This is a genomic window from Chitinophaga ginsengisegetis (genome assembly GCF_900168065.1).
Classification (GTDB): Bacteria; Bacteroidota; Bacteroidia; order Chitinophagales; family Chitinophagaceae; genus Chitinophaga; species Chitinophaga ginsengisegetis.
In genome coordinates this window covers 2,623,665-3,085,037 of sequence record NZ_FUZZ01000001.1, presented here as the reverse complement: position 1 = coordinate 3,085,037, position 461,373 = coordinate 2,623,665, and the positions used below count along the sequence as shown (strand labels likewise).

The window sequence follows — 461,373 nt, the reverse complement described above, 5'->3', positions numbered from 1 at the left end:
ATTGGCGACGGTAAGGTCGGAGTGGATTACGCGCGCCATGTAAAGCGCCGCATCCATGCCGAGGTCTACGCCGGAGCCGTTTATTTCCCCGGCATTATCTCCCAGGATGCAATATTCCGATTGCCAGAATTCCAGTCCGTTCAATGCGGTGTGCAGCCGTTTTCGTATAGCGGTGGCCGTATCTTCGGGGGAAGTGGTAAAGTAACTATGTGCAGCAATTCCTTTGTATACATTGGGAAGATTACCTACATAAGTGCTGCTGCGTGGATTAAAGAATGCATTTATCTGTGAACCTTTGTCTGACTTGTCTTCCGGGGCATACAGGTAATTTATTTTTCCGGCTTCTGTAATCAGTATTTTAACCGGCAGCTTTGCTTCGCTGAAAGTTTTGCTGATAGCTTTTGTGAAGCCGGCAATCTGTTCGTTGTTATAGGGGCAGCCTTCCTGTCCGCCATCGCTCCAGTCCCACTGTGGTTCATTCACCGGGTTGATATAATTGAGGCTAACGCCAGTGGCTATACGTATTCCCTGCACTACTTCTTTCAAAAAAACAGCAGCCGCGGAATAGTTCTCCGGTGGAAGATTGCTTTGTCCTTTGTCTGCAAAGGCTTTGCCGTTGCGTGTAAACGCCACCGGCGGACTGTTCAGGAAGCCCAGGAAATCTGTAACGCCGCGTTGCTTCGCAGCCTGTAAAAACCACAGCTGTCCGGATTGTTTTTTCCAGTTATATGTATGATCCGGCTGGAGGAATGATTCCGCGCGGCGCCACTCATCTTTGATGCCACTGTTATCGCCCTGCTCTGCACTGCCGGCGCCAATATTAAAACGCCACATCGATAAGCCAATGCCTTTGGGCTGGCCGCTGGCAGTAGTATCGGAACTAAACAGCCAGTCGGCTATCTGGTTACGTTTGTTGTCCGGCCAGTTGCCGGTAAACTGGCCCGCCCACGCATCTGAAGCCGCGAAGTTGCGGATCGTTTGCGCGGTTTTATGTAGGTCGATGTTTACCTGGATAACGTTGCTGTTGCTTTGTTGAGATGATGCGGTATGCAGCACAAAGCACAGCGGCAGTGAGCAAATGATTTTTTTCATGTTCTTAAACGCTTTGTTTCACACAAAGCCGCCGGAAAATAGTAAAATGCCCGTTAAATATTTTTCAATTATGACAACCGGCAAGTTACGCAGCGGCTTTGTGTGAAGCGGATGAGTGTTTAATAGCCCTTGTTCTGCTCCAACTGTCCGTTGGAAGACAGTATTTCTGTTCTCGGAATCGGCAGCCAGTAATTTTTTTCAGCGAACAACCGGCCGGAAAGCGCTACTTTTCTTGTATACGTATATACGCCGCTGTTATTAACGGTAACGTCTACACCGTAGGCTGGCACATTGTCTGTTACAATAGCCGTTTTCCAGCGCCGTACATCATAGAAGCGATGTTCCTCAAACGCCAGTTCTATTTGTCTTTCACGATGAATGGCGTCCCGCATCTGGTCTTTACTCAGGCCGGGTACCAGTGCCGGTTGCTGCACGCTGGCGCGCTGCCGGATCTGGTTAACGGCGGCGTATACACTGGCATCAGGACCTACTGCTTCATTTTGTGCTTCTGCGTAGTTCAGCAATATTTCCGCATAACGTAAATAGATCCAGGGCTGTAATCCGGCTACGTCCCAGGGATTATCGATTGGGTTATTGTCGTCCATAAATTTGCGGAGATAGTAACCTGTTTTGGTAGAGTTCCAGTTGGAAGGACCATCCTTTCCATCTTTTCCACCGGGAGAAAATGTTTGTATGGTAGATCCCCTGTATGGTGCGCCGTTATAAAGAATAGTGGCGTAGAAGCGGGCATCCCTGTTCACATAAGGATTTTGCGGATTATAGCCGGAAGTTGGATCTGTAATCAGTTTACCATTCTTCATTTCATAGGCGTCTACCATGTTCTGCAGTGGTGTATTGCCTGCCCATCCGCCGTAGCCATTGGCGCCATTGGATATTTCCAGGCATACGTGGCGTGCACCTATGGCATATTGCCGCGCGAAAATGATTTCGTTGTTATCCGCTTTCAGAAATAACTGGCTGTAGTTTGCTGCCAGTGTATACCTCGAGAGGTCCATCACCGCTTTGGCTGCAGTAGCGGCTGCCTGCCAGGTGCCAACGTTATACAGCGGACTTGCGGCATATAATAACAGGCGTGCTTTCAGCGCCAGTGCAGCGCCTTGTGTGGCCCTGCCGGATTGCCAGCTGGCATCGTTGATAGCCGGCAGGTCTGCCGCTGCGGCGGTGAGTTCATTCACTGCATAATTCATAGATTCCTGCAGCGTGGCTCTTTTAAATAAAGCCGGGTCGGTGAGATTGTCGGTGAGCTGGTACTCTTTATCACCCATCAGCACCACACCGCCATAGTTGCGGATCAGGTCATGATACCGGAACGCGCGGATAAAACGTAATTCGGCAGTCAGCTTTTTACGCAGCGCGGCGCTCATTTCCACACTGTCGATGTTATTCAGTGCGTAATTACATTCCCGGATACTGCGATAGCTTCTTCCCCAGATAGTACCTGCAATACCGGTATTTTCCGGTGCAATTTGTCCTTGTTGAATGATCCAGGTATTATCGTCGTTGTTGTAAATGGATTCGTCGGTGATGGAGCTCCACAAACCGTATTCAAAGCCTCGTCCAAAACCAGGGTTAGTGCCTTCTCCTTCTTTATCCTGTAATTTAATGCTCAGATACCGGTTAATCACATAGTTCTGAAACAGGGAAGAGTCACCCAGTACGGCGTCTCCCAGGATACGATCGGTAGGCGTAATATTCAGATAGTCCTGCTTGCAGGAGGAAAATAATCCCGCAGCAGCTAAAGTTAAAGTGTATATAAAGTGAGTTGTTTTCATGACTGTTTTTTTTCTGGTTTAGAATCTAACATTTGCACCAACATTGATGATCCGTTGTTGTGGATAAAACTGTCCGCTTTCGCTGCTACCTTCCGGATCATAGTCTTTTACTTTGGTAATGGTGAAAAGGTTAAATGCGTTGGCATATATTCTCAAACTGCCGATGTTTATGCGGGACAAAAGATCCGATTTGAAGGTGTAACCGAATGATACATTTTTTAACCGCAGGAAGGACGCGTTGTTGAGCCAGAAATTATTTTGGTAACGGCCGCCATTCACAGAAGCGGAAGCGCGTTCGTCTACTCTCGGATAAGAACCGCTGGTATTGGTTGGGCTCCAGCGATTATCGGCCCAGCTGCTGTAATAGTTACCGATGGTGCCGGATTCCGGTAACACGTATTGGCTTACGTGCGATTGGCCGGTTAATAACAGGGATAAATCAAATCCTTTATAGTCGCCACCAAGTGTAATACCATAAGTGATTTCAGGAATGTTGCCATACTTTGTTCTCACCTGGTCGTCTGCATTAATTTTTCCGTCACCGTTAACATCCCGGTAGATCAGGTCTCCCAGTTGCGCACCAGACAGATGGGTGAATTTATTCAGGTCATCTGCTGTCCGGAAAATGCCGATCACATCATACAACAGGTAATTATTCATCGGGCCGCCGGTTTTGCGTTGATAAGACAAGGTACCGGGAGCTTCATCTATAAATACAATCTCGTTTTTGGCGTAGGTGATGTTACCGGAAATGTTGTAGTGAAAGCCACCACTGGTAGTGTTATCATAACCCAGCGTAGCCTCTATACCATTACTGTTTACCTTACCGATATTTTCGGCTGGTACCAGCGGCGTAGCAGGATCGTATGGATTTACAATACCGGAAGATTGTGGCAGTGAAGCATTCCGCTGGGTAAGGATCTTGGAACGTTTCTGCTGGAAATAAATAAATTCCAGGTTAAAGTGTTGCAGGAAGGCCATATTGAAACCCAGGTCCATTTTCCGGGCAATCTCCCAGGTAATATAAGGGTTACCCAGTTTGGTAAGATCAATACCGGGGATGATCTGACCGCCGATCACGTACTGGTTTACGAAAGAATAGTTATCGAAATACTGGAATAAGCCTACATTGTCATTACCCAGTGTACCATAGGAACCGCGCAGTTTCAGATCGTTGATAAAGCTTACATTCTTAAACCACTCTTCTTTTGAAACGCGCCACCCGGCAGATACGGAAGGGAAGAAGCCATACTGCTCACCTTTCGGGAAAATAGAGGAACCATCATAACGGGCCTGTACTTCCAGCAGGTATTTTTCCATATAGTCATAGGCAATTCTGCCGAAATAACTTTTCCTGGTGAAGCTGTAACTGGTGCCGGAATTATTTTTGTCGGTGGCGGCGGATCCTCCCTGCGACATCTCCGGCGTTTGCGGTGTCGGGAAGTTTAAGCGCGACGCACCCAGTGTATCCCGGCTGGTTTTGCTTTGCTCATAACCAACAAGGGCCGTTACATTATGCTGGCCAAAACGACGGGCAAAGTTCAGTTTAATATTGGAAGTGATCAGCGTCATGTTCCGTTGCTGCTGTGTAAGCGAAGCCAGTCCATTGGAACCACCTACCACTGTTTTGTCGTACGATTGGGTAGCCTGGTTATAGGTATATACTTTATAAGGAGTGCTGAAGCTTTTATTGGAGCTCCAGGATTTATCGGCCGATAAATATCCGTCCAGCGATAATCCTTCCACGCCTGGTATCGCATAAGATCCTTTCAGGATACCATTAAACACCTGTGTAGGATTGCGGGCAGTACCGCCGGCATCCGTTACCTGCATCACCGGGTTATTGTTTTCAATACCGGTGGTAGGCAATCCGTTCGGATACCTGTCCAGTACCGTTGGGTAAGCGCGGTAAATACCCCTGAAGATGTTGTCTGCAGTGGTGGTAGGATAAACGCGGTCTTCCTCCCTGCCGGATAAATACAGGCTTACCTTTAATCTCTTGGTAACATCCGCATCAATATTGGACCGGAAATTATACTGGTTGTATTTGGTCACCCCGTTTTTATACAATCCATTCTGACCAATCATGCCGAGTGAAACATAGTACCGTACATTTTCACCACCGCCATTTACGGAAAGACTATGCTGATTCTGGGTAGCCACTTTCTTCAGGGTAGCTTTCTGCCAGTCGGTGTTAGGATAATTCACTGGGTCGGAGCCGTCACGGAATTTCTGGAGTTGTTCGTCGGTATAAAACTGGTTCATACCGCCTGCAGGGTTATTATAATACTGGATTTCATTCCTGATCTGTGCATAGGTGGCAGCATCGGCCATTTTAGGCAACCGGCTGGGAGATGAAAATCCCTGGTTAAAGCTGTAATTGATCACCGGTTTGCCGGTTTTACCCCGTTTGGTGGTGATCAGCATTACGCCATTGGCCGCCCTGCTACCATAAACCGCTGCAGATGCGTCTTTCAATATCGATATGCTTTCAATATCGTTGGGGTCCAGTCGTTCCAAACCGCCTATTTGTCCGGGTACGCCGTCTATTACCATCAACACATCGTTATTGCCGGTGGTGGCCAGTCCGCGGATGGTGATGCGGGAGCCATCATATCCCGGCTCGCCGGAACGGTTGTTGGCAATAATCCCGGAGAAGCGGCCGGTGAGGGCATTGGACACGTTTGGCTGTGGGCTCTGCACAATATCAGCCCCTTTTACCACGGAAATGGAACCAGTCAACGTAGCTTTCTTTTGAGTGCCATATCCCACTACTACCACTTCATTTACACTTTTGCTCAGTGAGGTGAGCGCTATTTTTAAGGGAGACAGGTTCCTTACAGGCACCGTCATCGCTTCATAGGCGATGTGGTTGAATATCAGGGTATCGCCCGGCGCGGCGCTGAGCGAAAATTTACCCTCTGCATCTGTCAGGGTACCGGTAGCTTTATTTTTTACACGTACCGTAACACCAGGAACAGGTTCACTGGCATCGGTTACTTTTCCCGTAATGGGAGTTTGTTGTGCCTGCACGCTCATTCCCATCAGTAATAAGGTAAATACCAGCATGATTTGAAGGAAAGGTTGGCACCGTAATAGGACAAACTGACGGTCCGTTCCGGATTGAAGTTGTTTCATAACGCAATAATTTAATGAATTGGAAGAGTGGAATACTCATTTTGGTTGCACGGAAGATGCACGCATCTTTTCATGATACCCGCAATGTACTATGCCGGGCAGACATCATAGAGGGGGTAAATCATTTAAAAAAGGGGGTAAAATCGTAAAATATCACAGGGGTATTTCTACCGGGGCGCTTGCCCCGGATATCCTTAAAGTGCCAGCCACGGCTAAATACAGGAATTTACCCCTTAGTTTTCAGTCACATTGAAGTCCCGGTTAAATGAATGGCGGTATTTCTTTACATAATCGGAAGGGTTCATTCCAAACAGCTTTACAAACTGTTCGCGGAAGTATTTCACATCGCCGATGCCCACCTGCATGGCTGCCTGCGTAATGGTGTAGTTTTCCTTGAGCAGCAAAACGGCCGCCTTCCGGAGACGGATGGACCGGATGAAGGAATTAATGGTTTGACCGGAAATGGATTTTACCTTTTTATACAAACTGGAATGACTCATCCCGATTTCGAGGGTGAACTTTTTAATGGAGAACTCCTCGTTTTCCAGGTTGTCTTCAATAATTTCTATACACCGCTTCAGGAAGTCCTGGTATTCGGCGGGTACTTTAATGTTACTGTTTTTGAGGGTGATACGGTCAAAGAAATACTGCTGCAGCAGGTTACGGTTCTTGATGATGTTATTCACTTTGGCCATCAGCAGGTCCTTGTCAAATGGCTTGGTAATATAGTCATCGGCGCCCCCTTCGAGGCCGCGGAGCCGCGTATCCGCCGCGGAAGACCCGGTAAGCAGGATCACCGGGATATGGCTCACGGTATCTGTTTGTTTGATTTTGCTGCATAGCTCCACCCCGTCCATACCCTGCATCTGGATATCGCTGATCACCAGGTCGGGCATAAATTTCTGTACCGCAGCAAACCCGCTGGTGCCATTATCTGCCTCATATACAATGAACCTGTCTTTGAACAGCTGCCGGAGATATTGCCGTATTTCATCATGATCATCGATCAGCAGGATCGATTTTTTTTCGGTAATGGTGGTGGTAGTGCCTTCGGCTTCACGGACTTCCGGTTGGGGCAAAGTGGCAACGGTGGTCAGTTCTTCCAGGAAAGCAGATTTCTGTGGGGCATCTTCCCTTAACAGCACCCCGGCAAAATGCCGGCTTCCTTTTTTCAGGGTAATGTGAAAAGCGGTGCCTTTATTTACCTCGCTCTGGTAGGTGATACTGCCATGATGACTGTCGATGAAGTGCTTTACCAGGTAAAGACCAATACCAAAGCCTGTTTGCAGCGACTCTTTCCGGTCTTGCGCCCGCTGGAATTTTTCAAAGATCCGGTTGCCGGCGCTGCCTTCAATGCCGCAGCCGCTATCTTTTATAATAATAGTAACATCTGCGTCGTCGCTGGTTACTTCAAAAATGATACTGCCGTTTTCGGGGGTGAATTTAAACGCATTGGAAAGAAGATTAAATACAGCGATTTCCAGCTTCTCACTGTCGCCATATATCTCCAGTTGTGTATCCCGGCACTCAAAGCGGTAGTCGATCTGTTTCATCCGGGCCTGCTGGGAAAAACATTGGTATACTTCCTTACACAGGTGCACAATGTCGAGCCTGGACAGGTTCAGCTGATCGCCCTCCCGGTCGGCTTTGCGGAACAGCAGGAGTTGATCCACCAGGCTAAGCAGGCGCCGGGCATTGCGGTATACTACGCTCAGATCAGGGTATTCCTTATTTTGCAGCAGCTCCTTCAGCGGGGTAATGATCAGCGTAAGCGGTGTCCGGAATTCATGGGAAATATTGGTGAAGAAGGATAATTTCTTCTCATTTAACTCTTTCTCTTTTTCATTTTCAAGGTGCGCCAGCTTGATCTCATATTTCAATCGTTCCTCCCGCGCCTTATACCGGGTGTACGCATAAACAGTGGCCATAATACTGCTGATGTACAGGAGATAAGCCCACCATGTTCTGTACCACGGCGGTAATACCACCACTGATATAGTGTGTATGGCATTGCTCCATACACCGTCGGCGTTGCTGGCTTTAATTTCAAAAATATAGCTGCCTTCCTGCAGGTGGGTATAGTTGGCCGTTCTGGTTTGCCCTACATAGTTCCAGTTATTATCCCATCCCTTTAAACGGTAGGCATAACTGATTTTATCCGGCAAGGTATATTCCAGTGCTACAAAGTCAAATGCAATGGTGGCCTTGTCGTAAGGCACAGTGATTTCCCGGATCTCTTCCTGGCTCCGTTTGGATACATATTGATCCAGTTCGGTCACAGAGGTATTATTAATTTTAACGGCGGTTAATAAAACCGGGGGGATGGTGGTTTGAGAATAGATACTGTCCGGGTAAAAAATATTGAATCCTTTGATCCCGCCAAACAGCAATTCGCCGGACTGTAGCTTCAGGGCGGCGTTGAAACTGAACTGGTTACTCTGAAGTCCATCGGAGGCAGAAAAGTTACGGAAGCTCTTTTTCTTTGGGTCAAACCTCGATAACCCATTAAAAGTACTGAGCCACAGGTTGCCGGTTTTGTCTTCCAGCATCCGCAGTATGGAGTTGCTGGGAAGTCCTTCCGAGGTGGTAAATCGTGTGTAATTTCCATTTTTGCGGTCAAAATTCAATAATCCGCCGCCGTCGGTGCCTACCCAAAACGTCCCGTTCTGATCCTGGTGAATGGAGCGCACGGTATAACCGATGTTAAAACGCCGGTGCTGTTTCCGGTCACGGTCTATCCGGATAAGGGTGGAATAGTTCCCTCCCCACAGCTGACCATCCTGGTCTTCGGCCAGGCATTGCAGGTTTACAAGGCTGCTGTCGAAAAGCTCGAAACGGTTTTCCTGGCGGTTAAACCGGTACAGGGTACCATTGTTGGTGGTGCTGGCCCAAAGTTGTTGCTGCCGGTCCTCATACACGGTCCACACATTATTTTCGGCGGTGCGGGTGTAGGGGTTAAAGCATACAAAATGTTCAAAGGCGCCGGTGGCGGCGTTATACCTGTTTATGCCGCCAAACCAGGTGGAAATCCACAGGTTCTGTTGGACATCCTGGATAATGGAGGTAATAAAATTGCTGCTGATATCTGTTTTGCTGTTGCCGGTATGTTTATAGGTGGTCCAGGTATTGCTTTCCCTGTTCCAGTATTTGAGGCCGCCGCCATCGGTGCCTATCCAGATATTTTTGTGGTTGTCTTCACAAAAGGAAAAGATGAAATTGTCCACAACGCGGGCCACCGGGTCCCTGTTGGGCATATTTAATTCAAACGGGTTGCGTTTGGGTTCTACGATGTTGATGCCCCCGCGCAGGGTGCCGATCCATTTGCGGCCTTGCCGGTCTTCATAAATAGAGTACACGGCATTGCTGCTCAGTTGTTGCTCACCGGCGGTGGTAAAGGGTTTGGCGGTACTGTTGGAAGTATTTACCAGGTAAATGCCGTTACCATCGGAGGCGCTCCACATGATCCCGTCTTTATCGATGTACAGATTCACCACCTTGCTGTTTACCGGCAGCACATTTTCCGAATACCTGCCGGTGGAAGGAACGTAGCGGAATACCCCTGCATCGGTGCCCAGCCAGATGTTGCCTGCCTGATCTACCGTCAGCGTGTTGCCCCTGGTGATATCCCTGTTGATCATAGTTAACTGTTGCCTGGCAATATCATATTTGCATAAACCTACATGTTGCACAAATACCCAGGCGGCGGTACCACTGAATTCAATGGCGGTTACTTCGTAATCGGTAATATCGCCGCGATCTATTGCCAAAGGGATCTGTTTACCGGCAGACTCCCGGCTGTTAAACAATAACAGCCCGCTTTTTTCGGTGCCGATTAAAATGTTGCCGGCTTCGTCTGATCTGATGGTATGGGTATTTTCGCTGATGATCCGGGAAGTGCCGCTGCGAAAGGGGAGGTAGCGGGGCAATGTGAATTTTTCACTCACCGGGTTGAATACACATACGCCTCTGCGCCCGCCTACCCACAGCTGGTGATGGATATCATCTGCCAGCGTGTATACGCCATTATCTACGAGGGAACTGCTGTCATTAATTTTATTCCGGTAAATCCTGAATTTATAACCGTCAAACCTGTTCAGTCCATCGTAAGTACCAAACCACATAAAACCTTTGTGGTCCTGGTATACGCTGGTAACGGCGTTGTTGGAAAGACCGTCCTCTATACCCAGGTATCTGATGGGATAGCTAATAGCGAAGCTATCTCCCGTTATTATTCCTAACAATAATAAAATAAAAAAAATTTTCCTCACACGGTGCATAGGCTCATTTTACAGCCATAAAGCTATTATTTCTGCCAGAGATTACCACCATCAAATCTTCTTACTGGTTTAACTCTTCCAGTGTTTGCCTTACCCGGTAAATTCTTCCTGCCCATATTTTCCACTGAAAATACGCCTGTACAGCCATAATGATAACGAGGGGAATCAATATCAGGTACTTTTGTTGGGTCCAGCGAATGGTAACCAGAAAGAACGCAAAGATACCTGCAAAGGCAAGGATTTTTGTGAAGATGGAAATCACTGCATACTTTCTGATATTGTGCAGTTTTTTCCGCATGCTCTCCAGGAGGTTATATTTCACAGCCGGTTGACGGGCCAATACATAACCAGTAACGCTTTGGGCCAGCATACATAATACTGAAATCACCAGCAGCAGGTTCAGATAAAAAGGTTTTTTATCGCCGTCAAAAAAATCGTAGTATACCACCAGGAAAATAGTGTACCCGATGGCTTCCAGTATCACCTGTTTCCTGATATCTTTTAATACGGGAGAAGTATGTTTGCCGATAATGGCGGAAATATTCCGGCTGGGGGTGGGGGCATTGTCCCATGCTGATTTTAAAGGATCCATGTGTTTATAATTTTAAAATATTTTTGATCTTACTTTTAATCCTGTTAAGTTTTACGCCCACATAATTTTCATCAATCCCGATGATGTCCGCAATTTCCTGGTAGCTCATATCGCCCAGGTATAATGCGATGATGGCTTTTTCTGCATCGCTCAGTTGTTTGAGCGCGGCAAAAAGTTGTTCCTGTTGCGCGGACGCTGCATCATTGGCGCTGTCGGGCTGTTCCGGTAAGCTATCTGTATAGGTGATATCGGGTTTCTTCCGGCGGAAATCGGCCAGTGCGGTATTAAGCGCCACCCGGTAAATCCAGGTGCTGATGCGGGCGTTGCCTTCAAAAGAAGGAAAGGATTTCCAAAGCTGATAGATCATCTCCTGGAACAGGTCTTCCCTGTCTTCCCGGCTGTCGCGGTACAGGCGGCACAACTTATGCAGGATGCCCTGGTGCTGCTGTATTGTATCGAGAAATACGGGTTTGTCCATGCAGTTTATTTATCAGGGTTAGTTGCAGTATGTGGGAAAAACTTACACTTTCACCTGGAAAAATGTGGATGCGGCTACCAGATCACCTTATTCACCGTAGCCCAGTTGCGGGTGGTGCATGGCAGTCCGAGCTTTTTTTCCAGCCGGGATATTACATCGAGGGGTTTTGCTTCCAGGTTTTTATGGATCAGCGTATACACTTCCCGGCCTTTCATATGCAGGGTTTCTGCGGCTGATTGCAGCGAGGCGATTACGGATGCGGCATGTGCGCCGGCATCGCCAGACAGGAAGGTGATGTACACCTGCGTGGTTTTATCCGGGACCACGCCGGGGAACGGGGTGTGTTTTACTACATTTTCCAGTTCGGATACCGATCGGATAATGGTGGGCACTTCAAAGCCATAAGTAGCCAGCAACAGCTTTTCTATTTTTGCAGACAGCGCCGCGGCATTATTGCTGCCGGATTCAAACATCACATTGCCACTCTGGATATAGGTGGTTACATTTTTAAAGCCTGCCGTATCCAGCTGCCGGCGCAGGTCTTCCATTTTAACGGTTCGTTTTCCAACATTTACCGCTCTTAAAAATGCAACGTATCTGGTCATGTGGTTTTCAACTTTACTTTGTATGTTTGTTTTATCATGCACTATCTACAAATCATCCACAAATTATACAACTTACCGGAAGATGCCAATCACGGTTACACAGCTGCAGAAATAACCGCACTGGAAGCCCGCTTACAGCTTCAGTTGCCGGCAGCCCTGCGCCAATACTATCTTGCTATAGGTAAAAACAAAATGGTGAACGATAGTTTTAACCGTTTAACTTCCCTGGGAGAAATTGGTTTTTCGGAAGATGATCACCTGATTTTTTATGAAGAGAACCAGGCCGTGGTACTGTGGGGCATTGCCAAAGCAGATCTCACATTACCGGACCCGCCGGTATATGGCACATACGACAGCGCACGGGTGGAGTGGTTTACAGACGCCGATACAACCGAGCACTTTTTACTGTCGATGGCCTGGTGGAACGGCGCGCTGGGCGGACTCCCATATACAGCCTTCACTGATCTGGAGGAAGACCTTACGCCGGAACGTATCGCCGCTGTTACTACGCACTGGCAGGAACAAACCGGTATTTCCAACCAGTTGCTGCGTTTCTTTACCAACGATTATGAAGATATCCTTGTGCTGACCACTGAGCAAAATGGCCAGGTGAATGGTATTTATATTGGTACCAGCCGGGAAGAGAAATATAAGGCTATCATGGATACGCTCCGCATGGAATGGAGCTACCGCATAGACCGTGATGAATAAGTAACCCACCAATACCATCCCACGGTAAATAAAAGTCCGTAGAAAACGCCGCCCAGCGCGGTGGCCAGGTAATCCATGCCCTTACAGTTGATATGGTGAAAGTATTCATTTACCAGTAACACTAACCCGCTGATTACGGCAACCGTAATCCAGAAGCGCGCTTTCAGCTGCAGGGATACTTTCGGAAGATTGTTTACCCGCGGCAGTTTCAGGAAGAAATATAACATCAACAGTAATCCCGCTACAGAACTGAGGTATTGCATCAGGTACCACATTTTCATAGGATGCCGCCATATGGTAACATCCTTTTGTAAAAAGTGTATACGTGACACAAATCCGCCTGCTTCATGCGTAAATGAATCGAGGAAGAAATGTGTGAGTACTCCCAGTATGATGGAATAAATCACCACGCTGTAATATTCGCGGAAATAAGTATCCCAGTTAAACGGCCTGAACAGATGGAGGCGGTCGCTGGCCCATGCCGGCAGGTATGGCAGCACTACCGGTTTTACGATGAGGTGATAAACATATGCGAGCAGCAGGGCTAACGGTATATCATATACGAAAATTCCCCACCACTGATGTCCGCCACTGAAGTATGGGTTCAGTAAAATGAAGTAAAGGAAGTCGGGTACCATACTGCCGATGATTAAACCGGTTGCTGACAGGTATTTGCGGGAGGTATTTATGAAGGGAACAACTATCGCTGCATGTGATATCGTAAATGGCATTTTCGGGAAAATTGTCTAATAAATTTAATTGAATTTTAATAAATCTGGTAAGGAAATGTTAATGTTATAATCGTCCATCATTTCCGGTAAAATGTCCAACCTCATTGCTGTGATTTACACTTATTTTTATTGAGTCTTTGAAAACATAAAAAACAATGTGCTATGACAAACTGGAAAATTGATGAATCACACAGCGAAATAGGATTCAAAGTTAAGCATCTCATGATTACGAATGTGAGTGGATATTTTACACGGTTTACCGGGAAAATTCAAACAGAAAGCGACGATTTTCATGACGCCACTATCTCTTTTGAAGCGGCAGCAGATAGTATTGACACACAAAATCATCAACGGGATGAACACCTGCGCAATGGCGAATTTTTTGACGCATCCAATCACCCCAAGATCAGCTTCGTTTCTAAAAAAGTGAAGAAAATCGACGACGAGAAATATAAATTGCTCGGCGACCTGACCATTAAAGGCGAAACACATCCTATTGAACTGGATGTGGTACATGCGGGCGTAACCGTAGATCCGTATGGTCAGACAAAAGCCGGTTTTGCGCTCAAAGGCCGCCTGCACAGGGCCGACTACGGCCTACGCTGGAATGCCACCACCGAAGCCGGAGGAATTGTGCTCAGCGACGAAGTAAAACTCAACATGGAAATACAACTGGTGAAAGAATAGCTTTCCCCGTAAAGTATAATGCCGTGGAGAAGAAGGGATTTCCTTTCTTCTCCACGGCATTTTGTTAAAAAAGGAAAGCTAGCAGCTATTGGCTATCTTTGTGCTTTCCAATGATGTCACATGAAATTTGAACAATATAATATCTCCTCAGAAATAAAGGAAAGTTTAGAAGAAATGGGCTTTAAAAAGCCTACAGATATACAGTTTAAGGCCATTCCCTCCATCCTCAACGGGGACGATGTAATGGCGATTGCACAAACCGGTACCGGTAAAACAGCGGCTTTTGCCATCCCTATCCTGCACCGCCTGCAACAGCAGGACCGCCGCTACCGGAAAAATAAATACGAAGTGAAATGCCTGGTAATGGTGCCCACCCGGGAACTGGCCATCCAGATAGCAGAAGTTTTTCAATCTATCGCTCAATATACAGAACTCAGTATCCTGGCCCTCGTAGGCGGAGTAGAACAGGCCCCCCAGATCAAAGTACTGGAAAAAGGCGTAGATGTACTCATTGCCACCCCAGGCCGGATGTTCGACCAGATTAACCAGGGACATATTGACCTGAGCCAGGTGCAAACCCTGGTACTCGATGAGGCCGATCATATGCTGGACCTGGGCTTTATACGCGATATCCGCGACGTGATCAAACACATTCCCCGCGAACACCAGACCCTGTTTTTCTCAGCTACGCTGAATAAAGACATCAAGGACCTGGCATATTCCGTTGTAAATAACCCTATCCGCATACAAATATCTCCCAAAGATCCTGTTGCTAAAAATGTAAGCCACGCAGTAGCCTTTGTGGAAATGGATGATAAACGTTTCTTCCTGGAAAGACTGATCAAGGAATTTCCGGAAAGCAAGATCCTCGTATTTGTACGTACCAAAGTACGTGCAGAACGCGTAATGGCCGCTATGGCCCGTATCGGGATCAAATCCCTCACTATGCACGGTGGCAAAGAGCAGGGCGACCGGCTCGATGTAATGGCAGAGTTCAAAAAAGGCGATATCAAAGTACTCGTTACCACAGACGTAAACGCACGCGGTATCGATATCCCTAACGTTGATTACGTGGTAAACTACGACTTACCCGATGTTCCCGAAAACTACGTACACCGTGTAGGGCGTACCGGTCGCGGTGTGCAGAAAGGACAGGCCGTTTCCTTCTGCAGCACGGAAGAAAAACCGATCCTCGAAGAAATCCAGCAGTTCCTCGGTAAGGAAATCACTGAAATGAAGATCAATAAAGATGATTACCGCGAAACCATCAGCTTCTCTGAAGATATTCCCAACGACAACTGGCAACTCCTGCTGGATGAACATAACAGGGAAATGGAAGAAGTACAGAAGAAAGTGAAGAAGAGAGCGGCAGCGAATGTGAAGAAAAAAGCGAAGAAGAAATAAGACGATCATAAAAGAAAAAGCTATTCCTCCAGGAATAGCTTTTTTTTAGTACATAAAGTTGGCATATTTTGCCAACTTTTTTGTAATTTCAAGGATGAAGATCATAGAAAAATCATCCGGGATATCTATAGATGTTTTGATTCAATTAATTGAAAAAGAAGATTTTAAAACGGTATCGGGTGAATGGTTTTCATTTGATTGGAAGAAACTGGTTAAAAGCAGTGAAGTTTATAAATTGGTTTTGCCATTGCGGGTTGTTAGCCTTTGCCGGTCGTACAGCACTCGCCAGGTATGGACCTTATGCTTGTGTTTCGCTGGTCCCAAAAACTGCATTGAAAAAGCATTATATGAAAAAATATGGCATGCTGGATGCAGGCTGGCAGCTTTACCTTGATCTGGATGCATTAAATAACATTGTCGCAAAATATACTTTATGAGCCAAAAGAAATCAAGAAACGAGAAATCCCCGGGTGAGCTGGCATCCTCTTTTGTTTTCCCGGTTAAGCTCTCTGAAAAGCAAAAAAAAGAAGCCGCAGTGCAGTTGGCACAAGCCAGAAAGGAACGGCGATTGGCTGCAACAGATAAGGATAAACTGGTCAGTGGCTTATTGAGCCTCCGGTTTCAGCTCGAAGATTATATAACTGGCAATACTTTTAATCCTGATTTGTCATTCGGATATTTTCTGGGCGAATATGTTGGACTGTTGGAGAAGAAGCGGAAGGTATTTGCGGAGGAAATCAGTATTGATGAAACGCTGTTAAGTCAGTTAATCAATTTGAAACGTGATCCGCCTGATTATGTAACAGTAAGATTGGAGTTGCACTCCAACCGGGCCATTCCTGCCGATTACTGGTACCGGTTGGTTGAGAAGAAGAAAGAACACTTTATTAAAACCGATAAATCTATCCGGAAAAAAGAGAAACAGTTTGTACAGAACAAGCTGGATGTTCATATTTGATTATTCTTGCCAACAATAAAAAACGTTCCCGGCTTACACCGGGAACGCTACTCAAAAACACTATCTAAATCTGTAACTATTGCTTTACTGCTTCTACGTTTACAGTGATATCAACAGTAGGTGCTACTGCCCATACACCGGAAGGTAATTTATCTGCATACTTTACACCATAATCAAGACGATTGATGGTAGTTTTAGCAGTAAATCCTGCTCTTCTCAAACCCCACGGATCTTTAATTACACCATTGTAAGTAACGTCGAAGGTTACACGTTTTGTAGTATTGCGGATAGTAAGATCTGCCAGCAATACATATTTATCACCTGCAACTTTCTTTAAAGAAACGCTTTTCAGGGTAATGGAAGGATATTCTGCTACGTTAAAAAAGTCATCTGTTTTCAGGTGGCCATCACGCTGATCTACACCAGTGGAAATGCTGGTTGCATCTACGGTGAAATCTACTTTCGCGTTCTGGAAATTGGTGCTGTCGGCCGTTTCAATGGTGCCATTGAATTTGGTAAAATGACCTTGTACATAGCTCAATCCTAAGTGCTTTACGCCAAAGATAATGCTGGTATGTGCAGGATCTGCATTCCATTTTACCTGCGCAAAAGTGGCGATGCTGGCTAATACCAGGAGGGTGGTGAAAAAGAAACTTTTCTTCATGGTTGTTTTTTTATTGAATGTGATTAATTATTATTTAGAAAGCTGACGGTCAACGGACCAGCGTCCGGCGCCTTTGATGATCAGTGCAATGTTGATACCAATTACCAGTAAATGATACTCAAAGCCTTCACCTGCCTGGGTACCGCCCCAGTTCATGAAAAATCCGTTAGGGGAGTGAATATTCGCAGCTACCAGCATGATGATGGTCAGCATGGCCGCCCATATCCTGGTGGTAAATCCAAAAAGAATCAGCAATGAACCGATACTTTCGGTGAATATTACCAGGAAAGCAAGGATAGAAGGCGTGCCCTGGGAGGTAAAATACCCCATGGTGGCTTTGAATCCGTAACCACCAAACATGCCGAGTAATTTCTGCGCGCCATGTGGTAACATCACTAATGCTACGGTAATACGGATGATAAAGGAGGCAAGGTTGTCGTCTGTGTGAAGCAATCGTTTAAACATAAAGGTATAATTATTATTAGCGTTTGTACTTTTATTGTATATACAAGTGTTAAGGCAAAAAAAATCAGCTACGGAGTTTATCCAGCAATTCGTTGATGGTATTCACTTCCTCTTTGGTCAGTTTCTTTGTTACTTCCCGGTGATTCTTTTCCATCACAGGATCCAGCTCTTTTAATAAAGCCAGTCCTTTATCAGTGATCTCAATTTCCACTTTCCGGCGGTTGCTGTCGCATTGCTGACGGGTTAGTAACCCCTTCTGGCGCAATTTCTCTACCAGCCTCGTGGCATTACTCATCTTATCCATCATCCGTTCCTGGATATCCAGCAGGTTCAACGGGTTAGGCCTGCTTCCGCGAAGTATCCGTAATACATTGAATTGCTGGCTGGACAAATCATATTCCTTCAGCATATGAGAAGCCCCTACCTCCAGCCAGTTACCGGTAAATATGATATTCAGCATGGCTTTTTGGTATTCGTCCTTAAATCGTGTCTGCTTCAGTTCCTCTTCCAGTTTCATAATTACATTTACAACTGTTGTTTATACAACAAAGGTAAATGTATTTTTCATTCTACCAAATTTTCAGGCAAAAAAACCGTTTTACTCTGCTTTCAACAATTTCCAGGTGATCACTACCAACGGGATAACTAAAGCAATCTGGAACAATGCCTGCCAGACACTGGTGGCCAGCAGGGCGGTTAACAAGCCTCCTAATATCAGCAGGATGAGAATGAATGGCGCGGCCCCGGCCTTTTTAAAAGTGGGCTTTTTAGTCATAGATCCTGTTCATATCGGGTCAGTTAATTGAACAGCAAGGTTGACATTAATTAACGCATCAGGTGATCAAATCAGGAATTTCCTTTACGCAAAACGATATTTGTAATGAAAAAGGAGAAGGGAAGGCTTTTTAAGTCTTCCCTTCTCCTTTTATAATATCAATAAGATAAATTAACTATTCAACCCGCCATCAATTGTCAACGCGGAACCATTGATATACCCGCTTTCCGGGCCTGCCAGGAAGCTCACCAGGTCAGCTACATCAGTGGCTGTACCATAGTGCCCGAGCGCAATATGCTGACGTTGATAATCTGCATGAGGGCCATCAGCCGGATTCATATCGGTATCTACCGGTCCCGGCTGTACGAGATTGGTGGTAATACCCCTGGAACCCAGGTCGCGCGCCAGCCCTTTATTAAACGCTGTAAGGGCGGATTTACTCATGCTGTACAGGGTACCTTGCGGACCAACCACACGGTCGGCCATGCAACTGCCAATGGTAATGATCCTGCCGCCGCTCCCCATATGCCGCGTGGCTGCCTGCGTGGCTACAAACACTGCACGGGTGTTTACGGCCATTGTATGCTCATAGTCTTCCAGCGTATATTCGGAAAATTCTTTCATCACGGCCGTGCCGGCGTTATTAACGAGTATGTCTATACGACCATGACTGTTCACCGTATGATCCACAGCGGCCAGTACTGCATTCACATCAGCGCTGTCTGCTGCTACCGCGGTAGCTTTCTGCCCTTTTGCGGTTATTTCTTCTACCAGCGCCGCCGCCGGTGCTGCGCCCTTTACATAGGTGAATACCACTGTGGCGCCTTCTCCGGCTAAACGCTTTACAATGGCGGCGCCCATACCGCGACTACCTCCTGTTACCAGGGCTATCTTATTTTCCAGACGTTTCATAAATAATGATTTTATGCTGGCAAAGCTAGTCCGGCTAACCCGTGTAGAGAAGAGGAGTACTAATTGTTAACTACTAACCTTCATGTTAGAATTGGGCTGGAGGTACTTCTCACGGAGTATGTTCAGATGGTGCGCCTGGTGACCGGCAATGGCAAAGCCCAGCGCAAGTACCGACATCTCCGTTTTCCAGCACATACCTGTTCTTAATAGCGCTGCGTCGGATAAATTATTGAACTGCATAATGCTGGCTGCACGTACTGCTTTCAGTTCTGCCAGTATTTCAGATACGCTCCGGTCGTCTATTTCTGCATTTGCCGCATAGTCGTCCTGTTCCATCGTGGGCGGTACCTGAATATCTTTCCGGGCAAATAACAGGGCGCGGAAGGAGAACACCCGCTCAGTATCCGTAATATGCTGCAATACATTCTTTAAGGTCCATTTACCGGGGCCATAGGCATAGTTGCCCAGTGGTTCCAGCTCAGCGGCGTCAAATTCGTCCAGTGTCTGCAACGACTGTTCCAGCGCGGTTTTAATGTCTACATCCGGCACAAGGTTGATATAGGTGGAATAATATCCGGGGTCCGGATGGATGGCATTTTTTTTCATCTGGTGAGTTTTTTAAGGAAGATGAATATACGAACATTTTCTCCCGGCAACAGGCCGTTCCCCGTACTTATATCATCTTAATAATATATTTAATATATTTGTAAGTAATATATCCTGACTACCTACAATCTCTTTCTATGAAATATCTGTTACAATGCCTGCTGCTGCCGGCATTCATCGGATTTGCCACCACCCTGTCCGCGCAGGAGAAAAGCAGTAATATCCCCTCCCAATGGGACGCCCGGTGGATTTCCGGCAATGATGCCGCCCCTGCCGCCTACGGGGTATATCTTTTCAGGAAACAGTTCCAGCTGCTCAATTATTCCGGTCCTTTTATCATCCACCTTTCTGCGGATAACCGTTACCGTTTGTATGTAAACGGCCGCTTCGCCGGCATGGGGCCCGCACGCTCAGACCTCGCCAACTGGTACTACGAAACAATTGATATCAGCCCTTACCTGAAATATGGTGTCAACGTAATTGCCGCGGAAGTGGTCAACTTCGGACCTTATAAGCCGCACGGCCAGTTCACTAATGGTACCGGCCTGCTTATCCAGGGACATACATCCCGCGAAGCGGCTATTATCAACACCGGGTCTGCTTCCTGGAAGGTAATGGAAGATGAGTCGATACATCCGGCTCCCGTGAAAACTACGGAAAACATTTTCTATGGCGCCTTTCCCGGCGACAGCATTACTGCGCAATACCATCCCTGGGGCTGGGAACAGCCTGCATATAACGATAGCGCCTGGGAACCCGCGGTACCAGGCGCTCGCGTGGCGCTGCAAGGCCACAGTGCGGGTAACTGGCCGTTGCTTACACCATCGCCCATTGGCCGTTTACACCAGGAACGGCAATCGTTCACCGGTATTGTTTCACAACAGGGCATTACTGCAGAGGCAACCCTGCTGAAGGGAACGGCGTCACTAACTATTCCGGCTAAACGAAAAGTTAAACTGCTGCTGGACGCCGGGCAACAAACCACCGGTTTTCCTGAAATGCTGATCAGCGGCGGACTGGATGCCGGTATAAAAATTACCTATCAGCCTGCATATTCCAACAGCACAGTGATACAGGATGTTGTTCATCCGGATGGCGGCACCCGCCGTAAGTTCATGTCTTCGGGTTACCGCAGCTTCCGGTATGTGCAATTGGATATTGAAACAGGGAAGGCGCCGCTCACATTGCACGACTACTACAACGTATATACGCAGTATTTGCTGAATGATAAATCGGCCTTCAGCGCCGGCGCAGCGGCAGATTCCCTTTGGGCCACCGGCAAAAGGGCGGCGCTCACAGGCGCGCAGGATAACCTGTATAATGATCTGTTTAACGCGCAGTTACAATATATACAGGACGCCCGTATACAGGGGCTTGCCATCAGTTTTTTTTCGGGAGATGATCAACTGCTCAGAAATGCGCTGGTACAAACAGATCAGTCGCGTATCCCGGAGGGGCTTGTCCGTTCCCGTTACCCGTCAGACGACCGGCTGGTATCGGTAACGGATGCATTGGTATGGATCGGCGCACTCCACGATTATTTGCTCTATAAAGCAGATAAAGAGCTGGCGAAGCAATGCTTCCCCGGCATACGCAGTATCCTCGATTGGATGGACCGCTACCAGGACCCCACCACGGGCCTGCCCGGCAATATGCCTTATAATGATAGCGTGGCGCTGTCGCCCATCACAGGCCAGTATCTGTATGCCCTGCGGCAGGCGGCTGTTATTGCAGGCTATTGCGATAAGCCTGCCGACTCCCTTGCTTATACCCGCACCGCAGATAAAGCGAGGGAAGTATGGTATCAGCAATGTTATGATGCCGGAAAAGGACTGTATGCGGAAACAGCGGCAAAGAAAACGTTCTCGCGCTACACCAATGCCCTGGCAGTGCTGGCGCAGGCGGTGCCACCACGGCAGGTAAAGAGTGTAATGCAGCGTTTACTGGCTGAAAAACAGTCGCCGGAAGAATCGCTGCGCGAAAAGTATTATATCTTCAAAGCGATGCAGGAAACCGGTATCACAGAAACGTTCCCGGCAGAATTACAGTCGCTCGCAACGCAGCTGGAACCAAACAACGCAGCAGCTTACCAGGCAACCGCCTCGGTGGCCAATCTCTTCCTGCTGGGCATTACAGCCGGCATCCAATCTGCCTCCTATGGCTTCAGAACAGTATTGATCGCACCAGATCCCGGCGCCTCGCCGCAGGTAAAGGCGACAATGGTGCATCCGGATGGTTTAATAGAAGTGGACCTGGCGTTTAAAAATAATCGTGTAACCGGCACCGTTAGGGTTCCGTTCGGTATCACCGGGAAATTCCGCTGGCGCGGAAAAGAGATCACCCTGCATGGAGGGCCGCAGGAGATTTCGCTGTAATGAGGGTATTGTCCTGGAACAGGATTAAACTGATTTAAGGAATTTTACTTTTTTGATTTTATAAGATTTAAAGGATTTTGGGAGATATAAGCGGATATCCGCTTATATCTCCCAAAATCCTTTAAAATCAAAAGTGATCAAATCAACAAAATCAGTTTAATCCTGCTCCAGGACAAAATCCGCGGTGATCCTACGCCGCGCGTTTTCTTTTCGAGTAAAAATAATTTATGCCCAGTGCCCCGATACAAATGAACAATCCAAAGAATTCACGTGTTTCTTCAATCCAGGGCTTGGTTGCTTTCATAGTTTCGGCGAGGTTCTCCGCATTATGTTTCGTGAACCAGTCTTCCACCCCGTTCTGGTCAAAAAATTTATAAATGGCATAAGCCAGGTATACCAGTATACCGGCAATATACCATTTCGGGTAAAAGCGGTTACGGGCAGCAAACCAGCAAAGCAAGGCAGAATAAAGATAGATGGGCATCCATATATAGGGATCAGGATCATTATACTGTAAGCCTGCAAATAAAACGAACATCAGGCAAAACACAATATTCAATACTTTCATGACACAAAAATTAGGGCTTAAACATACACAAAGAATTTCAAAAGTATTCCTTGTATTATTTTATCCCGGCAGTGTGGAATAGTGGAATAACGATCTGCAATTTTGTCACTTTTAAAGAAAATGTTAAAAGACTACTTGTTTGAGCTAAAATAATGTTATATATTCGAAATCATTACACAATTCCACGTGAGAACCAAAATCTGAGGGTAGAAATGTTTGTTACTAGAGCAAAAGATTCTCACAGTTATTATTAGTTATCGTATTGAATTCACTATCAATAAACAATTAAACAAAAGTCAAATGACCTGAATCAGCTTGACCATCAGTGTTTGTTTTATAGTATAATTCATCATTCAACATCAGTAGTTATCGTTTAACTGTTGAACAGACACTCATTCCTTTTTTAACACCGTGTAGCGCATCATGCACGTGTGAAGAAAAACTAATGCTTTGTATTTATTGAAAATTGACCTGCCGCAAAACAATCAATGCGGCGGGTAGGAGATCTGTATGCAAAGTTGTGACTGTTCAATAAGGTGACATATAGATAGGAATCCTTATTTACTAACAATTTTTCTTAAACGTTTCCCTTAAATCACGTTATGAAAAAGCAATTTTACCAGGCACTCGCCGTACTATGCGGCCTCTTGTTGCTATTGGCCGGCAACAACGTATCAGCACAAACAAAAATTACGGGTAAAGTAACGGACAAAGCTTCAGGCAATGCGCTGCCAGGCGTTACTGTGTTTGTGAAAGGCACCAACAGGGGTACTGCCACAGACCCCTCCGGTACTTTTTCCCTTATGGCCAAATCAGGCGAAACACTTGTATTCTCCTTTGTAGGATATGATCCGCAGGAAGCAGTAGTAGGAGCCGGACCAGTAAACGTTTCTCTCACCGAGAAAGTAGGATCACTGGAAGAAGTAGTAGTAACCGGTTATGCCAGCCAGAAAAAGAAAGACCTTACCGGTGCTGTATCTATTGTGAAAGTAGAAAATCTTACCAAACAGCCTACCTCCCAGATAGCCAATCAGCTGCAGGGACAGGTTTCCGGTGTTACCATCCTCGGCTCCGGTCAGCCAGGCCAGGAACCACAGGTGAAGATCCGCGGCGTAAATACCTTCGGAAATAATACACCACTGTATGTAGTGGATGGAGTACCCATCTCTAACATCACAGACATAAACCCCAACGATGTACAAACCATGCAGGTACTGAAAGATGCAGGCGCTGCCTCTATCTACGGTGCCCGTGCGGCCAACGGCGTTATCATCATCACCACCAAAAGAGGAACCGGTAAAGTAAAGGTTTCTTATGATGGCTACTATGGTACACAACGGCCCAAAGGCGGAAATGTATGGAATATCCTCAGTCCGCAGGAACAGGCCAACCTGAAATGGATGGCCATTGCCAATACTACCGCTAACCCTGTATATAACGATGAACAATATGGTTCCGGCGCCACACCACGCCTGCCGGATTATATTGCTCCACAGGGCGCAATGGAAGGAGATCCCGGTACCGATCCATCTACCTATTTCGTAAATCCGAACTATAAGGTAGCCAGTGATGTGGATGCTTTTCACCGCATCGTAAAAGCCAACAAATCGGGCACCGACTGGTTCCATGAAATATTTAACCCTGCGCCTATCACCAGCCATAACATTTCAGTAGCAGGTGGCGGCGATATCGGCAGCTACTTCTTCTCTTTCTATTACTTTAACCAGGAGGGTACTTTAACCAACACCTATAACAAACGTTATGCAGTTCGTGCCAACAGCACCTATAACGTTACGGATCATATCCGTGTAGGTGAAAACATGGAATATTCCCTCATTAATAACCCGCGGATCGGCGCACTTACGGAAGGTAGCGGTATTGGTATGGCGTTCCGTGAAATGCCTATCATCCCGGTGCATGATATCAACGGCAATTATGCAGGCAGCTTCGGTAAAGGTTTGGGTAACGCCCGTAACCCCGTAGCTATCCAGGATCGTTTTGGTACCACTAAAACACTGGCCAACCGCCTGTTGGGTAACGTGTTTGCAGAGGCAGACATCCTGAAGCATTTCACCCTCCGTACCAGCTTTGGCGGTGAAATCTATTCTTTCAATAATCACAGCTTTACACTGCCTGAATACGAAAACGCCGAGAACAATAAAGTGAACTCGTATACAGAAAACGCAGGAAGCGGTTACGACTGGACCTGGACCAATACACTCACCTATCATCAGAACTTCAACCAGGTACACGACCTGAAAGTACTGTTGGGTACGGAAGCATTCGATAACCAGGGCCGTACTGTTGGTGGAACCAACCTCGATTATTTCACTTTTGATCCGGACTTCACCAACCTCAGCACTGGTAGCGGTACGCCAACAAACTACAGCGGCCGTTTCTCCGATGGATTGTTCTCCCTGTTTGCCAGGGTAGACTATTCCTATAAAGATCGCTACCTCCTGGGCGCCCTGATTCGCCGAGACGGATCTTCCCGGTTCGGTTCATCCAACAGGTATGGTAACTTCCCCGCAGTAAGCGCCGCCTGGCGTATGTCGCAGGAAGGATTCATGAAAGGCATCAGCTGGATCTCAGATCTGAAAATCCGCGGAGGCTATGGTATCATGGGTAACCAGATCAACGTAGACCCACAGAACTCCTTCACCGCTTACGGGTTTGAAAAAGGAAACTCTTTCTATGACCTGAAAGGCACCGGTAACTCTATCCTGCAGGGCTTCTACCGCACACGTATAGGTAACCCCGATGCTAAATGGGAAAGTAACGTAAACGCCAATATCGGTATCGATGCAACCTTGTTCAAAGGCGCCCTCGAAATTACTGCAGACTACTATCGTAAAGATGTAAGAGATCTGCTGTATAACCCCGAATTACCAGGTGTTTACGGAATAGCCAACGCACCTTATGTGAACGTAGCACAAATGAAAAATAAAGGATTCGATTTCTCTGCTACCACCAACCTGAATCTTACCAAAGACCTTAAGCTGGAACTAAACGGTAACTTCACTACGTATAATAATGAGATCGTTAAAATATCAGATGCTGCTCCTTACTTCGATCAGGAACAACGCCGCTTTAACGGTACATTTATTATCCGTAATGCTGTTGGTCAATCTATCAGCGAATTTTTTGGTTATAAGGTAGATGGATTCTGGAACAGCCAGGCAGAAATAGATGCAGCAAACGAAGCTACCAGGAAACAGTATAATGATAATTCATTGACGTACCAGACCGATACAAAACCAGGCCGCTTCAAATATGCAGATGTGAATGGCGACGGAAGGATTACAGAAGCCGACCGTACTTATCTCGGTAATCCCAATCCAAAGTTCAGCTATGGCCTCAATATCAACCTCACTTATAAAGCCTGGGATTTCAGCATGTTTGTGTATGGCGTACAAGGTAACAAGATCTGGAACCAGGTGAAATGGTGGACCGATTTCTATCCTTCCTTCGAAGGTGCGAAGAGCAAAACAGCCCTGTATGATTCCTGGCTGCCAACCCGCCAGAACGCTACAGCGCCCATCCAGGAAACATCTCCGTCTTTCAGTACCTCCAACGTACCCAACTCTTATTTTGTTGAAAATGGTTCTTACCTGCGTGCAAAAAATATCATGCTGGGATACACCATACCAAGTAACGTACTCCAGAGAATTGGTATCACAAAGTTCAGGGTATATGGTCAGGCAGCAAACCTGTTTACCATCACCAAATACTCAGGTATAGATCCTGAAATTACCGGTGGCACCAGCAACTTCGGTGTGGATGAAGGAGCTTATCCTAATCAGCGTCAGTACCTGCTCGGTGTGAATGTAACATTCTGATAATTTTTTCCTGAAAAGTAAAATTGAGAAAAATGAAAACATTACGATATCTAAGTGTAATTCTTGCGTTGGCAGCAGTAGGAATCAGTGCTTGTAAAAAGAGCTTCCTTGAACGGGGACCGCTCGGCTCCCTCAGTGATGAAATTGTGGCGAATAAAGCCGGTATTGGTTATTTACTGGTAGGCGCATACGCCTCGCTCGACGGGCAACAAACCGCCCAGGCAGCACTCGGTGGTGGCGGACCCTGGGAAGCGTCTCCTACCAACTGGATCTATGGCAGCGTGGCCGGTGGCGATTCGCACAAAGGTAGCTTCAGTGGCGACCAACCCGGTATCGATCCTATCGCTAAATTCACAGTCGATCCAAGCAACGGTTTTTTCAATACCAAGTGGAGAGCTGTTTACGAAGGAGTGATCCGTTGTAATGCAGTACTGGTAGCACTGCCAAAGGCAACAGACATGAGTGCCGCTGAAAAAACTCAGGTGGAAGCAGAAGCCCGTTTCCTCCGCGGACACTACTATTTTGAACTGAAAAAACTGTTCAATAAAGTGCCTTATATCACAGACACCACGATAGAAGTCCGTGTTAAAAATGATAAAGACATCTGGCCTTTTATTGAAGCCGATTTTAAATTTGCTGCAGATAACCTGCCTCCTACACAAAGCGATGTAGCAAGAGCAAATAAATGGGCTGCACAGATCTACCTGGCTAAAACATACCTGTACCAGAAAAAGTACCCGGAAGCAATGCCGCTGTTTGATCAGGCTATTGCCTCAGGCGTTACTTCCAATGGTCTTAAATACGCGCTCACAAACGCATTTGAAGACAACTTCGATGCCGCCAAAAAGAATAATTCAGAGTCCGTATTTGCCATCCAGATGACTGCAAATGATGGTACCAATACCATCGCCAATGCGAACCAGGGCGAAATGCTGAACTTCCCGTACAACAGTCCATTCGGCTGCTGCGGATTTTATCAGCCTACCCAGGACCTCGTAAACTCCTATCGCACAGATCCCGCTACCGGTTTGCCTAACCTCGATACCTGGAACGCAAACCCCGTGAAAAACGATCAGGGCATCGTGTCTACCACACCGTTCACACCGGAAACAGGTACACTGGATCCACGTCTCGACTGGACCGTTGGCCGCCGTGGGATACCTTATCACGACTGGGGCAATCACCCCGGTGCTAACTGGATCAGGGACCAGAAATATGCCGGCCCGTACGCACCAAAGAAAATGGTATACTGGCAGTTTAACCAGGACAAATACAAAGATGCACACTCCTGGGCGCCGGGATCCGCTATCAACGTACTGTTGATCCGCTTTGCCGACGTAATCCTCATGGCCGCTGAATGCCATGCCCAAACCGGCGACCTCCCCGGAGCTACCGCTTTGGTAAACCAGATCCGCGACAGGATGATCAATCACCCTGAAAACTGGCTGCATAAATACAAAGACGACACGAAACCCATGTTAGGCTTCGATCCTACCCAAATGGCAGCCAATTACAAAATAGGCAGGTACACCGCTACTTTTTCAAGTAAGGACCAGGCATTAAAAGCCATCTATTTTGAACGCAAACTGGAACTGGCTACAGAAGGCCACCGCTTCTTCGATCTCGTACGCTGGGGTATTGCTGATGTAGCGCTGAATGCCTTTATCCAATACGAATCAGCTATCACCGACGACCTGAAAGGCGGACACTTTACAAAAGGGAAAAATGAATACTTCCCCATCCCGCAACGTCAGATCGATCTGACAATGGTAGGCGGAACAAGAGTACTCGATCAGAACCCGAACTACTAATAACAGCTATATCTGTCGCTTTTTTAAACACAACGAATGCAGCGGATCTTTTTCGCTGCATTCGTTTTTATATAACATTTTAGTACTTTACAATACCCGTTAAAATATTCACTGATGACCAATCAACCCACGAGGAACCGGTATTGTCTCGCCGCTTTATTTTTAATCACCACCAGCTTTGTCATCATCATCAGTTGCCATACACCTACCCCGGAAGAAAAAGGAAAAGTCCTGGCCGGTAAATATTGCTCCGGCTGCCATTTGCCGGTGTCTCCCGCCCTCCTGGATAAGGAAACCTGGCTAAAGCACGTATTGCCCGCTATGGCGCCCAAACTGGGCATTAAAGTATGGGGGGAGCATTCCTATTACCCGCCGATGCCCGGCGAAAAACCAGGGCTTATTTCTATCCAGGATTGGGAATTACTGGTGGCATACTATGAACATACCGCCCCGGATAAACTGCCGGCTGAAAAAGTGCCGCAGCCGTTGCAACGCGACTGGTCCTTTTTCACACTGAAACACCCGGTGCTGAAAGATACCGTCCCGGTAGCTACCACAATGGTGGCCTTTAACCCGGACAATGGCCACCTCATGACCAGTGATGGACTCACCAATACACTCACACAATGGGACGAAAATTTACAAGTCGTTAACATACGGAGCTTACCATCTCCCGCCGTCGATATACTTTTTGTAAAAGACACTGCGGCGCAACAACAGGCCATACTCACAGAAATAGGCAATATGCGGGCATTGGACGCGCCTGCCGGTATTATTACCAGCATCAGCCCCAATGACGCCCAAAGCAGGCAGCACGACCTCATGGCGTTCCTGAAACGGCCGGTGCAAACCCTGCAGGCAGATTTCGATAAAGATGGCCTGCCCGATCTGCTGGTATGCGCATTCGGACATAACCAGGGCGGCCTGTACTGGCTGAAACAGTTACCGGATCACAGCTACAAACAGTTCCCCATATGGGAAGTGCCCGGCGCTGTTCATGCAGAAACCGGCGATTTTAACCACGACGGCTATACGGACTTTATGGTGCTGTTTGCCGCCGGTGATGAAGGCATCTGGTTATTTGAAAACGACAGGAAAGGGGGCTTTGTATCTACCAGCCTGCTGAGATTCCCTCCCATCAATGGTTCTACCAGTTTTCAACTCGCAGATTTTAATGGCGATGGAAAACAGGACATACTATATACCTGCGGTGATAATGCAGATTTTTCTATGGTGCTTAAACCTTACCACGGAATATTCGTCTACCTGAATGACGGAAATAATAAATACACCGAGGCATGGCATTACCCCGTGAATGGCTGTACAAAGGCCGTGGTAGCTGATTTTAATGGCGATGGCAAATTAGATATTGCCTCCATCGCCTTTTTCGCGGACTTTAAACACCGGCCGGAAGAGAAATTTATTTTCTTTGAAGGTGGAAATAAACCACTTACGTTCATCCCTCATTCTCCGCCGCTGGAGAAGGAAGGAAGATGGATCTGCATGGATGTGAAAGATTATGATCACGATGGCGACCAGGATATAGTACTTGGAAACTACGCACAGGGTTTTATCATACTTGATGATTATAAGCCTGACTGGAAAGAGTATCAGCCGTTTATAGTATTACAGAACAATGCTGCTCATTAAATGCAACGTAAAAATCACTTGTTTATTTGGAATGAAAGGAGAAATATGTATCTTACGGCCGTATTTATTGCTACGTGCATTTTTGCTTTATTTCGGATCTAAGTTTATAGAGAGAGCACTCATATATTACAGATCTTTAAAGTACCATCGTTCTTGATCGGCGTTTTCCCAACATATACCTGATTGCGTCATGCCTGTCGTCAGAGGCTTCGCAGTTTAAAGATATCCTGATGTATAATCAGGTTTTAGAATGGCGGAAGGAGAGGCAGTAATGCCTCTCTTTTATTTTGGACACATCTCATCGTTCAACCATTGATGTGAACGGTTTAATCTTCTTTTTTTGCCATCTATCATAAAAAAGTGGCCGGATTCTTAAAATCCCATTATTACTGGTTAATTTTATTGGGAAATCAGCATTATTATTTTAAACAGGATATGTCAGTGGCTGAATATGTATACGATCAGGATAAAGTGAGCACGCTGCTTAGTACGATCATCAGGAACAACGGAAACGAAAAAGCAAATGCCTGGCTGCAACAGCGTTTGCAGCTACATCAGCAAACCGGTGCCATCCCGCAGTTTAATCAAACTTTCACAGCTATCCCGCGTTTCACAGGTAAAGAAAGGATCCGTATTTCCACAACGGAAGATGAACAGCTGCAGGCGCTGCTGCCCTCATTTTTCGTACATGGATGGACGTTAGACCGCCTCGCACGGGTGTGGTGGTTGCTGCAATTACCGGTAGCCAACAAATCTGCCTACCTGGAAGTGCTGGAAAACCTGTTCAACAGCGCAGAAATGAATGAACTGGCCGCCTTGTACAGCGCACTCCCGCTGCTGCCCTGGCCGGAAGAATGGATCGCCCGTACTTCGGAAGGCATCCGGTCCAATATTGGTATTGTACAGGAAGCCATTATGTTGCACAATCCTTACCCGGCTAAGTATCTCCCGGAACCCGCGTGGAATCAGCTGGTAATGAAAGCTATCTTTACCGATAAACCATTACACGGGATCACGGGGCTGGATGAAAGGGCCAATGCTGCACTGGCAGGCATCCTGGTAGATTTTGCCCATGAAAGATGGGCCGCCGGCAGAACGCTCGATCCCATGCAGTGGCGGATCCTGGTGAATTTTGTAGGAGAAGGCAATTTTGCAGATATCACCCGTATCTGGCATTCCCTGAACAGCACAGAGAAAGAAGCCGCAGCACTGGTTTGTGCACAATGCCAATATGAACCCGCTAAAGCATTGCTGGCCACAGACCCGGCATTGCAGGCGGAAATACAGGCTGGTAGTATCTCCTGGGATACCCTGGCGCAAAAAATAACTAAATAAATCAACATTAAAACCGATCAGATATGTGCGGAATCCATGATTTAACAGAGAAAGATCTCCAACCACTCACCTATAGCCCCGCTTATCTTAATAAAATAAAAGGCATGCGCTTCTTTGATCCGCATGTGCATATGACCGCCCGTACTACGGACGACTATCAGGCAATGGCCGATGCCGGCGTAGTGGCGCTTATTGAACCGGCCTTCTGGCTGGGACAACCACGCACCGGCGTGGATACCTTCCGCGATTATTTCAGCAGCCTCCTGGGATGGGAGCGTTTCCGCGCTTCCCAGTTCGGCATCAAACACTATTGCACCATTGGCCTCAACTCAAAAGAAGCCAATAACGAAAAGCTCGCGGAAGCTGTAATGGAAATATTACCACAGTTTATTTATAAAGAAGGCGTGGTGGGCGTGGGCGAAATCGGTTTCGATGACCAGACTCCCCTCGAAGAAAAATATTACCGCGCCCAACTGGAACTGGCTAAAGAAGCCGGCCTACCCGTACAGATACATACCCCTCACCGCGATAAGAAAAAAGGAACCCAGCGCAGTATGGATATTGCCCTGGAACATGGTTTGGAGCCTCACATGATCATTGTAGACCATAATAACGAAGAAACAGTCAAAGAAGTGCTCGATCGTGGCTTCTGGGCTGCGTTTACCATCTATCCCTTCACTAAAATGGGGAATGAACGCATGGTAGCTGTAGTTAAACAGTATGGAAGTGAACGTATTATGGTGAATTCCGCTGCCGACTGGGGTATCAGCGATCCCCTGGCCGTTCCGAAAACCGCCGCTTTAATGCACGAAAGTGGTATTGACTTGAATGATATTCATTTGGTAACTTACACCAATGCTGTAAAAGCCTTTGCGCAGAGCGGCCAGATTAATGAAGCAGATTTTGATGTAGCAGCAAATATTGATCAAAGTGAGAAATTTAACGGAAGCTCTATACTACGTGGAGGACAGCAGCCTCGAATTGATAAAAACACAACCATCATCCGGTAACGGCCTGACAGCTTCGTTTCTGCTGGCAATGAACCATGAAAACCTAATTACACGGTGAGTTATATTGTTAGCAAATTGATTGGATATCTACGCCTGATGCGACCAGCCAATATCGTAACTGCAATAGCAGATATATTGGCTGGAGTTGCTATTTCGGCCTATTTTATAAATGTTACGTTCAGCACCCTTACACTGGATTTTACCCTTCCGGTAGTATGCCTTTGCCTCGCTACCATTGGCTTATATGGTGGTGGTGTGGTATTCAACGACGTATTTGATGCAGAACTGGATAGTACAGAACGCCCGGAAAGGCCTATCCCAAGCGGTACTATCTCAAAAACACAGGCCATCATCCTCGGTAGTTACCTGCTCCTGGTGGGTATCCTGGCTGCCTTTTCAGTGGGCCGGCTTACCGGTTATGCCGGCTGGCTCGCCATTGGCGTAGCCACCAGCGCACTTGTTTATAATAAGTGGGGAAAGCATCATTCCTTCCTCGGCCCGCTCAACATGGGACTTTGCCGTGGGCTTAACCTCCTGTTAGGCATCAGTATCGTACCGGAAATGCTGGAAACATACTGGTGGATGGGATTCATCCCCATTATCTATATTGCTGCCGTTACCAACATCAGCAGGGGAGAAGTACACGGCGGCAGCGTGAAAAGCCTGCGCCTTACCGCAGCATGTTATGCATTGGTATATATTACAATGGGGATCCTGGCTTACCTGCACCATCACTTCTGGCTGGCGCTGCCTTTTATCGGGTTGTTTATTTTCATGATCAATGTGCCGCTTTTCAAAGCCATGAAAGACCCTTCAGGACCCAATATAGGAAAGGCGGTAAAAGGAGGAATCATCGCACTGATTGCCATGAATGCAGCCTGGGTAGCCGCTTTTGCTACCATCCCTTTCGCTATCGCAGTAATATTATTGTTACCGATATCACTGGTGCTGGGTAAAATATTTGCCGTTACCTGATCACTTTCACAGGTATCCGGCTACCGCGCCGGATACCTGCAGCTATTCCACTATTCCCCGCTTCATTGCTTCTTTCACCAGCCCGGCAGTATTTTTCACTGCAAGCTTTTGCGTAAGGTTTAACCGGTGCGTTTCCACGGTACGTAAACTGATAAACAACAGGTCCGCAATTTCCTGGTTGGAATACTCATCTGCAATCAGTTTCAGGATCTCCTTTTCCCTGCGTGTAAGCGGAATCTCGTAGCTGCTGCGCTTTTGGCCGGTAATGACTTCATTCACCAACTGGCGCCTGATAAGTTCGTCGAGGAACTGTTCGCCGGCATGCACCTGCTCTATCGCATGGATAAGCGTTTCGGGGTCGGTACCTTTCAACAGGTACCCGGCGGCGCCGTTACGCAGCATCTGCCTGATATAATGCGTTTCCATAAAACTGCTGATCGCAATTACTTTTACAGACGGATGCTTTTTCTTCACCTGCCTGCAAAGCTCAATGCCATCAATTTCAGGCATCTGGATGTCCAGCAGCAATACATCCGGTTGTATGGCAGGCAAAGCCGCCATGAGCGCACCCGCCCGGTTGCTTTCATAAACAACGGAAATATGCGGATAAGGCGCCAGCATCGCTTTGATGCCGCTGATCACCAGCAGGTGATCGTCTGTTATAGCCAGTTTGATACTCATGTGCTGTTAAAATTAAAACGATGGCTGTACTTCCATCAGCTGCATAATGGCAATATTAAATTCAATATATGCCGTAGTGCCGCAACCCGGTATAGCCGTGAGCGTTAGGTGTCCGTTTAATGATTTGATCCGTGTATGAAGATTCTTTAACCCCATACCGGTAGTGCTTTTCGTTATATTTTCAAAGCCAACGCCATTATCCTCTACGGTAATGGTAAGCAGTTGATCGTGTTGTGTAAGCTGTACCAGCGCTTCGGTGGCGTGTGCATGTTTGATGATGTTATTGATCAGCTCCTGCACAATCCGGTACACCGATAATTCAAAATTGCTTTTGAACCGCTGCATATCGCCGGAGGTATAAAAGGTAATCTGCAACTCACGGGAGTGACTCACGTTATTGCAGAATAATTCCAGCGCGCCCGCAAGTCCCATCCTGGAAAGGATTTCAGGCATCAGGTTATGCGCTGTTTTACGTACTTCCCCGATGGCGTCGTCCAGCATACTGAGTGCATGGTTAAATCCTTTGTCCTGCTGCAGGAAAGTACGCTCATATTTGAGCGCCCAGAAATGCATCTTCACCGCAGACAACAGCCCGCCAACACCGTCGTGCAGGTCTTTCGACAACCGCGTGCGCTCTTTCTCCTCGCCCTGCATCATGGCTTCCAGCACCTGTACGGTTTTTTCTACTTCCAGGGTTTGGAGTTGCTGCTTTTGTAAACGGTGCCGGTGCAGTAATTTCTGCCATACCAGGAAAGACACTACCAGGATCAGCACCACGCCGGTGAAGATGAATCCAATCCACCTGTTCTTCCGTTGCAGCAGCAGGTCTTTCTGTATCAGTTGTAATTTTTTCTCCGCCAGATCCCTGTCTTTTTTCTCAGACTGGTACTGCATTTCCAGCTGCTGCACATTTAGCCGGGTGGCGTTTCCTACCAGCGAATCATTCAGTTGCTCATAGGCTTTACGCAGCTGAAAAGCCCGCTGGTAATGATTTTGCGCAGCCTCATTGTCGGATGCGGCGAGGTAGGCCCGCCTTAGTTCATCGCCTGCATAGTATTGCCTGGCCAGGGTAATTGTTTTACGGAGATAGATATCGGCAGCGAGGTGTTTCCCGCTCCGGTAAAGGGCATTGGCATACCCCATGTATAGTTGCATCCGGTTTTCAAGTCCCGGGTCATCGGTGGAAATAAGCAGGGCTTTTTCGTAGGTCCGTAAGGATTGTTCATGTTGCGAAAGATCGGTGTACACCCGGCCTGTGGCGGTAAGTGCGTTCAGCACCAGTAACTGGTCGCCCGCTTTTTTACCAAGCTCCAGCGCCCGGCTGAAATACCCGCTGGCAGCGGTGTAGTTGCCCTCCCTGCTTTTACTTTCTCCCATATTGAGCAGGGCCGATGCCATGCGCGAGTTACTCCCCAGTTTGCGCCCATGATCATAAGCCTGGGCCGCATAGTTAAATCCCTTTTTAAAATCTCCCAGGGAAATAAAAACATCCGATAAATAATTATTGATCATACCTGTGCTGGCGCTGTCTTTCGCGGCATCGGCCAGTTTCAGCGCTTCCAGGTAGGCGGCTGCGGCAGCAGGGAAGTTCGCCATCTGCTGGTATTCCATCCCGCAATAGCTGATGGCCCTCACCTGGTTAAGGGTATCTTTCAGCGACGCATAAATGATCACCGCCTGCTTTAGCATGAACAGCGACTGCAAATACTGCCCCCGCATATCCTGGATGTACATATAGTAACAGGCAAAGTCGGCCACCCCTTTGTGATAACCCAGTTGCCTGCTGATCCGTAAGGCACGCATGAAAACGGCAGCCGACTTATCAAGCTGGTAAGGAAAAAGCCGGCAGCCATATTCAATGAGCGCCTGTACCTGCTGTGTATCCTCAGGTTGCCGGTTAATTGCTTGCAAAACACTATCAGCCGCAGAAGCCGGTGCTGCCAGTGAAATCCCATTGCTGCCTATCGAAATACAACAAACTAAAAGTAATATTCTCAGCATCTTTGATACACTTTTAAAAACCGGAAACGCCATCGCCCGCCATCGCAGCGCGTTGACAAATGCTCAGTATGCAACAAAAGATGTGAAATACAACCGATGTTACAGGGTTAACAACATGGGCGTCCCATGTTTCTTTTTTGGTCAAACAATTTAATTCTCAGACTGTGAAACCGTCGTTCATTTCTACAGCGGCATAAAGTTCTGTATTTCTGTTTTAATACGCAACAGCGTATGGGATGAACGGAAGCAGGAGCGGATCAGGATATGGGGGAAAGTACGCAGAGTGCCTGCTGGTAAGGGATTTGCAGATGGTTTGAACACATCAGTAGAACTACGCAATTTATAAAATAATGGTTTATACCGTAGCTTAAACCCTTTAAAACAGGTTTCTTTGCATACCGATAAATTGATTCTACAGACTAACCCCAAAAAAACAGGCTCCGTTCCCGGGGCCTTTTTCTTTGTAAAAAATCACGTTTTTCTATGTACTTTTAAAGGCTATAGTTTTTTTTAGTCAGATGATGCGGATTTAGCCATGGAATATATTCAACAAAACTTCGATGTCAACTTCTCTTACGGTGTTTTCTTTAGCAGTCATTTATTCGATCCTGCCAACACCTGTTTAGCTACCTTCCTGGAATCAAAAGCAGAGAGTGCATACGTTAAGAAATTACTCGTGATCCTGGATGGGGGCGTAGCAACGCACCACCCGGAACTAACCCAACAGATCAATCGCTATTTTCAGCAGGTACGCGGCTTTCAGCTGGCGCCTGAAATTATCACCATCGCCGGGGGCGAAGCGGTAAAAAATGATCTGCCCCTGCTTTTCAGCCTGGTGGATGCCATTGATAAGTATGGCATCGACCGCCATTCCTATGTGATAGGCATTGGCGGAGGCTCCCTGCTCGACCTGGTAGGATTTGCTGCCGCTATCTCACACCGTGGCGTGAAACATATCAGGATCCCTACTACCGTGCTGTCGCAAAACGATTCCGGCGTAGGCGTGAAAAACGGCGTAAACTATAAGGGGAAGAAAAATTTCCTCGGTTCCTTCGCGCCACCTGCGGCTGTATTCAACGACCCGGTATTTTTAACCACCCTCGACCCGCGCGATTGGCGCTCCGGTATGGTGGAAGCCGTGAAAGTAGCCCTTATTAAAGACGCCGCTTTCTTTAACCGCATTGAACAGGACGCCGTGGCATTAACCGCCGGCGACATGGCGGCCATGCACTACCTGATTTACCGCTGCGCAGAACTGCATGTCCGGCATATCGGCGGCGCCGGTGATCCGTTTGAAAGCGGCTCCTCCCGTCCGCTTGACTTTGGCCACTGGAGCGCGCATAAACTGGAGCAACTCACCAACTTTGAATTACGTCACGGAGAAGCCGTGTCTATCGGTATTGCGGTAGATAGCGTATATTCGTTCCTGTTAGGATGGCTGCCGGAAACAGATATGCACCGCATTCTTACCGTGTTAAAAAATATGAAACTGCCGGTGTGGCATCCTTTGCTGGAAATGCAGGATGGTAAGCCTTCCCCGGTGGTAGCAGGACTGGAAGAATTCCGTGAACATCTTGGCGGCCGCTTAACAATCTCCCTGCTGCGCGCAGTAGGAAAAGGAGAAGAAGTGCATGAAATGGACCTTAACTTATTATATAAAGCAGTAGATATCTGCAAAAATAATCAGTAATGAAAACAGCTGCAGGACATCTTACCTACTGCACAAATATTCATCCCGGCGAAAACTGGGATGATCATTTTGCGCAACTTAAAAAGTTTATACCTGCCATTAAACAACAGGTATCACCGGATAAACCTTTTGGAATAGGACTACGGCTGGCCAACACCGCCAGCCTGGAACTGAGCAAGGAAGCGCCTTTGAAGGCGTTTCAGCAGTGGCTCAAAGAAGAGGACTGCTACGTGTTTACGATGAATGGTTTTCCTTACGGCGGCTTTCACAACGTAGTGGTAAAAGACCAGGTGCATGCGCCCGACTGGACCAGCGCCGACCGGGTGGCTTATACCATCCGCCTGTTCAGGATCCTGGCGGCCTTGTTGCCGGAAGGTATGGAAGGAGGTATTTCCACCAACCCGCTCGGATATAAACACTGGTGCAACCGCTGCGAAGAAGACAAAAATTCCTACACAGAAAGCGCCACGCTGAATATGTTGCTGGTGCTGGAACAACTGGTGCGCACACACCGCAGCGGCGGTCCTTTGATGCACCTCGATATTGAGCCGGAACCCGATGGCATGATGGAAAATACCAGCGAATATATCAGCTGGTATTTCGAAAATTTACTGCCTGCCGGTATCCCGTTTATCAAAGAGAAATTTAATATTGAAGATGACCAGGCAGCAGCCGACATCATCAAAACACATATTCAGCTGTGTTACGACGTTTGCCATTTTGCACTGGTATACGAAGCGCCACATCGTGTGATAGAACGTATGCAGCATCATGGATTGAAGATCGGTAAACTGCAGATCAGCGCCGCGCTGAAAGCAGACATGCCGGCAGATACCAGCGCACGCAAGGAAGTAACGGACGCCTTCCGTAAATTCAATGAGCCGGTATACCTGCACCAGGTAATCGCCAAAAGAATGGACGGCGCCTTTATTCACTATCCCGACCTGCCCGAAGCGCTGGCAGATGAAAACAATCCGGCCGTTACAGAGTGGCGCTCACATTTTCATGTACCTGTGTTCCTGGATAAATTCGGTGTACTGCAATCCACGCAGGAAGACATAAAACAAGTACTGGCCATACAACGCGGGCACCCTTTTACACAGCACATGGAGGCGGAAACATACACCTGGGACGTATTACCACCCGCCCTGAAACAGGAGATGTCTTTATCCGTTTCCCGTGAACTGAACTGGATCAGGGAGCAGCTATAAGTTATCTTTGCTGCATGCCGCTCCCGGTTATCCGGGTAAACGCCGGTAAGGCGCCCAATCTTGGAATTGTGCGCCCGGTATTATAGCTTTATGCCGGAATTGTAACGGCGATTGAATATATGAGAAAGACAGTAGTAATCGATGTAGTAGGGCTCTCCTCTTCTTTGCTGGAGTACCTGCCTTTTTTAAAGGCTTATACACAACAGCGGCACCTGGCCACCGTAATGCCTATGTTACCTGCGGTGACTACGGCTGTACAGAGCACGTACCTTACCGGCGAATGGCCCAGTGAGCATGGAATAGTAGGCAATGGCTGGTACGACAGAACCGATGCGGAAGTTAAATTCTGGAAACAATCCAACAAACTGGTGGATGCCCCAAAAATATGGGACCGCGCCAGGAAACTGGATCCGTCCTTTACCTGCTCGCAGATGTGCTGGTGGTACAACATGTACGCTAATGTGGATTACTCGCTTACTCCCCGTCCCAACTATCTTTCCGATGGCCGTAAAGTGCCTGATTGCTACACTTCTCCATCTACACTCCGGGATTATCTCACCGAACAACTTGGCAGGTTTCCCCTGTTTAATTACTGGGGCCCAACGGCCAGCATAAAGTCGAGCCAATGGATCGCTGACGCGTCTATCCTCACCGATAAACTATACGATCCTACCCTTACGTTTATTTACCTTCCTCACCTCGATTACTGTCTGCAGAAATTTGGACAGGACCCGGTAAAAAATGCAAAGGAACTGGCCGAAATAGATGCAGTATGCAAACAGCTGATCACTTACTATCAACAAAAGAACTGCGATCCCATTGTATTATCAGAATACGGCATCACCAATGTGAATAACCCGGTGCATCTCAACAGGATTCTGCGGGCAGAAGGGCTGCTGGCCCTGCGTGTGGAAAATGGACTGGAACTGCTGGATGCAGGCGCCTCCAAAGCTTTCGCCGTAGCAGATCACCAGATCGCGCATATCTATATCAACGATCCTTCCTGTTATAAAAAAGTACGGTCCATCCTGGAAAAGGTGCCGGGTGTACAACTGGTGCTGGACAGGGAAGGCAAACGTGAACATCATCTTCATCACAGCCGCAGCGGCGATCTCATTGCTGTAGCCGACGCCAACAGCTGGTTCACCTACTACTACTGGATGGATGATAACAAAGCCCCTGATTTCGCCAGAATCGTGGATATCTTCCGCAAACCGGGTTACGATCCCGTGGAGATGTTCATGAACCCCGCTGATCCGCTTATTAAGCTGAAAGCGGCAGGAAAATTGCTCAAAAAGAAACTGGGTTTCCGCTACCTGATGAACGTCATCCCCCTCGATGCCACCCTCATCAAAGGTTCTCACGGCAGGATTGAAGAAAACCCCGCCTATCACCCGGTGGTGATCAGTTCTCAGCCCGCTCCGCAGCCGCAGTTACAGGCAACGGACGTGTACGGGGTTATCTGGAACCAGCTGACAGGGGAATAATCCTTTCATTGGAATAACTTCCTGGCAAGCATCCGGCATCTTCTGAAGCGGGATAACGGGTAAATCTCAAACATTCCCGGACATCCGGAACCAGTTGACAGGTGAATATTCTCTCCGTTGGAATAACTTCTTCACAGTCACTGAGTTACGGCTACCGGAGTAGTATAAGTAGCCCGGAAAAAGTGCCTGTAACCCCATGATCAACAATCAGTTACCGATCAAGTCCACGTCCCCTCCACGTCAACTCCACCTTTAGTCCATGTCAAAGGCAAGTGTACTGTATGTGCTAAGCATGTGTTAAGCGGGTGCTAAGTATGCTGGCAGTGAAGCAGCAGGATAAAATATCCACCTCCATTTTATAACATCCGCCCCGATTCTCCAGCGCCAACCCCCTCCATTCCTAACCGCACCACCTCCTCTCATCAAAAAAACTACCTATCACTGATTTATTTTTCTACATTCATGCAACCGATTGAAACGAATAAATAATATCACCGTTATGGAAAGAAGAGATTTTCTCAAAACCGGTAGCATGGCCGGATTGGGAGCCGGATTAACGATCCTGAATTTCCCCGTATTCGGGAAAAATGCCCCCAGCAACAAATTGGTACTGGGAGTAATGGGCGTTAACTCCAGGGGCAACTGGCTGGCACAGTGTGCAGCAAAGCTACCCGGAGCTGAAATAGGCTACGTTTGCGATGTGGAAGACGGCGCCATCGCCAAAGGGCTCAAAGCCATTGCCGGAGCGCAAGACCGCAAACCGGAAGTAATTAAAGACATCCGGAAATTACTGGAACGGAAAGATTTTGATGCGCTCATCGTAGCAACCCCGGACCATTGGCACGCTCCTGCGGCCATTATGGCCACAGCTGCGGGTAAGCACGTGTATGTGGAAAAACCCTGCGCCCACAATCCGGGTGAAGGCGAAATCCTGCTGGCAGCGGCAAAAAAACATAACCGCCTGGTGCAAATGGGAAACCAGCGCCGTTCCTGGCCTAACCTCCAGCAGGCAGTGAAAGAAGTAAAAGAACAAAACGTATTGGGTAAAGTGTATTATGGCCGCGGATGGTACGTGAATAACCGCGAACCAATCGGTATCGGGAAAAAGATCCCGGTGCCGGCTACGCTCGACTGGGACCTGTGGCAGGGCCCCGCTCCCCGCCGCGACTACCTCGATAACATTGTTCACTACAACTGGCACTGGCGCTGGAACTGGGGTACTTCCGAAACCTGCAACAATGCTACCCATGAACTGGATTGTCTCCGCTGGTTTATGGATGTGGAATTCCCTACCAAAGTTACTTCTGCCGGTGGGCGCTATGCCTATCCTAAAGACGATTGGGAAACACCAGACACACAAACCCTGAACTTCGAGTTTGAAGGCAACAAGGCCATTGCCTGGGAAGGCCGCAGCTGCAGCCCCTTCAACCTGGAAGGCAGTGGCCGCGGATTTACCCTGTTCGGCGAAAACGGAAGCCTGTACAACTCCGGCGGCGACAGCTACAAACTGATCGATACAAAAGGTAAAGTGATCAAGGAAGTAAAACAGGCCGCTAATCCTAATCAGAGTGTAACCAACACCGTTAGTCCTGCCGGTGAGTTTTATGATGCCGTGCATATCAACAACTTCCTGGAAAGTATCCGCGGCAATGCCAAACTCAACTCCGAAATCAATGTCGGCTACCGCAGCACGCTGCTTTGCCTGTTGGGCAACATCGCGCAACGTACCGGCCGTATCCTTCATACCGATCCTTCCAATGGTCATATCCTCAACGATAAGGAAGCCATGAAAATGTGGGAAAGGGAATATGAAAAAGGCTGGACACCGAAAGCATAAATAAGTCAAACGGGTTCTGGGTAATAGCCCTCAAAAAGCATAATTTCTTAAGAAAATTGTGTTGACTATTACTCAGAATCCCTATCTTTACAAAGTCATAAACCCTTTCTCCTATTGGGTTTATAGGCTAACAATAAATATAATATCTTGTTATCCCCCATAACTTTTAGTTATCGTAGTAATTAATGACGATCCCCTACTTTTGAGCTACCTGTAATTTTTATAACCAACCACACCAACCACGAAGTTGCGCGTTCCCGGAGGAATGATTTGAATGGAATTTTTACAACAATCTCAATACCTGTCAGTATTGCTGATAGGACTCGTAGTAGGCTATTTGTCCGGTTTATTAGGAAAGGGAGGCAGTGCCATCAGCACACCGGCCCTGCAGATCTTTGCCGGCGTAAATCCTTTTTTCGCACTGGCTTCGCCGTTACCGGCATCTATCACCAGCACATTATCTGCCACAGCAGTGTATAGCAAAGAGAAGCTGTTTAACAAACGGGTAATCCTGCTGGGAGCTGCTTTTGGCGTTCCGGCCACCGTTATTGGTTCGTGGCTCAGCAGCTACTTACCAGGCAAAACACTGATGATCATGACTGCCCTCTTTATCATGGCCACGGGCATGTCGCTCATGTATTCCTTTATGCGCAGGAAATCAACCAGTGAATCAGCAGTAATAAGTGAAGATGTTCCGGCAGGTAAGTTAGTGGTAGCCGCTTTATTTATCGGTTTTTTATCCGGATTATTGGCAAATGCGGGTGGTATCCTGTTTAGTTCCTTCTTTATAAAAAAATTAAAAATGCCCATAAAACAGGCGCTTGCCTGTGCAGTAGTGTTATCGGCTATTTTATCCATACCCGGCGCTTTAACGCATTGGTGGCTAGGTCACATAGATTGGAATATCGCGCTGCTGCTGTCGCTCACCGCATTCCCTGCTTCCTGGCTGGGAGCTAAAACAGCGGTGAAAATGAAAACTCCTGCCCTCGAAAAATTATTTGCACTTACCCTTATCGTATTTGGGGTATACGATATCTTCTTTACTATCTGGAAATAATCAGGCATGCGCCTTCATCTTATGGATGGCTTCCTGCTCAAATGGCGGCAGGGAGCTTACTATAATTTCATAGGCATTCTGCAGGAATGTTTCCAGTTCGGTCGTCGGCAGCATATCCTCCTGTTTCAGCTGTACCCAGTGATACCGCGCCAGGTGAGGAGCCGGTACAATACCAGGTCTTGAAATCAGTTGGTGAAACTGCGATTGACTGCACTTAAAGGATACCCGGTGAGGCGGATCCAGGGATATCATGCAGAATAACTTTTCGCCTACATAAAAGCGCAACTCATTGTCCCACTTTTGTTCAGTGATGACAGCCGGAAGTGACCGGCACAGATCAAGGGTATGATCAAACATAGCAGCAGGTTTTAAAAGAATATTATTTAGGGCCGTTTTTTTAGGACGACTTGTGTCAATAGTTTACATGCACAGACTAACATATTAAAATATGAAGTATGTGTGGTTAACGTAAATCTAAGCTGTAAATAGTGAATGAAACTGCCCTATAAAAATAGGAAATAAAACCCAATCATGAATGTTAAAATGAATTTTCCTTCCGGTGGGAAAATTTTTCATCCCGGACCAGGGCGTATTTCAGGGAAACGTAGCTTTTTTTATTAATCGAAATTTAATCCCGGGCGCCCCAAAAAAGTTTCGGCTTGTATTACCACCGGGAAGGGGTAACACAAGCCGAAAGTCAAACGGGACAAGGCATTGCTAGGGTTGAGCTGCTGCCCAGCGCGACATTTTTTGCTCCAGTACCGACAACGGCACACAGCCGTCTTTCAGCAACTCATCATGAAAAGATGATAAGCTGAACCGGCTGCCGAGCGACTTGGTATACTGGTTCCGCAATCCGCGGATCTTCAGTTCCCCGATCTTATAGGAAAGCGCCTGGCCGGGAATGGCCATGTAACGCTCAATTTCAGCGGTGGCTTCCTGCGTGGATACCGGCTCATTATCCATCATGTATTTGATGGCCTGCTCACGGGTCCAGCCTTTGGTGTGCATACCAACATCCACGACTAAACGAATAGCGCGGTGTATTTCATCCGTTAAGCGTCCAAAGTACATGTAAGGATCGGTGTATAATCCCAGCTCTTTTCCTAAACTTTCGCAATACAGGGCATAGCCTTCGCCATAGGCGCCAATCCACGAGAAGCGGCGGAACTTAGGCAGGGAGTCGTTTTCCTGTTGCAGGGAAATCTGGAAATGGTGACCGGGAATAGCCTCGTGTAAAAAAAGGCATTCCATACCGGTATACGAAAAGCTGGTGGCATCAAGGATAGGCACGTAAAATACGCCCGGCCGGGTACCGTCTGCGCTGCCCTGCATATATTCTGCAGATGCGGAAGCTGCCCGGTATGCTTCGGTTTGGCGGATTTCAAATTTTGTTTTGGGAAGATGACCGTACATCTTTTTTACTCCCGGCATGATCTTGTCCTCAATGGCTTTGAAAGAATCCAGGATAGCGGCAGGCGTTTTAAAGATGCGCAGTTTCTTATCCGTACGTACCGACGCAAAGAAGGCCGGCAGATCGCCTTTGAAACCGGTGCTGTTCTTCACATCTTCCATTTCACCGCGGATCCGGGCCACTTCTTTTTCTCCCAAAGCAAAAATTTCTTCAGGAGTAAGATCGGTGGTAGTCCAGCTTTTTATCAGGAAAGCATAAAACGCCTTACCATCCGGAATAGCGCCAATACCGCTGCTGGTGCGGGCTTTAGGCAGGTATTCCTTTTGCATGAAGTCGCGCAGCTTTGCAAATGAAGGCAGGATATAGTTTTCAATAGACGCCGTATAATCTTTTACCAGGCCCGCTTTGGTAGCGGCATCCAGCGAATCGGGGATCGTTTTCAGCGGCGCATAGAATACGTTGTTGGCAGTATCTTTTTTGGCCAGGTCTGTTACCTGCGGAATCACTTTCACCACCAGGCTTTGCGGCAATACGTAGCCGGTAGCTATGCCCCTGCGCATATTGGCGATGGCTGTGTCGGTCCAGATAGCAAAACGCTCCATACGATGCATGAAGTTCTGATAGTCCTTTACCGTCTTAAATGGCTGGGCAGAAGAACCGGAACCCAGTTGCGCCAGTGTGAGCGGCAGGCAGGTGAACTGCTGCACAGGCATCAGGTTATCGTGAAAGGTGAGTCCTTCCCGGTTGATGCTGAATTCCCGTTGCAACATGTCGTAGGTTATACGGTCGTTGCCGGAAAGTGCCGCCGTATCAATACCCTTGATGGCCTGCTGGTAGCTGGCATAGAAAGAATCGGCCTTTGCGCGGTAGCTGTCACTGATGTCTATCGGCAACTGGTCGTTATATTGGTTTTCCCCGTTCTGGGTGGCCTGTAGCGGGTTCAGGGCCATGCTTTCGTTGTAGTACCGGGTGGCCAGGTTACGCAGGGAATCCTGCGTGGCCTGCGGGTTACTATGACCGCCAGGTTGCTGACAAGCCCCCGCCAGTAAAGCGCCCGACAGGAGGAGGTAGCCTTTTCGTTGTAACATTTTCATATAAATGGGTTGTGAACAGGGAGTAATTTACCGTTTTATCCAAGAAAAAAAGCATTCCGAAGAATCGGAATGCTTATTTAGAACAGTGAACAATGAAAAAAAAGATAAAAAATATTATTTAAGAATTTTTATTCGAATGCTTTTGAAAGAAACCTCATTACCATGATCCTGTAAAAGGATATGCCCTTCGGGCCACAGACCAAAATTCTTCCAGTTTTTATACTTGCTGATGGCTACCAGATCCTTGAAAGCCTGGGAGCCACGCTCATATTCCAACACTTTAAATCCATTTAACCAGTGTTCTACGTGATTATTTGGATACACAATAATACGACCTTTGTTCCATTCTCCAATAGGGTTGATGGCACGTTTTTCCTGTTTTCTTGTCATGAGGTCGTAAAGACTTGCTAAAGTGCGGTTTCCATCGCGTCCTAACTTGGCATCCGGGTGCTTTTCGTCGTCCAGTACCTGGTATTCCAGCCCGATAGCCGACTTGCCACCTGTTTCATAGGATTCGCTCACGAAGTATTTTACCCCGCTATTGGCTCCTGGCGTGAGTTTAAAGCTAAATTCCAGCTCAAAAGCGCCGTATTGTTTTTCTGTAACAATGTCGCCGCCGCTGCCTTCTTCATCTCCGTTGGAATGACCAATCATAAGCACTCCATTCTGCATGGTCCAGCCGGAGGTAGGGAAGTTCTTCTTATACACGCCCCTCCAGCCTTTGCTGGTTTTTCCGTCCCATAACAGCGTGTAGCCGTTTTTCTTTTCCTGGCCGGAAATAGTGTTATCCACATTATTAACAACGTAGATGTTGTCGTAAGGGGAGTACTGGGAGGCAGCCGGGTTTTCTATCAGCCGGACATTTTTCCAGTAGATATTTTTGTTGTCGTCTGCTGCATTTTTGCCGATGCTATGCACCTGTAAAGCGATAAAACCCTTTGGCAGCGCGGTATCTACCAGGTGGGCAGTAGGTACGCCATTTACCCAGGTACGCATTTCGTTGCCCCGGCACTCAATACGGTATTTGTTCCAGCCGTCTTTTTTGAAGGCATTCTGACCGGCAGGGTTCAGTTCCATAGGGTACTGCCAGCCTCTGCGGCCTTCTTCATAAATACCACCGCTCCATTTACGGTCAGACGGGTCAATTTCCATCTGGTAGCCAAATACACGGCCATTCTGGTAGTCGGCCCGGCTTTGGCTGCGGAACTGGATGCCGGAATTGAATTCCTTGCCCAGCTTGAATTCCAGCTCCAGGATAAAGTCGCCGTACTCTTTTTCAGTAGCGAGGAAAGAGTTTGGCGTATTCATCACCGTGGTACCCACAATTTCGCCGTTCTGCACATTATATTTTGCTTCACCCCCGAGTTGCTTCCAGCCTTTCAGATCTTTACCGTTGAAAAGTTGCTGCCACTGGGCTTTCTGGGCGAAAAGGCTACCGTACATACACAGCAGGGAGCCAAATAAAAGGATCGTCTTTTTCATAACTTAAACGGAATAAGGTGACCAAAATAAACAATGAAAATGATTTTTACAACCGATTGCAAAAGATTAATCTTATTTTTTATTTTTTAATCACATGATAATCTGACCAATATGGGGTTTGGCAGAATTAGAAATAAAAATATTCATGCAAACGATTGCAGCAATGTAAAAATATCTTATTTTGTTTCCAGAAAGTATCCACGTAGCAACAGCCAAAATCAAAAAGCAATACTCTTTATCTACAATCATTATTAAACTACGTTATGAAAAAAGTTTTTTCACGTCTTATCTGTATGATAGCATGTTTGCTATTTTACCAACTCACCCAGGCACAAGGCAACCCAATTACCGTAGAAGGTAATATCCTCGATGCTCAGAAGCAACCACTGGTAGGCGTAACAGTTTCTATCAAAGGGAAAAATGCAGGCACCCAGTCGGATGGCAAGGGACATTTCCGGCTCAAAGTTACAGACGCCGCCAACGCTGTACTCGTATTTACCTACATCGGATTTAACACTTATGAAGAAGCTGTAAAGGGTCGTGCAATCGTTTCCGTAGTTTTAACGGAAGACCGCAAAAAACTGGAAGAAATTGTGGTGGTAGGATACGGTCAACAGAAGAAAAAAGATGTAACCGGCTCCATTTCCTCCGTAGGCACCAAAGCCATCCAGGACGTGCCGGTAACCAACCCGCAACAGGCCCTGCAGGGCCGCGCACCCGGCGTGGAAGTACTCAATAACAGTAGTAAACCCGGAGATGAACCCACCGTACGTATCCGCGGTAGCCGCTCCCTCAGGGCCGGTAACGACCCCCTCTATGTAGTAGACGGGATCCCTTACGCCGGTACCCTCAGCGATATCGGTACGGGAGTAATACAATCGATGGATATTTTGAAGGATGCATCCGCAACAGCTATCTATGGCTCCAGGGGCGCCAATGGCGTAGTACTCATCACTACCCAGAAAGGCAAGGAAGGAAAACCCGTGGTTTCCTACAGCGGTTCCTATGGCTATGTACAACAACTCGGCGAATCCGACATGATGGATGCTAACCGCTTCATTGAAATGCGCCGGGAAGCTAACCGCACCATCGGCAAATACGATGATGCCAACCCCGACGCCTCCGACAAGAAAATATTTAACACCGTTGAATATGCCAATATCAAGAAAGGTACAAACGTTGACTGGCAGGATCTGATGATTTCCCCGGGATACCAAACCAATCATGGCCTCAGCGTAGCCGGCGGTACGGAAAGAACAAAATACACCGTAGGACTGGGCTACTTCAAAGACCAGGGCGTGCTGAAACTGCAAAGCTACGAACGCTACAATTTCAATGTGGGCATCGACCAGATGATCGGCGACCGCGTTCGCGTGGGAGCCACCCTGTTAGGCGCCTACAGTGAACGTAACGGCGAAACCTACAACGGGATAGACAATGCCCTGAAAATGCTGCCCATCGCCGCTCCCTACGACGACAACGGAAAGCTGATCACCTATCCCACCGGCGATAGCCAGCAACCAAACCCGTTACTGGATTATGTGCCCGGCAACCGCGTGGAATTGATGAAACGTTTCCGCATCTTCACCAGCCTGTTCGCAGAAGTGGAAATCATAGATGGCCTGAAATACCGTCTCAACGTGGGCCCGGATGTTCAGAATTACAACTATGGCCTTTTCCAGGGTAAAAACAATACCAACCTGCTGATTGGCGGTGGTGATGCTACTGCTTCCAAAGGAAACGCCGCTACCATGGCGTATACCATTGAAAACATAGTGACCTACAACAAAGAGATCAAAAAACATAATATCGGCTTTACCGGCTTATACAGCGTTCAACGTCAGAACGTGGATATTTCCACTACCAACGTAAGAGGTATCCCGGTAGAAACACAGCAATATTATAACCTGGGCCAGTCGCTCAATGTAACCGGCGTAACCAGTAGTCTGAGTTCCTGGACCATCCTTTCCTATATGGGCCGTTTGAACTATGGATACGACGACCGCTATCTCCTGACTCTTACCCTCCGCGCTGATGGATCTTCCCGTTTCGCACCCGGTAAAAAATGGGGTTATTTCCCTTCCATTGCAGGTGCGTGGAACATAGTAAACGAAAAATGGCTGAAAGGACAACAAGTGCTGGATAACCTGAAACTGCGCGCCAGCTTTGGCCGCATCGGTAACACCGGTATTAACCCATATGCCACGCAGGGTAACCTGAGCAGGATTCCTTATTCCTTCGGTAATAAAGGCGTACTGGGCTTTGTACCGCTCGATCTGCGTAATCCCAACCTCACCTGGGAATCTACCACATCCACTGATATCGGTCTTGATTTCGGATTCCTGAATGGCCGTATCACCGGTGTGGTGGAATGGTATAACCAACGCACCACCGACCTGCTCATGCCGCAAACGCTCCCGTTCAGCAATGGCTTTAATGAAGTGCTGATGAACCTCGGTACTTCCCAGAACCGCGGCTTTGAATTTGGAATTGGCGCCACTATCATCGATAACCCTAATGGGTTTAGCTGGAAAATGGATGCCAACATGTTCCTCAACCGGTCCAAAATTCTCTCTCTCGGCGATGGCAGAACCGCCGATGTTGGAAATGCCTGGTTTGTAGGTCAGCCTACCTATGTATACTATGATTTTAAGAAGATCGGTGTATGGCAGGAAAAGGATGCCCAGCTGGCAAAACTTTACAATCTGAAGCCAGGAGAAATCAGGCTGGAAGATGTAAATAACGATACCCTTATCGATGCTAAAAACGACCGCCAGATCCTGGGTTCTCCACAGCCTAAATGGTCCGCAGGTACTACCCAGCGCTTCTCCTATAAAGGGTTTGAATTGTCTATCGTAGCCTTTGCACGCATGGGAAGCATGATTAAAAGTGATTTCTACCAGAACTATAACACCCTGTTTGGCCGTTATAATAACCTGAATATAGACTACAATACGCCGGCCAATCCTACCAACGATTTCCCGCGGCCCAATGCCAACCAGGAACGCCCCAGCAACTACCAGTCGCTCAGCTACTTTGATGGCTCGTTTTTTAAGATCAGGAACGTAACACTCAGCTACGCCTTCTCGGATGCACTGGTAAAACGCATGCACATGCAGGACCTCCGTGTAAACGTAGGCGTGAAAAATCCAATGATCCTGGCGCCTTACCGCCAAACCTGGAAAGGAGTTGATCCTGAAGACGTAAATGTGATAGGCATTGATGCACCAGCCACCTGGATGCTGCAATTCGGAGTGAATGCCAAATTTTAAATCAACGGGTCCTGATTAAACATCTTTAAAAGAAAACGTTATGAAATATATAGTTCCTCTCATCATGCTGCTGGCCGTTGGTTCCACCTCCTGCAATAAAATGCTGGATGAAGAGATTGTCACCAACGTAACAGACGACTTTTACAATACCAAATCCGGTTTTCAAACAGCCGTGAACGGCTCTTACGTGTCTATGCGTAACTTCTACAGTACAGAACGTGGCATGACGCTCACTGAAACCGGTACCGATATTATCACCAACGGTTCCGATGGTAACTTCAAATTCACAAGTCAGTATACTTCACAGCTGGATTCCCGCTACGATCATGTAAGGGAAGTGTGGAACAGTTTCTATCAAACCATCAACACCTGTAACGTGGCGATAGACCGGGCCGACAAGATCCCCGACCTCGACGAAGCGGTAAAGAAAAAAGGGGTGGCCGAAGCAAAGTTTTGCCGGGCGCATTATCATTTTGTACTCATGCAGATGTTTGGCGCCGTACCCTTACGCCTGCACGAAAATGCTGAAATTGTAAGAGAAGCGCACCGCGACGCAGTATCCGCTATCTACGATGCAGTGATCAACGACTTGCTCGCAGCAGAAGCAGAACTACCTGCTACACAGGCAGAATGGGGCCGCGCTACCAAGCCGGCCGCAGAACACCTGCTGGCAAGGGTTTACCTTACCCGCGCCTCCTCTCCGGAGGCAAAGGCCGGCGACTATGCCAATGCCGCCAAATATGCCGATATGGTGATTAAAAACTACGGTTTTAAATTACTCGCTGACGTAGGACAGGTATGGGCACAGGGAAAAGAAAATAATGATGAAACCATCTGGGCAGCGCAGTATACTACTGATCCGCTTTATGGCTACCCTGATAACAACGCCTGCCGCTTTTTCCTGATGCAGTATGATGTGCTGAAAGGTATGAAGCGCGATTTGCCCAATGGTACGCCCTGGAAGCGTTTCAGACCTACAAAGTTCCTGATCGATACGCTGTATAAAGACAGGATACACGACGTGCGTTACGAGAAATTCTACACTACCCTGTGGAAAACCAATGCACCGGTGGACAACCTGAAAATGGGCGATACCGCTGTATTCCTGCCTGGTTATGATGTATCCGACGCCGTGATTGCCAGCAAACCTTACATGCTGGTACCACCAAGATTGTACACAGAAAAACTGTATCCTTCCCTGAATAAATTTGCCGATGCCCTTCGCCCGGATAACCAGGCTTCCGGCGTAAGACCTTTTATAGCCATGCGTCTTGCAGAAGCTTACCTGATAGAAGCAGAAGCCCTGATGATGGATGGCAAAAAACAGGAAGCCGCCGACCTCGTAAATGTGATCCGCTGGAGATCTGCCCGCATTGGCGCTAGCCCTGCTGAAACACAGGCTAACCGCGATGCAATGACCGTAACCGCTGCCGACATGACCATCGATTTTATCCTGGATGAAAGAGGCCGTGAACTGGTGGGCGAACAATTGCGCTGGTTTGATCTTACCCGCACGCATAAACTGGTAGAAAGGGTGAAGCTGCATAACGATGAGGCCCGTAATAATATAAAACCCACACATGTGCTGCGGCCTATTCCGCAGGATCAGATCGACAGGACGGTTAATGAGTTCCCGCAGAATCCGGGCTACTAGTTCTTCTTTCTTACTCAAAAAAAAATATCAAAAGGGGCTGACCAATGTAAAAATTGGTCAGTCCCTTTTGACTTTTTTGCTACTTTTAGCGGGAAATCAACCAATTACTTCGGAGGTAGCATTTTTTCAGCATGTCCTACAATTCAGATAACGAGCGGGAACTGCTCCGGCAAGTAGCTGCCGGGGACGAATATGCGTACCGGGTATTATTTGACCGGTATTCGGACCGGATGTACATGAATGCGCTGCATTTTACCAAATCAGCAGAACTGGCGCAGGACCTCACGCAGGAGATCTTTATCCGGATATGGATGAACCGGCAAAAGCTGGCGGAGGTAGACCGTTTTGATGCCTGGCTGTTTACCGTAGCCAGGAACGTAATCCGCAATGAGCTAAAGAAAAAGATACTGCCGGTAGAAAACAGCGAGTTTCTGAACGCTTATTTCAGGGATAATAATTTAACGCCGCAGGAACGGGTAGAATATAAGGAGCTGGAAACGGCTGTTCATCAGGCCATCGAAAATTTACCGCCACAAATGCAAACCGTATTCCTGCTAAGCCGGCAGGAAGGACTAACGCATGAAGAGATTGCCCGTCGCATGAATATTTCCGTTGTTTCTTCCAAAACTTACATGGTTCGCTGTCTGCTGGCAATTCGCAAACATCTCGGCAAAAATGCCGGTAAACTGGGAATCGTGATCTTTTTCCTCTACAAATAAAAAATATTTTCTTCCGGACGTCTTACCCCTGCTTATTTGATTGTCTTTACCTGGAATGACCTTCGGGCTGCAGGTACTATTACATTTTAACAACGCATAACTATGTTGCCATCCGAATTTCAACACCTTGTACAAAAATTCCTGGACGATAGCATTACCGGAGAGGAATTGCAGCGTTTCCGGCAGTGGGTGCTGGAAGAAAGAGCCGTGGATATGCAGGAAGCAGCAATAGAAGCGGTGCTGCAAAAAAGCAACTACCCCGGCGAAATGCCGGCAGATAAACAGGCGGTGTTTACTTATATATTGGAAGAAGCAAACCGCCGGACAGCCACACCTTCCCGTGTGAAAATGGTACGCATGCGGCGCTGGTGGGCCGCCGCGGCTGTTTTACTATTGCTGGGCACGGGGCTTTATTTCCTGACCCGTCAGAAAGCGCCGGTGAAAATAGCAGCACGCCCCGGCAACATCATCAGGCCAGGCAGAGAAGGCGCCATACTTACCCTCGCAGATGGTTCGCAGGTGGTGCTGGACAGCCTGAAAAACGGGGTGATCACCCAACAGGGAAACACGGATGTAAAGCTCCGGAACGGACAGCTGTTGTACAACAGTCGTGATGGTGCCGCATCGCCGTCGCTCGCTTACAATACAGTGGCTACGCCGCGGGGCCGGCAGTTTCAGGTGATATTGCCCGATGGCACCACCGTTTGGCTCAATGCCGCATCCTCTATCCGCTACCCGGTTGCTTTTCCGGAAGGGGAAAGGAATGTGGTGATTACGGGAGAAGCCTACTTTGAAGTAGCCGCCGATGCCCGCAAACCGTTTACCGTGAAAACTGATAAGGGTACTGCCATCGAAGTGTTAGGTACCAGCTTTAACGTAAACGCCTATACGGATGAATCGGCATTACGGGCTACCCTGTTGCAGGGAAAAATCCTGGTAAAAGCCGCTACCGGTAACAAGGTATTGTTGCCAGGCCAACAGGCGGTGGTAGCCCAATCCATTACAGTAGATGCACATGCGAATACCAGCCAGGCCATTGCCTGGAAAAACGGCATCTTCAATTTCCAGCAAGCCCCGCTTGAAGTGGTGATGCGGCAAATTGCCCGTTGGTACGATGTGGAAGTAGTGTATGAGAAAAATATCCCGGCCATTACTTTCGGCGGGGAAATGGGAAGGGATCTTGAATTGAAGGACGTACTGGAATTCCTGCAGGAATCAGGCGTGCATTTTAAATTATCAGGAAGAAAGCTGACAGTGATGCCATAATTTTTTATCAACCAGGTCATATGCCACAAAAAAACCGGAAGCGGTTCGAAGCACTTCCGGTGAAAGATTGGCTTAACTGAGAAAACAAGTCCCGCAAGACTGCTTATTCATCAACTAAACCATTGCAAAGCTATGCAATTAAATGCTCTTTGTAACCGGTCCGGGAAAGGTATGCAATGCCCGTATGCCCCCGGAACCCCAGCTATGTACAGCTGCCGGTTGTCAACTAAAATCGAAGGATCACGACACCGAACGATGATCCCAATACTGAAAGTCATGAAATTAACCATGCTTCTTCTCACCGCTGCGTTTCTGCATGTAACTGCGGGCAGCTTTGCGCAACAGATCACCTTTTCCGGGAAAAATGTACCGCTTGAAAAAGCGTTTTCCGTGATCAGGGAGCAAACCGGGTACCTGGTGGTGTATAATGCCGACCTGTTGAAAAATGCCAGGAAGGTTACAGTAGATGCGCGCAACATGCAGCTGGACGCATTCCTGGAGCTTGCGTTCCGGGAACAGCCGCTGAAATATGTGATCCGGAATAATACGATCCTTGTAACAGGAAAACCCCGGCCGCAGCAGTCGCCGAATCCCGGCCAGGCCGGTTTCGCGGCTGCCCAGCTGGCCCTTTTAAAAGGAACCGTGGTCAATGAAAAGGGAGAGCCCTTACCTGGTGTGACCATCCTGCTGAAAGGCAGTACCCGCGGCACCGTTACCGATGATGGAGGTGCTTTTCTCCTCAGCGGTGAGGTAGAAGACGGAGCAACACTGATTGTAAAAATGATAGGTTATATCCAGCAGGAAATTGCGGTGAATGGCCGCAGCGATATCCGTATTGCCCTTCAGGCAGATGTACGGAACCTGGAAAATGTAACCATTTCCACGGGGTACAAAAAGATCCCCAAGTACCAGCTGACCGGCGCCGCTTCTGTAGTAACACAAAAGGAATACGATCAGCGTGTAGCCGTTACCGGTAATTTCCTGGAAAGCCTGGAGGGAAAGGTACCTGGTTTGGTGTATAACAGTCAGTCAGGGGAATTATCTATCCGTGGTGTTTCCACCTTTGACGCCGTAAAAAAGCCGTTGATAGTAGTAGATGGTTTTCCTACGGAAATAGATCTTAACACCATCAATCCTATCGATATCGTTTCTATTTCCGTATTGCGGGATGCCGCTGCTGCGGCCATTTACGGCGTGCGTGCCTCCAATGGGGTGATTGTGGTAGAAACCAGGCGTGGAAAATCCGGTAAGGCAAAATTCAGTTTGCGTGCCACTACTGCGTTGCAGCAGTCGCCCGACTTTGGCTACCTGAAGTTTGCCGGTGCAAAGGAATTTGTATCGTTACAGGAAGCACAGTTCAGACGTGCCAATCCCAATGAAATTAGCTATACCGCTTATGACCGGCCTATGCCTCCTGCCTATGCCATTCTCTTCGATGAGCAGCAAAAACGCATTACTGCGGAGGTAGCACGGCAAAGACTGGATTCGCTGGGTAGCTACGATAATACGCAGGAATACGAAAACCTCTATTTCCGTACACGTCAGGCTACCAACCTTAACCTGGATGTAAGCGGAGGAAACGAAAAAAGCACTTACCTGCTGGGCGTGAATTACATTGCGGAGCAACCGGTGAATGTGGGATCGAAGAACAATCAGCTGATCCTGAATTTTGCCAATACCTACCAGTTTTCCAACCGCCTGAAAATGGACTTCCGCGGTGTGTATTCACATGCTGAATCTGAAAAAGGTACCACTGCTCCCATAAATGATTTTTATCCCTATGAAAAACTGGCGGATGCCAACGGTAATCCGCTGGCGGTAGCCCAGGGAGTTAACAGGGACTACCTGAACTATGGGGTTAACCGTCAACGGAACGACCGGCTCATTGCACTAGGGTTGTACGACCAGCTTTATTATCCGTACCGTGAACTCACTGCCAATACGACTAAGATCAACACCAATGCATTTCGCGTGCAGGCCCGCCTGGAAGGAAAAATCACCGACTGGATGTCGGCCGAAGTAGGTGGCAATTATGAACGGCAGCAAGGAATCCAGGACAACTTCCTGGATGAACAATCCTATACAGTGCGCAGGCTGCTGAACCTTAAAGCCACCAAAGATCCCAATGGAAGACCTTTGTTTGTTGACATTCCGCAAGGCAACATTCTCCGGAGAACAGATCAGAAAGCGGTAAACTACACTCTGCGTGCGCAACTGAATTTTGATAAACGTTCCGCGAACAGCCGGCATGAAATGTCGGGTATCCTGGGCGCTGAACAGCGAAAAACCACTAACGACAGCTATCTTAACAGTTACTTCGGGTATGATGGGCAATCGCTGATCAGCAGACCCGTTAACCTGCAACGCGCGAGCCTTTATACCAACCCTGCATTTCCGGATGTATCCCAGTTCGGCAGCGGCCTTTCTATAAGGGATTATGTTAATGAAACCAGTGCCGACCGTCGTTTTCTTTCCTATTATGCACAAGGTACCTATATCTACAACAATAAATATATTGTTACCGGTAGTTACCGTATCGACCAGTCCAACCTGTTTGGGGTGGATCCCAAATATAAGTACCGTCCGTTATGGTCGGCCGGTGCCGCCTGGCGGTTGCATATGGAAGATTTCCTGAAAGATAACACCTGGATCAGTGAGCTGAAACTGAATGCTACTACTGGTTTCAATGGAAATGTGCCGGTGAGTAACAACGGTCCTTTCCTGATCCTGGCGTCGCAGCTGAACAATGTATTTGAGATATCCCAGCCATCTTTTTATGTGATGACACCGGAAAACCAATCATTGCGCTGGGAAACAACACGCACTTACAACCTGCGCCTGGACTATGGATTCTTTAACAACCGCCTGTTTGGTTCCGTGGATTATTACTATAAAAGAACAGGAGATGTGTTCGGACAATATGATGCTGATCCAACCAGCGGTTTTAACCAGTACAATGCGAATACGGCTACTATCCGCAATAGCGGTATAGACCTGCTGATTTCCACCGTGAATGTACAAAACCGCCGGTTCGAGTGGCGTACCAGTCTTACCGCATCGTTGAACAATAACAAAGTACTGGCCGTAAAAGCCACTGAATACGATAACTCAGAGTATATCACCAGCAGCCGCATTAACCGGCAGGGGTATCCAATGGATGCGTTATTCAGCTATAATTACGGGGGGCTAACGGATATGGGTAAACCTTTTGTGTATGACAGGAAAGGGGGCCGGCATATCCTGGACTTTTACGGCAATGCAGTGGAGGATGTAGCATTTGAAGACCTGGTCTACAACGGCACCACTACGCCCAAATATGTACTGGGCCTTAATAACCAGTTCTCCGTAGGCGCCTTTGACCTGTCGTTTCTCTTCATGTATTACGGTGGTCATGTGATGCGGGTGGAACAACCCAATCCGGTGAACATCACTACTTACAGTACATCCCTGTTGGAAGGCTCCTCCAATTACTGGAAAAAAGCCGGTGATGAGCTTTATACCAATATCCCCGGGCTAACACCCGGCAGGGCACAGGATCCGTTCTATTTCCCTTCGTATGCCCGTTACGGTTACCAGTATGCATCACAGTTTGTGCGCCGGGCGGATTATATCCGCCTGCGCGACCTGATCATTACCTATAACCCGAAGTTTGATTTTCTAAAACGGATGGGACTTAGCCAAACACAGATCCGGTTGCAGGGACAGAACCTGTTCTATTATACTTTCAGCGGAAATGATATTGATCCGGAAGCGATAGACCGGACCAGTGGCGTACGTCAATTGCCGCAACGGCCACTTTACAGCATTTCCCTTTTTACTAACTTCTAATCATTCATCTATGAGATCAATCAATATTGTCTTTGTCCTTTTGCTTGCCACAGCTGGTTTCTCCGGCTGTGACAAGTTCCTGGAAGTAAAGCCAAAGGGGATCGTGATTCCGGAGAAACTGAGCGATTACCAGCTGATGCTGAATTCCAGGCCAATGACCCTTACTTTCCCGGCTGCATTGTTGTATTGTACCGACGATTATTATGAGGAATTTGATGACCTGAGCACTGTACCTGCAGCCAATGCTTATTACTGGCGTCCTGGTATTGACCAGAATGAAAAAGAAAGTCCGGCTGCGTGGGGCGATCTGTATAACACGATTTACAATACCAATGTGATCATCAATAATGCGATGGCTACCACAGATGGCACACCAGCCGCCCGTGCTTCCACACTGGCTGAAGCGCTGGTGATCCGCGCAGATTGTTACTTCATGTTGCTAACGCTGTTTGCAAAAGCCTATAATCCGGCAACGGCTGCCAACGACCCGGGTTTACCGCTGGTAAGAAGCACGAATGTAACTGATAAAACACCGCCACGGTCTTCCGTACAAACAACATTGGACACTATCATCACCAATGTTACGGATGCCATAGCATCGCTGCCGCTCACAAACCTCAACAAGTACCGGCCTACCAAATATGCTGCGTATAGTTTGTTGTCCAGGATCTATCTCTACATGCAGGATTATGACAACACGAAGAAGTATACCGACCTGGCATTAACCGCGCCGCATAGCATGATCAACTACAATGACTACGAAGACCCTTACTCATTTCCGCCTACGGACCTGAGCCCGGAAGTACTCTGGCAACGTGGCTCTCCGGATTATACCATCCCTTCTATGATGGGCATGCAACATGCGCTGAGTAATTTATACGAAGCCGGTGATCTCCGTAAATTGTTGCTCACCTATGCGCTTGACGACTTTCCGGATGACTATTATTTTTCCGGTTCAAACGGCTATGCCAATTTCGGCACTACGTTCCAGGAAATGTACCTGACAAAAGCAGAAGTACTGGCACGTGCCAATCAAACCGAAGCCGCTATGAACGTGATAAATGAGTTGCGGAAATACCGGTTCAAACCAGATGCCTATACACCCATAACTGCCACCGGCAAAGAAGATGCGTTGAAGAAAGTGCTGGAGGAACGCAGAAGGGAACTGGCCTTCCGCGGGCAACGCTGGATGGACATGAAGCGCCTCGACCGCGAAGGACGCATGCCATTGGTAGAGCGCAGGGTGAACAGCACCGGCGCCTTAAAAGGTACGCTGGAACCAGGCAGCAAAAAGTATGTTTTCCAGATCCCTGCCCGCGTACAGCAATTTAATCCAGACATGCAATTAAATGACCGTTAAACATCTTATATGAAAAATATTATTCTTGCACTGATACCCTGCACACTGCTGTTTACAACCGCTGCTGCGCAGAAACAGACTACTACTCTTTCCGGGAAATTGAGTGGCAGCGACATCACTACGCCGCTTCATCTGAAAAACATGACCGGCGCCGATCTGCTGATCCCCGTAAATGGAGACGGCACCTTTGATACCAAAGTAACCTTACCTGCAAAGGGATTTTATTCCCTGACCGGCGTAGGACAGGTGTACCTGGAGCCGGGCTACCAGCTTCAGATTGCGCTGGGGCCGGATAGTACTTACCGTTTCAGCGGCAAAGGCAGCTTTGAAAACAATGCCACTGCAGACGCACGAAAAGCATTGTCTCAATATGTAGCCACTGATCCGGAGCAGATGCTTGGACAGGAAGCTTTATATACCCCTGTTCCGGTATTTATCGGTAAGATGGAGGCTTTTGTAAAAGATGGGCAGCACTCGTTTGACCAATCGCCCAGCGCATTTTTCCGGGAGATGGCCGGTAAGGACCTGGCGTACTATGGCAAATATGTGCTGGCCCACTACAGCCTGTATTATGGAACAGACCTGGAGAAGCAGGCGGCTTTTTATAAACTGATGGAAACCGGCGACAGGAAAGATACCGCCTTCCAGCGGCGCATGCAGGAAGCCGGCCGCGCTATGCGGGTGAAAAGGCTAGACAGCACAGAACGTGCGCAGCTGGATAAACTAACGGTGAGCGACTGGGATAAAAATGACGCTGCGTTGTTTCAACAATCCGCCTGGTACAGGCAGGTGCTGGATCAGTACCTGTCTACCATCCAGTACTCAAAGTACAGGCATTTGTTTGAAGCATCGATAGAAGATAATAATATACGGACCATGATGGGACTGTATATTTCAAAAGGGGAAATCAAAGACTCTTTTATGCTGCAATACTACACGTATACCGGTACCCGGAATGCCCTGAAAATGCTGAAGGATAAACCGGTGCGCGATAGTTTGTATAAAAGTTATATCGCCGGTACAAAGCACCCCGCTTACCTGAAAGAAATCCGGGAAATTTACAGCAACGCCAATACTTACAGTGATAACACCCCTGCGCCTGATTTTTCTTATGAAGATGTGAGCGGCAAAAAAGTTTCCCTGAAAGATTTACGCGGGAAATATGTTTATATAGATGTATGGGCTACCTGGTGCGGTCCCTGCAAAATGGAGATCCCGCATCTGTCGAAGATAGAAGCGCTGTATGAACACAAAAAGATCCGGTTTGTGAGCCTGTCGGTAGACAAAACCGCGGACAAACAGAAGTGGAAGGATTTTGTGCAGAAAGGAAACCTGAAAGGCATACAGTTATTGGCAGATAAAGATTTTCAATCCGATTTTGTTCAGAAATTCAATATCAATGCTATTCCGCGGTTTATTCTGATTGGGCCCGATGGTAAAATTGTGAGTGCAGATGCGCTGCGGCCTTCTAATCCTGAGCTGAAAGCGCTGTTGGATAAATTACTGACCGAAGGGTAAAAACAGGCCAGGCAAAAAATGCGGCAGGAGATCATACCCATGATCTCCTGCTGCATTTTTGCTAAAAGCTAAATGCGTATCTTCATTAGCCTTTTTTAACGCAATAAAACTTTCATTCTATGGCACAGAAAAAGATATTATTACTGACAGGAGATTACGCAGAGGATTATGAAACAATGGTTCCGTTCCAGATGCTGCAGATGATTGGTCATGATGTACATGCGGTTTGTCCGGATAAAGCGGCGGGCGATAAGATCAAAACGGCCATCCATGATTTTGAAGGCGACCAGACTTACAGTGAAAAACCGGGTCATGGGTTTGTGTTGAATGCCACTTTTAACGATGTAGCCGGTGCTGATTATGATGCGCTGGTAATAGCCGGCGGCCGTGCCCCGGAATACCTGCGGCTGAACAAAAATGTACTGGAGCTGGTCAGGCACTTTTTCCTGGAAGATAAACCGGTAGCAGCTGTTTGTCATGGTATCCAGATCCTGACGGCTGCCGATGTGGTACGTGGAAAGAAACTGACGGCTTACCCGGCAGTAGCGCCCGAAGTAACCGCTTCCGGCGGCACTTATGTATCTGTAAATGTTTATGAAGCCGTGGTAGATGGCAAGCTGGTAACTGCACCCGCATGGCCGGCTCATCCGCAGTGGATCGCAGCGTTTCTGCAGGTACTGGGAACCAGTATCACCCTGTAATTCACAGGCATGTATAAATAATTGATTACCAGTGAAAGAAAGAAAGTTTAAATAATCTTTCCACGGATTTTCAAATTAAACGGCCATTGCTTACCTTTGCAGCCAAATTCAGGAGGCTATCCCTGCATTGGTCATTGATAATTCGTAATTCGTAATTGATTTTTATATATGTCCGGACAGCTTAAAGAAGTTCGTAACCGAATCAAATCTATTCAATCTGGTCAGCAGATCACCAAAGCCATGAAAATGGTAAGTGCTGCTAAATTAAGACGTGCACAGGATGCCATCATGCTGATGCGTCCGTATGCCGTAAAGCTCCAGGAAATGTTGCAGAATATTGTTTCCAACAGCGAAGGCAATATCGACACACCACTGGCAGCACAGCGTCAGGTTGAAAAAGTACTGATTGTGGTCATTACTTCCGACAGGGGTTTGTGCGGCGCCTTCAACTCCAACCTGATCAAAACAGCTAAACGCGTGATCCGCGAAAAGTATGCTGAACAGTTTGAACAAGGCCAGGTAGAAATCTTGCCTATTGGTAAAAAAGGATATGATCACTTTGTACAGAACGGTTACAAAGTAAATGATAAGTTCTGGCAGCTTTTTGGCAGTCTTACCTTTGATCATGTGAAAGAAGCGGCTGCAGTAGCCCTGCAGGGTTTTACCGATGGTACTTACGATGCCGTTGAAATCGTTTACAGCGAATTCAAAAATGCTGCTACGCAGATCTTTGTAGCAGAGCAGTTCCTGCCAATCGCAAAAGTAGAAAATAAGGAAAAGAGTGGTCTGAAAGCAGACTTCATCTTTGAACCTGAAAAAGATACCCTGATTGCTGAACTGATGCCTAAGATCCTGAACACCCAGTTCTTCAAAGCCATCCTGGATTCCCACGCTTCTGAGCATGGCGCCCGTATGACGGCAATGGATAAGGCTACAGAAAACGCCAGCGAATTGCTCCGTTCCCTGAAGATCTCTTACAACCGTGCCCGTCAGGCTGCTATTACCACTGAGCTGACAGAAATCGTGAGCGGTGCGGCTGCATTGGCGAACTAAGGGTTTATTAACACTAAGTCAACAACTGAATTAATATTTTCAGATTAGGGTCAAAGACTGTATTTTCGGTCTTTGACCTTTTTTGTAAATCCACATCTCCTGTTAACGTATGGAAATATCACAGATCATCCCGCACGTGGAAGCATTAATTTTCGCCGCCGACCGGCCGTTACCTTTGCTGGAAATAGTGGATCTGCTTAATAATGCACTGGCTTTTCTGGAAGACCGTACCAACCTGGATCAGGTGGAAGCCGCTATGGAAGCCATCCGGGAGAAGTACAGCTCTGAATTTTATGCTTTTGAAGTACGTAGCAGCGGGGGAGGCTACCAGTTCCTCACCAAAAAAGAATATTACCAGACAGTGGCCCAGCTCAACGGGGATAAATTCCTGAAGCGCCTGTCCACCGCCGCCCTGGAAACCCTGGCCATCATCGCCTACCGGCAGCCCATTTCCAAAGGCGAAATTGAATATATCCGCGGCGTGAGCACCGATTATTCTATCCAGAAACTCCTGGAAAAAGAGTTGATCGTGATTACCGGCCGTAGTGAGGACCAGCCCGGCAAACCGCTGCTGTACGCCGTTTCCCGTTCCTTTATGGATTATTTCGGCATCAGCTCCGTAGCCGATCTGCCAAAACTCAAAGAATTATTTGATGAGGAAATGGTGCAACCTACCCTCATCACCGACGATACAGCCACCCTCGGCCGGGGAGAACATAACACCCATACCGCCGAAGCTGAAACCGCTCATTCCCTGATGGTGTCAGAAGATGGCGAACTCCTGGACCCCGACCATCAGCTGGATCACCTGGCTGCAACCACCCCGGACGCTGAAGAAGAACCACCCGCCTCTGAAGATGAAGAAGTAGAACCCGATGATGAAATTGTTCGTTTTGATGATATTATTGAAGAAGTGAACGAAGAACTCGGCGGCGGAGAAGAAAGTGAAAACGACACCAGCACCGCAGAAGAGGATGAGGAGGAAGAGGACGAAGATCCTTACGCAGTAAAAGATACCGCTTCCCGCATCCCCGGCGAAGAAAACGAAGATCCCGATGGTATCGTGGAAGATGTCATCTCCGGAGAAGAAGAAAAAGAAGAAGATACAGAAGAAGATGAGGACGATGGTGATAAAGACCCGGATGATATGATGGAAGATGCCATTTTAGGAGAAAAGTTGCTGGTAGTTAGCGGGCCTGGTGTGGAAGATGAGGATGAGGAAGAAGAGGACGATGAAGAAGATGATGACGACGATGATTATGATGACGACGAAGAAGAAGACGAAGAAGATGAAGAAGATGAAAATGACGACAATTCCGGAAAAAAATAAAGAAACAGCGGCTCATCGAAGCCGCTGTTTTATTTAAAAGAACTCAAAGTAATCAGTATAACCAGGTTTATCCCGGGTAAAACAACCTCCGCTACAATCCGGCAATCACCTGGGCAAAGAGCCCGCTCAGCAATTTATCCGCCTTACCGGCTACCGCAATAATTTCTTCAATAGAAACCGCGTGCAGGTTATCAGGATCGCATTCATCCGTTACTACCGATACGGCTGCACAAGGCAGTTGCAGCTGATTAGCCACAATTACTTCCGGCACGGTACTCATGCCCACCAGGTCGGCGCCTATCATGCGGAGGAAGCGGTATTCCGCCCTAGTTTCCAGGTTGGGGCCCATAACGGATACGTATACACCCTTTTTTAATGAAGTACCCAGTGAAGCGGCAGCCATCTCTAATTTAGCGCCCAGCTCCGGGTTATACGGGCAGCTCATATCCGGGAAGCGCGGGCCGTATGCCGGCGAGTTGAGGCCGCGCAGCGGGTTTTCCGGCTGCATATTAATATGATCATCCAGTAAAATCAGGTCGCCTTTCTTAAAACCAGGATTCATGCCACCGGCGGCATTGCTAAGCAGCAGCTGCTGAATGCCCAGCGCTTTCATTACCCTTACCGGGAAAGTGATTTGCTGCATCGTGTAGCCTTCATAGTAATGAAAGCGGCCCTGCATGGCTATCACCGGCGTATTGCCGATATGCCCGAGGATCAGGTGGCCTTTATGTGATTCTACGGTAGATTCCGGGAAATGAGGAATTTGCTGGTAGGGAATGGAATGGGCTATTTTGATATGATTTACCAGTTCCCCGAGACCCGTGCCCAATACTACGCCCACACGCGGCTGTTCGAAGGAAAAGGATTGCAGATAGGTAGTAGCCGCAGCTATTTGTTGCAGTAACAGGTCCATACGTTTGTTGAATTTGCTGCAAATTAATTCCCTTTGCGCGCAATCACATAAAACAGGGGTGGAAAATATCTTTTAATCCATAGCAGGATCTTTTCTTCCCGGGCGATCAGCACTATTTTTTTTCGTTTATGCATGGCCTTTAGGATCTGCCGTGCGCAGCGGTCTACGGGTATGCCATTCGCCTGGCCGGGGTCCATTTTTCCGTAAGGCTCGCCGTTGCCGGTGATGGCAGAATAGGTAATGGGCGTGTGTATGCGGCCCGGGCAAACAATGGTGGTATATAACCGGGGAATGGGTTGTTCGGTTTGCAGGGTTTCAAAATACCCTTGCAGCGCGTGTTTGGCGGCATTATACCCGGAGCGCCAGGGATAGCCCATGAGGCCGGCCATGCTGCTGATCACAATGACCTGGCCGCTGCCCTGTTCTTTAAAATGAGGCAACAGGGCTTTGGTAAGCATTACCGCGCCAAAGAAATTCACTTCCATCAGCTGGCGGATGGCTGCTACGGAAGTATCTATCAGTTTGGACCGTTGGGTAACGCCGGCATTATTCACCAGCACATCTATCTTTCCGAAAAACTGAAGCGCGCGTTGGGCGCCTTCATTTACCTGGGTTTCATTGGTTACGTCCATCAGCAATATTTCGCAATGGGGCGTATGCAGCAGGCATTGGTTGCGTACTGCTTCCAGGGCGGGCTGGTTCCGTGCTGCGAGGATCAGCCGGGCTTTTTCTTTTGCCAGCAAAAGCGCCAGCTCCTGGCCTATCCCTGAGCTGGCGCCTGTAATTAATATTACTTTATCCGTAAAGTGCATTCAACGGGTGTATTTACTACTTTAAAGGTACCACTTTGATGTTTTTCCATCTTACCTTGATACCGCCACCGGAATGGATCTGCAGAGCTATCTGGCCATTGGCCGCGCCAATCTTATCATCTTTCAGGGTAATCATTTCATGACCATTGAGCCAGGTGGTTACATTGTCGCCCTGCACCTTTACTTTCATGGTATTCCATTCGCCCATTTTCAGGAACTTTTCTTTCTCTTTGTCGGGCTGAATGAGCCATCCACGGCCGTACGATTCGTAGATACCGCCGGTATGCATATCAGGCGGCGCTACTTCTGCCTGCCAGCCGGTGATTTTGGTGCCTTCCAGTGAGGAGTGGAAAAATACGCCGCTGTTGCCATTGGCTTCCTGTTTGAATTGTACGGTCAGCTCAAAATCCTTGTATTGGCCGTCGGTAGCCAGGTAGCCATATTCTTTATCCGGACCGCTTTCGCAGATCAGCTCCCCGTTTTCCACGTACCATTTCTCTGTACCATGTATTTTCCAGCCATCGAGATTTTTACCGTTGAACAGAGATTGTGCCTTCTGCGCGTATGCGCCGGAACCCAATAACAGGGCGGTTCCCAGTAAACAATTGAAAAAGGTTTTTTTCATAACACTGCTAAGATTTAGTGATTTTCAGGTGAATGAAGATCAGTCATTGATCTATAAAAAAAAGTCCCCCGGTAAAACCGGAGGACTCCAATATAAGGTCAAATTCCTGAATTATTAAATCAGAAAACTATCTTGCTATATTCACTGCTCTTTTTTCACGAATTACAGTTACTTTAATCTGGCCGGGATACTGCATTTCTGTTTGTATCTTATTGGCGATTTCGAAAGATAAGCGGTCTGCATCTCCATCGGAAACTTTATCACTTTCTACGATGATACGCAATTCCCTACCAGCCTGGATAGCATAGGCTTTTTCCACACCATCGTGGGCGAGCGCCAGGTTTTCCAGGTCCTTGATACGTTGCAGGTAGCTCTGCATGATTTCGCGGCGTGCGCCTGGGCGGGCGCCACTGATCGCATCACATGCCTGAACGATGGGGGAAATTACATATTGCATTTCCATTTCATCGTGGTGGGCGCCGATGGCGTTTACCACTGCGGCGTGTTCGCCATATTTTTCAGCGAGCTTGGCGCCGAGAAGGGCGTGGCTCAGTTCAGTTTCTTCATCAGGTACTTTACCGATATCGTGCAGTAAGCCGGCACGTTTGGCCAGTTTAGGGTTCAGGCCCAGTTCAGCTGCCATTACCGCGCAAAGGTTAGCGGTTTCTTTGGAGTGCATGAGCAGGTTCTGACCGTAGGAAGAGCGGAAACGCATCTTACCTACCAGGCGTACCAGTTCTTTATGCAGGCCGTGGATACCCAGTTCTATTACGGTTCTTTCACCGATATCCATTACCTGTTCTTCCAGTTGTTTCTTGGTTTTTTCCACCACTTCCTCGATACGTGCAGGGTGGATACGTCCGTCCTGAACAAGGCGTTGCAGGGATAAACGGGCAATTTCACGACGTAACGGGTCGAAGGAAGATAATACGATGGCTTCAGGGGTATCGTCTACAATCAGGTCCACACCGGTAGCCGCTTCAATAGCGCGGATGTTACGACCTTCACGGCCAATGATCTGGCCTTTGATTTCATCGCTTTCCAGGGTAAATACGGTGATGGTATTTTCAATGGTTTGCTCTGCAGCAGTACGTTGAATAGACTGGATAATGATTTTCTTTGCTTCCTTGTTCGCTTTTAATTTAGCGTCTTCAATAATTTCCTGGATATGAGAGAGGGCCTGTGAGCGGGCTTCTTCTTTTAAACTCTCTACCAGCTGGTGTTTCGCTTCATCTGCTGTTAAGCCGGCCACTTTTTCGAGGCGGCGGATATGCTCTTCCTGGTGTTTTTCCAGTTCGGTGCGTTTGATGGTTACCAGTTCCATCTGACGGTTCAGGGTTTCCTTGATCGCGTCATTTTCATTTAACTGCTTCTGGATTTGCTCGTTTTTCTGGTTTAATGCCTGTTCCTTCTGTTTGATGCGGTTTTCCGATTCTCCCAGTTTTTGATTGCGCTGCAATACGTCTTTTTCGTATTCGCTTTTTAGTTGCAGGTATTTTTCTTTGGCTTCCAGCAGTCTGTCTTTCTTGAGATTTTCCGCACTGATCTGTGCATCTGCAATGATTTTTTTAGCCTGTAGTTCAGCTTCGTCTATCTTATGCTGCGTATTTTTGGCAAAAATCACCTTACCTAGCACAATCCCAATGATCAATGCCACTACTGCAGCTATTGTCGTGATAAGTGTAACATCCATATGAATTATTTATACTTGATTTATGTAGTATCCTCATACCCATATCGCTGCTAAAACACGACAGGGGCGAGAACTGACCCGCGAAAATACAAAAAAATAGCAGTTAAAGCGTCTTTGATACGTGATAATTAGCCAATTAGCTAATTCATTGTTAAGCAATGGGTAACGTGATCAACCCAATGCCTGGTTGATAATTTCTTCCAGCTTTTCCAGCTTCTCCTGCAAAAAAGGCGCAGTGCTAGCCTGGGCTTTACCGCCGCTGGTAACAGGATGTGTGGCGTACATGATAAGGGCCATAGCAATATAGTCCTGCAGGTCTTTTCCTGCATAGGAAGTTTTAAAATCGACGATCTTCTCATTCACTTCTTTCATAATACGACGTACTTCCGCTTCTTCTTCCGGTTTGATCTTGATCCGGTAAGAGCGGTCGGCTACGATAATATTAACAGGAATGAGTTGCTCCATGATGTATGATTTTAGTTCAGCTGTTCAGCAAAGCGATACAACGGTCAATTTCTTTAATGTAATCATTGATCTTGCCGCGGATCTCTTTTTTAAACGCTTCGTCTTCTGCTGCTATGGTGGTGCCGCCCTGGGCGGTGGATGCAATTTTCATCAGTTGCAGTCTTTCCTCCAGTCCCTGTACCGCCTGTTGCTGCTGTTGCAGCTCCCGTTGCTGTATGCTCACTTCTTCTTTCAGCAATGCATTCTCAGCCTGCACCTGCTGGAGCTTTTTTACCAGCAGGTGCAATTTCTCTTCTACACGTTGAATGTATTGCTCCAGAACCATTTCATTTACTTATTTTCTTATCTCCGCCTGTAACTGCGTTTCAAACGTTTTGATAAGTTTGTCCATTACACTGTCAATTTCTTTATCTGTCAATGTTTTCTGAGCGTCCAGGAAGGTAAAGCTCACGGCGTAAGACTTCTTATTAGCGCCCAGTTTTTCACTCTCAAATACATCGAACAGATTTACCTGTTGTAACAGGCCGGATTTCACGCTGCGTGCTGCTGTTTCCACGGCGGCAAACTTAACCTGTTTGTCCAGCACCAGTGCCAGATCCCTTCTAACTGCCTGGAATTTCGGTATTTCCTTGTAAAAGTTATCACTTTTTTGCAAGAGTCCCAGTATTTTATCCCAGTTGAAGCTGGCAAACCATACCGCCTGGCGGATATCAAACTGCTTCAGTTTAGCTGTGGGTACGCCTCCCAGTGTGGCCACCACCTGGTTTTTCACCTTAATATCCCAGGATGGCTGGAGGCCCGGTTCGGTGCTTTCCGCCCAGGTGAACTGCTTGTAACCCAGTTGCTGCAGGATATTGATCACAAAACCCTTCAGGAAGTAAAAGTCAACCGGGCTGGATTTGTGCATCCAGGTTTCCGGCGTTTTTTTACCGGTAAGATATAATACCAGGTGATTGTTTTCGCCATAGCCCTTTTCCAGTACCTGGTAGGTTTTACCAAATTCGAAGAACAGGAGGTCTTCGTTTTTGCGGTTCAGGTTATGGGCAATGCTTTCCAGGCCGGTTTCCAGCATGGATGGGCGCATGATGTCCAGTTCCACGGTAAGACTGTTCATCATTTTCACCGCATGTTCCAGCACTTCCGGCGTATAGTATTTACTGTTAGTGATAGAATTGGTGAATATTTCGTTGAACCCGTTGCCGGCGAGATAATCCGCAATTTTCTCTTTCACCCTTTCCCCGTCCGGTTGGGAGGAGAGAGCGGGTGAGATCGCTATTTTGGAAGGTATTTCTATGTTATCGAGGCCGTCTATGCGCATTACTTCCTCCACCAGGTCGGCCGGCAGGCTGATATCCGGTTTGCTGAAGGGCACGGCTACACGCAGTCCTTCGGCGGTTTCGGACAGGATGTCGAAGCCCAGGCTGCGCAGGATGTTTTTGATCTTATCGTCGGGGTAGTTGCCGCCGCTGAGTTTACGGATATAGCTATACGTAGTTTCCACCTGTGTTTTTACTTTTACAGATGGGTATACGTCGATGATCTCAGATGCTGCTTTCCCACCGCTGAGTGTACAGATGAGGTCTGCCGCCCGTTGCAGGGCGAATACCACGTTGGAGATATCTACTCCTTTTTCAAAACGGGTGGCTGCATCGGTACGTAAACCATGACGGAAGGAGGTGGTACGGATGCCACCGGCGCTGAAAAAGGCGCTTTCGAGGAAAATGTTGTGGGTGGTATCGGTAACGCCGGAGTGCAATCCGCCGAAAACGCCTGCTATGCACATGCCTTCGCCGGCGCCGTTGCAGATCATGAGGTCGGTCGCATCCAGTTTTCTTTCTTTCTCATCCAAAGTAACAAAAGGAGTGCCCTGCGGGAGGTTTTTCACCACGATGGCATTGCCTTTTACCGCTGCAGCATCAAAAGCGTGCAGGGGTTGACCGGTTTCATGCAGGATGAAATTGGTGATATCCACAATGTTATTAATGGGACGAACGCCAATGGCGGTGAGCCTGGCTTTCAGCCATTCGGGGGATGGCGCCACCTGTACGCCGGTAATGGAAATACCGCTGTACCGGGGGCATGCATCTGTATTTTCGATGGTAACGCTGATGGCTAAAGGAGTATCTGCTTTGGGCAGGGCCTTTATTTCAGGCAGCTGTACCTGGTATTTATGCGTATGTTCCAGGTTATTGAGGAAGGCGCAAACATCTTTGGCCACGCCGATATGGCTCATGGCGTCCATGCGGTTGGGTGTAAGGCCAATTTCAAAGATGAAGTCCTGTGCGGGTTTAAATACTTCGCTGGCGGGAGTGCCCGGCTGCAGGGACGCGTCCAGTACGAGGATGCCGTCGTGACTGCTGCCCAGCCCGATCTCATCTTCTGCACAAATCATTCCCTGGCTTTCTTCTCCACGGATCTTTGCTTTTTTCATGGTCAGCGGTTCGCCACCCAGCGGGTAAATGGTGGTACCAACAGGGGCCACTACTACTTTTTGTCCTGCTGCCACGTTGGGAGCGCCGCAAACGATGTGCAGGGGCTCGCCGTTGCCGGTGTTAACGGTGGTGAGTGTCAGCTTATCTGCATTGGGGTGTTTTTCTGCCGTCAGTACTTCTCCGATCACTAATCCAGCCAGACTTCCCTTTACTGCTTCAAATTTCTCCAGGCTTTCTACCTCCAGGCCTATTCTGGTTAAAATGGTAGATAGTTCCTCCGGTGTAGGCTTCACCGGTAAATAATCACATAGCCAGTTGTATGAAATCGTCATTTATCTGCTCGGTTTATATAAGTGGCGTAAAGTTAACAACTAGAATTGATTTTCGGGCTTTGCGGCTTATCCACTTTGATTCTTTGAAATTAAAAAAGCCTCAAAACCGCCACAGTGCTGTATTTTTGCAGGATGTGGAAAATCTTTTTACACAATGTGTGTGAATAATCGGACCTTTGCATGGGAATTTCCTGCGTTTTAGTGGATAACCATAGTAGTGTCAGTGGATAACTGACATTTTGCTTGTGGATAACCTGTGTATGAGGCTTAATAAATTTAATAACTAAGGAGGGGGGATTAATCGGAAAAATGCCTTTACCTTAGTTTGTACGGCTTGAAAAAGTTTACAATTTCTTAACGTAGCTATGACCCCTATAGAATGCGGGAAAATGCAGATATCGATTGTAAAAACAACAGGAAAGGCCCATTGACAGTAACCTTTTTTTAACTTTTTTTAATACACTAACCATAAATGGATCTCAATCTTAAGAAGGACCGCAATGTGCGCAGAAAACCGTCCATTGATGTGTCATCCTTGGTGTATGGCAAGATACCACCACAGGCTAAAGAATTGGAAGAAGCTGTTTTGGGAGCCGTAATGCTGGAAAAAGGTGCATTTGACACCGTTATCGAGATATTGAAAGGGGAGTGTTTTTATGTAGAAGCTCACCAGATTATTTTTAGTGCGATGACCCGCCTGGCGGGTAAGTCGATGCCGGTGGATATCCTCACCGTAACAGAAGAGCTGAAATCAATGGGCTCACTGGAACAGATCGGCGGACCATTCACCGTTATGAAGCTCACCAACATGGTGGTGTCTTCCGCGAATATCGAAGCACATGCCCGTATCATCCTCCAGAAATTTATCCAACGGGAACTGATCCGCATCTCAGGGGAAATCCTTACAGAGTCGTATGAAGACACTGCGGATGTGTTTGACCTGCTGGACAGCGCCGAATCAAAGTTATTTGAAGTAACCAATAACCACCTCCGTAAAAACTACGATTCCATCGACCGTGTACTGGTAAACACCATGAAACGTATCGAGGACCTGCGGAATAAAGGAGATGATATCACCGGGGTACCTTCCGGGTTCCCTTCACTGGATAAAGTAACCTATGGCTGGCAGTCCACGGATCTGATCATCATAGCTGCCCGTCCTTCTGTGGGTAAAACCGCCTTTGCGCTGAACCTCGCGCGAAATGCGGCCCTTCACCCCCGCTTCCCGAAAGGCGCAGCGGTATTCTCTTTGGAAATGTCGTCCGGCCAGATTGTACAACGTATCCTCTCGGCCGAGTCAGAAATAAAGCTGGAAAAGATTTCCCGCGGTAAGCTGGAAGAATATGAAATGAAGAAGCTGATGACCCACGGTATTGAACGCCTGGCAAAAGCACCCATCTTCATTGATGATACCCCGGCCCTCAACATCTTTGAACTGCGCGCCAAATGCCGCAGGCTGGTACACAACCACGGCGTAGGCGTTATCATTATCGACTACCTCCAGCTCATGAGCGGCAGCAGTGATGGTAAAGGCTCCAACCGTGAACAGGAAATCAGTAAAATTTCCCGCGACCTGAAAGGACTGGCAAAAGAACTACAGGTACCGGTGATCGCCCTCTCGCAGTTGAGCCGTGATGTGGAAAAACGTAAAGACGGTAACAAAATGCCGCAGCTGAGTGATCTCCGTGAATCAGGAGCCATTGAGCAGGATGCGGACATGGTAATGTTCCTGTACCGTCCTGAATATTATGAAATCAACACCAATGAAATGGGCGAATCCAATAAAGGTGAAACCCACGTTCGTATAGCCAAGCACCGTAATGGTCAGCTGGATACCATCAAACTGAGAGCCGTACTGGAATATCAGCGTTTTGAAGATGATGGCAGCCTGGAAAACCCCGGTGGCGGCGGCAATCCCTACGCAGGCATGAACCGTAACCAACAAGGTGGCGGTGGCAACGATGAAGCGAAACTGTATATACAGAAGGGATCCAAGATGAACGACATGAACTTCGATGAAGGATTTGAAGATGCACCATTTTAGCGCATAAAAAGATATTGCTAAAAGCCGGCATCGAAATGATCGCCGGCTTTTTTTATGGGTTTTGTAAGACAAACCCGTGGAACACCAATAACAGAACAATCGATGAAACAGCTGTATTTAAAGTACAAAGGGCATTACAAAGACAATTTCAGTTTAGCCTACCCCGTAGTTATTTCCCAACTGGGACACACGTTAGTAGCATTATCAGATAGTATTATCATTGGTCATACCGGGAAAGTGCCGCTGGCGGCAGTATCCCTGGGGAATGGCTTGTTTTCCGTATTTATGGTAGCCGGTATCGGTATGTCGTACGGACTAACCCCGTTGATTGCACAGGAAAACGGCCGTGGCAACAAAGGCGCCATCGGGCATTTGCTGAGCCATAGCCTGATCATTAATATGGTGGTAGGCGTGTTGCTGTCGGCTGTTATCTATTTCGGCAGTGGCTATTTATCTTTCCTGCACCAGGAAGGCGATGTAGCAGACCAGGCCCGCCCCTTCCTGCGTTTCCTGGGCTTCTCCTTTATTCCGCTGATGCTGTTCCTTTCCTTCAAACAGTTTGCGGAAGGGCTGGGGTTCACCCGTCAGGCTATGAACATCAGCATCATCGGGAACGTGCTGAATATCCTGATCGGGATTACATTGGTGTACGGCCTGTTCGGGTTGCCCCGGATGGGTGTGATCGGCGTGGGGATAGCCACTTTTACCGACCGTCTTATCATGGGGATTACGATGGCATTTTATGTGCTACGCGCACCCCGTTTTAAACCATACCTGCAATCATTTGGGTTTAAAAACCTGAAGGCAGCGGCCATTAAAAAGATCCTGGGCATCGGTACGCCGGTGGCCCTGCAATACCTGTTTGAAGTAAGCGCTTTCAGCGGCGCTGCTATAATGGTGGGCTGGATGGGCGCTGCAGAACTGGCGGCTCACCAGATAGCGCTGAGTCTTGCTGCCATGACCTACATGATGGCCAGCGGTATTTCCGCGGCAGCAGGTATTAAAAGCGGTAATAATTTCGGGAAGAAAGACTTTGGCGCGCTGCGCTTATCCGCTATCGCCAGCTATCATATGGTATTGCTGCTGATGGGCGCCGCCGCGCTGTTGTTCACACTGGGCAATCACCTGTTGCCGTCATTTTATATCCAGGACCCGCAGGTGATCCAGATCGCTTCGCGCCTGTTGATCATTGCGGCCTTCTTCCAGTTGTTCGACGGCATGCAGGTGGTGGGACTTGGTATTCTGCGTGGCCTCGGCGATGTGCGTATTCCTACCGTGATTACATTGCTGGCTTATTGGGTGCTGGGCATTCCTTTGGGTTACCTGTTGGGGATCAAATTGGATTACGGTGTGGAAGGCGTATGGTGGGCGCTGTTGCTGGGCTTACTGGTGGCTTCTGTGCTGCTGTTTGTGCGGTTCCAGATAAAAACAAAAAAACTACGGATATCATCTGCCGGATAAAATCCGTAAACTATCTTCGCACATCAGGATAATTAAAAAAGATATGTCAGTTTTTTACGCGCCGGAAATACAGCAGGATGCCACCATGTATACGATGAATGAGGATACTTCCAAATATTGTATCCAGGTGCTTCGTTATGAAAAGGGCGATGAGGTATTGCTGGCAGATGGCCGCGGGCATAAAATCACCGCAGTAATCACCGACGATAACCGCAAGAAATGTGTAGTAAAGATCCTTTCGTCTGAAACGATGCCGGCTCCGGCGCGGGCATTGCGGATAGCCATCTCTTTTACAAAAAATGCCTCGCGTATAGAATGGTTCCTGGAAAAGGCCACGGAGATTGGTATTCAAACCATTATTCCGCTGGTAAGCCAGCGTACCGAGAAGGAAAAATTTAAGCCGGAAAGGTTGCAGAATATCCTGGTATCGGCGATGCTGCAATCGCAGCAGTTTTATTTACCGGAATTGCAGGAGCCACAGGCTTTTGATAAGCTGGTGAAGAATAATAAAGATCCGCAGCGGCTGATCGCGCATTGTTTGCCGGAGCAGAAAACCCCGTTGCAGCAGGTGATGCAGCCCGCAAAGGATACCCTTATACTGATTGGCCCGGAAGGCGATTTTACACCGGAAGAAATAAAGCTGGCGCTGGATGAAGGTTATGTACCGGTATCATTGGGAGATACGCGCCTGCGTACAGAAACGGCGGGCATGGTAGCGGTAACGCTCATGAATGCATGCTGATAAGTGTTTATAAAAAGAAAGGGGGAAGATGAATAACATCTTCCCCCTTTCTTTTTATAATTATTACTGTGGGCGTAAGCCAGCACAGATCTTTTTCGCAATCTTCGGCCCTTCATAAATGAACCCGGTATACACCTGTACCAGCGACGCGCCGGCATCCAGTTTTTCCTGTGCATCTTCTGCGGTGAAAATGCCGCCTACAGCGATAATGGGAATACTGCCCTGGCTGTGGGTGTGGATATAACGGATCACTTCTGTTGCTTTCTTTTTTACAGGCAAACCGCTGAGTCCACCGGCGCCGATATCATTTACTTCCGCGGCAGGCGTTTTTAATCCCGCCCGGCTGATAGTGGTATTGGTGGCTACGATGCCGGCCAGTTTTGTTTCCTTTACTATTTCAATGATATCATCCAGTTGCTCGGTAGTGAGGTCCGGTGCTATTTTAAGTAAGATGGGCTTAGGTTTCACTTTCTGCGCATTCAGCACCTGGAGGTGATGCAGCAGTTGTTTCAGCGGCTCTTTCTCCTGTAAGGCCCGGAGGTTGGGCGTGTTGGGGGAGCTTACATTTACCACGAAATAATCTACTACATCATACAGCGCGTGAAAACACTTTTCGTAGTCGCTCACCGCTTCCTCATTCGGGGTCAGTTTATTTTTCCCGATGTTCCCGCCTACTATAATATTGGATTTTTTGCGTTGCAGTCTTTTTGCCGCGGCAACGGCGCCTTCGTTGTTAAAGCCCATACGGTTGATGAGGGCTTTATCTTCCGGCAGGCGGAATAGCCGTGGTTGCTCATTACCCGGCTGGGGCAGTGGCGTTACAGTACCTATCTCCACAAAACCAAAACCGAGGCAGGCCAGTTCATCAATGTACTTTGCGTCTTTGTCGAAACCAGCTGCGAGCCCTACAGGATTGGAAAAGGTGAGTCCGAATATTTCACGTTCCAGGCCCGGGGTTTTTACCCCACAGAAGGCATTCATGATATTCTTGCCAAGTGGCAGCGAGTAAATTGTTTTCATACCACGCATTACGCTGTGGTGAATACTTTCCGGCGGATAGCGGAAAAGGAAGTTTTTGATCAGGTTGTACATTGCGGGAACAAAGATAAGCATTACCCGATTGGGAGCAAGAAGGGGGGCGAATTTTGTATGGTTTGGGGTAAGACAAAATTCGCGTAAGTGAAAATCCTTCCTATATTTGCCCTTCATCATGCTGGAGCTCCAAACATTTGAAGCATTATTTAAGGAAAACCATGCTCATTGCCTGGCCTTTGCCACTCACTACACCGGGGATGCCCATGTAGCGGAGGAAATAGTACAACAGGTATTCCTGCGGTTGTGGGAAAAAAGGGATACGATCACTATTACAGGCCCGGTGAAAGCATATTTGTTTTCCGCTATCCGTAATACCGCCATCAGCCAGTGGCGCAAGGATATTGTGCGCTCGGAAAAGGAGAACGGTTACGGGAAGGTAACAGAAACAACGGTGGGTGCGGGGGAAGAAGTGAAGGAGCTGGAGCGGTTGTACCGGCAGGCACTGGAAAGGTTGCCGGAGCGCTGCCGGGAGGTATTTATCCTCAGCCGCCAGCAGCATATGAAATATGCAGAAATAGCGGAAGCAATGAATATTTCCGTAAAAACGGTGGAAAACCAGATGGGCAAGGCCCTGAAGATCCTCCACCAGGAGTTGAAGGAATACCTGCCATTGCTGACAGGATTCCTGTTCTAAAAATATTTCCGGTCGCATAGGGGCATCTGTATTTCCCGTGCGTCTTATTAATATAATACCGCCCGCAAGGCGGCGACTGTAAAAACTTACAACAACTAATGACACCATCTTTTCCTAACGAGGCACTGCCCGATGAGGCGCTGTATACCTTGCTCTGCAAGTATCTGCTCAATGAAGCGGATGAGGAAGAGCGTGCGTGGGTGGAAGCATGGAAGGAAACAGATCCCGGTAATATGGCCCTGCTGGTGTCGCTGGGAAAAGTATTGGATACCGCTGCGGCTAATGAAAAAACAGTGGCGGCAGATACTGGTTCTGCCTGGGCGCAGCTCCAGGAAAAAATGGACGACAAGCCGGCACTAATTGCCGTCAGGTCCAAACCCCGCTTCACCTGGCTGAAAATTGCCGCTGTACTGGTGGTAGCATTGGGCGCAGGATTGTGGTTCCTCACCCGCAATCATCCGGACCAGGTATATGCCGGCCCGGTAAGTGCGGAACTGAGCGATGGAAGCAAAATACAGTTGTCGGCCGGCGCAAGGATGGAAGTAGCCAGGGGCTTTAATGACCGCAACCGGAAAGTAACACTCACCGGTATGGCCAGTTTTGATGTAAACGGCAGCGCGGAAAACCCGTTTGTGATTATACTCGGCCGCAACGAAGTAAAGGTGCTGGGTACCCGGTTTATGATCAACTATGAGCCCGGCGCCGCCACGCTGAAAGTACACGTCAGCAGCGGCAAGGTAATGGTGATCAATCATGATAAAAAAGACAGCGTGATCCTCACCGATGGCATGTTGTTACAGCATGATAACGACAGGCCCGCTTTCCGTATCGCTTCTCACGTAACAGATATGGGTAAAAGGTCGTTGTCGTTCCAGGATACGCCACTTGAAGAAGTATTGCATACGATCACAGAAGTATATGATATCAAAATAGAAGTGATGGATACCGACCTGCTGAAACTGCCGGTACGGGCCAGCTTCACAGATGAGTCAACAGAAGAAGTGATGAAATCACTGGCACTTATGCTGAACGCATCATATGAAAAAGTAAACGACCGTCAATACAAATTAAAATAAGTTTTAGCCGTCAACTAAAGCTGTAGTCACACTTTCAATTTAGCTATACTATGTCGTTAGCCTTAAAACTGCTGACGGGAATATTAATATTTAGTTTCCCCTTCCAGGTTTTTGGGTGGGACTGGCAAACAAGAGTAACGGTAGTAGTAAAGGATCAGCCCCTGGAGGCGGTATGTGGATTACTGGAAAAAGAATATGGTATTCATTTTTCATATAGCAGGGAACTTGTCAACTTGTCCCGGAAGGTTACGTTAACCGCCCACCAACAACGTCTTAAAAAATTACTGGACGAATTGTTTTCTCCCGATGATATCCGGTTCACCCGTGTGGGGGACCAGATCATATTGTCGCCCGCGCAACGCAGCAGCCGTACTATCAGTGGTTATATTAAAGATGCCGTTAGTGGTGAAAGCCTGATTGGCGCCACGGTTTATTCTCCTGCGCTCAAACAGGGCACTACTGCCAATCAATATGGTTTTTATAGTTTAACCACGGTGAAAGATACCAACAGCCTGTTGATTTCCTACATAGGCTACAAGCCTTATCTGCAGAAGGTAACGGCTAAGGGCAACCAGATGATTAACGTTCACCTGCAGCCGCTTGGCAGTTTAAAAGAAGTAGTGATCAGCGCGAAGGAAGGGAGCAAGCTGCAGGAGCAAACGCAGATGAGCAGGGTAAACCTGAGCACCTCCGATTTGCAGGCGATGCCACGACTGCTCGGCGAAGTGGATGTAATGCGCGCTTTGCAGTCGCTCCCGGGCGTAAGTGGCGGCCCGGACGGCGCCGGTGGTTTGTATGTAAGAGGTGGCGGTCCTGATCAGAACCTCGTGCTGATAGATGGTACCCCGGTGTTTAATTTCTCTCACTTCTTCGGTGTATACTCTATGCTGAATGCCAATGTGGTAAAAACAACGGACCTGTATAAAGGCGCTTTCCCGGCGCGTTTTGGCGGCAGGATATCTTCCGTGGTAGATATTGCAATGAAAGAAGGAGATATGAAAGCCTTTCACGGAGATGCCTCCCTCGGCTTCATTGCGGCTAAGTTTAATATCGAAGGACCGATTGTAAAAGACAAAACATCCTTTATGTTTTCTGCCCGCCGGTCTTATCCGGATCTCTTGATCAATGCAGCATTACAGGCAGAGAAGACATTGGGTGATGATGGCGATTTCAAGGCATTCTTTTTTGATGTCAATGCAAAAGTGAATCATATATTTTCTCCTAAAGACCGGCTCTTTTTAAGTTTTTATAAGGGAGAAGATAACCTGTTGCTGAAACAGACAACAGACGATACTTCCCGCATCATCAATTCGTCGAAATATATCGGTGAAAGCCTCCGCTTCCGGCTGGGCTGGGGCAATACTATCGGGGCTATACGATGGAACCACATCTACAGCCCCAAACTGTTTTCCAATGTAACCCTGAACTATTCTCAATACGAATTTTTCACAGAGATCGAACATAAATATAAGCTGGCGGCTTCCGGTGAAAAGTCGGATGTATACGGACGATACAACTCCGTAATGGAGAATAATGGCGGCAGGATAGATTTTGACTACCGCCCGGATCCCCGCCACTCCGTTCGCTTTGGCGCTATCACTACCGTGCATAAGTTCAAGCCCGGCTACTCCACTTTCGAAGACAGGGACAGCCATGTAATACCGCTGGATACGATTGATGCATCGATGAAAGTAACCGGTTATGAATTGTCATTGTATGCGGAAGATGACTGGCAGATCCGGCCTGATTTTTTTGCCAATATAGGCATGCACGCGTCTGCATTTTTGGTGGAAGGCCGCTTTTATTATTCCCTGCAACCCCGGCTGGGACTGCGTTATCTATTGCCCCGCAACTGGGCTGTGAAGGCGGCTTTCACACATATGACGCAGTATATTCACCTCTTGTCCGGCGATGGCGCCACGTTGCCTACAGATATATGGGTGCCTTCCACACAACATGTGGCGCCTATGTTTTCACGGCAGTTAGCGGCCGGCATAGCTAAAACTACCGCCAACCTGAAGTATGAATTTTCACTGGAAGGATATTTCAAATCCATGCACAACGTGATTGAAACCAGGGAAACCAATGGTATTATTACCCCCGCCACCACGCGGTGGGATGAAAACGTAACGGTGGGTAAAGGCTGGAGCTATGGTGCGGAATTAATGATGCAGAAGAAAAAAGGCAGCACCACGGGATGGGTGGGTTATACCCTGGCCTGGTCTACCCGCCGCTTCCCCGATGTGAATAACGGGGAGATTTATCCTTATAAATTTGATCACCGGCATGATATTGAACTGGTGCTGGTACAGCAACTGGGGAAACAATGGGAACTTTCTGCCTCCTGGCATTTTAACAGTGGTACGCCGTTTACTTTGCCGGTATCCACTTATGCGGCAACAGAGGGCGCTTCACCCTGGGAGCCCGGTACCGGGAATACCAGTATCGATCGTTTCGACAACCGGAATAATTACCGGGGCTCGGCTGTTCACCGGCTGGATGTAGGGGTTACCTGGAGTAAGCAGAAAAAGCACTGGACACGGAGCTGGAACCTGAGTGTGTTTAATGCCTACAACCGGAAGAATCCTTATTTCTATTTTATCAGTGGAGATGCTGCCGGACAGAAACGGTACCTGTCGAAAGTAAGCATTCTGCCTATATTGCCCAGTATTACTTATTCAGTTAAGTTTTAAAGAGATGTGTATGAAATATTTTTTCGTAGGTGCGATCGGGTTATCCATGCTATTGAGTGCATGTGAAAAAAGGGAAGAGATCAAGTTGCCTTATGAAGGCGATAAAATAGTGGTGAACACACTGATACAACCGGATAGCGTTATCTATATCCGGGTAACGCGCAGCGTGCCTTCCAATGTATACAACGATGCCGGGTATAACGACATCCCCGGCGCCACCGTAACGCTTACAGCAAACGAGGCATCGGTATTGCCGTTGCAGGTACAAACAATTAAAGGACTCTCCTATTATGTTTCCAGTCAGAAAGCCATACTCGGGCAGCAATACAAAGTGGCCGTATCCGCGGCGGGATTGCAGGCAGTAACGGGTACGGATACACTGCCGCCGGCGCCGTTGGTGTCTAAGCCAGGTGCGCAGCGCGGCAGCAGCCGGGTACAGTTTACACTACAGGACCTGCCCGCCTCCGCCGATTATTACCGGATCCGTATTTATATGACGGATGCCGCCACCGGGCTGGGCGCCTTCCTGCTTTTCAGGCTGGATCCCGCCTTTAATAATAACATGGTTGAATACTTTTCCAAAGGCAATTACAACAGCCTGATCATGAACGATGAACGCTTTAACGGTAAACCGGTAAACTTCGTTTTACAAACAGCGGATCCCATCATGAACGCCGGTGAAATAACGGTAGAAGTAAGCGCACTGACCAACAACACCTACCGGTACTTTAGTACCCTGGCGGCACAAAGAGACGCCGGAACGACCCTGGGCTCCCATGTAAGGGTGTTTACCAATGTTACAAATGGCTACGGCATTGTTGGCGGTATCAATACCAGGAAGATGATAGTTAAGATACCGTAATTTTCTTTTGCCGGCTTACCGGCTGACGCGATATAACATAGATAAATAAGATAATATCACAGTTAAAACGTCGCGGCTTAAAGAAACGGCCATGCTTTAAGCCGTTTTACCTCCCTATATTAATACTTCGCTATATTTTTGTTACCCCGTTTTTTATCTTAAAAACCTGCTCTATTTTTAGGATATATATTTTTATATGCCTGAACAATTCCCCGTTGATCTTATTCAGCGGCTACGTACTGGTGATTTTAAGCTATTTGAGCTGATTTTCAATACTTACTGGGAAGAACTGTATGCCTACGCAGCAAAGGTTACGGGTAGTGAAGAGGATGCACGTGATATCATACAGGACTTGTTCGCCAGTATCTGGGAGCGCCGGCTGCAGCTGGAGCTGCATACCCATATCCGTTACTACCTGTTTAGTGCGGTAAGGAAACAAATCCTGCGTAAGTTCCGCGACGATGGATTAAAAGAAAAACATCTCGAAAAATTTATCACCCATAGTGAGCTACGCTCGGAGCTTACCCTTAATTCCCTGATCCATAAAGATATTCTGAACCAGCTGCAGCATGACCTGCAACACCTGCCGGAAAAAGAAAGACAGGTATTTGAATGGTACCACTTTGATGAACTGAGCATCCGCGAAATAGCCATGATGCATGGTACTGCCGAGCAAACGGTACGTAACCAGCTTGGAAACGCCTACAAGAAAGCCCGCCCACTGCTGAACCGCCTGTTAATGTTCCTCTGATTTTCCTCTCCCGTGTTACCTTAATGTTAAGCCCGGATTCCCGATAGTTAAAAAGGATGGTTTATGCAACTTAGTCATAAACGTCACACCTTGATCCGATCAAAAATAAATGCACTCATCGGTAAATATCTGGATGGCAAAGCTACCCCGGAAGAGGAGCAATTGCTTACCCACTGGCTGGACGCACTGGCGGAAGATGCCCCTCCGGCAACGGGGCAGGATCCCCGCAGCCGGGAACAGCTGCGCCGCAGCATTTTAAAGGTCATAAAGCAACGTGCAGGCCATCCGGCTACCATGTATCCTATATGGAAGAAGATGGCCGCTGCAGCAGCTGTATTGCTGCTGGTGGGCATAGGCAGCTGGTGGATGATGAACCACCGGCCCTCCCAAAAGATCGCCTGGCTGGAACTGCGTACGGCCATCGGGGAAAAGAAAATGCTGTTGTTGCCAGACAGCAGCCGGATCTGGCTGGGAGCTAATGCCGTACTGAAATACCCGGATCATTTTACGGATACCAGGCAGGTGCAGCTGGTATCGGGAGAAGCATTTTTTGATATAGCGCCGGCGCCCGGCCAACCTTTCAGCGTTACCACCGATAGCCTGCAGGTGCAGGTATTGGGCACCTCGTTTCACATCAGGGCCTATCCCCGGCAGCTGCTGGAAATAGGGGTGAGTACCGGGAAAGTGAGCGTTAACAAAGGCGGCCAGGTAATGGGCATCTTAACAGCTAATCAATTACTGCAGGTTAACAGAAATAATTATACTTTCTCTCAGCTGTCTGTATCCTCACCGGATATCAACGGCTGGAAGCAGGATAAAATAGTGTTCGATAATATGCCCGTTATGGATGCACTGCTATTACTGGAGAATTATTATCCGGTGAAATTCCACGTTAAAAGGGCAATTGACAGGCAAATTAGCGGATCGCTCAATATGCACTTAACGATTGCGCAGATCATAAATGTACTGGAAGATCTTACGGATCATCAGCTGAAAATAACACCTGCCGGCGCAGGAAATTATACTATAGATCAATAAATATTTATTCCCTGAACTGAAATTAAAACACCGGTTATGAATGTACGTAGTACTCACTTGCGTACAAGGATTTCTGTGAAACAGATATTTCTTGTAGCGCTTATGCTGTCGCTATGCGGCAGCGTCATGTCCCAGCAAAAAACAGCCATCGTGCAGGAACTGCATATCACAGCAGGCCCGCTTGCAGATGCGTTGAAAATGCTGCAAAAACAAAGCGGCGCCGACATTGTATACGATGCCGCTTTATTAAAGAACCTGACGGTAAAAACACAGGACTTCCGTTCACAGCCTATAGAAGAAGTGCTGCGCACTTTGCTGAAAGGAAGCGGGTTCCAGTTCTCTGCCACGGAAGGCGTGTACATCATTAAAAAAGAAAAGAACAAAACAACCGTAACCGGTAAAGTTACCGATGAAGAAACCGGTGTAGGTTTACCCGGCGTGAGCGTACTGGTAAAAGGAAATACACAGGGCAGCATCACTGATCCAAACGGCGCTTTCTCTTTACAGGCAGACCACACCAGCGACACCCTGTTATTTACTTCCCTCGGATATAAATCTACCCGTTTGGTATTAAACGGGCAGCAACGGGTAGCTATAAAACTGAAATCCGATGCCAGCCTGTTAAGCAGCGTGGTAGTGGTAGGTTATGGTTCCACCACCAAAGGAGATCTTACCGGGGCCGTTTCCCATGTAGGCGCCGAAAACTTTAACAGCGGCGTATTCAGCTCCCCCGAACAGCTGTTACAGGGAAAAGTACCCGGCCTGAACATTACCCGCAGCGGCGATCCAAACGCTACACCGGCGGTGATCCTGCGTGGTCCGTCTACTTTCCGCGATGGGGAAGCACAGCAACCTTTCTATGTAATTGATGGAGTACCCGGCGCCAATATCCAGCTCGTATCTCCTTCAGATATCGTATCAATGGACGTGCTGAAAGATGCGGCATCTACCGCTATTTATGGCGCACGCGCTGCCAACGGCGTAATTATGATCACTACCCGCCGCGCGAAACCCGGTCAAAGCTGGATCAGCTACAACGCCTATGTGGCCAATGAGCGCATCTCCAATTCCATCGACATGATGTCCAGTGAAGAGCTCACGAAATACCTGCAGGACAATGGCAAAAGCATCACACCGGCTTATGATGATAAGGCCAACAACGACTGGCAGAAACTCGTTACCCGCAATGGTTTGTCGCACAGCCATAACATTTCGTTTGGCGGCGGCAATGAGAAAACAGTATTCGACGGAAGTGTGAACTACCTCCAGAATAATGGTATCATGCAATCGTCATCACTGGAACGGCTAAACGTAAGAGCCAACCTGGAGCAACGTGCGTTCAACGACCTGTTGAAGCTGAACCTCTCCATCAGCAACAGCTTAAGCACACAAAACCAGATCCCGGAAGCGGTGTTTATGAACATGCTGAACTATATGCCTACCGTGAATATTTTTAACCCGGATGGTACTTATAAAGAAGATTTCTCGCGTACGCGCAATTACCTGAACCCGGTATCACTCATCAAAAACAACAGCGACCGCACCAAAGACAAGATCATGCTGGGCAATGCCCGTGCTGAGCTAAACCTGTTGCCAGGCTTGCGTTACACACTGAACCTGTCTATGCAGGACGAGCAGATCAACCGGGATATTTATAATAACCGCGCATCCGGTCTTGCACAGGGCGTTAACGGAAGAGCTACCCGCAGCGCCTATACGAATACACGTAAAGTGCTGGAAACCTATTTCAACTACGACGTGCTTTTTGGTAAACACGACCTGCGTTTACTGGCCGGTTACTCCTGGCAGGAAGATCGCCGCGGCGATGGATTCCAGACCTCTAACCAGGGCTTTGTATCTGATGCCACACAAGGCGATAACCTGGGCCTCGGAAGCCCTGATGGCGCCTTCCAACCTAACTTTGGCGCCACCCGCATTCAAACCCTGCGCTTCATCTCCTTTTATGCAAGAGCCAATTACCAGTTTAATGAAAAGTACCTGTTGATGGCTTCCGTAAGAAGAGATGGATCTTCTGCCTTTGGCGCAAATAACCGCTGGGGATATTTCCCGGCTGTATCCGCCGCCTGGAAAATGAATAAGGAAAGCTTCCTCTCCGGCGTATCCTGGATAGAAGATCTTAAACTGCGTGCAGGCTATGGCGTTACCGGTAACTCACTTGGCTTCGATCCGTTGATAGCCACGCTCCGCTACGATATCACCGGTAAATTCTACAACAACGGTAAACTGATCAACGCCATCGGACCGGTACAAAACGATAACCCCAACCTGAAATGGGAACGCACCGGGATGGCTAATATAGGAATGGATTTCACCACATTGAGAGGACGCCTGGGCTTTGCTGTGGACTATTACGACAAACGTACCACCGACCTGATCTACTCTTACAATGTACCCGCTACCCAGTATTTTGTTGGTAACATGCTGGCAAACGTAGGCTCAATGAGCAATAAGGGGATTGAGTTCCAGGTGAACGCAGTACCGGTGAAAACGGCCAGTTTCAACTGGACCACTTCCGCCAATATTGCGCATAATAAAAACCGGGTACTCTCCCTCTCCAACGATATTTTCTCCGTGAAATATATTGAAACCGCAGAACTGGGCGGAAGAGGACAATCAGGTAATAAATCACAGCGGGTGGAAGGCGGATATGCACTGGGTTCTTTCTACCTCTGGCAATACGTGGATAAAAACGCTGCGGGGCTTTCACAATTCCGTGATGCCAAAGGCAATCTCGTTACCGGCCCTACTTCCACCGACCGCGTATACACCGGAGATGCACAGCCAGCGTTTACCTACGGTTGGAGCAACAGCTTTACCTGGCGTAATTTTGATGCCAACATCTTTTTACGTGGCGTATCAGGAAACAAGATACTCAACGCTACGCTGGCTAACCTGAACGCGCCTTATGAAGCCGGTATTATCAACATCCCGCAGTATTCCAAACAGGAGTCGCCAGGTGATGTGAATGCACCTTACATTTCTTCCCGCTACCTGGAAAATGGTTCGTATCTCCGGCTCGATAATGCTACTATTGGCTATACGGTTCCCATGCATAATAAGTATCTCAGGAAACTACGTTTATACGTTTCCGGTAATAACCTGTTCGTCATTACCGATTATTCCGGTATTGATCCGGAAATCAATATGGGCGGACTTACGCCGGGAATTGACAACAGCAATTTTTATCCCAAGACACGTTCTTTCCTCTTTGGTTTAAACGCAACATTCTAAAAACTGACGGTTAAAAATAGCGACATGAAAAATATTTTTATCACAGGAATAGCACTCAGTTTTACTTTACTTTCCGCCTGTACAAAGCTGGATGTAAATGTGGAATCTGAATATGTAAAGGAAAATTTCCCCACTACGCCCGATGGCTTTATCGCCGCATCCGGACCTATTTATACACAACTGAGTGGTGGATACGCCGTAGACTACTGGCGCATGCAGGAACTCTCTACCGATGAAGCCATTATCCCCGCCCGTGGTGGTAACTACGTGGATGGAGGAGTGTATGCGCAGCTGCACAGGCACTCCTGGACAAAAGACCATACCACGGTGAAAAATGTGTGGAGCTGGGCTTTCGGTGGCGTGAATACCTGCAACCGTATTCTCGCGCTTTTTGAAAAGGCGCCCGACAGTGATTCTAAACCGCTGGCAATGGCCGAGGCCCGGGCGATGCGGGCACTGTATTACTTTTACCTGATGGACCTTTATGGTAAAGTGCCCATCATCACTACTTTTGGTAATCCAACACCACCCGAACAATCTACCCGTGAAGAGGTATTTAATTTTATAGAGAAGGAATTGAAAGATGTATTGCCACTGCTGAGAAGGGAAAGAGGACAAGTTACCTATTCCAAACCTACTGCATGGTTTGCTTTTACACTGCTGGAAAAAATGTACCTCAATTCAATGGTATATACAGGCAAACCCCGGTATAATGAGGTGGTGGCAATGGCAGATAGTATCCTGACCGGCAGTAAGTATGTGCTGGATGATAACTACACCAGCATTTTTATGCCGGATAACGGACCCGCTATCATGGAAACCATTTTTGCTATTCCTTATGATGGATATGTGATCAAAGGCAACCAGTTTTCCCGTTTCGGATTACATCCAAACCTGGTCGTAAAATACTCATTGCCTTTCCGTCCAAGTATTGCTATGAGTACCATCGGTTCCTTCTATGATAAATTCAATTTAACAGGAGATGTCCGTAACAATACCTGGCTGGAAGGCCCGCAGTTCAACCCGGACGGCGCGCCTATCATGATCACCACTACTAATAAAGGGCTAAACGATAAGTATACCGGCTCCGAACCTACGAAGGAAATCAAATGGCAGCTCACCTTCTCTAAAACCATGACCTTACGTGTAGATACCACCATGGATATTGGTAATGACGAACTGGCAAAAGCCTCCGGTGTGCGTTCCATTAAGTACTATCCTGATAAAAACACAGAACCTTCTGAGCGGAACTCCAATAATGATGTGCCCGTTTTCAGGCTGGCAGATGTGATGCTCATGAAGGCAGAAGCCATTTTGAGGGGAGCTGCTCCCACAGCGGTAAAAGGAGAATTACAGGATGCCGATGTATTGGTGAATAAGATCCGCACCCGGGCACATGCGCCGCTGGTAAGCGGTATCAACCTCAGCGGCCTGCTGGAAGAACGCGCCCGGGAATTCGCCTGGGAAGCGTGGCGCAGGAATGATATGATCCGTTTTGGTGTATTTGAAAGCGCCTGGGGTTTTAAATCAGATGCAAATATCCTACACCGTATTTACCCTATACCTGTAGATGAAATCACGCTGAATCCAAAGCTGGTGCAGAATCCAGGCTACTAATAACTACAACTGGTAGAAGCTGTTTAAAGCGGTATTTTCCTGCCTCCGGGCAAGGAAATACCGCTTTTTCCCTTTTGCGTAAGTCGTTTTCCTGATCCGAGCATTCACCCCCAATTTCCTGCTGTACTTTTGTGAGATGTAAATAATACCCCGGAGTTATTAGCCATACATAGTCAATACATCCGTTGTTTGCCACCACCATTTTCTAAGGTAAAGAGTGATGAATTAAGTCCTGACAGCGGCCCTGACCGGCCGCTGGAGGCACAAACCCATAGGCCCATGTGTAATTACCAGACATTATACCACGGCGCTGCAGGATATGTGATCCGCTGCCCGCACTGCAAAGGCATTCAGTTAGCTTTTGGTACAACGGTTGTTAACCTTGATATCACCGAATTTGAATGCTTTAAAAAGATGGTCAACCGCCTATCGGATGACCATTACCATACCTCAGAAAATGAGAAGATGATTTGTTTACCCCTGCCGGCCGATCATGTAATGATGTTGGTAACCCCCGCTGAAATAACTGCGCTGGCAAATATAACAGCGGAGGTACAGGCATTGATCGACGCATACGACATCCTGGAAACGTCCTCCGGGTGCGAGTCTGCCGGCTAGTGATGAAAGCCTCCGCCTTCTTTTTGTGAAAGGGGTGTTCTTACAGGATTTTCTTCAAAGTATTTTACAGCGCGCGTATAATCCTGGATCAGCATATCAGCCATATCCCGGCTGAAGCCGTGACGTATCAGCACGCGCTGTACTACAATGTCGTTAGCGCTTCCGGTAAGTGGATAAGATGCAATCTGCCAGCCGCGGGAACGGATTTTATCAGAGATGTCGTACAATGTAAAGCCATGATCGCCCGGCTTCAATGTCCAGCAGGCGCCGGGAAGACCGCCTTTACCATTGTAAAGGATCTCAAAGTGTCCCAGTTTTTCGATAGCCGCTGAAATATATTGCGCGTGATCCAGGCATGCCTGTTGCAACTTCGCATATCCTTCCCTGCCATGCCGCAGCAGGTTATAATATTGCGCTACAATTTGTCCGCCGGGCCTGGAAAAATTTAATGCAAAGGTGGGCATATCTCCACCCAGGTAATCTACCCGGAAAATCAGTTCTTCCGGCAGGTCTTCTTTCTCACGCCATACTACCCACCCCACACCTAATGGACTCAGCCCGTATTTATGGCCGGAGGCATTAATGGATTTCACCCGTGGAATACGGAAGTCCCATACCAGTTCCGGTGAAACAAAGGGGGCAATAAACGCACCGCTGGCGGCATCCACGTGAATAGGAATATCCCAGCCTTTTTCTTTTTGCAGTTTATCCAGTGCCTTTGCTATTTCTGCAACCGGTTCATACATCAGTGTGAAAGTAACGCCAAAGGTAGGCACCACGCCGATAGTGTTTTCATCTGCCAGCTCCAGTACTTTCTCCGGCGTTAAATTATATCTGCCGTGTTCCATACCTACTTCACGCAACTCCACATCAAAGTACCTGGCAAATTTATGCCAGCACACCTGTACTGCGCCGCATATTAAATTGGGTTTATCGGTGGATTTACCGGCCTGCTGTCTTTTTTTACGCCATTGCCATTTCAGCGCCAAACCACCCAGCATAGCCGCTTCGCTGGAGCCCGTAGTACTGCAGCCAATTGTACTGGCGCTTCCCGGTGAATTAAACAGATCAGCGAGGATATGCACACACCTGTTTTCAATTTCAGCCGTCTGCGGATATTCATCTTTATCGATCATATTTTTATCCAGGCATTCATCCATGAGCTTATGCACATATTCATCCAGCCATGTTTGACAGAATGTGGCAAGGTTCATCCTCGAATTGCCATCCAGCATTAATTCATCATGCACCAGGTGATATACGGTGCGCATGTCCTGCGCCTCTTCAGGCATTTTATATTTAGGAATACTTTCTTTACTGTCTGCAGATGCGTATAAACCTAAACGGGAATTTTCATTTTCCTTCTTCTTAATAAATAATGGCATAACAATGTGGGCTTGATTGTTAGAAAATTCGTTTTGAAGTTTAACAACAGGAGCAGCAACTTGTTCATCCATCATCAAAATTGATTTTATCTGAACAAATAGGGAATGACTTGTGTTACCTATTACGATTGAAATTATGACCATATTCTTCTTCTTATAATCCACATATAAATGAGTTGGTTACAGCATACATTCCAGGAATATCCTGAACTGGCCGTTTTCCTTACGTTGTCGGCGGGATTTTTTATAGGTAGCATACGGGTCGGAAAATTTTCGTTAGGATCCGTAACTGGTGTTTTGTTGATGGGAGTAATTGTTGGGCAGATGGATATACAGGTATCTGCCAATGTGAAGTCGGTCTTTTTCCTTATGTTTCTTTTTGCGGTAGGCTATAGTGTTGGACCGCAATTTTTTCGTGGTTTGAAGAAAGATGGATTACCACAGGTATTGTTTGCCGTACTCATGTGCGTGGTTTGCCTGGTGGCGCCCTGGTTGCTGGCACTGGCCTGCGGCTATAACGTAGGACAAGCCGCTGGTTTGATCTCCGGCTCGCAAACTATTTCTGCTACCATGGGTGTAGCTTCAGATACTATTAACCAGTTAAATGTATCTGCAGAACAAAAAGCTGCCTGGATCAACTCCATGCCGGTATGTTATGCAGTAACCTATATTTTCGGAACAGCAGGTTCCGCATGGTTATTATCCAGCATTGCGCCTATGATGCTGGGAGGAATTGAAAAAGTAAGGGCTGCCTGCAAAGAGCTGGAGAAAACAATGGGCGCCGGTGATCCCACGCAGGACCCCGGTATGCGCTCCGCCTTCATCCCCGTTACATTCCGCGCTTATACGATAGATGCGCAATCAACTGCCGCAGGAAAATCTGTAAAACAACTGGAGGCTGAATTGCTGCAACGCAATCACCGCCTGTTTGTGGAACGTATCCGCCAGAAAGATAAGAAGCTCGTGGAAGCCACGCCGGATTATGTAATTAATCCCGGTGATGAAATTGTACTCAGCGGCCGCAGGGAGTTTATTCTCGGAGAAGAACATAGTATCGGTACAGAAATCGTAGACGTGGAGTTGTTGAACTTTCCCGTGGAAAATGTACAGGTATTTGTGATGAATAAGAACGTAGTTGGAAAAACAGTGAAAGCACTACGGGCGATGGATTACATGCATGGTATCCCGGTGCAGAGTATCAGGCGCGCAGGAATAGCTATGCCGGTGTACCCGGAGGCAGTATTGGAAAGAGGGGATCATGTGGAGCTGGTAGGATATAAAAAAAATATGGATAAGGCTGCCAAAGAAATTGGCTACGCGGATATTCCTACCGATAAAACGGATATGATCTTTGTAGGGCTTGGTATTGTGTTGGGTGGCCTCGTAGGCGCCATGAGCATTCATGTGGGCGGGGTGCCGCTCAGTTTGAGTACCAGTGGCGGCGCGCTTATAGCAGGACTGGTATTTGGCTGGTTACGTTCACAGCATCCTGCCTTCGGCAGAATTCCGGAGCCTGCTTTATGGGTGATGAATAATGTGGGTTTAAATACTTTCATCGCAGTGGTGGGGATCACCGCAGGGCCCAGCTTTGTAGCGGGTTTCAAGGAAGTGGGATGGGGACTCTTTTTAGTAGGTATTGCCGCTACCGCTATCCCGTTGTTATCGGGCGTGCTGATGGCCAGGTATATTTTCAAATTCCATCCGGCGCTGATACTTGGTTGCACTGCCGGGGCCAGAACTACCACTGCCGCGCTTTCTGCTATACAGGAGGAAGTACAGAGCAACCTGCCCGCGTTGGGTTATACCATTACATATGCGGTGGGCAATACCCTGCTCATTATCTGGGGCGTGGTGATTGTGCTGCTGATGACCTGACGTTGTGAATAACTATTCATCATAAATGAAATATCCTGTGACAGATACATTTACCCGTTGTTTCCCTTTGTGTTTGCGTTTACCCGTTTGCGTTATAGCTGTATTCACCTGGTCGGTGCAGGTGCATGCACAATCAGATACGGCTGAAAACGGTAAGGGGCTGACCCGTAACCTGATTGAAGGCGGCAAAATGCAGGGGTTTCTTTTTACAGATGTAAAGGGTATCCGGCTACAGTTCAGCGGATATGTACAGGCAGATTTTATCCACGACTTCAGTGAAATAGGTAACATACACGCCATGCAGCCATCTACTATAACCGTTCCCACGGTGAGTGATGGTAACACGGCCTTTACAATCAGACAGTCCCGTTTTGCTTTTACCGCCTTTGGCGCCCCGGACGCTAAAGGACGCGCGCTCAAAGCCGTGCTGGAATTTGATCTGTGGGGTAATTTGTCCGGCGCTCCAAGATTACGCCATGCTTATATCCAACATGGTAAATGGACTTTCGGCCAGTATTGGAGCAACTTTATGGATGGCGACAACTGGCCGAATATCATGGACTACTGGGGCCCCAACTCCTACATATGGACACGCCAGGTACAGCTGCGATTTACACAGGCATTGTCTGAATCAATGATGTTCTCCGTTTCTGCCGAACAACCCGGTGGCGATATTTCCATTCCCTCCACCTGGAGCAGTAAAACCATTTATCCGGATGTAACAGCTGCCTTTCAGAAAACCTTTGGCGTAAAAAACGCCAGCCATGTACGGTTATCCGGCCTGCTGCATCCAATCGATTATAAAAACGGTGACGCAGATACGAAAACAAGCATAGGCGGCGCCTTTAATATCTCCGGAAATATTAACCTCTCTAAAAACGATGATGTGAAATTCCAGTTTGCCTACGGCAGCGGCTATGCGAAATACAGTGAAGACATCAGCGGGCAGGGATACGACGGATACGCTGCCGCCAATGATAAAAGCATCAGCAATATCAGTATGCTGGCTACCTGGCTGTACTTCGATCACTTCTGGACAAAGAGCCTGGGATCTACTATCGGGTATGGTTACCTGCAACTGAATACTCCGGACCTCAATATGCCCGTGGGTACACTGAAAGCAACGCACTACGGTTCTTTTAACACTACTTATTATTTCACTTCCTTCTTTAAAATAGCTGGTGAAGTGTTGTATGGGAAACGGGTAAATACGGATGATACATCCGGTGATGATGTCCGCGCCCAGTTCAGTGCATTCTTCAAATTCTGATCATCTGCATAAAAATAAATACTCATGAAAGTTATCGTTGCGCTTCTCCTGTTGCTCACCCTGAATGTTACCAGCGCTTATTCCCAGAAGCATGCAAAGCCGGTTGATTATAACGCGGTTATTAACGAAGCCTACAACTTATTCAAAAATGAGCAATCGGGTAAGAATGCAGACTATATCCCTTTTCTCGACAGGGCAAATGCAGCAATGTATGGTATTGTGATTGTTACCAAAGAAGGACAGGTATACCAGGTGGGAGAAACTAAATTTGAATTTGGAATTGAATCAGTAGAAAAAGTATTCACCCTGTGTATGGCGATGGAGATTTTTGGCGACAGCGTGATCCTCGAAAAAGTAGGCGCCAGTCAAACCGGGCTGCCTTTTAATTCTGTACCGGCTATTGAGCTGGATGACAAAAAACCATCCAATCCCCTCGTAAATGCCGGCGCAATGGCCACCACCAGCCTGCTTACCAGCCACTTTGGCCACAGCGATGCCTGGGAAAAGGTGGATGCATACTTCGCAAAATTTGCGGGCCGCCAGCTTACTATCCTCGATGAGCTGTATAAATCGGAGGCGGCTAACAACCAGCACAACCAGGCTATTGCTATGTTGCTGAAGTCATACGGTTATATGTATGACGATCCGTTATATGCCTGCGATTTTTATACAAAGCAATGTTCTTATGGCGTAACTACCCGCGATCTGGGCATTATGGCCGGCACACTGGCAAACGGCGGCGTAAATCCCATTACCAAAGAAAGATTGATAAAAGAGGAATATGTACCTAAAGTGCTGGCTATTATGGGGACCACCGGGTTATATGAAACCACGGGAGAATGGATGTTTAAAGTAGGGTTGCCCAGTAAAAGCGGCGTGGGTGGCGGTATTATATCCGTGGTGCCCGGCAGGTATGCCATCGCTGTTTTTTCACCGCCGCTGGATAAAGCAGGCAACAGCGTACGTGCGCAGAAAGCCATCCAGTATATTTCCGGTAAGCTGAATGCCAACATCTACTCCGGTAAATAACCAGCAGCGCCTGAAACGTAATGGTGAACGGTAACGGCATAGCCGTTACCGTTCACCAATTATTTTTTCCGGGTTAATTCGTAAATTCATAAAACAAGTTATCATATTAACATGTTTTAGAGCTATGGATGTAAAGGATTATTATAAGATTCTGGGAGTAGAGAAAACGGCAACAGCTGAACAGATTAAAAAAGCCTACCGTAAACTGGCGGTAAAATATCATCCCGATAAAAATCCCGGTGATAAAGCCGCTGAAGATAAATTTAAAGAGATCAATGAAGCCTATGAAGTGCTGAGTGATGCCGACAAGCGCAAGAAATATGACCAGTTTGGCGAAAACTACAAACATTATGAACAGCACGGAGGCCGGCCGGAAGACTACGACTGGTCGCAGTTTGGTGGTGGGGGCGGACAGCGCCGCACCTACTCTTATGGCAGCGGCGATATGGGTGATATGTTCGGCGGCGGCGAAGGCAACTTCTCCGATTTCTTCGAACAGCTTTTTGGCAGCCGGTTTTCAGGCGCAGGCGGCGGCCGCCGCCAACAGCAGGGACCCGGCAGGGGCCGCGATGTACAGGCAACAATGGATGTATCCCTGGAAGATGCTTATACCGGCGCTACCCGGCAGGTGGAAGTAGGTGGCAGCAGGCTCAATATCAAGCTGAAGCCGGGACTGTATGAGGGCCAGGTGATCCGCCTGAAAGGAAAAGGAAACCCCGGCCGCAAAGGAGGCGAAAACGGCGACCTCCTCATTACCGTGCACCTGGCGCCACATCCGCAATACGAACTGAAAGGAAAAGATATTTATACCGATCTGGCAGTGCCGCTGTATACCGCCGTACTGGGAGGCAAACTAACCGTAAACACACCTGGCGCTTCCCTGAATATGAATATTCCGGCAGGAACAGACAGCGGTAAGGTTTTTCGTTTGAAAGGCAAAGGAATGCCCGCATACGACAACAGCGGAACAGCCGGGGATCTATACATCAAAGCAATTGTACATATACCGGCAAAGCTTTCCGACAAGGAAAAAGAATTGTTTCAGCAACTCTCACAATTAAATGAGGATGGCCATGCTTAAACCTTTGAAAGACCAGGTATGAGAGATATCAACCGGACGGGCATCCTCATAGTGGTAATTATGGGCACCACTATGGCCGGGATAGACTCCAGCATCGTTAATATATCCCTTCCCGTTATGAGCAAGCAGTTTAACTGTACGCTCGACGAAATTGAATGGGTAATTACGGTATACATGCTCAGTTTTTCCGTATTGATGCCACTTACCAACTGGCTGAAAAACAGGATTGGCTTTTTCAATCTTTATGTTGGCGCCATCTCCCTTTTTACGTTAGGGTCTTTAATGTGCGCTTTGTCTACCAGCCTGGATAGCCTGCTTATCGCAAGGGTGGTCCAGGCGCTGGGAGGCGGGGCTATGGCGCCTACCTCTATGGCCATTATCTCTTATGTGTTCCCGGCCAGGGTACGTGGTACCGTGCTGGGATGGTGGGGCCTCGGCAACCTGGTGGGACCTGCTATGGGACCCACACTGGGAGGAATCCTTACTGAAAAGTTTGGCTGGCCTTCTATCTTCTATATCAACATTCCTATCGGCATCATTACAGTAATCCTCGCATTCCGCTACCTGGATGTACTGCGTAAGCAGCCCAAGCTGAAACTGCCTTTTGATCTTACCGGTTTTGTAGCGCTTACCATATTCCTGGTTTGCCTGCAATACGGGGTGGCACGGGCAGAAGTAGTAGGGATCACTTCTCCCGAAATACTGGCTACACTGGGTGTGGCGCTGATCGCATTTGCTGTTTTTATCTGGATAGACAAACATAAAAAAGAGCCTATCATTAACCTGGACCTGTTTGCCAATTATTCTTTTGTGAGTTGTATCCTCGTCACTATTTCGAGGTCGGCGGCGCTGTTTGGCGGACTATTCCTCATGCCGTTCCTGTTGCAGGAGCAAATGGGCTTTTCAGAAGGGATGTCGGGGTTGCTGATCCTTCCAAATTCCGTGTTCATGGCGGCAATGATGCCTTTTGCAGGACGATGGTCGGATAAACACGGCTCCAGGGAAATATCCATGCTGGGCATCGCGTTACTGGCAGTATCCATGTACCTGTTTGCCCTGCTGGATAAAAGCAGTAGTCTTTCCAGCGTGATCATAACCATGACGGTGAGAGGGCTGGGCATGGGTCTTTTACTCGCACCGCTGAATGCCGCCACACTGAGCGCAGTACGCCCCAGCGAAGTAACGATGGCGTCTTCCATCAGTACCCTGATGCAACAGGTGGGCGGAGCTATTGGTATTGCGGTGCTGGCTATTGTTACCCAGGCTGCTTATAATAAACATGTGTTGTTGGGGCTGGAAGGCCATTATGCACACCACCTTGCCCTGAAGCAGGGTTTTCATATTTCCCTGTTTATCCTGCTCATCACCCTGATCCCCGCCTGGTTTCTTCCCCGGCGGAATGTGGCTTTGAAGGATACAGATGCCCACATAGATACCTGACTTTTTTAGTGCATGATTATTGGTGAAGATAGGTTAACTTTTGTGGCACTTATGACAACAAATGGTAAGAAGCATATATTGATGATCGACGACGACGAAGATGACTTTTTCCTTGTAAATTCTTTACTACAGGACATTTCGCCCGATCAATACGTTTTACAGTGGGTTTCTTCCTACAAAGAAGGGTTGTTGGCCATTGAAGCCCGCGCGCACGATCTTTACCTGGTAGATTATCGTCTTGGCGCTTATACAGGTATTGATGTGTTGCATCATTTCCGCAACCTGGGATATAAAGCCCCCGTTATTTTATTTACCGGGAAGGGCGACTACCACATAGATAAGGAAGCGATGCTGGCCGGTGCGTCCGATTATCTCGTGAAAAGCGAGATCAATGCCGCCTTGCTGGAGAGGGCCATCCGTTATACCCTCGATAAATTCAGTCACCTCCTGGCCGTTGAAAAAAGCGAGAAACGCTATTTCAGCATCTTCGAAAAATCCAATGATCTGATCCTCCTGGCAGATTGTGAACACAAAATTGTGGCCGCCAACCCGGCTGCACTCAATGTATTGAAATATGAGGAAGCAGAACTGTACAGCAGCCACCTCCAGGGCCTGTTTGCAGAGGAAGCAGTGATCAATTCTTTTCTCGATCAGCTTTGCAGCGAGGAAGGGGTCGTGCAGAAGGAGTATGTATTCCGCAGCAAATCGGGGCAGCAGCTCGATGTAATGATCAATGCCTCGCTGCTGGATGAAAAAAAGCAGTTATACCTGTGTATCATCCAGGATATTACGGCCCGCAAACGGAAGGAAAGGGAAAAGCAGCAACAGGAAAAATTTGCCATCACCGGGCGCATTGCCCGCCTGATAGCGCATGAGGTCCGTAATCCGCTGACAAATATCCTGTTGGCGGTGTCCCAGCTTAAAACGGAGCCCGTGGCCGAAACAGAAGATACCACCTTATACCTGGATATCATGGAGCGCAACTGCCATCGTATCAATCACCTGGTAACTGAACTGCTCCAGTCCACCCGGATGTCTGAGCTGAATATGCTGCCACTGGGGCTGAATGTGCTGGTGGAAAAAGCGCTGCAGCTTGCGGCCGACAGGATGCAGCTGAGCACCATCACCGTGATAGAAGAAATGTGCGAACCGGATTGTATGATCCTGGCAGATGAAGATAAGATCCTCATTGCCTTCCTGAATATTATTATCAATGGTATTGAAGCTATGAAAGCCGGTGAGGGAAAGCTTACTGTCAGAACATGGCAGGAAGCAGAAAAAGTATTTGTTCGTATAACCGATAACGGTAGTGGTATTTCTGCGCAGAACCTGGCGAAACTGTTTGAACCCTTTTTTACCAATAAAACAAAAGGAACCGGGCTTGGGTTAACAGCTACCCAGAATATTATCCTTCAGCATAAGGGCACCATTGCGGTAGATAGTACATTGGGAGAAGGAACTACTTTCCTGATAGGTTTCCCTATAGCAGGATCGAACGGCGTTGAGTAAATGCCTGTTGCCGGTAAATACCGTAAAGTATTTACCGGCGGCTGATATTATTTATCCTCTTCTTCTGCTTTGATACCTGTTTGTGTAAACACGATCTTCCGTTGTTTGTACAGGTTGCCAATGGTCATTTTGAATGTTTTCTTACTCATCCCAAAAAATTCCTGTATCTCTTCCGGCGTTGATTTATCATGATATGGCAGGTAGCCATTGTTTTCCTGCAGCAGCCGCAGGATTTTTTCTGACTCGTCTTCTACTTTATTAAATCCGGGTTTACCCAGGATTACATCTATTTTATCGCCTTTGATCTGGCGGATGAAGCCCGGTATTTTATCCCCGATTTCAACGGTGCGGAATATTTCGTTGTGATGCAGGATACCGGTATGCAGGTTGTTGATGATTACCACGTAACCGATATCGGTACGGCGGTAGATCACCAGGTTTACCTGGTCCTTTTCCTGAACGGTGAGGTTTTCATTGCTGAGGTAACGGTCGATTTTTTCTGTAGCAGCAAGGCGGCCGGTGAGTTCATCGATGTATATTTTCACGAGGTATTCCTGTCCGGGCGCCATGCGGGTAAGCTGTTGCGACGAGGCCACAAACAGGTCTTTCATCAGTCCCCAGTCCAGGAAAGCGCCCTGTTTGGTAACACTCACGGCTTTCAGCATCACAATATCCCCTGCAATCCCGTACGGGCGCTGGGTAGTGGCAATCAGGCGGTTTTCAGAATCGTGGTAAAGAAATACTTCCAGTTCATCACCTATACGGGTACCGTCGGGTACAAACCTTGTTGGCAGCAGGATTTCCTGATCCACGCCTTCGAGGTACACACCAAAATCAGCTTCTTTTTTCACCCTTAACAGGTTGTATTCACCCACCTTTATCATAAAAAACGATTAATTGTCAGGCTGCAAGTTACTTATAGATTGCCGGATTGCGAGAATCATATTCTGCTTACTTTTGTAAACATCAGATATCAGGCAGTACTTGTAATTCCCGGATATCCGGTCTAAAACCAACCAAACCATCTTATGACGATTTTATCATTCACCCTGATCCTCCTCGGCGGGGCCTTTTTGGCTGGCCTGCTGGGATCGTTGACCGGTTTAGGCGGCGGCGTTGTGATCATTCCCCTGCTAACCCTGGTATTTCACGTCGATATCCGGTATGCCATAGGCGCCGCTTTGGTAGCCTCTATTGCCACTTCTTCCGGCTCGGCCTCAGCGTATGTTAAGGAGGGCATCACCAATATCCGGCTGGGCATGTTCCTGGAAATTGCCACCACCACCGGGGCCGTAGTGGGCGCGCTGATAGCCGTGTATATGCCCACCAATGTAGTAGCCATTATTTTCGGACTGGTCCTCATTTTTTCGTCCGTGATGTCTTTCCGGAAAAAAATGGAGTTCCCCGCAGATCAGGGCGACAGTAAAGCGGCGGAGCAGCTGCGGCTTAACGGAAGCTATCCGTCTGCCGGCGGTGTGGTCAACTATAAGGTGCATCACGTACCCGGTGGCTATTTTATGATGACCTTCGCGGGCGTTATGTCAGGCTTGCTCGGCATCGGTTCCGGCGCACTGAAAGTGATGGCAATGGATAATATCATGCGTATTCCTTTCAAAGTGTCTACTACCACCAGCAACTTTATGATCGGCGTTACTGCCGCGGCAAGCGCCGTGGTATACCTGCAACGGGGATATATTTCCCCGGGATTATGCATGCCGGTAGTATTGGGCGTGTTGGCAGGCGCTTTTGCCGGCTCCCGTTTGCTGACACGCGCCAATGTGAAATGGCTGCGTATAGTCTTTAGCGTAGTAATAGGCTTCCTGGCATTACAAATGATCTACAACGGCATAACCGGAAAATTATAAACCATGAAACAGGCACTCTCAAAGTATTTCCGGGATAAAGATATCCAGCAGCTTATAGGCAAACAACTACGTATAGGCGTTATTGTTTCCAGTATTATCGTATTTGTTGGCGGTGTGATTTACCTCGTTCGTCATGGTCATGAACAGCCTTCCTATGGCGACTTCACCGGTGTCAGGGAAGGACTGACCAACCTGCCTGGGATCTGGCAGGGCGTGATGGAAAACAAGGGCATGAACATTATCCAGCTGGGGATTGTGTTATTAATTGCCACCCCCATTATTCGTATAGCCTTTTCAGTGATCGCTTTTTTAATAGAGAAAGATTACCTCTATGTGGGAATTACGCTACTGGTACTGGGTATTATTTTGTTCAGTATGCTGGGTGGATTAGCGGGGTAATGCAGACCAGATTTTTAGTTCGGTATCCAGTATTTTCTCTTTATTTTTGGCTTTCTATAGGATTTCCGGAAAATTCAGTAAAATTGAAAGGCTTCTTCCATCGCTATTCCTTAAATAATTAAAAAAGGTGAGCGGCATTCAATAGCATTGATTAATGCCGCTCACTTATTTTTTCTGGTATGTTAGTACTCCGTTTTACTTATATGGCAGTGCCTGCATAAACACCCTGCACCTTTTCGCCTGTAAAGCCCTGTGGTAAAGGGTTCCATGATCAAGTCCACGTCCCCTCCACGTCACCTCCGGGGAATCTCCATGTATTAAGCATGTGCTAAGTATCTGCTAAGTATAAATAAAGCATTTCCCAGGCAATATCAGAGCGTCACCGCTATTACCGTGTCAATACTGTCCGGAGCCGTTGCCGGCACATTGATCACCAGCTCTTCCCCGTTGCGGGTAGTGGTGAGTTGTTTGCCGTTTGCCAGCAGGCGGGCGCTGTTCACTGTCCCTTTCACACCGGGAACATGCAGTTTACCATCGGCAGGCCAGTTGAAAACGTGGAGGTACAGCGTGGTGTTGGTGCCTTTTATTTTTTGGGTGCAGCGTCCCCACTCCAGGGCTGGCAGCGGACTTCCCTGCGTGCCATATATGGAGGCGCCGTTTACTTTCATCCATTGGCCGATTCCTTTCAGGGCGGTAAGGCTGCCTTCCGGGAACTGTCCCAGCGCATCAGGACCTACGTTCAGGAGATAGTTGCCGTTTTTAGAGGCAATGTCTGCCAGGTTGCGTATAAGTGTTTCCGTGCTTTTCCATTTATGGTCGTAGTCTTTATAGCCCCAGGTGCCGTTCATGGTCATGCAGGTTTCCCAGTCCCGGCCATCCAGCTCCGACTGATTCGGGATCTTTTGTTCCGGCGTTTTATAATCGCCGGGGAAGTTGGGTCTTTTTAATCGGTCGTTGGTAATGATATTGGGTTGCAGCTTCAGCACATCCTGTAATTTTTGTGCGTATTCATCCGTCATATTGGTAGGGGTATCCCACCACAGCACAGCTACTTCGCCGTAGTTGGTGAGGAGTTCCTTTACCTGTGGCACGGCTACTTTATCGATGTAGTCCGACATCGTAGCGGAGGTTTGCAGCGGGTCCCAGTGGCCGGTATTAGCCTGGGTGTAGGCGTCTATTTTAGCGGAATCGGGGTTGGGCCAGCCTTCGGTGGCCACTTTGCGGGCGGCGGCGCCGCCGGGATTGTTCCAATCCTGCGCCTGTGAATAGTAGAAGCCCAGTTTGATGCCGTATTTCTTACAGGCTGCTGCCAGCGGGATCAGTACATCTTTACCGTAGGGGGTGGCATCCACAATATTCCATTTGCTGGCGGCAGATTTGAACATAGCGAAACCATCGTGGTGCTTGGCGGTGATCACGATGTACTTCATACCTGCATCCCGGGCGGTTTTTACCCAGGCGTCGGCGTCATATTTAACGGGATTGAATTGTTTGGCGAATTGCTGGTATTCCAGTACGGGTATTTTGCCGCGGTTCATGATCCATTCGCCGCCGCGGCCTACCTGGTGTCCTTTGTAGTTGCCCGCCAGGAGGGCATAGTCGCCCCAGTGAATAAACATACCAAAGCGGGCATCGCGCCACCATTGCATGCGCTGGTCGCGGGTGTTCTGTGCGTGAAGAGCTGCTGCAGATAACAGCACCATCAGGAATAGCGTGAGTTTTTTCATAAACATATGTGGAAGTTATTACGGTTATGCAAACGATTGCAAAACAGGTGTAAAAATAAGCGCTTAACGCGCTGATCTTGTTGAATTCACATAAATGTCTGTAAAAAAACTGGTCCGGAATGGGCTGATTTTACCGGAAGCTGGTATTTTTTTAGTTGGATATTTTATTCCCGCGGGAGGAATAAAATATCCAACTACAGGAATATTATTGCGCCATTTCCATTTCGCGGAGTTCCAGTACTTGGGTGGTCCAGGTACGCAGCTCATCGCAGAGGGCAGGGTTGTTCAGGAGCGACTGTCCATAGGAAGGGATCATTTTTTTCAGTTTGATCTGCCATGCCTCTGTTTGCACGTCTTCATTAAAGCAGCGTTTCAGCAGGTTCAGCATGATGGATACTGCGGTGGAAGCACCCGGAGAAGCACCCAGCAGGGCTGCAATGGAACCATCGGCAGCACTTACTACTTCAGTACCAAATTCCAGGATACCACCATGTTCAGGATCTTTTTTAATCACCTGTACACGTTGTCCGGCAATTTCCAGTTCCCAGTCTTCCATTTTGGCTTCGGGGAAATATTCCCTCAGCGCTTCCAGCCTGTCTTCCGGCTTTTGCCTTACCTGTGCAATCAGGTATTTGGTCAGCGGAATATTATCCAAACCGGCAGACACCATTGGAACGATGTTGTTGGCTTTGATGGATAAAGGCAGGTCCATGAAGGAACCATTTTTCAGGAACTTGGTGGAGAACCCGGCATAAGGGCCAAACAGCAAAGCTCTTTGTCCGTCGATCATGCGGGTGTCGAGATGCGGCACCGACATAGGAGGCGCGCCCACAGAGGCTTTGCCATATACTTTTGCACGGTGCTGTTCAATTATTTCAGGATTATTGCAACGCAGCCATTGTCCGCTTACCGGGAAACCGCCGAAACCCTTTCCTTCCGGAATGTCCGACTTTTCCAGTAACGGCAGGGAGCCGCCGCCGGCGCCAATGAATACGAATTTTGTGTTGATGGATTGTTTTTCGCGGGTACCACGGTTTTTCACCTTGATGGTCCAGCTGCCGTCGTCTTCTTTTTTAAAGTCACGCACATCATGGTTGAAGTGCATGCTCACACCTTCCATTTTTTCGAGGTGGTTAAACAAGGCACGGGTTAAAGCGCCGAAGTTCACGTCTGTACCCATTTCCATGTGGGTAGCCGCTACTTTCTGGGAGGCATCGCGGCCTTTCATAACCAGGGGCATCCAGTTTTTCAGCTTCTCGGGATCTTCCGAATACTCCATCGTTTTAAACAGATGGCACTGCTGAAGCGCATTGTAGCGCTTTCTGAGATAATCCACATTCTCTTCTCCCCAAACAAAACTCATATGGGGAACAGCTTGTATAAAGTTGTGAGGATTGGAAATGATGTTATTTTCTACCAGGTAGGACCAAAACTGACGGGACACTTCAAATTGCTCTGCAATGTTCACCGCTTTTTTAATGTCTACTGATCCATCCTGTTTCTGTGGCGTGTAGTTCAACTCGCAAAATGCGGAGTGTCCTGTGCCGGCATTGTTCCATGCATCGGAACTTTCTGCAGCTGCCACGTCCAGTCGTTCAAAAATTGCAATGGTTAACTCAGGTTCCAGCTCTTTCAGGAGCATTCCAAGTGTTGCGCTCATGATCCCGGCGCCGATTAAAACCACATCCGGACCTGTTCCAGCTGTACTCTTGCTTCTAAACATAACCCCATTTTTATTCGAGGTGCAAAGTTACAATCAAAACACTTATGCAGGGAGAATAAATTGCTCGTTTACTACACTTTAACAATATTATTACAATTCTTTCTGAACGGATTGAAAGTTTTGAATTTGTCAGGGTGTATATATAATTTTATATTTTGGTTAAGCATTTGGCAATGAAATAATTGACTGCCCGGAAAGTTTATTTTTATTTTATGATGAACAGACGCCTGTTTTTAAAAGGAGTATCCGCAGCAGTAGTAATTTCTGCCTGTGGTAAAATCGTAAACGCCGTAACGCCACGGCATTTCGACAGTAAAACCATTTTCCGCTTTGCGGTTGGGTCCGACTGGCACTATGGAGAACCTAAAACCAATTACGACCAATACTTCCTGGACCTGCAAACGGCCTTTAACCAATACCAGCACCAGTATCCCTGCGAATTTTTTACGCTCAACGGAGATATCATCCACAATGATCCCGCCCTGTTGCTGCCCGCCGCCGCCAAACTGAAACAATTGCATCCCAAACTGCTGGTTACCCACGGAAATCACGACATGGTGCCGGCTGCCGCCTGGGAACAGGCATGGGGAATGCCGCTCAATCACGACATTGTAATGGGCAACCACGTAATCCTCCTCGGCAACACCGCCGATGAAAAAGGAAAGTATATCTGCCCCGATGTTGACTGGTTCGCACAAAAACTGGAACAATACAAAACGGCGCAAAACATATTCATCTTCATACATATTACCCCGGTAAAATGGACGGATAACGGGCTGGATTGCCAGGAATTCCAAACACTGATCCGGAAGTATCCTAATATCAGGGCCATCTTTAACGGACATGACCATGACCAGGACAGCGTTAAAATGCTCGACAACTGCCCCATCCCCTTCCTGTTCGACGGACACGTAGGCGGCAGCTGGGGAGTTGGCTATCACGGCTTCCGGGTGGTGGAATTAAAAGAAGATGGCAGCCTGCTCTCTTTTATTATGAACCCACTGAAAAGACAGAACGAACGGGTTTTTCCGAAAGTTTAGCTATTTTGCTGGTCCAATCGGGATGCAAAAAGAAAATCTATGCTGGAGGAACTTGAAAAAGACTACGGATTTACCTATCCAACGCTCTATAAACAATTATATAAGGATGGTATGCTGAACTGGGGGGAGTTTGGGGAAGACTGGCTGGATAAAGTATACCCTGCTATCAAAACCGCACCGCCTTTACTGTTATATGCCAACGATCTTGAAATAATGGACCTGACCACGGTGGACGAAGAAATGGATGAAGGACTGCTCTTCGCAGATCCCGTACACCAGTTTGTTCCCTTTGCCATGAGCGGCGCCGGCGACTGGTTCGCTTTTTACTACAACCTGCAAAACGGCGACGATGTGCCCATTGTACAGGTGTTTCATGATTCCAATGAAGCCTGTATCCTGGCTAAAAACCTGCAGGACTTTATCTTCTTACAAATGCTGGAAGCAGTAACAGACCTGGATCCCAGGAACCCTTCGCTGATTGCACATGGTAATATGAAAGAAAACTGCAGCAACTTCCTGCGCACACATGCGCCTTACCTGACACCACACCAGGCGGGGATCATAGAAGCGGTATATAATTTCGGAAGACTGACCAACGTGGCCCTGCACGAAATTGTAGAGAAAGAAATGAACTTTGAATGGCTGGATAGCAGCTTCCCTTACCAGACAAGAGGATAATAAACCGGCTAAAAATGTAAGCTCACATTTTTAGCCGGCGCCATTTATTTTAGTCTTTATAAAAATCTATCAGCGAGCCGAAATACTGCTCATTCCAGCCGGCAATAATATCTTCATAGGCTTCATCCGGAATATTAACATGCTTCAGCTCCACATCTGTTCCCTTTGGAGATGGATGCAGTTTGATGGTGACGATCGATGGATTTTCTTCTTCTTCCTCTTCATCATCCATAAAATACCATTGCTGCACAATTTTTTTGTCCTGCTCAAATTCCAGGTTCTTACCCACAATACTTCCTTCCCATAAAGCAAATTCAGAACCCGGCTCTGTCGACATTTCAGCTACTTCGCCTGTCCACAGCTGAATGGTGGCGGGATTGGTGAGTGCCGCATATACTTCTTCAGGCGGGGCAGCAAGTATAAAATGTTTTTTGTAATCTTTCATGGTTTCAAAGCTACTGAATTGATGAATTATTATTTACTTTTCTGTAAAAATTGAGCATATGCAACTAACCAAACTGATCCCGAATATCTTTTATTCGGATATGAATGTGGGTTTGCAGCTATTTGTGGATACGCTGGGCTTTTCGGAGGCTTACCGTGATGACAGCGGGGAACAGCCGTTTTGCATCATCAAGCGGGATAACCTGGTGATCCACCTCATTGAAAGTCATGAATGGGCTATCAAAGACAGACCCGAAATAAGGCTGGAAACCGATGATATAGAAGCGGCATATGCGTTGGTGAAAGGGAGTCACCCTGAATTACTGCATCCCAATTTACCGGAAATAAAGCTTCAGCCCTGGGGTGCGCTGGAATTTGCCCTGAGAGATACAGAAGACGTGTGCGTGATCCTTCAGCAGCCTTCGTGATTGTTCATTTCCGGGCATTTATCGTCCATTTCCGGACAAAAAACGAACGGCGCTTCCCCTGTAATCTTTTGTGGATAAGGCCATGCAACTATGGCGGTTTTCTTGTGTCTTTAGGGGCGTCTATCAAATCCGCCTTGCCATGATCAGGAATTATTTGAAAATTGCTTTCAGGAACCTGTTGAAGAACAGGGCCACCTCCTTTATCAACATCTTTGGTTTATCTGCCGGTATGGCGGTAACCATGCTTATAGGCTTATGGATCTGGAATGAGTTGTCGTACGATAAGTACCATGCCAACTACGACCGTATTGCAAACGTATGGCAACGGATGTCGAAAGGCGACGAGGCGGGCGCTTTTAATTCCCTGCCCATTCCCCTGGCAGCGGCTTTGCGTAGCACCTATCCCGACGACTTTAAGCAGGTAGTCATGATCGCAGATGGCACACATACCCTTGCTGCAGGAGAGAAAAAAGTTACCCGCAACGGTGCTTTTGCAGAACCCGGAACGCCTGAAATGCTTTCTTTGAAGATGCTGAAAGGCACCCGCAACGGCCTGAAAGAACAGGCATCGATACTACTGTCTGCCCGCCTGGCCACCGCTTTGTTTGGCGACAAAGATCCAATGGACCAGCTGGTGAAGATGGATAACAACCGTAACCTCGTACTGAAAGTAACCGGTGTATATGAAGACCTGCCCGAAAATACTTCCTTTAGCAACACCGATTATATTGCGCCGTGGTCGTTGTTTATAAGCAACTGGACCTGGATAGGCGATATGAAAGACAACTGGAACTTCAACATCACGAAATTATTTGTACAGCTGGCAGACAATGCGGATATGGATAAAGTATCTGTAAAAATAAACCAGGTATTAGCACCGCACGTAACCCTCGACCCCGGCGTGAAAGGAGAAATATTCCTGCACCCGATGCGGAAGTGGCATTTGTATTCCTCTTTTGAAAATGGCGTGAACACCGGCGGACAAATACGTTATGTGAAACTGTTTGGAATGATAGGACTGTTTGTATTAATGCTGGCCTGTATCAACTTTATGAACCTGAGCACCGCCCGGTCGGAAAAGCGCGCAAAAGAAGTAGGCATCCGTAAGGCCATTGGTTCCATGCGCCGGCAGCTGATCTGGCAGTTCTTAAGTGAATCGGTGCTGGTAGCATTCTTTTCTTTCGTATTATCTATATTGATTGTATTAATAGTGCTGCCCTGGTTTAACCAGGTAGCCAACAAACATATTGGCATCTTATGGAGCAGCCCAGTGTTCTGGCTGATTGGCCTCGGGTTTAGTTTGTTCACCGGTTTACTGGCAGGCAGCTACCCGGCGCTTTATCTATCTTCCTTTCAGCCGCTGAAAGTATTGAAAGGCACTTTCCGCGCCGGCCGTTTCGCCGCCGTACCGCGCAAAGCGCTGATCATAGTACAGTTCACCGTATCCATTATTTTAATCATCGGCACCATTGTTATTTACCGGCAGATCCAGTTTGCGAAAAACCGCCCGGTAGGATATACCCGCAGCGGCCTGCTTTCCATACAAATGACCACTCCGGAAATATACCGCAACTATAAAGTGATCAAGAATGAACTGTTGGGCTCTGGCCTGGTTACCGCCGTATCGGAGTCGCAGGGGCCGCTCACAGACATATGGGCCAGCGCGGGCAATTATAAATGGAGAGGGCAGCGATCTGACCAGGAAACAGGTTTTGTTGTGATTGGCGGCAGAATGGATTATGGTAAAGCGGTTGACTGGCAGTTTATTGCAGGCCGTGATTTCTCAGAGCAGTATGCTTCTGATTCAATGGGACTTATTTTGAATGAAGCGGCTGCGAAGTACATGGGATTTGATAACCCGGTGGGTGAAATTATCCGCAAGGATAGCCTGGACTATCACGTGCTTGGCGTGGTGCATAATATGATCATGGCCTCGCCTTATGAAGAAGTAAGACCCGCTATTTATTACCTGCTGAAAGAACCCGGTAATTTTGTGAACATCCGGATTAACCCGGAAGTGAGCACCGGTAAAGCGATGGCCGCTATCCAGAGCGTGTTGCAGAAATATAATCCTGCCGCGCCGTTTGAATATAAATTTGCCGACGAAGAATATGCAAAGAAATTCAGTGAAGAAGAACGCATCGGGCAGCTCTCTACCTTCTTTGCGGTGCTGGCTATCATGATCAGCTGTTTAGGTTTATTCGGCCTCGCTTCTTACCTCGCGGAGCAACGTACCAAAGAGATAGGCATCCGCAAAGTAATGGGCGCTTCCGTATACCAGTTGTGGAAAATGTTGTCTAAAGATTTTGTGATCCTGGTCATCATTTCCTGTTGCCTTGCGATTCCCGTGGCCTGGTATTGCTTAAATAAATGGTTGTTACAATACGAATACCACACCACCATTGTATGGCAGATATTTGCCTTTACCATGATGGGCGCCTTGCTGATAGCGCTGCTCACCGTAAGCTACCAGGCTGCAAAAGCAGCGTTGGCAAACCCGGTGAAGAGCCTGCGTGCAGAATAATTTTTCTTTTCCCTGTGCGGTAAAAAAGGTATTTTTAATGAATATCCTCAACCCGCTTTGAATAATGAAAAACATCCGGCAGTTTGCTGCATACCTGTTATTCTTACTGTGCATAGCTGCCGGCAGCCATGCACAGGCGCCTGCTGCATGGATACGTATCAACCAGCTCGGATATCTTCCCGGTGGAGTTAAAGTTGCAGTATGGGGCGGCAAAGGAATTGCACAACCCCGCACGTTTCAACTGGTGTCGGCAGCTACCGGTAAAGTGGTTTTTACAGGAAGTACAGGTACGCCTTTCGGCGCCTACGGCCCGTTTGATCAAACCTGCCGGCTGGACTTTTCCGCTTATTCATCTCCCGGAAAATATTACCTGAAAACAGACAGCATCACTTCTCCTGATTTTCGTATAGGCGATAACGTATATGCAGGCACACCCGGTTTTTTGTTGCGTTACATGCGGCAGCAGCGAAGCGGGTTTAATCCAACACTTAAAGATTCCTGTCACACGCACGACGGCTACACCATGTACGGCCCTATGCCCGACAGTACGCATATCAATGTAGTGGGCGGCTGGCATGATGCCACCGATTACCTCCAGTATGTAACTACTTCTGCCAATGCAGCCTTTCACCTGCTGGCAGCTTACCGCGATTTCCCGGGTGTTTTTGAAGATAAATATTCGGCCAGTGGCCTTCCCGGCAGCAATCATATCAGCGATGTGCTGGATGAAGCAAAATGGGGCCTCGACTGGCTGTTGAAAATGCATCCGTCGGATAACGTGATGTTTAACCAGGTAGCCGACGACCGCGATCATCACGGGCTTCGCTTACCCGGTGAAGATAATTTTTATGGCAAAGGCTTTGAACGGCCCGTATATTTTTGCACCGGGGAACCGCAGGGACTCGGTAAATACAAAAACAAAAGCACCGGTGTAGCATCTACGGCAGGAAAGTTTTCCAGCGCTTTCGCACTTGGATATGATTTACTGAAAACAACAGCGCCGGCATATGCGCAGCTATTGAAAACGCGGGCACTATCCGCCTGGCAGATGGGACAAAAACAACCCGGTGTATGTCAAACGGCATCTGTATTATCACCTTACATTTATGCAGAAGACAACTGGACCGATGACATGGAACTGGCTGCTGCACAACTGTACCACATCACCAAAGAAACGCAATACCGCCAGGCCGCCGCAGGTTATGCCGCGCAGGAAAAAGTAACGCCGTGGCTGGGCGCCGATACCGCCAACCATTACCAGTGGTATCCGTTCATCAACCTCGGGCATTATGCGTTGGCGCAGCAAAGCACCGGCGCAGAAAGGGAACGGCTTACCGGTTATTATGAAACCGGTATCCAACAGGTGTGGAATAAAGCGAAGCATAACGCATTTTATCGCGGTATACCATTTATCTGGTGCAGCAATAACCTGACCGCCGCTTTTGCCATCCAGTGTTACTGGTACCGGCAACTCAGTCATAAAAATACTTTTGCAGCACTGGAGCAGGCAAACATCGATTGGCTCTTTGGCTGTAATCCCTGGGGCACCAGCATGGTTTACGGGCTGCCGGCAGAGGGCGATACACCCACCGATCCGCATGCCGCCTTTTCCGCTATTGGTCACTACCCGGTAGATGGCGGACTGGTAGATGGGCCTGTATATACCAACATCTACAAAAATCTCATCGGTATCCGCTTGTCAAACCCGGATGAATACGCCGCGTTTCAAAGTGACCTTGCGGTGTATCACGACGATATGGGCGATTACAGCACCAATGAGCCTACAATGGATGGTACAGCCTCCCTGGTATACCTGCTGGCCGCCAAAGCGCAGGAAGGGGCCGGAAAGCGGCAATACGATCATGGAGGATTAATCCGGGGAGATAGCAGTAAAAAACAACTGACACTTGTTTTTACAGGAGATGAATATGCGGACGGCGCACAAGTAATCCGCCATACATTGCAACAACAGCACGTAAAAGCGGCATTCTTTTTTACCGGTAAGTTTTATCAGCAACCCGCTCACCAGGCGCTCATCCTGCAGCTGAAAGCAGACGGGCATTACTTAGGCGCGCACGGTGATCAGCACCTGTTGTATTGCGACTGGCAAAACAGGGATAGTTTGCTGGTTACAAAAAAACAGTTCCTCGACGATCTGCAGGCCAACTATACAAAAATGGCGGCAGCAGGGATTTCAAAAGAAGCTGCTCCCTGGTTTTTGCCAGCGTATGAATGGTATAACGACAGCATCGTGGCATGGACTACCACAGCGGGGTTACAGCTGATTAACTTTACACCCGGCACCCGTTCCAATGCTGATTATACTTATCCGGCGCTGGGAAAACAATACCGTACCTCCGCAGCAATTTATCAGTCCATTCTGCAATATGAAGCCTCCCGCCCCGCCGGTTTGAACGGCTTCCTGTTGCTGACGCATATAGGCACTGATCCCCGCAGAACGGATAAATTTTATCGCCGGCTGGGTACATTGATCACCACGCTGAAGCAGCGCGGATATCATTTCAATACATTGGAACAGGTGCTGCAATAACAATCGTGGTCCTTTTGGTGACCTGCCAATTTTTAGCGAACTTAAACGGATGAATGTGAATAAAAACAAAGACAACCAAAATTAAGACGGGTAGTTAGTATACTACCCATGACTGTAATCGACCAAACTTAAACCCGCTAAATTTTTTCTATGAGCTTGTTTCTATTGAAGATGGCTAAAGGCCGGTCCTTTTTGCTATTCCTGTTCATGAACGTGCTGGCCATTGCTACCTATGCGCAGGTGAAAATTTCAGGCCAGGTAACGGATAACCAGCAATCCCCTATTCCCGGAATCACGGTGGTGGTGAAGAATACAAAACTGGGCGCCCAAACAGATGTTGATGGACGTTATACCATCAGTGGCAATCTGCAGCCGGGTAATTACACGCTGGGGTATTCAGGTATTGGTTTTGCCGCCGGTGAGCGGGTGCTGGTAGTAAGTGCCGGCACCGGCACCTACACGCAAAATATTCAGCTGTCTGCAGAAGTATCCAAACTGGATGAGATCGTGGTAACCGGTACCTCCGAAGGTACCACACGCCGGCAGTTGGGTAACTACATCAGCACCGTAAAAGCGGATGAACTGAGTAAAAGCGGCTCGGGTAACGTGCTGGGAGCCCTGCAAGGCAAAACTGCCGGTGCGCAGATTTCCCAGAACTCCGGGGACCCTGCAGGCGGCATCTCTGTAAAACTCCGTGGTATCAGTACGATATCGGGATCTACAGAACCTCTGTATATCATCGACGGGGTAATCATTGATAACTCCACTACGCGCGTAACCAATGCAGATCCGAGCTACGGCGTTGGCGGAGCTGCCGATGCGGCCGGTGGTGCAGGCAACAAATTTGTAGGTAACGTAGGACAAAGCCGTATCTCTGATATTAACCCGGCAGATATTGAACGCATTGAAGTGCTGAACGGCGCAGCTGCAGCGGCTATCTACGGTTCCCGCGCCAACGCCGGCGTGGTACAGATTTTCACCAAAAGAGGCAGCGCCGGTGCGCCGGTGGTTAATTTCTCCACCACTTTTTCGGTTAACCAGCTACGCAAAAAACTGGATGTGAACCGCGCCCCGATAAAGTTTGGCGGCTCCCCGGACGACTCTACGCAAAATATCCTGTCGCCTGCTATAGTGAGTACTACACCCGTAAACAGGTACGACTACCAGGATTATATTTTCCGTACCGGCGTAGGAACGGATAATAATATATCCGTGGCCGGTGGAAAAGACAAAACAAAATACTACGCATCCGGCAGTTACTTTTATAATCAGGGAATTATCAATAAAACAGATTTCAGCCGCTTCAGTTTCCGCTTGAACCTGGACCAGGAGCTGGCCAGCTGGGTGAGCTTCAGTGCCAGTCTGAACTATGTTTACAGCAAGGCAAATGAAAAGCCCGATGGTAACACGTTCTATTCTCCCATGAATGGCGTAACCATCATCGGTAACTACTACGATATACAAAAACGGAATGCCTTAGGTCAGCTGATGAAAGTGGGAGAACGCGGCCGCGTAAACCCCGTGTCTATCATGGAAGACTTTAAACAGCAGCAACATGTAGGCAGGGTGATTGCCGGCGCTGGCATCAAGCTGCGACCAATCAAAAATCTTACGGTTGATTACCGGCTGGGTATCGACAACTATAACCAGGAAGGTACCACCTTCATGCCTGCATTCGCCTATTTTGTAAGTCCTGGTTTTTTTGGCGGCGGCCCAGACCTGGACCCTGCACAGAATGGTTATGCCAGCGCAGGTAATAACAATTCCTTTTTGATCAACCACGACCTCAATGCTACCTACAACTGGGATATCAGCGATAAACTCAGTTCGGTAACACAGGTAGGTTACTCTGTACAATATCAGAAAATGCACTACACCCTGGAACAGGGAAGAGGGCTGCCTCCTTTTGTACAAACAGCAGACAAAGCCACTACTATTATTCCCGGTGCAGATCAACGCACCGAGCTATCTATTTCCGGGGAATATATCCAACAGAATTTTAAATACCGTAATCAGCTGTTTATTACAGGCGCCCTGCGCGTGGATGGATCCTCCGTATTTGGGGTAGATGAAAGGAACCAGCTGTATGCCAAGCTGAGTGGCAGTTATGTGATATCCGGTACAGATTTCTGGGAAAAATCGTCCGTATCCAAATGGTGGAACCTGCTGAAATTGAGAGCAGCCTATGGTGAATCCGGTAACCTTACCGGTATCCCGGCATACGGCCGTTACAATACCTATGATGCTACCGCTTTCATAGGAGCTGCTGCTTTCCAGTCGCCTTCTACTTATACAAATCCCGATGTGAAACCGGAAAAGCAGAAAGAGCTGGAAGTAGGTACGGACCTGGCATTCTGGGATAATCGTGTAGGCCTCTCCGTTAACTACTACAAAAAGCGCGTGGAAAATCTGTTGATCAGCCGTGCAGTTGCTCCCACCAAAGGCTACTCTTTTTACCAGGATAATATCGGTACCCTGGAGAACACCGGCGTGGAAGTAGTGCTGAATGTAATGCCGGTGAAGACAAAAGATTTCAACTGGAACCTGACTGCCATCTATAACCGTAACCGCAATAAAGCGGTAGATATAGGACAGTCGCTGATCCTCTATAACACCGTGGGCGGCGCTCCTGTGGGTATTGCCAACGGAGAGCCGATCGGCTTTTTCTATGGTACCTTCTTCGCCAGGGATGAAAATGGCAACCAACTAAAAACGCCTGCCGGTATACCGGTTACAGAAGCAGGTAAACAAAATACGCCACTAACGTATACGATTGCACGTGATCCTGCTACCGGTTTACCGCCAGCAGGTACTACGGCATTGAATAAAAAAATAGGTGACCCTAACCCCGATTGGACAGGTACCCTCACCAATGATTTCCAGTATAAAAAACTGGGTCTGCATATACAGATAGATGCTGTGCAGGGCGGAGATGTATTCAACGCCGACTGGCGGACCAGGCAAGGTGTGGATAACGGAAAAGTAGCTGAACAGGAAGATCTCGGATTGCTCCCCCGCGGTTTTATTGCGGGTAATTACAACATACAGGAATGGAGAATTGATGACGGCTCCTTTGTGAAGCTGCGGGAAGTAGCCTTCAGCTATAGCTTTGGTAAGCTGAAAGGACTCAGCGATTTAACGGTAAGCCTGGGTGGCAGGAACCTGATCTCCTGGGACAACTACAAAGGATACGATCCGGAATTAAATGCCGCCGGACAAAGCACCGTATTGCGTGGAATTGATTTTGGCGCCGTGCCGGTGCCCCGGAGTTATAACCTGTCTGTCCGCGCAAAATTTTAATCACACAAAAAGAGCTATCATGAAACGACATATGCAATATAGTATCCTCGCCATCGCTTTGTTCTGCACCTTCGCCTTCACCGCGTGTAAGAAAGATTACCAGGATCCATCGGGGCCTTCATCAGAAGGGGCTTACAGCTCTCCCGCCACATTGGCGAATGTAGCAGTAGGTTTGCAAACCTGGTATACAAAGGATCGTACAGGACTGTTATATACCACGGTAACTTCCGGCAGTTTGCTGGTTGGAGAAACCTTTGTTACTAATCCGGGTAATACAGATGAAGCGCAGCTTGGCGCAGGCGGAAGTAAAGTGCTCACCACCAACGTGGTGGTTACCGGTATGTGGAACGTATCCAATAAGATCCGGTATGAAGCCGATAGTGTTATACGCCGTACCGGCGCCATTGTTACAGATAAAAGCTTTGCCAGCGGCCTCATTGCTTATACTACTATTTTTAAAGCCCTCGCTCTTGGAGTACAGGCTAACTTTTGGGAACAGGTACCGGAAAATACCAGTACGCCTGTTCTCTCATCCGGCGGAGTGAAGTTTGTTCCCGGAAAGCAGGGTTATGTAATGGCCGCCGCCGCACTGGACAATGCCATCAGTACAGTAACGGCCACGCCTATAGGAAATAGCTTTTTAGCCAATATCCCGGATAGCGTGGATATCGTAAATACACTGTATGCGCTGAAAGCCCGGTATGCACTGTATGCCGGCGATTACCCAGGCGCCATCGCCGCCGCCGACAAAGTGAACCTGAATGTACGCTCCACACTTTCCTTTAATCCGCAGATCACCAATCCCATCTTTACATTGGTAACGGCTACCAACAACATCTATAACGTGGTAGATTCCACGATGGGATTACCAGTGCCTATACAACCGGATCTGGCCGATCAGCGGGTACCATTTTATATTGCCCGGCCTGTTAAACCTAAGTTTAATATCAGCGGTTTCTTCAGAAGTACCCAAACCTCAGTGCCTATCTACCTGCCGGGAGAAATGCTGCTGATTAAAGCAGAAGCATATGCCCGTCAGCATGATATCCTGAATGGTCTGATTTTCCTGAACAAGGTGGTTACCAAGAAAGCATCTGAAGATGCATTTGGTATTGGTGCAGCATTGCCACCGGTAGCTGCAGCTACCGAAGCGGAGTTACTGACATTGATCTATAAACATCGCAGAATAGAATTGTTTATGGGTGCCCAGGAACTGGCAGATAGCCGCAGGTTCGGACGCCCCGTATCAGAACGGAAGCGGAGCTATTTCCCATATCCGTTTGTAGAACGGAATGATAACCCGAACACACCGGATGATCCCGCATTTTAATAACGTAATATTCAGGTTGCCGCGACCCCGCGGCAGCCTGAATATCGTTTTGAAATAGTGGGTAAAGTTGCTATCTTGATGTTTAAGTATGGAAATATACACTACCCTCCAGATAGGCGCCTATCATGTTAACCACTGCGAAGATTATCTCTTCTTCGATCATATCGATAGTAATAAAATTATCTGTGCAGTAATGGATGGCTGCACAATGGGAAAGGATAGTTATCTTATTTCTTCGCTGACAGGTAAGCTGTTGAGAAAGATTTGTAAGTCGCTAAGCTACAAATTCTTTTATTCCAAAGAACATCCCGAAATACCACTGGATGATTATCTCAAAATCATCTTACAGGAATTATTCTCAGAATTAAAAATCCTCAAAAATCAACTGCAACTGGAAAGAGAAGAGTTGCTGACTACATTAATTATTTTGCTGGCAGATACCAGCGCAGATAAAGGCGTGGTGCTGGTTGTGGGAGATGGAGTTGTTAACATTAACGGCGCCATGATTACTTTTGACCAGGATAATAAACCAGATTACCTGGGCTATCATCTGTCGGAAGATTTTGATCATTGGTATGACTCTCAACTGCAGAAAATATTTCTTCATGAATTGATTGATGTCAGTATTGCTACTGATGGTATAGAAACATTTACGAGGGTGGCGGCGCCGGAAAACTCCGAGGTGATAAACCCCGTAGATTTCCTGTTAAATGATCAGACAGGGAGGGGGAATGAAGAAATGCTGAATAGAAAATTGAAATTGATAGAGCATAAGTTTGGGTTGAATCATACAGATGATCTGGCGGTGATAAGGATGATAAGGTGAAGTGAAGCAAACACAGGAGCAGCCCCACATCGTTATGGTGTAGTTTTTGATTTGGCCTTTCATTGTTAGCGAACTGCATTCATCCTAAAAACTACTATCATGAACAAGAACAGGCTTTCAGCCAGCTTACAGGCCGGACTCAACAATCAAATGACACAGGAAGCACTGGCAGCGCAGATCTATTTATCTTATGGCGCCTGGGCTGCAAGTGAAGGATATAGTGGAATTGCCAATTTCCTCTTCCGTCACGCCAATGAAGAGCGTAACCATATGATGAAATTCCTGGAATATATCCTGGAAAGAGGAGGAAAAGTGGAGATAGCTGCTATTCCGCAGCCACCGGCAAATCCTGTTAGTGTGCAAAACTGTTTCGAACAGGTATTTCAGCAGGAAATTAATAATACAGCAGGAATTTATAAGCTGGTGAAGATGAGCTTTGATGAAGGCGATTGGGCATCGTGGAATTTCCTGCAATGGTTTGTGAAGGAACAAACAGAAGAGGAAACGCTGGCATTGAATCTGTTGGATAAGATCAAAGTGGCGGGTGGTGAAAAGGCTACCGGGGAAGCATTATATGCCCTGGATCGTGACCTGGAAAAAGAACCCGATGAGGCGGAGCTGGCAGAAACAAAAACGGTAGAGAATCCGTAGTGCGCTTCCAGGAGGTGTTACAGGTGTGGTGTAGGCGGACCTATAGTTAGTTTGTTAATTCAATCAGAGCAACCCCTGGTGGCTTGCGGAGCTGATAAGCCCTGCAACGTTTTTTACCTGGAATTTCTGAAGCAGATTTTTACGATGATTTTCAACGGTGAACTTGCTTAAAAAAAGCATTTCGGCAATGCGCCTGGTGGTGATACCGGAAGCAATAAGCTTCAGGATTTCCAGTTCCCTGGCGGTCAGTACCGGGGTGTCTTTTATATCTTTTAATCCCGGCCGGGCGATAATTTCTTTTATGGCATGGCTAAATACGATCTGGTGTTGAAGGGCGTCGTGGATGCAGCGCACCAGTTCTTCCACAGAGGCGTTTTTTAGCAGGTAACCACTTGCGCCGTTTTCAAGCATTTTCATAATGGCGCTGCGTTGATCATGGTTGCTCAACGCCAGCACAATGGTATCGGGCGCTGTTGTTTTGATTTCCTTACACAGGTCCATCCCGTTTCCGTCCGGAAGGATAATGTCAAGCAGCACCACATGAACCGGGTTGGCATTGAAAAATTGGAGGAAGTCCCCGGTGTTGGTAAACGTACCTGCAATTTCAAATGCCTCTTCCCTGGAAAGAACATTGACCAGCCCCTGAAGCACCACCGGGTGATCATCAAGAATGGCCAGCTTATATTTCTGTTGTAACATACACTTCAATATTTATGGAAGTACCAGGTTGGTTCCCCCTGGAAAGGATCTCTATTTTACCATTCAGATAGGCCACCCGGGTTTTAATATTGATAAAGCCCATGCCCTGATTTTCATGCAGGACATCTTTATTGAAACCGGTACCATCATCTTCAACAGTAATAAAAAATCTGTTATCCCGCTGGTTGCACTGTAGCAGGATATTTTTTGCTCCGGCATGTTTTACTGCATTGGTCAGTAACTCCTGTGCAATGCGATAAATGATCACCTGTTCTCCCTGCGGGATGTTTGGTTGAATCCCGAAGCACAGGAAACGAACGGTTGTTTTTTCGGATTCAAATGTATCGCAAAGATCTTTCAGCGCAGCTTCAAGCCCGAGTCGTAACAACATTTCGGGCATCATATTATGCGCAATCCGCCTTAGCTCTGTTACGGAGGTATCCATCTGGCCGATTATCCCTTCCATTTCCGGGCGGTTGCCGGTACTTCCACTGCCGGCAATTTTGGAAAGATTGATTTTGGTGGAAGCCAGTAAGCCTCCCAGGCTGTCGTGAAGATCCCGCGCTACCCGTTTGCGTTCTTCTTCCTGGCCTTGCAGCATGGCGTGCGAAACCTTGATCTGTTCCTGCTGGAGGGCCGTTCTCTTTTTATTTTTATAAAAGAAGTAACCCAGCAGTAAGATTATAAATAGAAGCACACTTACCAATCCCAGCAACCAGCTTAACAAGATGGTTCGTTTTAATGCGAAGTTCGCCTTGTCGTTGGATGCATTCAGTTCCGTAATTTTCCGCTGATGTTCCGCATTCCTGAATTTTATTTCCAGCGCATTGATTTTTGTTTCCAGGTTACTTTGTGCAACGCTGTCGCTCAGGTAACTATAACGTTTCAGCCACTGGTAGGCTTCCGGAATATTCTTCATGTCTTCATTGGTTGCTACCAGTCCATAATACAGTAAAAGCCTGTTAGCTGAGGTATTCATAAATGGCAGTTTACTGTACAGGTCGAGGGCTACACGACGGGCTTCCGGCAGATCCTTCTTATTGTATAACGCATAAAATTTTTGCAGCAGCAAACGTTGTTCGGGATATGGTTGATGCAGTTTCCGGGCTAAGGCAATACCTTTCTCTGAAACCGCAAGGGACTGGTCAAATTTTTCCGCGATGGTAAGCCGCATACTTTCGCCTGCATAGTAATTCAGCCACTCGTCTGCTTCGGGGTAAGGAGTCAGTAACACCCGCATACTATCAAGGTACAAGGCGGCTTTTGCGGAGTCGCCCGACAGTGAATAGTTCTCTGACAAGGTATGATAAGCGGTAGCCAGGTACCGGGTATTTCCTTTTTCGTTTCTTAATGTTTCAATTGCCAGCTGCAGGTATATTTTTGCTTTGGCATATTCTTTCAGGTTTTTAAATCCGTAGGCAAGATCCAGGTAGTTCTTTCCCAGGTAGCGTTGATCGCCTGACTTTTGTGCCAATGGTATTGCCTGGGTTACAAGGAGGTTCACATAGGTTTCCGGATCATCTTTTTCAAAGTGGAATACCCGTGCGTAATCATGCCAGCACATGGAACGGAAAAGCAATGCTTCTTTGCCCGGGAATTTCTTCAGGATATTTTCTGCCTGCATGAAAACCTTAGCGGCTGAATCGGGTGCTGTTGGAGCCAGTTTCCGGGCTTCGTAGAAAAGGGATACGCCCTGCAGAAATGGATGACCTTTGCTGAATCCTTTACCCAGCTGCACATATTTTTTAGACAGCAGCGTGTCTTTATCTTCCCATTCGTCGGCCAGGAGAAAGCTCACACGCGCTTTGACACTATCATTTGTTGCTTGTTCAAGAACACGGGCGAGACTGTCCTTATCATATCTCCCGGGAGCCTGCTGCGCATAGCTCCGGGTTGCCGACAGTATAAGAATAAGTACGAGTGTAAGTAGCTTCATAACAATTTGCAAGTTGTTACATATAATCGTAATAATAAAGATACATCAAGAGAATGACTGAAAACAGCTATATGCAAAATGACCATTTTACGGCATTGGCTGCCCTTGTTTTCATAAGTAATTTTGTTCCACGTACTGGCATAAAAGCCGGGTTAATTCAGCGTAGACCATTTTCAAACTATAGCATATGTACAGAAAATTATCCATTGCGAGTATCCTGTTTGCAGCAATGCTTACTGCATCCTGTTCCAAAGATAAGGATGATAACAACACTCCCGCTACGCACAAAGTAGTGTTTAAAGCAGAAGCTTCCGGAGGTGGAACTATCGACAGAGCCTCTTACGGGGTAGATGGCGACGCCCATAGCGCTATCAATCTTAGCGGTACCTCCTGGACCAGCCCTGAGCTAACGGCTCCTGCAGGCGCATACAACGCCAATATCGTTGTAAATGGAGTGGGTACTGGTAGCACTTCCAGACTGAAAGTAGGCATTTATGTAGATGGCGAACTAAAAAAAGAAGAATCAGCCAATCCAGGTGTGGCATTAAGCGTTATCCTCACCTACAAATTTTAATGCGGCAAAAACGGTTTTATTCAAACCAGACTATTGCGGAAAAGATACCCTGAAAAAGGGCCGGCCAAAAAGTAAACAGTGCTTTTTGGCCGGCCCTTTTTTATTACCCGGCAACATTCACATGGCCGGAACTGTATAATTTATGGCATTTGTGCCATCGTTAATACCCCTTACCTTTATGGCGTTTAAACATCCTTTATGCCAGGGAAGCAAAGAAGACTCATTGTTATAGTGCCTTCACCAGGTATTTTCCTGCTGGATATTGCGGGGCCTGTGGATGTATTCACGGTAGTAAACAAGATACTCAAAGAAGAGATTGCCAACGGTAAAGAAGAATATGAAATCATGATGGCATCTCCTACCAACAACCGGAAGATTAAAACAAAGAGTGAGATTGAACTTGATTGTGCGGTAACGGTTGCAGAGATCAACAGACCGGTGGATACATTGATTGTGGCCGGGTTTTCCATGCAGCAATTCCAGCCAGGTCACCCTTTCTTTCAATTGCTGAAAGATATTTATCCGAAAGTACGGCGCATTGCCTCCGTCTGTGTAGGGACTTATGCCTTGGCAGAAGCGGGTATCCTGAATGGGAAAAAAGCGACTACGCACTGGGAGTTCAGCCGGCAGTTACAGGAAAGATATCCCACCATAAAGGTGGATAGTAATCCTTTTTATATCCGTGATGGCAATGTATATACTTCCGGTGGAGTAAGCTCTGGTATAGACCTGGCGCTGGCATTGGTAGAAGAAGATGTAGGAAGGGATCTTGCATTGAAAGCGGCGCGTAAACTGGTACTTCATCTGAAACGCATCGGGTATCAGTCGCAATTCAGTTCCCTGTTGCAGGTATATAGCCTGGAGAATTCCATTGCAGGTAAACTTCATCCCTGGATGCTCCGTCATCTGCAGGACGATTTACAGGTAGAACATCTGGCTGCCCGCAGCAATATGAGTATACGCAATTTCAACCGTGTTTTTGTGAAAGAAACAGGCGTCACCCCTGCGAGATTCGTGGAGAAATTGCGCATAGAAGTGGCGAGGAAATACCTGGAAGATAGTGACCTGAGTATGGAACAGATTGCAGAGAAGTGCGGGCTGGGTGGATTGGTATCCATGCGGCGGACTTTCCTGCGGCATATGATGATATCTCCGAGTGAGTATCGCAGATCTTTCAGAACATCCTTACAAACAATTGAATAATTACTTAAAAATATATCACGATGAAAGTAGCTATTAATGGATTCGGGCGTATCGGCAGAATGACACTCAGGGCGCTTCAGCACAAAGCAGGCGTGGAGGTAGTTGCCATCAATGATCTGACAGACATCCAACTGTTGGCACACCTGTTTAAATATGATACTTCGCATGGGAAGTTTCCAGGCACCGTCACACAAAAAGATCAGCATATCATCGTAAATGGGCATCCTATACAACTGTTGACGGAAAAATCGCCTGAAAAGCTTCCGTGGAAAGAGTTGGGCATTGATGTAGTGATTGAATCCACCGGGCGCTTTACGCAACGGGAACTGGCACAGCAGCATATCACGGCCGGTGCAAAGAAAGTGCTGATTACTGCTCCCGCAACCGGTAACGTGAAAACAATTGTGGCTGGCGTGAATGATGACCAGATTACAGAGGACGATGAAATTCTTTCCACTGCATCCTGTACAACGAATTGTATTGCGCCGTTGTTATTTTTACTGGAAAAGGAATATGGTATTACATCCGGTTTTATGACGACCATACACGCGTTTACAATGGACCAGATGCTGCAGGATGGACCGCATAAGGATTTCAGGAGAGCACGTGCGGCTACGCAATCTATCATTCCAACTACAACCGGTGCAGCTAAAGCGATCGGCGATGTGTTGCCCGGAATGAAAGGAAAGTTGGATGGTTTCTCTTACCGGGTACCGGTGATAGATGGTTCTATTGCGGAGTTGTCGCTGAACCTGGAGCAAACTGCTTCGGCAGAAGAGATCAATCAATTATTTAAACACCACGCGGATAACAGTCTTAAAGGAGTGCTGGAGTATACAGAGGAACCATTGGTATCTGCAGATATATTGGGAAACACGCACTCATCTGTTATTGATGGTACCTTGACCCGTACCATCGGAAACCTGGTGAAGGTAGTGGCCTGGTATGATAATGAAGTAGGTATCTCAAACCGGTTGGCGGAGCTGACGGTAGCATTGGCGACCACCAAATCTGTTGTTGTTTAAATTGTACTTTACAATAAAGGGTTGATCAAAAAGTAAAGTTTGGTCAACCTTATTTTTTAGACTTATAATTTCTCGGCTACATACTTTACTAATTGCAGTGCAGCATCCCAACCTTCGTTTGCTTCTTTAAACAGGTAATCCGTTATTTCATAATTGATTTCTTCTGTAGCGGAAAGAATGGTGCTGTCTCCATTTTTTATAAACTCATACGTTATTACAGAAAGTAACCTGTCCTTATCTTTGAGATCCAATAAACTATGCTTCAATAATTTTCCCGGCTCTAATTCGATAATTTTCCCGTTCGTATAAACACTGCTGTCCTTTCCTTTCCAGCCAAATGAGCTGCCAACTTTCCAGTCGGAAACATATTCACCACCCATTTGTTTTGTTATTGTAGGATCTGTAAAAACGCTCCATACTTTTTTTGTGGAGGCGTTTATGTCAATCGTTTTTTTAATAACTGGTTTGTCCATATGTGGTAACTGTTTTTTAGTAGCAATTAGCTTATTTTAGCGGTTTGGCGTTAACGGGTGATATCGTTTTACTGCGCTAAAATAATCTTATATCACAGATATATCATTGGCCTATATGGAAAAATCACGTAATCATCCTGCAGCACTGCCTTTCCTGTTTCTCTCCGAAATGTGGGAACGATTTGGTTTCTATCTGATTCTTGGTATTTTCCAGTTGTACCTGACAGACACCTCAAAAGGCGGCTGGGGAATGGACCGTGCCACCGCAGCAGATATCTTCGGCACCTTCATCGCTTTCGTGTACCTGACACCATTCCTGGGCGGACTGATAGCCGACCGCAAACTTGGTTACAGTAAGTCGATTATTATCGGCGGCATCCTGATGGGGATAGGATATATCGGTTTGTCGGTGCATAACCTGACCGTTTTCTACCTGTCGCTTGCACTGATTTGTGTTGGCAATGGATTCTTTAAACCCAATATCTCCACGTTACTGGGGAATGTATATAACGATGAGAAGTACCGCAGCCGTAAAGATACCGGGTATAATATTTTTTACATGGGTATTAACATCGGTGCTTTTATCTGTAACTTTTTTGCTGCCTTCCTGCGAAATACAGTAGGCTGGGGCGCGGCATTCATCGCGGCCGGCGTAGGCATGTTCCTGGGCGTACTGATTTTCGTTATTGGGATGAAACATTACCGGCATGCGGATGTACGCAAACCCGAACAGGAAGGGGATATGCCGTTGAGCAGGATTTTCTCCGTAGTATTCCTGCCGGCAATTGTAGTAGGACTGGGCGCCTGGTTTATTCCCGGCAACGTCTTCGGATCTGATTCCACTGACGCGTTCATCTTTGCCTGTATCCCGATATTGTTCTTTTTTGTATCGCTGCTGATGAAAGCCGACGCAAAGGATCGTAAGCCCATATCCGCACTGTTGGCTATTTTTGCCGTATCCATTGTGTTTTGGGCTGTGTTTAAACAGAATGGTACTGCACTGACTACCTGGGCGCAATATTATACCGACCGGGAAATTCCTGCCGCCATCGAGCAACCTGCCCAGCGTCTTTACCTGGTGGAAACGGTGCAGAACAAACCGGATTCAGTAACCGCCTATGATGATGAATTCAGGGTAGTACGGGATGCGGCAGGCAAGCCGGCGAAAGTATGGGATAAAGTAGCCTACTTCAAGAATGTGGCGCCGGGGAAAATGCCGGCGGAAGGGAAAAGTATCAGCTTGTATAATACGGAGCTGTTTCAATCCGTCAATCCCTTTTTTGTGATTACGCTAACGCCTTTGATTGTAGTATTCTTTGCATTGCTGCGGAAGCGGAGCAGGGAGCCTTCCACACCATCGAAAATTGCATGGGGATTGCTGATATCGGCGGCGTCCACACTGATGATGGTGGGCGCGGTATATGTGTGCAGCAATGGCGCTGTAAAGGCATCGCCGTGGTGGCTGATAGGAAGTTACGGTATCATAACGGTAGGGGAATTATTCCTGAGCCCGATGGGGTTATCGCTGGTGTCCAAACTGAGCCCGGCGCGTATTACTTCGCTGATGATGGGGGGCTGGTTCCTAGCTACGTCGATTGGTAATAAACTCTCAGGTATCCTGGCCACTTTATGGGACACGTATGATAATAAGGCGAACTATTTCCTGGTGAATTTTCTGCTGCTGGGAGGAGCGGCCGCCGTGATATTTATGATGTTACGCTGGCTGAACAGGATTTTCAAAGAGTATGTGAAGTAGATAATATGTAAAAGTCCCAACCATGTTTATTGTCTGTTTAACAATAATTATCGTGGTTTTTTTAGTATCTTCTGTCAGAATTTATTTCACATCTTTTGGCGGGTAAATATTTGGTTTTTTCTATATGAAAAGAACTATTAAAAATGAGTCAGGGCTTCATGCTCCGACAAAGACAATACTTGAACAGGAAAGAAAAGTATTGCTGGATCTCGGCAACGATATTACCAAAGTGAGAGAGAAGAATGATCTTATCACACTCTTTAAAAACAGGATTAAAGGATTATTCTACTTCACTCATACTATTATTACTTTAATAGATCATAAAGACGAAACCTACTATGCGTTCCTGCTGGATAATGAAGGATCTCCTATCAGAACTCATCCACGGTACCGGGAAATGGTAGCAGCCCGGTTTTCATTGAACGCTCCCTTTATACAGGCTGTATTGACATCAGACGAACCGGTTTCTTATATCCTGGAAGATATCATGGACAAGCCCCAAAGTCCACCTTTCCTTCGCGTGAATTATGAAGGAGGCGTGCGGGAAATCCTGATGACAAAGCTGATGAAAGAAGGGAAGCCAATGGGCTTTATTCACATGTACTCCGACCGGACAGACAGCTTTAATCCTGAATTCAGGGGCGTAATGAAAGGTATTGCACCACAGCTGTCGGGCGCCGTTTCCAATATCATTAAAAACGAAGAATTACTGAATAAAGAGAAAGAGAAATCTTTTCTCCTCGATTTTAGCAGTAACATAGCGGCCGTAAGAACAAAGGAAGATCTCATGAGTGCTGTTCGCACTGCACTGCATAAACTGGATCAGAAAAGTGGCTTCGTGATCAGATGTATCAATGAAGATAAAACTACAATGAGTGCATATGTATATGATCTTGGATCTGCTGCTGATGAGAAATCGCTCTCCGTTCTCGTGAAAGCAAAATACCCTATTAATGATGGTTTGCAAAACCGGGTGCTCAACAGTTCCATTCCTTTGTTATTCAATGTGGAAAGAGAAATACAAAGAGGGATCACATCAGCCTATTTGCAATACTGGAAGAAAATGGGCTTCGAAAATTTTGTAGGTATACGATTGCGCAACGGGGAAACCAATCTGGGAATTTTACTGCTCGACATTGAAGAAATCAAGATAGAACTACTACAGGGAATTTGTGCACAGATCTCTATCGCCCTGGCTAATATTATGGCTAATGAGCAGATTAGCAAAAAACAGGAAGAACAGGCATTTCTGTTGGACTTCAGTAGCGCGCTCACTAAAATGCGTACGAAAGATGAGTTGCAGGCGGCCATCTTCGAGGTGTTGGATAAAATCATGAATACACAGCTTGCCATGATACGCGTATTGGAAGATGATGGCGTGCATTTGAGCGTATTTATGTTTGATCGCCGGCTATTTGGAAAGGCCCATGCCGATTTTGATAAATTAGCCGCCAATAAAATTAAAATAGATGAAACCTATACCGCGCAGGTACTGGCAAGCAAAGAAGGAGTAGTATTTAATGTAGATGAAGAATTAAGAAGCGGCAATGACTATGCGAAACTCTGGAAAACCACCGGGCTGAGAAACATGTATGGTTTGCCATTGCGTATGGGCGATAAGATTATCGGCACCATTTGGCTGCTGGCAGATTTCCTGGGTCCCTTATTACTGAAAGGTATTTGTTCGCAGATTACTGTTGCAGTAGCAAATATATTAGCCAATGAAAAATTACTGGCTTATAAAAAGCAACTGGAAATAGAAAATGATTATTTGAAAGAACAGATCAAAACGATTTACAACTTCTCTGAAATCATTGGTAGCGGCGAATCTATGCAGGAAGTATACCGCCTGATGGGACTTGTGGCTGAATCCAGCACCACGGTGCTGATATTGGGAGAAACAGGTACCGGTAAAGAACTGATAGCAAGGGCTATTCACAATGCATCGCCACGAAAAGAAAACCTGATGGTGAAAGTGAATTGTGCGGCGCTGCCTGCCAACCTTATCGAAAGTGAACTATTTGGTCATGAACGGGGTGCATTTACCGGTGCAACAGATCGCCGTATCGGTAAATTTGAAATGGCCGATAACAGCACTTTATTCCTTGATGAAATAGGAGAGCTTCCACTGGAAGCACAGGCTAAGCTGCTGCGTGTAATTCAGGAACGTGAATTGGAGCGCGTGGGGGGCAAACAGGTAATTAAAATCAATGTACGCCTTGTTGCGGCTACCAACCGTAACCTGGAAGAAGAGGTGAAAGCTGGCCGTTTCCGCGCCGATCTGTATTTCAGGTTAAATGTATTTCCTATTATTCTCCCGCCTCTGCGGGACAGGTTGGAAGATATAGAAGCGCTCACTCATTTCTTTGTAAAGAAATATAGCAGGAGCACCGGACGCACTATCAGGAAGATAGCACCCAGGGTTATACAGCAATTACGTAGCTATACCTGGCCCGGTAATGTGAGGGAATTGGAACATCTTATTGAAAGAAGCATACTATTGGCTACAGACAGTACGTTGAGTGATGTTTTTATACCACGTAATGCTGACGCAGATAAACAGGAGCAGGCTTTCCTGCTGAACCGTTCCCTGGAAGAAGTGGAGCGCGGTTATATTATTGAAACCCTGAAACGCTGCGGAGGCAAGATTTCCGGCACCGGCAGCGCTGCCGAAGTATTACAAATTCCCGGGAACACATTACATTCTAAAATGAAAAAACTGGGAATTACAAAGAGCGACTATTTCTCATGATGAAAATCCCTTAATAAAGTGAGAAGCTTGATGGTTTCATTAAATACAGTGAAAAATCGATAACCCTGTTTTTATTATTTGGTTGATTTTTAATGATTTGCGAAAGATGGCATTTGGTTGGCCTAATGGATAGCATCACTAAAAACAAAAATCAAATTTATGAAAATCGTAGTAATCGGAGGCACCGGTCTCATTGGAACCAAAGTAGTAAATCAACTTCGCCAGGCGGGTCACCAGGTTATCGCCGCATCTCCTGCAACCGGTATCAACACGCTCACCGGCGAAGGATTGGCGGAAGCCATGAAGGAAACGGATATTGTTATTGACCTTGCCAACTCTCCTTCATTTGAAGATAAAGCAGTAATGGAATTTTTCCAGACAGCGGGTCATAACCTGTTAGCCGCAGAAATCAATGCAGGCGTAAAACATCATGTGGCGTTATCTATTGTAGGCGTCGATATTATGCAAAACATTGGTTACATGCGTGCGAAAAAAGTTCAGGAAGAACTGATTGAGCAGTCAGGCGTACCTTATACTATTGTTCGCAGTACGCAATTCCTTGAATTTATTGCCGGTATCGCCAACCAGGCTACTGATGGCAATGAAGTGCATCTTTCAGATGTATTGTTCCAACCTATCGCTTCTGATGATGTGGCAAAATTTGTAGCTAAATATGCACTGGCTGCTCCGTTGAATGGCAGGGTAGAAATTGCCGGACCTGAACGGTTTGAAATGTACAAAATTGTTGAGCGTTATCTGCAGCTGGCCAACGACCCACGCACGGTAGTACCAAATGGTAAACCCGCATACTTCGGCGGTGAAGTTACGCACAGCGCCCTGGTACCTGCGGGAGAAGCGGAGCAGGGTGCTATTAACTTCGAAAGCTGGTGGGCAACCCAGGCTGTAAAGGCTTAACTGCTCCCCGGGACCCGCCTGGAATCTATTGTCTGAAAAAATTAAATCTATCGTCATGAACCTTTTCTTTTCACATCCGTCTACAAAAGATCCTAAAAACGGATATCCTGAAGATATGCAGGTAGTCATCAATGAAACACCGCATAATACCAGTGAGGGCGGTGAGTTCCTCGATGACGCAATCCGTATGGAAGAAGATCCTTTGAGCAGCCAGGATGAAAACGCAGGACTTGAAGAATAGTAGTACCGTGCCTGCGGCTTGAGGATGGATTATTGAGGGATGTTTTCGGCCATAGGCTATTTGTTCATCCCAAAATAAAAAGCTGCCTGAATCACAAGATTCAGGCAGCTTTTTATTTTTCCGTGTGGCCCTTGGTACAAATGTCGAATCAAGCGCAATCTGCTATCCTGCGCATATCTGTAAACCAGGATATCTTTTTGTTAAAGTATTATACATTCCCAATAATCTTCTTCCAGTGTGCTAACTGTGCCGGCGCTTTGGCAGTTACTTCTTTCAAAAACTGTTCGGCAACTTTCTGATAACCTTTTTTCAGATCAGACAGGGGAAAGGTTTTGTTGTGCCATTTTTTGATGCCGCCACCATCTGAGATAGCCGAATCAACAATGGAAAAGGCTATCTCGTTCGGTTTGATCAATACAAATTGAAAGGCCGGTTGCCCCTGCTCTCCCTCATCATAGGTGTATTCAGTATCTTTTCCTGATTCGAAGTTGCGGACTATCGTGCCCAACACGTTGAACCACGCATTCAGGCACACATCTTCCTCTCCAAAATAGCCCATAGCAGGTACCACTTTCTCGTCGATTACGATCTGTAAGTGGCCGTGTACATGCGAGAAATGATCGGTGTTTGAAACGGGCTTACAGATGCCCAATCCCATTCTTAATTGTCCCATAGCGGTAAAAATAAATATTTATCCCGATCCTCAAAACAGAAAGTGATCCCGGCGAGGATCCCAAAAACTTAGGAGCTCCCACCCAACGCACAGGCGCGCATACCAATTTTTAGTTTTGACGGCGGATTTTTCACATACTATTGTACCGTACGAGGGCAACCTGGTCTTTTAAACAAAGCATATTGCGCCTTTTAAACAAAACAGGCTGTCCTTTATTAACCGAATTTTGTTTCATCAAAATAAAAGATGATGAACATGAATTCAAATAATGAAAAATTAGTGTTGGTTACCGGAGGCTCGGGTTTTATTGCAGTGCACTGCATCCTTCAACTATTAAATGCGGGCTTCATGGTGAGGGCGACTTTGCGCTCCCTGAGCCGTGAATCCGACGTACGGTTGATGCTAAAAAATGGCGGTGTAGAAGCCGGTGACCGTCTTACCTTTATCGAGGCCGATCTGTCTTCCGATGCGCATTGGCCAGAAGCCATGAACGGTTGCACCTACGTATTGCATGTAGCATCGCCTACCCCAAAACTTGATTACAAACATGAGGATGAAATGATCATCCCGGCACGGGAAGGCGTGCTGCAGGTACTGCGTACCGCAAGAGATGCCGGTGTTAAACGCGTAGTATTAACCTCAGCCATAGGTGCGGTTGTTTATGGACATCCCAACCAAACAGCACCCTTTGATGAGGCGACCTGGACAGATACGGCCAATGCACCGGCTTATCAGAAATCCAAAACCCTGGCGGAAAAAGCGGCATGGGAGTTTATCGAAAAGGAAGGGAATGGGCTGGAACTTGCCGCCATTAACCCTGTAACAGTTATGGGGCCGGTACTGGGGCCGGATTATTCTCATTCCATACACCTGATCAAAAATCTTCTGACTGGTAAGATGCCTGGCTGTCCGAAGATCAATTCCGGTTTTGTGGATGTACGTGATGTAGCCGATCTGCATCTGCGTGCGATGGAACATCCTGCTGCAAACGGCCAGCGTTTTATTGCCACTGCCGGAGAAAGTATCTGGTTGGTGGCTGTAGCGAGAATACTCAAGGAGCACTTAGGCACTGCTGCCGGCAAGGTAAAGGTTAAAGAGCTGCCTAATTTCTTACTTCGTATTGCAGCACTAAAGGACCCGATGGTCAGATCAATGATCCCGCTGCTGGGCAGGGTGATGAATGTCACCAGCGCCAAGGCGGTGCGCCTGTTAGGCTGGTCGCCCCGTTCTACCGAGGAGGCCGTGCTGGCTTCGGCGCAAAGCCTGATCCGATTACAACTGCTTAACCAATAATGTTAACTTTGCAGAGATGGAAGTAGCCGAAGTATTTATCGCCTGCAAGAAGGAAGCCCACTACAGCCGTGAACTCGTCCTGGCGCAACCAGCGTTGGTACATGTCGTTTCCGGTGAAATGCGTGTCGTGACCGCGGAACGCAGCTATCATTTCTTTGCAGGTGATACCGTACTATTGCCCCGTAACCAGCTTGGCAGGATGAGTAAACTTCCATTGGACGGGGAGCCCTGCATCGCTATATCAGTGCTGTTTCGCAAGGAAAGGCTCCAACATTACTATGCAACTAATGAACATAAGTCAAAAGCGCCGCATAGTAATGAACTTAAAAAATTCGGAGCGCACCCCTTATTAAAAAGCCTCTTCAATTCGCTGCAGCCTTATTTTGAAATGGCGGATGCTTTACCTGAAGACATCGCCGCTTTTAAGATCGAAGAAGCGGTTCGTATCCTTCGTGCCATTGATCCGGATGTAGACGAATTGCTCGGCCAGTTTGAAGAACCAGGTAAACTGGACCTGACCGAATTCATGGAGCAGAATTATATGTTCAACCTACCGCTGGAAAAATTCGGTTACCTGACCGGCAGAAGCCTGACCACTTTTAAAAAAGATTTTAAGCGCATTTTTAAAAATACCCCGGGCAGGTGGCTAACGCAGAAAAGATTGGAGCTGGCCCATTACCAGATTTTCGAGCAGAAACGAAAGCCATCAGAGGTTTACATAGAAAGCGGTTTTGAAGACCTTTCACATTTTTCCTTTGCCTTTAAAAAGCATTTTGGTTACAACCCAACCCATTCAGGGATCGGTTTACGAAATAAATCATTTACTCGTGAAGACAAAGGGCGCACATAACTAATCAGGAACAACACCATGACTGATAATTTCCTGTATTTACTTAAAACCCATCACAATGTGGTCAAGTATAACATTAGATGGACTGTCAGACATGATTTTACAGTTTGAAACATCGGCTCCAATGTAATCTGGTATAATGATATTGAGGATGGATTCAATATTTCTAAATATGATCAGATAGGATTAATTAAAGAATAGGTATGCAACCAGGATGATTTGAAGCATCCGCTTAATAATCTTCTGAATTTTATAAAATCCGGAGGACAGAAATAAATATAAAACACGCCAATTTTTCAATTGATATCGTGCAAAAATGAAAGGCGGGTACAAAAAATATTAATCAAATTTTTCGAAAGCCCATTAATATTTTAATACAGTCTCGAGAAAGAACAAATTGTAGCATTCTTCAGAGGATTTTAATCAGCCGCAGGAGATGATTTTGATTTAACCAATCAAATATCTACCAAACTTAGCACAGAATTCCAAATCGCCAAAAGTAACCCTGGATGGCCTGGTCAGGTTCAAGAATATGCTGATATAAAAGGCGTCGATTTCTTTAATGCAATAGTGGCCATATGTTTAGTTGCCATTTCATATCTACCACCGTGCTATTTGATGGAAAACCCAAAAATAGTATTTTGAATTATAGCAAATGCACCTAATGCGGCAGAGGATTATCCGTTGAATCCTCTGCCGCCGGGTTTAACATGCCTTTCATATAAAACAGACGAGCCAGCCTTAGCATAAAAATATTTCATGAGAGAAATCCGCGAACTGACAGTGGCAGATTTCATTGGCTCATAGATGAAGATCTCTTTCCGGCCTTCATGGATTATTATCCTGAAGGGCTGTTTCAGCCTTTTGGTAAAATGGGTAACGGTAAGGTATTCTGCAAGGTCTTCGTGCCAACTGGAGGTAGCGTACAGCGAGACGAAAGGCCCTTTTGCGGCCGATTGATAGATCTGTCGTGCAAGTTCCATTGGCAGTAACCTGCCCCCGCCACGGAAGCGGCTCTGCGACGTGAGGGAATCGGTATAGCTGGGACATATACTGGTCCTGTCCACCCAGATGTTCCGGGTAAAGCTTTTTAGGTTTACCGCCATTCCAGAAGTTCCCTTGTTTTGATCCATGGCCAATATACCAAGGGAGCCATCTACCACATGCGTCGCTTCGTGCAATAGTACATAGAGTATTGCATCAAGCTTGCCTGCTTCAATGGCTATCCGAAACCCTGGAAAGTCTTTTGTAAAATAGCTCATTTCCTTTTCGGTAAGCCACTGGGATACATCCTGTTTTAGAATCTCTGCCCTGAAAGTGATGGTGAAAACAGGGAACTGGTCCTCGGGGTTTACCGTTGCAGTCAGCGCTGTATTGGGCATATTGTCCAGAAAACTGATACCCAATAGGTGTTCTTTTAGAATATGTTGGTGAAGAGGTGGAAGCATCTGAAAGGCCCTCACCACTTTAAGGCTGTCGGTTTTGCTGAGTCTGTGGAGGGTCGGGGACATGCCTGCATCGCGAAATTTTTGGATTATTTCAGGAGGGGTGTTACCGATCCGTTTGGCCAATGGTTTGGATGGATCAAGCCCGTATTTCTTTTGGACAACTGTTTCCGGCTGACTTGAATCAAGGCTTGTCGATTGTCCCTTGGTGATCAAGGGAGAAATGAAAGCTGCGCTGGATAGCATCAGTATTGTGATGTAGGTATTTATTTTAATTGACATCTGGGCAGTGGTTAAAAACAAAAATAGTAATGCTGCTGGATATGGACAATTCATATTGCAGCATTACTATGGACTGATCAGTTCGTGATTTTTGTTTTGGCAGGTTATTGACCTGAGTTAGTGTCTATCCGGTAATCTTCAGCGATCCGACCAGGCCGTGCTGAAACGTGAAATTAAAGCGCAGGACTATCGGGCTACCGGGAAATGTTCCTGAAACCTCGGCTTCAAGTACCGAGCTATTGTCGCTGTTTTTATAGCTGATCGGTTTTAGCACGCTCTGATATTCCTCATTTGATTTTTCGATCCAGTTTTGGATTGCCTCTTTTCCCGTGTGCGTCTTTCCCTCGTCGAATACTACGGCATTTTCTGAAAAGAGGGAAGCATAGGCTGCGCCATCGCGGCTGTTCTGTGCTTCAACCAGGTCGGTTATTAATTTTGGTAAGTTCATGATATTTATTTTTAGATTAGCTTATTGATGTACAAATTTCGGTCGTACCTGCATAACCTGCAATAAGGGTATTACGATTCGGATAGGGAATAATTTATCCGTATTGATTGTTAGGGTGCCTACGCGTATCTTTGATACATGTACGAGAAAAAAACTTTTCCCAACCTCAACTGCGGACTGGACCTGGTTGGAGAGGTGCTTTACGGCAAGTGGAAGATCAGGCTATTGTGGTTCATCAACGAAGGCTACCTGCGTCCGAGCGAACTGCAAAGGAAGATACCAGATGCAAGCCGCCGGGTCATCAACATCCAGTTAAAGGAACTAGAGGAGCATGAGCTTGTGACCAGGATGATCTACCCGGTAATGCCTCCAAAAGTCGAGTATACACTCACCGATTTCGGCAAAACTCTGATACCCGTGCTTACCTCCATCGGACTGTGGGGAGATGAGCATCAGGACAGGTTAAAGCAGGTAATATTAAAGGGATATCCAGACCATGTTCAATCAAATGCGGTTCAATTGAAAGACCATGTGATTTAGGTTATTTCAGCGCGTATTTCATCCCCGGCAGCAGTCTGGGGTGGAAAATCAATATTTATATGGTAGGTATGGTGCCTCCGTCGGTCACAAATTCTGTTCCGCTCAGATAACCGGCCCTTGGGGATACCAGGAAGCCCACCAGTTCGGCAACTCCTTCCGGCATAGCTGCATGTCCATAGGGAATGCCCCCAAGTGAGTCCATCACGCTTTTGGTAGCTTGTTCGATAGTAATGTCCCGGTTCTCAGAAATTCGCTCCATCATTCTCTTGGAACTATCGGTCATGATCCAGCCCGGAGAAACCGTCAGCACCCTGACCCCTTTCGGGGCAACTTCGTTAGACAGACTTTTACTGTAGTTGATCAGTTCCGCCTTAGCCGCTGCATAGGGAAGCGTGCTGTCGTATAATGGCAGTTTGCCCTGGATGGAATACAAATTCAGCGATGCGACAACAACGCACAAGTACGGCATTACGATTCGGATAGGGGCTGATTTATCCCTATGCAATTCGTATTTCCAATATTGCGAAAATTGAATTGGCGCCACATATTTGCCCAAACATTTGGACAAAGGTGGACAGATGGAGTATTGCCGATCTGCTATAAATACAAGGGTTGGTCGATTGAGGACTGCGGAAATGGAATGTAAATCTTAATTATGGGAAAAATGTACAAGACAGTTATTCGTATGTCCATTCTTTAGGCCCAGCATTCTCCCCACCTTTGTATTGTCAACAACAACAAATATTTAAAACCATTTAAAAAAAATAAAAAAAATGAAAACTCTTATTCTAATAACCAGCCTGATCATGACATTAATAACCAGCCAATCGGTATTTTCACAAACCAAAAGGGTTCCAGCTTCTGCCGGAAGAGCAGAATATGTTGAGGTTGAGCCTGGGGTAAAACTTCACGTAACAGACCTTGGAGATGGACAGCCGATTGTGTTGATCCACGGATGGCCACTGAGCGATGAAATGTACCAGTACCAATACCAGTACCTGGTGAGGAAGGGCTTCAGGGTGATCGGGATTTCCCTACGTGGTTTCGGTAAATCTGACAAACCCTATGGAAAGTACAACTTTGACGTTTTTTCTGATGATATCTATGCCGTCCTTCATACGCTAAAGATTGAGAATGCCGTACTGGGTGGATTTTCAATGGGCGGAGCTGCAAGCATCCATTATGTAAACAAATATAAATCGGCTCATATTAGCAAACTGGCCCTTTTTGGAGCGGCGGCGCCATCCTGGAAACAGCGCCCCGGCTACAGCTACGGAATATCTGAGGAGAATGCTGCCGGACTGATCAAACAGACCATAACCAGCCGGGAAGATCTGATCGCAGGTCTGGGAGCAGCATTCGCGGCCGAGGGTACCACACTTCCTCCAAATACCGAAAAATGGCTGGAGAGCATCAACCTGTCGGCAAGTCCATATGCGGTTACCGAATCCATCACCTCCCTGGGAGAACTTGATCTTCGTCCGGTGCTCAAGGATATCACAATTCCCGTTGCCATATTCCAGGGTGTGAAGGATAAATTGATCGAGTATGCCCAGGCAGAACAGTTGCACAAGGGCCTGAAAAACTCCTACATCGTGAGGTTCGAGAAAAGCGGACATGCACTATTTGTGGAGGAGATGGACAAGTTCAACTCAGAACTTGAAAAATTTGCAAGGAAATAAAAGCAGGAGCTACCTGCATGTTCTCAAACTAGGGCTGCAGGTAATTTTTGTTTTAACCACAAATTGAATTTATCAACAAGAATGGTAATTTTATTTTTGGTACTTATTAACCGGCCCCATCATGAAACAGCGCATCTTTGATATAAACCTTAAGACCATTGGCATGGTTCATATCGATTCGGACAGTGTTGAAGATATCAATTCTGAAACCTATAAATCCTATATCAAGGTGCTCTACCTCAATGAGGGGTTTGAGATAAAGGTGGACTTCAAGATATACAGCACAGACGGTCCCACGCTATTCTTCATAAGCCCAAACCAGGTTCTTAGCATTGATCAACTGGGCGGACAGCCGGGACTTCTTGTGTTCTACAACCGTGACTTTTATTGCATCCAGCTGCACGATGAGGAGGTTGCCTGTGACGGGCTGCTGTTCAATAACATCAATAACATGCCCATGACAACCATACCCGAGCAGGATGCCAGTTTCATTGAGTACCTCTTCTCCAGGATACAGGATGAGTTTGAACTGAGGGACAGCTCGCTGGAAGAAATGATAAGGACCTATCTCAAACAGCTCTTGATCAAGTCGACACGGTTATGGAAGGTGCAGCACCTGAACGGGACAATGGCCTCAAGGCCCAGCACCGACCTTGAATTCTTCAGGAAGTTTACCCAACTCGTTGAAGCGAACTACAAGGAAAAGCACAATGTTGCCGACTACGCTGACATGCTTTTTCTTGCGCCAAAAACCCTCACGCACAGGTTCAAACGACTAAGTCTCCCCCAGCCAAATGATATTATCAAGAACAGGATCATCCTGGAGGCAAAGCGACTATTAGTACATACCGACTGGACGGCAAAAGAGATTGCCCATGCCCTGGGCTACGACGATCCCGCCTACTTCAGCAGGCTATTTTTTATAAAGACCGGCGAGCCACCTTCCGGCTTCAGGAAAAAATATCTAAGTGCAATTGAGCCGGATCAGGCTTAATCTTTTATAACGTTATCATGTTATCTGATAGAAACAATGCGCTCTTGCCGGGCATTGCGGTACATTCACCTTATAGTCAACCATTGGGTAGCCCTGGAGGGAGGCAGCTGGATTTGGAGTTCATCTCTTCGTTTCTACTGGATGCTGCCGTTTCTTATCCTAATTGTTTGGTACAGGGATCAACATTATTTTTTGAGCATTCTTCTTATACTAATTTTTTTAGCAAGATAAAGCTGAATCAGCTTTATCTTGCTAAAGAATCTCCTCTTCAATAACAAGGAAAGTTTGTGTTGTTATGTCCAAAAGAAAAGGTATTAAAGTTGATGTGATGAGACAGTTATTAGTGAGAACTGGTAATCAATGTGCATTCCCAGATTGTACGGAGATTCTTTTTACTGATGACAATGTTTATGTAGGCAATTATTGCCATATTAATGCTGTGAATGAATTAGGTAAAAGATATGACTCCAGCCTGTCAGAAGATTATATTAATTCAACAGAAAACATATTGGTTCTGTGTACAAAGCATCATAAGATAATAGATACTAGTGATCAGCAATATACAGTAACAAGGCTCAAAGATATTAAGAGGGAACATGAGCAAAAGTTTTCAGAATCAGCTATTGCAATCTCTGACACCTTGCTTCAAGAGGCAATTGAAGGATATTATATGAGCCTACTTTCTGGCATGGACAATCTTCTACAAGGCCAGAAAAACATGAATAACAAACTTGATATTCTCTTGACTAGAGTGAATAGTGACACTACTAACTTGAGTGACATATCAATTAAACTTGAGGAGATAAAAGTTTTAAGAGAAACTGGCAAGTTTAATTCTGCTATCAAAATATTAAAATTATTTAAAGATAAGAACTGGCAGATCATTACTGATGAACATAAATATAAAATTCACCTAAACATTGCCTTGTGCCATTTGGAGCTTGCAGAAGCTAAGTTGGCATCAGAATATTTACTTAGTTTAGAAACCTTCAGCTTTGAGCCAGAGAATAAATGGGGGCTGATTGCAATTGGTCATCTATATAATAATGACATCCCTAATGCTGAAAAAACAGCTCAAAAGGCTATAGTAATCAACCAGAAAGATATTAATGCCTATACAGTTCTCATAAAATGTAAAAATGCTGGCTACTGCTCTTATGATGAAGTAATAACAAATATTTCAACTGAGCTATTGGAAAAAACTGAGATTCAAATAATCTTAGCTCAACTGTTAGAGAATGAAAATAGATTTGATGAAGCATTAGTTATCTATAATGACTTGCTGGAGAAGAGTAGAGAAAATACAATTTTAATTAATGCCTTAAGATCCTATGCTTCTGTGTGCCTTTTAAAGTCTATCTCCAATCCAGAGCTTATAATAATGAAGCAGTTACATGGAGATGTTAAAGATAGGCTGGTTAAGACTCTTGGGCTTTTTAATGAGGCAATTGACTTTTACAAGTCAACTGAACTATTAGAATCTCACTGGTATTTAATTACCAATAGAGGGCTTGTAAAGAAGATGTTAGGAAAGTATGCTGATGCTGAAAAAGATTTTCATTATTCACTAGAAATAAAAAAAGAGTATCTAACATACAAACATTTGATTGTTGTAAACCTTCAATCTGACAAGGTTTTTTCCATTATAGAAGAGGCAAGGAAATTAGATTTAAATGAAAAAGATTCATTTGAGCTGATGATGATGGAGGTATCTATTTTGCATATAAATGATAAAATGGAAGAAGCATACAAACTCCTTAAATCCATATCTGTTGATACTCTTATAAATGAGGAAAAGAACTTCTACTACAATACTTTGGCAGAAAATCTGATAACAACAGGTCTATTTATAGAATTGGAAGAACTACTAAAAAAAATTGAAAACAATTCTAGTGATGAATTCACTTTTAACTATTACAATGCCAGGCTATCTTTAATACAAGATAGAAAGGAAGATTACCAGAAATTTCTTCTCTGTGCAAAAGAAATTTTACTAAGCACTACTTCTTTAATTTCTGAAAGATATTCTCTAATTCAACTAGCACTTAAAGCAAAAGATTTTAAGAATTGTATTGAAATTATCAATCCAATTTGTAATAAAAATGAGTATACTGAACTCTCTAAAAAGCTAATCTACTGTCTAATTAATGATGGTCAACACAAAGAGGCTCTACATTTAATTGAGTTATACATAGAGCAAGGAAAAGCAGATGAATTCTTAATTGAGTGTATTAGTAATATATATGACAACAATGGGGCTACTCAACTTGCTATATCATATTTAGAAAACTATCTTAGTAATAATTCAAATAATACATTGAGAATAAGATGTGCAATGTATAATTATAAGGTTGGTCATAAAACCAAGTGCCTAGATTCTTTGAATTTGATATTTGACATACAGAATTTAACTCTTGAGAAACAATTTACTATAGCCAGCCTATATGTTCATTCAGGTGATTATGAAAAAGCATTTGAAATAGCATACTATGCGAGAAATTCAAATACTCATAAGAAAAAAGCACATGAAGGATATATATCCATACTTATGAATGAAAGAACACTCCCTGAAGAGTATCATTTTCCAAAGGAAATATCAGTGGGATGCCATGTTTTACTGGAAAATGGTAATGACAAAAAGGAGTTTATTATTGTAGATACCCCCAGATTCTATAATGAAGTTGGAATTAATGAGGATATAGCAATTGCACTACTTGAAAAAAAGAAAGATGATATAGTGCAAGTAGGATCTGACTATTATACCATAATTAAAATTAAATCCAAATACACTCATTCCTTACATGAATCTATTGATTTAATAAAGAATAGATTTAATGATTCTAGCTTTAAAGTATATACAGTTAAACCTGAAGAGGATACTGTCAAGGCATTTCATAGAGTTATTGATGATGTCTATAAGAATCAAGATGATCTATATGATCATTATAAGCAAGGGTATTTAACTTTAGGATCTATTGCTTCACTAACTGGTAAAAATGTGATAAGATGTTGGGAAGAACTTGTATCACAAAATGTTGGTTTCACATCTGCTCCATTATCAGAAGAAAATAAAAAATGTAAAGAAGTATTAGATAATTATTCTCCAGTAATATTTGACTTATCCTCATTATTAACAATTCTGCACACAAATAATCCTTCCCTTATTATTGGAATAAAAAACAAGAAGATAGTTACCCAAAGTACTGTTAATGTTATAATGGAAGAATTAGAAGAGTTAAATAAAGCGATAAAAAATGGAGAGTATATAACTGTACAAAAAATAAATGGAGAGTATATAAGTAATAAAATTACTCCTGAATTAGTTACAAAAAGAATCAATCACTACCAATCTTTACTTGATTTTATCAATGAAAATTTTGAAGTATTAATCCCCAGTTTAACTAATGATTTCAATGCAAAAACAGAGCAAGATAAAATATTTGGTATTTCCTTTAATGAGAGCCAAATACTTGCAAGAGAGCTAGGGGGCTCAATTTGTTCTGATGATTTTTACTTTAGGAGATTTAGCTCTTTAGAACCAAACAGCTTGTTCCCATTCCTAAGTATTTTAAACACATTAAAAGATAATGAGGGTATTTCAAATCAGGAATGGGAGACAGAAATTTTAAAGATGATAAAGCTGAACTATGGTACACTTCCTGTGAATGGAAATGTAATATTTAATGCTTATGATGCTGATGGCTACCAAATTGGAACTTTTGCCAAAAGAGCTGTTGCTAGCCTCTTACATGAAAAAGATATATTTGTAAAGGCTGGTGTTGTTTCAGATTTCTTGAAACTTTTATTCATTAATTCCCAGCTAGCAGATAGAATTTCTATGGCAACTTCCTGGATATTAAATATTTATTTTTCCAATAGTGACCTCCAATCCAGAGATAAATTTATCCTCCTTAAAATGATTGATTTAAAATTCAGACTTATCCCTTTAAAACAAAATGAATTGACAGATATAATCAATAAATTATATCCATTGAGCTGAATATAGGTAGGAGAAAGCTGTACAATAGCCTATGTTAAAGGGTAAAATAAATCCTAACTTCTAACATGGGCTATTTACAGCATCAATCCCTTGATTAATTTCATTTAATTTTTTCAGTTAGAGCATAGGCATATTTATGCAGAACTCTATAATATAATGTTATCTTCTGTTTCTTGATGCCTATTAAACCACACTAAATCTCTTTCATAGTTGGGCATTTTTTTATTGTAAACATCACTATATTCTATTACAATTTTGTATGCCCCTAAAGCCTGTCTTAGTAGGCTCCTATCCTCTTTGAATCCATCATACTGAGTTTCTTCAAGACCTTCAATTGAATATTCTAGTAATTCATATTTCTCATTAGAGGATAAAACTACATTGTTTAGATTGCCTGTATAATTATCAAAAACAGTAGTTATTGCAGGAAGACAATTGAATATTCCATCCTTAATTTCACCAGATTCCCTATTAACTAGATAGTAATTATTGATTAACAAAGGCCCCATACCTTTATTTTCCATAAATAATTCAATACTATTTTCACCATCAAAATAGCCTACATGCATCAATGGCCTTTGTTTCTGTTGCTCCAAAAGAATATTTGTCTGATTTCTTTTTTCAGCTATTGCTCCAAGAAGTAGAGTAATTAAAATCCCTGCTAAGGCTATGAGAGGCATCAATGTCCCATTCAAATATTCACCTAGATGTCCCCAGTCCTCAATTTTATTAGATAAGGTGGAATTGCGAAATTTTATATAGAAAACAAGAAATGGTGTACCAAGCAGTATAATACTTGTTAGGATCAAAATGCATTTTGTTGCTCTATTCATAGGGAGTAAGACTATTTTTGGACAGTTTAAAATAAGCAAAGTCACTTAAAACACCAAAAGGTAGGATAAACCTACCTATTGGCTAGTCAGTCAGCATTTATCTTTAGGAAACTGATTGACTGACTGAATTTGTATTTTTTAGTTGTTTTACAATGGCATTTATAGTTCCCTTACTAGGGGACCTTTTTTCTGGATCCTCTGTCTCAAATCTTTTTACCATCTGATTTTGTGAGATGCCCTCTTCCATATAGGACTGGATTTTTTCAGTGATTATTTTCTTTTCCTCTGATGAGTATATTCTAGTACTCTTTTGAGCTCCTGGAATGGAAATATCTGTTGTATTGGTTAATATTAAAGTCTGTTCATCAACTTCCAGAACTAAAGACTGATCCTTGAAACAATCTTGAATATAGTTGCCCTTAACAGCAGTCAACAATCTTTTCTGGCTATTCCCATTGTCTCTTTTCATCTGCAATACAACCCTTGCATATGCTTGAATGCCCATTGAACCAAGCATATTATCCTTGGATGGGTTTTTATCCTCTGACCCCTTCTTTTCATGATGCAAGGCCAAGATTGAGCAGCCATATTTTTTTACTAGCTCATTGTAAGGGTGGAGGGAAGCCCTTACAGAATTTGAAGCATTTAAATCCCCAGTGAAAGTGTCTGTCCAAGTATCAACTATTACACAATCAACTTTTTCCTTTGAAAGTAATTCATCTAGTCTCTTGATGATGTTTGAAGCAGGGAAAACAAAAGTGATATTATCCAATATAGCTTTATCTGGAAATATTTGTAGTTGCTTATTCATCAAAGCAGCAACATTCACTGCTAAATCCTCTGTAATGACAAGTATTACTTTCTGATATCTAATGTTAAGTGGGATATCAAGAAAATCCTCATCTCCATTAGCAATGGAAAGTGCAAACTGTCTTAAAAATGTACTTTTATTGCAATCACTAGCACCTGTTAAAAAGCTGATTCCATATTGGGGGATCAAGCCTTCCCATAAGTATGGAACACTCATTCCACTGAAAGTTGCAAGCTCAGAGCCTTTCATTACTTCTTTATTAAGAAGTTCCATTATAAGGCTGTCATCTTGGTTTTCTGAATTTGATTCTAAATCTATTTTTTCATTTTGCTTGATTGGACAGTCGGTGCTTAGTCCTGGTATTTGCTCTGACTGACTGCCTATTATTTGATTTTGATTCTCTTTGTTCATAAATTTTTAATTTTATGACACAAAGATTCTCCAATACAAAAAGTCCTAAAGTCCTAAAAAGGTCTTTCAGGACTAATTAAGTATGGGAAACTCAATACAGTAAATGATTTATCTAATCACCTTTTTATTGGGCAATTCAATCCTATCTCCAATTTTTGCTTTCTTTTCCTGCTTATCAAAATAGCTTTGAACTGTACTTTCACTTAGTTCATCACCATTTTTATCAAGGAAATTATCAATAAGAAACTGCATTACATCTTTCTTATTGGCATGAATATAAGGCTCTCCTTTATCTTGACCATTTAGGAGATCATAAAAAAGAGTAGTTAAAACATTGGTTTTGCCCAGCCACTGTATTTTGGGATTATTACTTTTCTTCTTAGAGAAGGAAATAGTATCATCTGGCAAACCATATTTGGAATGCAGATAACTTTTAATGGAGGCAATTGTATCAATAATTATAGGATACTTATTAAGCCAGTTTCTTCCTTCCTGTATTGAAATCAGATGGTTAACTTCAAAAAGGCACTTTTGCAAATAGTCATGAGAAATTTTTATATCCTTCTCATGAAACACATAACTATCTAAGGAATTTAGAACCTCTCTTTCCTGCTCCTTGCAAAGTCTCTGAATATGATCTTTAAAAAAAATCTTATAAGAATTTGCCCCATCTGCAAAAAAATCATCAATTACTATGTAACCTTCTTCCTTATTCATTTCTAACACAATTGAAATCTCTTCCTCCTCCTCAAAAAACTGCCTCTCTATCCTTAGAATAGCTAAAGGATTCTCCACTAAATCTTTGAAAAACTGTAATGGATGGGTATTGGTCATATTGTTTTCTATTAGAGAATATGGAAGATAAAGAAAAATGGCCAGTCAATTTCTTTCAGAGTAGGGCTTTTTGACTGGCCATCATACATCAAAGCAGCCTTTGCTTTAGTTTCCCCATATCCTCACTAATCTTAGTATCCACCACTTTAGCATAAATTTGGGTGGTAGCTAAATTAGTATGCCCTAACATTTTACTCACTGTTTCAATAGGTACCCCATTACTCAATGTTACAGTAATAGCAAAGGTTCTTCTGCCAACATGGGTAGTAATTTTCTTAGTAATACCACATAGTTCAGCAATTTCAGAAAGATACCCATTTAGTTTCTGGTTGGATAATACAGGTAAAACAGGTTCATTATGCTGTTTAATCTGCCAATTATACTTATCTAGTATTTTGAGGGCTTGGGGAAGTAAGGGAATAGAGGATCTCTGATCAGTTTTTATTCTTCTTTTGATAATCCACCTGTTGCCATCAATACCAATTTGTATTTCAGCTTTAGTTAACAGCTTCATATCAGAAAATGCTAATCCTGTGTAGTTGTAGTCTGGGAATGGTGAATACCTTTGATTCCAGTGTAGCTAATTCTTCTTTGGTTAGAATGCTCTTATTCCCCTCTTTGTAAGGTGTTTTATGCCTTAGGAAAGGATTATGCTCTAACCACTGATATTGAATCCCCAGGTTAATAATAGCTTTTAAGTTCTTACAGTGCTTTACCACAGTATTATGGCTGTTTTTAAAAACTACTTTCAGGTAAAGGTCAAAACTGGCAACAAATTCCAGCGTAAGGTCATTCAGAGGAAAATCTTTCTTCTTGTATTGATAATTCATAAAGTCTACCAACCTTCTTCTGGTTATCTTGTACTTGTTATAGGCGGTAATTGCTGTATCAGTGTCAATCTTGCTTTTGAAGAGAGTATTATGATAGTCTACCAGTTGAAGGAGAGTTTTACTGGCTTCTTCCTTTATTCCAAAAACCTTATTCTTTATGCTCGAAAGTGTTATAGGTTGCTGATTCAACAATAGTTAATTGTATGCCTTAAATACTTCCAGCTTCTTTGTATTGATATAGTTATTAATTAAAACAGCTTGTTGGCTGTCTCCTGAAACCTTTACAGCTTTGCCATTCCAGAGTTTTTCATCAATAGAGAATCCTGTTGAAAATTCATATCTGTCATGGTTTACTACAAGTCTTGCATAAATAGGAGCAAGATTTTTCTTGTTTTTCTTTTTGAGTTTAGCAAAAAACAAAATATCCACTCTGTTTTCCATGTTTTTCAATTTTTGGAGTAAAGGATAAATATGTAAGAGATTAAAAGTGAGAATGTTAGAGGTGGTAAAAAGTCCACCAGAGATTTTGGGTAAGTCCACCAGATTTTCCACCAGAGAGTTGGAAAAACATATAAAATGGGAGAGGGTAAAAACAAAAAAGCCCTATCAGACTTGTATCTGATAGAGCAATTTCTTTGTTAAGTGACCCCCCTGGGGCTCGAACCCAGGACCTACTGATTAAGAGTCAGTAGCTCTAACCAACTGAGCTAGGGAGTCTTTCCACCGTCTTTGTTAAAAAACGTGAGCGCAAATTTAACGGATCTTCTGAATATTTGTGTACTTTATTTAATTAAATTTGATAATAAGGACGAAATGTGGATAAATACCCATTATGTTGATAATCTAACCGTTAGCTCATTATAAAATTTTTTTTTCATGCAAGAAGCGTACATAGTAGCCGGATACCGCACTGCGGTGGGAAAATCCAAAAGAGGCGGATTTCGCTTTTACAGACCAGATGATCTGGCTGTAGACGTAATCACCGGATTGCTGAAATCCTTGCCACAGCTGGATCCTAAGCGGGTAGATGATCTGATTGTAGGAAATGCGGTACCGGAGGCAGAACAGGGTTTACAGATTGGCCGTATGATTTCTGTACGGGCTTTAGGCATTGATGTACCGGGAATGACGGTGAACCGCTATTGCGCTTCCGGCCTGGAAACAATTGCGATTGCCACCGCCAAAATACAAACCGGTATGGCCGATTGTATTATTGCCGGCGGTACAGAAAGTATGAGCCTGGTGCCGGTAGCAGGTTGGAAAACAGTACCCAACTACACCGTGGCCAGCACCAATCCCGATTATTATATTGGCATGGGACTCACCGCTGAAGCAGTGGCTAATGAATTCAAGGTAAGCCGCCAGGACCAGGATGAGTTCTCTTATAAATCACATCAGAAAGCGTTGAACGCTATTCAGAACGGCTATTTCAAACCGGGCATACTCCCGGTGTCTGTTGAAGAAGTATATGTAGATGAGAAGGGAAAGAAACAGAAACGTTCCTATATCGTGGATACGGATGAAGGACCACGTGCGGATACTTCACTGGAGGCACTCGCAAAGTTGAAACCTGTTTTCGCTGCCGGTGGTTCCGTTACAGCGGGCAACTCTTCACAAACTTCCGACGGCGCTGCCTTTGTGGTAGTGATGAGCGAGCGGATGGTGAATGAGCTGGGACTGAAGCCTATCGGGCGTTTGGTAGGTTGTGTTTCTGCAGGGGTGCATCCCCGTATCATGGGAGTGGGACCTGTAGCTGCCATACCAAAAGTGTTACAGCGTACCGGAAAATCGCTGCAGGATATCGACCTGGTTGAATTGAACGAGGCATTTGCTTCACAGTCTATCGCGGTTATCCGCGAGCTGGGCATCAATCCGGATATCGTAAATATCAATGGCGGCGCTATTGCATTAGGACATCCGCTGGGATGTACCGGCGCAAAATTAACGGTGCAGATATTAGGCGATTTAAAAAGACTGAATAAAAAATATGGCATTGTCACGGCCTGTGTTGGCGGCGGACAAGGCATTGCAGGTATCATTGAAAATATCAACTGATAATACCGGTCAACTCACCTTTATACTAAAAAAGGAGCCATTGGCTCCTTTCTTTTTTTATTCCTCTTCTATTTCCAGCTCACTCAAATACTGGTATACCGGCTGCGCAATTTTACTCGTATCTGTAAATACTATACGACGCAAATCCTCCGGCTGTCGCAGATCAATACCAAATTCCGTCAGCATTCTCTCAAAAAAGAAATTGCGCTTTCCTTTTGATCTTCCATTTTCGTAAGTAACAAAGCAGGCGCGCGACACACCTAATAAATTGCCCATTTCCTGTTGGGTGAGTTTTAGCGATTTACGGATTATTTTGATAGCCCGTTTATTATATAATAGCATTGGGTAATTTTAAAAATGTTACAAAAATGTGCCACTGTAACAATTATTAACTATATTTGTATCATAATGTATAAATCACTGATCCTAATAGTGTTGAATTGAGATGAGCAGCGAATTTTTGATAAATAGATTTTCATTATGAACATGAAACACCCGTTACCGGCATGCCGGTAAAAAAGTGGTGGAGATGCAATCATTTTAATAGTAGATACTAACAGCTGTTAAAATAGTCAGATGAAGAAGCAGGAAGAAGAAGGGGAGGGAAAACTGATTGATGTAACAAATGGCCAATCGCCGGATCTCTAAAAAAATCCATCGTAAAACTTTTTGTTGTAAGACAAAAACCAAAGGAGCTGTCTTTCTTTCGAGGAACGGGCAGCTCTCTTTTGGCTATATACACTTTTCAAATGTAGGCGTTTTTAGCGCAGCAAACAAATAAATTATTTTATAACTAATTGATAGTGATATGAGTATGAATTTATTAAAATAATAATTTATGTATCAAGATGATATGAAAAATATCATTTTGATACTTCTTATTAAGATAATATCACTTTCTTTTTAATTAGATTAAACTTTTTGTTAATTTGGCGCTATAATCGGCCCCTAAGCCATCAACCATATCGCCTTATGGATCGCAGACAATTCCTAACCTTATCATCTGACCGCCAGCAACCGCGGACTGCCACCGCTATCGCCCGTACCGCCACCGGCATAACGCCGTATACCGGCGCCTGGGACACGCTACAACGCATTCACCTGCTGAAACGCACCCTGTTCGGGGTTACACCCGCAAACATCAATGCCTTCAACAGCCTGAATATGCAGCAGGCGGTAGATACCTTGCTCACCGCACAACCGGATCCTGCACCTCCCGTCAACAACTACGGCATCGATGACACCGGCGTTACGCCCGGTGCCACATGGGTAAAAGCCCCGCTAGGTGATGAAATGCTGGAAAGGAAGAGGATCGCTTCCTATAAGGCATGGTGGACAGGTCAAATGATTAACCAACAGTCAAGCATACACGAAAAAATGGTGCTCTTCTGGCACAATCATTTCGTTACAGAAACAGGCATGGTAGGAGATAGCCGGTTTATCTACCAATATAACCTCACCCTGCGTAAACATGCTCTCGGTAATTTTAAAGACCTTACCAAAGCAATAACGCTGGATCCCGCCATGCTGGTGTATCTCAACGGATACCTCAACTCCAAAGGCGCCGCCGATGAAAACTACGCAAGAGAACTGCACGAACTTTTTACAGTAGGAAAAGGCCCCGATTCCCATTATACAGAAGATGATGTAAGAGCCACCGCCCGCGTACTCACCGGCTTCCGGGTAGATAGAACCAACATCGTCAGCTTATTTGATACCACGCAACACGATCTTACCAATAAAGAATTTTCAGGATTCTATCTCAATAAAGTAATCTCCGGAAAAACAGGCCAGGATGGCGCTAAAGAGCTGGACGAACTCCTGTCGATCATCTTCCTGCAACCGGAAGTCGCAAAATTTATCTGCCGTAAACTATACCGCTTCTTTGTGTATTATGATATTGATGCAGCCACAGAACAAAACGTAATTACACCACTGGCAGATATTTTCCGCAGCAGCGGCTATGATATTAAAGTCACGCTCAACGCACTGTTTACCAGCGAACATTTCTTCGATCCGCTTAACATGGCCTGCCTGATTAAAAGTCCGGCCGACTTCTGCATCGGTATCTGCCGCGAATATGGCATCCCCATCCCTACCGATTATACCAACCAATATAAAGCATGGGCTGTAGTTCACGACAGGGCCGCTTCCATGTTGCAAAACCTTGGCGATCCCCCGCTGGTTGCAGGATGGGACGCATACTACCAGGCGCCTTCGTTTCATGAACTGTGGATCAATACAGATACGCTGCCCAAACGTAACCGCTTCAGCGATGGCCTCGTCAGCAGCGGCGGTTTCAACGGCCTCCGTATTGATACCCTCGCTTTTGCCAGCCGCCTTCCTCATCCGGAAGATCCGGTAGCACTGGTCAACGACTCACTGGATATCCTATATCGTGTAGGCGTTTCCGATACTGTGAAGGGATTCCTGAAAAATAAAATCCTCCTGAGCGACCAAAGCCCCGATAGCAACTACTACTGGACGCAAGCCTGGAACGCATGGAAAGCATCGCCCACAGATGCTACCCTGAAAGATAATGTGGAAAGCCGCCTCCAGGCCCTGTATAAATACATTATGGACTTGTCTGAATATCAATTATCCTGATAGCAGAAAAACCTTTTTATGAAAAGAAGAGACTTCCTGAAATATACAGCGCCAGCTGCTATCCTGCCAACTTTAATCAATGGCTTCTCTATTAAAGCCTTCGGTTCATCTCCGATGCTGGACGCATTAAGCACCGCCTCGGCAGACAATGATCATGTACTCGTCATGATACAAATGACCGGCGGTAACGATGGTCTTAACATGGTCATTCCACTGGATGTATACGGTAAATACCAGGCCGCACGCGCCAATATCGCTATCCAGGAGGGAAAAGTACTCCGCCTCGATAATTATATTAAATCGGGCCTGCACCCTGCCATGACAGGGATACAGAAATTGTATAACGATGGAAAAGTAAGTATCGTGCAAAGCGTAGGATACCCTTCACCCAACTTCTCGCATTTCCGTGCTACCGATATCTGGCTCACCGGGTCTAATTCCAACGAGGTGCTTACTACCGGTTGGGCAGGCCGCTACCTGGATACGCAATACGACGGTTTCCCGGATGGATACCCCAATGCAGAGAACCCAGATCCGCTGGCAGTACAGATAGGTTCTATCGTATCGCCCGCCTTCCAGGGACCCAATGCCAGCATGGGTATCGCCATCACCAGCGCCACGGACTTCTATAACCTGATCGATGGCGTAACGGATCCTGTTCCCAATACCAAATGGGGCAAAGAACTGGAGTATATCCGCCTCATCGCCAAACAAACCAACAGCTACGAACAGGCTATTACCGCTGCCGCGAAAAAAGTGACCGCACAGGGCGCTTACCCGGCCAACAACAGCCTCGCGGAGCAACTGAAGATAGTAGCCCGCCTGGTAGCCGGCGGACTGAAAACAAAGCTCTATATGGTGAGCACCGGCGGTTTTGATACACATGCCAACCAAACAGAAGGCGGCGATACCAGCAAAGGTGGTCATGCTAACCTGCTGGGAGGTGTTTCCGATGCCATCAAAGCTTTTATGGACGACCTGAAAGGATTGCACGCTTCCCGCAGAGTAGTAGGCATGACCTTCTCCGAATTCGGCCGCCGCATCAAATCAAACTACAGCATGGGTACGGATCACGGCGCTGCCGCTCCCATTATCATTTTTGGAGATTATGTGAACCAGGGCGTGCTCGGAAATTCTCCCGCACTGCCGGACGCTTCCTCCGTAATTGATAATATCCCCATGCAGTACGACTTCCGCTCTATCTACGCATCTATTCTCGAGCAATGGTTTTGCGTGGACCAAACCGTGCTGAAAACTATTCTCCGGGAAGACTACCAGCGCCTGCCCCTCATCAGTGGCGTGGCCTGTGGCACCATTACCGGTTTGCCCGACCTGAATACAGACGATAAGAAACTGATTACCAACTCTCCAAATCCATTTTCAAACTATACCACCATTACCTATATCACCGGCAGCGGCAACACATTGGTACAGATCTTTGATACCACCGGCCGCCTCGTTAGCGTACCGGTCAATAAAGTACATACCCCCGGCACCTATACGTTCACTTTTGATGCGCATAGTTTGCCCAATGGTATTTACTATGCCCGCTTCCAGAATGGCCCCGTGCAACAGGTAAGACCTATGCTCAAAGTAAACTGACCTTATAATTTAATTAATATTCGTGCAACGCTGTTGCAAATAGATGGATTTTGCTACCTTTGCCTCCGTGTACAAGAGCTATCTGCATAAAATATTAGCGATTATTCTCCTGGGTGTATTTTCTATAAATACCATCCCGAGGGAATTTATACACGAATTTGCCGGTCACCACGATACGGCAGATGTCCTTCATCAACACGATGGACTCACCATATCCGAACATCACCGGCACTGTGATTTTTTGCAGATAGGTGTAGAACCTTACGAGTCATTTGTTACTTTATATATAGCGCCGGTTCAAAAAGTAATCTGGGTATTTTCTCCGCTTACGTTGCCGGAAACCACGCACGTCCCTTATTTTAACCTCACCCCCAGAGCGCCGCCTGCACAGCAGGTATAACTTCATTTTTATTGCAGCGTGCACCATCTGTACACGTTGTTTATTCTTTATTACTGATTCTATATTTTTCAGATATGCATTATTTGCGTGTATTTATACTCGGGCTTTGGAGTGTAATGTTACTGGCATTACCTGCCGCCTATGCCGGCACTAACCCCGAAGAAGGGGAATACTCAAACTCATTAACCGGTAAAGTGGTGGATAAATTAACCCATACACCGTTACCCGGCGCCACTGTTTACCTGCCGGATCTCCGCGTAGGCGCTGCTGCAGATGCACAGGGAAATTATATCATCAAAAATCTTCCAAAAGGAAAATATGTGGTAGATGTACACTACATCGGTTATGCCGCATTCAGCGCTCCGGTAGCTATTTCCGGCGCTACCACCCGGGATTTTGAACTCGGGGAAACACTGATAGAAAAAAATGAAATCGTGATCACCGGCGCCAACCTGGCAACATCCGCCAGGAAAACACCTACGCCCATCAGCGTGATCCGCCGCGACTATCTCGATGATAATATCTCTACCAATATTATAGATGCCATTGCAAAAGTGCCCGGTGTTACACAACTCTCTACCGGTCCGGCTATCTCCAAACCTTTTATCCGCGGACTTGGCTACAACCGCGTGGTAGTAGTGGGCGACGGTGTACGCCAGGAAGGCCAGCAATGGGGCGATGAACACGGCATTGAAATCGACGACTATAATGTAAGCAGGATAGAAGTGCTGAAAGGCCCTGCCTCCCTCATTTACGGTTCAGACGCATTGGCCGGTGTGGTGAACATTGTTCCGCCTGCACCACTGCCTTTGGGAAAAATAAAAGGCAACGTGGAAGCCAACTATCAAACCAACAATGGGCTGATGGCTTATCACGCCGATATTGCCGGTAATAACAACGGCTTTAGCTGGGGCGCTTTCGTAACACAAAAACAAGCGCACGATTACAAAAATAAATACGACGACTACGTATTTAACTCCCGCTTTAATAATACCAACTTTGGCGCTAACATCGGTATCAATAAACAATGGGGATACTCTCACCTGAGCTTCAGCTCCTTTAATCAGCACCTCGGGCTGGTAGAAGGTGACCGCGACAGCAACGGCGATTTCCTGAAACTGATCAACAACAACGGCACGGAAGAAGAAGTACCCGCCACCAGCAGCGATAATAAATCGTACAGCATGACGGTCCCCAAACAACAGATCAATCACCAGAAAATAGTATGGGATAACAGCCTGTATCTGCATAATGGTGGCCGTATTGGTCTTACACTGGGCTATCAGCTGAATCAACGCCGCGAATTCGGTAATGTGCTGGACCCTTCCACACCGGAATTGTACCTGCACCTGCAAACCTTCAACTACGCACTGAAATATTACCTGCCTGAAATGAACGGCTGGCAAACAACCGTAGGCGTGAACGGGATGCAGCAAACCAATCAGAATAAAGGAGAAGAGTTCCTGATCCCTGCATACGATCTGTTCGACTTTGGCGCGTTTGCAGTAACCAGCAAAACCTTCAACAAACTCACACTAAGCGGTGGGCTGCGTTTTGATAACCGCTCCATGAACTCCAAATCATTGTTCCTGGATGCAGATGGCAAGCCGGCCAATACCGGCGACTCAAAATTTGATGCCTTCAAACGCAACTTCAACAATGTATCCGGTAGTGTAGGACTCAGCTACGAAGCCAGCGAGCAGGTTGTGCTGAAACTCAATGCAGCAAGAGGTTTCCGGGCGCCAAATATCGCAGAGTTATCTGCTAACGGCGTGCACGAAGGAACCATCAAATATGAATACGGTAACCAGGAGCTGAAACCGGAAGTAAGTACACAGGTGGATGCAGGCGTGGATTTCAACACCCAGCACGTTTCATTGTCGGCCAGCCTGTTTTACAATCATATCAATAACTTCATTTTCTCCCGTAAGCTGTTCAATGCTGCCGGTACAGACTCTATCCCTGCTACGGATAATGATGAAGGATATGCCGCATTTAAATACCAGCAAACGGATGCCAACCTGTACGGCGGAGAGTTGATGGTGGATATTCACCCGCATCCGATCGACTGGCTCCATTTTGAAAATACATTCTCGTATGTAAGGGCCACTACCAGTAACGGTAGCGACTCTACGAAATATCTGCCCAATATTCCGGCGGCACACTGGTTGTCTGAATTGAAAGGAAGATTTAAAAAGGTAGGAAAAAGTCCGTTGCAGAATGCTTACATCGGCGTGCAAATGGATCTGAACTTTGCGCAGAATGATGTGTTTTCTGCTTATGAAACAGAAACGGCTACTCCCGGTTATACCTTGTTTAACGCGGGATTAGGCAGTGATTTTGTGAATAAGAAAAATAAAACATTGTTCTCTCTGCATTTCGCTGTCAATAACTTAACAGATGTGGCTTACCAGAATCACCTGAGCAGGTTGAAATATGCGCCCATCAATGAAGTAACCGGCAGATCAGGCGTATATAACGTTGGCCGGAATTTCAGCGTGAAGCTTGCAATTCCGATTGATTTCAAATAGTGTGGATGTTTCTTTTATAAGGCTCCTGCGTCAGCAGGGGCTTTTTTTATGGTATCAGGCGCCGTTTCTTTTGAGGCGTTTCCCGTTTTGATATAGGTTGCCTTGTTGTTTTTTATTTTGAAGAAGATGTTCGGGGCGGCTGCGGGTGCTGTACTCAATCCAACCACAGTATCCGTTCCCGTTATAATCAGCTGAGGCACCGGTATAGCCTTAGCTGTAGAATCAATTGCCCGCATATAGTTGATCAGCCGTTTGCCCTCCCGGGTAATATGAATAGTTTGCATGCCTGTTCCCGAATTGGCGATGGCGGCAGTAATACCGGCTGCCTCAAACACGGCGCTGTCGCTGTTTATGTTTCCGCTTATAACGGTAAAGGGTACTGGTACTGCCTGGGTTTCGGTAACGGAAGCAGCTTCCTGCGGGGTTTTGGTGGCCGGCTGCTTGCAGCTCAGTATTAAAACAGGGAGCAGTAATAAGGTTCTTTGCACGATGAATAGCTGTTTGAAAAGATAAAGCTATTAAATTTTATGGAACTGATCATGATCCGCGGTTAATATATATATGTTACTTATATATTATTTATAGTAATAACGTTACAATATTTTCTAATTTATATAAATTTGTTGTACCGGTGGTAAACCCGGTACAGGCGGGCTTGATAAGTAAAATCGTTTTTACAGTACAAATACACGCTGGTTTTACCATTGATGTAAATATTTAATTGAAATATTGATAGATTTTGTAGTTTAGGGGATCGTTAGTTATGTAAGTGTAAGATTGAATGTCCTGCCAGGAGGAACAGTTCCCTCAGTTTTCAAAAATTGGTTTTTGTAATTAAGACTTTTCTGACCACCATTGGTTCAGATTTTGGTTGAAAAAGAAAGGGGCTGTCTTTACAGCCCCATATTTTTTCAGTTATTTTTTAATGTTGATGTGTGGTCTTTTCCAGCTTCGCCGTATCCTCATCATAATACACAAAGAAATAAAGATAAATGGCCCTCGACAGCCGCATCAGCCATGGTTGTATCAATACCAGCAGCACGCCATTCACGGCAAGCCAGATAAAAATGCTGTTATCTCTCCAGGTTAATCCAAAAAATAACCAGAACCAGATCAGGTTAAACACACTGAATGCTACTGATAAAGCATAACTCACATAGCCTGTTCCAAACCAGAAGCCGGTTTCCAACTCATATTTTTGTCCGCATACAGGACAGTTATCATACATGTTGAAGATCTTTGAAAACCTGAGATGAAACGGATTCTGATCTCTGAACATATCTCCTTTCCTGCATCTTGGACATTTCATAGTCAGCATGCTGACAAAATAGTTAGGGCGCCTGGGCTTCTGTGTACTCATCTTATAAAATTAATCAATTACTTTTTAGCAACCGAAAGCGGTGGCTTACACGGCTTCTGTTTTACGCTCGCCGATCTGTTGTCTCCACATCGCGTAGTAAAGCCCTTTTTCAGCTACCAGGTCCGCATGTCTGCCCATTTCCACGATCTGGCCTTTTTCCAGTACGTAAATACGGTCGGCATGCATAATAGTGCTCAAACGGTGTGCAATCATCACGGTAATATGTTGTTTGCTGGCCGTTACTTCGCGCACGGTTTTAGTAATTTCTTCTTCTGTAATTGAGTCCAGTGCAGATGTAGCTTCATCAAATACCAGTAAGCGCGGCCTGCGGAGCAACGCCCTGGCAATGGATAAACGTTGTTTCTCCCCACCGGAAATTTTAATACCGCCTTCACCAATCACTGTTTCAAGACCTTTGTCGGCCCTGGCCAGTAAGGAATAGCACGACGCTTTATCCAGCGCTTCCATTACATCCGCATCACTGGCGCCGGGATTTACAAACAGCAGGTTTTCACGGATGGTGCCCGAAAAAAGCTGGGTATCCTGTGTAACAAAACCTACCTGGTGACGCAGGTCTTCCATATCCACCTCGTTGGCATCAATGCCATTGTAGTAGATATGTCCTTCATTGGGTTTGTATAATCCTACGAGTAGCTTTACCAGCGTGGTTTTACCAGAACCCGATGGTCCTACAAAAGCAATGGTTTCCCCTACATTTACGGAGAAGTTCACTTTATCAAGTGCTTTGGTGGCTGCTGTGAGGTGCTTGAACCCTACCTGTTTAAACTGCAGTTCATCGATATGCGTTACCTTGATAGGATTAGCGGGCATTTCCTCTACCGGCGTATTCAGGATGCTCTGGAAATTTAACAGCGACACCTGCGCTTCGCGGTAATTCAGGATAATGTTACCAAGCTCCTGTAATGGTCCGAAAATGAAGAACGAATACAGCTGTAAGGTCATCAGCTGTCCGATGCTCACTACATCGCGGTAAATGTAAAACAGCAGCAGGAACAGGATGGCAGAGCGCATGAGGTTCACAAAGGTACCCTGCACAAAACTGATACTGCGGATGCTCCGCACTTTTTTCAGTTCCAGCAGCAGGATCTTCATGGTAGTGGAGTTTAAACGCCTGATTTCCTGGTTGGATAAGCCCAAACTCTTTACCAGCTCAATGTTCCGGAGAGATTCTGTAGTAGATCCTGCCAGTGCGGTGGTTTCTTTTACGATCGTCTTCTGTATCACCTTAATTTTCCTGCTCAGTAAACTCATCAGGATAGTCAGTAAAATACACCCGGTAAGATACACAAAGGGAAGGCTCCAGTGTACGGTGGTGGCATATACCATCACAAACAACACACCGATCAATGATACAAAAAGCACGTTCACAAAGGCGGTGATGAATTTTTCACAGTCAACCCGCACTTTCTGGAGAATAGCCAGCGTTTCACCGCTGCGCTGGTCTTCAAATTGCTGGTAAGGCAGCCGGAGCGAGTGTTTAAGGCCATCTGTATACACCTGCGCGCCAAATTTCTGAACAATTACGTTCACAAAATAGTCCTGGAACGCTTTGGCGATCCTGGATACCATCGCTACGCCTATCGCAGCGCCAACCAGCAGCAGTACCCCCATGAGATACTCGTTCTCCGGCCGGAATATAGTGCCACCCTTAAAAGTTTTTGGATGAGAAGCGAACCTGTCAATGATCCATCCGAAGATCATAGGGTCCATCAGTGAGAAAAGCTGGTTAATACTGGCCAGAGCCATTGCTAATACGACCAACCATTTATATCTCTTCAAATAATGCAGTAATAGTTTCATATGTCCGTTTTCCTGAGGTGCAAAGTTACTGCATGTTGCCACATATTCCGGGGAAAAGTACTGGCTATTTTAGTCAAAAAACGTTAACTTAATAGTAAGTTCTTTGTAAAGACACAGGTGAGTATCTATTATCTAAATAAATCTCCACATATGAAGACGTATGATGAAAAACACATCAAAAACATCGTACTGTTAGGTGCACCCAAAAGCGGCAAAACTACCCTCTCTGAAACCATGTTATTTGAAGCCGGCATCATCAGTAAACGAGGCTCAATTGAAGAGAAAAATACCGTGTCCGACTACCACGATATTGAGCATGAGCGGGGAAACTCCGTATATGCCACCCTGATGCACACCGAATGGAAAGATTATAAGATCAATATTATAGACACACCCGGACTGGAAGATTTTATCGGGGAAGTAATTGCCGCCATCCGCGTATCCGACACCGCTGTTCTCCTGCTCAATGCCCAATATGGAGTGGAAGTAGGTACAGAACTGGTATGGGATTATGTGGATAAATACCAAAAACCTACCATATTAGCCGTTAATCAGCTGGACGCCGAACTGGCCAATTTTAATAAAACAGTGGAAGATGCCAAACGGGTATTCGGTCAGCCAGTTACTATTATGCAGTACCCGGTAAACGCAGGCCCCGGATTCAATGCCATCATCGATCTCCTGAAAATGACCATGTACCGTTTTCCCGAAAACGGAGGTAAACCTGAAAAACTTCCCATCCCCGACAGTGAAAAGGAAAGAGCCGACCAGCTCCACAACGAACTGGTGGAAAAAGCCGCAGAAAATGATGATACCCTCATGGAGCTGTATTTTGAAAAAGGCAGCCTGGATGAAGATGAGCTCCGGCAAGGCATCAAAATAGGGATGCTCAATCACCATGTGTTCCCCCTGTTCTGCTTATCCGCCAAAAATAATATGGGCAGTGGCCGCCTGATGGGATTTATCGATAATGTAGCTCCCGGCGCAGCAGAAATGCCTGCCGAAGTTACCACCGGAGGCAAACCTGTTCCCTGTAATCCTGCTGGTCCGGCAGGATTATTTGTTTTTAAAACTTTGCAGGAGCCGCATATCGGCAGGCTCACTTATTTTAAGGTAATGTCGGGAGAAGTAAAAGGCGGTATGGAACTTATCAACGAACAGGGCAACACTATTGAGCGTATCAGCCAGCTGTTTATTGCAGACGGGAAAAACCGCAACAATATAGAACGCCTGCAGGCCGGGGATATTGGCTGCACGCTTAAAATGAAAAGTACCCTCACCAATCAGACCCTGGCAGAAAAGAATTTCCCCGGGCAAATAGCCCCCATCGATTTTCCCGCCCCCAAAGTAAGAGTAGCCATTGAAGCAAAGAACAAAGGCGACGATGAAAAACTCAGCGAAGTGCTCGCGGAAATCCATATGGAAGATCCTACCCTCATCGTGGAGTTCAACCGCGAACTGAAACAGGTGATCCTCCACGGACAGGGAGAACTGCACCTGCTCGTTACCAAATGGCGGCTCGAAAATATTTATAAAATGCAGGTAGCTTTTCATGCCGCCAAAATTCCTTACCGCGAAACCATCCAGAAGCCTGCCCAGGCTTCCTATCGCCACAAAAAACAATCCGGTGGCGCCGGGCAGTTCGGCGAGGTATACATGAAAATAGAACCCTGGTATGAGGGGATGCCGCCCTATAAGGAACATACCGTGCGCGAATCGGAAGAAATAGCGCTGAACTGGGGCGGCAAACTGGTATTCAACAATTGTATCGTAGGCGGCGCTATCGATAACCGTTTCCTGCCATCTATCCTTAAAGGAGTGATGGAAAAAATGCAGGAAGGCCCGCTAACCGGATCATACGTACGCGATATACGTGTAAGCGTATACGATGGTAAAATGCACCCGGTAGACAGTAACGACATCTCCTTCAAAATAGCCGGTATGATGGCTTTCCGCGAGGCGTTCCACCAGGCCGCCCCGCAGTTGCTGGAGCCGGTGTACGACCTGGAAGCAGTAGCCCCCGATGTAATGATGGGCGATATCATGAGCGAACTCCAGACCCATCGCAGCATCATAACGGGAATGGATACACTGAATGGCTACCAGGTGATCAAAGCACGCACCCCACAGGCTGAAATAGATAAGCTGTTTGCCGCGCTGCGTAATGTTACCCAGGGCAAAGCCAAGCTGAAATCACAGTTTGCGGAATACGCCCCCGTTCCTGCAGAGATGCAGCGGAAACTGAGCGAAAGTTATAAGGAAGACCTGGGCGTTTAACGGAAGAAGTGTGTGTGCAGCACAACCGTTGCTGCCAGAGCGCTAAGCCTGGCATTGCTCCATGTTCAGTTCCCCCAGTTTTCCCTGTCGAGGCTCCTGAACTGAATAGCCTCCGCCATGTGCGCAGGTTCTACACTATGACTCCCTTCCAGGTCGGCAATAGTTCTGCTTACCTTCAGTATCCGGTCGTATGCACGGGCAGAGAGCTTTAATTTTTGCATGGCCTGTCCCAGTTGTTCCCGGCATTTATCACTGATAACGCATACGGTAGCCAGTAACCGGCTATGCATTTGTGCATTGCAATACACCCCGTCGTGACCGGCAAACCTCCTGGCCTGGATGGCTCTTGCGGCAATCACACGGTCACGTATATACGTACTTTTCTCCGCTGCGCCGGTGGAAGACAGGTCCGCAAATTTTACCGGCGTTACCTCTACGTGCAGGTCTATACGATCCAGCAACGGACCGGATACCTTATTCAGGTATTCCTGTACCTGCCCCGGCGCGCAGGAGCATTCCTTCTCCGGATGATTGAAATACCCGCAGGGGCACGGATTCATAGACGCCAGCAACATAAAGCTGGCAGGGAAATCGATGGCGGTTCTGGCGCGGGAAATGGTCACTCTTCTTTCTTCCACCGGCTGCCGCATTACCTCCAGCACTTTGCGTTTAAACTCCGGGAGTTCATCCAGGAATAAGACGCCGTGATGCGCCAGCGAAATTTCTCCCGGTTGCGGAATGCTGCCACCACCCACCAGCGCGGCATCACTGATGGTATGATGTGGAGAGCGGAACGGGCGGTGCGTGATCAGCGAAGTATGCTCCGGCAACTTCCCGGCCACAGAATGGATTTTAGTGGTTTCCAGCGCTTCCTGCAATGTAAGCGGCGGAAGGATGGTGGGCAAACGTTTTGCCAGCATGGTTTTCCCTGCGCCCGGCGGCCCGATCAATATAGCATTATGCCCGCCGGCAGCGGCTATTTCAAGGGCCCGCTTAATATGCTGCTGCCCTTTTACTTCGCTGAAATCAATCCCCCAGTTGTCCTGCGTGGAATAGAATTCATCGCGGGCGGCGGTAACAGGTGTGAGGCTATCCGGATCATTTAAAAAGTTGATGGCTTCTGAAATGTGAGAGATGCCATAGACTTTCAAACTATTTACCATCGCGGCTTCCAGAGCATTCTGTCTGGGGAGTATAAAGCCCCGGAAACCATCTTTCAGCGCCTGCATAGCCATTGGTAACGCGCCTTTGATAGGCTGGATGGTACCATCCAGCGACAGCTCTCCCATCATGAGATAATGCTCGAGATGAATGGGAGACGCCTGGCCGGAAGCGGCAATAATACCGGCGGCAATGGGCAGGTCGTATGCGGCTCCGGCCTTGCGGATAGCGGCGGGCGCCATGTTTACCACGGTGCGTGTTCTCGGCATGCGTAATCCCATGCATTGGATGGTGGATTCAATACGCCGTTCGCTTTCCTTTACCGCATTGTCCGGTAGTCCTACTATGAATAATTTGTTGCCTTTGGAAGATACATTTACCTCTATGGTAATGGTGATGGCATTTACGCCGAGGATGGCGCTGCCGTAGGTTTTAACAATCATATCGATATCTGGGTTAACAGATACGAATATAAGCATTTAACTGCTGGAAACATCGTTACATGGCCCGCAGTTAAATGCTTCCCGCTTATTTTATCTGCGTAAGCAGATCCAGTACCTTTTCTCTTTTCAGGATCAGGTAACCTATTTTTTCTTTGGCAATTCCATCTTTAAGCAAGTAGGTGAAATGCAGGTCATCGTCAATAACGGTCGACTCAAAATATTTAAACTGGATACGTTTCTCTGAACTCAGTTCATCTGCTACTTCATAGAGGTGAGTGGAGAGAATAAACAGGCAGTTGGTACTTTGCAGAAATCCCCTGATCACAGCCAGGGAACAGTTTCTGGCGTCTTCCACATTGGTGCCTTTAAACATTTCATCGATCAGCACCAGCCAGTTTTTACCATTACTGATTTGCAGGATGGTATTTTTGATACGCTGTACTTCACTGTAGAAATAACTTTCCCCCTTAAATATATTATCCTGTACCTGGATGTTACTGAAGATGCCGTGAAAGAAGCTCAGCTCCATATTTTCAGCGGGTACGCCCATGCCTATATGCGACAGGAATACGGCCACACCCACCGCCTTGATAAAGGTAGTTTTGCCAGCCATATTGGCGCCGGTAAGGAACATGAAATGAGCTGCTTCATCCAGTTGAACATCGTAAGCCACCGGCTCAGAAAGAATGATATGATAGAGTTGTTTGGCTTTAATAACAGGTCTGTTGCTGCCGGAGAAAACCGGGAACTGCAGGTTGTAATGCTTTATGGCTTTAGCCATTGCATAGTATGCATCCAGCTGCTGATAAAGGACTACCAGCTCCTGGATCACCTTCCGGTGCCGTTTCCTGATGTAATTATCATAACGGAGGATCTCCACAAAATTCAGTTTCCCTTCTTCATCTGCTTTTAAAATTTCGTAGAATTCCTTTTTGGTAAGTAGCTGTTGCGCCCTGTCCAGCAACACTTTCAGCACCATTGGGGTTTCGTCTGAATTGAAGGCATTGATAAACGTACGGAACCCCTTCAGTAATATCACCAGTTGTGTAAACGAAAATTTGATATAGCCATAATCAGGCGCATACAAAGTTTTATTGAGTGCCGCATGAAGATACAGGGCAAGTCCTTCGGTACTGGAAATCGGCTCAATCTGGGCATCCATGTAATTCTCCACCACTACGATAGTACCATTGGAAATAATGGAAGGCCAGTTGGCTTCCTGTTCCAGGATATATTGTAAGGCACGCTGTCTGTTTTTAATAGTATTGATATCAGATAAAGGATTGCTGTATAGCTGGCGGAGATACTCGCGGCCACCGGCAGTGGTGGTGAAGTCGAGGCGGTGGAACAGGGAAAATTCTTCGTCGCGGTTAAAAATAGACAGGTCGTAGTAGGATGTTTTGTCCAGTTGCATGCAGCATCTTTTTTGGTGAATATACGGTGGAAGATGCAAGGATAGAAAAATTCCATAAGAATTGAAAGGCTGTGCCGGCATTTCCGTAAATGCAGCAGGAGCCGCTGCATTTACGGAAACAAAAACTATCGGCTGAAAGCCAGTCGCTGGCCCAATACGTTCTCATTAAAAACGCCGTCGGCATAAGCGAGATGGCCGCTTACAAAGGTATGCGTAACTGCCGCCGGGAAGGTATGGCCTTCAAAAGGGCTCCAGGCGCATTTATAATGAATATTTTCTTTATTTACATTCGTCTGGTGCTGCAGATCCACTATTACGCAGTCGGCATAATACCCTTCTCTCAAAAATCCTCTTTCCTTTATCTGGAAACAGATAGCGGGAGCATGGCTCATCTTCTCCACTACTTTTTCCAGGGTAATGTTTCCCTTCTTTACATATTCGAGCATCAGCAGCAGGCTGTGTTGCACCAGCGGAACGCCGGATGGGGCCTGCAGGTAGGGTAGTTGTTTTTCTTCCCAGGTGTGTGGGGCGTGATCAGTGGCAATGATATCCAGCCGGTCGTCCAGGAGTCCCTGCCAGAGTGCGGTTTTATTTTCCGGCGCTTTAATGGCCGGGTTGCACTTGATCAGGTTGCCGTATTGCGCATAATCGTCTGCCGTGAAATGAAGGTGGTGTACACATACTTCTGCCGTAATCCTTTTTTCCGCCAGCGGCAGCATATTGCTGAACAGCTGTAACTCCCTCGCCGTGGAGATGTGGAGAATATGCAGGCGGGCATTGTGTTTCTGTGCAAACTGTATAGCCACCAGCGAAGATTCAAAACAGGCTTCTACATCGCGTATCAGCGGGTGATCCGCAGCAGTGAGGCGATCCCCTTTTTCCCGTTGAAAGGCTTCCATATTGGCGCGGATGATCTTTTCATCTTCACAATGCGTGGCAATCAGCAGCTCACTGTTGGAAAACACGGTTTCCAGGGTGAGATAGTTATCTACCAGCATATTCCCGGTAGAAGATCCCATGAATATTTTTACGCCGCAAACACTTTCCTTTTTAGCGTTTGTTTTCAGTATTTCTTCCACATTATCATTGGCAGCCCCCATAAAGAAGGAGTAATTGGCCAGTGAGTGGTGTTGTGCGATGGTATATTTGTCTTCGAGGAGTTCCTGGGTGAGCGCGGCCGGTTTGGTATTGGGCATTTCCATAAAGCTGGTGGTACCGCCGGCTACTGCGGCGCGTGCTTCTGAATAGATGGTGGCTTTATGGGTTAGTCCCGGTTCCCGGAAGTGGACCTGGTCGTCTATAACGCCCGGAAGCAGGTGTTTGCCTTCCCCGTTAATTTCCGTGTAATTACCGCTGATAGTGATATTGGGCGCTATTTTTTCAATGCGGTGGTCTTTGATCCATACATCCTGTACCGTGGTGCGCCCTTCGTTTACCACGGCTATATTCCTGATGAGGTAATTTTGCATGCCGCAAAGGTAAAAAAATCGGCGTAATCGAGGTGAATAGGTAAAGGTAATCGCGCACCCTTACCCTTCCAAATGAATCGAAAACACAATCATCCTCGATTGTAATTTCTCTACCACATTGGAATACCGCAGGTTCGGATCTTTCACATGCACATTGCCAAAACCATTACTGATCTTGAATTCCGGGGCAAAAATGAAGCTCTCGAAATAGAATTCAAACCCGGCGCCGGCTTCATAGCCGTAGTCGCTCTTTTTGATCTTTACAAGGTCTTCTGCTCTGCGCAGGCGGGCATTGGAGGCAAGGTCGTAGTCGTATTTAAGGCCGGCGATGGTATAAACGCGCATGTTGCCGATGCGGTCCGATTTAAATTTAATCTGCAGGGGGAAGCTCAGTAATATCGACTCAATCTTTTTTTCTGTATCCTGTGGTTTGGGATAGGTGTCGCGGTAGTAGAGGTTCTTGGAGGCAAAAATGAGCTGCGGGTTAAAGCGCAGGTCAAAATGCTCACTGAGCCTGGCATTGGCCAGCAGTCCCAGGTTAAATCCCATGGTTTTCAGCGGTTCCGCTACCATAATAGAGTCATCGGCCAGGAAGGCAGGAGAGTGCTCCAGTTTGAAATACGACTGGTTTGCAGCCAGCGTAATACCAAAATAATAGGGTTTTGCATCGTGTTCCAACATATTCATCTGGGTTTGCGCCCGTGCGGGAAGTACCCCGAATACGATGAATATCAGCGCGTAGCGCAGTAAATGGAACATATGCCGAATGTTAGCGTTTTGCATGTAACGGCCTGGAAACGGGTGTTGGTTAAAATAGTTCGCATTGCTTCACCCTGCGGAAACGCTTTCACAGATTCCGGCAGATAACTATAGGCCGCCTGGCTTTTGGCTATCCATTTCCCGATCAGAGGTGTGATATAACGAAAATACGAATTATATAATTGTTTAATAGGAAAAACTGTGGGATTCGAAAATTCAAGGATCACCAATTTACCCCCGGGCTTCAACACACGATACATCTCAGACAGCCCCTTTTCCAGGTTTTCAAAATTGCGCACACCGAATGCCACCGTTATGGCATCAAACGTTTGGTCGGGAAAACTTATTGTCTCACTATCGCCGGATTGCAGGGTAATTTTGTCGCTTAGCCCCGCTTTCTGAATCTTTTCCCGGCCATGACTCAGCATCCCTTCAGAAATATCAATGCCCACAATTTTGTCGGGATGAAGACGCTTTTCTGCCATTATAGCAAAGTCGCCCGTGCCGGTAGCCACGTCCAACATGAGTTTGGGCTGAAGCGATTTCAAATACCCCAGGGCTTTTTTACGCCATATGATGTCGATTCCCAGCGACATAAAGTGATTAAGAAAGTCGTAGCGGTAAGCAATATCATCAAACATGGTCGCTATCTGCTCCTTCTTGCTTAATTTTGACCCTTCAAAGGGAACGATCTTCTGAACATTTGCATTTTCTGACATAGTGCGCAAAGTTAAAGAAATGTAGTCATGTGACAGTATGCAAAAACAGGGATACGGGATTTTTAATGGAACAAAGCAATATCATTATGGTTATTAAGTCAGCAGAATATCTTATCAGTAGTCCCGATTGGGAAAAATGCCCCAATCCCATATGGCCCGAATATGCGTTCATCGGCCGGTCTAACGTAGGTAAGTCTTCTTTGATCAATATTCTGGCTAATAATGAAAAATTAGCCAAAACTTCCGGTACCCCCGGTAAAACACAGCTGATTAATCATTTTGCCATCAATAACGCCTGGTACCTGGTAGATCTGCCCGGCTACGGATTCGCTAAAAGAAGCCTGTCGCAGCGCCGCCAGTGGGAACAGATGATCGAAAACTACCTGCGCAAACGACCCAACCTCGTCAGCGTATTTGTGCTCATCGACAGCCGCCACCAGCCACAGAAAATCGACATCGATTTTATTACCAAACTGGGAGAATGGAATGTTCCTTTCAGCCTGGTATTCACTAAAGCAGATAAAAGCACCCAGGCGGAGGTCAGCAAAAACGTAAAAGCTTTTCTCAATAAAATGAGAGAAACCTGGCAATTCCTGCCCCCCAACTTCGTTACCTCCACTGTAAAGAAATCCGGCCGGGATGCGATTCTTACCTATATCGATGAACTGAATGCACAATTCCGCGCCATCGCCTGATCACCTGAATCTTCTTTTATACACATTATTATTACCTCAGTAATCTGAGGTAATTTTTTATTTTTATTTGTTTATCTTAATCAGTGATGGTATTTTTTTACTCAAATACTTGTTGGAATGCCGGATGCAACAGATGAAATACTGTGTAAAAAGATAATAGCGCAGGATGAGGAAGCGTTCCGGGTACTGTATGAAAAATACCGGGATCATATTTATGGCTATACCCTGAAACTTTGCGGCCTGCCGGAAGTAGCATCCGACGCGGTGCAGGAAGTATTTATGAAGATATGGGTAAAAAGGGAAACCCTGAATCCCGGATTGTCGGTCAAAGCTTACCTGTATACCACCACCCGCAACTATGTATTCGACTACCTGAGAAAAGCGGTACACGACCAGAAATTCCGCGAATATTTTCTGCAGATGTATACAGAAGATACCGGCGCTATGGACGACATACTCTACACCAGGCAGCTGGAAACCATTAAAATGAATGCCATCGCCCAATTGCCGGCGCAACGGCAGCTGATCTTCAGAATGAGTAAAGTACAGGGCTGCTCCAACCAGGAAATAGCCGATCAGCTGGGCATCTCCGTCAATACCGTGAGAGACCAGCTGGTAAAAGCTTCCCGCTTTGTAAGGCATTACCTTTATCAACATGCCGATATCTCCATTATTATTGCCGCCTTTTGCCATATCCTCCGCTGAGGAAAAAATATTTTTAGGTCCGGTCGTCTTTTAGGTTCGCCCGATCGTACTATTGTCATGTCAACCAGGAATAATGGAAGAAAATAAGGAACGGATCACTTCTCTCTTTATTAAATTAACGGAAAGGAAATGTACACAGGAAGAGCGTTTGGAGCTCCTCGCCTGGTTACAGGAAAACCCGTTGCCGGAATATTTACCTGCAGTAGAAGATTTGCTGCAGCAGCAACCCTGGCCAGCCATGCCGGCAGATACTGCCGGTCAGATTTTTACGGCCATCCTGCAGCATACACCATCCAAACCGGTGATCCCGCTATGGAAAAGAACCGGTTTCAGGGTGGCAGCAGCCCTGGTACCACTTATTGGCCTGGCTACTTTGTTATTGTTTTTTTACAGAGATAAAAATGATAAACGCCATTTTGTAAACAACACCCGCCAGGTACAAACCTTCCGGCTGGAAGATGGTACGGTGATCAGTCTCAATCAACGCAGCAGCCTCACCGTAAACACATCTCCCCATAAAAACCAACCCAGGGAAGCATGGCTGAAAGGAGAAGCTTTTTTTACAGTGATCCACCAGGCAGCAAATCCTTTTGTTGTACACACCGGCAACGGCGTGGATGTAAACGTACTGGGTACCGCTTTTAATGTGAACACAGCTAATGGCCACGCAGTGGTAGTGCTGAACGAAGGCCGCGTGAAAATCAATACCGGCGCCGGTCACGCCCTGACGTTGAATCCCGGCGAAATGGCCAGTTATAATGCAGACACTAAAATGCTCACCAGGCAAAAGGTGGATACGCTGTTCCAGACATCCTGGAAATATAACCTGCTCGCATTCAAAGAAGAACCATTAAAAATAGTGATGCAAAAACTCGGCGAACAATATGATTATGAAATAGTATTCGATCAGGAAGGAACAGGAGAACTGCTGTTTACAGGATATCTCCCGTCCGATAACCTGCAGCAGGCCATTATTACAATAGAACAGTCCTTTAATTTACAATTCATTTTACAACACAAGATTATTCGCGTGAACACCAAAAAAATCCTTTAGAGACAACCAAAATTTAGTTATGAAAAAAGTTAAATCAATCAGTACCCAACTGATAATGGTTACTGCTTTGCTATGCTGTTTGCAATGGTCAAAAGCACAGATACTAAAAGCATCAACCCGCGAAAATAAGGTAACTGCCGTACCACTTATTTCAGTGATCAACGAACTGGAAGCAAAGTTCGATGTACGCTTCAGTTACAACACCAACCTGCTGAAAGGGAAAAATATTCTCCTGCCGAATACGGCCATCTTTCAGGCAGATAACATTGAGAGTAATCTCAACAAATGTATTGCACCATTAGGATTGGTATGCCGGAAAATCAACGGAAAGCTTTACGTGGTAAAAGCCGAAGATGCGGCCGATACCAGGTCGGTGGTAGCTGCCGGCAGTAACATCGCACCACAGCAAAATGTGAAAGGCTCGGTAAAGGATTCTACAGGTAATGCATTACCAGGTGTAATTGTGCAGGTGAAAGGTACCTCCAAAGCCGTGACGACGGACCAAGACGGGAATTTCTCCATCAATAATGTAAAAGATGGCGATGTCCTGTTATTCAGCTTCATCGGCTACACACCAAAAGAATACATCATAAAAGGAGAACAAACCATTAACATCGTTCTCAGCGATCAGGCCATCAGTATCGACCAGGTAGTAGTAACCGCCCTCGGTATCAAACGGCAGGAAAAAGCACTGGGATATGCAGTACAAAGAGTAAAAGGCGAGGCCGTACAAACCGTGAAAGGAGTGGATATGGCTACTTCCCTTACCGGCCAGGTATCCGGTCTTGTAATTAAAAACTCCACAGAGTTTTTTGCGAAACCCTCTATTGAGTTAAGAGGAGAAAGTACCTTACTCGTGGTAGATGGCGTTCCCTATGGTAACATGTCTTTACGCGATATCCCTACCGATGATATAGAAAGCCTGGATATCCTGAAAGGCCCCACTGCATCAGCATTATACGGCTCCAGGGCTGCCGGCGGCGTTATCCTCATCACTACGAAAAAAGGAACCGGCACCGGGCTGTCTGTAAACGTGAACAGCAACACCATGATCCAGAGTGGCTTCCTGGCCATTCCCAAAACACAAACTTCTTACGGCCGCGGTCAAAACGGAAAAATCGATAACGACTATGTATGGGGCCCCAGGCTGGATGCAGGTAACACAGCGAGGGACTGGAACCCGGTCACGAAACAATTTGAAGACAACAGACCACTGAATTCGGTAGGTAAAAATAACCTGAAGAATTTTATGGAACTGGGCATCGTGACCAATAACAACATCAACGTATCACAGAGTGGAAAATACGGCAGCTTCCGTGCTTCCCTCAACCATGTTTACAACAAAGGACAGTTTCCCAATGCCAAACTGAACATGTACAACTTCACCCTCGGCGGCGAACTGAAAGCAACAGAGAAATTCAGCCTCGAAGGACATATGGGCGTAAGCAAAAGAATGGCGCCACAGGTATGGGGCACCGGCTACGGTAACCAGGGCTACATTTACCAGCTAACCATGTGGACAGGCCCCGAATACGATATCCGCCAGTACCGCGATTACTGGAAAACACCCAATCAAACACAAAACTGGATGTACACCAACTGGTATGATAATCCCTACCTGATTGCTTACGAAAAATTAAATGCGATCCAGCAAAATACCACCAACGCCAGTTTGACCGCCAACTATAAATTCTCCCCGGATCTTAGCCTGTTGGTGCGTATCGGCTATGATGTATATAACAATAAAGAAACCTTTACCAACCCAACAGCTAATATCTACTCTACCCGCGGCGGATGGAATGCCAGGGGATTATACAGCATCAACAACACCTGGGGCTGGAGTACCAATGATGACGCCATGCTGAGCTATAATAAAAAAGCGGGCGACTGGAACTTTGAAGCGATGGTGGGCGGAACTATTTATTATTGGGTAGACGAAGGACTGAAAGCTTCTACTAAAAACGGGTTAACAAGTCCTACTTTCTTTTCGCTCAATGGTTCCGTTGAACCGCCTACATTCACACCGGCTTATAGCAGCAGGCAGGTAAACAGTTTGTATGGAAGAGCCGCTGTAAGCTGGAGAAATACCGTATTTATTGATGCTACCGGCCGTAACGACTGGAACTCCGCACAACCGGAAGAAAACAGGGCCTATTTTTATCCCTCCATCGGGTCCAGCGTGGTATTGTCTGAATTATTCAAAATGCCCGCATTTACAGACATGTGGAAAATACGCGGTTCCTGGGCTACCTTCAAAACGCCCGCAGGTGTGTATGATATCAACCGTCTCTATACCACCACCACCGGCGCATGGAACGGCGCTAACTCTGCCAGTTACCCAAGCAGCTTGTTGGGCGTTAACCTGCTGCCCAGTTCACAACGCACCTGGGAAATTGGAACTGCCGCCTACCTGTTTAAAAAACGTTTGAATATAGATGTTGCTTACTTCAACAAATACTATTATAACCAACAAACTTCTGTGTCTATTCCAGGCTCCTCCGGATTCCTGAGCACCCTGGTAAATACTGCCGAAACCTATGTGAGAAAAGGACTGGAAATTACCCTCAGCGGTACAGTACTGAAGAAAAAAGATTTCCAATGGGGATCGACCATCAACTGGTCCAACCAGCACCGCTACTATGTAAACCTCGATCCGGTGTACTCTGCGCAAAGCCCCTGGGTGAAGAAAAAAGAAAGACTCGATACCTATACAGATTATTACTGGCTGCGGGATCCCGATGGTAACGTGATCCACAATAACGGCTACCCCGTGGAAAGCGATTACAAACAAAAGTATGGTTACAGTGATCCCAGTTTCAGCTTCGGTTTTATCAACACCTTCTCCTATAAAAATTTTACCGCATCACTCAATATCGATGGCCGCGTTGGCGGATTGATGTATAACTACATCTACGATAAAATGTGGGACTCCGGTACCAATCCTGAATCTGATAATGAATACCGCTACGATGAAGTAGTGAATGGGTTAACCAATTATGTAGGCCAGGGCGTGAAAGTACTTTCCGGAAGTGTTTCTTACGACAACTTCGGAAATATTACCAGCGATACCCGCAAATATGCGGTGAATGATACAAAGGTATCGTACCAGAACTATGCGCAGAACTTCAGGGGAGGCGATTATGGCGTACAAAAGAAAACCTTTGTAAAGGTGCGTGAAATATCCGTTGGATACCGGTTCCCGGCAACCATGCTTGCAAAGAGCGGTATAAAAAACGCCTCCGTTTCCTTAACTGCACAGAACCTGTTCCTGTTTACAGATTTCAAATTTTCAGATCCCGATGTGGATGATGAAAACCTGAACTCGCCATCTCAACGGTTGGTGGGGATTAATTTCAAAGTAGGGTTCTGATATCTTTCACCATCAAAGAAAATCTCATGAAACACAAATCACTGAAATATATATTGTCCATATCCCTTACCGCTGCAATGGTAACCGGCTGCTCCAAATTTGATAAGATCAATACCAACCCGAATAAAACAACGCAGGTAAGTTCTGCCATGCTGGCTACCAACATGATCCTGAGTATTACCAGGTCGGATATCAGTTCTGCCAAAAGCTTTATGCAGCCATACCTGTTGGGGAAATATCTTACCTGGGGAGAAGGCCAGGAAAATTTCCAGTACAATAAATTTGGAAGAACCAATTTTAACAGGATCGCTTTATTGCGTAATGTGCCGCCTATGATAGGTTATGCACCTGATGAAGAACTCCGGAAATCGTATAGCGCATTAGGGCATTTTATCAGGGCCTGGCAATTTTTTCAAACAACCATACAGGTAGGCGATATTCCCTATTCACAGGCGGTGAAAGGAGAATCAGAAAATGTGATCCAACCGGGATATGATACACAGAAAGCAGTGTTTCTCGGTATCCTCAATGAACTCGACAGCGCCAATCTTCTTTTTGCAGCAGGGAAAGACTTCACCGGCGATCCGGTGTATAACGGTAAAGTGGATAACTGGCGCCGGCTGACCAACAGTTTTGAATTGCATGTGCTGATGAACCTCTATAAGAAAACAGGTGACGCGGATCTGAAAGTGGTAGAGCGGTTTAAAGAGATCGTTGCCAACAGACCTTTAATGCGTTCGTATGCCGATAACTTTGCGCTTACCTATACGGCTGCAGCAGGACAAAATTATCCCTGGTCCGATGTGCCGGCCGGTTCAGGCAACTCCTTTGTAAAATCAAATTATACCATGCTGTCTGCCACGCTGATAGATCCGCTGAAAGCATTGCACGACCGCCGTTTGTTTTATTATGCAAAGCCATCGCCGGTGAAAATTGCAGCCGGTAAAACAGCGGATGACTATGATGCGTATGTAGGCGCAGAGCCATCCGACGCATTCCCTGCACTGCAATCTATCCGCCTGTCGAAAGATTATTCCGATCTGAACAGCCGGTATGTAAACCTGGTAAATGCAGAACCGGTAAGTGTTTTCAGTTATCCTGAATTACAGTTTGTATTGGCAGAAGCAGCGCTGCGGGGATGGGTCACCGGTACTCCGGCGCAAAATTATTATGCTGCAGGTATCACCAATTCCATGAAATTCACCGCTACGTATACACCGGATGTGGAAGATTATCATCACAATATGAAAATAGATGATAGCTATATTCAGTCGTATGTAACGGCAGTAACACTCACCGGCAGTATGCAGCAGCAGTTATTGCAGATCATTACACAGAAGTATCTCGCGGGATTCCTGCAGGGCTCCAACTATAACGCCTGGTATGAGCAGAGGAGAACGGGTTATCCGGTATTCAAATTGAATGCTACCACCAACCTGAATACGCCTGCTACACAGTTTCCGGTAAGATGGCTTTATCCCGATAATGAGCTGAGCTATAACAACACTAATCTCAACGAGGCAATACAGCGGCAGTTTAGCGGCAGCGACAATGTGAATAGTGTGATGTGGTTGTTGAAAGATTAATCTGCATATAAAAATAGCGGGCTGTTTTTCAGTCCGCTATTTTTATTTTATAAAGATGTTTATCAATATACTTTTGCGTAGGTAGGGGAGCAGGCGTCGGGATTTCTGTTTTCGAGGAACATGGCGTTGCTGGTAAATCTTACGTAGTAGGTGGGGGATTTACCGAGCAGCAGCGTCCACTCTTTTCCAAAAGAAGTAGTGGTTTGTTCAAAATGAAAAGTGTCGGTTACAATCAGTTTATCATCAACAAATAGCCGGTATTCTCTGCCCTGGAGGATCAATTCCTGTTTATCGGTAATGTGGGCGCCTTGTCCGCTGAAACATCCATCTACCTTTACCAGTCTCCATCGCCCTTCTACAGAAGTGAGGAGTGGTGCATCTTTCTTCTTACAGGCAGAAAAAACAATCAATGAAAATAGCATAATGAGGGGGTAATGAATCTTCATAGCGGGAATTTTTATTTGTTATTGCACGCGGTAAATAAGCTTTATGATCAGTTAAATATTTTATTGTTGGCGATCGTCTGATTGATCTTTTCCAGGAAATCCACGAAGTAGGAGGGGCCACGCCAGTAAGGAGCTATATCTAAATAGATGCTGGTGCTGTCTGTTGGATTTTTTTGTACATAGATAAATACCTGGAAGACGCCATCGGCAGCACCACGGGTGGAGTAATTTAATATATTGGGATCCGCTTTTATAGCTGCACGGGGAAAGCTGCTGAGATAAGGCTTCAGGCTGTCGTGGATATTCCCGGACAATTTCACGGTGCTGCTATCATTATTCTTATAGGTGATTACATAACTGGCGTCTGGGGTGATCTGAAGCTTTTTGAATTCAGTCATAGCCATATTGCCCCCTCCGTTAAACACAAACAGCGAAGTAGTGTCGGGAGTTTTATCTTTATCTTTTTTGCAGGAAAGAACGCAGAGAGATGCCAGCAGCAATACGGCTGCCAATGATTTTGGTAGTGTCATACAAAAGGTATGTTTTATTGAATGTATAGCGTAGAAACCGGGGGAAAAGTTACAGCGTTGGGAGGGGAAAGTATAGCTCGATAAGGGGAGAAAAAGCCACCTGACGTGGTAACACGTCAGAAAAATCTGAGAGAGGTACAAAAAATCGAGGCGCCTTAGTTCACTATTTTATTAGCGCAGCTGCTGCTGGCAAAGGCTTCCGGTTTGGCTTTAAAGGCAAAGCCCATACCCAGGATATAGCCCATTGCTTCCCGCAAAGCCAGGTTGCTTTTGAACTGAGGGTTCGTATTGATGTCTGCGTGCACTTCCATGTCTACATCATATTCTGTAAACAGGTCGCACAGTTCATACGCAATTTCAATACTCTTCGCTACTTCCACCAGCATACGCTCTTTGATAGAATAGCGGTCTTTGGTTTTTTCATTGTGAATAAACATAAAGCCGCCGTGACCTTCCCGGAGGAAAACAATCACTGTAGCGAATTCGGTATCTACTCCTTTTACCTGGGAATCAGTACCAATGCACACTTTCAGGCGAAACCCCTTTGCGGTTTCACGAACGATGGCTTGTCGTACTTCTTCCTTTACCGGAAGGTGGATAACCTCTCCATTAAATCTTCTCCATTGCATACATGTATAATTAAGGGTGAACATGCGTAATTGGGTTATGCTATAATGCCTGCCTGCTGAAGTAATTCCATGCGCTAATTGGGTCAACAATATGGGATGCGTTCATTCGGGGATAACAGCAATATTTACGAATATACGAAAAAGCTGTTAGCAATAGCCAACAGCTGTACATTAAAAAAATAAGAAGATTCAGAAAATAAAACGGCTAGAACTGACCCGTACTAAGCATTACAAGGGTACAGGCTTCTACCGGCTGAATATTATGTTCCCTGGCAATATCTTCCAGTTCAGGATTTTCTGCACCCGGATTAAAGATGATGCGGCGGGGTTGCAACTGCAGGATATAATCATAATATTCTTTCTGCGCCGCCGGATTCAGGTACATGGTCACCGTATCTACTTTCTCGAGCGGCGGATGTTCTGTAATCACCGGTGTATCACCAATGGCGGCAGCGCGCTTACCGATCGCCACTACCGGATGTCCTTTGGCAGTGAGCCGGTTCACGGCCAGGTTGCTGTATCTTTCCGGGTTAGGCGATGCGCCCAGTACCACGGTGAGCTTTTTATCATTGTTGGTTTCCATACAGCTAATTTACGGAATTCAAAACAAGTGATAAGCGCTCCGGGGCAGATGCGCCAGTATATCGCTGCATGCTCCGGCAAGTTCCGGGAATTGAAACGTAAAGCCCTCCCTGGTAGCCCTGGCAGGCAGCACCCACCTGCTTTTCAGTAAAAGTTCCGCTTCTGTGCCTATCAGCATTGCGCCTGCTTTGAGTAAAGGAACGGGTGCCGGCAATCCAAACCGGTAACCCGCAGCGTGACGCAGCGTTTTCATGAATACCTTATTGGTGACCGGATGGGGCGCTGTACAATTAAACACACCGCTTAAAGCATCATTTTCGTATAGCCATGCCACCATCCGGCAAACATCGGTGATGTGGATCCAGGTGTACATCTGCTTTCCGCTGCCCTGGTGGCCTCCTAAACCGGCTTTTATGAGGTTCAGGTAGGGTTGCATCACGCCGCCGGGTTTCCAGCCAAGCGTAATGCCTATACGTAATATTATTTTTCGCGTACGCGGCAGCGTAATGCTGTTGAACGATTGCTCCCATAGTTTACATACCTGTACAGAGAAATCATTTTCTATCTCCCCGTTAAATTCATCCATCGGGCGATCTTCCGCGTGCCGGTATATGGTGGCACTGCCAGCATTGATCCATACTTTGGGTGGATTTTTCAGCGTAAGTATGGCCGCGCCCAATGCCCTGGTGGCATTAACCCTGCTGTTCACAATCGCCTTTTTATTGGATGCGTTATACCGGCAGTTCACACTTTTGCCGGTGAGGTTAATGAGCAAATCGGCATCTTCCAGCGCATGAATCCAGTTCCCCGGATGCGCTCCATCCCATTGCTCATAGCGGATACGCCCGGAAGAAGGACGTGCATGCCGCGTAAGGATAATGATGTCGTTACTTTCACCAAAGTACTCCACAAAACTGCTGCCTATAAAGCCGGTGCCTGCAGCAATAACAATACGTTTATTTTGCATAGAAGTGAACTTAAATCCGGGGAGGAGTGGCGCTATGCCGGAGGGTAACAATACTTCTCCGTATAGTTAATGCCATTATAGACAGTATCAGCGCCGGCAGCAGCAGAAAAAAACTGGCGTAAACAAACCCTGTAAAGATGCTGCTCCAAACGGTAGATATGGGATCCAGCCATTTGTCTGCCTGTACCATGAGAAATATGATGCCTGCAACACACAACTGTATGTACTGGAGTACCCGCAGCACTTTACCACGGGGGGCTTTTTTTCTTAGTATAAAATTGATAACACCAGCGGAGAGCTGCCAGATCAACAGCATGTAAAGAAGATACACTGTCCAGGATTCGGAGAAAATAACAAGATGTGTAATATCAATCGCACAAATAACAGTCAGGATCCCCTGAATAATACCATCTGCTATATAATATGACTTCATCTTTCTTTTTTTATTTATTCGGAATTTTCAGAAATAAATGAAAGTATAGTCCAAAAAAAAATTACTTAATGAGTTTGATCAGGCTGCTGTAAAACCAGTTTTCTTCTGATTTAATAAATGCGCTGATTGTTTTATCCGTTTGTTGGGCAAACTTGGTGATATTGGAGATAGAATCCTTGAAAGCTTTCATTTCCTTGTCTTTCGGATCACCTTCCGCCTGTTGCAGCTGTAACAGCACTTTCATGATAGGATCCAGCTCACGCTTCTTTCTTTCACGGGCGATGTAGGTAGCTACTTTCCAGATATCTTTCTCTGCTACAAAAAATTCTTTTCTTTCTCCGGGAATCAGGATACGTTCCACCAATCCCCAGTTAATGAGTTCCCGCACATTCATGTTGGTATTTCCGCGGGAAATGTTCAGTTCCTCCATGATATCATCGGCACTCAACGGGTCAGGCATTACCAGCAGTAAAGCGTGAATCTGAGCCATTGTACGGTTAATGCCCCACTGGGCGCCCAAAGAGCCCCATGTTTGGATAAACTGCGCTTTTGCTTCCACTAAGTTCATGTAGGTTGTTATTTTATAGCGTTTGACAATTTACAAGGCCAAATGTATACCAAGTTTTTGAACTTTCAAAAGCTAATGAAACATTTTTACCGGTGAATGACGGGGGATACAGGCCCCGGTATCCCCGCTTTGTTTCATTATTGCCTCACAAAAAGTTGCCCCATTTTTGTAAGGCGCCCCCAACAGTGTTTGATAATATTTCCGGATCCCGTAAATGAATTTCCGGATCCTGTAAATAGGCAGTACAGTAGCGCCATAGCTTTGCCCGCTATAATCCAACCAAGAGATATGCACAAACATTTATTATTGATACTATGCATCCTGCTACAGGGATCATGGCTGTATGCACAGGAAAAAGCAAACATTACAGGACAGGTAACCACCTCCGACGGACAGCCGGCTCCCGCTGTAACCATAACGCTCAAAAACAGCCACCGCAGCGCTACTACCAATGAATCAGGCAATTTCATATTCCGCAACATGGAAGCCGGTCATTACCAACTGGAAATATCATTGACAGGCTACCAGGCAGTGGTGCAGGAAGTAACTGTAGAAAAAGGTCGCTCCGCAAATGTTACCATTGCACTCAGCATTCCTGTGAAAGCGTTACAGGCGGTGACTATTACCGCTAATAAACAACGGCTCACCAGGATCAGCAGTGAGTATGTGGCAAAGATGCCGCTGAAGAACATAGAAAACCCACAAGTATACACTTCCGTTACTAAAGAATTGCTGCAGGAACAAGTGGTGGTCAGCTACGCAGATGCTATCAAAAATATACCGGGTGTGGTAATGCAGCTGGAAAATAACAGTGCAGGCGGCACCGTTACCTCCAGGGGCTTTTCTACACAATCGTTTCTGCGCAACGGTGTACCGGGTATTATTGGCAGCGGTACTATCGACCCCTCAAATATTGAAACGCTGGAAGCCATCAAAGGACCGTCGGGAACCCTGTATGGTAGCAGCTTTGTTTCTTTCGGCGGGTTATTTAACAGGGTTACCAAAAAGCCATTCGATCATTTCAAAGGAGAAGTGGCGTATACCGCCGGCAGCTATGGCCTCAGTCGCTTTACCACAGATGTCAACACACCACTGAATAAGGAAAAAACACTGTTGCTGCGTGTGAATGCCGCCAAACACAATGAAGGCAGTTTCCAGGATGCGGGCTTTAAGTCCTATGTTTTCCTGGCGCCTACGCTCACTTATAAAATGGATGATAAAACCACACTGACCGTAGATGCTGAATACCGCAACGAAAAAGGCAACAGCTTTTACCGCATGTTCGCAGACGGCTCTTATGCTACCGGTGTGCGTAGCCCCAAAGACCTCCGGCTGGATTTCCGGAAACGCTTTAGTGGCGATGATATTACCAACGCCAATACAGCGGCGAACCTGTACCTCACACTGGACCGGCAACTCTCCGGACAATGGAGCAGTCATACCAACTTTACTTACCTCAGCTCTACCGCCAATGGTTTGAGCGGATACCTGAGCATGAAACCGGGCAATGATTCGCTGATCCGCACCATGAATTACACGGAATACAACAATGCCAATGCGATTGATTTCCAGCAGAATTTTAACGGTGATTTTAATATTGGCCATATGCGGAATCGTTTGGTAGCCGGTATCGACATTTACAGCGTAACCACTAAAAGCAGTGGCGCGCCCGGCATTACATTCGATGTGGTCAGTGCATCAAACCCGGGAGCTGCATATACCCAATTGACCAGGCTCGCGCTGCTGGACCGCTTTAAAGGATTGCCCTTCAACAAATCTATCGCGCAGCAAAATATTTACAGCGCCTATGTACAGGATGTGCTGAATATCACAGATCGCTTCCTGGTAATGGCATCTGTACGCATCGACCGGTTTGATAACCGCGGCACCAAAAATATTACCCGCGATACTACCACCGGGAAATATGCGCAAACAGCGGTGTCGCCTAAATTTGGACTCGTGTACCAGATCGTGAAAGATCAGCTCTCCCTGTTTGCCAACTACATGAACGGATTCCAGAACATTGCGCCGGTACTGCAACCAGACGGTACTTTCACCAGCTTCAAACCCAGCCAGGCAAACCAGTGGGAGGGCGGTATCAAAGCCAACCTGCTGGATGGTAAACTGAATGGAAGCATCAGCTACTACCGCATCAATGTCAATAATATTACCCGTGCGGATCTGCCGGAGCGTCCTGCATACACAGTGCAAAATGGTACCCAATATAGTAAGGGGATAGAGGCAGAAATTACTGCTGTACCACTGAGAGGATTCAATATTGTGGCGGGTTATGCGTATAACGACAGCAAGATAGAAAAGAGTAATCCTACATTGGATGGTTTGCGCCCCATCAATGCGGGTCCTGCGCATACGCTGAATGCATGGCTCAGTTACCGCCTGTTCCACGGAGCCTTGAAAGGGCTGGGCTTTGGCTTTGGCGGTAATTATGCCTCCGATAATAAAGTGATCCTGAGTACCACGAGTGAGTATGCGTTACCCGCATATACCATAGTAAATGCAGGCATTTCCTATGACAAGCCCCGGTTTGCGGTTGCTTTCAAGGTCAATAATATCAGTAACCAGGACTATTGGATAGGATGGAGCACCACTATTCCGCAGATGCCACGTAATTTCAGCGGCAGCATTGCATTGAAATTCTGATCTGTCAGTAACCATAAATAACGAAGCCGTCTCTTGTATGAGAGACGGCTTCGTTGTATAGCTATTACATTTAGTTTATACCAGCATAGTTACCGGGTTTTCCAGGAACCCTTTCAGGGTAGCCAGGAAACGTGCGCCTACCGCTCCATCCACGCTTCTGTGGTCGCAGCTCAGGGTCAGTTTCATGATGTTGGCTATTTTCACCTGGCCTTTCTCTACCACTGCCGTTTCTGTGATATTACCTACCGCCAGGATTGCTGAATCCGGTGGGTTAATGATCGCAGTGAATTCGTCGATACCCAGCATACCAAGGTTGGAAACGCTGAAGGTATTGCCGCTGAATTCCTGTGGCTGCAGTTTTTTGTTTTTGGCTTTGTCGTACAGGCCTTTTGCATCACTGGCAATCTGGCTCAGTGTTTTCTGATCTGCAAAGCGGATCACCGGTACAATCAAACCATCTTCAATAGCTACCGCAGAACCGATGTGTATGTGCTGGTTCTGACGGATAAAGTCGCCCATCCAGCTGCTGTTCACCGCCGGATGCTGACGCAGTGCCATAGCAGAAGCTTTGATCACCATATCATTGAAGGAAATCTTAACAGGGGAAATTTCGTTGATGGATTTACGTGCTTCCATCGCCTTATCCATATTCACATCTATTTTCAGGTAGAAGTGAGGAGCGCTGAATTTGCTTTCGCTGAGGCGTCTGGCAATTACCTGGCGCATTTTGGTCAGCGGAATATCAGTGAAGCCTTCCTGGCCGGCTGGTACAAAGGCAGGAGCAGCAGGAGTTGCGCTGCTTTGTGCTGCCGGAGCCGCTTTGGCTGCAGGAACATAGCTATCTACGTCTTTCTTGATAATACGGCCACCATCACCTGAGCCGGGAACCTGGCTGATGTCGATGCCTTTTTCTTCTGCCAGCTTTTTGGCCAGCGGGGAAGCTTTCACACGGCCATCGCCGCCGGTGGTGGTGGCTGCCGGAGCCGCCGCCGGAGCAGCAGTAGTGCCATTCTGTGAAGGAGCCGCAGCAGGGGCGGATGGAGCAGATGCAGCCGGAGCAGCGCCTTCGCCTGCCAGGATCGCATCTACATTAGTACCCGGTTTACCTACAATGGCAATAATACCGTTTACTTTGGCCGCTTCGCCTTCTTTCACACCTATATATAATAAGGTACCGTCAGCATAACCCATCACTTCCATAGTGGCTTTATCCGTTTCCACTTCTGCCAGTACATCGTCATTCTTCACAACGTCGCCTACTTTCTTATTCCAGGCAACTATTTTACCTTCTGTCATGGTATCGCTCAGGAGCGGCATACGGATAACAGTAGCATTTTTCAGCGCTTCTTTTAAAGCAGCGTCATCAGCAGGCGCGGCAGCAGCCGGAGCAGCCTGTGGTGCAGGTGCGGCAGCAGCAGGTGCAGCAGCAGCGGCAGGAGCCGGAGCAGCAGCCTCTTTTTTGCCTTCACCTTCCAGCAGAGAACTGTAATCTTCTCCCGGTTTACCTACAATGGCAATAATTCCGTTTACTTTAGCTGCTTTTCCTTTTTCAACACCTATATAAAGGAGGGTGCCTTCTACGTAACCCATCACTTCCATAGTGGCTTTATCCGTTTCCACTTCAGCTATTACATCGTCTGCCTTTACTGTATCGCCCACCTTTTTATGCCATTCCGCAATCACCCCTTCCGTCATCGTATCACTCAAAAGGGGCATTCTGATAACTTCTGCCATAGTGCTTTATTCAAAATTTTGTTCAAACCTACATGTTTTTGCGCAAAAACGCAAAGAAGGAATTGTAAACTGTTTAAAAATGTCTGTCTATCGTTAATATTTAATCAGCGCAATACGCTAGAAATCTAACTCCATGTTCAGCCGGTCTTTCAGCTCTTTCACCAGCGGGTATTTTTCCGCCATCTGCTGGAATTGCTCCCGGCTGGAAAGTGGCGCCGGACCTATGTCCTGCGTCTGCTGACTCTCATCCAGCTGGAGGGTAAGCACAATGGTAGGGTTGTTAAATTTCTTCTTCAGAAATTCAGCAATTACCAGCTTTTCTTCTTCCATAAACCGGAATTGTACAATGTTCCGGCTCACAATTCCCACCTCTGTAGTACCCAGCAGTTTCAGCTGCGCCAGCTGTAAATTACTTACCACCGTCATTTTGTTGGCCTGCCGGTACAGATCAATAAATTCTTCCCAGTACACATGGATCGCTCCCATTGTAAGTGGGGTGGACTGTACCTGGGTAGTACCCTGCTGTTTGGCGGCCATCGCTTCTTTCATGGCGGCAAGCCCTGTCAGCTTGCTGGCCGGAGCAGCGGTCGCGGTAGTTGTGCCACCAGCCGGAGGCGTAGCAACAGGTGCAGTAGCTGTGGCAGCCGGCTGACTGCCAACAGGCGTTGTCGTTACAGGCGCCGTTGCCGGCCCGCCGGTAACGGCGGTATGTCCGTTGGAAGGTACAGATGGCGTAGGCGCTGCGGGAGCGGGAGCCGGTACAGGAGCTGTAACCGGTGCTGCCACTGGAGCAGAAGCCGCTTGCTGCGGTGCAGGCGGAACCTGTGTTGGCTGAACCGGCGTGTCTACCGTTAAACGGGGCCCCGGCACCGTGCCGATACTCTCCGTTGTAGCCGGGTTCCCGGTAATGGTTTTAGCCGTTACCGGCTGGGCCACAGGCGCCCGCAGTTTCTGCGGGGGAGATCCATCAGCTACCAGCTTTTTTTTTGACACTTCCCCGTTGCTGTCGTCGCTTACCAGGGTTACTGCCTGTTGCAGAAAACACAGCTTGATCAGCGCCATCTCCACATGCAAACGCTTGTTGCGCGCCATGCGGTAATTGATCTCAGTTTCATTCAGCAGGTGAAGGGCGGTGATCAGGTAAGCAGGACTCACCTGGCCCGACAGCTGTTTATATCGTTCCTTCAGGTTGCCGGAAACCTCCACCAGGTGAAGGGCCTTGTCTTCTTTACATAACAACAGGTTACGTAAAAACTCCGCCCAACCATTCAGGAAGTTATCTCCTTCAAAACCTTTCTGTAAAATTTCGTCAAATATGAGCAGGGCATTGGCTACGTCCTGTTGAAGCACGGAGGCCATTACCCGGAAAAAATAATCGTAGTCAAGAATGTTCAGGTGTTCCAGCGTATTCTGGTAAGTAAGATGCCCGCTTGTAAAGCTCACGATCTTATCCAGCGTACTCAGGGAATCCCGCATACACCCATCTGTTTTCTGTGCTACCAGGTGCAGGGCATCTGTTTCCGCCTGGATATGCTCTTTGGTGCATATCTCCTGCAAATGGTCCACGGTATCCTGTATGGTAATACGTTTGAAGTCGAAGATCTGGCAACGGCTCAGGATCGTAGGCAATATTTTATGCTTCTCCGTGGTGGCCAGGATAAAAATCGCATAGGATGGCGGCTCCTCCAGGGTTTTCAGAAACGCATTGAAAGCCGAGGAACTGAGCATGTGTACCTCATCTATGATATAGATCTTGTATTTCCCTGCCTGTGGCGCAAAACGCACCTGTTCCACCAGGGTACGGATATCATCTACCGAGTTGTTGGACGCAGCATCCAGCTCGTGAATGTTGAACGAACTGCCCTCATTAAATGACTTACAGGAATGACATTCATTACAGGCTTCCCCATCCGGCTGCAGATTTTCGCAGTTAATGGTTTTAGCCAGGATACGCGCACACGTGGTTTTCCCAACTCCGCGGGGCCCGCAAAACAGGAAGGCATGCGCCAGCTGGTTATTGCGGATGGCATTTTTGAGAGTGGTGGTAATATGTGCCTGTCCTACTACAGTTGAAAAGTTCTGTGGACGGTATTTACGGGCTGAAACGATAAAATTCTCCATATGACTGCTACGCTTTCGCGAGCGCCGAAAATACGCACAAATTCAGTAAGAGAAAAATGCACAACAGGAACGGCGCTTCAACGGGTGTTATTCCCCGGTTCTAAAGTTAAAATAAATTCCAGATATGCCTTTTTTAATAATATGACGCCGTTGTTAAAATGTTCCATCATGGCGGAACTGATCTCATGCAATTCCTGGATAGCCACATAGTCGGGGATCATATCCTGTATAAAAGTACAATCATGTTCCCTGAACCGCTTCAGTTTTTCCTCCATACTTTCCGGGAAAGTTTTGAACAACGCCCCCTGCTGAATATTTTCCGTCATCATCCGGAAGCTCCAGCATTCGGCCGATAGTTCATCAAAAAGCGCCGGCAGCGATTCCATATCCTGCTCGCCGGAATTAAATAACAGGCTGATACAATGAATAATCCTGATCACCTGCTCATTCAACTGGTGGCCGGTTTGCTGATACTGCAGGATCTGGGTGTATTTTTCCCGGAGCAGGGCCGCCGTTGCCGGACTTTGCCGCATCGCCACGGTATAATGATACCGGAAGGCTTGCTGGTCGTGTAATTGCAGCCACGCCTCTTCAGAGGCCACCTGCGCAGATAACATCCGGGCCAGCTGCTTTGCCCGCGCCGCACTGTATTTTTGCCCGTCAAACTCGAAATGACTGGTCTGAAACTGCCCGCTGCTGATAGCCTGCAACGTTTCGGCATCCTGGCGGTCACGGTAAAAAGCCCGCATCCTCATAATATTATCCGGATGATACAACTCCTGTAAACTACCGGCTTCCATATCTTCCGGTGGCAACAGCCGGGTAAACTCCCCGTTAATGCCGGGAAACGGCCGGTTATCATAGTAATCATTAAATGTTTTCGGGTATTCGTATAACCGGTGGCGTTGTGAAAGCTCTTCAATATAAGCAGCAGGAGTAATTTCCGTAAATGGTTCCTCACTGTTGTGTACCGTGAAATTATATACAAGCGCAGTCATGTACTCCTGCACGTTTTCCGGCTCATTAAACAGGTTCCAGGCACTGATGGCGATCGGCTTACAGGAAACATTTGCGGCTGAATAATGCGCCTCCCTGGCTTCCCGCGAAAGATGCGAAGTCCATTGCTCGCGCAGCTGCACCCGGCTCTTAAGAAAAGTATGGAAATAACTGTCGGTGATAACAGGCAGCCCGGCGGCATCCACTGCCAGGTGGTTTTGCGTGGCATAGTAACGGATCATGGCACGCTGCGCTGTGAAAATATTGGCAAACCGCAGCGTTCTTTCCGCCAGGTCAGGTAATTTATGAAAACAATGATCCAGGCAGTAACCACCCATTTCCAGCCGGCGTAAACTGCTCACGGCCGTTTCAGTGCTGGTAAGCCCTACCGCCACCGTATCTGCATGATATTCCATTTCGCGGCTTAGTTCCAGGTACTGGCGGTTAATGATCGCATATATTTTCCGTAATACATATTGCATCCCATTCAGAATCCGCGTAGTAATATGGGCAAAAAAACTTAACAGGCTGCTGCCACTGCTCCAGCGTACCTCTATTTCATTCCACCGGTCATTTTCATACAGCATATTATACAACATCTTGTTCAACGCATAGATGTAGCTGCCAAGTTTCATACTACGCTGCGAGAAATGCGCAAACTCATATGCCAGTAACATCTTAAACTCGCTCACATTTACGCTGTTGATCAACCCTAACCCGATCTCCAGGTTTTTTCCCGCCGGCCAGAATAAACTGAGAAAGCTGGAATGATAAAATATTGCGGTGTGCATATCCGGCACAATAAATACCTTCTTCGGAAAACTGATGCGCGTGTCCTTCACCAGTTGCGTAATAAAATCAAATAAACGGGGATGATGATCCGGGAAGATCTGCGTACGGTAAGGGTTGTCTGCAGGACGTTTGTTAAAAAGAAATTTTATGAGAAAAAATAATACCATCCCTCCCAGTAAAATGAAACTGAGTGCGATGATGCCAGTGCTCCAGCCCGGATAAGTGCGGAATAACATGATCCCTCCCGACACACAGGCTACAGCCAGGGCAACAGCTGCAAACAATAACACCACGTAAAGAATAAAGAACAACACAACGCAGCTGATGGCTTTCATTATCTGTTGCCTAAATAGTAACGTGGGCTCAATAAGTGCCAGATCCGCGTTATCAGGACACTCAGGGTATAAGTTGGTCATAACAAAACATCAGGTTAGATACGATCGTAACAGTAAAAGGGATCTAAATGTTATACAATATTCATAAACTTACGTACCCACGATACCTCTCATATACTCATATGAGAGGTATATACCCCCGCTGTGGCGGATTATTGTTATCCCAGGATCGGGTGCCTTTTAAAAGGAACAGAGCGGTCAAATAAGTAACGATACGTGGCCAGCCGTCTGGTGGGAGTGGCGCCAAGGCCCTCCGCCACATTCTGCATCCTCGGGTTAAAATCGCCAATCCACTGCATTTCATAATCCTCATATGGCGACATACCGCTTTGTATTAATTTCGCTCCCTCCACAATCATATACGCATCTACCCCCTTCCCCTGAAATTCAGGTACGATACCAAATATAATCCCCACCATTTTTTTGCAATAGCCGGTTTGCTTTAACCACAGGAACTTCAGCTTTTGCAACAAACCAAATTTCCCGTTCATATGTTTTATATACTGGTTCAGGTCCGGCAGGTTCAGCCAAATAGCAATAGGATCATCATTGTGATAAACAAACCAGGCAATCTTTTCATCCATCAGGGGCTTCATCTGCTTAAACAACGCCAGTACCTGTGCTTTCCCCATTTCCTTACCACCCATATGCTGCGCCCATGCCTTGTTATACACAATGCTGAATGCCTCGGCAAACCGTGGCAGATCATCCTTCCGGATATGCACTGCCCTGAATGCCGGATCAGCCTCAATAGCAGCATGCCGGCTAAAAAATTTGGGCAGCAGCTGATCACTTACCTTCATTCCATAACAAAGCTGGTTAAAGAAAAGTTGAAAACCATACTGTTCAAATAAACGGATATAATAAGGAGGATTGAAATTCATACAGTATAATGGTTCATGAAATCCTTCTGTAAGCAATCCCCACCAGTTATTGCGCTCCCCGAAATTAATAGGGCCATCCATTGCGCCCATACCTCTTTCCTGCAACCACTGTTTGGCCGTATCAAAAAGCAGGTTGGCTGCTTCCTGCTGATCTATACAATCAAAGAAACCCACTCCGCCCACCAGGCACTCATCTCCCTTTGTTTTATATTTCTTATTCACAAAAGCAGCAATCCTGCCGGCTAAACGGCCCTGCTCATCTTTTAAAATCCATCTGATACACTCCCCGTGACGGAATGCCTTGTTTTTTTCCGGATCAAAAACTCCGTTAATATCTTTATCCAGCGGCCTTATCCAACCAGGTACATTTTTATTTAAATTCACATGCACGTCGATAAATTGCCGGGCTGTCTGTTCATTGTTTACAATAATCAGCTGCATTGAAACCATTTGTACAAATGTAATAAAAATGCATTGGCATTATTTTTTCTCTTTCCCCGGTATGAAAAGAACTTACGTTTATCCCGCCATACTCCTGTTGCTCATTGTGGTATTTACCCTGGGCTACTGTCAGCAACAACGCTACGTACGCAAAGTGCTGTCTGAAAACCAGCGCCTGTGGAACGAAAACCGTGATCTGCGTAAAAGTCTTGATCAATCCGGGGCCGTGTCCCAACAAATCACCAATCACCAGGAACTCCGCCAAAGGGTAGCCGGCCAGTTTATAGAACGCAGGGCTTATTACCGGCGAAACTGGCAGCAGTTCATTACCGTTACCGCCGGCGATTACCGCACCGGGTTGCTGGGAGGTATAAAAGACCTGGATATAATCGTGAGAAATCAAACAGAATACCCGCTGGATAATGTAGTAGTCAGCGTTTCCTACATGCGCAATAATAATGAAGTATTTAAAACAGAACGATATACCATCAGTAATATTCCCGAGAAAGGTACCCGCAGCATTGCAGCCTCCAACAGCCGCAAGGGAAGCAAGGTAGCCGTAAAGCTGATCAGCATTACCAGTCAGCCGATGAACTTCTGCTGGGCAGCCGATAAACCCGCTCCTGCCGGCAACCCCGATCCGTTCGAATGTGTGCCGTCCGCTAAAAATGTACCCGCACCACCGGCACAGGATAATCAGTAACTTAGCCGCATGATCCGGCTAGTACCTACCACCATCGCCGATGAAGCGATAAAAAATCTATATGAAGAAGCCTTTCCCGAAGAGGAAAGAAGACCCTGGAACCAGCAGTTATCACTGGTAGCATCCGGAAAGCTGCAGCTGTTGCGTATTGTCCGTGAAGATGCCTTTGCGGGTTTTATATTTTACTGGAACCTTCCTGCATTCAGCTTTATAGAACATTTCGCTATCCATCCCGCTGCAAGGGGAGGAGGCGCCGGTACACAGGTAATGCAACTGATGGAAGCACAACTGAACGGAATTGTACTGGAAGTAGAACCGCCTGTAACGGAGCAGGCTATACGTAGAATTAAATTTTATGAACGCCTGGGGTACCAGACTTTTGCTGAATCCTATTACCAGCCCCCGTATTATCCCCACTATCCGCCGCTGGAACTGCGCCTGATGCAGAAAGGATTACTGCCGGCCGCGGCAACGTTTCCTGATATTAAGAACCAGTTATATAAATACGTTTACAACAAATAAAAAAGTACGAATGATATACAGGGCATTAATGATGTAATCTCACAAACATCTTTGCCGCTGTTATCATTCGTACTTTCATTATATCAAAGGAGGTTTATCCTACACGTGAAGGACGTTCCCCCTGTTGTCTGGGCTGTTCCTGTTGCCGTTGGGGTTGTTGCTGCTGCTGTTGTTCCCTTTGAATCCTTTGCTGTTCCTGCTGCTGTTGTCTTTGCTGCTGTTGCTGTTGTTGCTGTTGTTCCCGCTGTACCCTCTGCTGTTGCTGTTGCTGCTGTTGTTGTTGCTGTTGTTCCCGCTGTACCCTCTGCTGTTGCTGTTGCTGCTGTTGTTGTTGCTGTTGTTCCCGCTGTACCCTCTGCTGTTGCTGTATCTGCTGTTGTTGTTGCTGCTGTTGTACCCTTTGCTGTTGCTGTTGTTGATCTCTCTGTATCCTTTGCTGTTGTTGCTGCTGCTGTTGCTGTTGAACCCTTTGCTGTTGCTGTTGTTGCTGTATCTGCTGCTGTTGTATCCTTTGTTGTTGCTGTTGATCAGCAGTCCTGTCAGGCGTTACCCTTGATGGTCTGTTAAAGTTGCCCGGCGTATTATTATTCGCCGGATTTGTTGGATTCACCGGTTGGGTGGTAGTTCCCTGTCTTACCCTTCCTCCATTGTTATACGGAGGTATATTCCCGGTGTTATTATTCGCCGGCTGATTCACTTCACCAGGGCGTACCCGGTTACCACCGTTGTTATTATTCCCCGGGTTATAATTCCCTGGTTGGGTAGTACTACCCGGTGTAACACGGCCTGGACGGTTGTTGTTATTGTTATCTACCGACTGTACCGGTCTTGTACGGTCCACTTCACGTCCCCGCTGAATAGCTGCGGCATCCGGGCGGTAAATACGCAATTGATTATTTTCCAGTCTTCCTCCTGTACCCGGTCTGTTGGTGTTTTCCACTCTTACTGGTCGTACTGCCTGGCCTGAATAACGTTGCACCTCATTGGCGCTCGGGCCGGCATATACTCTTCTTCCTCCGTAATTGTTGGTGTTGTTGATAACAGTGGTATTGTTAATAATGGTAACGTTTCTGCTGTTATTAACATAGTAGTTATTGATCCGCGGGCTGTTGATGTACTGCCGTGGTACAAATGCCCAATAGCTGGCCGGCGCATTGTATGAATATTGCGGTCCCATTGGCGCCCATCCATAATAGTCGCCACCTGTTCTCCAGCTAACCCATGCCGGACCCCAGTCGTAACCTGGTACCCACATCCAGCCCTGGAAGTCGTCATATAACCAGCGGCCATAGTGGAAGGCTGCCCAACCCCATGAGTAATCAGATACCCAGGTCCAGCCGTAGTCGGTGTATACCCAGTGTCCGTTTGTATAGTAAGGGCGGAAGTCAGCTCCTGCATTAGGGATCCATACCCTGTCATATCCGGGATAGCTTACCCAGCGGCCGTAAGGACTCAATTCATCATAAAAGGAAATAGATCCGCTCACCTGTACCTGCGGTCCGCTGGAATAGGAAGAGCCATATTGATCATCATATCCGGGTGCATATGTAGATGCACAACTGCTGACGAAAAAGCCTATAAATAAAAGTGATATTCCTGTGTGTTTTAATAAACTGTTCATAACTCCTGTTTTTTAGTCCTGAGAGGTGTTGTTGTTTGTAAGACTCTGGAGATGTAATGAATGCTGTGGTAAAATTGTATTTATATCGACAAGCATTTTTTTATGGTCTGTGAATAAAGTATAGAAGGCGGAATCATTTTAAATTGTTAAAGGATTATGTTAAAATTTTTATAACGCTTTTCTGCAGTTACCGCGCTATATACCGTATAAGACAAAAATGATTCCAATTTCGTAACCGCTGTAAGAGCTTGCATTACAGCGGATAACAGAAGCATATACGGAATAATAAAACATTCCTGTAATATTGCAACAGCTCACTTAAATTCAAAGATGGCTTCCTTTTTCAGTATTCATCATATTTTCTTTACAACGCTGGGGTATTCCGTCAGTTACGTGGAGTTTATAGGTACCGTTACCGGCTTATTGTGTGTATGGCTGGCTGCAAGAGATCATATCCTCACCTGGCCGGTAGGATTGATCAATGTGAGTTGTTTCTTTGTACTGTTCTGGCAGTTGCAGTTGTATGCAGATATGTTCCTGCAGGTATACTTCTTTGCCACCGGCGTGTACGGATGGATCTTCTGGTACAGGAAGCAACCGGAAAATGAACCCGTGTATGCACTGTCAAACCGTTCCCGCTGGTGGCTGGGAATCGCTGCCCTGCTGTTGTCTGCCGCTACGGGTTATATTATCAGCCGGTTGCACCTGTGGTGGCCGCGCGTATTCGAACATCCAGCGGCATGGCCTTATACCGATTCACTGGTGGCCGTTTTAAGCGTGATCGCCAATATCCTGCTGGCTAAAAGGATCTGGGAAAACTGGCTGCTATGGGTAACGGTAGATGCTATAGCTACCTTTATTTATTTTCAGAAAGATGTAAAGTTTCTTGGAATAGAGTACTTTATTTTGTTCATCATTGCCGCTATGGGACTGGCAAAGTGGTGGAAAACATACCAACAACAACTCATCAATAAATAACCCTATGCTTACTTTTAAACAAAAGCTCCGTCGTGTAACCCTTACGTTTATAACCATTTTTGTAGTAATGTTCCTGTGCAGGATCACGTATGGCTACCTGTATAAAAGCCGCCAGTACGAGGAATCCGGTGGTGGTGATTTTTTATCCGGCGTAATGAAACACCGGAAGAATTATGCGTCTGAAAAAGTAAAAGCGTTCAATCCGCAGAATAATGCACCGGATATGATCTCCGGTAATCAGAAGTATGAAAAGGTAGCCAACGTGCGGGCGAAATCATCACAGTTTTCAGAAGATGAAAAACTGCTGCACCGCACCATCAAAAAATTTGATGCCATTGTGCAGTACGAGCAGCAATCCGGCAACAGCGGGAACCGCCAGGTACAAATGCTGATAGGTGTTTCGCCGGAAAAATTCGACTCGTTTTACCAGGCAACACAAGGGATTGGTGAAATCAAATCTACCGAAATAACCAAAACAGATAAAACCAGCGAATACCGTAAACTCAATGCCCAAAAGGTTTCCCTGGAAAATTCACTGGTTTATTTTAATGAACTGAAAAAGAAAGAAGGAAAAATAGAAGACTTTATCCAGCTGCATAACCAGATCTATGAAGTGGAGAAGGAGTTACAGGGCCTGGGAGTAGAACTGGGTAACTTTGCAGAAGAAAATGAGTTTTGTACCGTGCAGTTCGCCATGTATGAAGGCGCTGCCGTGAAAGGCATTGCTTTTATTACCCGTGTGAAAGTAGCGCTGGAATGGACTATCAAATACTATGCAGTGCTGGTAGCGGCAATTTTCTTTACCGCAGGAGGCGCGTGGTTTTTACTGAAATTGTGGGAACTGGTGAATGGCTGGATCCTGTCTCTTAAAAAGGACTAAAATAAAATGGCGGAGTCCCCACTCCGCCATTTTGTACTTACACGGTGTACTCACCCACTTTTGTGCCGTCGTCTCTCAGCATGGTTAATACCAGTTTCTGCTGATCGGCTTTTATCTTTATCAGGGTACGATTCCCATCTTTTGGCCCGCCGCCAATAATAAGCGGGTATTCATGCTGTCCTTTTGCCGGGGCATACACACCGTATTTGTGGGTATGGCCGCAAATGAGGATATCAATTTTATGTTTGTTAAAGAGGCCGCCAAACATTTCGCGGCAATGTTTTACGCCATGCCATTCGCCGGATTGATAGTGCGGGATGTGCATCATCACTACCTTATGTTTTGCTTTCCGGAAAGCAGGGCTTTGCAGCTGTTGTTCCAGCCAGCGGGCCTGTTGTTCCCGGTAGGCGTCGAAGTCAACGATGCCTGCATATACGGGATGTTCATCTTCTTTATCTTCTCCTGTATCCAGCACTATCGCCGACACAGGCCCTATGTTAAACGTGAAATAGTTGTTGTGGCCCGGGTTATCAAAATACTGGTGCCATTCCCGGGCATATTTGCCACGGGTTTCGTGATTTCCCCGCACATACATGAACGGGGTTTGTGTGGAAAAGGTATCGCCGCAGGGAGTGAGCATATGGTCAATGATTTGTTGCTCATCGGCCTGGTAGTCAAATACATCTCCGTTAAAAAACACGAAATCATACGGATCATCGCCGTTCAGCTTCATCAGGTGAGGGATAGAAGCCGGCCGGTCGTGGATATCATTAATGATTACCCAGGAAACTTCCTTCGCCTGCGGATCGGGGGCCGTAAAAGTATAGGTAGCGCTTTCTATCGTTTCGCCATAGGTGAGCTTATACGGTTCAAAGGAAACAATATCTTTTGAGCACACCTTATAACTATACTTTTTCCCCGGTTCCAACTGTTCCAGCTCTATGCGGTGGAGGCGGTTATTGGCGTCTACCAGTCCGTTGGTAACCCGGTGTGCTTTTTTGTTCAGCTGGCCGTCTGTTCCATATTCCACCCAGCTGTAGCAGGGGCGGCTGGTGAGCCACATCACGGAAATGGTGTGCGGGCCGGGATACTGGAGATAAGGTTTGCAGAGAAAAGCGTGTTCTGGTGCGGCTGTGGGTGATGTTGCTGACAGGATGCCAGCTTTGGCGGCAGCCGGTACAATTCCGGTGATGCCCAGTAATCCTGCTTTGGAAAGGTTGCCGAGGAATGACCTTCGGGATTGTTCACTGTTTGATTTCATCATATTTATATATTGTATATATCAGGATAGCGATTTAAAAATAGCAAAGGAATTAAGAAAAGGAAGGTATTTTTATATGAATGGCGCCTGCCTGTACACGTTATTTATGAATAATGAAAAAGTATAATTTGATAGGCTGCGCTTTACATTGCCGGGGTATAAAACTTTATTAATGATAAAATCGGCGAAAAATGCGGTGGGAAAAGGTTTTTTTTCATCATTAGCGTTTTGATTTTCACCCATTAACTCTTACCTTTGCGGCAAATTTTGGAAACTGTATACAATGCAATTGTGTGCGGTTTTTGGAACAGTAACATTTTAGTATTTTTATAAACCTCTTTAAAAATATGCCTAACACAGGTAAGATCAAACAAATTATCGGTCCCGTGGTGGACGTGCACTTTGATGACAAATTGCCCGAAATCTACAGCGCATTGGAAATTACCCGCGAAAATGGTCAGAAGGTAGTATTGGAAGTACAGCAGCACCTGGGTGAAGACAGTGTTCGTACAGTGGCGATGGACTCCACCGACGGTATGGTTCGTGGCATGGCTGTAGTTGATAAAGGCGCGCCTATTAAAATGCCGGTTGGCGACCAGGTGAAAGGACGTTTGTTCAATGTGGTAGGTGAGGCGATTGACGGTTTGGGTGATATCGATGCTTCAAACGGTTACCCTATTCACCGTGAGCCGCCTAAATTTGAGGATCTGGCTACCGAAACAGAAGTACTGTTCACTGGTATTAAAGTAATTGACCTGATCGAACCCTATGCAAAAGGTGGTAAAATCGGTTTGTTCGGTGGTGCCGGTGTGGGTAAAACTGTATTGATCCAGGAACTGATCAATAACATCGCAAAAGGTTACGAAGGTTTATCCGTATTCGCCGGTGTTGGTGAACGTACCCGTGAAGGGAACGATCTGATGCGTGAAATGATCGAAGCAAACATCGTTAAATACGGTGACAAGTTTAAAGAATCAATGGAACACGGCGACTGGGATGTTGCCGCTGTAGATAAAGAATTACTGAAACAATCACAGGCTACGTTTGTGTTTGGTCAGATGAACGAACCACCGGGAGCACGTGCGCGTGTGGCCTTATCCGGTTTAACACTGGCAGAATATTTCCGTGATGGAGATGGTACTGCAGGTGGTGGTAAAGACATCCTCTTCTTCGTAGATAACATCTTCCGTTTCACCCAGGCAGGTTCTGAAGTATCCGCACTGTTAGGCCGTATGCCTTCTGCGGTGGGTTACCAGCCAACACTGGCTACTGAAATGGGTCTGATGCAGGAACGTATCACCTCCACTAAAAATGGTTCCATCACTTCCGTTCAGGCCGTTTACGTACCTGCGGATGACTTAACGGATCCGGCTCCGGCTACAACCTTCTCCCACCTGGATGCTACCACCGTATTGGATCGTAAGATCTCCGATCTCGGTATCTACCCGGCTGTGAGCCCGCTGGACTCTACTTCCCGTATCCTGTCTCCGGCTATCGTGGGTGAAGCTCACTATAACTGTGCACAGCGCGTGAAAATGATCCTGCAACGCTATAAAGAACTCCAGGATATCATCGCCATCCTCGGTCTGGATGAATTGAGCGACGAAGATAAGCTGACAGTATCCCGTGCACGTCGTGTACAACGTTTCCTGTCCCAGCCTTTCCACGTAGCAGAACAGTTCACCGGTCTGAAAGGCGTACTGGTTCCTATCGAAGAAACTATCCGTGGCTTTAACATGATCATGGACGGTGAAGTAGATGAGTATCCTGAAGCAGCCTTCAACCTCGTAGGTAACATCGAAGCAGCTATTGAAAAAGGCAAGAAATTACTGGAAGCAGCGAATAACTAATTAAGTCAATGATCCCGGTTCCGCCGGGATCATTACCCTTCACCATTTACGATCATCAACATGCTATTAGAAGTATTAACACCTGAAAGAAAAATATATGCCGGAGAAGTGTACGGAGTACAACTGCCGGGCATTGACGGTTCTTTTGAAATACTGGATAAACATGCGCCATTAATTGCAGCCCTCGGAAATGGTAAAATGAAAGTGCTGAAAGATAAAGCTCATGCAGAGTTCTATACCATCAGCGGCGGATTCGTGGAAGTGTTGCGCAATAAGGCTACCGTACTCGTAGAAGGCGCTGTAGCAGTGGAAAAATAAGCATACCAGCAAAATATAATAACCAGGCCGGGTAAGAATACCCGGCCTTCGTTTTGTCCTAACTATTCCAATCTTAGATGACCCGGTTAAGGACAGGACTGTCCACCGGGATTTCCTCCTATTCATTATGTACAATACATTACCTGCACGGCTATACGGGATAGCCGCAGTAACTACATGTACATTAATAGACAGCCTCATCAAGGCTGTTTATATTACCTAATGAATATGCCTTTGACGATAATCAGTTAGTGATCAGGTAAATGCTGGTATCGGTCTATAGAAGGAGCAAACAATTTTCATAGGTTTTGCCTTCATAGGTGTATCTTATCGGTTATTAAATTACCTGAAAACGGGCTATGTAGCTGGTTTGATTCACCAATTACTTTAGCAAGATATTTAATTTGTTTTAAATAAACAGCATTCCTCCTGTTCATTTTTCACTTTAAATACCAAGCCCAGCCCATCTCCTTCTGTGTCAGAATATTACCATTAATTTAAGGAAGGATCAATTGGATAATTTGCCATCATGGCAAAGGTACTGCCAAGATTTTTAAGGGATTGCTGCCATATTTGCTGCTCCCTGCGCTCAAATATCAGTGAAGTATCGGTGTCAGACAGGATCCAGGATTTCTCCTTTACCTCTTCATCCAGCTGACCCTCGGTCCAGCCGGAATAGCCAATAAAGAATTTTACCTTATTAGGCTCCAGTAACCCCTTATTGATGGCGTCCACCACATGGTCAAACCTGCCACCCCAGAACACGCCAGGCAGTATCTCCTGCCCGCCGCCGATCAGCTCCGGATGCCGGTGCACAAAATGAATGGTATCCATCTGTACAGGACCGCCATAATACACCGGGATATTACTAATCAATACCTCAGGCACAAGATCACTAAGCGTTTGATCAAACAACTTATTGATTACAAAGCCAAAACTGCCTTTTTCCTGGTAATCACAAAGGAGTACTACCGTGCGCGCAAAATTTGGATCTTTCAAAAATGGATCAGCTATCAGCAAAATGCCGGGCGACAAAGTTACCATAGACAAACAATTTTATAGCCTGTTCAAATTTAACTAAATGATTGAATAGTAAAGAAAAAAGAAAATTAAAGAGGAAAGTAGGAAAAATAAAAAAAGGAGGCTAGAAAACCTCCTTACCATTTTATCAACCAAAATCTAAATCGCTTATGGAACGAATCCACATCGATGTATGTAGAAAGTTTAATTACTTTGTTATGATCCTGAACTAATCAAATTTAGTACCAAGATTCTGAAGCAAAGGTAAGGAAAGAAGCATTAATAAAATCAGCAGTACCCAGTTAAAATTACGTTAAAGTGATGTTGTATTGCGGAGAATAAGCACAGAGGCAATATGCCGTCTGGAATTTTGTATCATAGTTGCTATAGCAAACATCTTTTTTAACATATTTTAATATTTCTATGCGCTTATCTTTGAGATAATTAAAGCCTGACAAAAACTTACATGATACCACTGAAGAAGATTTTCCCCGTCATCGTTATCCTGATCACTTTGTCCCTGCTCGGAATCATCTATATCCAGGTCAGCTGGATTATCAGCGCCGTGCATATCAAACAGGATCAGCTCTTCCAGCGCGCCGTGAGTATGTCAAGAGACGTATACAACGATATGATGTACCGCCGCCAGGCTGCTATCATGTTTAAGCTCGACAACAAGGAAGGAACCGCCACAAAAGGGTTTAACCTGGATATCAACCGCGTACCCCAATACAGCGTGCCCTCCGTTAGCGACTTCTTTACTGTGCAGGAAGTGAAACGGTGTATTCAGAACAATATGAGGAAAAATCACCTCGATAGCTCCAGCTTCGAATTTGCTATCATCGGCACCGTACCAGGATCAGAATTCGGTACCATCCGGATGCAGTCTGCCGGCTTTGAAAAGATGTTCCAGCAAAATGAAGCAGACAGCATCAAGGAAAAGAAAGACTACCGGGTACAGGTAATCCTCCTCTCGGAATCAAACGATTTTAATCCACGGGCGGAAAAGCTTTACATCATCATGCCCAACGATGATTCGGTAGCCAAACAATTAGGGATCATGATCTCGGGTGGCGTGCTGTTTACCATGATCATCATCACGGCATTTGCACTCACCATCCGCACCCTGCTGAACCAGAAAAAACTCTCGGAAATAAAATCGGACTTCATCAACAATATGACCCATGAACTGAAAACACCCCTGGCCACTATTTCCCTGGCCATAGATGCGATCAGGAATGAGAAAGTGATGTCAAAACCGGAAAAAATCCAGTATTTCTCCGGCATCATCAAAGAAGAAAATAAACGCATGAACAAACAGGTGGAAAGCATCCTGCAATCCGCCCTCCTGGAAAAAGACGAAATAGCGCTGAAGCTCCAGGCTACCGATGTGCATAACGTTATCCAAAGCACCGCCGATAACCTCCAGCTACAGCTGGCCACCAAAAATGGCGTGGTAGATCTTCAGCTGGATGCCATCAACCCCATCATCATGGCAGATGATGTACACTTCTCCAATCTCATCTTCAACCTGATGGATAACGCCATCAAATATTCCAACGATCAGCTGGAGATAAGAATACAAACCTATAATACCCGCAAAAGCCTGTTCATCGTGATTGCCGACAACGGTATCGGTATGAGCCGCGATACTATTTCACGTATCTTTGAAAAGTTCTACCGCGCACATACCGGCAACGTACATAACGTAAAAGGCTTCGGTCTCGGACTCACTTATGTAAAGGCCATTGTAGACGCGCATAAAGGAAAAATTAAAGTGGAAAGCGTAGTAGGTAAAGGAAGTAAATTTACCCTCGAGTTTCCGCAGGAACTGGATAAAGGATAAAGCATATGATACTGAGTGAAAAAGAAATACAGCATTTCAAAAATCCTATTGCAGTGCCGGGTATGGGCATCAGCGTGCAGGAAAAACTGAAGGAAGCCCGCGTATTGGTAGTAGGCGCCGGCGGCCTCGGAAGCCCGGTGATACAATACCTCAGCGCCAGCGGAGTAGGCGTAATCGGCATCGCGGACTATGGTGTGATCAATGATGAAGACATGCACCGTCAGCCCATCTACCAGATGCAGGATATCCGCAAACACAAAGCAAAAATGGCTGCCAGCCGCCTCTGGGCAGTAAATCCATATACAAAACATTATCCCATCCTCATGCAGGTAAAACCCGACACCATCAATATGATGCTGGTAGGGTTCGATCTTGTGATAGACTGTACCCAGCATCTGCCCACCCACCTGGTGATCAACGATGCCTGCCTGGTACACAACAAACCTTACATCACCGGGGAAGTACATAACTGGATGGCCTGGTTCGCCGGCTTCAATATGCCCATGCCGGATGGTACCACCTCCGCTTCTTACCGTTGCGCATTGCCGCTCACAGAAGAATACCGCAATTTTGATGCAGGAGCTATTGGCGCTACTCACGGCGCCCTCGGCACCCAAATCGTTTGTGAAGTAGTGAAATACCTGATCGGTGTTCCTGCAGGCATCGCCGGTAAATTTTATGGCATCGATTACCTGCATAACCAAACCCAGGTACACGACCTGCAACCGGATACGGCAACGATAGAAAGCATCCGCGCAGCCGGAGTCCTCTCCGCAGAGGAATACGGCCTGGAGATCGTTCCGGATGTGGAGGATTAAAAATTAAAGCAAAAGGGGAAGACCTCCGGCCTTCCCCTTTTACTTTAATTACGTTACCCCGTTTCCGTTATATCTCGGACAACACCGTTTTAGCCCCTATCTTCAGTTCATGCTTCACACCCAGTTTAAGCGAGTAGTTCGCCGCCTGGTGCCCGCTCGGGAAACCAAAACAAACAGGGAATTCGTAGTCTTTAACAAGGTTGCTGATAATTTCATATTCAGACTGTCCGAAAGGAGTATCCGTTTCTTTGCCATCTGTGAAGGCGCCCACTACCAGCCCGGCCAGTTTGTCGAGCCACCCGGCGCGTTTCAGGTTATACATCATCCGGTCTATGTTATACCGGTATTCACCGATATCTTCCAGCAGCAGGATCTTTCCTTTGGTATTGATTTGTGAAGGCGTACCCGAAAGGTTGGCCAGGATCGATAAATTACCGCCTACCAGTATCCCGGTGGTTTTCCCTTCCTTGTTCAGCGGATGCGCCGGCGCGGAATAGCGGTAAGCTTTCCCTCTCAGCGCTGCTGCCAGGCTTTCTGTATATTCATTATCAAACGTATCGGGCGTAATACCGCTGCACATCACAGAATGCAGCGTGGCAATGCCAAAGTGCCGCTGCACATGCGAGTGCAGGGTGGTAATATCACTGTAGCCGCAAAGCCATTTCGGCTGTTTCCGGAAACGGGTAAAATCCAGTTTATCAATGATACACACCATGCCGTAACCACCACGGCCAAATACAATTGCTTTTATCTCCGGATCATTCAGCATATCCTGCAATTCTTCCAGCCGCAGTTCATCCGGCGCAGAAAAATTATGAAAGCTGGTTCCTACAGTAATACCGAGGTGTACACGGTACCCCCAGGAAGTGAGCACGCCACGTGCATACTCCGCTGCCTGCAGATCCATTTTGCTGCTGGAGCAGGTAATTCCGATCAGATCACCTTTTTTCAAATATGGCGGAATTTTTACCATTGTTCCTTTTGTTTACCTTTGCAGATTAGTTAGCGTAAATTCATTCTTTATTCGCTGACTAAGGTGATAAATTGTTATGGTGATTCCAAAAACAATCACTGATTTAAAGTTTATTTAAGCATTCTTTAAGAGAATATGGCAAAATTTAATAGATATTTAATAACTGCGGCATTACCGTATGCCAATGGCCCGGTGCACATCGGACACCTCGCCGGCTGCTACCTGCCTGCAGATATTTATGTACGTTATTTACGTGCAAAAAAGGCAGATGTAAAATTTGTTTGCGGCACAGATGAACACGGTGTTCCTATCACCATCAAAGCAATGAAGGAAGGCGTGAGCCCGCAGGATGTGGTAGATAAATACCATAAGATCATCGGCGACAGCTTTGCTGCAATGGGCATCTCTTTCGATATTTTTGCCCGCACCAGCGCTCCCATACACCACCAAACCTCGCAGGACTTTTTCCTGAAGATGTATAACGATGGCCTGTTTGAAGAAAAAGAAAGCGAACAGTTTTTTGATCCGGAGAAAGAAATGTTCCTGGCAGACAGGTATATTATCGGCACCTGTCCTAACTGTGGCAACGATAAAGCCTATGGCGACCAATGCGAACGCTGTGGCAGAACCCTGAGCCCCGATGAACTGATCAACCCGCATTCCGCACTGAGCAATGCACCACTGGTGAAAAAGAAAACCAAACACTGGTACATGCCGCTGCAGAACTACGAACCGTGGCTGAAAGAATATATCATTGATGGTCATAAAGAGTGGAAGAACAACGTATACGGTCAGTGCAAAAGCTGGCTGGATAGTGGCCTGCAAAGCCGCGCCATGACCCGCGACAGCAACTGGGGTATCAAAGTACCGCTGCCTGATGCAGAAGGCAAAGTATTGTACGTATGGTTCGACGCACCCATCGGTTATATCTCCGCTACAAAGGAACTGACCGACAACTGGGCAGACTACTGGTGTAAAGACGATACCAAACTGGTGCACTTCATCGGTAAGGATAACATCGTTTTCCACTGTATCATCTTCCCGGCCATGCTGAAGGCACACGGCGGATTTGTATTGCCGGACAACGTACCTGCCAACGAATTCCTGAATATAGAAGGCGAAAAAGTATCCACTTCCCGTAACTGGGCCGTGTGGGTAAACGATTATATCGAGGACTTCCCTGATCAGCAGGATGTACTCCGTTATGTACTCTGCGCTACCGCGCCGGAAACAAAAGACAACGACTTCACCTGGAAAGATTTCCAGGATCGTAATAACAGCGAGCTGGTGGCCGTTTTCGGTAACTTTGTAAACCGCGCGATGGTGCTCATGCATAAGCTGTGCGGTGGAAAAGTACCCCCGCTGCATCCTGAGTTCATGAACGACGGCGACACCGAAATACTGAAAGAGTTCGGCCTTGCAAAAGAGAAGATTGAAACCAGCCTCGAAACATACCGCTTCCGGGAAGCATTGTCTGAAGTGATTGAATTTGCCCGGAAAGGCAATCAATACCTCCAGAAGAATGAACCCTGGATCCTGGCCAGTGTGCTCGAAAAGCTGAAGAATGGAGAACAGCACGCCAAATACCCGCAGTACGAAGAAAAGGACATCGCCTTTTTACAGGGCCGGATCGATATTTGCCTGCACATCGCATTGCAGATGACGGCCAACCTGGCGATCTTCTCCCACCCGTTTCTGCCGTTTACGGCTAAAAAGATCTGCCACATGCTCAAAGTGGTGGACCGTATGCTGGATTGGGAAAACGCCGGTAGCGATAAACTGGTGAACGTAGGTTATTCCCTGCGTCCGCCGGAGTTGCTGTTCAAACAGGTGGAAAATGAGCAGGTAACTGCCCAGGTGGAAAAACTCCATGCAGGCTTAAAACAGGCGATGGATGCCGCCGCGGCAGCTGCGCCCGCCGTGGAAGAAGCCCCGCCCGCTCCTGCAAAACCTGAAATTCAATACGACGATTTCGCTAAACTGGACCTGCGCGTAGGCACCATCCTGCAGGCGGAAAAAGTAGCCAAAGCCGATAAATTACTGAAACTGCTGGTAGACATAGGTACTGAACAACGTACCGTCGTTTCCGGTATCGCTATGCACTTCAACCCGGAAGACATTGTAGGCAAACAGGTAACACTGGTGGCCAACCTGGCCCCCCGCAAAATGCGCGGAATCGAAAGCCAGGGCATGATCCTCATGGCGGAAGACAAGGGTAAGCTCGTTTTCGTAAACCCTGCGGAGGCGATAACGCCGGGTAGCGGAGTGAGCTGAAACCAGCCAGGGTAGAGGGTTTCCAGATCAAGTCCACATCCCCTCCACGTCACCTCCATGTACACTCCACGGATACTCCGTGTGTAAAGCATGTGCAAAGCATATGTAAAGCAGGTGCGAAGCAGGTGTACAGCGGATAGGAGGCAGGTGCGAAACCATTCAGAACACTTTATAAAGCCGATACAATTTTGTATCGGCTTTATTTTTATATGTAGATTAATATATGTTTATCTGGCTGCATCTGAAATATCCCCAAATTGTTAAGCTCCAGCCAATTTTATCTCTCTTTACAAAAAAGTATTACAGAAATCGTGTGCCCCCTGATGATGGAACTCCAAAAAATGCTAAATTCAAGGATCGGTAAATTTAAGTTACAAATGCTGGAAGCTCCGCGTAATGAATAAAAAGCTGACAGCTAAAAGCCAAAGCAATGAGACACATCAACAAAGTAGCCGTTTTAGGTTCGGGGGTAATGGGATCAAGGATTGCCTGTCATTTTGCAGGAATAGGCGTACAGGTTTTACTGCTGGACATAGCGCCAAAGGAACTCAATGAGGCAGAAAAGAAAAAGAACCTGCCACTGGATAGTCCCGCTGTGAAAAACCGGATTGTGAACGATGCGCTGCAGGCCGCCATAAAATCCAACCCATCGCCCGTTTTTACCAAAGATGTGATCAAACGCATTAAAACAGGCAACTTTACGGATGATATGAAACGCCTCGCGGATGTGGACTGGATCATTGAAGTAGTAGTGGAAAACCTGGATGTGAAGAAAAGCGTGTTTACGCAGGTGGAACAATTCCGGAAACCCGGAACACTCATCACCTCCAACACCTCCGGCATCCCGATCCACCTCATGACTGAAGGCCGCAGCGAAGATTTTCAGAAACACTTCTGCGGTACCCACTTCTTTAACCCGCCCCGCTATCTCCGTTTACTCGAAATAATTCCAACACCACATACAGATCCCGCCGTCATCGATTTTCTCATGCACTACGGCGATCTTTTCCTCGGCAAAACAACCGTATTGTGTAAAGATACCCCGGCATTTATTGCCAACAGGGTAGGCGTGTTCTCTATCATGGCCATCTTTCACATCATGCAGGAAATGGGCCTGGGCATCGACGAAATTGATGCACTCACCGGTCCCGTAATCGGCCGCCCTAAATCAGCTACCTTCCGTACCGCCGATGTGGTAGGGATAGATACCCTGGTGAAAGTAGCCAAAGGCGTCATGGAAAACTGCCCGCAGGACGAAGCCATCGGCATCTTTAAAATACCTCCCTTCCTCCAGAAAGTGGTGGAAAACAACTGGCTCGGCGATAAAACCGGGCAGGGCTTCTACAAGAAAACCAAAGGAGACGGCGGCAGCAAGGAAATCCTTACGCTGAACCTGCAGTCAATGGAATACGGACCCAAACAAAGAGCGAAGTTTGCAAGTATAGATGCAGCCAAACCTATCGAAGACCTGAAACAACGCATCAAAGCGCTGGCAGGAGCTTCCGACAAGGCCGGCGAATTCTACAAACAATTCCACGCATTCCTCTTCTCCTACGTATCGCACCGCATTCCTGAAATAGCAGACGACTTATATAAAGTAGACGACGCCATGAAAGCCGGCTTCGGATGGGAAATCGGGCCGTTTGAAACGTGGGACCTGCTCGGCGTGGAAGCATCCGTAAAACTCATCGAAGAAAAAGGACTCACCGTTGCCCAATGGGTAAAAGATATGCTGGCAAAAGGTATCACCAGCTTCTACAAAGTAGACAACGGCAAGAAATTATATTACGACGTAAGTACCCAAACCTACAAACCATTACCAGGAGAAGGACAGTTCATTATCCTGGAAAACTTCTCCAATAATGTAGTCTGGAAAAACAGCGCCTGCAACCTGATTGATATCGGCGACGGCGTGGTGTGTTTCGACTGGAAAACAAAAATGAATACAATCGGCGGAGAAGTGCTGGAAGGATTGAATAAGGCGATAGACCGCGCTGAAAAAGACTTCCGCGGACTGGTAGTAGGCAACGAAGGCACCAACTTTTCCGCAGGCGCCAACGTGGGTATGATTTTCATGCTCGCAGCAGAACAGGAGTTTGATGAGCTGGACATGGCAGTACGCCTTTTCCAGCGCAGCACCATGCGCCTGCGTTATTCATCGGTACCCGTAGTGGTAGCGCCACACGCCCTCACATTGGGTGGTGGCTGCGAAATGTGTTTACACGCCGATAAAGTACAGGCAGCAGCCGAAACATATATCGGGCTGGTGGAACTGGGCGTAGGGCTTATCCCCGGCGGCGGCGGTACCAAAGAAATGACGCTCCGCGCCAGCCTGGAATACAAGGAAGGCCGCATCGAGGAAGAACCCCTGAAAGATTTCTTCATGACCGTAGCCACCGCAAAAGTGGCCACCTCCGGCTTTGAAGGATTTGATATGGGCGTGCTGAAGAAAGGACATGACGAAATTACCATGAACCTCAGCCGCCTTATTGCTGATGCCAAACGCAGCGTAATAGCATTGGCCGACGAAGGATATACCCGCCCCGTGGAAAGAACAGATATCAAAGTGATGGGTCGCGGCGCACTGGGTGCCTTACTGGCAGGCGTATACGCCATGAAGTTTGGTAACTATATTTCAGAACATGATCAGAAAGTTGCAAATAAACTCGCTTATGTGATGTGCGGTGGCGATCTTACAGAAGCATCCTTTGTAAGCGAACAATACCTGCTGGATCTCGAAAGGGAAGCCTTCCTGAGTTTATGCGGTGAACGCAAAACGCTGGAACGCTTACAAAGCGTGATTAAAACGGGCAAACCCGTACGAAATTAGAAACTGTTATTTTAATGTATGGGAAATGTAGTGAAGATTAGCCATAAGATCATTCGCTGCATTTCCCTTTTTATTTTCATCCTTTAGATTTACTCCCGTGCCAATTCTATCCTTACAAAACATTTCCAAAAAATACGGAACGGTGCAGGCATTGTCAGGTGTTTCCTTTGATGTGCCGGCCGGTAGCGTGTTCGGCGTATTGGGGCCCAACGGCAGCGGCAAAACAACCCTGCTCGGCATTGTTACCGATGTACTCAAAGCAGATACCGGCAGCTTCACCCTTTTTGATAAAGCGCCTTCCGCCGCGGAACGCCGGCAAATAGGTACTTTGCTGGAAACGCCCAACTTCTATCATTATCTCAGCGCATACAAAAACCTGGAAATCTCCGCTGCTATCAAACAGCGCGGGAAAGATGACATCGCAAGAGTACTGGAGATCTGTGGCCTCACACAACGCCAGCACTCGGCCTTTAAAACGTATTCACTTGGCATGAAGCAACGGCTGGCCATTGCCGCCGTTTTACTCGGCGACCCCGATGTACTCATCCTGGACGAGCCTACCAATGGCCTCGATCCCTCCGGTATCGCGGAAGTGCGGGAGCTGGTGCGTAAACTGGCAGACAGCGGCAAAACCATTATCCTCGCCAGCCACCTGCTCGATGAAGTGGAAAAGGTATGTACACATGTGGCTATTTTGAGAAGCGGGCAGTTATTGCTGTCAGGCCCGGTACACACGGTGATCAGTCGCAACGATTTTGTGGAACTCTCCGCAGCAGACAACACGCAGTTACAGGCGGCCATGCTCCGGTATCCCGGTTGCACCGGCGCCGAAATACAGGGCAACATCGTGAGGGCTTTTTTCGCTGAATCTCCCGATGCGGCGGCCATCAACAGTTACTGTGCCCAGCAGGGCATCTGGCTCAGCTACCTGCAACTCCGTAAGAAAAGTCTCGAAACCGCATTCCTGGAAATCACCAATATCGCCGCATCATGAAACAGATCATCTATACCGAATGGCTCAAAGTAAGGAACTACCGCACCTTTTGGGTAATGCTCCTGCTGGCGCTGGTGATTATTCCCGCAGGCAATTTCATGGTGGCCGACAAACTCAGCGGAAACATGGAACAGATAAGCAAAATGCTTGGCAACCCCTTCAGCTTCCCGGATGTATGGCTCACAATGGCTTCGCTGAACAGCTATATCTCTGCGTTGTTCGGACTACTCCTGATCATCCTGGTCACCAATGAATATACGTACCGTACCAACCGCCAGAACGTAATCGACGGCTGGGAAAGACGCCAGTTTGTATACGCCAAATTATTCTGGCTGGTGGCTATTTCCGTGCTTACATTGGTGGTGGCCACTATCAGCGGCGCCCTGGTGGGAATCATTTATGGCAACAAACCCTTCAGCCTGGAAGGATATCATTACATGCTGTACTACTTCCTGCAGTTTAATGTGATGCTTACCATCGCCCTGCTGATAGGTGTGTTGGTGAAACGGGCCGGGCTGGCCATCGTGCTTTTTGTGGCGTACAATATGATGCTGGATCAGCTGTTGTCGTTTATCGTAAAAAGAAATGCCGGAGCTATTGGCGGCCTGCTGCCGCTGCAGAGCGGCGACGAACTGCTGCCATTTCCACTGGTGGGTAAAATGGTATCCACCGGCGATCAGTACGAAGCCTATGTGTATGTAACAGCCATGATAGCCTATATCGCATTGGGCATCTACCTGGTTTTCAGGAAAATATTAAAATCCGATCTGTAGAAATATCCATATATTTCACATTCTTTTAAAGCGAAATGTTTGGCAGAGAGCTTAAATTTGTTGAGCAAAGAAAAAAGGCGAACTATGGCAAAACAAGAGCGGGTTATACTGGTAACAAACGACGACGGCATCACGGCGCCGGGCATCCGGGCGCTGATAGAAGCAGTGAAGCCTTTGGGTAAAGTAGTGGTGGTAGCGCCGGATAGTCCGCAGTCGGGCAAAGGACACGCCATTACCATCGGTGTTCCCTTGCGATTGGAAAAGGTGGATATCTTTGAAGGAATAGAAGCCTGGCAGTGCTCCGGTACACCGGTAGACTGTGTAAAGCTGGCCCGCGATAAAATCCTGCATGGTAAACCGGATATCTGCGTGAGCGGTATCAATCATGGCGCCAATCATTCTATCAACGTGATTTATTCCGGCACCATGTCGGCCGCCATGGAAGCGGCCATAGAAGGCATTCCTTCCGTAGGCTTCTCGTTCCTGGAATACAGCTATGATGCTGATTTTTCGCTGCCCAAAAAAGTAGCGCACAATGTTACCAAAAGAATGCTGGAATCCGATCTGCCACCTGGTACCCTGTTCAACGTAAATATTCCGATAGTGGATGAAAAGAATTTCAGGGGACTGAAAATCAGCCGGCAGGCAGATGCCAAATGGGTGGAAGAATTTGATGAACGCCGCGACCCGCACGGTAAAAAATACTACTGGCTCACAGGAGAATTTAAAAACCGCGATAACGGACAGGATACAGATGTGTGGGCACTGGAAAATAATTACGCCTCTATTGTACCGGTGCAGTTTGATCTCACAAATTATTCATTGAAAAAGAAGCTGGAAGAAGATTGGAAAGACCTGTAAACATTCGTTATATCGCCATCATAATTACAGTATGTTAAAAAAAGACAATCTTCCGTTAGGAATTTTACTGGGGTTTTTAACACCCCTGTTTGCGTTTTTCCTGTATTACTTTTTTGTTATCAAGCCACATAACAACGTGGGACTGGGACAGTTTCTCGGTATCCTGAAAGACAATAAACAAATGATTCCGAAGCTCACCAGCATCTGCCTGTTACTAAACGGACTGGTGTTTTTCCTGTATACAAGAAAACGGCTGGATATCACTGCCAAAGGCATTTTCCTGATGACCATGCTGTATGCCATTGGCATATTATTACTCAAACTGATCAGATAATTTTTAATCAAAGAATATTGAAATATTACATTATTGCAGGAGAAGCGTCAGGTGATTTGCATGGCAGCAATCTTGTAAAACAAATAAGACAGTTAGATACGTCTGCGGATATACGTAGTTGGGGAGGCGACCTGATGGAAGCCGCCGGCGCCCAGGTGGTAAAGCATTACAAAGAACTGGCCTTCATGGGTTTTGTGGAAGTGGTGATGAACCTCCGTACTATTTTAAAGAATATAGAAATTTGTAAGAAAGATATCGCTGCCTTTAAACCGGATGTACTGGTGCTGGTAGATTATCCCGGCTTTAACATGCGCATCGCCGAATGGGGCAAACAACAGGGATTTAAAATAGTGTATTATATTTCCCCGCAGGTATGGGCCTGGAAAGAAAACAGGGTGAAAAAACTCCGGCAGTATGTAGATAAAATGTTGTGCATCCTCCCGTTTGAACCCGAATTTTATCATAAATGGAATTATGAAACGGAATACGTAGGACATCCTTTGGTGGAAGTAATTAAAGCTGCCAAAGAACAATCTGCTGATGCGCCGTTATCAGATAAACCCGTGATCGCCGTATTACCGGGCAGCCGTAAGCAGGAGGTGAGCGTAAAGCTGCCTATCATGCTCACTATGGCGAAACACTTTCCGCAATACCAGTTTGTAGTGGCGCAGGCCCCCAGCCTGGACGATCATTTCCTGGAAAGCCTTACCGGTCAGCATCCAAACGTGTCGATGGTAAAAGGACAAACCTATAAGTTACTACGCCAGGCAAAAGCCGCATTGGTAACCTCCGGAACCGCCACACTGGAAACAGCTTTGTTTGGAGTACCGGAAGTAGTGTGCTATAAAGGAAATCCTATTTCGTACTTCTTCGCCAAACATCTCATCAAAGTAAAGTATATCTCCCTGGTAAACCTGGTGATGGATAAACTGGTAGTGAAAGAATTGATTCAGCACGACCTCACAGAAGAAAACCTGTTGAAGGAATTAAACTCGTTACTGAATGATGAAGCTGCCAGAAGCCGCGTGATGAAAGACTATGCAGAGCTGTGGCATAAGCTGGGAGAAAAGGATGCTTCCCGCCGCGCAGCAGAAGTGATCTACGAATACGCCATCGCCTAGTGACGCCTGATCAGCCTGATCACCATGATAATAATGGCGATTATAAAAAGTAACAAAGAAATTCTGTTCATCCCATGCATCATCGCCACGTAACGTGTTTTTGGTGCATTGGGATCCTTCTTACCGATATACAGATACCTCAATATTTGTTGCCAGATACTTTTCATCTCCCAAAGATCGTAAATCAGTGCTATTTTTGGTCCTTCTGAAAAAATAGGACATGAAATATTTACTGTTAACAGTGGGACTGTTTTTTACCCTGTTTACCAATGGAATAGCACAGAACAACCCTATGCTTACCGGCTGGGAATTTTCCCGCGTGGATGAAGGCATCTGGCGGCCGGCCACCGTACCCGGAACGGTTCACACCGATTTGCTGGCACAGCATTTAATCCCCGATCCTTTTGTGGGAACCAATGAAAAAGCCGTGCAGTGGGTAGATAAAAAAGACTGGCAATACCGGAAAAGATGGCACATCAAAAAGCAGGAACTAAATGCAGAGGTGATAGAACTGGAGTTTAAAGGTTTGGATACCTATGCAGATGTGTATCTCAATAACCATTTAATACTACAGTCGGCAAACATGTTTGTTTCGCATACGGTAAGTGTAAAAGAATGGCTGGTAGCGGGCGACAACGAACTGCGCATCCTGTTTAAAAGTCCCATCAAAACAGACATGCCCAAATTTTTGCAGGACAGCATCATCTATCCCGCCGGTAACGATGCCAGCGATATTCCACTCAGTATTTATGCACGTAAAGCGCCCTATCACTACGGCTGGGATTGGGGCCCACGGCTGGTTACGTCCGGTATTTACCGTCCCGTTGTGTTGCGGAGCTGGAATAAAGCGGTGATCCGCGATGTATACTGGCAACAGCTGCAACTGGATTCCACGAAAGCAGACATGCAGGCGGAAGTGACCATTGAAGCCGCTGCCGCGGGAGAATATACCTTACAGGTGCTGCCCGCAAAATCTACTCCTGAACTGGCAAAATTACCGGTAAGCCTGCAGGCGGGCATCAATGTAATAAAAGTACCCTTCTCTATAAAAAAGCCCGTACTGTGGTGGCCTGCCGGGATAGGCACTCCTTTCTGTTACGAACTGCAGGCCAACCTGCTCAGCAATAAAAAGGTAGTGGCTACTCAAAGCAGTAAGATAGGGTTACGCACTATTGAAGTAGTGAATAAACCCGACAGCCTCGGGGAATCGTTTTATGTAAAAGTAAACGGCCGCCCCGTGTTTATGAAAGGCGCCAACTATATTCCCCAGGATAATTTTCTGCCGCGCGTAACTAAAGAAAAACAGGAAAAACTGTTTGACGATATGGTGACTTCCAACTTTAACATGGTACGTGTATGGGGCGGAGGTATTTATGAAGATGATAATTTTTACAGGCTGGCAGATCAGCACGGGATCCTGGTTTGGCAGGACTTTATGTTTGCCTGTACCCTTTATCCTTCCGATCCGGCATTCCTGGAAAATGTAAAAACGGAAGCTGCAGATAATATAAAACGTTTGCGCAATCATCCTTCACTGGCGCTGTGGTGCGGAAATAATGAAGTAGCCGTAGCCATTAAAAACTGGGGCTGGCAAAGCGGTTACGCCTATACGAATACCCAGTGGGAAAGCTTGCAGCAGGGATATGATAAATTGTTTAAAGAAGTGCTGCCACAACAGGTGGCCGCATATCAGCCGGGCGCTTTCTATTTTCATTCTTCCCCCATCAGCAACTGGGGCAAGCCGGAAGATTTTACCAAAGGGGATAATCACTACTGGGGCGTATGGCACGGCATGGAATGGTTTGAAGCATTCAATACACATGTGCCACGGTTCATGAGTGAATATGGTTTCCAGTCCTTCCCATCTATGGAAACGATCCGCACATTTGCTGCGAAAGAAGACTACGATATCTTTTCCAATGTGATGCAGGCACACCAGAAAAGTCCGGCTAAAGGAAATACAGCCATCAAAACATACATGCTGCATTACTACCGTGAGCCGAAAGACTTTCCCTCTTTTGTTTATCTCAGCCAGGTGTTACAGGCAGAAGGCATGAAAGTAGCTATAGAAGCCCATCGCAGGGCCATGCCTTATTGCATGGGCACCCTCTACTGGCAGCTGAACGACTGCTGGCCGGGTGCTTCCTGGTCGGGCCGGGATTACGACGGCCGCTGGAAAGCATTGCAGTATTATGTAAAGGACGCATTCAGGCCACGGCTGGTATCCAGCGTCATTGAAAACGGACAGCTGTGTACCTACCTCGTAACAGACGAATACCAGGGCAAAGCCGATCTTCTGATGAAAGCAGTGGATTTGAACGGTAAGGTGATCTGGCAGAAAGAATTAACGGATATCTCTGTAAAAGCAAATACCAGTGAAAAATTACACGCCATCGATACCGCTGCTGTTTTACAGGGAAATAACCCGGCAAGGGTAATATTCTATGCGCAACTGCGAATAGACAGTAAGGATATGGAGCGGAATATCTTTTACTTTGCTCCGGCGAAGGATATGAACCTGGAAGTACCACACCTGGATGTGGTAACCAGCAAGGTAGCCAAAGATAAAGGCGTTGTTTATATCCGCGTGAAAACAGACAAGCTGGCAAGAAATGTTTACCTGTCGCTGGACAAGGCCACTGCAACCGATCATTTTGAAGACAATTACTTTGATCTGTTGCCGGGAGAAACCCGGACCATCCGGTTGCAGACAGGCCAACTGCCCGAGCTTATCCACCAGGCATTGAAAGTAACTACTTTAGTATCGTCTTATAAAAACTGACAATGAAAAAGAAATACCTGATCTTATTGGGATTTGCGTTGCTGGGCTTTAATGGCCTCCACGCACAGAATGAAGAACCACCTTACGTACCTGAAACAGATCAGGCGGTGGTAAAGAAGCTGGACGAGTGGCAGGATTGGAAATTTGGGATGATCATGCACTGGGGCCCCTATTCCCAATGGGGCGTGGTGGAATCCTGGAGCATTTGCCCGGAAGATGAAGGCTGGACACAGCGTAAGCCGGCAGGTATTCCCTATTACGATTACCTGAAAAAGTATGAGGCGCTGGGGAAAACTTTTAACCCCGTTCACTTCAACCCGGAAAAATGGGCGAAAGCCGCAAAGGACGCGGGGATGAAGTACCTGGTGTTTACCACCAAGCACCACGATGGCTTTTGTATGTTTGATACCAAACAAACCGACTACAAGATAACCGCCGCTGATGGCGCTTTCAGCAAGAACCCGCGCGCCAACCTGGCGAAGGAAGTATTCCAGGCTTTCCGTGAGGAAGGTATACACGCAGGGGCGTACTTTTCCAAGCCCGACTGGCACACTGAATACTACTGGTGGAGCTACTTTCCGCCAAAGGACCGTAATCCGAACTACGACCTGAAGAAATATCCGGAAAGATGGAACCAGTTCAAACAATACACCTATAACCAGATTGAAGAACTGATGACCAGCTACGGTAAACTGGATATCCTCTGGCTGGATGGCGGCTGGGTGCGTCCGTTGAAGCAACAAACAAAGGAATCCCTTTCCTGGAGCCAAACGGCTCCGCAGGATCAGGATATAGATATGGGCAAAATTGCCACGATGGCCCGCAGTCACCAACCCGGACTGATTGTAGTGGATCGAAGTGTACACGGCCCATACGAAAACTACCGCACCCCTGAACAGCAGATCCCTGATAAGCCGCTCAGCTATCCCTGGGAAACCTGCATGACAATGGGCAGCTCCTGGTCGTATGTACCGGACGATAAATACAAATCCGTAAATGTGCTGATCCACAACCTGGTGGATATTGTGGCCAAAGGCGGCAACTACCTGCTGAATGTGGCTCCCGGCCCTGATGGCGAGCTGCATAACGATGCCTACACCACCATGAAGCATATCGGTGAATGGATTCATATTAACGGTGACGCTATTTATGGCACCCGTGCAGTGGCTCCTTACAAAGACGGGAAGGTATGTTTCACCCGTAAAAAAGACGGTAGCGTATATGCGATCTATCTGTTGGATCAGAATGAGAAATTGCCTGCAGTAATTTCATTTAAAGGATTAACGCCGGTGAAAGGCGCCCGTTTACAGGTGCTGGGAACCAATAATAAGCTGGTGTGGAAAACTACAGCCGCCGGGGTAGAAGTGCAGATTCCTGCATCTATCCGTGATAAAGGATTTGAGCATGCAATAGCTATTAAAATACCGGCTGTGGAAAAGCTGTGATTGTAGTGTGAATTAATGTGAATTAGTGTTGATAAATAAAAAAAAGAGATGGACGCTTACCCGCGGTCATCTCTTTTTTGTTTTATAGTCAAACTGATCACAAATGGTAGCTATATGAACAGAAACCCAAAAGTCTTGCTTGTTGACGATGATAAGGCATTCGGCGGTATCGTCAAACAGCACCTGGAGCAGGCCGGCTACAGTGTGGAGCATTGTTTCGACGGCGTAGATGCCTGGAACCTTTATTCGAGGTCCAAGTATGACATTTGTCTTATCGACATCGTTCTTCCAAAAATGAATGGATTTGAACTGGCAAAGGAAATCCGGAATGTTACGATGCTGACGCCCATCTTTTTCCTGTCGGCTGAAAAGACGGAAGAAACAGACCGTATCAGCGGATTTCAGCTGGGAGGGGATGGTTACCTCGTAAAGCCATTCAGTTTTGAGGAACTGGTAAAAAGAATGAAGGTGATCCTGAAGTGGACCCGTCCCAACAGAACAGAGTTGCTGGTAGGGCATACGGTAGCCAATTACACCTTCCATTACCGGAAGCTCAAAATCTTTGAAACCAGCAGCAAACTGGCCAAAGGAAGAATTTCTCCCATTGAAGCAAAAATGCTGCGTTATTTCCTCAGCCGGCCCAATATCATCGTACAAAAAGACGAGGTACTGCTGCGGGTTTGGGGAAAAGAAGATTTTTACGCAAGTCGCAGTATGGACGTATTTATTGGCCGTGTGCGCCGGTTACTCAAACTGGTACCCCGTGTAGAGCTGGAAACCGTTTACAACGTAGGTCTCCGGCTAAATGTGCCGGAAGACATCCTGCCGGTGAAGATCACCGTACCCATCCACTGATTTACATTTTTCTTTCCCGCCGAATAATCAACCTCCCCATCCTTTCCGGTTTTATCGCCGGCAAAGGATGGGTGTTTTTATGTCAAAACCTGCTTTTTTCTTTCAGATTATATTAAATCGTAACTTTATTCCAATGGAAACAGTGGTTGTACAAAAATATAATTTAGACGAAGAGCAGGAAAAGAAGGAAATCGTTCGGCATTACCGTGCTTTATTGAGGGCGTTGAAGCCCCGTTTAAAAAAAGGCGACAGGGAGCTGGTACGTACTGCTTTTGAAATGGCAGCAGATGCACACAAGGAAATGCGGCGTAAATCCGGGGAGCCTTATATACTGCATCCGCTGGCCGTGGCGCAGATTTGCGTGGAAGAAATTGGTCTTGGCGTACGTTCCGCCATATGTGCCCTGCTCCACGATACCGTGGAAGATACCGAAGTAACACTGGAAGATGTGTCCCGCGAGTTCGGGAATGAGATCGCTCATATTGTAGACGGTCTCACAAAAATATCTACCGTAATAGACTCCAGTACCAGCACCGCACAGGCAGAAAACTTCAAGAAAATATTACTGACGCTGGCAGATGACCCCCGGGTTATCCTGATCAAGCTGGCCGACAGGCTGCACAATATGCGTACGCTCGATAGCATGAGCCGTGAAAAACAGCTGAAAATAGCATCTGAAACCGTATTCATTTATGCGCCTCTGGCTCATCGCCTCGGATTATACAATATCAAATCCGAAATGGAAGATCTGGCCATGAAATATACGGAGCAGCAAACTTACCGTGAAATAGCCAAGCGCCTCAAAGAAACCAAACGGGAACGCACCCGCTATATCAACGAGTTTATCAAGCCTATCAAGGAAGTGCTGCAGGAAGAAGGATTTGAATTCGAGATCTATGGCCGCCCGAAATCAATCCATTCCATCCATAACAAGATCAAAACAAAAGGCGTTGCCTTTGAAGAAGTATACGACCTTTTTGCCATCCGTATCATCCTGGATTCCTCGATAGATAAGGAAAAGGCAGATTGCTGGAAGGTGTATTCCATCATCACCGACTTTTACCATCCAAGCCCGGAAAGGACCCGCGACTGGCTCAGCAACCCCAAATCCAACGGGTATGAGGCGTTGCACGTAACCGTAATGGGCCCCAGCGGTAAATGGGTGGAAGTGCAGATCCGCTCCAAACGCATGAACGATTATGCGGAAAAAGGCGTGGCCGCCCACTGGCGGTACAAGGAAGGCAGCAATGCCTCTGCCCAGCAGGAATCTAAATTTGATCAGTGGTTCACCCAGATCCGGGAAATCCTGAACAATCCCGATTCCAATACGCTCGACTTCCTGGCCGATTTTAAGAGTAACCTCTTTACGGAAGAAATTTATGTGTATACCCCCAAAGGGGATCTGAAAATATTGCCGGTAAACTCTACTGCGCTCGACTTTGCCTACTCCATCCACAGTGCGGTGGGAAACAAATGTATCGGCGCCAAAGTGAATTACAAACTGGTGCCCCTGAGCCATAAACTGCGCAGTGGCGACCAGGTAGAGATCATTACCTCCAATAAGCAAAAGCCTTCGGAAGACTGGCTGAACTTTGTGCTCACGGCCAAAGCCAAATCCAAGATCAAGGATGCGCTGAAGGAAGAAAAGCGCAAAGTGGCGATGGACGGGAAAGCGGCACTGGAGCGTAAGCTGTCGCACATGAATATTTCTTTCAGTCAGCATAATATTAATGAACTGGTACAGTTCTACAAACAGCCGTCCCCACTGGATTTATATTACCAGGTGGCGGTCCGCAATATCGATCTGAAAGAACTGAAACAGTTTTCTGTACTGGGCGATAAACTGGAACCCCCAAAACCGGTGAAGGTGCCGGAACACGTACCGGAAGAACATGTAAAGCATCAGCTGCCTTCCAAGAAAGACGCAGAACTGATCATCTTCGGAGAAAGCTCCGACAAGATTGCCTACAAACTGGCTAACTGCTGCCGCCCGATCCCGGGAGACGACGTATTTGGCTTTATTACCGCCAGTGAAGGGTTGAAGATACACCGTACCAACTGCCCCAATGCTGCGCAGCTGCTGGCTAACTATGGTCACCGCGTGGTAAAGACCAAATGGGTAAAGAACCGCGAAATTTCCTTCCTCACCGGCTTACGTATTATCGGGATGGATGATGTGGGCGTGATCCATAAGATTACAAACATTATTTCCGGTGAATTGAAGATTAATATCTCCGCCCTCAGCATTGAGTCAAAAGAAGGCTTATTTGAGGGGTTGATCAAAGTATATGTCCACGACAAGGAAGAACTGGACGAGCTCGTGGATAGGCTTAAAACGCTCGATGGAATACAATCTATCCAGCGCCTCGAAGAATCTTAAAGAAAAAAATACAAACAGCAAATAAAGAATTGCGGATAAAAGGGAAGGTTTCAGAATATCTTGATGAAATCTTCCCTTTTATCCGCAATTCCGGTGTGTAATTAGTAATTTGTTTGTAATTCTTAATATTCGCCTTAATTTTGCGACTTCTTTTAAAGCAACAAACCTCCGATATTTAATTAAATCATTATGGTAGACGTTTTGTTAGGCCTGCAATGGGGCGACGAAGGCAAGGGTAAGATTGTGGACTATTTTGCCGGCAGGTACGACGTGATTGCCCGTTTCCAGGGTGGACCAAACGCTGGTCACACTTTGTATGTAAACGGTCAGAAAGTAGTATTGCGCACCATTCCATCCGGTGTATTTCATGATAAGACCATCAACCTGATCGGTAACGGCGTGGTGCTGGATCCTGTAGCTTTCAAAAAAGAAAGTGAAGATATTTCAGCCCTGGGAGTAGATCTGACAAAAAATCTGTTTATTGCTGAAAAAACCCATATCATTGTTCCTACACACCGCGCGCTGGACAAAGCGTCTGAAATAGCGAAAGGAAATGATAAAATAGGCTCTACTTTAAAAGGTATCGGCCCTGCCTACATGGATAAAACCGGCAGAAATGGTTTGCGCGTAGGTGATGTTTTATCTCCCGATTTTAAAACACTGTACGAAAAACTGAAGCAGAAACACCTGCAGCTGTTGTGTCAGTATGATATAAATGAATTTTCAGAAGATATTGCCAACTGGGAAGCTGAGTTCTTCGAAGCCATTCCTTTCCTGCAGAAAATGAACGTGGTAAGCGGCGAATATTTCCTGAATGAGAAACTGAAAGCCGGTAAAAAAGTATTGGCTGAAGGCGCCCAGGGAAGTATGCTGGACGTGGATTTTGGTACTTATCCTTTTGTTACTTCTTCCAACACTATCTCTGCCGGCGTATGTACCGGTTTAGGTATTGCCCCGCAGTGGATCAAAGAAGTGATTGGTGTTACCAAAGCCTATTGCACCCGCGTTGGTAGCGGTCCTTTCCCTACCGAGCTGCATGATGCAACTGGTGAAAAGCTGCGTTCCGCAGGTCACGAATTTGGTGCGGTAACCGGCCGTCCACGCCGTTGCGGCTGGATCGACCTGGTGGCACTGAATTATACCTGCATGCTGAGCGGCGTTACCCAACTGGTAATGACAAAAAGCGACGTACTCGACGAATTCGACGAAGTACTCGCCTGCACCGCCTACGAAATTGACGGAAAACAAACAAAGCAATTGCCCTTCCAGATTAACGGTCTGGACATTAAACCTGTCTGGGAAACATTTAAAGGATGGAGTGATAAAACTTCTACTTGTCAGCAGTTCAACGAGTTACCGGCGGAGATGAAAGCATTTGTTACAGCAGTAGACTCGTATCTGGGTGTTCCCGTGAAATACGTTTCCAACGGACCCGGACGCGATCAGATCCTTGAAAAGTAGAACCAAAAAGTAAGGAAAAAAAACAGCAAAAAAAATTTGGCGAATAAAAAAAACTATTAAAACTTTACGGCAAAGAAATAAGGTAACCTATTATGAAATCAAAATCTGATAAAGAGAAAGAGACCAAAAAAACTACTTCTCCTAAGACTGCAAAAGAAGCTCCCAAAGCTGCGGCCAAGCCTAAGAAAGAGGTGGATGATGATGATGAGGAAGATGATGATGAAGATGTGAAACCTTCCAAATCTGCCTCAAAGAAATCAGATAAGTCTGCATCCAAATCAAAACGTAAAGATGATGATGAGGATGAAGACGACGCAGATGAGGAAGATGATGTGGATGATGCGTGGGAAAAAGGAGAAGATGATGATTATGATCCTGATTTTGAAGAATTTGACATGCCTAAGTCAAAAGGTAAACGCGGCCGTCCCAGCACTGGCAGCAAAAAAGCCGATGATGACGACGACCTGGGTATCGATGATGAATTCAAAGACATGGATCTGTTCAACGATCGTTTTGATGATGACGATGATGATTTTTAAGCACTAAAACACGATTGTTATCAGGATATTCCACACTTTTCCGGTTGATAATCAGAAAATATTTAAGCAACGAATGTTGGATTGGGGAAACCAGTTCAACATTTGTTGTTTTTTAGACAATAATAATTATGATTCTCCCTGGCATCAGTATGAAGCCATACTCGCTGCAGATGCGCTGCATACCCTCGAAGTAAACGCCGGAAACGCTTTCCCCGCCTTACAGCAATTTCATCAAACACACGGCGGCTGGCTCTTTGGCCACCTCGCCTACGATCTGAAAAATGAAACGGTACCAGGTATTCAATCACAACACCACGATGGTATCGGTTTCCCGGATATGCACTTCTTTGTGCCCCGCGTAATCATACAACTGCAAAAGGAACAGGTACATATCGGCGGAGAAGCCTTCAGCAAAGAAGAGGCGCAGGAAATCCTGGCAGCTGTTTTGCAGATGCCCGCGGATACTACGCCCGTGGTTACTTCCCCGGTGCAACCATTGCAAAGCCGCCTGGATCATCAACGCTATATTGCCGCAGTGAAAAGCCTGCAACAGCACATCCTGCAGGGCGACTGCTATGAAGTGAATTTCTGCCGCGAAAACTTCATGGAAAATATCAGCATACATCCACCGGCTTTATTTACCCGGTTAAATGCCTTGTCGCCATCGCCTTTTGCGGCCTATTACCGCCTGCATCACCGTTACCTCGCCTGCTCCAGCCCGGAACGCTTTGTACAAAAGAAAGGCAATACCGTTATCTCCCAGCCGATAAAAGGTACCAGCCGCAAAGATGCCAATCCGGAAACAGACCGGCAATTGCAACAAGAACTGCTGAACAGCGCCAAAGAACGCGCGGAAAATGTAATGGTGGTAGATCTTGTACGTAACGATTTATCCCACACGGCATTGCAGGGTACGGTGGAAGTAACGGAGCTTTTTGGTATCTATTCCTTTGCGCATGTGCACCACATGATCTCTACTGTTTCTGCACAGCTGTCTCCTGAAACACCCTTCACGGAAGTATTGCGTAATGCCTTCCCGATGGGGTCTATGACGGGGGCGCCAAAAATAAGGGTGATGCAACTCATTGAGCAATATGAGCAAACCCGCCGCGGACTTTACTCCGGAGCCGTTGGGTATATTACGCCGGCAGGTGATTTCGACTTTAATGTAGTAATCCGCAGCATGCTGTACAACGCAGAAAACCGCTACCTCTCTTTCCAGACCGGATCAGCCATCACTTTTTACAGTGATCCCGAAAAAGAATGGGAAGAGTGCCTGCTGAAAGCCGCTGCTATGGAGAAAACCGTTATCGGCTAAACAGCTGCTCCATCGCCTCGTTAATGGTAGGATAAGAATACTGGAAACCGGTTTGTTGTATTTTGTCGGCAGAAGCCTTTACACTTTTCAATACTTCCACACTCATTTCCCCCAATGCCAGTTTCAGGGCAAAAGTAGGTACATAGGTAGTCATAAAGCTGCCGCCTTTTGCCTGCCGGGCCATGCTCAGTATCAGTTCACGGTTGGTAACAGGGGTGGGGGCCACGGCATTGTAGATGCCTTCCAGCTTGTCGTTCACAATGGCATTGAAGTACAGGCGTACAATATCATGAATATGTATCCAGGGAACAAACTGTTCGCCTGATCCGAGCACTGTGGCAAATCCAAACCGCAGCGGTTTGTAGAATTCCTTTAAAGCGCCGCCATCCGGACTTAATACAATCCCGGTCCGGAAAATCACCAGCTTTTTGCCAAGCGTCGTTACTTTGGAAATGCTTTGTTCCCAGGCGAGGGTAGTGGTACCCAGGAAGTCGGTGGCCGGGGGATCCGTTTCGGTGAATACATGGTCTGTAAACTCGCCGTAGTACCCCGTTGCCGAAGCGCTGATCACCTTCTTTACTTTATTGGGGAAGTTTTTCAGGGTGGTGAAAATTAAATCACTGCTTTTGGTGCGACTATCAATAATCTCCTGTTTACGTGCAGCAGTCCAGCGTTTCTCGCCCACATTGGCGCCCGCCAGGTGCACTATATAGTCCGCCTGTTGAACGGCTTCTTTATCTATGGTTTGCGTTTCCACGTTCCAGTGGGCGTATGTTACATCCTTAATGCTGCGCTTATCGGGGCGTCTGCTGAGGATAATCACCTTGTAGCCGCGCTCCAGCAGCAGCCGGGTTAATGCCGTCCCTATGAGTCCTGTTCCACCGGTTATAATAACGGTCTCCATTCAATAATAGCTGCTTTTTTAAAATAATTTATTAAAAATACACAATAAATCGGGCCTTTTGGAATTTATGTAAAAGCAGGGCTTACCAGCTTTAAATTGACAACTTAATTTCTGAATTTTAATGTAAGTTTGAAAATGGCACATACAAATGGGCCATCTGCATTATCACAAAAATATCTGAAATCTATATTACCGCATGCATACGCTATACCGCCTACAGTTATTATTGTTGCTGCTTTTCGCCGGCACAGCAGCAATGGCACAGAAAATAACCTATTCTGAACCGGAGAAAGATGATTATAAAAGCACCGAGTTTGAAATCATTGGTAAGGTAGCAGGGAATATACTGGTGTATAAAACAGACCGCGGCGACTTTGTAGTGTCTGTATATGATAATGCGATGCAGCTGAAAGAAAGGGTTAAACTGGACTTCCTGCCCCGTAAAGTGATCAGCATGGACTTTGTGGCCTATCCTGATAAGGTGCTGATGATTTACCAGTTCCAGCGCAAGGATGCGGTGTACAGCTTCTGCGCCACCATGTCGCCGGAAGCTAAGTTTGCAGATGCGCCCATCCTGATCGATTCCACCCGCATCGGTATCTATTCTAAAGAGAACAAAGTATATTCTGTTGAGGTATCGGAAGATAAGAACCGCATCATGGTGTATAAGATCAACCAGGATAACGAAAACAACAACGTATTTTATACCTTCCTGTACGACAGTGCCATGAGCCTGGTGAATAACAGCCGCCTGTCCATGCCCATGCAGAAGAAGCAGTTCCTCAGCAACTTTAACCTCACCAATACCGGCGATCTGATCTTTAATAAACTGGAACGCACCTCCAACCGCGACTATGTGGTGAGCGGCAGCATGGTAGTGAAACGTTCACTGGTAGACAGCTTTGAAACTTCCACAATGGCTTTCAAAGCACAATTGCTGGATGAGGTAAAGATGAAACTTGATAACAATAAGCAAACGGCCCTGGTCACTGCTTTTTATTATAAACAGAAAAGAGGAAATGTAGAAGGATTATATCTGTATAAATACGACTACGCCAATCATAAAACGGTGTATGAGAAATCACAGGTATTCCCCGATGACCTGAAAGTGAATGCCCGTGGCGAATCGAGCACCAGCGCGGCCTTTAACGATTACTTCATCCGTAAGGTGATTAATACCAGCAATGGCGGATTCCTGCTCACTGCAGAATCTTTCTCCACTTCTTCCCGCTACCAGCCCTGGAACCGGTGGAATTACATGTATGGCAGCCCTTACGGTGGTATGTATGCCCCTTACTACTATTCCCCTTATTCTTCCATGTACTACAATCCTTACTACTGGAACAATTCACAGGGATTACGTTATCATTATGATAATGTAGCGGTATTGTCGTTCGACGATGAGGGAAACATGCAGTGGAATAACTTTGTACATAAGAGCCAGTATGATGATAACGCCGACCTGTACCTGTCTTACCTGATGGTAAATGTGGGCAGCGAATTACGTTTTCTGTATAATGAACTGGACAGAAGAAATTATATGTTAACAGATGTAAGTCTGGCCCCGGGAGGTAAAGTGAACCGCATGCCTACGCTGCGTAACCTGGATAAGGGTTTCACCTGGATGCCCCGGTATGGCAAACAAATCAGTGGCCGCACCGTGGTGATACCATGTATTTACAGGAATTATATTTGCTTTGCTAAAATTGACTTTTAATCACACCTTTGCACTGTGATAAAATTTTTTCGCTCAGGCAATCCGCTAACGGTATTGCTGTTGTTAATATACACGCTGGTTGTTAAGTTTTACTATCTGATCCATCCATCAACCTACATGGCAGACGGATCGGAAGGGCTTTTGTATCACCTGCTGGTGAAATGGATGCAGACATTTACCGGCGGCAGTCCGTTGGTATTTACATCAATGGCCGTGTTACTGCTGTTTTTGCAATCATTGCTTTTCACCCGTATCATTAATCACCACCGGTTATTTCCACGGCCTACTTACCTGCCGGCCATGTGTTACCTGCTGTTTACCTCCATGCTGCAAAGCTGGAACGTATTTTCGCCGGCACTCATCGTGAACCTCATTATGCTATGGGTATTTACCAGTATAACGGAGCTGTATACACGTACTTCCGCCCGTGATGTGGTATTTAATATCGGGTTTGCCCTGGGAATAAGCGGACTCTTTTACTTCCCCTCTGTTATATTTTGTTCTTTGCTGCTGTCCAGTATGCTCATTATGCGTGCTTTCCGGCTGGCGGAGTGGATCATTGCCCTGCTGGGCCTGATCTGTCCATTATACCTGATGGGTACCTACCTGTTCCTCACCGGTCAGATGACCCTGCTCTGGAAGATCCCTAATATGGGGGCCTCCCTGCCCATGATCACTGATTATAAGGTATGGGGAGCCATGATTGCATGTTTGCTCTTTTTTGTGATCGGATGGGTGCTGTTGCAGCGCCCGCTTAAAAAAATGCTGATACAGGGCCGTAAAATATGGGCGGCATTAGTCATATATGTACTGGTAGCCATGATGGTACCGTTCTTTAATGTTCACTTTTCAGCTGCCTACTGGGTACTGGCAGTTTTGCCGATCTCCATGTTTGCCGGTAACGTATTCTGGTCGGTTACCAACGATACTTTTGCCAACATTATCCACTTCATTGCACTGGCATATGTGATTGTTATGCAATATTTCAGCTGATTTCCCCATTTTAAGGGCCTGATTACCAGTAATTTGTTAAATCAGGACAAACGGCAATGGAAAATTGCGAACGGCGAAGTAATTTTGTCCTTTCCCATTAGTTTTGTCATTCGTGAAAATGATGGCAAAAACGTGGGGAAAAACGTTTTTTAAAAGCATTATTTACACATAAACACAAAACATTTTCAGATGAAATTTGGCGTTGTCACCTTTCCCGGTTCTAATTGTGATCATGATATGATTGATTCCCTGCGTAATGACCTGGGACAGGAAGTTATAGAACTGTGGCATAAGGATAAAGACCTGAGCGCATTCAGCACAGAAGATTGTATCGTATTACCGGGCGGTTTTTCCTTTGGCGACTACCTGCGTTGCGGCGCTATTGCGAAGTTTAGTCCGATGATGCAGAGTGTGATTGAATTTGCCAATAAAGGTGGCCGTGTAATCGGTGTTTGCAACGGTTTCCAGGTATTATGCGAAGCCGGTTTGCTGCCGGGCGTATTATTACAGAACCAGCACCAGCAGTTCATCTGCAAAAATGTATACCTGAAAAGCGAAAATACCACTGCATCCCTTACCAAAGATGTAGCCGGCAGACCATTAATGATCCCGATCGCACACGGAGAAGGCCGTTACTATGCCGACGACGCTACCCTGGATGAACTGTTTAAGAACAACCAGGTGTTATTCCGTTACTGCGATGAGTTTGGCAACATTATTGAATCTGCTAACCACAACGGCGCCATCCGTAACATAGCAGGCATCTGTAACAAAGCAAGAAATGTTTTTGGAATGATGCCTCACCCGGAAAGGGCTACCAGCCTGGCCCTGGGTAATACAGACGGGCAGCTGATTTTACAAAGTCTGATCAATAACAACTAGATAGATTAAATCAACCAACCAATTAAAAAGAAAAGCATGAAAAAATTATTAACAGCACTGGCTTTATTTGCCTTGCCTATCCTGGCAAGCGCACAGATAGAGAACCCGGTAAAATGGAGCTTTACAGCGAAGAAGGTGAATGCCACTACCTACGAAGTACACGCTACTGCCACTATCGATGCCGGCTGGCATCTGTACGCACAGGAAGCAGGAGAAGGTCCGGTAGCTACCTCGTTTAAGTTTACTAAAAACCCACTGGCCGCTTCTGTAGGTAAAGTGGAAGAAGTAGGTAAACTGCATAAGTCATTCGACAAAAACTTTAACTCAGAACTGAAATTCTACGAAAACTCTGTAGACTTCGTACAAAAAGTAACGGTAAAAGGTAAAGCCGCTACCAAAGTAAAAGGATCCGTAGAGTACATGGTATGTGACGACCATCAGTGTTTACCACCGAAAGAAGTGGAATTTGCAGTAAGTGTTGGAGGAAAATAAATTGAATCCGGTAACTGATAACAATACTCGCAAAACGAGTTCCTCAAAAGGAACTCGTTTCTTGTTTTCTCAGATTTATATTATTTAAAGCCTATTGACTATATGAAGCATTTGCTTTCATTTCTAATACCTGTCTTTGCCCTGTTCGCACTTCGTGCAAACGCGCAGGACGCAAGCCCGAAGCCTGTTAAATGGCAGTTCTCTGCAGAAAAGAAAAGTGACCAGGAATATGTGCTGCATCTGAAGGGCGCCGTAGAAAAAGGCTGGCAGCTTTTTTCCACCACAATGGGAAACGATGATCCCAATACCAGGGTAGTACTGGATAGCAGCGTAAAAGCCACTATTACAGGTATCACAGAAAATGGTAAACTGGAAAACCGCAAAGAACCTTTATTCGATAATCTCGAGATCAAATATTTTGAGAACGAAGTAGAATTGGTAGCGGCAGTAAAAGCCACCGGACCCGTTTCCAAACTTTCCGGAACCATTACTTACATGGTGCTGAAAGGAGAAGATGCCGTGCCGGAAGAAACTACATTCGAGGTGCCAACAGGAGAGCCTGCGGCCGCGAAAGCAGGCGCTGATACCACTACGGCGGGAGCTGCTGTAAAAGGTGGCGTAGCGGACGATGATGCATCCAACAAATCGTTGTGGTGGATTTTTATCGCCAGCTTTGGTGGTGGATTCATTGCGCTGATTACGCCCTGCGTATTCTCCATGATTCCTATCACAGTAAGCTTCTTCACCAAGCGTAGCCAAACAAGGGCGCAGGGTATCAAGAACGCATTTACCTATTCCCTGTCTATCATCGTTATCTATACGCTGCTGGGCTTCCTGATCACCAAAATATTTGGTGCAAGTGCGCTGAATTCACTGGCCAGTAATGGTATCGCCAACATGATCTTCTTTGTGATCTTCCTGTTGTTCGGGTTCTCGTTCCTGGGCGCTTTTGAAATCAGTTTACCCAGCTCCTGGGCCAATGTGTCCGATTCCAAAGCGGGCATGAGCAGTATGGTGGGTATTTTCTTCATGGCGCTTACCCTGGCTATCGTGTCTTTCTCCTGCACGGGTCCTATTTTAGGGAACCTGCTGGTACTGGCTGCAAAAGGAGGGAACTCCGGTCCGCTGGTAGGGATGTTCGGCTTCTCGCTGGCACTGGCTATACCCTTCTCCTTATTTGCGCTGTTCCCGAGTTTGCTGAATAAGATCGGTAAATCCGGCGGCTGGCTGAATGCGGTGAAGGTGACACTGGGCTTCCTGGAACTGGCGCTGGCGCTGAAGTTCCTGTCTAATGTGGATATGGCTTATCACTGGAATCTGCTGGACCGGGAAATATTCCTCGCCCTGTGGATTGCCATCTTTGCATTGCTCACGCTGTACCTGGTTGGTAAGCTGAAGCTGAGCCACGACAGCGACGTGCCTTTCCTCACGGTAACCCGTCTCTGTTTTGCCATTGCGGCGTTTACATTCACGGTGTACATGGTGCCTGGTATGTGGGGCGCCCCGCTGAAAGGAATCAGCGGATTCCTGCCGCATGAAGGCTCCCAGGATTTTAATCTTAATAAATCACTGGTAAATATTCAGGCAGCGCTGGAAAGCGGCGAAGGCGGCGGTGCCGGTGGTGGCAACAATGCCAATACCGTAAAGCCTAAAAAGCTGGTAGATGTGCTGCATTCTGAAATCCCCGGTGTGGAACACGTTTTCTTTGATTATGAAGAAGCGCTGGCCGCAGCTAAAGTGGCTAACAAGCCACTGATGATCGACTTTACCGGACATACGTGCGTAAACTGCCGTAAGTTTGAAAAGTCTGTATTGTCCAACCCGGCGGTGATGAAGATCCTGCGCAACGATTTTATCGTGGCCTCTTTATACACCGATGAAAAGACCAAACTTTCCGATGAGGAAAGATATGAGTCTAAAACTTCCGGGTTGAATGTAAAGGATGTTGGGTTGAAGAACCAGGATATCCAGATCACCAAGTTTAACCGTAACTCACAGCCATACTACATTCCGGTAGACCTGGAAGGTAACGCGCTGCTGAACATTGGTTATGGCTATGATCCGAAAGAAAATGTAGACGCCTTCGTAAAATATCTTGAAGATGCAAAAGCGGAGTTTGCAAAACGTCACGCGAAATAAGTAAGTTGTTATAAAACGAAGAAGGCCGTTTGTATCGTACAAACGGCCTTCTTTTTTTTATAACTTATATCAGAATGCGTAGCTGATTAACTCGGCGCCGCTGATCTTCTCCTGTTGGCCGGTGGCAAGGTTTTTCACGCTCACCAGGTTGTCCTGCAGTTCAGATTCCCCGAGGATGATCACATAAGGAATTGCTCTTTTATCTGCATACTTCATTTGTTTATCCATCTTGGCCGGTTCATGGAATAATTCCGCGGCAACGCCCAGCTGGCGTAACTGCATCATATAGCTGAAAGCTGCGCGGGAACTGGCTTCTCCGAGGTTCAGGAATAATACTTTGGTAGATTGCTGTGCTGTTTGCGGGAATAGTTTCAATTCTTCCAGCACGTCATAAATACGGTCAACACCAAAGGAAATTCCTACGCCGGAAATGCCTGGCAAGCCAAAGAGGCCGGTGAGGTCATCATATCTGCCGCCGCCGCCGATGCTGCCCATTTTCACGGTAGCAGGGGCTTTTACTTCCACGATCATACCGGTGTAGTAGTTAAGTCCGCGTGCAAGCGTTACATCAATGATGGGAGTGGTATGGAAGGTAGCATAGCCGGAGTTGAGCACAAACGACAATTCTTCAATGCCTTTTAACGCGGTGGAAGAAGATTGCAGGAGTTCTTTCAGCTGCGCCAGTTTTTCTTCGCTGCTTCCGTCAATAGCCAGGAACTTTTCGATGGTATCAATATCAGCACCGGTTAAGCCACGTTCCTGTAATTCTTTTCTTACGCCGTCTGCACCAATTTTGTCAAGTTTATCTATTGAGATGGTAATATCGGTGAGTAATTCGGTTTTACCGATCACTTCAGCGAGGCCGAATAATATTTTACGGTTATTGATGCGCAGTTCATAGCCCTGCAGGCCTAGTTTGGTTAGCACGGTATCATATATCAGCAGTAATTCTACTTCATTAAGTAAGGAATTGCTGCCTACCACATCGGCATCGCATTGGTAGAACTCGCGGTAGCGGCCTTTCTGCGGTCTGTCTGCGCGCCATACGGGTTGCATCTGGAAGCGTTTGAAGGGAAGTGCCAGTTCATGCTGGTTCATTACCACGTAGCGTGCGAATGGAATGGTCAGGTCGTAACGCAGTGCTTTTTCAGTAATGGCGGAAACGAGTTCTTTATTGTCTTTAGCCTGATGGGCTTCATTATAGATCTCTCCGTTGTTCAGTACTTTGAACATCAGTTTATCTCCTTCCTCTCCGTACTTCCCGGTGAGGGTGGATAAATTCTCCATCGCGGGTGTTTCCAGCGGCTGGAAACCGAATACCTCAAAGGTTTCGCGGATGGTCTGGAATATATAATTACGTTTTCTCACTACCACCGGGCCAAAATCACGGGTGCCTTTAGGAATACCGGGCTTTATCATCTCTAAAAAATATTAAAAGTTTTATGGTTGCTGGTCTGCGATGTTTTCGCACGCCTCATAGATCATTTTATAAACAGGTGCAAACAGGGCGTCATCAAACCAGGGGTCTGGTACATCCTGCTGATCCGGCAGGAGGAAGGCTACTTTTGCTTTATCCGAGTCGTTACGGGCTTTGCGTAACACATCGGCATAATTATTCCTGTCCATAACATAGATGCGGTCAAAGGTATCAAAATCGGCGGTCTGGAACTGTCTGCCCCGTAATCCGGTGATATCCACACCGTTTTTCCGGGCTTCCTTTATGGAGCGGTGATCCGGTGAGTGGCCTACGTGCCAGTTGCCGGTTCCGGCAGAATCAATTTCCCAGTCCAGTCCCCTTGTTGCTGCCAGGTGTCGCATAATCCCTTCTGCAAGGGGGGAGCGGCAAATATTACCCAGGCAAACCATCAATATCTTCATGCGGATGAATATTTGAATATCAGGCCGCAAACCTACAAGATATTATGGAAATGTGCGTGTATTTGCATCTTTTAACGGGAATAAGAAGAAAAAAGAGCGGATTTTTGACTTATAAAGAAGTATTTGCTGCAAATTGTAATAAGCAGTAAATGATCATATTTTAAATCAAAAAATAACAACATGTTGAAAAAATGCCTCAAATTGCGGCTGGACAAGCAAAAGAGTGCGGTTTTAAGTCAGTTTTTTAACATTCCTCTAAAATTCTCTATACCCGATTAAAAAATTATTTTTTGTATAATTGTAATTCGCAACATGGAAACACACGAAGAACAAACAAGCAGACGGCAGGAAAACAGGTATCGGCCAATGGGTGAGCTGATCAGGGGAATATTCTTTATCCTTTTTGGTTTGTTCGCAATTTTTGCGGAGAGACTGGGATTCGGGGAATTCAGAATATCGCCGCAGATGATGAGTATTGTTGGTGCGGTTTTAATAGTCTACGGCCTCTTTAGGGTTTATAACGGAGTGAGAAAACTTTTTTTTAACAGGAACTAAAGAGGTGTGATATGTTTTTCAGTTTAGAAAGAATGAATGCTGTATATTTAACAGCTATTACATTGATGATGGCCGCTTGCGGGCAGAATCCAAATGCGAAAAAATTAGATACAGCTACAGAAGGCACCATCCATATAAGTGTGGATGAGACATATAAGCCGCTGATAGATTCGGAAATAAAGGTTTTTCAATCGCTGTATCCAAAAGCACATATCATCCCTACCTATAAACCGGAGGCTGATTGCTTTAAAGATCTTTTAAATGATAGTGCCCGTTTGGTAATCGTTACCCGCGATTTCAACCAGCAGGAACGCGATTACTTCAAGCAAATCAAAATTACGCCTAACAGCCTTTTACTTGCCTGGGACGCTCTTGCGCTGGTGGTAAATAAAGATAATCCTGATTCTGTACTGAATATGGAACAGGTACGGGGGATCATGGATGGCACCAATAAAGACAGGAAGTGGCAACTGGTGTTTGATAATGCCAACTCAAGCACCGTGCGGTACATCATGGATTCCATCAATAAGGGAAAACCTCTGCCAACAAATACAATGGCTGCGAAAACAAACCCGGAGGTGGTGGACTACGTGACAAAAAACAAAGACGCGATTGGTGTTATAGGTGTTAGCTGGATCTCTGATCCAAACGATTCATTGTCTATGGCTTTTACACGTGAAGTATCTGTAGTAAGACTAAGAGCAGACAATGGTTCGGAATTTGTTAAGCCATACCAGGCCTATATTGGTATTGGCACCTATCCGTTAAAACGCGGCTTCTTCTATTGCCTGAAAGAACCATATCATGGACTTGGCAGTGGATTTGCAACCTTTCTCGGTAGTTATGAGGGACAGCTGGTTATGAAGCAGTTCCGTTTATTCCCGGCGAGATTGAATGTAGTATTCAGGGAAGCCAACCTTAAGTAGTAGAAAAACACAACTAAAACTAAAAAACCAGATTGCATGAACAAACGGAAAAGTTTAATCGTAGCATTGCTTTGCGCCGCCTCAAGCGGTGTGATGGCCCAATCTGTGGAGGACGGACTTAAAGACCTGTATTATGGTAAGTACCTGTCTGCCAAGCAGAATTTAGAGAAAGTGATCGCAGCAAAGCCTACGGAAGACAAAGCGTATTATTACCTCGGTATAGCCCAACTCGGAATGGATGATGCTGCAGGTGCTGCTGCTACCTTCCAGAAAGGCTTACAGGCAGTACCCACATCTGCTTTACTGCAGGCTGGTATGGGCCGTATTGATCTGATCAATGGTAACGCCGCTGCCGCTAAACAGAAATTTGATGCCGCCAGCGCTGCCACACAGGGCCGCGATGGGGATGTTGCCCGTGCCATTGCCGACGCAAACAGCGAAATCAAAGGTGGCGACCGCGCTTATGCTCTCACCGTAATGGAGAAACTCCTGAACAACGAAGGCCGTAAGAAAAAAGAACAATATACTCCTGTTGCAGCCGATTATATTGAGCTGGGAGATGCTTACCGTTTCCTCGGTGGTGAAAATGGCGGTAAAGCTATCACCACTTATGAAAAAGCACTGGAACTCGATCCTAACAACGCTGAAGCAGTAATGAAACAGGGTTTGGTGAACTATAACGCCAGACTGAAAGCAGAAGCAGTGGCCGACTATACCAAGGCGACCAACATGGATCCTAACTATGGTCCCGCTTTCTACGAACTGTTCAACTTCTATATCACGCCTAAAAAAGATCAGTTATCCTGGGATAACGCCGCTACTTACCTGGAAAAATACATGGCTGTAGCAGATCCGGCAGATAAAACCAAAACACAGTACCTGTCTGCTTACATCTCTTTCTTCAAGAAAGATTATGATAACGCAATCAGCAAAGGTCAGGCTACCCTGCCAGGCGCTAACGAATTCTATCAGAATAAACTGAGCCTGCTCATCGGTGATGCTTACCTGCAGAAAGGTGACTCCCTGAATGCACAAAAAGTAATGGACGGGTATGCAGCAAAAGTTGGCGACGCCAAACTGGACTCTAACGACTACAAATTGTTGAGCACCATTTACATGCGTCTGAAATCCAGCGATTCTGCTACCCAGAACCAGTACAATACCAAAGCACTGGCTTACCTGGAAAAATATGCAGGTTCTATCACTGCTAAAGATCCGGAAACCTTTATCCAGATCGCAGACCAACTGAAAGCAGCTAAGAACTACACTGCAGCTGCGGAATGGTATGAAAAAGCCAATGAATTAACTGCTGCCAACAAAGAACCACTGCAGGCAATTGATCACTTTAACGTAGGTATCAACTACTACTATGGTGCAGTTTCTGTTCAACCTATCGATACCGTGCTGTTGAACAAAGCGGATGCTGCGTTCCAGAAGGTAATCGAAGTAAAACCAGATCTCGGTACTGGTTACTACTGGAGAGGACAGAGTAATTTTGCAAAAGATCAGCAGGCACAGGCTGGCGTTGCTAAGCCTTTCTATGACAAATACATAGAAATGTCTGAAGCTGATCCCGCAAAAAATAAATCTACCTTGATCAGAGCTTATACTTACGAGCTGCTGTACTACTACTTTAAGGAAGATAAAGCCAATGTAAAGGTTTATGCAGATAAACTGTCTGCCCTTGATCCTTCTAACATTACTGTTAAGGAGATCACTGAAAACATGGCTGCCCGTGAAAAAGGGGCTAATAAACCAGCTGCTAAACCAGCTGCAAAGCAAGGTCAGAACAAGAAATAAGCATTAATTGCATATAAAACTAAAAACCTCCTGTACCCGCAGGAGGTTTTTTAGTTTCCGGTTGGTGAAAAAAGATAATATTTTAAATCCTAATAGATTTGATATTTGGTCAACTTACAGTATTTTTGCGCATTCGGACAATGTTTTTATCGGGAAGCTTATGTATACAGAAACTGTATTTTTGTCAGCAACGACTACTCCTTTTAGCTATTTCCCTATAGTACTGCAATTAATTGCTGCTTTAGGTTTCGTTGGGATCACGATGTTAGCTACTCACTTTTTAGGTCCTAAACGCAAAACCAGCGATAAGCTTATTAACTTTGAAAGTGGTATCGAGCAAAAGGGGAATGCCCGGCAGCCGGTGGCCATCAAGTACTTTCTGACCGCTATTCTTTTCGTGTTATTTGATGTGGAAGTAATCTTTTTCTACCCTTATGCGGTTAATTTCAGGGAACTGGGATGGGAAGGCTTTACCGCTGTGCTGATGTTTGTGGGCTTCTTTTTGTGTGGATTTATCTACATCACGAAGAAGGGTGCACTGAAATGGGAAGATTAATTAACTCTTTAAATTAAAACCAATGGCTCGTCCGGTTCAATATAATAACAAGGTGAAGATGGTGGAAATCCCCGAGGGATATTCCGGTGAAGGATTTTATGCCACCTCTTTTGACAAGGTAATAGGTCTGGCGCGTAAAAACTCCATCTGGCCTTTACCATTTGCTACCTCCTGCTGTGGAATCGAATTCATGGCCACAATGGCGGCTACCTACGATATGGCCCGTTTCGGGGCAGAACGTATGGCCTTTACGCCACGCCAGTGCGATTTACTCATGGTAATGGGTACCATTTCCAAAAAAATGGGACCTATTGTGCGCCAGGTATACCTGCAAATGGCAGAACCTCGCTGGGTAATGGCTGTAGGCGCCTGCGCTTCCAGCGGTGGTATATTTGATACTTACTCTGTATTACAGGGGATCGACCAGGTGATTCCGGTAGACGTATATGTGCCGGGATGCCCTCCAAGACCGGAAGGTATCATCGATGGTTTCATGAAAATACAGGCCCTGGTAGGTCAGGAAAGTCTCCGCCGCCGTAACTCCGACAGGTATAGAGAACTGATGGAGTCTTACGGTATTAAGTAAGGAGAGGGGAATGGTTAATTGTAAATCGTAAATTTCAAATTGTTAATGTCTTTAACAAACGAACGCATACAGCAACGCCTGACGGAGAAGTTTGGAGATGTGCTAACCGGCTTTGAAGAGCCGTTTGGGCTGCTAACCCTCACCGCACAGAAAGATTATAACCTGAAAGTAATGCAATTCCTGTTTGATGATGAGGAATTGCGTTTTCGTTTTTTAACGGATATCACCGCAGTGCATTATCCCGACAGGAAAAACGAAGAACTGGCAGTAGTATATCACCTGCATAACCTGCAGGACAACATCAGGCTCCGTCTGAAAGTATTCACACCCGTAGCCAAACCGGACGTGTTTACAGCTACCCAGCTGTACGCATCCGCCAACTGGATGGAACGTGAAACTTACGACTTCTACGGGATCAACTTTGTAGGACATCCTAACCTGATCCGTGTGCTGAATGTGGACGAAATGACCTATTTCCCCATGAGAAAGGAATTTCCGCTGGAAGACTCCATGCGTATCGATAAAGATGATGAGATGTTTGGAAGGGGAGGAAATCTTTAATACAACGAGGTTATGTTAGATCAGAAACAACATATTAAACTGCCGGAAGGCTCTATAGAAAAAGATACGACCACGCTCAACCTGGGTCCTACCCACCCGGCTACACATGGCGTATTTCAGAACATTCTGGAAATCGATGGCGAACGCATTGTGAGCGCTGTTTCTACCGTAGGGTACATCCACCGCGCGTTTGAGAAGATCGCAGAACGCCGTCCCTATTACCAGATTACGCCGCTGACAGACCGTTTGAACTACTGCTCTGCCCCTATTAACAATATGGGCTGGCTACTGACCGTAGAGAAACTCCTGGGCATTGAAACGCCTAAAAGAGTGGATTACCTGCGCGTTATTATCATGGAGCTGGCACGTATTGCAGATCACCTGATCTGTAGCTCTGTAATGGGAGTAGATACCGGCGCATTAACCGGTTTCGTTTACGTGATGACCTACCGTGAACTGATATACGAAATATATGAAGAAATCTGCGGTTCCCGGTTGACCACCAACATTGGTCGTATCGGTGGCTTTGAAAGAAATTTCACGCCCGCAGCTTTCGCAAAAATAGAACGCTTCCTGAATGAATATCCTGCTGTACTGAAAGAATTTGAAACCCTGCTTACCCGTAACCGTATCTTCATGGAACGTACACAGGGCGTAGGTGCTATCACTGCAGAAAGGGCGCTCAGCTACGGTTTCACCGGTCCTAACCTGCGTGCAGCCGGTGTGGATTACGATGTACGCGTGGCTAACCCTTACAGCTCTTACCAGGATTTCGACTTCTCCATACCGGTAGGTACTACCGGCGACAGCTACGACCGTTTCCAGGTACGTAATGCCGAAATGTGGGAAAGTCTCAGCATCATCCGCCAGGCAATGGATAAAGTGAAAAGCCTGCCGGCAGATGTATTCCACGCAGATGTACCTGCTTATTACCTGCCTGAAAAACAGGATGTTTATACAAAAATGGAAGCGCTCATCTATCACTTTAAAATTGTGATGGGAGAAGCAGACATGCTTCCCGGTGAAGTGTACAACGCAGTAGAAGGCGCCAATGGCGAACTTGGTTTTTACCTGATCAGCGATGGTGGCCGTAGTCCTTACAGGCTGCACTTCCGTCGTCCGTGCTTCATTTACTACCAGGCATATGCCGAACTGGTGCAGGGTTCCATGCTGAGCGATGCGATCGTTTGTATGAGTAGCCTGAACCTGATTGCGGGTGAACTGGATGCGTAGTAGTTGCGCTATTGAATATTTCGAAGATTAAAGCTGAATAAAATAATGGCTGTGGTTCAATTTTCTGAAGAGAAACTGAATAAAGTAAAAGAAATCATTGCACGCTACCCGGAAGGGAAGCAGAAAAGTGCGTTGATACCGGTGTTGCACCTGGCTCAGGAAGCATTTGGTGGATGGCTGAGTGCAGAAACAATGGACTACGTTGCAACTTTACTGCAACTGCAATCAATTGAAGTGTATGAGGTAGCTACTTTCTATAGCATGTTTAACCTGAAACCGGTAGGCACCTATTTATTTGAGGTGTGTCAAACAGGTCCGTGCATGGTAAGTGGTTCTGATCAGATCATTGATTACATTAAAAATAAGCTGGGTATCGGCGTAGGTGAAACTACTGCCGACGGGTTGTTTACCCTTAAAACGGTAGAGTGCCTCGGCGCCTGCGGTTATGCTCCCATGATGCAGTTGGGTAAACATTACCGGGAACACCTTACTCCGGCCAAAGTAGATGAAATCATTGCAGAATGCAGATCTAAAGCAAACGCCAACTGATGCATCCGAAAAATAACCTGATCATGCGTTTTAAGGAAATGTATCAGCGCCACAAATTACAGGTAGTGGAAGCAATACTGCTGATGGCGTTACTCACCGCATTATGGCGGATCGATAACTGGTTTGTTTCCGTTATCTGTGGCGTAAGCGCGGGACTCCTGTTTTACAGGCTGGCAGAACGCATTTCGCAACACGGCATACGTAAGGCATAAAAGATATACACAAATCTGATAATGGCGCCGGGAATACCGGTAACATTACACCATAAGGAAGACAATGGGACGCAAATTACTGTTAGATAAAGCACATATTGAAGGCATCCGGTACTATGACACCTACCGGAGCAACGGCGGTTATGCTGCAGCTGAAAAAGCGCTGAAAACCCTGGGGCCGGACGGCGTACTGGATGAAGTGAAGAAGAGTGGCCTGAGAGGCCGTGGCGGTGCGGGTTTCCCTACCGGCCTGAAGTGGAGTTTCATCGCCAAACCGGAAGGCGTTCCGCGCTACCTGGTTTGTAATGCCGATGAGTCGGAACCAGGTACGTTCAAAGACCGCTACCTCATGGAATTCATCCCCCACCTCCTCATTGAAGGATTACTGATCTCCAGCTTTGCTCTCGGCGCTAACAGTTGCTACATCTACATCCGTGGTGAATACGCCTGGATTCCGGATATCCTGGAACAGGCTATCGCAGAAGCAAAAAACAAAGGCTGGCTGGGTAAAAATATCCAGGGCACCGGCTTCGATCTCGAAATATATGTACAACGCGGTGCAGGCGCCTATATCTGCGGTGAAGAAACTGCCCTGATAGAATCCCTGGAAGGCAAACGCGGTAATCCACGCATCAAACCACCATTCCCGGCGGTAAAAGGATTATGGCAATCGCCCACCGTAGTAAATAACGTGGAAACACTCGCTGCAGTAGTGCCTATTATTAACATCGGCGGCGACGAATACATTAAATACGGCACCGGCAAATCTACCGGCACCAAACTCATCTCCGCCTGCGGTAATATCAACAAACCCGGCGTTTATGAAATCGAAATGAATATCTCCGTAGAAGAATTCATCTATTCAGATGAATACTGCGGTGGTATCAAAAATAACAAACGCCTGAAAGCCTGTATCCCCGGCGGTTCTTCCGTTCCGGTGTTACCGGCTAACCTGCTGCTGAAAACAGCAAAAGGCGAAACCCGTATGATGACCTATGAAAGCCTGGCTGATGGCGGTTTTGCAACAGGTTCCATGCTGGGTTCCGGCGGATTTATTGTAATGGACGAAGACCAGTGTATTGTGCGCAATACCCTTACCTTCGCACGCTTTTACCACCACGAAAGCTGCGGTCAGTGCAGCCCTTGCCGCGAAGGCACCGGCTGGATGAAGAAAGTACTGCAGAACATCGAGTATGGTAAAGGCAAAATGAGCGACATCGATTTACTGTGGGATATTCAACGCAAAATTGAAGGGAACACGATCTGCCCGCTCGGCGATGCAGCAGCATGGCCGGTAGCAGCAGCGATCCGTCACTTCCGCGATGAATTTGAATGGCATGTGGCAAATCCACAGGAATCACAGACCCGTAACTTTGGGTTGGCTCATTACGCAGACCCATTGCCGGCGCCAACACCAGCTGCTGTATAACGGGTATGCATATACTGAAATAAGGAATCAATATATAAATAAACGTTGCTCCCCGCGAGCACAAAAGATATTAAGATGGCGGAGGAAATAAAATTATTTAAGGTTAAAATCGATAACATCTCTGTAGAGGTGGAACCCGGTACAACCATACTGAATGCGGCCCGGAAGATAGGAGGAGAAGTAGTGCCGCCGGCCATGTGTTACTATTCCAAACTGCAGGGCAGCGGTGGTAAATGCCGTACCTGCCTGGTAAAAGTATCAAAAGGTTCCGATGCCGATCCGCGCCCGATGCCTAAACTGGTGGCCAGCTGCCGTACTACTGTAATGGATGGTATGGAAGTAGCCAACATCACTTCCCCGGAAGTACTGGACGCACGTAAAGGTGTAGTGGAATTCCTGTTGCTCAATCACCCGCTGGATTGCCCGGTATGTGATCAGGCCGGGGAATGTCACCTGCAGGATCTGAGCTACGAACACGGCGCCGATAGCACCCGTTACGAATTCAAACGCAGAACCTTTGATAAAGTGGATCTCGGCGATCACATCAAACTGCACATGACGCGCTGCATCCTTTGCTACCGCTGCGTGTACACGGCCGATCAGCTCACCGAAAAACGCGAACATGGCATCCTGGGCCGTGGCGATGCTTCTGAAATCAGCACCTACATCTCCCAGTCGCTCGATAATGACTTCATCGGTAACGTCATCGACGTTTGCCCGGTAGGCGCCTTAACCGATCAAACCTTCCGGTTCAAAAACCGTGTATGGTTCCTGAAACCGGTAGATGCACACCGCGATTGCGAAAATCCAAAATGCTGCGGTAAAACCGTACTGTGGATGCGCGGTGATGAAGTATTCCGCGTAACTGCCCGTAAAGATAAATACGGCGAAGTGGAAGCCTTTATCTGCGATACCTGCCGCTTTGATAAAAAGGAAGCAAAAGACTGGATCATTGAAGGTCCACGCAAAATAGAACGTAACAGCGTTATTTCCCAGGGTCATTACGTGAATACCGTAAAACCTAAAGATCCGCTGGTAGATGTATTGGACGGAAGACAACCCAAACTGTTGTTTGATATCCACTCTGAAAGCAAGGTAAACAGACCGGATATTGATCTGTCGAAGATCAACGGCCCTGCTCACTCTGATGATTTTAAGAAGTAACAATCGTAATTACGTGTAAGTATGACCTTATTAAGCATAGATTGGTTTTTTATAATTGAGAAAGTACTCCTGATATCAGGGGTGCTGGTACTTTCATTGGTAGTGGCCATGTATTCTACCTGGGGTGAAAGAAAGGTGGCAGCCTGGATCCAGGACCGTTTAGGTCCAAACCGCGCCGGTTTTATGGGATTGCTGCAACCGCTGGCAGATGGTGGTAAACTCTTCTTCAAAGAAGAAATTATTCCTACCAATGCCAACCGCTTTCTCTTCGTGCTGGGCCCTTCCATCGCCATGTTGGTGGCCTGTATGACCAGCGCCGTTATCCCCTGGGGCGATACCCTGGTAATTGCCGGACGTCCTGTTTCCCTGCAGATCGCAGATGTGAACATCGGGATCCTCTTCATCTTCGGGGTAGTGAGTATGGGTGTATATGGCATTATGATCGGCGGCTGGGCTTCCAATAACAAATACTCTTTGCTGGCATCTGTACGTGCCGCTTCGCAGATCATCTCCTACGAACTGCCAATGGGACTGGCACTGATCGCATTACTGATGCTCACCGGCTCCCTGAGCTTAAAGGATATTGTGGAACAACAGCGTCATGGTTTATGGAACGTGGTGTATCAGCCATTAGGCTTTTTCATCTTCCTGGTATGCGCTTTTGCAGAATGTAACCGCGCTCCCTTCGATTTACCGGAAGCAGAAAATGAATTGAATGGTGGTTATCACCTGGAGTATTCTTCCATGAAACTGGGTTTCTTCCTGTTTGCGGAATATATCAACATGTTTATCAGCTCGGCTCTCATTGCTACCATGTACTTCGGCGGATATGCCTTCCCGTATATGGATAAGCTGGGCCTGGACCCGAACATGGTTACCATCCTCGGATTTGTGGCCCTGTTCCTGAAAACACTGTTTTTCATTTTCTTCTTTATGTGGGTGCGCTGGACCGTTCCGAGATTCCGTTACGATCAGCTGATGCGCCTGGGCTGGAAGATCATGATTCCGCTGGCACTGGTAAATATGCTGATCACTGGGGCACTGGTATTAGCTCGTCAACATTAATTATTATCTGATTAAATACACACAGAACGTGTGGATTAAATAAAGCATTCATTATGCAAGCATTAACTAACAGGGCAAAAGCAGTAGACCGCCGGCCGATGACACTCGCCGAGAAGATGTACATCCCTGCTATTGCCAAAGGCATGGGGATCACTTTCAAGCATCTTTTTCAGAAGAAAGCTACGGTTAGTTTTCCTGAAAAAACACGTGATTTCAGTCCCGTATTCCGCGGATTACATGTACTGAACCGGGATGAAGAAGGCCGTGAAAGATGCACTGCCTGCGGATTGTGCGCAGTTGCCTGTCCTGCAGAAGCCATTACAATGGAAGCAGCGGAAAGAAAAGAGGGCGAAGAAAACCTGTACAGGGAAGAAAAGTATGCAGCGAAATATGAGATCAACATGCTCCGTTGTATTTTCTGTGGTTTCTGTGAAGAAGCTTGTCCGAAAGATGCAGTGTATATGTCTGAAACATTTGCTCCTGCAAACTATCAGCGTAAAGGCTTCATCTACGGAAAAGATGACCTGCTGATTCCTCATCCGAAAGAAGGCAAATAATATTATTCACAGCGCACATTTAGCTAAAAATACAATAGTCAAACATAGCAGAGATGGGAATGAGTATACAACAAATAATTTTCATGGTGCTGTCGGTCGTGGCGCTGGTATCAGCGTTGGGCGTGGTATTGAGTAAAAATCCTGTGACGAGCGTGTTGTGCCTGATCGTAACATTCTTTACCATAGCAGGACACTACATTATGATGAATGCCCAGTTCCTGGCAGTAGTGCATATCATTGTATATGCCGGCGCTATCATGGTATTGTTCCTGTACGTGCTGATGCTCATGAATCTGAATGCTGATCTGGAACCGCAGAAACGCAACTGGCTGAAATATGCCGGCGCTATCAGCGGGGGCGCTTTACTGGTGGTACTGGTAGCCGCATTGCGCGATGCCAGCATGCCGGCATTGAGCACTAATCCTACTGATATCGGGTTAATCAAAAACCTCGGTATGGTCCTGTTCAAACAATATGTGGTGCCGTTTGAAGTGAGCAGTATCCTGTTCCTCAGTGCAATGATCGGCGCCGTGGTAATTGGTAAAAAAGAATAGCAATACGGATTGCTCATCGTGATTCGTAATTTCTAACCCGTAATTTATTTTATGCCTGTTCAATATTACATATTCCTGAGTATCGCCTTGTTTTGCATAGGTGTGATGGGTGTACTGATGCGCAGAAATGCGATTATTATTTTTATGTGCATAGAGCTGATGCTGAATGCAGTAAACCTGTTAATGGTGTCATTTTCCAAAATGTGGGCAGATGCAGGCAGGGTAGATGCCGGTTCTGCACAACTCTTTGTATTCTTTATTATGGTGGTAGCGGCTGCGGAAGTAGCAGTAGGACTGGCTATAATTACTATGGTCTACAGAAATACACACTCAGTAGATATTAACATTCTTAACAGGCTGAAAAATTAATAATTCTGCTTTCTTAATTATTAAATTTTTCGACGTCGTAAATAGAATTGATAAATGATTAATCTAGTTTGGCTGGTACCATTTTTACCATTATTGGGTTTCCTGGTGAATGGATTGGGACGCAGATTTTTATCCAAGTCCCTGGTAGGATTTGTTGGAAGTGGCGCAGTACTGGCGTCCTTTGTGATTAGCTTATTAATATTCCTGGAAGTTAAAGCCCCGGGATTTTCTGCTCAGACAGTACGTCTGTTTGATTTCATATCTGTAGGCTCCCTGCAGATTCCTTTCGCCTTCCAGGTAGATCAGTTAAGTGCCTTGTTCCTGCTGGTGATCACCGGCGTAGGTACCCTGATCCATATCTACTCTACTTCTTACATGCACGACGAGAGTGATGAGAGCTTCGCAAGATATTTCGCTTATCTCAACCTCTTTGTGTTTTCCATGTTGATACTGGTGCTGGGCGCCAACTACGTGATGATGTTCATTGGCTGGGAAGGTGTTGGTCTTTGTTCTTATCTCCTCATCGGTTTCTGGTTTAAAAATACCAGCTATAACAATGCTGCTAAAAAAGCATTCGTGATGAACCGCATCGGTGACCTCGGTTTCCTGATCGCGATCTTCTTCATGATCCTGCAGTTTGGTACGGTTACTTTCCCGGAAGTGTTTGCCAAAGCAGCGCCGCTGGGAATGAACAATGGCGTGATTACCGCTATTGCCATGCTGATGTTTGTAGGTGCAATGGGTAAATCTGCACAGATTCCTTTATACACCTGGTTGCCGGATGCGATGGCGGGTCCTACTCCGGTGTCCGCCCTGATCCACGCGGCAACGATGGTTACCGCCGGTATCTATATGATTGCACGCAGCAACGTGATCTATACGCTGGCGCCGCATATCCAAACAGTGATCGCTATCATTGGACTGGCTACTGCCCTGTTTGCAGCCTCTATTGCTTTAAAACAAAACGATATTAAAAAAGTACTGGCTTATTCCACAGTGAGCCAGTTAGGTTATATGTTCCTCGCCCTGGGTGTAGGCGCTTACGGAGCTGCCGTGTTTCACGTAATGACACATGCCTTCTTCAAAGCCCTCCTGTTCCTCGGTTCCGGTTCCGTAATCCACGCAATGGGTGGTGAACAGGATATCAGGAAGATGGGTGGCCTCAAAAAATTCATGCCTACTACTGCATGGACATTCCTGGTAGGATGCCTGGCGATTGCGGGTATTCCCGGTTTCTCCGGTTTCTTTTCCAAAGATGAAATCCTCGCGCAGGCATTTGCCAACAACCCGGTATTATATGTACTGGGCCTGATTGGTGCGCTGATGACCGCCTTCTACATGTTCCGTTTATACTACATCACTTTCACCGGTAAATTCCGTGGCACACACGAACAGGAACATCACCTGCATGAAAGTCCTTCTGCGATCACTATTCCATTGGTTATCCTGGCAGTGCTTTCCGTGATTGGCGGTTACGTTGGTTTACCGGAAGTATTTGGAACGAAGAATATGCTGGCCGAATACCTGGCACCGGTGTTTGCACCTTCTGCACCTTTCGCAGTGGAACATCACCTGTCGCATAGTACAGAATGGCTGCTGATGGGTGTGAGCAGTGTGCTGGTGATTGTATTTATCCTGCTGGCGCGTCAGAAATTTACGAAGTTTGAAGATGCGGGTACAGAAAGTACTGGTTTGACAAAAGTGCTCGAAAACAAATGGTATATAGATGAACTGTATGATACTATTATCGTAAAGCCATTGTATGAATTGTCCCGTTTCTTCCGTGATACGGTAGAAAAGGCGGGTATCGACAAGCTGGTGAACGGTGTAGGCCGTGGTGTACAATGGGGAGGTCAGCAGATCCGCCTGGTACAAAACGGACAGGTAGGTTTCTACATCTTTGCAATGGTCATCGGTATGATCGTATTATTTGTGATCGGATTCTTATTATAAACCAATAGCAGAAGTTACAAGCGCAGATAAATTATGTTGACAGTTTTATTAATATTGATTCCTTTCATAGCGGGCCTTATTGCATTTGGTCTGAAGGGGTCCGGGCCAAAAGTGCTGGGCATGATCTCGTCGCTGGCAACAGTGGTGTTAGCAATTGGATCGTGGTGCCGCTTTCGTACTGCTCCTGACAGTCTGAACTTTGTTGCCAACTGGATTCCGCAGCTGGGAAGTCAATTCCGTGTTGGATTAGATGGAATGGGTGTGATGCTTTGCTTACTTACAGCGATTGCTTCCCTGCTTGTTTTCATTACTATTTATAACCGCAACTACGAAAAGGCAAATGCCTTTTATGGTCTGATGTTATTATCGCAGGCTGGCTTAACCGGTGTATTCACCGCTTTCGACGCCCTGCAGTTTTACATATTCTGGGAACTGGCCCTGATACCTGTTTACTTCCTCTGCTCTTTGTGGGGTGGTGAAAAACGGATCGCCGTTACCTTTAAATTCTTTGTGTACACGTTCCTGGGTTCGTTGTTAATGTTGGTGGGTATTATCTACATCTACTTTCAAACACCGGATCATTCCTTCAGCTGGGCTTCCTTTACAAGTGCCGCGTTGAACCCGGATGATCAGAAATGGCTGTTCTGGTTGTTCTTTGTGGCTTTCGCCATCAAGATGCCGGTATTTCCGTTTCACACCTGGCAGCCCGATACTTATGAGCAGTCGCCTACCCCTGTTACCATGATCCTTTCCGGGGTAATGGTGAAAATGGGTTTATTTGGCGTGATCCGCTGGCTGTTGCCGGTAGTGCCACAGGGCGCTGCTATGTGGTCTGATGTGGCCATTGTATTGTGCATCATCGGTATTATCTATGCTTCCTGCATTGCGATGGTACAGAATGATCTGAAACGGCTGATTGCTTACTCTTCCATTGCCCACATCGGTTTGATGTGCGCCGCTATTTTCGCTAACAATGAACAAAGCCTGCAGGGGGTAATGGTACAGATGTTTAACCACGGTATCAATATCATTGGTTTGTGGATCATCGTGGAAGTAATTCAAAACCGTTTAGGGATCAAAAACCTGGACCAGATGGGTGGCATGGCGCAGAAAGCGCCACGCATGGCTATTTTCCTCGTTATTATCAGTTTGGCTAACATCGGTTTACCACTGACCAATGGTTTCATTGGTGAGTTCCTGATGTTCAGCGGATTGTTCCAATATAATCACTGGTTTATGGCATTTGCCGGATTAGGTATCATCCTTTCTGCTGTATATACCCTGGGTATGATTCAGAAGGTGATATTTGGCGAGGGAAATGAATTAACCGAAACTACTACAGATCTGCGGCCGGGTGAAACACTGGCTTTAAGCCTGGTGGTGATCATGATCATAGTGTTGGGCGTTTATCCCAAACCTATGCTGGATCTGGTGAGCGGCACATCTGATGTGGTAAGTAAATTATTCTGATCTTCAGCCAAAAGCTGAATACCAGAATGGAAAAATTTGTAACGGGGTTTTGTAACGCAAAAATATGAATGCACTAATTTCTACTGCTTTATCGGGCGTTGTACTGATGTTTGTTGGTTTATTTGTACGCAATAAGCAGCATATTAAATTTTTTGCCATCGCGGCCATCCTCATAGCATTTATTGCTAATCTGGCGCAATATCCGTCTGTAGAGCAAGGCGGGTATATCATGTATGGCATGATTGAAGTGACCAAATTTGGTGTGTTGTTCAATGCCGTAGCATTGGGCGCCACCTTGTTATATTTCCTGTTATCAGGCAGTGAGTTTGAAAAGGTGGGAGAACATGTAGCAGATTATTTCGCCCTGATATTCTTTATCCTGGCGGGTATTTCGCTGGCTACTTCTTTCAGCAACCTGCTGATGTTATTCCTGGCTATTGAAATCATGTCTATTCCCCAGTATATTCTTGCGGGAGCAGATAAGAAAAGCCTGAAAAGTAATGAAGCGTCCCTGAAGTATTTCCTGATGGGGTCTTTCTCTACCGGTATCCTGCTCATGGGTATTACCCTGATCTATGGCGCTGCCGGCACTTTTGACATCTCAGCGTTAGGACTTGGCGCAGAAAGCGTACATCCGTTGGCGTTATGCGGTATCATCCTGATGGTATTTGCCTTGTCTTTTAAAGTATCTGCGGTACCGTTCCACTTCTGGACACCGGACGTATACGATGGTTCACCCACTGTATTCACTTCTTTTATGTCCACAGTGGTGAAAGCGGGCGGCTTTGTGGCTTTCCTGCGGATGTTCCACACCAGCTTTGCCGGTGGCAGCATCAGCGGACACTGGACACTGATCCTTTCTATTATTACAGCAGCTACCCTGATACTTGGTAACTTCAGCGCGGTTTTCCAGCAAAGTGTAAAACGGATGCTGGCTTACTCCAGTATTGCGCAGGCGGGCTTCATGCTGTTTGCTGTAGTGGCGATGAATAACATGGGCACACAGGGAATTATCCTGTATTCCGCCGCTTACAGCATTGCCACCATCGGGGTGTTTGCAGTACTGATGAAGCTGAAAGACTATACTTTTGAAGGATTCAACGGCCTGGCCCGCAAGGAGCCTTTGCTGGCCGCTGCGGTAGCCGTGTTCCTGTTCTCACTGGCCGGTATTCCTATTACGGCCGGTTTCTTTGCAAAATACTTTGTTTTATCTGCGGCTATCGAACATGGTCATATTTTGTGGCTGGTAATCATAGCGGTATTGTGTGCTGCCATCAGCGTATACTATTACTTCCGCGTAATCATTGCCATGTATTTCAAACAGGGCGAACCGGAAGTTGAACCTGTTTCAGGTGGTTTTAAAGCTGCCCTGATCCTGGCTGTTGCGCTGGTACTGGTATTGGGCCTGTTCCCGAACCTCTTGTTATGCTGGATGTAAAAGCTGTTAGCTTATAAAATACAGGGAGAAGACCGAAGCGATTTACATGATCCGCTTCGGTCTTCTCCTTTATACTGATCGCCGTTCATCCCAAATTGAATGGATTAAATAGCTATATTACATTAACTTTATAGGTAACCCGTCATTATGCAATCAAGAGATATTTTTTCCCTGGCATACCGTTCTGTAACCAGCAACAAGTTGCGCACAGGTCTTACTGTGTCTATCATTGCCCTGGGTATTACGGTACTGGTAGGTATTCTTACGGCGATCGACAGTATGAAGAGCAGTATCTACAGCAGCTTCGCAAGTATGGGTGCCAACAGTTTCTCTATCCGTAACCGGGGGATGCAGGTGCATATCGGCGATGATGGAAATAAAGCTTCCAAGGGGAACAAGAATGTAAAGAAGGTAAAAAAATCCAACAGCAATAAAATTATCCGCTACCAGGAAGCAGTGGCCTTCCGTGACCGTTATCATTTTCCGGCTGTTGTGAGCGTGTCTTTCCAGGCCACCGGTATTGCCACGGTATACAAAGATGATAAGAAAACGAATCCCAATGTACAGGTGATTGGGGGAGATGAACACTACCTGCAGATTTCCAATTATGAGATTTCACAGGGAAGGGATTTTAACCAGCTGGATGTACAGTCCGGCAGAAATGTGGCTATTCTTGGTATTGATGTGGCGGAGAAACTATTTGGTAAGCAGCTCAAAAATATAGTGAACAGCACAATCCGGGTGGGAGATATCCGGTACCGGGTAGTAGGGGTGCTGGCGTCAAAAGGCAGCAGTAAAATGATGAGCGCTGATAATGTGGTGATCACCACGGTGAATAATACCCGCAGGGTGTTTAACCGGCCCAATGCCAGTTACCAGATAGCGGTAGCCGTAAAAGATATTAAACAGATGGATGCCGCACAGGGAGAGGCCACAGGGCTGTTCCGTGTTATACGCGGACTGAATATCAATGAAGAAGATAATTTTGAAATCAGCAAGAGTGATAGTATTGCAGAGATGCTTTTTTCCAGTTTGGGTAAAGTAAACCTCTTTGCTATTGTTATTGCCTTTATTACGCTCTTTGGTTCTGCCATTGGACTGATGAATATTATGCTGGTATCTGTAGCGGAACGGACCCGCGAAATAGGCGTTACTAAAGCATTGGGAGCGACCAGTCATGTAGTGCGTACCCAGTTCCTCTATGAATCCATTATTATCAGTGTAATGGGTGGATTGATAGGAGTAATTATGGGAATGCTCCTGGGAAACATTGTTTCCGTGTTACTGAAGTCAGCCTTCATTGTACCGTGGATCTGGATCATCATCGGGGTAACTATCTGTGCTGCAGTAGGGCTCGTTTCCGGTTTATATCCTGCCTATAAGGCCTCTAAATTAGATCCTATCATAGCCTTGAGATACGAATAATATTTTATTATCTTGTTGTTTTCCATGTTCATGTAAAACAACAGCTGTATGCCCTTATTAATTGTTATTGCGGCCATCCTTTTGCTGGTAATGCTGGTCACCTGGTGGCGTTTAAATACTTTCCTCTCTTTCCTTATTGTGTCTTTGCTGATGGGACTGGCGTTGCATATGAACGTAACAGACATTACGCAGTCTATTCAAACCGGTATTGGTAAAACGTTAGGGTCCCTGATTGTGGTGATTGTTTTCGGCAGTATGCTTGGAAAGCTGGTGGCGGAAAGCGGAGCCGGGCAAAAAATTGCCGGAGGTTTAATGAACCTGTTCGGGCCAAAGTATGTACAGTGGTCGCTGATGCTCACGGGCTTTATAGTGGGTATCCCCTTGTTTTATAATATCGGCTTTGTACTGATGGTACCCCTGATTTTTACGGTGGCGGCGCGTACAAAATTGCCGGTAGTATATCTCGGTATTCCTATGTTGGCGTCTTTATCTGTAACGCATGGATACCTGCCGCCGCATCCTTCTCCAACTGCATTGATACAGCAGTTTCATGCTAATATGGGGCTTACATTGTTGTACGGCATTATGGTAGCTATTCCGGCTATTGTGCTGGCTGGACCGGTATTTTCGCGTTTCCTGAAACATTACACCAATCCCCCGGGGAAAATGTTTGTGGCGCCGCCGATTCCGGAGGAGCAGTTGCCGGGTATGTTTGTGAGTCTCTTCGCAGCGTTGTTACCTGTATTTTTACTGGCGGTGACGGCTTTGGTGAAGTTATGGGTGCCTGAAGATACTTTCCTTTTCAGGCTGGCCACCTGGCTGGGGGAACCACTGATAGTAATGTTGCTGGCCGTATTAAACGGCATGTATTTATTAGGATTGAAACGGGGGATGCCCGCAAAAAAAGTGATGGTGGTAATGGACGATGCTGTGCGCGATGTAGCTGTTATTATCCTGGTAATAGGCGGCTCCGGTGCGCTTACACAATTACTGCACGACAGCAAGGTTAGCAGTTACATTGCTACTACGCTTCAGAATATGCACCTGCATCCGTTGATCCTGGCGTGGGGTATTGCTGCTATCATCAGGGTGTGTATAGGATCTGCCACGGTAGCCGGACTTACCACCGCAGGAATTGTGGCGCCAATGATTGCTGCTTCCGGTGTAAATGCCAACCTGATGGTACTGGCCACCGGCGCGGGTAGCCTGATGTTTTCCCATGTAAATGATGCCGGTTTCTGGATGTTCAAGGAATACTTTAACTTGTCTGTAAAAGACACGATTAAAACCTGGTCGGTGATGGAAACTATTGTATCTGTGACGGGGTTGATCGGATGTTTGATCTTAAGTTTGTTTGTATAATATTGATTAAAAAAAATATCCGCATGGAATGGTATCAGCTTACAAATGCAGCGCAGATTGATTCTCCGGCGATTGTTATTTATAAAGACAGGATAAGAGATAACATCTCATTGCTAAAAACAATGATCGGTGACATACAACGGTTACGCCCACACGTAAAAACGAGTAAGACCGCTGAAGTAATACAGCTGATCATGGAGGCGGGAATTACACGTTTTAAATTTGCCACCATCGCAGAAGGAGAGATGTTGGGAATGGTAAATGCGGCAGATGCTTTGATGGCTTATCAGCCGGTAGGACCGAAGATTGTGCGTTTGCTGGAGTTGGTACAGAAGTACCCGCACACAGCTTTTTCGTGTGTTACTGACAATGCTGAGGCCGCACTGGCTATCAGTAATATTTTCGCCGGGCAGGGCCGCCGCTTGCCGGTATATGTGGATCTTAATGTAGGAATGAACCGCACCGGTATTAAGCCGGGGCTTGAAGCACTGGTGTTGTATCAATATCTCAATACGCTACCGGGAGTGGTTCCGGTGGGATTACACGCATACGATGGACACCTCCATGATACGGATATGGCTATACGAAAAGAACGTTGTGATACAGCATACGCTCCTGTTGCCGCACTGGCGGCAGCCATAACAAATAGTGGTCTTCCGCAGCCGGAAATTGTGGCAGGCGGCACACCTACTTTCCCGGTGCACGCAGCAAGGGAAGGCATTACCTGTAGTCCGGGTACATTCATATTCTGGGATGCAGGGTACGCCGCCAATCTGCCGGAGCAGCCGTTTCAATGGGCTGCACTGGTGATCAGCCGTGTGATTTCTGTTGTTGATGAACAGCATATTTGTGTTGATCTCGGGCATAAATCAGTAGCAGCAGAGAATCCCCAGCCTCGGGTACAATTCCTGAATGCACCGGCGGCAGAACCGGTATCGCAGAGTGAAGAACACCTGGTATTGAAAGTGGCGGATGCTGCGCAGTATCCCGTGGGCACGGTGTTGTATGGTGTGCCAAAACATATTTGTCCTACTGTGGCGTTGTATGAAAAAGCTTATGTGGCAGAGCGTAATGCGGTAATCGCCAACTGGCGTATTATAGCGCGCGACCGGCAGATTATCATCTAAAGAAAATAAAAACAGAAAAGCTATTTAAGTGAATGGTTTCAATCACTTAAATAGCTTTTCTGTTTACTGGCAGCTCAGTAATATAATTGCGATAAAACATTGGTATCGTCGAACGACTTAGGCTTTAACCCCAGGAACTCTGTGTACTGTGTGAGTGTCAGCAAGGGTTTCAGTTTGGCATGCAATCCATTTTGCATACTGTTCATTTTGGTAGTATAAGCTTTCAGATTGCTTTGTTGCAGCGGCTGGATATTGACTTTTTGCCGTAAGTAATTAGTCACAATATTGAGCAGCTTAGGTTTTTGCGCTTCTGTCAGGATCAGCGATTTATCCAGTTTGCTGACGATTGAACTGGCAGTTCCCTCTATGTTCATGGTAGGCGCCTGAAATTCCGTATTAGCTGGCGAAGGTGCGGCAAAAGCGGTATAGCAATAGGCGAGTGCCATTAATAAACCAACGGTGAACAGTTTTTTCATGAAGCGTGGATTTGACGTTCTATCTCTCACTAAATATACTAAATACTGTTATTGCATTACCATTTTTACGTAGCGTATTTGTGTATTTCCTTCTTCGTCTATTGTAATGTATTCAGATAGAATGGTTTTGTTATTAATCCAATGCACCATGCCCGGCCCCCAGTCGTCGAGGCTGGCTTCTCCCACCGCTTTTATTTCGTTGCCATTTACGGAAAACAGTTGAAACCCATTGGGGTCAAAAGCTGCTACCAGGTCCATCGATGCAGTGATGATATATTTTTTATCCGGTGAAATGGCCGGTGCAGACCAGGTTACCATAGAATCGCCATTCAGGATATTTACCAGCTCAAAGGCGCTGCCTTCGTAATAGGTAACAAAAAATCCTTTTCTTTTAATGGAGGGATAACTGCCTGCATAGGTATAGCCGATATAATCTTCGCCGTCGTTGTTGTTATTGGCCATGATCCTTTGTTTCCCGTTTTCCAGCTGGATGGTCAGTTTATTACCTTCTCTTTTTACCAGGCTGTCTTTTGCCAGCACATCTGCTTCGCTGGAATCTGTGGGAGCAAGCGGGAATTTATCAAAATCTGCTTTTTCGATAAAGTATACAAAGAAGGTTTTATTACCCAACTGAACAGTGTCATCGGGAGTTTTATTAATGGCAGGTGGCGTGGAATCCTTGGCAGCGGTGTTGTTGTTATCTGCTGTTTTATTCTTGCAGCTCAATATCATTATTGAGCATGCACACAGCAGGAGCCATAGCTTATTCATCATCTTTTGTCGCATTTAAGTGTACAAATGTAAGTAATTAGAACTTCGGAAGAGGCTCAGCGGGTGAGTCTTTCTCCATCTGCTTTTGTTAGTGTAAAAAAGAAAAGATACCCGGTAAGGGCGCCGCTTAAAAAGCCAGCCAGATGTGCGGCGTTATCTACACCCTGTGAAACCGCGGCAGCAATCACGTTTAATGCTATAAATAAGCCGATATAAGCCAGAAACGCTTTCCTTATCTCCGTTGGGAAGAGGGGAGTAGTGAGCAGCGCCAGGAATACACCGTAAATACCAAAAATAGCACCGGAAGCGCCTACACCCACTGCGCCTTTATGATACCAGATGCTGACATAGTCGGATATTAATCCTGTGATCGCATAGGCAAGGCCATAACGGAAACTACGCAATACCGGTTCCAGGAAAAGGCCTCCAATGAACAGCCCGAGCATATTTGTGAAAAGATGGCCCAGTCCTGCATGCAGGAACATGCTGCTAAACAACCGCCAGTACTGATGTTGCTCTATGGTCAGTGACCAGTAGTTGGCGCCGGCATGCAGCAGATGGGTTCCATCTCCCCACCATATATTCATTCCTGTTAGTGCGGTGTAAACAAATACAAGTACGTTTATGCCGATCAACACCAGCGTAACCGGCATCGTCTTTAATCGGTCTGTGATTTTCATCTCCTAAAAGTTAATGAAAAATCCCCAATTAAGCGTTATTCGTATTGATATTCAAGCGCAAAATGGTTGTCGCTGCCCAGTTTGGTGAATCCTTCGCTGTGTAAATGCACCCATGCGCCCGCCGGATATCGGCCACCATTGAAGTAGTAGGCATATTGAACAGTGGTAGAACGCTCGTATTCAAGTAAACGCTCCTGGCAGCGCGTTTTTTCTTTTTCGGTGATCTTGATAAGAAAGGGATTGCGCGCATTCAGGTGTAAAAAGGCGTCTGACAGATCGCCCAGTGGAGAGAGCGCCACTGCCGGCGCCACAGCATGACAGAGCAGCAACTGATTGGCCAGGGGATGCAGGGGATTGATAGAATCCTCGCATTCGTACTTTGTAGTTCTCAACGTAACTAACGTATCTTCTTTTTTGCCTGAGAAGCTATCTATACAAATATCTTTTCTTATAGGATGCGTTGCATCATAATTCCAGCTGATTGCCTGCGTGGAATCGGAATATTTCATGGCAGCGGGTAGCCCGTTCTTCCAGCGTACATTGGCAACGCGGAGCAGGCGCTCCTTTGCATCAAAATATTGTACGGTGGTGATGTTGCCATCTTTATCCCAGGAGGTTACTTTGGCGCGCTCTTTTATTGCCGTGATATTATTTTCCCGGTTGGATAGCACCATGCCGGTAATCCGGTGGGAATGATCATAGGAGAAAGTACTGATGCTGGTGTCGTTTAATTGCAGGTGATGTACCAGTTCAGCCAGGTTGCCCTGCTGATCATACCGGAAGGTATATTGCGGCGTGCTATCGCCCTGGATGCTGATGGTGGTTAGCCTGGGGAGTCCGGGTCTGTGATTCCTGGTACTACAGGCCGAGGCGGTGATAATGATGATAAAGAAGAAGGTAATATTTTTCATACTCATGGCGGAATATTGGTATGAAAATACTAATAAGATTTGAGTTTTTCGGCGGTGGATTGGGTTAGTTGGCGAAAGCAGGAAAGGATATAGTTCTTCAGGCTGTTTTTTGAATGAATAATGATAGAAAAATAGATATCCATATCTGCGGTATGAATGGATTCATTGTATTTTTCAATCGTATCTGTTTGCCGTTGATGATACCATAATTCAAATATTTTCATTCTGCTTTTTTCCCGGGCATCGGCACTGTCGCATACAAAAAAGAAAACTTTTTCCGGGTGGGTCGTCAGATAATCAATAATAATATTGGAAATAGTAATCCGCACCCTTTTGTCGAAAGGTGTTTTTCTTAAGGGATTAGATATCATATCAAAACCGAGTGTATGCACATCAGCCGAAAATTCAGGATACGCATCAAAGTACAATGACTCATCCAGCATATATACACTATATACAATGCCGGAATCGGTAGTGAATAAATAATCTCCTTCTTTTAGCTGGGAAACGTTATAGGAACTTAACAAACTTAAATCCTTTAGCTTCTAATTCACTTAAGCTTTTTCCGCTCCGGATATGCTCATGAATTATCTTTTTGTCTGCTATCATTTTTTTTAAGATAGCGACAAATTTAGGATCAGGTGTTGATATGTGTTTTTCTGGTTTCATTGTGGTTACATTACAAATATAACCAAATCTACCAACAACTCAATTGCCATTCGTTAATGAAACACAAATGCAATCATATTGATGCAAAAAAAATCCCGGGCTGATTCAGCCCGGGACTTTCTTCTTTCCAAACAAGTTGGAATATTACTCAGCTACTACTTCAAATTCCAGTTCGGTTTCGTTGCCTTTACCGAAATCGAGGCGAGCTTTGTAGGTACCCAGTTCTTTAACATCATCCAGGATGTGGATGCGGCGACGGTCAATTTCATAACCTTTCTGTTCTTTAATTGCACGGGCAATCTGAACACCGGTTACGCTACCGAAGATCTTACCGGAAGTACCGGTTTTAGCGCCAATTTTAACAGGAGAAGCTTTCAACACTTCTACTACTTTCGCAATTTCAGCCAGCAGTTTCTCTTCTTTCACTTTCTGCACTTTCAGGCGTTCCTGAAGCTGCTTCATGTTAGAAGGGCTTGCTTCTACCGCAAATTTCTGAGGAATCAGGAAATTCCTGGCGTAACCATTTTTTACGCTAACCAGTTCATTCTTCTGACCCAGGTTATCTACGTCTTGTATTAAGATAATTTGCATAACTTCTTACTTTAAAAGGTCAGTAACATAAGGCAATAAAGCCATTTGACGAGCTTTCTTAATAGCCTGGGCTACTTTACGCTGAAATTTCAGGGAGTTACCCGTAATACGACGTGGCAACATTTTGCCCTGGTCGTTCAAAAATTTCTTCAAAAACTCCGCGTCTTTGTAATCTACGTACTTGATGCCCAACTTCTTGAAACGGCAGTATTTCTTCTGACGTTTCTCGGTTTTTACGGCCGTTAAGTACTTGATTTCTTGTTTCGGTTTAACTGCCATAGTTTTAAGCTTCAGTGGTTTTAGATTCAGCATTTACGCCATGTCTTTTGCGACCGTTGTAAGTAACAGCGTGCTTATCCAGCGCAGTAATCATGTGACGTAATACATTTTCATCGCGATTCAGCTGGATTTTCAGCTTCTCATTGAGGTCGGATGGCGCATTGTATTCCAGAACAACATACATTCCTGTAGTCTTCTTCCGGATAGGATACGCCAGTGATCTTAATCCCCAGGGATTTTCGTGCGTGATTTCTCCGCCGTTATCTTTAATGATATCAGCGAATTTCTTTTGGGCGGCTTTGTAGTCGTCCTCAGAAAGCACAGGGGTAAAGATCACCATCAATTCGTAGTTCATAATTCCCTGTTTTAAATGGTTTAATTAAAAAATTAGGACCGCAAAGATACTGAACTATTCCTTATTTCCACGCATGAAAGCCCGATTTCCCTAAATATCTTGCCTTTTATAGAGAATAATGCGTAATTGGCTGATAACCAAATTAAAAAAGCCGCCCCGGTTAGCGGGGCGGCGTCTCGTTTGCATGGTTTTTTCAAAAAAGATCACTGATTAATAAGAATCTTGGTCACCTGCACCAGCTCACCCGATTGTACTCTCAGGAAATATATGCCCGCCGGCAGCTGATCGATAGCTATTGTTCTGTAGTTCCGGCCTTTTATTAAAGCCGTTCTGCCCTGGTAACGAACACGACCCTGCACATCCATCAATTCAATATTCGCATCACCGCTGCGGGGCCAATCCAGCCAATACTGCAACTGGTGCCCGAATATGCACCACAACAGCTTCCGCCAGAAGTCTTTATCCGTTACCAAAACCATCTTAACCGGACTGTACCTTACGCTGCTGTCCAGTCCCAGGGTTTTTAACCGGTAAGCTGAAAATCCAGGCCAGGGCTGCTCATCATAGGAAATATAATCAGACCCCTCCGCCTTACTGCCATGAGCAGCCACAGTATCCACGGCCTCATAGGTCCGGAGGTTCCGGGAACGCTCTATCACAAACCTGCTGCTGTTGATTTCATAAGGTGTATGCCAGCTAACCAGCACTTTACCGCCATCGGCCCGGGCATCAAAGTCTTCTACCGGCAGCGGGTTGCCTAAAATGTGCAGGTTATACCGGCTCAATACGGGGTAATGATCCGTGGTGGTGGTACCGTAACTGCTTACCAGCCCGGCCACCTGGGTTTGTATCCGTGCAGATGCCGGCAAATAAGCAACACCCACCTCGTTGGAACTAATCACATTATCGATCACCGATGAGTAACTGACGGTGGAACGCTGACCGGATAAACTTAACGGCAGGGTCAACGGCCGGTAGTTGATACTATCGCGGATGAAGTCAATATAAGAAGTGGTGGTATCCGGTAATAACTCTGTTGTAATGGTTTTAGAGAGATCATCATTAAAATCTCCCAACATTATAATATTGCTATACGGATATTGCAGGTCCAGCGTGTCTTTCAACTCTTTCAATCCATCTTTGCGCCGGTTCCAGGAAGTAATCTTTTCCGGCTTAGTACCTGTATTGGCCTTTGCATGCAGCAATATGAACCGGATCCGCGCAGAGTCGTTACCCAGTTTGGCGGTAGCCTCCATTTCATAAGGGAACCTGCCGGACGACCAGTTATAATACGCATTGCTGCTGCCTCCCTGTCTTAATATGCCGTAAGTACTGATCTTGCGGATCACTGCCGTTTTGTACACAAAAGCCAGCTTCTGCGCCGATACATAGTCAACATCAGTGATGCTATCTGCATACGAGCCAAAGTCAGATAACACATAGCTATAACCCGGCAACTGGCTTACCACCGCGCGGAAACGGGCAGTATCCACTACTTCTGCCAGCGCAAAAATATCTGCATCCAGTTTTTTAAGGATGGTAGTTACATTGGCCTGCTGTAAACTGTCATTGGCGGGGTTTTGAGCCGGACTGCCAAACCATTCTATATTCCAGTTCACCACTTTTAACGACCGCAGTGAAGTACCGCTGAGAGTAATAGAACGGCCGGAGAAACCGGGAGAGCTGAATGTAAGATTACCGCTGTAAGGTTGATCAGCTGCTGTTGGCGCAAACTTTACAAATACCTGCTGCGGACCGGTAGCCAATGCAGCCACAGAGAAAGTGACCTCGTTACTATAATTGCTGCTGTCGCCAGATACCTTGAAACCTGCTGGAGCCTTGATTTTCAAATCTCCTGTAAAATCGTTGGCCCAGAAACCAACACGCTGTGCTTCTGATGTTTGCCCGGATTTTACATAGTCGAAATCAATGGCCGCCGGACTGCTGTTCAATGTTGGCGCCGGCGATGCGGTGGTATCCGTCAGCCTGAAATCATCAATCGTCCAGCGCGAAGCCTGTACAGCAGGACCGGATGTATAAACAAAAGCAATATAAACGCCTGTTTGCTTGTAAGCAGCGAGATTTATACCGGAAGATAAAGTCCACACATCACTGCCGGTTTCAGGAAAACGGCCATTCAGCGTTGTCCAGGTAGCATTGCGCGGATCACCGCTGCCGGTATAGTTGGTGGAAATACGCAGACTAAGCGCCGGCCCGGCAAAGGCAGTACGGCTGCTGAATTGCAACAGCGGGAATTGCAGACCGGTCAGGTCAAACGCAGGAGATATCAGCCAGTCTTCATTTTCAACAGCTCCGCCGCTGTAACCATTTATCTGTACCCCATTACTGCTTTGCTGCCCGAAATTGGTACATCCCCACAGCTGCGCACCGGTTACACTGTATTGTGTAAAGCCTCCGCTTAACTGGCTGCTGCCTATCGGCGTACAGTCGTTGAAGTTATAGTTGAGTTCCTGGTTGCCGGTGGTAAAATTCCACTGTGTGGTATCTGTAATACCTGCAAAGTCATTATCCGACAGATCCTTTACTGTACCGCTGTCCAGCGTAATGTAATAATGACTGTGTGGTTGCAGGATTTGTTTCAGGGTAAGCACATTGTTATTAATAATGATAGCACTACCGGTTACAGGAAAACTATCCGTTAACCCACTATTGCTGTTATGCAACCTGATATACCCGTTGCCTGCTTTTATATTTTCGCTGAAAATAATTTCGGGAGATGTAACAGGCGATACATCTGCGGCTGCGTTAACCGGTGTCAGGAGACTGATCACAGGGGGAGTGGTATCCCTGCCACTTCCGGATGCCGCTATATTATCAATAGCAAATCCCGGTCTGGAGCCGGCGCCGCTGATTTGGCGGTTTACCCACCGCAGTTGTACTACAGCCTGGTTATTACAATCCGGCGGCAGTATCACCGACCTGTTTACCAGGTGTTGCGGTAAAGTAACACCAGAACCGGTTTGTTGAATAGTGTCGTTCTGATAAGCAGTTTCATTGATACTGGTAAAGGTACCGGCAACGCCTATACGATATTGTACTACAACTTCATTGATCCTGGTATTGGAATTACCATCGTAAGGATTCCTGATCGTCATGGCATCGTAGCTCAATTGTACATTTTGTTGTCCGCTCGTACTGATAGATAGCACCAGTGCATTGTCGGCGCTGCCGCTGTTCAGGAAGCCCAGTTTGCCGGCATAGTTATAAACACCATTGGCAGTGGACGATGCACTGCCGCCACTTATCAGTGGTTTGTCGGAAGCAGGTGCGGCTGTATTGAAGCTGCCGGAAGGAGCGCCGCTGAGCAGCCATCCCTGCCATCCTGCCGGGTATACCACAGCAGATGACGGCAGTGCGTCAAAATTTTGTTCATAAGGCAATGGCTGCGCGGCCGGATTGGTTTGTGCGCTTACACTACCACAAACAAAAGAAGCAAGAAATAATAAAGTGAGTAGAGGTCTTTCCATAGTATTATTTGAAAAATTGGGGAATCAGATTTCGGTGCAATAAATCTACTGAATAAACCGTTTCGCCGGATTTTTTAATATGATTATTTTGTTAATTTGAAGGGAATGTAATATGGTTTTATTTTCTTATCCGTTTTAAATATTTCTTTCCCTGCCCTTTTTTCCGGGTTAAATACGATGGTGGATAAGCCCAGGTAGCGTATATTCACAGCCTCAATATTTATATTTTATATTTTTTTAACTTGTGTCTTGTCATCTTGTCAGCCTAAACCCTGCTGGCACACACTTTGAAAAAGTTTACCAAAAAAATCAGATAATCAATGCAAAAAGGTGCAATACGTGTTCAGACAGAGAACATATTTCCAATTATCAAGAAGTTCCTGTATTCAGATCATGAAATTTTTATCCGCGAACTGGTAAGTAATGCCGTGGATGCTACCCAGAAATTGAAAACCCTGGCCAGTGTGGGAGAGTTTAAAGGAGAACTGGGAGACATTGCTATTGATGTGAGAGTTGATAAGGAAAAGAAAACCATCACTATTGCAGATCATGGTATCGGTATGACTGCGGAAGAAGTGGATAAATATATTAACCAGGTAGCCTTTTCTGGTGCAGAAGAATTTCTGAAAAAATATAAAGGACAGGAAAACGGTACTAATATCATTGGTCATTTTGGTCTTGGCTTTTATTCTTCCTTTATGGTAAGCAGCCAGGTGGAAATCTTCTCAAAATCGTGGAAAGAAGAAGCTCCCGCTGTGCGTTGGGAGTGTGATGGAAGCCCTGAGTATGAACTGGAAGAGATCAGCAAGGCAGACAGGGGAACTGAAATTGTAATGCACATCAACGAGGAAAGCGAAGAATTCCTGGAAGATGGACGTATCCGCACCATCCTCGAAAAGTTCTGTAAATTCCTGCCTGTTCCGGTAACTTTTGAAGGCACACAGATTAATAACACCAATCCTGCCTGGACAAAGAAACCAAGCGAGTTAACCACCGAAGATTACCAGAATTTCTACAAAGAATTATATCCATTTGCAGAACCTCCTTTATTCTGGATTCACCTCAATGTAGATTATCCTTTTAATCTCACCGGTATCCTTTATTTTCCGAAGATTAACAAGAGCTACGAGATGCAGAAAGACAAGATCAATCTGTATTCCAACCAGGTATATGTAACGGATGAAGTGAAGGACATTGTTCCGGAATTCCTGATGTTGCTGCATGGTGTGATCGATAGCCCGGATATTCCGCTGAATGTTAGCCGTAGCTATCTGCAGGGTGATCCTAATGTAAAAAAGATCAACGCTCACATCACCAAAAAAGTAGCGGATAAGCTGGATGAAATATTCCGCAACGACCGCGCTTCCTTCGAAGATAAATGGGATTCCATCGGACTGTTTGTAAAGTATGGTATGATGACCGACGACAAGTTCATGGAGAAAGCCAACAAATTCCTGATAATGGAAGATGTGGCAGGGGGTAAATTTTATACACAGGAAGAATACCGCACAGCTGCCGCTGCCCTGCAAACCAATAAGGAGCAGAAACTGGTGATATTATATGCCACCAACCCGGTGCAGCAGGACAGCTACGTGCAGGCCGCAAAAAATAAAGGCTTCCTGGTAGTAAAGATGGAAACAATGGTGGATGCCGCATTCATCAACAACATGGAAATCAAATGGGATAATGTTTCCTTTACCCGTGTGGATGCAGATATCGCTGATAACCTGATTGATAAAGAAGAAAATACCACGACAGTATTATCTGAAGAACAGGAAGGTACCTTGAAAGAACTCTTTGGCGCCCAGGTAACACAACCTAATATCAAAGTAGAAATGAAAGGACTCAGCGCAGAAGCGCAACCGGTAATTGTAACCCGTCCGGAGCTGATGCGTCGTATGAAAGACATGGCAGCTATGGGCGGCGGCGGAATGAACTGGTATGCGAATATGCCCGATGAAATAAATATGACCATCAACGCTAACCATCCGGTGTACACGCAAATACTGAAGGAAGGAGATAACACATTGCAACAGAAGCAGATAAAGAATCTGGCAGACCTGGCGCTGTTGTCCCAGAACCTGTTGACAGGTGCGGATCTTACGGCATTTGTGAACAGAAGCGTGGAACTGATGGGCGAAAAAAAATAATGACATTGCACAATAAATAAAATGACGGTGTTTATTCTTTTAGTCTTTTATTTGCAAAACACGGAATAGAAGAACCGAAAAGAAAAATATTGTAAAACCTGTCCCCCGGCATATTGCCGGGGGACTTTTAGTTTGTAGTAGTTATATGAAAAAAAGAGCAATTAAAATTTTGTGCCATGTCTTTGTGTTGAGTACGCTCGCATTTTTTTCCTGTTCAAAAACAGAAACAGCTAACCCTGTGCCAACGAATCCTCCGGGAGATACTGTGCCGGTAACGCCGCCCCGGGAAGATACTTTTCCTCCGCAACAAGTTGGTATCACTACTCAGAAAATAGATACCAAAGGAGGCAATATCAGCAATTACGTGCTTTATATCCCGGACGGATATAACGAGAAGAAAGATTACAAATGGCCCATCGTGATATTTCTTCATGGAGTAGGGGAAATGGGGAATAATATTGATGTGATAAAGAACGTAGGACTGGTAAAAGTGGCGGCAGGGAAACCATTTGTAATAATCGCGCCGCAGTGCCTGAGCGGATGGTGGAATCCACAGTACCTCGAGATACTCTATAAAGAAGTGATCAGCAAATACCATGTAGATCCTAAGAGAGTATATCTTACCGGTCTGAGTATGGGTGGTTATGGAACGTGGGACTGGAGTTCTGCACACCCCGAAAAATTTGCCGCCATTGTTCCTATCAGTGGTGGTGGAGATGTAAACCGCATGAAGAATCTGAAAACCATGCCTATTTGGGTTTTCCATTCAGCAGACGATCCTACCGTAAATGTAGAGAATTCACGTGTCCTGGTAAAGCAATTGAGAGCGTTGGGGAATAATGTGCAGTATACAGAGTATCCCAACGGTGGCCACGATGCCTGGACAAGGACTTACGCGAACCAGGATGTATATACCTGGCTGCTGAAGCAGCATTTGTAACCGTTTTATAAAAGCTATCGGACTGCTGCAGTTCTGATATCAATTACTTTCAGCTGGAGGGAAGTTTGCCCGTTCCATTCATTTTCATCCAGGGTAAATACCATATCGAAGGGCTTTTTGTCTGCTATCAGCGGAAATTTCTCCGCCATGTAGAAACCAATTCCGGACATAGTGGGACCATATCTCCCCTGTTTCACAGAGAATTTAATGTGGTCATCTTTTACAATCTTCGAATAACCGTTGTCAACAAGATTTTTAGCAAGAAAGACTGGTCGCAGGTTGTCTGGTCCCAGGGGCTCGAATTGCCGTAGAATATTATAAAACGCAGTTGTGATTTCTGTGAAATGGATTTCGGTATCTATTACTATTTCCGGCACCAGTTGATCCGGGTGGATGGTTCGTGCTACCACTTCTTCAAAGCGTTCCTGGAACGCCTTTACATTTTCTGTTTTCATGGTCATCCCCGCTGCATAAAAATGGCCTCCGTAGTTTTCGAGAAGATCTTTACACTGGTGGATGGCTTCGTATACATTGAATCCCATCACGGAACGGGCGGAGCCGGCTACTTTGTCATTCGATTGGGTAAGAATGATAGTAGGACGGTAGTAATATTTATCGATTAACCGGGAAGCCACAATACCGACCACACCTTTATGCCAGTGGGCCTGGTAAAGTACGGTCGATTTTCTGCGGGCAATATCCACATCATTTTGAAGCAGTACAATGGCCTCCTGGGTAATGGTACTGTCGATTTCTTTTCTGTCGAAATTGTCGGCGTGCAGCACGGCTGCGATGGCAGCGGCTTTTTCCACATCATTTTCGATGAAGAGGTTCACTGCTTTGCGGGCATCGTCCATCCTGCCGGCGGCGTTTACCCGTGGGGCAATCACAAATACGAGGTTGGCAATGGTTAGTTTTTCCTTCAGTGCGCTGAGCGTGATCAGCGCTTTGATACCCGGCAGCGGATCTTCATTTACTTTTATAAGACCGTGAAAGGCCAGTATCCTGTTTTCGCCGGTCATCGGAACGATGTCGGCTGCAATACTGGTAGCCACCAGGTCCAGGAATTTATTGGCTTCCGATTGGGGAAGACCCCGTTTTTGCGCAAAGGCGCAGATCAGTTTGTAACCAATTCCGCAGCCGCTCAGTTCTTTATAAGGATAGGGGCAGTCGTGTTGTTTGGGATTCAGGATCGCCACAGCGGGAGGCAGTATTGCATCCGGCAAATGATGGTCGCAGATTATAAAGTCGATACCCCATTCCTTTGCGGTGGTAATATGTTCGATAGACTTAATGCCGCAGTCGAGCGCAATGATCAGGCTGAAATCGTTATCCCTGGCGTATTCAATGCCCTGCATGGAAATACCGTAACCTTCGCGGTAGCGGTGGGGGATATAAAATTCGATATTGGTGTAAAGTTTTTGCAGAAAAGCGTACACCGTCGCCACTGCGGTAGTGCCGTCTACATCGTAATCTCCGTAGATCAGTATTTTTTCATGCTGGAAAAAAGCCAGTTCAATCCTGGAAATGGCCTTGTCCATGTCCTTCATTTTCCAGGGATCGTGAAGGTCTTCCAGTGTAGGGCGAAAAAATTGCCGGGCAGCCTCATAGTTGGTTACATTGCGTTGTACCAGTAACCGGCATAACAGCGGATGTATGCGTAATGATGACTGTAGTAATTGTTCCTGATTTGGTTGATATGCCTTTACTGTCCAGCGTTTTTGCATTATTATATTTTAAAGGCTTAAGCTTTTCGCTTCTTCCGCATATTACATTATTTTTTATTCTTACTAAAATGTTCTGTCGGTTGTGAATCGCACCAGGGATTCTAACCCGTTTCTGACAGCGTTTTCAGGGAATTTATTCAGGATGGTAAGGGCTTCATCCCGGTATTCAAACATTTTTTGCCGGGTATAGTCAATGCCTCCGGATGCTTTTACAAGCCGGATGACTTCTTCTACGCGGTCCTTTTCTGTATTATGGTTTTTAACTATATTAATAATCTTTCTTCTTACTTCAGTGGAAGCATGTTCCAGGGTATAGATAAGCGGAAGGGTCATTTTTTTCTCGCGTATGTCGATCCCGGTCGGTTTACCGATTTTGGCGGAGCCATAATCGAAGAGATCATCTTTAATTTGAAAGGCGATGCCCACTTTTTCGCCGAAAAGGCGCATTTGTTCGGTAGTATGATCGTCGTTGCTGCTGCTCCATGCGCCGGCAGCGCAGGCGGAAGCCAGTAATGAAGCGGTTTTACGGCGGATAATTTCAAAGTAAATATCTTCCTTGATATTCAGCTTACGGGTTTTTTCGATCTGCAGCAGTTCTCCTTCACTCATTTCTTTTACAGCTTCTGATAATATCTGTAAAGTTCGGAAATCATTATTGTTAAGGGACAGCAGCAGTCCTTTTGAAAGGAGGTAGTCGCCAACCAGTACAGCTATTTTATTTTTCCAGAGGGCATTAATGGAAAACAGGCCACGGCGTTCGTTGGCGTCATCCACCACATCATCATGTACCAGGGTGGCGGTATGCAGCAGTTCTACCAGTGCGGCTGCCCGGTATGTACTTTCCTGGATATTGTCACTGAAAAGTTTTGCGGATAATAAAACAAACATGGGCCTGATCTGCTTTCCCTTGCGCTTCACAATATAATGCATGATCCTGTCCAATAACGGCACATGACTTTTTACTGAATCTGCGAACTTACTTTCAAAATCCTGTAATTCTTTACCTATCAGGTGTTTAATATCGTCCATGTATTAAATAAAAAAGGATTGCTAAGCTAGCTTTTATAAATCACATTTTAACATTTTGGCCTTTAATTTGTATATGGAGTATAACATTCCTTTAACACGAGTTAAGGAATCCTTTAACACAAGGTATACAGATCTTTAACTTAACTGGAATTAAGGTATATAAATACTTTCATTTAAGCTCTAATTTTGAAGGACTTATCAATGAAAATAATATTGCAAGAAAAATTTGTATATTCATTTATGATATTTACCTTTGCTAGGTAAAAAACGGGTTATTAGTAAATTTTTAACAGTTTTTAATAAAAAAAACAATTATGGCAAGCAAAAAGTACTTATTACTGGCAGGCGCTGTGGGTTTACTATCAGCATCTACTAGTTTTGCACAGGTTCAACCAACCGGCTACGATGCTCTGGATAGCTCCAAAGTGTCTAGCAAGCGTATGGTACAACAAAATAACTTCACGAACCACCAATCAAATTTCCCGGCTAAACCGAGAGATATGTGGGAACTGGGTTTTAGTGGTGGTTTACACCTGATCAGCGGAACCGTTCCTCCTCAACCAGGTTTTGGTGGTGGTGTTTCCCTGAGAAAAGCATTGGGACATACTTTCTCCCTGAGAGCTGAGTACATCGGTTCCATTGATAAGGGTCAGGACTACAAACTGCGTCCTAATTCACCAGCAGGTGGTATCAACCCTTGGGCAAAAACAGCCGCTTTAAATGGTGGTATGATTGTTCCTAACTACAAATCCCAGAACCATCAGCTGTCCTTGGACGTGATTGCTTCCCTGAGCAACATCCTGTTCTACAGAGCTGAACCTAAGGTTAACTGGTATTTACTGGCTGGTTACTCTATCGTAATGGCTGACGTTGACGTTGATGCATTGGATGCAAACGGAAATGGCTACAACTATTCCGGTATTAACTTTGGCGCAAAACGCAGTGATATCAGAAAACAGATCAAAGATCTGAGAGATGATAAATACGAGCAAAATGCTCCTTCTCAGGGTAACAGGGTTTCTATCGGTCGTAACGATGACAACCAATTACTCCGTCATGCACTGGATCTCGGTACTGGTGTAGCGTTTAAAGTTTCTAAACGTTTCAACATCGGTATTGAAGAAAAAATCACTATGCCATTTGACGCATACCTGGATGGATATGCAGCTCCTGGTTCCGGTGGTTCTTCCAAAGATTTCTACTCTTACACCAGCTTACGTCTGAACTTCAACCTGGGTAACCCAGCTAAACGTGTACAGCCATTATGGTGGATCAACCCACTGGAATACGCTTACAGCGAGCTGAGCAGCCCACGTCACATGAAGCTTCCAGCTCCGGTTCTGCCTGATGCTGACGGCGATGGCGTAACTGACCAATTCGATCGCGAACCTAACACCCCAGCAGGTGCACCAGTGGATGTTCACGGTGTTGCTAAAGATACTGACGGTGACGGTGTTCCTGATTACAAAGACAAACAACTGATCACTCCTACTTACTGCCAGCCAGTTGATGCTGATGGTGTTGGTAAATGCCCAGATCCAGAATGCTGCAAAAACCGTCCTGAAGTAACTTGTGCTTCTCTGGTTCTGCCTAGCGTTTCTTTCAAAGGCAGCTCTACCAAAGTTGGTAACGATCAGGAAGCTATCCTGGCTTCTGTTGCAGCTACCCTGAAATCTAACCCTTCCTGCAACGTACTGGTTACCGGTCACGCAGGTGCTAAAGGTAAGAAAGGTGGTGTTGACCTGAGCAGCCGTCGTGTTGATTCAGTAATCGACTACCTGGCTGACAAACAAGGTATCGACCGCGGTCGTTTCATCAAACAAAACACTCCTGGTGAGTCTGGCACTGTTGATTTAGCTCCTGCTAACTAATCAGTATCACTCATTAAGATGATAACTTAAAAAAAGTCCTCTCCCGTTCATTCGGGAGAGGACTTTTTTTTGAAGCAAACACTCCTGTACGAAATATTGTTGAAGTGTCAATTATTACCCCTAATTTTGGAGGCTTTTTTAATAAACTTATTATTACGTGGGAATTAACATCAACAGGGTATCCCTGGCAGGCCTGGTAGTAGCTCTTGGCATTATCTATGGCGATATCGGAACATCTCCACTCTATGTTTTCAAAGCCATCGTAGGAGGAAATCCCATCAGCGACCTGCTGGTGATCGGAGGTATTTCCTGTATCATCTGGACACTAACTCTTCAAACTACCGTTAAATACGTTATTCTCACCCTACGGGCTGATAATAAGGGGGAAGGTGGGATCTTTTCACTCTATGCACTCGTGAGACGCCACGCCAGATGGACCGTAATTTTTGGTATGATCGGCGGCGCTGCCCTGCTCGCAGATGGTATCATCACCCCACCCATCACAGTTACCTCTGCCATCGAAGGTCTCAGGACCCTGGAAGTCTTTAAGGACCTGGGCCAGATGACTATCGTGAAAATAGTACTCACTATTATTACAGGGCTCTTTGTTATGCAACAGTTCGGTACTGTTTCTATCGGCCGGATGTTTGGACCCATTATGGTGCTGTGGTTTTCTATGCTGGGCATCCTCGGTATTTCACATGTAGCGGATGATTTGAGCATTTTCAAAGCCTTTAGCCCCCATTATGCCATTGAACTCTTAACTACTTATCCTAAAGGATTCCTGATCCTGGGGGCTGTGTTCCTTTGTACTACAGGTGCGGAAGCCCTGTATTCTGATCTCGGTCACTGCGGTAAAGGTAATATCCGGGTGTCCTGGATCTTTGTTAAAACCTGTCTTATTCTGAACTACCTGGGACAAGGCGCCTGGTTACTCACCCAAAAAGGTCAGATCCTGCCCAAAGATCAGAACCCGTTCTTTACCATTATGCCGGAATGGTTCATCATCTTCGGCGTATTAATTGCCACACTGGCCTCTGTAATTGCCAGCCAGGCACTGATATCCGGGTCCTTTACCCTCATCGCAGAAGCCATGCGCCTTAACCTGTGGCCCAAAATGCGGGTAAATTACCCCACAGAAGAAAGGGGACAGCTCTATATCCCCGGCATCAATACCATGCTGTTTGTGGGTTGCGTTTCCATTGTGCTGATTTTCCAGGAATCGTCGAATATGGAGGCGGCTTATGGCTTATCCATCACCATCTGCATGCTCATGACCTCCTGCCTCTTCGCCTTCTACCTTTATACAAAGCGGGTATGGGTAGGCTGGATACTCTTATATCTCATCGTTTATTTTACCATAGAATTCTCGTTCCTCTTCGCTAACGTGATTAAGTTCATGCATGGTGGTTACGTAACAGTTATTGTGGCCGGCGCCCTCTTCCTGGTGATGATTGTATGGTTCAAATCGCGTAAGATCAAGAACCGTTACGTGGAATTTGTGCGACTGGAAGATTATCTGCCTATCATACAGGAACTGAGCAATGACACTTCCATTCCCAAATACGCCACCCACCTGGTGTATATGAGCAGTGCCGATAATCCGAAAGAAATAGAACATAAGATCATCTATTCAATTCTTAATAAAAAACCCAAACGGGCAGATATATACTGGTTTGTACACGTAGATGTGGTAGATGAACCTTACCTGAGTGAATACTCTGTGCAAACGATCATTCCAAATGAAGTAATACGTGTGGAATTCCGCCTCGGCTTTAAAGTGGAACAGCGTATTAATCTTATGTTCAGAATGGTAGTAGAAGATATGGTTCGTAACAAGGAAGTAAATATTACCAGCCGCTACGAATCGCTGAGCAAGAATAATGTGGTAGGCGACTTCCAGTTCATCGTTATGGAGAAATTCCTGTCGCACGACAACGACCTGCCTTTATATGAAAGAATGGTGATGAAGATGTATTTCTTCCTGAAAAAGATCAGTTTGTCGGAAGAAAGGGGTTTTGGACTGGATTCCAGCTATGTAACCATCGAGAAATATCCACTGGTGGTAGCACCGGTCACCAATCTGCAGCTGAAGCGGATTGTACATTGATATACATCTTTAACAAGAAAAGCCGGATCGTGTGTGATCCGGCTTTTCTGTTTTATATATAACCGGTCATCCTCTTAAAAGGAAAAAATCCACTTTTTTTATAGATATTGAGGTTTCCGGATTACGGTGATGAGTGAACAAATCACGTTATTCTAATATCTGAAAACGCTAAATTTTAGTATGGTGAACAAATTTTTTGGCGTGCTGGTAATGCTGGCACTGCAACAAAACGTGTGGGCGCAAATATCTCCTGCCGCTGGCTACAGGGACCTGCCCGATCCCAAACCCGTTAATAAAGCTTCCTGGGCGGCTGTTAATGACACCAGGCTTCACGTTGCATTCGGTACTGCAGATACCCGTTATGAAAAAAGAAATGCACCTGATAACAGCGGTTTAACGCCTGCCTGGGAAACGAAAGCCTGGAAAGGTGAAAAGGTCCATACACAACTGGTGATATGGTCTGCCGCTGCACAACGGGAAGTAAGCATCCAGGCATCCGCATTACAAGACGGTAAAGGCAACAAAATTGCAGCTTCAGCAGTGACCACCGGCTTTGTGAGATATGTACTCACAGATGGTTTGAATAAAGACGGTGGTGGTTGCGGGTACCGTAATCCGAAAGATTTTGACTCTTCGCTCGTGGCAGATGGTATTGATATCATCAGTAAAAGCACCATTGCCGCCAGTACTACCCAGCCGGTATGGCTGAGCGTTCAGGTGCCGGCGAATACACCAGCCGGTACATATAAAGGCGCGGTGAGTGTGAAATCCGGTGCTACCGCGGTGGACATGCCTTTTGAAGTAACTGTACTGGATCATACCCTGCCTGCTCCGAAAGACTGGCAATTTCACCTTGATCTGTGGCAAAGTCCTTATGCAATAGCGCGCGTATATGGCGTAAAACCCTGGAGTAATGCGCACTTCGAAGCCATGAAGCCTTACATGAAAATGCTGGCAAATGCGGGTCAGAAAGTGATCACGGCCACTATTATTTATGATCCCTGGAACAGCCAGACCGAGGATATCTACGGCACAATGGTAAAATGGACAAAGAAGAAAAATGGCGGCTGGGCATACGACTACAGCATCTTTGATAAATGGGTGCAGTTTATGATGGATCAGGGTATCCGGAAGGAAATCAACTGCTATAGCATGATTCCGTGGAACCTCAAATTTTATTATTATGATGAGGCAGCTGCAAAAGATACTTTCATTGTTGCGAAGCCTGGCTCCGCGGAGTATACAAAGCACTGGCAACCTATGCTGACTGATTTTGTAAAACACCTGAAGGCAAAGGGCTGGTTTAATATTACAGCTATCGCTATGGATGAAAGACCAATGGAAGACATGCTGCAAACCCTGAAAGTGATCCGTAGTGCGAGTAACGACTTCAAATTATCGCTGGCAGGCAGTTATCACGAACCACTGGCCAATGAAATACATGACTACTGTATTGCATTGAGAGAAGCTTTCCCGGCAAACATCATGAAAAGCCGTTTAGAGAAAGGGTTGCCGACTACCTTTTACACCTGCTGCACAGAAGGATTCCCGAATACCTTTACTTTTTCGCCGCCGGCAGAATCAGCCTTTATGGGCTGGCATGCTGCGAACAAAGGATATAACGGGTATTTGCGCTGGGCCTTCAACTGCTGGGTAGCTGATCCGCTGCATGATTCGCGTTTCCGTACCTGGTCGGCAGGAGACACGTATTTCGTATATCCGGGACCGAGATCTTCTATCCGTTATGAGAGATTGATAGAAGGGATACAGGATTATGAAAAGATAAGAATACTGCGGGAAGCATTTGCAAAAAGCGGTAACGCCGCGGGTCTGAGTAAGCTGGACAATTTATTAAAGCCTTTCGAGGAAGAAACGCTGAAAACCACGCCGGCCGCACAAATACTGAATGCAGCCAAACAGGAATTAAACGGGTTCTGATTGAACAATGGCATCATGAAAAAAATCCTCCGGGGAACCGGAGGATTTTTTTAACACAACTAAAAAACAATCAAATGTGTTCATCAATCGGGCTTTTTCCCATCTAAAAAGGTATTGATCGTATTGATTTCTGTATGATTATTAGGGCCCTGATCACCACTCACCGTGTAGTTGGAGTAGAAGTGTTCAGCAGAGCCGGCGCCATTATCCAGGTTCACATTTCTGCGCAGGTAAGCAGGTACGTTTTCCAGTTCCGCGTTATTGTCCATGTTCTTCACATTGAAACTGATGCTGCGTAATTTGGCTACTCTTTCTGCCTGTTTGCGTTTCTGTTCTTCCAGATCTTCGTAAGCCTGTTGCATAGGCACTTCCGGAGGAGCAGGAGGTACGTTTACCGCACTTTCTTCTTCCTCTTTATATACCATTTTCATTTCGGGAGCAGGTGTACCTGGTTCCACGTAAATATGTGCAGGTCTGTTTAAATATCCTCCGGCTGCGTTACCAGTTTGCGGCTGAATGATATTTACACCAGGCTGTTGTGTATGTGCAGGCGGTATTTGCTGAACAGGTTGCGGCACTGGCTGTTGTTGCATTTGCTGCATCTGTTGCTGTTGCGCCTGTTGAATTTGTTGTTGTATCTGCTGCGGGTCAGGTTGTTGTGGCTGTGCAGGTGGCACCTGTTGTATGTTCAGCACATAGTTTTGACGCGCAGGAGCAATAGGCGCCTGTTGTTGAGGCTGTGGCGGTGTGTAAGCCATTACGGGCTCAGGATGACTTACTACAGGTTCCATCAGGCGTGGGGCCATCAGGTCTTGTGGCTCCTGGAATAAGGTGCCTTGTGCCTGTTGTACACTCATCTTTTTTTCATCACCATCTTTACCTAACTGCATTACAATTTTAGGTTCTACGCGCTCCGGGTTGGAGGGTGTGATTTTCTGCTGTGTAATGGGTTTCTGTTCAAAACCGGTAGCAATGATGGTTACACCCAGTTGCCTGTCCAGTGTTTGATCGTAGCCCACACCGAGGATCACGTCGCAATCTTCACCAGCCTGGCTTTGTACATATGCCTGGATGATATCCATTTCATCGAGGGTGTGTTCAAATTCACCTTCAGAAGAAGAGATATTGATGAGGATCCATTTTGCACCGCGTATATCGTTGTCGTTCAGCAGCGGGGAAGTTAATGCATCTTCGATAGCCCTTTGTGCACGGTTTTCGCCTTCAGCCAGTGCAGCACCGAGGATCGCCACGCCACCGTTACGCATAACGGTACAAACGTCGGCGAAATCCACGTTGATCTGACCGGTAGAATTGATTACATCGGTAATACATTTGGCGGCGGTAGCCAGTACGTTATCTGCTTTTTCGAAGGCTGCCTTGAACTTCAGATCGCCGAATTTCTGACGTAATTTATCATTGGAGATAATCAGCAGGGTATCTACATACTCTTTCAGACGACTAACGCCTTCATCAGCCTGCAGCATTCTCTTTTTACCTTCGTAAGAAAACGGAGTGGTAACAATACCAACAGTCAGAATACCAAGTTCCTTACATATTTTGGCGATAATAGGAGCGCCACCGGTTCCGGTGCCACCGCCCATACCGGCAGTAATGAAGGCCATTTTGGTATTCACCTCCAGTATTTTTTTGATTTCTTCAAAGGATTCTTCCGTCGCCTGTTTCCCGATCTCAGGATTTGCACCGGCGCCAAGTCCCTGTGTCAGGTGCGGGCCCAACTGTATTTTATTGGGAACTGGGCTATTGGCAATAGCTTGTGCATCGGTATTGCAAATAATGAAATTTACCCCGTCAATGCGCTGGCTATACATATGATTCACCGCATTACTTCCACCGCCACCGATACCGATGACTTTGATGATAGAAGATTTTTCCTTAGGAAGATCAAAATGTATCATGACTCTATACTTTTATGGGTTAGTACGAATAATTAATAATGAACTATTAAGAATTAAGTGCGTATATGCTTGTATGTTATTACTATGGTTCATTTGTCCTGTCATTATTAATTATCGTTCTTAATTCTTATTATATTAAACGTTTGCTTTTTGCAACAATTGCGCCATTTAACTTTTAAAGTTTTGCATCTTCTTCTTCCGTGAACATATCAATGATTTTTGTTTTCATTTTGTCCAGGAAGTTTTTCAATGAGGCGTTTCTTTCTTTTGCTTTCCGGTCCTGTATTTCCTGACTGCTGGGGGTTTCTTCTTCTATCCAGTCTTCGGGTGGAGCCACCGACTGAGCAGCCTGTTCTTTGGCCAGATAGCTGGTATTAATTTTTACATAATTTTCTTCCAGTGCTTTACGATCATTTTCAAAATCGTTGTAGCCTTTCAGGATCAGGCCCACGCAGGTAGCATACATAGGTTTGGTTAATTCATCTATGTGGCCGCTTGCGAGGTGCTCGTTGGGGAATCCTATACGGGCGCTTGCACCGGTGGTGTATTCTGTCAGCTGTATGAGATGTTTCAGTTGGGATCCGCCACCAGTAAGGATGATACCGCCATTCAGCATTTTATTATCCATACCGATCTGCTTGAGATGATATACCACGAAATCGAGTATTTCACTCATGCGCGCCTGGATGATGTGTGCCAGGTTCTTCACGGAGATCTCTTTGGGGCTCTGACCTCTTAATCCGGGGATCGTGATATAGGCATTTGTTTTGGCTTCATCCGCCAGGGCGTAACCGAACTGTACTTTCATCTGTTCTGCCTGTGTTTTCAATACACCCAGGCCGTTCTTGATGTCGTTGGTAATGTTTTCACCACCGTACGGAATAACGGCTGTGTGTTTCAATATACCTTCATAAAATACTGCCAGGTCGGTGGTACCACCACCAATATCCACAATGGCTACACCTGCTTCAAAATCCATATCGCACATAACCGCTGCAGCAGAAGCCAGTGGCTGTAGTACCAGGTCGCGTATTTTGAGACCGGATTTTTCCACGCTGCGGTTAATGTTACGGATGGCGTTTTTGTCGCCGGTAATAATATGGAAGTTCGCACCCACCTTTACCCCGGACATACCGATCGGGTAAGTAATGTTCTGCAGACTGTCCACTATATATTGCTGCGGAATCACATCGATGATCTGATCACTCGCGGGAATAACTGTTTTGTACTGATCGTTGATCAGCTGGTCAATATCTTTCTGGGATATTTCCGCATCAGTGTCATTGCGTACAATATCTCCACGGGTTTGCAAACTTTTTATATGATGACCGGCTATACCAACATATACCTCGTTAATTTCCAGGTTGGGGTTGGACGCATAACAATTCTCGAGTGCTTGCCTGATAGCTTTAATGGTTTGGTCAATGTTCAGCACCATACCGTGCTGTACACCAAACGATGTAGCTTTTCCGAATCCCAGGATTTCCAGTTTCCCGTATTCATTCTTCCGTCCTGCAATGGCAGCAATCTTCGTAGTACCAATGTCGAGTCCTACAATGATGGGAGCTTCCTGATTCATGGCGTTTTTTGTTTTTTTGATGTGTTAACAGATTTATTCCCTGGCTTATACACTGCTTTAGGTTGTTGTTTGGCCGGCGCAGCTGCTTTTGCTTTCTTCACCTTTTCTTTCTGCGGTTTAGCCTTTTCTTTCGCTGCGTGTACCGGTTTTGCCACCGGTTTGGCAGGTTCGGTATGTACCGGCTTTGCTATTGCCGGTGCTGCCGTTGTTGAATCTTCGCTGTCCGCTATCGGCGGTTCATCTGCATCGGCCAGTTTCAAACTATCCGTTTTGATTACTGGTTGCAATGGAACAACGCCGTCCTTACGGGTACACACCACTTCGTTTTCAAATGCGATGTTGATGCGTGTATAATTATTCCAGCCTACTTTGTTCAATCCTTCCTTATAAAAAGCCAGCAGTTTGGTGAATTTTTTTTCTATGTCTATACCTTCTCCGAATGCAATCACCTGGTCTCCCAGTTTCGGTATGAACTCAAACCTCCGGTCATCCGTGATCATGAGTTGCTCTACCTGTGCCATCCAGAAGGGATCATTACCAATGTAAATACCCATGTCCACGATTTGCGCCGCTAACAGGCTGTCGGGTTTCTGCAGCTTTTCCGCATCCGTAGGAAAGCCTGTGAATACTGGCACCCTGGCTGCATAACGACTGGATACCGGTATATGTTCGCCGGCGCCGTCGAGGTAAAAACTGTTACCGGAAAAAGTAAATACCCTCGCCACCGGTTCGCGTTGTGTTACTTTGATGTTCAGCTGCTGGCCGTTATCAAAATAGATCTCTGCATTTTTTACCCAGGGATCCTGGTCTACAACGGATTCCAGCTCTGCGATATTGATATCGGCAATACTTTTACCGATCGGGTTCAGATTTTTATCTTTCGTGATCAAAGATTTTATATCCTTTGATTCAATAAAAAAGTTATCATCTTTCCCTTCAAATTTTACCTGTATACTTTTACATTTACCGGCATCCTTGTCCTGTATAGCCGCCACCAGCAATACTACAAAGCCTGTGAGCACCATTCCCCAGAGAACGGCGACACCCAGTCGTTTTAATATTGTGGTAGTTTTAGACAAGCTTTTTATTTTTAATGTTGTGTTATTTTGTTTTTAAGAAGATGAGCCACCGGTTCTTTTAACTGGTCGATATCTCCCGCGCCGGCCGTGATTAATAATGGTACGTCCTGTTTGCCCAGGTATTCCACTACTTCTTCTTTCGGTAAAATCTTTACAGGTACTGTTATTTTATCTGCAATCATTTCGCTGGTAACTCCTGCTATCGGCAACTCGCGCGCCGGATAGATAGGCAGCAGTATCACCTCGTCTGCCAGGGAAAGGCTTTCTGCAAAGCCATCCGCGAGGTCGCGCGTACGGGTAAATAAGTGCGGCTGAAAAATAACGGTGCATTTTTTTCCTGGAAACAACGCTTTTGCACTGGTGATCAATGCGCGTAATTCTTCCGGATGGTGTGCATAATCATCGATATATACCTGCTGATCTGTTTTTACCACGTATTCAAATCTCCGTTTGATCCCTTTGAAACTGGCAATGGCAGCACGGATCTTACCGGCATCTATTCCCAGCAGATGTGCTACCGTGATGGCAGCAACTGCGTTTTCCACGTTGTGCATACCGCCAATGTGCATCACGATATTATCGATCATCCAGTCCTGCTGCATTACATCAAACTCGTATCCGCCGTTGATCATGCGGATGTTGGCAGCATAAGCATTGGCAGCATCGTTTTGCAAACTGTACAACAACTTGTTTGTTGCATTGAGCTCTTTATTGCGATGCAGGCCGAACCTGGCAATCAGCGTGCCATTTGGCTTAATATTGTGCGTGTACTCAATAAAAGCATCTTCCATTGCTTCCGGAGTGCCGTAAATATCCAGGTGATCTGCATCCATGGCAGTCAGCACCGCGATATCCGGACTTAATTTCAGGAAAGAACGGTCATATTCATCTGCTTCAATTACTGCTACAGACTTATCGCTGCTCCAGAAATTTTTATTATAGTTCACACTGATACCACCCAGGAAAGCGTTACAGCCGTAACCGCTGTCGGTGAGCAGGTGAGCGATCATGGTGGAAACGGTGGTTTTACCATGTGTGCCTGCCACGGTGATGGCAAACAGGGAACGGGTAATTTCCTGCAGCACATCACTGCGCTTTACTACTTCGTAACCGTTATCGCGCAACCACTGCAACTCTGTGTGGGTAGCCGGAATGGCCGGCGTGTACACCACCAGGTTGGCGGTTTTGTCGATTAAGTTAATATCGTCTGTATAATGGATTTGCATACCTTCTGCTTCCAGCTGCTTTGTGAGCGCTGTGGAGGTACGGTCATAACCGCTTACCTGCACGCCTTTCTCATTGAAGAAGCGTGCAATGGCGCTCATGCCAATACCACCGATGCCGATGAAATAAACCCTTTGTATGTTGTTCAAATCCATATATTCTTCTAAAAAAATCTCTTTTAAATAATTCCTAATACCTGGTTGGCAATAGTTACATCTGCATGTGGATTACCCAGTTTGCCGATATTGCTTTCCAGTTGTTCCATCAGCGCTTTGTTTTGCAAAAGGCTGAATAGCACAGTACCCAGTTGTGATTGTACCTGGTCGTCTTTAATGATCAGGCCCGCCTGTTTGTTTACCAGGTTCATGGCGTTGGATGTTTGATGATCTTCTGCCGCAAACGGGTAAGGCACAAATATCACCGGCTTTTTCACCACACATAATTCCGCGATCGCCAGTGCGCCGGCCCTTGATAACACTACATCTGCCGCTTTATAGGCAAAGTCCATCACATTGATGAAATCGTATACTTTAATATGCGATCCATACGGTGCAGCAACAGCTTTCGCTGTTTCATAATAAGGCTTCCCTGTTTGCCAGATCAGCTGTATATCCCTGTCCACTATTTCTCTTAACAGTGGTTGTAATCCTTCGTTGATAGACTTAGCTCCCAAACTGCCTCCTACGGCGAAAATGGTTTGCTTTGCTGTACTCAGTCCGAAATGCTGCAACGCATCTTCCCGTGTTACGGCCGACTGTGAAATACTGTTCCTCACAGGATTGCCGGTCATTACCAGTTTTTCGGACGGAAAAAATTTCTCCATACCATCGTATGCCACACAGATCTTTTTCGCTTTCCTGCCCAGTATTTTATTCGTTTTCCCCGCAAAGGAATTTTGTTCCTGTATCAGGGTAGGGATACCGTTTTTCTGCGCCCTGTTCAGCATCGGGAAACTCGCATATCCGCCTACACCCACTACCACATCAGGCTGAAAACCTTGCAGGATGGCCTTTGCACGACGCAGGCTTTTCAATATTTTAAACGGTAGCAGGATATTTTTGAAAATATTACTGCGATTAAAACCGGCTATTTCCAGTCCTTCGATCGGATAACCCGCCTGCGGCACTTTCTCCATTTCCATTTTCCCGGTGGCGCCCACAAAAAGGATGTTGATGTCCGGCTCTATTTTTTTCAACGCATTTGCGATCGCTATCGCCGGGAAGATGTGTCCCCCGGTACCGCCGCCTGCTATGATCACTTTGCGTTGCATGTTTTATTCCTGATTACAATTATTGTTATAAATACGTATTAAGCGACTGCAGCGTTTTCTGATTGCGCAATAACTCTTTCCAAACGCTCTTTTTCTGCCTGTTTACCTTCCATCTCTTCCACGTTCCGCGATACACTTAATATAATTCCGATGGCCATACTGGTAAATAACACAGAGGAACCACCCATACTTACCAAAGGAAGCGGCAACCCTGTAACCGGGAACAGCTGTACGTTTACCGCCATATTGGTTAATGCCTGTATTACCAGTGTTACACTGAGTCCTACTGCCAGGAATGCACCGAAAGCATAAGGACATCTTTTATAGATCCGGATACTTCTCAATAATAAAATCATATAAGCTGCCAGTATCAGGAAGGCGCCAAACATGCCATATTCTTCTATAATAGTGGCATAGATATAATCGGAATAGGCGTGTGGCAGGAAGTTACGTTGTGTACTGTTGCCGGGGCCTTTTCCTAAAATACCACCACCAGCGATGGCGATGTTGGCCTGTTGCACCTGGTAAGGCGTTTCTGAATGATCACCGTGAATGAAGTTGTCGATACGTTTTTCCCATGTTTTTGTACGCATCTCCATGCCGGTTAATTTGGCTATTCCAAAGAGCAGCACTACCATTACAGCGCCCACCGCCACCATAGACGCCAGGAACCTGATGGGCACCCTGCCTATAAAGCAAAGGAGCATACAGCTGGCGCCCAGCAAAAGGGCGGTACTCATATTGGCAGGCATGATCAGTGCGCAGATGATGCCAACCGGTATAATGATGGGCAAAAATCCTTTTTTGAAATCATTGATCAGGTTCTGCCGTCTTGATAACTGCCTGCTTACATACATGAATATGGCGAGTTTCGCCACATCGGATGTTTGAAAAGTAAGGTTAATGATCGGCAGCTTGATCCACCTGCTGGCTTCATTGATATTGGAACCAAAGGCCAGTGTGTACATCAGCAATGGTATGGATACCAGGAATCCTATTTGTGCCACGCGTGAATAAATAGTATAGTTTACACGGTGCGCAAAATAGATGATCAGCAGCCCCATCACCAGTACCGTGAGCTGCTTCAGGAGATAGTACTCCGTATGGCCGCCCCTTTCCCGGTAAGCGAGTGAGCCGGTAGCGCTATATACAGCAAGCAGGCTTACCAGCGATAGAAAAAGTACTACCGTCCAGATAACCTTATCGCCTTTTGTTCTATAGAGCAATCCCATCATTAACTGCGTTTTGCTTTCATTTATTTTTTTAAGATGTAACCCTTTATCCTGTTCATCAACACCTGTTACAGTGCTTTTACTTCTTCCTTAAACTTCCTGCCACGGTCTTCATAATTTTTAAAGAGGTCGAAGCTGGCGCATGCGGGCGACAATAAAACGATGTCTCCTTTTGTGGCCTGTTTAAATGCTTCCTGTACTGCGTCGTGCATACTGGTGGTGTTAATCATCACCGGTGTGTCTTTTGATAACGCAGCAAAGATGGGGGTGTTGTCCACACCCATACAAATAATTGCTTTTACCTTTTCTTTCACGAGGTCGCGGATGGCATCGTAGTCGTTGCCTTTATCCACGCCGCCCATGATTAGTACAATGGGCTTGTCAAAACTTTCCAGTGCAAACCAAACGGAGTTTACATTGGTGGCTTTGCTATCGTTAATAAAATCCACGCCTCTAACCGTTGTCACGTATTCCATGCGGTGTTCGAGGCTTTCGAACGACGCAAGGCTTTCGCGGATTTTTTCATTTCTTATATCCATGGTCCTGCCTGCAATTGCTGCTGCCATTGAATTATATAAATTGTGTTTTCCCTTTAATGACAGGTCATACATTGACATGATAACCGGTTCTCCGTTGACATCTATGTGCAACTGGTCGTTGGCAATAGAGCCGCCTTCTTTCAGTGGTTTCATGATGGTAAAAGGTATTGATGCTGAATAAATGGGTTGCTGCGCTAAATGTCGCATGATCTCAGGATCATCCATGCAGTAGATGAAGTAGTCTTCAGCTGTCTGGTTCATGGCAATTCTGAATTTGGAGGCTACGTAATTTTCCATATTATAGTCGTAGCGATCCAGGTGATCAGGCGTAATGTTCAGCAGGATGGCCACATTGGGTTTGAAGTCCTTAATGTCATCCAGCTGGAAGCTGCTGATTTCAATCACATAATACTCCGCCGGTGCGGTTGCCACCTGCCTGGCATAGCTCACGCCAATATTGCCTACCATCGCCACATCCAAACCTGCGTTTTTAAAGATGTGATAGGTGAGGGCCGTAGTGGTGCTTTTGCCATTGCTGCCGGTGATGGCAATGATCTTTTTACCTGTCGAGAAACGGTATGCCAGCTCTATCTCAGAAATTACGGGTATGCCTTTTTCGCGTACCTTTTTCATCAGTTCCGATTTCTCAGGGATACCGGGGCTTTTAACGATTTCGTTTGCATCCAGTATGATATCCCAGGAATGATGTCCTTCTTCAAAAGAGATCTGGTTTACCGCCAGTTCCTGTTTATAATTATCTTTTATTATCCCTCCGTCAGATACAAATACATCATACCCTTGCTGTTTTCCCAGCAAAGCCGCACCTATTCCACTTTCTCCTGCTCCTAATATGACGAGTTTATATTTCATTTCGTTTAGTCTCCTTAGTTAGTTTTATCTCATTTTCAATGTTGCAATAGCTACTACCACGCACATAATGGTCACGATCCAGAAGCGCACGGATATTTTACTTTCGTGATAACCGATTTTCTGATAGTGGTGATGCAGCGGCGACATTTTCAGAATGCGTCTGCCTTCACCATATTTCTTTTTAGTGTATTTGAAGTAAGATACCTGTAACATCACCGACAGCAATTCCACCAGGAACACACCGCAGAAGATGGGGATCAGTAGTTCTTTCCGCACAATAATTGCCAGCGAAGCAATGATACCACCCAGGGCAAGACTACCGGTATCGCCCATGAAAACCTGCGCCGGATAAGCGTTGTACCAGAGGAAGCCGATACACCCGCCTACAAAGGCAGCAATGAAAATAGACAGCTCCCCGAGATTCGGGATGTACATAATGTTCAGGTACTCCGCAAACTGGATGTTACCGGATACATATGCAAAGATACCGAGCCCTATTCCAATGATGCCCGAAACGCCCGTTGCCAGTCCATCCAATCCATCCGTCAGATTAGCGCCGTTGGATACGGCGGTAATAATAAAGATCACCACCAGGATATAGAGTACGAACGTATACTTTTCTGCGCCGGGGATCCAGGAGATCAGTTTGGAATAATTGAACTCATGGTTTTTTACAAACGGAATAGTGGTGATGGGTGTTTTAACATCCACAAAGCGGTGTCCGTCGCGGGTTACACGCTCCGGGTGGTTAGTCACCTGTCTTTCATAAGGCGCCAGTGGTTTTGCGCCCATTACTTCACGGGATACCACCACATCGGTATTAAAATAAAGTGTACAGCCAACAATCAAACCAAGTCCAACCTGTCCCATGATCTTGAAACGTCCTGCCAGTCCTTCTTTATTCTTTTTAAATACTTTGATATAATCATCCAGGAAGCCGATCAGTCCTAACCATACGGTAGATAACAGGATCAGCCAGATATATACATTAGCCAGCTGTGCAAAGAGTAAAGTGGGAATTACGATGGCAGATAAGATGATGAGTCCACCCATCGTAGGGGTTCCTTTTTTGGTATTTTCTCCCTGAAGGCCCAGTTCACGGATAGTTTCGCCGATTTGTTTTTTCTGGAGAAATCTAATAATCCTTTTACCGAACAGCAAAGAAATAACCAGCGACAGCAGTAATGCCATCGTTACACGGAAAGTGATATACTGAAACATACCACCGCCGATGACGCTGATCTTAAATTCTGTTTTCAGGTAATTTAAAAAATAATATAACATATGTTTTAGTCGTAACCCACCCTCCGCTGTCCGGGGAGTACAGGCTTTTAAGTCATTGGATTATTAAGTATCTATCTTCAGTTTTAGTTTATTTCTCCAGGGTTTTCATCAGGTCCAGCAGCACTTCTTTATCATCGAAGTGATGTTTAACGCCTTTTATTTCCTGGTATTTTTCATGTCCTTTACCTGCCACCAGGATGATGTCTTCCCGGTTGGCGAGCGACAGCGCCGTTTTAATGGCTTCTTTCCTGTCGGTAATTGAAATAACTTTCTTTTTCAGGTGAACAGGCACGCCTGCTTCCATTTCCCGGATAATTTCCGCCGGATCTTCCGAGCGGGGATTATCAGAGGTAAGGATTACGCGATCGCTGTTTTCCACTGCTACATCTCCCATCACAGGGCGTTTGGTGGTGTCCCTGTCGCCGCCGCAGCCTACTACTGTGATCACCTGTTCATTGCCTTTACGCAGGTTTTTGATGGTAGCCAGTACATTTTTCAATGCATCGGGCGTATGTGCGTAGTCAACTATAGCGATGATCTGTTCTTTATCGGAAATGATATAATCAAACCTGCCTTCTGCACCGGAAGTATCACTGAGCGCCTGTAATGTTTTGGCTTTATCTATACCCAGCAATACCGCTGCGCCGTAAACGGCCAGCAGGTTGTAGGCATTGAACTCACCGATGAGCCGGAAATGAACTTCTGTATCTCCTACCAGCATCACCAGTCCGGTGAGATTGTTTTCCAGGATCTTTCCTTTAAAATCTGCCAGTGTGCGCAGGCTGTACGTTGCTTTTGTGGCTTTCGTATTCTGCAGCATTACTGTTCCTCTTTTGTCGTCCAGGTTAGTGAGCGCAAAAGCGGAGGAGGGCAGGTTGTCAAAGAATGATTTCTTTACCCGGATATATTCATCAAAAGTTTTGTGATAATCCAGGTGGTCGTGGGTGATATTACTGAAGATGCCTCCCGCGAATTTTAACCCGGCAATACGTTGCTGGTGAATAGCATGGGAGCTTACTTCCATAAATACATACAGGCAGCCGTCTTCCACCATCTGCGCCAGCAGGGCGTTCAGATTAATGGGATCGGGTGTGGTATGTGTGGCCGGTATAACGGTATCGCCTATCTGATTTTGAACGGTGGATAATAATCCACAGTGATATCCCAGTTTGGTAAACAACCGGAACAGCAGGGTAGCGATGGTTGTTTTTCCGTTGGTACCGGTAACGCCTACCAGTTGTATTTTATGAGAAGGGTTATCATAGAAGTTGCCTGCCATGATACCGCTGCTGACAGCGCTGTTGCTTACCTGTACATAGCAAACATTTTCTGCCAGTTGTTCGGGTAATGTTTCACAGATCACTGCTGCGGCGCCCAACGCAATTGCTTTTTCAATGTACACGTGTCCGTCTGTGTGTACGCCTTTCACTGCAATGAAAGCATCTCCGGATCCGATGGACCTGGAATCAATGGCGAGTGCATGAATGGTAATATCTGTATTACCATGCACCGCCAGGATGCTTACATTATACAATATGTCTCGCAGCGTCTTCATCTAGCTCAGTTCTATTACGATTGTTTGTTCGTTTCCAATTTTAGTTCCGCCGGGGAGTGACTGCATTTTCACTTTACCGGCGCCTTTTATCACCACCCGTAATCCGGCGTTTTCGAGCAGGTACAGGGCGTCTTTAAGGCCCATTCCGGTAACATCGGGCACTGCGCCTTTTGTTTGTGCTACCTGCTGGAAGGCAATTTTGCGGTCTGTCACCTTAGCGCTTACCCAGCTGTTGTTAGCGGGGGCATTGCCGATGGGCAGCTGCAGTTTGCCCAGGATTTGTTTCCATTCACTGCCTTTGCCATTTTTCAGTGACAGCAGGGTATCCAGTTGCATGGTTGCCTGCATGGGTTTTTGTCTTTCTACCGCGATGGCATATAATTTATCTGCCACCTCTCTAAACACAGGACCCGCAACGCCTGCACCGTAAAAGTGCAATGCATGCGGTTTATTTTTTATTACCACCACGCAGGTGTACTGCGGATCATTTGCCGGGAAATAACCGGCGAATGACGACTGGTAGATTTTATCTGCATACCCGCGGTTGCCGTTGGCCACGAGTGCGGTACCGGTTTTGCCTGCGAAGGTGTAAAACTGGCTGCGCAGCTTTTTAGCGGTACCATCTATCGGCACACCTTCCAGCATGGCCTGTACCTGTTTCAGCGTGCCTTGTGAGCAGATGCTGTCCAGCAATACGGTAGGCTCAAACTGTTTTACTACCTGGCCATATTCCTGTATGGAGTTGACGAGGTAGGGTTTCATCATTTTACCGTTGTTAGCCACTGCATTGTACAGCATGCACGTTTGCAGCGGGCTGATAAGCACTTCATATCCGAATGCCATCCAGGGCAGGGATGTGGCGCTCCATGTTTTGGAAGCGGTGGTTTTAATCACCGGTCTTCCTTCGCCTATGAGGTCTATACCGGAAAACTGGTCGAGCCTTAATCTTTTCAGATGGCCCACGAATTTGTTAGGTTGCCGGTTATAGAACTGGTAGGCCAGTTTTGCCATACCCACATTTGAACTCAGTTCAAATGCGTGTTTGATCGTTACATTTTGTGGGCCGGGGTGAGGTTCAGAATCGAATACGGTTCTGCGGCCTACCTGCCAGCGGCCACCATCCATGTTTACCATAGAGTTCATGGTGGCGTATTTATCTTCCAGCACTGCAATTACGGTAGCCAGTTTAAAGGTGGAACCGGGTTCCCCTACCTGCAATGCGTAGTTCATATCTTCCCAGTAGCCGTTGCCATCGGGTTGTTTGCCGAGGTTGGCAATGGCTTTTATTTTACCTGTTTTCACTTCCATGAGAATGCAGGTGCCGTGATCGGCTTCATTCTGCACCATCATGTTCATGAGGGCTGTTTCCACGATATCCTGCATGTTTACATCGATGGTAGTCACTACATCACGACCGTTTTCGGGTTCAATATCGTAACCGTCTACAGGTACATAGGTGCCTCCTGCGATGCGGCGCATCAGTCTTTTACCGGTAACGCCTTTCAGGTATTCGTTATAGGTTCTTTCCAGACCTACGCTTTGTGAATTTTCGCGTGCCAGTCCGATGGTTCTGTTGGCGAGCAGTTTAAAGGGGTTGATGCGCTTACTTTTGGATTCAGCGATCATGCCGCCTTTGTTTTTGCCGAGGCGAAACATCGGGAAGCTGCGTAATTCCTGGTATTGATTAAAGGGTACGTCTCTTTTAAGTAAAAAGTAACGGTCCTTTGATTTATATCCTTCCTGTAACTGTTGTTTCCAGGCGGCTTTGCTGCGGTCGGTGAATATCTGGGAGAGACGGTAAGACAGCGAGTCAACGTTTTCCTTGAACACCAGTCCGTTTTTATCCCGCAGACCATCTGCTGCAAAGTCTATCCGGATGTCGAAATAAGGGATGGAGGTCGACAGCATCCTGCCTTCCTCCGAGTAGATAGTGCCTCTTTCTGCGTCCAGTGCCACGTAGCCGGTGTGCAGGCTATCGGCCATACTGCGCCAGTAGTTGCCCTGTACGTTCTGGATATAGAACACTTTCACCAGGATGGCGACGCCGAACAGCGCCATGCCGATGAGGCACAGATACACTCTCCACAATATGTCCTTTTTTACATCCACGATGTTGTATTAGCATTTTAGTTTTTAGCCTTTAGCTGTCAGTTATTTACCCGGGGGGCAGATAGCTGATGGCTAAAGGCTGATAACTTATAAGAAGATACCTGACACTGGCTGCATTTATAATTGAGATGCTTGCCATTGATTTGATTTACCAGCATCCCCGACCTGAGTTATGGGTCAGGCGGGCAGCGTCAGGCATCAATATTAAATTCATTTTTCTGTTTCCTTTTTCAGCACAATCTTTTGTGGAGGGGAGCTGAGTTGTTTAAGGCCCAGCGGCTCTACTGACTTGCTGACTTCACTCATTTTGCTTCGAAACATGAGCTCACTTTTCACGTTGATGTACTCCCACTTCAGCTCTTTAATTTCTTTGCCTAGTTTGTTAATGCGCCGGATCTTTTTTTCAGCGAGGTGACTGTTGGCGATATAGATTAAAGCCAGGAGGGAAAGGAAACCGATAAAGGGCATGTTTTGCACCAACGCTCTGTAGTTGATGCGCAAACGCCATTCTTTACGTTGCTCCGGGGGAAGGGTATTTACTTCAGCCGGACTTTCCTGGATTGTATCTATATCTTCTTCCTGCAACACGCTCTATGCCTTTTTAAAAATTGACAATATAAACCTGAACGCAACTCAAAACGGGTGTGTATAGGATAGGGTAGGATGTGGTGGGCGGTTTATAGCCGCGTCACGCTTGTTTTTCGGCCACCCGCAGTTTTGCACTTCTGGATCTTCCATTAAGTTTCAATTCTGCATCACTGGCGGTAACCGGTTTTTTTGTGATTAATCTGAACAATTTAGGGGGTGTTTCTTTTGCAAACGGATCTTCCGGTGCTTCTTCAAAACTTCCAGTCTTCATAAAATTTTTCACCATCCTGTCTTCCAGCGAGTGGAAGGTGATGACGGCGAGTCGTCCTCCTGGTTTCAGCACATTGGCAGCTTGTTCCAGTAAATCTTTCAGAGCGCCCAGTTCATCATTAACGGCTATACGCAAAGCCTGGAAAACCTGTGCCAGGTACTTTTGCGGGTTACCTTTTACGATGGGCTGGATCACGGATTTGAATTCTGTGATGGTGCGCATGGGGTGTGTTTTGCGCTGCTTTACAATTGTTTGGGCGAGGGTTTTCGCGTTGGTTACTTCTCCGTATTCCTGGAAAATCAGTTGTAACCTTGCTTCTCCCCATGTAGCCAGCAATTGGGCGGCAGTAAATTCTGTTCTTGTATCCATCCGCATATCCAGGTCGCCATCAAAGCGGATACTGAATCCTCTTTCTGCTGTATCGAACTGGTGCGATGAAACGCCCAGATCCGCCAGCACGCCGTCTACCTGGTCTGCTTTATGTAATTTCAGAAAGCGTTGCAGATGACGGAAGTTTTGTTGTACAAAAGTGACACGTTCGTCTATAATCCTGTTTCGGTAAGCATCTTCATCCTGATCAAACACTATCAGCCGTCCTTTTTCACCCAGTTTCTCCAGTATGGCTCTCGAATGTCCTCCGCCTCCAAACGTAGCGTCTACATAGATCCCATCGGGATTTATCTGTAACAGCTCCGTCGTTTCCTGCAGCAGAACGGGTAAATGATATTGTTGTTCGCCCATATGCTCCCCTCTTTAAATTGATATGTTGTTATCTCCTCCTCCCATTACCTGTTGTGCCAGATCACTGAACGCCCCTGGTGAGAAATTTTCAAAGAACTCCTGGTATTTACCTTTATCCCAGATCTCGATTTTATTGGATGCTGCTGCCAGCACAATATCTTTTTCCAGATTGGCGTACGACAGCAGGTTTTTCGGTACCAGCAGTCTTCCTGCACTGTCTAACTCCAGAATAGTGGCCCCGTTTAAGAAGTACCGCCTGAATTCCCTTACTTTTGGATCAAAGTCATTCAACTTGCTGATACGCTCGAAAATAGGCTGCCATTCGTTCATGGGATACAGGGACAAGCATTTTTCAAACCCTCGGTTAATCACAAACTGTCCTCCGGCCCCGTCTGTTAACTGCTTTTTAAACCCGGCAGGTAACAGAAAGCGTCCTTTTGCGTCCAGCGTCGATTCATATTCACCGAGAAATCCTGTCATACCATGGGGCAAAGTCCTTGAAAATCCTTTTTCAACACAAAATAACACTTTTTCCCACTTTTTAACGAAAAAATACTTTATAAATTTTTTCCACAGATGCAAGCGCCTGCATCATAGCCCTTTTGCTACCATTTATGCACCTTTATGGTGTATTAAACAATAATACGTGTGAATAACGTGTGAATAAGTGTGAATTTCATGTTTATATCTTGCAGATGCCCACGGAGTGAGACATTCCCGAATGGGATAGCGGGTGGGAAAATGGTACGGAGAAATGCTTATGCGTGGAGTTTTTTTATAATCTGAGGCTTTTTCTGCCGCTTTTTGTCTCTTAAAATCCAATTTTCCACATCCGCGTGGGAAAAATGTCAGCAACCCCGGCGGTGGTGGAAAACTCCCCTTTCAGCGATTTAATTCCCTCTTTTGCAAAATTTTAACAGCAATCAAAATCTCTCTGCCTTACATTTACATTTAATTCTTAATTTTGCCACTCTTTTATGCGGAAATTTTTATTGTACATCAGTGTTCTTGCGGTTGTCGTATCTACCTCCTGTAACAACCAGTTACGGAGAATAGAAAAAAGCAACAACTTTGAAAAGAAGTTGGACTACGCAAATCAGCTGTTCCAGAAGAAAAAATACAATACGGCAATAACACTCTATACCGACCTGGTTCAGGTATATAAGGGAACAGAGAAGTTTGAGCCCATGTATTACAATTTCGCATATTGCTCTTACTATGTTAAGGACTACGTTCAGGCAGCTTTCCAGTTCAAAAATTACCTGGACCTGTTCCCGAACAGCCCCAGAGCGGTAGAAATAGATTATATGCAGGCATATTGCTACTATAAGCAGTCGCCAAAGGTATCACTGGATCAAACCAATACCATGAAGGCCATTGCTGCTATGCAAACCTTCATTAACAACTACCCTACGGCAGATAAAGTGTCGGAAGCCAACCTGGTAATCGAGTTGTGCAGACGCAAGCTGGAAAAGAAAGAGTTCTCCAGCGCAGAATTATATTATAACCTGGGCTTCTTCAAAGCCGCCGGTATTGCCTTCAAAAACCTGATGCGCAACTACCCCGACTCTGACAAAAGCGACAGTTACAAAGTAATGGCCATCAGATCTTACTATAATTATGCTAAAAACAGTATCCCGGAGAGACAAAAGGAGCGCTACGCAACGGTTCTCGACGAATACCTGGACTTCGCGGATCACTACCCGAACAGCAAATTAAAGCCTGATGCCGAAAAATTTTATACCTTAGCACAAAACAACATAAAAACACTGGATAATGAGCAAATTAAAGCGAAGTCTAACCAGTAGCCTTAATCCCTGGGTAGAAACCAAAAACACTACCGACATTAAGAACAGAACTGGTAATTTATATGAGTCTATTGCCGTAATAGCCAAACGCGCCAATCAGATCAATATTTCCGTGAAAGAGGAGCTCCATTCCAAACTGGAAGAGTTTGCCAGTCATACTGACAACCTCGAAGAAGTGCACGAGAACAAGGAGCAGATTGAGATTTCCCGTTTTTATGAAAGACTGGCAAATCCGGCAATCCAGGCTACACAGGAGTTCCTGGACAGCAAAATTTATTTCCGCAAGAACGACGACGATTTGTTTAGCTAATCCGCCACACATTATTTTGTGAGGTGCGTGATTGCGAAAAATAAAAATATTAATTTCATGGCGGCAGAATGATTTCTGCCGCTTTTGTTTTTATATATGTCCATGGACGCTATCAAAATGCTACAAGGAAAAAAGATCCTGCTCGGAGTGAGCGGCAGCATCGCTGCCTATAAGGCCGCTACCCTCATACGCCTGCTGGTAAAGGAAGGAGCTGAAGTGAAAGTGGTTATGACCACCGCCGCCGCCGGCTTTATTACCCCCCTCACCCTGGCTACCCTCTCTAAAAATGAGGTTCCCCTCAATATCAGTGACCACAACAGCTGGAATAATCATGTGATGCTGGGCCGCTGGGCAGATGTAATGCTCATCGCTCCCGCTTCAGCCAATACCCTCGCCAAAATGGCCCTGGGGTTGTGCGACAACCTCCTGCTGGCCGTATACCTCTCCGCCACCTGCCCTGTACTCTTTGCCCCGGCAATGGATGAAGACATGTGGCATCACCCGGCCACCCGCAGCAATGTGGATAAACTCATCTCCTTTGGTCATCAGCAGATCCCCGTAGAATCCGGGGAACTGGCAAGTGGCCTCTTCGGGGAAGGCCGCATGGCAGAACCAGAACAGATTTTGACCTTCCTGCAACAGCATTTTCAGCAGAAAAACGGAAGAAAGGCACTGAACGGCACCACTGCCATCGTTACAGCCGGTCCCACGATCGAACATATTGACCCGGTTCGCTACATCAGCAACCACTCCAGCGGCAAAATGGGAATTGCCATTGCGGAGGCCCTGGCAGATGCCGGCGCCAATGTACAGCTGGTACTCGGCCCCACTTCGCAGAAAACAACCCATCCGGGTATCACCGTCACCCATGTGCAAACCGCCCAGGAAATGTTTGATGCCGTAACCACCCGCTACCCCGCCGCCGGGATAGTAGTGGCCGCTGCCGCCGTAGCTGATTACCGCCCGGCAAATGTGGCCGACAAAAAGATCAAAAAAGGGGAAGCACAGTTACATATCGATCTCGAAAAAACACCTGATATACTCCGCTCACTGGGCGATAACAAAGGTCCGCAGCAACTGCTGGTAGGATTCTCCCTGGAAACAAACAACGAAAAAGAATATGCGCTGAAAAAACTGCGCGACAAAAACCTGGACCTGATCGTGATGAATTCACTGGCAGATACAGGTGCAGGCTTTAACTATGATACCAATAAAGTAACCCTGTTTGACAAAAACGGGAATGAACGCAGTTTCCCTCTCAAATCCAAACAGGCCGTGGCCCAGGATATTGTTTCCGCTATAATCGAATTGCAACATGCATAATCGTTTCCCGTTGTTCCTGCTGCTTGCAGGCGCCTTCTTACTATTCTGCTCCCCCGCTGTGAAAGCCCAGGAAATAAGGGCCAACGTATCTGTCGTTGCCCAACAGATACAGGGAGTGGACAAGAAAATATTTACTACCCTGCAGAATTCCATCCGGGATTTCCTTAATAACCGGCATTGGGCAAATGATGCCTTTACACCGGCAGAACGGATAGAATGTAACTTTTTGCTGAATATCACCGGTACTTCCGGGAACGACAGCTATAAGGCATCCCTGACCATACAGGCCACCAGACCCGTATACAACGCCAGTTATGTAACCAGCCTGCTCAATATCCAAGACCCCAACGTAGTGTTCCGGTATGTGGAATTTCAACAGCTGGAATTCAGCGATACCAGGGTGGTGGGAAATGATCCGCTGAACTCTAACTTAACCGCTATCCTGGCCTATTACGTTAACATCATCCTGGGACTCGATTATGATTCCTTTTCCCCACGGGGCGGAGATGTATATTTTAAGAAAGCGCTTAATATTGTAAATAATGCGCCGGATGGGAAAGAAATTTCCGGTTGGAAAGCTTTTGAAGGAAACCGTAACCGCTACTGGTTACAGGATAATCTTCTCAATGCAAAATTCCTCCGGTTTCATGATGTGATGTACCAGTATCACCGGCAGGGACTGGACCTGATGTATGATGATGTAATAAAAGGCCGTGCAGCCATCCTGAACTGCCTGAACATGCTTTATGCCATCCACCAGGACATCCCCAATTCCATGCTGATGCAAACATTTTTCCTTTCCAAAGGAGAGGAGTTATTGAAAATATTCTCCCGTGCCACGCCACAGGAGAAAAGCCGTGCAGCGGAATTGCTTTCGCAGATGGATGTACCCAATGCGCAGAAGTATCAACAGATGAAGTAACAGCTATGATGAATATGATGATGAAATACGCCTCCCTGGCTTTGTTAGCGGTATTTTTGGTCGCCTGTGCCAACAGTGACCAGGTGCCGCGTAAATATATTTCAAAGGAACGTATGACAGGTATCCTGGTAGATATGTCTATTGCAGATGCCTACAGCAATGAACAACAAATGCAGGTTACTTATACGCCCAACTTTGATTCTCTCAGACAGGAGAAAGTAAAGATCTATTACAAACAGATACTGGACCTGCATAAAGTAACCGTTAAGGAATTCATGGAAAGCTACCGGTATTATGAAAGTCATCCCAACAGGCTGAAGGAAGTTTTTCAGATGGTACAAACAGATATTGCTTCCAGGAAACAGCGGTTGCCCAATCCGATTGATGAAAATGCGCCGCTCCGGTTTCGTATGAAAAGCATTTTCCCTTATGCAGACAGCGTGCTATTGCTGCCGAAGACCGATACAACCCGGCCTTTTATCAAGCGGCAGCCCTAATCTATAAAACACCAAAACATGAACAAAGTAGTAGCAAATGCCGACGAAGCCATACAAGATATCCGGGATGGAGCGGTACTGATGCTGGGAGGGTTTGGTTTGTGTGGAATTCCGGAGAATTGTATTACCGCCCTGGTAAAAAAAGGGGTGAAAGATCTTACCTGTATTTCCAATAATGCAGGCGTAGATGATTTTGGTCTTGGCCTGTTGCTCAAAACCAGGCAGATCAGAAAAATGATGTCTTCCTACGTAGGTGAAAATGCAGAATTTGAAAGACAACTGCTGGCCGGAGAACTGGAAGTAGACCTCATTCCCCAGGGAACGCTGGCCACACGCATCCAGATGGCAGGCATGGGCATTCCTGCTTTTTTTACACCAGCCGGTTATGGAACAGAGATCGCTGAAGGAAAAGAAGTGCGGGTGTTTGACGGCAAGCCTCACCTGATGGAACTGGCACTGCACGCCGATTACGCTATCGTAAAAGCCTGGAAAGGAGATACACTGGGCAACCTCGTATTCCGTAAAACCACCCGGAATTTCAGTACCTCAATGGCCCGGGCAGGACAAATCACCATTGCTGAAGTAGAGGAACTGGTGCAACCCGGAGAGCTGGAACCCGACCAGATACATGTGCCGGGTATTTATGTGCGCCGCATTTTCAAAGGCGGCAACTATGAAAAAAGGATCGAACGCAGAACGGTAAAGATCTAGTTCATCCAATTCTCCACTCTTCAAATCTGATATTTTATGCCTCTCGATAAATATGGTATTGCCAAAAGAATTGCGCAGGAACTGCAGGATGGTATGTATGTAAACCTCGGTATTGGTATTCCTACGCTGGTATCTAATTACATCCCTGCCGGAATATCTATTATGCTGCAGTCTGAAAACGGGATACTCGGTATGGGACCGTATCCTGCCGCGGAAGATATTGATGCTGACCTGATCAATGCAGGAAAGGAAACCGTTACCCTGCTGCCCGGTGGCAGCTTCTTTGATTCCGCAGAAAGCTTTGGTATGATCCGCGCCGGTAAGGTAGATCTTACTGTATTGGGTGCAATGGAAGTATCCGATACCGGTGATATCGCCAACTGGAAAATTCCCGGTAAAATGGTGAAAGGCATGGGTGGCGCAATGGACCTGGTGGCTTCTGCAAGGAACATCATTGTGGCCATGATGCATACCAATCCCAAAGGAGAAAGTAAATTATTGCCGGCATGCACATTACCTCTTACCGGCGTTAACTGTGTAAAGAAAATCGTTACGGAACTCGCCGTGCTGGATGTAACGCCCGAAGGATTTAAGCTCCTCGAACGTGCGCCTGGTGTTACGGTAGAAGAGATTCGCGCTAAAACTGCCGGGAAACTGATCATTGAAGGTGATATTCCGGAGATGAACATTTAACAGCAACATTCGTATATACGTCACCGTGCCCTGCTTTCCCGGAAGCAGGGCATTTTTATTTTTTGGTAAAAAAGTCATTTTTATAATATGTAATTAATTTAAATATTTATAATTTAGCATGCTTAAGTTGTTAATCTCGTTTATTCCTAACCTATAATAGTCACTATGAAAAGGATTTTTACATCCGCATTATTATTGTCATGCTGTGCACTTTCCACGCAGGCACAGGACCTGGCCGGATTCCGGACCAGTAACTACGCAGGCGTAACCAGCGTATTTTCCAACCCCGCCAACATCGCCGACAGCCGTTACCGCTGGGATGTTAATCTCGTGGGTGTAAACGCAGGCGTTTCCAACAACCAGCTGAAGTATAAACTGGGAGATGTGGGCTCCGCATTTGGAGAGGACACTATCAAGAGCCAGTTGTTTGGCCAGGGTAAGGGCCTCACCAAAGCGTTGGTGAATCTTGCAGCGTATACTCCCTCCGTTATGTTCAATGTGGGGAAGTTTTCTTTTGCCGTTACCACCCGTGCGCGCGTAGTGGCCAATGTAACTGATCTGGACGGCCGGCTCGCCGATAAGATCATGAATGACCTGTCTGCAACCGACAACCTACCTTACAATATTGCTTCCAACAGCAATATGCGGGTTAGTGTGAATGCCTGGTCGGAGTATGGTGTATCTGTGGCCCGTGAAGTAATTACTGTGGGGCCTCACTTCCTGAAAGCCGGTGTAACCCTGAAATACCTGGCCGGTTCCATGAACGGCACCATTAACATCGATAAGCTGCATGCCACTATGGATGTGGATGAAGGTCAGCAGGAGGCTTTTCTTACCAACGCTTCCGGTAAAGTAGGCATGAATTTCTCCGGGATGAACCTTTCCGATTTTAAAGCGGAAGATGCTTCCAAAATGGTGGGACACGGCATTGGCGCAGAGTTGGGCGTGGTATATGAATACCGCCCTGCCAGCGAAAATGTTTCCGGAAAAGGAAGCAACAAGTATAAATTCCGTTTGGGCCTGTCCCTCATGGACGCAGGCAAAATCAAATATGAACGTGATGTAACACGTAGCGGAACATTTACTATTGGAATACCGGTTAATCAACAGTTTTCACTGCAAAACCTGCAGGATGTAAAGCTGGATAATTACAAAACAGAATTAGGTAAGTATCCGCAATACTTCACACCGGCAGCAGATAATAACAATGCTGATTACTCGGTGAGCCTGCCAACTACCTTACAACTGGATGGCGACTATCACATCTATCATGCGTTTTACGTAAACGCAAACATACAGTTGGCTTTAACAAGCGGCGACAAAAAACCTTACAACACCCAGTATTACAGTGGCTTCAGTATCACTCCGCGTTACGATGGCCGTATATTCGGCTTCTTCCTGCCAGTAAGCTACAACCAGTTATCCAAACTGAATGCAGGCGCCAGCTTCCGTGTAGGTCCGCTGTATCTTGGTTCAGGCAGTGTACTCAGTGCATTACTGGGATCTTCTCATCAGCTGGATGGCTTTGTGGGTGTCCGTTTTGGAGGATTGCAACGGCATAAATAATACTTAACCTCTATAGGGATTTAGATATTTTGTTTTTGGAATACATACTTCCATGAAACAAAATGTCTAAATCTCTAAATTTATAAATCCCTAAATAATTGGTACCTTTCAACTTGCTAAAATAGTTCGAGGTGCAAGTTGGATTTCTTTGTTATAACGGTAAATATATTCCTGCGGCTGACCCGATTTTTACGGCAGATAATCGATCTTTCAGATACGGGGATGGCTTTTTTGAAACCCTGAAAGTATACCAGGGACAAGTATTGCTGGCTGACCTGCACTTTGAACGGATGCTTGCCAGTTTACACCTGCTGCACTTCGATATCCCCACACATTTTACCAAAGCATATTTTGTTAAGCAGATACTGGAACTCTGCAGTAAGAATAACGTATCCCAGATGGCCCGTGTTCGCCTGGCTATCTTCCGGTCGGATGGTGGTTTGTATGATCCGATCAATAACTTACCGAACTACATTATCCAATGCTGGGAATTAAGCAGAACCATATTGGAGTTAAATAACAGCGGGCTGGTAACAGATATCTTCCCCGATGTAAAAAAAAGTTGTGATAAATTATCCGCTATTAAATCAAACAACTGCCTGCCCTATGTGATGGCAGCAATGTATGCCAAGCAGCACCGGCTAAACGAAGCTATTTTACTCAATCCTTATGGAAGAGTGGCCGATAGCACCATTGCCAATGTATTTATTGTACGGGATAAAGTGCTTTATACACCGCCATTGTCTGAAGGTGGCGTGTGTGGCGTAATGCGCAAGTATTTGCTGAAAACAGAACTGCCATTCAAAATAGAAGAAAAACCACTGAATATAGAAGACCTCGAAAATGCGGATGAAATATTTTTAACCAATGCCATCTATGGTATCCGTTGGGTAGGCCTTTTCCGCGACAGCAGCTATGGAAACGCCACCGCCGCTATTTTACACGAGGTATTACATGAAAGCATGTTGTAAAAATCACCTGCTGAGATGGAACAAACAATCAGTTTATGCTGGTTTCGCCGCGATCTCCGGCTTGACGACCAGGCCGCTTTCTATTATGCGCTACGTGCCGGTAACCCGGTAGTGCCGGTATTTGTTTTTGATACACATATCCTCAACGACCTGGAAGATAAACAGGACCGCAGGCTTACCTTTATTCATGAAGTGCTGGAACACATGCAGACACAACTGCAGCAACTGGGTTCCTCAATGGATATTTTTTATGGTACACCGGAAGCCGCTTTCACACACTGGATCAGCAAATACAAGGTAGCTGATGTATACACCAATCATGATTATGAACCTTATGCGAAAAGCAGGGATGCTGCAATAGCAAAGCAACTCAGCGAACACGGGATTTCTTTTCACAGTTACAAAGACCAGGTAATACTGGAAAAAAATGAAGTACTGAAAGATAACGGTGAACCATATACGATATTTACACCTTACAGCAGGAAATGGTATGATACCCTCACCTTTTTTCATCTGAAACCTTATCCCTGCAAAAAATATTATCAGCATCTCTTTAAACAACCACCTGTAAAAATCCCTTCCCTAAAGGATATGGGATTTACTACCGCAGAAAAGCATTTTCCCGCAAAGAACCTGGACGAAACACTGGTTAAACATTACGATGAAACCCGCGATTTTCCTGCTATAAACGGCACCTCAAAATCAGGCATCCATCTGCGCTTTGGTACGGTAAGCATTCGCGCATTAATGCAGCAGGCGATGCAGCTCAATGCTACCTTTGCAAAGGAATTGATCTGGCGGGAGTTTTACCAGATGATCCTCTGGCACTTTCCTCATGTGGCAGGAAATTCTTTTAAGAAAGAATATGATAAAATAGTTTGGCGTAATAATGAAGAAGAGTTTGAAAGATGGTGTAAAGGCCAAACAGGTTACCCGATAGTAGATGCCGGCATGCGGGAACTGAATACCACCGGCTTTATGCACAACCGTGTTCGCATGATTACCGCCAGTTTTTTAACCAAACATTTACTGATCGACTGGCGCTGGGGAGAAGCTTATTTTGCAGCTAAACTGTTGGATTATGATCTTGCTGCGAATAACGGTGGCTGGCAATGGGCAGCGGGTTCGGGGTGTGATGCTGCACCTTATTTCCGGGTGTTTAATCCCACGCTGCAAACGCAGAAGTTTGATAAAGACTTAAAATATATCCGCAAATGGGTACCGGAATTTGAAGGATTTGAATATGTGAAGCCGATAGTATCGCATGAAGAAGCGCGTAAGCGTGCATTGGAAGTATATGGAAAAGCGCTGAAGAAATAGCATAAAAAAAGCAGTGAAGACAACATCTTCACTGCTTTTTTTATGGTTGCAAAATTTAGTGGTTAAACACTTCTTTCAACTTAATGTCCAGCGCTTCATGTTCTTCCCCGCCGCCACCATAGCGTGCTACAATTACTCCTTTCGGATCAATCAGTATCTGGGTGGGTAACGAATGAATGCCGAAGTGTTCGCTGATATCTTCCGGGTTAGGCTCATTCTTCATGCGTTTATTCATGTCCAGTCCGCGCAGCACATGTTTCCACACGCCAATACCATCTTTTTCCACTGCTTTTTTCCAGGCGTCATGATTGCGGTCATCGTCAGATACGCTGATCACTTCAAAGCCTTTATCCTTGTATTGTTTGTATAGTTCCAGCAGATGCGGATTGCCCGCACGGCAAGGCACACACCAGCTGGCCCAGAAATCTACCAACACATATTTTCCTTTGAAGTCCGATAAGCTGAGTGGCTGGCCATTGATGTCTGCTTTGCTGAAATTAAAAGCAACGCTGCCCGGGGAGCCCTGTTCCAGTTTTTTAATCTCCTGGGCTATGTCCAAACCATCTTTACTTTGTTGTAAAGCGGGGCTTAAACTGTTGTAATAGTATTTGGCAGAATCCAGTGTCATGCTGCCTATTTGAAAGCGCATGAGATAAACACTCAGGAAAGAATTATGATGTTCACGGATAAATTTCCTTGACAACTGGTTGTTTGCATTAAAGTAAGGCGCCAGTTGCTCGCGGATAGCGCCGGCTTTGTCGTGATCTTTTTCATTGCGTAATGCTTCCAGTAGTGGCTGGTATTTCACGGTAGCCATTTCTCTTTCCTTTTCCAGCTGTACATTTTCATCATTGCTTGCGGAGCCTTTCAGTACGGTGGTGCTGAGGTCGCCGTTTGTGATAGTGATGGTCATGGCAGCGGGTTCCAGGAACAGGTATGCCTGCTCTTTTTTGTTGCCGGTCATGTTCTTGACCAGTGCCGCGGAAAACACGCCGGGGGCGGGTTGCGATAATGTACCTGTAAAGTTGAATCTGCCATTTTTAACTTCGGCACTGTCTGTAATATATTTTGCACCACTGCTATACTGCAGGTAGTATTTCGCAGGCGCATTGCCGGTAACGGTACCGGCTATACTGAATTTCTGTTGTGCGGTTACCAGCTGACTGAATGCTAACGGTAACGACAGTACGCAAATTATTCTTTTCATCATATTATTGTTCGTTTTGTGTAAGATTAGGATTGAGGATGATTTCTTCCTGCGGAATGCGCAGTAATATCTTCGGGCTGGTAGCGGCGATGGTCATAGTACCACTGCTGGCAGAGGTGTAGTTGCGTACCATCGGTAAACCATTTCTGAAATAATCGAACCCGGTATGTCCTTCGAAAGCAAGTTCCAGGCGGCGTTGCAGCAGTATCTCATCAAACAGCGCCTGTCCGGAAAGGTCTACTGAGGCAAGTCCTGCGCGGTTTCGGATGATATTCAGATCGGCCAGTGCAAGATCCTTTTTACCGAGCTTGGCATTGGCTTCTGCACGGTTCAGGTATACTTCTGCAAGACGGATGTACCGGAACGGTGATTTGCTGTAGATGGCTGAGTACAGGTACATATATTTAGCCGTGGCAATACTGTCGTTGGGAAAGCCGGGCGTTACATTTACTTTGTAGTGCGACGTGCGCAGATCTGTTTGGGCAATCCGGCTCAACAGATCGGGAGAAGGCCGGTAGTAACCGCCGGTGTAATTGATCTGTGGCGGATAGGCATATTGCTGACTGATAGAAGCACTGCCGTAATCCACATTGCCCGCAAAGATATCTTCCTTATTGGCGGTATTGCTGCTGTTGTAGTAAGCCCGGTAAGCATTGTCAGTGAGCAATGCATATTTGTTACTGCTAATCACCTGGTCCGCATAGCTCACTGCTTTCTGATTAAACGTTGCATCGGGTTGCTGGAGAGTACCACCCATATAGAGATACACCCGCGATAACAAAGCGGCGGCGCTCATTTTTCCGGCAAAGCTGTTGGACTTCTCCTGGCTGAACAGGGACATGGCTGTTTCGAGATCGGAAATGATTTGCCCGTATACCGCTTTGACACTGGCGCGCGCCGGCTTATAATCGGTGCCGTTGGCGGCGGTGGTAATAAGCATTACACCCCGCGATCCTGCTGCATCCTGGTAGTAAGGCTTTGCATAAAAGCGCACCAGGTTAAAGTATACGAACGCTCTCACAAACAGCGCTTCTGCTTTCGCCTGCAATACCGCCGGGCGCTGTTCATCTTTTGGTACATTATCCAGCAATTTATTTGCATGCAGAATAGTAAAGTAACTTCCTCTCCATAAGTAGTAAGTCCAGCTGTGATCTTTATCAGGAGAATTAGTATAATCAAACGCATCGGAGTACCGGTTAGGTCCCAGATCGAGCGAACGGATATTGTTACCATGTGTTTCCGAAAGGAACATAGTAATATCACCATATCCGAAGCTGCTGCTTTCCATAGCAACGCCGGTGGTGATCATGGGATACAAACCCAGTGCGGCCTGTGAAAACCCTTCCGGGGTGCTGAACTGGGCATCTTCGTTGGTAACGTTGTGCGGACGTAGTTCATCCAGTTGTTTGTTGCAGGCGCTTAACGAGATAAGACTGATAGCGGCTATTATAATTGTACGCGTCATTTTCAAGTAGTTTAGAATGTAACATTAAGACCGGCAGTAATGCGCCGTGGATTAGCATTTCCGATACCTACACCTCCATAGGCAGTAGAGGTACCGATGGATGCGCCTTCGGGATCTGCCCCTACATAGTCTTTATGTTTGATAACAAAAACATTGTCCATACTAACGAATACGCCTGCACGCTGTGCGCGGATCTTTGTCAGTGTTTTTTGAGCAAGATCATATCCGATCCTGATGTTGCGCATACGGATATGGCTGGCGTTACCGTAGATAAGTGATGAGCGGCTGTCAAATGCCCGCCAGGTATCCATTTTACTACTGTATACATCAGGGTAGTTGGCATTTTTATCGCCGGGTTGCTGCCATACTTTCTGGCTGGATTGCCAGTTCACATTATTCCTTCCGAGGAAAGGAGCAGCGGGTGATTGAAAGTTATTAATGAGACTCATAGCGGTATAATTACCCACCTGGAACCACATCTCTGCACTCAGGGAAAATTGCTTGTAGGTAAAAGTATTGGTGAAACCTCCAAAGAATTTTGGTGTGGCGGAGCCCACAGTCTGGTAATTGCGGATGTCCGACATGGCGCCAATACCTTCTGTTACCTGCTTCTTTCCGGAGGCATCGTAGTTTTCAAACAGCGGTGCGCCGTTATCAGGATTTACACCTACATAACGGATTGCTTTAATTACATTCAGGTCTTCTCCTTCATAGCGGTAATAGGCGCGGTTGTAGTTGTCGAGAAGGGAATCGCCGTATAATTTCTGTATCGTGTTTTTATTAAAGCTTACGTTGAGATTGGTGGTCCAGCTGAAATTCCGCGCATCTATATTCCGGGTATTCAGCATAAGTTCCAGTCCTTTGTTCAGTACTTCTCCTACATTCTGGTATTGCTGGAAAGAACCTTGTGCAGAACCAACAAATACCTGTTGCAGCAGGTTTTTACTAAGTTTTGAATAGAAGTCGGCGGAAAGCTCTATACGTTTCCATAGGCTGACATCTATTCCCGCTGTATTGTTAACGGTAGTTTCCCAGCTGATGTCGGGGTTTTCCAGCTGTGTAATAGCAGAGCCTATGTTGTTAATGTTATCGTAGGTATAATTGGAGGTGGCGGCATAAAGGGTTTGGTTCAGGTATCCATCGCCTACATCCCTTCCGGAAGTTCCGTGCACTACTCTCAGCTTCAGCAGGTCTATTGCTTTCACATCTGCCAGGAAAGCTTCTTTGTTGATCAGCCATCCGGCACTTACAGCATAAAAAGTACCGTATCTTTTGTTGCGGCCAAAGTTGGTGAATGCATCGGTACGAAGAGAAGCTGCCGCATAATACTTAGTGAGGTAGTTATAATTTAATTCACTGAAGGCAGAAAAACTGGCTCTTTCAGTATAGGCGCCGCTGGGCCGGTAGGGGGTATTATAAGCCACGCTGATGGCGCTGCCGAAGTTTTTGGCTGCACCCATATTTCTTTCGCCTGGCAGCAGATTGTACATATCTGTACTGTTGGTTTCATTGGTACGCTTTGCCCATTCTGTTCCTGCCAGGAAATTGAGGCTGTGCTGCCCAAATTGTTTGGAAGCATTCAGCGTATTGGTGGATGTAAAATTAAAGAACCTGGTATCTGCGATGGTGAGCGTTCCGTTGGGAGTAACGGCGCCTGGTGCAAACAGGTAAGGATAACCACCGTATTTCCCGGAGAAGCTACGGGGATCCAGGTAGGAGTTCCGGTGGGTATTGATATAGTCGATGGTATTGGTAGTTTTAAGGCTTAACCAGGGCAGTACGCGGTAATTGAGCCATATGGTACCGGTGAAGTGCTGGTTGTCTATAATGGCGGTATTATTGAATTTCTTTTCGGCTAAGAAGTTCTGCGACCAGGTGGTATAAGGAACACCGAAATTATTGGATTGCCTCACGGGGATACTGTCGGCCAGCGTACCATCCGCATTGTAAGGCGTAACAAAAGGCTGGGTCATATAAAGCGCCGGCACTCCATTGCGGGAAATGGTTTTATCGATAATAGCGCTGGTATTCAATCCGCCGGAAACTTTTTTGGAGAAGTTCTGCACAAGGTTCAGCCGCAGGTTACGACGGTCGAAGGTATTACCAACGTTAATACCTTTTTCCTTGTACCAGTCGATGCCTGCATATACCATTGTTTTATCGTTGCCGCTGTTAAGTCCCAGGCTGATATCAGAGAAATTACCATCATCGAACATCGCTTTTTCCCAGTCGAAGTTCTTTGATTTATCTTCATCTGTATAAATCCTTCTTTGCTGAATAAAATCTGCTGCAGTAGGAAACTGTTGCCGGAGGGAAGGTGTTTCTTCCCATCTGCGTTGCATCACTTTATCCATCAGCGCAATATTTTCTGTTGTGTTCATCATGCGGATGGCGCGGTTCTGTTTAATAACGCCGTAGCGGGTATCCAGCGTTACGTGCACGCCACTGTTGGCGGCGGCTCTTTTGGTGGTTACCACAATTACTCCCTGCGCAGCGCGTGAACCATAGATAGCAGTAGAGGCGGCATCTTTGAGGATAGTAACGCTTTCCACATCAGCGGGATTCACTACATCCTGTAAATTCTGTGAGTTGGAAATTACGCCGTCAATTACGATCAGCGGTCCGAAGTAAGCGCTGGTACCGGATGGGAGCGACGACTCTCCACGCAGCAGTACCTGTCCTCTTGCACCGGCGTCGGCACTAGGCTCCACGATATACATGCCGGTAGTTTTTGCTTTCAGCATAGAGAGGATATTGGAAGAAGAAACAGAGCTGCGCAACTGGTCGCCTGAAACTTTTTGTACAGCGCCGGTTAGTTCAGCAGCCTGTTTACTGGTGTATCCCATTACTACAACGCCACCAAGACTGGTAGCATCTTCTTCCATCGCAATATGATTTTCTGTACCGGATATTACCTGTGTTTTCTGGCGGTAGCCAATGCTGCTGATCAGCAGCGGGTGACCTTCCTCAGCGTTAACCGCAAACATGCCGTTGGCATCTGTAACAGTGCCTTTGCCGGTAATAATATCCCGTACGGTGGTGCCGGGCAGCGGCTGTCCCTTACGGTCTGTTACCCTTCCTCTTATTGTGGGCACCACGGCCTTCGTAACACCGGTTTGATTATAAGGCATTACTACCCCGATCATATTACCACTTACCCGGAACTTAAGGCTGGAAGCATCTTCCAGCTCTGCCAGCACTTCGCGGATACTCCTGGCTTTTGTGGCCAGGGTAATACGGCGGATTGGTAAGGTGGCAGCGTCGTAAAAGAACTTTACCTGGTAGGTGCTTTCAATTTTTTTGAAGGCGGCAGACATGGTTACATCCCGGAACCCTATTGATTTTCTTTGCTGCCCATATGATAGCATACAGGTCATCAGCATTAACAACACCAAAAGAGGGAACTGCCATTTTACCGCAGTGCTTAACGGCGCACGTAGGCGCGCATAATTAAAAGTCATGCATCAGATTTTTTAATGATGGTTGATATGGTCACCACAGGCGCCGGCAGCCTGCGTGTGATCCCGGTTTAGCGATTTTGGTGGAAACGCTTTGTGATTAAAATTGAATCAGCACTTTGTCCGGTTGTATTTGAAAACTACATCCGGCTGTAAAACAAAAGATGTTCAATACTTTTTCCAGTTTATCGTTGTCGAAGGCCCCGGAGAACCGTTTGGCATTTAATGAGTTTCCGTTTACCTGGAAGGGTATTCCATACCAGTTTTCCAGTTCACGTATTACTTCAAAAGCGCTGACATTGTTAAACACTAGTTTTCCTGATTTCCAGGTACGTAGTGCAACCGTATCAAATGATGCCCTGCTCATTTGCCGGGTAGACTCATTCCACCGCGCCTGTTCACCCGGCGCCAGTGTGAGCGGATCTGTTTTGCCTGATTGTTCACTCACTTTTACTTTTCCGCTGAGCAGTGAAACGGTCGACTGTGGCTCATACGGATAAGATTTTATTAAGAAGGAAGTACCCAGTACAGTAGTTTGTATTTGTTTGCTGGTTACCATAAACGGATCATCCGAATTTGTTTTTACATCAAACAGTGCGGCGCCTTTTACCAATTCCACATGCCGGTGTTTATTGCTGTAATCGGAAGGAATCCTAACGGTAGTGTTAGCGTTCAGGATCACTGAAGATCCATCCGGTAATGTCAGCAATTTGCGTTGTCCCCATTCACTGGAGTATACCAGGAAGGTGTTGGGAGCTGTTGCCGGTTTTTGTGGTTTTAACCGGGGCCATAACAGCGTGATGCCTCCCAGGAGCAGGAGTACCGCTGCGGCACGCCATGCCACCTGCCGCCAGTTGATCCGTCGGATACGCACCGGATGAGTGGCTTTAACAGCCTGTTGCAGCCTGTTTAGCTGCGTTGTTCTGTCTTTTTCTGCCTCAGCGGTATTAATGTTATAATACAATGTTATTGCCGCTGCCACCTTATCCTTTATTTCAGGATGCAGCAGGATATAGCTTTCCCATTTAGCAATAGCCGTATCATTGTTTCGCCGGATATATTGCAGAAAGGTGTCGTCGAGCAGCAGGTCTAATTCAGTCAGGTCCTTTGGCAGCATTCCCCATCCATTTTTAAAGTAGAGCGACAATCAGGTCTCTTTTACCGGGTATGGACCGGTAAATTTTCAGATTTTGATAAATTTTATTTTAAAGTGGCTTTATTGAAAATAATCTAACAGGGAATTTATAAGGGAAGTAACAGCAGTAATGTTCTCAAATGCAGGTTGCCGGATTTAAGATCCTGTTCCAGTGATTGTTTGAGCGATTTCAGTGCTTCGTACAAGTGATTATAAACGGTGCGGTGCGTAAGCCCCGTGATGTCTGTTATTTCGTCGTAGCTCCGGCCTTCGTAAAAGCGGAGGTTAATTAATTCTTTTTGTCTCGGACTAAGTAAAGATATGGCTTCCTGTATACGTGCAATAGTTGCTTTGTTTTGTTGCTGCTGCACCAGCAGTTGTTCTGCAGAAGGAATATCGCCGGTGGCTTCGGTATCCATCCACAGCGACAGCAGGCCATTGTCCTTTTTTTCCTGCTGAAGATGTAATAACAGTTTGCGTTTAAAGGAGGTGATAATGTAGCTGCGTACATTGGTAACGGTATCCAGTCCTTCTTTCTTCTCCCAGAAATAAAGAAATACCTGTTGGATACAGTCTTTTACCGGCTCGCTTCTCGCGCATATTTTAAGGCCCAGGAAAAGGAGCAGGTGATAATACTTTTCATACAAGGTATATAGCGCCTGTTCCTCTCCTTGCCGAAACCTGTTCCACAGGTCTGTATCCTTATTATCGATCATACCGCAACAAAAGAACGAAAAAATCGGCTGCTTTACGGACGGATTTTTTCTGCCGCTTCCATCAGCGCTACTACAGCGGCTTTTCCTTCCTCGCCCAGGTCTAAACTAAAATCATTTACATACAGGTCGATATGCTGGCGCATCACGGATTCATCCATTTCCTGCGCGTGTGATTTCACATAGTCAGACAGCTGCGGATAAGTAGTGTAGCTGTTCTGCAGGCTTTTATGGATCAGGGAATCGAGTTGTGCGCGGGTAGCTTCGGGTACATCTTTACGGATAAAGATACCTCCCAGCGGAATAGGATTACCGGTGGTTTGTTCCCAGTATTCGCCCATATCCATCAGCTTTACGAGGCCCTTGAGCTGGTAAGTGAAGCGGTTTTCGTGAATAATTACGCCGGCATCCACATCACCGTTCAGCACAGCATTTTCAATTTCAGAGAACAGCATCACCTTTTTGTTGGTGGCTTCCGGGAAAGCGATGGAGAACAGCAGGTTGGCAGTGGTGTTTTCTCCGGGGATGGCGATGGTCAGATTTTTTATCTCTTCGCGGGGAATGTCTTTCTTTGCAATGAGCAACGGGCCACAGCCACGTCCCAGCGCGCTGCCGCTGTTGAGCAGCTCATATTGGTCTTTTACCTTCAGGTAAACTGCAAAACTCAGCTTTGTAACAGCCAGTTTGCCTTGCAGCGCCCAGTTGTTCAGTGTTTCCACATCTTCGAGATGGGTATCGAAGGTAAATTCTTTTGTGTCTATTTTGTTGTTTACCAGTGCATCAAAAATGAAAGTATCATTCGGGCAAGGTGAAAAACCTAAAGATAAATGCATAGCTATCAAAATTTTATAGTCTGTCGTTAAATTCCGGCCAGTGTTTCCACGGTTTTTATCAGTTCGTCGTTGAGTGTTTTCACCGCCAGGGGGATCTTCCATTTGCTCTTGTCCCTGATTTCCACATAGTTAGAGATGCTGCGCAGCTGAAGAAACGGTATTTCTTCCAGCAGGCAGGCATAATGAAAGGCGGCGCCCTCCATGCTTTCTATGTCGGGGTTGTATTTGGCCACCAGCTTTTGGATGGTGGGTTCGCTGCCGCTCACCAGGTTTACGCTTATCCCGGTAGCGGTGGGCAGGGGAGGTACTTCGGGCAGGCCGGCAAAGGTGTTCACCAGGCTGTTGCCGGTGAATGGTGGCTGCGATGGCTGCCAGAGCTGTATATCAAATAAATCTTTAAACTGATCATTATCTTCCGCTCCGAGGTCGGCCAGGTACTCACGTTTGATGAGCACTACCTGTCCCAGTTCCCAGGTGTGGCGGAAACTGCCGCCGATACCGGCCTGTATGGCTATGTCCGGCCGGTTTACCACCAGGTGCCTTCCCAGGCTGAAAGCGGTGTGCATCATGCCAATACCGGCAATCAGTACGTCTATATTGCAGTTCGCGGCTTTAAGGGCCGGAATGTGCTGGTCCAGGTACTGTAAAAAAGGCTGTATTTCCAGCGTGGTAGCCGCGGTCACCAATATTTTCATCCCGTAAAAATACAGCAAAAATGATTGCTCCCCGTGTAAAACAATTGACAGGAATTAGGATAAATTGGCACTACTCACTTAATAGTGGTATTTTTGCAAAAATTTTTTGCAATAATGATTTATTTAACGCGAGTAGAGAACTTCAATGCAGCGCATAAGTTATCTAACCCGGGCTGGAGCAAAGAAAAGAACGAAGAAGTTTTTGGTAAATGCGCCAACGAAAACTGGCATGGTCATAATTACGAACTGCACGTCACTATAAAAGGAAATCCTGATCCGGAAACGGGTTTTGTATTTAATGCCAAGACTTTAGGAGTAATTATCCGGGATGCGGTGATAGAAAAGATTGATCACCGGAACCTGAATATGGATGTTGATTTTATGAAAGATAAATTCACTTCCGCTGAAAACTTATCTATCGCTATCTGGGATCAGCTGGCCAAACACCTGCCTGCAGAGGTGCAGCTGCACTGTATCAAGCTGTATGAAACTCCACGCATATACGTAGAGTACTATGGTGGCAAGTAATGTCCGTATATTACCGGCCTTTGAAATTTGTTAAATCATATAAGAATGGCGTATAATAAGAACGAAAGTTACGATGAAAAGATCACGTCCGGTCTTGTAGAAAACTATAAAGAATGCCTGCACCTGCTGGGGGAAGACCCTGAGAGGGAAGGCCTGCAGAAAACACCTGAACGGGTAGCCAAAGCCATGCAGTTTCTTACACAAGGGTATCAGCAGGACGCACGCGAAATACTGGAAGGTGCGAAATTTACAGAAGCATATAGTGAAATGGTGATTGTAAAAGACATAGAATTATACTCTATGTGTGAACATCACATGCTGCCCTTTTTCGGAAAGGCCCACGTAGCTTATATTCCCAACGGGTATATCACCGGCCTGAGCAAAATAGCCAGGGTGGTAGACGTATACGCCCGCCGCTTACAGGTACAGGAGCGGTTAACACACCAGATCCTGGATGCCATCCAGGAAACCCTGCAGCCGCAGGGCGTTGCGGTAGTAATTGAAGCACAACACCTGTGTATGATGATGCGCGGTGTGCAAAAACAAAATTCCCTTACCACCACCTCCGCTTTCAGCGGCCAGTTCGAGCATGGTACCACCAGGGCCGAATTCCTGAAACTGATTGCCAAATAAAAAGATTTTATATAACGGATTACGGATTTATGGGTAGATGATAATAGTAACTTATATTTATCAGCTACCTGTAAATCCGTAATTCTTATTTATATTTGAAAAAATATTAATTTATATCCACATGAAGCATGCTTACGTATTTCCCGGACAAGGTTCCCAGTTTCCGGGTATGGGCAAAAATCTGTACGACACCAACGCAAAAGCAAAAGAACTTTTTGAACAGGCCAACGACATCTTAGGTTTCCGTATTTCTGATATCATGTTCAATGGTACAGAGGAAGACCTGAAACAAACCAACGTTACACAGCCTGCCGTATTCCTGCATGCAGTGATTGCTTTCCTCTGCACGGAGCATTCCCAGCCTGAAATGGTAGCGGGTCACTCACTGGGAGAATTTTCTGCTCTCGTAGCCAATGGCGTATTGTCGTTTGAAGCCGCCCTGAAACTGGTAGCTATCCGCGCCAATGCCATGCAGAAAGCCTGTGAGCTGCAACCTTCCACAATGGCCGCTGTACTGGCCCTGGATGATGCTAAAGTAGAAGAAATATGTGCGGCTGTTACCGCCGAAACCGGCGAAATAGTAGTACCTGCCAATTATAACTGCCCTGGTCAGCTGGTGATTTCCGGTACCCTCAAAGGCGTGGAAATTGCCTGTGAGAGAATGAAGGCCGCCGGCGCCAAAAGAGCGCTGATCCTGCCGGTAGGTGGCGCGTTCCACTCTCCTTTAATGGCTTCTGCCAAAGAAGAATTACAGGCAGCCATCAACACCACTGCTTTCAATACCCCTTCCTGCCCGGTGTACCAGAACGTGGTAGCCGTAGCAGTAACCGATCCCGCACAGATCAAACAAAACCTGATTGATCAGTTAACAGGCGCTGTAAGATGGACGCAATCCGTTCAGGCAATGGTGGCCGATGGAGGTAAAGAATTCACGGAAGTAGGCCCCGGTAAAGTGTTACAGGGACTGATCCAGAAGATCAACAAAGAAACAGTGGTAAACGGCATCAACTAAAATGCAGCCGATTTTGTCTTTACTGCTGATTACACAGATCATGCTTTGCACATACATTGCGCATACTTAGTACATACTTAGCACATGCCTTTGATGTGGAGTTGACACGGACTTGACGTGGAGGTGATGTGGACTTGATCGGTAACCTATTGTGTATCAAAGCGCTAGAGGGGGTTCCGGGAGATTCTTTAGCGAGGTCGCATCAGAGAAACAAACTGGCTATCAATGCTTTAGGTGTTTTATAAAGATAAACGTAATCAGGCAAAAAAACAAAATTTTGGATCAGGGAAGATAGCAGCGGAAAATGCGCTTTTATCTTCCCTGATTTTTTACTTTATAATACAATCTCCATCTCGTACTGCGACAGGTAATGCATCAATCCGGCCTGTTGCAGGAATTTATCTATCTCCGGAAAATGTTCATCAATATTTATAATGCTCACCGCCGCACCCCTGAACTGATCGGAAGCATATTGCAATAAAGCGCTGCCCACGCCTTTTCTGCGGAACTCCGGGTGTACGGCTATATTCCTGATCCTCCGGGTATCTTTATGTACACTGATGAAACCCACCGTTTGCCCGTTGACGGTAGCCTCCCAGGTAACCGTAAACGGGGCTTCCCGCTGTATGCTGGCCACATTGTTGGACCAGGTGGGAATCATATCCATAAACGTAGCCAGCAGGGGCCAGTCGGGTGTTGTATTTTCTTTTATGGAGATGCCCGCCGGGCTTTTATGCGTTTTTATATTGCCTTTGAAAGAATGAATGGTGCGGGTTTTATGAAACCCTGTATTCGTATATGCTTTGATGGCAGGAAGATTGGTGCTGATCACCTCCAGGATTATTTTACGGATACCCTGCGACTGGTACGCAGGAATAAACTGATCATACATTTTTTGTACGAGGTGCTGGCCGCGGTACTCGGGAATAATACCGGTGCCCCCGTTGTATAATACGGTTGGATGCGTTTTGTTATCTACTGCATGTAAAATGAAGCCGCCAAGTGCATTACCGGCAAAGGCGCCGATAGAGTAATCCCGCAGCAGGTTTTCACCCTGCATTTTTTGTTCCAGTATAGAGGGCGTGAGGTGCAGGGGCACTATATAATCGCTGAAAGCCACGTTGAAAGTGTCGCAGAGGTCGGGTGTGGATACGTTGTGAAGTGTCCGGAAGTCGTGGATAAAAATCATAGTGAAATGGTATGTCGTCAATATTAATGAGGATTGATGACATACCGTTCCGGAATTTTATGAGCGGAAAAATTATTGCAGTTCTATGCTGACGTTGATCCATTCCGGATCAAATTTATCTGTATATTTTTGGTAGAAGTTGATGGCAGGTGTGTTCCATTCCAGCACCTGGAAAACGATGCCACTGAACTGTTTTTCTTTTGCTTCAATGATCAGCTGGTCGAACAACAATTTGCCGATGCCTTTACCCCGCCAGTTCTCTGTAACAAGAATATCTTCCAGGTACATCCGGCAACCTTTCCAGGTAGAGTAACGGATGTAATACAGTGCAAATCCGTGGATCACTTCCTGTCTGTTAATCATAGTGGAGGCTACAAATGCTTTCCACACCGGGTTGGGGCCAAATCCTGCTTCTTCAAAATGTTCCTGGCTCACGGTTACTTCTTCCGGTGCTTTTTCATATGCTGCCAGTTCGCGGACCAGTTCCATCAACCGGGCACAGTCTTCTTTTCGTGCAACCCTTAACGTTATATCTTCCATATCTGTATATATTAATCAAATACCCGGCCGGTTGTTTATACACACAGCCTCCGGCCGGAGGCTGCAAATTAATCAAAATTGCGAAGTCCATCGCTGCCACTCATCCCGGTCAGCGAACGCCGTATAACAGTAACCGTAAATATCGGTATGTTAAAATGGCAAACAATATTGTAATTTGTAGGTTGTTTGGGGTGGAAATGGCATTAATCTCTTCTTACATGAAAAATATGCTTGCGCATTATACAGCTTACAATTACTGGGCTAACCAGCAGCTGGCAAAGGGGTTACTAAAATTAACGGATGAACAGCTGGACCGGGAGCTGGGAGGAGGATTTTCCACGTTGCGCGCTACCGTTTATCACCTGTGGCATACGGAAAGTTTGTGGTACCAGCGTTTACAGCTCACGGAAAAAACAACCGATCCTACGGCGGGTTTCAGCGGCAGCTTTGCGGCAGCCTGTGCAGCCTGGCTTACACAGTCGGAACAACTGGAGGAATGGGTGCAAAAGGCCAGCCAGGTGAGGCTGAACCACACGGTTGCCTACACCCTCAAAAAGAGTGAACACTATAAAATAGCGGTACAGGATGTGATCATGCAGGTGTGTAACAGTAGTACCTTTTACCGTGGACAACTGGTATATATGTTAGAGATGTTGGGCGTGAGTAAGATACCGGTCACGGAATACAGTCGTTTTAAGCCCAAAAAATAGGTTGGTTTTATTATTTTTGATAGATTTTCCGCCTTTTAAAATTCCTATATGAATGCTGCTTCTTTTTATGCAAAGGCCCCGAAACACCTGGTGGCAGTAGATTGTATCATCTTCGGTTTTGATGAAGGCCGCCTGAAATTATTGATCATGCAACGGAAAGTTGCCCCTATGGCCGGCGAATGGTCGCTGGTGGGCGGTTTTGTGCAGGAAGATGAAAGTACCGATGAAGCGGCCGCCCGCGTGCTGGAGCATACCACGGGGCTGGACGATATTTACATGAACCAGCTGCATTGCTATGGTAATGTGGGCCGTGATACCGGCGCCAGGGTAATATCTGTTGCCTATTATGCCCTGATCCGTATTAAAAACCACGATAAGCCGCTGGCCCGCGAACACGGTGCACACTGGCTGGAACTGCACGAAATACCGGAACTGATCTTCGATCATGGTAAAATGATTGAAGACGCATTGGCTGCACTCCGCAACAATGCACAGTTTCACCCCATCGGCTTTGAACTGCTGCCGGAGAAATTCACCCTTTCACAACTCCGGAGCCTCTACGAAGAGATTTACCAGAAAACCCTCGACAAACGTAATTTCCGCAAAAAGATCCTGTCGCTCGATGTGATGGAAAAACTGGAGGAAAAAGACAAAACCTCTTCCAAGAAAGGCGCTCACCTGTATCGCTTCGATCCTGAGAAATACGAAGCCCTGAAACGCAAAGGATTGGTATTTGAAATCTAGTGATAAAATGAACAAAATGGATGAAAGCAGGCACTGTAAATAAAATTATTTTACAGGCTGTTGATTCCCATTTATGTCATGTTTACACCGTATGGGCCTTTGCGCCCTGCTTTTTATTTCGCAGGCATTATGCGCCCAGCATAATGATATTATAGCAATTAAGAATGCGTTACCACGGTTAACGGACAGTGCTGCCTATGCAGATGCGTTGAACAGGTTATCATCACTGTATCTGCCGCGACAGCTGGACAGCAGCGGCGTATACGCCAGGCGCGCCAGTGAGCTGTCGGAGCGTATTCATTACAGCAAAGGACAACGTGACGCATTGCGGGGCATGGGCCGGTATTATGCCCTCAGGCCACACCGGTATCTTTCCTTTCTTTTTTATGACAACGCATTGGCCGCCTGCCGCGCCGCCGGCGATTCTGCAGGTGTTGCGGTATCGCTGATGAATATTGGCACCTTTTACCAGTACCAGCAAAAGCATACGGAAGCGCAGAACTATATCAACAGGGCGCTGAAAGTAGCCTGGGATGCGGGACTCGACTCCCTGCGGGCCTGGGTGCTGGTGAGCTATTACATCATTAATGAATCGGACTCTGCTGCGTTGCCCATTGCACAAAAAGGACTGCAACAGGCCCTCAACCTCACTGACAGGTATCACGACGAACCAGGCATTTTATACACCAGGTTATTTGCCGCACATGAACAGATGAGGGCGGGTGAAATAAAGAAGGCAGAAGAAACCCTGAAAGGTATAATGGCCGCGGCCGACAGCACCGGGCTTAACTACATTGCCATGTACGCCTGTATGCAGCTGACAGGCTATTGCATCTGGCAAAGAAAAGCAGATTCGTTGCAGTACCAGCGTAAATCGGTGAACTATGCAGTAGCTGGTGGATACACCGGGTTAATGCTGCCCGCGATTACCGGGTTATATAACACGTACCTGCAATCGGGCGATGCCTCCAAAGCCTCCGGATACAGCCGTCTCGCACTCGGTGTGATGCAGCAGCAACAGGAAGACATGCAGGCCGGCGAAGCAGATTATCTCTCCTATGCCTTTGGCGATGAATGGCTGGATTCCCTTCAGCAGCAACATCACTCACAACAGGAACAACTGGCCTTTAATAAAGCCACAAATCATTTCTGGTATTATCAGCTGCTGATCATAGCGGCCATTGCTATCCTGCTCATTATCCTGCTTATTTACTTTGTGCGCGCCCACCGCCTTTCCCGGAAAAATGCCGCCAGCATGGCCACTTTGCAGGAGGAGATCCGCGTTGGTAACAAAGCCCTCCAGGATAACGACGACTTCAAAAATAAACTGATTTCAATGATTGCGCATGATTTCAGAACGCCCCTGTATAACATCGTTAATATCACCGGGTTTATTGATGAAAAGGCGCTCACCGTTACAGATGCGGCCAGCATGATTGTGGAAGTAGAACATACCGCCTCCGATACCCTGGTTATTTTTGAAGAAATATTGCGATGGATCCGTACCCAGCTGTCGGGCTTCGTATATCATCCTAAAATATTCCTGCTGGAAGAAATGATCAGCGCCACAGCCGGCAACCTGCAGCATTTGCTTGCAGGGAAAGACATTCGCTTATCCATAGACATCCCGGCAGGAACTACTGTGCTGGCAGATTATGAAATGCTGCAGTTCATCCACCGGAATTTCTTACATAACGCAGTTAAGTTTTCACCGGACTATGGCGTAATAACTATAACGGCTACACGTAAAAATAACTGGCTTACAGTTTCTTTTACAGATGAAGGTTCCGGCATAGACGCTGCCGTGCTGCCACATCTCTTTAACTGGAGCAGCAGCACCAGCGAACAGGATCGCGCAGGGAAAGGCGCGGGACTGGCACTCATCATCTGCAAAGACTTTATAGATAAAATGAACGGAAACATAAAGGCGGAAAACAATTACGAGGAAGGCAGTACCTTTTATTACCAGCTGCCGGAATCATCGGAAAAAGCATGATACGCCGCATCAGCTATTCATATTACCAACGCATTTTATCCGCCACGTTGCTGGCGCTCGCCTTGTTATGCGCGGCACCCCGTATTGCTGCCCAAAGCCCGCAGCTGCCGGAACTGCTGCATGAGTTAGCCGCTCCCCATGATAGTATCGCCTATATCAACACCCTGGGGAAACTCGGCGCACTGTATATGATGATTAACCTCGACAGCAGTTTTACCTATGCTATCAGGGAATATGAAATAGCGGAAAGATGGCAGTATAAAAAAGGCATGGCAGACGCCTTTGATGTAATGAGTTTCTGCTACGCCCTGAGAACAGATTTTAACGTAGCCGGCATCTATGGCTACAAAGCGCTGCAGCTGCACAAAGCGGTATCAGACAGCGGCCGCATTGCTAAAACGCTGAGTAACCTCTATCTCTACTATCGCAATATGGGACGCCCGGCAGACGCCAATAACTATTTCTATGAAGCCTTTCATATGGCTGCCAGGCTCCCGGCATCGCAGGATTCAATCTACACTATCCTGCTGGTAAATTATGCCATGCGTTTTTATAAAGATAGCACCCGTAAGGACTCCGTACAATGGGCGTTGCGAACAGCTGCACATATCAGTGAAAAGTATCCGCACAGCCGGTTGCCGCTGTACATTGATGCCTACGCAGCAGATACGCTGGTAATACAGGGCCGTGGAAAAGAGGCAGAGGCGAGGATCAACCAACTGGCAGCGGCTGCATTGAACAGGGGGCTGCCGTATGTAGCGATGGACATTTATAACCGGCTGGAAGATTATAGCCGGCTGGGGTATCATACAGATTCCACCCGGTACCGGGAGCTCTCTTACCAGCTGGCTAAAAAGGCCGGGTGTATTGAGCTGAACCTGCCCGTACTGGCAGGATTATACGACTACTACCAACAGCATAACCAGGTTGCGAAAACTGATTATTACAGCCGGGAAATAATGCGGCTGGCCGCGCAACACCGTTATCAGCAGGGGAAGGACCCTATTAATTATATCGCTTTCTTTTTAAAGGAACAGTCCCTGCAACGGTTATCCCGCAGCAACCAGCAGCAACAACTGGAACTGGAACAGGTACAGCTCCGGAGAAAACACAGCCAGTTTATAATAGCCGGGCTGTTTATTATTGTGATCCTGCTGTTCATCCTGCTGTACAGCCGGTACCGGCAATACATTACCTGGCAGGAACAGGAACAGGCTATTTCAGACAGTTACACCCATGTGTCGCTTAAAAATGTAGCCCTGCGGGCAAATGATGAGTTTAAGAACAAGCTGATTACCCTTATTGCCAATGATTTCCGCGCGCCGCTGCATCATATTTCAGAGGTGGCATTGAAGTTGCGGAATCAGGCCGCCAGCCAGGCTACTATGGCTGCTTTGATCCGGGAAATTGCATTGGTATCCGGTAACACGCTCTGTGTGTTTGATAATATTTTAAAGTGGATCCGCATGCAGTTGCCTGGATTTACCTACCAGGGAACGCGCTGCCTGCTGGATGATATATTCCTGCAGGTTTTAAAGCAAACGGCGCCTGATGTGAAGGAGAAGGCGTTGGTGGTGGTGAACCTGTTGCCGGAAGGATGTGTGGTAATGGCCGATCCGGAAATGCTCCGGGTAGCCCAGTTGCACCTGATGCGCCTCTCCATACAGTATGCCCGGCCGGGCAGCCTGCTGATCCTGTCGGCCTGGAACAACGAAAGGGCGGTATACGCCCGCATCATTGCGGATGCCGGCCCGGCTACTGAGGACATTTTACGGCACCTGTCCAGCTGGCAGCACGATATGCACGCCCTTAGCTATGCTATTACCCGTGATTTTATGGATAAGATGAAAGGCGCCGTACAGGCAACTACCAGTGAAGGGAGATACCTGGTGTTTACCGTAGTGCTGGAGGGGGCTGAAAACACAAACGGATAACAGCTGCGAATGATCCGCTGCTGTTATCCGTTGTAATATCGGGAGTATGTTTATTTACCGTATTTATCCCCGTCGTACGCCCATTTGATGTAGTTGGCGCCCCAGGTGAACCCGCCGCCAAAGGCAGCCATCATTATGTTGTCGCCTTTTTTAAGGTACTTTTCGTAGTCCCACAGGCATAAAGGAATAGTACCCGCGGTGGTGTTGCCATAGCGGTGAATATTCATCATTACTTTTTCGTCCGGTACGTTAATGTATTGGGAAGTGGCCGCAATGATACGTTTGTTCGCCTGGTGGGGTACCAGCCATGCAATATCGTCTGCGCTGAGGTTATTACGTTCCATTACATCCTTCGCTGCTTCCGTCATATTGGAAACGGCATATTTAAACACCATTTTACCTTCCTGGTATACGTAGTGTTCGCGGTTGTTTACGGTTTCAATGGTGGCAGGTTTTACGGAGCCACCGGCTTTCATGTGAAGGTATTCACGGCCATGACCATCACTTTTCAGGATGCTGTCTATTAACCCGAAGCCTTCTGTATTAGGTTCCAGCAATACGCCACCGGCGCCATCTCCAAAGATGATACAGGTGGTTCTGTCGGTATAATCAATGATAGAACTCATTTTGTCGGCCCCGATGATCATTACTTTGGCGTAACGGCCACTTTCAATGAACCGGGCGCCGGTTTCCAGGGCGTATAAAAAGCCGGAGCAGGCGGCGCTGATATCAAAGCCAAAAGCGTTTTTAGCGCCGATTTTGTCGGTTACCACGTTGGCGGTAGCCGGGAAAGTCATGTCCGGGGTTACGGTGGCTACAATCAACAGATCAATTTCTTCCGGAGAAATTCCTCTCTTTTTGCAGATTTCCAGTGCTACAGGAACACACAAATCAGAAGTCCCTTTCCCTTCTCCCTTCAATATCCTTCTCTCCGAAATGCCCGTCCGGGTTAATATCCAGTCGTTCGTTGTATCTACTAATTTTTCTAATTCCTGGTTGGTTAGCACGTAATCGGGAACATACCCACCCACCGCTGTAATAGCGGCCGTTATTTTATTCATATAAACTAAATATGTGTTTAAAACGAGGCGTAAAAATACGATATAAACGTATATTTCCTAAAAAAGTCGCATATGACAAATATTAGGGATTGTCAATCCGTTAAAAGTTAGCATCTTTGCCCCGGTTTTCCCGAATACATTATTAATCAATTTCCAAAAGTTTAATTAATTTACTGAACCTTTACCTCGTATGATTGCTTATCTGAATGGTAAATTAGCATATAAGTCGCCTGCTCTTGTTCATATGGATGTGAATGGAATCGGTTATGAAGTACAGATCAGCCTCAATACATATTCCCGGATACAGAATATGGAAAGTTGCAAACTGTTAACCTTCCTCCAGATTAAGGAAGACGCACACACTTTATATGGTTTTTTTGAAGAAGCAGAAAGAAGCCTTTTTCTCCTGCTGATCAGTGTTTCAGGGGTAGGCGCGAGTACCGCGCGCATGATGTTGTCTTCTTTACAACCAGAAGATGTACAACGGGCGATCATGATGGAAAATGAAAAAATGCTCGAAAGCGTGAAGGGAATCGGTGCGAAAACAGCCAAAAGAATAATTCTGGAACTAAAAGACAAGTTGACGAAGCATAAGGATACCGGCATACATTTATCTGCCAGTGTGAACAATACAATCCATGAAGATGCGTTAAATGCTCTGATAACTCTGGGAATAGCCCGGAATATGGCAGAATCGTCTATCCAGAAAGTCATGAAAAATGAGCCGCTATTGCAAAATTTGGAAGAACTGATAAAGAAGGCTCTGAAAACGTTATAAGAAGTAAATAAAATCCTCTATAAAACCTATTTTTCTTGGCAAGAAAGACATACTATGGTGCTTTTGTGGTGATAGCAATTGTATCCTTTATCATTGTTGACACTGCCGCTAGGGATCGTTCTGGGAATCTGAAATTATCGAGAAGTAGATGGAAACCGGATACCACCATTACTCCTCAAACCAAAATCGATACTACCGGGAAAAAAGATACCTTGAAATACCCCCTTCAAGACAGACGTGGCCCCAAAATAACGGATCAGGGGTCAGGGAATGCTATTGATCTCAAGGACCCTTCCAATATCAACAAATCTGTAGAATACGATCCGGTTACCAAACAATACACCGTTACCGAAAAAATCGGTAACCAGTATTATCGTAACCCTACCTACATGAACTTTGATGAGTTCTACAAACTGCAATCCAAACAAAGTGAACAGGACTACTGGCAGAAAAGAGCCAGCGCACTCGGTAACCTGAACCAGCGCGCCAATGGCCCCGTTCTGTATAATGGCAACAACCTGTTCGACCGTATCTTCGGCGGCAGCAAGGTGGATATCCGCCCCCAGGGTAGCCTGGACCTCACTTTCGGATACCAGGGCCAGAATATCAAAAACCCTGTGCTGGTAGAACAGGCCAGGAAAAACGGTGGGTTCAATTTTGATATGGGTATCAACATGAACGTAGTAGGTAAGATCGGGGATAAACTGAAACTCATTACTAACTATAATACCCAGTCGCAGTTCGATTTTGAGAACCAGGTAAAACTGGAGTACACCGGCTACAACGATGAGATTATCAAGAAAATTGAAGCCGGTAACGTAAGCTTTCCCCTGCGCAGTACCCTCATATCCGGTATCCAGTCGCTCTTCGGGGTGAAAACCCAGCTGCAGTTCGGCCGCTTAACCGTTACCAGTGTACTCTCCAACCAGAAGTCGCAGAAACAAAACCTCATGCTCAAAGGCGGCACCCAGGTACAGGACTATAACCTGAGGGCCGACGAATATGAAGATAACCGCCACTTCCTGCTGGCGCAGTACTTCCGCAATAATTTCAACAGCGCCATGTCCAACCTGCCGGTGATCAAGTCACTGGTAAATATCACCAGGCTGGAAGTATGGGTAACCAATAAAACCGGCGCCACCACTCAAACCCGCGATATCGTTGGTTTGATGGACCTGGCAGAACAGGACCCTTATAATAAGGACGATATCACGGTACTTACCAGCTCCAAGCTGCCGGACAGAGGAACCAACGACCTCTATTCAAAACTGATCAGCGATCCGGCCAGCCGTAACACCGGAACAGTGGTGAGCCGCCTGCTCAATATCGGCCTGCAGCCGGTATCAGAATTTGAAAAAACATTTGCCCGTAAACTCGATTCCACCGAATACATCTATAACAGACAACTGGGCTTCATCTCCCTTAACCAACAGTTACAACCGGATGAAGTACTGGCCGTAGCTTATCAGTATACCTATAACGGAAGGGTATACCAGGTGGGTGAGTTTTCACAGGATGTTCCCCCGGATCAGAACAACAGTGCCAACCAGCCCGTTCTGTTCCTCAAATTGCTCAAAGCGACTTCGGCCCGCCCTACCCTCCCGGTATGGGACCTGATGATGAAAAATATTTACGCCACCGGCGCCTTCCAGGTAAATAAGGAAGACTTCCGCATGGATGTATACTATAAAGATCCCGGTGCGGAAGGCCGCCCTCCCAGCGATAAACGGTATATCCCCGATGCAAAAGGCGACTATGCCGGCGCACCGATCATTACTATTCTTAACCTCGACCGTCTCAACAACCAGCTGGATCCACAGCCGGATGGCGTGTTCGATTACGTGGAAGGCTATACGATCAATTCCCTGACGGGTAAAATCATGTTCCCGGTACTGGAACCATTTGCCGACGGACTGAAAAAAGCCTTTAATGGCGACGTCACCCTGGAAAAGCAATATCTCTACAACGTATTATATGACTCCATCAAAGTAGTGGCCCAACAGTTCCCGCAGCTGAACCGGTATGTGATCAGAGGTTCCTATAAATCGGCCAGCAGTTCGGAAATCAACCTCGGCTCCGGTACCACCATCCCCCCGGGGTCAGTGGTAGTAACCGCCGGTGGTCAGCAGCTCCGCGAAAATGTGGATTATATCATCGATTATAATCTCGGCCGTCTGAAAATCATCAACGGAGGCGTACTCAACTCCGGCGTACCTATCAATGTGCAGTTTGAAAATAATTCCCTGTTCGGGCAACAGGTCCGGAACTATTTTGGTACCCGCCTGGATTATCTTGTAAATGATAAGCTAAGTATTGGTGGTACAGTGGTGCGCATGAGCGAAAGACCCTATTACCAAAAGGTGAACTATGGGGAAGATCCCATTAAAAACACGATGGTAGGTTTGGATGCAAACTATGCCTCCGAATGGAAAGGGCTTAACCGCTTCCTCGATAAACTGCCCAACTACAACAGCACTTCTCCTTCCAGTATCCTGTTCACCGGTGAGGTAGCCCGCTTGTTCCCGGGCCACAGTAAACTGGTAAATGAACCCGGCAGCAAAAAAGGTACTGCCTATATCGACGACTTCGAAGGCGTGAAAAGCGGTTATGATCTGAAGTTCCCTGCTACCAGCTGGGCGCTCGCCTCTACGCCAAAAGGCGCTACAGATGCCAACGGCAAGGTGATGTTCCCGGAAGCAGAATTGAATAATATACTGGATTACGGAAAAAACAGGGCAAAACTGTCCTGGTATATCATTGAACCTACCCTCCAGTTACCAAAATCTCCCAACCTGCCGGCGGGTATTTCTGTAGATGATCAGTCGGACCCACGGGTAAGGCTGGTATACCAGAAAGAAGTATTCAAAAACAGGTCTACTGATTTCGGACAAAGCCAGTTAAGCACACTCGATCTGGCCTACTATCCTACGGAAAGAGGTCCTTATAACTTTACCAATACCCCCATCGCGATGGACAATAATGGTCGCCTGGCACGGCCACAGGGTAAATGGGGTGGTATCATGAGGGCCATTGACAACAGTGATTTCGAAACAGCCAATATAGAATACATCGAATTCTGGATCCAGGATCCTTTTATCAAACAGCCTAACAGCACCGGCGGTTCCCTGTATTTTAACCTCGGTAACGTATCGGAAGATATTCTCAAAGACTCTAAGAAATTCTTTGAAAACGGAATGCCCGATCCCCGCCAGGATCCGAATAAGATCGATTCTTCCAAATGGGGCCGTGTACCTAAGTTCCAGCAGCAGATCACCCAGGCTTTTGATAACGATCCCAATATCCGCAACTACCAGGATGTGGGTTACGATGGTTTGAAATCGCAGGACGAAGGCGCCTTCTTTAAAGGATACATGGATACGTTGCGACAGAATTTTGGCGGCAGCCCGGTATATAACCGCGCCGTACAGGATCCGGCCAACGATGATTACAAGCATTACCGCGATCCGGTATATAATGGTCTTCCTATCCTGCAGCGGTATAAAAACTACAGCAACCCGGAAGGCAACTCCCCGGTGTCTGATCCTAAATCACAGTTCTCATCTGCCGCTACCAATATTCCTGAATCAGAAGATCTGAACAGGGATAATACCATGAATGAAACAGAGGAATACTTCCAGTATAGGGTAGACCTGAAGCCGAATATGGCAGTAGGCTCCAACTTTATTGTGGATAAGATAGAGGCAGATGTAACATTACCCAATAACCAGAAAACAACGGAAACCTGGTACCAGTTTAAAGTACCGCTGAACCAGTACAACGCGAAAGTAGGCAGCATACCGGATTTTAAATCTATCCGTTTCATGCGTATGTTCCTTACCAACTTCAACGATTCTGTTGTGGTACGTTTTGGTAAACTGGAGCTGGTGCGCAACCAATGGCGCCGTTATCTCTACGAACTGCGTCCCGGTGATCCTATTCCGCTGGATAATACTACTACCTTTAATTCTTCTGCAGTAAATATTGAAGAAAACTCTTCCCGCACACCTATACCATATGTGTTACCACCGGGAGTAATAAGACAAAACACGATCAGCACTAATAACACCACCCTCCAGTTGAATGAACAATCATTGTCCGTTCAGCTGTGTAACCTGCAGGATGGTGAAATACGCGCCATGTACAAAACGCTGAATATGGATCTGCGCCAGTACAAAAGGCTGCAGATGTTTATCCATGCGGAAGCAGTAGGTGCTGCCACTGCGTTGAAAGACGGACAGATACAAGCCGTTATCCGTATTGGTAGCGATTTTGTAAGCAACTATTATGAATACCGTATTCCACTGAAAGTAACGGATTGGAACGGACCTAAAACAGCGCTCGACATCTGGCCGGAACGTAATAATCTTGACCTGCTGATGTCGCAGCTCAGCACCCTGAAGCAGCAACGCAACATGTGTGATTCCTGTTCGCCGCTGCTGCCTTACCCGGCCAACCCCGTAGCCGATCAGTATGGAAACTTCATGACGGTAATCGGTAACCCAAGCCTGGGAGATGCCCGTACCATGATGATCGGTATCCAGAACCCGAAAGATGATGGTTTGCCCCGCTGCGCGGAAGTATGGCTGGATGAACTGCGTCTCACCGATTTTGATGAAAAAGGCGGATACGCTGCACTGGCAAGGGTAGATGTACAGCTCTCTGATCTGGGATCAATTTCTGTTTCCGGTAACATGCACACCGCCGGCTTTGGAAATATTGACCAGCGTGTAAATGAACGGTTCAGGGATAACTTCCTGCAATACGACGCCGCCGCCAACCTCGATCTGGGTAAGCTGCTGCCAAAGAAAGCCGGTATCTCTATTCCTGTGTATGCCGGCTACTCACAGTCGGCCAGCAACCCGGAATATGATCCGTACGACCTGGATATAAAACTGAAAGATAAAATTGCCCTGGCCAGAAGCAGGCGGGAGAAAGATTCCATCCGCCGTGATGCACAGGACTTTACTTCTATCAAAAGTCTTAACTTCACCAACGTCCGGAAACTCAATCTGGGCGGTGGCGGAAAACGACACCTCTGGGATGTGGAAAACTTTGATATCAGTTATTCCTTCTCCCAGATCCAGCGGCATAACCCCATCATCGAAAATGATGTGCTCACCAAACACAGGGGTGGGCTGGGATATAACTACGCCGGGCAGCCACATTACCTGGAGCCGTTTAAGAAACTGATTAAGAGTAAAACACACTGGCTCGACCTGATACGTGATTTCAATATTAACTATGTACCTTCTATCCTGAGCTTCAGGGCAGATATTTCCAGGCAGTTTGGCGTTACCCGCGTACGTAATGTAGGTGGCGACGTGCAATATAAACTCCCGGAAACCTATAATAAATACTTTACGTTCGACCGGTACTACACTGTTAAATGGGATCTTACCCGTAGTATCAACTTTGAATTCAACGCGGTAAATAACGCACGCATCGATGAACCCAACGGACGTATCAACAGCTCAGCGAAGAAAGATACCGTGCGCAGTAACTTCTTCAAAGGCGGACGTAATACCAACTACATGCACAACGCCAACTTCACGTACACATTGCCTACGTCGAAGTTCCCCGCACTCAGCTGGACCAACATCGCCTTTGGTTACAGCACGGAATACCGGTGGACAGGCGCTTCCCAGCTGGCATTGTACCTCGGTAACGCGATTGAAAACTCCCAGCAGAAAACACTGACGGCAGAATTCAAATTCACCGAACTCTATAACAAGTCGAAATTCCTGCGGGAGGTAAATGCCAGGAAACCACAGAATAACAACAACCAGAATAATAACAATAACAACAAAAACAACGGCAACCAACAGTCCAACCAGAACCAGACAGCTTCTTCTGATGAAATTTCACCGTGGGTGAAAGGACTGCTGAAACCATTGATGATGTTGAAACGGATCGGGTTTAACTACAACGAAAACGCCGGTACCCGTTTGCCTGGTTATATCGACAGTACCAAAATTATTGGTATGAACTGGGCCACCATGGCGCCGGGCCTGAACTTCGTGTTTGGTTACCAGCCCGACCGGAAATGGCTCGACAAATTTGCGGAGAAAGGACTCATTACGCCGGATACCATGTTTAATATCCAGGCGCAACAACAGTTTACACAAAGGTGGGACTTACAGGCCCAGCTGGAACCGATCAACGATCTGCGTATTGATCTGACCATGACGAAGTCGTTTACCAAAACACATACGGAACTGTTCAAAAATCTCACAGATCCAACAAACTTCCAGCACCTGAGTCCATACGATGCCGGCGGTTTTGAAATTACTTACATCGCTATCAAAACAATGTTTGGTAAAATCAATACTTCGGATGGTATTTCACAAACCTTCCGCAATTTTGAATCGTACCGTAATGCTATTTCAAAACGACTGGGCGCCGCCAATCCATACAATAAAGATCCGGGCGTACCTGCCACCGATCCTAAAGATCCTGCGTACGCATACGGTTATACACGGTATGCGCAGGACGTGCTGATACCGGCCTTCCTGGCGGCATACACCGGCGCGGATCCGGATAAGGTGTCATTGCTGAAACAAGGCAACGATAATGTGAAGAGCAATCCTTTCAGCAATTATATTCCAAAACCAAACTGGAGCCTCACCTACAACGGTTTAACCAAGCTGGAACCATTCCGTTCCTTCCTTACGAATTTTACCATCAGGCACGCTTACACCGGTACGCTGAGCATGAACTCCTATAATACTTCCATGTATTTTGAAGATCCGCGGCTCACCGGGTTTCCGGCGTTCAGGGATACCATATCGGGAAATTATTATCCTTATTTCCTGGTGCCTAACCTCACGCTTACAGAGTCGTTCTCCCCGTTACTGGGTGTGGACCTGACTTTTGTGAACAGCCTGAATGCAAGGGTGGAATTCAGAAAGAGCCGCTCCCTCAGTTTGAGCCTCATCGATTACCAGCTCACGGAAGTGCGCTCCAGCGAAATTATCATCGGGGCCGGTTACAGGGTGAGAGGTGTTCAAATGCCGTTCTCCTTTAGCAGAAACGGCGGCAAAAAACTGCAAAACGATATGAACTTCCGGCTGGATCTGAGCTTCCGGGATGATAAAACGGCCAATAACCGCCTGGACGCCGATCTGTCTATTCCTACCAGCGGCCAGAAAGTAGTGGGAATTTCCCCTTCTATTGATTACGTGGTGAATAACCGCCTGAACTTACGCTTCTTCTACGACCGGCGACAAACCATACCGGTTATTTCCACCGCTTACCCGATAACCAGCACCAGCGGCGGTATTACCTTCCGGTTTGTATTATCGCAGTAGGCAATAAAAATATATAACGGATTTATAGTTAGATGGACAACGGCATAAACTGTCCCGTTTATCTAACTATAAATCCGTTTTTTCTTAACAGGGGAATGGTAATTATTTACTAGGTTTGCGGCGTGAAAGGGCTTGGCATCATATGCATATTTCTGGGACTGCTGTTACAAAACTTCAGCAGGAGCGTGGTTTTTGTACAGTTTAAAGTAAACCAGTCCTATATCGCCAGCGTTCTCTGTGAAAATAAGAACAAGCCCCAGATGCACTGTAACGGCCGTTGTCATCTCAAAAAAGAACTCGACCGGGATGCCCAGCAGGATAAAAATAATAATAACGGGAAAGATAAATATGAGGTGATGTTCATTGAAACATTGCAAACCTTTCATACCACTCCACCCGTTAACCAGTCCGTATTCAACGCTTATTATAAGGCTCCCTGCCTCGATACACTTTCCCCATCCATCTTCCACCCACCGCAGTTGGTGTTAGTCTGAACCTGAAACTTATACTACCTGACTAACCCTGTTCGCCACCGGCGAACAGTTAATGACATATACATACATGAAACAATGTTGTTTACTCCTCATTGCTTGTATGGCTGTTGGTAACAGCTATGCACAGCAGATACATGGGCGCGTGGCAGATGCACAAACAAAAGAAGCCCTGCCGGGTGTGAACGTAAGACTATTGCATGCCGCCAACGGATGCAATACCAATGCACAGGGGAAATACGAATTAACAGCTGCTGCGGCAGACTCTATAGAAATATCCTACGTAGGATATGTACCCATGCAGTTACCTGCTGAAACAGCCGCTAACATGCCGGTGATCTACCTGCGCCAGAGCACTACCAGCCTGAATGAAATCATTGTATCCTCTTCGCGCGATAAGCAGCAGCGCTCGGAAGCGCCGGTGGCTATCAGCACCATTTCGGCCCAAACATTAAGTGAAACCAAAGCCACCACGCTGGATAAAGTGCTGAATAAAGTGAGTGGCGTATACATGGTAGACCTGGGCAACGAACAGCATACGATGGCGATCCGTCAGCCTATCGGTTATAAAAGCCTGTTCCTTTACCTGGAAGATGGGATCCCTATCAGAACTATCGGCGACTTTAATCACAACGCGCTCATTGAAATCAATATGGCCGCATTGAAAACAGTGGAAGTGATCCGTGGTCCGGCGTCTTCCCTGTATGGAAGCGAAGCGGTAGGTGGTGCAGTTAATTTTATCACCGCATCCCCAACGCTGGTGCCTACCGCCAGGATTCAACTGGAAGGCAGCAACCGGGGATATAAACGAACCGACTTCAGTGTATCCAATACCGTGAAAAAAATGGGTTTTGCGGTGAATGGTTACTATGCCAATCAAACCAATGGCTATATGGATCACAGCGATTTTCATAAACTGGCGCTCACCGCAAAAGTGGATTACCAGATCAATGAAAAGAATAAATGGACCAATGCCGCTACACTCATTAATTATAAAACAGATCAAACCGGTGGTTTGGACAGCATCCACTTCTTCGCAAAAGATTACCGCAGCTTTCAAACATTTACCTACCGGGAAGTAAAGGCATTACGCGTGCACAGCACGCTGGAACATGAATGGGATAACAGTAACCATACTACTTTCACCGCCTTCTTCCGTAATAATACTATCGGGCAAAATCCCTTTTATGCGATCAAGGATATAAGAGGTACCTTAAAAGCAAACGGACAAATCAACAGCGACGGCTTTAACAGTTATGGCATAATTGCGCAACACAAAAAACAATTCAGCTGGAAACAGGCCGCGCTCATTGCCGGTGTGAGCGCCGATTACAGTCCTGCTACCTACGTGGCCAATTATATTGATATTACAAAAGATGCTGCCGGTTATTACACCAGCTACCGGAACACAGATTCCCTGCTTACGGATTATCGTGTAGGATTACTCAACAGTGCCGTATATACACAATTTGAATTTTCACCGCTGCCGGAAATGAGGGTGGTAGCCGCTTTGCGTTATGATCGGATGGATTATAATTTTGAAAATCATCTCGCCCCTTCGGCGTATACCGGCGCACCCAGTGAGCGGAATAATTTTAATGCGCTTACACCTAAGCTGGGCTTTACTTACAATCTCGGTAAAAACCGTGGACTGTATGCAAATTACAGTGTAGGTTTTGCGCCTCCCAATATTTCAGAATTGTACACAGGCGTGAAGGTGCCGGTGCTGAAATCAGCTACGTATCAGAACTATGAAGCCGGTGGCTGGTTTGCATTTGCACAGCAAAAAGGTTATGCTGATCTGAGTATTTACCGCATGAATGGCAGCAACGAAATTATCAGTGTAAGAAATGCGGATGGTGTGTATGAAAACCGGAATACCGGCGCTACTACACACAGCGGGGTAGAGTGGAACGTAAAGTACACACCACTGCGCAGCCTGTTGATCCGTACCAGTGGTACTTACGCGGAACATATTTTTAAAGCCTATGCAGATGGTAGTAAAGTGTACAACAACAACCAAATGAGTGGTGCGCCCAAATGGATCACGAATACAGAAGTTACCTGGAAACCAGCGCTGTTAAATGGTTTCAGGCTGGGCGCCGAATGGCAGCATATCAGTAAGTATTATATGGACCCTGCCAATACTTCTTTGTATAACGGGTATAACCTGTTTAATGCCAGGGCAGGATATGCTTATAAAGGATTTGAGTGCTGGCTGAACTGCATGAATATAGGCGATCAGTTGTATGCCACTACTGCAGAAAAATCTGCCTATGGCAAAACTTACAGGGTAGGCCCGCGTCAGACTTTCAACTTAGGCGTGGCGTATACATTTACCGGTAAAAAATAAACAGATGAAGCAAGCAGCAGTATGGATAGCAATGATGATGGGAGTTGCCGCGTGCCAGCCGCGTACATTACAACCAGGTAAGGCAGTAGTGGTATCGCATACAGGAAAAGATGCATCCTGTCCTTTTATTACAAAGGATGCTGATGGCCGTCCGGTGATCAGCTGGGTGGAAACAAACAGTAATGCAGATACCGGTTTGATGTATTATGCGGTATCTAACGATGATGGGTATACGTTTTCTGAACCGGTGGTTATTCCTGCTTCTGCGGGCGTATATCCGCATGATGAAAATTTACCTAAGCTGTTGTTTAAACCCGGTGGTACTGTGATCGCGCTCTTTGGTGTGGAAGCCAATGATCCGCGGAATAAGTATGCGGGCAAGGTAATGTATACACAGTCGTTCGACGATGGTAAAACGTGGCAGCCCGCTCTGCCGCTGGTAACGGATACCGCCGGGTACGACCAGCGGTATTTTGATATGGCCTTATTGCCGGGAGGAGAGGCTGCTGCTATCTGGCTGGACAACCGGAAGGATACTAACGCAGAAGGCTCTACGCTTTACTTCGCCACCACCGCCGGGCGTAATGGTTTTCAACATGCTGTCCCTGTGGCTTCCACCATTTGCCAGTGCTGCCGCACAAAAATGTATGTCGCAGAAAATGGCAATATTCACCTGGCCTACCGCGATATCATCAACGACTCTATCCGTGATATGGTACACCAGGTATCTGCAGATGGTGGCCGTACCTTTTCTGCTCCCGTGCGTATCAGTGCAGATAACTGGGTGGTAAATGGATGCCCGCATACGGGACCAACACTTACCGCCAACAGCACGGGGCTGCACTTTGCCTGGTTTACAATGGGCGGCGGACAAGGTGCTTTCTATTGCCGTTCTGTTGATAACGGCAACACCTATACGCAAAAGGAGTCGCTGAGTAAGTCGCCTATGGCAAAGCATCCGCAAATGACTACCATAGCAGATCATATCATGATTGTGTGGGATGAACCGGTAAAGTGGAAGGGCGATTTCAACAGCAGAATAGGCTTTCAGTATAAAGCGGCAGATGGAAAAACGATGGAAGCAGGTGTTCTTACTGCGGACAGCACTTATGCTAATTTCCCGGTGATCAGCGGAGTAAAGGATAATAAAACGTTGGTAGCTTATAAAAGAAGGGCAGGCAATAAGAGTGAAGTAGTGGTAAGCCTGTTAAGTATGCCATAAAATAATTTTGGGATTTAGCTGTTTGTTTCCCGGAATCAATAAAAGGAAATCAAATAACTAAATCCCAAAATTCAAAAACTTGTTTCAGCTATAACCCAGGGAAAAGCCCTTTTGTCCGGCCCAATCTTTACGCGATGCCCAACGGCCATAATTGCCTTTCCGGGAGTTACCGAAATAGAAGCGCCAGCCTTCTTTCCACCGGGGATAGTACAGACGCAGCAAATACATAGTCATAAATGTAAGCATAGGGATATGGTTTCATGTTTAGGATAGTCTTAGTTCTGACAGCATTGGCATAGATTTTCTGCGAAACGGTACAGGAAATATATAAATGTTTCCAAATATAAAGACTATCATCCAGCAATGAAATCACATCTATGTGTTATTTTTTATCTATGTAATATGCGTTGGCCTGTTGTAAAGGCGTCATTACCAGGTCGTTGATGCAAACATGCGGTGGAAGCGATGTGCAGTAGTATACTACGTCTGCTACATCCTGGGCGGTTAAAGGAATAAATCCTTTGTACACTTCTTTCGCTTTATCTTCATCTCCTTTAAATCTCACCATCGAAAATTCGGTTTCAGCGGCGCCGGGGTGAATAGCGGTTACTTTTATACGGTAAGGCAGCAAATCAATACGCATACCCTGGGAAATGGCATCTACCGCCGCTTTGGTGGCACAATACACATTGCCTTTGGCATATACCAGCTTGGCGGCAGTGGAACCGATATTGATAATATGGCCCATTGTGCGGGAGCGCATCCACGGAATAACGGTGCGCGACACATAGAGGAGTCCTTTTACATTGGTGTCTATCATGGCATCCCAATCGTCCGTGCTGCCTTCGTCGATGGTGCTTAAACCGGCCGCAAGCCCGGCATTGTTCACGAGGATATCAATTTTGCGCCAATCTTCCGGAATAGTGCCTAAAACGGCTTTTACTTCTTCCTCTTTTCTTACATCAAAATTCAATGCCAGTACATTGATGCCAAATTCCTGCGTCAACTGGGTTTGCAATGCTTCGAGCCTTTCTTTCCGGCGACCGGTAATAATCACATCATAACCTTTGCCGGCGTAAGTAATAGCGCATGCCTGACCAAAACCGGCCGTTGCACCAGTGATAAGAACAATTCCCATGAGTGGTTATTTTTTTATGCAATTTACTAAGGATCAGCGGACCAGCGTCACAGTTCCTTTTTTAAGGATCTCTTTTCCATTGAAATCTGTGCCCTGCAGTATCCAGATATAGGTATCTACAGGCGCCGGCATCCCTTTGAAGGTACCGTCCCAGCCAACGCGGAAATTTGTGGAGGAGTAAATTTCCGTTCCCCACCGGTTGAAGATCCGGAAGAAGGTATAGGTAGTAATGCCCACTGGAATAAACCGGAAGTAATCGTTCAGCCCGTCGCCATTGGGTGAAAATGCGTTGGGGATGTACATGTCGGGGCCGGTGTAATATTTTACATGTACCGAGTCGAAGCCAAAACAGCCCTGCTGATTGGATACGCGCAGCGCAAAAGAGATATCCTTGTTATAGGTTAGCACCGGCTGCGCAATGTTGGGGTTATCAAGTCCGTCGGCCGGCGACCAGGAATAAAATTCCCCGCCGCTGCCCTGCATCACCATTTGCTGTCCTTTTGCCAGGATGGTATCGTTGCCTGCAAACGGATTTACCTCGTAAATCCTGATGTTTTTGCTTACAGTTTTTACGCATTGTTTATCCGTCAGCAACGTCAGCGAAATCGTATATACGTCACCTTTAGGAAAAGTATATCTCATAGATCGTTGTGAACCAGGTGTAACCACACTGTCCAGCAACCCCAGATCCCAGACGTGCCCGGTAATATTTCCATACAGATAGGAAGAGGTATCGTTGAACTGAACGGGATCACCTTTGCAGTACCCGGTGGTGGTGAAGCCTGCCGTTAATCCGGGATAGTTAAATATTTCCCCTTCGGAGCTATCGGTGCAGGCCAGTCCGGGGTTAACCACCATCTTTACTTTGTATACACCGGTGTCCGGATACTGGTGGTAGAACATTGTTTTTGTATCGGTGAGGGTATCGGTACCATCACCAAAGGTCCAGTAATAGGTAGATGTAAAACCGGCTACGCTGGAATTGGTAATAGGAACGTGTAAAGAAGGGTCTTCTGTACAGTTATTCAGCACCGGTGGAAAAATGGCAGTGATTTTTGTCTGGCAGTTAAATACGGTCAGTAAAATATCCTTGCTGTGGGTGCCGAGGAACTGTTTGGTTACCGGGTCATATTCATTTACACATACCGTTACTACATACTTTCCCTGCAGGTTGGGTGTACAGGTAATCAATCCTTTGGAAGAAATAGAAATCCCCGGGTTACCGCCCATCGGGTTATTGCCTGAATAAGGTGGGATATAGCTTACGGTTGCATTATAGGGCGGCGGTGTGGTGGAGTTGCTTTCATTGGCGCTGGAGCCGTCTGTTAATGCGCTGCAAAGGTTATAGGTCAGGCTGTCGCCGTCTTCGTCATAGGCAGCGTAATCCAGGCTAAACGGCATGGCATTGCAGATGACAATAGCAGTATCCCGGTCGAAGTACGCACTGTTATTATTGGGCCTCGATTCTATTCCCGGTATCACGGTATAATAGGTAGATCCTTCGTGTTCAGAATCATAGATATTACTCAGTTTTTCGCCCCGGCAGCAGCGTTGGGAGGAAACATAATATCCTCCAACAACGGGTGGCAGTTCGATGGTAGCGGTATAAAAAGCCACTTCAAGGTGTTGGGCCTGTGGTGCAAGACAAGGGTTTTTCAGGGTATCTATCAGCGGACGGGTAAAAGCAATGTAGAGGTAAACGGAGGATAAAACTTTGGAACCATTGGAAGTAAATACGTTAGCAGTAACCGGGTTCTCAAATCTGTCAATACAACCTTGACGGTCGCCACAGGTAAAATCTGCGTCGCGGTATAACTTGAGAGTGATGAGATAACGGTAGCGGGAGTTATCCTCAGTCATTCCTAATGTTTTATAAAAAATTTCGCCACCAATGATATGATATCCAGCCGCAAAAACAGGGAACAAACAGCAGCTCAATATCAGTAAAACTGCTCTCTTCATGATGGGGGATACTGCTCTCTGAATTTAACAAAAAAAGAGCATATACGGTTCAATCCGGCCAACTTTATCTTACAAGTGTGACGGTCCCCTTACGTTGAACTGTATTATTGTTAATATCTTTTCCCTGAACTACCCAAACATAGGTACCTACTGCAGCAATACTGCCGTTAACAGTTCCATCCCATCCCTTGAGATACGCCGTACTGGAGAACATTAGCTTACCCCAGCGATCAAACACCCGGAAGAATTCCATCTGCACAATGCCCACCGGCAACGGACGGAATACATCATTTAAACCATCCCCGTTGGGTGAGAATGCGTTAGGTATATAAATATCCGGTCCTTTGATAAAGCGTACAAAAATGTTGTCGGTACCGGAACAACCTTCCTGCGTATAGGCGGTAACGGTATATGTGATATCACGGTTATATGTAGTTACCGGGTTATAAATATTGCGGCTGTTTAATCCATCCGGCGGAGTCCAGGTATATCGTACGCCCCCGGTAGCATTCAGCTGGAATGGTGTGTTCAGCATAATAATGGTATCGTTGCCGGCAAAGGCATTTACCTTAGGCACCACTTTTACTAACGCGGTGGCAGTAACCGGTTTAGGACATCCCAGTGTATCCGTTACCGTTACTGTAAACAGGGTAGTGTCCGGGGGATGGGCCAATGTAACTGCCGATGTGGATTTATCCACATAATAGGCCGGCGTCCACTTATAGTAAGCGCCTCCTGTGGCACGCAGCGTAAGCGGAATACCAAAGCAAACAGTGGTATCAGGAGCAGCAGTAGCCCTCGGTGGATCCACCACTTTGAGTGTAACGGTATCGGCTGAACGACATTTGCCCAGCGCTACCTGGATCTCATAACTTTGTTTGGGAGGAGTGGGTGTTACATACGCATCCGCCAGTAATGATACTACCTGGTTGCGGTCCAGGTCCGTCCAGCGGTAGGTATACGTTCCATCTGTAACCGATGGCAAATGAACCTCATCACTGGTACACACGGTGCTGTCGGAAATCGTTTTCACCCGGATGGTATCTCTCACATCTACCTTTACATCTTTAAAATTGGTACAACCCTGTGTATCCGTAAATGTTACCTTGTAAACAGACGACTTCGGCGGAAATACAATGGCATTGGGCGTATTGGGATTCAGGATAAAATAATTATCCGGCGTCCAGGAATAAGAACCGGGAAGTGTGCTGCCTGCACGCATCTGCAAACTGTCCTTTGCACAAAGTAACGTATCGTTGGTAGCAGTGAATGGCGGCTTATCATAAATCACCAGCGGCTGTGTAATGGTCTGCTCACATCCTTTTACATTGCGGGCATACAGCTTTACATTATAAGTGCCGGGTGTGGTATATGTATAAGGCGGGTTCGCTAAATTGGAAGTATCCCCGTTGCCAAAATCCCATTTGTAATAAGCAATGCCACCGGCATCTGACCGGGTGGGAGCAGAATTGAATTTTGTTTCTTTATTCACGCAGGCGCCTGCGGTAGTAAATGCCGGCTTGAATACCGGGTACGCATATACGATAGCAATGGCGCTGTCGCCGCAATTGCTCGCTTTATCTACATAAAGTTTTACGGTATAGGTACCTTGTTGTGCATAGGTATGCTGAATAGGATTGGCAGTATTGGTATCCAATGTGGTGCCATCTCCAAAGTCCCATTGATAGGGCTTTCCGAGCGTACTGTTATTGGTGAAGGTTACGGTTAAGCTGCTGCAGTCTGCATATTTTTCGGGCATGGCAGCGGTGGCCTGTTTCACGCAGGAGGTGATGTTGATATGAAAATCTTTCCGCAATGTTCCGATCTTTTGTCCTCTGCGGAATTCATTCACACACACTGTTACCACATATTTACCTGCCGCCGGCGCCACACCGGAAATAATACCGGTATGCGGATCTATGGTAACGGTAGATCCCAGCGGACTGCTGCCACTGAATGGCGATACATAGCTGGCGAAGCTGTACGGCGGTGCGTCCGCCGCAGGCGGAACATTTCCTTCACTGGTTTTGCCGCCTTTATAAGCGTCGCAGAACTCATAGCTGAGAGAATCTGCATCCGGGTCTGTCGCAGAAAAATCGTAGGTGAATTTTTTGTCTGCACAAACAAGGGTGGCTTCTTCTTTATTAAAAACCGGGCTTGAATTATTGGTAGCGCCGGAGTTGCTGCCGGGAATATCGGCATAGTAAGTTGCGCCCGTGCCGAGGTCGCCGGGACGGCCGCCTGGAATAGGTTCTGCCACTATATTTTCCATGTACGGATCACGGCAGCAGCTCTGGAAAGCAATGGTATAACCGGCGGCATTCACCGGAATGGTAATCGTAGTGGTGTAAGTTCCTATCTGGTAACAGATCACTGGTGGGTTAACGATACACGGATCTATCTTCGCAAGATTTTTTACTTCAAAGTTGGTACGCGTGATCTGGTATTGGGCTATCTGCCGGTAAGTGCTCCTGTCAAAAGAAGAAAGTATAACAGCGGTGGGCATTTTGGCAATCCGCTCCCCATCGCCGCAAATGCGGTATAATTTCAGTGTGATGGAATATTGAAGGTTATTCCCACTCTGCCCGAGAAACTTATAATATACCTGTCCGCCTATGATATGACTGGCCTGCGCCACCAGGGCGCACACCATGCATAGCAGGATGACAAGAAGTTTTTTCACAACAGGTGTTTTTTAGATTATAGTTGACAAAATGCTATAAACTGTTCCAATATCACATTGCTCTCTTCCGCTATTTCCCACATGCCCATGTGGCCCACGTTTTCAAAAATATGTATACTGCTGACCGGGGGTAAAGTTATCTGAGGTAGCACATTATCCAGCGGCACTGCATTATCATCTTTCCCGATCATAAATAACACCGGCGCGCGGAGGGTTTTCAATACTCCTGTCCGGTCCGGCCTCACTGCCATTGCTTCGTAATACGCTACCAGGGCGGGAAGCTGGCATTCCATGCCCAGTTTTACATAGGCGTCTATCAATTTGTTGTGTTTACTTTTGGTAGCAGGACTAAACATATTCGGCAATGTTTGCCGTAGAAATGTTTCTGCTCCATATTGTTCCATCATCCGGATGGATTTGCGTCTTCCTTCTTTTTTCTCTTCACTGTCTGCTTTCGCGGTAGAATGAAAGAGGCCGAGTCCTTTCAACAGCGCCGGATACTTTTCCGCCAGCGCCAGTGCAATGTAGCCACCCATAGAGTGACCGATAATAACTGCTTCACTGATGTTTTCTGCTAACAGGATGGCATATACGTACTCCGCCATAGATTCAATGGTAAGTGGAGTAGTAAGCGGCGATAATGCGGTTCCGGGTAAATCAGGGATAATAATCCGGTAATGCTCTTTTAGTCGCGTTGTTTGGTTGTCCCAAAGCGTGGCATTTTCTGAAAAACCGTGTATAAGCACTATCGTTGCACCTTTGCCTTCGTCAAGCCAGGTGATGTTTCCGTTATTGATTGATTTCCGCATGTCTTAAGCCGGGAATAAATCGTGAAATAAAAGCATGTACCACTAACAAGATACAAAATATTAGTGCTGCTTTGGAAACCAGGTCACCATTTTTTACATAGAACGTAATACCTGCCTCCGGTGTTACAGTTGCTTTAAAAACAGCTTCTTTCCAATAGGGCTGCGGCTGATGGACGTTCCCCGATGGGTCTATCACGGCCGATATACCGGTATTGGCACACCGGGCTATCCAGCGCCGGGTTTCAATGGCGCGGATCCGGGCATACTGTAAATGCTGCCGGTGTCCTTCGGTGTTTCCCCACCATCCGTCGTTGGTTATAATGACTAATAAATTAGCACCGGGTTTAATATGGGTGGCCATGTAATTGCTAAACACAGATTCATAACAGATTACAGGAAATACGTTGATGCTGTCCTGCGGATTGGTGAACATTTCCACACCCGGCATCCTGCCATAACTACCTGAGATACCGCCAAAATCCAGCGCAACGCTCTGCATAAACGATAAATAACCTACATAGGGCACCAGTTCGGCGCCGGGCACCAGCTCATATTTGTGATACACCTGGATATTGCGGGATGTATCTACCTGTATGGCGCTATTGTAGGCATCCCAACGGGTGCCGTCATTCATGGTCCGGGCGGTATTGGGTATTTCATCGGTAGTAGTGTAGCGTTTCATGGTAGCTGCACCGCTGATGAGCTTTGCCTTCGGGTATTTACGCAGCATTTCACGGACAGCGATAATTTCCGGCTGATAGTTCAGCTCATGTTCCCATGCTCCCTGTGGGAACAATGCCGTTTCCGGCCATATAATATAACGGGTATTGCTATCCGCTTTTTCTTCAGTGAGATGTAAAAATTTGCCAAGCTGCTCCATCGCCGATCCGGCGCTGAACTTTTCATCATAGGGATCTATATTCGGCTGCACAATCACGATCTCTGTTTTCCGGGCAGGGTTATCTGCCGGTGCAGATATAAAGGCAGAAATAATCAGCGGTAACCCAATCACCAGCAGGGGCTTCCAGCTTTCTCCCAACAGGATCTGTTTCCAGGTAAAATCGTATAGGCGGGCCCGTTTCCATACATTGTAAATAACAACGTTGGCTAACAACACCCAGAAAGTACCTCCGCTGGTACCGGTATACTCATACCACTGGATCCATCCCGGCCGCAGCGCAAAGGCATGGCCAAGCACCAGCCACGGCCAGCTGAATTCCCAGGTCTGATGAATGTATTCAAACGTTAACCAATATACGATCAAGGCAAAATAAGACACTGACTCCGGCAATTTCCGCTTCGTATTTTTGAAACCCAGCCAGGGAATACTCATCAGCAGGGCGTTGAAGCAATTGGCAAAAACACCGCTCAGCGGAAGGGTGGTATTGCCCACCCACCAGGTGGATGCTACGTTCCAAACGAGGAAAGCCAGGAAAAGAAGACCAAAATATTTCCAGCGGTGCTGCACCTTATCGCTGATATACAATAAGGGCGTAAAGGCGATGAAAATAAGCGGGGTAAGCGGCAGGGTGGGCCAGGCAAGCCAGCAAATCAAACCACTCAATATACTCAGCAACAGGTAAGGCTTCTTCATTTAAGCATTGCGGATTATGAATTACGAATTACGACGAAGATAAGCGCGGAATTACTGAAAACAAAAACGCCCGGTACTTTCATACCAGGCGTTTGTATTTAAAGTGTTGCTTATCTGCTGTAGTTAGGTGCTTCCTTTGTGATCACCACATCATGCGGGTGGTTTTCCTTTACGGTAGCAGCCGTAATTTTTACAAACTGCGCTCCCTGTAATGCTTTGATATCTTTGGAACCGGTAAGACCCATACCAGCCCTTAAACCACCTACAAATTGCTGTACTATTTCAGACAACATGCCTTTGTATGGAACACGGCCTACGATACCTTCCGGTACCAGTTTCTTGATATCATCTTCATCCTGGAAGTAACGGTCTTTACTACCTTCCTGCATGGCTTCGATAGAACCCATACCACGGTAAGATTTGAATTTACGTCCTTCGTAAATGATCGTTTCCCCGGGGCTTTCTTCCACTCCTGCAAAAATAGATCCTGCCATGATGGTAGAAGCGCCAGCGGCAAGGGCTTTCACCATGTCGCCGGTATAACGGATACCACCATCTGCAATTACCGGGATACCCAGTTTCTTCAATGCATCAGCGGCTTCCATTACAGCGGAAAGTTGCGGGAAACCTGCTCCTGTAACGATACGGGTAGTACAGATAGAACCAGGTCCTACACCTACTTTTACTGCATCGGCTCCTGCCTGTGCCAGTGCCAGTGCGCCTTCTGCGGTAGCTACGTTACCTGCAATCACCTGCAGTTTAGGGAATGTTTTCTTTAATTTCTTCAGGTTGTTCAATACGGCAATAGAATGACCGTGGGAGCTATCCAGGCAAACCACATCCACACCTACATTGATCAAAGCCTGTGCGCGTTCCAGCAAATCGGCAGTAATACCTAATGCTGCACCCACCAGTAAACGGCCAAATTCGTCTTTTACTGCATTGGGGTAGCTGGTCAGCTGAAGGATGTCACGGTAAGTGATCAATCCTGCCAGTTTGCCCTGCTTGTTAACAACCGGTAATTTTTCGATTTTATATTGCTGGAGAATTTTTTCTGCCTTTTTCAGGTCAGTGCCTTCCGGAGCAGTGATCAGGTTTTCGCTGGTCATTACTTCTTTTACAAGGCGTTTTTTATTTTTTTCAAACCGTAAGTCCCTGTTTGTCAGGATGCCTACTAGTTTGTTGTGGTCATCAATGATGGGAATACCGCCGATACCGTTTTCTTTCATCAGTCGCAGCGCTTCTCCGATGGTAGCATCCACCTTCAGCGTAACGGGATCAATGATCATTCCGCTTTCGCTGCGCTTTACACGTCTTACCATTTCGGCTTGCCGTTCGATGCTCATGTTCTTGTGGAGAATACCTATTCCGCCTTCCCTCGCCAGCGCAATCGCCAGCGTTGCTTCTGTAACAGTATCCATCGCTGCAGATACCATTGGTATATTCAGACGTATGTTTTTTGTTAATTGCGTAGAGAGATTTACTTCTTTAGGCAGAACTTCAGAGTAGGCCGGTACCAGGAGCACATCATCGAATGTAAGTCCGTCAGCTACAAATTTGGGTTTAGATTTTCCCGCAGGCATGATGCAACTATTAATCAGTTAAAAAATAATTGCACGCAAATGTACACCTAATTACCCAATAAATAAAATAATCACTCTCCACCGGGCCCGCCCGGTTGTTAATAAATCATTAACAAACCAGCTCGTAAAGCTGTCCGGGTAAGCTTCTGAGCACACTTTGCATTTCCAGGTTGAACACGGCGGTGGCTACCTGGCTCCCGGATAAACGGGTTTGCAGGTACAATTCTTCGAGGTGCCGCTGCGATTTTTCCCGGAAAAGCGACATAATCAGCTGTTCGTCCTCGCCTAACTCCGGAAATAACCCAGGCTGCACCACCGGAGCCTTGCCGGCAGCGGTTTTCTCCTGCCAGCCCATGAGTGCCAGCACATCTTCGGGGCCTGTGAGCAGGGCGGCTTTGTTTTGTTTGATCAGGTAGTTACAGCCGGCAGACTGGGGATCATGAAGCCTGCCGGGAATACAAAACACATCGCGGTTGTAGCCATTGGCCAGATCCGCTGTAATCAGCGATCCGCCGCGCATCCCGCTTTCTATCACTATAGTGGCGTCGCAGATCCCGGCCACGATCCGGTTCCGCTTGGGAAAGTTTTGCCGGTCGGGCATGGTTTGGCTCGGGAAGTCGGTGAGCAGTCCGCCCTGCTCCAGCATTTGCACTGCCACCTGTTTATGCGCCGGCGGATAGATCCGGTCCAGCCCGTGTGCCAGCACCCCGATAGTAGGTATTTGGGCTTTTAAGGCCGTTTTATGGGCAATGATGTCAATACCATAGGCCAAACCACTCACAATGGTAATCCCCGCCTCAGAGAGTCCTTTAACCAATGTTTCGCAAACACTCTTTCCGTAGGCGGAAGGATGCCGCGTGCCCACAATATTGATCATCCGCATGGCATTCAGCGAAGCGTTGCCTTTGTAATACAACATCGCCGGATTGTCGTAGCAATGAAGCAATCGCTGCGGATACGCCGGGTCTGTACAAAATAATGGCTGTATCCTGTACTTCTCCATAAAACTGATTTCATTTTCTATCTCCGCAAAATCACGGAAATTACGGATAGCGGCGGCCCTGATGGCGCCTACCGTTTCAATTCTTTCCAGCTCCTGTTTCCGCGCGTTGAAAATATTACCGGCGCTGCCGAAATGCTCCAGCAGTTTTTTTACAATTACATCGCCGATCAGGGGAATACGGGTTAATGCCAGTTGATACATGAGTTCCTGGGGCATAACAAACAATATTTCCGCATAATTTACAATTTTCCCGCGGCACTTTTTCTGCACAGCATGAATTATTTTTGCAGCTACCAACGGATATTTTTATGAAGATGAAATGGATACTGACAGGCGTAATGGCAGCAGGATTGTTTGCCTGTAAAACTACCCGGCCCGTAGCAGAAAAGAACACCGGATCTCAACTGATTCCCGGTGGGCCGGCATGGGCCGCACTATGGCAGCAACAGTCCGGCGAATACAAGGCATTGTGCCTGCAGGCATACCAACTGGCTGCGCTCCGCCTCGATCAATACCTCGCCGCCAAAGGCAGCAAACCACTGGCAGTAGTTACAGACATCGACGAAACCGTGTTGGATAACAGCCCCTACTCTGTGCACCAGGCATTGGCAGGTAAAACCTACGATGATAAAAGCTGGATGGAATGGACCGCCAAAGTCGCCGCAGACACCGTTCCCGGCGCACCTTCCTTTTTTAAGTATGCAGCTTCCAAAGGCGTAAAAGTATTTTATATCACCAACAGGGCCGAAAGCGAAAGAGCCGTTACCTTGCAAAACCTGCAGCGCTACCAGTTCCCCGATGCTGATGATCAGCACCTGCTGCTGAAAACCACTACCTCCGGCAAAGAACCCCGCCGGCAACAGGTATTGCAGCAGTATGAAATTGTAATGCTGTTTGGCGATAACCTCGGCGACTTCTCCGCTACGTTCGACAAAAAACCTTTTGAAGAAAGAAATACAGCGGTGTTACAGGCAACCTCCAACTTCGGCAGCCGGTATATTGTATTGCCCAATCCCATGTATGGCGACTGGGAAGGAGCATTGTACAACTTCCAGTATAAATTAACCACGCAGCAAAAAGATTCTATTCTGCAAAGCAGGTTGCGCAACTACTAATATGCGAAGGGATCAACGCGTAGGTTGTCTTTTTCAGGATTAAACTGATTAGACTGATTTAGGGATTTGATCACTTTTGATTATAACTGATTAGGGGAGATATAAGCGGGTATTCGCTTATATCTCCCCTAATCAGTTATAATCATTTATAAAATCCAAAAAGTAAAATCAAGGTAATCAGCCTAATCAGTTTAATCCTGAAAAAGACAACCTACGCTTACAGGCTGATAATCCGGAACACCGTCCGCCTGTTGGCGGCTCTTCCTTCTTCTGTATCGTTGGTGGCTACCGGGTCATTCTCTCCATAACCCTTTGCTGTAAGGCGATCCAGCGGGATACCTTTTTCTGTGAGGTAGCTTACCACCGCTTTGGCGCGGTTCTGCGAAAGCAGTTGATTGTCTTTGTCGGTACCTACGTTATCAGTATACCCGGCGATCTCAATTTTTACGGTGGAGTTATCCTTTAACAGGTTCACCAGCTTGTTGAGTTCCGTTACCGATTCAGGTTTCAGGTTATACTGTTTGCTGTCGAAGAAGATGTTATGTAAAACGATGCTGGCATTGGCAGCCAGTGGCTGCAACGGAATATTTTTTTCGTAAGGGATACCGGGGTTGTGTTCTTTCAGCGAAAAATTATCTGAGTAAAAGAGATATCCTTTCCTGTTTACGTGCATGGCATAATCCTTTCCCACCGGTAGTGGCGCGAGGTAATCGCCGGTTTCATTGGTTTTAACGGTAGCGATATTATATCCGCCCTGGAGGTCAATGATATCTATGCTGGCGGTTAAGCGTTGGTGCGTGAGGGTATCATACACATAGCCTTTTACGTACAGTGTTTGCAGGGGGCGTGCTTCCGGGTAAAGTTCAAAGCGGTAAATATCGAGGGTGCCGCGGGTATCAGACCGGTCGGAGGCGAAGTAGGCAGTTTTACCATTTGCTTCTACTACCAGCGAGGCGTCTTCATCAATGGTATTGATCGGGTAACCGAGGTTGGTGGCTGGTCCCCAGCTGCCATCGGGTTGCCGCCTTGAATAAAAGATGTCGAGACCGCCATATCCCGGATGCCCGTCGGAAGCAAAGTAGAGCGTTTGTCCATCTGCGTGGATGAAGGGTGTGGTTTCCCTGCCGTTGGTATTGATATTGGGCCCCATCCTTTCGGGTACGCTCCATTGTCCGTTGGGTTGCCGGCTGGTTACAAATATATCTGCACCATGATCTGGTGTTTCACGTGCAAAATAAAGCGTTTGTTTGTCGGCGCTGAGGCAGGGTTGTGACTCCCAGTCGCGTGTATTAATGGGCGATCCCATATTCTTTGGTGCGGTCCAGCCCGAAGCGGTTTTTTCCGAGTAGTAGAGATCGCAGCTGCCTTTGCCTTCCGGAAATTCGCAGCCTGTGAATACCAGCATGGTACCATCTTGTGAAATGTTTTGTGCGCCTTCATTGAAAGAGGAGTTTACAGGTTCACCCATGTTTTGTGCCGCTGACCAGATGTTGTTGTCCCGGTACGTAATATAAAAATCTTCATTGCGGCCATTTACGCGCCTGGTGAAGATCAATGTTTTACTGTCAATAGTTAATGAGGGGAAGTATTCCGGATCTTTACTGTTTACCGGATCACCCAGGTTTTCCGGGTGGAATGGCACGGCCTGCCGGTTGTTGTTTACGGCAAATTCATAATTAACTTTCAGCTTCTCAGCATTTGCACTTTTCGATTTGATGGACGCAATGTATTGATTGATTAACTGTAACGCACCTACGAAATTCCCTGTGCCTGCCATCGCTTTTGAATAAGGTACCATTACCGGCCGCAGCCCGCTGCTATCCAGTTGTTTTAGCTTCTCAAATGCGGAGGTGGCTGCTGCATAATCTTTCAGCTCCACATAACACAAGCCCATTTGTCCGTATGCATCAGTAAATCCGGGCGCCGTTTTAATGGCATCCTGCAGAAATCCGATAGCAGCTTTTGTCTGGTAAGTTCTTACGGCATCAATGGCGCGGTCAAAACTGGCTTTGGCTTTTTTAGGGGCGTTTTCATAGGTAACTGTCTGGGCCTGCAACAGCAGCCCGAAGCCCAGCAGGCAACTCAGTATTAACAGGGAGGTCTTTTTCATAGTATGTATTCGCAATGTAATTAACGAAAATACTATGAGAATAGTACAGCGATAAAGTGTTAAAAATATAATGGGAGATAAAAGTGAATCTATTCACCGTTATCTCCCAAAAACTTTTTAAAGATTCACAGAAATCAAATTATCTATGGAACATTAATATACTTATGGATCTGCAATGACATGGTCCATTCCGGATGATCCTTGATATACTCTGTTATCAGCGGCGTCATTTCTGCGCTGCGTTCCCATTCGGGCTGCAGGTACAGCTTACAATGCTTACCGGCTAAGGCAGCATATTTTTCTGCCCAGGCAAAATCCGTTTTATTAAAGATCACTACTTTCAGTTCATGCGCGGCCTTGCAGATTTCCGGCAGGGGCGCCTTGAACTTTTTGGGCGATAAAGTAATCCAGTCCCATTTGCCACTGAGCGGGGAAGAACCGGAGGTTTCAATATGTGTGTGAAAACCCTGTTTGTGCAGGGAACGGGTAAGTGCATCGAGGTTATGAAGCAATGGCTCACCACCGGTAACCACTGCAATACGGCCGGGATAGGCCGCTGCTTCGGTTACAATATCGGACACGGCTACCTGCGGATGCTTATCAGCATCCCAGCTGTCTTTTACATCACACCACACACAACCCACATCACAACCACCCAGTCTGATGAAATAGGCAGCCCGCCCCTGATGGTAGCCTTCACCCTGGATTGTGTAAAAGCGCTCCATCAGCGGGAGGGTATCGGTACTAATATTTATTGTTGTTACAGACATGACTTACTTCACAAAGGTCCGGTTTTTTTAGTTCCGGCTATATTTAATTCTATTTTCAAACCTCACGGGTTCGAATCCCTGACTCTCCGCAGATTAATTCATACTTCCTTTCAAGCCAATAGTGGCGTGATAGGTGTTTTTGAGCAAAGCGGCAATCGTCATCGGACCTACGCCACCCGGTACCGGGCTGATGTAGCTGCATTTAGGCGCTACTTCGTCAAACTTCACGTCACCTTTCAGGCGGAACCCGCTTTTCCTGGTGGCATCTTCCACACGGTTAATACCTACATCCACAATTACAGCGCCTTCTTTCACCATATCCGCTGTTACAAAATCCGGTCTGCCGATAGCGGCAATGATGATATCTGCCTGACGGCAAATTTCAGCCAGGTTATGCGTCTGGGAATGGGTAAGGGTAACGGTACAGTTACCTGGATTGGTATTGCGGCTCAGCAAAATGCTCATAGGCGTGCCTACAATATGGCTGCGACCTATTACTACTGCGTGTTTTCCTTTGGTCGGAATGTTGTAATGCTCCAGCATCAGCATAATACCATAAGGAGTAGCAGGAATAAAAGCAGGTAAACCACTTACCATTTTACCTACGTTCATGGGATGGAAACCATCCACATCTTTGCTCGGATCAATGGTGTTGATCACCAGCTCTTCATTGATATGTTTTGGTAAAGGTAATTGTACAAGGATACCATCCACATCCGGATTTTCATTCAGCAGAATGATCTGGTCCAGCAGATGCTTTTCAGAGATCTGCGCATCAAAACGCAGGAGGGTGGAATTGTAACCGCATTCTGCACATGATTTTACTTTGGATGCTACGTAGGTTTCACTTGCCGGATTATTACCTACCAATATGGCTGCCAGGTGAGGGACCTTTTTCCCAGCTGCCTTCAATTCAGCCACCTGTGCGGCTAATTGGGCCTTTATAGCCTCAGAAACGAGTTTACCGTCTAAAATTTGCATGTGCAAAGGTAAGAAAAAGCTGTATGTAATCAGCTATGGGAAATCAGCTTTTTAGGGAAGCGCTGCCGGAAGGAATGGAGACAATCGTCTTAAATCGTCCGAAGATCCAGCAAAACAAGCTCCTGTAAAGGAACTTGCTTTGCTCAGGCATTGCGCCCGTCAGGAACTTACGAGTTGTTCAGTGGAAATTATAAGGCAAAACTTAAATATAAATCTTCTTGTTGATATATGCAACCGAAGAGCCAGATCACAGTACTTTACGAATTAGATTTTTGGAGCAGCATCCAGTATTTCCGGTGCTGATGCCCCTGCATATTTTTCAAAATTACGGATGAACTGTCCGGCCAGATCCTTTACCTGCCTGTCATAAGCAGCTTTATCTTCCCAGGTATTGCGTGGGTCCAGGATATTGGACGGAACGCCGGCGCAATTATCAGGGATTGAAAAACCGAATACAGGATGTGCGTGGAAAGTTTCCTTGTCAAGACTGCCATTCAACGCTGCCGTGATCATAGCACGGGTATACGATAACTTCATGCGGCTGCCGGTGCCATAAGCACCGCCGGTCCAGCCGGTGTTGATCAGCCATACATTTACATTGTATTTGCGCATTCTTTCACCCAGCATCTGCGCATACTGCGCCGGATGCAAAGGCATAAATGGCGCGCCGAAACACGCGCTGAACGTGGACTTCGGCTCTGTGACGCCCGCTTCGGTACCCGCCACTTTGGCCGTGTAGCCGGAAATGAACTGGTACATGGCCTGTCCGGGCGATAACCTGGAAACCGGTGGTAACACGCCATAGGCATCGCAGGTAAGAAAGAATATATTTTTTGGAATACCTCCCACAGAAGGTTCCAATGCGTTATCAATATAAGGCAGCGGATAAGATACGCGGGTGTTTTCCGTGATCCGGCAATCTGCATAGTTCACGGTATTGGTACCCGGGAAAAAGTTGATATTTTCCAGCAGCGCGCCTTCACGCACAGCATGAAATATCTGCGGTTCTTTTTCTTCAGAAAGATCAATACATTTTGCATAACAACCGCCTTCAAAATTAAAGACGCCGGTAGCATTCCATCCGTGTTCATCATCACCAATAAGCTTCCGCGAAGGATCAGCGCTCAACGTGGTTTTGCCGGTGCCGCTCAAACCAAAGAAGATAGCAGTATCGCCGTCATCGCCTACGTTGGCGGAGCAATGCATGCTTAACACATTTTTGTTGTGCGGCAATTCGTAATTCAGGATCGTGAAAATGCCTTTCTTGATTTCACCGGTGTAGGCGCTGCCACCTATGAGGATAATTTTTTTGGTGAAATTCACTACGGAGAAATTCTGCTGCCGCGTGCCGTCGGTGGCAGGATCTGCCAGACAGCCGGGCGCCTGGATAACGGTCCAATCGGGATGCATGTAATCCAGTTCATCTTCCGAAGGACGTAAAAACATGTTGTAGGCAAACAGACTTGACCACGGCAGTTCTGTAATTACTTTGATGTTGACCCGGTAGTCCTGGTCGGCACACGCATAGCAATCACGTACCCACACGTCTTTCCCGCTGAAATAACGGGTGATTCTGCTGTATAAACGATCAAAATTTTCTTCAGAAATGGGGAGGTTAAAATCGTTCCAGTTAACAGTGTCCGTTGTGATGTTGTCTTTTACAATGAATTTATCTTTGGGTGAGCGGCCGGTAAATTCGCCGGTGTTTACAGCTAATGCCCCTGTATCGGCATATACCCCTTGTTTACGGGCGACCGTTTGCTCCGCCAGTTTTTCGGGTGAAAGTTGGTAATAGACGTTCGTTACGTTCTCTATGCCAAGTCCCCGTAAGTCAGCAACTGGATTCCTTACGCTACTCATTTGCATAAAAGCAAGATTGTTTTGGTGTAAAAGCAAAACTAGCGATTTTTTGATATTGTCAAATTTTATAGGTGTTATACCATTGAAATTTAGAAATTAAATACCGGTTTAGGGGTGGTTGTTGCGATATCTTCAAAATGTCCACTTTTCATTGCAGGATTATCTAACCATATTTGAGAGAATATACTATTAAATAATTGTAAGGAAATATTAGTACGATTTTGTCATTTAATGATGCAGATATTGACCGATTTGCCGGTTCTGACCTTTTTCACATTTCTACCTCCCGAATTTTACATAGGTTTGAAGCCTCATTTGAAATTAAGCGATATGAAGAATCTGCCCTTGGATCCGCAGCTGTTCGTGAAGAACCGCCAGCGTTTTGTGGCTAAAATGCAGCCACAGTCTATAGCTATTATTAACTCCAATGACGAACTGCCCACCAATGGCGACGCCTTGTACAAGTTCAAACAGAACTCAGATCTGTATTGGCTTACAGGCATTGATCAGGAGGATACGATGGTAGTGTTGTATCCCGATAACCCGGATCCGAAGTACCGCGAAGTATTGGTACTGGTGCGGCCTAACGAGTTAAAGGAAAAGTGGGATGGTCACAGGTTGCGCAAAGACGAGGCATACGCCGTGTCTGGTATGGGCACCGTAGTTTGGCTCGATAGCCTCGATGCGCTTTTACAACAGTGGATCAACGAAGCCGCCAACATCTACCTGAATTCCAACGAAAATAACCGCAAGGCAAACCTCGTACCGGTAAAAGATTACCGCTATGTACAGGAACTGAAAGTACGCTATCCGGTGCATAACTATCTGCGTGCAGCCGTTATCTTTAAAGAACTGCGCGCAGTAAAAACGCCGGAAGAAATCAAGGTAATGCAGGAAGCAATGGATATCACGGAAAAAACTTTCCGCCGCTTACTGAAATTCATTAAACCCGGCGTATGGGAACATGAAATCCATGCGGAAATTTTACACGAATTCCTCCGCAACCGCTCTGCCGGTGAAGCTTACAGCACTATCATCGCTTCCGGCGACCGCGCACGCACGCTGCACTACATCTCCAATAACCAGGAATGTAAAGACGGGGAAGTGATCCTGATGGACTTTGGTGCAGAATACGGCGGATACAACGCCGATCTTACGCGTTCCGTACCGGTAAATGGTAAGTTTTCGCCGCGTCAGCGCCAGGTATACGATGCCTGCCTGCACCTGCATAACTACGCCAAATCTATTCTCCGCCCGGGTATCACCATTGCCAAATACCACGAAATGGTAGGAGAGGAAGCCACTAAACAATTTATAAAAATCGGGCTGCTCACAGAAGAACAGGTGAAAAACCAGGACCCGGAAACACCGGCCTACCGCAAATACCTGTACCACGGTATTTCCCACCACCTCGGTATAGATGTGCACGACCTCGGTCCTTCTTTCCATCAGCCTATCCCGGTAGGCGCTGTAATGACCATCGAACCAGGTATTTATATTGAAGAAGAACAGCTGGGTATCCGCATCGAAAACAATATCTGGCTCACCGCCGATGGTAATGTGGACCTGATGAAGAATATTCCTATCACGGCAGATGAAATTGAAGCCCTGATGGCCAAGTAATAATGATGATTTTTTATGATTATCCTGGTTAGCAAAGATTAAAAGATAGATGATATAATATAATTGTCAATATTCTATCTTCGCTCATCAGGATAATCACAAAATCATCATAATCACAGTTAATGAAACAAATACCGAATATTCTTACCCTATGTAACCTCTTCTGCGGTGCACTGGCCATTATCTGCATACTGCATGCGCCTGAATACCGCGCGGAAATTAACGGCGCCGACTATACGATTATCAGCCCGGAGCCTGTATACTGGGCATCCGCACTGGTGGTGATTGCAGGGATTTTCGATTTTTTTGATGGTATGATAGCCCGCCTCCTCAAAGTATCGGGCCCTATGGGTAAGGAACTCGATTCACTGGCTGATGTAGTAACCTTTGGCGTGGTACCCGGCATGATGCTGTACCGCCTCCTGCGCAGCGCTTATTTTCAGCAACCCGATGTTTTTGATGTATCCATTATAAATCTGGCGCCGGCCTTACTGGTGCCCTGCTTCGCCGCTTACCGCCTCGCCAAGTTCAATATAGATACCCGCCAGTCTGAAAACTTCATTGGGGTGCCCACTCCCGCAGTAGCCCTGCTGGTGGCCTCTTTCCCCCTCATCCTTTTATTTAATCCCTTTAACCTGGCCCACTGGTTCCAGAATATCTGGGTATTATATATCACTATTGCGCTGCTCTGCTACCTGATGGTGGCGGAAATACCAATGATCAGCCTGAAGTTCAAAAGTAAAAGCCTGGCCGACAACTGGCCCCGCTTCTTACTGATCCTGCTCACCCTGGTAAGCATACCGCTCCTGAAGTTCGCTACCGTTCCTTTTATATTTATTTGTTACGTAATATTATCGGTAGTGGCGCCGCCGAAAATAGAAGCGGTTTAACATTCTGGATTTTTTGATGTAGGTTTGCGGCAAAATTTCTAGCACAATGACTTTTACTGCACATATCAATGTGATGCCACTGAAAGAATTATTAGATCCGCAAGGTAAAGCGGTAATGAGTGGTCTCAAGAACCTCGGCCTGGGCCAGGTACAAGATGTACGTATTGGTAAACACATTACTCTGCAAATTGAAGCCGCCAGCCAGGAAGAAGCAAGGCAGATCGCTGAAACTGCCTGCCAGAAACTGCTGGCAAACCAGGTAATGGAATCTTTTGAAGTACAAATACAATAATTAATTGCGAATTGCGGATAACGGAGCTGTGGGGAGATGACTGGTAAAGTCTCCGGACTGCATCTCCCCACACATTCGTAATTCGTAATTCGTAATTAAATTATGAAATTATATCTCGTTCCATCTCCCATTGGCAACCTCGCCGATATTACCTACCGGGCCGTAAAAGTACTCGAAGAAGCAGATCTTATCCTCGCGGAAGATACCCGTACTTCCAGCGTATTACTGCGGCATTACCAGATCAATAAACCCGTTACACCCTACCATCAGCACAATGAGCATAAAATAGTGCAACACCTCCTGCAACAGCTGCAGGGCGGTAAAACAATGGCTATGCTCACCGATGCCGGTACCCCCGGAGTTTCTGATCCCGGCTTTTTACTGGTCAGGGAATGCGCCCGCGCCGGCGTACCGGTAGAATGCCTCCCCGGCGCCACCGCCTTTGTACCCGCGCTGGTTAACAGCGGTATCCCCATGACCCGCTTCGCCTTTGAAGGATTCTTCCCCCTCAAGAAAGGCCGCCACACCCTCTTTACGAAACTGGCCACCGAAGAACGGACCATCGTTTTTTATGAGTCGCCCATGAGACTGCTCAGAACCCTCTCCGACCTGATCCAGTATTTCGGACCAGACCGCCAATGCTGCGTATGCCGCGAACTCACCAAAATGTTCGAGGAAAATAAACGCGGCACATTACAGGAAGTACACGATTACTTCGCTGAAAAAGGCGTAAAAGGAGAAATTGTAGTAGTGGTGCAGGGCGTTGAATAATTATTTTTACCTTCCGGTTAGTTGCTGACATACTATTGTCGTACCCGTGCTGTTGTTTTGTATAACAAATCATTTAGCCATGCCCGTTACTGATATCGCCGCACTGCGACTGCAACATCAGCAGTTGCTGAAAACAGCCTTCAAAAAACCGCAGGACATCGTGGCCTTCTTTGGCGCCATGCAGGCACAGGAACATGCCAACAGCAAATGGGGCATCGGCGCACGGCTCCCCGGCTGTACAGACGCGGACATAGAAAAAGCCATCAGCAACAAATCCATTATCCGCACCACCGCCTTCCGCGGCACCCTGCACCTCATAGCCCCCGCCGATGTACGCTGGATACTGCAACTCATTGCTCCCACCATAAAAGCCCGCATGGGCAGCATGATGCGCAAACTGGAAATGGACAATGCCCTCCTGCAGAAAACCAATCAATATATCACCAAAGCATTACAGGGAGGAAACCACCTCACCCGCAAAGAACTCACCACCCTGTTACAGGAAAAGGGAATCAATACTGACGACCACCGCATGAACCACATCATCTATCACGCGGCGGCAGATGGAATTATCTGTAACGGCCCTCTCAGTGGAAAACAATTTACCTACACACTCCTCGATGAATGGCTGCCCGGCACGGCCACACTCAATAAGCAGGCGTCGCTGGTTACCCTGGCTAAACGCTACTTTATCAGTCACGGTCCGGCTACCTTGCCCGATTTCGCCCAATGGGCCGGCCTCCCGCTCACGGATGCCCGGGCCGGACTGGAAGGCGCGCAATCCGCGTTAAAACCACTGGACGTAAACGGTACGGCCTACTGGATGGCCCCCGGGAAAAAACAAACCACACCTGATACCGCCCTGCTGTTACCCGCCTTCGATGAATATTTCATCGGGTATAAAGACCGCAGCACACTGATAGATATGCAGTTTGCCAAAAAGGTAATGACCATCAACGGTATCTTCAATCCTATCATGGTACAAAACGGGCAAATCATAGGTACCTGGAAACGCACCTTTAAAAAAGACAGTGTAACCATCGTTACCGATCCGTTTAAACCACTCAAAAAGGCCGGCCTGAAAGCGTTTGAGCCTGCCGCACAACGGTACGCCGGTTTTCTCGGACTCACCCTCCACAGTTTTTCCTGATTAACTTCCGGCCACATTACACTCATCAAATATCAGGGACAAAATCGCCAAATGATCCTTATTTTAGCTGTTTTAAACCAAATAAAACGGAATGAAGTACCGGGTTACAACAGGCAGCTGTATTGCCATCGCTTTGCTGGCGGGCAGCTGGTTACAACTAAGCGCTCAGTCTGACCGCTGGCAACAGAGAGTAAAGTATACGATGGATGTGAAGGTGGATGCACCGGCCAATCAATTCAAAGGACAACAACACCTTGAATATTACAATAACTCCCCCGATACATTAAAGAAAGTTTTTTATCACCTCTACTGGAACGCCTTTCAGCCCGGCAGCATGATGGATGTACGCAGCCGTGAACTGGGAAAAATTGTAATAGGAAGAGATAAGAAAGGGAACGAACGCCGCGACTGGGATAACCGCGTACGCGACCGCATCTCCCAACTGAAACCCGATGAAATAGGCTACCAGAAAATCATCTCCCTGAAACGCGATGGAAAACCACAGGACTTCAAAGTAGTGGAAACCATCCTGGAAGTGCCGCTGGATAAGCCTATCCTGCCACACTCCAAAGCTGTTTTTGATATGGAATTCGCCTCACAGGTGCCGGTACAGATCCGTCGCAGTGGTCGCAATAACGCCGAAGGAGTGGACTTCTCTATGGCGCAGTGGTACCCTAAAATGTGCGAATACGATTACGAAGGATGGCACGCCACTCCTTACATCGCCCGCGAATTTTACGGCGTATGGGGCGACTATGATGTAAAAATCACCATCAATAAAAAGTATGTGATCGGTGGTACAGGCTACCTGCAAAACCCCGATCAGATTGGGCACGGATACGAGAAACCAGGCGTTAAAGTAACACCCCCCACCGGCAACACGCTCACCTGGCATTTCATTGCACCCAATGTGCATGATTTCATGTGGGCCGCCGATCCGGATTACAAACACATCACGCAGAAAGTGGATGGCTTTACGGCTCACTTCTTTTATATCGACAACGAATACACGCACAATACCTGGCCGCAGCTGGCGAAAATGGTGCCTGCTGCCTATGCCTACATCAAAGCGCATTACGGCGCCTATCCGTATGAGCAATACTCTTTCATACAAGGCGGTGATGGCGGTATGGAATATCCAATGGGTACCCTCATTATGGGCAACGGTAAAATGGATGGTTTGTATGGTGTAGCCATGCACGAGTGGATGCACAGCTGGTACCAGGGAATGCTGGCCACCAACGAAAGCCTGTACCCCTGGATGGATGAAGGCTTTACTACCTTTGCGGAAAACAATGTGATCTTTAATACCATCGATTCACTGAAAGGCCGCGATGCACTGGAAGATTCCTATGCAGGCTATTTTGCGCTGGCAAAAAGTCCTTTTGAAGAACCCGCTACCACACATGCCGATCACTTTAACACCAACTACGGTTACAGTCTTACCGCCTACTCCAAAGGCGCTGTATTCCTGGAACAGCTGGGGTATGTAATTGGCGCGCAAAACCGCGATAACGGCTTGTTACGCTACTATAATGAATGGCGCTTCAAACATCCGAACGTGAATGATTTTGTACGGGTAATGGAAAAAGAAAGCGGTATTGAACTGGATTGGTACAAGCAATATTTTATCAATGCAGTAAAGCATATCGACTATGGTATCGACAGCGTTTTTGCAAAAGGTAATAAAACAGTAGTGCGTTTACGCAGGGTAGGATATATGCCGATGCCTATCGACTTTATGGTAACGGATAAGAGCGGTAATAAAGTGCTGCACTATATTCCGTTGTCCATCATGTACGGCGAAAAGCCTAATGAGTATCCGAATGTAAAACGTATAGTCGACCCCGTTTGGTACTGGACTAATCCTGTTTATGAAGTAGAACTGGATACTCCGCTTGCAGATATTAAAGAGCTGGAAATAGATCCCAGTCAGCGTATGGCAGATGTGGACAGAAGTAATAACAAAGCAGTGTCTTAATATACACCGGAAATAAAATCCGTACCGGGATGTTGTTTGCAAAAGCAGCATCCCGGTATTTTTTTACAGCTATTGCAACACCGCAGCTGCCCGCTGTTCTCCTTCTTCCATCATTTCTTTCATTATCTGCGGTATAAATTCCAGTCCTCCCATAGCTGCATCCAGCGCTGTTTTCGGACGGATGATGTGCAGCTTTACCGCCCTTTTTCCCTGGAAGGGATTAATAGCGGGAAGATCAAAACACTGATCTATATCCGCAGCAGGGATTCCCTTTTTCTTCAGGTTATCTTTTACCGCATCCAGGTAGGTGAGCGACTGGTTGATGAGCTGTGTGATTTCCACGTCGGTGGCGGCTATTTCATTGGTGGTATTATCCACTTGTTTTTCGAGGATATCGATCAGGTTTTGGAACAGGATATCATCTTCGCCGGGAGTTTCAGGTGTGAGCAGGATGACATAAATTTCAGTGGCGCCTTTTTCAATGGCCAGTTTAACGGGGTGATAGTGAGCGCCGCCGGCATTGGTGAACTGCTGCACATGATCGGGGAGGGACGCCACTTCCACCGGTGGCATAAACACCGGCATGCTGCAGGATGCCTGCATGGCTTCACGGAATGTGTAATTATCAAGAAGGGATATTACATCATAATCCTTCTTCACCATATCGGCGCCTGACGGGGAAAAATAAGTGAGGCGGTTTGTTTGCAGGCAACGTGCCGCCACAAATACTTCTTTATTCAGCTTTTGCAGTGCGCTGAAGCGGGCATCGGTAAAGATGTTGGTAATTTTATGGGTAAGGGCGGTAGCGTTGTAAAGAGAGTTGTTTTGGGGGAAGCGTTGCAGCATGGTATTGGTGCTCACCAGGTCGGCGGTGGTGTTGCTGGTGAATAATTTTTCCAGCAATGTTATTTCCCCCAAAGCTGCGAGGGGAGCAATTAATGAGCTGATGCCGGTGCCGCAGAAAAAGTCGAATTCAATAGCTGGTTGTTGGGAATAAAGATACTTCAAAGCGCCAACAGCAAAAGCTGCCCTGGAGCCGCCGCCGCTGATGACTAACGCAGTTGTAGCCATGAGGATTTTTTAGGTAGCAACAATTTAACTAAAAAATCAAAATATCAGCTGCTGTAATTGGTTCTGCCAGGTATGGCCCTGTAATTCCTGATCTTTTAATTTGCTCAGGTGGTGTTCATTGTGATGTGCAATGTAATAAAGCATCTCCCGGATGGTAATCTTTCCGAGCAGGGGATGTGGCAGGCGGTACCTGTCCAGGTCACTTTCCGACCAGCCGGCCAGTTTGTTGATTAATTTATTTTTCTGGAGAAGAAAACCTTGTAGCAGCGCCGGTCGCTGCGCAGGATAGATCACCCCGGGCTGATAGGCCCTGGTAGCTTTTGCGCCGGCATCCAGGATCCGCTCATAGTCGGCCACCAATTGGTTGTACGACCGGGATGGTATGGCACTGGTGCCGAAATAGAGCAGTGTTACTTTGGGAAATCCCAGGGCACTGCTTACGGGTCTGATGGATTTGGTGAGATGATCCAGCTGCTGGCCGGCCGACCACTTACCGTAAGGGGAAGCGGTAAATCGTATATCCGGCAACGTATTCACAAAATCCACGAAGTTGTCGAAACTGGTATTTAATAGAGATTTGATCTCGTGCTGGTTCAGGTACATAGGAAACAAAATTTAGAGGATTTCAAATACACTATACCTGGCTTTGTAAACAATATACCCGGGCCGCTGCATTCTCTTTGAAGTTACGCCAGATTTGCGAGCCGGCCAATAGCTTATTACATATAAAATATATTTATGTATAATAAAATCGCCAGATGGCCCGGGAATATTGATCCGCTGCTGAAAAATCTCAGATTATTCCAGCACAGCGCATTCAAAACCTTGTTTTTGAACGAATTCTATAATAATATTCTCTTCCACCTGTAAGTCGGCAATGCGTAATACTTTATCGCAGTCGTCCAGGTCTACATGGCATGACCCAACGGGGAAGCTGGAAGCAATGGCCTGGATCATCTGCTGGCGCTCTTCCAGGCTGCCTATATTGGTTTTGAATATTCCTATCATCGCACAAATGTTTTTTAGTGTGATTCTTTTTCTTCGTTTTTAGGTTGTTCAGGATCACGGTGCCAGTCGTCGCGTTTCCACGCACCAAAGCCGGTTCTGCAGCGATTGCGCAGATGTTCTCTCATTTTATCCTGTTCTTCCGGGGTCATATTCGCCATCCTGTCTTTCAGGCGGGCTTTCCATTCCCGGCCGCGGCCAAATTTATCGTGATGGTTATGCCATCCAAAAAGTAACTTACCCAGTAACATCAGGCCCAGTGCCTGCCAGAAATTGATCACCGGTCCGTGGAACAGTTCAGGGATCAGGCAGTTCCATAATAACATGGTCGCAAATCCTACTACTGTAATGAACAGTACTCCCATGATTATAAACTTGAGGACCTGTGGCCCCCTTCTTCTGCCAAAATTGTTTCTCATATCTTAATAATTAAATCAGTCGTTAAGTAATTCGTTGTACAGTTCTGCCAGGCGTTCCCGCAGGAACAGTACTGCATAACGTTTGCGTGATAAAAGGGTATTTACCCCGATGCCGGTTTCTTCACTCATTTCCTTAAAGGATTTCCCCTCCAGTTCGTGCTGCAGAAATACCTGCCGCTGTTCGGCCGGTAACTCATCAATGGCCTCCATAATGGCTTCCGACATAATCTTTTTCGCCATCGGGGTGTCTGCCTCCATGTTTTTGTCGGAAAGTAGTTCGGGGAGAAATAACACTTCTTCGCCTTCTATCTCGCGCGTGAAATCGGAAAAAGGAGTTTCTTTCTTCTTACGGAACCAATCGGTAATCTTGTTCCGGGTTACGGCAAAAAGCCATCCGGTGATAGAATCTACCTGGCTTCCCAGGCGCAGGTATTCGGTAAACTGATAGAAAACATCCTGTAAAATATCCTCTGCATCGGACGCATTATTTACCCGTTGCCGGATAAAATGCAGCAATCGCTTGCGTTCCTGCTTCACGGTTGCCTGTATGCGTTCGTTTTGCTCTATGGCCATAATGCTATTTGTAAGGACCAGCTGTTTCATCTTAATAAGGATGACGAAGCAGCGAACCGGATATTTTATATGGACGAAAAAAAATCTTCTTAAATTACGTACCAGGAAATCTGTTGTTTATGCATGATCACGCCCACGCCCATACTCCTGCACTCAATAACGCCCAGGTTAACAGGGCTTTTATATGGGGTATTTCCCTCAATCTGGCCTTTGTGGCGGCGGAGTTTATAGCGGGTTTCCTCACCCATTCCCTGGCCCTCATGGCCGATGCCGGGCATAATCTCAGCGATGTGGCCAGCCTGGCCCTCTCACTGCTGGGGTTCCGCCTGGTTAAAATAACGTCCAACCCCGGCTATACCTACGGCTACCGCAAAAGTACAATACTTATCTCCCTGTTTAACGCCATGCTGCTGCTCATTGTGGTAGGCGTAATCGGGTATGAGGCCATCCGCCGCTTCAGCCAGCCCTACGAAGTACCTGGAACGCCCATTGCCGTTGTAGCCGGCATCGGTATCTTTATTAACGCTTTTACCGCCTGGCTGTTTTTCAAAGACAAAGAAAGGGATCTGAATATAAAAGGAGCCTACCTCCACCTGGCCGCCGATGCCCTGGTATCAATGGCAACCGTGGTTGCGGGTATCATGATCATTTACACAAAATGGTACTGGCTGGATCCCCTGTTGAGTATAATAGTAATGGTAGTAATTGTAATGGGCACCTGGGGGCTGCTGCGCGACAGCCTGCGCCTGTCGATGGATGGCGTCCCAAAGGATATCGACTTACAGGAAATCAGGAAAAAGGCCCTGGCCGTGAAAGGGGTAAAAGATATTTATCATATTCATGTGTGGGCGCTCAGCACTACCGAAAACGCTTTAACGGCCCAGGTAACCATAGATCCGCAGCTGGATGCTGCCGGCACAGAAGCTTTGAAGAAAGAGCTGCGCCATGAACTGGAACACCTGGGCATCCGCCACACTACACTGGAAACCGGGTTTAGCTCTTAGCCAATACCACAAATTTCTCCTTAAAACTTTCTTCCGGGAAAATATCATACACCTTTACCAGGCGTGGCTTTAAGCCGCTGTCGGAAATTTCCTGGGCCAGATCCCCGCCCTTCAGGCAAATCAGCCCCTTCTCAAACTGCTTGCCCGGTACGGTGGACTTCTTTAATACATGCTTGCTCCAGCGCCAAAGGTCGCCCAAAGGAGCCACCGCGCGGGAAACCACGATATCAAACTTCCTGTTCTTAATGTCTTCCACCCGGCTATGTGCCGCGGTAACGTTTTTTAGCTGCAGCGCTTCTGCAACGCCTTCCACTACCTTGATCTTTTTACCAATAGAATCTACCAGGTGAAATTGTACTTCCGGGAAGAAGATTGCCAGGGGAATACCCGGAAATCCGCCGCCGGTGCCCAGGTCCAGGATTTGGGTGCCTGGCTGGAAATCCGCTATAGCGGCTATGCTGAGAGAATGTAATACGTGTTTTTCATATAAGGCATCTATATCTTTACGGGATATCACATTGATCTTTTCGTTCCATTCCTGGTATAATCCCTGCAGTGCCTCAAACTGCGACAGCTGTTCCGGTGTAAAGTCGCTGAAATACTTTAAAATAACTTCCATGCGGCAAAAGTAAAGCAAAAGCAAATAAGCAGAAAGCTATTTGCCTGCTGCTTATTACCATTTATTTTTTGCCTTGAAAAGCAAGGCCGGTGTAAAAATGATATAATATAATACCATGAAGATGTCCATCAGCCAGCTGAACTTAAACAGGTCGCTTTCATCCAGCCTGCGCATGGCCGCATAAGTAATAATGGACTGTATCAGCACTTTACCGCCAAAAATTCCCAGCACATACCACAGGATGGGAGGCGGGAAAAATAAAGCGAAAATAAAGGCGGGGTAAAAAAGGAAATGCGTCAGCGAAAATAACCCCAGCACAAACTTATGACCGAAACGGTAATGCTTACCGGTAGACATATGCCGGGTTTTTTGCTGGAACCAGCTTCTCCAGCTCATCTTTGGCTCGGAGTAGGTGAAAGCCTGTTTGTCGATCACCACCCCCACATTTTTGCGGTTGGCAGCTGTGTTCACAAACAAATCATCGTCGCCGGAGGCAAGATGCTGGTGGCTTGTAAAACCCTTGTGTTTAAAGAACAGCTCTCTCTTATAGGCCAGGTTGCGGCCCACACCCATATACGGCATACCGCTCATGGCAAAGGAAAGATGCTGCAGCGCGCTGAAAAAGGTTTCGTACCGGATGATCTTATTCAGGAACCCCGGTTTTTTATGGTAAGCGCCGTATCCCAGCACTATTTCTTTCTGATCTGTAAAACCCTGGCTCATCAGGGAAAGCCAGTAGGTGCTGCCTGGTTTGCAATCGGCATCTGTAAGCAATACCTTTTCAAACTGGGCGCCTTTCAAACCTATGGAAAGCGGGTATTTTTTGCCGGGAATGAACTTGGCCGCCTGCTTGATCTCTATATGCCGGTAATGTGGATAACCTGGTTCAATAGAGCGCAGGTAGTATTTGGTGTCGTCTTCAGAGTTATCATTTACCACAATTACCTCGTACTCCGGTTTCATGTGCTGGTGATAACGCTGCTGCAACACGCCCGGCAGATTCTTCTGCAGGTTCAGCTCTTCATCCTTGGCACAGATGATTACCGAAAAAGGCCCGTCCGGTGCATGGTCCAGGTCAAATTTACGTCTGTAAAAAGCCACGCGGGAAAACACAAAAAGAAAATAAATGATCTGTATCCCGGCGATGGCAGCAAAAGAGTATAAGGCAATTTCACCCAGATGGTCTAGCATAATGCCCGCAAAAATATAATATTTTTATTATCTGTAAAAGAATTAATTATGAACATTGGAGGGATCCCCTCTGTGGGCAAAATCCACCAGCTTCCCCTTCCGCTCTGATCTTCACTTCATTTCAATATCTTTGCGGCCTGAAATATCGACGAGTGAATTTTGAACTGATAACTACAGATAGCGGCAGCAATGCCAGGGCCGGGAAAATCACCACGGCTCACGGGGAAATAGAAACGCCCATTTTTATGCCGGTAGGCACTGTTGGCAGCGTAAAAGCGGTTACACAGGAACAGCTGCGTGCAGATGTACAGGCGCAGATCATTCTTGGCAATACCTATCACCTCTATTTAAGACCCGGACTGGAAGTATTGTCGCTCGCCGGTGGCCTGCATAAATTTAACGGGTGGGACCGCCCCATCCTCACCGATAGCGGTGGATACCAGGTGTTTTCCCTGGCGGCCAACCGCAAGATCAAGGAAGAAGGCGTAGTTTTCCAGTCGCACATCGATGGCTCCCGCCACCTCTTCACTCCCGAAAATGTAATGGATATTCAGCGCACCATCGGGGCCGATATTATTATGGCCTTTGATGAATGCCCGCCCTATCCGTCGGAATACCGCTATGCACGCAAGTCGATGGAACTTACCCACCGCTGGCTCGACCGCTGCATCACGCGTCTCAATGATACCCAGCCTGCCTACGGTCACGAACAAACCCTGTTCCCGATTGTACAGGGCAGCACCTATAAGGATCTCCGCAAAGCTTCCGCTGAATACATTGCCTCCCGCAACTGCGCCGGTAATGCCATCGGTGGCCTCAGCGTTGGAGAACCGGAAAATGAAATGTACGAAATGTGCGGACTGGTATGTGAATCACTGCCCACTGATAAACCCCGTTACCTGATGGGCGTGGGTACCCCGTGGAATATCCTGGAGAACATCGGCCTCGGTATCGATATGTTCGACTGTGTAATGCCTACCCGCAACGGCCGTAACGGCATGTTATTCACCTGGAACGGCGTTATTAACATCCGGAACAAAAAATGGGCAACCGACTTCAGTCCTGTTGATGCCAACAGCCCCTGCTTTGCTACCAACACCTATTCAAAGGCTTACCTGCGACACCTGTTTGTAGCCGGGGAAATTTTAGGCATGACATTAGCCAGTATCCACAACCTGGCCTTTTACCTGGAACTGGTGAAGGAAGCCCGTAAACAAATATTGGCCGGCACTTTCGCCACCTGGAAAACCGGGATGATCAATCAGCTGAAAACACGCCTGTAAAAAGTTCGGACTATAAAATAAACTAATATCTTTGGGGTCATGACTAAAATTGACTGGTACATTTTACGCAAGCTCATAGGTACTTTCATTTATTCCCTGATGATATTCCTATTGATTTCTGTAGTGATCGACACTACGGAAAAAGTGGATGACTTCATGAAGCATCACTTGTCGCTGCATGAAATCGTAGTGGATTATTACTTCGGCTTTATCCCGCATATCCTGGCGTTACTGTTCCCGCTGTTTATATTCCTGTCGGTTATATTTTTTACTTCCAAGATGGCCTACCGCTCGGAGATCATCGCTATACTGGCTGCCGGCGTGAGCTTTCGCCGCTTTCTGCGTCCTTACTGGATGGGCGCTTTCCTGTTTGGCGGGGTACTCTGGCTCGCCAACTACTGGGTGGTTCCCAACGCAAACCGCATCCGTACCAGCTTTGAAAATAAATACCTCCATAGCCACGACGATGAGAAATCACAATACGACCGTACCACCCGTATCGATAGCTTCACTTACGTAACCTTTGGTACCTACGATCCCAACTATAAAAGCGGAAGCAACTTTGTGTTGTCTGTTGTGAATAAACAATCCATGACCTTCAAACTAAAAGCCGACCGTATCAGCTGGGACTCCACCACCAAAAAGTGGAAACTGGACTACGTATCCATGCGCACCATGAACGGCTTAAAGGAAACCTGGACAAGCAAACAGGATACCCTGCTCAAAATACCCCTGGTCCCAAAAGACCTGGTAGACGAAAAGAATATCCAGGAAGCCATGACCACGCCCGATCTCAGGCGATACATCCAACGGGAAAGCATCCGTGGGGCGGAAGGGCTTAATACCTATTGGGTAGAATATTACAGGAGAACTTCAGCCGCTTTCGCCGTAGTGATCCTCACCCTGATCGGTGGTATTATTGCCGCCAAGAAGGTAAGGGGAGGAAGTGGATTGCACCTGGCTGTGGGTATTGTAATCAGCGCCAGCTACATTATATTCCTGCAATTCGCCACCGTGTTTTCCGTAAAAGCCGACCTGAATCCCTTGCTGGCCGTGTGGATTCCCAATATCCTGTTCGGCGGACTGGCATTTTACCTGTATCGCCAGGCGCCTAAATGATCTGGCGCGGAGGTTGTCTTTCTCAGGATTAGGTTGATTTTACTGATTAGTTTTTGGTGATTAATGAAGGATTTTGAGAGAGTAGTGTACCCGTCAGATTTTAATTCCTGCATTGATATTTTCCCTGGAGAATTGGTTTATTTTCGTTTTGGTATGATTTCCGGAAAATTCAGTGAAATTTAAAGGCTGCTACCATCGCTATTCCTCAAATAATTTAAAAAGACGGGCAGCTTTTAACGGTAATGATTTATTGCTGCGGTTCATTCATTTTCACCAATATATTAATAAACCATTTCACTTATAGGGCAGTATTGCGTGGAACGCCCCGTTTTTTTTCGTCTGTAAAGCCCTGTGGTAAACGATCCTGGGATCAAGTCCACGTCCCCTCCACGTCCCCTCCGGGTTATCTCCATGTATTAAGCATGTAATAAGCATATGCTAAGCGTATGCAACGTAGGAATGAAGCATCCTACAGTCGATCTTTATGTAATCCCTGTCATCCCACCACTAATCTCCCCCTAATCCCAAAAAGTTAATCAGTCAAATCAACCTAATCCTGAGAAAGACAAAATCCGCTCAGATCATCGCATTTTTTCTTTCAATATTTTCAATTCATTCTGAAAATTTTACATTTCTTTAACGTCTATATACATACATTATATTATATATTCGTAATGGACTTACATGTATTATGTTAATGAAGCTCACCGCGGCTATATCGCCTTGCTTTTTCATTCGCAAATCGTTGTTAATTTGGCATTAAATACCACTAAAGGGTGGTAACTTCGTTAACAAATCATTACTTTTGACTATTGATCGATTTTGTTTTCATTAATAACAATAGCAGTAAAATGGGGTACATAAAAGAGAAATTCAAGGTTAAAGCAGATGAACTTAACATTGAAGTAAAAGACCTGGTAAAGAATCACGGCACCAAGAAAATTGAGGATGTAACACTGGCACAGGTTTATCAGGGTATGCGCGGTATTACCGGCCTGGTAACAGAAACTTCCCTGCTGGATGCCAATGAAGGAATTCGTTTTCGTGGATATTCCATCCCGGAATTAAGGGAACACCTGCCAAAAGCACCAGGTGGCGCAGAACCTTTACCCGAAGGTTTATTTTACCTGATGCTGATAGGAGAATTGCCTACAGAAGCAGATGTACAATACCTGTCCAGCATGTGGGGCCGTCGCTCTCATGTACCCAACCACGTTTTTGATGCTATTGAAGCGCTCCCGATCACTGCACACCCTATGACCATGTTCAACGTGGGTATTATGGCGCTGCAAACAGAATCCTCTTTTGCACAGGCTTACTCAGAAGGAATTAATAAAAAAGATTACTGGAGTTATACTTATGAGGACACCATGAACCTCATTGCCCGTCTGCCACGTATTGCAGCATATGTTTACCGCCGTAAATATAAAGGTGGCCAGCATATTCAGCCAAACGGTATGCTCGACTGGGCAGGTAACTTTGCACACATGCTCGGTTACTCCGATGAAGGCTTCAAGGAACTGATGCGTCTTTACATGGTGATTCACGCCGACCACGAAGGTGGTAACGTGAGCGCACACACGACACACCTCGTAGGTTCTGCACTGAGCGATGCGTACCTGTCGTTCGCCGCCGGTATGAACGGTTTAGCGGGTCCTTTACACGGCCTCGCTAACCAGGAAGTGATCAAATGGATCCTCCAGATGCGCGAAGAACTGGGTGGTGGCGTTCCTACTAAAGAACAAATTGAATCTTACGTACGCAAAACCTTAGCCGATGGTAAAGTAGTACCAGGTTACGGTCACGCTGTTTTACGTAAAACAGATCCGCGTTTCACTGCACAAATGGAGTTCGCCAAGAAACACCTGCCAAACGATGAACTCGTGAAAATTGTATGGCAAGTATATGAAACCGTGCCCCCAATCCTGCAGGACCTGGGCAAGGTAAAGAACCCATGGCCTAACGTAGATGCACACTCCGGCGCATTGCTGGTACACTACGGCCTGGTGGAATATGAATTCTATACCGTGTTGTTTGGCGTGTCCCGCGCATTAGGCGTACTGGCTTCCCTCTGCTGGGACAGAGCGCTCGGACTTTCCCTGGAAAGACCGAAATCTGTTACCACCGAGTGGATGAAACAGTTCGTGGAAGGAAAAGTAGATGCAATAGCCGAATAGTTTTATAATTGTTTTTTTAGTAAAAGAGGCAAGTGGTGAATTTTTACCATTTGCCTTTTTTATTTTTGTTGTTCACAAAAAATGAAATAGCCATTTCTACTTTTACCGCCATATTATCAAACCCGATAGAATACCTGAAAGGAGTAGGCCCGCAGAAAGGAGAACTGCTGCGCAAGGAAATCAAAGTATATACCTTCGGCGACCTCCTGCAATATTTTCCTTTCCGTTATGTAGATCGTACCAGGATTGATAAAATTGCCTCTCTCAGCGGGTATGAAGATTTTGTGCAGATCCGCGGGAAGATCATCAACATGGTAGTGATGGGAGAAAACAGGTCGAAAAGATTAGTGGCTACTTTTAAAGACGAAACCGGCACCATCGACCTGGTATGGTTTCAGGGCTGGCAATGGATGCAGAAATCGCTGAAGGAAAATGTAGCCTACCTCGTATTTGGCAGGATCTCTGTTTTCAATGGCGTTACCCAGCTGGCACACCCGGAACTGGATCTGCTCACAGAAGAAATCGCCACCGGCAAACAATTCCTGGAACCGGTTTATTACACCACAGAAAAACTCAAAGCCCGCGGACTAACGGCAAAGGCTATAGGAAAACTCACCAAAAACCTGCTGGAACAATTATCTCCCCTGGAAATCAGGGAAAACATCCCGGTGGAAGTATTACAGCAGTACCGGCTCATGCCCCGCGCTATGGCCTACTTCAGGATCCATATGCCTGCCAGCGAAGACGATGCACGGCTGGCACAGCGACGGCTGAAATTTGAGGAACTGTTTATTGCACAAATCCGTATATGCAGGCTAAAACTCAAAAGGCACAAGCAATCGCACGGCTTTGTGTTTGGTGCAGTAGGCGAATCTTTTAATGAATTCTATAACAATCATCTTCCCTTTTCTTTAACAGGCGCACAGAAAAGGGTATTGAAAGAAATAAGGACAGATACCGTTCACGGACGGCAGATGAACCGTCTCCTGCAGGGAGATGTAGGCAGCGGTAAAACAATGGTAGCCCTGCTAACCATGTTGCTGGCTAAAGATAATGGCTTCCAGGCATGCCTGATGGCGCCCACGGAAATCCTGTCGCAGCAGCACTTCAAAGGCATTTCCGAATTGCTGGAACGTATGGATGTAAAGGTAGCACTGCTTACCGGCAGCATCAAAGGCAAGGCGCGTAAACAAATACTGGCCGGCGCACTCGATGGCAGCATAGATATCCTCGTTGGCACCCACGCCCTGCTGGAAAAAGAAGTGGAATTTAAAAACCTGGGAATGGCCATCGTGGATGAACAGCACCGTTTCGGTGTGGCACAACGGGCACGCCTATGGGAAAAAAATACCATCCCGCCGCATATTCTTGTTATGACGGCAACGCCTATACCAAGAACACTGGCCATGACTATTTACGGCGATCTCGATGTATCCGTTATTGATGAAATGCCGCCCGGACGTAAACCCATTACTACCGTACACCGCACTGAATATCAGCGTCCGCAGGTAATGGATTTTATAAAGGAAGAAGTGAAGAAAGGAAGACAGGCATACATCGTATACCCGCTGATCGAAGATTCGGAGAAGCTGGATTATGAAAACCTGATGAAAGGATATGAAGAAGTAAAAGCTTTCTTCCCGGAACCGCAGTATTACATCAGTATGGTACACGGCCGCCAGCCTGCCGAACAGCGGCAAACCAATATGCACCGCTTTGTAACCGGGGATACCCATATTATGGTAGCCACCACCGTGATTGAAGTAGGGGTGAATGTACCCAATGCCTCTGTAATGGTGATAGAAAGCACTGAACGTTTCGGACTGTCGCAGCTCCACCAGCTGCGGGGAAGGGTAGGCCGCGGCGCGGAGCAATCCTTCTGCGTACTCATGACAGGCAATAAGCTAAGCCAGGATTCCCGCGAACGGATCAACGTAATGGTGCAAACCAACGACGGATTTATTATTTCGGAGAAAGATATGGAGCTGAGAGGCCCCGGCGATATTGAAGGCACCCGCCAGAGCGGGGTGCTCGACTTTAAACTGGCAGATATTGTTGCGGACAAACCCATCCTCGACGCTGCCCGTGCCAGCGCAGAAAAGATCCTGGAAGAAGACACCGATCTGCTTCTGCCTGAGAATCAGGCACTAAAAGAATTTTTGGCTGCCCAGAGAAGTAAATCTATCTGGAGTAAAATTTCCTGATGGTTTTTACGTTTATTAACTGATGGATGAATTAAAAAAGTATAAAAGCTGCTGAAGCTGAGATTTACCTTGTTTCCCATTTAGCCTGTCATTCCTCAATTCAGAAGTTTTGTGCTTGTCCCGACCGTAACAATTTGAGTGGCTTCTGCGTTTAATAGTATTATATTAGTTTTTAAGAATAAAATAAATCTGATCCCGTTGAAATTTACCTTCCCGACCGGCCTTATTGGATTGATGATTTGCTTTTTGTTCACCGGACGATCCGCCCAGGCGCAGCAGCAACGTGCAAACTTCACCCCCCTGAATTTTACTGAGAACAAAGGCCAGTGGGATAAAGATGTTATCTACAAAACAGAACTGGATGGCGCTGCTATCTTCCTCAAAAAAACAGGATTCACTTTCCTGATGATGAACCAGGAAGATCTCTGGAGCCTGAACGAATATGTTCACGGACACTCCCACCGGAACGATACGGTGTATGTTCCGAAAAGCAGCGTGAAACCGGCGCCTTCCCAACCCGGAAACAGCCAGCCACCTCCACGGCCCGGCAAAATTCCTGATGTACGCGGACACGCCTGGAACGTTACCTTCCTGAACGCCAATCCTGATGTACAAATAGTACCCGAAAAAGAACAGGATGCCAAAAGCAGCTATTTCATCGGAAACGACCGCACCAAATGGGCGGCCGGAGTGGGTTCTTTTCAGGGTGTTAATTACAATTCCCTTTACTCCGGTATTGATGCACACGTTTACTCCGAAGGTTCCCAGCTGAAATACGACCTGATTGTGCATCCGGGCGCTAACCCGGATAATATCCAGATGGTATATGAAGGCGCCACCGGCATGGAACTGAAAAAAGGCCAGCTATATGTACATACTTCCGTAGGCGACCTGATTGAACAACTCCCCTTCGCTTATCAATACATCGATAATCAACGTGTAACCGTAAAGGTATCCTACCGGTTGAATGGTAATAAACTGGGCTTTAAAATATCCGGTGAGTACAACCCGGCCTACCCGCTGGTGATAGATCCGATCTATGTTTTCTCTACCGTGTCCGGCGCCCGCTCCGATAACTGGGGCTTTACCGCTACTTACGATGATGCCGGTAATTTATACGGCGGCGGTATCGTGTTTAATCCCGGCTACCCCGTAACAACCGGGGCTGTACAAAGCGTTTACGGCGGCGGTACTTTTGATATCGCCATTTCCAAATTCAACCCCAACGGTACCAGGCTGATATATGCCACCTACATGGGCGGCAGCGGCCTCGAACAACCGCATAGCTTATTCGTGGATCAGCAGGGCAACCTCGTGATCTCCGGCAGAACCACTTCCAACGACTATCCCAATACTGCTGTAAAAGGAACCCGCGGAGGATGGGACATCGCCATTACCAAAATAAACGCCACCGGCTCCGCTATCATCGGCTCACTGATCATCGCAGGAGGGGCAGACGATGGCGTGAATATGCGGGCCGACCGCCAGGGCGGCGACTGGGTACTGTTGCGCAACTATGGCGACGACGCCCGCAGTGAAGTAGTAGTGGATGATGCAGGCTATATTTATGTAGCCAGCTGCACCCGCTCCACCGACTTTCCCGTAACCGCTGGTGTATTCCAGGGTACTAACAAAGGTTCGCAGGATGGCGTGATCATGAAAATAAACCCGCTTTGCCAGGACCTGGTATGGGCCAGCTACCTCGGAGGCAGCAAGGAAGATGCCGCCTACGTAATTGCATTAAACGGTCTTAATACCCTGTATGTGGCCGGAGGCACCGCCAGCGACGACTTCCCCACAACTGCCGGCGTCATATATTCCCAGTACCGCGGTGGCGTATGCGATGGGTTTATTGCGCACATTTCAAACGATGGAAGAAACATCATTCAAAGTACTTTCCTGGGCTCAGATAATCCCGCAGCCGACCAGGTATACGGTATCCAGCTGGACAGGAGAGGATTTGTATACGTAATGGGCACCACTGAAGGCGCATGGCCCATCAAATTAATAAGCACCGACGGATACAATGAAAACGGATTGCAGTTTATCTCGAAGTTAGACGCAAACCTGTCGGCATTCGTGTATTCCACTACTTTTGGAAAAAGAAGAACATTGGTTTCCTCTCCCAATATTTCACCCACCGCATTCCTGGTAGACCGCTGCGAAAACGTATACGTGTCCGGATGGGGCGGAGGTATCAACACCTCCCTGCATTATCCGAATTCAGGAACTTCCGGTTTAACTACCTCCTCAGATGCGCTGCAACGCAGCACAGACGGGATGGATTTTTATTTCTACGTACTGCAACGTGATGCTGTAAGATTTAGTCCCACCCAGGGTCCATTGTATGCAAGCTATTTTGGCGGCTCCGGTTTGTATGAACACGTAGATGGCGGTACCAGCCGCTTCGACCGCAACGGGATTATCTACCAGGGTATTTGCGCCTGGTGTAATGTGAGCAACACCGGTTTCAAACCGAGGTACCCGACCACCCCGGGCGCCTACTCCAGCACACCACCGGCTTCCTGTAACTTCGGCGCGCTGAAAATTGCCTTCAACCTCGATGGGGTGAAAGCAGGCGCCAAAACGCTCGACCGACGCACTAACTACTGCGTACCGGATACCATCACTTTTGTGGATACCACCCGCTTACCGGGTAAATCCTATCGATGGTTCTTCCCGGATGATGGTACAACTAAAGATTATGGACCAGAGGGTGACACAGTGAGCCACATTTTTACAAAGGTGGGTACCTTCCGTGTGATGATGGTGAAATATGATCCGCAAAGTTGTAACGGATCAGATACTGCTTATGTAACCGTGAAACTGGGCAACAATGAAGCGATCCTTCATTTTGAAGCCCGGCGCCAGGATCCATGCGATAGCCTGAAGTACATGTTTACCAATGAATCCACACCGGCAGCAGATTTCAGGGATCGCTCCTTTATCCTGGACTATGGCGATGGCACACCTCCGTTCTATACCGGTATAGATACCTTCCCGCTATTCCATTATTATCAGAATGCAGGTATCTATAATGCCACCCTCACACTGGTGGATACCAATTTCTGTAACGCGCCGCAAACAATTACCTACACTCTGCGTGTAGCCGAAAACGTTATAGCGAAGTTTACAGATCCGGGAACTGTTTGCGTAGGTACAGAACTACAAATGGATAATACTACCGAAGGTGGTGAAACATTTACCTGGACTTTTGAAGACGATGGTTCTGTTTCACACGATCCTTACCCGGTACATAGATTTAATAAAGCCGGCCGCTGGAAAATAACCCTGGAGGTAGAAGATCCTAACACCTGCAACAAAAGGGATTCTATCACGCAGGAAATAAATGTGGCGGCGCCGCCCATAGCGGACTTTGACTTTTCACCCACCAAAGCAATTGAAAATACACCGATACAGTTCCTGAATGGTTCTTCAGCGAACGCCATACATTATCTCTGGAATTTCGGCGATGGCGATACTTCATCCCTGCCAAACCCCAGTCACCAATACCTGCGCACAGGTACGTATAATGTGTGTCTTACTGTTACTAACGCAGAAGGCTGTACGGATACAAAATGTCAGGAAGTAAGCGCCATAGTGGTACCGCTGTTTGATGTGCCTAATGCCTTTGCACCGGGTGGTAAGAACAATGTATTTTATGTAAAAGCTTTTGGAGCGACCAAATTCAATCTTAAAATATTTAACCGTTGGGGACAATTGGTTTTTGAAAGTTCGGACCCTCAAATCGGTTGGGATGGACGGTTTAAAGGAAATATTCAGCCTATGGACGCGTATGCCTATATCGTAAACCTGGAGTTTACGGATGGCACAAAAGGCAGCAGATCAGGAAGTGTAACCTTGTTAAGATGATGAGCCATGAATCAGATCGTTAAAATATCAACATGTCTGGCAATTTTATTAATTGTTTCAATGAACGGAGTGTATGCACAAGACCTCCATTTTTCACAGTTTTTTAATTCGCCATTGACAACTAACCCGGCCAATACCGGTTTTATTCCGGACGGCAACTACCGTATTGGCCTTAATTACCGCGATCAGTGGACCAGCGTTCCGATACCTTACCGGACCATGTCGGCATATGGCGACTTCCAGTTATTCCGCGATCAGCTGGAATATGGCTGGGTAGGCATCGGGGGGGTATTGCTCCGCGATGTGGCCGGCGCCGGCAACCTCACTTCTACCAAAGGATACGCTTCCATCGCTTATCACCAGCTCCTGGGTTTCAGCAGCTTGTTATCCGCAGGGTTTAACGTAGGTTCCGCCGGTAAACGGGTGGATATCACCAAGCTCACGTTCGCCGATCAGTGGAACGGCAAGTTCTTTGATTCGCAGATCCCCACCGGGGAACCCATCACCCAAAGCAGCGTTAATTACTTCGACCTGCAGGCAGGGCTCAATTATGCTTATTTTCCTACCGATAATATTTATGTAAACGCGGGCTTCTCTGTACAACATATCAACACACCCAGGGAAACCTTTTTTGATGGGAACAACACGGTTCCCCGTCGCTATATCGGGTTCCTGAATGCGAGTTTGAAAATGAGCGATAAAGTGATCCTGAACCCTGCGGCATATTATGCCACACAGGCCGGCGCCAGGGAACTGATGCTGGGCGCCAATGCAGCCTATAATCTTTCCGGCGACGGCGTACAGCAATTGTATGGCGGCGTTTATTACCGCGCCAATGATGCGGCTGTTTTCCTGGTTGGCTACCAGCTCAACTCCATAAAACTCATGTTTAACTACGATATTACTACCTCCAGTTTATCGGCCGCCAATAACAGGCGTGGCGCCTATGAAATAGGCATTGTTTATACGGGGCTTTACAGCAACCGTACTTTTAACAATGCGAGGAGATCTACGATTTGCCCTTCTTTTTAATGGCCGGATATTACCACCTAACCGGCATTATGATTATTTTTGTTCCATGACAACGTTTAATAAAGTAACTGCCGCTCATGTAGCGGCATTACGCGAAATAGCCGGAGCGCAATACGTATTGGCCGACGAAGAAAGTATGAGCCGTTATGCACAGGATGAAACCGAGGATCTGCATTATCTCCCGGAAGTGGTGGTGAAGCCGGATACTACCGAACAGGTAAGCCGTATCATGAAATTGTGCAATGAAGAGCTGCTGCCTGTAACTCCCCGTGGTGGCGGCACTGGACTCAGCGGCGGCGCGCTCGCCCAGTTTGGCGGCGTACTCATTTCAATGGAACGGTTTAACCGGATCACACTTATAGATGAAAGAAACCTGCAGGTAATCACCGAACCCGGTGTGATCACAGAAGAATTACAGAACGCCGTAAAAGAGAAAGGGCTGTTTTATCCACCCGACCCAAGCAGTCGTGGTACCTGTTTTATTGGCGGCAATATTGCAGAAAATTCAGGTGGCCCCAAAGCCGTGAAATATGGCGTGGTAAAGGATTATGTGCTGAACCTGGAAATGGTGCTGCCCAGCGGCGAAGTGATCTGGACAGGCGCCAATGTACTGAAAAATGCCACCGGCTATAATCTCACCCAGCTGGTAGTAGGCAGCGAAGGCACCCTGGGCATCGTTACCAAAATTGTATTACGCTTAATTCCGTTACCTAAAACAGACCTGCTGATGTTGGTTCCTTTCCGCTCCGCTGAAAGTGCCTGCGAAGCGGTGAGCGCTATTTTCCGCGCGGGTTACACGCCTTCTGCTATGGAATTTATGGAGCGCGATGCCATCGACTGGGTAACCCAATACGTACAAAGCAGTGCTGTTAAAATAGAAGACGATATACAGGCACACCTGCTCATAGAAGTGGACGGGAACCACCCGGAAGTGCTGATGCAGGAAATGGAAGGCATTGCCGGTGTGGTAGAAGGTTTTGATATCGGGGAGATATTGTTTGCAGAAGATTCCCAGCAGAAAGAAGAGCTTTGGAAACTGCGCCGCCGGGTGGCAGAAGCCGTAAAGGCAAATTCTGTATACAAAGAAGAAGATACCGTAGTACCCCGTGCAGAACTGCCGGTATTGCTGAAAGGCGTAAAGGAAATAGGAACCCGGTATGGATTTCATTCGGTATGTTATGGTCATGCCGGCGATGGCAACCTGCATGTGAACATTATCCGTGGTACCCTTACGGAAGAACAATGGAACGGCACCCTCACGGAAGGTATACGGGAAATTTTTCAGCTGGTGAAAACATTGGGGGGTACCATCTCCGGTGAGCATGGTATTGGCCTGGTGCAGAAAAGCTATATGGATATCATTTTTGATCAGACCTCCATGCAACTCATGAAGCAAATAAAACAGATCTTTGACCCGAAGAATATATTAAACCGGGGTAAAATTTTCGATTGTTAAACCTTTCTGCCGGTAAATAGTTAAACTTAATAAATCTGATCATGAAACGTTTACTCATATGTTTTTTCTTTCTGGCTGGAGTGCAGCTGGCACACGCGCAGTATTATAAAACGGACACCGCTACCCGCAAAGGTTTTGATCCTTCCCGTCTGGTACTGGGAGGTTCCCTGGGAATGGTATTTGGCGATGTTACCAATGTGGATATCTCCCCGCTGGTAGGTTACCGTTTTTCTGATTATATCGCTGCAGGTGTGAATTTAAACGCGCAGTACGGGCAATTTAAATCACGGGATTACTACACTGGTAATACCACTCAGCGTGATAAATACACCATCTTTGGTGGTGGTATCTGGGGCCGGGTATACCCGATCCCGATGGTATTTATACATATCCAGCCGGAATATAATTTTGTTACACAGAATTCTACCGTTTACCAGGCAAACGGGGATAAACAAACCTTCAAAACCAATTATGGTGTTCCCAGCTTACTCGTGGGTGCCGGTTATACCCAGAGCGTTGGTGGCAGGGTAGGTATAGGCATCTCTATTTTGTATGATGTGATCCAGGACAATCGTTCGCCTTATAACAACAGCCTGATATACAGGGTGGGCGCAGGACTTGGCTTCTAGCGGAGGATCGCCTTCGGCGATAGGAAATTGTCCTGGAACAGGATTAGGCTGATTATACTGATTTAGAGATTTTATAAATAATTAAGGGAGATATGCGGATCTATTCGCTTATCTCCCTTAATCATTTAAAATCAAAAGTGATCAAATCAACAAAATCAGTATAATCAGCCTAATCCTGAAAAAGACAACATCCGCGTATTAACCGCATGTTAAATGTTTATAAAGGCTAAACTTATTTTTAGTAAGTCATTATCTTTGCCACATATTAATACCGGGAAAAAGATGGGAATACAATTAGTTGTTTTTGATATTGCAGGCACTACCCTGCATGATGAATCCAATGTAGCAAAGGTGTTACAGCAGGCTATTAAGCTGGCGGGAGTTACCGTAACGCTGGAACAGGTAAATGAAGTAATGGGATACGCCAAACCGTATGCCATCCGTTACCTGTTGCAGCAGCAGCAGGATAGCCGTTATAGTGATGAAGCCTTTGTCCTTGAACTACACAGCCGTTTTGTGGCGGATATGAAAGCGCATTATGCAACACATCCTGCGGTACGGGAAAAGGACGGCGTATCAGCAGTATTTGCCGCGTTAAAGGCAAAGGGCATTAAAGTGGCGCTGGATACGGGTTTCGACAGGGACATTACCAACGTGATCCTGGAAAGGGTGGGCTGGCAGCAAAAAGGACTCATTGATGCCGTAGCCACCAGCGATGAAGTACCTTTTGGCCGTCCGTATCCATATATGATTTACCGGATTATGGAAGAACTGGAAATCCGCAGTATACAATCGGTGGCCAAAACCGGCGATACCATTTCCGACCTGGAAGAAGGTACCAATGCAGGTTGCCGCTACGTAATAGGTGTTACTACCGGCGCCTATAGCCGCGAAGAACTGGAGAAAGGGCCGCATACCCACCTGGTAGCATCCCTGGATGAACTACTGTCTATCTTTTAATCATACTTTACATTTTATATCATGCAACAACAACAGGCAGATGTAGCGGTAATAGGTGCGGGAATAGTGGGGTTGGCCATGTCTTACCACCTGGCATCAACAGGAAGAAAAGTAGTTTTATTTGAACGTAACAGCAAAGCGATCAGCGCTTCGATCCGCAATTTCGGGTTGGTATGGCCCATCGGGCAAACGGCGGGTAAAATGCACGACCGTGCTATGCGCAGCCGCCGTACCTGGAAAGACCTCGCCGCAGCCACCGGTTTGCAGTGCCAGGAAACAGGATCGCTGCACCTCGCGTATGAAAATGATGAACTGGCGGTATTGGAAGAATTTGTACAAGCCGCGCCGGGTAATGGTTACAGCTGTGAGCTGATTGCCCCTTCACAAATAGGAAAATATACCTCCGCTATTAAAACAAACGGGTTGAAAGGCGCATTATGGAGTGCCTCCGAAATGACCGTGAATCCGCGTCAGGCCAGTGCTGCCATTGCAAAGCACCTGGAAGAACATCTCAACGTAACGGTTCGTTTTGGCACCGCGGTAAATGGCATCAGCATGCCTTACATAGAAACAAAAGATGAACGCTGGAAAGTGGATGAAGTGTTTGTATGCAGCGGCGCTGATTTTGAAACGCTTTACCCTGCTGAATTTGCAGCTGCTCCCCTGAAAAAATGCAAACTGCAGATGATGCGTACCATCCCGCAACCGGGCAACTGGCAGCTGGGACCCGCCCTGTGCGCAGGTTTAACGCTGGGACATTATGCGGCCTTTGAAAGCTGTAAAACCCTGGAACCCTTGAAGCAACGCTTTGCGCAGGAAATGCCGGATTATGTGAAATGGGGCATCCATCTGCTTATCTCTCAAAATGGTGCAGGTGAACTCACCATCGGTGACTCACATGAATATGGTCCGGACTTCGAACCATTTGATAAAGCATTTATCAATGATCTCATCCTGCAGTATATGCACACTTTCTTGCAGGCGCCGGAGTATACCATCCAGGAACAATGGCATGGCATCTATCCAAAACTCACCAATGGTAAAACAGACCTGGTGTTCTCTCCTGAAAAAAATGTAACGATTGTAAACGGTCTTGGCGGAGCCGGCATGACATTGTCTTTCGGACTCGCAGAAGAAGTAGTGGCGGGCATGCATACCTTTGCGTAACCTTGATAAATTTAAATTAGGTTATTGCTTAAATAATTAATAAATTAATGGAGATTAAGCGTTATGAGAACATCTGTTGATTAAAACGATAGTACTATCTTAATAAATTTCAACATTATTTATTTTTTTGATTGCCAGCATTAGCAACGTTTCTGCAGCGATGTTTATTTAACATCGCTGCACGTTCATAACGTGTTAAATGTAAAGCAGGTTTCTATATAGTTACCTGCTTTTTTTATGCGTATGGCTGTTACTGTAAGCCAATTATTATATAAATTACATCATTCCACGTGCCTGCACGGGGAAGTGTTTTATAGGATAATAAAAAAGCAGTCGCATGAACAGTAGTATAAAGAATCTTAAAGAAAGAGACTGGACGGAAACAAGAGCGCATTCCAGCTGGCAGATATTCAAGATTATGGCGGAGTTTGTTGAAGGATTTGAGAAGCTGGCTAAAATTGGACCCTGCATTTCCATATTCGGATCAGCCCGTACGAAGCCGGGTAACCGCTATTACGATCTTACCCAGGAAATAGCCACCCGCCTGGCAGACGAAGGCTTTGGCATCATCACCGGCGGTGGACCGGGTGTGATGGAAGCGGCCAACAGGGGAGCCCAGGCTGCACATGGCAAATCAGTAGGGGCTAATATCAGCCTGCCGCATGAGCAGCATCCCAATAGTTTTATTGATCCGGAAAATAATCTTCATTTCGACTATTTCTTTGTCCGTAAAGTGATGTTCACCAAGTACTCACAAGGCTTCATTATGATGCCCGGAGGATTTGGTACCATGGATGAATTCTTTGAAGTACTCACCCTCATACAAACCAAAAAAATGGAGGAAACCCCTATGGTATTGGTGGGTAGAGAGTACTGGAGTGGCCTCCTGCAATGGATCCGCACCGTAATGATGGAAAAGGAAAGCAATATTAACCCGGAAGACCTCGACCTGCTGCAGTTATTTGACACCGCAGATGAAGTGGTGGAATATTTCCGTGTTTTCTATACAACCAATAAATTAAGACCGAATTTCTGATAAAGCCTGCCTCCGGGCCGGAAAAGCGGATATACATGAACGTACGCCCGGATAGAATAAAAACCGGCAGAATAACGTTTATGGATATATCCGCTTTTTCTGTTGGAAGCAACAGGCTGTCAGTTAGCCGCTTTTCCTTAGCTTTGCAGAAATTTTAATATATGGAGCTCATACCGGCAGCAGTGGAGGCCTATTCAGAAAAATATACCAGTCAGGAGAGTGAATTGATGTACCAGCTGAACAGGGAAACACATCTGAAAGTAGAGCTGCCACATATGTTGAGCGGGCAGGTACAGGGGCAGTTCCTCAGTATGGTAAGCCATATGATCCGGCCCCGCCGCATCCTGGAACTGGGCACTTACACCGGGTACTCAGCAATTTGCCTGGCTGCGGGCCTGGCCCCCGATGGCATATTACACACGGTAGATATCAACGAAGAACTGGAAACACTTTGTCATCATTATTTCTCGGCAAGCGGGAATGCAGATAAAATTAAAATGCATATCGGTAAAGCGGCCGATGTGATTGAACAACTGGATGAAGTATTCGACCTGGTGTTTATTGACGCGGACAAATCCGGATATGAACAGTATTACGACCTGGTTTGGGATAAACTGCGTCCCGGTGGATTTATTCTGGCAGATAACGTGTTGTATCACGGCCAGGTGCTGCTGCCTGAAAATGAACAGGGACGCCAGGCAAAGGCCATGATCAGTTTTTGTGAAAAAGTGTTGGCAGATGATCGTGCAGAACAGGTATTACTCACCATCCGGGATGGTGTACTGATGATCAGGAAGAAATAAAACGCCCATTAAATCCGAACATACATGCAAGTAAGAAAATTCTTATTGGTAGTCAGTTTTCTTATTGGCTTCGTTACCGTACTGCACGCACAGAACATCACAACGCAGCAGTACATTGCCACCTATAAAAACTTAGCCATTGAGGAAATGCGCCGCTCAGGCGTGCCTGCCGCCATTAAACTGGCGCAGGGGATTATAGAAACGCAGTCCGGCAACGGTACCTTGTGTTTACAATCGAACAATCACTTCGGTATTAAATGTAAAAATACCTGGACCGGCAAAACCATCAAATACGACGACGATGCCGCGCAGGAATGTTTCCGCGTATATGAATCCGCCCGCGATTCCTACCGCGATCACTCCGATTTCCTGCACGCCAATCCACGCTACGCTTTCCTCTTCCAGTTTGATGGCGATGATTATAAATCATGGGCTTTTGGTCTTAAACAGGCCGGATACGCCACCAATAAAACTTATCCGCAACAGCTGATCAAAGTAATTGAAGATTATAACCTCCAGCAATATACCATGATTGCTATGGGGAAAGATCCTTCCGCCGGCGATGCTGCTACCGATGGAACGATGTATGCTGAAGTAACGGAAAAAGGAAGCAAAACTTCTCCCGGAAGAAAAAATCCGGTTACCACTACCAAACAAACGGTCTACCCCAAAGGTATCTTTGAAATCAATGGCCGCAAAGCAGTGTATGTAAAAGCAGGCAGCTCCCTGATCCAGGTAGCCGACCAGCGTAACATGCGTCTCCGTAAACTGGTGCGTTACAACGACCTGGAAAATGACAATCCGCCCGCAAAGGATATGATCGTCTTCTTACAAAAGAAAAGCAAAAGGGGAAATAAAGAATACCACAATGTTGTTAACGGGGAAACCATGCACGATGTAGCCCAGGCAGAAGGGGTACAGTTAAGATGGTTGCGCCGCCGTAATAAAATGAATGAAGGGGAAGAACCTGCTGCCGGTCAGCGGTTAACGCTCGACGGCTTTGCTTCTGCGGCGCCCAGGCTGGCTAAAAACACCCGGGTACTGAAAGAAGAAGACCAGGAGCCCCCGGAAGATTTTTCTCCCCGTAAAGCACTGGATGGCATTAAAGAAGAAGTGGCTAAAAACGCAGCAGGCGGTGCTGCGGTACCGGAAACAAAACCAGCCCCACCACAGGGTGGTGTGCCGGTAGCCATGATAGAAGACCTGAAAAAAGCCGGGCAGGTAACCACCACCGGAAATACAGGTACGCCAAAGGCATCCCTGCCACAACCGGCTCCGCGGCCGGCTACACCTGCGCCTGTACAGAAGTCCGGTACACAATACCACGATGTACAGCCAAAGGAAACGCTGTATGGCATTGCCAGAATGTACAACCGCTCTGTTACGCAACTGCAGGAATGGAATAACCTGCAGGGTTTTGATATTAAAATCGGCCAGCGTTTGCTGGTAAATAAATAAGCAGCGATCTTTTTTTGCTGATGATTGTTAAATAAGGAAATGCAGAAGTATTATGTCAGTGATTAAAGTGCATGACAAAGAGTTCCAGCCCTATATTGATGAAGTGGCGTTGCAGCAGCGGGTAAAGGAAATGGCGGAACAGATTAACAAAGATCTGAAGGGGGAACGCCCTTTATTTATCGCTATTCTCAACGGCTCCTTTATGTTTGCCGCAGATGTGTTTAAATACCTCACTATTGAGGCGGAAATCTCTTTTATTAAACTGGCCTCCTATAAAGGCACCAAATCCACTGGTAACGTGGTACAGGCCATTGGTCTCGACGAAGATCTCTTTGGCCGCACCGTAGTGATCCTGGAAGATATTGTGGACACCGGCCGCACCATGAGCCAGTTCCTGCCGCAACTGGAGCATCAGCAACCTAAAAAATTACTTGTAGCAGCCCTGCTCACAAAGCCGGATGCGATGGTACATCCTATCAAAATAGATTACCTGGGCTTTTCCGTTCCGGATAAGTTCCTGCTGGGATACGGGCTTGATTATGATGGCCTGGGCCGGAATCTGCCAGCCATTTATCAACTGGTGGAATCCGGGCAGTAATTATTTTTTCCGGGCGCTTGCCCGGAAAAAATCTTAACTTAATACATGCTCAAGTACCTTTTACTCTTTCTTTTCTGGGGTGGAGGGCTGCAGGCGCAAACAATCTGGGTATCGGGAGCGGTAGAAGACAGTTTATCCCATCGCCCCGTTGCAGGAGTACAGGTGAAGGTGATGGATGACACAGTCCATGTGGTCACAAACGCTTTCGGTCTTTTTAAAATTTCAATCCCCACGGCATCTGCCACGTTATTGCTCACACAAAGCGGTTATCAATCCAAACAGGTAACGGTGCGCAAATACGACAGGCTGTTAATAACGTTATCGCCTCTACGTAAAGATGCCGACCCGGTGGCCCTTGCCAAAGCCCGGTCAAAACTGCTGCACAGCAGCAATCCCAATTACGGTAATACCGGTATGGGAATACATTCTTTTTACAACGAAACTTACGGCGCTACCTACGAAAATAAATTTGTGCGTACCTCCAGTCACCCGGTATCCACCTTCGCCCTGGATGTGGACAGGGCCGCCTATAGCAATATCCGCCGCTTCCTCCGGCTGAAAGAAACCGTACCGGTGGATGCGGTACGCATCGAGGAAATGATCAACTATTTCCACTACGATTACCCGTTACCGTTAGCTGGCCAAACGATGGCCATGTATAGTAATTATACCACCTGCCCCTGGGAAACTACCCACCAGTTATTGCAGATCGCCATCAGGGCGCGCGCATTGGAAACAGACAGCTTTCCCGCCAGCAACCTGGTTTTCCTGCTGGATGTTTCCGGCTCTATGGGCACGCCCAATAAGTTGCCTTTATTACAGGCGGCTTTCCGCATCCTGGTGAATAATCTGCGCCCGGTAGATAAAGTAGCGATTGTAGCCTATGCCGGCGAACCCGGCGTTCTTTTACCGGCTACACCCGGCGATCAGAAAGAAAAGATCCTCAATGCAATAGATAATCTCAGCGCCGGCGGCGCCACCGCGGGGGAAGCCGCTATAAAAATGGCGTACCGGATTGCATCGGAGCAATATATTCCTGATGGCAATAACCGCGTGATATTGGCCACCGACGGCGATTTTAATGTGGGCCTCAGCAGCGATAGTGAAATGGAAGAGCTGATCATTCAGCAGAAAGAAAGCGGGGTATTGCTTACCTGCCTGGGTTTTGGGATGAAGAATTATAAAGACTCAAAGTTGCAATCCCTGTCCAGTAAAGGGAATGGTAATTTTGCGTATATAGATGACCTGGAAGAAGCCAATAAAATATTTGCCCGCGAATTCGGCAGCACCCTGTTTACTATTGCCCGCGATGTGCAGTCGGAAGTATGGTTTAACCCGGCGCTTGTAAAGTCGTATAGGCTTATTGGTTATGAGAACAAAATACTGCCTGCCGACAGTTCGGAGAAGGGGGAATTTGGCGGAGGGATTATCGGCAGCGGGCATTGTTCCGTGGCGTTGTATGAGATTATCCCTGCACCGGAAGCCGCTGCCGGCGATACAGTGCTGGCCCGGGTAAAAATATCCTGGCGTGATCCGCAGGACACGGCGATGCAATATTTACCCGGTGTAATTCCTGCGGAACTGAAAAGTTTTGATAAAGCATCCGATGATTGCCGCTTTGCCGCGGGGGTGGCTTTATTCGGTATGTTGCTGCGCAAGTCGTCCTACTGCGGTAAAGGCAATATAGACATGGTGAGCGATATTGCCCGCAGGGCGTTGGGCGCCGACAAAGGCAACTATCGCCTGGAGTTTTTGAAGATGGTAAAAATGTTGCGTAAAGGAAAGCGTTGACCCCTTATTTTATTAGCCGGTAGCACTTCCTGATCATCTTCTGCTGAAAATCAAAAGGTAAGGTCTGATTGGTAATATCCTTGATGCTGGAGGCATTGATCTTATCGGCTTCCAGTACAAACCGGCGGTAGTTGTTGCTGAAGTAAACAACCCCATCCTTTTTGGTAGCCAGTAATACTTTATTGAGCATATCCGCATGATCGCGCTGTACATCGAGGAAATCCTTCATCCGCTTGCTGTTGGAGAAGGTCGGCGGATCTATGATCACGAGATCATAGGTGTTGAGCTTCAGGGTGTCGAGGTATTGGAGCACATCCGCATGTACAAAAGTATATTTCGGGTTATCGAACCCGTTCAGCTTCATATTTTCTTCTGCCCAGGCCAGGTAGGTTTTGGACAGATCCACAGAAGTTACTTCTGCTGCGCCACCTGCGGCAGCATACACGGAGAAGGAGCCCGTATAACAGAACAGGTTTAGTACTTTCTTATCTTTTACTTCTTCCCTTATCATGCTGCGTGTAATGCGATGGTCGAGGAATAAGCCGGTATCAAGGTAATCGGAAAGGTTCACTTTAAACTGCAGGCCTGCTTCGTAAGCCGTCATGATATGGCTTTCCAGGCTCAGTTTTTCGTACTGGCTTTTCCTGTTTTCTTTACGTTGCCGTTGTTTAACCCATATTTTATTGGGGGCTACTTCCAGTACTTTGCTGATCAGTTCCAGGCAGGTATCGAGCCACTCTTCGTGTGCATCTTCTTCCATGCCGTGTTTGCGGTGGTACTCTGCGATGTAAACATGGTCTTCATACATTTCTATGCTGAAGGGAAATTCAGGAATATCATCATCATACACCCGGTAGCAGGTGATGTTTTGTCGTCTGGCCAGTTTGGATGTATGCCGGAAAACTTTCGTCAGCCGGTTTTCGAACATCTGCAGTTTTTGTTCCATCGCGTAATATTTAGAGCGGATGTTGTCTTTCCCAGGATTACACTGATTTTACTGATTTAACTTTTGGGATTTTATTTTGATTTAATGATTAAGGGAGATAAGAGCGAATACATCCGCTTATATCTCCCTTAATCCTTTATAAAATCAAAAAAGTAAAATCAAGCTAATCAGTAAAATCAGTGTAATCCTGGGAAAGACAACATCCGCGTCAGCTAAAAATATCCCTTACCTTTTCGAAGAATCCTTTATCGGATTTTTCGGGGTTTGGTTTAAAGTTATCGGACGATTGTAGTTTATCGAGCATTTCTTTCTCTTCAGCGGTTACATGCTGTGGTGTCCATACATTCACATGAATAAGCTGATCACCTTTTTCATAAGAATTTACGGAAGGGAATCCTTTGCCTTTCAGTCGGAATATTTTACCGCTCTGTGTGCCGGCAGGGATTTTAATTTTGGCTTTCCCGTCGATGGTAGGCACTTCCAGGGAGGTACCATACACTGCATCGGGGAAGGAGATGTGCAGATCGAACGCCACATTGAGTCCGTCGCGTTGCAGTTCCGGATGTGGTTCTTCTTCGATGAGGATGAGCAGATCGCCGGGTGCGCCGCCTCTTTCGCCGGCGTTACCTTTACCGCTCATGCTCAGCTGCATGCCTTCCTGAACGCCTGCCGGGATATCGATGCTTACCATTTCCTCGCCATACATACGGCCTTCACCTTTACAGTGGCCGCATTTGCTGGTAATGATCTGGCCTTCACCATGACAGGTAGGGCAGGTAGTAACGGTTTGCATTTGTCCGAGGAAAGTTTGGGTAACTTTTCTTACCTGGCCGGAACCGCCGCAGGTATTACATGACTGGAATGCGTTTTTATCTTTTGCACCCAGGCCACCACAATGCTGGCAGGGTACATATTTCTTTACTTTAATTTTTTTGTTGGCGCCTTTGGCGATTTCTTCATAGGTAAGACGGATCTTAACCCGGAGGTTAGAACCGCGGGTACCGCGTCCACGACGGTTTCCACCGCCACCACGGGCGCCACCGCCACCAAAGAAGCTGCCGAAAATATCATCGTTACCAAAAATGTCACCGAAGTTGGAGAAGATGTCGTCCATGTTCATTCCACCACCGCCATATCCACCACCACGGTTGCCATTCATGCCGGCATGGCCAAAACGGTCGTATTGCGCCCTTTTATCAGGGTCGCTTAATACTTCATAAGCTTCAGCTGCTTCTTTGAATTTTTCTTCTGCCTCTTTGTTATTTGGGTTGCGGTCAGGGTGAAACTGCATAGCCACCTTGCGGTAGGCTTTTTTAATTTCATCCTGGGAAGCAGATTTGGCAACAACCAGTATTTCGTAATAATCTCTCTTGGTAGACATTATAATAATCACTTAATGCTGGTGCAGGCACCAGCTTTTGTTCGGTAAAAAATATTGCTTTACGTCAGCTTTTAGCATAGGCATCCTTAGAGATTATGCCACATCGTCATTATTTACCCACAATTACCTTAGCATGACGGATTAACTTGTCATTCAGGTAATAACCAGGTTGCAGCACATCTACTACTTTACCAACCAGCTCTGGCGTAGGAGCAGGGATTTCGGTAATAGCCTCTTGCAGATCCGGATCAAATGGGGTGTGTATACTCTCCATTGGCTTCAGTCCCTTCGCTTGCAGGGTACTTCTCAGTTTATTGAAAACCAGCATTACGCCATCTTTAACGGCAGCAACATCGGTAGTATTTTCCAATTGCTTTTCGGCCCTGTCGGTATCATCCAGCACATCCAGTAAAGATATGATAACTTCCTTACTGGCTGTTTGCATCAGTTCTATACGTTCTTTGGCAGTACGTTTACGGTAATTGTCAAATTCTGCCTGTAACCGGAGATATTTATCACGGATTTCACTTACTTCCTTTTCTTTCTTCTCCAGTTCTGTCACTTCATCTGGCGCATTACTCGTATTTGAACTATTGCTTATATTTTCTTCTGGCATGCTTTCGTTTTCGCTACCAGTGTTAGCCTGACCGTTTGTCTGCATGTCTTTTTCGTTTTCTGTCATAATAAGTAATAATTGTCTGCGCTGGTATGCAGTCAATTTCTTTGCCAACAGCGGTTTTGCCGACAAAAAGGCAGAATTGAAGTGAAAACCGGGAGGCTAACCGCTAAATAGCTACCTTTGCCCCTCGAAATACAATAAATGACTAAAGTTTTTTTAAAGAAACAGATACAGAACAGGGTATTACAAGGGCATCCCTGGATTTTTGGTAATGAAGTAGCCGAAATAAAAGGAGATGTAAATGCCGGTGATATTGTAGATGTATATACACATAAAGGTTTTTTCCTGGGACGTGGTTATATCAATCCTCAATCCCAGATTCTCGTACGACTGCTTACCCGTGATAAGAACGAAGAAATAAACCCGGAGTTCTTTTACCGCCGTCTCCTGAAATGCTGGGAGTACCGGCAGAAACTGGGCTATGTGGAAAACTGCCGTCTTGTATATGGAGAAGCAGATGATCTGCCTGCACTGGTAATCGACAAATTCAACGATTACTTCGTTATTCAAACGCTCGCATTGGGCATGGAGAAATGGAAAGATGCCATTGTAGATGCCATCAACCGCATTTTTTCACCTAAAGGAATCTACGAAAGAAACGATGTACCTGTAAGGGAACTGGAAGGCATGACCCAACAGAAAGGCTTTCTCAGCGAGCCTTTCGACACAAATCTGATCATCAATGAAAACGGTTTGCGGTTTCATGTAGATATCGTGAACGGCCAGAAAACGGGCTACTTCCTGGATCAGCAGGACAACCGCCGCGAAATTAAGCATATCGTAAAAGGCGCCGACGTAATGGAAGCCTTTTGCTATACCGGTACTTTCTCCTGTCACGCCGGTTTTTACGGCGCCAAAAGTGTACTGGGACTAGATATCTCCGAAACAGCGGTGGCTACTGCCCGCAGAAATGCGGAACTAAACAACCTGCAGGATATCTGCCGGTTCCAGGCTGTGAATGCGTTTGATCAGCTGAAGCAATGGACAAAGGAAGAGAAGAAGTTCGACGTGGTAATACTGGATCCGCCGGCCTTTACCAAAAGCCGTGAAAATATCTCGAAAGCCGTAACAGGGTATAAGGAAATTAACCTTCGCGGGATGAAGCTGTTGAAGCCCGGAGGCTTCCTGGTAACTGCGTCCTGCACCAACCTGGTATCGCCGGACCTGTTCCTGCAAACCATTGATGCAGCCGCAAAAGATGCGAAGAAGAGACTGCGCCAGGTAACTTTCCAGACGCAGGCCCAGGATCATCCTATCCTGAGAAATATTGAGAATACCACTTATCTGAAATTCCTTATTGTAGAAGTTTCCTGATGAGAGAAGATATAAAAAAGAAAAAGTCACGACGCAAATCGTGACTTTTCTTTTTTTATTTTGATGCCAGATATATCTATTATCTATTTCACTACATTGAATTTCCCGGATTCCACCAGGTTGCCCCGCTGATCTCTTAACTGGAAAATATACAGACCGTTATAATAATTATCCAGGCTCACCGTTGTCTTGGAACTGATGCCTTTTAACTGATCTATTTTTTTTCCGAGGAAATTATATACAATAAGATCGTATAAGCGGTCGTTATTATGTTGTTGAACTTCAAATGTTATGACGGTAGTAGCGGGATTGGGATATAGCTTCACAATTTTGCTACCCCCCTCCGTAGTAGGTTGGGATTTATCGCTTTGAGCCTTACCTATGCTGGTAAAAAGGCTGAAAACCATTATGAGAATCAGGGTAGAGGTTTTCCACATAGTATTATAAAAATAAAGTTTTTTTCAAATATTTCCTAATTTTTGTTTGATAAATTCAGCTCACTCGAGCGCCCATGTTTCTACATAAAAATAACAAACCACAGGCCATTTTGTTAGCATTTCTGCATATTTTATGTAATTTTTAACGCTTGGTAGTTTATTTTCATAATTAATTGATTTATAATAATTTAAAATCTGGGACAGTTTACGCTTTCCAGTGTCGAGTTCCTGCTGTTGAGAAATCCCTTGAAAACCAGTGAAATTTCAAAGCCGCCAAATGTCTGGCTGGCAGTTCTCAGTTTGGAAATATTGGTGTCATAGCTCATTCCGATCTCGTATTTATCCATGTCAATTTTGACAGTAGGGATAATGGCATCATTCCATCTCAGGAAGAGGCCGCCATAAATAGCCCGGGTTGATTCCAGCCCCTGGTCCATCAAACCATAACCGATTAATGCACCGCCGATAAATTCAGTATAAGTGCCCTGGTGCAACTGGTTGTAGTGTGCAATCACTTTTACCCGTTCATCTATTGGTATCGTAATACCCGCGTTGAACGTAAGTTTCGGCTGCAATTCAATATTCTGATCGTTATAGAAAGATATTTTAGCCCGGTTAAAATGGAAGTAGCCGGCCCCGATAAAGTAATTCACATCTTCCCCGATCACGCTGTTGTAACTCAGGCCCACACCGGCATCCAGGTAACTGTAGCCTTTCAGCGCCAGCTTGCCTTCCTCGCCGGTAGGGGAAGCCGGATCAAAACGGCCGCTCGTGTACTGGTTGTTGAAGGTCATGTTGGTAGGATCAAATTGCCGCTGTACAAAGCCGCCCATGAACCCCACGGAGAGGAAACTGCTCTTATCCTCATTGAGGGACTTATGATAGTTGATAGCCGGGAAGATCTGCGTGGACTGTAGTTTGGACGTACCTGCACGGTCGTAGGTTACCTGCAAACCCGTAGTCACATAGTCGTTGCTGCGGCCTACCGGGAACTTTATTTCGCCACTCACAGTGCCGGTCTGGTAAGGAATGGTAACGCTGTTCCACTGGTTGCGATATACTGCCTGCACGCGCACATCGCCGTTGAAAATGCCTATCAGCGCAGGGTTGCGGAGGATAGGCGTTTCATAGAACTGCGACAGATGTATATCCTGGGCATACAACGGTGTTGCACAGGGGATGCAAACTATCGCCAGTAATACGCGGTATATGATTTTCATGTTAGCCAGGTTAAAAATATTTATCTGAGTAATGTTACGTTGCCTTTCATCTGGAAAAATTCATTGGTATCACAGTATGCTTCAATAAAGTAGATATACACATCGGAAGGTTGCGGCTTGCCGTTAAAAGAGCCGTTCCACCCGGTGCTGATATCATCGATGTTGATTCTTTCGCGGTGATGTACTTCCTGTCCCCAGCGGTTGAAAATCCGGAAAGATTTTATCAGGCTGATGCCCTTTCCGCGTGGATAGAAGATATCGTTTTGCCCGTCGCCATTGGGACTGAAAGTATTTGGAATAAACACCACGTCGGTGTTGCAAACGAGGTCCACGTTCATGATATCGCTTTTCGTACAGCCGAACTGGTTAGTACCGGTAATACTGTAGGTAATGGGTTTACGTACAGCCGCCGTTACATACGGAGAGCTGGTGTTATCGAGATAATCATCCGGGCTCCATTTCCATTTCACGATATCCGGGCTTCCACTGGCCATGAGCCGTACAATATCTCCCACCATTACGGTCTGGTCTTTCCCTGCATTTACCTGTGGTACCGGCTTTACGGATACTTTCACGGAAAGCGGTGCACTCATCGGGCAAATGGCATCGTTGGTGCCGGTTACCTGGTAAGTGATGTCTTCTATTGGTGTGGTAACCGGGTTGGCGATAGTGTTGTTGGTTAAGCCGGTAACGGGCGTCCAGTTATAGATGGTAGCGCCTGTGGCTTTCAGCTGTACCGATGTGCCATAGCAGGCAATGGTATCATTACTTACGGCAAGATTTACTTTGGGCACCACTACTACATCCGTGGAATCATATACCGTACATCCGTACACGTTAGATGCCTGTACATGGTAACGGGTGCTTGCAAGTGGCGATGCTACCGGATCTGTACAGAAAACACAACTGAGCTGGTTAGTGGTGAGCCATTGTACGGTGCCATCTGATAAGGCGTTGAGATTAACGCTGTTGCCCTCACAGATTTTTGGCTGCTGCGCAGATGCTTTCACCACCGGCGTAGGATGAATGTTGATGGTTTTACTGATGGAGTCCCTGCAATTGCGGGCGTCTGTTACCACGAGTTTCACTGCTTGTCCGCCGGAAGCGCTGTACTTAGTGGCTGGCGGCGTTTGCGCGGTGGAACTCAATCCATTGCCCAGATCCCAGTACCAGTTGGCAATGGGGATATTGGGAGAAGTGATGGTGTTATTGATAAAGCTCACTGCCTGGCCTGCACAGGTAACCGGACCAGTGGTAAAGTCGGCCTGTGGTGCGAGGATGTCAATATCATCCGGTTTATACACAATATCATCGCAGTAAGCAGGGTCTTTGTAACGGATGGTGAGCTGGTTATCGAACGTGCCGGTGGTGGCCCATGTTTTTATGTAGGTTTGATCGGTAGTGGTAAAGGTGGTACCATCGCCGAATTGCCAGGTGTAGCTGGAAACCAGTCCCAGTGGCACATTCAGCACACCGTAGGTGGCTTTGCTTCCGCGGCAGATGGAGTTGACGCCGGCGGTAAAGTCGGCCCGGAAATAATAGATCGTTTGGAAACTACTATGGTTGCAGTTATTGCCTATTTCCCCGATAGTAAGTCGAACGGTGTAATTGCCTGGTATTGTATAGTTATGCACCGCATCCATTGTGTTTACCAGTGGTGAATTATCTCCAAAGTCCCACTGATAGGTGGAATTAGCGCTGGTGCCGATAGAATTGTTGGTAAAGATGAATTTACTTTTATCAGCACAATCGCGTACTACACTGAATTGCGACACCGGGCCGGTTACATCTACCGTAACCGGAGACGCTGCTGTGAAGCAGCCATTACTGCCCGCTTTCATTTGTACGGTAAGCATACCATTGGCATTAAAGGAATGCCTGATATCGTTGCTGCTGCCTGATTCCGTTTTCCCATCTCCGAAATCCCAGCTGTAGGTATCTGCAAAGCTCGCGTTAGCCAGCAATCTTACCGGGTCGCCTACGCAGGTACTGGCAGGAGATACCGTGAAACTTACATTGGAAGGCGGATTGCCGGTGTGTACAAATTTATCAAAGGAGGAGGTTACCACGCACTGGCCCTGTGTAGTAACGGTAACGCCTACGTTGTAAGTGCCCGTTTGCGTATATACGTGATTTACATTACCGTTGGTAGTGGATTGTGTGTTGCCATCCCCGAAATTCCAGGCCCAGGATACAACCGGATCGTTGATATCGTTGGTAGAAGTAGCCGAAAATGCTGCGGTATAAGGCACGCAGCCGGATAATGGCGTGGCCATTGTAATCTGAGGCAGGGAAATATCGATATAAGCATCTTTTTTCAAAGTGGCCGTACAGCCGTTACGGTTAGTAACGGTGAGGGTTACATCAAATTTACCCGCGCGGGTGTATTGATGTGGTATATAAGCATTGCTGGTGGTAACCGGCGCGGTGCCGTCGCCAAAATCCCACGTACGACTGGCCGCGCCTGTGGTGGCATCTGTGAAATTAGCGGTGAATACTTTGCAGCTTTTTGTTACATCTGCCGAAAAAATAACCTGGGGGGTAGCACCTACTACTAAATCCCGCCAATAGGTGCTGGTGGTTGTTCCGCCGCTTACTTTATATACTGCTTCCAGGGTAATTTTTACGGGACCGCCAGTGGTATAGGTTACCTGCGGATGCTCTTCATGTGAAGTTCTGCCATCCCCGAAATCCCAGTTATAAGTGAGGGGAGTGCCGGTGCTGGTATTTCTCAATGTCAGTGTTACCGGTGTACACAGGTTACCCGGCGAAGCGGTATAGGTAAAGTCCGCCTTCTGTGCCAGTAAGCAGTTTGCCTGCAAAAGGGATATAAGGAGCAGCAATGTCCGAAAACACTTTGCCTGTAGGTATTTCATAGGGTACACAGGTTTTCCATTGACTGAATGTCTACACAAATTAATAAAAATTACATATATAAACTTTTTGATTTTCGGAATTTTTAATAAGGGAAAGATGGAAATACAGCAGAGTGGCTGCAAATCAACAACATCCGTATCAAAAATTCCGTTGGCGGCGGTCCTACCTGATAAGGGTAATATTCCCTTTCAGCAGGTTCACAGCGCCTTTATCACACACCACTTCCACATAGTAAACAAATACATCCGGATTCAGGACGGTGCCTTTGTAGCGGCCATCCCATCCTGACGATGGATCATTGGTATTCACACCGGTACGCTCAAATACCAGTTGCCCCCAACGGTTGAAGATCCTGAATATGCGGATGGACTGCATGCCGCGGCCCCGCACATAGAAAATATCGTTCTGGCCATCGCCATTGGGAGAAAAGGTATTGGGGATGAATATGTTGCCTTCATCGCATACCAGCTTGATTGCCACATCATCGGTGCTCATACAGCCAAACCGGTTGGTTACCTTTACATGATAAGTAATATCGTCTGTTGGCGTAGCCGTTGGCGTTAGGCAGTCGTAGCAGCTTAAACCTGTTACGGGTATCCATTCAGTTTTAATGATATCCTCACTGCCGGTAACAGGTAACGGAATAACAGAGCCGGTGGCAATCACCATATCCGGGCCTGCGTTTACTACCGGTACCGCACGTACGTAAACCCTGGCCAACGCTGTATCTGTGAAGCAGGTACTGTTATTATAACCCACTACCTGGTAGGTGATATTGCCATCCGGACTGGCAACCGGGTCGGCAACATCCGCGCGGTTCAATCCCCTGGCGGGAATCCACTGATATCGTAAAGCCCCTCCTGCATTCATTTTTACGCTTTCCCCCGCACATATTTCCGCATCCTGTGCATAAATTTTAAACGGCTGGGTAACAGTAACGGCTACTTCGCCTGTATTCGTGCAACCGTATTCGTTAGTAGCGGTAACACGGTATATGGTATCGATATCCGGCGTTGCCTGTGGCGATACGCTGGCTACATCTGAGATGTTGTAATCAGTCCAGTTTACTGCTACATTGGCGGTAGTATTTGCCTGCAGCTGTAATGCCGCACCACGGCAGATAGTAGCGGTAGTGGGGGAAGGATTTAATACCGGTGAAGGATGTACGGTCATTTGCGCCGTAGTTTCCGAAGGACAGGAACCATCGGCATTAGTGATCGTTAATACTACGGGTATGGTGCCGGTGCTGTTTAAAAGTATTTCCGGTGGCACAGGTACATCGTAGGTTTGCCCTGTACCTACCTGCCACAGCCATTTGGTACCTGGTATATTTTTGCTGTCGCTGCCGGATAGCTGTATTTTCCCGGACACACAAAGCGGTGAAATAGGAGCGATTACAGCCACCGGTTGCGGCGGAATTACCACCGGCAATATCTTCTCATCTATACAGCCATAGGCGCTGGTTACTACCAGTTTAACATTAGTGGTTCCGGGCTGCGGATAATTAAACAAACCGTTTACGGTAGTAGCACTGTTACCGGGATTGCCCGGTACGCCGAAGTCCCAGGCATTGGTAAAGTCAAGCGCAAGTGAATCTTTCGTTAACGTTTTACTTTTATTGGTAAATGTTACCTCGCCGCCACCGCATACCTGGAAGTCATTGGTGATAAAGTCAGCGATCGTTTGATCCACAATGATCTTATCGTTTCCTGCTGCTTTTACCAAGCAACCCTGGTTGTCCAGTAAGGATACGCGCGGGTAATAAATGCCTGCTTTGGTATAGGTATGCGCCGGAGATACGGGAGTGGTAGAAGTAAGTACCGTACCGTCGTCGAAATCCCACATATAGCTGTCGGTTTTAACAGAGGTGGCGCTGATGCTGATTGCTAACGGTACACAACCTTGTGTTGGCGTGGTTTTCATGGTGCCGTCCGGCCCCTTGATGGTAATTGGAAGTGTAGCGGTGCTGGAGCATCCTCCTTCTGAGTATACTGTCAACACTACATCGTAGGTCCGTGCCCGTGCATAGATGTGTACATCCGGATCATTCTTGGAGGAGGTGCCGTTATCGCCAAAATTCCAGCTGGAGTTTACAAAATCGGTAGAAGTGTTAGTGAATAATACTTTCACCGGCGGACACAGATCCAGGTTATCCGGAATAGTGAAAGACGCTTTCGGGTCAGGTACCCTGATTATATTTGCCTTAGTGATTTCATCCGTACAACCCGCAGGGGTGGTTACTTTGAGCGTTACGTTATATTGGCCCGGTGCGCTGTAAACCTTTGCAGGCCTGTTTCCTGTGCCGGTGGTATTATCCCCGAAATCCCATGCATAACTTTGGATAGTGCCCTGCGACTGATCCACAAATGTAAACGACTTATCCAGGCAGGCGATATTGGATGGTACCATAAAGTCGGCCTTCACCCGGTCGAAGCGGATCACCTTCTGTACTTTCACTACACAGCTGAACTGATCGGTTACCGTTAATGAAACCGTGTAATCGTTCGCGTTAGTATAGGTATGTTTTATATCAATGGGTTGTGTGGTGTAATTCTCTTTACTGCTCTGATCCCCGAAATCCCATTCCCAGTTGAGTATGCTGTTGCCGGTGTTAACGGTGGATTTATCTGTGAAACTGAAAATCTCATCTTTACATCTCTTACCGGTATAATCAAAATCAGGTGTAGCGCCGTTTACATCAATGGTAATTGGCGGCGCTTCGCGGGTACAGCTGTTTTTATCTGTAATGGTGAGCTTAATGGTAAAGGTGCCTGTTTTGTTGTAAGTATGCGTGATGCCATTGGCGGGATTAAAATTATAGGCTGGTATATTTTGCAGGGCGCTGCCATCACCCCAATCCCAGCTATATTCATTGATATTATCATTATTCAGCGGCCCTAACGAAATATGGATGCTTTCACCTCTGCATATCCTGGGCTTATCGGGAGTAATGATTGGTTTTTCATCGATGATGTTCACCGATTGTGTAGTGGTAGAAGTACAGATACCATTGTCGATGGTAAGCCGCACCTGTTTCAGACCTGTTGTCTGATAGCGGAAATCCGGGCTTTGATCGGTGGACGTGGCGCCGTTTTCACCAAACTCCCACAGCCAGGTTTTTACCGCGGTGGGTATAGGCCCGAAGGTAGAGTTGTCGGTGAATTTCCGGTGATAAGGATCCACGCAATCCGGTGTGGTTTCAAACCGTGCAATGGGTGGGATGATCTGTATATAATTCCGTTTTATTAGCTGTTCAATACAACCATTATTATTTACTACCAGGATGACATCGTGATTGCCGATTTCATTGAAGGTATGATTAGGATTTTCTTCGGTACTGGTACTGTTATCCTGCACAAAGGTCCAGAGCCAGGAAGTGCCGCGGGGAACAGACAGGTTGGTGAACTGCACCGGGTCTTTGGCGCATGATTTCAGGGGAGTGGCCACAAAATCCACGACAGGCCTTGTTCCTGCCATAATAATAGTGGTGCCGCTGGCAGTACATCCACTTGCTGTAGTTACAGTAATGGTAACGGTGAAAGTTCCCTGTGTGGTGAAAATATGATTAGGTCTTGCATTGGTGGAAGTACTGCCATCTCCGAAATTCCATTGATAGCTGACAATAGGATCGGTAACATCCAGTTCTACGTAGAAGTCGGCCGGTAAAGGGATACAACCCTCTGTTGCGCTGCGGTAAATACTCAGATTGGGTTTGGCGATATTGATATAACCGGGATTGGTAACTGTTTTGCTGCAGCCCGAAGCATTGGTGGCGGTGAGGCTCACCGTAAAGGATCCTTCGCGGGTATAAGTGTGCGAAGGGTTTTCCAGTGTAGAAGTAGTACCATCTCCAAAGTTCCAGTTCCATACGGTGGCATTGGTGGACTGTGCGCTGAACTGCGTGGTAAAGGGCGTATTACAGGCGCTGAGTGGCGTAGCTACCGGGTTTATTTGCGGAGAAGGATTTATGTGAATGGTTTGCTGGATCTCTTCCATGCAGCTGCCCAGGGTAGCCTGCATTTTCACGATATAATCGCCCGGTGTAGTGAATTGTTTTACTGCGTTTGCCGTTGTTTGTGTGGTGCCATCGGGGAAAGCCCAGGTCACCTGGTCAGGAACGGGTTGCGTGGTATTGGTGAAGTTAACCGGTTGATCTGCACAGGGAGCGGAAAAAGTAAAACCTGGTTTAACTTTTTCAATTACGATATATTCCGTTTTGGTAAGTGGTGTGGAACATCCGCCGGAAGTAGTAGCGGTAAGTTTCACGGTAAAGCGGCCTTCCCTGGTATAGGTATGTTGGTTAGCGGTGCCGGTGGTGCCATCGCCGTAATCCCAGGTGTAGGTAACCGGATCGGGCGAGTTATTAACAGTATTGTTAAAGAAGTTTACAGTGAATGGCGTGGTACAGCTTTGTGTTTTATCGGCGGAGAAAGCGGGTGTGGGCGCGCTTTGTATTTTCACAGGTTCCGGTCCTTTAAAAGCCGTACAGCCGTAGCTGTTAGTTACAGCGCTGAGTACATTGTAAGTGCCAGCCTGTGTGTAGGTGTGGGTAACATTTGCGCCTGTGGCTCCGCCGCCGTCGCCGAAGTCCCAGGTAATATCCGCAATGCTGCCATCTCCCGGTGCAGACTGGTCCCTGAATGTAGCCATAAAGGGTGCGCATCCGGTAGTGTTGGGGATGGTGAAGTTGACAAGAGGTTTGTTATATACCTGGATGTCGAGTTGTTTGACGATGGTATTAGCGCCGTAGGTAGCTGTTAATTTAACATGATAAATGCCGGGGTCCTGGAATGTTTTAGAGGGGGTGGGGTCGTTGGTAACGTTGGCGCCAAGTCCGAAATCCCATTCTATCTGTTGGTAGCCTGCATCCAGTGTAGCGGTGAAATTCACCAGGAAAGGAGGACAGCCTGCTTTTTTATCCGCATCTATAGCAACTGACTGCGCGCGGGCGCTAATGGCCAGGGCCATCACCGGCAGCAGACAAAGCAAAATACGTCTTATGACAATCCGCAAATAATTGTGTAGGCTTTTCATGGCATAGGTTGGCGTTAAGGCCGTTTCACAGGTATATTCAAAGCATAAAAATAGCAATAATGTTTGGAAAAGCGATGCATTTATGTATGTGGCTGAATGGCCGTAACTTAGCATAAAAAGGAATACCGGATATGGACAGTCAGTATTGGAATAACCGCTATCTTAAAGGAGATACGGGCTGGGATATGGGAGCGGTGTCTCCTCCCCTGAAAGAGTATATCGATCAGCTGGTAGACCGGGATATTCGTATACTCATTCCCGGTGGAGGCAACAGTTACGAAGCTGCTTACCTGGCGGGTCAGGCTTTTAGTGATGTAACGGTGCTGGATATTGCACCGGTATTGGTTGAACAGCTGCGAAAAACGTTTGCCCGTACCCGTGTGAAAGTGCTGGAAGAAGATTTTTTTGCCCATAAAGGCAGCTACGACCTGGTATTGGAACAAACATTTTTCTGCGCACTGCCGCCTTTTCTCCGGATGGATTACGTAGAACATATGTATTCGCTGATCAAGCCCGGCGGGCATCTGGCAGGGGTGCTGTTTAACCGTCATTTTACACAGGACGGACCACCCTTTGGTGGCACTGAAGCGGAATACACCAAGTTGTTTTCTCCCTTATTTGATATTAAAACGTTGCAGCCCTGTTATAATTCTCATCCGGCCAGGCAGGGCACCGAGTTGTTTATTAATTTTATGCCGAAAATAAAGAAGATATGGGACGAGTTTTCTTAGCCATCATGTTGATGCTCACAGGCATTACCGCAATGGCACAACAGCAACAGGCGGTAGATGCTGCTGAATTTGATAAGGATATCCAACAGCCTGGTGTACAGGTATTTGATGTGCGTACCGCCGGAGAATTCAGTACCGGGCATTTGCCACATGCCTTACAGGCCGATTATACAAAGAAAGAAGAATTCAAAGACCGGGTGCAATACCTCGACAAGAAAAAGCCCGTTTATATTTATTGCCTGAGTGGTGGCCGCAGCGCCGCCGCTGCCAAATGGATGAGAGAAAACGGCTTTGCGAATGTAGTGGAGCTGGATGGTGGTATCAACGCCTGGAAGCGGGCCGGCAAGCAATTGGAAGGTGTTGCTGAGAAGAAGCCCCAGCTCAGTGTAGCTGATTATAACAAAGCGGTACAGGCAAAAGGATATGTGCTCACCGATGTGGGAGCCGCGTGGTGTCCTCCCTGTAAACAGATGGAGCCGGTGCTGGAAAAATTCTTCCAGAAACATCCGCAGGTAAAAAAGGTAGCGGTGGATGGTGGTAACGACCAGGATGTGATGAAATCCGTTGAGGCAACCAAACTGCCTACTTTTATTTTTTATAAGGATGGGAAAGAAGTAGCACGGAAGCAGGGTGTGATGGAACTGGCAGAGCTGGAGAAGCTGGCGGGGTTATAATTGAGATATACGTCAAATGATAGAAAAGTCCGGAACCATCGTTCCGGACTTTTTATTTTAGAAGCCATATATCCCGCCATATTTCCCTTTCGCATACGTGAGGAATTCCCCAAACACCAGCTGTTTCCCTGTTACTTTCTCACATAATTCATTCGATGTATAAAACCTTCCAAACGGATGAACGTTGGTACGCAACCATTCCAGTAACGGCTGATAATCGCCGCCGGCAATACGTGCATCTAAACCAGGCACCTGTTTTTGTGCAGCAGCAAAGAATTGTGCAGCATAAAAACTACCCAGCGAATAAGTAGGGAAGTAGCCAAAGCTGCCATGCGACCAGTGGATATCCTGCAGTACGCCGTGTACATCATCGGGTACCGTTACGTGCAGGTATTGACGGTAGTATTCGTTCCAGGTGTGTTTCAGATCTTTTACATCGATGCTGCCGTCGATCAGTCCTTTTTCAATTTCATACCGGATCATGATATGGAAATGATAGGTCAGTTCATCTGCTTCTGTGCGGATGAGCGACGGTTGTACTTTATTGATGGCTTTATAGAAGGCATCCAGCGATACATTTCCGAGATTTTCGGGGAAGAGTTGCTGAAGGCGGGGATAATGATATTGCCAGAAGAGGAGGCTGCGGCCCACGTTGTTTTCCCATAGGCGCGACTGGGATTCATGTATACCCAAACTGGTGGCTTCCCCGCAGGGAAGACCGTATTGTTCAGTGGGCAGCCCCTGTTCATAAAGGGCGTGGCCACCTTCATGGATACAGCTCCAGGTCATGTTCCCAAAATCATTTTCATCGATGCGGGTGGTTACCCTTACATCAAGTGGGTTGAAGCTGGTGGTGAAGGGATGCTCGGAAACATCCTGCCGGCCTGCTTTCAGATCGTATCCCATGTTTTCCAGCAGGGCAAGGCCAAATTTCCACTGTGCATCGCGGTTATAGTGCAGGTGCAGGAAATCCTTATTGATGGCGGGTTGCTGTTCTATTTGGGTGAGCAGCGGTGAAAGGGCGGTTTTCACTTCATTAAAAATGGTATCCAGCATACCGGTGTGGGCGCCTTTTTCATATTCGTTCAGGAGGGCATTGTAGGGATGTCCTTCATAGCCCAGGATATCTGTTTCCTGTTTCTTCAGTTCAATCATCCGGGCAAGCGCCGGGGCAAAAATGGAATAGTCGTTGGCTTTGCGGGCTTTGATCCAGGCGTGATAGCTTTCGTTGGTCACTCTCGACATTTCGGCCACAAAGGCTGCCGGGTATTTTTTATTCTTTTCAAAGTCTTCTGTAGAAAGAATGATATTTTTTTGTTCTACCGGATCCAGCGTAGTATTACCTTTCAGGCCCTGGAGAATAGTTTCCAGCTCCGGGGCGGTGAATAGTTCGTGGGCAATAGAGCTGAGGGTGGTGATCTGCTGACCACGGAACCCGGCGCCTTTTTCAGGAAGATAGGTTTCCTGGTCCCAGCCAAGTACCGCCAGGGCATTTCTTACATCTGCAATTTTTTGCATTTTTATTTTGTAATCCGCATACTGTTCTGCTGTAGATTTGCTTCCGGGCATAAAAGATAATTTTTTGCAAATTTAGCAGATGCCACGAATGAACCATTAATTTTTGCAGATATGAAGATAAAAGAGATCATACAGGCCATCGAACAGTTTGCGCCTTTGCAGTACCAGGAGAGCTACGACAATGCCGGGCTTATTTTCGGGCGGGCGGATGTGGAGCTGACCAATGCGCTGCTTACGCTGGATGCTACAGAAGCTGTTATTGACGAGGCTATTGCAACCGGATGTAACCTGGTGATTGCCCATCACCCGATTGTTTTCGGGGGATTGAAGAAGATTAACGGGAATAACTATGTAGAGCGGGTGGCGATTAAGGCCATAAAACATGATATTGCCGTGTATGCGGCGCATACCAACCTGGATAATGTGCGGAACGGGGTGTGTGCGCAGATGGCGGCGAAGCTGGGGCTGGAACAAACGCGGGTATTGCAGCCTAAGCGGGGATTACTAAAAAAGTTATTCACATTTGTGCCTTCGGCAGATGTGGAAACGGTGAGGGCTGCTTTGTTTGAAGCGGGCGCCGGCCATATTGGCAATTACAGTGAATGTAGTTTTAACGGAGCAGGTGAGGGTACGTTTAAGGGAGCGGAAGGCACTGATCCTTATGTAGGTACGCCCGGAAAACGACATTTTGAGGCTGAAATAAAGTTGGAAGTAATTTTTCCGGTATATTTGGAAGGAAAAATTTTACAGGCGCTGTTGGGCAGTCACCCTTATGAAGAGGTGGCTTATGATGTGGTAAGCCTGGAAAATGCTTATCAGCAGGTGGGTTCGGGATTGATCGGTACTTTACCGGAGGCGATGGACGAGCTGGAATTTTTGCAGTTTGTAAAGGAGCAGTTCCGGACGGGTTGTGTGAAATATACCCCATTGAGGGGGCGTTCCGTAAAAAAAGTGGCGTTATGTGGGGGAGCAGGCAGTTTCCTGTTAAAACAGGCGATAGCAGCCGGGGCAGATGCCTACATTTCGTCGGATTTCAAGTATCATGAATTTTTTGACGCTGACAATCAATTAATTATAGCAGATATCGGACATTTTGAGAGTGAGCAGTTCACAGTGGAATTATTTTATCATATATTGACCGAAAAATTCCGTAATTTTGCGCCTCTTAAATCTACGATTAAAACAAACCCGGTAAATTATTTATAATACATGGCAACCGTAAAAGAATACTCCGTTGAAGAAAAATTAGCGTCTGTACTCAGATTGCAAAAGATCGATTCCAAGCTGGATGGGATCCAGGTGTTGAAAGGGGAGTTGCCGATGGAGGTAAAAGACCTGGAAGACGAGATCGAAGGCCTGAACACACGTCAGTCTCACATTGAGAATGAAATGAAAGGTATACAAGACTTTGTTGCCAGCAAGAAAAACGCCATCAAAGAAGCGGAAGCGCTGATCAAGAAGTACGAGAAGCAGCAGGATAATGTGAAGAATAACCGTGAGTTCGAAGCCATCACCAAAGAAATGGAGATGCAGGCGCTGGAAATCAAGCTGGCTGAAAAGCATATCAAGGACGCTAACGAAGAGATCAAGGAAAAAAGCCGCGTACTGGAAGTAGCCAAGAAAGCGGTAGCAGATAAAGAAGCGAACCTGAAGCACAAGAAAGGCGAACTGGAAAAGATCATCGGCGAAACAGATAAAGAAGAGAAAGCATTCCGCAAAGAAAGTGAAGATGCTAAAACCAAGGTAGATCCCCGCTTATTGCAGGCTTACGAGAAAATCCGTAAGAACTACCGCAACGGTTTGGCGGTGGTAACTGTAGAGCGTGATTCCTGCGGTGGCTGCTTCAATGCAATTCCTCCTCAGCGTCAGGCAGAAATCCGTCAGCACAAAAAGATCATCGTTTGTGAGCACTGCGGACGTATCCTGGTGGATAACGACCTCGAAGCAACTGTGACTATCTAATTATAGTCTATCAGCAATAAACATTTAAAGGACATCTTCGGATGTCCTTTTTTTATTGGTGTATGTGCATAAAAAATATACTAATTTATTTAGTTTTGTTTTACTAATTATATTAGCTTTGTGTACATTGCCGTTGCGCAGGTACCTTGCGTAGTAGTTCTTTTATTTTGTGGCAGGGATTTAGCTAAACAATACAACTTTTAAAAAATGTGAAGTGTTATTTGGGATTTGGAAGATGTTATGAGAGATTTGGCCTTTAATTTTGGAATTTTTCCCCGTATGCGTATTATTTTTTCTTTGTTGTTATTGTTGAGCGTAGGATTTAACGTGAACGCCAGGCAGAAAGTATTTGATTTTAACACCCGCTGCGAGCAGGCATATGATGCCATCATGCAGTTGAGGTTAAACACCGGCAGGGCTTTGCTGGAAGCAGAGAAAAAAGAGCACCCGGATAACCTGGCGCCTTATTTCCTGGATAACTATGCGGATTTTTTCCCGCTCTTCTTTAATGAAGATCCTGCAGAGTATTCAAAGAAAAGGAGCCTGCGGTCTTTCCGGCTGAATAAAATGGCGGAAGGTTCCCCGGATTCTCCTTATTACCTGTATACGCAGGCTGCTATCAAATTCCAGTGGGCCCTGATCAAAATAAAGTTTGATGAGAAATGGGACGCTACCTGGGAAATCCGGAAAGCATATATGATGCTGAAAGAGAACCAGCAACGGTTTCCGGGCTTTGTTCCCAATAACCTGCTGCTGGGCGCCATGCAAACGGTGTTCGGCACTATTCCCGAAGGTTATAAGTGGATTACCAATATTCTCGGCCTTAAAGGCAGTATGAAAGAAGGGATGGCGAATGTGAACAAGTTCATTGAGAGCAATGCGCCGGAAGCAAAAATGTTCCGGGAAGAATCTTACTACTATTATTGCTACCTGATGTTGTTTATTGTGAATAAACCGGAAGAAACGTGGGAATTCTTACAAAGAAAACAACTGGATACTAAAAATAACTACCTGTTTGCTTTAATGGTGGCAAACCTTTCTTTGAACAACCAGCGGGCTGCTACCGGCATAAAAGTCCTGCAGGAGCGGAATGATACAGCGGAGTATGCAGACATGCAGTATTACAATTATGTAATGGGATTACTGAAACTAACGAGGCTGGATCCGGATGCACACATTTACCTGGAACGGTTTGTCAGTAATTTTAAAGGCAAGTTTTATGTGAAGGAATGTTTGCAGCGACTCAGCTGGTATTATTACCTGGAAGGGAACCAGGCCACGGCAGATAAATACCGGGCCATGATCCTGACGAAAGGCGGCGTGGAAACGGATGCGGACAAACAGGCACTGAAAGAAGCCAAAACCGGCAAATGGCCCAACCCGTTCCTGTTGAGAGTACGCCTGTTGAGTGATGGCGGATATTTCAACAAAGCGCTGGCATTGCTGCTCACAAAAAAAGCAGCCGAGTTCCCGGCGATGGAAGATAAACTGGAATATGCCTACCGTTTGGGTCGCATTTATGATGAAAGCGGGCAAGACGATCAGGCCATAGCCATGTACGAAGTAACCGTGAAAGTGGGCAGCAACAGGCCGGAATATTATGCGGCACGGGCTTCCCTCCAAATGGGTTACATTTATGAAAAGAGAAATGAAAAAGCCAAAGCCATAGAATGTTATCAGCGTTGTCTGAACATGAAAGGCCATGATTATAAAAATTCCCTTGACCAGCGCGCCAAAGCAGGCATGCAGCGGGTAAACGGAACCTGAGCTTTCAACATCATAAAGGAATTTCCTTACTTATGTTACAGCGATTAACCATCAAGAACTACGCAATTATCGATCACCTGGAAGTAGACTTCTCAGGGAACCTGAACGTGATCACCGGAGAAACCGGTGCAGGTAAATCCATCCTCCTCGGAGCCCTTTCCCTGATACTGGGAGAAAGAGCAGACCCGGGAGTATTGTTCGATAAAACAGGCAAATGCATCATAGAAGGGCTCTTTAAAGTAAAGAAATCACAAATCGCTACTTTCTTCCAGGAACACGAACTGGACCTGGAAGATCAGCTGATTATAAGAAGAGAAGTGAGCGCCACCGGTAAATCCAGGGCGTTTGTGAATGATACGCCGGTGAACATCTCCCAGCTGGCAGAACTCAGCGGTTACCTGGTAGACCTCCATCAACAGTTTGACACACTGGCGCTCGGTAACGCCGATTTCCAGCGGGAAGTGATCGATGCCCTGGTCAACAAACCTGCAGAACTGCAACAGTACCACCAGGGATTTGTTCAGTACACACAGGTGCAGAAGAAATACAAACAACTGCTGGATAACCGCGACAACGCCAATAAAGAGCTGGACTATAACCGCTTCCTGCTCGACGAACTGGCAGAAGCAGGTTTCAATCCCAACGAAATAGAAGATCTGGATGCAGAACTGCAAACATTAAGTCACGCAGAAGAAATAAAGAACACCCTGAACCGGGTGTATTTTCAGCTGAAGGAAGACGAACAGCCCATCCTTCAACAGCTGAAACAGCTGCAGTCATCGCTGCAGGCCTTATCCGCCTTTCATAAAGACATGCCCGCGGTATCTGAACGCCTGTTATCCACTTACCTCGAACTACAGGATATTGCCGGAGACGTGGAAAGCATCAACGACCATGTACAATACGACGCGCAACGGATAGAGCTGGTGAATGAAAGAATGGCGCTGGGATACCGTTTATTCAAGAAACACGGTGTACAAACCACTGCCGAACTACTGGCCATAAAAGAAGTGCTGACCCAAAAGGTAGAGGATGTGCTGAACCTGGATGAACAGCTGGCATCGCTGGAGCTGGAACAAACCCGGCTGAAAGAAAGTCTGCAGAAAGCGGCGGCTATCATCACCGGGCATCGCCAGGAACAGGCCGGTCCTTTTGAAAAACACGTGAATGCTTTACTGGCGCAGGTAGGCATGCCTAATGCACGCCTGAAAGTAGACATCATCCCCGGAGAGCTCAATTCATACGGACAGGATACTATCGAATTCCTGTTTGACGCCAATAAGAGCAACCAGTTTGCACCGGTGGGCAAAGTAGCGTCCGGCGGGGAATTGAGCCGTATTATGTTATGTATTAAATCGCTGGTGGCACAGTCGGTAGCGCTGCCTACCCTGATCTTTGATGAAATTGATACCGGTATTTCGGGAGAAGCTGCCCGCCAGGTGGGTGTTATATTGAAAGATCTTGCCAAATCGCACCAGATCATCTGTATTACCCATCAGCCGCAGATAGCCGGGAAAGCAGATGCGCACTACTTTGTATATAAAGACGCCAAAGCGGATAAAGTTACTACCAGCGTACGTTTGCTGTCGCAGGATGAGCGGGTGAATAAAATTGCCCAGATGCTGAGCGGAGAACGGCCTACTGCTGCGGCGCTGGAGAATGCCCGCGAAATGCTGGCTGTACATTAATAACTGCTATCTCATTATAGCTGTTAGCCTTTAGCAGGCTGCATTTAGTTAACGGGTAACCGTCTAAATGCTGGTCGCTGATAGCTAACAGCTTTTTTTTTCAACTATAACGACTATTTTTGCCGAAATTAATTTTTGACCAAATGGCTCATAACTTATTAAAAGGGAAGAAAGGTATCATCTTTGGCGCACTGGACGACAAATCTATTGCCTGGAGAACTGCACTGCGTTGCGTGGAAGAAGGCGCTGAAATTGTGCTTACCAATGCCCCTATTGCCCTGCGTATGGGTGAGATCAACAAACTGGCGGAAACCTGTAAAGCACCTGTTATTCCGGCTGATGTTACCAATATGGATGATCTGGCCAACCTGTTCAACAAATCTATGGAGCACTTTGGTGGTAAGATCGACTTCGTTCTCCACTCCGTAGCAATGGGTATGAACATCCGTAAAGGCAGAAGCTATACCGACCTGGATTACGATTTTAATCACAAAACATTTGATATCTCTGCGATGTCTCTGCACCGTGTTCTGCAAACCGCTTACAAGCTGGATGCGTTGAACGAATGGGCATCTGTTATTGCATTGTCTTATATCGCGTCTCAGCGTGTATTCCCCGACTATGGTGAAATGGCTGATGCCAAAGCCCTGCTGGAATCAATTGCACGCAGCTTCGGTTATCACTACGGTACCCACAAAAAAGTACGCGTAAACACCATCTCCCAGTCGCCTGTTAAAACCACTGCTGGTGGCGGCGTAAAAGGTTTCGATGGCTTTATGTCCTATGCAGAGAAAATGAGCCCGCTGGGTAATGCCACTGCAGACGAGTGCGCTAACTACGCCGTAGCCATGTTCTCCGACCTCACCAAAATGGTGACCATGCAGAACCTGTTCCACGACGGAGGTTTCTCCTTCACTGGTGTTTCCAAACCGGTGATCGACCAGATGGAAAAATAGATCAGTCATTTATGGAGCCTGGCGATGTTGCAGATATGAGAGGTTCATCTCTGCAACATCGCCGGATCTCCGAAATACCAAAATAAAAGCCGCTTCCTTATCAGGAGCGGCTTAGTAATTATTTGTCATAGTTGAACGGGAGTACGGTCAGCGATACTGGCTAATATTCATCTTCATTAAAGAAGAAGTCATCCTGCGACGGATAATCAGACCAAATATCTTCAATCCCCTCATAAATTTCCCCCTCATCCTCCAGCTCCTGAAGGTTCTCGATTACTTCGATCGGTGCACCGGAGCGAATGGCGTAGTCGATAAGTTCGTCTTTAGTAGCTGGCCATGGAGCGTCCTCCAGGTATGAAGCTAATTCTAATGTCCAGTACATCTTATTAAAATTTTTACTTTTTAATTTTTCGCAAAAGTATTATTTAATTTGAAATAAACAACTTTTACTATTTTATCGGTTAATTACTTTTCTTTGGGTTATGCTAACCGCTCGCAATGTTACCAAAAATTATTCCAATTTACCCATATTAAAAGGGGTAGACATTACTGTCAGTAAGGGAGAGATTGTAACCATCGTAGGTTCCTCCGGAGCCGGCAAGAGTACCTTGCTGCACATTCTCGGAACCCTCGATACGCCCACTGCCGGCGAAGTATGGCTCAATGATGTCAATCTGACCGGTTTAAAGGGAAACACCCTGGCCGATTTCAGGAACCGTCATATTGGCTTTATTTTCCAGTTTCATCACCTGCTGCCGGAATTCACTGCCCTTGAAAATGTTTGTATTCCCGGCTATATTGCCGGCACCCGCAAAAGCCAGGTAAAAGAAAAAGCCGTTTTCCTGCTGGAAACGCTTGGGCTGAAAGACCGGCTGGAGCATAAACCCAACGCCCTCTCCGGCGGAGAACAGCAAAGGGTGGCTGTGGCACGCGCCCTCATCAATGATCCGGACGTGGTAATGGCCGATGAACCAACCGGTAACCTCGACTCCCGCAACGCCCGGGAACTGCACCATCTTTTCATGGAGCTGCGCGATAAACTGAAGCAAACCTTTATCATTGTTACGCACAATGAAGAACTGGCGCCTATGAGCGACCGCCAGCTGGTGATGAAAGACGGGAAAATTATTTAGCCGTAAATACGGATGCCTGCCTTAAAAGTATTGCAGTGCGCATTTACAATATCGCGGATATGGGTGGAATAGCCTCCTCCCATGGCCACCGCGCAGGGGATGTGATGTTTTTTCAGCGAATGAAAAACCATTTCATCCCGCTCCAGGCAGCCCTGTTGCGTTACTTTCAGCTTCCCGAACTTATCCGTTTCCAGGATATCCACTCCCGAAAGATAAAAAACGAGGTCTGGTTTTACCCGGTTAATCAGCACCGGCAAGGCTTCTTCCAGTAATTGCAGGTATGTGCCGTTATCCATACCATCCGCCAGGGGAATATCCCAGTCGGATGTTTCTTTATGAAAAGGGTAATTGTGCGCGCCATGCATGCTAAACGTATATACATGCGGGTTACCGGCAAACAGCGCCGCGGTGCCATTGCCCTGGTGCACGTCGAGGTCTATCACCAGCGCCTGTTTGATCCGTTGCCGGTGCAGCAGGTAATTGGCGGCTACTGCAAAATCGTTGAGCAGGCAGAAACCTTCCCCATGATCGGCAAAAGCGTGGTGGGTGCCGCCAGCCACATTAAAACCAATACCATGATCGAGTGCATGAAGCGAAATGTCTATGGTGCCCTGCGTAATCACTATTTCCCGTAAGGTAAGCGCAGGAGATTGGGGGAAGCCAATTTTCCGCTGTTCGCGTGGCTCCAGTGTCTGATCCCTCAGCTTATGCCAGTACTCAGCGGTATGTGTTAAAAGAATAGTTTCTTCCGTAGCCGGCGCAGGGGCAAATAATTGTGCAGGGGTAATAACGCCTTCCCGCAGCAGCTGGGCCGGTATCAGCTCGTACTTGAGCATCGGGAAGCGATGGTCGGCGGGCAAAGGATGGGTGTATATATCGTGACTGGCAATTTTCATTGTGCGCGTATAATCGTTTTTCCGGCTATAACAAACACTGGATCCATTTCTTCGGGGTCGAGGCTGGCCGAACCGGTAAAGTGGCCGAATGCGGGTAAAATGCCGCAATGCCGGCCAAAATAGAAACAGGGTAAACGCAGCCGTTGCCTGCCGGCTCCATGCATTACGAAAGCCGGGTGCAGGTGTCCGGAAAAAGTATAGGCGAAGCCATTGTTATCTTCACAAGGCTCATGGATAAAATGAATGTTACGCAAAGTAAGCGCAGGATGTACATTGATCTGCAGTTCCTCGTACACGGCATCTGGCATAATATCATGATTGCCTTTCACCAGGTCAAAGGAGATCCGGGAAAATTGCTGCCGCCATAATTTGAAATAATGCACTTCGTTGTTCTCCCGGCTATGGAACATGTCTCCCACTATAATGATCCTCTCGGGCAGGAACTGCGTGATCAGCTGTTGCAGCCGGAACAGGTCTTCCTGTACAATGCCCGCCGGCACGGCAATCCCTGCCTTGCGAAAATGAGCCGCTTTCCCCAGATGCAGATCTGAAAGGATCAGCGCTTTCTCTTCTTCCCAGAAAATCGCCCGCTGGGGTGATAAATGCCAATGCTGCTCCTGAAAGTGAAATATTTCCGCGACCACTGAATCAACTGTTTTTTAATGAGGTGCAAATTAGAGATTTCTTAACCGTTCACCGTGATCAATTTTTTGATCCGGTCTTCCAGCTTTTCGCTGGTCATGGTATCGCGCAAACTGTCCACCTTAATCGGGAAGCAGAAGGGGGTGAGCTTTTGTGGGGTGGTGATCACGATCCTGCTTACTGCGATGCGCTCCAGCGTTTCCCTTAAACGAGCTTCTTCCATCTGGTAAAAAAAGGCTTCGTTGAAAGCCTGCTTCAGCAGCAGGTTTTGCGGGTCGTAGTCTTTGAACACGTTAAACAACAGCGAGGCAGAGGATTGCAGGTGACGGTTAGCCTTGTGTTTACCGGGATAACCCTGGAATATCAAACCGGCTATCACCGCAATGTCGCGGAATTTTCGCCGGGCCATTTCGGTGGAGTTAACACTGGTTTGCAGTTCCACGAGCAGGTTTTCGGTAGAAAAAAGCTGTTTGGCGTTTTCGGTTGTCAGCGGAATAGGCTGGTCAGATAACAACTCGAAGCCATAGTCATTCATGGCGATGGAAAAAGTAATGGGCTGGATACGGCTGATCCGGTAGGCCAGCAGCGCTGCCATTACTTCATGTACCAGCCGTCCTTCAAAAGGATATACGAAAAGATGATAACCGTCTTTGGTGGTTATCTGTTCAATCAGCAGCTCATTGGCCTTTGGAATATGCGACAGTTCTTCCTGCAGGTTGAACAGCGGCTGTAAAGCAATCAGCTCCGGGTCTTTTGTGTTCCCCGACAGGGCTTCATTGAATTTTTCGCGCAGCATGCGTCCCAGGTTGGAAGAGAGGGGAATACGGCCGCCCTGGTAGCTGGGCACAATTGATCTTTTGGAATTTGATTTGCGGACCAGTACTGTCATATCCTTAATGAGGATAAATTCCAGGTTGCGCCCCGCCAGTGTAAAGGAGTCGCCGGGCGACAGGCGGGAAATAAAACCTTCTTCGATTACACCGATATAGCCACCACTCATGAACTTTACTTTGAGCATGGCGTCACTCACGATAGTGCCTATATGTAAACGGTGCCGCATTGCCATCATCCGGCTGCGGCAGATGTAGAAATTCCCTTCCCGTTCTACTTTTTTGAATTCATCATAACTGCCCAGCGCTTCGCCGCCGGTAGTGAGGAAGGAGAGGAGCCACTGCCAGTCATCTTCCGTAATATGCTGATAGCAAAAGGTATGGCGTACTTCTTCCCATATTTCATGGGCATGAAAGCCATCGGATACTGCCAGCGTCATCAGGTATTGCAATAATACATCGTAAGCGAGTAACACTGGCATCCGGCTTTCTATAAGATCCTGTTCCATAGCGGCTTTCAGCGCGGCGGCTTCTACCAGTTCCAATGCGTGGGTAGGCAGGAAGAAAATTTTACTGATGGCTCCGGGTTGATGCCCGCTACGGCCGGCCCTTTGCAGGAAACGGGCCACTCCTTTCGGACTGCCCACCTGTATAACGCTGTCTACCGGCCGGAAATCCACGCCAAGATCCAGGCTGGCAGTGCATACCACCGCCTTCAGGATACCGTTGTGCAGCGCTTCTTCCACCCATATACGCAGCTCCATATCTATAGAACCGTGATGCAAGGCCAACGCGCCCGCCAGCATGGGATCTTCACGGAGAAGGGCCTGGTACCATAACTCCGACTGCGACCGGGTATTGGTAAATATCAGCGTGGTTTGGCTGTCGTTGATAATGGGTAATGCCTGCGGCAGCATTCTGATACCAAGATGTCCTGCCCACGGATAATTTTCTATCTCATGGGGGATCACACTTTTCAGGGCGATATTCTTTTTCAGTTTGGCGCGGATAATAAGGCCATCGCTATGATAGGGGCCCAGCAATACTTCCAGTGCTTCATCGAGGTTGCCGATGGTTGCGGAAATACCCCATACTTTCAGCCGGTCTTTACATAATCCTCTCAGCCGGCTGAGGCCCAGTTCCACCATTACGCCGCGTTTACTACCTATCAGCTCATGCCACTCATCCACCACTACGGTGTGCAGGTGTTTAAACACGGCGGGATATTCTTTTTGTGCCAGCAGCAGGTGCAGGCTTTCCGGTGTAATGATGAGTACTTCCGGCATCTGCTTTTTCTGTGCCGCCCGCGTTGCAACAGGTGTGTCGCCACTGCGGATGCCCACCTGCCAGGGAACATTGAGTTCCTGCAGTGCGCTTTCCATCGCCCTGCCCAGGTCTTTGGCCAACGCGCGCAATGGCGTTATCCACAATAGCTGTAAACCGTTTTTTGTTTTATGGGAATAATCTTTCGGGTGGGCATCTATCCAGGCGATAACGGCTCCCAGGAACAGGGAAAAGGTTTTTCCGAAACCTGTAGGCGCATTTACGATCCCCGATTTGCCCTGCAGATAAGCTTTCCAGGCATCTTGCTGGAATTTGAAGGGCTTCAGTTCTTTTTCGCCCAACCAGTTATTAATCACTTTCCATCCACCCGAACGTTGTTGCATAGGAATGAAATTAGGATAAAATGATAAATCGTGAAACGCTTATTTTTGCATTATGCTCGCAAAATTTTTCCGGCTCTCCGAACATCACACTACTGTTAAGAAAGAAGTACTGGCAGGGTTAACTACCTTTTCCACAATGGCGTATATCCTGGCCGTTAATCCAAGTATCCTGTCGCGCACAGGAATGGATTTTAATGCGCTGATCACCGCTACCGCCCTGGCCGCTGCTATAGGCACGCTGGTGATGGCATTATATGCCAGGCTGCCTATCGGCGTGGCGCCGGGAATGGGACTGAATGCATTTTTCGCTTACACCATTGTTTCCTCTATGGGCTACAGCTGGCAGTTTGCGCTTACTGCCGTTTTCCTGGAAGGCATTATTTTTATTTTTTTGTCGATGTTCAGGATCCGGGAGGCGATCATCAACAGCATACCGGAGAACCTGAAGCATGCTATTTCGGTGGGTATCGGGTTATTGATTGCATTGATAGGTATGGCCAACGCGGGCATCATTGAAACGGGTATGCATCATGTGGGAGATGGAAAACTGGATGGCGTGATCCTGAAAATGGGCGATGTTACCAGCATCGGCCCCCTGATTGCGTTGATAGGACTGATCGTCAGCGCAGTGCTGATGTACCGGAATGTGAATGCGGCATTGCTGATCGGTATCCTGGCTGCCACGGTAGTAGGTATTCCGCTGGGCATTACGCATTTGCCGGCCAACGGCCAGCTGGTAAGCCTGCCGCCTTCGCTGGCGCCGGTAGCGTTTAAGCTGCAATTCGATAAAATATTCACCCTGGATATGGTGATGATCCTGTTCACATTGCTGATGGTAAACCTGTTTGATACGGTAGGAACACTGATAGGTCTTTGTAATAAAGCAGGACTGCTGGATGAGAAAGGCCGTTTACCCCGCGCCAAACAGGCTTTGATGGCCGATGCCGTAGGCACTACTGCCGCGGGTTTATTAGGTACCAGCGTAGTAACGGCGTATGTAGAAAGTGCCAGTGGGATTGCTGCTGGTGGAAAAACCGGTTTAACTGCGCTTACTGTGGCCGTTATGTTCCTGCTCTCCCTGTTTTTTGCCCCGGTTTTCGCTATGATTCCTCAGGCGGCCACAGCGCCCGCTTTGATCATTGTAGGTATGCTGATGATGGGAGCTGTTACCAAAATAAACTTCAATGATGTAACAGAAGCCATTCCCGCATTTTTAGCTATCGTGATGATGCCATACAGCTATAGCATAGCAGAAGGGATTGTGTTTGGTATGTTGTCTTACGTATTACTGAAAGTATTAACCGGGCAATATAAAAGTATCAGCCCGGTCATGTATGTACTGGCCGTGTTGTTTATCATTACTTTTCTTGTGAAGTAATTATTCCTTTAACGTAACGGTGTCGTCGCCTACGTAGAGGCTATGCATCATACCGCATTTAAGGGCATAGTTATTTTTCTGATGTCCTACGGGAAAATTAAAACATACCGGGAAATTAAAATCCTTCACCTTTTCCAGTACCATATCGTATACGGTTCTGCCAAATTCTTCACCGGGATCATCGGGCTTGATCCGGTTAAACCCGCCAATGATAAGACCTGCGAGGTTATCGAGTTTATGTGAGCGCTGCAGGGTGCCCAACATACGGTCAAGACTATACGGATATTCGCCTACTTCTTCCAGGAACAGGATCTTTCCATTGGTATCAATTTCGGAATTGGTACCCGACATGCTTTGAATAATAGAGAGGTTACCACCCGTGAGTACACCTCTTGCTTTCCCTTTCCGGTTGCGGGTATCCGGCAAAGCGCTGTACTGCATCTTTTTGCCTGTAAGCGCCTGGTAGATAGACATGATGGTATCCTGGATAACAGGTTCCGCTTTTCCGAAATCGTCCGGGAAGCTGTTGCACATTTTTGAATGCAGGGAAGCTATGCCAAAGTGCCGGCCAATGTGGCAATGCAGTACGGTGGCATCACTGAACCCAATCACCCATTTGGGTTTCCGCTGAAAGCGGGAGAAGTCGAGTTTATCAACAATCCGTGCAGTACCATAACCACCCCGGCCACACATGATGGCTTTGATATCATCATCGTTCAGCATGGCCTGTAAATCCGCCAGCCTTTCCGCGTCGGTACCGCCGAAACTGTAGTCGCGGTCACCCACGGTTTTGCCTATACGAATATTAAACCCCCAGCTTTCCATAATCCGGATTGCCGGTTGGATCTCATCCCTGTTGATATATCCTGCGGGGCAGGTTATACCAATGATGTCACCGGGTTTGAGATAAGGAGGTACAAGCGGTTCCTTCTTATCTGAAGGTGTGGCTAATCCAATGCCGGCAAGTGTTTGCAGCGCCGGTAGCCCGGCGCCGGTGGTAATAAGAGCAGACAAAAAGTGTTTGCGGTTCATACGCTTAAAATAAGCATATTTCAGCAAATAATCAGGTGGTGATCATTTCACGGATAGACCAGTGAGCAACGTATTGCCCTTCTTTTAGCTGTATGATATCAATAATACGCAGGGTTGCTTTTTTGCCTGTGGGCGCCTGTCCCATAAAGGGCGCGGTGAAAGTGCCTGTAAATGCTTTATGGGTTACTACTTTGTCATCTTCTGCTATCATATCAAAAATTTCCAGCTGAAGATCCGGCAGCGCAGGATGTAATAACTGTAAGATAAAATCGCGGGTAGCATAGCGGTCGTTGTTACCGGCAGGTGCGGTATGGTTAATAAAGTCCGCCGCTACTATTTCTTCAAAAGCCTGCAGGTTGCCTTTTACCAGGAATTCTTCATTGAAGCGTTTTACCACTGCCTTGTTCTTTTCAGATAATGTTTGCATATTTTTCTTTTTTACAGATGCAAAATTATCCCGGAATACTTATGGTCAGTAACGGGAAAAGCTCAGATGATAGCCTTTTTGGCTCTTACATGATTGGGTGTAATGCCATACGTTTGTTTGAAGATGCGGATGAAGTGAGAGGTGCTTTCAAAGCCGCATGCAATGGCTATTTCAGCCACCTGCTGCGTAGTGGTTTCCAACAGGGTGTGTGCGAAGGACAGTCGCTGCTCATTGATCCACCGGCGGGGTGACGACTGGTACTGCTGCTGAAAATCGCGCTTGAAGGAAGCCAGGCTGCGGCCGGACAGCCTCGCCATTTCTGCAAGTGTAATGGGCTGAAACAGGTGTTGCTTTACAATAAAGGCAATATCCTGCGGCTGTGCATATACGATCTGTTGCATAAAGGCAAGCACAGCAGCATGTTGCGGCGTAGCCAGCAATAACAGGAATACTTCGTATAGTTTTACAGATAATAACGCCGCCAAAGTGGAAGGCTCCTGCGTAAAGTAAGCCGTATAATGTTCCGAGAAAGCCTCCAGCAACGGGGTGATGGGTAATGTGAGATGACTGGTGGCAGCAGCTTTTACAGGTGTTACGTAATTGTATTTATGCAGGAACCTGCGCAATTGTTCATCTGAAAAATATAACAGCAAACTTTGAAATTGTATTTCTTCCCTCACGTAGTCGGACATTACATAAAATCCACGTTTCATCAGCAGTATAGAACCTGCTTCCACTTTCACGGTATGCTGATCGAAATGCAATAGTTTGTGTCCCGCCAATACAAATATCATCACGTTTTCTGTCAGGAATATGGTGCGTTTATCGGCCTTACTCCTTTGTTTTAACATGGCGAAGTGGGTGTTGCCTGCTTTGAGGATCTGTTGCCCGTTTTGGTCTTTGGGAAATTTGAGTAACATGGGGTAAAGGTACGCGAAAAATGGATTTTAGGAAGCTGGTTGCTTGTTGGCAATTTGTTCGCGGATAAATTGTTTTTCGCGTTCAAGTTCATTTTTCAGTTCCTCTTCAGTTGGTAATACAAGCCGGTACTTTGCTGCGAAAAGGTGTTTGCCTTCCTCAAGCATACTATACTTAACTATGGCCTGGTCCTTTTCGGCACAGAGAATAATTCCAATAGTAGGATTATCTCCTTCCGTTTTTTTGAGATCTTCAAACATCCGAACATACATATCCATCTGCCCAATATCCTGATGTGTCAGGTCCTTTATTTTCAGGTCAATTAATACAAAGCATTTTAAAATATAGTTATAGAAAACCATATCTATGAAAAATACTTTTGTATCTGTTTTAATGCGATATTGGCGCCCGACAAATGAGAAACCTTTACCTAATTCGAGTAAGAATGATTGTAGGTTGGTAATAATTGCGGACTCAATTTCACTCTCTGAGTATCCAGTTGGCCATTCTAATCCCAGAAACTCCAAAACGTAGGGATTTTTAATGACATCATTCGGCTTTGTTTTCTCCATTTTTTGCTCGGCCAATAAGGCTTCTCTTTTATTTGAGGTTGATAGTATCCGTTCGTAATAAAGGGTATTGATATTGCGCTCCAACTGTCGGGTACTCCAGGATTGCTCTGCGGTTTCTGTAAGGTAATATTGCCTGGCAGTGGGACTATCAACGCGTAAAATAATACGATAATGAGTCCAGCTCAATTCGGGACGCAGTGCGTCCCGAATTGGGAATAATTGATAAAATTGACGTATACGGCGTAATTCTCTTTCATCAAAACCTTTTCCAAACTCCTTCGTTAAATGTCTAGCAAGTTCCTTTATCAGAAAGGTACCATAATCTGCACGTTCTTTCCCCAGTTGCTCTTCTTCGAAAATACGTTTGCCCATATTCCAGTATGCTTCCACCATTGCAGAATTAATAGTTGCATATACTTTCTGTCTCGTTGCGGAAAGCAGACTCTTAATATCTGCTACGAATGATGCTTTTATTTTGACCATTAGTTGTGATTTTTATGTTCAAAGTATATACACCATCGTTTGTGTTAACGTCACATAATTGTTGCAGTTTTTTAGGTATAATTTTAACTTTTCTGTTCAGCAATACGTTACTATACTGGCAGCATTTTTGAACTCATCTCCCAAACAAAAACTATGCGTCTCCTCATAATTTTCTTATCACTCCTATCCGCTACTTCCGCAGCCTTCGCCCAAAAGAGCGCCTGGCTAATCACTCCTGGAAAGTCTATCGGGCAAATAAAACTTGAAGCCCCGGCCCAGAGTCTGTCAGTATTAGGAAAACCGGGCGGCGGCGATGCCGCTATGATGAAAGCCTGGCGGATCTGGTACAGCCGCAGGAAAGATAACAGCATCGATTCATCGCATATGCTGGCGGTATTCACCGCTATGCGCACACAGGATACGCAATATGTAAAACAGATCCGCGTAAATTCGCCGAAGTTCAGAACCAATAAAGGCGTAGGACCAGGAAGCACCATTGCTGCCATCAAAAAGGCGTATCCTGGTATTGAAAAAACACAGGCTTATGAATCCGCTAATAAAGCCAGGAAAATTGTAGTATATGAAGATAAGAAACAGGGAATTGCTTTTGAAACGGCTAACTCACGTAGCAGGAAACCCGTATGCTTTATGGTCGTTGTTTTTGATCCGGGGGAATCTGCTGCCGGCTACCTCGATTTTCACGCAGGATTTGATCTTATGAACCCCGTGGCGCCATAATTCTTCGCCGGTCCTCCTTTTTTTTCTTCCTCATTTCACGGTCCAGTTCGTGGTAATATTCCCTGGGGTGTTCATAATGACGCCTCTCCCGGTGCTGATGAATACGGATGCCGATATTATACAGCAACGACATGCTAAAGATGCCTTTGACATCAGGATTATTGTTACTGAAATTAAACATGTAAGAAGACTGAAGGCTCCAGGAAGAATTACCCATCGGGAAATTGATCCTGCCATCCAGCACCAGGCCATGCGCATGCACTTCTGTGGTGTCTATACCAGGACCGGGATCTACCTCGCGCCGGCCATTATGTGCAGCATAACCTGCTCCAATGGAATAACCCATATATTTATAGCTACGTGGAGTGGCAGCATTGCCGAAAGTATAATTAACCGTAACGGGCACATTTACCATCCATCCTGGCTGTATAGGCCCGGGTCCTCCGTATCCCTTGTCAGTACTATAGTCATAATAAGAAGGCCCCATTGCAAAGCAGGCGCCAATTGATAAACTCTCTTTCTCAGAGAATTCATAAAAATTAAATCTTGGCTCAAAACTAAAAGCGAATGCACCGTAGTGATGGCCGCCAAGACCACCTATTCCAACAGCAGATTGAAAAGATCTTTTTTGGGCGGTAACAGTAATAGTTACAAACATTAACAGGGACAGGTAGAGGTATTTCATAGATTTAAAACGGACCAGTTAGATAACAGGTTACAGTAAGTGGCGATTTTTCTATGTCATTTTATCTTGTGCCCCTGATCCGCACACCAATGTTATAATCGATACCAATACCGGCAATGCCAGGAATGTCGGGGTTATATCGATTGTTATTAAAGAGATAAGAAAAGCGGATACCCAATGAATGATTGCTGACGGGTAGTCTTATTCCTGCACCCAGCGCTATTCCGGATACATGCACCTGGTTGGTGGTTACTTCTTCATCATCTACAAATTCTACGCTACGTGTGGAATTATGAAATCCATAACCTGCGCCCATAAAAAAGCCCCACTTTGTGAAAGCTTGTTTGGTGGCGGCATTGCCGTAGTTCCAGGTTAACAGGAATGGTATATTTGCCATGAAGATGCTGGTGGAGTTACCACCGGTATTGCTGTTGTAATTATCGCCGATAGAAGTACCAACACCAATGTGTGCGCCTGCCGACAGTGTAGATCTGTCGGAGAAACAGATCATATTCAAACGGGGAGAATATACGATGCCGCCACCGAGAAAGTTATTGCAGGAAAACAAGCCACCGCCTATTGCATGGGAAAATAGCCGCGATTGGGCCTGAGCCGCAACAGATATTAAAAAGCATCCTGCACACAGTAACGCGTATAGTCGGAACATAGGTATTGAAAATAATTGGCGTTAAAACACTACCTGGTGCGTAGCTTTAATCACTGAAATTACAAATATACTTTGTGTATGACTCAGATTATCTAACTCACCCAGCTTGTTCACATAAAATTCACGGTACTCATCCATGTCCTTTACCTGCACTTTGATCATGAAGTCGAACTCACCGGAAATATTCAGGCACTCCGTTACTTCCGTGAAACCGAGTATTTCCTGGATGAATTTCTTCCCACACTTTTTATTATGTTCTTTCAGGGTGATGTAACATAAAACAGTGAGACTCTTATTAATCTTCCTGGGATCCACAATCGCTGCGTATTGTTTGATAACGCCTGCCTGCTCCATTTTCCGGATGCGTTCGTACACGGGAGTAGTGCTGAGATTCAGTTGACGCGCAATATCCCGGATGGTCATTTTTGCATCCTGCTGTAATAACTTCAGGATACCCAGGTCTTTCTCATCCAGGTTCAATTGTATATCATCCGTATTATTTTCTTTTTTGCTTGCCATGAGGATAGGTGTTTGGAACAAATATCTAATTTATTGTTAGATAATAGTCTTTTGTTCCAAATTTTTAAGAATTAAATTCCTTTTGAGATGTTTTAATAGGTTTGTGCCGTGAAAAAGGAACGAATCATATTAACAGTAGCCTGCATGGCTATCTTCTTTGAAGCACTGGATGTATCTGTGCTCAACATGGCGATTCCGCAGATGGAATCATTTTTTCATTTTGGTGCAGCCGCTATTCAATGGGTACAAACCGTGTATGTTTTATTTTACGCCGGACTGGTATTGCTCGGCGGCCGGCTGGCAGATACCATAGGAAGAAAGAAAGTATTTGTAACAGGCGCATGCTGTTTTGTGTTAGCGTCACTGGCTGCCGGGTTTTCCATGAACTTCACCTGGTTGCTGGTATGCAGGGCCCTGCAAGGCGCTGGTGTGGCGCTGGCTATTCCCGCTGCAATGGCTATTATCACCAATACATTTAAAGAACCGGTAGCAAGAAACCGCGCCTTCGGAATTTTCGGCGCTACTGCGGGAATCGGGTTTGCCACAGGTCTTGCCATAGGCGGGTTAATCAGCAATTATCTCGGCTGGCAATGGGTATTTTTTATTAATGTACCGGTAATAGGACTGGCAGTGATCCTGGCAATCGTATACATTCCGGCAGATGAAAAAGCCGTGGTGAAACCTGCGCATAACCTGCTCAGCGCATTATTGATTACCGGCCTCATGATGCTGGCCGCATGGCTGATCCACGACCTCGGTAATATCGCCCACCACTATACGAAATATGGCCTGTGGTTATTGTTGTTCCTTGCAGCCGGTATATTTTTTATACGCCGTGAACGCGTACATCCGTCACCGTTAGTAGATTTCGAACTGTTCCGGTTACATGGGGTGATCACCGGGAACATAGGAGCAGTAATGCTTGGCAGTATCTTTCTGAGTTATATTTTTATGCTCACCATATACCTGCAGCAGGATCTGCATTTCACGTCTTCACAGGCGGGCCTGTTATTATTTCCCTTTAGTATTTTATCAGGTGTTGTTTCAAAATTTATATTGCCACACTTGTTTGGTAAACTGGGTGTGGTAAAAACAGGCATGCTGGGAAATGCTTTTATGGGATGTGGTATACTTTTTTTTATCGCCAGCTACTTTACGGATTATACATTGTTGTTTATTTTTTGCGCAGTAGCTTGTATCAATTCATTTGGTATGGCTATTACTTTTCCGTGCGTAACTATCCTGGCGGTGCAGTCGGTGCCGGAGCCACAACAGGGGCTTGCTTCGGGTATCAACGGTACGGCCAATGCGTTAGGTAGCGGGCTGGGACTGTCTTTGACAGGATTGATCATGCAGCTGGCGGCAACGAAAGGCTGGAGCAGTTATGGCGCGGGACTAACCATGCTGGCAATTATTGCGCTGGCAGCTATTATACAGCTGCTGGTGTTTTACCGCCGTAGTCAATCAACCATTGGTGTTGTGACCGTTCACCCGCAATAGTTCTTTCAGGTCTTCTAACGTATTGATTTCAGCTACCGGTTTATCTTTCCTCCACCGGTTAATGCGGGGGAAACGTAGTGCTACGCCGGATTTGTGGCGGTTAGATTCAGCAATGCCTTCGAAGGCGATTTCAAATACCAACTCCGGCTGCACGGTTCTTACGGGGCCAAATTTTTCAATAGAGTGGCGTTTGATCCAGTTATCCACTTCCGCAATTTCTTTATCCGTCAGGCCGGAATAGGCTTTGGTAAAGGCTACCAGCTGTTCGCCATCTTTTACTGCGAAGGTGTAATCGGTATATAAATTTGAACGACGGCCATGACCTTTCTGCGCGTATATCATTACGGCATCTATAGTCAGCGGGTCTATCTTCCACTTCCACCAGTCGCCGCGCTTACGGCCAACCTGGTAGGGAGCTATCTTTTTTTTGAGCATAAGCCCTTCGCTGCCTTTATCGCGTGATTGGAGCCGCAGTTGCGTTAGTTGATCCCAGCTGTCAAAAATAATTTCCGGCGACAGCTGCAATACGGGCGCTTGTGTATTTTGCACGAGTATTCCCAACAGGGCGCGGCGCTCTGCCAGTGTTTTTTCGCGGATATCTGTTCCTTCCCATTCCAGTAGATCGTAGCTCAGGAATATAACCGGGGCTTCCTGGAGTTGTTTGCGGGTCACATTTTTGCGGCCTATCCTGGTTTGCAGCGTTTGAAAGGGTAGTGGCAAACCATTGGCAAAGGTGAGTATTTCTCCGTCCAGTACGGTACCATCCGGTAAGGCTGCGGTTAATGGTGTGAACTCCGGAAATTTTTCAGTGATCAGTTCCTCTCCCCGCGACCATACAAATAGTTGTCCTTCCCGCTTGATGATCTGTCCGCGGATACCATCCCACTTCCATTCCGCCTGCCAGTCTTTTTCCGTGCCCAGTGTTTCCGGTAATCCTTCCAATGCATAAGCGAGGTAAAAAGGATAGGGCCGGGAAGCATCTGCGCCGGTTGTATGCTGATGCAGGAGTTCTTCGATCGTTACATTATGCGGATCCCAGTTGCCGCTGATCATATGTGAAAGGGTGGCGGGTTCAATGTGGTATGTTTTGGCGAGGGCGTTCACCATCATTTTCTGTGACACGCCTATACGAAATCCGCCGGTGATCAGCTTGTTGAATACAAACCTCTCGCCGTTATCGAGTGCATCCCATGCCTGCAAAATAAAAGCCTGTTTTGTTTCTTCGGTTGCTTTCTCCAGCTGTTGCAGCTGTTCCAGCCAGTAATGCAGGGGAGCCGCTATGGGAGTGGTGCGTGGCGGCAGCAATAGTGCAATGGTTTCTGCGAGGTCGCCTACGGTGTGATAACATTCTTCAAAAAGCCAGTCGGATAGCCCGGTGGCCTGCATGCACCAGGTTTTCAGCTGTGTGCTGTTGACTGTCCGTTTGGGCCGGCGTCCAGAAAACAGCGCCAGTACCCATGTTTTATCTTTATCCGGCGCTGTGGCAAAGTATTGGCTCAGCGCCCCCAGCTTCTCGTTGGTTTTGGTGCTGTTGCTTAATAATTGTACCAGTTCAGCAAATTGTTGCACGGCTTAGGATTCTGGGTTATTAATAATTTCTTCGTCGCCATAGGAAGTAGTTACTTCTTTGGCGGCAATACCTTTTTCTGTGAGGTAACGGGCAAATACGCTGCTGAAGCCATGTGTGGCGTATACCTGTTCTGCACCGGTAGCTGTTACGGCTTCGAGCAAACCGGCCCAATCTGCATGATCCGACAATACAAATCCTGCATCTGCATTCCTGCGGCGCATATTACCACGCACCTGCATCCAGCCACTGCAAATGCCCAGTGAGTAAGGCTGGAACCTGCGCATCCAAACATTATCTTCCGCCGAAGGCGGGGCAATAATTACCGCATTCTTAAAAGCAGTTTTCGGTGTGTCGGGTGTTATTCTTTCCACCGGAGGTAAAGGCCAGCCTTCCTGTAACAGTACTTCATGCGGAATGGCGATGGCGCCATGCGCCAGGAAATGATCCACTTTATCTTTCAGATGATATAACAGCCGTTGTGCTTTCCCCAGGCTGTAAGCCAGTAGTACGCTGGCTTTGCCGGCCTGCTGGTTTTCGTATATCCATTGGGTGATGCCATCGAAAATCTGTTGCTGCTTCGGCCACCGGTAAATAGGCAAACCAAAAGTAGATTCGGTAATAAAAGTATGGCAACGGACAGGCTCGAAGGGAGCCGACAATCCATCATTTTCCAGTTTATAATCGCCGCTGGCTACCCATACTTCTCCATCCTGTTCCACTCTTATCTGTGCAGAGCCAATGATGTGTCCCGCGGGATGCAGGGATACTTTTACACCGTTAAAAAAAATAGTTTCGCCGTAGGCAATGCCCTGCACCTGGATGTCGTTGCCAAGCCTTAACCGTAGCAAGGGAACACTGGCATTTTCACATAAGTAGTATTGATTTCCCCACCGGGCGTGATCGGAGTGTGCATGCGTGATCACTGCCCGCTTTACGGGTTTCCAGGGATCAATGTAGAAATCGCCTGCAGGACAGTAGATGCCGTTGTCGGTAAATTGCAGCACATTCATATAGGGAATGTACGTAAAAAAAATCGTGCCACGACAACCGTCGCGGCACGAAGCAAGTAGCGTTGCAGGGCAACTATTTATTCATTTTAATATCCATGCTATCACCCTTCTGGATGATGTAGATATTTTTATTTTCAAAGTAGGAAGGTGTTTCTTCTCCTTCTTTCAGGTATACCGGAAGAAAGTTATAATTGGTGATCACTTTGGGTGATGTACTCACCATGTTGTTGAAATAAACGCCGTTGGTATACAGCAGTTTTACAAAGTAGTAGGTCAGGTCAAAGCCTTTGAAAGCCATGTCAGACGGGCGTGCTTTGTATACCCTGCGGAAATAATCGGAGACATAACGGCTGTAGTAATCTGTTTTGTCGTTATAGTAGGGAGATGAATAATATACCTGTAAGCCTTTAAACTCGGGTTCTTTCAGCTTGATCACATCCCAGGTGGGCATACCAAAGATCTGCAATGGATAGGTAGCTGCAGAAATGCTCAGCTTGCGCAGCAGGCTTTTGGCGCCGGCTTCATCCAGGGCAGTTACAATAACGGCGTTGGTACGGTCGGCCAGCAGGTATTTGGAAATTTCTTCCGGCGTGGTGGCGTCATTCCAAACTACTTCCCGGATCCTCGATTTTTTGGTACTCTCCATTTTATCGTAGGATGCCTTGAAATCTGCTGCCAGTCTTGTTTCAAAGGCAGTATTCCTGCGGAACAGCACAATATTTTTAGTAGTGAATGCGTCCTGGATATAATTCTGGAGCGCGTCGCAGTGCGTTTTCAGGGTGCTGTTGGAGATGTATAAAAACGGGTTGTTGTTGATACCGCCGTCATTGGGGAAAGTACCGGAAACAAAATTGATTTCTTTGTTCCTGGCAAAATCGCTCAGTTCTTTCAGCTCCGGGTTGCTCACCGCACCCAGGATGAGGTCAGTTTCATCGAGCGCTTTATTGCGGATCAGGGAAGATACGCTTTGCCTGGATTTGCTGTCGTATACGGTTACTTTCAGGTTATATCCCTGTTGCTGCAGCGTATCCAGCGCCAGTTGTGCGCCTTCATAAAATTCGAGACCGGGCAATACATACCGTGGCATGGTACGGCCGGGAATTTCACTGCTGTTGGCAAAAACGGAATCGAGGTATAATGGTGCGAAGAAAGCAATGTTATAGGAAGCTTTTTTAACTTCTTTCCCGAATGCGGGCACATTAAAAGGCGCCTTTGCAGCTTCTTTCTTATTATCCTCCGGTTTTTTAGCCGGTGAAGGTTTACTCAGAGATGGTGGTGGCCCGTCTACCTTACTGGTACTTTTCCTGGTAGATGAGCAGGAGCTGATCAAAACCAATAAAGCCAATCCGGATAACAGGTGCTTAATTGAAACTAAGTGGTTCATAATTGGCGCTAATTTACAAAAATCATTCCGGGGAATGTGAAATAAAGCATTACGGAGTTATGGATAGAAGAAATTATCTGTCTATCCATAACTCCGTAACTATAGCTCAGTATTTTATTGCTTCCTTTTTTTATTCCCACTCAATAGTAGCGGGCGGCTTGGAGCTGATATCGTATACTACGCGGTTGATGCCTTTTACCTTGTTAATGATGTCGTTAGACATTTTAGCAAGGAATTCATAAGGCAGGTGCGCCCAATCGGCGGTCATACCGTCTACAGAAGTTACTGCACGTAAAGCTACTGTGAATTCGTAGGTACGTTCATCGCCCATTACGCCAACGCTTTGAACCGGCAGCAGGATGGTGCCCGCCTGCCATACTTTGTCGTATAAGCCGGCTTCTTTCAGTCCTTCTACATATACGCTGTCTGCTTCCTGCAGCATGTGAACCTTTTCAGGGGTAATAGCGCCGAGGATACGGATTGCCAAACCAGGACCCGGGAAAGGATGACGGCCCAGGAATATTTCACTGATGCCGATTTCACGGCCCACGCGGCGTACCTCATCTTTAAAGAGGAAGCGCAGCGGCTCTACCAGCTGCATATTCATCTTTTCCGGTAACCCGCCTACATTGTGGTGCGACTTGATAGTAACCGAAGGACCGTTTACAGAAACGGATTCAATTACATCTGGGTAAATGGTACCCTGACCCAGGAAAGAGATATCAGTGAGATGTGTGGCTTCCTGCTGGAAAACATCGATGAACAGGCCGCCGATGATCTTGCGTTTTTGTTCCGGATCGGAAACGCCTGCCAGTTTTCCGTAAAAAAGATCTTTTGCATTGATCCCTTTTACGTTCAGGCCCATGTGTTTATAAGATTCCAGTACGGTTTCAAATTCGTCTTTTCTCAGCAAACCGTTATCCACAAAGATGCAGAAGAGGTTTTTGCCGATGGCTTTATGGATCAGCTCTGCTGCAACGGTAGAATCCACACCGCCGCTGAGGGCCATTACAACTCTTTTATCGCCTACCTGTGCTTTGATCCTTTCCACGGTTTCATGTACAAAAGCGGCTGGTGTCCAGTCCTGGCTGCAATTACAGATATGTAGCAGGAAGTTGCGGAGGATCAGTTTACCTTCCAGGGAGTGGGTTACTTCCGGGTGGAACTGTAAACCAAACATCGGGTTGGCGGCCAGTGTGGTATTTTTGAAAGCCGCTACCGGGATATTTTCTGTAGTGGCAATAATTTCGAATGCTTCAGGAATACGTTTAATGCTATCTGCATGGCTCATCCATACCTGGCTTTTTGCAGAGATATCATATAATAACTTTTCCTCTTTGTCGTTGTGCTCCATAAAGGCGCGTCCATATTCACGGAGGTTGCTTTTAGCCACTTCGCCGCCAAAAACTTTGGCCATCATTTGGGCGCCGTAGCAGATACCGAGTACGGGTACCTTTGCAGCAATCGCGGCAATATCAATGATAGGCGCATTCTCGTCATTCACCGAAAAAGGACTGCCTGATAATATAACACCTTTAATAGTTTCGTCCCAGGCAATGGGCTGAAGGCAAGGTTTAATTTCGCAATAAACATTCAGTTCACGGATGCTGCGCGCAATCAGCTGTGTATACTGGGAACCGAAATCGAGGATAAGTATCTTTTCTGTCATGGTGGTGCAAAGATAAAGTCCTTCTACGAATTTCGGATTTGGAAATTCGAATTTCGGAAATCTGGCGTATCTTTCTGTTATAATTTAAACCCATGATATCAACAAAATCGCTCCTATGTCAGGCCATAGTGGCCTCTTCTGCTTCTGTACTCCTTTATTCCTGTGATGTAATCGGACAAAATCGCGTAAAAGGCAACGGCCATGTTATTAAGGAAGAACGGCAGGTAGTCCCTTTTCACAGGATTAAGGTAGAAGGAAGTATGAATGTATACCTCACACAGGGCGCTGCCAAAGCGGCTGTTATTGAGGCGGAAGATAATATAGCCCCACTGGTGGAGCTGGTAGAAGAAGACGGCCGCCTCATTGTAAGACTGAAGCGTGGCGTTTCCATCAGCACCCATAAAGATCTGAACGTATTCCTCACCACCCCGGAGGTAGATGAAGCCAGTCTGGCCGGCTCCGGCGACCTGAAACTGGATGGTAAATTTACTTCCCGGTCTGATGTGAAATTCAACCTGTCGGGTTCCGGTAACCTCAAAGGCGAAATCAATGCACCGGCAGTAAAGGCTTCCATTGCCGGTTCCGGCGATATGTCGCTCAAAGGTGAAACAAAGGATGTAAACTTATCTATTGCCGGCAGCGGTAATTTTGAAGCAGATGAGCTGCTGTCTGAAAATGTAAGTGTAAATATTGCCGGCAGCGGCGATGCAGATGTGTATGCCAGTGTAAAGCTGGATGCAAAAATTGCAGGCTCAGGGAACGTAAATTATAAGGGTACCCCTCAGATATCCTCTTCTGTAGCGGGTTCTGGCAGTATTAACAAGAGATAAGCTTCAACATTTACAAATCTTTAACATTTTGAATATCATATTTGGCGGTGTTAAAGAGTTTATAGAGATGTTTTGAAGAAAACAATATCAAGTCCTTGAGTCCAGGTACAGCATTCGCTATAATTAACCCGCTGATGCTGTACCTGGCTGGGGCACAAGACATTACCCCTTTAACAAATACCCCATCCCGTCAACATTTCACGTCAAATTATCATTAAATCACATGAATCATTGCCGTTTTTTTGTATGTTTACGGCTTGAATTGTAGATTTTACTATTTAAACTGTTTGATTTACGTTTTGAATTGTTGAACTCCTATTCCTTTTATGAACGAAAGACCGAAGATCCTGGTGGTATATTATACACAGACAGGGCAATTGAAAAGGATTATTGATCATGTGCTGGCTCCGCTGGAAGGCAAAGCCGATATTACTTTTGAGCAACTGGTGCCTGTAACGCCTTTTCCTTTCCCATGGGGGAAGCAGCAATTTTATGATACTATGCCGGAAACCGTTCAATCCACCCCCCGTGGTATTGAGCCGTTGAAAGTGGACGTGAATGCACATTTCGACCTGGTTATACTGGCTTATCAGCCCTGGTTCCTTTCTCCTTCACAGCCAACTGCCGCTTTCCTGCAAAGTGAAGCTGCCAAACAGCTGCTGAAAGGTAAAAAGGTAGTTACCCTGCTGGGTAGCCGTAATATGTGGCTGAATGCGCAGGAGAAGGTGAAAAATTATCTGCAGCAGGCCGGCAGTACCCTCGTGGGCAACATTGTACTGGTAGATAAATCGCCCAATCTCATTTCCGTGATCACCATTCTTCGCTGGGCGTTTAAAGGGAAAAAGGAAGCCACGCGCTTTTTACCGCAGGCAGGGGTACAGGAAAACGAGATCATTACCTCCAGCCGGTTTGCCGCCCCAATCGCAGAGGCATTGCAAAAAAATCAATGGGACACGTTACATTCGCAATTGCTGTCATTGGATGCAGTGGAACTGCTTCCCAACCTGGTAGTACTGGAAAACAAGGGGATCAGGGCTTTCCGTTTCTGGGCAAAGTTCATCAGTGCCAAAGGTGGCCCGGGCGCTCCTTCCCGTCAGGGACGCGTATCCATGTACCGGGGATTACTGCTGGCAGGTATTTTTGTTTTAACACCGATATCCCTGATTACTTCTCTTATACAGTTAAATCTGAAAAAGGCTAAGCTGCGCCGCGAAGTAGATTATTATAAGGGTATTTCCCTGAGATAGTAAGTATCAGGTCCACCTTAAAGGCGTATCAAAAGCGTACTTAAAGCGACCTTTACGCAGTGGCGTGATACTTGTAATTCCAATTAGAATTCTATATTTACGTCTGTATACAACGTATATTAAATTAAAATATGTTTTTCACTGTGAGCTGGCTGGCAAGGCAGGGCAGCTTTGACCAGGTTTTACATGTAGCCTTAAAAGACGAATAAATTCAAATGAAGGAAGTTTATATTACCAGGCTGTCTAAATTTTTACCTAACAAGCCTGTAGAAAATGAGGAAATGGAGAGTATTCTCGGCATGGTAGATGGAAAGGCTTCCCGTGCGCGTTTGAAGATACTTGGTAACAACAAAATCAAAACCCGTTACTACTCTTTGGACAAGGAAGGGAAATCCACCCATTCCAATGCAGAGATGACCGCAACAGCAGTATCTCAATTATTTGATGAGCAGTTTCCCATCAGCAAATTACAGTTACTGGCCTGCGGTACTACTTCTCCTGATCAGTTGTTGCCCAATCATGCTGCTATGGTGCATGGTATCCTGAAATGCCAGCCGGTAGAGCTGATTGCAGCCACAGGAGCCTGTGCGGCAGGAATGCAGGCATTTAAATATGCCTGGATGTCTATCCGTTGCGGTAATACTTCCAACGCCGTAAGCACCGGTTCTGAAAAATTCTCCGCCTGGATGCTGGCACAGAAATTCCAGCCGGAAGCAGAAAATCTGAAAAGCCTCGACGAAAATCCTATCATCGCCTTTGAAAAGGACTTTCTCCGCTGGATGCTATCAGATGGCGCCAGTGCAGCCCTTTTCCAGGATAAACCCAATGAAGAAGGTTTATCCCTGCGGGTCGACTGGGTAGAAATACTTTCCTATGCCAATGAGCTGGAAACATGCATGTATGCCGGCGCAATCAAACAACCGGATGGCAGCACCACCGGATGGATTGATATGACCCCTGAAGAATGGGCACAGCACAGCGTATTCTCCTTTAAACAAGATACCCGTTTACTCGGTAAAAATATTGTTCCTTCCGGAGCACAAATGTGGAAAGAGCTGGTAGAGCGCCACAATATTAATCTCGATGAAATAGATTTCTTCCTGCCTCACCTGTCGTCTGAATTTTTCAGGTTAAAGATAGATGAGGAAATTACCCGGTTAGGTGTTCCTATTCCTTTGGAAAAATGGTTCACCAATCTGGCCAACGTAGGTAACGTAGGTACCGCATCACCATACCTGATGCTGGAAGAACTGATGAACAGCGGCCGCTTTAAGAAAGGACAGAAAGTAGTAATGATGGTTCCGGAAAGCGCACGTTTTTCATATGCTTATGCACATATTACCGTAGTATAAGCAATCACTTCTAAAACTGCCATCATGAAAAAAGAGGAAGTACCGCAGGATAGTGATAACCTGCATGGAGGTACATTCAAGCAGATTATGTATGCGGTGGATAATTCCGGCAATTATGTACAGGTGCAAAGTGCAGGCTGGGAGCCGGAAAACATTGCAATGGACCAGGCCTGGGAAGAAGTAAATGAAAGAGTAAAAGCGGCACGCGCCCGGGTAGAAGCAGGCGAAATAAGTCCTGTTGCCTATTACATGGAAAAGAACCTGATGGATCTGCCGCTATTGGCCAGTTACGTCGGTAAATTCCAGTGGCAGGTAAAAAGACACATGAAACCCGGCGTATTCAAAAAGCTCAGTCCTAAACTGCTGCAGCGTTATGCAGATGCCTTCAAAGTGAGTTTAACAGATCTGCTGCAGATCAAATAAAGCATACAGATATAACGGATTTGTGGGTAGATGATATCCGGTGATCTTCCCGCAAATCCGTTATTCATGATGCTGCTACAAAAAATATTATGACTAATTCTTTTTTCCAACACCACCAGACCGCCCATTGTGAAAGTGGAGTGATATCAAACCTGCTGGGACATTACGGCTTACAGATCAGTGAACCAATGGCGTTTGGTATCGGTGCCGGCATCTTTTTCGGCCATCTGCCTTTTTTAAAGGTGAACGGCGTGCCCGGTACTACTTACCGGATATGGCCCGGCGCTATTTTCCAACGGGTGTGCAAGCGGCTGGGTGTACGGATGGAATCCGAAAAATTTTCTACCCCCGAAAAAGGAATGCAGGCGCTGGACAAAGTAATTGAAGCCGGTATTCCCGTTGGATTACAATCCGGCGTGTATTACCTGCCCTACTTTCCCGCTTCCTACCGGTTTCACTTTAACGCACATAACCTGGTTGTTTATGGCAAACAGGATGGACAATACCTGGTAAGCGATCCGGTAATGGATACCGTTACCACCATTGACCCGGAAAGCCTGGCGCAGGCCCGCTTTGCCAAAGGATTTCCGGCCCCTAAAGGAAAAATGTATTACCCGGTACACGTACCACCTTCTGCCTCGTTTGAAAAACCGATTAAAGCCGGTATTGAACAGGCATGCCACTTTATGCTGAAAGTTCCTATCCCCTTGTTCGGCGTAAAGGGGATCCGCTTTCTTTCCAAAAAAGTAGCCAACTACGCCGAAAATCCCGGCGACCGGAAAGCTACACTGTATCTCGGAAATATTATCCGTATGCAGGAAGAGATCGGCACCGGCGGTGCAGGTTTCCGTTTCCTGTATGCCGCTTTTTTACAGGAAGCAGCGGAGTTACTGAAGAAAGATGAACTGAGCAGGCTTGCAGGTGAGCTAACTAAAACCGGTGACTTATGGCGTAATTTTGCATTTGCCGCCGGCCGTGTATGCAAAAGCAGATCGGCGGATAATGTTTCCTATAAAGAGCTGAGCCAGATGTTACTGGAGTGTGCGGCATCGGAAGATGCATTCTTCCGCAAGCTGGCACAGGTGAAGTGGTAATTAAATATCCAATTGAATTATGTCCGGCATATCTGTAAAAGATCTATATAAAACCTACAAGGGTAGTGCAGAACCCACACTGAAAGGACTTACATTTCAGTTTGGGAAAGGAAAGATTGCCGGCTTGCTGGGCCCCAACGGCGCAGGCAAAACCACCACGATTTCAATATTATGCGGTATTGTGCGGGGCGACAGCGGAGAAGTAATCATACACGATTTAAAGCAGCAGGCCGCCCACAGGGAGGAGATCAAACATATTATAGGGATCGTACCACAGCAGATAGCCTTGTATCCACAACTGTCTGCCGTAGAAAATCTCACCTATTTTGGTAACCTCTACGGTTTTAAAGGAAAGCCGCTGCAACAGAAAATTATGCACTACCTCGAACTGTTTGGCCTGGAGAAAAGTGCGCACAAAGAAATCCATAAATATTCCGGCGGTATGAAGCGGCGGGCCAACATTATTGCAGCCATCCTGCACAACCCCAAACTGCTGGTGCTGGATGAACCTACTGCTGGTGTGGATGTGCAGTCGCGCAGTATGATATTACAGTTCCTGCGCGATTACAACAGCCAGGGAGCCAGTATCCTGTATACTTCCCATCTGCTGGAAGAGGCACAGTCGTTATGTGAAGAAGTAGTAATCATGGATGCTGGAAAAATGATTGTACAGGGTAATCCGCAAACCCTCATCCATCAGCATCCGGATTGTAATAACCTGGAAGACGTATTCCTGCATTTTACCGGAAATGCACTCCGGGATTAATTTTTTAAAGCTAAAAGCTAAGGGCCAAAAGCGATGTTAAGACTACTGGCAACAATCAGGAAAGAGTGGCAATTGCTGTTACGTGATAAAACAGGGATCATCCTCCTGTTCATAATGCCTGTGGTATTGATTACTGTAATGGCACTGATCCAGGATGCCCCCTTTAAGGATTACCAGGATATCCGGTTTGATATTTTAACAGTAGATAATGATCATGGCCGTTTGGGCAGGTCCGTAAAAGAAGGGCTGGCTTCCGGCGGACAATTCAATATTATCGATTCTCTTGATGGGCAGCCGGTAACGGCAGAACGGGCCAAACAACTGGTGAACGAAGGCAAATACAAGATCAGTATTATCATACCCGCAGGCGCTACAGCCGCCATTGTGAGCAATGCTAACCGCATTGTAAATGATATCACTCACCGCATGGGAATGTCTGTATCCCTGCCGGTAAAGAAAGTACCTGATTCATTAAACGTAACGATCTATTTTGACCCCGCGGCGAAGAAAGCATTTAAAGGCGCTATTCACCAGTCGGTAGATAACTTCCTCACGCAGCTGGAAACAGATATGCTGATAAGCCGTATTAAACAGCAGCTACAGAGGAAAGACAGCACCGTTACTGCCACAGATACGCTGGCTATTCGCTTGCAGGCAGTAGGATTGAAGGAACAAAGCACCGGTACGGCCAAACAACTGGATGTAATTTCCAATTCTGTTCAACACAACGTGCCTGCCTGGAGCATCTTTGCGATGTTTTTTATTGTGATACCCATTGCCGGCAACATGATCCGGGAAAGGGAAGATGGCAGCCTGCTGCGGATGAAGCTGATACCCGGATCTTACCTGGCTATCCTGGCCGGTAAGATGCTGTTTTTCGTAGGGGTTTGTGTATTACAGTTTTACCTGATGATGCTGGTAGGCATTTATGTGCTGCCACTACTGGATCTGCCGCAGCTGGTAATGGGACAGCATCCGGGAGCCACTTTGCTGGTAGCCGGTGGAATAGGGCTGGCAGCAACGGCTTATGGTATCCTGATTGGCACGGTATTTAAAACGCCTAACCAGGCACTGAATTTCGGAGCTATCTCTATTGTGATATTGTCGGCCATTGGCGGTATATGGATCCCGCTGGAGGTAATGCCTGCCAGAATGCAGCTGCTGGGGCATTTGTCGCCTTTAAGCTGGGGACTTGATGCTATTAATGATATTTACCTGCGCAATGGAGATGTTGGATTTGTGTGGAAGAATGTGTTGAGATTAATACTCACCGGACTGGCTATGCTGGCCATAGCCGGATGGGTGGAAAAAAGAAGAATGAACTGATAAATGTTTTCAAAACAATAGTAAAACTGTATTTTTACTCCCCGCAAGGGCATTCGCCTGTTGTGAACAACAGGTGATAAACCTACATCATTATGGAAGAATTAAAAAAGAAACTGAAAGAACAAATCATTGAGGCACTCAATCTTCAGGATACCAAACCGGAAGACATTGATGACAATGCACCATTATTTGGAGAAGGTCTGGGTCTCGATAGTATCGATTCGCTCGAACTGATGGTATTACTGGAAAGACAGTATCACATCAAAGTAGAGGACCCGCGCGAAGGTCGTAAGATTCTGCAGTCTGTTCAATCTATGGCAGAGTTTATCCAGGCAAAACAACCGGCATAAGTAAACTGGCTACATGGCGGAAAGAGTGTTTATAACAGGGATAGGAATGATCACCGCCATTGGTGATAATGTAGCCGGAAACTTGCACCATCTGCGCTTACAGCAAAGTGGGCTGGGTTACAGCAGCTACATTGATACCATTTACAAAAATGTATTGCCTGTTGCGGAAGTAAAACACGCGAGCGAGGCCTTGTTTGCACTGGCCGGTATACCGGTAAAGGAAGGGTATACACGTACCACTTTACTCGGACTGGCAGCCATGCGGGAGGCTTTGCAGGATGCAGGTATTACGGATGTACAATCGGCTCCCACAGGCTTTATCAATGCCAGCACCGTGGGAGGGATGTGTGATACAGAGAAGTTATATTTTGATATTATTAATCCTGAGAAGACCGGCTCCTTTTTACAATATATAGATACACTGGATTGCGCGGATTGTACACAGCGTATAGCCGACACCGTAGGATTCAGTGAACATATTGCTACCATCAGCACCGCCTGTTCATCTTCCGCCAATGCACTGATGTTTGGCGCGCGTATGATTAAGCAGGGCATGCTTCCCCGGGTGGTATGCGGCGGCACCGAAGCGCTTACCCGTTTTACATTGAATGGATTCAACTCCCTCAAAAATGTGGATAAGCAGTTTTGCCGGCCCTTTGATCAGCAACGCACCGGTTTGAACCTGGGTGAAGGCGCGGCTTACCTGGTACTGGAAAGTGAATCTTTCGCCAGGGCCAACAACAGCCGCATCCTGGCTGAGCTAAGCGGGTATTGTAATACCAATGAAGCTTTCCATCCAACCTCTCCTTCACCGGATGGCGACGGCGCCTACGAAGCCATGAAAATGGCGCTGGCTATGAGCGGACATTCACTGGAAGAAGTATCTTACATCAATGTGCACGGCACTGCCACTCTTAATAACGATGTTTCCGAAGGAAAGGCGCTGGAACGTTTATTCGGGGATAAAGTTCCCCTGTTTAGTTCTACCAAACCTTTTACAGGGCATACACTGGCGGCAGCAGGTGCGATAGAAGCCATCTATTCTATACTGGCTATTCAACATGGGATAATATTTCCCAATCTCAATTTCTCAGAAAGGATGGAGGAATTGAATATCAGTCCGGTTACCACCCTGATGGAAGGGTACCCGGTAAATCATGTTATTTCAAACTCATTCGGCTTTGGGGGCAACAATGCTTCCCTGGTGATCAGCAAATATGAAGGGTAAGTGTTACATACAAGCAATGGCGGCCATCTCCCCGCAGCCAACTTTTGAAGGGGATATTTTTTCGGCGCAGTTGGTACATACAGATAGTAACCTGCTTGCCTGTATAGAACCCGATTATAAGCCATTCATCCCCGGCAACAGCCTGCGTCGCATGACAAGGGTGCTTAAAATGGGACTGACCGCTGCACTTAAATGCAGCCAGGAAAGTGGCATCACCATACCAGGACCCATTATTACCGGCACCGGCAAAGGCAGTTTACAAGACACGGAGAAATTTATCAAAGAGATTGCCGAATACAAGGAAACAGCCCTGAACCCAACTCCTTTTATTCAATCTACCTACAATTCTGTGAATGGATTAATTGCGTTGCAGCAAAAGTGCACAGCCTATAACAATACTTTTGTACACCGCGGTTTTTCCTTTGAAAATGCTTTGCTGGACAGCATGATGCTGTTGCAGGAAGGCGCCACACATACGCTTACCGGCGCATTTGAGGAAATTACAAAAGAACATTTTTATATCAAAAGCCGGATCGGTTTCTGGAAAGAAGCGCCTACCGACAACCGGGAATTATATCGTCATCTTTCGCCCGGCAGTATTGCCGGAGAAGGCGCTACTTTCTTCACACTAACAGGCACGCCTACACCGCAGAGCTACGCAGCCATTTCTGATTTCAGGATGCTGTACAAACCACGCGGCGGAAAACTAGCCGAAGCCCTGAAAAGCTTTACCACTTCTCCTGACCTGATCATTACCGGTCGTAACGGCGACAGTAATCACGAGCATTATTACCAGGAGCTGGATCAATGTTTTCCAGGCATACCACAGTTGCCATTCAAGCATCTTTGCGGTGAATATGATACTGCCGGAGCGTTTGGGTTATGGTTAGCCGCGCAGATTATCAAAGCGCAGCAAATACCGGCCACCTGGTTTCCTGGTACGGAGCATTTGTCTGCGCCTGTTCGCACTATCCTTTTCTACAATCATTTTTACGGGGAACAGCATGTTATGCTGAAACTGGAAAGGGTTTAACTTTCACATCTTCTTAATTCACCCGCCAGGAATTGTTGTAACTCTTCTTTCGTTGGCAGTTGTACGGCGTAGGTAGAGATAAACATCTGCTGATCCATTCCGGAAGGAATGGCATATTCAGCGAGTGCCTCATCTTTATTGGTGACCAGCAAAATACCTATTGGAGGATTATCACCAGGCGCCGTCATTTTTGCTTTGAAATAGTTCAGGTATGTTGTGAGTTGTCCGGCATCTGCATACGTGAAATCACCAACTTTTAATTCGATGAGTACATGGCATTTCAGGATACGGTGATAAAACACAACATCTACAAAATAATATTCCTGTCCTATCAGGATCCTTTTCTGCCGGCCTTCAAGGCAGAAGCCGTGTCCCATCTCCAGTAAAAATTCCTGTAAATGATCCAGCAGTTTTTGTTCTACCGTACTTTCCTTTTCTATTGCTTTTTGCGGAAGATCGAGAAATTCAAATGAGTATACATTTTTGATGAGATCTGCGGGTGTAACCGGGCTTTCTGTTGATTGCTGTATCAGCCGGGACAGTTTGTGCGGATCTTTGGCAAGACCCATGCGCTCGAAATAGAGACTGTTGATTTGTCTTTTTAGTTCGCGTACACTCCAGTTGCCCTTAATGCATTCTACTTCAAAAAAGGTCCGTTTGAAATCATCTTCAATTGTAAGCAAACTGGCAATGTGTGTAAACGACAGATTATTTACAATTTTCTTACCTGAAACCCTGCCAATTTCTACCGGGGGCGTTACTGAAGAAACACTTGAATTATTGGACGCTAGCAATTCATCAGACACTGTCTGATGAATTGTATGTTGCTGATTACTAGTTATTTGTAATTCATCAGTCACTGACTGATGAATTCGCATGTTGATTTTTTCAAATTCGTCAGTCAGTGACTGATGAATTTGAATGGGATTATTTTTTAATTCGTCTGAAACAACCTGACTAATCTGGGGATAATACTGATAGAATTGTCTGCATAGTCTTAGGTTAGTTGCAGATAATTTTAGCACAGGAAGTTCTTTCGAAATCTGTTCCAATAATTGCGCTCCATATCTGGCTCTATCCACGCCCTTCTGTTCATATTCTACAATATAACATCCAATCATCCAGTTGCGGATGGTAAGGGAACGATTAATAGCTTTGGCGGCTACTTCCTGGAAATGTACATGTGTGGTTTCAATGCTGTTAAGCAGATGGTTAAATTTCATTTTGATAATGGTTTTATGTTAGAGATGTTGTTGTAAGTGAGGAATGCTAATAAACGTGTAAACGTGAACTGATACGGTGTTTGGGGGATTATTAATGTGAGTTATTCATTATCATTTTTATAGCATTTTTCCTAATGCCTCCGCATCGGGCAAAAATTCTTTCATGTTTTCGGGTATGCTATGGGCATGATAATGTGTATAGGTGCCTACACTCATCGCTTTATCGATAGATTTGATAGCATAATCTACTACTGTATTATCTTTCTGTTTACAGAGTATAATGCCGATACTGGGATTTTCGTGTGGTAATTTTACTTTATCATCCAGCACATTCAGATAAAAGTTCAGCTGGCCGGCGTATTCAGGTTTGAACTTTTTACGTTTCAATTCAATGGCTACAAGGCATTGCAGGTGCCGGTTATAAAAGAGCAGATCTACAAAGAATTCATTGTTATTTACTTCCAGCCTATACTGATTACCAATAAAGGAATATCCTTTACCCATACTCATAATGAACTTCCTGATGTTGTTCACTATTTCATTTTCAAGGATCCCTTCATCATCCTCTTCATTAATATTAACAAAGCCGATGAGGTATTCATCTTTAAATACTTCCAGTGCTTTGGATTTGATATTTTCCGGCAGTGTTTTATTGAAGTTGTGGGGCATATTACCCTGGTGTTTGAAAAGATTGGCATTGATTTGATATTCCAATTCTCTTACTGACCAGAATTGTTCTGCGGCCTGGGAGATATAAAAATGCTGCGCTTCAGGCTTACTGCATCTGTTTATTATAAGGATATGATGAGTGAAGCTTATACTATAAAAGGATTTTTCCAATTGTGCAGTCACCGACTGCACAATTGGAAAAATTTTGTACGTCTCATAAAATTGCCTCATGTTATTAAGGTTCCTTGTGGAAAATCCTTTTAACCCAGGTAGTGCCTGTTGCAGATCTATAGAGAGTTGCCCGATAACTTTCGCTCCCCAGTTCTCAGCATTTATCTTCTCGGAAAGCATCTGCCCGATTTTGAAATAGAGTTTTAATTGCTCCTGATTAGCAAGCCTTGCAGCAATGTATCTGCTCCTGACAATGTTCTGTTTTAAATCCTGTACAAATTCCTTGTAAGACATGTTTTTGGTTTTTTGTTTAAAGAATATGAGTTTGAAAGAAGAGTATTTATAGAACTCCCTATGTTGAATACACACAAACAACTACCATGAATGAAGAAAAAATTACTGCAGAATTCATGTTGATATGGTTTTTATAACGGAAGGATTATGCCCACTTCATTTCTCTGAAGTATGTTAACAAACATCTAAACGCGAACGAATTTAAAGCATGCATCAATAAAATCCCGTTCATTTTATTCAGGGGTGAAATGATCCGTTCATTATCATGAACAGGATGCATAAAAAAAGCGGAGACATAAGCCCTGCTTATATCTCCGCTTCCATAACTGATAATATTTTATCGTACTCTATACACCGGGTAACGCATGTATTCCGGCTCTGCATAAGGTGAATTTTTAAACACAAAATTCAGCTGCGCACTGGCGTTGTTGGCGAATGCAGTATCACCGGCTTTCTTCTTATTTAATAATTCCTGTAACTCCGGATGTTGTTTTAAATATTCAGCACCGGTATCTTCAAAAACATAAGGAGAATATCCTTCTTTTTGTCCGAGGATGGCATCAAAAAAGTTCCAGGCAAAAAAAGAATCGCCACCGGTGGGTTCCAGTGTTTCCATCAGGAAACGGTTGGCATTCTGGTTCATGGGAATATAGCAATCACCTTTGCGGAAACGTATAGAATCCTTGCTGCTGGTTACTTTGATGTTGGTGTGCAGGTAATGTTTTTCAAATGGTTTGGTGTAGCTCTGGAAGTCGGCAATATGATATACTTCTACGAGGATGGTCGTATCATGTTGCAGCAGCTGCATTTTTACCTGGTTATTTTTCAGCAGATTGATTACTGCCCACCAACCTTGCGGAATAATATATGCCTGCGGTTTTTCCACAAAGTTTTCTTCGGTAGCATAGTTATAGAATTTCACCTGCCTGGTGTAGGGTTTGGAGCGGTCGTAGTACAACCTCGGGAGGCCGGAAATTGCGCTGGGTTTGTGCCCGGAAGCAAAGCCACGGAATGTGATCAGGCTGTATTTGTTCATATCAAACTGCCACGCGAGCGGAAACATTTTCTGTGTAAGAGCAGTTTGCTTTGCCTGTTCGCGCAGGTGTTTAATTTCTTCACTGTGTGTGGCGGTAAATTCGATGAAGCATTCCATCAGGGCGTAAGTTGCTTTTACGCGCAGTGGATAGGGTTTCAGCATATGTGTTTCGGGTACAAAACCGAAAGTATGGAAGAGGGTTGTATAACCGGTAGAGTAACGGGGAGCGTCGGCAAATTCCACCCATCCGCTGTCGGGTGTTTCACCAAAGTGATTTACATAGGGAACCAGGTCGTAGCCTTTATTTTTCATCAGGGCGTATAATCCGGGTTCAAATGTTTTGTTCATGAATTCGCCCATTGGTCCGCCGAGTTTATTGTGCTGAGTAGTGAGGAGGGTCATGATATGCTGATAATCTGCGCCATTGCTCACGTGGTTATCTACAAATACGTCCGGATCGGTGAGGTGATAGATTTGCTGGAAGGCGAGGGCATTTTTTGAATCGGCTTTGATGAAGTCGCGGTTAAGATCCAGGTTCTGGGCGTTGCCGCGGGAGCCAAAGGCATCGGGGCCGTTCTGATCTACCCGGTACCAGGGGGAGCGGTTGAGCATTCCGCCGATATTATATACGGGGATTACAGCGAGTATGATATTTTCCGGGAGATGGATTTTCTCCTGTGCGAGGTCGCGTAGGAGCATCATACTGGCGTCTATACCATCGGGTTCACCGGGATGGATGCCGTTATTGATGAGGATAACCCGTTTATTTTGTTTGTGGAGGCTTTTAAAGTCGAAATTCCGGCCGGGGGAGTAGGTCACCAGGTGCAGGGGAAAACCGGCATCGGTGGCGCCAATGGTTTGTATATTGATCTGCGGGAAGCGCTTGGCAAGTTGTTGGTAATACCGGATCACCTCGTCGTAGGTGGCGGTTTCGCGGCCATTGGTTTTCTCGTATTGCGTGGTGAGGTCCTGCGCGGAGGAGAGCAGGGGAAACAGGGCGGTCAGAAGCAGGAGTATCTTTTTCATCATCTTGGTAAAATGGAAAAACAAAAAGCCCTTCCTTTTCGAGGAAGAGCTATAAATATTGTTACTGAAGCAATTAAGCCAGAGCTAATACTCTCTTAGCCAGCTTGCTTTTCAGATTTGCAGCTTTGTTCTTGTGAATAACGTTACGTTTAGCCAGCTTATCAAGCATAGAAGCTACCTCAGTTAAATCTTTCTCCGCTGTTGCTTTATCGGTAACTGCTTTCAGGTCACGGATGGCGTTACGGGTAGTTTTACCATAGTAACGGTTACGCTCATTACGCTTTCTGCTTTGACGTACGTCTTTCTTTGTTGCTTTATGGTTTGCCATTTTTCAAATTTCAAGTTTCGGACGGCAAAGGTAACTATATTACCTTTACAAAACAAACTAAATGTAGTTTTTCCGGTGAACTACAAATATAAGCACCTTTTATCACAGATAAACACTTGATTTTTTCTCATTTTTTCCAACCAGCGTATCGAAAAACGAGCGATATTTGCAATCCCATATATTAATATATTGGGATCAACAGAAAAGTATTTGAACTGAAGATCAGCAAAACTCGTTGTAAATGAAGGACTTCTCATTCGTCACCAACTCACATCCTGCTTACATTGAATCGTTATACCAGGATTTCCGCAAAGATCCCAACTCTGTAGACCCGGATTGGGTTAAATTTTTCGAAGGATTTGATTTTGCAGTATCCAATGTAAACGGCAAGGCGGCAACATCAGCGCCGGTAGCAGGAGGCAGCACTTCGTTGCCCGTGAGCGACGACCAGCTGGCGAAAGAACTGGGCGTGTACCGCCTGATCCAGGCGTATCGCAAAAAAGGCCATTTAATTGCTAAAACCAACCCCATCCGTGAAAGAAAGGACCGCAAGGCCAACCTGGATCTTGCCAGTTTTGGATTAGGGGACGCTGATCTTAAAACCGAATTTTACGCAGGAACCACTATTGGCGTGGGTAAAGCCTCCCTGGAAAAGATCGTTGCCTATCTGCAGCAGATCTACGCTGGTTCCGTAGGACTTCAATACACTTACATCAACGACCGTGATAAAGCGAAGTGGATGGAGAAAGAATTTGAGTCCATTATGTTGCAGCCATTGTCGCTGGAGCAGCGTAAACGCATCCTGCAGAAGCTGAACCAGGGCGTTATTTTTGAAAAGTTTCTTCACACAAAATATATCGGACAGAAGCGTTTCGGCCTGGAAGGCGGAGAATCCACCATTCCGGCGCTGGATGCCATCATTAACGTAGCCGCAGAGTATGGCGTACAGGAATCCGTGATAGGAATGGCTCACCGTGGCCGTTTAAACGTACTGGCCAATATCCTGGGTAAAACCTACGAGCAGATCTTCAATGAATTTGAGGGCCTGGCCGTACCGGATATGACCATGGGCAGCGGCGACGTGAAATATCACCTCGGCTTCCGCTCCCAGGTAACCACCCCCGGTGGCAAACCCGTTAACCTGCAACTGATGCCCAACCCTTCCCACCTGGAAGTAGTAGATCCGATCGTGGTCGGATTTGCGCGCAGTAAAGCAGATGTGATCTACAACAGCGATTACGATAAAATACTGCCCATCCTCATTCATGGCGACGCCGCCGTTGCCGGTCAGGGGATTGTGTATGAAGTGGAACAGATGAGCAAACTGAAAGGATACTACGTAGGTGGTTCTATTCACTTTGTGATCAATAACCAGATCGGCTTTACCACCGATTTTGATGATGCCCGCTCCTCAGATTACTGTACCAGCGTGGCATCGATTGTACAGGCACCGGTATTCCATGTAAACGGCGATGATGCAGAAGCAGTGGTGAAGGTATCCCAGCTGGCCGCCCGCTACCGCCAGGAATTCAACGAAGATGTGTTTATCGACATGGTTTGTTACCGCAAACATGGTCACAACGAAGGCGATGAGCCCAAGTTTACACAACCGAGCCTCTACGCCCTGATTGAAAAACACGCTAATCCGCGTGAAGTATATACCCAGTTCCTCCTGAACAACGGAGAATCTGACGCACAGGCATTGGCCAAAGAAATGGAAAAAGGCTTCTGGGACGATTTACAGGCACGCCTGGATGAGGTAAAACAACATCCGCTGCCTTATGTGAGTCAAAAACCGGAGCAATGGTGGCAAGCGCTGCGCAAAGCCACCCCACAGGATTTTGACGCTTCCCCGGTAACCGCTATCAAGGAAGACGACTTTAAACGGTTGTTCGACGGCCTCATGAAATGGCCTGAAAACTTCGTGCCCCTGCGTAAAGTGAGCAAACTGCTGCAGGACAAAATAAAACTGTACCAGGATGAAGGCAAAGTGGATTGGGCCACCGGTGAACTGCTGGCCTATGCCAGCCTCCTGATAGAAGGGAAAGATGTAAGAATGAGCGGGGAAGATGTAAAACGCGGTACTTTCTCTCACCGTCATGCGGTACTGTTTGATGAAAATACCAATGAAACGTATAGCCGTCTCAGTCATCTCCAGGAAAACCAGGGTAAATTCAGAATTTATAACTCTTTATTGAGCGAATATGGTGTATTGGGCTTTGAATATGGCTATGCGATGGCCAATCCCAATAACCTGGTATTGTGGGAAGCGCAGTACGGCGACTTTGTAAACGGCGCACAAACGGTGATTGATCAGTACATCAGCAGCGCAGAACAGAAATGGACTACGCAGAATGGCCTGGTAATGCTGCTGCCTCATGGTTATGAAGGTGGGGGACCGGATCACTCCAATGCCCGTCCGGAACGCTTCTTACAACAATGCGCAGAAGAAAATATGGTGATCACCAATATCACGACTGCCGCCAACTTCTTCCATGCGTTACGCCGTCAGTTAACCTGGCAGTTCCGCAAACCACTCATTAACTTCTCTCCAAAAGCAAATCTGCGTCATGTAGGCGCTTACTCTGCTATGCAGGAATTTACACAGGGAGGCTTTAAGGAAGTACTGGATGATCCGTTTATCGACGACGCCGCTGTGGTGAAGAAGGTATTACTGTGCTCCGGTAAAATGTATTTTGATCTGAGTGACAAACAGGCTAAAGATGATCGCAAAGATGTAGCGATTGTTCGCCTGGAACAACTGTATCCGCTGCCGGTTAAACAACTGGAAGCCATTGCACAGAAGTATAAGGGAGCTACTTTCTTCTGGGTACAGGAAGAACCACTGAACATGGGTGCTGCAGCTTTCCTGCAAATGAACCTGAAACAGATCAACTATGGTGTTATCAGCCGCAACCCGAGCGCTTCTACAGCAACCGGTTATGCGAAAGTACATGCCCGTGAACAGCAACAGATCATTGACACGGCTTTTAACATCTAAAAAAATTCAAAGTATAAACAGAATAACGGGGTTTTACGTTAAGCTAAAGGCTAACCGCTAAACGCAAAACCTGGTATCACCATCAACTGATTAAATATGGTTATCGAAATCAAAGTCCCTACGGTAGGAGAATCTATTAGCGAGGTAACAATTGCAAAGTGGTTGAAGAAAGACGGAGATTATGTTCAGCAGGACGAGGTATTGTGTGAAATGGAATCAGAGAAAGCAACCTTCGAACTGAATGCAGAAAAGGCGGGCGTTCTCAAAATTGCCCCCGCAGCTCAGGAAGGAGCTACTTTGAAGATTGGTGATGTAGCCTGTACTATCGATACAGACGCCGCCGCACCAGCAACCGGCGCCGCACCGGCAGCTGAACCTGCTGCACCTGTAGCAGCCGCACCAGCGCCTGCTCCGGCAGAAGCTGCACCGGCCGCACCTGCAGCAAATAAAGGGACGATTGAAATGAAAGTGCCTACAGTAGGAGAATCTATCAGTGAAGTAACACTGGTAAAGTGGCTGAAGAATAATGGTGATTATGTAGAGCGTGATGAAGTGGTATGTGAACTGGAATCTGAGAAAGCTACCTTTGAACTGAATGCAGAAGAAGCCGGCGCACTGATTACTGTGGCAAAAGAAGGCGATACTTTAAAAATAGGCGATGTTGCCTGTAAAATTGATACCAGTGTTGGCAGACCAGCAGGCAAAGCCGCACCGGCAGCCGCTCCCGCTGCACAACCAGCTAAAGCCGCTCCACAGCCGCAACAGGCCCCTGTTACCAGCATCCCGAACGATGTGAAAGCATCACCGGTAGCTGCCGCAGTGATCGCCGACAAACACGTGGATCCCTCCAGCATCAAAGGTTCCGGCGCTCATGGCAAGATCATGAAAGACGATGTATATGCTGCCCTGCAGAATCCGGGCGTAGCCATCGGTCAGGAAATGTTTACCCGTGCCGAACGCCGCGAAAAAATGAGCAACCTGCGTAAAACCGTTTCCCGCCGCCTGGTGGAAGCGAAAAATACAACGGCCATGCTCACTACCTTCAACGAGGTAGATATGACAGAAATTATGGCGCTGCGTGCCAAGTATAAAGAAGTATTCAAAAAACAGCATGAGGTAAACCTCGGCTTCATGAGCTTCTTTACTAAAGCATGCTGCTTCGCTTTACAGGAATTCCCTTCCGTAAATGCTTATATCGACGGAGAAGAACTGGTGTACCACGACTACTGCGATATCTCTATCGCGGTATCTGCTCCGAAAGGACTGGTAGTACCGGTGATCCGCAATGCAGAAAGCCTGGATATGGCAGGTATTGAAAAAGCAGTAGTAGAACTGGCCACTAAAGCCCGTGATAACAAACTGACCATGCCTGAAATGACCGGCGGTACTTTCACCATCACCAATGGTGGCGTATTTGGTTCCCTGATGAGCACACCTATCATCAACATCCCGCAGTCTGCTATCCTGGGTATGCACAAAATCCAGGACCGCCCGATGGCTATCAACGGCCAGGTGGTGATCCGTCCGATGATGTACCTGGCACTGAGCTACGACCACCGTATCATCGATGGCCGCGAATCAGTAAGCTTCCTTGTAAGAGTAAAAGAAATGCTGGAAAATCCTGAACAACTGCTGTTTGGTAAAGATCCGCTGAAAGCACTGCTGAAACTCTAGTTTCAGCTGATAAGATAAAATGAAATCCGGTCTGTTATCAGGCCGGATTTTTTTGTGTTATCTCCCACAGCGTCAATATTAGCCCTTATCTTCGCGTATGACCCGTTGGGAAAATTACTTAGCATCCGCAGAAAAAATTATCGGCGCCTACCAGGGCAGCCTGCCATTACATCATTTCCTGAAATCTTTTTTTAAGGAACATCCCTACATGGGGGGCCGCGACCGGCGCTGGATTTCACAGCTGGTATATCATTACTTCCGCCTCGGGAACTGGGGTAAAAGCCTTTCCGTGAACGAGCGGATCATTACCGGCGCCTTTCTTTGTGAAACCACGCCGAATGATTTCCTGGCAACTATCCGTCCTGCATGGAACGAGCAAATTGCATTGCCGCATGCCGATAAGGCTGCGCTACTGCCTGTTCCTTTAACCCCCGACACACTTTTCCCGTTTCTGCCGGAGCTGTCAGCCGGTATAGATGCTAACGCATACGCCTATACTGTTTTAAAGCAGCCGCGGTTATTTATCCGGGTACGCAACAATAAGCTCGATAAAGTGCTGCAATTGCTGGATAAAGCAGCCATTACGTATGAGCTGTTCGCTAATAACACTACCATAGCCTTGCCCAACGGCACTAAAATAGAAGTGGTAGTGCCGGAGAAAAGCTGGTATGAGGTGCAGGACGCTTCCAGTCAGCAGACCGGTGAATTGTTCCATCCGCAGCAACACCAGCGCTGGTGGGATTGTTGTGCTGCCAGCGGCGGTAAATCCATCCTGCTCAAAGATCAGCAGCCTGGTGTGCAATTACTGGTATCTGATGTGAGAAGATCTATCCTGGAAAACCTGCAGCAGCGTTTTGCAACGGCAGGAGTGAAGCATTTTGAAGCACGGGTGGCCGATCTTACGGCAGAGAATTTCCCTGCGTCTATGGGGAGTCAGCAGTTTGATGGTATCATCCTGGATGCACCCTGCAGCGGCTCCGGTACCTGGGGGCGTACGCCGGAAAGTATCTCCTTCTTTAAAAAAGACGAGATCGGGAAGTACCAGCAGTTGCAGAAGAAGATAGCCCATAATGTGGCGCCATTTGTAAAAAAAGGCGGCTCGCTGATCTATATTACCTGTTCTGTTTTTAAACAGGAGAATGAAGAAGTGGTAAAGTATATAGAAGAGATCAGTGACTTGCGGAAGCAGGAAGGGGGCGTGATTGCGGGGTATGACAAGGGAGCAGATACGATGTATGCAGTAAGATTGTCTTAGTTTTTGAAGATAAAAAAAGGGTGGGAAGATCTGTCTTCCCACCCTTTTCTGTTTATCTATCTTATGAAATTAATTCTTACAAAACAACCGGCATCGTCCGCTGGATAATTCCTCCGCCAACTACATCGTCGCCTTCATAAAAAACAGCCGACTGACCCGGAGCAATGCCCTTCACGCTTTCGTAGAAGCTTACTTTTACCTGCCCGTTTTCATTATACAGGTTACTCAGTGCGCCTTTATCTTTATAGCGGATCTTGGTAACTGCTTCCATGCCTTCGGGAATGGTATCGTATTTACCCATGTTGATACCGCTTACGAACATCTCACTTCTCTGTAATTCATCTTCATTACCTAAAACCACGGTGTTGGTTTCGGGGATGATTTCGGTTACAAAAACAGGGCGTCCGAGGGCAATATCAAGCCCTTTACGCTGTCCGACAGTATAGAAGGGGTAACCCTTGTGATGGCCAACGATAGTGCCGTCTGCCAGCACAAAATTGCCTCCGTTTACTCTTTCTTCCAGACCCTCTACTTTTCTTTTCAGAAAACCGCGGTAGTCATTATCCGGCACAAAGCATATTTCATAGCTTTCTGCTTTTTTAGCCAGTTCGGGATAGCCGAAATCAAAGGCCATCTGGCGTATTTGTGTTTTACGGTATTTGCCTAAAGGAAGAATGGTGCGGGCCAGTACATCCTGTTGGATGCCCCACAGTACATAGCTCTGGTCTTTGGTTTCATCCAGACCTTTGCTGATCACATAACGGCCGTTGTCGTGCTGACGGATCTGGCCATAGTGGCCGGTGGCAATAAACTCACAATCCATTGCGTCGGCACGTTTCATCAGTGCGCGCCATTTTATATGGGTATTGCACAGTACACACGGATTGGGAGTACGTCCTGCAATATATTCCTCGACAAAATTATTCACTACAAAATCACCAAATTCATCGCGGATATCCAGCACAAAGTGCGGAAACCCGTGATGCACCGCTGCCGCGCGGGCGTCGTTAAAAGAATCCAGGTTACAGCAGCCGGTTTCCTTTTTACTGGAACCAGCAGATGCATAATCCCAGGTTTTCATGGTGATACCCACCACGTCATACCCCTGTTCATGCAGCATCAACGCCGTAACAGTGCTGTCTATACCACCACTCATGGCTACCAGCACTTTACCATGCTTGCTCATTTATAAAAGTTTAGAGCAACAAAATTACTTAAATTTAAGCCAACGGCCATCTGTGCTTTATTGATCCTGACAATGGCCGGATTGATTCTGATTATATCGTTGATACAATTTTAACGTGTTTGAACGATTATTTCCGGAAACATTATAAATTGTTAATTGTGAATTATATATTTATTAGTTTTAGCCACCTTATAGCATAAATCAGTTGTAATGCTACCTATATTAAACAAAGAATTTATATTAAAAAATCAGGATTCCGGCGTTCATGAAAAAACATTCACCTTCCCGGAAAAGATCCTTCAATTTGGTACTGGCGTGCTTTTGCGCGGTTTAGTAGACTATCTCGCAGACAAAGCCAACCGTCAGGGAATTTTTGAAGGAAGGATTGTGGTGGTGAAATCGACCGACGGTGATACTGTTGATTTTTCCAGTCAGGACTGCCTGTTTACCACCCATATCAAAGGTGTTTCCCAGGGAGAACTGGTAGACCAGGTGCTGATCAACTCCGCTATTAGCCGGGTTTTGCAATCGAATGCAGAATGGCAGGAAATATTAGCTGCTGTTCATCAGCCCGCTTTGCAAACAATTATTTCCAACACCACGGAAGTAGGGATCCAGTATGTTCCGGAGAAAATAGCTGACGGCGTACCGGCCTCGTTCCCCGGCAAATTGCTGGCAGTGCTGTGGGAGCGGTTTACCTACTTTAAAGGCAGCGCCAACACCGGCTTTGTGATTGTACCTACAGAACTGGTGGTAGATAACGGCCGCCTGTTAAAAGACATTGTACTGCAACTGGCCGCTTATAATGAACTGCCACCGGCTTTTATTACATGGATCCAGCAGGATAACCAATTTTGTAATTCCCTGGTAGACAGGATCGTTCCCGGCAAACCCCGCAACCTGGCTGAAATTGAGCAAAAAGCAGGGTACACAGATAAATTATGGATAGAAGTAGAACCCTACCTGTTATGGGCTATAGAAGGTAATGAACATACCCGTTCTGTATTATCTTTTTATAAGGCAGATGAAAGGATGCTGATTGAGCCCAGCATTACGCCATTCCGTGAACAGAAGCTCCGGTTACTGAATGGCAGTCATACAGCAGCAGTGCCATTGGCTTTCCTGTCGGGCCTCAACACGGTATACGAATGTATGCAGGACGACTATATGAGTCATTTCTTCAAAGAAGTGGTGCTCCGCGAAATACTGCCTACTATTGAAGATACCTGTCCTACCGCTACTGCATTTGCGCCGGAAGTACTCGACCGTTTTGCCAATCCGTTTATTGCGCATAAGCTCATCAGCATCACTTTCCAGGAAAGTTCCAAGATGAATGCCCGCAATGTGCGCACACTGGTACGCTACTACGAAAAGTATAAAACACTCCCGCCCCACCTGTGCCTGGGCTTCGCCGCCATGCTGCTGTTCCTGCAGCCGGAGCGTGAAGAAGCCGGTAAATATTATGGCAACAGAGACGGGGAAGAATACGTTATTACAGATGACAATGCCCCGGTTTTTGCAGCCTGGTGGCGAACTCACACCGACATAAATGATATGGTAACCGGGATCAGCAGCGACAAACGTTTGTGGGAAACAGATCTGACGGCCATTCCAGGCTTTGCTGAACAGGTAGCCGGTATCTTAAAAATGCTGAAAAGCAATGGTGTGAAAGCATTTATTCAATCGCAGCTGCTCAAAAATTAATCATGTTATGAAGGAATTTCTGTCTGAGGATTTTTTATTAAAAACGGAAACGGCTAAACGATTATACTTTGATTACGCCGTCTCTATGCCGGTGATCGATTATCATAACCACCTGCCACCGGATGAAATAGCAGGGAATAAAACATTTGACAACCTGTACGCCATCTGGCTGAAAGGAGATCATTATAAATGGCGTGCTATGCGTGCCAACGGCGTGCCGGAGGAGTTTATTACAGGCCCCGCCGACGACTATACGAAATTCCGTCACTGGGCAGCTACTACGCCATATACAATGCGCAATCCTTTGTATCACTGGTCGCACATGGAGTTAAAAAATCCTTTCGGCGTAACCGACCTGCTGAATGAAAAAACAGCGGAGAAGATATACCACGATTGTAACGCACAATTGCCCCGGTTATCCACACAAACACTCCTGCAACATTATAAAGTAGACACGCTGTGCACAACGGACGACCCGGTAGATTCGCTGGAGCATCACCGTGCTATTGCCAATAAACCTTTTGGTACGCGGGTGCTGCCTACTTTCCGCCCCGACAGGGCAATGGCGGTGGATAACCCGGAGGTGTTCAACCGTTTTATTAATGAGCTGGCAGCAGTTACCAATAAAGAGATCACGAAGTTTGAGGACCTCATTGAGGCACTCCATAGCCGGCATACTTATTTTCATGAAGCCGGCGGCCGCCTGAGTGATCATGGCATCAGCACCTTTTATTTTTCACCGGCTACCGGAAGGGAACTGGATACTATTTTTTACAATACCCGCAACCACCGCGCTGCCACACCATACGAGAATGCGCAGTTTAAAACGGCCGTCCTGCTGGCGGTATGCGAATGGAATCATGAAAGGGAATGGACACAACAGTTCCATGTGGGCGCTATCCGTAATAATAATTCCCGCTTACTGCAGCAGGTAGGGGCGGATGCCGGTGTGGATTCAATCGGCGACTGGCGCGTTGCGGAAGCCATGAGCGCATTTTTTGATGCACTGGATAAGAAAGATAAGTTAACAAAGACAGTAGTATATAACCTGAATCCTTCCTACAATGAAGTTTTTGCTACGATGGCAGGCAACTTCCAGGATGGCGCCATTCCCGGCAAAATTCAGTATGGTTCCGGATGGTGGTTCCTGGATCAGAAAGATGGTATGGAAAAGCAAATGAATGTATTGAGCAACATGGGTTTGCTGAGCCGGTTCGTAGGAATGTTAACCGATTCCAGAAGTTTTCTGTCTTATTCCCGGCATGAATATTTTCGCCGTATTTTGTGTAACCTGATCGGCAACGATGTGGAACAGGGAGAGCTGCCAAATGATGTTGCCTGGTTAGGGAAAATGGTACAGGACATTTGTTACTATAACGCAAAAGCATATTTTGGATTCTAATGAAGCCGGTAAAAGTTATCACATTCGGAGAAATATTATTACGCTTGTCGCCGCAGCTGGCGCAAAACACGGCCGCCGTTTATGTAGGCGGGGCGGAAGCCAACGTAGCAGCGGCATTGGCCAATTGGGGCACAGAAGTGGCCTATATCAGCAAAGTGCCTGAAAACGGGTTGTCGAAAGACGTGCTGGAGCAACTGAGTAACCGCGGTATCCATACCGACAGGGTGTTGTGGGGTGGTGCGCGCATTGGTATTTATTACCTGGCGCAGGGCAGCGACCTTAAACATGCGGAGGTAGTGTACGACAGGGCCTGGTCGTCTTTCAGCGAAATAGTGCCGGGCACTGTTGACTGGGACGCATTGCTCGGTGATGCGGAATGGTTTCACTGGAGCGCTATTACACCCGCATTAAACCCTGCTGCCGCGGAGGTTTGCAAGGAAGTATTGCAGGCCGCCACCCGGAAGGGAATGACCATTTCTACGGATCTTAACTACCGCAGTAAACTATGGCAGTATGGCAAAAAGCCGGTGGAGGTAATGCCGGAGCTGGTTCAGTACTGCGATGTAATCATGGGCAACATATGGGCCGCCAATAATATGCTGGATACCGCGCTGGATACCGCTGCGCTGGAAGCCAATACCAAAGATATTTTCCTGCAACAGGCAGAAAAGGTAGCCGCAGAAATCACTGCTACGTATAAACGCTGTAAACGGGTGGCTTTTACTTTCCGTTTCAGTCATGCTGCCACGCATAATCTGTACTACGCCTTTTATTATAACGAAGGACAGATGAGCATTTCCCGTGAGTACGATACCAATGACGTAGTGGATCGCGTGGGTAGCGGAGACTGCTTCATGGCCGGGCTCATACATGCCCAGCTGCAGGGACTGGATGATCAGCAGATCATTTCCTTTGCTGCTGCTGCCGCGTATTCCAAATTTTTTGTGAAAGGAGATTTTAATACTACTTCTGAAAAAGAAATAATAAAACTGATATAAGATATGGCACCAAGTCCTGAAACAATTATAGCAGCATTTGAGCAAAGCGGGATTATTCCGGTTTTTTATCATGATGATGAAAATGTTTGCCTGGAAGTACTGCAAGCCTGTTATGATGGCGGCTTACGGGTATTCGAATTTACCAGCAGGGGAGAAAATGCACGTAAGAACTTCGCTACCCTACGCGACAGGAAACTGGCTGCCATGCCGGATTTATACCTGGGTATCGGAACTATTAAAAACGCATCGGATGCAGCCGTGTATGCCGGTATGGGCGCCGACTTTATTGTATGCCCGGTAACTGATCCCGAAACGGCTGCTTATTGCAGTGCGGAAAGCATTACCTGGATTCCCGGTTGTATGACGCCAACGGAAATTTCTGTTGCAGAAAAGAGTGGCGCCAGGCTGGTGAAGTTGTTCCCGGGTAACGTACTGGGGCCGGGTTATGTAAATTCCATCAAACCGCTGTTCCCGCAACTGAAATTTATGCCTACGGGCGGTGTAGAACCTACCCGGGTTAGTATGGATGCCTGGTTTGACGCCGGGGTGGTATGCGTGGGAATGGGGTCTAACCTGTTGTCCAAATCCCTGATCGAAAGTAAGGACTGGCGCGCGCTGAAAGATAAAATAGTGCAAACGTTTGCATTTCTCAGGCCGAAGAAGTAACTTATACACTTTATAAATTCCAAATAAACCGTAATGAATTCCACAACTTTAGGTAAGTATCGCTGGCGGGTATGCGCACTTTTATTTGTTGCGACGACCATCAACTATATAGACAGGCAGATATTAGGATTGCTTAAAACTGATTTATCAGCTGAATTTCACTGGTCAGAAACAGCTTACAGCAACCTGGTGATGGCGTTTTCCGCTTCCTATGCGATTGGCTTGCTTTTCTTTGGCGCATTGGTAGATAAGATCGGTTCCAAACTGGGATACGCGGTTTCTATTGTGGTATGGAGCCTGTCGGCTATGGCGCACGGACTGGTGCGTTCTACGCTGGGTTTTGGTGTGGTAAGGTCTATCCTCGGCGTAAGCGAAGCGGGCAACTTCCCTGCGGCTATTAAAGCCACCGCAGAGTGGTTTCCAAAGAAGGAGCGGGCGCTGGCTACGGGCATCTTTAACTCAGGTTCCAATATTGCGGCTGTAATAGGACCGGCAATGGTATACTGGCTGGCCAGCAATCATGGCTGGAGAAATGCCTTTGTATGGACAGGCGCCATCGGTTTTATCTGGTTGATATTCTGGTGGATCTATTATGAAGTGCCTGCCCGTCACAAGAAGTTATCCAAAGCAGAATTTGATCATATCCACTCCGACCAGGAAGTAGAAGAGGTGAAACCTAAACCCATTAAATGGAGTAAGCTCCTGGGCGTGAGACAAACATGGGCTTTCATATTTGGTAAATTACTGACTGATCCTGTGTGGTGGTTTTTCCTGTTCTGGTTACCGGGTTACCTGGAATCCATCTTCCACGTAAATATGAAAGAAACGCTGGGTTTGCCGGTGATCATCATATATTCCATTACCAGCTTTGGCAGTATCGGTGGTGGATGGTTATCTTCCCACCTGATCAAATCCGGCTGGCCGGTTTTCAAAGCGCGTAAAGTGTCTATGCTGATCTTTGCGCTTTGTGTATTGCCCATTATGCTTATACAGTATTCCAATAATGTATGGTTCGCTATTGCATTGATCAGTTTGGCCACGGCGGCTCACCAGGCATGGTCTGCCACCATATTCACCACGGCTTCTGATATGTTCCCGAAACGGGCCGTAAGTTCTGTGGTAGGTATTGGAGGTATGGCCGGATCTATTGGCGGTACGCTGTTCCCGATGCTGATTGGCGCTATGCTGGATCATTATAAGTTAATCGGCAACATCGGTATTGGTTATAATATTCTGTTCACTATCTGCGCCCTGGCTTACCTGGTGGCCTGGACAGTGATGCACTTCTTTGCACCTAAAATGGAGCAGGTGAATTTGAATTAGCGAATTTTGTCTTTTTCAGGATTAGACTGATTAGACTGATTACTTTGATTTTACTTTTTTGATTTTATAAAGATTTGTAAAGTTAATTTTCAAATAGAAAACGTCCGGGCAGATGTCCGGACGTTTGTTTTTATTCTTATGAGTATCAAAAATTATTCGCTTAATTTATCTTTCTTCATCTTATAAAATCAAAAAAGTAAAATCAAAGTAATCAGTCTAATCAGTCTAATCCTGAAAAAGACAAAATCCGCGCTGCTTACAGGGAAACACCCCGTTTCCACGGAATAAAATCATCCTGGTTAAGTTGTTCTGCCTTTGTATACACTTCACCACTGGCGGTTTGGATCACATATTCCAGGATTTCTTCACCCATACCGGCAATACTTTGTTCGCCACTGATGACGGTACCGGTATTGATATCGATAATATCTTTCATACGGGTAGCCAGTTTGGTATTGGTAGCCAGTTTTACTACCGGCGCAATCGGGTTGCCGGTAGGCGTACCAAGCCCTGTGGTAAACAACACCACGTTAGCGCCGGAACCTACTTCCGCTGAAGTGGATTCAACATCGTTACCGGGTGTGCAAAGCAGGTTCAGTCCGGGTTTGGTTACATACTCTGTATAATCCAGTACATCCGTAACCGGTGAGGTTCCTCCCTTTTTAGCTGCCCCGGCGGATTTGATGGCGTCGGTAATCAGGCCATCCTTGATATTTCCCGGAGATGGATTCATGTAAAAACCGGAACCTACCGACTGGGCCTGGTTTTCATATGCGCGCATAATGCGGATGAACTTATCGGAGGTTTCTTCTGTCTGACAGCGGTTAATCAGTTCCTGTTCCACTCCGCACAGTTCAGGAAACTCGGAGAGAATGGAAGTACCACCCAGCGCTACCAGCAGGTCGGAAGTATGACCTACAGCCGGGTTAGCTGAAATGCCGGAAAACCCGTCGGAGCCGCCGCACTCCAGTCCTATTACCAGCTTGGAGAGCGGGCTCGGCTGGCGGGTCAGCTTATTGGCTTCTACCAGCGCGAGGAAAGTATCTTTAATGGCGGCAGACAGCATCGCAAATTCGGAAGCGCTTTTCTGCTGCTCGTATACCAATACCGGTTTGTTAAAGGCCGGGTTAAGTTTTTTCAGTGATTCCTGGAGGATAGATACCTGCGCGTGCTGGCATCCCAGGCTAAGAATAGTGGCTCCGGCAACATTGGAGTGATGAATATAACCGGCCAGCAGGGCGCACAGGGCGTCTGAATCCTGGCGGGTACCACCACAACCTCCTTCGTGGGTGAGGAATTTGATACCATCAATATTCGGGAAAACCACATTACGTTTACTCGTTTCCGTTAGTGCGCCAGCCTCATAGTTTTTAATGGCTTCCAGGTTGCCGCTTTTATAAAGGGAAACCAGGTCAGTTACCTGTTCGTTATATACTTCGGCAGGAGAAAAACCAAGTCCTTTTTCGAAAGCGGTTTTAATCACACTCACATTCCTGTTTTCACAAAAAACCAACGGAATCACCAGCCAGTAGTTACGGGTACCTACCTGGCCATCGGCCCGATGGTAGCCCATAAAGGTGCGGGTTTTCCATTTACTCACATCGGGCGCCTGCCATTCCAGGGAGCTGTCTTTTTCATGGAATGCGTTGGCATCATGAATCACATTTTCTGTGGTAATGGTTTCGCCCTTCCCGATGCTTTTGCTGGCTTTGCCTACCAGTACGCCATACATCGTGATGGGATCGCCCTCCCGGATGTCATTTATCAGGAATTTATGTTTAGCAGAAATATTTTGTTGCAGTTGAATGTTATGTCCGTTAAATGAGATATCGGTTCCTACCGGTATATCCTGTAAGGCTACCAGCACATTATCATCAGGATGAATTTGTAAATAAGCGTTCATAAGAGCTAAAGTAGTAAATAACTGCTCCGGCTGGTGATAGTAAAATGTTAATCCATGATAAGATTTTGACTATTTGATTATTCCGCTGGAACACCTTATGGGAGCAGGTCAGGAATGAATTATAAATTGTTAATCGGCTATCAGTGCCTTTTAACCGCCCGGATGTGTAAATGTCCCGATCCTGTAATATTTATGCAAACGTTTGTAATTTACCTGTATTTTGATATTTTTGATCTATCAGCGCGGGTCTCCGGCGATGACGCCAACAAATTCCATTGGAGCAAACTGAAGAGATCATTTTGAAGATACCGGTAATCTGAATTGCTGACCTGAAGCGGTGTGATTCCGGCAGAAAAAAGCACCAGCCATACACTCCGGCGCGAACAATTGAATGACAGTATGGCAACAAATACAAACGTTTACATCATGACGCGGTTTGGGAAATATACCATCCCTTTAACCTATTACACTGCCCTGTTTTTATCTTACAAAAAAATAAATGTCAAATGCACGTTAAAAAACTGATCTGCGCGGTATTGCTTTTTTCAGGTATTAGTATAGCCGGTAACGTTAGTGGCCAGGATGCCGGTAAAGCCAGGAATTATTTATATGAAGAATACAGGCAGAAAGGTGGTGATGCTGCTTTCAAGGATATTATTCAGTGGAGGGAACAACGATACAAATCTGTTACGGAGAAGATTGCTGCCCTGCCGGCGGCCAGCAAGGCGATATTGCTGAAGGAGGCGGACAAGGGATTATCGTTCGACTGGCCTTCATTACCGGCTACTTTATATCTTCAATACCGTGATAATGGTAACCGCGTAAATTTTGAAAATGCGCAGTTTGAACGCCGCAAAGTATTGGCGGCGTTAGTGGCCGGAGAACTGGTGGATGGAAAAGGAAAATACATGCCACAGATCGTAAACGGTTTATGGCTGATCCTGGAAGAAAGCACCTGGGTATTGCCTGCGCATATTGGCGCACAAAAAGCAGGCAGTGGTTTGCCCGATCCGGCGGAACCGGTGGTGGATCTTTTTGCCGGTGAAACTGCTGCTACACTCAGCTGGGCGCAGTTCCTGCTGCACGATCAGCTGGATAAATTTTCCCCCATCGTAAATAAACGGATTACCTATGAACTGCAACACCGCATTGTGGAGCCTTACCTGGAGCGGACTGATTTCTGGTGGATGGGATGGGGCGGCCGCGCAGTGAATAACTGGAATATCTGGATCAATACCAATGTTTTACAAACTGCATTGCTGGGTATAAATGAAACGGATATACGAAATAAGGTAATAGAGAAAACGATCCGCAGCGCGGATAATTTTGTGAACGGATATCCTGATGATGGCGGCTGTGATGAAGGTCCCACTTACTGGGGACATGCAGGCGGTAAGCTCATCGAATTTATTGATCTGCTGAACAGCGCTTCTGCACACCGGTTGAGCTGGAGCAATAATGAACTGATTCACCGGATCGGCGCCTATATTTATAAAATGCATGTAGACAGCAGCCGGTTTGTGAATTTTGCAGATGCTTCTGCGAGCACCATTCCACCTTCACATACCGTGTATTTATACGGAACTGCTTTTCATGACCCATTGCTAATTAACTTCGCCGCTTACCTCTCAAGGCTGGAGAACCCCGACAGTAACAGGGTTAAAACGCCTTCCCTGGCTTTCTTTGTGTATAACGTGGAATATCGCAGTGCCTTGTTATCTGCCAAAGCAGCAGCCCCTTATACCGCAGAAAACTGGCTCCCTGATTTGCAGGTATTGTCGCTCCGCTCTGAAGCCGGTGTCTCCAAAGGTTTATTCTTCGCCGCACAGGGCGGACATAATGCAGAAAGCCATAACCATAACGACGTTGGAAATTTTGTGCTGTACATGGATGGAAAGCCGGCCATTATTGATGTTGGCGTGGGTACCTATACAAAGCAAACATTTAGTGCCGACCGTTACAAATTATGGTTTATGCAATCGCAATGGCATAACTGTCCCACTATTAACGGTGTTCAACAGCAGGATGGCCGGAAGTTTCAGGCTACAGCTGTGGAGTACAGTCACAATAAGCTGAGTATGGATATTGCCGCTGCTTATCCGGAAGCAGCAATGGTACAATCGTGGAAACGTACATTTACATTCAACCCTGCCAAAACTTCCCTGCAATTATCGGAGGTATACCAGTTAAAAGAATGGAAGGAGCCCTTCCTGCTGCATTTTATGACCTGTCTGCCTGCCGGCACCGGTACACCCGGAAGGATTGTATTAAAAGGCGGAACTGCGGACCTGTTACTAACCTACGATCCTTCCTTATTTGAAGTGGTAACGGAGCAGCAGGAGATAAAAGACAGCCGCTTGTCACCGGTATGGGGCGACCACGTAACACGTATCAGCCTGAAGGCCCGGAGCCAGGCACTAACCGGTAAACACTCGGTGGCGTTTGTGATGCGCCGTAAATAGGTACGCATACTATCCTGTAAAAGACATTTTTTAAAATAAATGCTTGATTTTTGCAAACGTTTGCATTACTTTAGAGCTTTCGCCCAAAGCCATGTAATGGAACCGCTTTTTTAACTTTATAAAGGAAAGCCACATTGGAAAGCAGAAATTTTATCAGAATAGTGTCACTGGCAGGGCTTGCCGGAGCTATGAGCCCCGCGCAATCCATCACAGCAGCGGTAAACGGGCAAACAGTGGGCAATACTCCTGTGGCCGGGCCAATAATGAATCAGCATTCTCAATAGATAAAAACATTCAAACATCATATGAGCACCACGTTCGAATCAAGATATGCCAGCAGTCCGGCTGAAGTAAAGCACATGGATACGGCACAACTCCGGCAGGCATTTTTAATGGAGAAAATTTTTGATGCCGACCACATTGCCTGGACGCATACACATTACGACCGGTACCTGACCGGCGGCGCAATGCCCGTTAAAGGTCCGGTGGTTCTGGAAACGATTGACCTGCTGAAAGCAGCCTATTTCCTGGAGAGAAGGGAACTGGGTATGATCAACGTTGGAGGCGATGGCATAGTGGAAGTGGACGGGGAGAAATTTGAACTGGCGTATAAAGAAGCGTTATACATCGGCAAAGGAAAACAACAGGTGATCTTCTCCAGTAAAAACGCACAAACACCCGCTAAATTCTACCTGAATTCCACTCCTGCTCATCATAGCTTCCCCACCCGCAAAGTGTCTAAAAAAGAAGCGGAAGTGGTAACACTGGGTGCGCTTGAAACTTCCAATCACCGCACCATCAATAAACTGCTGGTGAACAGTGTGCTGGAAACCTGCCAGCTGCAGATGGGCATGACAGAGCTGCAACCAGGCAGCGTGTGGAACACCATGCCGGCGCATACGCACGACAGAAGAATGGAGGTGTATTTTTACTTTGAAGTGCCGGAGGGGCAGTCCGTATGCCACTTTATGGGACAGCCGCAGGAAAGCCGCCATATCTGGATGCAGAATGAACAGGCGGTTATTTCCCCGCCCTGGTCTATTCACTCCGGCGCCGGTACCAGTAACTATACTTTTATATGGGGTATGGCCGGTGAGAACCTCGACTATAGTGATATGGATCATTGCAAGATCACTGAACTACGTTAATGAACTGATAATAGCTGCTATCATGATGATGAAAAAAATTATCGCAGGAAGCTTGCTGGGCTTGTCTTTCCTGCATGCCGGCTTACCGGTGCATGCTACGGAACCTGTTACCGGGCAGCATGCCACGGTTTTCACAGATGCCTATACCGCTGCCGCGGTAAGGACGCAAATGGAAAAAGTGGCTTCCTGGCAATGGCGCCATATTACTGCCAATGGCTGGAACCATGCGCCTACCGACTGGACCAACGGCGCTATGTATGCAGGCATGATGTCGCTGGCACAGGTAACATCCAATCCCTTCTTTATTGACCGCCTGGTACAGGTAGGAAAAGATAATGACTGGAACACAGGACCGGACCGTTTCTTCGCAGATGAATACTGTGTGGGACAGCTATACTCACAACTAAACAGTGTGTATAAAGATCCGGTAATGATCGATAAATTCCGTAAGCTGGCAGATAGCATTGTGGCAGCGCCGCATACAGAATCGCTCGAATGGAAAGATGGTATTCATCATCGTGAATGGGCCTGGTGTGATGCGTTGTTTATGGGGCCTCCGGCGCTGGCTTATTTAAGCACCGCCACCGGTGATTCCCGTTACCTGGAAACCGCAGACAAGCTGTGGTGGAAAACAACAGACTACCTGTATAATAAGCAGGATAGCCTTTATTACCGCGATGGCAGTTATATCGGCAAAAAAGAAAAGAATGGCACCAACGTATACTGGAGTCGTGGTAACGGCTGGGTAATGGGCGGCCTGGTGCGTATGCTGGATAATATGCCGGCTGGCTACGCCGGGAAGGCACGTTTCCAGGACCTGTATAAACAAATGGCTTACCGCATAGCCGCCCTCCAAACTGCAGACGGTACCTGGCATGCCAGCTTACTGGACCCGGACAGCTATCCGGCAAAGGAAACAAGCGGTACCGGTTTCTACGTATATGCGTTGATGTGGGGTGTGAACAATGGTCTTTTACCGGAGAAAAAATTTTTACCGATAATACAGAAGGGATGGGAAGCACTTACCGGTTGCGTACAGCCAAATGGTAAACTGGGCTTTGTCCAGGAAATAGGCGCTGCGCCTGGAAAAGCTACTGCTAACGACACAGAAGTATATGGCGTAGGTGCGTTCCTGTTAGCCGGTTCAGAACTGATCAAATATGATCTCCGGAAAAATGCAGCTGCTCACCTGGTCATCTCCAATAACACCGGCATCAACAGGATAGAAGAGGTTACAGAAATTCCTTATCCCGCTTTCAGCGCGAAATTATCCAAACAAACGTTGAAAGGTTTTAAAGTAGTGGATATAGTGAGCGGACAGGAAATTCCTTATCAGTTGATTTATGAAGGTGGTAAATCAGCAAAGAAGATATTACTACAGGTAACGCTGCCCGCCGCTGCAAGTTTGTATGCCGCAGTGGCAGAAGGTGCCCCGGCGCCGGTAAAGGCGAAAGCGTATGGTCGTTATGTACCTGAACGCAAAGATGATTACGCCTGGGAAAATGACCGCATGGCCTACCGCATGTATGGCAAGGCGCTTGAACTGGTACCGAAAGAAATGGCCTATGGTATTGATGTATGGGCGAAGCGCACCACCGATATGGTGATCGACACCTGGTATAAACTGGATAACTATCACCACGACAACGGGCAGGGACTGGACTACTACAGCGTGGGCTTAACACTTGGCGCAGGTGATACAGCGCCTTCCGGACAGGATACCATCTATTTCCCGAAAAACTACCGGCAGTCGAAAACCCTTGATAATGGTCCGTTGCGCACCACTTTTTCCCTGACCTACGATACCTGGCAGGCGGGCAACACGGCTGTTACTGTTACCAAAACCATTTCCCTGGATGCAGGTTCCCAACTCAATAAAATGCAGGTACAATACAGTTTCAAAGGGAATGACATCCCCGTGGTAACCGGTATTGTAAAACGCAAAGAGCCGGGTACCGTATTGCTGGATGAGAAAACCGGCGTAATGGGCTACTGGGAGCCCGCTCATGGCGATGATGGCACCTTGGGTATAGGCTGTGTTTTTGCCCGGGAAGTACCGGGAATGAAAACAGATCGCGTACATTTGCTAAGCCCCGGAACAGCAGGGAGCCAGCAGCCATATGAATACTATTTCGGGGCGGCGTGGAACAAAGGCGGAAGAATTACTTCCGCCGAAGAGTGGTTCAGCTACCTGGAAACATTCGCCCAAAAAATTAAGCAACCCTTACAGGTAACGATTCAATAACTTTTCCGGCAGGCCACCAGTGGTGTGCCGGAAAGCTCCAACTTATTCATCATGGACTTATTTCAATTAAAAGGAAAAACTGCGCTGGTTACCGGCTGCAAACGTGGTATAGGAAAGGCGATGGCGGTGGCACTGGCTTCCGCAGGCGCCGATATTATCGGGGTGTCAGCCTCCCTGGAGCTGAGTGGCAGCGAAGTGGAAAAAGAGGTAAAGGCATTGGGCCGTAGTTTTAAAGCTTATCAATCCGACTTTTCCAACCGGGCCAGCCTCTATGCATTTATTAAGCAACTGGAACAGGATGTTCCTGTAATAGATATCCTGGTGAATAACGCAGGTACTATTCTCCGTAAGCCCGCTGCAGAACACCCGGACGAGTACTGGGACGAAGTGATTAACATCAACCTGAACGCTCAATTTATCCTGACCCGTGAAATCGGGAAAGGAATGATTGCCCGTGGGAGCGGAAAAGTTATCTTTACAGCATCTTTGCTCACCTTCCAGGGCGGTATCAATGTGCCGGGATATGCAGCCAGTAAAGGAGCCGTAGGATCACTGGTAAAGGCATTTGCCAATGAATGGGCTTCCAAAGGAGTGAATGTGAATGCAATAGCCCCGGGATATATTGCCACGGATAATACCGCAGCACTGAGGGCAGATCAGCAACGCAGCAGTGCTATACTGGACCGTATTCCAGCCGGCAAATGGGGTGAACCGGAAGATTTTGCCGGACCAACAATATTCCTTGCCTCAAAAGCGGCTGATTATGTACATGGTACTATCCTTACAGTGGATGGTGGCTGGATGGGAAGATAACAGAACACTTACAGCTAATAGCCTCTATACATGAGCAAACGTACCGAAAAAACAATTGTGGATATTGCAGAAGAACTGAAACTCTCAGTATCTACTGTTTCACGCGCGCTGAATGATAATCCTAACATCAGCGCACGTACGAAAGATAAGGTGAAGAAGATGGCCCGTAAACTGGGTTATCGTCCTAATGCCTTAGCCGCCGGTTTGCGCAACAACAAAAGCAAAACCATCGGGCTTATTGTTCCGCGTATCTCCATGTTCTTTCCTGCCGCTATCAGTACGATCATTCAAAATAAACTGCAGGAACATGGATATAACCTGATCATCTGCCAATCCAATGATTCCTACGAACAGGAAATAGCACTGGTGAATACGCTGTATTCCGCACGGGTAGACGGATTGGTGGTATCCACTACGTTATATACCACCGACTTTTCCCATTTCGATATATTCAAGGACAACAACATCCCGCTGATATTTTTTGACAGGGTCCCTAAAGATTACAATGTAAAAGTGATTAAGGGAGATGATTACGTAGGAGGTTACACCGCCACTACCCACCTGATAGAAAAAGGTTGTAAAGATATTGTTCATATTTCCGGGCCGCTAAGCTGTAACCTGTATGTGGAAAGAGTAGCAGGGTACAAGAACGCCTTACAGGAGTTTAAGCTGCCGTTTAAAAAAACGCGCGTATTTTATCACGAGCTCACGCGCGATAACGCCTGGCAAACGTGTGAAAAAATATTCTCGCAACCACCATTTCCGGATGGCGTATTTGCATCTAACGATACTACTGCTATTACCATCATGGAGTATTGCCGTAAGATCAATGTAAGGGTGCCGGAAGACCTGAAAATAGTAGGGTATTCCAATGATCCCCGGACAGAAATTGTTACGCCGCCTGTTACCAGTGTAGACCAGTATCCGGCTATGATGGGAGAAAGGGTGGTGGCTGCCCTCATGGAACTGATTAATACCGCCCCTTCCAGCGTACCACGTTATTCACAGGAAATAATACCTATTCAACTGATAGCCCGCGAATCTTCTGCCGGTACAGTCAAGAGCAGCGGAAAAAAGAAATGATCATACTCTAATCACGTTATTATGAAAAAGAACCTGTTCTTTACAGTACTGTTGTTGCCTGCATTTTTGATGCAATCGTATGCACAAGCGGGTAAAGCAGATAAAGTCTTACTGGCAAAGGCAGATGCCACATTGCAATTTGCCGCCAGGCAGTATAAGCTGATGATGAAGCATGTGCCCGACAGCTTGTTACCCCGTAGCACCAGCAAAGACGGCAGTTTGATGACGTCTAACTCCGGCTGGTGGACCTCCGGTTTTTATCCCGGTACCAACTGGTATCTTTTTGAATACACCAAAGATCCGGCCTTTAAGAATGAAGCCCTGAAAAGAATGGCGCTTGTACAAAAAGAGCAGTACAATACCC

At 46.6% G+C, this 461,373-nt stretch carries 372 protein-coding genes, 1 tRNA gene and 1 pseudogene (2 of these 374 running past the window's edge); 215 read left to right on the top strand and 159 right to left on the bottom strand.

The genetic code is table 11. The features are described from left to right. From B5Z18_RS12145 to B5Z18_RS12115, 7 genes are all read right to left on the bottom strand, one after another. Positions 1-1,092: the 5' portion of a glycoside hydrolase gene (locus B5Z18_RS12145; protein ID WP_079469604.1), read on the bottom strand. 435 nt of this gene lie to the left of the window's left edge; only the first 1,092 of its 1,527 coding nucleotides appear in the window; the start codon lies at positions 1,090-1,092; its stop codon lies beyond the left edge, outside the window. 119 nt (positions 1,093-1,211) lie between these two features. After that, positions 1,212-2,885, bottom strand: coding sequence for a RagB/SusD family nutrient uptake outer membrane protein (locus B5Z18_RS12140; RefSeq protein WP_079469603.1), 1,674 nt, complete (start codon positions 2,883-2,885; stop codon positions 1,212-1,214). Positions 2,886-2,903: 18 nt separating this feature from the next. Next, the gene (locus B5Z18_RS12135) at positions 2,904-6,023 is read right to left on the bottom strand and encodes a SusC/RagA family TonB-linked outer membrane protein (RefSeq protein ID WP_079469602.1); all 3,120 of its coding nucleotides are present in this window, start codon (positions 6,021-6,023) and stop codon (positions 2,904-2,906) included. Between the two features lie 233 nt (positions 6,024-6,256). Further along, the gene (locus B5Z18_RS12130) at positions 6,257-10,264 is read right to left on the bottom strand and encodes a hybrid sensor histidine kinase/response regulator (protein ID WP_235015912.1); all 4,008 of its coding nucleotides are present in this window, start codon (positions 10,262-10,264) and stop codon (positions 6,257-6,259) included. Positions 10,265-10,361: 97 nt separating this feature from the next. Then, entirely contained in the window at positions 10,362-10,892 is a 531-nt protein-coding gene (locus B5Z18_RS12125) for a hypothetical protein (protein WP_079469600.1), read from the bottom strand. A gap of 4 nt (positions 10,893-10,896) precedes the next feature. Next, positions 10,897-11,370 (bottom strand): RNA polymerase sigma factor, encoded by a 474-nt coding sequence (locus B5Z18_RS12120; RefSeq protein WP_079469599.1) that lies wholly within the window; start codon positions 11,368-11,370, stop codon positions 10,897-10,899. A 74-nt stretch (positions 11,371-11,444) separates the two neighbouring features. Further along, complete coding sequence (locus B5Z18_RS12115; protein ID WP_079469598.1) at positions 11,445-11,975, bottom strand: DUF1697 domain-containing protein; 531 nt, start codon at positions 11,973-11,975, stop codon at positions 11,445-11,447. Positions 11,976-12,011: 36 nt separating this feature from the next. On the opposite strand from B5Z18_RS12115, the gene B5Z18_RS12110 reads away from it, so the two are divergent. Then, positions 12,012-12,686 carry an SMI1/KNR4 family protein gene (locus B5Z18_RS12110; protein ID WP_143313559.1) on the top strand — a complete coding sequence of 225 codons (675 nt, stop codon included), beginning with the start codon at positions 12,012-12,014 and terminating at the stop codon, positions 12,684-12,686. Here the strand turns inward: B5Z18_RS12110 and B5Z18_RS12105 are convergent. Beyond that, entirely contained in the window at positions 12,662-13,417 is a 756-nt protein-coding gene (locus B5Z18_RS12105; protein WP_079469596.1) for a DUF4184 family protein, read from the bottom strand. The genes B5Z18_RS12110 and B5Z18_RS12105 overlap by 25 nt on opposite strands. Before the next feature lie 162 nt (positions 13,418-13,579). Here B5Z18_RS12105 and B5Z18_RS12100 point away from each other — a divergent pair, with 162 nt between their 5' ends. From B5Z18_RS12100 to B5Z18_RS12090, 4 genes are all read left to right on the top strand, one after another. Further along, a complete protein-coding gene (locus B5Z18_RS12100; RefSeq protein WP_079469595.1) occupies positions 13,580-14,104 on the top strand; it encodes a YceI family protein in 525 nt (174 codons plus the stop codon). A 120-nt stretch (positions 14,105-14,224) separates the two neighbouring features. Further along, positions 14,225-15,508, top strand: a complete 1,284-nt coding sequence (locus B5Z18_RS12095; RefSeq protein WP_079469594.1) for a DEAD/DEAH box helicase — start codon at positions 14,225-14,227, stop codon at positions 15,506-15,508. Between the two features lie 149 nt (positions 15,509-15,657). Further along, complete coding sequence (locus tag B5Z18_RS32280) at positions 15,658-15,945, top strand: hypothetical protein (protein WP_143313558.1); 288 nt, start codon at positions 15,658-15,660, stop codon at positions 15,943-15,945. Next, positions 15,942-16,466 carry a hypothetical protein gene (locus B5Z18_RS12090; protein ID WP_079469593.1) on the top strand — a complete coding sequence of 175 codons (525 nt, stop codon included), beginning with the start codon at positions 15,942-15,944 and terminating at the stop codon, positions 16,464-16,466. Before B5Z18_RS32280 ends, B5Z18_RS12090 begins: the two co-directional genes overlap by 4 nt. A gap of 76 nt (positions 16,467-16,542) precedes the next feature. On the opposite strand, the gene B5Z18_RS12085 is transcribed toward B5Z18_RS12090, so the two are convergent. The 6 genes from B5Z18_RS12085 to B5Z18_RS12065 form a co-directional block, all read right to left on the bottom strand. Continuing rightward, a complete protein-coding gene (locus B5Z18_RS12085; RefSeq protein ID WP_079469592.1) occupies positions 16,543-17,130 on the bottom strand; it encodes a YceI family protein in 588 nt (195 codons plus the stop codon). Positions 17,131-17,160: 30 nt separating this feature from the next. Continuing rightward, positions 17,161-17,595 carry a DoxX family protein gene (locus B5Z18_RS12080; protein WP_079469591.1) on the bottom strand — a complete coding sequence of 145 codons (435 nt, stop codon included), beginning with the start codon at positions 17,593-17,595 and terminating at the stop codon, positions 17,161-17,163. 64 nt (positions 17,596-17,659) lie between these two features. Then, positions 17,660-18,112 (bottom strand): MarR family winged helix-turn-helix transcriptional regulator, encoded by a 453-nt coding sequence (locus tag B5Z18_RS12075; RefSeq protein ID WP_181784984.1) that lies wholly within the window; start codon positions 18,110-18,112, stop codon positions 17,660-17,662. An 81-nt stretch (positions 18,113-18,193) separates the two neighbouring features. Beyond that, positions 18,194-18,370 carry a hypothetical protein gene (locus tag B5Z18_RS32700; protein ID WP_168771254.1) on the bottom strand — a complete coding sequence of 59 codons (177 nt, stop codon included), beginning with the start codon at positions 18,368-18,370 and terminating at the stop codon, positions 18,194-18,196. A 171-nt stretch (positions 18,371-18,541) separates the two neighbouring features. Continuing rightward, positions 18,542-19,282, bottom strand: a complete 741-nt coding sequence (locus B5Z18_RS12070; RefSeq protein WP_079469589.1) for a 3-oxoacyl-ACP reductase family protein — start codon at positions 19,280-19,282, stop codon at positions 18,542-18,544. A gap of 66 nt (positions 19,283-19,348) precedes the next feature. Beyond that, the gene (locus tag B5Z18_RS12065; protein WP_079469588.1) at positions 19,349-19,888 is read right to left on the bottom strand and encodes a DinB family protein; all 540 of its coding nucleotides are present in this window, start codon (positions 19,886-19,888) and stop codon (positions 19,349-19,351) included. A gap of 137 nt (positions 19,889-20,025) precedes the next feature. Between B5Z18_RS12065 and B5Z18_RS12060 the strand changes: the two genes are divergently transcribed. Beyond that, positions 20,026-22,263 carry an alpha-L-rhamnosidase N-terminal domain-containing protein gene (locus tag B5Z18_RS12060; RefSeq protein ID WP_079469587.1) on the top strand — a complete coding sequence of 746 codons (2,238 nt, stop codon included), beginning with the start codon at positions 20,026-20,028 and terminating at the stop codon, positions 22,261-22,263. Between the two features lie 190 nt (positions 22,264-22,453). On the opposite strand, the gene B5Z18_RS12055 is transcribed toward B5Z18_RS12060, so the two are convergent. After that, complete coding sequence (locus B5Z18_RS12055; protein ID WP_079469586.1) at positions 22,454-22,831, bottom strand: transmembrane 220 family protein; 378 nt, start codon at positions 22,829-22,831, stop codon at positions 22,454-22,456. Positions 22,832-23,433: 602 nt separating this feature from the next. Here B5Z18_RS12055 and B5Z18_RS12050 point away from each other — a divergent pair. The 6 genes from B5Z18_RS12050 to eboC all read left to right on the top strand — a co-directional run bounded on the left by B5Z18_RS12050 (position 23,434) and on the right by eboC (position 33,451). Then, complete coding sequence (locus B5Z18_RS12050) at positions 23,434-26,670, top strand: SusC/RagA family TonB-linked outer membrane protein (RefSeq protein WP_079469585.1); 3,237 nt, start codon at positions 23,434-23,436, stop codon at positions 26,668-26,670. A gap of 32 nt (positions 26,671-26,702) precedes the next feature. Further along, positions 26,703-28,481: a RagB/SusD family nutrient uptake outer membrane protein gene (locus tag B5Z18_RS12045; RefSeq protein ID WP_079469584.1), complete on the top strand. Its 1,779-nt coding sequence runs from the start codon at positions 26,703-26,705 to the stop codon at positions 28,479-28,481. Positions 28,482-28,595: 114 nt separating this feature from the next. Continuing rightward, on the top strand, positions 28,596-30,131 hold the full coding sequence (locus B5Z18_RS12040; RefSeq protein WP_079469583.1) for an FG-GAP repeat domain-containing protein: 1,536 nt from the start codon (positions 28,596-28,598) through the stop codon (positions 30,129-30,131). 435 nt (positions 30,132-30,566) lie between these two features. Next, a complete protein-coding gene (locus tag B5Z18_RS12035) occupies positions 30,567-31,466 on the top strand; it encodes an EboA domain-containing protein (protein WP_079470063.1) in 900 nt (299 codons plus the stop codon). A 23-nt stretch (positions 31,467-31,489) separates the two neighbouring features. Beyond that, positions 31,490-32,476, top strand: coding sequence for a TatD family hydrolase (locus B5Z18_RS12030; protein WP_079469582.1), 987 nt, complete (start codon positions 31,490-31,492; stop codon positions 32,474-32,476). A 96-nt stretch (positions 32,477-32,572) separates the two neighbouring features. After that, entirely contained in the window at positions 32,573-33,451 is an 879-nt protein-coding gene (gene eboC, locus B5Z18_RS12025; RefSeq protein WP_079469581.1) for a UbiA-like protein EboC, read from the top strand. A 42-nt stretch (positions 33,452-33,493) separates the two neighbouring features. Here the strand turns inward: eboC and B5Z18_RS12020 are convergent, their stop codons facing one another. Continuing rightward, positions 33,494-34,132: a response regulator gene (locus B5Z18_RS12020; protein ID WP_079469580.1), complete on the bottom strand. Its 639-nt coding sequence runs from the start codon at positions 34,130-34,132 to the stop codon at positions 33,494-33,496. A gap of 12 nt (positions 34,133-34,144) precedes the next feature. After that, entirely contained in the window at positions 34,145-36,133 is a 1,989-nt protein-coding gene (locus tag B5Z18_RS12015; RefSeq protein WP_159454281.1) for a tetratricopeptide repeat-containing sensor histidine kinase, read from the bottom strand. A gap of 535 nt (positions 36,134-36,668) precedes the next feature. On the opposite strand from B5Z18_RS12015, the gene B5Z18_RS12010 reads away from it, so the two are divergent. The 5 genes from B5Z18_RS12010 (at position 36,669) to B5Z18_RS11990 (ending at position 43,415) form a co-directional block, all read left to right on the top strand. Beyond that, positions 36,669-37,823 carry a 3-dehydroquinate synthase gene (locus B5Z18_RS12010; RefSeq protein WP_079469578.1) on the top strand — a complete coding sequence of 385 codons (1,155 nt, stop codon included), beginning with the start codon at positions 36,669-36,671 and terminating at the stop codon, positions 37,821-37,823. Next, positions 37,823-39,034 carry a metabolite traffic protein EboE gene (gene eboE, locus B5Z18_RS12005; RefSeq protein ID WP_079469577.1) on the top strand — a complete coding sequence of 404 codons (1,212 nt, stop codon included), beginning with the start codon at positions 37,823-37,825 and terminating at the stop codon, positions 39,032-39,034. Before B5Z18_RS12010 ends, eboE begins: the two co-directional genes overlap by 1 nt. Before the next feature lie 119 nt (positions 39,035-39,153). Beyond that, a complete protein-coding gene (locus B5Z18_RS12000; RefSeq protein ID WP_079469576.1) occupies positions 39,154-40,521 on the top strand; it encodes an alkaline phosphatase family protein in 1,368 nt (455 codons plus the stop codon). 499 nt (positions 40,522-41,020) lie between these two features. Further along, positions 41,021-42,358: a Gfo/Idh/MocA family protein gene (locus tag B5Z18_RS11995; protein WP_079469575.1), complete on the top strand. Its 1,338-nt coding sequence runs from the start codon at positions 41,021-41,023 to the stop codon at positions 42,356-42,358. Positions 42,359-42,632: 274 nt separating this feature from the next. Next, entirely contained in the window at positions 42,633-43,415 is a 783-nt protein-coding gene (locus B5Z18_RS11990) for a sulfite exporter TauE/SafE family protein (RefSeq protein ID WP_079469574.1), read from the top strand. Here the strand turns inward: B5Z18_RS11990 and B5Z18_RS11985 are convergent, their stop codons facing one another. From B5Z18_RS11985 to B5Z18_RS11975, 3 genes are all read right to left on the bottom strand, one after another. Next, positions 43,416-43,772: an MmcQ/YjbR family DNA-binding protein gene (locus B5Z18_RS11985; RefSeq protein ID WP_079469573.1), complete on the bottom strand. Its 357-nt coding sequence runs from the start codon at positions 43,770-43,772 to the stop codon at positions 43,416-43,418. Positions 43,773-44,132: 360 nt separating this feature from the next. Next, positions 44,133-45,923, bottom strand: coding sequence for a DUF885 domain-containing protein (locus tag B5Z18_RS11980; RefSeq protein ID WP_079469572.1), 1,791 nt, complete (start codon positions 45,921-45,923; stop codon positions 44,133-44,135). Positions 45,924-46,037: 114 nt separating this feature from the next. Next, positions 46,038-47,405 carry a 3-keto-disaccharide hydrolase gene (locus tag B5Z18_RS11975; RefSeq protein ID WP_079469571.1) on the bottom strand — a complete coding sequence of 456 codons (1,368 nt, stop codon included), beginning with the start codon at positions 47,403-47,405 and terminating at the stop codon, positions 46,038-46,040. A gap of 263 nt (positions 47,406-47,668) precedes the next feature. Between B5Z18_RS11975 and B5Z18_RS11970 the strand changes: the two genes are divergently transcribed. The 10 genes from B5Z18_RS11970 (at position 47,669) to scpB (ending at position 64,106) form a co-directional block, all read left to right on the top strand. Next, positions 47,669-50,677: a SusC/RagA family TonB-linked outer membrane protein gene (locus B5Z18_RS11970; RefSeq protein ID WP_079469570.1), complete on the top strand. Its 3,009-nt coding sequence runs from the start codon at positions 47,669-47,671 to the stop codon at positions 50,675-50,677. A gap of 40 nt (positions 50,678-50,717) precedes the next feature. Beyond that, complete coding sequence (locus B5Z18_RS11965) at positions 50,718-52,331, top strand: RagB/SusD family nutrient uptake outer membrane protein (protein ID WP_079469569.1); 1,614 nt, start codon at positions 50,718-50,720, stop codon at positions 52,329-52,331. Between the two features lie 131 nt (positions 52,332-52,462). Continuing rightward, positions 52,463-53,050, top strand: a complete 588-nt coding sequence (locus tag B5Z18_RS11960; protein ID WP_079469568.1) for an RNA polymerase sigma factor — start codon at positions 52,463-52,465, stop codon at positions 53,048-53,050. A 102-nt stretch (positions 53,051-53,152) separates the two neighbouring features. Then, positions 53,153-54,316 carry a FecR family protein gene (locus tag B5Z18_RS11955; RefSeq protein WP_079469567.1) on the top strand — a complete coding sequence of 388 codons (1,164 nt, stop codon included), beginning with the start codon at positions 53,153-53,155 and terminating at the stop codon, positions 54,314-54,316. Between the two features lie 276 nt (positions 54,317-54,592). Further along, positions 54,593-58,144, top strand: coding sequence for a SusC/RagA family TonB-linked outer membrane protein (locus tag B5Z18_RS11950; protein WP_159454280.1), 3,552 nt, complete (start codon positions 54,593-54,595; stop codon positions 58,142-58,144). Positions 58,145-58,154: 10 nt separating this feature from the next. After that, positions 58,155-59,504 (top strand): RagB/SusD family nutrient uptake outer membrane protein, encoded by a 1,350-nt coding sequence (locus tag B5Z18_RS11945; RefSeq protein WP_079469565.1) that lies wholly within the window; start codon positions 58,155-58,157, stop codon positions 59,502-59,504. A 9-nt stretch (positions 59,505-59,513) separates the two neighbouring features. Beyond that, positions 59,514-61,022, top strand: a complete 1,509-nt coding sequence (locus tag B5Z18_RS32695; RefSeq protein ID WP_200817229.1) for a TlpA family protein disulfide reductase — start codon at positions 59,514-59,516, stop codon at positions 61,020-61,022. A gap of 119 nt (positions 61,023-61,141) precedes the next feature. Next, positions 61,142-61,723, top strand: a complete 582-nt coding sequence (locus B5Z18_RS11935; protein WP_079469564.1) for a DJ-1/PfpI family protein — start codon at positions 61,142-61,144, stop codon at positions 61,721-61,723. Between the two features lie 168 nt (positions 61,724-61,891). Continuing rightward, entirely contained in the window at positions 61,892-62,776 is an 885-nt protein-coding gene (gene atpG, locus B5Z18_RS11930) for an ATP synthase F1 subunit gamma (RefSeq protein ID WP_079469563.1), read from the top strand. A 109-nt stretch (positions 62,777-62,885) separates the two neighbouring features. After that, complete coding sequence (gene scpB, locus B5Z18_RS11925; RefSeq protein ID WP_079469562.1) at positions 62,886-64,106, top strand: SMC-Scp complex subunit ScpB; 1,221 nt, start codon at positions 62,886-62,888, stop codon at positions 64,104-64,106. A 91-nt stretch (positions 64,107-64,197) separates the two neighbouring features. On the opposite strand, the gene B5Z18_RS11920 is transcribed toward scpB, so the two are convergent. The 7 genes from B5Z18_RS11920 to pheT all read right to left on the bottom strand — a co-directional run bounded on the left by B5Z18_RS11920 (position 64,198) and on the right by pheT (position 71,378). Further along, positions 64,198-65,019: a purine-nucleoside phosphorylase gene (locus B5Z18_RS11920; RefSeq protein WP_079469561.1), complete on the bottom strand. Its 822-nt coding sequence runs from the start codon at positions 65,017-65,019 to the stop codon at positions 64,198-64,200. Between the two features lie 23 nt (positions 65,020-65,042). Continuing rightward, positions 65,043-65,831: an SDR family oxidoreductase gene (locus B5Z18_RS11915; RefSeq protein ID WP_079469560.1), complete on the bottom strand. Its 789-nt coding sequence runs from the start codon at positions 65,829-65,831 to the stop codon at positions 65,043-65,045. Positions 65,832-65,847: 16 nt separating this feature from the next. Continuing rightward, positions 65,848-66,456: a 3-keto-disaccharide hydrolase gene (locus B5Z18_RS11910; RefSeq protein ID WP_079469559.1), complete on the bottom strand. Its 609-nt coding sequence runs from the start codon at positions 66,454-66,456 to the stop codon at positions 65,848-65,850. 127 nt (positions 66,457-66,583) lie between these two features. Further along, the gene (rny, locus tag B5Z18_RS11905; RefSeq protein ID WP_079469558.1) at positions 66,584-68,149 is read right to left on the bottom strand and encodes a ribonuclease Y; all 1,566 of its coding nucleotides are present in this window, start codon (positions 68,147-68,149) and stop codon (positions 66,584-66,586) included. A 171-nt stretch (positions 68,150-68,320) separates the two neighbouring features. After that, positions 68,321-68,614, bottom strand: a complete 294-nt coding sequence (locus tag B5Z18_RS11900; protein ID WP_079469557.1) for a cell division protein ZapA — start codon at positions 68,612-68,614, stop codon at positions 68,321-68,323. A 16-nt stretch (positions 68,615-68,630) separates the two neighbouring features. Further along, positions 68,631-68,939: a hypothetical protein gene (locus tag B5Z18_RS11895; protein ID WP_079469556.1), complete on the bottom strand. Its 309-nt coding sequence runs from the start codon at positions 68,937-68,939 to the stop codon at positions 68,631-68,633. A 9-nt stretch (positions 68,940-68,948) separates the two neighbouring features. After that, entirely contained in the window at positions 68,949-71,378 is a 2,430-nt protein-coding gene (gene pheT / locus B5Z18_RS11890; protein ID WP_079469555.1) for a phenylalanine--tRNA ligase subunit beta, read from the bottom strand. Between the two features lie 526 nt (positions 71,379-71,904). On the opposite strand from pheT, the gene dnaB reads away from it, so the two are divergent. The 3 genes from dnaB to B5Z18_RS11875 all read left to right on the top strand — a co-directional run bounded on the left by dnaB (position 71,905) and on the right by B5Z18_RS11875 (position 75,625). Beyond that, on the top strand, positions 71,905-73,422 hold the full coding sequence (gene dnaB, locus B5Z18_RS11885; protein WP_235015911.1) for a replicative DNA helicase: 1,518 nt from the start codon (positions 71,905-71,907) through the stop codon (positions 73,420-73,422). A gap of 102 nt (positions 73,423-73,524) precedes the next feature. After that, the gene (locus B5Z18_RS11880) at positions 73,525-74,883 is read left to right on the top strand and encodes an MATE family efflux transporter (protein ID WP_079469553.1); all 1,359 of its coding nucleotides are present in this window, start codon (positions 73,525-73,527) and stop codon (positions 74,881-74,883) included. Positions 74,884-74,926: 43 nt separating this feature from the next. Beyond that, the gene (locus B5Z18_RS11875; RefSeq protein WP_079469552.1) at positions 74,927-75,625 is read left to right on the top strand and encodes a 16S rRNA (uracil(1498)-N(3))-methyltransferase; all 699 of its coding nucleotides are present in this window, start codon (positions 74,927-74,929) and stop codon (positions 75,623-75,625) included. Between the two features lie 63 nt (positions 75,626-75,688). Here B5Z18_RS11875 and B5Z18_RS11870 read toward each other — a convergent pair whose 3' ends face one another. Further along, a complete protein-coding gene (locus tag B5Z18_RS11870; protein WP_079470061.1) occupies positions 75,689-76,717 on the bottom strand; it encodes a quinone-dependent dihydroorotate dehydrogenase in 1,029 nt (342 codons plus the stop codon). A gap of 118 nt (positions 76,718-76,835) precedes the next feature. Between B5Z18_RS11870 and B5Z18_RS11865 the strand changes: the two genes are divergently transcribed. The 9 genes from B5Z18_RS11865 (at position 76,836) to B5Z18_RS11825 (ending at position 89,261) form a co-directional block, all read left to right on the top strand. Then, positions 76,836-77,354 carry an RNA polymerase sigma-70 factor gene (locus B5Z18_RS11865; protein ID WP_079469551.1) on the top strand — a complete coding sequence of 173 codons (519 nt, stop codon included), beginning with the start codon at positions 76,836-76,838 and terminating at the stop codon, positions 77,352-77,354. Positions 77,355-77,452: 98 nt separating this feature from the next. Continuing rightward, positions 77,453-78,430 (top strand): FecR domain-containing protein, encoded by a 978-nt coding sequence (locus B5Z18_RS11860; protein WP_079469550.1) that lies wholly within the window; start codon positions 77,453-77,455, stop codon positions 78,428-78,430. 50 nt (positions 78,431-78,480) lie between these two features. Further along, complete coding sequence (locus B5Z18_RS11855) at positions 78,481-81,123, top strand: TonB-dependent receptor (RefSeq protein ID WP_079469549.1); 2,643 nt, start codon at positions 78,481-78,483, stop codon at positions 81,121-81,123. Between the two features lie 10 nt (positions 81,124-81,133). Further along, positions 81,134-81,985 carry a DUF4249 domain-containing protein gene (locus B5Z18_RS11850; protein WP_159454279.1) on the top strand — a complete coding sequence of 284 codons (852 nt, stop codon included), beginning with the start codon at positions 81,134-81,136 and terminating at the stop codon, positions 81,983-81,985. A gap of 196 nt (positions 81,986-82,181) precedes the next feature. Further along, on the top strand, positions 82,182-82,736 hold the full coding sequence (locus tag B5Z18_RS11845) for an RNA polymerase sigma factor (protein WP_079469547.1): 555 nt from the start codon (positions 82,182-82,184) through the stop codon (positions 82,734-82,736). A 90-nt stretch (positions 82,737-82,826) separates the two neighbouring features. Further along, positions 82,827-83,774 carry a FecR family protein gene (locus tag B5Z18_RS11840; RefSeq protein WP_159454278.1) on the top strand — a complete coding sequence of 316 codons (948 nt, stop codon included), beginning with the start codon at positions 82,827-82,829 and terminating at the stop codon, positions 83,772-83,774. A gap of 75 nt (positions 83,775-83,849) precedes the next feature. Next, entirely contained in the window at positions 83,850-87,026 is a 3,177-nt protein-coding gene (locus tag B5Z18_RS11835; RefSeq protein WP_159454277.1) for a SusC/RagA family TonB-linked outer membrane protein, read from the top strand. A gap of 24 nt (positions 87,027-87,050) precedes the next feature. Then, positions 87,051-88,643: a RagB/SusD family nutrient uptake outer membrane protein gene (locus B5Z18_RS11830; RefSeq protein WP_079469544.1), complete on the top strand. Its 1,593-nt coding sequence runs from the start codon at positions 87,051-87,053 to the stop codon at positions 88,641-88,643. 279 nt (positions 88,644-88,922) lie between these two features. Next, positions 88,923-89,261 (top strand): DUF6686 family protein, encoded by a 339-nt coding sequence (locus tag B5Z18_RS11825; RefSeq protein ID WP_079469543.1) that lies wholly within the window; start codon positions 88,923-88,925, stop codon positions 89,259-89,261. Here B5Z18_RS11825 and B5Z18_RS11820 read toward each other — a convergent pair. Further along, positions 89,258-90,646, bottom strand: a complete 1,389-nt coding sequence (locus B5Z18_RS11820; protein ID WP_079470060.1) for a glutamate decarboxylase — start codon at positions 90,644-90,646, stop codon at positions 89,258-89,260. The genes B5Z18_RS11825 and B5Z18_RS11820 overlap by 4 nt on opposite strands. Before the next feature lie 171 nt (positions 90,647-90,817). On the opposite strand from B5Z18_RS11820, the gene aspT reads away from it, so the two are divergent. The 6 genes from aspT to B5Z18_RS11790 all read left to right on the top strand — a co-directional run bounded on the left by aspT (position 90,818) and on the right by B5Z18_RS11790 (position 98,850). Then, positions 90,818-92,521, top strand: a complete 1,704-nt coding sequence (gene aspT / locus B5Z18_RS11815) for an aspartate-alanine antiporter (RefSeq protein WP_079469542.1) — start codon at positions 90,818-90,820, stop codon at positions 92,519-92,521. Positions 92,522-92,558: 37 nt separating this feature from the next. Beyond that, positions 92,559-93,791, top strand: coding sequence for a DcaP family trimeric outer membrane transporter (locus B5Z18_RS11810; protein ID WP_143313556.1), 1,233 nt, complete (start codon positions 92,559-92,561; stop codon positions 93,789-93,791). A 24-nt stretch (positions 93,792-93,815) separates the two neighbouring features. Continuing rightward, a complete protein-coding gene (gene glsA / locus B5Z18_RS11805) occupies positions 93,816-94,820 on the top strand; it encodes a glutaminase A (protein ID WP_079469540.1) in 1,005 nt (334 codons plus the stop codon). A gap of 124 nt (positions 94,821-94,944) precedes the next feature. Continuing rightward, positions 94,945-95,901, top strand: coding sequence for a DnaJ C-terminal domain-containing protein (locus tag B5Z18_RS11800; protein WP_079469539.1), 957 nt, complete (start codon positions 94,945-94,947; stop codon positions 95,899-95,901). A gap of 18 nt (positions 95,902-95,919) precedes the next feature. Then, complete coding sequence (locus B5Z18_RS11795; RefSeq protein ID WP_079469538.1) at positions 95,920-97,341, top strand: DHA2 family efflux MFS transporter permease subunit; 1,422 nt, start codon at positions 95,920-95,922, stop codon at positions 97,339-97,341. Between the two features lie 51 nt (positions 97,342-97,392). After that, complete coding sequence (locus tag B5Z18_RS11790) at positions 97,393-98,850, top strand: hybrid sensor histidine kinase/response regulator (RefSeq protein WP_159454276.1); 1,458 nt, start codon at positions 97,393-97,395, stop codon at positions 98,848-98,850. 47 nt (positions 98,851-98,897) lie between these two features. Here B5Z18_RS11790 and B5Z18_RS11785 read toward each other — a convergent pair whose 3' ends face one another. After that, positions 98,898-99,734 (bottom strand): CvfB family protein, encoded by an 837-nt coding sequence (locus B5Z18_RS11785; RefSeq protein ID WP_079469536.1) that lies wholly within the window; start codon positions 99,732-99,734, stop codon positions 98,898-98,900. A gap of 144 nt (positions 99,735-99,878) precedes the next feature. Here B5Z18_RS11785 and B5Z18_RS11780 point away from each other — a divergent pair, with 144 nt between their 5' ends. Both B5Z18_RS11780 and B5Z18_RS11775 read left to right on the top strand, forming a co-directional pair. Further along, the gene (locus B5Z18_RS11780; protein ID WP_079469535.1) at positions 99,879-100,715 is read left to right on the top strand and encodes a sulfite exporter TauE/SafE family protein; all 837 of its coding nucleotides are present in this window, start codon (positions 99,879-99,881) and stop codon (positions 100,713-100,715) included. A 3-nt stretch (positions 100,716-100,718) separates the two neighbouring features. After that, complete coding sequence (locus B5Z18_RS11775; RefSeq protein ID WP_079469534.1) at positions 100,719-101,114, top strand: DUF1634 domain-containing protein; 396 nt, start codon at positions 100,719-100,721, stop codon at positions 101,112-101,114. A 371-nt stretch (positions 101,115-101,485) separates the two neighbouring features. On the opposite strand, the gene B5Z18_RS11770 is transcribed toward B5Z18_RS11775, so the two are convergent. Further along, positions 101,486-102,847 (bottom strand): alpha-L-fucosidase, encoded by a 1,362-nt coding sequence (locus tag B5Z18_RS11770; RefSeq protein WP_235015910.1) that lies wholly within the window; start codon positions 102,845-102,847, stop codon positions 101,486-101,488. Between the two features lie 199 nt (positions 102,848-103,046). Continuing rightward, complete coding sequence (locus tag B5Z18_RS11765; protein ID WP_079469533.1) at positions 103,047-104,564, bottom strand: malate:quinone oxidoreductase; 1,518 nt, start codon at positions 104,562-104,564, stop codon at positions 103,047-103,049. A gap of 212 nt (positions 104,565-104,776) precedes the next feature. Here B5Z18_RS11765 and B5Z18_RS11760 point away from each other — a divergent pair, with 212 nt between their 5' ends. Next, positions 104,777-105,604, top strand: a complete 828-nt coding sequence (locus B5Z18_RS11760; RefSeq protein WP_079469532.1) for a metallophosphoesterase family protein — start codon at positions 104,777-104,779, stop codon at positions 105,602-105,604. 39 nt (positions 105,605-105,643) lie between these two features. Continuing rightward, positions 105,644-106,282, top strand: coding sequence for an SMI1/KNR4 family protein (locus B5Z18_RS11755; RefSeq protein ID WP_079469531.1), 639 nt, complete (start codon positions 105,644-105,646; stop codon positions 106,280-106,282). A 49-nt stretch (positions 106,283-106,331) separates the two neighbouring features. Here the strand turns inward: B5Z18_RS11755 and B5Z18_RS11750 are convergent, their stop codons facing one another. Continuing rightward, entirely contained in the window at positions 106,332-106,727 is a 396-nt protein-coding gene (locus tag B5Z18_RS11750; protein WP_079469530.1) for an SRPBCC domain-containing protein, read from the bottom strand. Positions 106,728-106,785: 58 nt separating this feature from the next. Between B5Z18_RS11750 and B5Z18_RS11745 the strand changes: the two genes are divergently transcribed. From B5Z18_RS11745 to B5Z18_RS11715, 7 genes are all read left to right on the top strand, one after another. Continuing rightward, positions 106,786-107,154, top strand: a complete 369-nt coding sequence (locus tag B5Z18_RS11745; protein ID WP_079469529.1) for a VOC family protein — start codon at positions 106,786-106,788, stop codon at positions 107,152-107,154. 139 nt (positions 107,155-107,293) lie between these two features. Further along, a complete protein-coding gene (locus B5Z18_RS11740) occupies positions 107,294-109,678 on the top strand; it encodes an ABC transporter permease (RefSeq protein WP_079469528.1) in 2,385 nt (794 codons plus the stop codon). Positions 109,679-109,742: 64 nt separating this feature from the next. Continuing rightward, entirely contained in the window at positions 109,743-112,229 is a 2,487-nt protein-coding gene (locus B5Z18_RS11735; RefSeq protein ID WP_079469527.1) for a bifunctional glycoside hydrolase family 9 protein/polysaccharide deacetylase, read from the top strand. 150 nt (positions 112,230-112,379) lie between these two features. Then, positions 112,380-115,529, top strand: coding sequence for a SusC/RagA family TonB-linked outer membrane protein (locus tag B5Z18_RS11730; RefSeq protein ID WP_143313555.1), 3,150 nt, complete (start codon positions 112,380-112,382; stop codon positions 115,527-115,529). Positions 115,530-115,548: 19 nt separating this feature from the next. Next, positions 115,549-116,859, top strand: a complete 1,311-nt coding sequence (locus tag B5Z18_RS11725) for a RagB/SusD family nutrient uptake outer membrane protein (protein WP_079469525.1) — start codon at positions 115,549-115,551, stop codon at positions 116,857-116,859. An 88-nt stretch (positions 116,860-116,947) separates the two neighbouring features. Further along, positions 116,948-117,685 carry a protein phosphatase 2C domain-containing protein gene (locus B5Z18_RS11720; protein ID WP_079469524.1) on the top strand — a complete coding sequence of 246 codons (738 nt, stop codon included), beginning with the start codon at positions 116,948-116,950 and terminating at the stop codon, positions 117,683-117,685. Positions 117,686-117,784: 99 nt separating this feature from the next. Then, positions 117,785-118,336 (top strand): ferritin, encoded by a 552-nt coding sequence (locus tag B5Z18_RS11715; protein WP_079469523.1) that lies wholly within the window; start codon positions 117,785-117,787, stop codon positions 118,334-118,336. A gap of 63 nt (positions 118,337-118,399) precedes the next feature. On the opposite strand, the gene B5Z18_RS11710 is transcribed toward B5Z18_RS11715, so the two are convergent. Both B5Z18_RS11710 and B5Z18_RS11705 read right to left on the bottom strand, forming a co-directional pair. Continuing rightward, entirely contained in the window at positions 118,400-119,035 is a 636-nt protein-coding gene (locus tag B5Z18_RS11710; RefSeq protein WP_079469522.1) for a response regulator, read from the bottom strand. After that, positions 119,016-120,971, bottom strand: a complete 1,956-nt coding sequence (locus B5Z18_RS11705) for a sensor histidine kinase (RefSeq protein WP_079469521.1) — start codon at positions 120,969-120,971, stop codon at positions 119,016-119,018. The genes B5Z18_RS11710 and B5Z18_RS11705 overlap by 20 nt, the downstream gene beginning before the upstream one ends. Positions 120,972-121,158: 187 nt before the next feature. On the opposite strand from B5Z18_RS11705, the gene B5Z18_RS11700 reads away from it, so the two are divergent. The 3 genes from B5Z18_RS11700 (at position 121,159) to gap (ending at position 123,773) form a co-directional block, all read left to right on the top strand. Then, a complete protein-coding gene (locus tag B5Z18_RS11700) occupies positions 121,159-121,545 on the top strand; it encodes a hypothetical protein (protein WP_079469520.1) in 387 nt (128 codons plus the stop codon). 198 nt (positions 121,546-121,743) lie between these two features. After that, on the top strand, positions 121,744-122,748 hold the full coding sequence (locus tag B5Z18_RS11695; RefSeq protein ID WP_079469519.1) for a GlxA family transcriptional regulator: 1,005 nt from the start codon (positions 121,744-121,746) through the stop codon (positions 122,746-122,748). A gap of 20 nt (positions 122,749-122,768) precedes the next feature. Beyond that, positions 122,769-123,773 carry a type I glyceraldehyde-3-phosphate dehydrogenase gene (gene gap, locus B5Z18_RS11690; RefSeq protein WP_079469518.1) on the top strand — a complete coding sequence of 335 codons (1,005 nt, stop codon included), beginning with the start codon at positions 122,769-122,771 and terminating at the stop codon, positions 123,771-123,773. 62 nt (positions 123,774-123,835) lie between these two features. Here the strand turns inward: gap and B5Z18_RS11685 are convergent, their stop codons facing one another. After that, positions 123,836-124,246 carry an SRPBCC family protein gene (locus tag B5Z18_RS11685; protein ID WP_079469517.1) on the bottom strand — a complete coding sequence of 137 codons (411 nt, stop codon included), beginning with the start codon at positions 124,244-124,246 and terminating at the stop codon, positions 123,836-123,838. A 115-nt stretch (positions 124,247-124,361) separates the two neighbouring features. On the opposite strand from B5Z18_RS11685, the gene B5Z18_RS11680 reads away from it, so the two are divergent. From B5Z18_RS11680 to B5Z18_RS11665, 4 genes are all read left to right on the top strand, one after another. Then, positions 124,362-126,002: a peptide MFS transporter gene (locus B5Z18_RS11680; RefSeq protein ID WP_079469516.1), complete on the top strand. Its 1,641-nt coding sequence runs from the start codon at positions 124,362-124,364 to the stop codon at positions 126,000-126,002. Positions 126,003-126,126: 124 nt separating this feature from the next. Then, entirely contained in the window at positions 126,127-128,754 is a 2,628-nt protein-coding gene (locus tag B5Z18_RS11675; RefSeq protein WP_079469515.1) for a sigma-54-dependent Fis family transcriptional regulator, read from the top strand. A gap of 159 nt (positions 128,755-128,913) precedes the next feature. Beyond that, on the top strand, positions 128,914-129,669 hold the full coding sequence (locus tag B5Z18_RS11670) for an SDR family oxidoreductase (RefSeq protein WP_079469514.1): 756 nt from the start codon (positions 128,914-128,916) through the stop codon (positions 129,667-129,669). 55 nt (positions 129,670-129,724) lie between these two features. Continuing rightward, positions 129,725-129,910 (top strand): hypothetical protein, encoded by a 186-nt coding sequence (locus B5Z18_RS11665; RefSeq protein WP_079469513.1) that lies wholly within the window; start codon positions 129,725-129,727, stop codon positions 129,908-129,910. A 208-nt stretch (positions 129,911-130,118) separates the two neighbouring features. Here B5Z18_RS11665 and B5Z18_RS11660 read toward each other — a convergent pair whose 3' ends face one another. Beyond that, entirely contained in the window at positions 130,119-130,583 is a 465-nt protein-coding gene (locus B5Z18_RS11660; protein ID WP_133256106.1) for a hypothetical protein, read from the bottom strand. Positions 130,584-130,829: 246 nt separating this feature from the next. Here B5Z18_RS11660 and B5Z18_RS11655 point away from each other — a divergent pair, with 246 nt between their 5' ends. Both B5Z18_RS11655 and B5Z18_RS11650 read left to right on the top strand, forming a co-directional pair. Next, positions 130,830-131,876: an SDR family oxidoreductase gene (locus B5Z18_RS11655; RefSeq protein ID WP_079469511.1), complete on the top strand. Its 1,047-nt coding sequence runs from the start codon at positions 130,830-130,832 to the stop codon at positions 131,874-131,876. Positions 131,877-131,892: 16 nt separating this feature from the next. Beyond that, positions 131,893-132,726, top strand: a complete 834-nt coding sequence (locus B5Z18_RS11650; RefSeq protein WP_079469510.1) for a helix-turn-helix domain-containing protein — start codon at positions 131,893-131,895, stop codon at positions 132,724-132,726. A 677-nt stretch (positions 132,727-133,403) separates the two neighbouring features. On the opposite strand, the gene B5Z18_RS11645 is transcribed toward B5Z18_RS11650, so the two are convergent. Together B5Z18_RS11645 and B5Z18_RS11635 are read right to left on the bottom strand one after the other, a co-directional pair. Further along, a complete protein-coding gene (locus tag B5Z18_RS11645) occupies positions 133,404-134,453 on the bottom strand; it encodes a hypothetical protein (RefSeq protein WP_143313554.1) in 1,050 nt (349 codons plus the stop codon). A gap of 124 nt (positions 134,454-134,577) precedes the next feature. Next, positions 134,578-134,901 carry a nuclear transport factor 2 family protein gene (locus B5Z18_RS11635; RefSeq protein WP_079469507.1) on the bottom strand — a complete coding sequence of 108 codons (324 nt, stop codon included), beginning with the start codon at positions 134,899-134,901 and terminating at the stop codon, positions 134,578-134,580. 138 nt (positions 134,902-135,039) lie between these two features. On the opposite strand from B5Z18_RS11635, the gene B5Z18_RS11630 reads away from it, so the two are divergent. Then, positions 135,040-135,441, top strand: coding sequence for a winged helix-turn-helix transcriptional regulator (locus B5Z18_RS11630; RefSeq protein WP_079469506.1), 402 nt, complete (start codon positions 135,040-135,042; stop codon positions 135,439-135,441). A 55-nt stretch (positions 135,442-135,496) separates the two neighbouring features. Here the strand turns inward: B5Z18_RS11630 and B5Z18_RS11625 are convergent, their stop codons facing one another. Next, entirely contained in the window at positions 135,497-135,910 is a 414-nt protein-coding gene (locus B5Z18_RS11625; protein WP_079469505.1) for an SDR family oxidoreductase, read from the bottom strand. A gap of 304 nt (positions 135,911-136,214) precedes the next feature. Between B5Z18_RS11625 and B5Z18_RS11620 the strand changes: the two genes are divergently transcribed. The 3 genes from B5Z18_RS11620 (at position 136,215) to B5Z18_RS11610 (ending at position 142,117) form a co-directional block, all read left to right on the top strand. Then, positions 136,215-137,123: an alpha/beta fold hydrolase gene (locus B5Z18_RS11620; RefSeq protein WP_079469504.1), complete on the top strand. Its 909-nt coding sequence runs from the start codon at positions 136,215-136,217 to the stop codon at positions 137,121-137,123. Positions 137,124-137,244: 121 nt separating this feature from the next. Next, positions 137,245-138,117, top strand: a complete 873-nt coding sequence (locus tag B5Z18_RS11615; protein ID WP_079469503.1) for a helix-turn-helix domain-containing protein — start codon at positions 137,245-137,247, stop codon at positions 138,115-138,117. A 295-nt stretch (positions 138,118-138,412) separates the two neighbouring features. Next, the gene (locus tag B5Z18_RS11610) at positions 138,413-142,117 is read left to right on the top strand and encodes a tetratricopeptide repeat protein (RefSeq protein WP_079469502.1); all 3,705 of its coding nucleotides are present in this window, start codon (positions 138,413-138,415) and stop codon (positions 142,115-142,117) included. A gap of 146 nt (positions 142,118-142,263) precedes the next feature. On the opposite strand, the gene B5Z18_RS11605 is transcribed toward B5Z18_RS11610, so the two are convergent. From B5Z18_RS11605 to B5Z18_RS11575, 7 genes are all read right to left on the bottom strand, one after another. Next, complete coding sequence (locus B5Z18_RS11605) at positions 142,264-142,950, bottom strand: hypothetical protein (RefSeq protein WP_079469501.1); 687 nt, start codon at positions 142,948-142,950, stop codon at positions 142,264-142,266. Between the two features lie 103 nt (positions 142,951-143,053). Beyond that, positions 143,054-144,172: an AAA family ATPase gene (locus B5Z18_RS11600; RefSeq protein ID WP_079469500.1), complete on the bottom strand. Its 1,119-nt coding sequence runs from the start codon at positions 144,170-144,172 to the stop codon at positions 143,054-143,056. A 108-nt stretch (positions 144,173-144,280) separates the two neighbouring features. After that, a complete protein-coding gene (locus B5Z18_RS11595) occupies positions 144,281-145,006 on the bottom strand; it encodes a hypothetical protein (RefSeq protein ID WP_079469499.1) in 726 nt (241 codons plus the stop codon). A gap of 88 nt (positions 145,007-145,094) precedes the next feature. Next, entirely contained in the window at positions 145,095-145,520 is a 426-nt protein-coding gene (locus tag B5Z18_RS11590; protein WP_079469498.1) for a site-specific integrase, read from the bottom strand. Position 145,521: 1 nt separating this feature from the next. After that, the gene (locus tag B5Z18_RS11585; protein ID WP_159454275.1) at positions 145,522-146,025 is read right to left on the bottom strand and encodes a phage integrase SAM-like domain-containing protein; all 504 of its coding nucleotides are present in this window, start codon (positions 146,023-146,025) and stop codon (positions 145,522-145,524) included. Between the two features lie 6 nt (positions 146,026-146,031). Next, positions 146,032-146,277, bottom strand: a complete 246-nt coding sequence (locus tag B5Z18_RS11580; RefSeq protein ID WP_079469496.1) for an Arm DNA-binding domain-containing protein — start codon at positions 146,275-146,277, stop codon at positions 146,032-146,034. 202 nt (positions 146,278-146,479) lie between these two features. Next, positions 146,480-146,553 (bottom strand) — tRNA-Lys (locus B5Z18_RS11575). Positions 146,554-146,712: 159 nt separating this feature from the next. Between B5Z18_RS11575 and B5Z18_RS11570 the strand changes: the two genes are divergently transcribed. Further along, positions 146,713-147,891, top strand: a complete 1,179-nt coding sequence (locus B5Z18_RS11570) for a thiolase family protein (RefSeq protein ID WP_079469495.1) — start codon at positions 146,713-146,715, stop codon at positions 147,889-147,891. A gap of 57 nt (positions 147,892-147,948) precedes the next feature. Here the strand turns inward: B5Z18_RS11570 and B5Z18_RS11565 are convergent, their stop codons facing one another. After that, positions 147,949-148,233: a hypothetical protein gene (locus B5Z18_RS11565; protein ID WP_079469494.1), complete on the bottom strand. Its 285-nt coding sequence runs from the start codon at positions 148,231-148,233 to the stop codon at positions 147,949-147,951. Between the two features lie 630 nt (positions 148,234-148,863). On the opposite strand from B5Z18_RS11565, the gene B5Z18_RS11560 reads away from it, so the two are divergent. The 4 genes from B5Z18_RS11560 (at position 148,864) to B5Z18_RS11545 (ending at position 155,031) form a co-directional block, all read left to right on the top strand. Then, positions 148,864-150,498, top strand: coding sequence for a DUF1800 domain-containing protein (locus B5Z18_RS11560; RefSeq protein WP_079469493.1), 1,635 nt, complete (start codon positions 148,864-148,866; stop codon positions 150,496-150,498). Between the two features lie 18 nt (positions 150,499-150,516). Continuing rightward, the gene (locus B5Z18_RS11555) at positions 150,517-152,100 is read left to right on the top strand and encodes a DUF1501 domain-containing protein (RefSeq protein ID WP_079469492.1); all 1,584 of its coding nucleotides are present in this window, start codon (positions 150,517-150,519) and stop codon (positions 152,098-152,100) included. A 43-nt stretch (positions 152,101-152,143) separates the two neighbouring features. Beyond that, positions 152,144-152,500, top strand: a complete 357-nt coding sequence (locus B5Z18_RS11550) for a hypothetical protein (RefSeq protein ID WP_079469491.1) — start codon at positions 152,144-152,146, stop codon at positions 152,498-152,500. Positions 152,501-152,574: 74 nt separating this feature from the next. After that, positions 152,575-155,031 (top strand): TonB-dependent receptor, encoded by a 2,457-nt coding sequence (locus B5Z18_RS11545; RefSeq protein ID WP_079469490.1) that lies wholly within the window; start codon positions 152,575-152,577, stop codon positions 155,029-155,031. A 14-nt stretch (positions 155,032-155,045) separates the two neighbouring features. Here the strand turns inward: B5Z18_RS11545 and B5Z18_RS11540 are convergent, their stop codons facing one another. The 3 genes from B5Z18_RS11540 to B5Z18_RS11530 all read right to left on the bottom strand — a co-directional run bounded on the left by B5Z18_RS11540 (position 155,046) and on the right by B5Z18_RS11530 (position 158,212). Beyond that, complete coding sequence (locus tag B5Z18_RS11540; protein ID WP_079469489.1) at positions 155,046-155,519, bottom strand: hypothetical protein; 474 nt, start codon at positions 155,517-155,519, stop codon at positions 155,046-155,048. Positions 155,520-155,953: 434 nt separating this feature from the next. Continuing rightward, a complete protein-coding gene (locus tag B5Z18_RS11535; RefSeq protein ID WP_079469488.1) occupies positions 155,954-156,391 on the bottom strand; it encodes a DUF983 domain-containing protein in 438 nt (145 codons plus the stop codon). A 45-nt stretch (positions 156,392-156,436) separates the two neighbouring features. After that, positions 156,437-158,212: an ABC transporter ATP-binding protein gene (locus tag B5Z18_RS11530; protein ID WP_079469487.1), complete on the bottom strand. Its 1,776-nt coding sequence runs from the start codon at positions 158,210-158,212 to the stop codon at positions 156,437-156,439. Between the two features lie 150 nt (positions 158,213-158,362). Here B5Z18_RS11530 and B5Z18_RS11525 point away from each other — a divergent pair, with 150 nt between their 5' ends. Further along, positions 158,363-160,489, top strand: a complete 2,127-nt coding sequence (locus B5Z18_RS11525; protein WP_079469486.1) for an elongation factor G — start codon at positions 158,363-158,365, stop codon at positions 160,487-160,489. Between the two features lie 65 nt (positions 160,490-160,554). Here B5Z18_RS11525 and B5Z18_RS11520 read toward each other — a convergent pair whose 3' ends face one another. The 5 genes from B5Z18_RS11520 to ubiE form a co-directional block, all read right to left on the bottom strand. After that, positions 160,555-162,093: a YifB family Mg chelatase-like AAA ATPase gene (locus B5Z18_RS11520; RefSeq protein WP_079470058.1), complete on the bottom strand. Its 1,539-nt coding sequence runs from the start codon at positions 162,091-162,093 to the stop codon at positions 160,555-160,557. An 85-nt stretch (positions 162,094-162,178) separates the two neighbouring features. After that, the gene (locus B5Z18_RS11515) at positions 162,179-163,507 is read right to left on the bottom strand and encodes a MutS-related protein (protein ID WP_079469485.1); all 1,329 of its coding nucleotides are present in this window, start codon (positions 163,505-163,507) and stop codon (positions 162,179-162,181) included. 125 nt (positions 163,508-163,632) lie between these two features. Next, entirely contained in the window at positions 163,633-164,976 is a 1,344-nt protein-coding gene (locus B5Z18_RS11510) for a dihydroorotase (RefSeq protein WP_079469484.1), read from the bottom strand. A gap of 60 nt (positions 164,977-165,036) precedes the next feature. Further along, complete coding sequence (porT, locus tag B5Z18_RS11505; protein ID WP_079469483.1) at positions 165,037-165,735, bottom strand: type IX secretion/gliding motility protein PorT/SprT; 699 nt, start codon at positions 165,733-165,735, stop codon at positions 165,037-165,039. Then, positions 165,708-166,454, bottom strand: a complete 747-nt coding sequence (gene ubiE / locus B5Z18_RS11500; RefSeq protein ID WP_079469482.1) for a bifunctional demethylmenaquinone methyltransferase/2-methoxy-6-polyprenyl-1,4-benzoquinol methylase UbiE — start codon at positions 166,452-166,454, stop codon at positions 165,708-165,710. Before ubiE ends, porT begins: the two co-directional genes overlap by 28 nt. An 86-nt stretch (positions 166,455-166,540) precedes the next feature. Here ubiE and yihA point away from each other — a divergent pair, with 86 nt between their 5' ends. The 5 genes from yihA to B5Z18_RS11475 all read left to right on the top strand — a co-directional run bounded on the left by yihA (position 166,541) and on the right by B5Z18_RS11475 (position 173,864). After that, positions 166,541-167,149, top strand: a complete 609-nt coding sequence (gene yihA / locus B5Z18_RS11495; RefSeq protein ID WP_079470057.1) for a ribosome biogenesis GTP-binding protein YihA/YsxC — start codon at positions 166,541-166,543, stop codon at positions 167,147-167,149. Between the two features lie 117 nt (positions 167,150-167,266). After that, a complete protein-coding gene (locus tag B5Z18_RS11490; RefSeq protein ID WP_079469481.1) occupies positions 167,267-167,854 on the top strand; it encodes an RNA polymerase sigma factor in 588 nt (195 codons plus the stop codon). Positions 167,855-167,927: 73 nt separating this feature from the next. Then, positions 167,928-168,908, top strand: coding sequence for a FecR family protein (locus tag B5Z18_RS11485; RefSeq protein ID WP_079469480.1), 981 nt, complete (start codon positions 167,928-167,930; stop codon positions 168,906-168,908). A gap of 19 nt (positions 168,909-168,927) precedes the next feature. Next, positions 168,928-172,278 (top strand): SusC/RagA family TonB-linked outer membrane protein, encoded by a 3,351-nt coding sequence (locus B5Z18_RS11480; protein WP_079469479.1) that lies wholly within the window; start codon positions 168,928-168,930, stop codon positions 172,276-172,278. Positions 172,279-172,304: 26 nt separating this feature from the next. Continuing rightward, positions 172,305-173,864, top strand: coding sequence for a SusD/RagB family nutrient-binding outer membrane lipoprotein (locus tag B5Z18_RS11475; RefSeq protein ID WP_079469478.1), 1,560 nt, complete (start codon positions 172,305-172,307; stop codon positions 173,862-173,864). A 62-nt stretch (positions 173,865-173,926) separates the two neighbouring features. On the opposite strand, the gene B5Z18_RS11470 is transcribed toward B5Z18_RS11475, so the two are convergent. The 7 genes from B5Z18_RS11470 to B5Z18_RS11440 form a co-directional block, all read right to left on the bottom strand. After that, a complete protein-coding gene (locus B5Z18_RS11470) occupies positions 173,927-174,310 on the bottom strand; it encodes a hypothetical protein (RefSeq protein WP_079469477.1) in 384 nt (127 codons plus the stop codon). A 47-nt stretch (positions 174,311-174,357) separates the two neighbouring features. Next, entirely contained in the window at positions 174,358-174,840 is a 483-nt protein-coding gene (locus B5Z18_RS11465; protein WP_079469476.1) for a hypothetical protein, read from the bottom strand. 155 nt (positions 174,841-174,995) lie between these two features. After that, entirely contained in the window at positions 174,996-175,469 is a 474-nt protein-coding gene (locus B5Z18_RS11460; protein ID WP_079470056.1) for a ribonuclease H-like YkuK family protein, read from the bottom strand. Between the two features lie 205 nt (positions 175,470-175,674). Then, on the bottom strand, positions 175,675-176,052 hold the full coding sequence (locus tag B5Z18_RS11455) for a CoA-binding protein (RefSeq protein WP_079469475.1): 378 nt from the start codon (positions 176,050-176,052) through the stop codon (positions 175,675-175,677). Between the two features lie 18 nt (positions 176,053-176,070). Next, positions 176,071-177,018, bottom strand: coding sequence for a TIGR01777 family oxidoreductase (locus B5Z18_RS11450; protein WP_079469474.1), 948 nt, complete (start codon positions 177,016-177,018; stop codon positions 176,071-176,073). Positions 177,019-177,028: 10 nt separating this feature from the next. Further along, on the bottom strand, positions 177,029-177,451 hold the full coding sequence (locus tag B5Z18_RS11445) for a hypothetical protein (protein WP_079469473.1): 423 nt from the start codon (positions 177,449-177,451) through the stop codon (positions 177,029-177,031). 61 nt (positions 177,452-177,512) lie between these two features. Next, on the bottom strand, positions 177,513-178,019 hold the full coding sequence (locus B5Z18_RS11440) for a GbsR/MarR family transcriptional regulator (RefSeq protein ID WP_079469472.1): 507 nt from the start codon (positions 178,017-178,019) through the stop codon (positions 177,513-177,515). Positions 178,020-178,307: 288 nt separating this feature from the next. Here B5Z18_RS11440 and B5Z18_RS11435 point away from each other — a divergent pair, with 288 nt between their 5' ends. Beyond that, positions 178,308-180,680: a TonB-dependent receptor gene (locus tag B5Z18_RS11435; RefSeq protein ID WP_159454274.1), complete on the top strand. Its 2,373-nt coding sequence runs from the start codon at positions 178,308-178,310 to the stop codon at positions 180,678-180,680. Between the two features lie 75 nt (positions 180,681-180,755). Here the strand turns inward: B5Z18_RS11435 and B5Z18_RS11430 are convergent, their stop codons facing one another. The 4 genes from B5Z18_RS11430 to B5Z18_RS11415 form a co-directional block, all read right to left on the bottom strand. After that, positions 180,756-182,414, bottom strand: a complete 1,659-nt coding sequence (locus tag B5Z18_RS11430; protein ID WP_079469470.1) for a pyruvate dehydrogenase complex dihydrolipoamide acetyltransferase — start codon at positions 182,412-182,414, stop codon at positions 180,756-180,758. Positions 182,415-182,531: 117 nt separating this feature from the next. Continuing rightward, complete coding sequence (locus B5Z18_RS11425; RefSeq protein WP_079469469.1) at positions 182,532-184,535, bottom strand: DNA polymerase III subunit gamma/tau; 2,004 nt, start codon at positions 184,533-184,535, stop codon at positions 182,532-182,534. Between the two features lie 77 nt (positions 184,536-184,612). Then, positions 184,613-186,739: a M48 family metallopeptidase gene (locus B5Z18_RS11420; RefSeq protein ID WP_143313553.1), complete on the bottom strand. Its 2,127-nt coding sequence runs from the start codon at positions 186,737-186,739 to the stop codon at positions 184,613-184,615. A 137-nt stretch (positions 186,740-186,876) separates the two neighbouring features. Further along, positions 186,877-188,043, bottom strand: a complete 1,167-nt coding sequence (locus B5Z18_RS11415) for a hypothetical protein (RefSeq protein WP_079469467.1) — start codon at positions 188,041-188,043, stop codon at positions 186,877-186,879. Positions 188,044-188,104: 61 nt separating this feature from the next. Between B5Z18_RS11415 and B5Z18_RS11410 the strand changes: the two genes are divergently transcribed. Together B5Z18_RS11410 and B5Z18_RS11405 are read left to right on the top strand one after the other, a co-directional pair. After that, positions 188,105-188,746: a hypothetical protein gene (locus tag B5Z18_RS11410; RefSeq protein ID WP_079469466.1), complete on the top strand. Its 642-nt coding sequence runs from the start codon at positions 188,105-188,107 to the stop codon at positions 188,744-188,746. A 9-nt stretch (positions 188,747-188,755) separates the two neighbouring features. Beyond that, entirely contained in the window at positions 188,756-189,268 is a 513-nt protein-coding gene (locus tag B5Z18_RS11405) for a GNAT family N-acetyltransferase (protein ID WP_079469465.1), read from the top strand. A gap of 94 nt (positions 189,269-189,362) precedes the next feature. Here B5Z18_RS11405 and B5Z18_RS32495 read toward each other — a convergent pair whose 3' ends face one another. Continuing rightward, positions 189,363-190,889, bottom strand: coding sequence for a DUF6600 domain-containing protein (locus tag B5Z18_RS32495; protein ID WP_159454273.1), 1,527 nt, complete (start codon positions 190,887-190,889; stop codon positions 189,363-189,365). 330 nt (positions 190,890-191,219) lie between these two features. Between B5Z18_RS32495 and pnuC the strand changes: the two genes are divergently transcribed. Together pnuC and B5Z18_RS11385 are read left to right on the top strand one after the other, a co-directional pair. Continuing rightward, positions 191,220-191,867 carry a nicotinamide riboside transporter PnuC gene (gene pnuC / locus B5Z18_RS11390; RefSeq protein WP_079469463.1) on the top strand — a complete coding sequence of 216 codons (648 nt, stop codon included), beginning with the start codon at positions 191,220-191,222 and terminating at the stop codon, positions 191,865-191,867. Between the two features lie 4 nt (positions 191,868-191,871). After that, positions 191,872-192,747 carry a DUF4349 domain-containing protein gene (locus B5Z18_RS11385; protein WP_079469462.1) on the top strand — a complete coding sequence of 292 codons (876 nt, stop codon included), beginning with the start codon at positions 191,872-191,874 and terminating at the stop codon, positions 192,745-192,747. A 37-nt stretch (positions 192,748-192,784) separates the two neighbouring features. On the opposite strand, the gene B5Z18_RS11380 is transcribed toward B5Z18_RS11385, so the two are convergent. Next, complete coding sequence (locus B5Z18_RS11380; protein WP_235015909.1) at positions 192,785-194,011, bottom strand: purple acid phosphatase family protein; 1,227 nt, start codon at positions 194,009-194,011, stop codon at positions 192,785-192,787. Between the two features lie 344 nt (positions 194,012-194,355). On the opposite strand from B5Z18_RS11380, the gene atpD reads away from it, so the two are divergent. Both atpD and atpC read left to right on the top strand, forming a co-directional pair. Then, positions 194,356-195,858 carry a F0F1 ATP synthase subunit beta gene (atpD, locus tag B5Z18_RS11375; protein ID WP_079469460.1) on the top strand — a complete coding sequence of 501 codons (1,503 nt, stop codon included), beginning with the start codon at positions 194,356-194,358 and terminating at the stop codon, positions 195,856-195,858. A 60-nt stretch (positions 195,859-195,918) separates the two neighbouring features. After that, positions 195,919-196,176: an ATP synthase F1 subunit epsilon gene (gene atpC / locus B5Z18_RS11370; protein WP_079469459.1), complete on the top strand. Its 258-nt coding sequence runs from the start codon at positions 195,919-195,921 to the stop codon at positions 196,174-196,176. Between the two features lie 492 nt (positions 196,177-196,668). Here the strand turns inward: atpC and B5Z18_RS11365 are convergent, their stop codons facing one another. After that, positions 196,669-197,220: a YqgE/AlgH family protein gene (locus B5Z18_RS11365; protein WP_079469458.1), complete on the bottom strand. Its 552-nt coding sequence runs from the start codon at positions 197,218-197,220 to the stop codon at positions 196,669-196,671. 442 nt (positions 197,221-197,662) lie between these two features. Here B5Z18_RS11365 and B5Z18_RS11360 point away from each other — a divergent pair, with 442 nt between their 5' ends. Beyond that, positions 197,663-199,042, top strand: a complete 1,380-nt coding sequence (locus B5Z18_RS11360; protein WP_227024409.1) for a sensor histidine kinase — start codon at positions 197,663-197,665, stop codon at positions 199,040-199,042. A 5-nt stretch (positions 199,043-199,047) separates the two neighbouring features. Then, positions 199,048-199,860 (top strand): HesA/MoeB/ThiF family protein, encoded by an 813-nt coding sequence (locus tag B5Z18_RS11355; protein ID WP_079469457.1) that lies wholly within the window; start codon positions 199,048-199,050, stop codon positions 199,858-199,860. Between the two features lie 67 nt (positions 199,861-199,927). On the opposite strand, the gene B5Z18_RS11350 is transcribed toward B5Z18_RS11355, so the two are convergent. Next, positions 199,928-200,812 (bottom strand): S66 peptidase family protein, encoded by an 885-nt coding sequence (locus tag B5Z18_RS11350; RefSeq protein ID WP_227024408.1) that lies wholly within the window; start codon positions 200,810-200,812, stop codon positions 199,928-199,930. Positions 200,813-200,968: 156 nt separating this feature from the next. Here B5Z18_RS11350 and metG point away from each other — a divergent pair, with 156 nt between their 5' ends. The 7 genes from metG (at position 200,969) to lpxB (ending at position 210,020) form a co-directional block, all read left to right on the top strand. Further along, a complete protein-coding gene (metG, locus tag B5Z18_RS11345) occupies positions 200,969-203,107 on the top strand; it encodes a methionine--tRNA ligase (protein ID WP_079469455.1) in 2,139 nt (712 codons plus the stop codon). 430 nt (positions 203,108-203,537) lie between these two features. Then, entirely contained in the window at positions 203,538-205,937 is a 2,400-nt protein-coding gene (locus B5Z18_RS11340; protein ID WP_079469454.1) for a 3-hydroxyacyl-CoA dehydrogenase/enoyl-CoA hydratase family protein, read from the top strand. A 142-nt stretch (positions 205,938-206,079) separates the two neighbouring features. Further along, positions 206,080-206,931, top strand: coding sequence for an ABC transporter ATP-binding protein (locus B5Z18_RS11335; RefSeq protein ID WP_227024407.1), 852 nt, complete (start codon positions 206,080-206,082; stop codon positions 206,929-206,931). Continuing rightward, complete coding sequence (locus tag B5Z18_RS11330) at positions 206,928-207,704, top strand: ABC transporter permease (RefSeq protein WP_079469452.1); 777 nt, start codon at positions 206,928-206,930, stop codon at positions 207,702-207,704. Before B5Z18_RS11335 ends, B5Z18_RS11330 begins: the two co-directional genes overlap by 4 nt. Positions 207,705-207,788: 84 nt before the next feature. Next, on the top strand, positions 207,789-208,565 hold the full coding sequence (gene surE, locus B5Z18_RS11325) for a 5'/3'-nucleotidase SurE (RefSeq protein ID WP_079469451.1): 777 nt from the start codon (positions 207,789-207,791) through the stop codon (positions 208,563-208,565). A 31-nt stretch (positions 208,566-208,596) separates the two neighbouring features. Further along, entirely contained in the window at positions 208,597-208,899 is a 303-nt protein-coding gene (locus B5Z18_RS11320) for a hypothetical protein (RefSeq protein ID WP_079469450.1), read from the top strand. A 17-nt stretch (positions 208,900-208,916) separates the two neighbouring features. Then, entirely contained in the window at positions 208,917-210,020 is a 1,104-nt protein-coding gene (gene lpxB / locus B5Z18_RS11315) for a lipid-A-disaccharide synthase (protein WP_079469449.1), read from the top strand. Here lpxB and B5Z18_RS32990 read toward each other — a convergent pair. Then, the gene (locus B5Z18_RS32990) at positions 210,017-210,187 is read right to left on the bottom strand and encodes a DUF6728 family protein (RefSeq protein WP_310007521.1); all 171 of its coding nucleotides are present in this window, start codon (positions 210,185-210,187) and stop codon (positions 210,017-210,019) included. The two genes, lpxB and B5Z18_RS32990, sit on opposite strands and share 4 nt — an antisense overlap. Before the next feature lie 53 nt (positions 210,188-210,240). Between B5Z18_RS32990 and B5Z18_RS11310 the strand changes: the two genes are divergently transcribed. From B5Z18_RS11310 to B5Z18_RS11280, 7 genes are all read left to right on the top strand, one after another. After that, on the top strand, positions 210,241-212,802 hold the full coding sequence (locus B5Z18_RS11310) for a beta-mannosidase (protein ID WP_235015908.1): 2,562 nt from the start codon (positions 210,241-210,243) through the stop codon (positions 212,800-212,802). Between the two features lie 2 nt (positions 212,803-212,804). Continuing rightward, the gene (locus B5Z18_RS11305; protein ID WP_079469448.1) at positions 212,805-214,247 is read left to right on the top strand and encodes an alpha-L-fucosidase; all 1,443 of its coding nucleotides are present in this window, start codon (positions 212,805-212,807) and stop codon (positions 214,245-214,247) included. A gap of 114 nt (positions 214,248-214,361) precedes the next feature. Beyond that, positions 214,362-215,102 (top strand): response regulator transcription factor, encoded by a 741-nt coding sequence (locus tag B5Z18_RS11300; RefSeq protein ID WP_159454272.1) that lies wholly within the window; start codon positions 214,362-214,364, stop codon positions 215,100-215,102. Between the two features lie 133 nt (positions 215,103-215,235). Then, the gene (locus tag B5Z18_RS11295) at positions 215,236-217,482 is read left to right on the top strand and encodes a RelA/SpoT family protein (RefSeq protein WP_079469446.1); all 2,247 of its coding nucleotides are present in this window, start codon (positions 215,236-215,238) and stop codon (positions 217,480-217,482) included. Between the two features lie 189 nt (positions 217,483-217,671). After that, the gene (locus tag B5Z18_RS11290) at positions 217,672-218,943 is read left to right on the top strand and encodes an adenylosuccinate synthase (protein ID WP_079469445.1); all 1,272 of its coding nucleotides are present in this window, start codon (positions 217,672-217,674) and stop codon (positions 218,941-218,943) included. A 92-nt stretch (positions 218,944-219,035) separates the two neighbouring features. Beyond that, a complete protein-coding gene (locus tag B5Z18_RS32490) occupies positions 219,036-219,482 on the top strand; it encodes a hypothetical protein (RefSeq protein ID WP_079469444.1) in 447 nt (148 codons plus the stop codon). Positions 219,483-219,555: 73 nt separating this feature from the next. Beyond that, on the top strand, positions 219,556-220,800 hold the full coding sequence (locus tag B5Z18_RS11280; protein ID WP_079469443.1) for an anthranilate synthase component I family protein: 1,245 nt from the start codon (positions 219,556-219,558) through the stop codon (positions 220,798-220,800). Here B5Z18_RS11280 and B5Z18_RS11275 read toward each other — a convergent pair. Next, positions 220,790-221,704: a TIGR01777 family oxidoreductase gene (locus B5Z18_RS11275; RefSeq protein ID WP_079469442.1), complete on the bottom strand. Its 915-nt coding sequence runs from the start codon at positions 221,702-221,704 to the stop codon at positions 220,790-220,792. The genes B5Z18_RS11280 and B5Z18_RS11275 overlap by 11 nt on opposite strands. A gap of 196 nt (positions 221,705-221,900) precedes the next feature. On the opposite strand from B5Z18_RS11275, the gene B5Z18_RS11270 reads away from it, so the two are divergent. The 5 genes from B5Z18_RS11270 (at position 221,901) to B5Z18_RS11250 (ending at position 227,927) form a co-directional block, all read left to right on the top strand. Next, the gene (locus tag B5Z18_RS11270) at positions 221,901-223,421 is read left to right on the top strand and encodes a hypothetical protein (protein WP_079469441.1); all 1,521 of its coding nucleotides are present in this window, start codon (positions 221,901-221,903) and stop codon (positions 223,419-223,421) included. 15 nt (positions 223,422-223,436) lie between these two features. Beyond that, positions 223,437-224,414 (top strand): hypothetical protein, encoded by a 978-nt coding sequence (locus tag B5Z18_RS11265; RefSeq protein WP_147252293.1) that lies wholly within the window; start codon positions 223,437-223,439, stop codon positions 224,412-224,414. Between the two features lie 189 nt (positions 224,415-224,603). Further along, entirely contained in the window at positions 224,604-225,296 is a 693-nt protein-coding gene (gene purQ, locus B5Z18_RS11260; RefSeq protein WP_079469439.1) for a phosphoribosylformylglycinamidine synthase subunit PurQ, read from the top strand. Between the two features lie 36 nt (positions 225,297-225,332). Then, positions 225,333-225,788, top strand: a complete 456-nt coding sequence (locus B5Z18_RS11255) for a protein-disulfide reductase DsbD domain-containing protein (RefSeq protein WP_079469438.1) — start codon at positions 225,333-225,335, stop codon at positions 225,786-225,788. A 102-nt stretch (positions 225,789-225,890) separates the two neighbouring features. Further along, complete coding sequence (locus B5Z18_RS11250) at positions 225,891-227,927, top strand: protein-disulfide reductase DsbD family protein (RefSeq protein WP_079469437.1); 2,037 nt, start codon at positions 225,891-225,893, stop codon at positions 227,925-227,927. Positions 227,928-227,996: 69 nt separating this feature from the next. Here B5Z18_RS11250 and hisS read toward each other — a convergent pair whose 3' ends face one another. Together hisS and B5Z18_RS11240 are read right to left on the bottom strand one after the other, a co-directional pair. Further along, positions 227,997-229,346: a histidine--tRNA ligase gene (hisS, locus tag B5Z18_RS11245; protein ID WP_079469436.1), complete on the bottom strand. Its 1,350-nt coding sequence runs from the start codon at positions 229,344-229,346 to the stop codon at positions 227,997-227,999. A 21-nt stretch (positions 229,347-229,367) separates the two neighbouring features. Then, a complete protein-coding gene (locus tag B5Z18_RS11240) occupies positions 229,368-229,805 on the bottom strand; it encodes a low molecular weight protein-tyrosine-phosphatase (protein WP_079469435.1) in 438 nt (145 codons plus the stop codon). Between the two features lie 312 nt (positions 229,806-230,117). On the opposite strand from B5Z18_RS11240, the gene B5Z18_RS11235 reads away from it, so the two are divergent. The 21 genes from B5Z18_RS11235 to B5Z18_RS11135 all read left to right on the top strand — a co-directional run bounded on the left by B5Z18_RS11235 (position 230,118) and on the right by B5Z18_RS11135 (position 250,696). Continuing rightward, the gene (locus tag B5Z18_RS11235; protein WP_079469434.1) at positions 230,118-230,360 is read left to right on the top strand and encodes a hypothetical protein; all 243 of its coding nucleotides are present in this window, start codon (positions 230,118-230,120) and stop codon (positions 230,358-230,360) included. A gap of 11 nt (positions 230,361-230,371) precedes the next feature. After that, the gene (locus B5Z18_RS11230) at positions 230,372-231,286 is read left to right on the top strand and encodes a substrate-binding domain-containing protein (RefSeq protein ID WP_079469433.1); all 915 of its coding nucleotides are present in this window, start codon (positions 230,372-230,374) and stop codon (positions 231,284-231,286) included. A 36-nt stretch (positions 231,287-231,322) separates the two neighbouring features. Beyond that, positions 231,323-233,086 (top strand): tetratricopeptide repeat protein, encoded by a 1,764-nt coding sequence (locus tag B5Z18_RS11225; RefSeq protein WP_079469432.1) that lies wholly within the window; start codon positions 231,323-231,325, stop codon positions 233,084-233,086. A 64-nt stretch (positions 233,087-233,150) separates the two neighbouring features. Continuing rightward, the gene (locus tag B5Z18_RS11220) at positions 233,151-233,642 is read left to right on the top strand and encodes an NADH-quinone oxidoreductase subunit A (protein WP_227024405.1); all 492 of its coding nucleotides are present in this window, start codon (positions 233,151-233,153) and stop codon (positions 233,640-233,642) included. A 22-nt stretch (positions 233,643-233,664) separates the two neighbouring features. Beyond that, positions 233,665-234,228 (top strand): NADH-quinone oxidoreductase subunit B, encoded by a 564-nt coding sequence (locus tag B5Z18_RS11215; protein WP_079469431.1) that lies wholly within the window; start codon positions 233,665-233,667, stop codon positions 234,226-234,228. Positions 234,229-234,273: 45 nt separating this feature from the next. Beyond that, the gene (locus B5Z18_RS11210) at positions 234,274-234,789 is read left to right on the top strand and encodes an NADH-quinone oxidoreductase subunit C (protein WP_079469430.1); all 516 of its coding nucleotides are present in this window, start codon (positions 234,274-234,276) and stop codon (positions 234,787-234,789) included. Positions 234,790-234,801: 12 nt separating this feature from the next. Further along, on the top strand, positions 234,802-236,022 hold the full coding sequence (locus tag B5Z18_RS11205; protein ID WP_079469429.1) for an NADH-quinone oxidoreductase subunit D: 1,221 nt from the start codon (positions 234,802-234,804) through the stop codon (positions 236,020-236,022). 45 nt (positions 236,023-236,067) lie between these two features. Then, positions 236,068-236,571: an NADH-quinone oxidoreductase subunit NuoE family protein gene (locus B5Z18_RS11200; RefSeq protein ID WP_079469428.1), complete on the top strand. Its 504-nt coding sequence runs from the start codon at positions 236,068-236,070 to the stop codon at positions 236,569-236,571. Further along, positions 236,571-236,783 carry a hypothetical protein gene (locus B5Z18_RS11195; RefSeq protein ID WP_079469427.1) on the top strand — a complete coding sequence of 71 codons (213 nt, stop codon included), beginning with the start codon at positions 236,571-236,573 and terminating at the stop codon, positions 236,781-236,783. Before B5Z18_RS11200 ends, B5Z18_RS11195 begins: the two co-directional genes overlap by 1 nt. A 64-nt stretch (positions 236,784-236,847) precedes the next feature. Continuing rightward, positions 236,848-238,212: an NADH-quinone oxidoreductase subunit NuoF gene (gene nuoF / locus B5Z18_RS11190; protein WP_079469426.1), complete on the top strand. Its 1,365-nt coding sequence runs from the start codon at positions 236,848-236,850 to the stop codon at positions 238,210-238,212. Positions 238,213-238,287: 75 nt separating this feature from the next. Further along, positions 238,288-239,376 carry an NADH-quinone oxidoreductase subunit G gene (locus B5Z18_RS11185; protein WP_079469425.1) on the top strand — a complete coding sequence of 363 codons (1,089 nt, stop codon included), beginning with the start codon at positions 238,288-238,290 and terminating at the stop codon, positions 239,374-239,376. Positions 239,377-239,397: 21 nt separating this feature from the next. After that, entirely contained in the window at positions 239,398-240,441 is a 1,044-nt protein-coding gene (nuoH, locus tag B5Z18_RS11180) for an NADH-quinone oxidoreductase subunit NuoH (protein ID WP_181784987.1), read from the top strand. A gap of 53 nt (positions 240,442-240,494) precedes the next feature. Then, positions 240,495-240,998, top strand: a complete 504-nt coding sequence (gene nuoI / locus B5Z18_RS11175; protein WP_079469424.1) for an NADH-quinone oxidoreductase subunit NuoI — start codon at positions 240,495-240,497, stop codon at positions 240,996-240,998. A gap of 59 nt (positions 240,999-241,057) precedes the next feature. Next, positions 241,058-241,552, top strand: a complete 495-nt coding sequence (locus tag B5Z18_RS11170) for an NADH-quinone oxidoreductase subunit J family protein (RefSeq protein ID WP_079469423.1) — start codon at positions 241,058-241,060, stop codon at positions 241,550-241,552. Between the two features lie 51 nt (positions 241,553-241,603). Next, entirely contained in the window at positions 241,604-241,921 is a 318-nt protein-coding gene (gene nuoK, locus B5Z18_RS11165) for an NADH-quinone oxidoreductase subunit NuoK (protein ID WP_079469422.1), read from the top strand. 54 nt (positions 241,922-241,975) lie between these two features. Beyond that, positions 241,976-243,874 (top strand): NADH-quinone oxidoreductase subunit L, encoded by a 1,899-nt coding sequence (gene nuoL, locus B5Z18_RS11160; RefSeq protein ID WP_079469421.1) that lies wholly within the window; start codon positions 241,976-241,978, stop codon positions 243,872-243,874. A gap of 33 nt (positions 243,875-243,907) precedes the next feature. Beyond that, positions 243,908-245,344 (top strand): complex I subunit 4 family protein, encoded by a 1,437-nt coding sequence (locus B5Z18_RS11155; RefSeq protein WP_079469420.1) that lies wholly within the window; start codon positions 243,908-243,910, stop codon positions 245,342-245,344. 64 nt (positions 245,345-245,408) lie between these two features. Beyond that, the gene (locus B5Z18_RS11150) at positions 245,409-246,782 is read left to right on the top strand and encodes an NADH-quinone oxidoreductase subunit N (protein WP_079469419.1); all 1,374 of its coding nucleotides are present in this window, start codon (positions 245,409-245,411) and stop codon (positions 246,780-246,782) included. Positions 246,783-246,929: 147 nt separating this feature from the next. Then, positions 246,930-248,207, top strand: a complete 1,278-nt coding sequence (locus tag B5Z18_RS11145; protein ID WP_079469418.1) for an ABC transporter permease — start codon at positions 246,930-246,932, stop codon at positions 248,205-248,207. Positions 248,208-248,255: 48 nt separating this feature from the next. Next, complete coding sequence (locus B5Z18_RS11140; RefSeq protein ID WP_079469417.1) at positions 248,256-249,569, top strand: gluconate:H+ symporter; 1,314 nt, start codon at positions 248,256-248,258, stop codon at positions 249,567-249,569. A 23-nt stretch (positions 249,570-249,592) separates the two neighbouring features. Next, a complete protein-coding gene (locus tag B5Z18_RS11135) occupies positions 249,593-250,696 on the top strand; it encodes a D-TA family PLP-dependent enzyme (RefSeq protein WP_079469416.1) in 1,104 nt (367 codons plus the stop codon). Positions 250,697-250,770: 74 nt separating this feature from the next. Here the strand turns inward: B5Z18_RS11135 and B5Z18_RS11130 are convergent, their stop codons facing one another. From B5Z18_RS11130 to B5Z18_RS11090, 10 genes are all read right to left on the bottom strand, one after another. Then, the gene (locus tag B5Z18_RS11130; RefSeq protein WP_079469415.1) at positions 250,771-251,172 is read right to left on the bottom strand and encodes a hypothetical protein; all 402 of its coding nucleotides are present in this window, start codon (positions 251,170-251,172) and stop codon (positions 250,771-250,773) included. A gap of 48 nt (positions 251,173-251,220) precedes the next feature. After that, on the bottom strand, positions 251,221-251,946 hold the full coding sequence (locus B5Z18_RS11125) for a hypothetical protein (protein ID WP_143313552.1): 726 nt from the start codon (positions 251,944-251,946) through the stop codon (positions 251,221-251,223). 53 nt (positions 251,947-251,999) lie between these two features. Next, a complete protein-coding gene (locus tag B5Z18_RS11120) occupies positions 252,000-252,623 on the bottom strand; it encodes a rhomboid family intramembrane serine protease (protein WP_079469413.1) in 624 nt (207 codons plus the stop codon). Positions 252,624-252,658: 35 nt separating this feature from the next. Further along, positions 252,659-253,540, bottom strand: a complete 882-nt coding sequence (locus tag B5Z18_RS11115) for a hypothetical protein (protein WP_079469412.1) — start codon at positions 253,538-253,540, stop codon at positions 252,659-252,661. A 23-nt stretch (positions 253,541-253,563) separates the two neighbouring features. Next, positions 253,564-254,061, bottom strand: a complete 498-nt coding sequence (locus B5Z18_RS11110; protein WP_079469411.1) for a DUF6169 family protein — start codon at positions 254,059-254,061, stop codon at positions 253,564-253,566. Then, a complete protein-coding gene (locus tag B5Z18_RS32485) occupies positions 254,045-254,203 on the bottom strand; it encodes a hypothetical protein (protein ID WP_159454271.1) in 159 nt (52 codons plus the stop codon). The genes B5Z18_RS11110 and B5Z18_RS32485 overlap by 17 nt, the downstream gene beginning before the upstream one ends. Positions 254,204-254,347: 144 nt before the next feature. Beyond that, positions 254,348-254,794: a 50S ribosomal protein L9 gene (gene rplI / locus B5Z18_RS11105; protein ID WP_079469410.1), complete on the bottom strand. Its 447-nt coding sequence runs from the start codon at positions 254,792-254,794 to the stop codon at positions 254,348-254,350. A gap of 6 nt (positions 254,795-254,800) precedes the next feature. Continuing rightward, positions 254,801-255,073 carry a 30S ribosomal protein S18 gene (gene rpsR, locus B5Z18_RS11100; RefSeq protein WP_079470050.1) on the bottom strand — a complete coding sequence of 91 codons (273 nt, stop codon included), beginning with the start codon at positions 255,071-255,073 and terminating at the stop codon, positions 254,801-254,803. A 4-nt stretch (positions 255,074-255,077) separates the two neighbouring features. Further along, positions 255,078-255,428 (bottom strand): 30S ribosomal protein S6, encoded by a 351-nt coding sequence (gene rpsF / locus B5Z18_RS11095; protein WP_227024404.1) that lies wholly within the window; start codon positions 255,426-255,428, stop codon positions 255,078-255,080. 203 nt (positions 255,429-255,631) lie between these two features. Then, complete coding sequence (locus tag B5Z18_RS11090; protein ID WP_079469408.1) at positions 255,632-258,916, bottom strand: T9SS-dependent choice-of-anchor J family protein; 3,285 nt, start codon at positions 258,914-258,916, stop codon at positions 255,632-255,634. Positions 258,917-259,236: 320 nt separating this feature from the next. Between B5Z18_RS11090 and htpG the strand changes: the two genes are divergently transcribed. Together htpG and B5Z18_RS11080 are read left to right on the top strand one after the other, a co-directional pair. Next, positions 259,237-261,066: a molecular chaperone HtpG gene (gene htpG / locus B5Z18_RS11085; RefSeq protein WP_079469407.1), complete on the top strand. Its 1,830-nt coding sequence runs from the start codon at positions 259,237-259,239 to the stop codon at positions 261,064-261,066. 238 nt (positions 261,067-261,304) lie between these two features. Continuing rightward, entirely contained in the window at positions 261,305-262,006 is a 702-nt protein-coding gene (locus B5Z18_RS11080) for a carboxylesterase family protein (RefSeq protein WP_159454270.1), read from the top strand. A gap of 14 nt (positions 262,007-262,020) precedes the next feature. Here B5Z18_RS11080 and recJ read toward each other — a convergent pair whose 3' ends face one another. Together recJ and B5Z18_RS11070 are read right to left on the bottom strand one after the other, a co-directional pair. Further along, a complete protein-coding gene (gene recJ, locus B5Z18_RS11075) occupies positions 262,021-263,733 on the bottom strand; it encodes a single-stranded-DNA-specific exonuclease RecJ (RefSeq protein ID WP_079469405.1) in 1,713 nt (570 codons plus the stop codon). A 63-nt stretch (positions 263,734-263,796) separates the two neighbouring features. After that, on the bottom strand, positions 263,797-264,762 hold the full coding sequence (locus B5Z18_RS11070; protein ID WP_079469404.1) for a polyprenyl synthetase family protein: 966 nt from the start codon (positions 264,760-264,762) through the stop codon (positions 263,797-263,799). A 314-nt stretch (positions 264,763-265,076) separates the two neighbouring features. Here B5Z18_RS11070 and B5Z18_RS11065 point away from each other — a divergent pair, with 314 nt between their 5' ends. From B5Z18_RS11065 to B5Z18_RS11055, 3 genes are all read left to right on the top strand, one after another. Next, a complete protein-coding gene (locus tag B5Z18_RS11065; protein ID WP_079469403.1) occupies positions 265,077-266,633 on the top strand; it encodes an OmpA family protein in 1,557 nt (518 codons plus the stop codon). Positions 266,634-266,790: 157 nt separating this feature from the next. Further along, positions 266,791-268,743: a KUP/HAK/KT family potassium transporter gene (locus tag B5Z18_RS11060; protein ID WP_079469402.1), complete on the top strand. Its 1,953-nt coding sequence runs from the start codon at positions 266,791-266,793 to the stop codon at positions 268,741-268,743. Between the two features lie 180 nt (positions 268,744-268,923). Next, entirely contained in the window at positions 268,924-270,681 is a 1,758-nt protein-coding gene (locus tag B5Z18_RS11055) for a DUF4091 domain-containing protein (RefSeq protein WP_143313551.1), read from the top strand. A gap of 83 nt (positions 270,682-270,764) precedes the next feature. On the opposite strand, the gene ftsZ is transcribed toward B5Z18_RS11055, so the two are convergent. From ftsZ to mraZ, 13 genes are all read right to left on the bottom strand, one after another. After that, positions 270,765-272,597: a cell division protein FtsZ gene (gene ftsZ / locus B5Z18_RS11050; protein ID WP_079469401.1), complete on the bottom strand. Its 1,833-nt coding sequence runs from the start codon at positions 272,595-272,597 to the stop codon at positions 270,765-270,767. A gap of 175 nt (positions 272,598-272,772) precedes the next feature. Further along, positions 272,773-274,176: a cell division protein FtsA gene (gene ftsA, locus B5Z18_RS11045; protein WP_079469400.1), complete on the bottom strand. Its 1,404-nt coding sequence runs from the start codon at positions 274,174-274,176 to the stop codon at positions 272,773-272,775. After that, complete coding sequence (locus B5Z18_RS11040) at positions 274,173-275,255, bottom strand: cell division protein FtsQ/DivIB (RefSeq protein ID WP_143313550.1); 1,083 nt, start codon at positions 275,253-275,255, stop codon at positions 274,173-274,175. The genes ftsA and B5Z18_RS11040 overlap by 4 nt, the downstream gene beginning before the upstream one ends. An 11-nt stretch (positions 275,256-275,266) precedes the next feature. Further along, positions 275,267-276,634 (bottom strand): UDP-N-acetylmuramate--L-alanine ligase, encoded by a 1,368-nt coding sequence (gene murC / locus B5Z18_RS11035; protein ID WP_079469398.1) that lies wholly within the window; start codon positions 276,632-276,634, stop codon positions 275,267-275,269. A gap of 23 nt (positions 276,635-276,657) precedes the next feature. Further along, entirely contained in the window at positions 276,658-277,749 is a 1,092-nt protein-coding gene (murG, locus tag B5Z18_RS11030) for an undecaprenyldiphospho-muramoylpentapeptide beta-N-acetylglucosaminyltransferase (protein WP_079469397.1), read from the bottom strand. Positions 277,750-277,787: 38 nt separating this feature from the next. Then, positions 277,788-278,981: an FtsW/RodA/SpoVE family cell cycle protein gene (locus tag B5Z18_RS11025; RefSeq protein ID WP_079469396.1), complete on the bottom strand. Its 1,194-nt coding sequence runs from the start codon at positions 278,979-278,981 to the stop codon at positions 277,788-277,790. A 68-nt stretch (positions 278,982-279,049) separates the two neighbouring features. Next, positions 279,050-280,390 carry a UDP-N-acetylmuramoyl-L-alanine--D-glutamate ligase gene (gene murD / locus B5Z18_RS11020; RefSeq protein WP_079469395.1) on the bottom strand — a complete coding sequence of 447 codons (1,341 nt, stop codon included), beginning with the start codon at positions 280,388-280,390 and terminating at the stop codon, positions 279,050-279,052. Between the two features lie 24 nt (positions 280,391-280,414). After that, positions 280,415-281,674: a phospho-N-acetylmuramoyl-pentapeptide-transferase gene (mraY, locus tag B5Z18_RS11015; RefSeq protein ID WP_079469394.1), complete on the bottom strand. Its 1,260-nt coding sequence runs from the start codon at positions 281,672-281,674 to the stop codon at positions 280,415-280,417. Positions 281,675-281,762: 88 nt separating this feature from the next. Then, positions 281,763-283,229: a UDP-N-acetylmuramoyl-L-alanyl-D-glutamate--2,6-diaminopimelate ligase gene (locus B5Z18_RS11010; RefSeq protein WP_079469393.1), complete on the bottom strand. Its 1,467-nt coding sequence runs from the start codon at positions 283,227-283,229 to the stop codon at positions 281,763-281,765. Then, positions 283,230-285,308, bottom strand: a complete 2,079-nt coding sequence (locus tag B5Z18_RS11005; protein ID WP_235015929.1) for a penicillin-binding protein — start codon at positions 285,306-285,308, stop codon at positions 283,230-283,232. A 240-nt stretch (positions 285,309-285,548) separates the two neighbouring features. After that, positions 285,549-285,926 (bottom strand): FtsL-like putative cell division protein, encoded by a 378-nt coding sequence (locus B5Z18_RS11000; protein WP_235015907.1) that lies wholly within the window; start codon positions 285,924-285,926, stop codon positions 285,549-285,551. Between the two features lie 100 nt (positions 285,927-286,026). Beyond that, positions 286,027-286,938 (bottom strand): 16S rRNA (cytosine(1402)-N(4))-methyltransferase RsmH, encoded by a 912-nt coding sequence (gene rsmH, locus B5Z18_RS10995; protein ID WP_079469391.1) that lies wholly within the window; start codon positions 286,936-286,938, stop codon positions 286,027-286,029. A 12-nt stretch (positions 286,939-286,950) separates the two neighbouring features. Next, a complete protein-coding gene (mraZ, locus tag B5Z18_RS10990) occupies positions 286,951-287,418 on the bottom strand; it encodes a division/cell wall cluster transcriptional repressor MraZ (RefSeq protein WP_079469390.1) in 468 nt (155 codons plus the stop codon). A gap of 497 nt (positions 287,419-287,915) precedes the next feature. On the opposite strand from mraZ, the gene B5Z18_RS10985 reads away from it, so the two are divergent. The 10 genes from B5Z18_RS10985 to B5Z18_RS10940 all read left to right on the top strand — a co-directional run bounded on the left by B5Z18_RS10985 (position 287,916) and on the right by B5Z18_RS10940 (position 297,059). Then, positions 287,916-288,746 carry an outer membrane protein assembly factor BamD gene (locus B5Z18_RS10985; protein WP_079469389.1) on the top strand — a complete coding sequence of 277 codons (831 nt, stop codon included), beginning with the start codon at positions 287,916-287,918 and terminating at the stop codon, positions 288,744-288,746. Beyond that, entirely contained in the window at positions 288,715-289,056 is a 342-nt protein-coding gene (locus B5Z18_RS10980) for a DNA-directed RNA polymerase subunit omega (protein ID WP_079469388.1), read from the top strand. The genes B5Z18_RS10985 and B5Z18_RS10980 overlap by 32 nt, the downstream gene beginning before the upstream one ends. 102 nt (positions 289,057-289,158) lie before the next feature. Further along, positions 289,159-290,379 (top strand): bifunctional phosphopantothenoylcysteine decarboxylase/phosphopantothenate--cysteine ligase CoaBC, encoded by a 1,221-nt coding sequence (coaBC, locus tag B5Z18_RS10975; RefSeq protein ID WP_235015906.1) that lies wholly within the window; start codon positions 289,159-289,161, stop codon positions 290,377-290,379. After that, the gene (gene porD / locus B5Z18_RS10970; RefSeq protein WP_079469387.1) at positions 290,372-291,301 is read left to right on the top strand and encodes a type IX secretion system protein PorD; all 930 of its coding nucleotides are present in this window, start codon (positions 290,372-290,374) and stop codon (positions 291,299-291,301) included. Before coaBC ends, porD begins: the two co-directional genes overlap by 8 nt. 14 nt (positions 291,302-291,315) lie before the next feature. After that, the gene (locus B5Z18_RS10965) at positions 291,316-291,798 is read left to right on the top strand and encodes a DUF4296 domain-containing protein (RefSeq protein WP_159454269.1); all 483 of its coding nucleotides are present in this window, start codon (positions 291,316-291,318) and stop codon (positions 291,796-291,798) included. 18 nt (positions 291,799-291,816) lie between these two features. Continuing rightward, complete coding sequence (locus B5Z18_RS10960) at positions 291,817-292,509, top strand: CoA transferase subunit A (RefSeq protein WP_079469385.1); 693 nt, start codon at positions 291,817-291,819, stop codon at positions 292,507-292,509. Positions 292,510-292,545: 36 nt separating this feature from the next. Next, the gene (locus B5Z18_RS10955) at positions 292,546-293,202 is read left to right on the top strand and encodes a 3-oxoacid CoA-transferase subunit B (RefSeq protein ID WP_079469384.1); all 657 of its coding nucleotides are present in this window, start codon (positions 292,546-292,548) and stop codon (positions 293,200-293,202) included. Between the two features lie 165 nt (positions 293,203-293,367). Beyond that, positions 293,368-294,768 (top strand): DUF5723 family protein, encoded by a 1,401-nt coding sequence (locus tag B5Z18_RS10950; RefSeq protein WP_079469383.1) that lies wholly within the window; start codon positions 293,368-293,370, stop codon positions 294,766-294,768. A 131-nt stretch (positions 294,769-294,899) separates the two neighbouring features. Further along, a complete protein-coding gene (locus B5Z18_RS10945) occupies positions 294,900-295,739 on the top strand; it encodes an aminotransferase class IV (RefSeq protein WP_079469382.1) in 840 nt (279 codons plus the stop codon). 15 nt (positions 295,740-295,754) lie between these two features. Continuing rightward, complete coding sequence (locus B5Z18_RS10940) at positions 295,755-297,059, top strand: cryptochrome/photolyase family protein (RefSeq protein ID WP_079469381.1); 1,305 nt, start codon at positions 295,755-295,757, stop codon at positions 297,057-297,059. 55 nt (positions 297,060-297,114) lie between these two features. On the opposite strand, the gene B5Z18_RS10935 is transcribed toward B5Z18_RS10940, so the two are convergent. The 7 genes from B5Z18_RS10935 to mqnB all read right to left on the bottom strand — a co-directional run bounded on the left by B5Z18_RS10935 (position 297,115) and on the right by mqnB (position 306,565). Then, on the bottom strand, positions 297,115-298,269 hold the full coding sequence (locus B5Z18_RS10935) for a TlpA disulfide reductase family protein (RefSeq protein ID WP_200817227.1): 1,155 nt from the start codon (positions 298,267-298,269) through the stop codon (positions 297,115-297,117). Position 298,270: 1 nt separating this feature from the next. Next, positions 298,271-299,731 (bottom strand): RagB/SusD family nutrient uptake outer membrane protein, encoded by a 1,461-nt coding sequence (locus tag B5Z18_RS10930; protein WP_079469380.1) that lies wholly within the window; start codon positions 299,729-299,731, stop codon positions 298,271-298,273. A gap of 11 nt (positions 299,732-299,742) precedes the next feature. Next, positions 299,743-303,192, bottom strand: coding sequence for a SusC/RagA family TonB-linked outer membrane protein (locus B5Z18_RS10925; protein WP_079469379.1), 3,450 nt, complete (start codon positions 303,190-303,192; stop codon positions 299,743-299,745). Positions 303,193-303,289: 97 nt separating this feature from the next. Further along, positions 303,290-304,306, bottom strand: coding sequence for a FecR family protein (locus tag B5Z18_RS10920; RefSeq protein WP_079469378.1), 1,017 nt, complete (start codon positions 304,304-304,306; stop codon positions 303,290-303,292). Between the two features lie 125 nt (positions 304,307-304,431). Continuing rightward, positions 304,432-305,040 carry an RNA polymerase sigma factor gene (locus B5Z18_RS10915; RefSeq protein ID WP_079469377.1) on the bottom strand — a complete coding sequence of 203 codons (609 nt, stop codon included), beginning with the start codon at positions 305,038-305,040 and terminating at the stop codon, positions 304,432-304,434. A 32-nt stretch (positions 305,041-305,072) separates the two neighbouring features. Beyond that, positions 305,073-305,870 (bottom strand): 1,4-dihydroxy-6-naphtoate synthase, encoded by a 798-nt coding sequence (locus tag B5Z18_RS10910; RefSeq protein WP_079469376.1) that lies wholly within the window; start codon positions 305,868-305,870, stop codon positions 305,073-305,075. A gap of 26 nt (positions 305,871-305,896) precedes the next feature. Further along, a complete protein-coding gene (mqnB, locus tag B5Z18_RS10905; protein WP_079469375.1) occupies positions 305,897-306,565 on the bottom strand; it encodes a futalosine hydrolase in 669 nt (222 codons plus the stop codon). Between the two features lie 114 nt (positions 306,566-306,679). Between mqnB and B5Z18_RS10900 the strand changes: the two genes are divergently transcribed. The 3 genes from B5Z18_RS10900 (at position 306,680) to fabD (ending at position 308,738) form a co-directional block, all read left to right on the top strand. Further along, entirely contained in the window at positions 306,680-307,093 is a 414-nt protein-coding gene (locus B5Z18_RS10900; protein WP_079469374.1) for a 6-pyruvoyl trahydropterin synthase family protein, read from the top strand. Positions 307,094-307,138: 45 nt separating this feature from the next. Then, positions 307,139-307,726 carry a GTP cyclohydrolase I FolE gene (gene folE, locus B5Z18_RS10895; RefSeq protein WP_079469373.1) on the top strand — a complete coding sequence of 196 codons (588 nt, stop codon included), beginning with the start codon at positions 307,139-307,141 and terminating at the stop codon, positions 307,724-307,726. A gap of 121 nt (positions 307,727-307,847) precedes the next feature. Further along, a complete protein-coding gene (fabD, locus tag B5Z18_RS10890) occupies positions 307,848-308,738 on the top strand; it encodes an ACP S-malonyltransferase (protein WP_079469372.1) in 891 nt (296 codons plus the stop codon). A 334-nt stretch (positions 308,739-309,072) separates the two neighbouring features. On the opposite strand, the gene B5Z18_RS10885 is transcribed toward fabD, so the two are convergent. Together B5Z18_RS10885 and B5Z18_RS10880 are read right to left on the bottom strand one after the other, a co-directional pair. Then, positions 309,073-309,927, bottom strand: a complete 855-nt coding sequence (locus B5Z18_RS10885) for a GNAT family N-acetyltransferase (protein WP_079469371.1) — start codon at positions 309,925-309,927, stop codon at positions 309,073-309,075. Between the two features lie 72 nt (positions 309,928-309,999). Beyond that, a complete protein-coding gene (locus B5Z18_RS10880) occupies positions 310,000-310,467 on the bottom strand; it encodes a GNAT family N-acetyltransferase (RefSeq protein ID WP_079469370.1) in 468 nt (155 codons plus the stop codon). 218 nt (positions 310,468-310,685) lie between these two features. Between B5Z18_RS10880 and B5Z18_RS32480 the strand changes: the two genes are divergently transcribed. The 4 genes from B5Z18_RS32480 (at position 310,686) to B5Z18_RS10860 (ending at position 315,851) form a co-directional block, all read left to right on the top strand. Further along, positions 310,686-311,177: a DinB family protein gene (locus tag B5Z18_RS32480; protein WP_159454267.1), complete on the top strand. Its 492-nt coding sequence runs from the start codon at positions 310,686-310,688 to the stop codon at positions 311,175-311,177. 48 nt (positions 311,178-311,225) lie between these two features. Next, positions 311,226-311,921 (top strand): NUDIX hydrolase, encoded by a 696-nt coding sequence (locus tag B5Z18_RS10870; RefSeq protein ID WP_079469368.1) that lies wholly within the window; start codon positions 311,226-311,228, stop codon positions 311,919-311,921. A gap of 73 nt (positions 311,922-311,994) precedes the next feature. Further along, positions 311,995-313,917 (top strand): sensor histidine kinase, encoded by a 1,923-nt coding sequence (locus B5Z18_RS10865; protein WP_079469367.1) that lies wholly within the window; start codon positions 311,995-311,997, stop codon positions 313,915-313,917. Beyond that, positions 313,914-315,851 (top strand): sensor histidine kinase, encoded by a 1,938-nt coding sequence (locus B5Z18_RS10860; RefSeq protein WP_079469366.1) that lies wholly within the window; start codon positions 313,914-313,916, stop codon positions 315,849-315,851. The genes B5Z18_RS10865 and B5Z18_RS10860 overlap by 4 nt, the downstream gene beginning before the upstream one ends. 50 nt (positions 315,852-315,901) lie before the next feature. On the opposite strand, the gene B5Z18_RS10855 is transcribed toward B5Z18_RS10860, so the two are convergent. Next, positions 315,902-316,912 (bottom strand): beta-ketoacyl-ACP synthase III, encoded by a 1,011-nt coding sequence (locus B5Z18_RS10855; RefSeq protein ID WP_079469365.1) that lies wholly within the window; start codon positions 316,910-316,912, stop codon positions 315,902-315,904. Positions 316,913-317,102: 190 nt separating this feature from the next. Between B5Z18_RS10855 and ruvA the strand changes: the two genes are divergently transcribed. From ruvA to B5Z18_RS10830, 5 genes are all read left to right on the top strand, one after another. Further along, positions 317,103-317,690 carry a Holliday junction branch migration protein RuvA gene (gene ruvA, locus B5Z18_RS10850; RefSeq protein ID WP_079469364.1) on the top strand — a complete coding sequence of 196 codons (588 nt, stop codon included), beginning with the start codon at positions 317,103-317,105 and terminating at the stop codon, positions 317,688-317,690. A gap of 35 nt (positions 317,691-317,725) precedes the next feature. Beyond that, the gene (gene sov / locus B5Z18_RS10845) at positions 317,726-324,997 is read left to right on the top strand and encodes a T9SS outer membrane translocon Sov/SprA (protein WP_079469363.1); all 7,272 of its coding nucleotides are present in this window, start codon (positions 317,726-317,728) and stop codon (positions 324,995-324,997) included. 185 nt (positions 324,998-325,182) lie between these two features. Next, positions 325,183-325,491: a hypothetical protein gene (locus B5Z18_RS10840; RefSeq protein WP_143313549.1), complete on the top strand. Its 309-nt coding sequence runs from the start codon at positions 325,183-325,185 to the stop codon at positions 325,489-325,491. Positions 325,492-325,558: 67 nt separating this feature from the next. After that, a complete protein-coding gene (locus B5Z18_RS10835; RefSeq protein WP_079470045.1) occupies positions 325,559-327,841 on the top strand; it encodes a TonB-dependent receptor in 2,283 nt (760 codons plus the stop codon). A gap of 4 nt (positions 327,842-327,845) precedes the next feature. Next, complete coding sequence (locus B5Z18_RS10830; protein WP_079469361.1) at positions 327,846-329,063, top strand: sialidase family protein; 1,218 nt, start codon at positions 327,846-327,848, stop codon at positions 329,061-329,063. Between the two features lie 84 nt (positions 329,064-329,147). Here B5Z18_RS10830 and B5Z18_RS32475 read toward each other — a convergent pair whose 3' ends face one another. The 8 genes from B5Z18_RS32475 to dprA form a co-directional block, all read right to left on the bottom strand. Further along, a complete protein-coding gene (locus B5Z18_RS32475; protein ID WP_159454266.1) occupies positions 329,148-329,309 on the bottom strand; it encodes a hypothetical protein in 162 nt (53 codons plus the stop codon). A gap of 136 nt (positions 329,310-329,445) precedes the next feature. Next, entirely contained in the window at positions 329,446-330,201 is a 756-nt protein-coding gene (locus B5Z18_RS10825; RefSeq protein ID WP_079469360.1) for an SDR family NAD(P)-dependent oxidoreductase, read from the bottom strand. A 33-nt stretch (positions 330,202-330,234) separates the two neighbouring features. After that, positions 330,235-332,061, bottom strand: coding sequence for a T9SS type B sorting domain-containing protein (locus tag B5Z18_RS10820; protein WP_159454265.1), 1,827 nt, complete (start codon positions 332,059-332,061; stop codon positions 330,235-330,237). Positions 332,062-332,227: 166 nt separating this feature from the next. Then, the gene (locus B5Z18_RS10815) at positions 332,228-334,846 is read right to left on the bottom strand and encodes a PKD domain-containing protein (RefSeq protein WP_143313548.1); all 2,619 of its coding nucleotides are present in this window, start codon (positions 334,844-334,846) and stop codon (positions 332,228-332,230) included. Between the two features lie 17 nt (positions 334,847-334,863). Then, positions 334,864-335,655: an alpha/beta fold hydrolase gene (locus B5Z18_RS10810; protein WP_079469357.1), complete on the bottom strand. Its 792-nt coding sequence runs from the start codon at positions 335,653-335,655 to the stop codon at positions 334,864-334,866. Continuing rightward, complete coding sequence (lnt, locus tag B5Z18_RS10805) at positions 335,636-337,249, bottom strand: apolipoprotein N-acyltransferase (protein WP_079469356.1); 1,614 nt, start codon at positions 337,247-337,249, stop codon at positions 335,636-335,638. Before lnt ends, B5Z18_RS10810 begins: the two co-directional genes overlap by 20 nt. Before the next feature lie 110 nt (positions 337,250-337,359). Further along, entirely contained in the window at positions 337,360-338,832 is a 1,473-nt protein-coding gene (gene guaB / locus B5Z18_RS10800) for an IMP dehydrogenase (protein WP_079469355.1), read from the bottom strand. Positions 338,833-338,941: 109 nt separating this feature from the next. Beyond that, the gene (gene dprA / locus B5Z18_RS10795) at positions 338,942-340,051 is read right to left on the bottom strand and encodes a DNA-processing protein DprA (protein ID WP_079470044.1); all 1,110 of its coding nucleotides are present in this window, start codon (positions 340,049-340,051) and stop codon (positions 338,942-338,944) included. Between the two features lie 98 nt (positions 340,052-340,149). Between dprA and B5Z18_RS10790 the strand changes: the two genes are divergently transcribed. Continuing rightward, entirely contained in the window at positions 340,150-340,950 is an 801-nt protein-coding gene (locus tag B5Z18_RS10790) for a 5'-nucleotidase, lipoprotein e(P4) family (RefSeq protein ID WP_235015905.1), read from the top strand. Positions 340,951-341,167: 217 nt separating this feature from the next. On the opposite strand, the gene B5Z18_RS10785 is transcribed toward B5Z18_RS10790, so the two are convergent. The 4 genes from B5Z18_RS10785 to pckA all read right to left on the bottom strand — a co-directional run bounded on the left by B5Z18_RS10785 (position 341,168) and on the right by pckA (position 346,677). Beyond that, positions 341,168-343,060 carry an OmpA family protein gene (locus tag B5Z18_RS10785; protein ID WP_079469353.1) on the bottom strand — a complete coding sequence of 631 codons (1,893 nt, stop codon included), beginning with the start codon at positions 343,058-343,060 and terminating at the stop codon, positions 341,168-341,170. Positions 343,061-343,203: 143 nt separating this feature from the next. Beyond that, positions 343,204-343,830 (bottom strand): 7-carboxy-7-deazaguanine synthase QueE, encoded by a 627-nt coding sequence (locus B5Z18_RS10780; protein WP_079469352.1) that lies wholly within the window; start codon positions 343,828-343,830, stop codon positions 343,204-343,206. Positions 343,831-343,923: 93 nt separating this feature from the next. After that, the gene (folD, locus tag B5Z18_RS10775; RefSeq protein ID WP_079469351.1) at positions 343,924-344,811 is read right to left on the bottom strand and encodes a bifunctional methylenetetrahydrofolate dehydrogenase/methenyltetrahydrofolate cyclohydrolase FolD; all 888 of its coding nucleotides are present in this window, start codon (positions 344,809-344,811) and stop codon (positions 343,924-343,926) included. 264 nt (positions 344,812-345,075) lie between these two features. Next, a complete protein-coding gene (gene pckA / locus B5Z18_RS10770) occupies positions 345,076-346,677 on the bottom strand; it encodes a phosphoenolpyruvate carboxykinase (ATP) (RefSeq protein ID WP_079469350.1) in 1,602 nt (533 codons plus the stop codon). Positions 346,678-347,001: 324 nt separating this feature from the next. Here pckA and B5Z18_RS10765 point away from each other — a divergent pair, with 324 nt between their 5' ends. The 6 genes from B5Z18_RS10765 to B5Z18_RS10740 all read left to right on the top strand — a co-directional run bounded on the left by B5Z18_RS10765 (position 347,002) and on the right by B5Z18_RS10740 (position 353,378). Further along, the gene (locus tag B5Z18_RS10765) at positions 347,002-348,294 is read left to right on the top strand and encodes an aminopeptidase P N-terminal domain-containing protein (protein ID WP_079469349.1); all 1,293 of its coding nucleotides are present in this window, start codon (positions 347,002-347,004) and stop codon (positions 348,292-348,294) included. Positions 348,295-348,416: 122 nt separating this feature from the next. Beyond that, positions 348,417-349,184 carry a CDP-alcohol phosphatidyltransferase family protein gene (locus B5Z18_RS10760; protein WP_079469348.1) on the top strand — a complete coding sequence of 256 codons (768 nt, stop codon included), beginning with the start codon at positions 348,417-348,419 and terminating at the stop codon, positions 349,182-349,184. A 46-nt stretch (positions 349,185-349,230) separates the two neighbouring features. Beyond that, the gene (purS, locus tag B5Z18_RS10755) at positions 349,231-349,476 is read left to right on the top strand and encodes a phosphoribosylformylglycinamidine synthase subunit PurS (protein ID WP_079469347.1); all 246 of its coding nucleotides are present in this window, start codon (positions 349,231-349,233) and stop codon (positions 349,474-349,476) included. Positions 349,477-349,578: 102 nt separating this feature from the next. After that, positions 349,579-350,247, top strand: coding sequence for a 16S rRNA (cytidine(1402)-2'-O)-methyltransferase (rsmI, locus tag B5Z18_RS10750; RefSeq protein WP_079469346.1), 669 nt, complete (start codon positions 349,579-349,581; stop codon positions 350,245-350,247). Positions 350,248-350,326: 79 nt separating this feature from the next. Continuing rightward, positions 350,327-351,397 carry a winged helix DNA-binding domain-containing protein gene (locus B5Z18_RS10745; protein WP_079469345.1) on the top strand — a complete coding sequence of 357 codons (1,071 nt, stop codon included), beginning with the start codon at positions 350,327-350,329 and terminating at the stop codon, positions 351,395-351,397. Between the two features lie 91 nt (positions 351,398-351,488). After that, positions 351,489-353,378 (top strand): M1 family metallopeptidase, encoded by a 1,890-nt coding sequence (locus B5Z18_RS10740; RefSeq protein WP_143313547.1) that lies wholly within the window; start codon positions 351,489-351,491, stop codon positions 353,376-353,378. Positions 353,379-353,447: 69 nt separating this feature from the next. Here B5Z18_RS10740 and B5Z18_RS10735 read toward each other — a convergent pair whose 3' ends face one another. The 5 genes from B5Z18_RS10735 to B5Z18_RS10715 all read right to left on the bottom strand — a co-directional run bounded on the left by B5Z18_RS10735 (position 353,448) and on the right by B5Z18_RS10715 (position 356,476). After that, positions 353,448-354,449, bottom strand: coding sequence for a patatin-like phospholipase family protein (locus B5Z18_RS10735; protein ID WP_079469344.1), 1,002 nt, complete (start codon positions 354,447-354,449; stop codon positions 353,448-353,450). A gap of 36 nt (positions 354,450-354,485) precedes the next feature. After that, positions 354,486-355,052, bottom strand: a complete 567-nt coding sequence (locus B5Z18_RS10730; protein ID WP_079469343.1) for a DinB family protein — start codon at positions 355,050-355,052, stop codon at positions 354,486-354,488. A 195-nt stretch (positions 355,053-355,247) separates the two neighbouring features. Continuing rightward, positions 355,248-355,457, bottom strand: coding sequence for a hypothetical protein (locus B5Z18_RS10725; RefSeq protein WP_079469342.1), 210 nt, complete (start codon positions 355,455-355,457; stop codon positions 355,248-355,250). 14 nt (positions 355,458-355,471) lie between these two features. Continuing rightward, positions 355,472-355,873 (bottom strand): hypothetical protein, encoded by a 402-nt coding sequence (locus B5Z18_RS10720; protein ID WP_143313546.1) that lies wholly within the window; start codon positions 355,871-355,873, stop codon positions 355,472-355,474. A gap of 15 nt (positions 355,874-355,888) precedes the next feature. Beyond that, positions 355,889-356,476 carry an RNA polymerase sigma factor gene (locus B5Z18_RS10715; RefSeq protein ID WP_227024399.1) on the bottom strand — a complete coding sequence of 196 codons (588 nt, stop codon included), beginning with the start codon at positions 356,474-356,476 and terminating at the stop codon, positions 355,889-355,891. An 89-nt stretch (positions 356,477-356,565) separates the two neighbouring features. Here B5Z18_RS10715 and B5Z18_RS10710 point away from each other — a divergent pair, with 89 nt between their 5' ends. Further along, on the top strand, positions 356,566-357,450 hold the full coding sequence (locus B5Z18_RS10710; RefSeq protein WP_079469340.1) for a cation diffusion facilitator family transporter: 885 nt from the start codon (positions 356,566-356,568) through the stop codon (positions 357,448-357,450). On the opposite strand, the gene rsmG is transcribed toward B5Z18_RS10710, so the two are convergent. After that, positions 357,440-358,069 carry a 16S rRNA (guanine(527)-N(7))-methyltransferase RsmG gene (rsmG, locus tag B5Z18_RS10705; RefSeq protein WP_079470041.1) on the bottom strand — a complete coding sequence of 210 codons (630 nt, stop codon included), beginning with the start codon at positions 358,067-358,069 and terminating at the stop codon, positions 357,440-357,442. The genes B5Z18_RS10710 and rsmG overlap by 11 nt on opposite strands. Positions 358,070-358,123: 54 nt before the next feature. Next, the gene (locus tag B5Z18_RS10700) at positions 358,124-359,260 is read right to left on the bottom strand and encodes a glycosyltransferase (RefSeq protein WP_079469339.1); all 1,137 of its coding nucleotides are present in this window, start codon (positions 359,258-359,260) and stop codon (positions 358,124-358,126) included. Positions 359,261-359,412: 152 nt separating this feature from the next. On the opposite strand from B5Z18_RS10700, the gene tgt reads away from it, so the two are divergent. The 15 genes from tgt (at position 359,413) to B5Z18_RS10625 (ending at position 380,846) form a co-directional block, all read left to right on the top strand. Further along, on the top strand, positions 359,413-360,543 hold the full coding sequence (gene tgt / locus B5Z18_RS10695; protein WP_079469338.1) for a tRNA guanosine(34) transglycosylase Tgt: 1,131 nt from the start codon (positions 359,413-359,415) through the stop codon (positions 360,541-360,543). A 39-nt stretch (positions 360,544-360,582) separates the two neighbouring features. After that, the gene (locus tag B5Z18_RS10690; RefSeq protein ID WP_079469337.1) at positions 360,583-361,662 is read left to right on the top strand and encodes an LptF/LptG family permease; all 1,080 of its coding nucleotides are present in this window, start codon (positions 360,583-360,585) and stop codon (positions 361,660-361,662) included. A gap of 851 nt (positions 361,663-362,513) precedes the next feature. Next, positions 362,514-363,839: a citrate (Si)-synthase, eukaryotic gene (locus B5Z18_RS10685; RefSeq protein ID WP_079469336.1), complete on the top strand. Its 1,326-nt coding sequence runs from the start codon at positions 362,514-362,516 to the stop codon at positions 363,837-363,839. 50 nt (positions 363,840-363,889) lie between these two features. Beyond that, positions 363,890-366,043, top strand: coding sequence for an ATP-dependent DNA helicase RecG (gene recG, locus B5Z18_RS10680; RefSeq protein ID WP_262488101.1), 2,154 nt, complete (start codon positions 363,890-363,892; stop codon positions 366,041-366,043). Between the two features lie 198 nt (positions 366,044-366,241). After that, complete coding sequence (locus B5Z18_RS10675) at positions 366,242-369,916, top strand: DUF7948 domain-containing protein (RefSeq protein ID WP_143313545.1); 3,675 nt, start codon at positions 366,242-366,244, stop codon at positions 369,914-369,916. Positions 369,917-369,922: 6 nt separating this feature from the next. Further along, positions 369,923-370,948, top strand: a complete 1,026-nt coding sequence (locus tag B5Z18_RS10670; RefSeq protein ID WP_079469334.1) for a PorP/SprF family type IX secretion system membrane protein — start codon at positions 369,923-369,925, stop codon at positions 370,946-370,948. 46 nt (positions 370,949-370,994) lie between these two features. Further along, the gene (locus tag B5Z18_RS10665) at positions 370,995-372,404 is read left to right on the top strand and encodes an FAD-binding oxidoreductase (RefSeq protein WP_079469333.1); all 1,410 of its coding nucleotides are present in this window, start codon (positions 370,995-370,997) and stop codon (positions 372,402-372,404) included. A 41-nt stretch (positions 372,405-372,445) separates the two neighbouring features. Further along, entirely contained in the window at positions 372,446-373,033 is a 588-nt protein-coding gene (locus tag B5Z18_RS10660) for a hypothetical protein (protein ID WP_079469332.1), read from the top strand. A 282-nt stretch (positions 373,034-373,315) separates the two neighbouring features. After that, positions 373,316-373,993 (top strand): phosphonatase-like hydrolase, encoded by a 678-nt coding sequence (locus B5Z18_RS10655; RefSeq protein ID WP_159454264.1) that lies wholly within the window; start codon positions 373,316-373,318, stop codon positions 373,991-373,993. 21 nt (positions 373,994-374,014) lie between these two features. After that, on the top strand, positions 374,015-375,160 hold the full coding sequence (locus tag B5Z18_RS10650) for a TIGR03364 family FAD-dependent oxidoreductase (RefSeq protein WP_079469330.1): 1,146 nt from the start codon (positions 374,015-374,017) through the stop codon (positions 375,158-375,160). Between the two features lie 337 nt (positions 375,161-375,497). After that, positions 375,498-376,196, top strand: coding sequence for an LOG family protein (locus B5Z18_RS10645; RefSeq protein WP_111576694.1), 699 nt, complete (start codon positions 375,498-375,500; stop codon positions 376,194-376,196). Positions 376,197-376,357: 161 nt separating this feature from the next. After that, a complete protein-coding gene (locus B5Z18_RS10640; RefSeq protein ID WP_079469329.1) occupies positions 376,358-376,999 on the top strand; it encodes an O-methyltransferase in 642 nt (213 codons plus the stop codon). Between the two features lie 24 nt (positions 377,000-377,023). After that, positions 377,024-378,457 carry a glucosaminidase domain-containing protein gene (locus tag B5Z18_RS10635; protein WP_079469328.1) on the top strand — a complete coding sequence of 478 codons (1,434 nt, stop codon included), beginning with the start codon at positions 377,024-377,026 and terminating at the stop codon, positions 378,455-378,457. A gap of 52 nt (positions 378,458-378,509) precedes the next feature. Then, positions 378,510-379,055, top strand: coding sequence for a hypoxanthine phosphoribosyltransferase (hpt, locus tag B5Z18_RS10630; RefSeq protein ID WP_079469327.1), 546 nt, complete (start codon positions 378,510-378,512; stop codon positions 379,053-379,055). 45 nt (positions 379,056-379,100) lie between these two features. After that, positions 379,101-380,846, top strand: coding sequence for a YfbK domain-containing protein (locus B5Z18_RS10625; RefSeq protein ID WP_079469326.1), 1,746 nt, complete (start codon positions 379,101-379,103; stop codon positions 380,844-380,846). A 4-nt stretch (positions 380,847-380,850) separates the two neighbouring features. Here B5Z18_RS10625 and B5Z18_RS10620 read toward each other — a convergent pair whose 3' ends face one another. From B5Z18_RS10620 to B5Z18_RS10610, 3 genes are all read right to left on the bottom strand, one after another. Further along, positions 380,851-381,792: a class I SAM-dependent methyltransferase gene (locus B5Z18_RS10620; RefSeq protein ID WP_235015903.1), complete on the bottom strand. Its 942-nt coding sequence runs from the start codon at positions 381,790-381,792 to the stop codon at positions 380,851-380,853. A gap of 208 nt (positions 381,793-382,000) precedes the next feature. Then, positions 382,001-383,173 (bottom strand): molecular chaperone DnaJ, encoded by a 1,173-nt coding sequence (gene dnaJ / locus B5Z18_RS10615; RefSeq protein WP_079469325.1) that lies wholly within the window; start codon positions 383,171-383,173, stop codon positions 382,001-382,003. Between the two features lie 109 nt (positions 383,174-383,282). Then, positions 383,283-383,855 (bottom strand): nucleotide exchange factor GrpE, encoded by a 573-nt coding sequence (locus tag B5Z18_RS10610; RefSeq protein ID WP_079469324.1) that lies wholly within the window; start codon positions 383,853-383,855, stop codon positions 383,283-383,285. Between the two features lie 138 nt (positions 383,856-383,993). Between B5Z18_RS10610 and B5Z18_RS10605 the strand changes: the two genes are divergently transcribed. Then, the gene (locus tag B5Z18_RS10605; protein WP_079469323.1) at positions 383,994-385,166 is read left to right on the top strand and encodes a class I SAM-dependent rRNA methyltransferase; all 1,173 of its coding nucleotides are present in this window, start codon (positions 383,994-383,996) and stop codon (positions 385,164-385,166) included. Positions 385,167-385,249: 83 nt separating this feature from the next. Here B5Z18_RS10605 and B5Z18_RS10600 read toward each other — a convergent pair whose 3' ends face one another. The 4 genes from B5Z18_RS10600 to B5Z18_RS10585 all read right to left on the bottom strand — a co-directional run bounded on the left by B5Z18_RS10600 (position 385,250) and on the right by B5Z18_RS10585 (position 394,734). Then, positions 385,250-385,492, bottom strand: a complete 243-nt coding sequence (locus B5Z18_RS10600) for a T9SS type A sorting domain-containing protein (protein WP_159454263.1) — start codon at positions 385,490-385,492, stop codon at positions 385,250-385,252. A gap of 299 nt (positions 385,493-385,791) precedes the next feature. Next, positions 385,792-386,823, bottom strand: a complete 1,032-nt coding sequence (locus B5Z18_RS10595) for a PorP/SprF family type IX secretion system membrane protein (protein WP_079469321.1) — start codon at positions 386,821-386,823, stop codon at positions 385,792-385,794. Positions 386,824-386,843: 20 nt separating this feature from the next. Beyond that, positions 386,844-389,699 (bottom strand): PKD domain-containing protein, encoded by a 2,856-nt coding sequence (locus B5Z18_RS10590; RefSeq protein WP_079469320.1) that lies wholly within the window; start codon positions 389,697-389,699, stop codon positions 386,844-386,846. Positions 389,700-389,862: 163 nt separating this feature from the next. Continuing rightward, positions 389,863-394,734 (bottom strand): PKD domain-containing protein, encoded by a 4,872-nt coding sequence (locus B5Z18_RS10585; protein WP_159454262.1) that lies wholly within the window; start codon positions 394,732-394,734, stop codon positions 389,863-389,865. A 131-nt stretch (positions 394,735-394,865) separates the two neighbouring features. Between B5Z18_RS10585 and B5Z18_RS10580 the strand changes: the two genes are divergently transcribed. Both B5Z18_RS10580 and B5Z18_RS10575 read left to right on the top strand, forming a co-directional pair. Further along, positions 394,866-395,465, top strand: coding sequence for a methyltransferase domain-containing protein (locus B5Z18_RS10580; protein ID WP_079469318.1), 600 nt, complete (start codon positions 394,866-394,868; stop codon positions 395,463-395,465). Beyond that, positions 395,447-396,139, top strand: coding sequence for a rhodanese-like domain-containing protein (locus B5Z18_RS10575; protein ID WP_079469317.1), 693 nt, complete (start codon positions 395,447-395,449; stop codon positions 396,137-396,139). The genes B5Z18_RS10580 and B5Z18_RS10575 overlap by 19 nt, the downstream gene beginning before the upstream one ends. A gap of 57 nt (positions 396,140-396,196) precedes the next feature. Here the strand turns inward: B5Z18_RS10575 and B5Z18_RS10570 are convergent, their stop codons facing one another. Beyond that, positions 396,197-397,708 carry a carboxypeptidase M32 gene (locus B5Z18_RS10570; RefSeq protein ID WP_079469316.1) on the bottom strand — a complete coding sequence of 504 codons (1,512 nt, stop codon included), beginning with the start codon at positions 397,706-397,708 and terminating at the stop codon, positions 396,197-396,199. A 60-nt stretch (positions 397,709-397,768) separates the two neighbouring features. Here B5Z18_RS10570 and B5Z18_RS10565 point away from each other — a divergent pair, with 60 nt between their 5' ends. From B5Z18_RS10565 to B5Z18_RS10545, 5 genes are all read left to right on the top strand, one after another. Then, complete coding sequence (locus B5Z18_RS10565; RefSeq protein ID WP_079469315.1) at positions 397,769-398,863, top strand: Nif3-like dinuclear metal center hexameric protein; 1,095 nt, start codon at positions 397,769-397,771, stop codon at positions 398,861-398,863. 3 nt (positions 398,864-398,866) lie between these two features. Next, the gene (locus B5Z18_RS10560; protein ID WP_079469314.1) at positions 398,867-399,619 is read left to right on the top strand and encodes a zinc ribbon domain-containing protein; all 753 of its coding nucleotides are present in this window, start codon (positions 398,867-398,869) and stop codon (positions 399,617-399,619) included. A 279-nt stretch (positions 399,620-399,898) separates the two neighbouring features. Further along, positions 399,899-401,386, top strand: a complete 1,488-nt coding sequence (locus B5Z18_RS10555; protein ID WP_159454261.1) for a tetratricopeptide repeat protein — start codon at positions 399,899-399,901, stop codon at positions 401,384-401,386. Between the two features lie 32 nt (positions 401,387-401,418). Then, positions 401,419-403,074 (top strand): DNA repair protein RecN, encoded by a 1,656-nt coding sequence (recN, locus tag B5Z18_RS10550; RefSeq protein WP_079469312.1) that lies wholly within the window; start codon positions 401,419-401,421, stop codon positions 403,072-403,074. Between the two features lie 143 nt (positions 403,075-403,217). Further along, positions 403,218-404,030, top strand: a complete 813-nt coding sequence (locus B5Z18_RS10545; RefSeq protein ID WP_079469311.1) for an enoyl-ACP reductase FabI — start codon at positions 403,218-403,220, stop codon at positions 404,028-404,030. Positions 404,031-404,190: 160 nt separating this feature from the next. Here the strand turns inward: B5Z18_RS10545 and B5Z18_RS10540 are convergent, their stop codons facing one another. Then, positions 404,191-404,412, bottom strand: a complete 222-nt coding sequence (locus B5Z18_RS10540) for a DUF2795 domain-containing protein (RefSeq protein ID WP_012794455.1) — start codon at positions 404,410-404,412, stop codon at positions 404,191-404,193. Between the two features lie 100 nt (positions 404,413-404,512). On the opposite strand from B5Z18_RS10540, the gene B5Z18_RS10535 reads away from it, so the two are divergent. Next, positions 404,513-405,163, top strand: coding sequence for an ABC transporter ATP-binding protein (locus tag B5Z18_RS10535; RefSeq protein ID WP_079469310.1), 651 nt, complete (start codon positions 404,513-404,515; stop codon positions 405,161-405,163). Here B5Z18_RS10535 and B5Z18_RS10530 read toward each other — a convergent pair. The 3 genes from B5Z18_RS10530 to B5Z18_RS10520 are packed head-to-tail and all read right to left on the bottom strand — an operon-like array spanning position 405,160 to position 409,198. After that, positions 405,160-406,059, bottom strand: a complete 900-nt coding sequence (locus B5Z18_RS10530; RefSeq protein WP_079469309.1) for a histone deacetylase family protein — start codon at positions 406,057-406,059, stop codon at positions 405,160-405,162. The genes B5Z18_RS10535 and B5Z18_RS10530 overlap by 4 nt on opposite strands. Beyond that, positions 406,056-406,703 carry a ligase-associated DNA damage response endonuclease PdeM gene (gene pdeM, locus B5Z18_RS10525; RefSeq protein WP_079469308.1) on the bottom strand — a complete coding sequence of 216 codons (648 nt, stop codon included), beginning with the start codon at positions 406,701-406,703 and terminating at the stop codon, positions 406,056-406,058. Before pdeM ends, B5Z18_RS10530 begins: the two co-directional genes overlap by 4 nt. Before the next feature lie 41 nt (positions 406,704-406,744). Then, entirely contained in the window at positions 406,745-409,198 is a 2,454-nt protein-coding gene (locus tag B5Z18_RS10520) for a ligase-associated DNA damage response DEXH box helicase (protein ID WP_079469307.1), read from the bottom strand. Between the two features lie 52 nt (positions 409,199-409,250). Here B5Z18_RS10520 and B5Z18_RS10515 point away from each other — a divergent pair, with 52 nt between their 5' ends. Then, complete coding sequence (locus B5Z18_RS10515) at positions 409,251-410,576, top strand: NCS2 family permease (RefSeq protein WP_079469306.1); 1,326 nt, start codon at positions 409,251-409,253, stop codon at positions 410,574-410,576. On the opposite strand, the gene B5Z18_RS10510 is transcribed toward B5Z18_RS10515, so the two are convergent. From B5Z18_RS10510 to B5Z18_RS10495, 4 genes are all read right to left on the bottom strand, one after another. After that, positions 410,577-411,608: a S66 peptidase family protein gene (locus tag B5Z18_RS10510; RefSeq protein WP_079470037.1), complete on the bottom strand. Its 1,032-nt coding sequence runs from the start codon at positions 411,606-411,608 to the stop codon at positions 410,577-410,579. A gap of 31 nt (positions 411,609-411,639) precedes the next feature. Next, complete coding sequence (locus tag B5Z18_RS10505) at positions 411,640-412,035, bottom strand: ester cyclase (RefSeq protein WP_079469305.1); 396 nt, start codon at positions 412,033-412,035, stop codon at positions 411,640-411,642. Between the two features lie 62 nt (positions 412,036-412,097). Further along, a complete protein-coding gene (locus B5Z18_RS10500) occupies positions 412,098-412,955 on the bottom strand; it encodes an AraC family transcriptional regulator (RefSeq protein ID WP_079469304.1) in 858 nt (285 codons plus the stop codon). Positions 412,956-412,982: 27 nt separating this feature from the next. Next, a complete protein-coding gene (locus B5Z18_RS10495) occupies positions 412,983-414,008 on the bottom strand; it encodes a PDDEXK nuclease domain-containing protein (RefSeq protein ID WP_079469303.1) in 1,026 nt (341 codons plus the stop codon). A 153-nt stretch (positions 414,009-414,161) separates the two neighbouring features. On the opposite strand from B5Z18_RS10495, the gene B5Z18_RS10490 reads away from it, so the two are divergent. Further along, positions 414,162-414,746 (top strand): hypothetical protein, encoded by a 585-nt coding sequence (locus B5Z18_RS10490; RefSeq protein ID WP_079469302.1) that lies wholly within the window; start codon positions 414,162-414,164, stop codon positions 414,744-414,746. Here the strand turns inward: B5Z18_RS10490 and B5Z18_RS10485 are convergent. The 3 genes from B5Z18_RS10485 to B5Z18_RS10475 all read right to left on the bottom strand — a co-directional run bounded on the left by B5Z18_RS10485 (position 414,724) and on the right by B5Z18_RS10475 (position 416,617). Next, complete coding sequence (locus tag B5Z18_RS10485) at positions 414,724-415,431, bottom strand: hypothetical protein (RefSeq protein ID WP_079469301.1); 708 nt, start codon at positions 415,429-415,431, stop codon at positions 414,724-414,726. The two genes, B5Z18_RS10490 and B5Z18_RS10485, sit on opposite strands and share 23 nt — an antisense overlap. A 61-nt stretch (positions 415,432-415,492) precedes the next feature. Beyond that, the gene (locus B5Z18_RS10480) at positions 415,493-416,098 is read right to left on the bottom strand and encodes a hypothetical protein (protein ID WP_143313544.1); all 606 of its coding nucleotides are present in this window, start codon (positions 416,096-416,098) and stop codon (positions 415,493-415,495) included. A gap of 21 nt (positions 416,099-416,119) precedes the next feature. Next, a complete protein-coding gene (locus tag B5Z18_RS10475; RefSeq protein ID WP_079469299.1) occupies positions 416,120-416,617 on the bottom strand; it encodes an Lrp/AsnC family transcriptional regulator in 498 nt (165 codons plus the stop codon). Between the two features lie 108 nt (positions 416,618-416,725). Between B5Z18_RS10475 and B5Z18_RS10470 the strand changes: the two genes are divergently transcribed. Continuing rightward, positions 416,726-418,117, top strand: a complete 1,392-nt coding sequence (locus tag B5Z18_RS10470) for an MFS transporter (RefSeq protein ID WP_143313543.1) — start codon at positions 416,726-416,728, stop codon at positions 418,115-418,117. Here B5Z18_RS10470 and B5Z18_RS10465 read toward each other — a convergent pair. The 4 genes from B5Z18_RS10465 to guaA form a co-directional block, all read right to left on the bottom strand. Further along, complete coding sequence (locus B5Z18_RS10465; RefSeq protein ID WP_079469297.1) at positions 418,082-419,686, bottom strand: ATP-dependent DNA ligase; 1,605 nt, start codon at positions 419,684-419,686, stop codon at positions 418,082-418,084. The genes B5Z18_RS10470 and B5Z18_RS10465 overlap by 36 nt on opposite strands. A gap of 3 nt (positions 419,687-419,689) precedes the next feature. Beyond that, on the bottom strand, positions 419,690-420,697 hold the full coding sequence (locus tag B5Z18_RS10460; RefSeq protein ID WP_079469296.1) for a ligase-associated DNA damage response exonuclease: 1,008 nt from the start codon (positions 420,695-420,697) through the stop codon (positions 419,690-419,692). 73 nt (positions 420,698-420,770) lie between these two features. Beyond that, positions 420,771-422,081 carry an ABC transporter substrate-binding protein gene (locus tag B5Z18_RS10455; RefSeq protein WP_079469295.1) on the bottom strand — a complete coding sequence of 437 codons (1,311 nt, stop codon included), beginning with the start codon at positions 422,079-422,081 and terminating at the stop codon, positions 420,771-420,773. A gap of 130 nt (positions 422,082-422,211) precedes the next feature. Then, positions 422,212-423,750: a glutamine-hydrolyzing GMP synthase gene (gene guaA, locus B5Z18_RS10450; RefSeq protein WP_079469294.1), complete on the bottom strand. Its 1,539-nt coding sequence runs from the start codon at positions 423,748-423,750 to the stop codon at positions 422,212-422,214. A 92-nt stretch (positions 423,751-423,842) separates the two neighbouring features. Here guaA and B5Z18_RS10445 point away from each other — a divergent pair, with 92 nt between their 5' ends. The 10 genes from B5Z18_RS10445 to B5Z18_RS10400 all read left to right on the top strand — a co-directional run bounded on the left by B5Z18_RS10445 (position 423,843) and on the right by B5Z18_RS10400 (position 433,399). Continuing rightward, positions 423,843-424,580 (top strand): head GIN domain-containing protein, encoded by a 738-nt coding sequence (locus B5Z18_RS10445; protein WP_079469293.1) that lies wholly within the window; start codon positions 423,843-423,845, stop codon positions 424,578-424,580. A 326-nt stretch (positions 424,581-424,906) separates the two neighbouring features. Next, on the top strand, positions 424,907-425,827 hold the full coding sequence (locus B5Z18_RS10440; RefSeq protein WP_079469292.1) for a hypothetical protein: 921 nt from the start codon (positions 424,907-424,909) through the stop codon (positions 425,825-425,827). Positions 425,828-426,042: 215 nt separating this feature from the next. Next, positions 426,043-427,179 (top strand): dialkylresorcinol biosynthesis protein DarB, encoded by a 1,137-nt coding sequence (locus B5Z18_RS10435; protein ID WP_079469291.1) that lies wholly within the window; start codon positions 426,043-426,045, stop codon positions 427,177-427,179. Positions 427,180-427,203: 24 nt separating this feature from the next. Continuing rightward, on the top strand, positions 427,204-427,602 hold the full coding sequence (locus tag B5Z18_RS10430) for a flexirubin biosynthesis protein DarG (RefSeq protein WP_079469290.1): 399 nt from the start codon (positions 427,204-427,206) through the stop codon (positions 427,600-427,602). Positions 427,603-427,691: 89 nt separating this feature from the next. Next, positions 427,692-428,696: a BtrH-related acyltransferase DarH gene (locus tag B5Z18_RS10425; protein ID WP_079469289.1), complete on the top strand. Its 1,005-nt coding sequence runs from the start codon at positions 427,692-427,694 to the stop codon at positions 428,694-428,696. A gap of 19 nt (positions 428,697-428,715) precedes the next feature. Beyond that, positions 428,716-429,462 (top strand): ABC transporter ATP-binding protein, encoded by a 747-nt coding sequence (locus tag B5Z18_RS10420; protein ID WP_168771237.1) that lies wholly within the window; start codon positions 428,716-428,718, stop codon positions 429,460-429,462. Between the two features lie 33 nt (positions 429,463-429,495). Continuing rightward, positions 429,496-430,788, top strand: a complete 1,293-nt coding sequence (locus B5Z18_RS10415) for an ABC transporter permease (RefSeq protein WP_079469288.1) — start codon at positions 429,496-429,498, stop codon at positions 430,786-430,788. A 92-nt stretch (positions 430,789-430,880) separates the two neighbouring features. Further along, complete coding sequence (locus tag B5Z18_RS10410) at positions 430,881-431,138, top strand: phosphopantetheine-binding protein (protein ID WP_079469287.1); 258 nt, start codon at positions 430,881-430,883, stop codon at positions 431,136-431,138. 13 nt (positions 431,139-431,151) lie between these two features. Continuing rightward, complete coding sequence (locus tag B5Z18_RS10405) at positions 431,152-432,366, top strand: beta-ketoacyl-[acyl-carrier-protein] synthase family protein (protein WP_079469286.1); 1,215 nt, start codon at positions 431,152-431,154, stop codon at positions 432,364-432,366. Further along, the gene (locus B5Z18_RS10400; protein WP_079469285.1) at positions 432,356-433,399 is read left to right on the top strand and encodes a beta-ketoacyl synthase chain length factor; all 1,044 of its coding nucleotides are present in this window, start codon (positions 432,356-432,358) and stop codon (positions 433,397-433,399) included. Before B5Z18_RS10405 ends, B5Z18_RS10400 begins: the two co-directional genes overlap by 11 nt. On the opposite strand, the gene B5Z18_RS10395 is transcribed toward B5Z18_RS10400, so the two are convergent. The 5 genes and pseudogenes from B5Z18_RS10395 to rpsT all read right to left on the bottom strand — a co-directional run bounded on the left by B5Z18_RS10395 (position 433,396) and on the right by rpsT (position 438,146). Beyond that, positions 433,396-434,622: a PDDEXK nuclease domain-containing protein gene (locus tag B5Z18_RS10395; protein ID WP_079469284.1), complete on the bottom strand. Its 1,227-nt coding sequence runs from the start codon at positions 434,620-434,622 to the stop codon at positions 433,396-433,398. The genes B5Z18_RS10400 and B5Z18_RS10395 overlap by 4 nt on opposite strands. Before the next feature lie 117 nt (positions 434,623-434,739). Then, on the bottom strand, positions 434,740-435,291 hold the full coding sequence (locus B5Z18_RS32795; protein WP_235015928.1) for a PDDEXK nuclease domain-containing protein: 552 nt from the start codon (positions 435,289-435,291) through the stop codon (positions 434,740-434,742). Positions 435,292-435,315: 24 nt separating this feature from the next. After that, a pseudogene (locus B5Z18_RS32790) lies at positions 435,316-435,756 on the bottom strand (DUF1016 N-terminal domain-containing protein); the annotation flags it as partial. A 337-nt stretch (positions 435,757-436,093) separates the two neighbouring features. Then, positions 436,094-437,818: a M14 family metallopeptidase gene (locus B5Z18_RS10385; protein ID WP_143313542.1), complete on the bottom strand. Its 1,725-nt coding sequence runs from the start codon at positions 437,816-437,818 to the stop codon at positions 436,094-436,096. Between the two features lie 73 nt (positions 437,819-437,891). Beyond that, on the bottom strand, positions 437,892-438,146 hold the full coding sequence (rpsT, locus tag B5Z18_RS10380; RefSeq protein ID WP_079469282.1) for a 30S ribosomal protein S20: 255 nt from the start codon (positions 438,144-438,146) through the stop codon (positions 437,892-437,894). A gap of 241 nt (positions 438,147-438,387) precedes the next feature. On the opposite strand from rpsT, the gene B5Z18_RS10375 reads away from it, so the two are divergent. The 3 genes from B5Z18_RS10375 to B5Z18_RS10365 all read left to right on the top strand — a co-directional run bounded on the left by B5Z18_RS10375 (position 438,388) and on the right by B5Z18_RS10365 (position 444,076). Continuing rightward, on the top strand, positions 438,388-441,147 hold the full coding sequence (locus B5Z18_RS10375; protein ID WP_079469281.1) for a 2-oxoglutarate dehydrogenase E1 component: 2,760 nt from the start codon (positions 438,388-438,390) through the stop codon (positions 441,145-441,147). Positions 441,148-441,243: 96 nt separating this feature from the next. After that, positions 441,244-442,821: a 2-oxoglutarate dehydrogenase complex dihydrolipoyllysine-residue succinyltransferase gene (gene odhB / locus B5Z18_RS10370; RefSeq protein WP_079469280.1), complete on the top strand. Its 1,578-nt coding sequence runs from the start codon at positions 441,244-441,246 to the stop codon at positions 442,819-442,821. 97 nt (positions 442,822-442,918) lie between these two features. Next, positions 442,919-444,076 carry an RsmB/NOP family class I SAM-dependent RNA methyltransferase gene (locus B5Z18_RS10365; protein WP_079469279.1) on the top strand — a complete coding sequence of 386 codons (1,158 nt, stop codon included), beginning with the start codon at positions 442,919-442,921 and terminating at the stop codon, positions 444,074-444,076. 76 nt (positions 444,077-444,152) lie between these two features. Here the strand turns inward: B5Z18_RS10365 and mnmA are convergent, their stop codons facing one another. Next, positions 444,153-445,262 carry a tRNA 2-thiouridine(34) synthase MnmA gene (mnmA, locus tag B5Z18_RS10360; protein ID WP_079469278.1) on the bottom strand — a complete coding sequence of 370 codons (1,110 nt, stop codon included), beginning with the start codon at positions 445,260-445,262 and terminating at the stop codon, positions 444,153-444,155. A gap of 210 nt (positions 445,263-445,472) precedes the next feature. Here mnmA and B5Z18_RS10355 point away from each other — a divergent pair, with 210 nt between their 5' ends. The 5 genes from B5Z18_RS10355 to B5Z18_RS10335 are packed head-to-tail and all read left to right on the top strand — an operon-like array spanning position 445,473 to position 451,355. After that, positions 445,473-446,966, top strand: coding sequence for a tagaturonate reductase (locus tag B5Z18_RS10355; protein WP_079469277.1), 1,494 nt, complete (start codon positions 445,473-445,475; stop codon positions 446,964-446,966). 7 nt (positions 446,967-446,973) lie between these two features. Beyond that, on the top strand, positions 446,974-448,368 hold the full coding sequence (gene uxaC / locus B5Z18_RS10350; RefSeq protein WP_079469276.1) for a glucuronate isomerase: 1,395 nt from the start codon (positions 446,974-446,976) through the stop codon (positions 448,366-448,368). Then, positions 448,368-449,366, top strand: coding sequence for a sugar kinase (locus tag B5Z18_RS10345; RefSeq protein WP_079469275.1), 999 nt, complete (start codon positions 448,368-448,370; stop codon positions 449,364-449,366). The genes uxaC and B5Z18_RS10345 overlap by 1 nt, the downstream gene beginning before the upstream one ends. A gap of 3 nt (positions 449,367-449,369) precedes the next feature. Further along, a complete protein-coding gene (locus B5Z18_RS10340; protein WP_079469274.1) occupies positions 449,370-450,032 on the top strand; it encodes a beta/alpha barrel domain-containing protein in 663 nt (220 codons plus the stop codon). Between the two features lie 33 nt (positions 450,033-450,065). Continuing rightward, entirely contained in the window at positions 450,066-451,355 is a 1,290-nt protein-coding gene (locus B5Z18_RS10335; RefSeq protein WP_079469273.1) for an MFS transporter, read from the top strand. Between the two features lie 256 nt (positions 451,356-451,611). Here the strand turns inward: B5Z18_RS10335 and B5Z18_RS10330 are convergent, their stop codons facing one another. Continuing rightward, positions 451,612-453,258 (bottom strand): UxaA family hydrolase, encoded by a 1,647-nt coding sequence (locus tag B5Z18_RS10330; protein ID WP_079469272.1) that lies wholly within the window; start codon positions 453,256-453,258, stop codon positions 451,612-451,614. A gap of 506 nt (positions 453,259-453,764) precedes the next feature. On the opposite strand from B5Z18_RS10330, the gene B5Z18_RS10320 reads away from it, so the two are divergent. The 6 genes from B5Z18_RS10320 to B5Z18_RS10295 form a co-directional block, all read left to right on the top strand. Then, positions 453,765-455,720, top strand: a complete 1,956-nt coding sequence (locus B5Z18_RS10320) for a heparinase II/III domain-containing protein (RefSeq protein WP_079469270.1) — start codon at positions 453,765-453,767, stop codon at positions 455,718-455,720. A gap of 305 nt (positions 455,721-456,025) precedes the next feature. Then, positions 456,026-456,868, top strand: coding sequence for a 5-dehydro-4-deoxy-D-glucuronate isomerase (kduI, locus tag B5Z18_RS10315; RefSeq protein ID WP_079469269.1), 843 nt, complete (start codon positions 456,026-456,028; stop codon positions 456,866-456,868). Positions 456,869-456,890: 22 nt separating this feature from the next. Continuing rightward, complete coding sequence (locus B5Z18_RS10310; RefSeq protein ID WP_079469268.1) at positions 456,891-459,113, top strand: DUF4861 family protein; 2,223 nt, start codon at positions 456,891-456,893, stop codon at positions 459,111-459,113. Between the two features lie 51 nt (positions 459,114-459,164). Further along, entirely contained in the window at positions 459,165-459,926 is a 762-nt protein-coding gene (locus tag B5Z18_RS10305) for an SDR family oxidoreductase (protein WP_079470034.1), read from the top strand. Positions 459,927-459,956: 30 nt separating this feature from the next. Then, entirely contained in the window at positions 459,957-461,009 is a 1,053-nt protein-coding gene (locus tag B5Z18_RS10300; protein WP_079469267.1) for a LacI family DNA-binding transcriptional regulator, read from the top strand. A gap of 21 nt (positions 461,010-461,030) precedes the next feature. Beyond that, on the top strand, positions 461,031-461,373 hold the 5' end (the start) of the coding sequence (locus B5Z18_RS10295) for a glycoside hydrolase family 88 protein (protein ID WP_079469266.1). It continues 851 nt past the right edge of the window; only the first 343 of its 1,194 coding nucleotides appear in the window; its start codon is at positions 461,031-461,033; its stop codon lies off the right edge, out of view.

Excerpts from the sequence above, each read along its gene's own strand:
- B5Z18_RS11150 (WP_079469419.1), top strand. The coding sequence starts at position 245,409 with ATGAATGCACTAATTTCTACTGCTTTATCGGGCGTTGTACTGATGTTT.
- B5Z18_RS11450 (WP_079469474.1), bottom strand. The coding sequence starts at position 177,018 with ATGCAAAATAAACGTATTGTTATTGCTGCAGGCACCGGCTTTATAGGC.
- B5Z18_RS10565 (WP_079469315.1), top strand. The coding sequence starts at position 397,769 with ATGAAGATAAAAGAGATCATACAGGCCATCGAACAGTTTGCGCCTTTG.
- rsmI (WP_079469346.1), top strand. The coding sequence starts at position 349,579 with ATGAAATTATATCTCGTTCCATCTCCCATTGGCAACCTCGCCGATATT.
- B5Z18_RS10960 (WP_079469385.1), top strand. The coding sequence starts at position 291,817 with ATGAACAAAGTAGTAGCAAATGCCGACGAAGCCATACAAGATATCCGG.
- B5Z18_RS10610 (WP_079469324.1), bottom strand. The coding sequence starts at position 383,855 with ATGACAGAAAACGAAAAAGACATGCAGACAAACGGTCAGGCTAACACT.
- B5Z18_RS32495 (WP_159454273.1), bottom strand. The coding sequence starts at position 190,889 with ATGAACAGTTTATTAAAACACACAGGAATATCACTTTTATTTATAGGC.
- yihA (WP_079470057.1), top strand. The coding sequence starts at position 166,541 with ATGGTTATTAAGTCAGCAGAATATCTTATCAGTAGTCCCGATTGGGAA.
- B5Z18_RS11965 (WP_079469569.1), top strand. The coding sequence starts at position 50,718 with ATGAAATATATAGTTCCTCTCATCATGCTGCTGGCCGTTGGTTCCACC.
- B5Z18_RS11310 (WP_235015908.1), top strand. The coding sequence starts at position 210,241 with ATGAAATATTTACTGTTAACAGTGGGACTGTTTTTTACCCTGTTTACC.
- B5Z18_RS10455 (WP_079469295.1), bottom strand. The coding sequence starts at position 422,081 with ATGAACCACTTAGTTTCAATTAAGCACCTGTTATCCGGATTGGCTTTA.
- B5Z18_RS11355 (WP_079469457.1), top strand. The coding sequence starts at position 199,048 with ATGATACTGAGTGAAAAAGAAATACAGCATTTCAAAAATCCTATTGCA.
- B5Z18_RS10920 (WP_079469378.1), bottom strand. The coding sequence starts at position 304,306 with ATGCTGCCAAAGGACCTGACTGAATTAGACCTGCTGCTCGACGACACC.
- B5Z18_RS10670 (WP_079469334.1), top strand. The coding sequence starts at position 369,923 with ATGAATCAGATCGTTAAAATATCAACATGTCTGGCAATTTTATTAATT.
- B5Z18_RS11235 (WP_079469434.1), top strand. The coding sequence starts at position 230,118 with ATGGAAACACACGAAGAACAAACAAGCAGACGGCAGGAAAACAGGTAT.
- B5Z18_RS10790 (WP_235015905.1), top strand. The coding sequence starts at position 340,150 with ATGAAATGGATACTGACAGGCGTAATGGCAGCAGGATTGTTTGCCTGT.
- B5Z18_RS11560 (WP_079469493.1), top strand. The coding sequence starts at position 148,864 with ATGGATCGCAGACAATTCCTAACCTTATCATCTGACCGCCAGCAACCG.
- B5Z18_RS10395 (WP_079469284.1), bottom strand. The coding sequence starts at position 434,622 with ATGAAATTTAACCATCTGCTTAACAGCATTGAAACCACACATGTACAT.
- B5Z18_RS11695 (WP_079469519.1), top strand. The coding sequence starts at position 121,744 with ATGCCAGGGAAGCAAAGAAGACTCATTGTTATAGTGCCTTCACCAGGT.
- B5Z18_RS10485 (WP_079469301.1), bottom strand. The coding sequence starts at position 415,431 with ATGAAATACCTCTACCTGTCCCTGTTAATGTTTGTAACTATTACTGTT.
- B5Z18_RS12000 (WP_079469576.1), top strand. The coding sequence starts at position 39,154 with ATGAGAAAGACAGTAGTAATCGATGTAGTAGGGCTCTCCTCTTCTTTG.
- B5Z18_RS10730 (WP_079469343.1), bottom strand. The coding sequence starts at position 355,052 with ATGTACCTGAACCAGCACGAGATCAAATCTCTATTAAATACCAGTTTC.
- B5Z18_RS11920 (WP_079469561.1), bottom strand. The coding sequence starts at position 65,019 with ATGGACCTGTTACTGCAACAAATAGCTGCGGCTACTACCTATCTGCAA.
- B5Z18_RS10825 (WP_079469360.1), bottom strand. The coding sequence starts at position 330,201 with ATGGGAATTGTTCTTATCACTGGTGCAACGGCCGGTTTTGGTCAGGCA.
- B5Z18_RS10885 (WP_079469371.1), bottom strand. The coding sequence starts at position 309,927 with ATGATTTTTATCCACGACTTCCGGACACTTCACAACGTATCCACACCC.
- pheT (WP_079469555.1), bottom strand. The coding sequence starts at position 71,378 with ATGACGATTTCATACAACTGGCTATGTGATTATTTACCGGTGAAGCCT.
- B5Z18_RS10700 (WP_079469339.1), bottom strand. The coding sequence starts at position 359,260 with ATGCTAGACCATCTGGGTGAAATTGCCTTATACTCTTTTGCTGCCATC.
- murC (WP_079469398.1), bottom strand. The coding sequence starts at position 276,634 with ATGGATTTGAACAACATACAAAGGGTTTATTTCATCGGCATCGGTGGT.
- rsmH (WP_079469391.1), bottom strand. The coding sequence starts at position 286,938 with ATGGGCGAACAACAATATCATTTACCCGTTCTGCTGCAGGAAACGACG.
- B5Z18_RS11205 (WP_079469429.1), top strand. The coding sequence starts at position 234,802 with ATGTTAGATCAGAAACAACATATTAAACTGCCGGAAGGCTCTATAGAA.
- uxaC (WP_079469276.1), top strand. The coding sequence starts at position 446,974 with ATGAAGGAATTTCTGTCTGAGGATTTTTTATTAAAAACGGAAACGGCT.
- B5Z18_RS12045 (WP_079469584.1), top strand. The coding sequence starts at position 26,703 with ATGAAAACATTACGATATCTAAGTGTAATTCTTGCGTTGGCAGCAGTA.
- B5Z18_RS11830 (WP_079469544.1), top strand. The coding sequence starts at position 87,051 with ATGAAAAATATTTTTATCACAGGAATAGCACTCAGTTTTACTTTACTT.
- B5Z18_RS10925 (WP_079469379.1), bottom strand. The coding sequence starts at position 303,192 with ATGACTTTTAATTATGCGCGCCTACGTGCGCCGTTAAGCACTGCGGTA.
- B5Z18_RS12135 (WP_079469602.1), bottom strand. The coding sequence starts at position 6,023 with ATGAAACAACTTCAATCCGGAACGGACCGTCAGTTTGTCCTATTACGG.
- B5Z18_RS10345 (WP_079469275.1), top strand. The coding sequence starts at position 448,368 with ATGAAGCCGGTAAAAGTTATCACATTCGGAGAAATATTATTACGCTTG.
- htpG (WP_079469407.1), top strand. The coding sequence starts at position 259,237 with ATGCAAAAAGGTGCAATACGTGTTCAGACAGAGAACATATTTCCAATT.
- kduI (WP_079469269.1), top strand. The coding sequence starts at position 456,026 with ATGAGCACCACGTTCGAATCAAGATATGCCAGCAGTCCGGCTGAAGTA.
- B5Z18_RS10305 (WP_079470034.1), top strand. The coding sequence starts at position 459,165 with ATGGACTTATTTCAATTAAAAGGAAAAACTGCGCTGGTTACCGGCTGC.
- B5Z18_RS10760 (WP_079469348.1), top strand. The coding sequence starts at position 348,417 with ATGAAACAAATACCGAATATTCTTACCCTATGTAACCTCTTCTGCGGT.
- rplI (WP_079469410.1), bottom strand. The coding sequence starts at position 254,794 with ATGCAAATTATCTTAATACAAGACGTAGATAACCTGGGTCAGAAGAAT.
- B5Z18_RS10440 (WP_079469292.1), top strand. The coding sequence starts at position 424,907 with ATGAACGAAAGACCGAAGATCCTGGTGGTATATTATACACAGACAGGG.
- B5Z18_RS11645 (WP_143313554.1), bottom strand. The coding sequence starts at position 134,453 with ATGTCAATTAAAATAAATACCTACATCACAATACTGATGCTATCCAGC.
- B5Z18_RS11845 (WP_079469547.1), top strand. The coding sequence starts at position 82,182 with ATGCCTGAACAATTCCCCGTTGATCTTATTCAGCGGCTACGTACTGGT.
- B5Z18_RS10495 (WP_079469303.1), bottom strand. The coding sequence starts at position 414,008 with ATGGTCAAAATAAAAGCATCATTCGTAGCAGATATTAAGAGTCTGCTT.
- atpD (WP_079469460.1), top strand. The coding sequence starts at position 194,356 with ATGCCTAACACAGGTAAGATCAAACAAATTATCGGTCCCGTGGTGGAC.
- B5Z18_RS12085 (WP_079469592.1), bottom strand. The coding sequence starts at position 17,130 with ATGAAGAAAAGTTTCTTTTTCACCACCCTCCTGGTATTAGCCAGCATC.
- B5Z18_RS11775 (WP_079469534.1), top strand. The coding sequence starts at position 100,719 with ATGAAACAGGCACTCTCAAAGTATTTCCGGGATAAAGATATCCAGCAG.
- B5Z18_RS12115 (WP_079469598.1), bottom strand. The coding sequence starts at position 11,975 with ATGACCAGATACGTTGCATTTTTAAGAGCGGTAAATGTTGGAAAACGA.
- B5Z18_RS10355 (WP_079469277.1), top strand. The coding sequence starts at position 445,473 with ATGCTACCTATATTAAACAAAGAATTTATATTAAAAAATCAGGATTCC.
- B5Z18_RS11145 (WP_079469418.1), top strand. The coding sequence starts at position 246,930 with ATGCAATCAAGAGATATTTTTTCCCTGGCATACCGTTCTGTAACCAGC.
- B5Z18_RS10735 (WP_079469344.1), bottom strand. The coding sequence starts at position 354,449 with ATGGCTACAACTGCGTTAGTCATCAGCGGCGGCGGCTCCAGGGCAGCT.
- atpG (WP_079469563.1), top strand. The coding sequence starts at position 61,892 with ATGTCCGGACAGCTTAAAGAAGTTCGTAACCGAATCAAATCTATTCAA.
- B5Z18_RS11195 (WP_079469427.1), top strand. The coding sequence starts at position 236,571 with ATGCATCCGAAAAATAACCTGATCATGCGTTTTAAGGAAATGTATCAG.
- B5Z18_RS10310 (WP_079469268.1), top strand. The coding sequence starts at position 456,891 with ATGATGATGAAAAAAATTATCGCAGGAAGCTTGCTGGGCTTGTCTTTC.
- B5Z18_RS11055 (WP_143313551.1), top strand. The coding sequence starts at position 268,924 with ATGGTGAACAAATTTTTTGGCGTGCTGGTAATGCTGGCACTGCAACAA.
- B5Z18_RS11675 (WP_079469515.1), top strand. The coding sequence starts at position 126,127 with ATGAAAAGAACTATTAAAAATGAGTCAGGGCTTCATGCTCCGACAAAG.
- B5Z18_RS11670 (WP_079469514.1), top strand. The coding sequence starts at position 128,914 with ATGAAAATCGTAGTAATCGGAGGCACCGGTCTCATTGGAACCAAAGTA.
- B5Z18_RS32485 (WP_159454271.1), bottom strand. The coding sequence starts at position 254,203 with ATGAAACCAGAAAAACACATATCAACACCTGATCCTAAATTTGTCGCT.
- B5Z18_RS11460 (WP_079470056.1), bottom strand. The coding sequence starts at position 175,469 with ATGCAATGGAGAAGATTTAATGGAGAGGTTATCCACCTTCCGGTAAAG.
- B5Z18_RS11170 (WP_079469423.1), top strand. The coding sequence starts at position 241,058 with ATGAGTATACAACAAATAATTTTCATGGTGCTGTCGGTCGTGGCGCTG.
- B5Z18_RS11415 (WP_079469467.1), bottom strand. The coding sequence starts at position 188,043 with ATGCAGCTGATTATTGTAAACAATGAACAGACAGCCCGGCAATTTATC.
- porT (WP_079469483.1), bottom strand. The coding sequence starts at position 165,735 with ATGTTCCATTTACTGCGCTACGCGCTGATATTCATCGTATTCGGGGTA.
- B5Z18_RS10425 (WP_079469289.1), top strand. The coding sequence starts at position 427,692 with ATGACTAATTCTTTTTTCCAACACCACCAGACCGCCCATTGTGAAAGT.
- B5Z18_RS10605 (WP_079469323.1), top strand. The coding sequence starts at position 383,994 with ATGACTAAAGTTTTTTTAAAGAAACAGATACAGAACAGGGTATTACAA.
- B5Z18_RS11490 (WP_079469481.1), top strand. The coding sequence starts at position 167,267 with ATGCCGGATGCAACAGATGAAATACTGTGTAAAAAGATAATAGCGCAG.
- B5Z18_RS10710 (WP_079469340.1), top strand. The coding sequence starts at position 356,566 with ATGCATGATCACGCCCACGCCCATACTCCTGCACTCAATAACGCCCAG.
- B5Z18_RS11650 (WP_079469510.1), top strand. The coding sequence starts at position 131,893 with ATGGAAGTAGCCGAAGTATTTATCGCCTGCAAGAAGGAAGCCCACTAC.
- aspT (WP_079469542.1), top strand. The coding sequence starts at position 90,818 with ATGAGTTGGTTACAGCATACATTCCAGGAATATCCTGAACTGGCCGTT.
- B5Z18_RS12070 (WP_079469589.1), bottom strand. The coding sequence starts at position 19,282 with ATGAAACGTCTGGAAAATAAGATAGCCCTGGTAACAGGAGGTAGTCGC.
- B5Z18_RS11435 (WP_159454274.1), top strand. The coding sequence starts at position 178,308 with ATGCACAAACATTTATTATTGATACTATGCATCCTGCTACAGGGATCA.
- fabD (WP_079469372.1), top strand. The coding sequence starts at position 307,848 with ATGAAGCATGCTTACGTATTTCCCGGACAAGGTTCCCAGTTTCCGGGT.
- B5Z18_RS11975 (WP_079469571.1), bottom strand. The coding sequence starts at position 47,405 with ATGAAAAAGACGATCCTTTTATTTGGCTCCCTGCTGTGTATGTACGGT.
- B5Z18_RS10585 (WP_159454262.1), bottom strand. The coding sequence starts at position 394,734 with ATGAAAAGCCTACACAATTATTTGCGGATTGTCATAAGACGTATTTTG.
- B5Z18_RS12080 (WP_079469591.1), bottom strand. The coding sequence starts at position 17,595 with ATGTTTAAACGATTGCTTCACACAGACGACAACCTTGCCTCCTTTATC.
- B5Z18_RS11855 (WP_079469549.1), top strand. The coding sequence starts at position 78,481 with ATGTCGTTAGCCTTAAAACTGCTGACGGGAATATTAATATTTAGTTTC.
- B5Z18_RS10860 (WP_079469366.1), top strand. The coding sequence starts at position 313,914 with ATGATACGCCGCATCAGCTATTCATATTACCAACGCATTTTATCCGCC.
- B5Z18_RS11620 (WP_079469504.1), top strand. The coding sequence starts at position 136,215 with ATGAAAACTCTTATTCTAATAACCAGCCTGATCATGACATTAATAACC.
- ubiE (WP_079469482.1), bottom strand. The coding sequence starts at position 166,454 with ATGTCAGAAAATGCAAATGTTCAGAAGATCGTTCCCTTTGAAGGGTCA.
- B5Z18_RS11550 (WP_079469491.1), top strand. The coding sequence starts at position 152,144 with ATGGATTTTGCTACCTTTGCCTCCGTGTACAAGAGCTATCTGCATAAA.
- B5Z18_RS10475 (WP_079469299.1), bottom strand. The coding sequence starts at position 416,617 with ATGGCAAGCAAAAAAGAAAATAATACGGATGATATACAATTGAACCTG.
- B5Z18_RS11995 (WP_079469575.1), top strand. The coding sequence starts at position 41,021 with ATGGAAAGAAGAGATTTTCTCAAAACCGGTAGCATGGCCGGATTGGGA.
- pnuC (WP_079469463.1), top strand. The coding sequence starts at position 191,220 with ATGGCTTCCTTTTTCAGTATTCATCATATTTTCTTTACAACGCTGGGG.
- eboE (WP_079469577.1), top strand. The coding sequence starts at position 37,823 with ATGAAAACAGCTGCAGGACATCTTACCTACTGCACAAATATTCATCCC.
- B5Z18_RS11480 (WP_079469479.1), top strand. The coding sequence starts at position 168,928 with ATGAAAAAAGTTAAATCAATCAGTACCCAACTGATAATGGTTACTGCT.
- atpC (WP_079469459.1), top strand. The coding sequence starts at position 195,919 with ATGCTATTAGAAGTATTAACACCTGAAAGAAAAATATATGCCGGAGAA.
- B5Z18_RS11545 (WP_079469490.1), top strand. The coding sequence starts at position 152,575 with ATGCATTATTTGCGTGTATTTATACTCGGGCTTTGGAGTGTAATGTTA.
- B5Z18_RS11595 (WP_079469499.1), bottom strand. The coding sequence starts at position 145,006 with ATGACCAATACCCATCCATTACAGTTTTTCAAAGATTTAGTGGAGAAT.
- B5Z18_RS11760 (WP_079469532.1), top strand. The coding sequence starts at position 104,777 with ATGATGAACAGACGCCTGTTTTTAAAAGGAGTATCCGCAGCAGTAGTA.
- rsmG (WP_079470041.1), bottom strand. The coding sequence starts at position 358,069 with ATGGAAGTTATTTTAAAGTATTTCAGCGACTTTACACCGGAACAGCTG.
- B5Z18_RS11935 (WP_079469564.1), top strand. The coding sequence starts at position 61,142 with ATGGCACAGAAAAAGATATTATTACTGACAGGAGATTACGCAGAGGAT.
- B5Z18_RS10545 (WP_079469311.1), top strand. The coding sequence starts at position 403,218 with ATGGCTCATAACTTATTAAAAGGGAAGAAAGGTATCATCTTTGGCGCA.
- B5Z18_RS12095 (WP_079469594.1), top strand. The coding sequence starts at position 14,225 with ATGAAATTTGAACAATATAATATCTCCTCAGAAATAAAGGAAAGTTTA.
- pckA (WP_079469350.1), bottom strand. The coding sequence starts at position 346,677 with ATGCAAATGAGTAGCGTAAGGAATCCAGTTGCTGACTTACGGGGACTT.
- B5Z18_RS10500 (WP_079469304.1), bottom strand. The coding sequence starts at position 412,955 with ATGTTACTCAAATTTCCCAAAGACCAAAACGGGCAACAGATCCTCAAA.
- B5Z18_RS11525 (WP_079469486.1), top strand. The coding sequence starts at position 158,363 with ATGAAGACGTATGATGAAAAACACATCAAAAACATCGTACTGTTAGGT.
- porD (WP_079469387.1), top strand. The coding sequence starts at position 290,372 with ATGCATAATCGTTTCCCGTTGTTCCTGCTGCTTGCAGGCGCCTTCTTA.
- B5Z18_RS11410 (WP_079469466.1), top strand. The coding sequence starts at position 188,105 with ATGAAAAGAACTTACGTTTATCCCGCCATACTCCTGTTGCTCATTGTG.
- B5Z18_RS10690 (WP_079469337.1), top strand. The coding sequence starts at position 360,583 with ATGACTAAAATTGACTGGTACATTTTACGCAAGCTCATAGGTACTTTC.
- B5Z18_RS11240 (WP_079469435.1), bottom strand. The coding sequence starts at position 229,805 with ATGAAGATATTGATGGTTTGCCTGGGTAATATTTGCCGCTCCCCCCTT.
- B5Z18_RS11605 (WP_079469501.1), bottom strand. The coding sequence starts at position 142,950 with ATGAATAGAGCAACAAAATGCATTTTGATCCTAACAAGTATTATACTG.
- B5Z18_RS11225 (WP_079469432.1), top strand. The coding sequence starts at position 231,323 with ATGAACAAACGGAAAAGTTTAATCGTAGCATTGCTTTGCGCCGCCTCA.
- B5Z18_RS11300 (WP_159454272.1), top strand. The coding sequence starts at position 214,362 with ATGAACAGAAACCCAAAAGTCTTGCTTGTTGACGATGATAAGGCATTC.
- B5Z18_RS11135 (WP_079469416.1), top strand. The coding sequence starts at position 249,593 with ATGGAATGGTATCAGCTTACAAATGCAGCGCAGATTGATTCTCCGGCG.
- B5Z18_RS11860 (WP_079469550.1), top strand. The coding sequence starts at position 77,453 with ATGACACCATCTTTTCCTAACGAGGCACTGCCCGATGAGGCGCTGTAT.
- folD (WP_079469351.1), bottom strand. The coding sequence starts at position 344,811 with ATGCAAATTTTAGACGGTAAACTCGTTTCTGAGGCTATAAAGGCCCAA.
- B5Z18_RS10420 (WP_168771237.1), top strand. The coding sequence starts at position 428,716 with ATGTCCGGCATATCTGTAAAAGATCTATATAAAACCTACAAGGGTAGT.
- B5Z18_RS10435 (WP_079469291.1), top strand. The coding sequence starts at position 426,043 with ATGAAGGAAGTTTATATTACCAGGCTGTCTAAATTTTTACCTAACAAG.
- B5Z18_RS10950 (WP_079469383.1), top strand. The coding sequence starts at position 293,368 with ATGAAAAGGATTTTTACATCCGCATTATTATTGTCATGCTGTGCACTT.
- B5Z18_RS10365 (WP_079469279.1), top strand. The coding sequence starts at position 442,919 with ATGACCCGTTGGGAAAATTACTTAGCATCCGCAGAAAAAATTATCGGC.
- B5Z18_RS11990 (WP_079469574.1), top strand. The coding sequence starts at position 42,633 with ATGGAATTTTTACAACAATCTCAATACCTGTCAGTATTGCTGATAGGA.
- B5Z18_RS11600 (WP_079469500.1), bottom strand. The coding sequence starts at position 144,172 with ATGAACAAAGAGAATCAAAATCAAATAATAGGCAGTCAGTCAGAGCAA.
- eboC (WP_079469581.1), top strand. The coding sequence starts at position 32,573 with ATGCGACCAGCCAATATCGTAACTGCAATAGCAGATATATTGGCTGGA.
- B5Z18_RS10855 (WP_079469365.1), bottom strand. The coding sequence starts at position 316,912 with ATGAATAAAATAACGGCCGCTATTACAGCGGTGGGTGGGTATGTTCCC.
- B5Z18_RS11730 (WP_143313555.1), top strand. The coding sequence starts at position 112,380 with ATGAGCTTGTTTCTATTGAAGATGGCTAAAGGCCGGTCCTTTTTGCTA.
- recJ (WP_079469405.1), bottom strand. The coding sequence starts at position 263,733 with ATGCAAAAACGCTGGACAGTAAAGGCATATCAACCAAATCAGGAACAA.
- B5Z18_RS11210 (WP_079469430.1), top strand. The coding sequence starts at position 234,274 with ATGTCTTTAACAAACGAACGCATACAGCAACGCCTGACGGAGAAGTTT.
- murG (WP_079469397.1), bottom strand. The coding sequence starts at position 277,749 with ATGCAACGCAAAGTGATCATAGCAGGCGGCGGTACCGGGGGACACATC.
- B5Z18_RS12020 (WP_079469580.1), bottom strand. The coding sequence starts at position 34,132 with ATGAGTATCAAACTGGCTATAACAGACGATCACCTGCTGGTGATCAGC.
- B5Z18_RS11580 (WP_079469496.1), bottom strand. The coding sequence starts at position 146,277 with ATGGAAAACAGAGTGGATATTTTGTTTTTTGCTAAACTCAAAAAGAAA.
- B5Z18_RS12120 (WP_079469599.1), bottom strand. The coding sequence starts at position 11,370 with ATGGACAAACCCGTATTTCTCGATACAATACAGCAGCACCAGGGCATC.
- B5Z18_RS11720 (WP_079469524.1), top strand. The coding sequence starts at position 116,948 with ATGGAAATATACACTACCCTCCAGATAGGCGCCTATCATGTTAACCAC.
- B5Z18_RS10870 (WP_079469368.1), top strand. The coding sequence starts at position 311,226 with ATGAATGCTGCTTCTTTTTATGCAAAGGCCCCGAAACACCTGGTGGCA.
- B5Z18_RS12035 (WP_079470063.1), top strand. The coding sequence starts at position 30,567 with ATGTCAGTGGCTGAATATGTATACGATCAGGATAAAGTGAGCACGCTG.
- B5Z18_RS11230 (WP_079469433.1), top strand. The coding sequence starts at position 230,372 with ATGTTTTTCAGTTTAGAAAGAATGAATGCTGTATATTTAACAGCTATT.
- nuoK (WP_079469422.1), top strand. The coding sequence starts at position 241,604 with ATGCCTGTTCAATATTACATATTCCTGAGTATCGCCTTGTTTTGCATA.
- B5Z18_RS10560 (WP_079469314.1), top strand. The coding sequence starts at position 398,867 with ATGGCAACCGTAAAAGAATACTCCGTTGAAGAAAAATTAGCGTCTGTA.
- B5Z18_RS10900 (WP_079469374.1), top strand. The coding sequence starts at position 306,680 with ATGATTTATTTAACGCGAGTAGAGAACTTCAATGCAGCGCATAAGTTA.
- B5Z18_RS11275 (WP_079469442.1), bottom strand. The coding sequence starts at position 221,704 with ATGGAGACCGTTATTATAACCGGTGGAACAGGACTCATAGGGACGGCA.
- B5Z18_RS11270 (WP_079469441.1), top strand. The coding sequence starts at position 221,901 with ATGCATACGCTATACCGCCTACAGTTATTATTGTTGCTGCTTTTCGCC.
- nuoI (WP_079469424.1), top strand. The coding sequence starts at position 240,495 with ATGCAAGCATTAACTAACAGGGCAAAAGCAGTAGACCGCCGGCCGATG.
- odhB (WP_079469280.1), top strand. The coding sequence starts at position 441,244 with ATGGTTATCGAAATCAAAGTCCCTACGGTAGGAGAATCTATTAGCGAG.
- B5Z18_RS10400 (WP_079469285.1), top strand. The coding sequence starts at position 432,356 with ATGAAGGGTAAGTGTTACATACAAGCAATGGCGGCCATCTCCCCGCAG.
- B5Z18_RS10335 (WP_079469273.1), top strand. The coding sequence starts at position 450,066 with ATGAATTCCACAACTTTAGGTAAGTATCGCTGGCGGGTATGCGCACTT.
- B5Z18_RS11470 (WP_079469477.1), bottom strand. The coding sequence starts at position 174,310 with ATGAAGATTCATTACCCCCTCATTATGCTATTTTCATTGATTGTTTTT.
- B5Z18_RS11555 (WP_079469492.1), top strand. The coding sequence starts at position 150,517 with ATGAAAAGAAGAGACTTCCTGAAATATACAGCGCCAGCTGCTATCCTG.
- murD (WP_079469395.1), bottom strand. The coding sequence starts at position 280,390 with ATGAAATATAAACTCGTCATATTAGGAGCAGGAGAAAGTGGAATAGGT.
- B5Z18_RS10930 (WP_079469380.1), bottom strand. The coding sequence starts at position 299,731 with ATGACGCGTACAATTATAATAGCCGCTATCAGTCTTATCTCGTTAAGC.
- nuoL (WP_079469421.1), top strand. The coding sequence starts at position 241,976 with ATGATTAATCTAGTTTGGCTGGTACCATTTTTACCATTATTGGGTTTC.
- B5Z18_RS11485 (WP_079469480.1), top strand. The coding sequence starts at position 167,928 with ATGGAAGAAAATAAGGAACGGATCACTTCTCTCTTTATTAAATTAACG.
- B5Z18_RS11665 (WP_079469513.1), top strand. The coding sequence starts at position 129,725 with ATGAACCTTTTCTTTTCACATCCGTCTACAAAAGATCCTAAAAACGGA.
- B5Z18_RS11705 (WP_079469521.1), bottom strand. The coding sequence starts at position 120,971 with ATGAAGCTACTTACACTCGTACTTATTCTTATACTGTCGGCAACCCGG.
- B5Z18_RS11565 (WP_079469494.1), bottom strand. The coding sequence starts at position 148,233 with ATGCTATTATATAATAAACGGGCTATCAAAATAATCCGTAAATCGCTA.
- B5Z18_RS11330 (WP_079469452.1), top strand. The coding sequence starts at position 206,928 with ATGAAACAGATCATCTATACCGAATGGCTCAAAGTAAGGAACTACCGC.
- B5Z18_RS10385 (WP_143313542.1), bottom strand. The coding sequence starts at position 437,818 with ATGAAAAAGATACTCCTGCTTCTGACCGCCCTGTTTCCCCTGCTCTCC.
- B5Z18_RS11960 (WP_079469568.1), top strand. The coding sequence starts at position 52,463 with ATGTCCTACAATTCAGATAACGAGCGGGAACTGCTCCGGCAAGTAGCT.
- B5Z18_RS10635 (WP_079469328.1), top strand. The coding sequence starts at position 377,024 with ATGCAAGTAAGAAAATTCTTATTGGTAGTCAGTTTTCTTATTGGCTTC.
- purQ (WP_079469439.1), top strand. The coding sequence starts at position 224,604 with ATGAAATTTGGCGTTGTCACCTTTCCCGGTTCTAATTGTGATCATGAT.
- B5Z18_RS11915 (WP_079469560.1), bottom strand. The coding sequence starts at position 65,831 with ATGCACTTTACGGATAAAGTAATATTAATTACAGGCGCCAGCTCAGGG.
- B5Z18_RS11535 (WP_079469488.1), bottom strand. The coding sequence starts at position 156,391 with ATGAGTACACAGAAGCCCAGGCGCCCTAACTATTTTGTCAGCATGCTG.
- B5Z18_RS10915 (WP_079469377.1), bottom strand. The coding sequence starts at position 305,040 with ATGATCGATAATAAGGATACAGACCTGTGGAACAGGTTTCGGCAAGGA.
- B5Z18_RS32490 (WP_079469444.1), top strand. The coding sequence starts at position 219,036 with ATGAAATCAAAATCTGATAAAGAGAAAGAGACCAAAAAAACTACTTCT.
- B5Z18_RS10685 (WP_079469336.1), top strand. The coding sequence starts at position 362,514 with ATGGGGTACATAAAAGAGAAATTCAAGGTTAAAGCAGATGAACTTAAC.
- B5Z18_RS10655 (WP_159454264.1), top strand. The coding sequence starts at position 373,316 with ATGGGAATACAATTAGTTGTTTTTGATATTGCAGGCACTACCCTGCAT.
- B5Z18_RS10665 (WP_079469333.1), top strand. The coding sequence starts at position 370,995 with ATGACAACGTTTAATAAAGTAACTGCCGCTCATGTAGCGGCATTACGC.
- B5Z18_RS11765 (WP_079469533.1), bottom strand. The coding sequence starts at position 104,564 with ATGTTTAGAAGCAAGAGTACAGCTGGAACAGGTCCGGATGTGGTTTTA.
- B5Z18_RS11130 (WP_079469415.1), bottom strand. The coding sequence starts at position 251,172 with ATGAAAAAACTGTTCACCGTTGGTTTATTAATGGCACTCGCCTATTGC.
- B5Z18_RS12125 (WP_079469600.1), bottom strand. The coding sequence starts at position 10,892 with ATGGATCCTTTAAAATCAGCATGGGACAATGCCCCCACCCCCAGCCGG.
- B5Z18_RS11385 (WP_079469462.1), top strand. The coding sequence starts at position 191,872 with ATGCTTACTTTTAAACAAAAGCTCCGTCGTGTAACCCTTACGTTTATA.
- B5Z18_RS10555 (WP_159454261.1), top strand. The coding sequence starts at position 399,899 with ATGCGTATTATTTTTTCTTTGTTGTTATTGTTGAGCGTAGGATTTAAC.
- B5Z18_RS11430 (WP_079469470.1), bottom strand. The coding sequence starts at position 182,414 with ATGGCAGAAGTTATCAGAATGCCCCTTTTGAGTGATACGATGACGGAA.
- B5Z18_RS10540 (WP_012794455.1), bottom strand. The coding sequence starts at position 404,412 with ATGTACTGGACATTAGAATTAGCTTCATACCTGGAGGACGCTCCATGG.
- B5Z18_RS11710 (WP_079469522.1), bottom strand. The coding sequence starts at position 119,035 with ATGTTACAACAGAAATATAAGCTGGCCATTCTTGATGATCACCCGGTG.
- B5Z18_RS12105 (WP_079469596.1), bottom strand. The coding sequence starts at position 13,417 with ATGCCATTTACGATATCACATGCAGCGATAGTTGTTCCCTTCATAAAT.
- B5Z18_RS10765 (WP_079469349.1), top strand. The coding sequence starts at position 347,002 with ATGAAGAATCTGCCCTTGGATCCGCAGCTGTTCGTGAAGAACCGCCAG.
- B5Z18_RS10340 (WP_079469274.1), top strand. The coding sequence starts at position 449,370 with ATGGCACCAAGTCCTGAAACAATTATAGCAGCATTTGAGCAAAGCGGG.
- rny (WP_079469558.1), bottom strand. The coding sequence starts at position 68,149 with ATGGATGTTACACTTATCACGACAATAGCTGCAGTAGTGGCATTGATC.
- B5Z18_RS10955 (WP_079469384.1), top strand. The coding sequence starts at position 292,546 with ATGCCTCTCGATAAATATGGTATTGCCAAAAGAATTGCGCAGGAACTG.
- B5Z18_RS10320 (WP_079469270.1), top strand. The coding sequence starts at position 453,765 with ATGCACGTTAAAAAACTGATCTGCGCGGTATTGCTTTTTTCAGGTATT.
- B5Z18_RS32700 (WP_168771254.1), bottom strand. The coding sequence starts at position 18,370 with ATGACTAAAAAGCCCACTTTTAAAAAGGCCGGGGCCGCGCCATTCATT.
- dnaJ (WP_079469325.1), bottom strand. The coding sequence starts at position 383,173 with ATGTCTACCAAGAGAGATTATTACGAAATACTGGTTGTTGCCAAATCT.
- B5Z18_RS11115 (WP_079469412.1), bottom strand. The coding sequence starts at position 253,540 with ATGAGTATGAAAAATATTACCTTCTTCTTTATCATCATTATCACCGCC.
- B5Z18_RS11755 (WP_079469531.1), top strand. The coding sequence starts at position 105,644 with ATGCTGGAGGAACTTGAAAAAGACTACGGATTTACCTATCCAACGCTC.
- B5Z18_RS10590 (WP_079469320.1), bottom strand. The coding sequence starts at position 389,699 with ATGAAATACCTACAGGCAAAGTGTTTTCGGACATTGCTGCTCCTTATA.
- B5Z18_RS11125 (WP_143313552.1), bottom strand. The coding sequence starts at position 251,946 with ATGATGAATAAGCTATGGCTCCTGCTGTGTGCATGCTCAATAATGATA.
- B5Z18_RS11360 (WP_227024409.1), top strand. The coding sequence starts at position 197,663 with ATGATACCACTGAAGAAGATTTTCCCCGTCATCGTTATCCTGATCACT.
- B5Z18_RS11610 (WP_079469502.1), top strand. The coding sequence starts at position 138,413 with ATGTCCAAAAGAAAAGGTATTAAAGTTGATGTGATGAGACAGTTATTA.
- ftsZ (WP_079469401.1), bottom strand. The coding sequence starts at position 272,597 with ATGATACATTTTGATCTTCCTAAGGAAAAATCTTCTATCATCAAAGTC.
- B5Z18_RS12065 (WP_079469588.1), bottom strand. The coding sequence starts at position 19,888 with ATGAAAAAAAATGCCATCCATCCGGACCCCGGATATTATTCCACCTAT.
- B5Z18_RS10910 (WP_079469376.1), bottom strand. The coding sequence starts at position 305,870 with ATGCATTTATCTTTAGGTTTTTCACCTTGCCCGAATGATACTTTCATT.
- ruvA (WP_079469364.1), top strand. The coding sequence starts at position 317,103 with ATGATTGCTTATCTGAATGGTAAATTAGCATATAAGTCGCCTGCTCTT.
- guaB (WP_079469355.1), bottom strand. The coding sequence starts at position 338,832 with ATGCCTGCGGGAAAATCTAAACCCAAATTTGTAGCTGACGGACTTACA.
- glsA (WP_079469540.1), top strand. The coding sequence starts at position 93,816 with ATGAAAGTTATCGTTGCGCTTCTCCTGTTGCTCACCCTGAATGTTACC.
- B5Z18_RS11910 (WP_079469559.1), bottom strand. The coding sequence starts at position 66,456 with ATGAAAAAAACCTTTTTCAATTGTTTACTGGGAACCGCCCTGTTATTG.
- B5Z18_RS11700 (WP_079469520.1), top strand. The coding sequence starts at position 121,159 with ATGTACAGAAAATTATCCATTGCGAGTATCCTGTTTGCAGCAATGCTT.
- B5Z18_RS11070 (WP_079469404.1), bottom strand. The coding sequence starts at position 264,762 with ATGGACGATATTAAACACCTGATAGGTAAAGAATTACAGGATTTTGAA.
- B5Z18_RS11780 (WP_079469535.1), top strand. The coding sequence starts at position 99,879 with ATGACGATTTTATCATTCACCCTGATCCTCCTCGGCGGGGCCTTTTTG.
- mraZ (WP_079469390.1), bottom strand. The coding sequence starts at position 287,418 with ATGACAGGATTTCTCGGTGAATATGAATCGACGCTGGACGCAAAAGGA.
- B5Z18_RS11250 (WP_079469437.1), top strand. The coding sequence starts at position 225,891 with ATGAAGCATTTGCTTTCATTTCTAATACCTGTCTTTGCCCTGTTCGCA.
- B5Z18_RS11090 (WP_079469408.1), bottom strand. The coding sequence starts at position 258,916 with ATGGAAAGACCTCTACTCACTTTATTATTTCTTGCTTCTTTTGTTTGT.
- B5Z18_RS11515 (WP_079469485.1), bottom strand. The coding sequence starts at position 163,507 with ATGCAACTGGACAAAACATCCTACTACGACCTGTCTATTTTTAACCGC.
- B5Z18_RS11215 (WP_079469431.1), top strand. The coding sequence starts at position 233,665 with ATGGCTCGTCCGGTTCAATATAATAACAAGGTGAAGATGGTGGAAATC.
- B5Z18_RS32475 (WP_159454266.1), bottom strand. The coding sequence starts at position 329,309 with ATGCTTACATTTATGACTATGTATTTGCTGCGTCTGTACTATCCCCGG.
- B5Z18_RS11305 (WP_079469448.1), top strand. The coding sequence starts at position 212,805 with ATGAAAAAGAAATACCTGATCTTATTGGGATTTGCGTTGCTGGGCTTT.
- B5Z18_RS12100 (WP_079469595.1), top strand. The coding sequence starts at position 13,580 with ATGACAAACTGGAAAATTGATGAATCACACAGCGAAATAGGATTCAAA.
- B5Z18_RS10405 (WP_079469286.1), top strand. The coding sequence starts at position 431,152 with ATGGCGGAAAGAGTGTTTATAACAGGGATAGGAATGATCACCGCCATT.
- B5Z18_RS11630 (WP_079469506.1), top strand. The coding sequence starts at position 135,040 with ATGTACGAGAAAAAAACTTTTCCCAACCTCAACTGCGGACTGGACCTG.
- gap (WP_079469518.1), top strand. The coding sequence starts at position 122,769 with ATGAAAGTAGCTATTAATGGATTCGGGCGTATCGGCAGAATGACACTC.
- B5Z18_RS10570 (WP_079469316.1), bottom strand. The coding sequence starts at position 397,708 with ATGCCCGGAAGCAAATCTACAGCAGAACAGTATGCGGATTACAAAATA.
- B5Z18_RS10430 (WP_079469290.1), top strand. The coding sequence starts at position 427,204 with ATGAAAAAAGAGGAAGTACCGCAGGATAGTGATAACCTGCATGGAGGT.
- B5Z18_RS11420 (WP_143313553.1), bottom strand. The coding sequence starts at position 186,739 with ATGACCAACTTATACCCTGAGTGTCCTGATAACGCGGATCTGGCACTT.
- B5Z18_RS11745 (WP_079469529.1), top strand. The coding sequence starts at position 106,786 with ATGCAACTAACCAAACTGATCCCGAATATCTTTTATTCGGATATGAAT.
- B5Z18_RS11770 (WP_235015910.1), bottom strand. The coding sequence starts at position 102,847 with ATGTTTATGAAAAAACTCACGCTATTCCTGATGGTGCTGTTATCTGCA.
- B5Z18_RS12030 (WP_079469582.1), top strand. The coding sequence starts at position 31,490 with ATGTGCGGAATCCATGATTTAACAGAGAAAGATCTCCAACCACTCACC.
- B5Z18_RS10660 (WP_079469332.1), top strand. The coding sequence starts at position 372,446 with ATGAAACGTTTACTCATATGTTTTTTCTTTCTGGCTGGAGTGCAGCTG.
- rpsF (WP_227024404.1), bottom strand. The coding sequence starts at position 255,428 with ATGAACTACGAATTGATGGTGATCTTTACCCCTGTGCTTTCTGAGGAC.
- B5Z18_RS11200 (WP_079469428.1), top strand. The coding sequence starts at position 236,068 with ATGGCTGTGGTTCAATTTTCTGAAGAGAAACTGAATAAAGTAAAAGAA.
- B5Z18_RS11800 (WP_079469539.1), top strand. The coding sequence starts at position 94,945 with ATGGATGTAAAGGATTATTATAAGATTCTGGGAGTAGAGAAAACGGCA.
- B5Z18_RS11685 (WP_079469517.1), bottom strand. The coding sequence starts at position 124,246 with ATGGACAAACCAGTTATTAAAAAAACGATTGACATAAACGCCTCCACA.
- B5Z18_RS11025 (WP_079469396.1), bottom strand. The coding sequence starts at position 278,981 with ATGGGATTGCTCTATAGAACAAAAGGCGATAAGGTTATCTGGACGGTA.
- rpsR (WP_079470050.1), bottom strand. The coding sequence starts at position 255,073 with ATGGCAGTTAAACCGAAACAAGAAATCAAGTACTTAACGGCCGTAAAA.
- B5Z18_RS11955 (WP_079469567.1), top strand. The coding sequence starts at position 53,153 with ATGTTGCCATCCGAATTTCAACACCTTGTACAAAAATTCCTGGACGAT.
- B5Z18_RS10625 (WP_079469326.1), top strand. The coding sequence starts at position 379,101 with ATGCTCAAGTACCTTTTACTCTTTCTTTTCTGGGGTGGAGGGCTGCAG.
- B5Z18_RS10830 (WP_079469361.1), top strand. The coding sequence starts at position 327,846 with ATGAAGCAAGCAGCAGTATGGATAGCAATGATGATGGGAGTTGCCGCG.
- hisS (WP_079469436.1), bottom strand. The coding sequence starts at position 229,346 with ATGATAAAGCCCGGTATTCCTAAAGGCACCCGTGATTTTGGCCCGGTG.
- B5Z18_RS10780 (WP_079469352.1), bottom strand. The coding sequence starts at position 343,830 with ATGTCTGTAACAACAATAAATATTAGTACCGATACCCTCCCGCTGATG.
- B5Z18_RS11635 (WP_079469507.1), bottom strand. The coding sequence starts at position 134,901 with ATGAACTTACCAAAATTAATAACCGACCTGGTTGAAGCACAGAACAGC.
- B5Z18_RS11405 (WP_079469465.1), top strand. The coding sequence starts at position 188,756 with ATGATCCGGCTAGTACCTACCACCATCGCCGATGAAGCGATAAAAAAT.
- B5Z18_RS11945 (WP_079469565.1), top strand. The coding sequence starts at position 58,155 with ATGAGATCAATCAATATTGTCTTTGTCCTTTTGCTTGCCACAGCTGGT.
- B5Z18_RS10880 (WP_079469370.1), bottom strand. The coding sequence starts at position 310,467 with ATGGAAGATATAACGTTAAGGGTTGCACGAAAAGAAGACTGTGCCCGG.
- B5Z18_RS11615 (WP_079469503.1), top strand. The coding sequence starts at position 137,245 with ATGAAACAGCGCATCTTTGATATAAACCTTAAGACCATTGGCATGGTT.
- B5Z18_RS12075 (WP_181784984.1), bottom strand. The coding sequence starts at position 18,112 with ATGAAACTGGAAGAGGAACTGAAGCAGACACGATTTAAGGACGAATAC.
- B5Z18_RS32695 (WP_200817229.1), top strand. The coding sequence starts at position 59,514 with ATGAAAAATATTATTCTTGCACTGATACCCTGCACACTGCTGTTTACA.
- B5Z18_RS11725 (WP_079469525.1), top strand. The coding sequence starts at position 115,549 with ATGAAACGACATATGCAATATAGTATCCTCGCCATCGCTTTGTTCTGC.
- lnt (WP_079469356.1), bottom strand. The coding sequence starts at position 337,249 with ATGAAGAAGCCTTACCTGTTGCTGAGTATATTGAGTGGTTTGATTTGC.
- B5Z18_RS10650 (WP_079469330.1), top strand. The coding sequence starts at position 374,015 with ATGCAACAACAACAGGCAGATGTAGCGGTAATAGGTGCGGGAATAGTG.
- B5Z18_RS10725 (WP_079469342.1), bottom strand. The coding sequence starts at position 355,457 with ATGATAGGAATATTCAAAACCAATATAGGCAGCCTGGAAGAGCGCCAG.
- B5Z18_RS11445 (WP_079469473.1), bottom strand. The coding sequence starts at position 177,451 with ATGAAGTCATATTATATAGCAGATGGTATTATTCAGGGGATCCTGACT.
- B5Z18_RS11155 (WP_079469420.1), top strand. The coding sequence starts at position 243,908 with ATGTTGACAGTTTTATTAATATTGATTCCTTTCATAGCGGGCCTTATT.
- B5Z18_RS10490 (WP_079469302.1), top strand. The coding sequence starts at position 414,162 with ATGCGTCTCCTCATAATTTTCTTATCACTCCTATCCGCTACTTCCGCA.
- B5Z18_RS11185 (WP_079469425.1), top strand. The coding sequence starts at position 238,288 with ATGGCGGAGGAAATAAAATTATTTAAGGTTAAAATCGATAACATCTCT.
- B5Z18_RS11900 (WP_079469557.1), bottom strand. The coding sequence starts at position 68,614 with ATGGAGCAACTCATTCCTGTTAATATTATCGTAGCCGACCGCTCTTAC.
- B5Z18_RS11655 (WP_079469511.1), top strand. The coding sequence starts at position 130,830 with ATGATGAACATGAATTCAAATAATGAAAAATTAGTGTTGGTTACCGGA.
- B5Z18_RS11820 (WP_079470060.1), bottom strand. The coding sequence starts at position 90,646 with ATGCCATTATTTATTAAGAAGAAGGAAAATGAAAATTCCCGTTTAGGT.
- B5Z18_RS11850 (WP_159454279.1), top strand. The coding sequence starts at position 81,134 with ATGAAATATTTTTTCGTAGGTGCGATCGGGTTATCCATGCTATTGAGT.
- B5Z18_RS10965 (WP_159454269.1), top strand. The coding sequence starts at position 291,316 with ATGATGATGAAATACGCCTCCCTGGCTTTGTTAGCGGTATTTTTGGTC.
- B5Z18_RS10980 (WP_079469388.1), top strand. The coding sequence starts at position 288,715 with ATGAGCAAATTAAAGCGAAGTCTAACCAGTAGCCTTAATCCCTGGGTA.
- B5Z18_RS10410 (WP_079469287.1), top strand. The coding sequence starts at position 430,881 with ATGGAAGAATTAAAAAAGAAACTGAAAGAACAAATCATTGAGGCACTC.
- B5Z18_RS11520 (WP_079470058.1), bottom strand. The coding sequence starts at position 162,093 with ATGATTGTTAAAACCTACGGCAGCGCCATCCTCGGCGTAAATGCCATC.
- mnmA (WP_079469278.1), bottom strand. The coding sequence starts at position 445,262 with ATGAGCAAGCATGGTAAAGTGCTGGTAGCCATGAGTGGTGGTATAGAC.
- B5Z18_RS10985 (WP_079469389.1), top strand. The coding sequence starts at position 287,916 with ATGCGGAAATTTTTATTGTACATCAGTGTTCTTGCGGTTGTCGTATCT.
- B5Z18_RS11465 (WP_079469476.1), bottom strand. The coding sequence starts at position 174,840 with ATGACACTACCAAAATCATTGGCAGCCGTATTGCTGCTGGCATCTCTC.
- B5Z18_RS11365 (WP_079469458.1), bottom strand. The coding sequence starts at position 197,220 with ATGGTAACTTTGTCGCCCGGCATTTTGCTGATAGCTGATCCATTTTTG.
- B5Z18_RS11880 (WP_079469553.1), top strand. The coding sequence starts at position 73,525 with ATGAAACAGCTGTATTTAAAGTACAAAGGGCATTACAAAGACAATTTC.
- B5Z18_RS12090 (WP_079469593.1), top strand. The coding sequence starts at position 15,942 with ATGAGCCAAAAGAAATCAAGAAACGAGAAATCCCCGGGTGAGCTGGCA.
- B5Z18_RS11950 (WP_159454280.1), top strand. The coding sequence starts at position 54,593 with ATGAAATTAACCATGCTTCTTCTCACCGCTGCGTTTCTGCATGTAACT.
- B5Z18_RS10520 (WP_079469307.1), bottom strand. The coding sequence starts at position 409,198 with ATGCAACAACGTTCGGGTGGATGGAAAGTGATTAATAACTGGTTGGGC.
- guaA (WP_079469294.1), bottom strand. The coding sequence starts at position 423,750 with ATGACAGAAAAGATACTTATCCTCGATTTCGGTTCCCAGTATACACAG.
- B5Z18_RS11870 (WP_079470061.1), bottom strand. The coding sequence starts at position 76,717 with ATGTACAACCTGATCAAAAACTTCCTTTTCCGCTATCCGCCGGAAAGT.
- B5Z18_RS10480 (WP_143313544.1), bottom strand. The coding sequence starts at position 416,098 with ATGTTCCGACTATACGCGTTACTGTGTGCAGGATGCTTTTTAATATCT.
- metG (WP_079469455.1), top strand. The coding sequence starts at position 200,969 with ATGGCAAAATTTAATAGATATTTAATAACTGCGGCATTACCGTATGCC.
- B5Z18_RS10515 (WP_079469306.1), top strand. The coding sequence starts at position 409,251 with ATGCTCGCAAAATTTTTCCGGCTCTCCGAACATCACACTACTGTTAAG.
- B5Z18_RS11425 (WP_079469469.1), bottom strand. The coding sequence starts at position 184,535 with ATGGAGAATTTTATCGTTTCAGCCCGTAAATACCGTCCACAGAACTTT.
- B5Z18_RS10460 (WP_079469296.1), bottom strand. The coding sequence starts at position 420,697 with ATGAATGTGCTGCAATTTACCGACAACGGCATCTACTGTCCTGCAGGC.
- B5Z18_RS11980 (WP_079469572.1), bottom strand. The coding sequence starts at position 45,923 with ATGAAAATGTTACAACGAAAAGGCTACCTCCTCCTGTCGGGCGCTTTA.
- B5Z18_RS12060 (WP_079469587.1), top strand. The coding sequence starts at position 20,026 with ATGAAATATCTGTTACAATGCCTGCTGCTGCCGGCATTCATCGGATTT.
- B5Z18_RS11985 (WP_079469573.1), bottom strand. The coding sequence starts at position 43,772 with ATGTTTGATCATACCCTTGATCTGTGCCGGTCACTTCCGGCTGTCATC.
- B5Z18_RS10785 (WP_079469353.1), bottom strand. The coding sequence starts at position 343,060 with ATGAAAAAGACCTCCCTGTTAATACTGAGTTGCCTGCTGGGCTTCGGG.
- nuoH (WP_181784987.1), top strand. The coding sequence starts at position 239,398 with ATGACCTTATTAAGCATAGATTGGTTTTTTATAATTGAGAAAGTACTC.
- B5Z18_RS10645 (WP_111576694.1), top strand. The coding sequence starts at position 375,498 with ATGAACAGTAGTATAAAGAATCTTAAAGAAAGAGACTGGACGGAAACA.
- hpt (WP_079469327.1), top strand. The coding sequence starts at position 378,510 with ATGTCAGTGATTAAAGTGCATGACAAAGAGTTCCAGCCCTATATTGAT.
- B5Z18_RS10835 (WP_079470045.1), top strand. The coding sequence starts at position 325,559 with ATGAAACAATGTTGTTTACTCCTCATTGCTTGTATGGCTGTTGGTAAC.
- B5Z18_RS11290 (WP_079469445.1), top strand. The coding sequence starts at position 217,672 with ATGGTAGACGTTTTGTTAGGCCTGCAATGGGGCGACGAAGGCAAGGGT.
- B5Z18_RS11790 (WP_159454276.1), top strand. The coding sequence starts at position 97,393 with ATGACAACAAATGGTAAGAAGCATATATTGATGATCGACGACGACGAA.
- B5Z18_RS11740 (WP_079469528.1), top strand. The coding sequence starts at position 107,294 with ATGATCAGGAATTATTTGAAAATTGCTTTCAGGAACCTGTTGAAGAAC.
- B5Z18_RS11510 (WP_079469484.1), bottom strand. The coding sequence starts at position 164,976 with ATGCAAAATTACCTCATCAGGAATATAGCCGTGGTAAACGAAGGGCGC.
- B5Z18_RS11715 (WP_079469523.1), top strand. The coding sequence starts at position 117,785 with ATGAACAAGAACAGGCTTTCAGCCAGCTTACAGGCCGGACTCAACAAT.
- B5Z18_RS11680 (WP_079469516.1), top strand. The coding sequence starts at position 124,362 with ATGGAAAAATCACGTAATCATCCTGCAGCACTGCCTTTCCTGTTTCTC.
- B5Z18_RS10935 (WP_200817227.1), bottom strand. The coding sequence starts at position 298,269 with ATGATGAAAAGAATAATTTGCGTACTGTCGTTACCGTTAGCATTCAGT.
- B5Z18_RS11735 (WP_079469527.1), top strand. The coding sequence starts at position 109,743 with ATGAAAAACATCCGGCAGTTTGCTGCATACCTGTTATTCTTACTGTGC.
- B5Z18_RS11280 (WP_079469443.1), top strand. The coding sequence starts at position 219,556 with ATGTTGGATTGGGGAAACCAGTTCAACATTTGTTGTTTTTTAGACAAT.
- B5Z18_RS11750 (WP_079469530.1), bottom strand. The coding sequence starts at position 106,727 with ATGAAAGATTACAAAAAACATTTTATACTTGCTGCCCCGCCTGAAGAA.
- B5Z18_RS11295 (WP_079469446.1), top strand. The coding sequence starts at position 215,236 with ATGGAAACAGTGGTTGTACAAAAATATAATTTAGACGAAGAGCAGGAA.
- B5Z18_RS11875 (WP_079469552.1), top strand. The coding sequence starts at position 74,927 with ATGTCAGTTTTTTACGCGCCGGAAATACAGCAGGATGCCACCATGTAT.
- B5Z18_RS11255 (WP_079469438.1), top strand. The coding sequence starts at position 225,333 with ATGAAAAAATTATTAACAGCACTGGCTTTATTTGCCTTGCCTATCCTG.
- B5Z18_RS12015 (WP_159454281.1), bottom strand. The coding sequence starts at position 36,133 with ATGCTGAGAATATTACTTTTAGTTTGTTGTATTTCGATAGGCAGCAAT.
- B5Z18_RS10300 (WP_079469267.1), top strand. The coding sequence starts at position 459,957 with ATGAGCAAACGTACCGAAAAAACAATTGTGGATATTGCAGAAGAACTG.
- B5Z18_RS10940 (WP_079469381.1), top strand. The coding sequence starts at position 295,755 with ATGGAACAAACAATCAGTTTATGCTGGTTTCGCCGCGATCTCCGGCTT.
- B5Z18_RS11010 (WP_079469393.1), bottom strand. The coding sequence starts at position 283,229 with ATGAAGACGCTGCGAGACATATTGTATAATGTAAGCATCCTGGCGGTG.
- B5Z18_RS12010 (WP_079469578.1), top strand. The coding sequence starts at position 36,669 with ATGGAATATATTCAACAAAACTTCGATGTCAACTTCTCTTACGGTGTT.
- dprA (WP_079470044.1), bottom strand. The coding sequence starts at position 340,051 with ATGCCCCAGGAACTCATGTATCAACTGGCATTAACCCGTATTCCCCTG.
- B5Z18_RS10720 (WP_143313546.1), bottom strand. The coding sequence starts at position 355,873 with ATGAGAAACAATTTTGGCAGAAGAAGGGGGCCACAGGTCCTCAAGTTT.
- B5Z18_RS10375 (WP_079469281.1), top strand. The coding sequence starts at position 438,388 with ATGAAGGACTTCTCATTCGTCACCAACTCACATCCTGCTTACATTGAA.
- B5Z18_RS10330 (WP_079469272.1), bottom strand. The coding sequence starts at position 453,258 with ATGAACGCTTATTTACAAATTCATCCTGATGATAATGTGCTGGTAGCC.
- B5Z18_RS10505 (WP_079469305.1), bottom strand. The coding sequence starts at position 412,035 with ATGCAAACATTATCTGAAAAGAACAAGGCAGTGGTAAAACGCTTCAAT.
- B5Z18_RS32990 (WP_310007521.1), bottom strand. The coding sequence starts at position 210,187 with ATGAAAAGTATCTGGCAACAAATATTGAGGTATCTGTATATCGGTAAG.
- coaBC (WP_235015906.1), top strand. The coding sequence starts at position 289,159 with ATGGACGCTATCAAAATGCTACAAGGAAAAAAGATCCTGCTCGGAGTG.
- B5Z18_RS10620 (WP_235015903.1), bottom strand. The coding sequence starts at position 381,792 with ATGGAACAAAAACTGCAGATGTTCGAAAACCGGCTGACGAAAGTTTTC.
- B5Z18_RS32795 (WP_235015928.1), bottom strand. The coding sequence starts at position 435,291 with ATGCCCCACAACTTCAATAAAACACTGCCGGAAAATATCAAATCCAAA.
- B5Z18_RS11440 (WP_079469472.1), bottom strand. The coding sequence starts at position 178,019 with ATGAACTTAGTGGAAGCAAAAGCGCAGTTTATCCAAACATGGGGCTCT.
- B5Z18_RS10745 (WP_079469345.1), top strand. The coding sequence starts at position 350,327 with ATGCCCGTTACTGATATCGCCGCACTGCGACTGCAACATCAGCAGTTG.
- B5Z18_RS10820 (WP_159454265.1), bottom strand. The coding sequence starts at position 332,061 with ATGACTGAGGATAACTCCCGCTACCGTTATCTCATCACTCTCAAGTTA.
- B5Z18_RS10865 (WP_079469367.1), top strand. The coding sequence starts at position 311,995 with ATGTCATGTTTACACCGTATGGGCCTTTGCGCCCTGCTTTTTATTTCG.
- B5Z18_RS11120 (WP_079469413.1), bottom strand. The coding sequence starts at position 252,623 with ATGAAAATCACAGACCGATTAAAGACGATGCCGGTTACGCTGGTGTTG.
- B5Z18_RS11455 (WP_079469475.1), bottom strand. The coding sequence starts at position 176,052 with ATGGAAACCAACAATGATAAAAAGCTCACCGTGGTACTGGGCGCATCG.
- B5Z18_RS11530 (WP_079469487.1), bottom strand. The coding sequence starts at position 158,212 with ATGAAACTATTACTGCATTATTTGAAGAGATATAAATGGTTGGTCGTA.
- B5Z18_RS10715 (WP_227024399.1), bottom strand. The coding sequence starts at position 356,476 with ATGAAACAGCTGGTCCTTACAAATAGCATTATGGCCATAGAGCAAAAC.
- B5Z18_RS11865 (WP_079469551.1), top strand. The coding sequence starts at position 76,836 with ATGCTGGAGCTCCAAACATTTGAAGCATTATTTAAGGAAAACCATGCT.
- B5Z18_RS12040 (WP_079469583.1), top strand. The coding sequence starts at position 28,596 with ATGACCAATCAACCCACGAGGAACCGGTATTGTCTCGCCGCTTTATTT.
- B5Z18_RS10510 (WP_079470037.1), bottom strand. The coding sequence starts at position 411,608 with ATGAACCGCAAACACTTTTTGTCTGCTCTTATTACCACCGGCGCCGGG.
- scpB (WP_079469562.1), top strand. The coding sequence starts at position 62,886 with ATGGAAATATCACAGATCATCCCGCACGTGGAAGCATTAATTTTCGCC.
- rpsT (WP_079469282.1), bottom strand. The coding sequence starts at position 438,146 with ATGGCAAACCATAAAGCAACAAAGAAAGACGTACGTCAAAGCAGAAAG.
- B5Z18_RS11970 (WP_079469570.1), top strand. The coding sequence starts at position 47,669 with ATGAAAAAAGTTTTTTCACGTCTTATCTGTATGATAGCATGTTTGCTA.
- B5Z18_RS10595 (WP_079469321.1), bottom strand. The coding sequence starts at position 386,823 with ATGAAAATCATATACCGCGTATTACTGGCGATAGTTTGCATCCCCTGT.
- B5Z18_RS11660 (WP_133256106.1), bottom strand. The coding sequence starts at position 130,583 with ATGGGACAATTAAGAATGGGATTGGGCATCTGTAAGCCCGTTTCAAAC.
- B5Z18_RS11475 (WP_079469478.1), top strand. The coding sequence starts at position 172,305 with ATGAAACACAAATCACTGAAATATATATTGTCCATATCCCTTACCGCT.
- mqnB (WP_079469375.1), bottom strand. The coding sequence starts at position 306,565 with ATGAAAATATTGGTGACCGCGGCTACCACGCTGGAAATACAGCCTTTT.
- B5Z18_RS11590 (WP_079469498.1), bottom strand. The coding sequence starts at position 145,520 with ATGAAGCTGTTAACTAAAGCTGAAATACAAATTGGTATTGATGGCAAC.
- B5Z18_RS11065 (WP_079469403.1), top strand. The coding sequence starts at position 265,077 with ATGGCAAGCAAAAAGTACTTATTACTGGCAGGCGCTGTGGGTTTACTA.
- B5Z18_RS10445 (WP_079469293.1), top strand. The coding sequence starts at position 423,843 with ATGATATCAACAAAATCGCTCCTATGTCAGGCCATAGTGGCCTCTTCT.
- B5Z18_RS11795 (WP_079469538.1), top strand. The coding sequence starts at position 95,920 with ATGAGAGATATCAACCGGACGGGCATCCTCATAGTGGTAATTATGGGC.
- mraY (WP_079469394.1), bottom strand. The coding sequence starts at position 281,674 with ATGTTATATTATTTTTTAAATTACCTGAAAACAGAATTTAAGATCAGC.
- B5Z18_RS10740 (WP_143313547.1), top strand. The coding sequence starts at position 351,489 with ATGAAGTACCGGGTTACAACAGGCAGCTGTATTGCCATCGCTTTGCTG.
- B5Z18_RS10810 (WP_079469357.1), bottom strand. The coding sequence starts at position 335,655 with ATGCGGAAATCAATCAATAACGGAAACATCACCTGGCTTGACGAAGGC.
- B5Z18_RS10575 (WP_079469317.1), top strand. The coding sequence starts at position 395,447 with ATGGGACGAGTTTTCTTAGCCATCATGTTGATGCTCACAGGCATTACC.
- recN (WP_079469312.1), top strand. The coding sequence starts at position 401,419 with ATGTTACAGCGATTAACCATCAAGAACTACGCAATTATCGATCACCTG.
- B5Z18_RS10640 (WP_079469329.1), top strand. The coding sequence starts at position 376,358 with ATGGAGCTCATACCGGCAGCAGTGGAGGCCTATTCAGAAAAATATACC.
- B5Z18_RS12050 (WP_079469585.1), top strand. The coding sequence starts at position 23,434 with ATGAAAAAGCAATTTTACCAGGCACTCGCCGTACTATGCGGCCTCTTG.
- B5Z18_RS11825 (WP_079469543.1), top strand. The coding sequence starts at position 88,923 with ATGTGTAATTACCAGACATTATACCACGGCGCTGCAGGATATGTGATC.
- B5Z18_RS10415 (WP_079469288.1), top strand. The coding sequence starts at position 429,496 with ATGTTAAGACTACTGGCAACAATCAGGAAAGAGTGGCAATTGCTGTTA.
- ftsA (WP_079469400.1), bottom strand. The coding sequence starts at position 274,176 with ATGAATCAGGAAGCTCCCATCATTGTAGGACTCGACATTGGTACTACG.
- B5Z18_RS12140 (WP_079469603.1), bottom strand. The coding sequence starts at position 2,885 with ATGAAAACAACTCACTTTATATACACTTTAACTTTAGCTGCTGCGGGA.
- B5Z18_RS11140 (WP_079469417.1), top strand. The coding sequence starts at position 248,256 with ATGCCCTTATTAATTGTTATTGCGGCCATCCTTTTGCTGGTAATGCTG.
- B5Z18_RS11320 (WP_079469450.1), top strand. The coding sequence starts at position 208,597 with ATGTTAAAAAAAGACAATCTTCCGTTAGGAATTTTACTGGGGTTTTTA.
- B5Z18_RS11625 (WP_079469505.1), bottom strand. The coding sequence starts at position 135,910 with ATGCCGTACTTGTGCGTTGTTGTCGCATCGCTGAATTTGTATTCCATC.
- B5Z18_RS10530 (WP_079469309.1), bottom strand. The coding sequence starts at position 406,059 with ATGAAAATTGCCAGTCACGATATATACACCCATCCTTTGCCCGCCGAC.
- B5Z18_RS32480 (WP_159454267.1), top strand. The coding sequence starts at position 310,686 with ATGAAAAATATGCTTGCGCATTATACAGCTTACAATTACTGGGCTAAC.
- B5Z18_RS12055 (WP_079469586.1), bottom strand. The coding sequence starts at position 22,831 with ATGAAAGTATTGAATATTGTGTTTTGCCTGATGTTCGTTTTATTTGCA.
- B5Z18_RS11340 (WP_079469454.1), top strand. The coding sequence starts at position 203,538 with ATGAGACACATCAACAAAGTAGCCGTTTTAGGTTCGGGGGTAATGGGA.
- B5Z18_RS11380 (WP_235015909.1), bottom strand. The coding sequence starts at position 194,011 with ATGATGAAATCAAACAGTGAACAATCCCGAAGGTCATTCCTCGGCAAC.
- folE (WP_079469373.1), top strand. The coding sequence starts at position 307,139 with ATGGCGTATAATAAGAACGAAAGTTACGATGAAAAGATCACGTCCGGT.
- B5Z18_RS11570 (WP_079469495.1), top strand. The coding sequence starts at position 146,713 with ATGCAAGAAGCGTACATAGTAGCCGGATACCGCACTGCGGTGGGAAAA.
- surE (WP_079469451.1), top strand. The coding sequence starts at position 207,789 with ATGGCAAAACAAGAGCGGGTTATACTGGTAACAAACGACGACGGCATC.
- B5Z18_RS11895 (WP_079469556.1), bottom strand. The coding sequence starts at position 68,939 with ATGGTTCTGGAGCAATACATTCAACGTGTAGAAGAGAAATTGCACCTG.
- purS (WP_079469347.1), top strand. The coding sequence starts at position 349,231 with ATGACTTTTACTGCACATATCAATGTGATGCCACTGAAAGAATTATTA.
- B5Z18_RS12110 (WP_143313559.1), top strand. The coding sequence starts at position 12,012 with ATGCACTATCTACAAATCATCCACAAATTATACAACTTACCGGAAGAT.
- B5Z18_RS11785 (WP_079469536.1), bottom strand. The coding sequence starts at position 99,734 with ATGATAAAGGTGGGTGAATACAACCTGTTAAGGGTGAAAAAAGAAGCT.
- B5Z18_RS10535 (WP_079469310.1), top strand. The coding sequence starts at position 404,513 with ATGCTAACCGCTCGCAATGTTACCAAAAATTATTCCAATTTACCCATA.
- B5Z18_RS10580 (WP_079469318.1), top strand. The coding sequence starts at position 394,866 with ATGGACAGTCAGTATTGGAATAACCGCTATCTTAAAGGAGATACGGGC.
- nuoF (WP_079469426.1), top strand. The coding sequence starts at position 236,848 with ATGGGACGCAAATTACTGTTAGATAAAGCACATATTGAAGGCATCCGG.